The sequence below is a fragment of the Sphingopyxis sp. GW247-27LB genome (assembly GCF_002277025.1).
Lineage (GTDB): Bacteria > Pseudomonadota > Alphaproteobacteria > Sphingomonadales > Sphingomonadaceae > Sphingopyxis.
This window is the reverse complement of record NZ_NIWD01000009.1, coordinates 383246-746665: the sequence shown is the minus strand read 5'-3', so window position 1 is coordinate 746665 and position 363420 is coordinate 383246. Positions and strand designations below refer to the sequence as shown.

Genomic DNA, 363420 nt, shown 5'->3' with positions numbered 1-363420 from the left:
ATCCGGCCATTATCCCGACTCTTCGGGACCGTCTCACCGATGCAATGCGGAAGTGATAGGACCATGATCGCCAGCCTTCTTGTTAAGGATGCGATGTTTTGCCGGGGTGGGCTCGAGCCCACCCCGGCAAAACATCGTCGCCCGGAGACTTCCCATCCCCCAGCTCTTCTTCACCGAACCCTCTTCCCTCCCCTCCACAGTCGTGATCGATGGACATGTTCATGGCTTGACGCCTGATGAAATCACGGCAGCCGGAAGTTGCGGGTTGGTCGAAGGAATGCCGTTCATCCTGCGCGACGACGGCAGCTATGATCATCACCTCAACCACTTCCTCCGCTCTTGTCCGACAATGGGCGTGCGTTCGCTCAACAGCCTGCGCGCCTATGCGCGCGATATCGTGGTTTGGATGCGGTTCCTGGGGGAGCAGAGGAACGGAAAATCCCTCTGGCAAGCCGATCGCGACGATGTTGCCGCCTTCCATCGCGCCCGACGGCTCTCGGAACCGCCCTATCGTATCTCGGCTGCGTCCTGGAATCGCGCCGTGGCGGCGCTCGACAAGCTTTATCGTTGGGGGCGTGACGAGAAGCTCATCGTCGATCTGCCGTTCACCTATCGCCAGAGCTGGATACGCTCCGTGCCGGACGGCGCGCTCCAGGCCGTATCTGCAAACTGCGCGCGCGAACCCGGAGCGCGCCGCGGCGACATGCGCTTCGTCGATCTTGATCGCTATATGCTGTTCCGGGATGTTGGCCTGCGGGGGCGACTGCCGGATGAGCGTGAAGATCCAGACTGGCGCGGACGCCATGGTGAGCGCAATGCGCTGTTCGCCGAGTTGCTCATCACCACGGGATTACGGTTACAGGAGGCGTCCAGCCTGCTGCTGAGTGAACTTCCGAACCATCGTCTCGATGATCCATCGATCCGGTCGCTGCCCTACCGGCTCGCGGCGGCGACAGCAAAAGGCGGACGTGGCCGGGAAATCCGCCTGCCCGCTCGGTTGTTAAAGCAACTGGGCGATTATGCGCGCGTCGAACGTGAAAACGCCGTGTGCCAGCAGCGGGTTGGCGATGCGAAACGGTCGATCGTGCGACCGATCCTCGCGACGCCTGCTGGCCGGAGGTCGCTCCGTATCATCGACGGCGACCGGGGAACGTCCGTCAGCGTCGATCGCCTATCTCCCGCAGAGCGCGCGAGGCTCGTCGACGCAAATACGCTCGAACCGCTCGCCTTGTGGCTCACCGAAACCGGGGGGCCGATGACCATGCCTGCCTGGGAGGCGGTGTTCATGCGGGCGAGTGCCCGTTGTCAGGCGTTCGGACTCGAGATCGACGTGACCCCGCACATGCTGCGCCACGGCTTCGCCGTTCATATGCTTGCGCTCCTTCTGCGCGAGCAAGTGGCCTGGGTCATCGGGGGAGGCGCCGGAAAGGCAGGCTCGGCCTATCGGCGCCTGATCGGCGATCCGCTACTGAAGCTTCAGCGGCTGATGGGGCACAGCCGGATCGAGAGCACCTATATCTATCTGGATCATCTCGACGAGAGCCAGGCAATCGTCGATGCGGCGGTCGATCAGTGGGGACTGGATCTCGCGCCGGATGATGCGGCGTGAAGCGCGGACACTATGCGCGGTTCCCGGAAGCCACGCCGGCGACCGGCATGGCCGCGACGGTGCTCGATCCGCGCCGGTTCGCTGTTCGGTGCGATGATGGCAGCCAGGTGCTGGTAGACATGAGCGACTGGACGCGTCCTGCTCTCGCTGGCGAGATGGCGATGTTGCTCGAGGAATATGTGCGTCGAATGGGTCCGAGCCCCATCGCGCGTTCGGTACGGCGGAAGGTCCGACAGCTGGGCCAGTTCTGGGCCTTCCTTGATGTAAATAGCCTGCCGGTGGACAAACTCGGCGATGTCGATACGACGCTGATCAACAATTATGAGCTCTGGTTGGAGCGGCATGGCGGCGGGCGGTTCCAGCAGCGCCATCTTCTCGCAACGTTGATCGGGCTCCTGCGCCTCGCGCCGGAGACCCGGGCGGGTACGCTATCGCAAGAGACGATCGCGCGTCTGACCTTTATCGGCCATGGCGAGGCCGGGGTCAGCCGACCGCGCAATGCGTATAGCAGCGGTATCGCGAACCGGTTGCGCGATGCAGCGCGCGTGCAGGTTGATGACGCGCGGCGCCGGATAGCGCTGGGCGATGCGCTACCGCCGACACCGGCGGGGATCAAGATCGGCAGCCGCCTCCACGAGCATTATATCGCGGTGATCGATCAGATCGTCCGGTTGGGACAGGTCGGCACGCGCCGCAGGGATGTGGCGCGCTTCGTCCAGCTCGCACAGTATCGCAAGCTCGATAACCGGATGGAGGCGCTGCATGCCGGCTTCTATCTGACCCGGCTCGACCTCATTGCGTTCATCGTGTGGCTCTCCCTCGAGATGGGCATGGAGATGGAATGCCTGCTGCGGCTGAAGGCGGACTGTCTGCGCAATCCGGCCAAGGGCTATGTCGAGATCGAGTATTACAAACGTCGCGCGCGTGGATCGGAGTGGAAACGACTCCGTGTAAGGGATGGCTCGAGCGGCACGCCCGGTGGAATGATCAGGCTGGCGATCGCGCTGACCGAACGGGCCCGTGGGCACCTGGGGACCGATCGGCTGTGGGCGATCTGGACCATCACCGGGCTTCGGCTGCCGAGCGATGATGGACCCCAAGGGGTGGAGGTCTTTGTCGGTCACCACCAGTTGCTCGATGATGACGGCGCGCCGCTGCACCTCTCGCTGTCGCGCCTTCGCAAGACCAACAAGGCCGAATGGTATCGCCGAACCGAAGGGCAGCTCGAGCACTTCGCCGTTGGGCACTCAATACCGGTAGCGGCGCGGCACTATGCCGAGATCCCGGCGCTTCGGCCGATCCATGAGCGGACGATCGCCGAGGCCCTCGGCGATGCGCTCGAAATGGCGTTGAGGCCGACCATCCTGTTGCCGATCACCGATGACGATCGGCCTGATGCTCACGGGCAAAGCGTGAAACCCGCGAAGAAGAAGTCGTCCGTTGAGGATCTCTGGCTTGCCCGCTGCGGCAGCTTCTTCGAAAGCCCGTTCGGTTCGGCGGGTGAGGCATGTCCGACGCCCTTCTGGGGGTGCCTCGAATGCGAGAACGCCGTGATCACGGCCCGCAAGCTGCCTGCGCTCGTCGCCTTCCAATCCTTCATGGCCGATCAGCGCGGGGCGCTGGATGCCGACGAGTGGACGAGCAAGTTCGGGCGGGCATGGTGGCGGATTACCGGCCAGATCCTGCCCGCCTTCCCTGCGGCGCTGGTCGAGGCGGCTCGCATCGAGGCTGAATCAGCGGGTCCGGAGCTGCTCTATCTACCGGTGGAAGTGAGCGCCCGATGAGCGGGGTCGAACCTGTCCTTGCACCGGGAGTGTCTGCGATACGATCCTCCGATGATGTGGTGCTGGCCTCGATGGCGCTGAAGGAAGGCGTCGATCGTGAAGCGCTATCCCGGTTCCACGAAGATGTCTGGGACCTCGACCCTGCGATCTTCCACGTCACCGCACGCAACGCGTTCCGCACCATCGACTTCGGCGGGATCGCCTGTCCCATCGAACGTCTGACCGCCAAGGAATATATCTATGCGTGGCTGAACGAGCTGCTCCCGGATCGGGCGGGCCGGCTACGGCCGCTCGCGACGCGCGCCGCGCTGGCGACGCTCTGCCGGTTCATGGCGTTCGTCCGCGAGCGGACTGGGCGGTTCGATGCCGACGCCATCGACCAGGCCATGCTCGACGCATATCTTGCCGAACAGAATGCCCGAAACGTGCAGCCGAGCCGGGTAGCGGAATGCCTGAGACCGATCGTCCAGCTTCATCGCCTGGCGCCCTTCCTGACCCATGGCGGGCTCGGCTTCGTACCTTGGCACGGGCGGGCGATCTTCACTGTCGCTGGCTGCAAGGGGCGCGCCTATGAAAATGTGACGCCGCGCATCCCCGAGCCGGTGATCGGCGCGCTCGTACGCTGGTCGCTTAAATATATCGATGTCTTTGCTGCCGACATCTTTGCGGCGCGCGCCGAACTTGATGCGCTTGAAAAGGCTTATGCCGAGAGGCCGAAGCGCTGCGGCAGTGGCAGTGTAGCAGAGAAGATGGTGAGATGGATCGAGAGGCGCAGAAACGCCGGACGCGGCGTGCCGGTATGGACTGAGCCGAGCCGGATCGGAGGGCTTTGCGATGCGATCTCGCGCTCCAGACGGAACGGCGGCGATGTTCTGAACATACAGCTCATCGCACTTCAGAGCGGGCTTCATCCGACCAATATCTGCGAGAACGGCGAGGCCAACCGGCTGCTAAAGGGCGCGGTTTACGAACTTGGCCTCGAGCGCGGCGGCATGGATACGCCGATCACGATCGATGCCGATAGCGGCCGTGCCTGGCGCGAGCGGTTCGATGCGTTCGCGTTGATCCGGGAGGAGCGGCATCTTCAGACGGCTGCCTACATCCTGTGCTCCTATCTGACCGGCATGCGTGACAGCGAGGTCCAGGCCATGCGTCCGGGCTGCGTCAAGCGAGCGATGAGCGCCGACGGAATGATCGAGCGTCTGGCGGTCCAGAGCATCATCTACAAGGGGCGCGGAGCGCGCGGCGAGATCGAGGAATGGGTGACGATCGCACCCGTCGCACGCGCCGTGGAGGTCGCGGAGCGCCTCGCCGCCCGCCATCGTGCACCGCACCAGCATGACGGTCTATGGGTCGTCCTTGAACGGGGCACCGCCATCCAGCGCGGGCTCTCGCATATCGTCAAACAGATCAACCGGTATCGCGAGCATCTCGATGCGCACTATGGCTCCGGCGATGCACCGATCGTTCCCCTTGTCGATGAGCAGATCTGGGTCTTCAACACGCGTCAGTTCCGGCGCACGCTTGCCTGGTACATCGCCAACAGGCCGTTCGGCGTGGTGGCCGGAAAGATCCAGTACAAGCACGCCTCCGTCGCGATGTTCGACGGCTATGCCGGCGCATCCGCCTCCGGGTTCCGGCAGGAGGTCGAGCAGGAACGCGCGCTTGGCCAACTCGACGATATCGTCGCGCAATATGAGGCATATCGTGGCGGCGAGAGGCTGGCAGGCCCTGCGGGCGGGCGTATCGCTGCGGAAATGCTGCGGGTGGAAACCGCAAGTGATCTGCCGGGCATAGTGGCCGACGAGAAGCGGGTGAAAGCAATGCTCGCCCATCTTGCGCGAACACTGCATGTAGGCGTCCTCAATGACTGCTTCTTCGATCGCGCGACCGCCCTGTGCCTGAGGAGCTCCGACGAAGGGGCCGCCCCGCGGCTATCGAACTGCGCACCGGATCGCTGTCCGAACTCCTGCATCACGAGCCGTCATGTTCCGGCATGGCAGGCCGCCATCGATGATGCCGACGCGATGTTGAAGAACAAGCGGCTGTCGACGGCGCAGCGCACAGCCATCCGTGAGGATCGGCACCGCATGCGCAGGGTGATCGCGCCTCTGACGGAGCCGGCGTCATGAAGCCGGTCAGCGCCGAGACCGAACGCAGGTTGCGTGAGGCCCTTGCCCGCTTTGTGGCCGGCGGCGCAATCGCCACTGGTGGTCGGCTGTCGATCGCGAATCTGGCGCGAGAGGCGGGCGTGAGCCGCGCCACGGCAAACAGGGCGGTCGCGGTGCTGGCAGAACTGCGCGAGGCTGCCGCGCTGACTAAAAATGCCTCGCCTCGACCGGTCCAGCGCGGCGAGAGCGGCGAGCAGCAGCGGCGCGCGGACGAGAATATCCTCGCTCAACACATCCAGGTGCGTGCGCTGTTACGCGGCAAGGAGCATCGGCGCGCGGCCAACATCGACAACGTCGTGCCCATCGTCCGGCGATGATGCAGCTGGCTCTGGCGCGGGGGTTGGCTGCTGCGCGTGCATCCAGTCCGCCGCCTGTTGCGCCTTGCTGGCGGCCGTGAAGATGGCGCGCGGGTCGTTCTTCAGCACCTCGAGCCAAGAGGCAATGTACGCCGCATGATCGGGGCGCGGATGGTGAGCGATGCCAAGATCGGCAAGCACGAGGCCGCTCAGAATCTCCACGCAACACTCTTCAGCCGCATAGGCGGCGGAACCGAAGCGGCCAGAGAGGTCACGGTCGAGGCGATGCTTAGCCCCCGAGGCGTGCCCGTTCTCATGGAGCCACACGCCGTAGAATGAGGCCGCATCCCGGAAATACTCGAAGGGCGGCATACATACCGTGTCAGTCGAAGGCCGATAATAGGCCTCCGAACCGCCGAAGATGGTCGTGATGCCAAGGTTGGTGATGAAGGCTTCAGCTTCGGCATGGCGTGCCGTCTCCGGGAGCATCGTCACCGGCGGCGACTCATAGCCATCGACCTGGGCCACGTTGAACACCGAAAACGCGCGAGCGAACATCTTGCGATGGCCGTTCTCACCTTCATCCCGTTCGTCATCCCCAGCGGAGGCGATCTGCTTCCAGAAGACCACGGTCGTGGCATGCTCGCCCTTGCGAACCTGCGCGCCGGTCTCGGACCACTGACGATAGGTGCCCCAGAGGCCGTCACTGTAGCCGCCCGCCATCGCGGCGACCCACAGCGCCACGGTATTTATGCCGCGATAGCGCTTGGCCGAACTGACGTTGGTTGGGCGCGCAACGCTGGTACCGTGGTGATGCCACGGCGCGCGCCAGTCGCCGGGCCCGTTCTCAATGGCAGCGATGATCTCCGCGGTAACGCGTGTGTAGACGTCAGCGCGGTCGCCAGCCTGCTTACGATATGCCATGTGAAAGCTCCTCGAGATCACGCGAGCACGCTTCGGCATCGCCCAAATGAAGGGGCGTCCGGCTGCTCAGCGGTGCGATGAATGGATCAGTGAACCGTCGGTGAGACAGGTTGACTGTTCAGATAACGGCCATAGTCNCGATATGCCATGTGAAAGCTCCTCGAGATCACGCGAGCACGCTTCGGCATCGCCCAAATGAAGGGGCGTCCGGCTGCTCAGCGGTGCGATGAATGGATCAGTGAACCGTCGGTGAGACAGGTTGACTGTTCAGATAACGGCCATAGTCGGGACCGGTCACGGCGCGAAGTTCCAACCTTCCGTTATCGGTTTCGAGCGTCTTGATCTGCTCGGCGCGGTGCGAGGTCAGCCCGTACTGCAGGTTGATCGCGGCGAGTGGCGCGGGAAGCTGACGCAAATAGGCCGCAGGTGCCCCCACCTGGCTGGCCAGCTGACCGAAGCTCCAGTGGGTCGGCGTGACCGGCGCATCCGCGCCGGGCAGGATCAGCGCAAGGCGTTCGGGATCGTTGCGGCTCGCCTCGACATGGATGAGCGCAGTTTCGACCACCCGGGTCCGGCTGCGTTCCGATCGGCCTCGCACCGAGCGAGCCAGGTCGCCCAGCGACAGGAAGCGCTCATCGTCGGGGCGCGAAAACCACTCCGACGAAACCCGGCCAATCCGCTGACCGCGTGAGACATCGACCTTGTATCCGCCACTCACGTCGCGGCGAGCATCGAGAACCTGCATATTCATGGGAAAACCTCCATGACGGGCGGCCGGGAGCCTCTCTCTCGACCCTCATCCCGTCACGGCGCAGCCCGCCAACCTCTCACTCTAACCTGCTCATGCTCCAAGTCGCGCGAGCGGCCAGCGAGATTGCCAAACGAAGAAACTGCACCCTGAAAGGAGGCGGGGTCGCTCAACTGCTCATGCAGGCGGAAAGCCGGGGCTTGTCGGCTTTCATCGCATGCGAATGAAACCATGACCGCCGATTCAGAGTGCGTGTGGGGCCTTCCACATCAAACTTCGCGCCCTCAGGAGCAGGCCGGTCGGCCCTGCGGGACAGAGCGCGTCATCAGCCCCGCTCCGATTCTCGGGGCGTTGCGGGGTGCCCCCGCAGAGGTGGGTAACTTGGAGACCGCTTGCGGGCTGCATGCAGGGAGGAAGCCTCCTCCCTTTTACTCATGCTTCGAATATGCCAGCCAGGACACAAAGCAGAATCGGCCGGTAGCATGGTGACCAAACACGCAGATTAGGAATGATTATGGCAGTAAATGAAGCCGCCAATCTGGGATCTGCGATCAAAGATGCAGCTTTCGCTACGGAATACGTTCTCGTCGAAGCAACAGTTCAGACACGCGACGACGGATCCGTACCAATGGTAATATTGAGCTCCGATGACGCGGTCAGAGTGATCAGCGCCCATGCGCCGCGGATCATCTATCTTGTTGAGCAGGTTTTCGACCTTGCTGGTGAGATCGAAACTGCGCGGGATGAGCTTGACGATATTGGCGTCGAACGCTCGCCCGACCACCTTAAGGCTGTGCATCGCCGTTTTGCCTCATTTGACGGGCAAATTGGCGCGACAATCGCGAGTTTCATGATTGATGGGGTACTTCATACAGCGGTTGCCACCTCCGCTTGGCACGACGAGTTCGGCGAGGCCGTCGAGACAATTCTTGAAGGTGCCCGCGAGAGAGCCAGAGTCGGCCAAGTCTCGAAACATTCGGAAGAGGCCAAGGCGATCGAGCGCAAGGCGTTGGTCCTGGTAAGACACCCATCCTTCAACCATGGACGGGTCTCGTTCGACAAGCGCATGGCACTGGCTGAAACACTCTTTCAGGATAACCCGCACATCCTTTCTGAAGTTACGCGGCGAGCGGAGAACCTGTTTTGGCTGGAGCAATCCGGCGTCAAGCTTGAGGAGGTCTGATCAGGGCTGACCGAACAGCGTGGACGCAGCCAGATGCTGGGCTAGGCCGCCGCTCGACCGCCATCTTGATCGCGATTGTCATTTGCCATGAGCGGCTTCCTCGACGCCCCTTGCGACAGAAACGCAAGCAGCCGCTCCTCATCCTCAGCCATCCGATATTTGGGATCGCTAAGGAGGTTCGGCCGTTCTTCTCGAACTTTGGCCGCCCACCGGTCTGTCCGATCATCACGATCAAGGATGCTTTTTGTTCCAAAGGCACGCAGCATGAAACCGTAGGCCAGCAGGAGGTCGGGATGCTGATGAAATAGGTGATGCCCGATTTCTGCGAGATTCTTGTATTTGAATCCGACCGGCTTTCCCGTCTTCGCACTTGCAACCAGATGGACGAGGCGACTGACCTTCATAAGGTCCGGATATTTGCCTTCCAGTCCACAATTTTGGGTTTGGAGACAACCATTTATGGCAAGCCATCCCTTATGGCGGCCCATGTATTCGTCATTATCATCGTCATCGAGAACAAAGCGAAAGACCCGCTCCCGCAGCTCATTTTCAAGCGCGGCCTTAGCTCGTTCCGCAGTTACTTGCTGGGCGGCGATTCTGGCGGCCTTCTCAGTCTTAATCTGCTCAAGAAGCTTCGCAGCCTCGACCTGATAATCGAACGCCACGACCGTTTGCAAATCGACATCGACCTTGAGCTCGTCCCAGCAAACGAGGCGTTCGACCCACTCGTCGACAATCCGATCCCCGTCGATGACCGGCTTGCGATGCCAGCATTTCAATATGAAGGTGCTTGCGGACTCGGACGCTGCGGCTGTGATTTCATCGACAACAAAAATGTTGGAATTGTTACCGAACAGAATGTCGTCATCGGTCATGCGGCGATAGTTGGGATGAAAATTCGGCAAGACCCAGACCAGTGCTGCGCGTTCCGAGCGATAGAACTCCCTCCGGCTGAGCACGACATCCAAGAAGGTGGTGCTCAGCTGAACTTCGAAGGCCAGGCGCAAATTTTCCAGGCGGGCAGAGACGTCTGGGCGCCGCAAGCCCGGCAGGCCTTCGCTTGATCGCCAGGTCTTCTCGGAAAGCAATTCCGTAAACCGTGGATCGGCGGAGAGGCTTCTCAAGACAAGCTCTTTGATCCGCTTGTGCGCTTCGCTCTCCTGAGTGCCACGATATTTCATGGCCCTGATTTCAGCCTCGGTAAAGCCAGCGCGCGTGACCGCTGGGCAAGAGCCATCTTCATGCCGATGCCGAAAGAAGAAGCGCTTGCTGGTGCTACACGCCAGATAGACAGGGACGCCACACGTCGCGCAGACCAGTCTTGTCTCGTCGCTTTTCACGAGCGATTTGAGCTTCTGGCGCAGCAGGATTGCCCGCTCGTATCGGAATGCCCGGATAAGGCGCCGAACATCCAGCATGTGACCAGATTTGAGGCTGCGCACCTCATCAATTTCGGGCTTTGTGACCGCTTCGGCCCATGCCAGCGGATCAATGGTTACGTTTCCTGCCATCGTCACCTCCAAACACAAGACGAGCGATCTTCACGCTCGTCAAAACCCTAGCACCGCTCCAACCTTGCTCCCGGCCGATTGAGCCCCCAACGCCGCTCGATGTAGAACTCCAGCGACCTGCGAACCTGAAAGCTCAGAACATCTTCAGTGAAGCCGTATTCAAGCCGGACAGCGGCCTTCTGCTCGTCCGACAGGCCGCTCAGAGGCCTAAGCCGGATCTCAACCAGCTCTTCCCAGTCAGCGTCTTGCGGGAGCTCCTGGCCGATCGGTGCGATTGAAAAGCTGCTGTCAGGCGACACCCGAACTGGCAGGTAGTCGCGCCATTCCTGATGGTGGAAACTCCACGCCCTGACATGCAGGCGCTCTCCATCCGATGCGAAGTTTGCAGGAGCAACCCACTGATTTTGACGCAGGCCGCTCGACATTGAAACATAGTCGATCTCGATCTTCAGTCGCTGCTCGATTGCCTGATAGAGATGGCGCATCACAAATGGCGGGCACTGCCGCACGGGTGATGGCAACAAGGAGAAGCCGTTGGATGCAGGGCTTCTGACAAGCTCATCCGGCGAGCCGGCTTCGTATGCGAATGGCAATCCTCGGTGCTTGCTGTCAGCAAGGTAACATTTGCGGACCGCGTCATACTTGGGTTTTGGTTCAGCTACCCGCTCCAGATACTCCCTGAAATCGATCGCGGCCTGGGGCGAGGAGATACCGAAGCGCTCGATCAGGTCCTTGCGGTTCACCTGCCCGCGCCACGTCAGGCATTGGTCAAGATAGACCAGACGGGCGAACATCGCAGGCTTGAGGGTGGGATCGTTCATTGGGGCAAACGCTACTTGACTCGACCTTGAGTGTCTATATAAATTTTATACATATTGAGATTCGAGGTTCTGCGAATGCGCATATTGCACACAAGTGACTGGCATCTAGGCCGCCAATTCCACGGGGTGGCGCTGGAGGAAGACCATGATCACGTTCTCATTCAGATCCTGTCGATTATCGATGATCATCAGCCAGACGTTCTGATTGTCGCGGGTGACATCTTCGACAGGGCAAACCCACCCCAGAGCGCGCTCAAGCGGCTTTCCGAATTCCTTACGACGGTAAGAGCAACTTCAACCGCGGCCATCGTTTTGATCGCGGGCAATCACGATTCAGCGGCGCAGATTGGAGCATTGGGCGTTCTTGCTACCGATGGTGAAGTGATCGTGCGCGGGCCATTGGACGAAGATGAAAGGCCGCTGATCATTTCCGATGCAGACGGACCGGTGGCGATTTCGGCTTTGCCCTTTGCATTCGAATATGCGGCCCGTCTGTGCTTTGAGGACGAAGGAATTTCCTGCCCCGCTGATGTCATTCGAGCTCAGGTTGCGAGTACGCGCAAACACGTTGCGGACGGGATGCGCTGGATCGTCGTTGCACATGCCTTCGTCGATGGCGCCGCAACGAGCGAAAGCGAGCGTCCGCTCATGCGGACGGTTGGCGGGATCGAAACGGTTTCGGCGACTGTGTTTGACGGAGCGCACTATGTTGCGCTGGGACATCTGCATCGCCCACAATCGGTCGTACAGGACCATGTTCGCTATTCCGGCGCTCCGCTGGCTTTCGGCTTTGATGAAGAAGGTCAGGAGAAGTCTGTCAGCCTTATCGATCTTGCGGCAGACGGCTCAGTCGAAGTGACGGGGCTGCCAATCAAACCGCTGCGACAGGTTCGATCCATTCGGGGCAAGCTTCAGGAACTGCTGGCTGCAACCGAGATGTCCAACGACCTCGTTCGCGTGGTGCTGACCGACGAAACGCCACAAATCGACCCGATGAAAAGGATTAGGGTGTTCTATCCGAATGCTGTCCAGCTCACCTATGAACGGAACGAGCGACCTGTGGAGCAGCGCCTGGCGGAGCAAAGAGCGGCGATCGATGACCCCCACACACTCGCGGCGACATTCATGGATTTTGTCCGCGGTGATGCGCTGTCGGAGGCCGAAGGCAAAATTGTCGCCACCGCGCTTCATACATTCGCCACGGCGGAGGAGGGCCAATGAAGCCGATCATCCTCACCCTGAGTGCCTTTGGCCCCTATGGCGGCGTCGAGACCATTGATTTCCGAGAAGCAACGGATGCTGGTCTGTTCGGGATTTACGGACCGACTGGTTCGGGGAAATCTTCGATTTTCAGCGCGATCGCTTTTGCCCTCTTTGGCGAAGGTGCAAAGGAAGAACAGGGCATCGGAACGATGCGTTCCGACTTTGCATCGGACGCGCTGTTGACCGAGGTCAGTCTGCAGTTCCAGCTTGGTGACAAGCGATATTTCGTCCGACGAATCCCTGATCAGCCCCGCCCCAAGAACAGAGGGGACGGGCAAACGATGCAGGCGCATTCGGCTTGGCTGTTCGATGTGTCAGCAGTCGCCATTGACGATGTTAGCCACGAATGTTGCGGCGTCCCTATTGCCGAACGCAAGGTGAGTGATGTCTTGCGGCATGTGGAGGACCTGCTCGGCTACGGTGCGCAGCAGTTTCGTCAAATCGTGCTTCTTCCGCAGGGCCGATTCGAACGGTTCCTGGTATCCAACAGCAAGGACCGGCTCGAGATCCTGCGCGAACTGTTCGACGTATCGCTTTACCGGAGGCTGACGGATAAACTCAAAGCGGACGCCGCAGATATCCGGCGCGAAATCGAAGACGGCTATCGATTGAATGGGCAGCGGCTCTCGGCGGAAGGCTTTGCCAGTTCGGACGAGTTGAGTGCGGGCATCGTGTCCGCGCTCGATCAGTATGAATTTACTCGTCTGAAGGTGGCCGAAACGTCAGCGGTACTCAATCTAGCGAATAAAGCGTTTGCGGCGGCCGCAGCCCAGGAGAAGCTTTTTGGCGAAGTCGATGCCGCTGCTGCTGCCGTGGAGTTGCTAGAAAGCAAGGTTTCTGAATTCGACGCGATCCGTGCACGTAAATCTGGTGCCGAGTTGGCGCGTCGCATGGCCGATCTCGACAACAGTTTGGCCGACGCTCGCAAGCGTCACGAATTGGCCGTAAAGGCCCAGGCCGACGCCAACGACGCGGCAATCCGCACACGCGACGCCTCGTCAGCGGCGAACGCTGCGTTGGCAAAACTGCGGTTGAGCGAACACGAAATCGAAATCCTGAGCCGCAAGGTCGATGAAATGGTCCGCCACAAGCAGGTATTGGCCGATTCAGCCGAGCGACACGCGGAGCACCAAAAAACACTAAGCAATTTCAACAGCGCCAAGCACGGGCAGGAAAGTGCCGCTTCAGATCACGTGCGCGCCGATCGGCTCTTTGAGGAGAAATCCGCCGCACACACTGTCGCGCAACGGAATACCCTTGAACGGCAGAAATTGATCGGGCTGCGCGACAAGCTGAAAATCGAACTTGATCATGCACGCGCTCACCGGGGTGCAGTCGAAGCCCAGGGAAAGGCGCAGGTTGAGGCCGACGCCGCATTGGCAAAATCATTAGACGCGCAAACCCGTCATCGTAACGCCGCTGAAACAGAAGCTGCACGCGAAAGTGATTTTATTTCCGCCCAAGCCAGCGTCCTTGCACAGCTACTGGAGGAAGGGCTGCCATGCCCGGTTTGTGGCGCCAGTGATCACCCCCAACCTGCGCATGGGACAGGCGATGCAGCTCTTCTGGAAAAAGCTTGGCGTGATGCTCAGTCCGCTTCCATCGAAGCAGCAAAGGTCGATCGTGAGGCTCAGTCACGGGCCAGTTCCGCCAGAGCAACCCTTGAGGCCCGCCAGGTGGCGGTCGCCACGCTATCGACACCTCAGCGCGGCATCGACGATATTGACACCGAACATCGGGAAATCCTCGGAGCGATTGATGAACTCGGCGACGCTGCAGATGTGGCCCTTCTCGCACAGGAAGTTGAGGAATTGCGTGAAGGTAAACAGGCCGCTGCGACCAAACTTCAGAAAGCCAGTTCGAGGCTGAGTGAGGCAACGACAGCCGAAGCCGTATCTCGTCAAGCCTATGCAGATCGCATCGCTTCCGTACCGGAAGCGCTGCGTGACCCAGCCGATTTGCAAACTGCGATCGACGACGTGACGAATGACATCAATCAGCGCAGGCAAGCGATAGCCGACGCCTTGGAAAAGCAGCAGAGCTGCCACGCCGCACATATCAAGGCTGATGCCGTCCTCCAGAACGCTTCGACCTCGCTCAATGATTGTGCGGATGAAGTGGAAAAGAAGCAGGCTGCATTTGAGGCGCGACTGGTCGAACTCAAAATTTCTGAAATCGCCTATCGCTTCGCCATTCCCGACATCAATTCGATCGGAGAATTGGAAGGGGCGATCTCAGCATTCGACAAGGATCTGGCGGCAGCGCGCGGGCGGCAAATAGCTGCCAATAACGCGATTGGTAACGCCCAGAGGCCTGATCTCGGGCCGTTCCGGCTCAGCTGCGATCAAGCCCAGACGGCGGCGAACGATGCTGCAAAGCACAGCGCCGAGGCGAAACAACGGCATCAATCGCTTCTCGATTTGCAATCGAGTTTGGCCGATGAACTGAAAAATCTGCACAGCCTTGAGCAATCATCCGGTGCTTTGCGCGGTCTGGCCGAAGCGTTCGACGGGCAAAACGAGCTTAGGACCAGCCTCGAAACCTTTGCCATCGGTGCTATGTTTGACCAGGTGCTAGAAGCCGCAAATCTGAGACTCGATCCGATGACGAGTGGTCGATATCGGTTCGAACGCGACACAGTGAGTGTTGGCGGGCGGTCAAAACGGGGACTCGATGTGCGCGTTCACGACATCGAGACTGGCCGGGCACGCGAGATCATAACGTTATCAGGCGGCGAAACCTTTATTGCGGCCTTATCATTGGCTCTCGGGCTTTCAGACATTGTCGAAATGACCAATGGGGCCATCAGGCTCGATACGATTTTCATCGATGAGGGCTTTGGCAGCCTCGACACCGAAAACGACGCTGGCACGCTGGATCAAGTCCTGCAGGTTCTCCAGAATATCGTTGGTGAGCGTCGAGCCGTAGGCCTGATTTCACATGTAACTTTGGTCCAGCAGGCGGTCCCTAACGGCTTCACCGTACACAAGGGTACCAATGGCAGTCAGATAGAGGTTCGGTTGGCCTGAGAAGCCGATCAACCGCGCTGTCATTGCTGACGGCGCTCTTGAGGCCTTGGGCGGTAATTGCGGTGGCCGTGCTCCTGATCAGATTCGGAATGCCGAGCTGGCAAGGTTCATAGCGCCTGAACGCGCCCACAGCGTACCGGTGGCATCGCCACGCTTCTGTAGGGCAACGGCATGCAATCTGGCTCGGCCACTGCTTCCACGAAGCGGTCACGCCATCGTTGCCGAATCTTGCCTGAGGCTTCCCAAAAACTGGAGACATTATGGAGACAATGACCTGCGGGAGACGCTCTGTCTCCACCGCAAAGGCGCCTTCGTAGCGCCTAATAATCTGTTTTCCGTAGGAAAACTGGAGCGGGCGAAGGGATTCGAACCCTCGACCCCAACCTTGGCAAGGTTGTGCTCTACCCCTGAGCTACGCCCGCTCTGGCGGCTGGCGACCGGGTGGGTGCCAGCGGGTGAGGCGCGCGATTAGCACCGGCTTTTAGAGTCGGCAAGCCCTGTTTGCGCTTTTCCCGCCCGCGAGGCGCGAAGGGTTGGCATTGGCGGCGCAATTCCCACATAAGCGGGCGAAGCGCACAACAAGGGAGCAATCACATCGTGGCCACTCTGGGTCTGAACCCGCAGGAAAAGGAAGCGGTCGAAGCCTTTCGCAGCGAGGTCGTCGAGCCGTCGATGACGAAGCTCGTCATTCTCGATTTCTGGGCCGAATGGTGCGGGCCGTGCAAGCAGCTCGCGCCGATCCTCGAAAAGGTCGCCGCCGACTATGCCGACAAGGGCGTCGTGCTCGCCAAGGTCGACGTCGATGCGAATCGCTTCATCGCGGGCCAGTTCCAGGTCCAGTCGATCCCGACCGTCTATGCGATCTTCCAGGGGCAGCCGGTCGCCAACCTGACCAACGCCCGGACCGAAAGCCAGTTGAAGGCGATCCTCGACCAGCTTCTCGCGCAGCTTCCGATCGAGAGCGAGGCGAGCGCCCGTGCGGTCGAGATCGCGCCGCTGATCGAGATGGGCGAGAGCGTGCTCGCCGAGGGCGACGGACCCCGCGCCGCGAGCATCTTCACCCAGATCCTCGACATGGCGCCCGACAACGCCGCGGCGCACGGCGGGCTGATCCGCGCGCTGCTCGCGGCGGGCGAGACCGAGGCGGCGCAGGCCGCGCTGGACGCGGTGCCCGAAGCGATCGCCGGCGACCCCGCGATCGCGCAGGCGAAAAGCGCGGTAGCGCTCGCCGCCGATGCCCCCGATGCCGGCGAGCTCGCGGCGCTCGAAGCCGCGGTCGCGGCGAACGGCGACGACCATCAGGCGCGCTTCGACCTTGCCGTGGCGGAAATCGGCGCGGGGCGGCGCGACGCCGCCGCCGACAATCTGCTCCGCATCGTCGAAGCCGATCGCGAATGGCACGAGGGCGCCGCGCGCGCCAAGCTGCTCGAACTGTTCGAGGCGGTCGGGCTCGAGGATCCCTGGGTCGCGGCGCAGCGCCGCCGCCTGTCGCTGATCCTGTTCGGCTGAACCCGATGGCCGAAGCCGCGCCCCTGACCATCCAGCGGATCGCGATCTTTCCGCTGCCCGGCGCGGTGCTGTTTCCGGGGCTGCACCTGCCGCTCCACATCTTCGAGCCGCGCTACAAGGCGATGGTGCAGGAGGTGCTGGCGCGCGACCGCCAGATCGGGATGATCCAGCCGCGGCAGATTCCGGGCGAGGAGACCCGCGAGCCGCCCGCGCTCTATGACGTCGGCTGTGTCGGGCGGATCATCGATGTCGAGGCGCTCGACGAGGGGCGCTTCAACCTGATCCTCGAGGGCGTCGCGCGTTTTCGCGTCCGCCGCGAGCTCGACGTCACCACGCCCTTTCGCCAGGTCGAGGCCGAAATCGAAACCGAGGCTGAGGAAGATGCCGTGCTGTCGAGCATCGAGCGTGCGGGCCTCGAACGCGAGGCGAAGCGCTTCGCGGCACGGCAGGGCTATGTCGTCGACTGGGATTCGGTCGGACAGCTCGACGACGCGACGCTCGTCAACGGCATCGCGCAGGTCGCGCCCTTCGACGCGGCGGCGAAACAGGCGCTGCTCGAAGCGACGCCGATCGACGCGCGCGCCGAGCTGGTCGTCCAGATGATGCAATTCTTCGGACGCTTCGACGGCGACGACGGGCGCGCGACGCTTCAGTAGCGTCAAGCCGCAGCGCGCTGCGCGATGTCGGCGAGCGCGCGGCGGACGATATGACGCTCGCTTTCGTTGAGGCGCTGCGCCCCGCTGTCGGTGCCGAGAAGCTGGCGGCGGACGAGCGCCGCCTCGGCCGAGACCCGCGCATCGACGGACAGTCCCGCGCGATGGCGCATCAGCAGCGCGCGGCGACGCGCGGCCCAGTCGCGGACGAGCCGGTCGGCGCAGCGATGCGCGAGGCGGTTCGAGGCCGCGGCCTCGGCGGCGCCCTCGGCCTCCGCATCGACGAGCCATGCGTCGGCGCCCGCCTCGACAAGCGCGTCGAGCGAAAGCGTTGCGCTGCGCAACCGCTGGCGCAGCGCCTGCAGTTCGGCGCGGATCTGCCAGCTCACATGGGTGGTGAAGCGCGCGCGGGCGGGGTCGTAGCGTTCGGCGGCGCGATGGATCGCGATCGCGCAGGCCTGCTCGGCATCCTCCGCGGCGTCGGCGAGGCCATAGCGCCGGGTGAAATAGCGGACGCGCGGTGCGAGCAGGGCGGCGAGCCGCGCGAACGCGCGGTCGGCGCGGGCGCGGGCGCGCGCTCCACCATCACGGTCGATCGCGCCGCGCGCCGCGATCCAGTCGGTCACCGCGCCTTCGAGCGCGTCGCTCCTGTCGGACATGATCCATCCCTTCCCTGACACGGCAGCACGCCGCATGGACGGGATATTGGGACATGGTTAGCGGCGTCGGGACGAGGGACTAGGTAGCAATACCTATATCTCCGCCCCCGCGAGCAGCCGGGGCAGGTCACCCGATTCGCCCCGCGCCTCGTCCATGAAGAAGCGCTTGAGCATCGGCAGGCGCTGCACCGCGCCGAGCCCGGCCCGGCGAACGGCCGAGGCGGTGCGGCCGGGAATGCCGAACAGGCGGGTGAGGCCGTCGGTCGCGAGGCTGACCATCAGATTGTCGAGCCCGCGCCAGCGCTGATAGCGCGCGAGCAGCGCCGCATCGCCGAGATCGAGCCCGAGCCGCGCGCCATCGACCAGCACCTCGGCGAGCGCCGCGACGTCGCGCAGCCCGAGGTTGAGCCCCTGCCCCGCGATCGGATGGATGCCGTGCGCGGCGTCGCCGACGAGCGCGATGCGATCGGCGACGATCGAGGCGCTGTGGTGGAAACCGAGCGGGTAGGTCATGCGCGGTGCGACCAGTTCCATCGCACCGAGCAAGCCGCCGGCGCGCTTTTCGAGCTCGGCGGTGAAACCGCGATCGCCCAGTTTGGCGAAGCCCGGCCCGTCTTTTTCAGACACCGTCCAGACGAAGGCCGAGCGGTGCCGCCCCCCGGCATCATCGACGAGCGGCAGCAGCGCGAAGGGCCCCGAAGGGAAGAAAATCTCGTGCGCGACCTGGTCGTGGGACCGCGTATGCGCGACCGCGCCGATCATCGCGTGATGATGATAGGACCAGTTCGCGATGCTGAACCCCGCGGCGTCGCGGGTCGGCGAGCGGCGCCCCTCGGCGACGATCAGCAGCGGCGCGGCGAGCCGCGTGCCGTCGGCGAGTGTCAGCGTGACGCCGTGGGCATCGACCGCGCGCGCGGCAACCTTCGCCGGCATGTGAAGCCGTACCAGCGGCGCATCGGCGAGCGCGGCGGCGAGCGCGAGGCGAAGCTGGCGATTCTCGATCATCGTGCCGAGCGCCGGGTCGGTGTCGCGGGTGACGAAGTCGAGTTCGCCCGCCTGCCCACCGTCGCTGACCTTGATCGCGCGGATCGCGCAGCCGTGGCCCGCGAGCCGGTCGGCGAGGCCCAGCACCTCGAACATCTGCCATGTCGCGCTGGCGATCGCCGAAGCGCGGCCGTCAAAGCCGGGGGCGATCGTCGTGACCGGGTCGGCGGGATCGACGATCTGCGACGAAAGGCCGTGGTGCGCGAGGGCAAGAGCCAGCGCCTGGCCGACGAGGCCGCCGCCCGAGATCAGGACATCGCTGCGCAACATTTCGCTCATGCCGCCGCCCTAGCGCGTTTTGGGGGATGATGGGAAGGACAGCGTGAAGGTTTCCGCGCCGCGACCTTTCGCGCCTCTTCGCTGAAATTTTTCGCTGTCCTACATTGTCCTCAGGGAATAGCGTTACCCGATGCCCTTTCGCCATGCCCCCATCCACGCGCCGAACCCTGCACGGCGGACCATGGGATAGGGCGAAAGAGGGGGGACGTAGCGTGACTTTCGTGACCTTTGGAATAATATTACGCACGCTCGCACGCCTCACCGAGCGCTGCTTGACGCCGAGTCCGCCCCATGCGCATATCGCCGTGATCAATCTCTAGGGACCCTTTTCAGCATGGCAAGCCGCAAGGCCGCGACCGCAAAGGCCGATTGGCGCACCGTTTTCCGGGCCAGCATCGCCCGCTCGCTGGTGATCGGCGCGGCGGTGGCGCTCGGCCTGTTCACCTTGTTCCTGACCCTCGCGCTGATCACCCACGACGGCACCGACGCCGCGATCCATACCGCGGCGGGCGGCAATCCGTCGAACTGGATGGGCAGCGCGGGCGCGTGGTTCGCCGATCTGCTGCTGTTCATCGGCGGCATTCCCGTCGTGCTGCTGCTGCCGCTGCTCGGGGTGATGGCGTGGCGGCTGTGGGCGGCGACGCCGCAGCCCTATTGGAAGCGCCAGCTCGTCTTCATGCTCGTCGCCATTTCGCTCGTCGGGCTCGGCGCCCAGCTCTGGGCGCCCGACAGCGACGCGCCGCTGCCCGCCGGCTGGGGCGGCATCGTCCCGCTGGTGCTCGGAAACGCCGTCGCGCCGCTGTTCGACCGCGCGGGCGAGCCCGCCGCGGCGCTGATCCGCATCGCGGCGATCCTGCTGCTCGTCACCGCGGGGCTGTGGCTCGCGGCGCGCGCGCTGCGGCTCGAAAAGGGATGGGCGAGCCGCTTCCGCCTTCCCGCCGCCGAGGGCGGCCGCGTCGCCGTTCCTGCCGGCGCCGCCGCGGCGCCCGCCCAACGCGCGCCGAATCTGATGGAACGCGTCGTCCGTCCGCGCCCGCGCGCCGAGCCGAGCGACCGCGCGCCGCCCGAGATCGCCGAGCCCGTCCAGCGCTCGCTGCCCTCGAAGCCCAAGGCGAAGCCCCAGACCGAGCTTTTCACCCACTATCAGCTCCCCTCGATCGACCTGCTCGCCGCGCCCCCCGAGGGCCCGACGGGACAGATCGACAAGGCGGGGCTCGAACGCAATGCCCGATTGCTCGAATCGGTGCTCGAGGATTTCCAGGTCAAGGGCGTGATCACCGCGGTGCGCCCGGGTCCGGTCGTCACCATGTACGAACTCGAACCCGCGCCGGGGACGAAGGCGAGCCGCGTGTCGAACCTGGCCGACGACATCGCGCGCAACATGTCGGCGCTATCGGCGCGCATCGCGCCGATCCCGGGCCGCACCGTGATCGGCATCGAGCTGCCCAACGCGCACCGCGAGGCGGTGGTGCTGCAGGAAATGATCGGCAGCGCGCTGTTCCAGGACCAGACGGGCGCGCTCCCGATCATCCTCGGCAAGAATATCAGCGGCGATCCCGTCATCGCCGACCTCGCGCCGATGCCGCACCTGTTGATCGCGGGCACGACCGGGTCGGGCAAGTCGGTCGGTTTGAACGCGATGATCCTCTCGCTCCTCTATCGCCTCGGCCCCGACCAGGTGAAGATGATCATGATCGACCCCAAGATGCTGGAGCTCAGCGTCTATGACGGCATCCCGCACCTGCTCGCCCCCGTGGTCACCGAACCCAAGAAGGCGATCCGGGCGCTCAAATGGGCGGTCGAGCAGATGGAGGACCGCTACCGGATGATGTCGTCGCTGTCGGTTCGCAACCTCGCGGGCTACAACGACAAGGTGCGCGGCGCGCTCGCCAAGGGCAAGTCGCTCGGGCGCCGCGTCCAGACCGGCTACGACCCCGACACCGGCCAGCCGATCTATGAGGAAGAGACGCTCGACTATGCGCCGCTGCCGCAGATCGTCGTCGTCGTCGACGAGCTCGCGGATTTGATGATGACCGCGGGCAAGGAGGTGGAATTCCTGATCCAACGCCTCGCGCAGAAGGCGCGCGCCGCGGGCATCCACCTGATCCTCGCGACCCAGCGCCCGTCGGTCGACGTCATCACCGGCGTCATCAAGGCGAACCTGCCGACGCGGATCAGCTTCAACGTCACCTCGAAGATCGACAGCCGCACGATCCTCGGCGAGGCGGGCGCCGAGCAGCTGCTCGGCAAGGGCGACATGCTCTATGTGCCCGGCGGCAAGCAGATCACCCGCATCCACGGCCCCTTCGTCTCCGACGACGAGGTGCGCGCGGTCGCCGATCATTGGCGCGGCCAGGGCGCGCCCGATTATGTCGAAAGCGTCACCGAGGATCCCGAGGACGGCGGCTTCGCGATGGAAGGCGCCCCGGCGGGCGGCGACAGCGCCGAGGACCGCATGTATGCGAAGGCGTGCCAGATCGTCGTCGACAGCCAGAAGGCGTCGACGAGCTGGCTCCAGCGACAACTGCGCATCGGCTACAACAGCGCCGCGCGACTGATCGAGCGGATGGAAGACGAGGGCCTCGTCAGCCCGCCCAACCATGTCGGCCGCCGCGACGTGCTGACCGACCAATATGGCCAGCCGCGCTGACAGCCGGGGAACCAACGCCGATCTCGCGACTTGAACCTCTCCCAACGCCGGGTTCAGCGCGCATTCAATGCCGCGGCGCCATCACCGGCACGACCTGACCCACAAAATGAGAGTCCCATGATCCTGACCCCATCCCGCCGGACCCTGACCCGCATCGCCGCCTGGACGCTCGCGCCCGCCGCCGCCGCGGGGCTCGTTTTCGCCGCGCCCGCCATCGCGCAGGCGTCGGGCGCGCTGTCGGCGGTGCAGGCGCACCTCAAGAACACCAGCTCGATGACCGCAGATTTCGTCCAGACCGACCGCAACGGCCAGCGGCTGACCGGCCAGCTGACCCTGAAGCGCCCGGGCAAGATCCGCTTCCAGTATCAGAAGGGCGTGCCGCTGCTGATCGTCGGCGATGGCAGCCGGCTGACCATGATCGACTATGAGGTGAAGCAGGTTCAGAGCTGGCCGGTGAAGAATTCGCCGCTCGGCGCGCTGCTCGACCCCGACCGCGACCTCAGCCAATATGCGAAGGTCCTGCCGACCGGCAACGACGGCGTGATCAGCGTCGAGGTCAAGGACCCGAAGCGCCCCGAATATGGTACGATCACCATGGTGTTCATGCGCGACGGCGGCGCGCCGGGCGGGCTGCGCCTGCGCGGCTGGGTCGCGCTCGATTCGCAGAACAACCGCACCCGCATCGACCTCAGCAACCAGAAATTCAACGTCGCGGTCGCCGATTCGGCGTTCCGCTGGACCGACCCGCGGCCGAAGAAGCGCGGACGCTGATCCATCCCTTTCGCGATCGTCGCGCCGGCGCCGGCCCTCCCCCAAGGGAGCGGCCGGCGTTCGACGAATGGCATTCTGAAGCCGACGAACGGCCGTCCATCCCCCGATGACCCGCTCTCGTTCAGCTTGGCGACAGGGAAAGGCGGCTATTTGAACTCTCGAAGGCGCCGACACGGCCCCCGGATTTGGGTTTCCCCCTGTTGCCCCACCCGGACGGCCAGGTGCCTTCATTCAAGAGCGTGACGAACGCTGACCTTGAACCCCCGTTCCACCGCCCCTGGGACGGGGGTTTATGATTCGCGCCGCAGCGCCATTGCGAAGCCCGATCCGCGCCGATAGAGCCGATGGCATGACAAGCATCGCGTCCTGGAACATCAACAGCGTCCGCGCCCGCATCGGCATCGTCGAGAAATTCCTGCGCGAAGAGGCGCCCGACATCCTCTGCCTTCAGGAAACCAAGGTCGAATGCGGCCTGTTCCCGAAGACGATGTTCGAGGCGCTCGGCTACACCCACATCGTCACCAACGGCCAGCGGATGCACCACGGCGTCGCGATCGTCAGCCGGCTGCCGCTGACCGAGGTACGCCAATATGACTGGCAGGCGAACGGCGAGGCGCGCCATATCGGGGTGACGCTGCCCTCGGGCGTGCGGCTCGACAATGTCTATATTCCTGCGGGCGGCGACATTCCCGACCGCGATCTCAACCCCAAATTCGGGCAGAAGCTCGATTTCTTCGGCCGGATGATCGAATGGGCGGGCGCGCTCGCCGCGACGCCGACCGTCCTCACCGGCGATTTCAACGTCGCGCCGCTCGAAAGCGACGTGTGGAACCATAAGGCGCTGCTCGACGTCGTCAGCCATACGCCGATCGAGGTCGAGACGCTGGCGCGGCTTCAGGCGGCGGCGGACTGGGTCGATCTCGGCCGCCATTTCGTCGCGCCGCCGACCCCGCTCTATACCTGGTGGAGCTATCGCGCGAAGGATTGGGAGGCATCGAACCGCGGCCGCCGGCTCGACCATATGTGGGTGACGCCCGGCCTCAGGGACCAGGCCGTCGCGCACCGCGTCGTCCAGCCGGCGCGAAGCTGGGAACGGCCGTCCGACCATATTCCGCTGGTGACGGAGTTTTCCTTTTGAGCGACGCCGCGGTCGGCGAGGGCGCCCGCCGGGCGGCGCGCGCGATCGACGCGCTGCGCCGCGGCTGGCCGCTGCGCGTCGGCGGCGCCGACGGCGCGCTCGACCTGCTGGCGGTCGAAAGCGCGCGCGACGCGGCGCTCGCCGCGTTCGCCAGCGCCGACCTGCTGCTCTCGGGCGAGCGCGCGGTGACGCTGAAGCTCACCAACCAGCGCGCCTCGGCGACGCCAGGGCCGGTGCGCCTCGCCGGCGCGGCGGCGAGCGTCGCCGAGGCGCTCGCGATCGCCGACCCGGCGCTCGACCTCGCGCATCCGTTCAAGGGCCCCTTTCACACCGTTGCGACGGGCGGCGAGGCGGCAGCCGCCGCCGCGATGACGATGGCGCGCCACGCCGGGCTCCTCCCCGCCTTTTTTGTCCGTGAGGCGACGGACGCGGCCGAGACCGAGTGCACGGCGGAAGATGTCGCGGCGCTACTCGACCCGGCGCGGCTCGAGATCGCGGCGCGCGCACGGCTTCCGGTGGAAGCGAGCGAGGCGGCCGAGATCGTCGCCTTCCGCAGCCCCGAGGAAGCGTCGGACCATGTCGCGCTGGTGATCGGCAAGCGCGACGGCCATCCCCCCGTCGTGCGGCTGCACAGCGAATGCCTGACCGGCGATGTGCTCGGCAGCCTCAAATGCGATTGCGGGCCGCAGCTCCATGCCGCGCTGCACGCGATGGCCGACGCGCCGTGGGGCGTGCTGCTCTATCTCAGGCAGGAGGGACGCGGGATCGGCCTCGTCAACAAGCTGCGCGCCTATGCCCTGCAGGACCAGGGGTACGACACGGTCGACGCCAATCTCCGGCTCGGCTTTCCGGTCGAGGCGCGCGATTTCGCGATCGCGGCGCGGATGCTCGACTTGCTCGCCATCCCGCGTATCCGGCTGATGACCAACAACCCCGAAAAGGTCGCGCGGCTGGAGAAAGAGGGCGTCGAGGTGGTCGAGCGCATCCCGCTGGCGCTGCCGACGAACAGGTTCAACGAGCAATATCTGGCGACGAAGCGCGACCGGACGGGACATCAGCTTTGAAGGCTGCGCCCCATTTGTGACTCGCACAAAGCCACGAAGCCACAAAGAGAGTTCCCAGAACTGTTCGCCCTGAGCTTGTCGAAGCACCGTTCTTTCTTTCAACGTCGCAAAGAAAGAACGGTGCTTCGACAAGCTCAGCACGAACGGGATGAGAGGGGCTTCTTTGTGGCTTCGTGCGTGCGAACCAATTCAGTGCACGAACCGCGCGACCACGTCGCGATAGCTGCGGCTGACCTTCACCTGTGCGCCCGACCCCAGCACGAGGAAGCATTCGCCGTTGGTGTGCGGTTTGACCTGCTTGACCTGGCTGAGATTGACGATCGTCGAGCGGTGGACGCGCTGGAAGTTGCGCGGGTCGAGCCGCTTTTCGAGATCCTTCATCGTCTCGCGCAGGATCAGGCTGTTGTCGGCGGTATAGATGCACATATAGTCGCCCGCGGCGTCGATACGCTCGATGCTGTCGACATCGACGCGGAAGATCTGGCCGCGGTCCTTGATGTTGATCATCTTTTCATAGCGGTCGGCGGCGTGCGCGTCGGGCGCCGCCTCGCCTTCGAATTCCTCGGCGGCTTCAGGCGCCACCTCGGCGAGCACGCTCTTCAGCCGCTCGACCTCGGCCACGCCGCGCTTTTCGGCGAGACGCTGGCGCACCCGATCGAGCGCGTCGGCGAGCCGCTCGGGCTCGACCGGCTTGACCAGATAATCGACCGCCTGCGCCTCGAACGCGCGGATCGCATGATCCGAATAGGCAGTGACGAAGACGACGAGCGGCGGTTCGACCTCCATCAGACCCTGAATCACCGAAAAGCCGTCGAACCCCGGCATCTGGATGTCGAGGAAGACGAGGTCGGGCTTGTGGGTTTTGATCTTGCGGATGGCCTCGCGGCCATTCTGGGCGGTGTCGACTATCTCGACATCCGGATGCGCTTCGAGCCGCAGCTGCAGGCCCTGGGTCGCCAATTTTTCATCATCCACCAGGATGGTTCTGATCGTCATGTCTGTCCGGTTCCAATCGTCGCTTGTCCATCGGGCTGAAACGGAAATTCGATTCGGACCGTGAAGCCGCCGTCGGCGCCGGATTGCGCCTCGAACCGCTGCTGATCACCGAACGCCTGTGCCAGCCGATCTCTGATGTTGGCTAAACCCACACCCGTCGATTCCGTTGCATGCCCTGTCGTGGGGTCCCTGCCCCCCGCTGACAATCCCGCGCCGGTGTCGGACACGGTAATCCGGACGTTTTCACCGGCAAGCTGCGCTGAAATGGTGATATCGGCGCCGTCTTCCTGCGGCGTTACCGCATATTTGATCGCGTTTTCGATCAGCGGCTGGAGCAGAAGCGAGGGCAATCGCGCGCGCGACACCGCGGGATCGATCGCGAAATGGGGGCGCAGGCGGTCCTCGAAGCGCATCTTCTCGATGTCGAGATAGAGCTTCAGCGTTTCGATCTCCTGCGCCAGCGTGACCTGCGCGGTCGGCTCGTTGGCGAGGGTGTAGCGCAGGAAGGCCGACAGGCGCGAGAGCATCGCATTGGCGGGCTCGGCCTGTTTGAGCAGCACGAGGGTCGAGATGCTGTTCAAGGTGTTGAACAGGAAATGCGGGTTGAGCTGATAGCGCAGCATCGCGAGCTGCGCCGATGCCGCCTGCGCCTCGAGCCGGAGGACCCGGTCGTTCTGTTCCTCGAGCTGGAGGAAATAGTTGATCGCGAAATAGAGCGCCGACCAGGCGGCGAGCGAGGTCGCATCGACATAGACCAAGGCGAACAACAGCCCCGTCAGACCCGATTCGCTGTTCGGGTTCACGACCTGCAGCACCCAGGCGTCGATGAAGGCCCAGAGCGCCGCGGCGATCGCCATCAATCCGAAGCTCGCGCTCCACATCAGGATGGGCCGCCGGTTGATCAGCGCGCGGTAGCAGACCGACAGCAGCAGCGTCAGCGAAAAGCCCGTGATTGCGGAGACGACCACCGGAACGAGGAAGGTGAAGGACTGCCCCCCCGCGAGCCCCGATACGCCGCGCAGCCCGAGCCACGCGACCCAGCCGAGAATCTGCAGATTCCAGAAGGCGCGAACCTTATTGCCGAAAAAGGGGCCCGGCGAGGTCAATCCGAAGAGCGGCATGGAGGCTGCCCGCGATGCGATGGTTCAGCGGCCCGGCGCGGGCTGCCGGACGAGGTCCGTGGTCATTCGGCCGCGACCGGCGCCATGCGGTCGGCGCGCACCCGTGCCTGGCCGAGCGGCTGCAGTTCCGAGCGATGCTTCCACACCAGTTCCTTGTAACCGAGCGGGCGTCCGTCGTGCGCGGTGATCGTCACCGGGCCGATCGGCTGTTCGTCGCGCACGTCGACGAGCACCGGTGTCGAGGGCACGCCGGCGCCCCATTTCTCGCCCCACTGGCGCAGCGCGATCATCGCCGGGAGCAGCTCGATGCCCTTTTCGGTGAGCTGGTAATGCACCTTGCGCCGGTCCTCCGCCATCACCTCGCGCGCCATGATGCCATGATCGACCAGCCGCGACAGGCGGTTCGACAGGATGTTGCGCGCGATGCCGAGTTCCTGCTGAAATTCCTCGAAATGATGGACGCCATTGAAGGCGGCGCGAAGGATCATGAACGACCATCGCTCGCCCATCGCCTCGAGCGCGAGCGGCAGCGCGCAATTGCCGCCATAGAGGTCGTTCAGCGGTTCGCGTAATTTTTCCATGGGCCCAGCCCTAACCCATTATCCGCTTCAACGCCAAAAACTTTGTGATCGGCCGCTACGGCGCGGGCGGGCCGCGGGACGGACATCATCGCCAAGAGCCGGTCTTCCAATAGGCCCAGCTGATGGGTGCGCGTCAGATCCTCGGGCACCGATGCCCGGCTCGCCATTCCCTGCTCCGCCAGCATGGCCAGAAAATTCGCGAGATCGGTTTCGCGCGTCGTCGCGATGCCCAGGCCGTGCCGGGTGATGATGCGGCCGGAATCGGAATCGCCATTGGCCAGCGCGATGATCGGTCGGCCCGAACCGATATATTCGAACAGCTTGCCGGGCAGCAGCGTGTCCTCCCACGGATCGGTGCCGACCACCAGAACCGTCGCGTCGGCCTCCGCCTGTGCTCTCAGCGCCTCGGCGCGCGGGACCTTGCCGCGATCCGCGATCGCGAGCCCGGGGAATTCGGCGGCGAGCTGGCGCACGATCTCCGGCTCGGAACCATAGAAGTCGATGGAAACCTGGCAGTCCAGCCCCCGCGCCGCGCGCAGGAGCGGCTTCACGTCGCGCCGCTCGCCATAGAGGATGCCTGTATAGACCAGCCTCAGCCGCGAGGGCGCGCGGACATGGTGCCCGGCGGTCGCCGTGCTCCCGTCCACGCCGTTCGTCACGGTGAGGATCCTGTCCGAGAGATGCGGATAGGCTGTCCGGTAATAGCCGCTCATCCCTTCGCTGACCGAGACGATCAGGTCGGCCGACGACAGCATCCTCCGTTCATGTCCGGGCTCGAACGGCGCATAGAAGGGCGCGGTCCATCGATAGGGGTTATGGGCCCAGATGTCGCGATTGTCGGAGACGAAGAGCGCGCCGGCGCGCCGGGCGACGGCGCGGGCGGCACCGTGGACCGAAAAGGGCAGCGCGGTCGACACGATGGCGTCGGGCCGCAATCCCTCCCGCAGCAGACCGAAGGCGCGGCGCTTCATGGCGCGCGCGACCGACCCGTAGTGGTCGGGCCAGGAGAGGAGGCGCAGCGCGGTGCTCAGCCGCTGCGCGCCAACACTCCGCTCCGCCCTGAAGCTCGATTGCCGCGTCAGCCAGCGATCGGGCACATAATGGACGTCGAAACCGGTCATGTCGGCCGCGAAGGTCGCGGGCACCGCCGATGCGGCCCCGGCGACGACGGTCACCCGCCAGCCGCGGCGCGCGAAATGGCGCGCCATCGCGAGCGGCCGCGAGGCGCCGACCGCATTGGCGGGCGGAAACCAGTAGCTGAAGATCAGCAGGGTCTTCCCCGCCCCCGAAGGCATGGGTTCCCGCGCCTCGAACGGCAGCGACTCAAGAGCATCGGTCCCCATCGTCCGATCGCATTATCGCGCGCGCACGAAGCTTCCAACGACGTTTACCAAAGTTGCGGTGCGGGCGCGGATGCACGCAGTTAAGTTTCGCATTGCATTTACCGCGTGAGCGACGACATTGGAGGCGATGCTCAGGCAATATGAACTTGTCGAGCGCGTGCGCGCTTACGACCCCGACGTCGACGAGGCGTTGCTGAACCGCGCCTATGTCTTCACCGTCCAGAAGCACGGCAGCCAGAAGCGCGCCTCGGGCGACCCCTATTTCAGCCATCCGGTCGAGGTCGCGGGCATTTTGACCGACCTCCACCTCGACAGCGAGACGATCGTCACCGCGCTGCTCCACGACACGCTCGAGGACACGCTGACGACGCCCGACGAGATCGAGCGGCTGTTCGGCAGCGACGTCGGGCGGCTGGTCGATGGCGTCACCAAATTATCGAAGATCGAGGCGCAGACCGAGAACGAGCGCGCGGCGGAAAATCTGCGCAAGTTCCTGCTCGCCATGTCGGACGACATCCGGGTGCTGCTGGTGAAGCTCGCCGACCGGTTGCACAATATGCGAACGCTGCATTTCATCAAGAATCCCGACAAGCGCCGCCGCATCGCTAAGGAGACGATGGACATCTATGCCCCGCTCGCCGAGCGGATCGGCATGTACGAATATATGCGCGAGATGCAGCTCCTCGCCTTTCGCGAACTCGAACCCGAAGCCTATGCGACGATCACCGGCCGCCTCGCCAAGCTGACCGCCGGCGGCAAGGACAAGGTCGCCGCGATCAGCCGCGAGTTCAAGGAGTTGCTCGCGAAGAACGGCATCGAGGCCGAGGTCTCGGGGCGCGAGAAGCACCCCTATTCGATCTGGCGCAAGATGCAGGAGCGCCACGTCAGCTTCGAGCAGGTGACCGACATCATAGCGTTCCGCATCGTCACCCCGACCGACGCCGATTGCTACGCCGCGCTCGGCCTCATTCATCGCAAATGGAAAATGGTCCCCGGCCGCTTCAAGGATTATATCTCGACCCCGAAGCGCAACGGCTACAAGTCGCTCCACACGACGATCATGCACCAGCAGAATATGCGGATCGAGATCCAGATCCGCAGCCTCGGCATGCACCAGCAGTCCGAATTCGGGCTCGCGGCGCATTGGGCCTATAAACAGGGCGGCGCCGCGCCCGACGGGCAGGCGGGATGGATCCGCGATCTGATCGAGATCCTCGAACAGACGCACGACCCCGACGAGTTCCTCGAAAACACGCGGATCGCGATGTATCAGGACCGCATCTTCGCCTTCACCCCGAAGGGCAGCCTGCACCAGCTTCCCAAGGGCGCGACGCCGGTCGATTTCGCCTATGCGGTGCATACGGGGCTCGGCGACCGCACCGTCGGTGCCAAGGTCAACGGCCGTTTGGTGCCGCTGCGCACCCAACTCGCCAATGGCGACACGGTCGAGATATTGTCATCCGACAAGCAGACGCCGCAACCCGCCTGGCTCGGCTTCGCGGTCACCGGCAAGGCGCGCGCCGCGATCCGCCGCCATGTGCGCTCGAAGGAAAAGGTCGAGCTCGCCGCACTGGGCCGCAAGATGTACGACGAGATCGCGCGCCGCCTGCCCGGCAAGATCGGCGACAAGGCGCGTGCCGCGGCGATCGAGCGGCTGAAGCTCGAGGACGATACCGCGCTCTATGTCGCGATCGGCAAGCGGCAACTCGGCGACAATGCGGTGCTCGAGGCGCTGGTTCCCGGCATCACCGCCGAGATGAAATCGAAGCCCGGCAAGCTCAAGCAGGGCGCGGCGGTGTCGATCGAGGGGCTGACCCCCGGCGTCGCCTACAAGCTCGCCGATTGCTGCCACCCGGTGCCCGGCGACCGCATCGTCGGCCTCGCGCGCCCGGACGAAGGGATCGAGGTGCATGTCATCGACTGCCCCAGCCTCGCCGACGGGGTCGACGCCGATTGGATCGACCTGCGCTGGCAGGAGGACAGTGAAGGCGGCAATGCCCGTCTCTGCGTCGTCATCCTCAACGAACCGGGCACGCTCGCCGAAATGTCGGGCATCCTCGCCGCCAATTCGGCGAACATCACGAATTTGCGCCTGTCGAACCGCGAGGGCGATTTCCACACCTATGACGTCGTCGTCGAGGTGCGCGACGTCCACCATGTGATGCGTATCCTGTCGGCCCTGCGTGCGTCAGATCAGGTGGTTCAGGCGGAGCGGCTTTAGGCCGTCAGGTCAGTCGGGATATTTCATCGGCGGCCGCCAGCCGCTCTGATCGACCGCGTCGCTGACCTTGTAGACCAGCCCCTTGCTGTTCAGGAACAGCTTCTCCATTTCGGGCCGGGTGAAGGGGCGCGAGCCGACGCGGCCGAAGATCGCGATCTGCCCGCCCGTCTCGTCGACCGCGCGGTCACGGTCGAGCCCCTTCGACAGCGACAGCGCGGGCGCCGGGGTCTTCGCCCAGGCGATCAGCTCGGGCGTCGGCTTGGGGGAGAATCCATAGAGGCCCGGATTGTCGGGGCTGGTGAGCTGGAGCACCTTGATGCCGTTCCGCCCGTCGGCGACATAGGCGAAGAGCGAGGCGTTGGTCGTCGCGACGATCACATCCTCGGCATCGCTCATCGCGCCGCCGAAGGTCAGCGGCGGCCCGGCGACCGGCGCGGTCGGTCGCGTCACGTCGACGATGACCAGCCCGTCGCGCTTCGCCGCGACATACATATAGGTGCGCGCGAGATAGATTTTGCGCGCGTCGGCGAGCCGCACCGTCCCCGAGGGCACCGGCACCGGCTGGTCCATATGGGTGATGTCGAACAGCTTCACCCCCTCGGCATCGCTGACCCACAGATAGCGGAACTGCACCGCGCTCGCCCGCGCGTCGGTGAGCGGCAGGCGGGCGGTGATTTTCGGTTCGAGCGGGGTCGAGAGGTCGACGACGACGAGCCCGGTGTCGGCGGCGATATAGGCATAGTCGCCCGCGAGCGTGACGTGCCGCGCGCCCGCGAGCATATTGTCGGGGTTCCAGGTCAGCGCGCGGGTCAGCCTGTTGTTGCGGAACTCGCCGTCGGCGAGGGTGTCGATGTCGACGAGGATCATTCCCTCGACACTGTCGGTGATGACCGCGTAGCGGTAGAGGGGATGGAGCGCCTGCTCGTGGTTTTCCGGGAAATTCTTCCGGATATAGTCGTTGCGCGCCATGCTGATCGGCTGGGTGGTGCCGATCGCCATACAGGTCGCATTTGTCGTTTTGACATGCGTATCGTGCCCCAATGGCGAGAAAGGCGCGCGGACGATGCGTTCGGAGAAGCCCTTGTTGCCGATCGAGGCGACGTCGTAGACGCGGAAACCGCCCCGGCCCTCGGCGACGAACATATATTCGCCGCGCTGCTGGAGGCAGTTCACCCGCCCGCTCGTCCCCTGGACGATGTTGCGGAATTCCTCGAGCGCGTGGCTTTCGCCCGATCCCTTCTTGTCGAAGGTCTTGCCGCGCACCCAATTCTTGAGCTCGCGGCCATTCTGTTCGACGTGCAGCTTCCAGTAATCGGGATAGGCATAGCGCTGCAGATAGCTGCCGATCACCGCCTGCGGCTCGTCCCATTCGGTGACGCGCGTCGCCTGGAAGCCGTCCTCGAGCCCCGACCAGACATTGAGCCCGGCGAAGTTGACGAAATTGGTGCCCAGCAAGAGGAGCTGCGACATGACCGCATTATTGTCGTCGGCCGCCGACAGGTGGCAGTCGGTGCACTGCTTGGTTTCCTGGCGCCGCACCGTATGCGGGAAATGCGGCGCGAAGGCCTGGCTCGAAAAGCCCGCCGCCGAGATCGGCGGCTGCTGCACATAGATGCGCTCGCGGTTGATGTTGGTCGACGACAGGATCAGCGCCGAGGATGAGCGGATCGGCGCGATGATGCCGCGCGGATTGCCGTCGGCGTCGGGCTCGCCCGGCTTGGTGAGCATGTGCCGGCCGAGCTGGAACATCTCGTCGCGCGCCACCTGCGGGTTGTAGGTCGCGAAGTTGCGCGTCTCCTCCCCTTCGAAATGGTGCATGCTCGTCTTCCAGTTCGCCTCGATCGGCAAATGGCAGCCGCCGCAGCTCGTCGTCCACGAGAGGTGGCAGGTGAAGCAGGCCATGCGGTCGTCGCCGTGGGCGCGATCCTCGCGTCCGACCCCCGGCCCCCAGGCGAAGCTGCCGTCGTCGGCGCCCGAGCGCGACATCAGCTTGGCGCGCGCGGCCCGGGCGTTGAAATGCGGCCCCGGCGTCACCGCCTGCTTGACGAGGCTGACCTGCCATTCGAGCTTCGGGTCGACGATCGAGCGCTGGATGAGCCCGGTCACCTCGCCGTCGTCGCCGTACTGGAATTCGAAGCGCCGTCGCCCATCGGAGTTGCGCAGCAGCGCGAGGTTCGTCCCCTGCGGCCGCGCCGCGACGTTCGAGGTCAGAAGGTTCGGCAGCGCGTCAGCGGTGCCGTGACAATCCTTGCAGCCGATCTCGACCGCGTTCGCGACCTCGCCCTGGATATAGCCGTTGCCGTGCGCGTCCTGCGCGAAGTGGCAGTCGGCGCACTGCATCCCCTTTTCGGCATGGATATCCATCATATGGACCGTCTTGCCGGGGTTGAGCCCGGGCGGCACGAACTTGCCCTCGACCCCGGGCTTGCCCGGGTCGGCGCTCGCGAGGCAGAGGTCGCGCTGTTTCGCGTCGCTGTAGTGCGCGCAGCTCTTGCGCCATTTCTCGGGATCCTTGGGATCGACGATATGCGCGGTGTCGGTGCCGTAGGTCGCCATATTGCCTTCGGCGTCGAGCAGATTGCCGCTGCGGTCGCGCTTAAAGACGCCGCGGAAGTTCCAGCCGTGGCCGTGATAGTCGGCGAACTGCGTATCCTTGTTGCTGTCGTTGACGTCATAGACGTCGCGCAGGAATTCGACGTCGGACCACAGGCCCCGCGGGCTTGCCCCCTCGGGGTTGCGTTCGAGCGTCCGGTGGACCTCGGCCGCGGTCGGATAGCGCTGCTGCTTGTAGGTCTTCCGATACTCCTCGTCGCTCATCCCCGGCGGGCGCGGCGCCGTGTTCTCGGGCCCCGGCCAGAGCTGCGGCGCGTCCGATTCATAGTCCCACATCGTGTAGCCGAGGTAAGAGTTCAGGAAGATGTTCGGCTGGTGCATGTGGCAGTTCATGCACTGCGCGGTCGGGATCGCGCGAGTGAAGGCGTGGGTGATCGGGTGCCCCGATTCGCCGCGCGGCTTCGCCTGCGGCCCCGCCGCGGCCGCGGCGGGGTCGATCAGCGCGCCATGCCCCCCGGGCGAAGGCGCGTGCGCAGCGGCATCGGCATGTCCGCCGCCGTGCGCCGGATCATCGGGCATCCATTTTTTGCCCGCGATCGTCGGGTCGACCGTCGCGCTCTCGCCGTCGCGGCCATAGGGGGCGTAGGTCAGGCTGTGGCGCGGCTCGCGGTCGTTGGCATAGATGACATGGCAGCCCGCGCAGCCCGACTGGCGATAGTCGCCGGGCTGATCGTTGGTCCCCATGAACCACATATAGGGGTCGTTGAGGCGCGTCTTGTGGAGGTTGAGCACCGCGATCGCGACGCGCAAGCCCGTGCCCGGACCACGGTTCGACTGCTTGAGGTCGGGACGCCCCGGCTCCTCGAGCCGCTGGATGCTCCCGGTCGGGTTGGGCAGCCCGATCTCGGGGAATTGCGTGTTGATGTTGCGCCCGCCGCGCTCGAAGACGCGGAACACGTCGCTGGGCGGCATCACGCTCCAGCGCGGCAGCGGATAGAGCCGCGCGAGCGCGCCGCGCTTCGTCTCGCTGTCGGTCAAGATCTTGTCGGACGGGAAACTGGGCTTGCAGGCCTGCTTATATTCCTCGGCCGTCAGGCGCGACGAAGGTGACAGCACGCACGCCGCCTCGCCGGTGCGCGTATAGGCCTCGCCGAAGATCGAGTTCTTGAAGGGGACGATGCCGTTGTTGTAGGCGCCGCCCGCCCAGAACATCGCCGCGGTCGACATCAGCGAGCGCTCGGCCGCCTCGATGATCTCGAGGTGGCAGGCGCCGCAGGCCTCGCGCGCAACGCGATAGTCGCTGGGGTTGACGAAGCGGATATATTCGGGCGCTTCCTTGTTGAGCAATGTATAGCTGCGCTTGGGGTTCGCCGAGGTGTCACCCCACGCGCCGGGCAGCGTCGGCTGCGGGTGCGCGCGCTGCATCACCGCCTTGTTGTGCGGGTCGTCGTAGCCGAGCTTCGGGTCGCCGACCTCGCGCGCGTCGCCGCCGTGGCAGTCGGTGCAGCCGAGGCGCACCGCGGGGGTCGCGTGCATCGTCGGCCGGTCGGTGCGGACGTGGCAGCTATAGCAGCCTTGCGACTTCGCCATCATCTCCGCTTCGCTCTGCTCGCGCGGCGCGGGCGGGGTGAAGCGATAGTCGACCTTGACCGGCTTTTCCTCCTCCGACGCGCGAACGATCTGCGCGCCGAAGGCGAGCGACATCGCGAGAAAGGCGAAAAGGGCGAGGAGCTTGCGCGGCATCGGCTAGAAACTCACGATCAGATTGGCGAGAATCGACACATAAATGTCGTCGCGCTGCTTATTCTCGAACAAATCCTTGAACCCCGCACCGGGAACGAGGACCGCGGCGCTCAACCGCCCGACGATATTCTGCGTCGCCTTGGGCCGCCAGATGCCGGCCAGCGACAGGTCCCAGCCGATATCCCTGGGGATCGAGCCTTCGCTGCGCAGCACCTGCAGGCTCGATGTGTTCTCGAACCACAGATGGTTGGCATTGGCGCTGACGCGCACCTGGGGCGACAGGTCGAAATCGGCGCCCGCGCCGAGGAGGATGGTGCCGGGGTTGTTGAAGTTCGACTGCCCCTCCTCCTTCGACGAGCGCAGCGAGTTCAGGATGCCGTTGCGGCCGTTGATCGAGATAACGCGCCCGCCGCCCGCGAAGGGGATGGTCTGGCGGATCCAGTAGCTGGTGTCGGCGCCCGCGAAGATCGGATTTTCGAAGATCGCGTCGAAGCCGCCCTCGGTGTCGTTATAGGGATCGCCGTCGCCGGTCGCGTAGAGCGCCGAGAGGCGAAAGCGCATCCAGTCCTGATCGTAGCTGAGTTCGGCGGCGCCGAAGCCGGCGCGGATCTTCGCGGGCTCGCTGGTGAAGAAGCTGTTCCGGTCCTCGCCGAGCGCGGCATAGAAGCTCGCGGTCAAATTGAGCCGGCCGATCCGTCCGTCGGCGCTGTAGCCGAGATAGACGACGTCATAATCGCGCCCGCGCAGATCGCCGAGCAGCGCCGGCCGCACCGGGAAACCGTTGTGGTCGATCTGGACGTCGCTCTTTTCGCGGTTGATGTTCCACGTCGCGCTGACCTGGCTGGTCAGGCCGACGAAGGGGAAGTCCTGGCGATAGACATTGGCGGTCAGGATGAAATCGTCGCGCGGGGTCTGCGTGATGTCGTTGAGCCCGCTGTTGGTGTCCTTTTCGAGCCGCCAGAAGGCCGCGAGATTATATTGGAAGCGGTTGTTGTCGCGATTGCCGAAATAGCGGATGCCGAGCTGGCTGTCGTTGAACAGGAAGCCGCGGAAATCGCTCTGGAACGGCTGGATGCCGATGCGGATCGAGTGGAAGTCGTAGCGGTCGCTGTCATTGCCGAGATGCTTGTCGATGAAGGCTTCCTGCACGCCGATGAAATGGTCGAAGCGGTGGCTCTTCTTCGACGGGCGCACGTCGAGCACGCGCCGTTCGGGCACGTCGACATAGTTGGCGTTGTAGGCGAGCGTCAGGCGATATTCGACGTCGGGCGGCTTGAAGGCGGTCGAGCCCTTGATCAGCGCGAAGCCGCCGATGAAGGTCTGCGACGCGACGAAGCTGCGGTTCTTGCCGAACACGTCGAGGCTGCCGGGGCGCGCCGTCGTCTGGACGCCGTTGGGGATCGGGAAGGTGCGCGGTTCGAACACGCTGTCCGAGATCAGATTGGCGACGAAGAACCAGTCGTCGCCCTTGATCGGCAGCCACGGCACCTTGCTGCGGTCGATCGGGCGATCCCCTTTGAGGGTATTCTGGTGATAGGGGTCGAACCAGCGTTCCTTGACCACCCCCAGCGTTTCGATCAGCCGCCAGCGGTCGGGGATGGGAAGCTGATCCTCGATCCCCGGAAAGGCCTGTGGCGGCGGCGGCCGAAGCGCGCCTTCATTGTCCTGGGTCAGCCGGTCGGGAAGATCGGGGTTGTAGCCGGGCCGGCGGCGGCCATCGAGTATCTGGGTGACGAGGTCGTCGCCCATCATCTCGCGCCAGTCGACCGGCGGTGGCGGCGGGGTCAGCTCGTCGAGCGAGGGCTCGGCGGGCGCGGGCTGTTCGGCGGCCGGTTGCCCGGCCGCGGGCGGCGCGGCGGGCGCGGGCGCGTCGCCCGGCGCTCCTTGCGCCGCGAGGCTGGCGATCAGCGGCCAAAGGCTCCCCCCCGCCATCATCGCCTAGAGCCCGTCGCAGACATTTTGCTGCGCCGTGTCGAGGAAGGGCGCGAAGGGGCAGCTGATGTAGCGCAGCCGCACCGTCGCCCCGTCCGCCAGCCGCACGACGATGCGGTCGGCGCGCATGTCCACCGGCGCGTTGCCGAACGCCCCCGTCCGCGCGCCGCCGTTGTGCGCACCCAAAAAGCTGATCATGTCGTCCTGGTCGATACCGTCACCCGACACGCCGATGCCGCCGACGAGGCGGTTGCCGCGATAGAGCGGCACCGAGCCCGGAAAAATCTGGATGCCGTTCTGCAGCCGGTTGTGCCCCGGCGCGACGTCGGGCAGCGTCGTGCACCGCTGCGGCGTGTCGATGGCGCTGGCGCCCGAAACATAGGCGAGATGCTGGCCGAGATTGCCGATGATCAGCGCCGACTGCAGCCCGGTCGAGAAGGGATTGAACTGGTCGATCGGGCGCGACAGCGGGCCGTGCGGCCGCCCGAGCTCGCCATCGGGGAAATAGGGACGCGACAGATTGCCGCCCGAGCGGTCGGCGAAGGCATAGGTGCCGGTCAGCGCCGAAGGATCGTTCAGGAAGCTGCGCAGCGCGGGGACGAACTGGCGGATATCGGCGCTGGTGTTGGCGCTGAGCTCGGCGCCCGCCTGCGTGTTCGAGAAGAAGGTCGCGGTGCGCGCCTTCTGCAAGGACACGTCGGTGCCGAAGATCGGCGCGTCGGGCGAACGGACGATGCCGAGGATCTCGCCATTGGTGTCGACGACGCTGATCGACACCTGCGCGCGGCTGTCGAGCGGGCGGCGGATCTGCGCGCGCGCGCGGCTCATCACCGCGAAGGCTTCCTCGAGCAGCGCGCGCACCTCGGCGGCGGTCAGCGGCGCGCTGTTCGACGCGCCGTCGGTGCCGGCGCGGATCGGGTAGCGGTTCGCGCCGCTGCCGTTGGTCAGGACGAAGGCGTCGCGGTTCGAAAACTCGCCCGCCGTCGAGGCGCGGATGCCCGACGCCTCGCTGCCATAAGCGGTTCCCGCGATCACCGCGGCACTCGCATAGCCGGTGACCGCGATCAGGCTGCCCGCGCTGCCGTTGACGCTCGCGAAGCTCGCGCCGCCGCCGGTCATCAGCCCCGCGTAGGTCGCGTCAGAAAAGCGCAGGCTCGTCCCGTCGACGGTGATCTTGTCGGCGGTGATGCCCGCGGGCGCCTCGAAGCCGCGCGTTCCCGCGAGCGCGATAAATTCCTCGGCGTCGTTATCGATGTCGAGCGTGTCGGGGTCGCTGCCGTAATCGCCGTCGCCCATCACCCCGATGCCGCCGACGAGCACGCCATTCTTGTAGAGCGGCAGCCCGCCCGGGTCGGCGGCGAGGCCGAGCGGCGAACGCTTCGGCCCGATCAGCGCCGCACCGCCCGCGGCGCCGAAGCGCGACGAGAAATCGCTGCACGGAAGCTGGCTGAACTGCACCCCGAACAGCGGCCCGCTTTCGAGCCCGAGCGTCGTCGGCGCGGGCGGGAAATGCTGCTGGACGATCTGGCTCGCGGTGCGGGTCGAAAAGGCGTTGCCGCCGCTCGAGAGGTACGCGCCGGTGATCGCCTTGGCGATCGCGCCGGCTTCGGCGGGGAAGGGGACGTTCTGCGCGTCGATATCGTCGCCGTTCGGCGCCGCCGAGGTCGTCGCGGTCGCGCGCGCGCCGGTCATGCGGAAAACGGCAAGGACGTTGCCGACGCGGTCGGTCACCGCGATCATCGACGGCAGGCTGCGCGCCTGCGCCTCGGCGACGGCGTTCGCGAGGATCTGCTGCACCTCGGCGATGCTCAGCGCCTGGGCGGCGGGCGGAGTGTAGAGCCCGCCGGTGGGGGTCGGAGTGGGCGTCGGCGTGGGGCTCGGCGTCGGCGTGGTGCCGCCACCCCCGCCTCCGCCGCCGCACGAGGCGAGGAACAGCGCGCCGAGCGCGGCAAAGGCGGCCGAGCGAAAGAGGGCGGAGCGGGTTCGCATGATCCTCACCGCAGTGCCTGGATCGCGCGTACCGCGCTGCCGAGCGCGGCCTGAAAATCGGCGGGCCGATAGGAATTGGGGTCCTTGACCGCCGCATAGGCGCGGTCGATGTCGGCGCGGATGCCCGCGGCGGCGCCGACGGTCACCCGCCCCGACGACACCATCGCGCCGAGCAAGGTGTCGACCCCCATCACCGCCTGCGACGATCCGGCATAGTCGGTGAGGCGGTCGCCCACCGTCTTCGCCGCGATCGCATCGACGAGCGCGAAGGCGTCGGTGCCCGAAAAGCCGCGCGACGCGAACGCGGCCTTGAGCGCCGCGACCGTCTGCGCAAGCTCGGCCGCCGCCGCGACCGCGCTCGGCCGGTCGGTGGCGATGGCGCGGTGGAAAGCCGCGCTGCGCGCGCCAAGCTGCTCGGCGAGCGCCGGCGAGGCGAGGCGCGCCGCCGCCGACAGCATGATCAGATTTTCGTCATTATAGGGCGGCATTCCCTCGGGGATGCCCGGGCGCCCCGGATTGTCGAGGCTCGTCTTCACCGGCTTCGCCTGGTCGTAGATGCGGCGATGGCAGCTGTGGCAGTCGAGGAAGAAGAATTCGGGGAACATCCCCTCGGTCCCGCGCTTCGACTGGAAGAGCGCGAGGCTGCGTTCGAGCGCGGTCGCCTGTCCGACTGCCCACATCTGGACATGGTCGGTGCGCCCGCCCGCGCCGCCGAACTTGCGCCAGCCATAATCGGCGTCCTCCTGATGATGCGCCTGCAGCGCCGAGAAGAGGTCGAGTTCGAACGAAATGCGCGGATGCCCCGCCGCCATGATGCGGTGGGTGACGAACTGCCCCTCGCCCGCCGACCCGAAATGGCAGTCGACGCACACGCCCGCGCGCACCACCGGATCCTCGAGCTTGCGCAGGCCCGCGCGCAGGTTCGCGAGATGCTTTTCGCGCATTTCGGCACCGGGATCGGCGTTCGCCCCCACCCCGGCATAATGGCTGGCGATCCAGCCGCCCGCCGGGCCGTGGCACGATTCGCAGCTCACCCCGTCCTCGAGCGGCGCGGTGCCGCGGCTCGCCGCCGCGTCGCTGTGGCAGCCGAGGCACATCGTGGCTCGGCTCGGGTCGCCGATGCCGAGATTACGCGCGATGAACTGGCTGCGGCTGTTCCCGAGCACCGCCCAGGCGCGGCTGTGCGCGCCGCCGGGGGTCGAGGGCTCCTGCCATTTCATCAGCTCGTCCTGGCGGACGACGGTGCCGTCGCCTTCCATCCGGCCGTGGCAGGTCGATCCGGCGCACGAAGCGACGCCGAGGAAGCGCCCGCCGCTCTCGCCCTGCGAGCGCGCCGGCGGTGCCGCGACGACGGCCGCGAGCGCGAGCGCCGCGAGCATCAGCACGAAGCCCGCCAACGCCGCCCAAGGCCGATCGCCGCGCCCCTTTCCAGCGTGCGTCGTCATCCGCAACAGTCCCCTTTCCTCACCCGGCGCTTTTGCCCCTGGGCGCTCCCTACACTACCCCGAACGCCAGCATCGCGTCGGCCACTTTCTTGAAGCCCGCGATATTCGCGCCCTTCACATAATCGACATAGCCATTGCCCTGGTCGCCATAGGTCAGGCAGCGCGCATGGATGCCCGCCATGATGTCTTTCAGCATCTGTTGCAACTCGCCCTCGCTCCAGCTTCGCCGCTCGCTGTTCTGGCTCATTTCGAGGCCCGACACGGCGACACCCCCGGCATTGGCGGCCTTGCCCGGCGCATACATCAGCTTCGCGTCGCGGAAGACATGGACGCCCGCGAGGTCGGTCGGCATGTTCGCGCCCTCGCTGACCGCGATGCAGCCGTTCTTGACCAGCGTCTTCGCATCCTCGCCGGTGAGCTCGTTCTGCGTCGCGCAGGGCAACGCGACGTCGCATTTGACACCCCACGGCGTCTTGCCGGGGATGAAGGTCGCCGACTTATATTCGCCGACATAATCCTCGATCCGCCCGCGCCGATGCGTCTTGTGCGCCTTCACCCAATCGATCTTTTCCTGGGTGATGCCGTCGGGGTCGTGGATGAAGCCGCCCGAATCAGACAGGGTGAGCACCTTGCCGCCCAATTGGACGATCTTTTCGGCCGCGTGGGTCGCGACATTGCCCGAGCCCGAGATCACGGCGGTCTTGCCGACGAGGTCCTGATCCTTCGCCGCGAGCATGTTGGCGAGGAAGTATACCGCGCCATAGCCCGTCGCCTCGGTGCGGATCAGCGACCCGCCCCATTCGAGTCCCTTGCCGGTGAGCACCCCCGTGAACTCGCCCGTGATCCGCTTGTACTGGCCGAACATATAGCCGATCTCGCGCCCGCCGACCCCGATGTCGCCCGCGGGCACGTCGACGTCGGCGCCGATGTGGCGATAGAGTTCGGTCATGAAGCTCTGGCAGAAGCGCATGATCTCGCGCACGCTCTTGCCCTTGGGGTTGAAGTTCGACCCGCCCTTGCCGCCGCCCATCGGCAGGCCGGTCAGCGCATTCTTGAAGGTCTGCTCGAACGCCAGGAATTTGAGCACGCTCTCGGTGACGCTCGGGTGGAAGCGGATACCGCCCTTATAGGGGCCGATCGCATTGTTGTTCTGGACGCGCCAGCCGCGCTGGACCCGGATATGGCCATTGTCGTCCTCCCAGCAGACGCGGAACGACACGACCCGGTCGGGCTCGGCGATGCGCCGCAATATCTGCTGCGAATGATAATCTTCCTTGTCGGCGATAAAGTCGAAAATATCCTCGGCGACTTCCTGCACCGCCTGCACGAACTCATTCTGGCCGGGGTTGCGTTTCTTCACCCCTTCCATGAACGTCGGAAAATCGACGTGATCCGAAACTGCCATTGCACCCTCCCCCTCGTTCAGACCGGGAAAATTGGTGCGACCCCCATGTTTTGACGAAATTGTCGTTGACCGACCTTGCCCGACAAAGGCTACACCATCGCGGAGCAAAGGCAAGATGGCAGCGAGAGGGCCGTCACCTTTTTCACGCGCGACGCGGAGGGGCAAAAATGAGCGAGACCAAAGGCCTGTCAGGTACCAACCGCGCGATATTGATCGCGGCCTTCGTGCTGCTGCTCGCCGCTGTGGGCTATGCGCTGTGGCGCGATTCGGATGCCCCGGCGCCCGCTTCCCCGGCCGCCGCCGCCGCGCCGGGGGACGAGCTTACCGCGCTCGAAGAACGGACGCGGCGCGAGCCGCAGAGCGCCGAGGCGTGGACGATGCTCGGCGCCGCGCGCTTCGACATGGGCGATTTCGCCGGCGCGGCCACGGCTTATGAAAAGGCGGTGGCGCTCGCCCCCGAAAGTGCCGCGATCTGGTCGGCGCTCGGCGAGGCGCGCGTGATGGCGAGCGAGCGCGACCCGATGCCGCCCGCCGCGCGCGAAGCCTTCGACAAGGCGATCGCCATCGACGCGAAGGACCCGCGCGCGCGCTATTTCATGGCGGTGAAAAAGGATCTCGCGGGCGATCACAAGGGCGCGATCGACGACTGGTTCGCGCTGCTCGCCGACACGCCGCAGGGCGCCCCGTGGGAGGCCGACCTTCGCCGCACGATCGAACAGGTCGGCGCGATCCACAAGATCGACGTCGCATCGCGGCTCGCGCAAACGCAGGCGCGGCCGCTGACCCCCGCCGAGATGCCCGTCGCCGCGCGCGCAATCCCCGGCCCGAGCCGCGCCGAGATGGAGGCGGCGTCACAGCTTCCCAAGGGCCAGCAGGATGCGATGATCGCGGGCATGGTCGACGGGCTGGAGACGAAGCTGAGGGCCAATCCCGCCGACGTCGACCGCTGGATCATGCTGATGCGCAGCCGCATGACGCTGGGCGAGACCGCCAAGGCGGCGCAGGCGCTGAAGGACGCGATCGCCGCCAATCCGGGCGCCGCGAGCCGGCTCAAGGCGCAGGCCGAAATGCTGGGCGTGCCGGGGGCGTAGCATCGAGAGGCGGAGGGGGGCGGATGTTCACATCCTCCCCACTTGTGGGGAGGTGGCAGCGCGAAGCGCTGACGGAGGGGGTTCGCGTCCTTACGCGACGCCGTTTCAGGCCGCCCGCCCCCTCCACCGCCTTCGGCGGTCCCCCTCCCCGCAAAGCGGGGAGGATTTCATTGTCGGCCCTCGTCCAAACCCGCCATCCGACGGTGAGGATTAGGATTCGCGCAGAGGCGCGACAATATATGCTTTAATATTATTTATCCCGGTGATAGCCGATCGCTCGAACCCTTTCGCTTCACCCGGATCGACGATGACTCAACCCATTTCCATCGCCATCGCCGGCGTCGGCAAGATCGCCCGGGATCAGCATGTCCCGACGATCGCCGCCGACCCGAATTTCCGCCTCGCCGCCACCCTGTCGCGCCACAACGCGCTCGATGGCGTTCCCGCCTTCACCAGCCTCGCCGACCTCCACCGAGCGCTGCCCGACCTTCAGGCCATCGCGATCTGCACGCCGCCGCGCGGCCGGCTCGAGCTGGTGCGCGAGGCGATCGCGCTCGGCCTCGACGTGATGCTGGAAAAGCCCCCGGCGGCGAGCCTGAGCGAGGCGGAAGCACTGGTGGCCGCGGCGGCGGCGAGCGGCAGCGTGCTGCACATCACCTGGCATTCGCGCGAAGCCGCCGCGGTCGAGCCTGCGCGCGCGTGGCTCGCCGGACGCGCGATCCGCCGCGTCGCCATCGACTGGAAAGAAGACGTGCGCGTGTGGCATCCGGGGCAGGAGTGGATCTGGGAGCCGGGCATCGGAGTGTTCGACCCCGGCATCAACGCGCTGTCGGTCGTGACCCGGCTGCTGCCGGGCGCCTTGCTGCTCGACCGGGCCCGCTTGCGCTTTCCCGCCAACAAGGCCGCGCCGATCGCGGCCGACCTGTCGCTGCGCAGCGACGACGGCGCGCCGGTTGCCGTCGCGTTCGATTTCGACCAGCGCGGGCCGCAAAGCTGGGACATCGTCATCGAGACCGATCGCGGAACGCTGGCGTTGGGCGAAGGCGCGTCGAAGATGGCGGTCGACGGCGCCCCCGTCGCGGTGCCCGATGTCCCCGAATATGCCCGGCTCTACCAGCGCTTCGCCGAGCTGGTCGCCGCGCGCGAAAGCGACACCGATCTGTCGCCCTTCCGGCTCGTCGCCGACGCCTTTCTGCTCGGCGAGCGCGAAACGGTCGGCGCGTTCGACTGGAACGGATGATCGGGCGGGCTATGGCCGAAATCCGCATCGTAGAGCGCGCGCGACGCGACCGGCTGGGCGAAGGCCTGCTGTGGTCGGATCGCGAGCAGGCGGTCTATTGGACCGATATTCTGGAGCGCCGCGTCAATCGCCTGACGCTGATCGGCGGGCGGATCGACAGCTGGGAAGTGCCGCAGACGATCGGCTGGGTGATCGAACGGCAGGGCGCGCCCGGCCTGATCGCCGGCCACGGCCGCGAGATCGTGCGGCTGACGCTCGACCCGCTGGCGATCGAGACCATCGCCGCACCCGAACCCGACCGCGACGGCAATCGCATGAACGACGCCAAGGCCGACGCGCTGGGGCGGATCTGGGCGGGCACGATGCCCGTCACCTGCGATCGCCCGAGCGGCGCTTTCTACCGGCTCGACCCCGACGGCCGCATCGCGCGGGTCGACGGGCCCTATACCATCGCCAACGGCCCGGCGATCGCGCCGGGCGGCGACATGCTGCTGCACACCGACACGGCGCTCGGCACGATCTTCCGCTTCGCCATCCGCGACGACGGCTCGCTGGGGCCGCGCGAGCCGTTCATCACCTTCGAAAAGAATTGGGGATCGCCCGACGGCATGACCTTCGATGCCGAGGGCGGGCTGTGGGTGGCTTGCTGGGGCGGATCGGGCGTGATGCGCTTCGACCCCCTGGGCAAGCCCGAGCGCCGGATCGCCCTGCCCGCCTCGCAGATCACCAATATGGTCTTTGCCGGCGCGGACCTCGACCGCATGTTCGTGACCTCCGCCGCCGACGGGGTCGAGCGGGCCGAGCCCGACGCGGGCGCGCTGTTCGAGGTCGATCCGGGCTGCCGGGGACTACCGGCCGGACGCTACGCGGGCTGACCGGCGATCGGGGCGCGTCAGCTTGAGACGAAATCGCGCGCCGCCGCGCCCATCTCCGCAGTGCGGGCGCCAGGCTTGCAGAGCGCCGAATCCGGCCGCCCCTGCGGCCGCCCACGGCCCACGCCGGCGCCTCATAGCTTCGTCAGGCGCAGCGCGATCCACGGCTTGCCGGGAAGCTTCACCGTCGGCCGCGCGGGGTCATGGACATCATACTCATTCTTGCGCGCCATGGTGAAGACGCCCTCGACCGGCGTCACCGTCATGTCCCATGTGTCGAGAATCTCGGCGCGATAGCGTTGCAGCGCCGCCTCGCCCCGGCCGGGGAGCACGACGGCCCATTCCTCGGGCGCCTCGGCGCCGAAATATTTGAGATAATATTCGTTTTGCTTGCCGCCGAGATGATAGTTCCACCAGGGCTGGATCGGCTCGATGCCCGGCACCGGCCCCTCCTCCATCACCTGGCGCAGGAAAGCGAGCCGCGGCGCGCTGGTGCCGACCAGCGTTCCGCCCTGCCCGAGCCACGAGAAATCGGCGTTGCGGTTCGGATCGAAGGTCTCGCTGTGGCCCACATACGTGCCGCCGATCAGCCCCCACCAGAAGCGCTGGACCATGTCCTCGCCGCTGAGATTGCCCCAGCGTTTCGGCGAATTGCCCTCATAGACCACCTCGTCGAAGATCACCGGCTTCAGCGTCATCGCGCGGTGCAGCTCGGCGCGCAGATCGTCGAGCACCGCGGCGCCGTTCTGGACGCTCGCATGGGTGATCCACGGCTTGCGATGGTCGTAATAGATGTTGATCTGGTGGATCGAGCGCAGCCGGTCGTGCGGATCGGCGGCGACGAGCGTTTCGAACAGATGATCCCAATCGGCGATCGTCTTGGTTTCGATATTGTCATACTCGTTCGCCATCGACCACCAGAGGTTGCGATAGGCGCCCCAGCGCGCGGCGACGTAGCGCAGATAGCGCTCGTCGTCGGCGCGTTTCATGTCGTTGTAGCCGCGTTTCTCGTCATAGGGGTGGAAGAGGATGACGTCGGCCTCGATCCCCAGCGCGCCGAGGCGCTGGATGCGATCCTCGTAGCGGCGGAAATAGGCGGGATCGAACCGCGCCGGGTCCCAGTCGCGCGGCCCGCTGCCGGTGCGGACGAAGGGGTTGGTCGCGACCGATTCGACATTGGGGAACACCAGCATCCGCATCTTGTTGAAGGGCGCGGCGGCGAGCGTCTTCAGCGTCAGGGCGCATTTGGCGTCCGACTGCAGCGCCCAGCTATAGCAGGTGGTGCCGATCTGGCGGAACGGCGTGCCGTCGGCATAGGCGAAGTGATAGCCGTCCTTCGTCACCCGCACCGGCCCATGATTGCCCTTGGCCGGCGCGATCGCGGCGAAGCTGCCGCTCCGGCCTTGCAGAGCCGGCGCATTGCTTTCGACCTGCCACCGCCATTCGCCGAGGTCGGGCGGGCTGAAGCGGATGCGGTAGACGCCGTCGCCGTCGTAGAAGCCGGGGACGCGCACGCGCTTTCCGGCGCTTTCGAAGGTCGCGGCCAGCGTCACGTCGACGAACGGATTGCCCACGCGGGGGCCGTCGAGGGCGATCTCGTAGACGCCCCAGCGCTCGACGCGGCGCGGCGGCGCGGCGGACCCGGCGGCGACGAGCGGCGTCGCGACGGTGCCGGCGCCCACCGCAACCGCGTGCGCGAGAATCCTGCGGCGCGAAATCGTCACTCAAATCTCTCCCCGTCTGCTTCAATCGTCACGCAGATGCTTGCTGTTGCCTTCGGTCGCGGCTAGACCGTCAATAATACTATCATATGTCCAGAGAGAGGGTATGTCCATGCCGACCAGCAGCGCTGCGGCGGAACCGCGGAACGAGGATTGGAAGAACACCATCCTCGCCGGTCTCGCCAATTATATCGACGCCGGATCGATCGTCGCCGGATCGGCCGCGCTGGCGCTGTGGCAGGAAGCCTACAAGCTCAACAACGACCTGATCGGCCTGATCGCCGCCTTTGGTCCCAACGCCATCTCGGCGGGGGTCGGCGCCATGATCGGCGGGCGGCTGTGCGACCTGTTCGGGCGCAAGAAGATCTATCAGTACGACATGCTCTTTTACGCCTTCGGCATGCTGTGGCTGGTGTTCGCGGTCAACGCGTGGATGGTCACGCTCGGCTTCTTCCTCGTCGGCCTCGCGGTCGGCGCGGACATTCCCGCCTCCTGGTCGCTGATCGCCGAAATGGCGCCCAAGAACGAGCGCGGCAAGCATAGCGGCGTGGCGCAGGTGCTCTGGTATCTGGGCCCGGTCGTCGTGCTGCTGATGTTCCTGATCCTCACGCCGCTCGGCCTGCTCGGCGCGCGCATCGTCTTCGCGCATCTCGCGATTCTCGCCATCGCGCTCACCTTCCTGCGCTCGCGCATGCAGGAATCGCAGCGCTGGCTCGCCGCGCAGGAAGCGGCGCCGCGCGATACCGCCCAGCCCAAGCCCGGCCGGATCAGGGAGTTGTTCACGCGCCAGCATATCGGCTCGATGGCGTTTTTGAGCGGCATGTATCTGTTCTGGAACCTGTGGGCGGGCACCAACGGCTTCTTCTTCCCCTATATCCTGCGCACCGTCGGCGATCAGAGCCAGGCCGTCGCGGTCGCGGTGCAGACGCTGAGTTTCCTGCTCGGCATGGCGTCGATCTTCTTCATCTTCATGAAGCTCGCGGACCGGGTGAACCAACGCCTCCTGTTCGGAATTTCGGCGGTCACCCAGATCATCGGCATGTCGCTGCTCGCGCTGTTTCCGCTCACCCTGCCGCTGGCGATCCTGCACGTCTTCCTGATGTCGATCGGCGGTGGCTTCGGCGCCCAGAGCTTCTTCCAGCTCTGGAGTTCGGAGATGTTCCCGACGCTACTGCGCTCGACCGCGCAGGGCGTGATGTTCGCGGTGGTCCGCATCGCGCTCGGCATCTTCAGCTTCTTCGTCCCGGCGCTGACCGCGACGGGCTTCACCACGCTTGCGTGGATCCTGGTCGGCTTCCTCGTGATCAGCGGCGTGATCGGCTTCATCTGGGCGCCGCGCAACGAAGGCAAGTCGCTCGAGGAGCTCGAGGCCGAACTCAAGGCGGCCGCATAGGGTTATCTGGCTTTGATCGGGGCATTTTCAGCCCCTCGCTTTCCAAAGGCGAGGGGCTGGCCCCGAGTCCGAGGTGACAAGAATCAAGCGGCCCGCCTCGACCGGTTGCGGTCGCTTTCCTACGGTCGGGAGAGGTCCGCTTTCCGACCGATTAAGGCCCTCTAGCTAAACCTGTCGCGAGGCAGGGTCACGCCCAAGAAATGTGGCGCTCAACAAGCGTTTAAGCGTCTGCCAGTAGGGCCGCCGCGGTTCAGTAGCTTGGCGACCTTTTATCGCCCGCCGAAAGCCGATCGGGTTGAAAGCAAGGTAAATCTCGCGCTCTTCCGCGCTAACGATAGTTCCATACGACCAAGCGTTCGCATACCAAATCCATCGGCCCGATGAGTCCTCAAAGGCAGTGCTCAGTAATTCTCGCCGACGATTAGCCATCGTACCAACGTAGTCGTCGTCACTTCCGCTTTCCACCCCAAAGCCGTCGTACATTTGTAAGCAGCCCGATCCCCAAACAAAAAGGGCGGCGCCATAGGCGCCGCCCCAGTGAGGGGGAGATCGGTAAGATCAGAACTTCGCGCGAACGCCGCCATAGTAACGGCGTCCGATGATGTCCCAGATCGCGTTCGGGCTGCCGTTCGGCGTGCCGACCCAGAGGGGCGGCTGCTTGACGTTGAACAGGTTGTTCACGCCGGCGAAGATCTCGAAATTCTCGATGCCCTTGTAGCGGATCTGGGCATCGGTGTAGATCTTCGACCCGACCGTGAAATATTTCTTGTCGGGCAGCGAGCCGTCGGCGAGCCGGAAGCGCGTCTGATAGTTTTCGTAATCGAACATCTGCTTGCCGACATAGCGGTTCAACAGGGTCAGGCCGAACGTATCATTATCCCAACCGAGCGTCAGATTGCCCGAATCGCGCGGCGTTCCGATTTCACCCATGGTGTTGTCGTAATCGTCGCCGGTGAGCGGAACGACGCCCTGCTTGAGCAGGTGCGTCCAGCTGCCCTGGATCGTGGCGGTGCCGCCGAACAGATCGTGGCTGTAGCTCGCGGTGAAGTCGAGACCGCGGGCGAACGAGCCGCCGCTGTTGATCAGGCCGCGCACGACCTGCTCGACCGAACCGACGCTGAACGCGCCCGACGGCTGCTGACGCCGGGTGACGAACTGGCAGAAGTCCGCCAGGCCGTCGGCGTAGCATTTGTTGAGCACGGTCGCCGCGCTGAGGCGGTTGATCGCATCGTCGAGCTTGATGTCGAAATAGTCGACCGTGAAGACGAAGTTGCGCAGCGCGTCGATCGAGCGCGGATTGACCACCATGCCCAGCGTCAGCGTCTTGCCCGTTTCCTCGCGGATGTTCGGGTTCGCCGCGGTGATGCTGCCGACGCCCGCCGTGTCGGACGAGGTCAGCGTCATCGACCCGTTCGCCTGGATGTTGGCAAGCACGCCCGGATCGGCGCGGCAGTTCACCGCCACCGCGCTGGTTTCCGCCATCGTCACGCCCTGGCAGGGGTCGGTGATGGTGATGATGCCCGCCGCGGCGGCCGCGTAGAGCTCGCCGATGTTCGGCGCGCGAACCGCGTGGGCATAGACCGCCCGGAAGCGGATATCCTCGACCGGCGACCATTCGGCGCCGAGGTTCCACGCCCAGAAGGTGCCGACCGTCGAATAGTCGGAGACGCGGGCCGCGCCACGGAGCGTGAGGTTATGGATGAAGGGCGTGTCGTGGATCAACGGCACGACGACTTCGCCATAGCCTTCCTTGACGGTGAAGGCGCCGGACGTATCGAGCAGCTGGACATAGCCGTTGCGCGCGGCGTTGGTCAGCGGATCGAAGTCGTCGAGGCTCGATTCCTTGCGCCATTCGGCGCCAACCGACACCTGCAGCGGGCCGGCGGGAAGCTCGAACACCGTGCCGCCGACGTTCACCGCCGCGGTCTGCATCACCTGCTTCGAATAGCGGCTCATCTCGGTGTAGAGCCAATCGGCCGCCTCCTTGGTGACCTTGCTCGATCCGTCGGGGTTCAGACCGAAGACGTTGATCGGCACACAGCCCTGCGAGCGGGCATTGGCGTCGACGCAGATCGCCTCGGTCGAATTGCCGTCATTGTCATAGTCGAACACGTCGGGAATGACCTGAACGGCCTGCGCCAGGCGATAGAGGTCGGCAAGGCCGGTCATCCCCTGGCGCTGCTTGGTGAAGCCATATTGGTAATAGAAGTCGGCGGCCCAGTCGCCGCCCAGCTTCAGCGTTCCGCCCGCCGCGGCGCGGAAATTGTCGCGTTCGGTCGGCGTGCTGCGGGTTCCGTCGCCGAACATGGTCGTACGCAGCAGGAAGCTCATGTCCCTCGACCCGAAGGCGTCGTTGGCGGCGCGGTTGTCCGCCGCATCGAACGCGGCCTGCGGAACGAACGGGTTGGCGAGCTGCCGGACGTCGTTGGGATCGTTGGGATTGACGACCATGAACTCGATCGGGAAGAAGCCGTTGGTTCCCGTGAACGCGCCCAGCGCGCTGTCGGTGCGCATCGGCGACGCTTCGCGCCGGCCGACGGTCTTGTAGTTCGAGAAGGTCGATTCCACGAACAGGTTGAGATTGTCGGTCACGTCGTAATTGGTGCGCATCGCGATCGTGAACTGGTTCGATGGCGACGCCTGCTGGCCGAGCTCGGCGGCGTTATAGCCATATTTCTCGATCTTCGCGAGGACGTCCGGGTCGTTGATCGTCGCGGCGGTCAGCGACGGGAAACGATCGAGCGTGCCGTCGGGCAGGATCAGCCGGCTGCCGACGCCGCCGAAGTTGAAGGTGCCGCCGGGGCCGACGTTCGACGGCTGATAGTAACGGTTGAACAGATTCTGCGCGGCGGTGAGATTGGCGTCGCTGTCGCCGCCGACGCGCAGCAGGTTGCCGAGGCTGCCCCAGCCCGACGCGGTGCGTTCGCGCTTGCTGTTGGGGACATTGCCCTCGTGGTTGTAGCCGGCGTAGATCATCACGTTACCACGGCCGTCGGCGAAATTCTGGCCGAAGGTGGCGTTGATCGAATAGCGCTTGTCGTCGCCGAGTTCGGAGATGCCCGCCTGGAGATTGGCGTCGAGCCCCTCGAAATTCTTCTTGTAGATGAAGTTGACGACGCCCGCGATCGCGTCCGAGCCATAGACGGCGGAGGCGCCGCCGGTCAGCACGTCGACGCGCTCGATGAACGAGGTCGGGATCATCGACAGGTCGACCTGCGCCGTGCCGGGGATGCCCGCGACCGTCCGGCGGCCGTCGATCAGCACCAGCGTGCGATCGGTGCCGAGGTTGCGCAGGTTGACCGTGGCGAGGCCGGGGTTGGTGTCGCCGGCGTTGCCGACGCGCGTCTGGCTGGGCACGCCGACCGCCGGGATCTGCGTCAGCACTTCCTGCACGTTGGTCGCACCCGCATTTTCGAGCTTCTCGGCCGTGACGACCTGAAGCGGCGATGACGAGGTCAGCGTGGGATTGCGAATGCGGCTGCCCGTAACGATGATGTCGTTATCGGCCGATTGCGTACCGGTCTGCTGCGGCTCGGCGCCGGTTTCGTCCTGCGCAAAAGCCGTCGTGCCCGCGAAAAGCGTCATCACGCTCGTCCCGAGCAGCATTCCGCGTAGCAGCGCGGAACGCGAAGTTCTGAAATTCCTCATTGTCCACTCCCTTCCCATGTTTTTTGGCGTCCACCGGACGCCGCACGTTTCGCGCTACGGCCCCGCCGTATCGTCACGTCCCTCCTTGCGCGGCGTCGCGCACGGCGCTCGCCACCGCGTCGCGCCAGCGGCGCACCACGCGTGCGCGCCGCTCGGCCGCCATGGCCGGGGCGAAACGCTCCGCTTGAACCGAATGGCTCCCCGCCGCCGCGAGGCCCAGCGCTTCGCCCGCCAGCCGCGCGGCACCCAGCGCGCTCGCCTCGGCGATGGCGGGCCGCACGATCTCGCGATCGAGCAGATCGGCGAGCAGCTGCATCAGCAAGGCGTTGCGGGTGGCGCCGCCGTCGACCGACAGCTCGGGCAGCCTGGCGCCGAGATCGGCGTCGAGCGCGGCGACGACATCGCCGATCTGCAGCGCGATCGCCTCGAGCGTCGCGCGCGCGACGTGCGCGCGGCCGCTGCTCAGCGACAGGCCCGTGATCGCGCCCCGCGCGTCGCTGCACCAGTGCGGCGCCCCAAGCCCCGCCAGCGCGGGAACGAACACCACCCCGTCGCTGTCGTCGACGCTCGCCGCGAGGCTGGTCAGCGCCTCTTCGTCGGGGAGGCCGAGCAGCGTCGCGGCGAAGGCCGCGGCCTGACCGGACACCGAGATATTCCCTTCGAGCGCATGCTGCACCGCGTCGCCCTGGCTCCAGGCGATCGTGCTCGACAGGCCGTGCGACGAGCGCACGCGCCCGTCGGTGGCGGTCATCAGCGAGCTGCCGGTGCCGATCGTGACCTTGAGACGCGCGCCGCTCGCCGCATGGGCGAAGAGGGCGGCATGGCTGTCGCCGATCATCGCGTGGATCGGCGTATGGTCGCGGAGCGCGGTCACGCCATGCGCGACGGCGCCGAAGCGGCTGTCGGAGGGCATGACCGCCGGCAAGAGCGAAAGGGGCACGTCGAACAGGCGCGCGAGATCGGCGTCCCAGGACAGGGTGTCGAGATTGAAGAGCTGCGTCCGCGATGCATTGCCATGGTCGGTCGCATGCACGCCGCCGGCGGTCAGGTTCCAGAGCAGCCAGCTGTCGATCGTGCCGCACTTGAGCTCGCCGCGCTCGGCGCGCGCGCGCGCTCCGGGAGTTTCGTCGAGCAGCCACGCGATCTTGGCGGCCGGAAAGAGCGGGTCGAGCCCGAGACCCGAACGCGCCGCGATCTCGGCTTCGTGGCCGGCGGCGCGCAGGGCGTTGCAGCGGTCGGCCGAACGCCGGCATTGCCAGATGATCGCGGGGCCGATCGGGTGGCCCGTCGCGGCATCCCAGACGACGATCGTCTCGCGCTGGTTGGAAATCGCGACCGCGGCGATATCGGCGGGGCCGGCGGCCGCGGCGACCTCGGCGATCAGCCCGGCCACGGTTTCCCAGATGTCCGACGCCGATTGCTCGACCCAGCCCGGCTGCGGATAATCGAGACTCATCGCCCGCGACCGCGACAGGCGCACCGAACCGTCGGGCGCCACCAGCAGCGCCTTGGTGTTGGTCGTGCCCTGATCGATCGCGAGGACGAGCCGCTCGGTCATAGGCTTTTCGCCGTAACCAGATCGCGCGCGGCGGCGGCGATGCCCTCCGCGGTCAGGCCGTAGCGTTCCATCAGCCAGCTCGGCGAGCCCGTCGGCAGGAAACCGGGGAAGCCGAGCCGCTTCACGCGCACCGGATGATGTTCGGCGCAATATTCGGCGACCGCGCCGCCCAGGCCGCCGGCGGCGAGCCCTTCCTCGGCGGTGACGATCGCGCCCGTCGCCGCGGCGGCGGCGATCGCCTCGGCGTCGATCGGCGAAACGCTCGCCATGTTGATCACGCGCGCCGCGATCCCCTCGGCCGCCAGCGCCGCCGCGGCGTCGAGCGCGCGGTGCACCAGCGTGCCGTTCGCGATGATCGCGACATCGCCGCCGTCGCGCAGCGTCTCGGCCTTGCCGATCGCGAAGGTTGCGCCCTCGGGGCGCGGCAGCGCTGGCACGGGCATGCGGCTGATGCGGATATAGACCGGCCCGTCGTGCCCGGCCGCCGCCTTGACCGCCGCCGCGGTTTCCCAAGGGTCGGCGGGGACGATGACCGTCAGCTTGTCGATCGCGCGCAGCCAGGCGATGTCCTCGATGCTGTGATGCGTCGCGCCCAGCTCGCCATAGGCGACCCCCGACGAGATGCCGCACAGCTTGACGTTCTGCTGGCTGTAGGCGCAATCCGCCTTGATCTGCTCGAGCGCGCGCGCGGAGAGGAAACAGGACGCGGCGCTGACGAACGGGATCTTGCCGCCGTTCGCGAGGCCGGCGCCGACACCGACCATATTCTGCTCGGCGATGCCGACGTTGATCAGCCGCGCCGGGAAACGGTCGCGGAACTTGCCGAGCTTCGATGAGCCGACCGAGTCGTTGACGACCGCGACGATGCGGTCGTCGCCCTCGGCGAGCTCCTCGACCGCGCGGACATAGGCATCGCGACAATCGAAGGTGCCCGCGGCGGCAGGAGCAGCGGCGCTCATCGGCTCATCTCCGCTTCGAGTTCGGCCATGGCCTGCGCATATTGCTCCGCATTGGGCACGCCATGGTGCCAGCCCGCCTGGTCGCGCATGAAGCTGACGCCCTGGCCCTTGAAGGTGTTGGCGATGATGACGCGCGGCCTGGCGCGCGCCGCGGCGGCATCGTCGAAGGCGGCGAGCAGCGCCGCATGGTCGTGCCCGTCGACCTCGACCACGTCCCAGCCGAACGCGCGCCACTTGTCGGCGAGCGGTTCGAGCGCATTGGTCTCTTCGGTGCGCGCGCCCTGCTGCAGGCGGTTGCGGTCGACGATGACGGTGAGGTTGCCGAGGCCGCGGTGGCCGGCGAACATCGCCGCCTCCCACATGCTGCCTTCCTGCAGCTCGCCGTCGCCGGTGAGCACGAACACGCGATAGCCGGCCTCGTCGATCTGGCCCGCCACCGCGACGCCCACGCCGACCGGCAGGCCATGACCGAGCGGCCCGGTGTTGGTTTCGATGCCGGGCAGATAGGTGCGGTTGGGATGCCCGTTGAGGCGCGACTCGGGCTTCAGATAGGTGTCGAGTTCGGCCTCCGGAAAGAAGCCCCGGCCGGCGAGCGCGGTGTAGAGCACCCCGGTGCAATGCCCCTTGCTCAGCACGAAGCGATCGCGGCCCGGAGCGGCCGGGACCTTCGGGTCGATCCGAAGAATATCGAAATAGAGGCAAGCCACTATATCTGCGGACGAAAGGTCACCGCCAGGATGCCCCTGACCCGCATCGACGATCATCTTCAACAGCCGGCGGCGCATCCAATTGGCCCGCTCACGGACGAATTCCGCCCGCGCGGCCAGCGAATCGCGCCGATCCGCCGAAGCGGCCACATCTACCATATCCGGATTGCCCATCATCCTCTCTCTCACCCCCGCAATTAGCTCAGCCTTTCGATGTTCGCAAGAAATTTGCTTTCGATTTTTTTCGTTTCAATAAAATCCCCTATAAAAATTGACAAAATACGAAAGTCCGCGATACCCATCATACGACGACCGCCCTGTCCAAGGCGCGGCACCGGGGAAGAGGACGTGCATTGAAAAATCTTGCCAACGGCTCGTCGCGCGATTGTACAACGAAGGCGACCCTGTTTGCCGGTCCTTTCCCGGCCTCCGATCGAATGAGCTCGCCCAAATGAAAACCCGCCTTCTCGCCGAAACACGCCGCCGAAAAGTGCTCGACTGGCTCCAGGAGGAAGGCAGCGCGCGCGTCCGCACGCTGGCCGACGCGTTCGGCGTGTCCGAAGTGACGATCCGCCAGGATCTCGAGAAGCTCGAGGCCGAAGGCCATATCGCGCGCGAGCATGGCGGCGCCTTCCTGAAGTCGGTGCCGCAGCAGGTGCGCGAAATGGCGCTCCAGCACCGGGAGAACATGGACGCCAAGCAGCGCATCGGGCGCGCCGCCGCGCAACTCATCGGCGACGGCGAGACGATCGTGCTCGATTCGGGGTCGACCACGACCGAGGTCGCGGCCAATCTCCTCCATCGCCGCGACATGACCGTCATCACCAACGCGCTCAACATCGCGCTGATGCTCGGCGCCGAGGCGGGGTTCGAGGTGCATATGAGCGGCGGGCATTTCAAGGCGCCGACCCTGTCGCTGAGCGGCGAGCGCTCGGCCGACTATTTCAAGGGACTGTTCGCCCAGAAGCTGTTCCTCGCCACCGCCGCGCTCGATCTGGAGGCGGGACTGACCTATCCGGCGCTGTCCGACATCGCGGTCAAGCGCGCGATGATCGAGGCGGCCGAACGCGTCTATCTGGTCGCCGATTCGAGCAAGATCGGCGCGCGCTCCTTCTCGTCGCTCGGGGGCCTCGACCTCGTCCACGTCCTGATCACCGACGACGGCATCCGGCCCGAGGATCGCGCCGCCATCGAAGCCGCCGGCGTCGAGGTGATCGTCGCCTGAAGCCTTTTCCTCCCAGGAGAATTACCGTGAGCAAGCAGAAATACGGCGCTGGCATCTGGCACTTCGCGACCTATGTCGATCGCTACGCGACCGACGGCTACGGCCCCCCGCGCTCGCTGATCGAGATGATCGACCTCGCCGGGCAGGTCGACGATCTGTCGGTCGTCGACATCAATTATCCCTTCCCCGGCGGCGAAACGTCGTTCGAGAAGGTCGAGGAGGCGCTGAAGCGCAATAATCTCTCGGTCATCGGCATCACCCCCGAAATCTACACGCGCCAGTTCGCGAAGGGCGCGTTCACCAATCCCGATCCCGGCGTCCGCCGGCTCGCGAACGAGATGGTCAACGACGCGGCGAACGTCGTGCGCCGCTTCAACGCCAGCTACGTCAAGCTGTGGCCGGGCCAAGACGGCTGGGACTATCCCTTCCAGGTCGACCACAAGAAATTGTGGCAGCATTCGATCGAGGGCATCGCCGAGCTCGCGGGGCAGAATCCCGACCTCAACTTCGTGATCGAGTATAAGCCGCGCGAGCCGCGCGTGCACATGAGCTACGACAGCGTCGCGCGCACCCTGCTCGGCATCGAGAAGATGGGCGTTCCCAACGTCGGCATCCTGCTCGACTTCGGCCACTCGCTCTACGGCGGCGAGAGCCCGGCCGACGCCGCGCAGCTCGCGATCGACCACGGCCGCCTCTTCGGCATGGACGTGAACGACAATTTCCGCAGCTGGGACGACGACCTGATCGCCGGTTCGGTCCACCCAATCGAGCTGTTCGAATTCTTCTACACGCTCCGCAAGAACAAGTGGGAAGGCGTCTGGCAGCTCGACCAGTTCCCGTTCCGCGAGGATTCGGTCGCGGTCGCCAATTCGGCGATCGGCTTCCTCAAGGGCATCGAGCGCGCGCTCGACAAGCTCGATTTCGACGCGATGCAGAAGGCACAGGACGCGCACGACGCCGTCACCGCGCTCAAGCTCGCGCGCGAGGCGCTGTTCACCTCCTATTGAAGGCGCGCATCGGATCACACTCCTATTGAAGGCGCGCATCGGATCACACGCCTCTTGACGGCGGGACCGGGGCGCGTCACGGCAATAATATGATTATTTCATCCGCCACTGATTTTCGCGAGGCGGCGCGGCGCAAGCTGCCGCGCTTCCTCTTCGATTATGCCGACGGCGGCGCCTATGCCGAAGAGACGTTGCGCCGTAATGTCAGCGATCTCGCGAAGATCGAACTGCGCCAGCGCGTGCTCAAGGATGTCGCGTCGATCGACCTCGGCACGACCCTGTTCGGCCGCAAGGTCGCGCTTCCGGTCGCGCTCGGCCCGGTCGGGATCGGCGGCATGTACGCGCGGCGCGGTGAGCTGCAGGCGGCGCGGGCGGCGAAGGCGGCGGGCGTGCCGCTCTGCCTGTCGACGGTCTCGATCTGCCCGATCGAGGACGTCGCGAGGGTCGCCGACCCCTTCTGGTTCCAGCTCTATGTGATCAAGGATCGCGCCTTCATGCGCGACCTCATCGCCACCGCCAAGGCGCATGGCGCCGAGGCGATGGTGTTCACCGTCGACATGCCGGTGCCGGGCGCGCGCTATCGCGACGCCCATTCGGGCATGTCGGGACCGAATGCGCCGCTGCGCCGCGTGCTCCAGGCGATGACCCACCCGCGCTGGGCGGTCGACGTCGGCCTGCTCGGCCGCCCGCACACGCTCGGCAACTTGAAGCCGGTGCTCGGCAACAACAGCGGGCTCAACGACTATATGGGCTGGCTCGGCGCCAACTTCGATCCGTCGATCCAGTGGCGCGACCTCGACTGGATTCGCGCCGAATGGGACGGCCCGCTGATCATCAAGGGCATTCTCGATCCCGAGGACGCGCGCGAGGCCGCGGCGATCGGCGCCGACGGCATCGTCGTCTCGAACCATGGCGGCCGCCAGCTCGACGGCGTGCGGTCGAGCGCGCGCGCGCTGCCCGCGATCGCCGATGCCGTCGGCGACCGGCTGACCGTGCTCGCCGACGGCGGCGTGCGCAACGGCCTCGACGTCGTGCGCATGCTCGCGCTCGGCGCGAAGGGCGTGCTGCTCGGCCGCGCCTGGATCTATGCCCTCGCCGCCGAGGGCGAGGCCGGCGTCGCGAAGCTCTTCGAGCTGATCGCCAAGGAAATGGTGGTCGCGATGACGCTCACCGGAGTCAACCGGATCGACGCGATCGACCGCTCGATCCTCGCGGAGGACGAGAGATGAGGCTTCTCGAAGGCAAGAGCGTGCTGGTGACCGGCGGCTCGACCGGCATCGGCCGCGCGGCGGCGATCGGCGCCGCGCGGCACGGCGCGAACGTCGCGATCAACTATGCGTCGAGCGACGACAAGGCCGCGTCGTGCATCGCGGAGATCGAGGCGCTCGGACAGAAGGGCCTCGCCGTGAAAGGCGACGTCGCGCTGCCCGAGACGGCGACCGACTTCGTCGCCAGGGCGGTGGAGGCCTTCGGCCGCGTCGACGTCATGGTCTCGAACGCCGGCATCTGCCCGTTCCACGCCTTTCTCGACATGCCGGTGGAGACGGTCGACCGCACCTTCCGCGTCAATCTGCACGGCGCCTATTATATGGTGCAGGCAGCCGCCAACCAGATGGTCGCGCAGGGTGAAGGCGGCGCGATCGTCGCGGTTTCCTCGATCTCGGCGCTGGTCGGCGGCGAGTTTCAGACCCATTATACGCCGACCAAGGCGGGGGTGCATTCGCTGATGCAGTCGGCCGCGATCGCGCTCGGCCGGCACGGCATCCGCTGCAATTCGGTGCTGCCCGGCACGATCCTGACCGAGATCAACAAGGACGACCTCGCCGACCAGGCGAAGCGCGACCGCATGACCGCGCGCATTCCGCTCGGCCGGCTCGGCGAGGCCGACGATCTGGCGGGGCCCATCGTCTTCCTCGCATCCGACATGGCGGCCTATGTCACCGGCGCGGCGCTGCTGGTCGACGGCGGCGCGTTCGTGAATCTGCAATAGGCGGGGGCGCCCATGTCGCTGACCATGCCCGAACCCGATGCGCGGACGCTCGCGCGCCGCGACGAGATCGTCGCCGCGATGCGCGCGATCGTGTCGGGCGAAGGCGTGATCGACGATGTCGATGGGCTGAGGCCCTATGAAACCGACGCGCTGACCGCCTATCACCAGCTTCCGATGGTGGTCGTGCTGCCCGAAACCACCGCACAGGTCGCGGCGGTGCTCGCCTGGTGCCACGCCAACAAGGTGAAGGTCGTGCCGCGCGGCGCGGGCACGTCGCTCTCGGGCGGCGCGCTGCCGCTGGCCGACGGCGTGCTGCTGGGGATGGCGCGCTTCAACCGCATCCTCGCCATCGACTATGCCGACCGGATCGCCGTGGTACAGCCCGGCGTCACCAACCTCGCGATCACCCGTGCGGTCGAGGACGAGGGCTTCTATTACGCCCCCGACCCCTCCAGCCAGATCGCCTGCACGATCGGCGGCAATGTGGCCGAGAATTCGGGCGGGGTGCACTGCCTGAAATACGGCCTGACCACCAACAATGTGCTGGGGGTCGAGCTGGTGACGATCGAGGGCGAGGTGATCCGCCTCGGCGGCCGCGGGCTCGAGCCCGCGGGTCTCGACCTGCTCGGGGTCGTGGTGGGCTCGGAAGGGCTGCTCGGCGTGGTCACCGAGGTGACCGTGCGCCTCCTCCCCCGGCCGGAGACGGCACGCGCGCTGCTGATCGGCTTTTCCTCGGTCGAGGGCGCGGGACAATGCGTCGCCGACGTGATCGCGGCGGGAATCATCCCCGCGGGCATGGAAATGATGGACCGCCCCGCGGTGCACGCCGCCGAGGCCTTCGTCCAGGTCGGCTATCCGCTCGACGTCGAGGCGCTGCTCATCGTCGAGCTCGATGGCCCGGCCGCCGAATGCAGCCACCTGCGCGGCGAGGTCGAAGGCATCGCGCGCGCCAATGGCGCGGTGTCGGTGCGCAGTTCGACCGACGATGCCGAACGCGCCGCCTTCTGGGCGGGGCGCAAGGCCGCCTTCCCCGCCGCCGGACGCGTCGCGCCCGATTATCTGTGCATGGACGGGACCATCCCGCGCCGCCGCCTCCCCGACGTGCTCGCCCGGATGCGCGAGCTGTCCGATCATCACGGGCTGGGCGTGATCAATGTGTTTCACGCCGGCGACGGCAATCTCCACCCGCTGATCCTCTACGACGCCAACCAGCCCGGCCAGCTCGACGCGGCCGAGGCGTTCGGCGCCGACATCCTGAAGCTCTGCGTCGAGGTCGGCGGCGTGCTGACCGGCGAGCATGGCGTCGGCGTCGAAAAGCGCGATCTGATGCCGGTGATGTTCAGCAAGGCCGATCTCGCGCAGCAGCAGCGGGTCAAATGCGCGTTCGACCCCGAACTGCTGCTCAATCCGGGCAAGATGTTCCCCGAGCTGCACCGCTGCGCCGAGCTCGGCCGCATGCACGTCCACAAGGGACAATTGCCCTTTCCCGACCTGCCGCGCTTCTGATGCTGCATCCCGCGACCACCGACGAATTATGCGAGGCCATCGCCGCCGGCGGCCCGCTGATGCTGCGCGGCGGCGGCAGCAAGGACGCGATCGGCGCGCCCGCGCCGGGCGCGGCCATCGTCGACATGCGCGGCTTCGCCGGCGTCGTCGACTATGATCCGCCCGAACTGGTTCTGACCGTTCGCGCCGGCACGCCGCTCGCCGAGGTGCAGGCGCTGGTCGCGCGCGAGGGCCAGATGCTTGCCTTCGATCCCTTCGACCACGCCGCGCTGCTCGGCGGCCCCGCCGGCCAGGCGACGATCGGCGGCGTGATCGCGGCGGGCGTCTCGGGCCCGGCGCGGCTCAGCCGCGGCGCGGCGCGCGACCATCTGCTCGGCTTCGAAGGCGTTTCGGGTCGCGGCGAGGCTTTCGTCGCCGGCGCGAAGGTGGTGAAGAATGTCACCGGCTACGACCTCTCCAAGCTGCTGACCGGAAGCTGGGGGCGCCTCGCGGCGATCACCGAGCTGACGCTGAAGGTGCTGCCCGCCCCGCGCGAGCGGCGCACGCTGCTATTGCGCGGGCTTTCCGCCGAGGATGCGGTCGCCGCGATGGCGCGCGCGCTGGGGTCGGCGGCGGAGGTTACGGCCGCCGCGCACCTGCCGGCGTGGCGCGGCGACGCGCTCACCGCTCTTCGGCTCGACGGCTTCCCCAGTTCGATCGACGCCCGGGCCGAAACACTCGCCCGGCTGCTCGGCGGCCTCGAAACCCTCGACGCGCCGGCGGGCGACGAGCTGTGGACGGCGGTGCGCCACGCGGCGCCACTGCCGGCGGACAAGCCCCTGTGGCGCGCGATCGTCCCCGCCGCAGAGGCGCCCACCTTCGTCGCGGCGACGGGCGGCGAATGGCTGTTCGACTGGGCCGGCGGCCTCGTCTGGCTGGCGAGCGATGTCGACCCGGGGGCGATCCGCCGGGCCGCGAGCGAACTCGGCGGGCACGCCACGTTGATTCGCGCCGACGCCGCGATGCGCGCCGCGGTGCCCACGCTCCACCCCCAGCCCGCACCGCTCGCCGCGCTCGAGGCGCGGGTGCGGCGCGCCTTCGATCCCAACGGCGTGTTCGAAACGGGGCGCTTCTGACATGCAGACCAAATTCTCGCCCGAGCAGCTCGCCGACCCGGCCATGGCTTCCTCCGAAGGCGTGATCCGCAAATGCGTCCACTGCGGCTTCTGCACCGCGACCTGCCCGACCTATGTGCTGCTCGGCGACGAGCTCGATAGCCCGCGCGGGCGAATCTACATGATCAAGGACATGCTCGAGAATGAGCGGCAGCCGAGCGCCGAGGTCGTGAAGCATGTCGACCGCTGCCTGTCCTGCCTGTCGTGCATGACGACCTGCCCGTCGGGCGTGAACTACATGCACCTCGTCGATCATGCGCGCGCCTATATCCACGAGCGCTACCACCGGCCGTGGCCCGAGCGCGCGCTCCGCCGCATCCTGGCCTGGGTGCTTCCCTACCCCGGCCGCCTCCGCCTCGCGCTGCATGCCGCGATGCTCGGCCGGCCGCTCGCGCCCCTGTTCGCGAAGGTCGGCGCGCTGAAGCCGCTCGCGGCGATGCTCGCGCTGGCGCCGCGCCGTCTGCCACCCAAGGCGGGCGCCGAGCCGTCGAGCGTGCCGCGCGCCAGGGGCCGCGTCGCGCTGCTGCAAGGCTGCGCCGAGCCCGTGCTGCGCCCCGAATTCCGCGCCGCCGCGATCCGTCTGCTCAATCGCGCGGGCTATGACGTGCTGTTCGCGCAGGGCGAGCAATGCTGCGGCGCGCTCGTCCATCACATGGGGCGCGAGGAGGACGGGCTCGCCGCCGCGCGGCGCAATGTCGACGCCTGGACGCGCGAGATCGAGGACGGCGGCCTCGCGGCGGTGGTCGTCACCGCGTCGGGCTGCGGCACCACGATCAAGGACTATGGCTTCATGCTGCGCGGCGAGCCCGCCTATGCCGAAAAGGCGGCGCGGGTCTCGGCACTGGCGAAGGACATCTCCGAACTGCTGATCGACGCCGACCTGCCGCCCGGCGACGGGCGCGGGCTGACCGTCGCCTATCACGCCGCCTGCTCGCTGCAGCACGGGCAGAAGGTCACCGAAGCCCCCAAGCGGCTGCTCGCCGCCGCGGGCTATGCCGTGCGGACGCCGGCCGAGGCGCATCTGTGCTGCGGCTCGGCGGGGACCTACAACATCCTCCAGCCCGACATCGCCGGACAGCTCGGCGACCGCAAGGCGGCGAACCTCGCGCGCCTCGCCGCCGACGTCGTCGCGACCGGCAATATCGGCTGCGCGATGCAGATCGCCCCGCGGATCGGCGTGCCGGTCGTGCACATGGTCGAACTGCTCGACTGGGCCACCGGCGGCCCCGCGCCGGCGCAATTAAAGGGGCACGAAACGCGCATCGGCGATTGACTCAATTAATAATATTATACAATGAGACGTCTCGGGCGGCGGGCTGCGAAAATGCCCCCGCGTTCAGGGGAAGGACGTCTGAAACATGAAGCTCGGCTCGATCCTGCTCGCCGCACTGGCCGCCACCATGGCGCTGCCGGCCGAGGCCCAGACCCCCGAACTGTCGGTCGCGCCCGGCGGCCATTATCTTCTTGCCGGCGACAAGCCCTTCTTCTGGCTCGGCGATACCGCGTGGCTCCTGCTCAGCCGGGTCGATCGCGCCGATACCGAGACCTATCTTCAGACGCGCAAGCGCCAGGGCTTCAACGTCATCCAGGTGATGGTGCTCCACACGCCGAAGATGACGAGCAGCAGCGGCGCGCCGGCGCTGGTTGACGGCGACCCCGCCCGGCCGCGCACCACGCCCGGCAACGATCCCGCCAAGCCGGACGAATATGATTATTGGGACCATCTCGACTGGGTCGCGGGACGCGCCGAGGAACTCGGCATCTATCTCGCGCTGGTGCCGGTGTGGGGCGACCTTGCGATGAACAAGGTGCTGACCAGGGACAATGCGCCCGTCTACGGCCGGTTCATCGCCGAGCGCTACGGCAAGCGGAAGAACATCATCTGGCTCAACGGCGGCGACACGCGCTCGGAGTCGAACACCGCGGTGTGGGACGCGCTCGGCACGACGATCAAGTCGATCGCGCCGCAGCAGCTGATGACCTTCCACCCGATCGGCCGCACCGATTCCTCGTGGCAATGGCACGACGCCAAATGGCTCGACTTCAACATGCTACAGTCGGGCCACCGTTCCTACGCGCAGGAAGGCGCGAACGCGAAGGGCGAGGATAATTGGCGCTACATCGCCGAGGATTGGGTGCGGCTGCCCGCCAAGCCGACGATCGACGGCGAGCCCTCCTACGAGAATATCCCGCACGGGCTGCACGAAGCGCCGCCGCAGCCGCGCTGGCTGGCCGCCGACGTGCGCCGCTACGCCTGGTGGGCGGTGATGGCTGGGGCGTTCGGCCACACCTATGGCGAAAACAACGTCATGCAGTTCTTCCTGCCCGGCGCCGACACGCGGAATTTCGAGGCCGACATTCCGTGGCGTGACGCCCTCGCGGCGCCGCGCGCGCCGGGCGCCGACCAGATGCGCTTCGTCCGCACGCTGATCGAATCGCGCCCGATGCTCGAACGCGTGCCCGACCAGTCGCTGATCGCCGACAACGGCGAACGCTACGACCGCGTGCTGGCGAGCCGGGGGAAGGCCTATGCCTTCGCCTATAGCTACACCGGCCGGCCGTTCACGATGCGCCTCGGCACGATCGCGGGCCAGCAGGTGCGTGCCGGATGGTATTCGCCGCGCGACGGCACCACGACGCCGATCGGCACGTTCAGCAACAGCGGCACACGCCGCTTCGATCCGCCGGGCGACACCGCTCCGGGCAATGACTGGGTGCTGGTGCTCGATGACGCCCGGCGCACGGCGACCGAATAAGGAAAACCCGCCTTGGCCCTGCCGAAGATCAAATATGTCCGTGCCTTCACCGTCCGTGGCGGCGGCGCCGACTATCACGACCAGGGCGAAGGCCACTGGATCGACGACCATATCGCGACGCCGATGGCGAAATATCCCGCCTATCGCCAGTCGCGACAGAGCTTCGGCATCAACGTGCTCGGCACGCTGGTGGTCGAGCTCGAGGCCGACGACGGCACGGTCGGCTTCGCGGTGACGACCGGCGGCGAACCCGCCGCCTTCATCGTCGAAAAGCATCTTTCCCGCTTCCTCGTCGGCCGCAGTCCGGCCGACTATGAGCTGATCTGGGACCAGATGTATTTCTCGACCCAATATTACGGCCGCAAGGGGCTGGTGGTGAACGCCATCTCGGGCGTCGACCTCGCGATCTGGGACCTGCTCGGCAAGCTGCGCGGCGAGCCCGTCTACCACATGCTCGGCGGCGCGGTGCGCGAGGAGCTGCAGTTCTATGCCACGGGCGCGCGCCCCGATGTCGCGAAGCAGCTCGGCTTCATCGGCGGCAAGCTGCCGCTCCACCACGGCCCCGCCGAGGGACTCGAAGGGCTCGAGAAGAATATCGCGCTATTGGCCGACATGCGCGCGAAATGCGGCGACGATTTCTGGCTGATGTACGATTGCTGGATGAGCCTCGACCTCGACTATGCGACGCGCCTCGCCCAGCGCGCGTGGCACGAATGCGGGCTCAAATGGATCGAGGAAGCGCTCAGCCCCGACGATTATTGGGGCTATGCCCAGCTCCGCAAGAATGCGCCCAAGGGGCTGCTCGTCACCACCGGCGAGCATGAAGCGACGCGCTGGGGCTTTCGCATGCTGATGGACATGGAATGCTGCGACATCATCCAGCCCGACGTGGGCTGGTGCGGCGGCGTCACCGAACTGATCAAGATCGCCAGCTACGCCGACAGCAGGGGCGTGCTGATGGTCCCGCACGGATCGTCGGTCTACAGCTATCATTTCGTCATCACCCGGCACAATTCGCCCTTCGCCGAATTCCTGATGATGCACCCCGGCCCGACCGAGGTCGTGCCGATGTTCGCACCGCAGCTTCTGGGCGAGCCTGTGCCCGTGAACGGCAAGATCCGCGCGAGCGAGCTCGACAAGCCGGGCTTCGGCGTCGAGCTCAACCGCGACATCGCTCTCCACCGTCCCTATCCGAACTGAGGAAGATTTCATGAAACTCTGCCGCTATGGCGCCGCGGGCGCCGAGAAACCCGGTCTGATCGACGCCGACGGCCGCATCCGCGACCTGTCGGCGCATGTCGCCGATATCGACCCCGGCACGGTCGGCAAGGACGGGCTGGCCCGGCTCGCCGCGATCGACCCGGCCTCGCTGCCGCTGGTCGAAGGCGAGGTCCGCTATGGCCCCTGCGTCGCGGGCACGCGCCATTTCGTCGCGATCGGCCTCAACTATGCCGATCACGCCGCCGAATCGAACCTGCCGATCCCCGAGGAACCGGTCGTGTTCAACAAGTGGGTGAGCTGCATCCAGGGCCCGAACGATCCGGTCACCATCCCGAAGGATTCGAAGAAGACCGACTGGGAGGTCGAACTCGGCGTCGTGATCGGTACCGCGGCTTCCTATGTCTCCGAAGCCGACGCGCTCGATCATGTCGCGGGCTATTGCGTCATCAACGACGTGTCCGAACGCCATTGGCAGCAGGAACGCGGCATGACCTGGGACAAGGGCAAGGGTTTCCCGACCTTCGGCCCCGTCGGCCCCTGGCTCGTCACCGCCGACGAGGTGGGCGACCCGCAGGCGCTGTCGATGTGGCTGTCGGTCAACGGCCAGAAGGTGCAGGACGGCCATACCAAGACGATGATCTTCACCGTCGCGCAGATCATCGCCTATCTCTCGCAGTTCATGACGCTGCAGCCCGGCGACATCATCACCACCGGCACCCCGCCGGGCGTCGGCATGGGCCAGAAGCCCGAGGCCTGGTATCTGAAGGCGGGCGACGTCGTCGAACTGGGCATCGAGAAGCTGGGGCAGCAGCGCCAGGACTTCGTCGCGTGGGAGGCGGGCCGATGAGCGCCTATGCGGGCCGCTTCGCCGGGCGCAGCGCGATCGTCACCGGCGGCGCGTCGGGGCTGGGCAAGGCCGTAGCCGCGCGCATCGTCGCCGAGGGCGGCAAGGCGGCGCTGTGGGATGTCAACGCCGACACGCTCGCCGCGGCGCGCGAAGAGGTGGGCGCGAGCGACGTGCAGGCCCTCGACGTCTCCGACGCCGCGGCGGTCGAGGCGGCGACGAAGGCCAGCGCCGCGGCGCTCGGCGGCAAGATCGACATTCTCGTCTGTTCGGCGGGCATCACCGGCGCGACGGTGCCGGTGCACGAATTCCCGATCGACAGCTGGCTGCGCGTCTTCGACATCAACGTGAACGGCCTCTTCTATTGCAACCGCGCGGTCGTGCCGCTGATGCTCGAGGCGGGCTATGGCCGGATCGTCAACATCTCGTCGGTCGCGGGCAAGGAAGGCAATCCCAACGCCAGCGCCTATTCGGCGTCGAAGGCCGCGGTGATCGGCCTGACCAAGTCGCTCGGCAAGGAGCTGGCGGGCAAGGGCGTGATGGTCAACGCCCTGACCCCCGCGACCTTCGAAAGCCCGATCCTGGCACAGATGCCGCAAAGCCAGGTTGACTACATGCGCTCGAAAATCCCGATGGGCCGCCTCGGCGAGGTCGACGAAAGCGCGGCGATGGTCTGCTTCATGGCAAGCGAGGAGTGCAGCTTTACCACCGCCTCGACCTTTGACACGTCGGGCGGCCGGACGACCTTCTGACGATGCGCGCGCGCCCGCCCCTCGTCGACCCGCACGTCCATCTGTGGGACCTGGCGCACATCCGCTATCCGTGGCTGGCGCCGCCGTTCGACGCCGACAATCCGAACGGCAGCGTCGAGCCGATCGCGGTCGATTATCCGCTCGACGCCTATCTGGCCGACGCGGCGGGGTGGGACGTGCGGGGAATCGTGCATATCGACGCCGGCGCCCATGCCGACGATGCGCTGCGCGAGACCGAATGGCTGCAGGCGATGGCCGATGCGCGCGGCCTGCCGACGGGCATCGTCGCCTTCGCCGCGCTCGACGACCCCGACCTCGAATGGCTGCTGGCGCGGCATGTCGAGCATCGCAGCGTTCGCGGCATCCGCCATATCGTCAACTGGCACCCCGACCCGGCGCGCAGCTATTCGCCCGCCGACGTCACGACGTCGGATGCCTGGGCGCGGGGGTTCGGGCTCCTCGCCCGTCACGGCCTCAGCTTCGATCTTCAGGCCTATCCCGGCCAGTTCGCGCATCTCGCCGAACTGATCGCGAAGCACCCCGACACGCAGGTGATCATCGACCACAGCGGCATGGCGATCCCGGGCGACGCGGATGGCTGGGGCGTGTGGCGACGGGGTATGGCGAAGCTCGCCGCGCTGCCCCATGTCGCGGTCAAGATCTCGGGCATGGGTTTCACCTGGCGCCCGTGGGACGCCGAACAGGCGCGCCCCTATGTCCTCGAGACGATCGAGCTGTTCGGCACCGACCGCGCGATGTTCGCCAGCAACTTCCCGACCGACAAGCTGTTCGGCAGCTTCGACAAGCATCTGGGCGCCTATGACGCGATCACCGCGGACTTTTCGGACAGCGAGCGCGCCGCGCTGTTCGCGGGCAACGCCAACCGCATCTATCGGCTCGGCCTTGTGCTCTAGGCCATGAAGATCGTCGATCTGCGCACCGAACATACCGCCGACCTGCTCGGCACGGAGGCGGTGCGTCCGCGCCTGTCGTGGCAGATCGAAAGCGATGCGCCGGACGCTGTGCAGACGCGCTATCGCATCCGCGCGGCGGCCAGCGTCGAGGCGCTCGACAGCGATCCTCTATGGGATTCGGGCGAGGTCGCGAGCGATGCGACCTTCGACATCGCCTATGGCGGCCCCGCGCCCCGGTCGATGCAGCGTATATGGTGGTCGGTCGAGGCGACCGACAATGCGGGCACAAGCGTCCGCTCGGCGCCGGCGTGGTTCGAGACCGGCCTGCTGTCGCCGGACGACTGGCACGCCGACTGGATCGAGGCCGAGGATGGCTTCGCCGCCGCCGACCGCGCCGCCGGGGTCGCGTGGATGTGGGGCGAGACCGCGCTCGATGCGCGCCCGCACGCCTTCCGCCTCGATTTCGACGCGCCGGCCGATCTGGCGCGCGCCGAGGTGCTGATCGCGGGCAAGGACCATCTGCGCGGCGTCTGGATCAACGGCGAAGCATCGCCGCTCGACCGGCCGTTCGGCTGGGACACCTATCTGCCCTTCTGGGGCACGCTCGCGCCCTATGCGGGCCAAACAAGGCCCGGCCGCAACAGCGTGTGCGCGCTGGTCGAGGCCGACACCGAAGGCTTCTTTCCCGTCGATGGCGGCGCCTTCGCGGCGCTGATCCGCCTTCACCTTGCCGACGGCAGCGTCGAGCGCATCACCGGCACGGCGTTTCGCGTTCGCCCCGATGCGCCCGAGGGCTGGACCGATCCCGATTTCGACGCGAGCGGCTGGGCGCGCGTCGTCCCGAGCACGAGCTGGGCCGAAGGCGACCCGCGCCCGAGCGAGCCCGCGATGCTGCTGCGCACCGAATTCACGCCCGCCAAGCCCGTGGTCGCGGCGCGGCTCTACGCCACCGCGCTCGGTGCCTATGACGCGCGGATCAACGGCCGCGCGGTGAGCGATGCGATCCTCGCGCCCGAGATCAGCGTCGCGAAGAGCCATGTCCTTTACCAGGTCCACGACGTCACCGACCTGATCCGGCCCGGCGCCAATATGTTGGGGGCGACGGTCGGCGACGGCTGGTATGCGAGCCCGTTCGGCTGGCGCATCGAGCGCTACGGCTTCGGCCCCGCGCCGCGCCGCTTCCGCGCGCAGCTCCGCCTCGACTATGCGGACGGCAGCAGCGAATGGATCGCCACCAGCCCCCATTGGCGCCTCGCCCCCTCGGCGATCCTCCTGTCCGAAATCTACGATGGCGAAACGCGCGACGCGCGGCGCGAACAGCCCGGCTGGGACCGGCCGGACTTCGACGACAGCGGCTGGACAGCGGCAAAGCGCGGCGCGGCGCCCGACGCACGCCTGATCGCCCAGACCTCGCCCGCGTTGAAGCGCACCGGCAACCGCCGCGCGCTTAGCGTAAGCGAGCCGCAGCCGGGCCGCTATGTGTTCGATTTCGGCCAGAATTTCTCGGGCTGGGTGCGCATCCGCGCCCAAGGGCCGGCGGGCACGACGATCACCGCGAAATTCGCCGAGCTGCTCCATGCGGACGGCACCGCCGACCTCGCCAACCTGCGGCTCGCCGCGGCGACCGACAGCTTCACCCTCGCGGGAACCGGCGAGGAGAGCTTCGAGCCGAGCTTCACCTATCACGGCTTCCGCTATGTCGAGATCGCCGGCTATCCCGGCGTGCCGACCGCCGACGATATCGAGGGTGTCGTCGTCCACAGCGCGTGCCGCGAGACCGGCGAGATGACCTTCCCCGACGCGCCGCTGCTCCAGACGATCTGGAACAATGCGCTATGGAGCCAGCGCAGCAACTTTTTCGCGGTGCCGACCGACTGCCCGCAGCGCGACGAGCGCATGGGGTGGATGGGCGACATCCAGGTGTTCCTCGACGCCGCCGCCTTCAACATGGAGGTCGGCCCCTTCATCCGCCGCTTCCTGCTCGAGGCGCGCGCCGCCCAGCGGGACGACGGCGCCTATCCGATCGTCGTTCCCCAGCCGCTGTCCTTTCCCGACGTGGTCACGGCGGGGTGGAGCGAGGCCGGGATCATCCTGCCGTGGCAGCTCTGGCAGCGCTATGGCGACACCGCGGCGATCGACGAGAATTGGGACGCGATGGCGGCGTGGATGGCCTATGTCGCGCGCGCCAACCCCGACGGCGTCTGGCGCCACGATCGCGGGCTCGACCTCGGCGACTGGCTGTCGGTCGACGCCGTCAAGCCCGACGACGAGACCACCCCCCGCATCCTCTGCGCCACCGCCTATTGGGCGTGGGCAGCGGAGCTGATGGCCGACATGGCCGAGGCGACCGGCCGGCATGCCGACGCTATCTTCTATCACGATCTTCGCGAGACGATCGGCGAGGCCTTCGCGCGCGAATTCGTCGCGGCCGACGGCACCGCGGGCAACGGCAGCCAGTGCAGCCAGGTCCTCGCGCTCCACATGGGCCTCGTGCCCTCGGGCCGCCGCGCCGCGGCCGCCGCGGTGCTGGCGAAGGACATCCGCGCGCGCGGCATGAAGCTCTCGACCGGCTTTCTCGGCACCCCTTATATTCTCGACGTGCTCGCCGATGCCGGGTGCCACGAGGAGGTCGCCGGCCTGCTGCTCCAGACCGGCTATCCGAGCTGGGGCTATATGCCGAGCCAGGGCGCGACCACGATGTGGGAGCGGTGGAACGGCGATACCGGCGACCTGTCGATGAACAGCTACAATCATTATGCCTTCGGCGCGGTCGTCGGCTTCTTCTACCGCCGTCTCGCCGGCATCGCGCCGGCGTCGCCGGGCTTCCGCACCATCGCCGCGCGGCCGCTCTGGTATCCCGCGATCGGGCGGGTGAGCGCCCGCTACGACGCGCTGGTCGGCACCATCGCCGCCGAAACCGATGGCAACGCGAGCGGCCTCACCCGTTTCAGGCTGACCGTGCCCGCCAACGCCAGCGCCGAGGTCGAACTGCCCGGCACCGGCTGGCGCAGCGGCGACCGGAGCCTGACGGCCGACGGCGCGCTGATGCGCGTCACGGTCGGCGCCGGCCATCACGATTTTATAAGATATTGAGAGAGGAACGACCCCATGCCCACGCTCGGACTCATCCATAATTCCCCGATGCTCGCCGGCGTGTTCAACGAGATCGCCGCCCGCATCATGCCCGCCGACGTCAAGCTGCTGCACTTCGTCGACGAAAGCACGATCAAGAACACGATCGCCGCCGGCCATCTGGAAAAGACGACGATGCGCCAGGTGATCCGCCTCGTCGGGTCGGCCTTCGACGCTGGCTGCGATGTCGCGATGGTGACCTGCTCGTCGATCGGCAAGGCGGTCGAGATGGCCGCCGACCTCTATGACCAGCCGGTGCTGCGCGTCGATCGCGCCATGGCCGAAAAGGCCGTCGCGACGGGCAAGCGCATCGGGGTCGTCGCGACCCTGTCGACCACGCTGCAGCCCACCGCCGACCTCGTCCGCCGCGTCGCCGCCGAGCAGGGCAAGGAGATCGAGCTGGTCGAGCATCTGTGCGAAGGCGCCTTCGAGGCGGTGATGGCCGGCGACGGCGCGACCCACGACCGCATCGTCGGCGAGGGGCTGACCGTGGGCCTGAAGGGCGTCGACGCGATCGTCCTCGCCCAGGCGTCGATGGCCCGCGTCGTCGCCAGCCTGCCCGAGGGCGCGGTGTCGGCGCCCGTCTTCGCGAGCCCCGAGCTCGGCATGGAGCAAGCGCGCGACATTCTCGCGCGCCTTGCCCGGAGCGCCGGCCAGTGACGAAGCGGCGCGCCGTCCTCGGCATCCTCGCCGCGCTGTCGATCATCACCTTCATCGACCGGCTCGCGATCGCGGTGACCGGGCCGGCGATCCAGAAGGACCTGAACATCACGCCCGACGAATGGGGCTGGGTCCTCAGCGCCTATGTCATCGCCTATGCCGTGTTCGAGATTCCGTCGGGCGCGATGGGCGACAAGCATGGGTATCGCAAGGAACTGACGCGCATCACCGTCTGGTGGTCCTTCTTCACCGCGATCACCGCGGTCTGCCGCAATTTCTGGCAGCTCGCCGCCGCGCGCTTCCTGTTCGGCCTCGGCGCCGCGGGCGCCTATCCCAACATGACCGGGGTGCTCTATCGCTGGCTGCCGGCGCGCGAGCGCGCGCGCGGACAAGGGGTGATCTGGGCGGCGAGCCGCTTCGGCGGCGCGCTCGCGCCGCTGCTGCTGGTGCCGGCGAACAAATATTTCGGCTGGCAGGCGGTGTTCGTCATCCTCGGCGCGGTCGGCTTTGTCTGGGCGGTCGTCTGGTGGCGCTGGTTCCACGACCGCCCCGCCGAGCAGCCGGGCATTTCGGACGAAGAGGTCGCACTGATCGGCAGCGACGAAGGGGTCAGCCATGCGGGCACACCGTGGAGCAAGCTGATGGGCCTGCCGCAGCTCTGGCTCATCTCCGTCGCCTATTTCTTCTATGCCTTCGGTGCATGGTTCTTCTTCGGCTGGTTCCCTGTCTGGATGGTCAAGGCGGGTTTCACCGTGGACGAAATGGGCCTTTACGGCTCGGTTCCCTTCCTGCTCGGCATCGTCGGCAACCTCGCCGGCGGAGTGCTGTGCGACCGCCTCGCCGAACGGATCGGCATCCGCCGCGCCTACAGCCTGATCGCCGGCATCTGCCTGACGCTGACCGCCGCGCTGCTCGTCGCGATGAGCCTCGCCACCGGCAAGTTCGCCATCGTGGCGCTCGCCGGCACGGCGTTCATGGTGATGGACCTGATGCTGCCCGCCGCCTGGACGATGTGCATGGCGATCGGCGGCCGCTACGGCGGCACCGCCAGCGGCATGATGAACACTGCGGGGAACTTCGGCGGCTTCGTTTGCTCGGTCGCCTTCGGCTACGTCGTCGCGGCAACCGGCAACTACAACCTGCCGCTGCAGGGCGTCGCCGCGATGGTGCTGATCGCCGCCCTGCTGTTCGCGCTGATCGATTGCACCAAGGGATTCGACCACAAGCTCGCGCCCGTCGCGGCCTGACCGTAAACGCCGCCCGTTCGAGCGGGCGGGCAACAGAGGGGATGAATGACATGCGCCGCCTGATGACCGTGCTCGCCGCAGCCGCCCTGTCGACCGCCGCGACCCCCGCCATCGCGCAGGACAAGACGCCGCCGCTTACCGTGTCCGCGGGCGGCCGCTATCTCGAGGCGGGCGGCAAGCCTTTCTTCTGGCTTGGCGACACCGGCTGGCTGTTGCTCGCCAAGCTCGACCGCGAGGAGACCGAGCGCTATTTCGCCAAGCGCGCCGCGCAGGGCTATAATGTCATCCAGGTGATGATGCTGCATCGCCCAACCATGGCCAATCCCGTCGCCGGCCCGGCGCTGGTCGACGGCGACCTTACCCGGCCGCGCGTCACGCCGGGCAGCGACCCCGCCAAACCCGGCGAATATGATTATTGGGACCATCTCGACTGGGTGTTCGACCGCGCGGCCGCGCACGGCCTCTATATCGCGCTGGTGCCCGTCTGGGGGGATTTCGCCGACTTCCGCCTGCTCAACGCCGACACCGCCCCGGTCATCGGCAAGTTCGTCGCCGAACGCTACAAGAACAAGCCGAACCTCATCTGGGTGAACGGCGGCGACCGCTATCCCGAACTCTCGCCGCTCGCCTGGGACACACTCGGCAAGACGATCCGCGCGATCGACCCCGATCACCTCATGACCTATCATCCGGCGGGGCGCGCCAGTTCCTCGTGGATGTTCCACACCGCCGAATGGCTCGACTTCAACATGTATCAGTCGGGCCACCAGAGCTATGCGCAGGACCATCAGCTCAACGCGCGCGGCGAGGATAATTGGGTCTACACCACCGACGACCTGTCGCGCAGCCCGGCCAAGCCGACGATCGACGCCGAGCCGAGCTACGAGAATATTCCGCACGGGCTCGACCGGGCACCCGAGCCGCGCTGGGGCCCGGCCGACGTGCGCCGCTATGCCTGGTGGTCGGTGCTCGCGGGCGCCTTCGGCCACACCTATGGCGAAAACAGCGTGATGCAGTTTTTCGTGCGCGGGACCCAGGCCAACGCCTATTGGCCCACCCTGTCGTGGCAGGAGGCGCTCGACGCGCCGGGCGCCACGCAGATGCACCATCTGAAGGACCTGATCCTCTCGCGCCCCTTCCTCGAGCGCGTGCCCGACCAGTCGCTGGTCCCCGACAGCGGCCCCCGCTACGAGCGGGTCGCCGCGAGCCGGGGCAAGAGCTACGCCATCGCCTATACCTACACCGGCCGCCCCTTCCACGTGCAGATGGGCAAGATCAGCGGCAAGCGCGTGCGTGCCGCCTGGTTCGATCCGCGCACCGGCAGGGCGACGCCGATCGGCACCTTCGCGAACACGGGCAAGCAGCTGTTCACCCCGCCGGGCACGCCCGCGCCCGGCAACGACTGGGCGCTGCTGCTCGACGACGCCTCGACCACAAGGACCAACCCGTGAAGACCTTCGCTCTCCCCCTCGCCGCGCTCGCCCTGCTCGCGGGAGCCGCCGCGCCGCACGCGGCGCTCGCCCAGACGGCCCCGCAAAAGGCGACGGCGGCGGCGCGCGACGTCGCGCACGAACGGCTGTGGCTCGGCTCGGCCTGGTATCCCGAACAATGGCCCGAAAGCGCGTGGGAGGAGGATCTCCGCCTGATGCAGGGGCACGGCGCGAATGTCGTGCGCATCGGCGAATATGCCTGGAGCCGGATGGAGCCGACCGAGGGCCAGTATGAGATGGACTGGCTGGTCCGCGCCGTGCGCCTCGCCGGCAAATATGGCATGAAGGTCGTCATCGGCACGCCGACCGACACGCCGCCGGCGTGGATGACGCAGAAATATCCCGACACGCTGCAGGTCGACGGCAGCGGCAAGCGCCTCGGCCATGGCGGGCGCCGCCAATTCTCGATCTCGTCGCAGCGCTACCGCGCCTTCGCGCGAACGATCGTCACCAAGATGGCCGAGGCGCTGAAGGACGAACCCAATGTCATCGGCTGGCAAATCGGCAACGAGCCGACCGACGAAAGCTATGATCCCGAGGCGCGCGCCGCCTGGGTCGCGTGGCTCAAGCAGCGCTACGGCACGCTCGACAAGCTCAACGCGGCGTGGACCACCGCCTATTGGTCGCAGACCTATACCGACTGGGAGCAGGTGCCGTTCAACAATGACAAGGCGAACCCCGGCTGGATGCTGGAGCTCAAGCGCTTCATCACCTCGCAGTGGCGCGCCTTCCATCGCAACCAGATCGACGCGCTCCGCGCGGTGATCGGCGACAAGCAGTTCATCACGATCAACTTCGGCGGCCTCGGCTGGGCCAACCGCTTCGACCGCTACGATATGAACCGCGACCTCGATGTGACCTCGTGGGACGATTATGTCGGCATGGGGCACCTCAAGCCCTATCGCAACGGCGCGACGCACGATCTGGTGCGCGGGTGGAAGCGGCAGAATTTCTGGGTCATGGAAACCCAACCGGGCTTCGTGAACTGGGCGCCGGTGTCGAACATGCTCTACCCCGGCGAAACGCGCGCGCTCGCGTGGCAAGCGGTCGGCCACGGCGCCGACGCGGTGCTCTATTGGCAGTGGCGCAACGCCCTCAACGGGCAGGAGACGATGCACGGATCGATCGTCGGCCCCGACGGCAAGCCGCTCCCTATCTATACCGAGGTGCAGCAGATCGGCCGCGATTTCGCCAAGGCCTCGGCGGCGCTCGCGGGCACGACGCCGGTATCGCCGGTCGCGATCGTGCAGGATTATCCCAGCCGCTGGGCGATCGACTTCCAGCTTCACCACAAGGATTACGACCAGATCGAGGTGCTGCTCGACTATTATCGACCGCTCAAGGACGCGCTCGGCGCGATCGACGTGGTCGAGGCGGCCGAAGCGCCGCTCGCGCGCTACAAGCTGGTGGTCGCGCCGAGCCTGAACGTCATCACCGAAGCGACGGCCCGGCGCCTCGCCGATTATGTCCGCGGCGGCGGCCACCTGATCCTGGGGCCGCGATCGGGCATGAAGGACGAATATGACCGGCTCGAACCGGTGCGCCAGCCGGGGCCGCTCGCGGCGCTTCTCGGCGGGCAGGTCGAGCAGTTCTACGCGCTCGACGAAGAGATCGCGGTGGGATCGGGCAAGGCGAGCATCTGGGCCGAAGCGCTTTCGACCAGCGCCCCCGATACCGAGGTGCTGCTGCGCTATGGTCAGGCGAACGGCTGGCTCGACGGCAAGCCCGCGGTCATCAGTCGCAAGGTCGGCAAGGGCCGCATCACCTATGTCGGCGCGCTCGTCGACGATGCGGTGATGAAGGGGCTGATCGACGGCGCGCTGAACGACGCCGGCGTGGCGCGCGACTTCGCGGTTCCCGAGGATGTCGAACTGATGACGCGCGAGGGCGAGGGCCGCGAGATCGTGATCCTGGTCAACCACGGCCGCGAGACCCGCGAGGTCTCGCTCCCGGCGGCGATGACCGATGTGCTCGCGGGCGGCCGGATGGCGAAGGTGACGCTGGCCGCCGAGGGCGTGGCGGTGCTGCGGCGCTAGGACTGCGGTGAACGGGAAGCCGCATTATCAGACGCTCGACGGGTTGCGCGGCGTTGCCGCACTCTCGGTCTTCGCCTTTCATCTGTTCGAGCTCGTCTTCCTGAAACCCGGCGAGAATCCATTGCCCCGCGCCTATCTGGCGGTGGATTTCTTCTTCTGCCTGTCGGGATTCGTGATCGGCTACGCCTATGACGGGCGGCTCGGGTGCGCTGCGCCTCCGGGGCGGCGGCTTGGCTTTGGCGGCTATGTGGTCCGGCGGTTGATCCGGCTGCAGCCGCTGGTCGTGATCGGCACGCTGCTCGGAGCGATCGGTTATCTCGCAAATCCCTTCGTCGGCGACGCGCAGCAACTCGGCACCAGCGTCGGCTATGGGTTGTTCGCGGCCAACCTGTTGCTGGCGCTGTTCCTGATCCCGGCGCCGGCGCTGCCCAATATGTGGGGCATGACCCATTCGCTGAATGGCCCCGCCTGGTCGCTGTTCCAGGAATATCTGCTCAACCTCGCCTATGCGGCGGTCGGACATCGGGTCGGCCGGGGATGGCTCGCAGCGATCGCCGCCATGGCCGTCGCGGGGCTGTTGTGGATGGCGTTGTCGCTGGATTCGATGAATGCGGGGGCCGCCTGGCGTGACTGGTGGGGCGCACCCATCCGGGTGATCGCTTCCTTCACGCTGGGGCTGCTGATCCATCGACTGAGGCTGAAGATCGCGGTGCCGGCCGCCTTCCCGCTGCTGTCGGCGGCGCTGATCGCGCTGTTCGCAGTACCGCTGGTCAAGGGCTGGAGCGGGCTGATCGACTGGCTGTGCGTGGTCGTGGCCTTTCCGCTGGTCATCATGATCGGCGCGGGCGATCGGAGCACGACCCGGCTGGCCGGTATCGGCGGGCGGCTGTCCTACCCGCTGTACATGCTCCACTATCCGTTCGTGCTGTTCTTCGCGCACTGGAATTGGAGCGCCAAGCCGGGCCCGGTGCTGATGGGAAGCGTGATGGCGGCGACGATCGCGGCAGCCGTCGGCTTGGCCTGGGCGGTGCTGGTGTGGATCGACGAACCGGTGCGCGCCTGGCTTTCGGCGCGGGCGGAGCGCAGGCAGTCGGTCAGGGCCGTCGCGGCCGAAACCGCCCTCCTCTGAAGTTCAGGGGGGGTAGAAACCCCTTGCTTCAAGTCGGCCGGATCAAACTCCAGCCCAGAGCCTCTCGGGTCAGCCCCGGTCGAACAGCGCGAGGTCGATCGCATCGCCCATCGCGCGGTAGCCCGCCTCGCTGGGGTGGATATGATCGCCCGAATCATAATCGGAACGCAGATGCAGCGGATTGTGGGGATCACGGACCGCCGCATCGAAATCGATGATGGCGTCGGCGACGCCTGCGGTGCGAATCCATTGGTTCACCGCCTGGCGCTGCGCCTCGCGCTCGGGGGAATGGCTGGTCGATCCGCCGAAGGGCGTCAGCGTCCCCATCACGACCTTGATCCCCGCGACATGCGCGCGGGCGATGATCTGCTCGTATCCGGCGATCAGGTCGGCAACGTCGAGCGGGGGGTTCCGGCCAAACATCGTGCTCGAGCCGCCGTGGCCGATATCGTTGATGCCTTCGAGCAGGATGACGTGCGACACGCCCCGGACCCGCGCGACATCGCGATCGAACCGCGCGAGCGCGGCATCGCCCCAGCTCGTCGACAGCACCCGGTTGCCGCCGATGCCGGCGTTGACGACGGTCACCGGATCGCTCCCCCTGGCCGCGACCAGGCGGCGCAGCAGCTGTTCGGGCCACCCGTGCAGCTGTCCGGCATACGGCCGATTGCCGTCGGTGATCGAATCACCCAATGCGACGATGACGCGCGGGGGATGGGCGCTCAGCACCAGCGCGCCGCTGACCGGCGGCCGTCCGATGATAGCGTCGCCGCCATCGAGTCGCGGCGACAACGACTGATCCCCCGCCGCGAACGCCATCCGCTGGTTGCCGAACGCCTTGAGCTTGAGGGGCTGGGGCAGGTGCAGGCTGACGACGATATCATCGAGCGCGGCGGCGTCGAGGTCGACCGGATCGCTGAGCGCCGGCGCGCCCGGGGCGATGGTGATGCGCCGCTGGCCCCCGAAGGCGAGCGGGCGAAGCGTTCCGGCGCGGGCGTCGAAGCCGTCGGCGGCGAGGCCGACGCTGGCGCCGTCGACCAGCAGCGGCTGCGTGCCGTCCTCGTTCGAAATCCGGATGCGCAGCGCATGGCCCGACGCCCCCAGCGTCAGCCGCATGCGCAAGGTTCCGACCACGGGCGGGCGATCGCGCAGCCGCTCGCGCGCCTCGTCGGGGAGCTTCATATCCTTCGGGATCACGAAATCGAAGTCGGCCGGGCTCGATTGATAGGCCTCGACCCATTGCGGGCGATGGTCCTGCGCGGCGGTGGCCGGGCCAAGCAGGGCCGCGGCCAGCAGGCCGAGGCGCGCCAGCCGCGTCGTCACGGCGCGTCGGCGAGCGGGGCCGAACGCCCCTGCCGCACCGCCTCGAAGAAATCCTCACCGCCCATCTGGCCTCCCTTGAGCACCAGTTCGAGCCCGTCGATCGCGGGATCCTCGGCATGCGCGCGCACCAGCGGCGCGCCGCGCTCGATCGCCGCCGCCCAGGTCAGCGCATCGATGCCCAATTGCGCGACCCCGTGGCTCGACGTGTCGCCGCCCGCGAACAGCAGCCGTTTGAGGCCCGCGCGGCGGACGACGTCGAGCGCGATTCGCCCGAGCGCCTCGCCCAGCTTCTCGCCGGCCGCCGGCGCGGCGGGGTCGAGCGGACCTTCGGCCGAGTGGATCACGGCGCGGCGGCCGTGCGCCAGGCCGGCGAGGGCGGCGTCCGCCAGCCGCGCGACTTCGGCCGACGACCCTTCGAGCAGCGCGCCTACATCGGCCGCTATGGCCGCGAAGCCGGAGGCCGGCGCGCGCGCGATCTGCCGGGCGGTGACGGGCGAACAGCTTCCGCTGACGACCAGCAGGCGGTCGGCCTCGGCGGCGCGCGCCTCGGCCGGCGCCTGCGCGATCCGCCCCGCGGCGCGCCAGGCCAGCACGAGCGCGCGCGTGACGCCCGAGCTGCCCACGGCAAACCGTACCCCGCGCCCGGTCAGCACGCCGCCGGTCGCGGCAAGGTCGTCCATCGATAGTCCGTCGAACAGCACCGCGTCGGCCTCGGCGGCGTCGAACGCCTCGCCCGCGCGGCCCGCGCGGATCGCTTCGAGCGAGACCAGCGCGATGCGCGCGTCGGTCTGCGCCCCCAGATGCCGGATCAGATCGGGTTCGTGCATCGGCGTGACCGGGTGGCGCGACATCGTCGGGTGGCGGTCGATGCGATAGACCTCCTCGCCCGCCGCCGCGAACAAATTGCCGAAGGCGACGTAGCGCCGCAGGTGCGGCGCGCCGACCAGGATCGCGGCGCGCGCCTCGAAACGGCGCAGACCGATATCGAGCGCCCGCCCGATCGAGCCGATGTCAGGACTCGAATCGAAGGTCGAGCAGGTCTTGTAATGGACGATCGCGGCCTCGCCGAGCGCACCAAAGGCGGCGGGCAGATGGGCGTCCATCCACGCCGGCGAGCGGCTGCGACTGTCGCCCGCGATGCCGATCGCGCGCACATCGGCGAAGCGCGCGCGCAGCGCGGCGTCGGGCGCCCGCAGGAAGAGGACCGACGGCACCCCGCCCTCGGCAAGCTGTTCGAGCACGTCGGTCGAGCCGGTGAAATCGTCCCCGTAAAATGCGTAGAGCAGGCTCACCCGCCGAACGCCCCCAGCGCGGCCGCCAGCTCGGGCGCGTCCTTCGCGGCCTCGTCGACCGGCACGCCCGCGACCGCGGCGTCCCACGCCTGGCGCAGCGCGCGGACGCCCGCCGCGGGGCCGCCCGGATGCGCCATGATCCCGCCGCCCGCCGCGAACATGCAGTCGACCGAGCCAAGCGCCGCATAGGTCGGCGCCGCCTGCCGCGCCGACTGCCCCGAAGAAAAGACCGGCATGATCTCGCAGCCCGGATGCGGCGGGTCGAACATCGGGGTCAGGCATTCGCGCGCCGAGGCGATCACGCTCTCGTTGCTCTCGCAGAATTTATTGTCGATGCCGTTGACATGGGTGTGGTCGATGCCGGCGAGCCGCCACAGCTTCTGGAAGGCGATATAGCTCATCCCGATCGCGGGCGAGCGGCCGAGCAGGCCCCAGCCGTTGCGATGGCCGTGGATCGGCAGCTGCGAATGCGCGCGCAGCATTTTCATCGCCGGCAGGCCGATCGAGTTCATGCTCGCCATGACGCAGGTGCCGCCCTCGGCCAGCACGAGATCATGGCGTGCGAGCATCTCGTCGATCTCGCCGGTCAGATTAGCGGCGTACATAACCTTCTTGCCGGTCTTGTCGGCATGATCGTTGATCACCCGCATCACCGCGCGCACCCGCGCGTCGAAGGGACAATGCGGCCCGTCGGCCTGCAGTTCGTCGTCCTTGATGAAATCGATCCCCGCCGCGACCAGCCCGCGAACCTGCTCGGCCGTCGCCTCGGGCGACAGGCCGACGCTCGGCTTGATGATGGTGCCGATGATCGGGCGACCGTGGACGCCGGCGAGCCGGCGCGTGCCCTCCACCCCGAATTGCGGCCCTTGATAGCGGGTCAGGAACTCGGGCGGCAGCGTGACGTCGAGCAGGCGCAGGCCCGAGAAGGCCTTGAGCTCGCTGAGATTGCCGTTGATCGTCGCGAGCAGGTTGGGAAGCGAGAGCCCCATGTTCGAGACCGGCCACGACAGCCGCACGCGTGCGGTGCGGCGGGTCGCATCGCCCGACTTCGGCAGCCCCGATCCCGGCAGCGAGGGCGCGCCCGCTTCGCCCAGCTCGACGATCTCCTCGACGCGCGCCGCATGCGCCTCGCGCAGTTCGTCGGTCTCGCCGGGCACGCGGACGAAGGTGCCGGTCGATTGCTCGCCGGCCATCGTCTCCGCCGCCTGCGCGAGCGGGAAGGCGGTCTCGATCCAGTAGGTGGCGGTGATGCGCGGTTCGGTCATGGGGTTTTACGGTTCCTCGTGCGTCAGGACATGATCAGCCCGCCATCGACGTTGATGGTCTGGCCGGTGATATAGCTCGCATCCCTGCTCGCCAGGAAAGCGACCAGCGCGGCGACGTCGCTGCCCTGGCCGGCGCGCTTCATCGGGATGCCCGCGACCCATTCCGCCATCAGCCCGCCGGGGGCGTAGTCGCCCATCAGCCTGCCCCATTCGCGGTCGTTGTAATCCCACATGTCGGTGTGAATGATGCCGGGGCAGATCGCGTTGACCGTGATGCCTTCCACCGCGACTTCCTTTGCGAGGCTCTGGGTCAGGCCGACCACGCCGAACTTCGAGGCGGCATAATGCGGCGTGTAGATGAAGCCGTCGCGCGCCTGCCCCGACGCCGTGTTGATCAGGCGCCCCGCCTTGCCGCGCGCGCGCATCCGCCCGATCGCTTCCTGGCAGCAGAGGAACACGCCCTTGGTGTTGACCGCGAGGTTCAGGTCCCACTCGGCTTCGGTCAGATCCTCGACCCGGGCGATGGTGATGACGCCGGCATTCTGCACCGCGACGTCGACGCCGCCGAAGGCCTCGGCCTCGTCGAACAGCGCCCGCACCTCGGCCGGGCGGGTCACGTCGCAGCGGCGCGTCACGACGCCGACACCATAGCCCGCCAGCGCCGCCCGCGCGGCCGACTGATCCTCCTCGATCGCGCCGATCACCAGATTCGCGCCTTCGGCCGCGAACCGCTCGGCTATGGCGAGGCCGATCCCCTTGTTGCCGCCCGAGATGACGACGCATTCGCCCTCGAAGCGGCGCATCGGTCAGGCGGTCTTGAAATAGGTCGTCGTGCGTTCGGTATCGACCGCATAATAGGGCACGAACACCAGATTGCGCTGACCGACCTTCGCCCGATAGCTTTCGGCATGGCCCGGCATCGGCTCGAGCGCGCCCGGCAGCGCGATCGCCTCCTCGTCGATCCCTTCCCAGGGATTGATGCCGACATACATCACCGCACCGCGCATCACCGCCTGAAGATTGGGATTTTCGGGATCGATCGGCAGGGTGCGGAGCGGCTGCGGGATGGTCAGCTCGACCGTGTCGCCGGCCTTCCAGGTGCGGCTCACGACGGCAAGCTGGCCGGGAGTAGCCTCCTGCGCGCGGCCGTTGACCGACAGGCTCGCGCCGCGGGTCCAGGCCGGGATGCGCAGCTTCATCGCGAAGCGGCCGTTGCCGGCCTTGCGCACCGTCAGCTTCACCGTGTCGCCGACCGGATAATCGGTCTCCTGCACCACCTCGACGGCGCCGCCCGCACGATCCCAGGTGACTTCGGACGGGGTGTAGAGGTTGACCAGCAGATTGTCGTCGTCGTGGAAATAGGCGTTGAGGACATAGTCCGCGACGCCCTGCACCAGCGTGCCCGAGCAGCACGGCCACTTCTGGTGGTAATAACGCTTCTCGCCCGCCGCGCCATAATCCGAATAATAGGGATAGCCGCCGTCGCTGTCGGGCAGGCGCGTGGCGAGCATCGTGTTGTAGAGCGTGCGTTCGAGGCCGTCGCCATATTGCGCCTCGCCGGTGAAGCGGACCAGATAGCGCGCGAGCTTGAGGTCGGCGAAGGCGCCGCACGGCGTCTCGAAATGCGCCTTCGAGCTGCCGAGGCTCTTGGCGAGATTCCCCTGGCCGAGCACGACGAACTGTTCTTCGGGGCCCCAGCCGCCGCTGGCGAAGCGCTGCGGCTCCATGAACTTCCACGCGTTGATCAGCGCCTTGCGATATTTCTCGTCGCCGAGGTGGAGGAAGGCCTGCGCCCCCGACGAATTGCCGATCGTGTGGCTGTAGGCGTGCTTGGTGGGAAGCACATCCTGGCCAGCGGCGAGCGGGTCGAACCATTCCTTGTTCAGAAGATAGTGGACCGCCATGTCGTGATATTTCTGGTCGCCGGTGATTTCGGCGACGTGGAACAGATTCTCCGAAATGACATAGGTCTCGTCATAGGGCGGATCGACCTTGCCGATCCGGTCGCGCGAGACGGGCGAGATATAGGGGCGGCATTTTTCGATGATGATCGGCAGCAGCGTCTTCGCCTGTTCGACGCCGCTCAGCCGGTAGGCGTCGACGAGGCCGACGACATATTTGTCCATCACATAGGCAGCCCACTGCGCCTGCGCCTTGGGGCCGGCATAGGGGTTGGTGGCCGTGACCATCGCCTTGCCCCACTCGCTGACCAGCAGCGCCACCTTTTCGTGCGCGGCCTTGTCGTTGGTCGCGGCGCCGAGGCGGGCGAGGCCAGAGATATATTGGCCCATGGTGAGGCCGGCGACGAAACCGTCGCGGTCGTACCAGCCGCCCATGTCGGGGCCCGGCGCGGGAAGGCCCGCATTCTGGCGGAAGACCTTGAGGACACGGTCGTTGTCGAGCGCGAGGAAATGCGCGTGGATATGGTCGAACTGGCGCTTGATGCGGCCGCCGGTCAGCTTGACCGCGCCATAGGGAAATTCGTGCACGGCTTCCTTGCCGCGCAGCGCGGCCGGCTGCGCCGCGGCCAGGGCCATCGGGCTCGCCGCCAGCGAACCTACGGCCGCCGTGGCGCAGGCCGCGCAGTGGACGAACTCTCGGCGGGAAACCCCGGCCAGCTCCATGCCCTTCATATCGATCCTCTCATGCGATGTCGGCGCGCCGATTCGCGCGCGCTACCCTGATCGGATTATGTTTATAATAATACAAATCGCGCGCGCAAGCGCGGCGTGCATTCAGGCCGGCGATCGAACGCCGATCAGCGCGCCGGGCGGCGCTTGCGCGACGTCTTGGCGCGCTCGATGCGCTCGACGCCGTGGCCGATGATGGCGCGCATCGCCTGCGCGGCCCCTTCGCCGTCGCCCGCCTCGATCGCGTCGACGATCCGGCTATGGCCCTTGACGCTGTCGGCATGTTCGTCGACCTCGTGCACCGGCGAGCTCATGCGGAACGAGGCGAGCAGCGCGGTTTCGATCACCGCCGCCAGCGACCGCATCAGGACGTTGCCCGATGCCTGCCCGACCGCCTTGTGGAATTCGAGGTCGGCTTCGGCGAACTCGCTCGCGCTGGTCGATGCCGCCGCCATGCTCGCGACGCTGCGGCGCATCGACGCGATATCCTTCGCGGTCGCATTTTCCGCCGCGGCGCGCGCCGCGGCCGGCTCGATCGCGACGCGGATCGCGGCAAGATCGCGGATGAAGGCGATGTCGAACCCCTGCGCGACCTTCCACGCCAGCACGTCGGCATCGAAGAAATTCCAGAAGGCACTGTCGAGCACGGTCGTGCCCACGCGCGTCTTGGACACGATCAGCCCCTTGGCGGTCAGCGTCTTGAACACCTCGCGCAGCACGGTGCGCGACACGCCGAAGCGGTGGAGCATCTCGGCTTCGGACGGCAGCTTCGCACCCGGCGGATAGACGCCCGCCAGGATCTCTCCGCCCAGCGCGCGCGCCACCTGATCGTGGCTCGAAAGCGCCGTATCGGTGAACCGTCCGAAATTCGATTGGCCGTGCATATTGTTATTTCCTCAAAAGAGTCCGGATTCGGGCCATTGGGCGCAGCAGCAATTCATAATATTATCACGCGCGACAGCGCAAGCGGACTGGCGCGCGTTTCGATCACTCGCCTCCGCCATCCTTTCCGACCGCCGCCTCGGTGACAGGATCGGCGGCATTGCGCCAGTGCCAGTGCGGATAGAGCTCGGCAGGGGCGGTGAGCGCGTCGAGCCGCGCCAGCGTCGTGGGATCGAGCGAACAATCGAGCGCGCCGAGATTTTCGTCCAGTTGCGTCGCGCTCGACGCCCCCAGGATCACGCTGGTCACCGCGGGCTTCCCGAGCAGCCAGGCGAGCGCCACCTGCGCGACGCTGGCGCCCGTGTCGCCGGCGATCACGCGCAGTTCGTCGAGCACCGCGAATCCCACGTCGCGATCGAAGGGCAAGGGATCGATCGACGCGAGCCGGTCGCCGGGCGCCGCCGCGGCATCGCGCCGGTACTTGCCCGACAGGAACCCGCCGGCGAGCGGCCCCCAGACGGTCAGGCCGGTCCCGTAGCGCTGCGTCAGCGGCACCAGATCGCGTTCGATGTCGCGGCCGAGCAGCGAATAATAGACCTGCCCGTGCGTGAAGGGCGCCCATCCGTTCGCGCGCTGCAGTTCGAGCGCCGCGGCGACTTTCCACGCCGACCAGTTGGAAAAGCCGAGATAGCGGGCCTTGCCGGCGCGCACCACGGCGTCGAGCGCCTCGAGCGTCTCCTCGAGCGGCGTGTAGGGATCCTCGTTGTGCGCGATATAGACGTCGACCCAATCGGTGCCGAGCCGCCGCAGGCTTTGCTCGATCGCCCAGCTCACATGGCGCTTGCTAAGGCCCGCCTGAACTACCGGGCTTCCGGTTCGGCCCATGACCTTGGTCGCGATGACCGCGCCATCGCGATGCGGCGCCAGCGCCTGCCCGAGTACCTCCTCCGATTGCCCCGAGGCATAGATGTCGGCGGTGTCGAAGAAGTTGATGCCCGCATCGAGCGCCCGGCCGACGATCGCCTCGGCGTCGGCTCCCTGCAGCTTGGCGATGCCCGACATCGTGTCGCCCCGCGTCAGCGTCAGCGCGCCGAACGCGAGGCGCGACACGATCAGGCCGGTGTTGCCGAGCAGCCTGTATTCCATCCCGGTCCCTTTGCTGTGAGGGCAGAGGGGCGCCCCCTGCTCATTTGACCGTCACCTCGTCCGCGAACAGGATCCGCACCGGTCCGAGCAGCCCCGAATCGAGCAGCGGCTCGTCCTTGCCGTAGAAGGTCCAGGTCGAGAAGGTGACGCGCCCGCCCGCGGGCTTGGCTTCGCCCGCCTTGTACCACTCCGGCAGCGCGGTGATCTTGCGCGCCATGACCGGGGTTTTCTTGCCGTCCGCCGAAAAGCGTTCGCCGACCGGCCATTCGGCGTCAACGAACGGGCCCTCCTCGGGCAGCGCCGCGTCGGCGATCATCCGGTTGGTCCACAAATTGGTGACGGCGAGCGACACGCGGTTCGCGCCCGGCTTGACCACATCGGTGATGTCGACGCGATAGGGCTCCTTCCACACGACGCCGAGATCGGTCCCGTTGACCTTGACCCCCGACAACACCTCGACCCGCCCGAGATCGAGGAACACGCGCCGCCCCTTCCGAAGCGCGGCCGCGGGCACGTCGATGGTCCGCTCGTAGGTCGCGGTGCCCGAGAAATGGCGCACGCCGTCGTCGGCGTGACGGCTGAGCGACGCTAGGCGCGGCAGCGTGATCGCCTCGGGCGCGCCGCGCCCGGGCTGGAAGCGCACCGCCCACGCGCCCTCGACCGTGATCGGCGCCGGAACCTTCGCGGTAAAGCTGCCGCCGCCCTCGACCGTGTAGCGGCCGCTTTCCCAGGCTAGCGCCTGCAGCCGCCCGTCGCCGCCCCGTTCGAGCACGACGGGTGTGGCGGCGATCGGGGCCGCCGGGGGACCGCCGGCGGCCTCGGACGCGATCTCCGCCGCCGAAAGCGCGCGCGGCACCGTCGCGAGCGGCGTCGCATTGCCTTCGAAGAAGTAGGTGACACCATTGGGCGACGGCGCATCGCTGCCGCCCGCGAACACGCGGCGCCCGCTCTTGCGGCCGGTCCGCACGAGCTTGCCGTTCAGATACAGGCTCGGCGTGCCGCGATCATAGACCAGCGCGACATGCGTCCAACCCGCGACCGGCGCATGGCTGACGAGGACCGCCGGCACGCTGTCGGGGGATTCGCGCTCGATCACGAAAGCGCCGTTGCGCCCGAGCGCGAGGCCCGCGACGGCCGTGCCGTCGCCGTGCATGTCACGGCCCGACCGCGCATTGATCAGGTAATTCTTGCCGGTCTCGTTGATCCGCCCGTCGACCGTTTCGTCGGGCATGACGCGCAGGTCGATGTCGGGCTTGGCCCAGAGCGAGAGGGTGAAGCTGTCGGCGGGGGCCTCCGCCCGCGCCGCGGGCCCGGGATCGACCGCGGCGATGCGCTGGCCATCGCGCGCGATCCAGCCGATTCCCTTGGCCCCCGCCGCATCGCCGAGCATGACGAAGGTCGAGCCGGCGGGCGTCAGGTCGAAAGTCACCGTGGTCGCGTCGCGGCCGGTCTCGAACAGGGCGGGCCGGGTGATCGTCCCGGTCTCGGCATCCCAGAGCGCCGGCGCCGCTTCGCCGACGCGGAAGGTGCAGGTCACCGTCTCCGCGCGGCGCTGGCGGTTGGCGACGAAATACATGTCGCGGCCGGTCAGCGCGCGGTGCATCCATACGAGCTGCCCATCAGGCGTCCGCGTACGGCATTGCGCGTCGGGTGCGACCTTGAGCGCGGCCAGCGCGTCGGCGATGCTACCCTGCGCGAAGACCGTGCCCGCGCCCACCTTGCGCGGCGCGGCATCCGGTGAAGCCGAACCCCACAGCCCGTCGATCGCGCCGCGGAACGCCGCGTCGCCGTCGGCCTTGCCCGCCAGCGTCATCGAATGTTCGGGCTTGGGTCCCAGTATCGCCGCCCCCTGTTCGACCAGCGAACGGAGGCGCGCGGCGAGCTTCGGCGTCATGCTCGAAAGCGTCGCGGGCAGCACAAGCAAGCGGTAGCTCGCGCCGTTGGGCAGGACGATCCGGCCGTCCTTCACGCTCGCGCGCGTCAGCAGCACCTCGGCATTGACCAAGTCGTAATTATAGCCGCCGGGCGGCATCTGCGGGTCGAAATATTGGCCGATCTTCGGATTGGTGTCGGGCGACACGTCGGGGCGGACATATTCGGCCTGATTGGGCGTCTCCTCCCCGACGAAGAACAGCACGTCGGCGACATAATGGCCCTGGCGTAGCATATATTGGCTGCGCGCGAGATAATCGATCCAGGGCCGCGCCTGCCCGAACCAGGTGTTCGACCGGTCGAGATTCACCCCCCACGGCCCCATCGTCATGCCCGGCGCGGCATTGGGATTAGGCTGGTGCGCGTAGCGGTGGAAAAGAATCTTGTTCACGCCCTGAACGAACATCTGGTCGCCCAGCGTCTTCAGAGCGTAGGGATAATCCTGCCAGCGGCTCGTTTCGGCCTCGCCGGTGAAGGATTCGGCCGCGACGACGGGGCGGCCGTAAGTATGCGCCGCCGATGCCACCATCTTGACCGTGCGGTTGTCCGTCCACGGCGTGCGCGTCCAGAATTCGGTCGAGGGCACGTCGACCAGCCCCGAGACCTGAAGCGAATCGAAAGGGCCCGGTCCATAGGCCTCGACATGGAAGTTAAGGCCCGCGGCGCGCGCATGCTCCTGCATCCGCCCGTAATAATTGTCGGCCGTCAGGTCGGCGAGCGTTCGCCGGAAATCGAACAGGAAGCGGTTCGAGGCGTCGAGGTCGCCGACGATCCGGCCGGTCAGCGCGGGCAGATAGGGGGTGATCGCATAGCCCGCACGCTTGCTGAACTCGGCCGGCAGGTCCGGCGTCCAGTTCTGCAGCCCCGCCTCATAGCTGTCGATCATCAGCGAATCGAAGGTCTTGCCCGCCAGCGGCCCGGCCGCCTTCAGCATGCGCTGGACGCTGTTTTCGAACTGGAAATCGACCGAGCTGGCGCTGAGCTTGTCGACCTCGAGCCCGCGTCCGGCATCCGACGCGGCGACGTTCAGATGCCCCGTCGTGGTGTGGCCGAAGCGCAGGATCGTCCAGCGACCCGGCGGCGGCGCCCAGACGAGGGTGCCGTCGGCGCCGAGGTTCGCGGTGATGTCGATCACCTTCGCGGGATCGATGGCGTCGCCGGCACGCAGGTCGGTCGGATGCGTCTCGACCGCCGTCGGCGGGCGATAGAGATGCTCGGCCTTTGCACCCCAGTCGTCGATGCGCGGCGTCGCGTGGAACAGGGCCTCGGCCAGCTTGACGCCGGCCTTGGGCGTGACACGGAAATAGCGCGCCTCGACCGCCGGGAAGTTGAGCGTCCCCGGCGCCTCGATCCCGCGCTCATGCTGGACGGGCGCCGACACCTGGCCGATCCGCGTCCAGTTTTTGCCGTCCTGCGAGGCTTCGATCGTCGCGGTGAAGGGCCCCGAATCCGCATCGCCATAGAGCGTGACCGACTGCGCCGCGAACGGCCGCTTCATCGTCACCACCAGCGGTGCGGCGGGCGTGATTTCGGCCGCGCTGTGGAGGTCGCGATCGGTCAGCGTCGCCGGTGCTATGTCGAGGGCGGCGCGCATCGATTGCACCGCATCGCGGTAGACGCTGTCGTCGCCCGCGCTCGCCGGATAGGCGAGCACCGCGGCATCGCGGTAATAGCCGCGCTTCGCATAGGGCCGCGGAAGCTTGAGCCGGAGCGGCTTGCCGCCGGCGACCGTGGTTTCGGTCCAGCTGATCTGCTGCATCGAGCGGTCGGGGGTGATCCACGGCCCGCCCGACGACGACCAGCCCGGCGCATTGTGCATGCCGACCTTGAGCCCCAGCCGGTCGGCCTTGTCCATCATGTGCGTCATCAGTTCGAGCCAGTGGGGGCTGAGATAGTCGACCGGCCCCTTGGGCACGTCGTTGCTGCCGTCGAACGCCATGACGCTGCCCAGCCCGATCTCGTGCATCGACGCGAGGTCGGCGTCGAGTCCCGCCGCGGTCACATTGCCGTTCATCCAGTGATAGAAGGTGCCGGGGCGCGCTTCGGCGGGGGGATCGCGGAACGCCTCGGGCGTCGGCCCGTCGGACGCCGTCTGCGCGGCCGCGCTCCAGATCGGGAGGAGGATCAAGGCGCTTCCGGCCAGCCAATATCCGAAACGCGCCATAGTTCGTCCTCTCCTCTTTCCCGGTTCGCCTGTCGATAACAGCTCGTCGTCAAATGTCATATAAAACTATTATTTTGCGGCGCCACCGTGTTATGCGCCTCCCCAACTTTCAACGAAGCGGAAAATCGGAGGGGTCATGGCTGGTTGGGGAAAATGGGCGTTGATGGCGGTCGCATTGGCGGGAACCGCGGCGCACGCGCAGCCCGCCGCCGATACGGCGCCCACGGCCTTCCCCCAGCGCGCCACCGCCTATCCCGACCGGCCCGCGATCGCGGTCGGCGTTGCCTGGTATCCCGAGCAATGGCCCGAGGAGCGCTGGGACACCGACCTCAAGATGATGCGCGACACCGGTTTCAACACGGTGCGAATCGGCGAATTCGCGTGGAGCCGGATGGAACCCGTCGAAGGTAAGTTCGACTTCGCCTGGATGGACCGCGCCATCGCTGCGGCCCAGCGCCACGGCTTCATGGTGGTGATCGGCACGCCGACCGCGGCGCCGCCGGCGTGGCTGACCCAGACCTATCCCGACACGCTCCGCATCGACGAAAAGGGCGTGCGCGCCGGCCACGGCGGCCGCCGTCACTTCTCCTTCGCCAGCCAGCGCTACCGCGATTTTTCGCGCCGCATCGCGACCGAAATGGCAAAGCGCTACGGCCGGCACCCCGCGGTGGTCGGCTGGCAGATCGACAATGAGGTCGGGCCGCCGTCGTGGGACCCCGAGGCGATCGCGGCGTGGCACGCCTTCCTGAAGCAGCGCTACGGCACCATCGACAATCTCAACAAGCGTTGGACGACGCAATATTGGAGCCAGTTCTACAACAGCTTCGACCAGGTGCCGCTGCATCAGACCGGCCAGCAGAACCCGGGATTGCTGCTCGATTTCCGGCATTTCACCACCCGGATGTGGACCGACTTCATCCAGAATCAGGCGAAGGCGATCCGGCCGCTGATCGACAAGCGCTCCTTCATCACGACCAATACGATGTTCTGGAACGCGGGCTTCGACCATTTCGTCATGCACCGCGATCTCGATATCGCCTCGTGGGACAATTATATCCCCGACGGCCGCCCCGACTGGGTCGCCAACGGCGCCAATCACGACCTGGTGCGCGGCTACAAGCAGCGCAATTTCTGGCTGATGGAAACCCAGCCCGGCCGCGTCGACTGGGTGCCGGTGAACCGCGCGCTCGACCCCGGCCAGGTGCGCGAAATGGCGTGGCAGGCTGTGGCGCACGGCGCCGACGCCATTCTCTATTGGCAATGGCGCCCTGCCGCGAACGGGCAAGAGACCTATCACGGCGCGATCCTGGGCCAGGACGGCAAACCCAATCCGATCCAGCCCGAAATCGCGCGCGTTTCGGCCGACCTCACGCGCGCCGCGCCGCTGCTCGCGGACACGGCGCCGGCGGCCGACGTCGCGATGCTCTATTCCTATGACAGCCGCTGGGCGATCGATCTCCAGCGCCATCACCGGGATTTCGATCCGATCAAGGCCTTCACCGACTTTTACCGGCCGATCCGGGTGCAGTCGCAGGGCGTGCACGTGATCTCGCCCGACGCCGACCTCGCGCGCTACCGTCTCGTGGTCGCGCCGAACATGATGGTGATGACCGAAACGGAGGCCGCCGCGCTCGAAGCCTATGTCCGCGGCGGCGGGCATCTCGTCCTCGGCCCGCGGTCGGGGATGCGCGACGATGCCAACGCGCTCTATCCCCGCACGCAGCCGGGACCGCTCGCCGACCTGCTCGGCGCTGAGGTCGCGCAATATTATGCGCTCGACGAAGGCGTCTCGCTGACCGGCGCCATCGCCGGCAAGGCATCGATCTGGGCCGAGGAGCTGACGCCGACCGCGCCCGACGTGCGCACGATCGCCACCTATCGCGACCCGGGCGGCTGGCTCGACGGCAAGGCCGCCATCGTCACGCGCAAGGTCGGGAGCGGCAGCATCACCTACGTCGGCGCCTGGCTCGACCCCGCGACGATGAACACGCTCGCCGCCGACCTGCTCGCGGAGGCGAAAGTGACGCCGGTGATCGCCGGCGCGCATCCCGACTTCGAGATCGCCGAGCGCGAAGGGAAGGGAAAGCGCATCCTGATCGCGATCAATCACGGCAAGGACGCGCGCGCCCTGACGCTTCCCGCCGGCGCGAAACCGGCCGGCGGCGACTGGGCGGGCGGCCGGGTCGCAGCGCATGGCGTCGCCTGGTTCACCCTGCCCGGAAGCCCGCGATGAGAAGGATGCTCGCCCTTGCGGCGCTGCTCGCCGCGGCGGGAAGCGTTCACGCCGCCGAGCCCGACCGCTGGGTGCCCGCCTGGTCGGGGCCACCGATCGGTTACGAGCCGGCGATCCGCGACGGCCTCGGCCGCCCGTTCAAGGACGAGACAGTGCGGCAGGAGCTGCACGTGGGGACCGCCGGACGGACCCTGCGCGTCCGGCTCAGCAACGAGCTGTCGGAGGCGCCGCTGCGCATCGGCGCCGCGTCGATCCTCCGGCTCGACGCCGATGGCAAGCCCGTCGCAGGCAGCCTGCGCGCGCTGACCTTCGGCGGCGCCCGCGATGCCCGGATTCCCGCGCACGCGCCGATGCTGTCCGATGCCATCGACTATCCGGTCGAGGCAGGCGAACGGCTCGCCCTGTCGGTCTATTTCCCCGACGAGGTCGCGCCGCCCGCGCATGCGCAGATGGTCGATATCGTGGCGGGCGACGCCACCGCGCTGGTCGACCTTCCCGATCCGCGCCGCGCGCGCGCCTCCGGCGTCGCCAGCGCGCTCGAGGTCGGCGGCGCGGCGGCGACCACCCGCGTGCTCGTGACCTTCGGCGATTCGATCACCGAAGGCGCGGGCGCGTCGCGCGCGATGAGCTGGCCCGCCCAGCTCGGCCGCCTGCTCGCCGCGAACCCCAAGGGGCGCTGCTGGGCGATCGCCAACGAAGGGATCAGCGGCAACCGGCTGCTCAGCCAGGGTCGCGGCCCGGCGGCGCTGGCGCGCTTCGACCGCGACGTGCTCGGCGTGCCCAACGCGACGCACGTCGTGATCCTCGAAGGCATCAACGATATCGGCAACGTCAGGGACCCCGCCAAGGAGTGGCAGGCCCCCGCCGACCGGCTGATCGCCGCCTATGAGCAATTGCTCACCCGCGCGAAGGGCCGCGGGCTCAAGGTGATCTTCGGCACGCTGCTCCCCTATGAAGGCGCCGCCTATGCGAGCGCGGAGGGCGAGCAGCGCCGCCAGGCGGTCAACGCCTGGATCCGCGCGAACCGCGCGCGCTTCGACGGCCTGATCGACTTCGACGCGGCGATGGGGGAACCCGGCAAGCCGTCGGTGATGCGCCTCTCCGAACAGATCGGCGACCACCTTCATCCCAATGACGCGGGCTATGCGACGATGGCGAAGACGGCGCTGCCGGTGATCCTGGGCCAGGGCTGCCGCTAGGTCGTGAACCGGTAGCGGCCGGACCCGACCGTCAGCACCGCCGCGCCCGCCCGCTCGACAGCGCGCGCCACGCCTTGGGCCCGGGCGGCCGGTGCACGTCCCTCGCGCAGGTCCGATAGCGCGGCGGGCAGCACGATCGTCGCCTCGTTGCCCGCGGGGATATCGACCTCGAACCGCATCCGGCGTCCTTCGCGCGTCCACATGCTGCGGATCGGGCCGAGCACCGACCGATATTCGACCGACGCCGAATCCAGTCCCGGCACGCATTGCGGCGCGATCCGGATCGGCGGCGCATCCATCCGCCAGAAATCGACCGTCACCCCGCCGAGCCCGCCATAGAGCCAGCCCAGCGCATGGCCGAGCATGAAATGATTCTGCGACCCGCCGTGCGACGGATCCCAATTCTCTGTGAGGGCGGTCGCGCCCGCGGCGATCTGCGCGCCATAGCTCGGCGCATCGGTGCGCGAGAGCATCGCGTGCAGCACGTCGGGCCGGCCATGCTCGGCGAGCGCGCGCACCACATAATGAAAGCCGATGTCGCCCGCGCTGACATGGTCGCCCCGCGCCCGGATATCGGCGACCAGCGCGTCCAGAACCCGCCCCGCCTCGCCCGCCGGGGTCATGCCGAGCGCCAGCGGCATCGCGTTGGCGGTCTGGCTGCCGCTATCGTAGAACCCCTTGTCGGCGCGGTAGAAGGCCGCGTTGAACGCCGCCTTCACGCTCGCCGCTCGCCGCGCGAAGTCCGCGATTTCCGCTTGCGGCCGCCCCAGGCGCCGCGCGATGTCGCCGAGGCAGGCGAGCATCTGGAAATAGGTCGCGGTCGCGGTCACGCCCATGCTGGTCAGCTGGACCCGCTTGCCGTTTTCGCGCGGGCCGAGGTCGAGCCAGTCGCCGAGGCCATAGTCGACGAGGCCCTTCGCGGTGCGCTTGCCCTCGATATGATCGGCATAGCGCCGCATCGCGGGATAGCCGACTTCGAGGATGCGCGGGTCGCCATAGAATTTATAGGCCTTCCACGCGGCGATCACGACCGCACCGCCCCATTCGGGCGAATCGCGGAACATCTCGTCGGGTCCGGTGAACTGGACATATTCGGGCGCGATCTCGGGAATCTGCCCGTTCGGCAATTGCGCGTCGACGATGTCGGCGATCGTCTTTTCGTACATCGTCGCGCCGTCCTCGAGATAGAGCACGGTTTCGGCGTTCAGATGGTCCTGTTCGAGCCAGCCGAGCTTCTCGCGGTGCGGGCAGTCGGTGAACACGCTCGCCGAATTGCTGAGCACCGCCTGGCGGATCAGGTCGTGGGTCTGGACGAGCAGCGCCTGGCCCGCGCCGAAACGACCGACCTCAGGCATGTCGGTGTGCACGAACTCGCTCGCGAGCGAGACGATCGCGACGTCGCCCGGCCCGGCGCGATCGGCCGGCACCGCGCCTTCGACCTGAAGATAGCGCGACCCGCAATAGGTGAAGCGCGGGCGCCATGCCTCGCCCCCTTCGCGTCCCGCGAGCGTGTAGCTGTAATGCACCGGCAGTCCCGGCCGCGCGCCGATGCTGCGCGGCGCGATCAGGCCGTCCGCCCCCAGCACCTCCGACGGGCTGAGCCGGACGGTCGCGCCCGCCGGCCCGCGCACCGCGAGCGCCGGGCGGCTCGAACAATTCATGCCGAAATCATAGACGAAGACGCCCGGCCGCGGCTCGGTCACGGCAACCGTCGGATAGGTCGCCGCGACCGCCATCGGCGGAATCGCCTGCGCCTTCAGACGTCCCTCCGGCGCATCGACCAGCAGCACCGGCACCCAGCCGTCGCGCGGCGCCCCGGCGCGGTCCCAGCCCGCGATCTCGCGCCGCGCGTCATGATCCTCGCCGCCATAGATCGACGAAAAGACGATCGGCCCCGGCCGCGTCGTCCATGCATCGTCGCTCGCGACGACCACGCGCTCGCCGCTGGCCAGCACGACGACGAGCTGCGCCAGCAGGCGCGGCTGGCCGAAGGTGCCGACGAATTTCTTGTAGCGGCCCTCCGCGCCTTCGACATTGTACATGCCGTTGCCGAGCATCACCCCGATCGCATTCTCCCCCGCCCGCAGCAGGTCTGTCACGTCGTAGGTCGTGTAGAGGACGGTCTTGCGATAGTCGGTCCAGCCCGGATCGAGCATCGACGCGTGCGCCTCGCGCCCGTTGATGCTCACCGCATGATGGCCGAGCCCGACGATCGACAGAAAGGCATGCGCGACCGGCCCGCCGAGGGCGAAGTCGCGGCGGAACAGCGGCATCGGCTTGGGGCCCGGCACCAGCGCGGGCTTGCGCGATTCGGCGATTCCCACCGGCCAGCCCTTCTCGGCCGCGATCCAGCGCGCCTGCCAGTCGCCGATGACGCCGGTGACGAAGCGCTCGGGCTCTGACCAGTCCGACGCGCGTCCCGCCTCGTCCCAGACCATAAGCGACCAAAAATAGGGCGTCTGCGAGGCGAGCGGGAGATCGCGTACCGGCTGCCCGCGCAGCCGGCCATCCGCGACCCGGCCGCTGTCCCAGATATCACCCCGGCCCGCCGCCGCGGCCTCCGCGCTCTCCGCCACCACGATCCGCCATGCCGACTGGCGCACGCCGCGCACCTCGGCACCGGCCGCGATCGTCCAGGTGAAGCGCGGCCGCAGCCCGTCGACACCGAGCGGCCGGCTGCGCCACTCGACGCGCAGGTCCACCGGTCGCACGCCGCCGCGCCCCGCCGCCAGCGCGCGGCCAGGCACGATAGAGGTCGCCAGCGTCGCCGCGAGCAGACCGCGGCGGGTCAGGCGCGGGGTTCGGATCATCGTTCGACGCGGATCAGGTAGGTGGTGGTCGCGGGCGTGCCGACGGCGATTTCCCAGCCGGGCTCGATCATCTTGCCGCGGATCACCGGACCGATCGGCCGGGCCGATCCGTCGAGCGCCTGCGCCGAGACGCCGATCGCGCCCTCCAGATCCTTGAGCTGGATCCAGCCCGTGATCGGCTCGATCAGCGTCGGCGCCGTGCCCCAATCGGTCAGCATCGCGCGGCGCTCGTCCCATTTCTGCCCGCTGTTCTCGACCTTGCCGGTCGTGGTGAGCAACATCCGGTCGGACAGGTTGAGCGGCTTGCCGTCGAGCGACGACAGGGTGATCGCGGCGAAGCGGTTGCGGATATCGCCCGCCGCCAGATTGCGCGTCTGCACCTTGGGGTTGGCGCTCACAAACCCCACCAGCGCCTGGCTGCGCGGGGCGTTCACGCTGACGATGCCGTCCTCGCCGTCGCTGGTCTTCCAGCTCAGTTCGCCGGTGTCCGAGACGATCGGATTGGCGGGCGGCAGCGGCGCGGGCAGGCTCGGCTTGCAGTCGAGACACGACACGCGCGAGCCGTGCACCAGCGGAATCCTCTTGTCGAAGCCGGGGGTGTAGTATGGCATCTCGGCGCGCGGCATCCGCGACGCCTCGCTGATCTGGTCGGTCGAGTAGGAGCGCGTCATCACCTCCTTCGCCGCCGAGACGTCGCCGCGCAGGAAGATCATCGCCCCCGCGGGCATCTGCGCCATCTTCGCCGGGTCGAGCGTGATGTCGAAATGATCGGCGACCGCCGGCTTCCACTGTCCGCTGATTTTCGTCTCGAAGGTGTAGAAGAAGATGCCGTCCCAGTCCTGCAGCGCCGCGTAGGATGCGAGGATCGGGATCATCTCCGCCCCATATTCGCTGGGCCAGGGATGATTGACCTCGCTGACCGTATAGGGCTTGCCGACCGCGGCGCTGCGCGCGAGCTTCTGGATGATCGACAGGTCGGGCGAATTGACCATCGGCTCGTTGCGTTTGCCGTAGATGGCGGGGTGCTGCCAATAGACATGGGCATCGAGGATGTCGGACTTCATCGCGGTGCGCATCAGCGGCTGGTTGGCGATGAAATAGGTGTGATCGGCGAGCGGGACGACCGGCGCCTTCACCCCGATCTCTTCCTTCAGGAAGCGCTTCATGTCGGCGTGGAAGTCGATCTCGACCTGCGTCAGGAAGGCGAGCTCGGCATCGAGGCGGAGCCGCGGCGCGTCGGGATGGTCGCCGCGGCGCATGAACGGCACCGGCTGCCCCGCCGCCACGCCGGCCAGCGTGCGAAGCTGCGCGATTTCGGCCGGCTTGCGATTCTTGGCCAGCCAATCGTTGTACATACTCACCAGCAGCGCCTGATAGTGCGGCGTCATGTCGAGCTGGAGGTTCTTGCCGCCTTTCACCCGCTCGCCGCGCAGCCAGTTCCGCATCCAGAATTCGAGGATCGAATTCTCGTTGACGACCTCGACGGTCATCACGGCCGGGTCGTCGGCATAGCGCAGCTTGGTATAGGGATTGAGGTGCCCCAGAAGCTGCTGGGCATATTCCTTCTGCAGCGCGACCAGCTCCGGCCCGAAGTAGGTATAGGCCTTGGCATTGCCGATCAGATCGGCGTCGGGCACGCCGTCGCCGGGCTTGAAGACGCGTCCGACGTTCAGGTTGAAATTGACGTAGATGCCGTTCTTCTTGAGCTCGGCGAACCAATAGTCGAGCCGGTCCAGCCGCTCGGCATTGAGCTCGCGGCTGTTGTCGACGTCGCCCCGGATCAGCCCGCGCGGTCCGTGGGTGAAGGGGCCGGCGTTGGGGCCGCGATCGGCGCCTTCGTTGCGGACCTTGTTCTCGGTATCGGGCCGGTCGAGAAAGTGCATCCGCACGCAATTGACGCCCAGCCGCGCCAGCGCGGCGGCATAGGTTTCGGCGTCCTTGTGCGACGGGATTTCCTCACCCCCGACCGTCCAGCCGGTCAGATTGACGCCCCAGCAGCGGAAGCGCTTGCCGTCGGGGCGATAGAGATGGCCGTCGCGCGCCTCGATGAAGCCATATTTGCCCGCCGGCCCGTCGAGCAGGAAGCGGGCATCGGCTTCGGAATCGACGCGCACCTCATGGTCGACCGGAAAGGGCTGCATCGCGATGTCCTGCGCGGCGGCCGGCGTCGCGGCGATCAGCGCGAGCGCGCTGACGAGACCAAGCTTCATGTTCATTCCCCCTGTTCGTGGATCAGCGCTCGATGCGGATCAGATAAGTGGTGGTCGCGGGCGCGCCGACGGCGATCTCCCAGCCGGGCTCGATCATCTTGCCGCGGATCGCGGGGCCGATCGGCCGCGCCGATCCGTCGAGCGCCTGCGCCGAAACGCCGATCGCGCCCTCCAGGTCCTTGAGCTGGATCCAGCCCGTGATCGGCTCGATCAGCGTCGGCGCCGTGCCCCAGTTGGAAAGCATCGCGTGGCGCGCATTCCAGCTCTGGCCGGTATTTTCGACCTTGCCGGTCGTGGTGAGCAACATCCGGTCGGACAGGTTGAGCGGCTTGCCGTCGAGCGACGACAGCGTGATCGCGGCGAAATCATTGCGGATGTCGACCGACAGGTTACGCGTCTGCATCTTGGGGTTGGCGCTCACAAACCCCACCAGCGCCTGGCTGCGCGGGGCATTCACGCTGATGATGCCGTCCTCGCCGTCGCTGGTCTTCCAGCTCAGTTCGCCGGTGTCGGAGACGATCGGATTGGCGGGCGGCAGCGGCGCCGGCAGGCTCGGCTTGCAATCGAGGCACGACACCCGCGAGCCGTGGACGAGCGGAATCCTCTTGTCGAAGCCCGGCGTATAATAGGGCATCTCGGCGCGCGGCATCCGCGACGTCTCGCTGATCTGGTCGGTCGAGTAGGAGCGCGTCACCACCTCCTTCGCCGGCGAAACGTCACCGCGCAGGAAGATCAATGCGCCCGCGGGCAGTTGCGCGATCTTCGCGGGGTCGAGCGCGATGTCGAATTCGCCCGTTACCAGCGGCGTCCACTTGCCGTGCAGCTTGGGCTCATAGGTGTAGAAGAAGATGCCGTCCCAATCCTGAAAGGCCGCGTAGGAGGCGAGGATCGGGATCATCTCGGCGCCATAGTCGCCGCTCGGCCACGGATGGTTGACTTCGCTGACGGTGAGCGGCTTGCCCGCGACCGCCGAGCGCGCGAGCTTCTGGATGATCGACAGCTCGGGACTGTTCACCATCGGTTCGCCCCGCTTCCCGTAGATGGCGGGATGCTGCCAATAGACGTGCGCGTCCATGATATCGGACTTCATCGCGGTGCGCATCAGCGGCTGGTTGGCGATGAAATAGGTGTGGTCGGCCATCGGGACGATCGGGGATTTGACGCCGATTTCCTGCGTGAGAAAGCGCTTCATGTCGGCGTGGAAATCGATCTCGACCTGCGTCAGGAAGCCGAGTTCGGCATCGAGGCGGAGCCGCGGCGCGTCGGGATGGTCGCCGCGGCGCATGAACGGTACTGGCTGCCCCGCCGCCACGCCCGCAATCCGCTGCAGCTCAGCAACCTCGGCGGGCGTGCGGTTCTTCGCGAGCCAGTCGTTGTACATTTTGACCAGCAGCGCCTGATAGTGCGGCGTCATGTCGAGCTGGAGGTTCCTGCCCCCCTTCACCCGCTCGCCGCGCAGCCAGTTGCGCATCCAGAATTCGAGCAGGGAATTCTCGTTGACGACCTCGACCGTGACGACCGCCGGATCGTCGGCATAGCGCAGCTTGGTATAAGGGTTGAGGTGCCCCAAAAGCTGCTTCGCATATTCCTTTTGCAGCGCGATCAGCTCGGGGCCGAAATAGGTATAGGCCTTGGCGCTGCCGATCAGATCGGCGTCGGGCACGCCGTCGCCGCTGCGATAGGTCCGCCCGACATTCAGGTTGAAGTTGACATAGATGCCGTTCTTCTTGAGCTCGGCGAACCAGTAATCGAACCGCGCGAGCGCGGCCGGATCGAGCACGCGCGAGGTCGGCCCGTCGGCGATCAGCCCCGACGGCGAATCCTTGTGCGGCGTCGGGTCGGGCCCCTTGCCGCTTCCCTCCTTGGGCGTCCGGCTCACCGGCATGTCGAGAAAGTGCATGCGCACGCAATTGATACCGAGCCGCGCGAGTGCCGCCGCCGTCTCGCGCGCTTCGGCGTTCGGGGGGATTTCGGCCGAACCGAGGCTGAAGCCGGTGATGTTGACGCCCCAGCAACGGAAGCGCTTGCCGTCGGGGCGATAGAGATGGCCGTCCCGAACCTCGATGAAGCCGTGGCTGCCCGCCGGGCCGTCGTGCAGGAAACGGACATCGGCGTCCGAATCGACGCGCAGTTCGTGATTGACCGGATAGGGCTGCAGCGGCACCGGCGCATCCTGCGCCGCCGCGTTCGCCGCCATCCCCGGACAAAGGATCGTGAAACAGATCGCGGCGAGCACGCCCGCGCGCCTGCGCATGGCAACCATCCTACCCTCCCAGGTCAGCCGGGCGTCAACGCACCCGGATCTTCAGCGTATAGGGATAATCCTTCGCCGCCGCGTTCGCGGGCAATTTGACCCGCAGGCCGGTCGGCGTCTGCTCCCAGTCGATCGCGCCGGCCCCGAGCAGCTCGATGCTCTTGATCGGCGCGTCGAGATAGGGCGTCCCCTTGTAGAGCGTCTTGACCAGCACCTCGCCGTCCTGCGGCCAGGCGAGGCCCAGCGCGTAGACCGTGTCGCCCTTGGTGGTGAAGCGGATGTCGGCGGGAACGAAGCCCTTGCGCGCCGATTCCTCGACCTGGCCGCCGACGCGCACCTGCCCCGACTTGGTGGGCCCTTCGCCGAAATAGTGGAAGGGGCGCGTGCCGTAGATCGCCTCTCCATTGACCTTCAGCCAGCCACCCATGCCGCGCAGCACGGTCGCGATCTCGTCGGGGATCGTGCCGTCGGCCCGGGGCCCGACATTGAGGAGCAGATTGCCGTTCTTGCTGACGATGTCGATCAGGTCGGCGACCAGCGACTGCGGGGTGCGATATTCGTCGTTCTGCGCATAGCCCCAGCTATGCACGCTGACCGAGGTGTCCGACTGCCAGGGCGTCAGCTTGAGCGCGTCGGTCTTGCCGCGCTCCATGTCGAACAGGGCGCTGCCTTCGGCGAACTGCGACCCCTTGTAGGCGATGATGCCCTGATAGTTCCGCTCGGCCGAGCGGTTGTAATAATAAGCGGCGGTGTCGCGCATCAGCGGCTCGAACAGCGGCGCCGACGTCCACCAGTCGAAATAGATCAGCTCGGGCTGATATTTGTCGACCAGTTCCGCGGTGCGCGCCATCCAGTCGTCGAGGAACGCCTTGCTCGGCGGCATCCACTGCTGGAGCTGGCCGCCGTCCGGCCACAGATCGGGATCGTCGGCGGGCAGGCCGGTCGGGGCGGCGGGGCCATAGAGGCCCGCATATTTGGGGTCGCTGACATCGGAAGGGAAGCTGCGGCCCTTGTGATACCACCACCAATGCTCGGCGCGGTGCGACGACAGGCCGAAGTGCAGGCCGGCGGCGCGCGACGCTTTGGCGAGCTCGCCCGTGGTGTCGCGCTTCGGCCCCATGTCGGACGCGTCCCATTCGGTGAAATCCGACGCGTACATCGCGAAGCCGTCGCAATGCTCGGCGACGGGGATGACATATTTGGCGCCGGCGTCGGCGAACAGATCGACCCAGCGCGCAGCATCGAACTTCTCCGCTCTGAACTGCGGGATGAAGTCCTTATAGCCGAATTTCGATTGCGGGCCGTAGGTCTTGACGTGATGTTCATAGGCCGGGTTGCCCGGCACATACATGTTGCGCGAATACCATTCGTTCGCGAAGGCCGGCACCGAATAGACGCCCCAGTGGATGAAGATGCCGAACTTGGCATCGCGGAACCAGTCGGGGGTGCGATATTGGGTGCGCAGCGAATCCCAGTCGGGCTTGAATGGCCCCTTGGCGACCTCGGCCTTCACTTCGCGCAGCTTGGCCTCGACCTTCGCCTGATAGCCGGGCACCTCCGCCGCCACCGGTTGGCACATCGCCAGCGCGGCGCAGGCGGCCGACGCGCGAAGGATGAGCTTGATCGACGTCACTTTCGTATCTCTCCCTGAAATCGGGTTCCGGCCGACGGCCGCCCGGTTCTCGCATCCGATCATCGCGTTTCACCGCGATCGAGGATTTTATCCTATCATACTATTATTTGTAGGGCCACCCGGCAAGGGCGTGCCGCAGGGATCATTCCTCCCAGGCGGTGATGCGGATTTCCGCGCCCTCGTCGATCGCGGTCCGGGTGCCGTAGGCGATGATGCCCACGCCCTCGATGCGCAGGCGCTGGTCGAGGTCGTCCATCCCGTCATTGCCCTTCGAGCTGGTGACGGACACGAGCCGCGACTGCATCCGATAGGTCTTGCCCTCGTGGTGGAGCGTGTCGAACGTGAAATTCAGGATCGCATGATCGGCGCGGATCACCGTCCCTTCGACGGTGGCGCCGCGCAGGCCGCGCGGGTCGATCAGGATGCCGGTCACCTTGTCGCCGGGCTTGCTCGTCGTCGTGCTCACCGAACTGGTCATCTTGACCAGCATCGTGCTGTTCGACGCGGCGATGACCGGCCCCTCCGCGGGCCCCTCCTGGGCCAGCGCGCTCGAGGGCAGGAGCAGGGCGGCGAGGAGCAGCATGTGCGATTTCATGTTCATGGCTTGATCCCATCCATCATCTTTTGACTGCGGTTCAGCGGTTTCCCGCCCTGCGGATCAGCACGGCCCAATCCTTCGCGGTATCGTTCGGCGCCTGGCCGAGGGTGCGCAGGCCGCCGCCCTCGATGGTCCGCACGCTCCCGTCGCGAAGCGCGCCGCCGGCGCGCGGATTGTACCATTTGACTTCGAAGCGCCCGGTCGCGCCCGACAGGTCGAGCGTCGTCGTTCCGCCATCGGGCAGATAGACGGCATAGGCCTCGCCGGGCTTCGCCAGCACATAATCATTGGCGAGCGGCGTCAGCGCATCGTCGTGCCGGGTCGCCTCGAACGGCAGATATCGGGTCACGAAGTCGTGCGCATAGTGGATCTGGTCGAAGAGCTGATCGCGGGTGCGGAAATCCTCGACATTGAGGTCGCCGATCGGGTCGGTGAAGAAGAACATCGTTCCCGTGCCGCCCGCCATATAATGGCCCCAGATCGCGAGCTTGCGCACCCTGTCGTGGCCCGGATCCTCGATGTCCGTCCGCACACCGGGGTTCATCTCGATCAGGTGGACCAGCCACGGGTGGCCGGCGGCGGCCGACTTGTCGAGCCATTTGATCGTTTCGCTGTGGGTGTTCTCGGGATCGTGCTGGAGCGCGGTCGCGTCGAAATTCGGAAAGCCCAGCAGCCGGCCGTAGGTCTTGTCGTCGGCGATCAGCTCCGCCTTCCACTGCACATATTGGATCGGGTGCTTATAGGGGTCCACCGCCTTGATATAATTCGAGATGTCCTCGATATCCTTGGTCGTGAAATAACGGAAGCGATCCATCTCCTCGTCGAGATCCCAGATGATCCCGTGGTGGTGCGCGAAGCGCGCGATCAGTTCGCGATAATAGATTTTGCGCTCGGGCGTCATCTTGCCGAGCGTCTGCTCGCCTTCCTCTTCCTGGGTGATCAGCATCACCTGCATGCCCAGGCGATCCATGTGCGAGAAGACGATCTCCCACTGCGCGAGCTTCGAGACGTCGTAGCGGGTGTGCTCGTCGTACCCGGTCCACGGATTGGTATCCATGGCGTCGCCGTAATTGTTCAGCGTCACCGTGTAGAAGGAGTTCATCCCCTTGCCGGCGAGATAGTTGAGCGCGCCGATGATCCCCTTGCCCTTGCCGCCCTGCCAGGTCGGGTCGCCGGGCTTCCAGTCCTTCACATGCGGCGCATAATGGTGGAGCTGGTCGGGTGTGGCGAAGCCCTTTTCGCCGCGATAGTCCTTGGTGTTGTCGAACTCGAAATAGGCGAGGAAATTCTCCGGGCTCTGCGTGCCCGCCATCGCGAAATATTTCCCCGAGCCGGCGTAGCGGAGGAAATGCTTGCCGACATATTGCAGCATGCCCTGCCCGCGATTGTCGCGCCCGCGCTTGTCGCTGGCGGCGATCTGGAGGCTGCCCGATTCGCCGTCGAACGCGGTCGCCGCGCCCGCCCCGGCGTCGAGGCTCACGGCGACGTCCTTGCCGGTACGGAAGGACACCTTGTAGCTCCACGTCCCGACCTCGTCGGGAACGAAATGGACACGCCAGACATTGCCCTGCGTCGCGCTGGTTTCGGCGGCGTTGCCGTCGGCGGCGAAATAGCCGGGGACGACGTAGCTTTTCTGCCCCTTGGTGAAGGTGACGTTCAGCCGATAGTCGCGAAAAGGATTGGGATCGGCGGTCTCGCTCGTCGCCGGGCCAGCGAAGCTGAGCGTGACGTCATGCCACTGCTGGCGCTCGCCGTCGATCTTCGGGGTGGCGGCGGCGCCGGGCGCGAAACCGAGCAGGCCCGCTGCGGCGGCGACGCTCAAACAGATATGCAGCCCTTTCCGCTGCCACCAGACACGCGCCATCATCCCTCTCCCTGTTGGCCGCGACGATCACGCCGCGCACTCCCTCAACTGGTATGATGAGATCATGACTCACGGGAGCCTGTCAATCCCGTTCTTGATCCCCCAGCCCGGTTCAGGTGATTCGCTGGATGCTCATCGCCAGTTCGTCGGCGTCGAAGACGCGCTTCCAGTCGTCGCGCAGCATCGTCGGCTTGCCGAAGGCGATGGCCTTGTTGCACGCGTCGGAAAATTGCCCCGGCACATGTTTGAAGATCACCGCGGCCAGGATGTTCATATGGCCGAGCAGAAAGTCGCGCGCCGCCTCTTCGGGCACGCCGCGCGCCACGACCTCGTCCATCGCCTCGCGCATCGTGTCGAGCAGCGTCGCGCACACCGTTTCGGAAAGGCCGGGTTCGAGCAGCGCCATCTGCTCGACCGAGACGCGGTGCGAGCGCAGGATCGGCGCCCAGATCGTCCGCGCGATCGCCTCGCCCAGCGCATAATGCTCCTCGGGGCCCTGCATCATCGCGTTGACGATGCTCTGGCGCGCGTGGAGCCCGCCGAAACGATCGTCGCGCGCCGCCGGATCGGTCTCGTCGTTGAAGATCGGTGGGTGGCAGGGATGGGTGACGAAATAGGTGAGGTCGGGCCGGTCGGGCAGATGGCCGGCGAAGGGCGCCGCGGCATCGAGCGCGATCACCATCGCCCCCGGCCGGAGCGCGGGCGCGATCTCGTGCGCGACCGACCCGACATGCGTGTCGGGCACGGCGAGAATGACGACATCGGCGCCGTCCAGCGCGGTCGCGACGTCGACGCACGCGATCCCGAGTTCGTCGCGCAGCCGGTTTCGCCCCGCCTCGCCCGGCTCGACGTGACGGACGCTGTAATCACTGGCGGCGAGGTTGCGCGACAGGCGCGCGCCCATTTTCCCACCCGCACCGAAAAGCGCAATCGCGGTCATTCTCTATCCTTGTCTCTTTGTCTTGCGCTAATGGTATGATGGTATGATGAGTTACGCAAGTATTGCGTGAGCCGCGACAGCGCGGCAGCATCGATGGCAGGAGGAACGGTGGAGGACAGGGACCCCCAAAGCGCGCGGACGCTCTATGGAACCGCGGCGCCCGACGCCGCCGCGCGGCGCTTCGCGGTCGGCCCGCTCGCCTTCGACCTCGTCGGCGGCAATCTGCGCGCGATCCGCTTCGGCGGGATCGAGGTGGTGCGCGGCATCCAGTATCTGGTGCGAGACCGCGACTGGGGCACGCTGACGCCCGACATTTCGGATTTGCAGGTAGACGAGAAGGATGGCGAGCTCGCCCTCGGCTTCACCGCGCACTGCATCGGCCCCGATGGCGATCGCCTGACCTATCGCGCCCGGATCGTCGCGCGCGCGGACGGCCTGTCCTTCACCGTGGAGGCGGTCGCGATCGACGACGTGACCGTCAACCGGCTCGGTTTCTGCGTCCTCCATCCCGCCGGACTCGCGGGCGCGCCGCTCCGGGTCGAGCATGGCGATGGCCGCGCCGAGGACAGCGTTTTCCCCGAGCGGATCGACCCCTGGCAGCCCTTCACCGACATCGCCGCGCTGATCCACCGGCAGAACGGCCTCACCGTCGCCTGCCGGCTCGACGGCGACGGTTTCGAGATGGAGGACCAGCGCAACTGGTCGGACGCGTCCTACAAAACCTATGTCCGGCCGCTCGCCAAGCCGTGGCCCTATGAGGTGCCGGCGGGGACGATCGACCGGCAGTCGGTCCATATCGCGATCACCGGCGACGCGCCGCGCAAGATATCGACCCAGGGCCGGATCGTCGAAATCGAGCTCGGCGCGCCGATCGGCACGATGCCGCGCGTCGGACTGGCGCTGACGCCCGAGCAGGCCGCGACCGACCGCGGCTTGCGCGGCGCGCTGAAAGAGGCCGGCGTGCAGGACCTGCTGCTGAGCTTTGCCGCCTATGCAGGTCATGGCTTCGCCGAGATGCAGGCGCTGGCGGACGTCGTCGAGGGCCTGCCGCAGCGCCGGACGCTCGAGTGCGTGATCGCCGCGACGGGCGACCTCGACGCCGAGCTTCGCGCGGTCGTCGACCAGGTCAACCGCGCCGGGCTGCATATCGATGCGGTCGCGATATATCCCGCGCCCGACCTGCAATCGACCCCGCCGGGAAGCGCCTGGCCCGCCTGCCCGCCGCTCGCCGACGTCTATGCCGCCGCACGCCGCGCCTTTCCCGGCCTGCCGCTGGGTGGCGGCATGTTCGGCTATTTCACCGAACTCAACCGCAAGCGCCCGCCGCTCGATGCGCTCGATTTCCTGTCGCATGCGACCTGTCCGATCGTCCATGCCGCCGACGACCTCAGCGTCATGCAGTCGCTGGAGGCGATCCCGCACATCATGCGGTCGGCGCGCGCGATCATGGGCGGCCTGCCCTATCGGCTCGGGCCGGTGACGATCGGGATGCGGCAGAACCCCTATGGATCGCGCACCATGCCCAATCCCAACCGCGAGCGGATCGCCATGGCGGGGCGCGATCCGCGCCAGGACGGCGCCTTCGCCGCGGCGTGGACGGTCGGATATGCCGCCGCGACCGAGGACGGCGCGCTCGACACGCTGACGCTCGGCGCGCTGTCCGGCCCGCTCGGGGTGATCGGCGACAAGGGCCCCCGGCCGGTGTTCGCGGCCGTCGCGGCGCTGGCAAAGATGGCCGGCCGCACCCGCCGCGCCTGCCGCTCCGCCGCGCCGGGCGAGGTGGCGGCCGTCGCGACGGCGGAGGTCGTCCTTTTCGCCAATCTGACCGCCGGCGACCGGATCGCCCGGATCGGGGCGATGGAGATCGCGCTTCCCCCCTTCGGGATCGCGTCCGTTCCGCTCGTCTAGCCCGCGTCGCTCTCCGGATGCGTGTAGAGATGGTTCGAGCGCGCCAGATGCCGGATCAGCGCCTGCTCGGCGCCATCGGGGTCGTGCGCCGCGATCCGTTCGATCACCTCTTCATGCTCGGCGAGCGTCCGGTCGCTGTGCCCCTGCCAGATCAGCATATGCGCGTGATAGTCGCGCAGCCAGCCCAGCATCATCTCGCTCACCGCGACATAGATCGGGTTGCCGGTGATCCGCGCGATGCGCGTGTGAAACGCCATGTCGGCGCTCATGAAGGCGGGGGCGTCGCCGACCAGCGAGGCCTGGCGCGCCCGGATCTCGCGCAGGTCGGCGACGTCCGCGTCGGTCGCCAGCTCGGCGGCGCGGCGCACCATGCCGCGCTCGAAGAAGCTTCGCGCTTCCTTCAGATGCTCGAGCGATTCGGGCGAAAGCGACAGCAGCAGCTGCGCGATCGGGTCGAGCTGCCGCATCGCCGATTCGGCGGTGAGCTGGCGCACCCGCGCGCGCTCGCCATGATGGATGGTGACCAGCCCCAGATTGGCGAGCGCCTGCATCGCCTCGCGAATGGCGGGGCGGCCCACGCCGAAGCGCGCCATCAGCTCGCGCTCGGAGGGTAGCGTCTCGCCGGGCCCCCGTTCACCGCTGACGATCATCGCCTTCAGCCGGTCGAACACCTCGTCGGAGAGTTTCCGCCGGACGATCGGCTCTTGCGCTCCTAGCACCACCCTTTTCCTGCCTCCTCTGTCATCAGCGCCGCATCATAGCCGCGCCGCCGGTGCTGCGATAGCCGGGCGTTCGCAAGCGGATTCGTGGTCGAACCGGCGACTGCGCCAGATGGCGCTCGCAGCTCTCTTTCCGATTTTTCACCGTCGCGGTGGACGTTGCCCGTTCAACTGGTATGATGACATAAGAAGATCGGTGTCACAATCGATGGCGCCGACGAGAGGGAGAGGGTGGATGGATCGGCGGGACTTTCTTGCGAGCGGCGCGGTGGGCGCGTTTGCCGTGACGCTGAACTGGCCCGTTCCCGCGCTCGCAGAGGGTGACGACGCGCTGCTGGAGAGCTTCCGCGCGCCCGGACCCGACGCGCGGCCGCACACCTGGTGGCACTGGATGAACGGCAACGTCACAGCCGACGGCATCACGCGCGACCTCGAGGCGCTGGCGCGGGTCGGCGTCGGCGGAGTGCAGATGTTCGACGTGGGGTGCGGCATTCCGCAGGGCCCCGCGGTGACGCTCGGCCCCGAATGGGTGCGGCTGATTCGCCATGCGGCCGACGAATGCGGGCGGCTCGGGCTGCATTTCACCCTGCACAATTGCCCGGGCTGGTCGTCGAGCGGCGGCCCCTGGATCACCCCCGAACTGGCGATGCAGCAGCTCGTGTGGAGCGAGGTGACGCTCGCCGGCGGCCGGGCGATCGACCGCGCGCTGCCGCAGCCCTTCACCCGGCTCGACCATTATCGCGACGCGATGGTCGTCGCCTTTCCCGCGCTGACCGGCGACCGGACGGCGGCGCGCGGCCAGATCGCGCGCGCGTCGCTGAACGGCGAAACAGTCGACATGCGCGTCATCACCGATGGCGACGCGGCGACGATGCTCGATATCGCGCCGGGCGCCGCGCCATCGCAGCTGATCATCGAATTCGCCGAGCCCTATCGCGCCCGATCACTGATGGTGCAGGCCGCGCCGGTGGACGACAATGCCAATTTCACGGCGCAGGCGGCGTTCCAGGTCGAGGCGTCGAGCGACGGCGAACGCTGGCATCCGCTCGCCGACATGCCGGTGCCGGTGTGGCGGCTGCACACCACGCCGCCGATCGTGATCAACTTCGTCTCGACCAGCGCGCGCTTCTTCCGGCTCTCGGTGCCCGCCGCGTGCCGGCTCGCCGAACTGACGCTCTCGTCCGACCCGCGCATCGCCGACGTCGGCGCCAAGGCCGGCTGGGGCCGCCGTCCCAATGTCGGCGAAGCGCCGGGGCCGGCCGATCCGGCGGCGACGATCGATCCCGCGACCGTGATCGACCTGACGGCGCATATGGACGCGAGCGGGCGGCTGCGCTGGACGCCGCCGCCGGGCGAGTGGACCGTGCTGCGGTTCGGCCATACCGCCACCGGCGCGCGCAACCTCTCCTATCCCGACGACGGCGGCGGCCTCGAATGCGACAAGTTCAGCACCGCCGCGCTCGATTTCCATTTCGGGAAATATTGCGGCGAACTGCTGCCGACGCTCGAACGGCTCGGCAAGCGCGACCTCGCCGGCGCGCTGATCGACAGCTACGAAACCGGGATGCAGAACTGGACCGCGGACTTTCCGGCCGAGTTCGCGGCGCGGCGCGGCTATCCGCTCACCCGCTATATGCCTGCGCTCACCGGGCGGCTCGTCGCGAGCGCCGAGAGGACCGAGCGCTTCCTGTGGGACTTCCGCCGCGTCCAGGCGACCTTGATGGAAGATCGCTATTTCGGGCGCTTCCACGAGCTATGCGAGGCGCATGGGCTGCATTCCTATACCGAACCCTATGGCAACGGCCCGTTCGACGACCAGCAGGCCGGCGCGCGGGTCGATGCGCTGATGGGGGAATTCTGGGTGCGCGGCGGGGCCGCCGCCTATTCGGTGAAGGTCGCCGCGACCACCGCGCATGTCCATGGCAAGCGCTTCGTCGGCGCCGAATCCTTCACCGGCCGCCCCGCGCAGTCGCGCTGGCTCGAATATCCCTATGCGATGAAGGCCCTCGGCGATGAGATGTATTCCTACGGCCTCAATCATTTCGTCTTTCACCGCTATGCGCAGCAGCCGCACCCCACCGCGCGGCCCGGCATGACGATGGGGCCGTGGGGCTTTCACTTCGAGCGCACCAACACCTGGTTCGAGGAAGCCGGCCCCTGGCTGACCTACGCGGCGCGCTGCCAGAATCTGCTGTCGCAGGGCCATTTCGTGGCCGACCTGCTCTATTTCGCAGGCGAAAACTCGCCGGTGCAATGCCCGGTGCACATCGAGGAACCCGTCGCCGCCACCCTGTCGGGCGCGCGCCCGAAACTCGCGCAGCCGGTGCCTCCCGGCCATGATTACGACGTCTGCGACGCCGATGTGCTGCTCACGCGCGCGCGAATCGAAGGCGATCGCATCACCCTCTCCGACGGCATGAGCTACCGCGTGCTGGTGATGCCCGACGACCGGCGGATCACGCGCGAGACGCTGGCGCGAATCGCCGACATGGTGCGCCAGGGCATGTGGCTCGTCGGCGCGCCCGTCGAACAGTCGCACGGCCTTTCCGGCTATCCCGAAAGCGACGCCGAGGTGAAACGCCTGGCGGCCGAGCTGTGGGGCGACCTCGACGGCCGGACGCGAACCGCGCGGGCGCACGGCAAGGGCCGCGTCTTCTGGGGAATGCCGCTCGACCGGGTGCTGCGCGAGGCCGGGCTCGCGCCCGACGTCGAGCTCGCCACGCGCACCGGCGACGCGGTGCTGCACTGGATTCACCGCCGCATCGACGACGCCGACGTCTATTTCGTCTCCAATGCCCGCCGCCGCGCCGAGGATGTCGTCGCGACCTTCCGCGTTGCCGGGCGCGCGCCCGAATGCTGGGATCCGATGACCGGGCGCAGTCATCCGCTTCCCGTCCATGCGGCGGCGGACGGCCGCACGCGCGTCGCGCTGCGCCTCGACGAAGCCGGGTCCTGCTTCGTCGTCTTTCGCAGGCCCGCCGCCGACGCCGGCGCCGGCACACTGACCGGGCCGACGGGGACGCTGTTGGCGGCGCAGCCGCTGGCCGCCGAACCCCGGCAGGACGCCAGCGGCCGCTTCGCCGTGACCGCCTGGATCAAGCCCGAAACCGACCTCTGGCCGATCAGCCCCGAGATCGCGTCCGATAGCGACCGGCCGGAAATCGTCGCCGCGCGCGCGAACGCGCTCGCGCGCGGCGCGAGCCTCGAGCGGCTCGGCGCAGGGGGTGCGAGCTTTCTCGTCGATCCGCCCGCGGGCGCCGACCTGCTTGGCACCGGCCACGCCACGCTGGCGATATCGGCGGGGCGCAACGGCGTGATCCTCTATGACCATGCCGGGCCGACCTATCGCACCGCGCTGGCCGCGCCGGCGGCGATCGCCGGCTGGACCCATCTCGCGGTGACCCATGGCGAGGAGGGGCCGGCGCTCTATCTGAACGGCGCGCCGGTCGCGCGCGGCAAGGCGTCGCCGCACGCGCTCCACGCCGTGCTGGGCGCCACGATCGCGCGGCCGCGCCTGTTCGAGGGCGATACGGCAGCGCTGACCCTGCACCGTACATCTCTCTCGGCGGCGGAGATTGCGAAGCTGGCGGCCCAGCCGCTGCCGCCGCCCGAGGCGCCGCCCGCCGCCGAATGCACCCCGGCGGGATTGCTTGTCTGGGAGGGCGGTCGATACCGCTTGGGTGAGCGCTCCATCGACGTCGCCCCCGTCGCACCGGCCGTCGCGCTCGACGGCCCCTGGGACGTCGCCTTTCCGCCCGACCTTGGCGCGCCCGCGCACGCGCGGCTCGACCGCCTCGCCTCGCTCCATCGCCACGCCGATGCGGGCGTGCGTTATTTTTCGGGCACCGCCACCTATCGCACGCATTTCGCCGTTCCCGCGGCGGCGCAGGGCGGCACCTCGCGGCTCTACCTCGATCTCGGCCGGGTCGAGGTGATGGCGCGCGTGATCGTCAACGGCAAGCCGCTCGGCAGCCTGTGGAAGCCACCCTATCGCATCGACGTGACCGACGCGGTTCGTGCCGGCGACAATCTGCTGGAAGTCCAGGTCACCAATCTTTGGCCCAACCGCCTGATCGGCGACGAGCAGCTGCCGGCCGAATATGCGTATGACGTCAACGCCTTTGGCTGGGACGGCGGCATTTCCGCGCTGCCCGAATGGTATCGCACCGGCCGGCCGAAGCCGTCCGGCCAGCGCGTCGCCTTCGCGACGTGGAAACATTATGCGGCCGATTCGCCGCTGCTCGAATCGGGACTGGTCGGGCCGGTACGCCTGCTCGGCGCGCGGCTTGTGCCGCTGAGCTAGGTCCAGGGTTTCGAGCGCGCCACCGCCAGCCCGCGCACGTCGTTGGGCCATTTGCCGCTGACCGCGCAATAGAAGTGATAGAGCGCGCCGTCGTGATAGATCAGCGCGGGCTTGTGGGCGTATTTCTCGTCGATCGTGCCGGGCGCGCCGACGTCGATCAGGACCTCGTCGACCTTCTCGAAGCGGGTCGGGTTGTCGCCGATCGCGAGCAGGTCGCGCGCATAGCCGTCCTTGGCGAGGCCGAAATAATACATCGCCCATTTCCCCTCGTGCGACACGACCACGGGGTCGCTCGCGAAGCGGAAATCGGGCGCGCCCTCGGGGCCGTTGCGCAGCAGCGGGTTCGCGGGATGCCGCGTCCAGCTCTTGAGATCCTTCGACGTCGCGAGCCCGGTCTGCTCCTTCCACGGCGCGCCGGTCGTCTTCGCATTGTAATAGAGGTGGAAGGTGTCGCCGATCTTGATGAGATAGGGCTTGTAGAGCCCGCCGCGTTCCCATTCGGCGCCATCCTCGGCACGCAGGATCACCGGCCCGCGCTCCCAGTGCATGAAGTCGTCGCTGAACGCGAGGCCGATCACCGCGGCGCCCTCCTCATAGCCCGGGTTGGGATAGGCGTGCCACGCCGCGACATAGCGACCGTCGATCTTGATCAGCCGGCCGGACGACTGCAGCTCGTTCTCGCGCAGGATCGAGGCGCAGGCGATATTGTGCCGGGTGATGGGATCGCCCGGATCGCGCGCCATGATCAGCCCCAGCCGCTTCCAGTGGATCAGGTCGTCGGACTCGCAGATACCGGTCTGATAGCCCTGCCCGTCGAAGCCGACATGGGTCAGGTAGAATTTGCCGTTCGCCGAGAAGACGAAGGGGCAATCGACCGCCTTCTCGTCGAAGCTGCCCGCGATGCCCGATCCGTCGAGGATGCGGCGGAGATATTTATAGGGCGTACGAAAGGGCGCGACCGGGTCGCGTCGCGACGCCGCGCGGGCCGCCCCCGGCAGAGCCATGACACCCAGCATGGCCGCACCGCTGCCCAAAAGCTCGCGTCGATCGAACATCATCCTTCTCCCTTTCAAAAGCGAATCACCCCTCCGGAGCCCATTTTTATATTGTCAGACAAAATGAGCTATTGCATCCTCCGCATAAAATAATACTAATCCCGCGAATCATAATACAATATGCCGAGGAGGAGGAGAAATCCGATGAAACGCAATGCTTATCTGCTCGCAAGTGCCGCCGCCGTCTCGCTGACGACCCTGAGTTTTCCGGCCTTTGCCCAGGATGCGGCCGCCGACAATGCCCAAGCGGCTCCCGCCGACGAGGGCGACGCTATCGTCGTCACCGGCATTCGCGCCAGCCTTGAATCCGCGCAGCAGCGCAAGCGCGACGCGAACCAGATCGTCGATTCGATCGTCGCCGACGACATCGGCAAGCTGCCCGACATGAACACCACCGAAGCGCTGCAGCGCGTGTCCGGCATCCAGGTGTCGCGCGACCGCGGCGAAGGCGGATCGGTCGCGATCCGCGGCCTGACCCAGGTGCTCGCGACCCTCAATGGCCGCGAGATCTTCACCGCGGGCGGCGGGCGCAGCTTCAACCTTCAGGATTTTCCGGCCGAACTGCTCGCCGGCATCGACATCTACAAGACGCCCTCGTCCGATCTGGTCGAAGGCGGCATCGGCGGCGTCATCGACCTACGCACGCGCATGCCGCTCGATCTCGACAACCTAACCGTCAGCGGCAGCCTCCGCGGCCGCTACAACGACCTCGCCGACAAATGGAACCCGATGGCGTCGGGCCTGATCTCGACGAAATGGGGGGTCGGCGACGGCGAGATGGGCGTGCTGCTCTCGGGCTCGTTCCAGCAGCGCTCGTTCCGCGCCGACATCGTCTCGGTCGGCGCGCACAGCCGCCGCACGGACGTCATTGCGGGCCAGGAGGTGATTACGCCCAACGGCACCTATGAACCGCTGATCAGCGGCAAGCGCACCCGCATCGGCATCGACGGCACCTGGCAATGGCGCCCGACGCCCGACTTCGAAATCTATGCGCAGGGCAGCTACCAGGAATTCCGCTCGATTCAGGAGCAATATGGCCTCAACGTCGCGACCAACGGCTACGCGGTCGTGCCGGGCAGCGTCACGCTGTTCCCCGGCACCAACGACTTCCAGAGCGGCACCTTCTCGAACGTCGTGGTCTCGACCTTCGGCGTGGCGCGCGACACCTATGACAAGAACCGCCAGTTCTCGTTCGGCGGCAAGTGGTCGGCCGATGCCGCCACCCTTTCGGCCGACTTCTCCTATCAGAAATCGACCAACACGCTCTATTACTCCGAGCTCGACCTGCGCACGACGGTGCCCCAGGTGCAGATCGACGTGACCGGCAACACCAACGGCGGCGTCGCGACGACGTTGCTGTCGGGCGTCGACCTGACCCAGATCGGTTCGTACGACCTGTCGTCGCTGACCCGCAGCGAGAACCACTACAAGGGCGACAGCTATGCGGGGCGCCTCGACGGCGATTTCCAGATCGAGAGCGACTTCTTGTCAGGCTTCAAGGTCGGCGTGCGCTGGGCGAAGCGCTCGATGGAATTCACCCCGATCCGCTTCTTCAGCAGCCCGGCGGCGGGGACCGACGCGACGCCCTATGCCGATCTGTTCCAGCCGATGCCGTTCGACGATTTCTACCGGAGCGCATCCAACATCACCTATAACCCGCTGGTCGCCGATCCGGCGCTGCTGCGCGGCGATTTCGACTCTGTCCGCAACGCGATCGGCATCACGACGGCGCCCGCGGTCGATCCGAAGACGATCTTCGACATCAACGAGACGACCACCGGCGGCTATGCCCAGCTGTTGTTCAAGACCGAGGGCGCGCTGCCCATCGACGGCAATGTCGGCGTTCGCGTGGTGCAGACCCAGCTCAACGTGACGGGCAACCAGAACTCGACCGTGGGCGGCACCGTCGTCCTGACGCCGCTCAATGTCCACTCGAGCTATGTGAGCGTTCTGCCGAGCGGCAACATCCGCTTCCGCCTGACCGACGATCTGCAGCTCCGTCTGTCGGCGTCGAAGACGCTGACGCGGCCCGACTTCGGCCAGCTCTCGCCGTCGCTGACCCTGGTGCCCGCCAACGGTCAGGCGTCGAGCGGCAACCCGTTCCTGAAGCCGCTGCGCGCGGATCAGGCCGACGTCAGCCTCGAATATTATTTCTCGCCGACCGGCTCGGTCTATGCGGCGGGCTTCTATCGCAAGGTGAAGGGCTTCATCTTCACCACCGTGACGCCCAACGTCCCGATCGACGGCATCCTCTATAACCTGTCGCAGCCGACCAACGGCGAGAGCGGCGACATCAAGGGCGCCGAAATCGGCGGGCAGGCTTTCTTCGACTTCCTGCCGGGCGCGCTGTCGGGCTTCGGCATCCAGGCCAACTACACCTATGTCGATTCCAAGACGCCCAGCGCGGTCGCGGGCTTCATCACCCCGCTGCCGAACCTGTCCAAGCACAGCTTCAACATCAGCGGCCTCTATGAAAAGGGCGGCCTGTCAGCGCGTGTCGCCTATAATTACCGCTCCAAATTCTATCAGGGGCTGTTCACCGGCGACGGCAATGTCGGGCTTGTCTATCGCAAGGGCTATGGCTGGCTCGATGCGTCGATCAACTATGACGTGACCCCGAACATCACCGTGTCGCTCGAGGGAAGCAATCTGCTGCGCACCGCCGAGGCGACCTATTATGTCGACGAGACCCGCCCGGGGCAGGTGTCGATCGATGACCGCCAGTTCCTCGCCGGCGTGCGCTTCAAATTCTAGAGAGGCAAAGACGGACAGATGGGCCGCCCGGTCATTTCGACCGGGCGGCCTTTTTTTTTCAGATGGCCCAGCCGCCGTCGATGATCTGCACCTGGCCGGTCGTGTAGGTCGCGCCCGCCAGATAGACGACGAGATCGGCGATCTCCTCGGGCGCGCCGATGCGCCCGATCGGCTGGCGCGCGATGAACGCCGCGCGGGCGCCTTCATAATCCCCGCCGGCCGCGAGCCGCTCGTCAAGCGACGGCGTCTGGACCGTCCCCGGGCAGATCGCGGTGACGCGGATATTCTGCCCGACGAAATCGGCCGCGATCGACTTGGTGAGACCGATCACCGCCGCCTTGGTCACCGAATAGGCGTAGCGGTTGGGAACGCCCTTCACGCTCGACGCGACCGACGCCATGTTGATGATCGCCCCGCCGCCGCGCGCCACCATGCCGGGCAGCACCGCCTGGCAGGTGTGCGTCATCGCCATGACGTTGAGCCGCCAGGCGAAATCGAGATCGGCGTCGCTGGCCTCCAGAACCGAGCCGCCGTGCACCACGCCCGCGCAGTTGAACAGAATGTCGATCGCCTCGTCGCGAAGCGCGGCGACCGCCGCCGGGTCGAGCACGTCGAGCCGGCGCGTTTCGATACGCTCGCCCGCGAGACCGTCGAGCCCCGCCTCGTTGACGTCGGTCGCGATCACGCGCGCGCCGGCGGCGGCGAGCGCGAGCGCCGAAGCGCGGCCGATGCCCTGGGCGGCGGCGGTGATGAAGGCGGTTTTTCCGGTCAGGTCGATCACGTTTGAAAATCCTCAGTCTTGGGGGATGGAAGTTCCGGGCTGGCTGCCCGCTCGATAGGCGGCCTCGACGAGCGCCATCGTCCGCCAGGCGTCCTCGACGTTCGTCGCGAGCCGGTCGTCCTCGCCCGCGGCGAAACGCTGGAGATTGGCCATCGGGCCGATGAAGGCATCGGGAAACCAGGCGCCCGCCAGCGGCACCTGCTCCCACGGTCCGCCGCGGCCGGCGAGCCACAGTTCGTCGGGCTCGCCGACCGGATAGTCGAGCAGCAGGCCGAGCTTGGCGAGCGCGGCGCCGTCGGCGCCCTCGACGCGGAAGCTCGCGTCCTGAAAACGGCGACCGAAATCATGATGATGGTTGATCGAGAGCTGGACCCGCAGCGTGTCGCCATAGTCGAGGATCATCGACGTGCGCGTGTCGGCAAGGTCGCTCGCCGGATGGCCGAAGCTGCGCGCGAACACCGCCTGCGGATCGCCGGCGAGCGCACGGATCGTGTCGAGATAGTGGATCGAATGGCTGACGATCTCGACCCGCGGATTGGGCTTCAGATGCGGAAAGAGATGCCACGGCGTCACGAGGTTGATGTGCACCTCTATCTCGGTGAGCTCGCCGAGCCGCCCCTGGCGGATCGCATCGCCGATCGCCAGCATCATCGCCGAATAGCGGAGCTGGAAATTGACCGAAGCCGTCAGCCCCCGCGCGCGGCAGGCGTCGCGGATCGCGGTCGCCTCCGACAGATCGAGCCCCATCGGCTTCTGGAGCAGCGCCGCCGCCCCTTCGGGCAGTGCCTCGAGGATCGCGCGATGCGCCACCGGGGGCGCCGCGACGTCGAACACCGCATCCTCGGCCGCGGCCTCCTCGATCGAGCCGAACACGCGGGCGATGCCCCATTCGGCCGCCAGCGCCTCGGCGCGCGCGCGGTCGAGGTCGTACAGGCCCGCGACGGCGAAACCCGCCTTGCGATAGGCGGGCAGATGCGCGTCGGACACGATCCCGCCGGTGCCGATGATGACGATCGGCCGCGGCGCGCTCGGCATCGGCCAGGCTTGCTGCAACGCGCTCATGGGACCGCTCGCGCCTGCGCCGCGGCGAGTAGCTCGCCGGTCGGCCGGTCGGTCGTCACCGCCTCGGTCACCAGATCGTCGACGATATGGCTGATCCGCGCGAGGTCGGGCGTGATCGGCATCGCGCGCGCATGTTCGTGCAGCCATTCGAGCCGGTGATAATAGGGGAGGCGCGCGTTGATCTCCGCGCCGGTCCAGGTCGACCGCCGGACGCCGATCGCGCCCTCGATCGTCGTCAGCCGGTCCATCTCCGCCGTCGCGCAGTGGCGCAGGAAATCCCAGGCCAGCGTCTTGTTGCGCGACCCCGCCCCGATCGCGAGCACCCAGAAGACGTTGAGCGACACGCTGCGCCCGCCCGGCCCGGCCGGCAGCGGGGCGACGTCGACCAGCCCGCGCACCGCGCTTTCGGGCGCCGAGTCGGCATGCGCCGCGAAACCGAACCAGTTCGCCATCAGCGCGACCTTGCCCTCGGCGAACAGCGCGCCCGACCGGACGCTGTCGAGCGACCGGCAATCGGGCGCAATGGCCCGGTCGTCGCTTGCCAGCAGGCGCAGGAAATCGAGCGCGGCGTGCGCGGCATCCGACGTGAAGTCGGGCCGCCCGTCCCGATCGAACACCTCGCCGCCGCGCGACCAGATATGGATGCAGAAATCATAGAAGCTGTTGTGACCGTCGGGGAACAGCGCGAGCACCGTGCCGTAGCGCCCCTCGTCCGGCGCATGATGCTGCCGGGCCAGCGCATGAAACGCCTCCCAGGTCCGCGGCGGCTCTTCGATCAGGTCCTTGCGATAGACCAGGCATTCGGGCCCGTCGTGATAGGGCATCGCCCACAATCCGCCGCCGAAGCGCTGGAGGCCGGTCAGCGACGGGCTCCAGGCATCGGGCCAGTCCGGCACCGGCGCGCGCGCCATGTGCGGCGCCAGATCCTCGAGCAGATCGTCCGCCACCGCCTCGGCCAGCCAGTCGGTGTTGAGGAAGGCGATATCCCACGCGCCACTGGCGAGGCCCCGTTCAGCGATGACGCTGTGGTGCAGCGGATTGAGGTCCATCGGCACCGCCTCGATCGTGGCGTCGACGCCCCGCACGCGTGTGAAATCGGCGAACTGCCGGGCGATGGCGCTCTCGAACGGCCCGAAACGGCGGACGGCGATGCGCAGCCGGGTCATGCCGCCGCCTTGCGCGCGCCGCGCTTGCCGCCGACCGTGTAGATGGCCGCGGCGGCGATCACGACGATACCCTCGATCAGCCCCTGGTAGCTCGCGCCGAGGTTGAGCACGTTGAAGCCGTTGGTGAGCGTGAAGAGCAGCAAGGCGCCGACCACCGTCTTGACCACGCTGCCCGCGCCGCCGAGCAGCGAAGTGCCGCCGAGGATCGCCGCGGCGATCACCGTCAGTTCGGCGCCCTGCAACGCGGTGGGATTGATCGCGCCGAGCCGGCAGCCGAACAGCACGCCGGCGAACCCCGCGGCCGCGCTCGACAGGATGAAGGCACCGATCTTGTAGGCATGGACGCTGATGCCCGAGAGGCGCGCCGCCTCGGCATTGCCGCCGACGGCGTAGACGCGCCGGCCGACAACCGTGAAGCGCAGCACCGCCCAGACGATCGCCGTGAACAGGGCGAGATAGACCACCGGCGCGGCGACCGCGAAGCCCCGCCCCGCAAGGAGCGCGAGTGCCGCGATGACCACGCCGCCGAGCCCCGGCAGCGGCCGCCGCTTCAGGGCCGCCAGCACCAGCAGCGCCGCCGCGATCGCCAGCAGGGGCCAGAACAGCGGCACGCGCGTGCTTTCGAAGGCGAGCATCTGCTGGAGCACCTCCGGCCGCTCGACCATCAGCGAGCGGCCGTCGGTCAGCACGAGCACGAGGCCGCGCACCGCGGTCAGCGTGCCGAGGGTGACGATGAAGGCGTTGATCCCGACGAACTGGACGATGACGCCGTTGACGATCCCGATCCCGATCGCAGTGGTGATCGCCGCCAGCGCCGCCAGCGGAAAGCCGATGCCGGGCGCCAGCCCGATCAGCACCGCGGCCGCGAGCGCGGCGACGGAGGCCACCGACAGGTCGAACGCGCCGGTGATCAGCATCACCGTCATCGCGACGCCCATGATGCCGACGAGCGACGCCTGATAGGCGATGTTGCCGAGATTCTGCGCCGAGAGATAATTGGGGAGCCCCTGCGACTGGGCGATCGCCGCCAGCAGCGCGAGCAGGATCAGCAGCGCGTAATAGACGCCCGCCTCCCGCAGCCCGAAGATCTGGCGCCAGTCGGTGGTCCTGTTCATGCTGCGATTCCTGTGTCGGTGTGGGTTCCGCTGGCGAGCTGGATCAGCCCCGCCTCGTCGATGGCCGCCGGATCGACCTCGGCCACCACGGCGCCGTCGCGCATCACCAGGATGCGGTCCGCGACGGCGATCAATTCCTCGAATTCCGAGCTGACGAGCACGACCGCGAGGCCGTAGTCGGCAAGGGCGCGGATCAGGCGGAGAATGTCGGTGCGCGCGCCGATGTCGATCCCCGCCGTCGGCTCGTCGAGCAGCAGGACGCGCGTCTCGGGCGTCAGCCATTTGGCGATCACCACCTTTTGCGCGTTGCCGCCCGAAAGCTCGCTGACCAGCGCGTCGGGTCCCGGCGCCTTGATCGCGAGCCGGTCGATCGCGGCCCGCGCGGCGGCATCCTCGTCCGCACGCGCGATCAGCGTGCCGGTGCGCGGCAAAGCGAGATTCTCGGCGATGGTCATGCCGGGGACGAAGCCCTGCGCCGCGCGATCCTCGGGGACGAGCGCGATGCCCGCCGCCACCGCTTCGGGCGGCGTGCGGCCCACGCGGTCGCCCCCCAGCGAAACCAGCCCCTCAGCCGCCGGATCGGCGCCGAAGATCGCGTGCAGCAGCTCGCTGCGCCCCGCCCCCAGCATGCCGGCGACGCCGACGATCTCGCCTTTCGCGACCGCGAAGCTCGCCGGCGCGAGCTTGCCGGGCGAGGCGAGGTCGCGGAGTTCGAGCAGCGGCGCGCCGGTTCGGCGCCCGCTTTCGGCCCGCTCGAGTGCCGCGACCGACCGCCCGGCAATCGCCGCCGCGATCGCGGCCTCGTCGAGCGTCGCCGTCTCGGCATGCAGCACCGCGCGGCCGTCGCGCAGCACCGTCACCTCGTCGGTCAGCGCGACGATTTCGTCGAGGAAGTGCGACACGAACAGCACCGCGCGGCCCTCGTCCGTCAGGCGGCGGATGGTGCTATAGACCTGCTCGCGTTCGTGGCCGGCGAGCGAGGCGGTCGGCTCGTCCATGATCAGCAGCGCGGGGTCGCTCATCAACCCCTGCGCGATCGCGACCATCTGGCGCGTGCCGATCGGCAGGTCGCCGACGATGGCGTCGAGATTGAACGGATCGCCGAGCATGCGCGCGACGGCGGCGGCGCGCGCGCGGCCGAGGCGATCCTGACGCCAGCCGCGCCGCTGTTCGAGGAGCATATTCTCCGCCACCGACAGGGTCGGCACCAGCGGGATATGTTGATAGATGGTCGCCACGCCGGCGGTTCGCGCGCTGCGCGGATTGTTCCAGCGCACCGGTTCGCCCTGCCAGCTCACCGCGCCGCCGGTCGGCGGGATCGCGCCGGCCAATATCTTGATCAGGGTCGACTTGCCGGCCCCGTTGGCGCCGAGCAGCCCGTGCACGCGCCCCGCCTGCACGGTCAGGTCGACGCCGCGCAAGGCGACGGTGCCGTTGGGCCAGACCTTCTCGACCCCGGCAAGCGAGAGCAAAGGCGTCACCATTGACCGACGCATTGCCCGACGGTCGCCCGCGTCACCGCGGGGATCGGATAGGTGCGAAAGCGCGCGCCCTTGCCCCCCGCCCCTTCGTGCAGCGCCTCGAACGCCAGCGCGCCCAGCGCTTCGGGCTTGAAGCAGACCGTGCCGTCGACCGCGCCGGCCTTGATCGACGCGATCGCGAGCTTCGATCCGCCGACGCCGATCAGCCGCGCCCGCGACCCCGCCGCGCGGACGGCGCGGGCGCAGCCGATCACCATGTCGTCGGCCTCGTTGTAGAAGAGGTCGATGCCGGGCTGCGCCGCGAGGATGTTCTGGCAGGCCGCCTCGCCGCCCTCGCTGGTCCAGTTGCCCGGCTGCGAGGCGACGATGCGATAGCGCGCGCCGGCGGCATCGAGGCCGAGGCGGAAGCCCCGCGCGCGCTGCTCGACTTCGGGAAAACCCGCCGCGCCCTCGATCACCGCGATGCGCGCCACGCGGTCCCGGGGCAGCCAGGTCGCGGCGAGCCGACCCGCCGCCCGCCCGGCCTCCACCTCGTTCTGCGACGCCAGCGCGACCAGACCGGGGTAGACGTCGGTGATCGGCCGCGTCCGCGGATCGCCGACCAGCGCCGCGACCGCCGCAATCGGCACCCGCTGCGCGTTGGCGCGCCTGACCCAGCCCTGCGCCACGACCGAATCGAGCGGCATCACCGCGATCCCCTTCACCTTCTGGGCGATGAGGTCGTCGATGTCGTTGGCCTGTTTCTGCACGTCGCCCTTGGCATCGAGGATGATCGCCGTCGCCCCGGCGCGCGCCGCCGTCTCGCTGAAGCCCTTGGCGATCGCCGCGGCAAAGGGATAGCTGAGGCCGACGGTCGACAGGCCATAGCGCGGCCCGCCGCCGTTTCCGCTCGCGACCGCGCCGTTCGCCGCACGCGCCGCCTGCCGCACGCCGGCGAGCGACGCGATCGCGACGAGCGCGACCGCCAGCATCAGGACGAGGGGAACCGGGCGCAGCGCCATGATATTCAGGCCGAGGGGCGGCGCGCGACGAGGTAGAGATGCTCGCAGGCGAGAACCGTCTCGCCGCGCTGGTTGCGCATGTCGACGGCCTCGGTCACGACGCCGTGCGAGGCGCGCTTGGGATGGTCGCGCTTGTCGGCGATACGCGTGACGGTGGTGATCGTGTCGCCGATATGCACCGGCCGGATAAAGCGCAGCCGGTCGTAGCCGTAGGACATCGAATGCGGGTTGATCGTCGTCGCGGTCAGGCCGATGCCGATCGCGAAGATCATCGTGCCGTGCGCGATGCGCTGGCCGATATCCTGCGTCTTGCACCATTCGGCGTCCATATGGTGGGGAAAGAAGTCGCCGGTATGGCCGGCATGCACCACGAAATCGGTCTCGGTGATCGTCCGGCCGAAACTCGTGCGCTCGGCGCCGATCTCATATTCCTCGAAATATTGCTCGACGATCATGGGGCGAACTCCTGGTCGATGGTGGCGCGGTCGGCGCCCAGTCGGGGCGCGGCGCGGGGCGAGGTGAGGATGGCGCCGTCGACGCGGATCGGACAGCGCGTCAGCGACAAGCGATCGCCGCCCGGCGCGCGCACGGTCTGCGTGGCGCGGAGCGCGGCGAAAGCCGGCTCGGCGAGCAGCGCCGGCCAGTCGAGCACGGGCGCGGCCCAGATGCCCGCCGGATCGAGCAGCGCCAGCCATTCGGCGGTGCCGCGCGACGCGAGATGATCGCGGATCACCGCCTTGATCGCATCGCGCTCGGCAAACCATGTTTCGCGCGGGAAGGCAGCGAGCGCCGGCAGGCCGATCACTTCGCCCAGCCGGTCGACCGGCGTCATCGCCAGCGCGAGATAGCCGTCCGCCGTCGCATAGATGCCGTAAGGCGCGGCGAGATAGACATTGCCGTTGGCGATGCCGGCACGCGGGGGCATCGGCTCGTCGCGGTTGAGATGGACCGAGAGATGCTCGAACTGCAGGTCGATGGCGGTTTCGAGCAGGCTCACGTCGACCCGCCCGCCACGCCCGGTTCGTCCGCGCCGCACGAGCAGCGCGAGGATGCCCTGGCAGAGCTGCGCCCCGGCGGCCATGTCGGTGATCGACAGCCCCGCCGGCACCGGCGGCCCGCCGCCCTCGCCCGACAGCCAGGCAATGCCCGACAGCGCCTGGACGAGGAGATCCTGCCCCGGCCGGTCGCGCCACGGCCCGTCGGGGCCGTAGCCGCTGACCCCGGCATAGATGAGCCCGGGGTTCAGCGCCGACACGTCCGCCCAGCCCAGCCCCAGCCGGTCCATGATGCCCGGACGAAAATTGTGGATCAGCACGTCGGCGCGCGCGACCAGCCGCCGGACGGCGGCGAGATCGGCCGGATCCTTGAGGTCGGCCGCGTAGCTTTGCTTTCCGCGATTGATCGCGTGGAACAGCGCGCTGTCCTGGTCGAACCCCATGTCGGCGAGGAACAGCGAGCGGCTGGCGTCGCCGCCGTCGCGCCGCTCGACCTTGATCACGCGCGCGCCGAGATCGGCGAGGCGCAGCGCGCAGGACGGACCGGCGAGGAACTGGCTGAAATCGAGGATCGTCAGGCCTTCGAGCGGCAGCCCGTCGACCGGCCCGCTCCCGGCGGCCTCGCCATTGTCCTCCTCGCCTGCCGTCACGTCCAAACTCCAATTAGTCGTTTTATATTATGTATGCTTGAAAACGCTATTGAGGGGGCTATGGCGAGTCAACCGATTTCCCGATCCTTGAGCGATCGGCCCTGGCTGGAGAGACGCGCCATGCGCGGAATGACCTGGAACCACTCGCGCGGCCATGATCCGCTCGTCGCCGCGTCCGCCGCATGGCAGGCCCGCACCGGGCAGGAAATCCTCTGGGACCAGCGCTCGCTGCAGGATTTCGAAAGCTATCCGGTCGAGGATCTCGCGCGGCGCTATGACCTGATCGTCATCGACCATCCGCATGTCGGCCAGGTCGCCGACAGCGGGTGCCTCGTCGCGCTCGACACCGCGATCGACGCCGCGACGCTCGCCGAGATCGCGGCGGGGTCGGTCGGCGGCTCCTATGAGAGCTATCATTGGAAGGGCCACCAATGGGCCCTTCCCGTCGACGCGGCCGCGCAGGTGCAGGCGTGGGTGCCGTCGCGGATCGATGCGCCGGTCGCGGACTGGACCGCGCTCGCGGCGCTCGCCGCCGAAGGCCGCGCCTCGCTGCCGCTGCGCCCGCCGCACAGCCTGATGAGCCTGTTCACGCTCTGCGGCGTCGCGGGCGTCGCGCTCGCCCCGGAAGACGACGACCTGTTCCCGGCGGAGGCCGCGCGCGCCTATGATCTGCTCACGGCGCTCGCCGGCCGGGTCGATCCGGCGGCGTACGAAATGGACCCGATCGCGATGTTCGAGGATATGGCCCGGCCCGATTCGAGGCTCGCGGTCGTGCCGCTGATCTATGGCTATGTGAGCTATGCCATCGCCGGATTCCGCCCCGAGCTCGTCCGCTTCGCCGACATTCCGGCGCTCGGTCACGGCCCCAGCGGCTCGACCCTCGGCGGCACCGGCATGGCGGTCTCCGCCTATGCGTCGGACCCGGCAGGCGCCGCCGCCTTCGCCGCCTGGGTTTCGGGCGGGGCGGTGCAGCGCGATCTTGTGGCGCCCCACGGCGGCCAGCCCGGCCACGCCGATGCGTGGACCGCCGACAGCGTCAACGCCGCGACGCACGATTTCTACCGCGCGACCCGCGCCACGCTCGACCGCGCCTGGATCCGCCCGCGCCACCATGGCTACATGGCCTTCCAGCATGCCGCTTCGGAGCGCCTCAACGCGGCGCTCCGCGCGGGCGAACCGGCCGACCAGGTGATCGCCGCGCTCAATCAATTGTATCGCAGGGCCCCATGACCGCGCCGCTCGATGGGCTGCTCGTCGTCGACATGGCCCAGTTCCTGTCGGGCCCGTCGGCCGCGCTGCGGCTGGGCGATCTCGGCGCGCGGGTCATCAAGGTCGAGCGGCCCGGCAGCGGCGACATCTGCCGCACCCTCTATCTCAGCGACACCGACATCGCGGGCGATTCGACGCTCTTCCACGCGATCAACCGCAACAAGCAAAGCCTTGCCGCCGACCTCAAGGCCCCGCGCGACGCGCGGCGCGTCCACCGGCTGATCGACCGCGCCGACGTCGTGATCCAGAACTTCCGGCCCGGCGTCGCCGAGCGCCTGGGGTTCGGCCCGGCGGCCCTGCGCGCGCGCAATCCCCGGCTGATCGTCGCCAGCATCTCGGGCTATGGCGAGGGCGGCCCGTGGGTCGACCTTCCGGGGCAGGATCTGCTCGCGCAGGCGCTGTCGGGCGCGATGTGGCTGAACGGAAGCGCGAGCGACGGGCCGGTGCCGTTCGGCCTGTCCGTCGCGGACATGCTGGCGGGCCATATACTGGTCGAGGGCATCCTCGCCGCACTCGTCCGGCGCGGCATCGCCGGCGAAGGCGCGACGGTCGAAACCAGCTTGCTCGAAGCGCTGATCGATCTGCAGTTCGAGGTCCTGACCACGCATCTCAACGACGGCGGACGCCCGCCGCAGCGCGCCGCGGTGAACAACGCCCATGCCTATCTCGCCGCGCCCTATGGCGTCTATCGCACCGCCGACGGCTGGCTGGCGCTGGCGATGATCCCGCTCGATGACCTCGCGCCCTTGCTCGTTCTGCCGATCGCCGGCCGCGACGCCTTTGCCGAGCGCGATGCGATCAAGGCGCTGATCGCCGGTCGGTTGAAACAGGCGACGACGCAGGAGTGGATCGCGCGGCTGCGCCCGCACGACCTGTGGTGCGCGCCGGTCAACGACTGGCCTCGGCTCCTCTCCGAACAGGCCTTCCGCCGGCTCGACATGACGCAGCATATCCGCCGCGACGATGCTCGCATCGCGACGACGCGCAGCCCGCTGCGGATCGACGGCAGCCGCGCCGGCATCGACCGGGGCGCGCCGAGGGTCGGAGAGCATAGCGCGGCGATCGTCGCCGAGTTCGCGCTCGACGAAGACGGGGACGTTCAAGACTGACTCCAAGCGCCTTGCGGACCAGGGAGTTTCGGCTAGGGTGAGCGCCGAACCGCAGGATCAGGGGAAAGATGGACGAGGAACGCAGCCCCCCGCCCCGCATTCACGGAACGATCGCTCGCAAATTGGGAATCGACATCGTCGGAGGGCGACGCAAGCCCGGCGACCATCTGGACGGCGAGATCGAGGCGAGCGGGGAATTCGGCATCTCGCGCACCGCCTATCGCGAGGCGATCCGGATTCTCGCCGCCAAGGGGCTGGTCGAAAGCCGGCCCAAGGTCGGAACGCGCGTCACTCCGCGCGGCCGCTGGAACCTGCTAGATCCCGACGTGCTCGCCTGGTCGTTCGAAGGCAAGCCCGACCCGCAGTTCGTCGTCGACCTGTTCGAATTGCGCGAAGTGATCGAACCCGCCGCCGCCGCGCTCGCCGCCACCCGGCGCGACGCGGCGGATGTCGCCGAAATGCGCGACGCGCTCGATGGCATGCGACGCCATGGCCTCGGCAACGAGAGCGGGCGCGCCGCCGACCAGCGTTTCCACCGCGCGATCCTCGCCGCCGCCCGCAACGAGCCTCTCGCCGCGCTCGCCAGCAGCGTCGGCGCTGCGGTGCGGTGGACCACCAAGTTCAAGCAGAGCCGCCCGGGCAAGCCGCGCGACCCCTTGCCCGAGCATGTCCGCGTGTTCGATGCGATCGAAGCCGGCGACGCCGACGCCGCGCGCGCGGAAATGGCGGGCCTGCTGCGGCTGGCGCTGGAGGATATGGCGCTGCCACGGCCGAGCTAGGCCCTGTCACGCACCGATCACGCCGGGTTGATGTTGCCGCGCCCTCAGTGATTGTCCCGCGGAAGCCCGCGCGTCTGCGCGATCCGCTGATAGGCTTCGGCACCTTCGAGGATCGCGCCGGTGCCGAGCTGCCCGACCACCGAGCGCTGCAATTCCTGCCACGGCGTCTGCGATGCCGGATAGGCGTAGCCGCCCTCCGCTTCCAGCGCCTGGCGCCGCGCGTCGAGCTCGGCCGCCTCGACCAGCACATTGGCGGTGGCGCGCCTCAGGTCGATGCGCACGCGATCGCCGGTGCGGAGCAGCGCGAGCGCGCCGCCCGCCGCGGCTTCGGGCGAGGCGTTGAGGATCGAGGGGCTGCCGCTGGTTCCCGACTGCCGCCCGTCGCCGAGGCACGGCAACGCGTGGACGCCGTCGAGGATGAGATGCGCGGGCGGCCGCATGTTCACCACCTCGGCCGCACCCGGATAGCCGATCGGCCCGGCTCCGCGCATGACCAGCAGCGTCTCCGCCGTGATGCCCGTCGCGGGATCGTCGATGCGGCGATGATAATCCTCGGGCCCGTCGAACACGGCCACCGGTCCCTCGAACGCGTCGGGATCGTCGGGGTTGGAGAGGTAGCGCGCGCGAAACTCGTCCGAAATCACGCTGGTCTTCATGATCGCCGAATCGAACAGGTTTCCGGAGAGGACGATGAAACCCGCGTCGGCCTTCAGCGGGTCGGCGTAGCGGCGGATGACCTTTTCGTCCTCTATCTCTACCGCGCGGCAATTCTCGCCGATCGTCCGGCCGTTGGCCGTCATCGCCTCTTCGGCGATCAGCCCCTGCCCCATCAATTGCGCGACGACCGCCGGCACGCCGCCGGCACGGTAATAATCCTCGCCCAGATATTCGCCCGCCGGCTGCAGGTTGACGAGCAGCGGGATGGCGTGGCCATGATCCTGCCAGGTCTTGAGCGGCAGATCGACGCCGATGTGGCGCGCGATCGCGGCGAGATGGATCGGCGCATTGGTCGATCCGCCGATCGCCGAACTGACCGCGATCGCGTTGAGGAACGCGTCCCTGGTCATGATGTCGGAGGGTTTCAGATCCTCCCGCACCATCTCGACCGCGCGCTTTCCGGTCCGATAGGCGACTTCCTGCCGGTCGCGATAGGGGGCGGGGATGGCGGCCGATCCGGGCAGCGACATGCCCAGCGCCTCGGTCAGCGAATTCATCGTCGTCGCGGTGCCCATGGTGTTGCAATAGCCGGTCGACGGCGCCGAGGAGGCGACGAGCCGGATGAACTCGGCATCGTCGATCTCGCCCGCCGCGAGCATCTGGCGCGCCTTCCACACGATCGTGCCCGAGCCGGTGCGCTCGCCCTTGTGCCAGCCGTTGAGCATCGGCCCGACCGACAGCGCGATCGCGGGGATGTTCACCGTCGCCGCCGCCATCAGACAGGCCGGCGCGGTCTTGTCGCAGCCGACCGTCAGCACCACGCCGTCGAGCGGATAGCCGTAGAGCGTCTCGACCAGGCTGAGATAGGCGAGGTTGCGGTCGAGCCCCGCGGTCGGGCGCTTGCCCGTCTCCTGGATCGGGTGCACCGGAAATTCGATCGCGATCCCGCCGGCCTCGCGGATGCCCTCGCGCACGCGCTCCGCCAGCACCAGATGGTGGCGGTTGCACGGCGACAGGTCCGACCCCGTCTGCGCGATGCCGATGATCGGCTTGCCCGACTGCAATTCCTCGAGGCTCAGCCCGAAGTTCAGATAGCGCTCCAGATAGAGCGCGGTCATGTCGACATTGTCGGGATTGTCGAACCACGCACGGCTGCGAAGCATCGGCGGGTGGGAAACGGACATTCGGTTACTCCGCGTTGACGAGATGGATCAACCGATATACTCAGACAAATATAAGATCAACGAGGGATGCAGCGAATATGGCGATGGCTCCGACACCGGTTCGCACCGAAGCTCTGGACGGGACCGGCGGCGGAGGCACGGGCTATGCGAAGGCGCTGACGCTGCTCGCCACCCTGTTCTTCATGTGGGGCTTTATCACCGTCATCAACAACACGCTGCTCCCGCACCTGCGCAGCGTGTTCGACCTCAACTACTTCCAAACCGGGCTAATCGAATCGGTCTGGTTCATCGGCTATCTGCTCGCCTCGATTCCCGCTGCAAAGCTGATCGAGCGGATCGGCTATCAGCGCGCGCTGACCACCGGGCTGACGATCATGACACTTGGCTCGCTCGGCATGATCTTGGCCGCCAATCTCGTGTCCTACGGTATTACCATCGCGTCGCTGTTCGTCGTGTCGTGCGGGATCGCACTGCTCCAAGTCGCGGCGAACCCTTATGTCGCGGTGATCGGGCCGCCCGAAAGTTCCGAGCGGCGCCTTACGCTGGTCCAGGCTTTCAACACCACCGGCGACGTGCTGGCGATCTTGTTCGGCAAGTATCTCATCCTCGCCCGCACTACGGCAGGGACATCGGCGCACGGCGCGCAGCTTACCCCGGCGCAGCGCATGGCCGACGCGCAGGCGACCGAACTGCCCTATCTGATCGTGGCGGTCGTCTTGGCTTTGCTCGCGATATTGATCGCACGCACCAAACTTCCCGTACTCAGCGCTGCGACCCGACGTGCCAATGCCGAGCAGCGCAAGGGACTTTCGCTGTGGAATCATCGCAACTTGGTCCTTGGCTGTGTCGGCATCGCCTTGTGCGTGCTCGCCGAGATCGGTGTCAGTAGCTACTTCATCAACTTCGTCTCGCAGCCGGATATTGCCGACCTGACGCAGGAGCATGCCGCGTCCTACCTCACGCTTTTCTGGGGCGGGATGATGGTCGGACGGTTTGCCGGTGCTGCTCTGATGCGCAAGATCGCGCCGGAGCAGGTGCTGGCGCTTTTCGCTCTTATCGCGATCGGCGGCACGCTTGTCGCGACCCTGATATCCGGTCCGGCGGCGATGTATGGCCTGATCGTTGCCGGCCTGGGCATCTCGATCATGTTTCCCGCCATCTTCGCGCTGGCGATCCGCGGGCTGGGTCCCTTGACCGAAGAAGGGTCCGGCTTGCTGATCATGTCGATCGCGGGCGGTGCCTTCGCCTCCATTCAGGGAAAGATTGGCGATGCCTACGGGCTGCACTGGGGGTTTGTGATCCCGGCCGTCTGCTGTCTCTATGTCCTCTTCTACGCGCTGTGGGGCAGCAAACCCACCAACGCGGTGGCCTGACCCATGGCCGCTACCCTCATCGCCCTCGCGCTGGCCGCCCAGGCCGCCGTCGCCACGCCGCCCGCCCCCGTCCGCGATCCGCGCAACTGGCCGGCGCCGGTCATGGACAGCGTGCCGCCCGAACTGCCCACGCTTCGGCCCGGCGCGGTGCTGATCCTCTCCAAGACCAACGGCTTCCGCGACCCCGAGCAGATCGACGCCGCCAGGACGGTGCTCGTCGATCTCGTCCGCCGGCAGGGCCGCGACGCGTTCGCGACCGAGAATGCCGCGGTGATGAATCCGCGCGATCTCGCCAAATTCTCGGTGATCGTCCTCAACAGCACCTCGGGCAATATTTTCGACGCACGCCAGCGCGCGGCCTTCCGCGGCTGGGTCGAAAAGGGCGGCGGCATCGTGCTGCTCCACGGCGCGGGCGGCGACCCCGAATATGACTGGGACTGGTATCCGCGGACGCTGATCGGCGCGCAGTTCATCGGCCATACCGGGCGCCCCAAGCAGTTCCAGCAGGGCAGGATCGAGGTCCGCGACCGCAGCAATCCCGCGACGCGCGACCTGCCCGACCAATGGGTGCGGACCGAGGAATGGTATTCGTTCGACAAGGTGCCGAGCGGCAACGGCACGCGCATTCTCGCGACGCTCGACGAGACCAGCTACGAACCCTATCCCGAACGCACCCGCATGGGCGCGGTGCATCCGCTGATCTGGACGCGCTGCGTCGGCAGGGGCCGCGTCTTTTTCTCCGCGCTCGGGCACAAGGCCGAGACCTATGCCGAACCGCTGCACCAGACGCTGATCGCGGGCGCGATCCGCTGGGCCGCCCGCAGCGAGGGCGAGGGCTGCTGATCGCCGCCAAAGCTGTCGCGCGCAAGGCCCGAAAGAAGCATGTTGACGGCCACCGGGTCGCCGTGGCAATCGCCGGGCGCATCGCGGGTGTAGCTCAATGGTAGAGCAGAAGCTTCCCAAGCTTACGACGAGGGTTCGATTCCCTTCACCCGCTCCAGCCTTTCCCGGCTGTGCCTAGTTTCCCGCCTTCACCGTCACCCGCTGCTCGACCAGTTCGGCCTCGCCATAGGCGGTGAGGAAGGAGATGTCGGCGGCGTCGCGCCCGGCGGCGATCTTCACCAGTTCCGCCGCGCTCGCCATTCCCGTCGGATCGACCAGATGCCAGCCCCCGCCCACGAACACCTCCGCCACGGCATGGAAATCCTGCGGTTCGACGTGGGGCGCATAGGCGCTGACGACGCGCGCGGGGAAATCGGCGGCGCGCGCGAGCGCGACGAGGACATGGGCATAGTCGCGGCACACGCCGCGCCGCGCGAGGAAACTGTCGATCGCGGTCGTCGCGGCGTCGCTGGCGCCGGCGGCATAGGTGAAGTGCCGTGCGATCCAGTCGCGCATCGCCGCGATCTTCGCGCCGCCCTCGACGCCGGCGAACTCGGCTTTCGCGAAGGGAACGAGCTGGTTCGACGGGCAGTAGCGCGATTCGTTGAGATATTGCACCGCGCCCGCGGGCAGGCGGTGGAGCGGCACCTGCGCCAGCGGCTCGATCGCGGAGCCCGTCCGCCGGACCTCGACCGTCGCCGAATAGCGCGCCTGGAGCCGCCCGCCGCAGCGCAGCCAGATCCGTTCGCCGATGCCGTCGGGCGCGGCGATGCGGGCGAAATGTTCGGGCGTGCCCGCGTCGAAGCGCGACCGCGCGACATGCTGCTCGCCCGGCAACGACGCCGCCTCGACCTGAAGCATCAGATAGGCGGGCTCGGGGAGGCGATAATCGAGGAGGGCGGAAATCTGGAACTTCATCGACGGACAACGCACGGGCCGGGATTCGGTGGCGTGCGGCAGCGAATATGGCCGCGCCGGCGCAAATGCAAGGATGCGCAAACCGCCTCGACACGATATGGCGGCGCCCGCGCGCCGCGCCCCATCAACCGGACAGGATCATCGTGACCGCTTCGCGCACCATCCCCTTCATCATCGCCACCATCTTCATGGACGCGGTCGGCTTCGGCATCATCATGCCGGTGCTGCCGCAGCTGGTGATGGAGGTCGGCCGCATCGACCTGGCGCACGCGATCGAGGTCGGCGCGTGGATCGGCCTCGTCATGGCGGTCGCGACCTTCCTCGCCTCGCCGCTGCTCGGCAATCTGTCGGACCGCTTCGGGCGGCGGCGCGTGCTGCTGCTCGCGCTCGCCGGGCTGACCGCCGACTATATCCTGCTGACCGTCATCGATACCCTGCCCTGGCTGTTCATCGCCCGCGCGCTGTCGGGGCTGTTCGGGGGCAGCTATGCCGCCGCGCAGGCGGCGATCGCCGACGTCACGCGCCCCGAGGATCGCGCGCGCAACTTCGGCTTCGTCGGCGCCGCCTTCGGCGTCGGTTTCGTCGCCGGGCCGGTGATCGGCGGCTTTCTGGGCGAGATCGGGCCGCGCGCGCCCTTCGTCGCCGCGGCGGCGCTCGCGGCGGCGAACATGCTCTATGGCCTGTTCATCTTTCCCGAGACGCTGGCGCCCGAACGCCGCCGCGCCTTCGACTGGCGGCGCGCCAACCCGCTCGGCGCGTGGCAGGCGATGCGCGCGCTGCCCGGCATGGGCGGCGTCGCGCTGGTACTGCTGCTGTGGCAGATCGCCAGCCTCGTCTATCCGATGACGTGGAGCTTCTATTGCATCGCGCAGCTCGGCTGGACACCGGGGATGATCGGCGCCAGCCTCGCCGCGGTCGGGGTGATGATCGCGCTCGGCCAGACTTTCGTCGTCGGCCCCGCGGTTGCGCGCTTCGGCGAGCGCGACGCCGCGACGCTCGGCCTGCTCGTCGCGGTCGCGATCTTCATCGGCTTCGCCTTCGTGCGCACGACCTGGGGCGCTTTCCTGCTGCTCATTCCCGTCGCGCTGCAATCGCCGGTGCAGCCCGCGCTGATGGCGATGATGTCGCGCCGCGCGACCGCCGACACGCAGGGCGAGGTGCAGGGGATTTCGGCGATGGTGATGGGGCTGGGCCAGCTCGTCGCGCCGCTGCTGCTGACCGGAACGATGGCGTGGTTCACCGGGAGCAACGCGCCGGTGCATTTTCCGGGCGCGGCCTTTCTGGTCGCGGCGCTGTTCGGGCTGTTCGCCGCCGCGATGCTCCGCCGCCTGCCCCGCGCGGCGCGGGGCACGGACGACGAGACGCCGGCTCAGATGCCGCCGTCGGTTACCGCATAGCCCGCGGCCTCGACCCCGGCCGTCACCGCCGCGACGCAGGCGGCGACCGCGTCGGCCTTGGTCGAGCGGATCACGAAATTGGCGCCGGTGCGCCCGTCGCGGAAGAAAGGGTAGCTGCCGATCGCGACGCCGGCATGCGCGACCTCGGCCGCGCGCAGGACGTCGGCGACCTCGCTCTCGGGCACCCAGGCGCCGATCGTGTGCGCGACGAGCGGCGCCCCGCCCTCGAGCTCGCCGGTCAGCGCGTCGAGCATCCCGGCGGTGATGTGCGGCACTCCGGCCATCACGAACAGATTGCCGATCCGGATGCCCGGCGCGCCCGACATGCGGTTGGGGATCAGTTCGGCGCCCGCGGGAACGCGCGCCATGCGCAGCCGCGCCTCGGTCAGCTCGCCGCCCCGCGCCGTATAATAGCGTTCGAGGATCGCGCGCGCCTGCGGGTGGATCACGACCTCGACCCCCAGCGCCTTCGCGACCGCGTCGACGGTGATGTCGTCGTGGGTCGGGCCGATCCCGCCGGTGGTGAAGACATAGTCGTAGCGCGCGCGCAGCGCGGTCAGCGCGTCGACGATCTCGGCCTCGACGTCGGGGACGATCCGCACTTCGCGCAGGCGGATGCCCTGCACGTCGAGCCAGGTCGCGATCTGCGCGACATTCTTGTCCTGGGTGCGGCCCGAGAGAATCTCGTCGCCGATCACCAGCACGGCGGCGGTCCAGATGCGTTCGTCGCTCATCCCCTTGCCTTAACCTCGCGCCGTGACAAAACAAGCCCGCTGGAACGACAAGAGTGTTCCTGATATGTTCCTTCCGACTCGAAGGGAGACGATGGATGGCCGACGAACTGATTTTCTACACCAACCCGATGTCGCGCGGACAGATCGTCCGCTGGATGCTCGAGGAGGTCGGGGCGCCCTATGAAACGCGCCTGCTCGATTATGGCACGACGATGAAGGCGGCCGACTATCTGGCGGTCAATCCGATGGGCAAGGTTCCGGCGATCCTCCATGCGGGCAGGGCCGTCACCGAATGCGCCGCGATCTGCGCCTATCTGGCCGACGCCTTCCCCGCGGCCGGGCTCGCGCCCGCGCCGGCCGAGCGCGCCGCCTATTATCGCTGGCTTTTCTTCACCGCGGGCCCGGTCGAGCAGGCGATCACCGCCAAGCAATTCGGATTCGAGCCCGCGAGCGACCAGCAGCGCATGGCGGGGTTCGGCTCGCTCGCGGCGGCGCTCGACGCGCTCGAAGGCGCGGTCGCGGGCAAGGCCCATGTCGCGGGCGACCGCTTCAGCGCCGCCGACGTCTATGTCGGCAGCCAGATCGACTGGGGCCTGCAGTTCGGCACCATCCCCTCCCGCCCCGCCTTCGAGGCCTATGTCGCGCCGCTGCGCGAGCGCGCGGCCTACAAGCGGGCGAAGGCGATCGACAACGGCCTGATCGCCGAAATGCAGGCGGCGAACCCGGCCTAGGATCGCGGCCCTAGGGAAGCGCCTTCAGCAGCCCGGCCGCGAGCGGCGCGAGCCGCCGCACTTGGGGATCCTGCGATTCGGCCGCGCCGGCATAGACCGCCTGGGCAAAGGCGGTGGCATTGTGGACCGCCGCGAGCTTCGCGTCGCTGGTGAAGGGCGGCTGGCGGCGCGGCGCGCCATCGGCGGCGAGCGCCTCAAACCACGCCGTCCACGCCGCATCGCCGATGTCGGTGCGGCGGGCGAGGAACAGCACCGGCCGCGCCAGCCGGCCGGGCTCGCCATAATGATAGAAGAGCGCGGCATCGGGCGCGACCTGCGCCGCGATCGCGCCAAGCAGCACATCGGCATCGGCGCGCGCCAACCGCGGGTTGAGCGCGAGCTGGAGCATCAGGTCGGCGCCGTGCGCGACGCCATGCCGCCACCCTTCGCCCGCGGCAAAGCCGCGATAATCGCTCACTCCGCGTAAATAGGCCGCGCCCGTTTCGGCGAGCGCGTGCAATTCGGCGTCCGAGAGAAAGGGCTCGATCCGGTCGGCGCGCGCGACTTCGGACAGGGCGAGGGCCGCGAAGGGGCGGCGGAAGCCCGCCGCATCGTCCGCCTCCGCGAGGATCGCCGACAGCCGCGTCGCGGCATGGCGCAGGCCAGCTTCGGACAGATGCTTGCCGCGCAGACCTTCGAACCACAAGGTGAAGGCAAAGCCGTCGCGCACCGCAGGATCGGGATCGGCGAGGCAGGCGATCAGCGCGTCGACCGCGGCGTCGCCGGCGGCCGGGAAATAGGCGGCCGCATAGGCCTTGAGGTCGCCGTCCGCGGGCTGTGCGACCGTGCACGCCGCCGACCGAACCTCGGCAACGCCCGGCGATGCCGCCAATAGCACGCCCGCCCCCAATATTGCGCCGATCGTCATCCATCCCTCCCGTTCCGACTATGCCACTCCTGTACTACAGACTCGCGGGCGGGAAACGCCGGCTTTGGGGGTGGGAAGCGGGCATTCCCCTCCCTTTTAGGGAGGGGTTAGGGGTGGGTGCGCGAGCGGAGCGAGCCCACGAAAGAACGCCGCCTTCGGCGGCTACCCACCCCCGGCCCCTCCCTAGAAGGGAGGGGGAAGATTGGTCGCAAAGCTGACATCGCAACACCGGTTCGCGAGGCCCCAAATGAAAAAGCCCGGCGGATTGCTCCGCCGGGCTTCTCTTGATCGCTGGTCCTGCCGAACCGCTCAGTTGCGGCTGCTGCCGAACAGGCGGAGCAGGAACAGGAACATGTTGATGAAGTCGAGGTAGAGGTTCAGCGCCCCCATCACCACCGACTTGCCCACGAAATCGCTGCCGCGGACATGGAAATACATGCTCTTGATCTTCTGCGTGTCATAGGCGGTGAGGCCCGCGAAGACGAGCACGCCGATCACGCTGATCGCGAGATCCAGCGCGCTCGACTTGAAGATGAACGCGTTGAGCACCATCGCGACGAGGATGCCGAACACGCCCATGATCAGGAAGGTGCCGAAGCCCGACAGGTCCTTCTTGGTCGTGTAGCCATAGAGGCTGAGGCCAAGGAAGGCGGCCGCGGTCGCGAAGAAGGTCTGCGCGATCGAGGCGTCGGTATAGACGAAGAAGATCGACGCCAACGACACGCCCATGACCGCCGAAAAGGCCCAGAACAGCGCCTGCGCCGCTGCCGTCGACAGCTTGTTGATCCCGAAGCTCAGCACCATCACGAACGCCAGCGGCGCCAGCATGATCACATATTTGATCGGTCCGGGGCCGAACAGCAGGTCGGGCGCGCCGCTCCAGCGCGAGAACAGCAGCGCGACGACGCCGGTCAGCAGCACGCCCGACGCCATATAGTTGTACACCGACAGCATGTACGACCGCAGGCCGGCATCGACGGCTCCGTCCGCCGTGCCGACGGTGCCAAAGCCGGACGCCGCCATATTGGGGTCGTTCCAATTCGCCATTGTCAAATCTCCATCACCGGCCAGAGCATACCGGCCGTGCGGGCAATATCGGTGTTTTACCCCCGGCTTTCAAGCGAAACCGGACAATGGCGGCCGAGGACGATGGCGGTGGCATCGCGCGCGCGCCCGCCTATGCTGGGCGGCGCCATGTCCACGCACCGCCTGTTCGTCGCCCTGCGCCCGCCGCGCGCCATCCGCGCCGCGCTGATCGGCGCGATGCACGGGCTGGCGGCGGCGCGCTGGCAGAGCGACGAGCAACTGCATCTGACGCTGCGCTTCATCGGCGAGCTCGACCGCCACCGCGCCGAGGATATCGCCGCCGCGCTCGGCGTCCTGCACGCGCCCGCCGTCGCCGCGCGCATCGCGGGGGTCGGGCTGTTCGAGCGGCAGGGGCGCCCGCACACGATCTGGGCCGGGGTCGAGCCGTCGGCGCCGCTCGCCGCGCTGCACCGCAAGGTCGACCAGTGCCTCGCGCGTGTCGGGGTCGCGCCCGAAACGCGCGCCTTCACGCCCCATATCACGCTTGCGCGCCTCAACCGCTCGGCGGGGCCGGTCGCGCCGTTTCTGGCGCTCCACGGCGACCTCGCGAGCGCGTCCTTCCTGTTCGACCATGTCATTCTCTACGAAAGCGAACTCGCGCACGGCGGGTCGCGCTATCACCCGGTCGCGCGCTATCCGCTCGATGCGAAGGCGGACACGAGCGCCGCCGCGACCGCGCTGACGTCGGCCCAGGTCGCCGCGAAACCGCCGTCGTCGCCATAATAGGGATCGGCGACGCTCTCGCCCGCGCGCCCCGGCACCAGGTCGAGCATCAGCATCAGCCGCGCGGTCGCAGCGGGCGGCTCGATCGCACGGGCATCGCACAGATTCTGGTCATCGGCGGCGAGGATCAGGTCGAAGCGGGTAAAATCCTCCGGCACCAGCTGGCGCGCGCAGAGGGTGCCGATATCGACCCCGCGGCGGCGCGCCTCGGCCTGGGCGCGAGCGTCGGGCGGGCGGCCGACATGCCAGTCGCCGGTGCCCGCCGAATCGAGCGTCGCCGCGATTCCCGCCGCGTCGAAAGCCGCGCGCGCCGCGCCCTCGGCGAGCGGCGAGCGGCAGATGTTGCCGAGGCAGAGGAACAGGATCGCCGGACCATCCTTCCTATCGTGCCTATCGTTGTCCATATCGCCCGTCTCACGCGAAGTTGAATCAGCTTTCAACTTGCGCGCGCCCTTCACTCTGCTAGCCATGACCGAACAACGATAATCGGAGAGGGAGAGGGTTGCCAATGGCCGATGCGGGCGCGGATGCGAAGGATGGCGGGGTGCCGGGTCCGGCGACCAAGGCGAGCCCCTATGCCTGGTACGCGCTCGGCATCCTGTTCCTCGTCTATGTGCTCAATTTCATCGACCGGCAGATCATCACGATCCTCGCCCCCGACCTGAAGCGCGACCTCGGGCTCGACGATGCCGACATCGGCTTTCTCTACGGCACCGCCTTCGCGGTCTTCTACGCCCTGTTCGGGGTACCGCTCGGCCGCCTCGCCGACGCGTGGCACCGGATTCGGCTGCTGACGATCGGCCTGTCGGTCTGGTCGGCGATGACCGCGCTGTCGGGACTCGCGACGGGCCGCTACCAGCTCGCCGCGGCGCGCATGGGGGTCGGCGTTGGCGAAGCGACGGCGGGGCCGGCGGCCTATTCGCTGATTTCGGACCTGTTCCCCAAGAATATGCGCGCGACCGCGCTCGCCATCTATTCGGCGGGGCTCTATTTCGGCGGCGGCATCTCGCTGATGATCGGCGGTTTCATCGTCGAGGGCTGGAACCAGGCCTATCCGGGCGGCGGCCCCTTCGGGCTCGTCGGCTGGCAGGCGGCGTTCATGGCGGTCGGCATTCCCGGCCTGCTGCTCGCGGCGTGGGTCGCGACCCTGCGCGAGCCGGTGCGCGGCCTCGTCGACGGCATCCCGACGACGCCCTCGCCGACGCCGTTCAAGGGCTTTTTCGAAGAGCTTTACGCGATCATCCCGCCCTTCACCCTCCTCTCTGCCCTGTCGCGCGGGCCGCGCGCGCTCGCGATCAACCTCGCCGCCGCGGCGCTGCTGGCGATCGGCGCGCTGGGGATGATCCGCATCACCGGCGCGCAGCTGCAATGGTGGTGCATCGCGTTCGGCTATTACGCCATTTTCTCGTGGGCGACCTCGCTCCGCAATCGCGACGGCCCCACCTTCCACCTGATCTGGGGGTCGAAGGCCTTTCTCGCGACGATCCTCGGCTATGGGACCGTCGCCTTCATGTCCTACGCGTCGAGCGCCTTCGCGCCGGTCTATGCGCTCGAGGTGCTCGGCGAGGACGCAGGGACGGTGGGTTTCTGGGTCGGCGGCTTCGGCGCGCTCGCGGGCTTCCTGGGCGTCATCCTCGGCGGGCGGATGTCCGACTGGCTGCGCCTGCGCAACGAAGCGGGGCGGATTCTGGTCGTGATGTTCGGCCTGCTCGCGCCGATCGCGCCGATCGTCATCGCCTTCACCACCCAATCGGAGCCCGGCAGCGCCGACTTCATCCGCTTCACCGCCTTCGCCTCGCTTGCGGGGCTGCTCGCCTCGAGCGCGCTCGGCGCCGCCGCGGCGACGACGCAGGATCTGGTGCTGCCGCGGATGCGCGGCACCGCGACCGCGACCTTCTTCCTCGCGACCACGCTCGTCGGCCTCGCGCTCGGCCCCTATATGGCGGGGCAGGTGTCGGCGATGAGCGGCAGCCTGTCGACCGGCGTGCTGTCGACGCTGGCGATCGTTCCCCTCGGCCTGATCGCCCTCGTCATCGCCTATCGCACCGTCCCCACCGCGGCGGCGAACGTCATCGAGCGCGCGCGGAGCGCGGGCGAGCCGGTCTGATTTCGGAAGGATAGCCGCGCCCGCCCAAAGCGGGCGCGCGCATCCGTCACTCGGCGGCGGGAACCCCGATGACCCCGCAGGCGACGCGCGCGCCGCTGTTGCCGCTGGGGTCGGTTTTCATGTCGTCGGGCCCGGCGTGGATCACGAAGGCGGCGCCGTCGGCGTCGAGGATGCCATTCTCTCCCGACAGCGGCGTGCCGACGAGGTGGAGCGACGCGCGGCCGATGGTGTCGGGTTCGATCACCAGGTTCGGCAGGTCGCCGTGGTGCGCGCCCATCGGATTGTCGCGGCCGTGCTGCGCGCCGGTCGGATTCCAGTGCGGCCCCGCGCTGGTGAAGCCGGGCGGGGTGCACTGCCCGACCGCATGGACGTGCATGCCATAGGTGCCCGCTTCGAAACCGCGCGCGATCACCTCGATCCGAAGGCCGCTGCCGTCCTTGAAGATGTCGACGCGGCCGCGATCGGCGCCGCGCGCATCGTGGAGCTGCGCGGTCGCGTCGGGCACGGGCAGCTTTTCCTTGCCGCCGCCCATCGTCGCGCATCCGGTAAGCGCCAGCGCGCCGAGCGTGGCGGCGGCGATGCCCGCCAGCTGTTTCGAACCGATCGTCATCACCTTGCTCCCCGTTTTCTGCTGGCCGTTATCGGCTGGACCGGCCGCCCGGCGGCGAATCCGTCGGGGCGATGATGCCCCTATTCGTCGCTGGTTCCAATAGCGATGTGTTTGAAACCATGGCGTGCGACCTCGTCGCGGCGATAGATGTTGCGCAGGTCGACGAGCAGCTTGTCGGCCATCGTCGCGCCGAGGCGCGCGAGGTCGAGGGCGCGGAACGCATCCCATTCGGTGACGATCGCCACGGCATCCGCGCCCTCGGCGGCGGCATAGGCGCTGTCCTTCATCACCACATCGGGCATCATCGGCGCCGCGATCGCCATGCCTTCGGGGTCGTAGGCGGTGACCCGCGCGCCGGCGTCGAGCAACGTCTGGACGATCGCGAGGCTGGGCGAATCCCGCATGTCGTCGGTGTTGGGCTTGAAGGTCAGGCCGAGCAGCGCGACGGTCTTGCCCCGCGCGCTGCCCCCCATCGCGGTCACGATCTTGCGCCCCATCGCGCGTTTCCGAAGGTCGTTCGCCTGCACCGTCGCCTCGACGAGGCGCAGCGGCACGTCATTGTCCTGCGCGGTCTTCAGGAGCGCGAGCGTATCCTTGGGGAAGCAGCTGCCGCCATAGCCGGGGCCGGCGTGGAGGAATTTGGCGCCGATCCGGTTGTCGAGGCCGATACCGCGCGCGACGTCCTGAACGTCCGCGCCCACCGCCTCGCACAGGTCGGCGACCTCGTTGATGAAGGTGATCTTGGTCGCGAGGAAGGCGTTGGCGGCATATTTGATCATCTCCGCGGTGCGGCGGCGGGTGACGAGGATCGGCGCCTCGTTGAGGAAGAGCGGGCGGTAGATTTCGCGCAGCACCGCCTCGCTCCGCGCGTCCTCGGCCCCGATGACGATGCGGTCGGGGCGCTTGAAATCGCCGATCGCCGCGCCTTCGCGCAGGAATTCGGGGTTCGACGCGACATGGTGACGGCGGCCCGGCGCCCGTTCGCGCAGGATGCGTTCGACCTCGTCGCCCGTTCCCACCGGGACCGTCGACTTGGTGACGATCACGCAGTCGTGCGTCAGTGTCGCCGCGAGCTCCTCGGCGGCGCCGAAGACGTAGGAGAGATCGGCATGGCCATCGCCGCGCCGCGACGGCGTGCCGACCGCGATGAACACCGCGTCGGCGTGGGCGACCGCGGGGGCGAGCTCGGTGGTGAAGGACAGGCGCCCCGCGGCGACGTTCGCCGCGACGAGCGCATCGAGCCCCGGTTCGTAGATCGGCATCCGCCCGGCGTCGAGCGCCTCGATCTTGCCGGCATCCTTGTCGACGCACACCACGTCGTGCCCGAAATCGGAGAAGCAGGCTCCCGAAACCAGGCCCACGTAACCCGTTCCGATCATGGCGATTTTCATGGCGCACCTTTTGTTGCTTGCCCCGCCGGCGGCGGCGGCGTGTCCTTACGGACAAATGGCCCAATGGAAAAGGGCCGCGAATTGCTTCGCGGCCCTTTCCGACAATCGCGTTAAGGATCGATGATCAGAAAACGCGCGCGTATTGCTCGTTCCCGACAAAGCCCAGCTTGCCGACGCCGCTGCGCTTGATCACCGCCATGACATTGTCGACGATGTAATAGCGCGCGAACGGATCGGGCTGCACCTGCAATTCGGGTTCGACCGGCAACGCCTTGGTCTCTTCCAGATATTGCGCGAGCTGCGCGAGGTCGATCGCGGTGCCGTTCCAGCTGATCACGCCGGCGGCGTCGATCATCACCTTGTTCTTTTGAGGATCGACATTGTTCTGATTGTCCGTCGGGACAGGCAGGTCGATCTTCACCGCGTGGGTCTGGACCGGGATGGTGATGATGAACATGATGAGGAGCACGAGCATGACGTCGATCAGCGGCGTCGTGTTCATCTCCATCATCGGTTCATTTTCGTCCCGATCGCCAACGGCCATGGACATAGGATTATTCCTTCATAACTGAGCGGACCTACGCCCTTACAGGCGGCCCAGCGTGCCCGAACCAGGCGCAGGCTCGGAAATGAACCCGATCTTCTGGAAGCCGGCATATTGCATCGTATAGATCACCCCGCCGATGCACTGGTACGGCGTGTTGATGTCGCCGCGGATATGCACTTCGGGGAAATTTTCTTCGGTGATATTCTGCGGTCCGCCGATCTCCGCGAGGAGATCCTCAAGCTTCTTCTGCCCCTTTTCGAGCAGCTGGCGCGAATCGATCTGCGTCTGGCCCCAATAGACTTCGCACGCCGTGCTTTCGGGATTGGGTTCGCCATCGCCGTCGGTATCCGCCGAACGCACCGAAAGGTTCACATTTTCCGGCTTGGTCGTCGTCGGTTCGAAAACCACCGAGGGCAGCTTGAGGTTCACCGTCTCCAGCACCACGGGGACCGTGATAAGGAAGATGATGAGCAGCACCAGCATAATGTCCACGAGCGGAGTCGTGTTGATGTCGGACATCGGGGCATCTTCGCCCTTGTCGCCTACACTCATCGCCATAGGATTAGCATCCTGTCACAAAATTTCTGTCATGGCCCGGCGCGGACCGTAATGCGGACCGCGCCGTCCGGTCCCCGCCCCGCCGAACTCGCGGCAGGGGCGGGGATCCGAAAAATCAGGCCTTCTTCGGCGCCGCAGCCGGAGCGGCCGGCTTGGCAGCGGCGACGGCCGGCTTCACCTGGCCGTTCGACATGATCGAACCGAGAACGTCGTTCGAGAAGGTCGACAGGCGACGCGCGATCGACTTGTTGCGGCTCTGCAGCCAGTTGAACGCGAGCACCGCGGGAACCGCCACGATCAGACCGATGGCGGTCATGATGAGCGCTTCGCCGACCGGACCCGCGACGGTGTCGATCGAGGCCTGGCCCGACGCACCGATCTTCACGAGGGCGCGCAGAATACCGATAACGGTACCGAACAGACCCACGAACGGCGCGGTCGAACCCACGGTCGCGAGGAAGGCGAGGCCGCCGTTGAGCTTCGAGTTGATGTGGTTCTGCGACCGCTCGAGCGTGCCGTGCATCCAGTCGTGCGCTTCGACGGGGTCGGTCAGCTTGTTATGCTCTTCGCTGGCGCGCAGACCGTCTTCGACGACCTGGCGATAGGCGCTGTTCTTCTCGAGCTTCGCGGCGCCGTCGGCGAGCGTCGGGGCGCGCCAGAAATTGGCGTCGACCGCCTTGCCCTGGCCGATGACCTTATTCTGTTCGAACAGCTTGGTGAACAGGATGTAGAGCGTGCCGACGAACATGACCAGCAGCACCAGGAAGGTGATCTGCGAGACGATGCCGCCTTCGCACAGCGCGGGAATGAGGCCGTAGGGGTTTTCGCCCTCGCTCTTCACGCACATCGAAGCGGGCATGAGGGTCAGACCGACATCGTGGCTGCCCGCCGCAGCAGCGGCATTTGCGATCAGATTAAACATATAGGTTATTCCCTCTCAAAAAAGTCAAAGTCTTGAAATGATGGGGCCGGGAGCCGGCCCTAGTTGTTGAGTTTCCAGGTGAACCGGCTCGACCAGGTTCCCGTGGTGGGATTGCCCGCGCTGTCGAGCGGTGCCGAGAACCGGGCGCGACGCATCATCAGACGGCACGCCGTCTCGTCGAGGTCGGCATGGCCGCTGGAAGACGTGATCGAGCAATCGGTCGGGCGGCCGTCGGTGCCGACCGTCAGGCGGAAACCGGTGGTTCCCGCACGCTCTTCGCGCTTCGCGCGCGCCGGATAGTCGTCGTCGGTCACCCAGCGGCCGGGCGAACCCTTGGGCTTCGCGGGGGCCGATCGGTTGACGGCGGGCGGTGCCGGCGGTGCCGGCGGAATATAGACCGGCGCCGGCGGATTCGGCGGCGGCGTCGGCACCGACTGAATCGTGTTCGTGGTCACCGGCGGCGGAATCACCGACGGCGGCGTCACGACCGGCGGCGGCGGCGGCAACTTGTTGTCCGGCGGCGGCGGCGGCGGGGGCTCCTCCGGTGGCGGCGGCTCTTCGACGTCCACCACATCCAGTTTTTCGGCGATTTTCTTGACGATGCTGATGTTCAGGCCGTTGACCAGGCCATAGCCCAGAACAGCAGTAAACAGACCGACCAAGACAATCGCCACTACCCTATTTTTAGGGTCGACATTATCACCATAAGCCATTCAGGGACGACGCTCCTTGCTAGATCATCCTGACACCAATCCATACCGCCCGGTTCGGTTGCCACATGTGCCCGGATGATTTCCGATGCGTTCCGCGGGACCCGGCGGTCAGCTTCCGGTTGTTTTGTTTTTCCGGGCGCTTCGCCGCACGTCCTATCGCGGTGGCGGCAAGTTCGCAAACCCTTTATCAGCGGTTAATGTGCCCTGCCCCATGATGGGGCTTCGACGCCGAAACGCGCGTCGACGACGACAGAAAGAGACGCGATGACACGCCTGCTCCTCCCCGCCGCCCTGGCCAGCCTTAGTGTCCTAACCATCGGAAATTCCGGGGTTTCGGCGATGCAGACCGCCGCCCCGGCCGACGCGGGGGCGGTCAGCCCCTACAGCTATGCCGACCTCGCCGACCTCGCGTCCATCGCTCCGATGGTGCTGCAGGCGCGCATCGCCGACAGCACGGTCCTGAAGCCCGAACGCGCCCCGGGGCTCGCTCCGGGCCACGCCCGATTCTATGTCGAGGCCGAGGTTGCCAGCCTGATTCGCGGCTCGGGACCGCTCGCGAAACGCATTTCCTATCTCGTCGACCTGCCGCTCGGCACCAACGGAAAGCCGGTGAAGCTCAAGCGCAAACAGCCCGTCCTGCTCTTCGCCCGTCCCGTCGCAGCCGGGGCGGCGGGCGCGGCGAGCACGAGCAGCGTGCAGCTCGTCGCCCCCGACGCGCAGCTCGCCTGGGATCCGGCGACCGATGCGCAGCTGCGCGCGATCCTGACCGAGCTGGTCAAGCCCGGCGCGCCGCCCAGGGTGACCGGCATCGCCAACGGCTTCCACGTTCCGGGCACGCTTCCCGGCGAGGGCGAGACGCAATTGTTCCTCGACACCGCGACCGGCGAGCCCGTGTCGCTCGTCATCACCACCCGCGCCGACGGGTCGCGCAGCTGGGCGGCCGCCTTCGGCGAGATCGTCGAGGGCGCCGGGGTTCCGAAGCGGGGCACGCTCGCCTGGTACCGGCTCGCCTGCGGCCTGCCCCGCACCCTGCCGCTCTCCAAGCTCGCCGGGACGCCGGCCGAGGACCGCAAGACGGCCGCGTCGGACTATGCCGTCGTGCTCGGCGCGCTCGGCGACTGCACGCGGACGCGGACGCCGCCGAAGGGGTGACGGGAAAGCCCGGCTTGGCCCCGCCGAAGCCGCGCCGGGCTTGTATCCCCGCGAAAAGCCGATAGGGCGCTCGCACCCGCGGGCGTGGCCCGCCTTGCCGAACCGAACCGGAGTGCCCGCATGTCGCCATCGCCCGCCCCCACCGCCCCTCGCCCGCCGCTCCGCGTCGCGCTGGCCGGGATCGGCGTCGTCGGCGGCGGGGTCGTGCGACTGCTCGAGGCGAATCGCGAGCTGATCGCGCGCCGCGCCGGCCGGCCGATCGAGATTGTCGCCCTCTCGGCGCGCGACCGGCACAAGGATCGCGGCGTCGACCTGTCGGCCTATCGCTGGGAAGACGATATGGGCGCGCTGGTCGCGGCCGCCGACGTCGACGTCGTCGTCGAGATGGTCGGCGGCGCCGACGGCCCGGCGCTGACCCTCGCGCGCCAGGCGCTCGGCGCGGGCAAGGCGCTGGTCACCGCCAACAAGGCGATGATCGCGCACCACGGGCTCGATCTCGCCCGCCTCGCCGAGGAAAAGGACACGCCGCTCAAATATGAGGCGGCGGTCGCGGGCGGCATTCCGGTGATCAAGGCGATTCGCGAGGGCGCCTCGGCGAACGAGATCGCGCGCGTCTACGGCATCCTCAACGGCACCTGCAATTATATCCTGACCCGGATGGAGCGCGAGCGCGCGAGCTTCGCCGAGGCGCTCGCCGCGGCGCAGGCCGAGGGCTATGCCGAGGCCGACCCGACCTTCGACGTCGACGGCATCGACGCCGCGCACAAGCTGTCGATCCTCGCCGCGCTCTGCTTCGGGACCCGGCTCGACATCGACGCGGTCGCGGCGACGGGCATCCGCGGCCTGATCGCCGCCGACATCCGCGAGGCCGAGGCGCTGGGCCACCGCGTCCGCCTGATCGGCATGGCCGAGCGTGATCCGGCGAACGGCGGCGCGCTCTACCAGCATGTCCAGCCCTGCCTCGTCCCCGCCGACCATCCGCTCGCCTATGTTCCCGGCGCCTTGAACGCCGTCGTCGCCGAGGGCAATTTCGTCGGCCGCCTTTTCTTCGAGGGCGCGGGCGCGGGCGCGGGACCGACGGCGTCGGCGATCGTCGCCGACATCATCGACATCGCGCGCGACGAATATGGCCCCGCCTTCGCGATGCCCGTCGACGCGCTCGACCAGGCGCCCGCCGCCGACGCGGGGGCGCGGGTCGGCAAGCATTATGTCCGGCTGGTGGTCGAGGACCGCATCGGCGTGCTCGCCGAGATCGCGGCGGCGATGCGCGACGCGGGGGTGTCGATCGAGAGCTTCATCCAGCGCGGCGACGAAGCGGGCGGCGGCGTCGTGATCGCGCTCGTCACCCACGAAGGCCCCGCGCGCGCGATCCACGCCGCGCTCGCCGCGCTCGCCGCGTCGGACCATGTGGTCGGCGAGCCGATGCACATGCCGATCCTCGCGCTCTGATCGTCTGCCCGCGCCGCGCCCGAAAGGGAGGCGAGCGGGCGGGGGATCAGGACGCCTCCCGCGCCTCCAGGCGCGCCTTGGGGTCGTCGGGCGGCACGAAGGTCCAGACGGTATCGCCCGCGTCGACGCCCGGCCGGTGCTGGACCGAGAAGACGGCGAGGTCACCCGACGCGCGCACCACCGCCAGGCTGTCGCCCCCCGACGCCTTCATCCGCGCGACGAAATCGGCGTAGGTGAATTTCTCGGTGATCTTCGTCCGGCCGAAGGTCCAGCCCGCCAGCAGCCGGTCGAGCTGCTCCTCGATCGGTGTCCCCGCCAGCGTGAAGACCCGCCCGCGCCGCTGGCCGCCCGGCCGCGATTCGCCGATCATCCGGCTGACGCGGTCGTGGCCGACCTCGGGCGCCAGCTCGCTGCACACCAGCGCGTTATAGGCGTCGTTGTCGGTCGCCGCGATCAGCTGCTGGTAACGGCCCATGTCGAGATGGTCGTCGTGCGTCTCGTCCAATATGTCGCCGTGATGGACGGGCAGGCCGGCACGCCGCGCGCGGCGCAGCGCGAGCTGGCTCGGGTCGGCGATCAGCACGTCGCGCTCCTGCGCCTTGACGAACTGGGCGAACGCGATCGTCCAGCTGTTGGCGCCGACGAGCAGCACCCCGTCGCCCTTGCCGCGGTCGAGCCCCAGCCAGCGCGCGAAAGGCGCGGCGGTGAAGCCGTGCGCGAAGATCGTCGCGATCACCACCGCGAAGGACAGCGGCACCAGCGCCTCGGCGCCCGGAATGCCATAGTCGGAGAGGCGCAGCGCGAACAGGCCGGTCACCGCCGCGGCGACGATGCCGCGCGGCGCGATCCACGCGACGAACAATCGCTCCTTGAACGGGATGCGGGTGAACAGCAGCGCGAGCATGATGGTCAGCGGCCGCACCACGAACAGCAGCAGGATCAGGAACAGGATGAAGCGCGCCTGGAAATTGGTCACCACATTCCAGTCGAGCGTCGCCGACAGGATGATGAACACGCCCGAGACGAGGAGGACGGTCAGATCCTCCTTGAAGCGCAGCAGCATGTGACTCGAATCGGTCTCGCGGTTCGCCATCACCACGCCCATCACCGTCACGGTGATCAGCCCGGTTTCGTGCATGATCAGGTCGGCGAAGACGAAGGCGGCGATCACCGTGGTCAGCAGCACCGGCGCCTTCAGATATTCGGGAACCCAGCCGCGCACGAAGGCGGAGGTCAGCGCGAAGGCCGCGCCGCCGCCGATCAGCATCGCGAGCAGGCTCGCCGCGACAACGTCGGTGACGATCGCGACGCTGTTCGCCTGCGCGCCGCCATGGGTGATATAGGCGTAGATGCCGACCGCGAGCAGCGCGCCGATCGGGTCGTTCACGATCGCTTCCCACTTCAGCATATGCTTGACGCGCGGCGTGATGTTGAGCGTGCGGAGCAGCGGTACGACCACCGTCGGGCCGGTGACGACCATGATGCCGCCGAACAGCGCCGCGATCTCCAGCGGCAGGCCGGCGCCGTAATAGGCGGCGGCGGTGCCGAGCGCCCAGCCCACCGGCACGCCCACGAAGACGAGCATGAACACCGCGACGCCGGCGTGGCGCAGCTCGCGGAATTTCAGCGTCAGCCCGCCCTCGAACAGGATCACCGCGACCGCGAGCTTGATCATCGGCTCGCGCAGCGCGCCGAAATCCTGCTCGGGGTGGATGAGGCCGAGCACCGGGCCCGCGATGATGCCCGCGATCAGCATCAGCGCGATCGCCGGCCGGCCGGTGCGCCACGCGACCCATTGCGCGCCGATGCCGATGACCCCGATCAGGGCGATTTTGACGAGCAGGGAGTCGATCGCGAACATGGCATGGAGCCTAGGGCATGGGGCGGAAAAGACGCCAGAAAAAAGAGACCGCCCGCTCCCCTTGCGGCGAGCGGGCGGTCCGGTCTTTCAGCCGCGAAGCGCGATCAGAACTTGCCGCGCAGCGTCACGCCATAGGTCCTGGGCTCGGCCAGGAACTGCGAGAAGATCTGGCGTCCGCCCGGATATTGCGGGTCGACGAAGGGCGCCGACGTCGTTCCCGCCTGGAAGGGCGAGTTGAACGCGACCTGGGCGTAATTCTTGTTGAAGATATTCTGCGCCCAGAACTCGACGCCCCATTTCTCGTCGGGACCGCGGATGCCGAGGCGGGCGTTGAACAGCGCATAGCCGTCCTGCTCCTTCTGCGGGAACAGGTCCGAGCCCGTGTTGTAGTCGCTGGTCATGCGGCCATCGATATAGACGAGGCCGGTCAGCCCGCTACTGCCGATCTCGGGCGTCCAGGTGACGCTGCCGGTCGCGACCCATTCGGGCGCGTTCGACAGATTGTCGCCGGGCAGCTTGCGCAGCGCCGGGTCGAGCGGCGTGCCCGACTTGTTGCCGACCAGATCGGCGCGATACTTGGTCTTCGCATAGGTCAGGCCCGCGGCGAGGCGGAAGTCGCGCGCCGGAACCAGCGAGGCCTCGATCTCGACGCCTTCGGTACGCACGCCCCAGCTGACGTCGTCGGCCGCGCAGGCCCCGGTCGCCCCGCTCGTGTCGGTATCGGCATCGGGACCGCCGACGAGGTCGCCGCCGCAGCCGTTGATCGTCTGGACGATGAACACGCTGCCGTTGAAGGTGTTGAGCTGGAAGTTGCTGAAATCCGACCGGAAGGCCGACACGCCGAGGCTGAACGGCCCGGTCGCATATTTGGCGCCGATTTCATAGGCGTCGACCAGTTCGGGGTCGAACTGCAGATTGCCGACGACCGCCTGCGCACCGCCGACCGCGGCGAAGGGCACGATCGGCGACTTGAGCGCCGAGCGGTCGAGGTTGAACCCGCCCGCCTTGTAGCCGCGCGAAAAGCTCGCATAGGCCAGAAGATCGGGGGTCGGCTTCCACGACAGGATCGCGGTGCCGGTCCACTCGTCCTCGCTGCGCTGGTCGTTGATCGACACGCCGTCGAGCTCGGCGGTCGCGTTGCCCTGGCAGCCGAGGCCGATCAGCGCGCCGGCGAGCGCCTTGGCGGTCGCGTTCGACGTCGCGCTCGTCAGGTCGTCGAGCACCAGCCCCTGAATCTGCGGGCAGATCGTGTTGTCGTTGGTGAAGCTCGCGGCGAACTTCTTCTTGTCGTGGGTGTAACGCACGCCGAAGGTGAAATCGATCGTGTCGGTGACGTGGAAGATATTGTGCGTGAACAGCGCCCAGTTGGTGCCGTTCTGATAATAGCGGTCGTCGATGCTGCCGAGGTCGTTGAGCCCGTCGAGCAGGTTGAACGCCGCAAGGATGTCGGGACCCGACGCGCCGCTCGCGGCGCCGATCGTCGCGGGGCCGACGCCGGGAAAGACGCACAGCGGGCTGGTCGGCGAATAGAGCGGCGCGAGCCCGCCGCCCGAGATGATGCGGCAATTGGCGAAGCGGCCATACTGGTCGCCGAAGCGCAGATTGTCGCGCACCGTCAGCTTCTCGTTGGCGTAGAAGCCGCCGACAAGCCAGTCGAGCTTGCCGCCGAAGGCTTCGCCGTTCAGCCGCACTTCCTGGGTGAAGGTGTGGAACTGGCGATAGGCGTCGTCGCTCGGCGCGCGATAGAGGATGTCGACGGTGCCATAGTCGAGATCGCCGGCCTGGCTCGACCGATATTCGCGATAGGCGGTGATCGAGGTCAGCGTCGCGCCGCCGAAATCATAGTCGATCTGGCCCGAGAAGCCGTAATCCTTGGTCTCGCCGGCATAGCTGCGCCCCGGGGTGACCGACAGCGTCCGCCCATAGCCCTGGTTGAACGCCGCAAGCGGCTGCCCCAGGTCGCGCAGCACGTTGATGATGTTGTTGCCGTCGGGCTGAAGCGGCGCGAGCGGCGTCGACGGATCGTTGAGATTGCCGATATAGGGGTTGACGCTGTTGTCGACATAGATGGCGCCGCAGCATCGCTCGTCGCGGAAGGTATAGTCGGCGATCAGCCGCACCGACAGCGCGTCGGTGGGCTCGAACAGGAGCTGACCGCGCAGGAAATAGCGGTCGCGGTTGTTGACGTCGGTGTTGTTCGCCGGATCGCGATAGAAGCCGTCGCGCTTGACCCAGACGCCGTCGACGCGCGCGGCGAGCGTGTCGCTGATCGGCCCGGTCAGGCTGGCGGCGGCGCGCCAATAATCATAATTGCCATAGGTGATCTCGCCCGATCCGCCGAAGGTGAACTCGGGCTTCTTCGAATAGATGCTGATCAGCCCCGCCGACGAATTGCGGCCGCCGAGCGTGCCCTGCGGGCCGCGCTGGACCTCGACGCGCTCGAGCTCGCCCAGTTCGTTGAGGCCGATGCCCGAGCGCGAGCGGTAGACGCCGTCGATGAAGACCGGGACCGAGCTTTCGAGGCCGGGGTTGTCGCCGACGGTGCCGATGCCGCGGATGCGCGCCGAACCATTGGCTTCGCTGCCGGTCGACGAGACGAGCAGCGACGGCGCGACCTGGTTCAATTGGCGGATGTCGTTGGCGCCGCTGTTCTGCATCGCCTCGGCGCCGACCGCCGAAATGGCGACCGGAACGTCGGAGAGCAGCTGGGCACGGCCCTGCGCGGTGACGACGATCGCGTCGCCGGCGGAATCGTCGGCGGTCGCGTTCTGGGCCGCGCTGTCGGGGGCCGCGCTGTCCTGCGCGAAGGCGGGCGCCGCGGCCGCGGCGACCGCCAGCGATACGCCGAGCGCGCTGGTGCGCAAAAGGCGGGCGGCAAGAAGGGAAGAAGATTTCATGACGGGCACTCCTCTCAATATTTCATTTTTTCGTTGCGCCTCGAAACATACCCAAACTGCGCCGCCGTTCCAGCGAACGCGGCGTGATTCGATGATTGTTTGCGCGGAGTGATGCAATTGGGCCACAGGGCCGAAAACCCGCATTTCCCGGCTGCGGGATCAGATTTTCGCGCGAATCCGGCGTGCCGTAGCGTCATCGCGTTCGGGGCTGGCGCAGGCGAAACGCAGCAGCCGCCCTCCGGCGACCAGCATCGCCCGGTAAGGCCCGGAAAAATTCGCCGCGATGGCCGCGTCCGCGACGTCGAGCCCGCCGGTGAGGCTGCCGAAGGCCGGGAGGATCAGCCGCTGCGCGTCGCCCGCGAAGCAGGGGCGCGACACGCCGCGGCCGCGCAGGGTCAGGCGGAGCTTCGGGTGGAAATGCCCCGATATTTCCGGGCGCGTCTCGGCCGCGCGGCACTGGTGGCGCAGCACGATGCCGTCGACGACCATCTCCTCGGCGACCTCGCCGCCCCAGGCGCCGCCCGAGAGGCCGTCGTGATTGCCCGCGATCCAGACGAGGCGCGTCGCCGCGGCCTGCCGCGCGAGCCGCGCCGCGACCGCGGGGACGATGCGCGCCGCGGCATCGCGATCGTGGAAGCTGTCGCCGAGGCACCAGATCGCGCGCGCGCCGGTCTCCGCCGCCAGCCGCGCGAGCCGGTCAAGCGTGTCGTGGCTGTCATAAGGGGGCAGCGGCTGGCCGTGCCCCGCGTACCAGCTCGCCTTTTCGAGATGGAGGTCGGCGACGATCAGCGCGCCGTGGCGCGGCCAGAACAGCGCCCGGTCGGCGAGCATGGTAAAGGATTGGCCGGCAAAGGACAGGCTCGGGGCGGGCGGCATGCCGCCGCTATGGCGCGCCGCGCATCCGGCGGCAAGCCCGCCGCCGGGGGTCTACCCCCCGCGCATCCAGCCGGCCGCGGCATAGCGTTGCCCGGTCTCGCGCCGCGCCCCGCTCGGCATGTCGAGCACGACGCGCTTGTTGGGGAAGTCGATCTCGACGCGGTCGAACAGCGACAGGCTGTCCATCCCCAGCAGCAGCGCCGGGCGGTCGCCTAGGCCGAGCGCATCGAACGCCTTCGAATCGGCGAAGGAAACCGGCAGGTCGTTGATGTTGATCCCCTCGATCTCGATCCGCTTGATCCCGGTTCGCACCGCCGGCACATCCTCGCCGGTCACCGCCCCGAGCACCGCGGGATAGAAGGCGGTGCTGTTCTGGCGCCGCGCCGCGATCAGCTTCTGCAGCGCGAGATTGCCGACGCTCGACTGGGCGCCGGTATCGACGACGACGTCGATGCGGCGCCCGTCGATGCGCGCGTCGGACAGGATCAGGCGGCCGGCGCTGTTGCGCGCGGTGACGACGATCGCATCCTTGTCGCGGATCAGCGGCCGCGCGTGGCGGCGGCTCGCCAGTATCTCCATCTTCTCACCCCGGAAATCGATCAGCAGCCGGCGCTTTTCGAGCATGTCGACCCCGATCAGCCCCGCCGCGCCGATATGGCGTCCGGCAAAGGCCGGCGCGTCGAACGGGTTGAGGCGGAGGTCGGTCATCTCGAGCGAGGCGACGCGGAAGCTCGGAGCCACGGCGACCGACGTGCCGATCGTCGCGAGCCGCAACCGCTCGCTACGGTCGAGCCCCAGGCGGTCGGCGAGTTCGCGCGCGATGACGGTGCGTTCGGCGCCGGTGTCGACGAGGAAGGAGAAGGGCCCCTGTCCGTCGACCATCACCTGCACCGACATGCGCCGCGTCGCATCGAGGTCGAACGGCTGGACGAAGGGGACGATATTGTCGAGATTCTCGCCCAGCATCGCGGGGTCGGGAACCGGCGCCGCGGCGGGCGCGGGCGGCGGGGCGGGCGCGACCGGTCCCGGCGTCGCGCCGGCGAGCAGCGGCGCCGCAAGCAGCAAGGGCCAAAGCGGCGACCGGACGGCCATCAGCGTCATATCGGCATCCCCTCCTGATTTTCCGGCAGTTTACGCCCGATCGGGCCGCCCGGCAAGCGAGGGTTCAATCCCCGCCCATCGCCGTGTCGGCGAGCGCATCGGCCAGCTCGCCGAGCAGCGCATCGTCGAGATCGGCCCCCGCGACGCTCTCGCGCCCGATCAGCACCAGCACCGGAATCGCGAGCGGGCTGATCCGGTCGAGCGTCCGGTGCACCATCGTCCCCGCGGCGCGGTCGAGCAGGTCGCCGAGCCGAGCGACGTCGGTCAGCCGCTCGCGCGCGTCGGCCCAGGCGGCTTCGAGCAGCAGATGGTCGGGCTCGTATTTCCTCAGGACATCGAAGATCAGGTCGGTCGAGAAGGTCACCTGCTTGCCTGTCTTGCGCTTCCCCGGATGCTGGCGCTCGATCAGCCCGCCGATCACCGCGACCTCGCGAAAGGCGCGCTTCAGCAGGTGCGACTGCTCGACCCATTCGACGAACTCGTCGGACAGGATCTCGGCGTCGAACAGCGCTTCGGGGTTCGTCACCGGGCGCAGCGACCAGATGGCGATCGCATAGTCGGACGCGACGAAGCCGAGCGGCTGCAGCCCCACCCGCTCCATCCTTTTGGTGATCAGCATGCCGAGCGACTGGTGCGCGTTCCACCCCTCGAAGGGATAGCAGACCATATAGTGGTGGCCTTCGTGCGGAAAGGTCTCGACGAGCAGTTCGCCGGGGCGCGGCAGCACCGAGCGGAGCGCCTGCATCTCGAGCCAGAAGCGGACGTCCTCGGGGAATCGCCGCCAGCTCGCCGGGTCGGCGAGGAAACCCCGCACCCGGTCGGCGAGCCGGGTCGAGATGGCGAGGCGCGCGCCCATATAGCTCGGGATGCGCGCCGGGCGCGTCGTCGCGCGCACGATCAGGTCGGTGTCGCGGATCGATTCGACCTCGAGGCTGAGCCCGGCGAAAGCGAAGGTGTCGCCGGGGGTCAGCGTGCTCGCGAAATATTCCTCGACCTGGCCGAGGCGGCGGCCGTTCCTGAAGCGCACCGCCGCCATCGGCGCCTCGACGATGATCCCGGCGTTGAGCCGGTGCTGCGCCGCGAGCCGCGGATGCGAAAGGCGCCACCGCCCTTTCCCGTCGGGTGCGAGGCGGCGGAAGCGGTCGTAGCTCTTGAGCGCATAGCCGCCGTCGCGCACGAAGCCGAGCAGGCGGCCGAAAATATCGGCGTCGATCCACCGGTAGGGCGCCGCGGTGCGGACTTCGGCAAGCAGTTCGTCTTCCCGGAACGGCGCCGCGCAGGCGAGCGCCATCACATGCTGCGCGAGCACGTCGAGCGCGCCGGGGCGGAAGCGGTCGGCGTCGCGCTCGCCCGCCTCCACCGCGTCCAGGGCCGCGCGCGCCTCCAGATATTCGAAGCGGTTTCCGGGCACGATCAGCGCGCGGCTCGGCTCGTCGAGCCGGTGGTTGGCGCGCCCGATGCGCTGGAGCAACCGCGACGAGCCCTTGGGCGCGCCCATCTGGATCACGCAGTCAACGTCGCCCCAGTCGAGCCCGAGGTCGAGGCTCGCGGTCGCGACGAGCGCGCGCAGCCGCCCCTCCGCCATCGCGGCCTCGGCACGCTGGCGCGCCTCGCGGTCGAGGCTGCCGTGGTGGATCGCGATCGGCAAGCTGAGGTCGTTGACCTTCCACAATTCCTGAAAGATCAGCTCGGCGAGCCCGCGCGTGTTGCAGAAGATGATCGTCGTGCGGTTCTTCGCGATCTCGGCCATCACCTGATGCACCGCATAGCGCCCCGAATGCCCCGCCCACGGCACCGCGCCCTCGGGCAGCAGGATCGCGATGTCGGGCTCGGCGCCGGGCTCGCCCTCGACCAGCGTCACCGCGCCCGCATCGGCATCGGGCGCCAGCCACGCGGCATATTGCGCGGGGTCGGCGATCGTCGCCGACAGGCCGACGCGGCGAAGACCGGGCGCGAGTCGCTGAAGCCGCGACAGCGCGAGGGACAGCAGGTCGCCGCGCTTGCCGGGCGCGAAGGCGTGGATTTCGTCGATCACCACCGTCTTCAGATCGGCGAACATCGCGAAACTGTCGGGATAGGAGAGCAGGAGCGACAAAGATTCGGGGGTGGTCAGCAGGATGTTCGGCGGCTTCGCGCGCTGCCGCGCCTTCCTGTCCGACGAGGTATCGCCGCTGCGGCTCTCGACGCTGATATCGAGCCCCATCTCGGCGATCGGCCCCAGAAGGTTGCGTTCGACGTCGGCGGCAAGCGCCTTCAGGGGCGAAACATAGAGGGTGTGCAGCCGGTCCGACGGATGTTCGGCGAGGTCGGCAAGGCTCGGAAGAAAGCCCGCGAGCGTCTTGCCCGCGCCCGTCGCGGCGACGAGCAACGCATGCTCGCCGCGCTCCGCCGCCGCCAGCATTTCGGCCTGATGCCGCCGCACCCGCCACCCGCGCGCGGCGAACCAGTCGGTGAAGATGGCGGAGAGCGGCATGGCGAAGATGTGGCGCCGCGCGCGGCGGCGGGCAAGGCCCGGGTTGATTTCGGCAAAGCGGGAGCGGCGACCGGTTGCGGCCGGGTGCGGGCATAAGATCCTCCCTGCGGCGAAGCCGTGGGGAGGGGGACCATCCGAAGGATGGTGGAGGGGCCGCGAGCGCAAGCGAGCGCCTCGCGCTCGGCCCCTCCGTCAGCGGCTACGCCGCTGCCATCTCCCCATCGCTGCGCGACAGGGAGGATCGCCCGCTACCCACCCCAAAGCCGCCGCCAAAAACCGCGCCACATGAAGCTGCGGGATCATGTCCCGGCCGCGCTGCCCGACCCTCGGCTAACGGCCCGAGCCGGAACGCCGCCCGACGCCGTAATCGATCCGGATCCGCACCCAACTGCCCACCAGCAGCCGTCCGCTGCGTCGTGGAGGCCGCACCCTGAATTGCCATGCGGCGGCGAGTACCGCGCGATTGATCTGCGAGCCATAGGGATATTCATCGAGCCCGACGCAATCCTCGACGCGATAGTCGGGCGCCGTGCGGCAGGCGATCAGGCCCCAGCCGGGCCCGCTGGCGGTCGACAGATATCCGCGCAGCTCGTCATCGCTCGGTTCGCGGTACCAGGTGGCGGCATAAAGCGGCTCGCCATTGGGGGCCGTGCCCACCTGCTCGGTGTCGCGGGACGCGGATCCTCCGATATTGGGCGGCCCATAGACCCGCCCGTCGGACGGGCGGAGGACCGCCTGGGGAACCGGCTGTGCGGGCGGTTGCTCGCTCGGCAGCGGCGGCGGCGGCGCGGCCTGCGGCGCGGCGACCGGCGGTGGCGGTTGTTCGATGGCTTCGGGCCGCGGCGGTGCAGGCTGCTCCTCCGCCGGCTGTCGCTCGCGGCCTTGTTCGGGCGACGCCTCCGAATCTCCGGCCGCCTCCAGCGTCACGAGCGTGACGTGCTCCTCCTTGCTGACGCTTCGCTCTCCCAGGCCGAAGGTGAGGAGCAGGAGCAGCAAGCCGCCCGTGATGAGCAAGGCCAGGCCTATCGCAAGCGTACGCCGCCCCGCGCCGATGCCGACCGGTTCGAGGGAGCGATGGGCCGGCGTCGCGCCCGGCCGGAGCAGTCCCTGGAGGCGGCGAGCGCTGATCAAGAGGCCCGGCGGCGACATCCGCGCGGGGATAGGGGGCGCCCGGGTCGATGGCAAGGGTGCCGCGCTGGTCCGCCTAAAGCCGCTCTGCGACCCTCGCCAACAGCGCTCGCCAATGCTCGCCCAGCCGCCGCTGGAACAGCATCAGCTCGAACCCGTGCCGCGCCGCATGGCGCTGCGGGATCGCGTCCCAGCCGCGATGCTCGACCGTCACCCGCGTCTCGCCGCCGACCGGCTCGAACCGCACCTCGACCTCGGTCGCCTGATCGGCGGCGAAGCTCGGAAGCCGCCAACCGAAGGCGAGCCGTTCGCCGGGCAGCCAATGCGCGACCCGGCCGATCTCCCACTCCTCGCCGTCGGCGAAGCGCGTGACGAGCCGGCCGCCGGGACCTTCGGGGTCGAAGCGCAGCGTGCCGTCGCCCGCGGGCGACAGCGGAAAGAGCGGATGGCTCGTCCACCAGCGGCCGATGTCGCGGGTGAAGGCGGTGAAGGCCGCCAGCGGCGTCGCGGCAACACGCAGCGCGACGATCACGGCCGCGCCGCTCACGCGCTATCCCCGGTGCCGCCTTCGACGTGGCGCTTGAAGGCGGCGAGCTGGTGCGCCCAGCGCGCCTCGGTCGCGGCGAGCCAGGCCTTGAGCTCGTCGGTCGCGCCGTCCTTGAGCGTATAGATGCGGACCCGCGCGTCGAACGCCGGATGCCCGTCCTCGACCAGTCCGCCGGCCTTCAAGGCGCGCAGATGGCGGCTCATCGCCGGGGGTGCGAGGCCGAGCGCGCCCGCGAGTTCGCCCGCGCTCCGCGGCCGCTCGCCGAGCAGCTCGATCGCGCGCCGCCGCACCGGGTCGGCGAGCGCGGCGAGGGTGCGGTCGAGCGCGGCGCTCAATCGTCGAGCCGCGTCTGGGTGGTGAAGCCGCCCTCGGCGTCCCATTCCTCGGCGGTCTTCGCCTCGACCGTCACGCCGAAGGTCCAGATATGCCCCTCGGGGTCCTTGGCGCGATAGGTGCGGTCGCCATAGAATTGCGTCTCGGGCGCGGCGATGATCTCGGCGCCTGCGGCGCGCGCGCGGTCGCAATGCGCGTCGATATCCTCGCCCGCGCCGAGCTGGACGTGCACCGACTGCGTATTCTTGCCACCGATCGATTTCGGGCTCTTGTGATCGTCCGACCATTCGTTGCCGACCATCACCACCGACGTGCCATAGCCCATCTCGCTGTGCGCGAGGTTGCCGCCCGCATCGAGCAGCACGAACAGGGGCTCGAAGCCGAACGCCTCCTCGAGCCAGCGAAAGGCCGCCTTGCTGTCCTGATAGCTGACGGCGCTCGAAAGCCCCTTGGGGCGCGATGCTTCGGTCATGTTGCTTCTCCCGAATCGGTGAGGTAATTCCCATTACATATAATATTTTCCAATAAATGGAAATATATCTTCGTCACCCTGAACTTGTTTCAGGGTCCATGGCCCGATCCTTTCGATCCGTATGGCGTTTGAGGAGAGGGTCGGTCATAGATGCTGAAACAAGTTCAGCATGACGTGGGGAATGGATGTCGCCCCGGACAGGAAAGGCGTTTCATTCCATCGCAATCTTGCGTTACCCCTATGTCATGACCAACCATCTCGCGCGCTGCGTTGCCGAAGCCTATGAGCAGGCGCTTCCCCACCGCGGGACGGGGCGCGTCGCCGATTATATTCCGGCGCTGGCGAAGGTCGATCCGAATCGCTTCGGCTTCGCGCTCGCGCTCCCCGACGGGACCGTCCATGCGCGCGGCGACGCCGACGAGCCCTTCTCGATCCAGTCGGTGTCGAAGGTCTTCACCCTCGCGCTCGCGCTGCGGCGCGTCGGCAGCGCGCTGTGGGACGGGGTCGGACGCGAGCCGTCGGGCAGCGCCTTCAACTCGATCGTCCAGCTCGAAAGCGAGGGCGGCATCCCGCGCAATCCGTTGATCAACGCGGGCGCGATCGCGACGAGCGACCGGCTGATCGACACGCGCAGCGCCGACGCGGCGGTCGACGAGATTCTCGATTTCATCCGCGCCCGCGCCGGCGATGCCGGGGTCGCGATCGACCCCGAGGTCGCGGCGTCCGAATCCGAAACCGGCGCGCGCAACCGCGCCCTCGCTTATTTCATGGCGTCGTTCGGCAACCTCCGCCACCCGGTCGAAACCGTGCTGTCGGTCTATTTCCGCCAATGCGCGATCGCGATGAGCTGCCGCCAGCTCGCGCGCGCGGGGCTGTTCCTCGCGATGGACGGCCGCGACCCGCTGACCGGCGAGCAATTGATCGAACCGCACCGCGCGCGCCGCATCAACGCCATCATGATGCTCTGCGGCCATTACGACAATTCGGGCGAGTTCGCCTTTCGCGTCGGCCTGCCGGGCAAGAGCGGGGTCGGCGGCGGCATCTTGTGCATCGCGCCGGGGCAGGGGTCGATCGCGGTCTGGTCGCCGGGGCTCACCGAGGCGGGCACCTCGCTCGTCGGCGCGCTCGCGCTCGAACATTTCGCTTATGCGGCGGGCTGGTCGGTGTTCGACTGAGCCCTCATCGGTGTCTTGCACATTTTATGTTACACTGTAACATTTGCCTCGACAGGGGGAGGGGGCAGATGAATCGATTGGTAATGGCGGTGACGGCATTCGTCATGCTGGGGGGCACGACGCCGCCTTCAGGCCTGGGCCTTTCGCCGGCACAGATCGATGATTTCCTGGTGAGCGGCACCTATTCGAGCTACGAGCCGCAACCGCTGACTCAATGGGATCTCGACGTGCGCGCGGCGCTGGTCGCGAAGGATCGCGGCGGCGCGGTCGCCGCGCTCGCGCCCCGCTACGGGCTTTCGGCCGCGCGGATGGCCGAGCTGGTGCGGCTCTGGGTGGTGTCCGACAATATCCGTTTCGACGTCCGGCCCACGAAACAGGCGGCGGCGGCCAGGCTCGACATCCGGCGCCGGACGCTCGCGCTCGTCGCGGAGGCGCGAACCGCGCTCGTCGTCGAAGCCGCCGCCGTCACGCTCGACCGCCTCGACGAGTGCCGCGCGGAGGATTTCGACGCGCTGATGGCGGGCGCCGCCGATCGCCGCCGCGATGCCTGGCTGATCGCGAACAGCGCGCCGTGCGGCAGCCATTTCCTTCGCGCGGCGCGCGCCCTCGACGGGCAGGTCTTTCTCCCGCCGCTGATCCGCGCCGCCCATTATGGCGCGCTGGCGCGGGTCGATGCGCTGTCGCTTTATGCGTGGCTGATTTCACCCGAAGCGCTGGCGCGGGTGGCCGAAAGCGACCGCGACGCGCTCGCGGCGCGGCTCGTTCTGCTTTATGCCGACAAGCTGTTCGACACCGGGCAGAGCGACGCGGCGGTCGCGCTGATCGATTCGCAGCCCGCGCCGGTCGGTGCCCTGCTGCGGACCGGAAAGATGGGGGCGGCGACCGCGACGGTCGACGGGGTGCCGGTGACCTTCGCCGCGGAGGATCAGGCGCGGACGATCATGCTGCATCTGGCGTCGGCCTATGCCCTCGACGGCCGCCGCGACGAGGCGGCCGCGCTGCTCGGTCGCATCGGCGATCGCGCCGCGGCCGAAAAGGCGCTCCGCTGCCGGCTCGATGCCTCGGCCGAAAGCGAAGCGGGCTTCGCCTGCCGCGACAAGGAGGATCCCGACTGGCTCGGCCAGATGATGCTCGTCCACTTCCTCGACCATCCCGCCGACGATCCCTATCCGCTGGCCGAAGCGGGCTTCTCGAGCCAGGGCACCAGCCGCGACGCGATTCCCGATCTGGCGTGCCGGCTGTTCGATCCGGCGGAATTTCCCGACATCTGCGCCGAAGCACGGCGCAGGGTCGTCGATGCGACCGGGATCGCGGGCGAAGATTATGACGCGGACACGAAAACGGCGCTCGGCGTCGAGCTCGCCGCGCTGTCGCTGCCGGGCTTTGCCGCGCAACGCGCCGCCCAGGAACAGGCGCTGCGCGCGGTGGTGGCGCGAAACAGCGCGCCCGACACCGAGGCGCCGGCGTCGCGGCGGGTCAGCATCGACCCCGACCCCGCGCCCTTCGCCGCGCAGCCGCTGCCGGTCGCTTTGCGCAAGGCGCCGCGCCGGCCGTCGGCCTGGCCCAAGGACGCGGCGCCGCTGCCCGATGATTTTCTGCCGGTGCGTTTCGAACGCGCGGGAACGCGGGCGGTGGCGATCAGCCTGTCCCAGAATTTCGATCCCGTCGGCGAGGTCTCGGGCGGCGGTTACTGGGTTCATCTGTCGGACGACGGCGGACGCCATTGGCAGGCGCCGCTCTACACCGGCCTCGCCGACCGCTTTCCCTATGTGGTTCCGGCCGAGGCGCGCATGCCGCTGCTCGGCGACGACGGCGCGATCGACCTCGAGGTCGAGGTCGCGCTGCTCGACACGGCGTCGATCACCTATCCCCCCGTGGCGCTTGCGACCCGGCGCAAGCAGGCCGATCTCTACCTCCGCCTGCCGATCGCCGATCTGGCGCGCGACAACGACGGCGACGGGTTCAGCGATATCGCCGCACGGCACCTGCTGCTCGACGCGAAGGGCGACGCCGCGCCGATGCTGATCGGGGCGCGGAAAGCGGATGCGTGCGGCCCGATGAGCCGGGCGCAGGGCGCGCAGATCGCGCTGCTCGGCAAGTTGTTCGACGTCCGCGTGGCGCCGCTCGTCGAGCCGCTCGACGTGGCCCAAAGCGACCTCGGCGCACGGATGGCGCAATGGGGGACGGCGGCATCGGGTCCGGCGCGGCCGGTCTTCCTGCTCGGCGACCCCGCCGATTTCGCCTGCCTCGACAGCGACCGGCCGATCATCGTCTATTCGAAGCGGCACCTAGTCGCACTGGCGCGCAAGAGCCCCGATTTCCATCCGGTCACCATGCCGAAGATCGTCTTCAACCGCGCGCGCGACCGAGGCTATGTCGAATGGTCGGCGGGCTGGACGGGCGGGACGTTCCGCCTTCGCTTCGTGGACAATCGCTGGCGGATCGACACGATCGGCAGCTGGATCACCTGATCGGCCGGCTGCTCAGTCGTCGTCAAGCAGGGTCATGCTGACCTTCGCGGTGCCGCTGCGGTGCATGCCGATCTCGCGCGCGGCGGCGTGGCTGACGTCGATCACCCGGCCGCGGCCGAAGGGGCCGCGATCGTTGATGCGGACGACGACGCTCTTGCCGTTCGCCATGTTGGTGACGCGCACCCGGCTGCCGAAGGCGAGGGTGCGATGCGCGGCGGTCAGCGCGTCGGGGTCGAAACGCTCGCCGTTCGCGGTGCGGTTGCCGGCGAGCTCGTCGCCATAATAACTCGCCATTCCGCTGCCCATTTCGGTGCCGTCGTCGCCGGCATCCTGTTCCTGCGCCCCCGCCGGAAGCGGGAGTTGCTCTTGCGCTGCCGCCGGAATCGCCAGCAGCAGTGGCAGGGTCATCACCATCAAGCGGCGCAAATCAGCCTCCCCCTTGTCAGGTGGGCGGCATGAAGCAGCGCACGCGCCGGGCCGCAAGCCGTCAGCGCCGCGCTGGGCGGAAACTGCGCCTAGCCGTTTCGGCGATCAGACGTCGAGATTGGCGACCGACAGCGCGTTGGTCTGGATGAAATCGCGCCGCGGCTCGACCTCGTCGCCCATCAATCGCTCGAAGATTTCGTGCGCGACGTCGGCCTGTTCGGCCTCGACGCGCAGCAGCGAGCGGTTGGCGGGGTCGAGCGTGGTTTCCCACAATTGCTCGGCGTTCATCTCGCCCAGCCCCTTGTAGCGGCTGATGCTGAGCCCCTTGCGGCTGTGCGCGAAGATCGCGTCGAGCAGTTCGGACGGGCGCGTCACCGGGTTCGCCTTGGCGCTCGATGCCGCGGCGGTCTCGCCCTCGCCATCCTCCTCGGCGGGCTCGGCTTCGACCGCGGCCGCACCGCTCGCCTTTACCAGCCGCGCCGGGCCGGCATAGGTTTCGGCCTGTTCGCCCGCGAGCTTGTGGAGGCGGCGCGCCTCCTGGCTCGCGAGGAAGGCGGCGTCGACGACATGATGATCGCTCACCCCGCGCCAGCGGCGTTCGAGGGTATAGCCGCCGCCCTCGACCGCCTCGACGGTCCACTGGGCCTCATTGCCCCCGGTCAGCGCACGCTCAGCCGCGCTCAACCACTGCACGGCGGTCGCGGCGGCGCTGAGGCGGCCAGCGGTATCGAGCGCCGGGTCGAGCGCGCCGGTCAGCGCCAGCGCCTCGACGAGCCCGTGATCGAGCGTGCGTGGCACATAGCGCATCAGCGCGCGGAGCCGGCGCGCATGGTCGATCAGCCCGCGCAGGTCCTGCCCCGAGCGCGCGCCGCCCGCGCTTTCGAGCAGCAGCGCATCGATGCCCGCGTCGACCAGATAATTTTCGAGCGCATTATCGTCCTTGAGATAGACCTCGCTCCGCCCCTTCGCGACTTTGTAGAGCGGCGGCTGCGCGATGTAGAGATGGCCATTCTCGATGATCTCGGGCATCTGGCGATAGAAGAAGGTCAAAAGCAGCGTGCGGATATGCGCGCCGTCGACGTCGGCGTCGGTCATGATGACGATCTTGTGATAGCGCAGCTTGTCGATCGTGAATTCGTCGCGGATTCCGGTGCCGAGCGCCTGGATCAGCGTTCCGACTTCCTTCGACGAGATGATGCGGTCGAAGCGCGCGCGCTCGACGTTCAAGATCTTGCCCTTCAGGGGCAGGATCGCCTGCACATGCCGGTCGCGGCCCTGTTTCGCCGAACCGCCCGCCGAGTCGCCCTCGACCAGGAAAAGCTCGCACTTGCTGGGATCACGTTCCTGGCAATCGGCGAGCTTGCCAGGGAGGCTGGCGATGTCCATCGCACCCTTGCGCCGCGTCAGCTCGCGCGCCTTCTTCGCGGCTTCGCGTGCGGCGGCGGCGTCGACGACCTTCTGGATCACCGTCTTGGCGTGCGAGGGGTTTTCCTCGAGCCATTCGGTCATCCGGTCCGCCATCAGGCTTTCGAGCGGCTGGCGGACCTCGGACGACACGAGCTTGTCCTTGGTCTGCGAGCTGAACTTGGGATCGGGCAGCTTGACCGAGACGATCGCGGTCAGCCCTTCGCGCATATCCTCGCCGGTCAGGCTGACCTTCTCCTTCTTGAGCAGCCCCGACTTCTCGCCATAGCCGTTGAGGGTGCGCGTCAGCGCGGCGCGGAAGGCGGCGAGGTGGGTGCCGCCGTCGCGCTGCGGGATGTTGTTGGTGAAGCAGAGGACATTTTCATAATAGCTGTCGTTCCACTCGAGCGCGACGTCGATGCCGATCCCGTCGCGTTCGCTGCTGATCGCGATCGGATCGGGCAGCAGCGCATTCTTGTTGCGGTCGAGATATTTGACGAACGCCGCGATCCCGCCCTCGTAGAAGAGGTCGTGCGTTTCATGCTCGGCATGGCGCGCATCGACCAGCTTGATGCGGACGCCCGAGTTCAGGAAGGCAAGCTCGCGATAGCGATGCTCGAGCTTTTCGAAGTCGAATTCGGTGACATTCTTGAACGTCTCGGTCGACGCCTGAAAGGTGACGCGCGTCCCCTTCTTGCCCGCGGGGGCGGGGCCGCGGACGACGAGCGGGGCGACCGAATCGCCATGCTCGAAGCGCATCCAATGTTCCTCGCCATCGCGCCAGATCGTGAGTTCGAGCCATTCCGACAGCGCGTTCACCACCGAAACGCCAACGCCGTGGAGGCCGCCCGACACCTTATAGGCGTTGTCGTCGCTCGTATTTTCGAACTTCCCGCCGGCGTGGAGCTGGGTCATGATGACCTCGGCCGCCGAAATGCCCTCCTCGGCGTGGATACCGGTCGGGATGCCGCGGCCATTGTCCTCGACGCTGACCGATCCGTCGCTGTTGAGCGTGATCAGCACGAGGTCGCAATGCCCGGCGAGCGCCTCGTCGATCGCATTGTCCGACACTTCGAACACCATGTGATGCAGGCCCGACCCGTCGTCGGTGTCGCCGATATACATGCCCGGCCGCTTGCGCACCGCATCGAGGCCCTTCAGCACCTTGATCGAATCGGCGCCATAGGCGTTGGCATTGGGCTGCTTGGCGCCGCCTTCGGGCGCCTGGTTTTCGGGGGTGTCCGTCATGCCCATCATATAGGGTCGGGGGCGGCAAAACCCAAGCGAAAATGCGCCTCTGCGCGCGCTTGCGCGGGGCGTTGCGCCCACGCCTCGCGGCGGCTAGTTTCACCGGCATGACATCGCCCCTTCCGCTTCGCCCCGTCCTCGCCGCCCTCACCCTTTCGGCGCTCGCGCTCGCCGGCTGCTCGCAGCCCGCGCCGCCCGCCGACAATGCGAAGGTCGCGGGCGGCGAACCGGTCGCGACGCGCGCGGTGATGATCGGCACCGAGGGACCGACGCTCCCCGCCTGCTCGAGCATCAGCCGCGTCAAGGACGGCGGCACCGACGTCTATTGGGCGCCGGGCGAAACGCGCGCCGTCAAAGCGAAGCTCGCGGGCGGCACGCCGGTGTCGCTGTGCGAGGCGGCCGACAACGATGCCTGGTTCGGCATCGTGTTCGCCGCGCCGGGCACCGACAAGGACATGTGCGGCATCGGCCGCTCGGTCGCCAGCGCGCGCGAATATCAGGGACCCTGCCGCTGGGGCTGGATCCGCGGTGGAACCGTGCGACTGGGGGCTTAAAGCCACAAAAGCCCCGCATGCCGCCGTCCGCTCCTATCCCCGGCAATCCTCGATCACGCGCCCGATCTCCGACTGCACCGGCAGGGTCAGCGCGCTGCCGTTGCTCGCTTCGAGAGCGAAGCGGCCGCGGCTGAAGGCGATGCGGTCGAGCCGGCCGTCGTTCGCCGGCAGCGTCGTGCCGGTCCCGTCGAAGCGCAGCCGGTCGGTCCCCGCGCTGGTCCGCAGCATCACGTCGAGCGGCTGACCCGCCGCGCCGAGCCCGGCGGAAAGGCGGATCGCTCCGCCGCTGCACGCCAGCGCGACGAGCGGGTTCGGATTGCCGGTCTGGACGAAGTTCGCGGTGCGGATGCCCGCGTCGTAGCGCCACGCGCCATTGTCGAGCGCGCGCTCGTCCCACGACCGCGCGGGCGATGGCGCGGCGGGAGGCGGCGGCGTGACGACGGGACGCGGCGCGGGCGGCGGCGCCTCGGGAGTCGGGATCGCGGCGCAGCTCGCGGCGAGCAACACCAGCGGCGCCGCCAGCGCGTATCGGGTCACAGCCTTCCGCCTCGTCATTGGTCGAATCCCCGCCAATCGATCACCTCGTCGAGCCCAACGCGCGGCACCGGCCATTGGTTCACCGCCGCGTCCCCATCGGCGTGGCCGATCGCGAGCCCGGTGAACAGGATCTGCTCTTCGCCGAGTCCCAGCGCCTCGCGCACCGTGGCGCCGTACATCGCCCAGCATTCCTGCGGGCAGCTCGCGAGGCCGTGCTCGACGAGCAGCAGCATCACCGATTGCAGCCACATGCCCATGTCGGACCATTGCGGCGGCCCCATGAGGCGCGAGCAATGGAGGAAGAGCATCACCGGCGCGCCGAAGCCGCGGTAATTCTGCATGAACTGGCCGAGGCGCGCCGACTTGTCCTCGCGCGGGATGCCGAGCGAGGCGTAGAGCGCCTCGCCGACGCCGAAGCGCCGGCTTTCCCAGGGATCGGTCAGGCCGCGCGGGTAGATGTCATATTCGGGCTGATAGCCCTCGCGCCCCATCGCGATGCGCGTCGCGACCGCGTCCTTCACCGCCTGCCACGGCGCGCCGGTGACGAGCGTCGCCTGCCACGGCTGCAAATTGCCGCCCGACGGCGCGCGCTGCGCGGCGGCGAAAACCGCCTCGAGCACCGCCGGATCGACCGGCTCGCCGGTGAAGGCGCGCACCGACCGGCGGCGGTGGAGGGATTCGGTAACCGAAAGGGAGAGCGTGTCAGTCGCTGGCATATTTGTCCTCGCGGCGCTTGCCGAACAGCAATTTGCGTTCGAGCCGGGCCTTCAGTTGGCGATAATAGGAAAGCAGGAATACGTCATCCTCTTCGGCGACGGGCCGCCCGATCTTCGCGCGGATCGTATCGGCGACCTCGCGCATCGTGCGCGCATCGCCGGCGCGGATCACGCGTTCGAGCTCCTGCAGCTCGAAAATGCCGTAGACCGCAAGTTCGGCGTCGCTGAAGGTCAGCGCCCCGGCGACGGCCTCGGCGCTCGCGGCGATGTCGCGGTCGAGCCGGACGCGTTCGGCCATCACGACCCAGGTGCCGGCGATCAGGTCGCCCATCCGCATCCGGTCGCGGTTGAACAGCAGGAACAGGCTGAGCGTCAGCGACCAGACGAAACCCGCGAGCATCGTCCACCAGCTTGCCGTGTCCTCGGCGGCGCTGAACCCCATGAAGGTCAGCGGCAGGAATATCTCGAGTTCGCGGATCAGGTTGCGCGCGACCACCGCGTCGGCGGTCAGCCGCCCGCCGTCGCGCGCGACGACGCGGATGCCGACGAGCCTCTTGCCCGGCGTCGCTGCGCGCTGCCCCAGCTCGAAGCCGATGAACCAGAAGGTGCGCAGCAGAAAGGCGCCGAGCATCCAGATGCTGATCGCGATCGACGATTCGGACGCGCCGAGTGCCCAGATCATCAGCAGGGTGAAGCCGACGAGGATGAGCTGGATCAGGCAGACGTCGATGACCAGCGCGCCGAGCCGCAGCCCGGCGCTCGCGATCCGGAGTTCGAGGTCGACGCCCTCTGGGGTCACGAACTGGCGGACCTTGTTCCGGCGCGCGATCTGCGCGCGGGCGTTGGCGGCGGCGGCGGTCATGCGCCGCCCCGGCGCGGCAGATAATAATAGCCGAGCCAGAAGAGCAGCATCAGCGTACCGATCGCATAGCGCAGCAGCGTGTCGGCGATCAGCTGGCGCCCGAAGCCTTCGAGCAATCCGGCGACGAGGAGCATGATGATCACCCCCACCATCACCTTGCCCGCTGTGCGCCCGGCATCGGCGGCCGCCTGGAGCCGCGCGCGCGCGCCGGGAAAGACCACCGCGGCCCCGATCCGCAGCCCCGCGGCGCCCGATAGCGCGGCGGCGAACAGCTCGGTCGTGCCGTGGATGAACAGCCAGCCGCCAAACTCGACACCGAGCCCCTTGGAGGTGAACACCGCGAGCATCGCACCGAGGCTGATGCCCTGATAATATTCGAGCATCATCGTCGGCACGCCGAAGGCGAACCCCAATGCGAAGGACATGATCGACACCTGGCTGTTGTGGGTGAACAAATAGGTCGCGAACATGTGCAGCGCGCCCTCCTGTTCGCCCGCCGCCTTGCCGTGGCCGATCGTCCCGCGCAGGAATTCCGCGGTCGCGCGCGGGTCGCGTCCACCCGCCAGTTCTTCGGGAACGAAGTTATAATACCATTCGGGATTATGGCTGACGAGGCTCCAGCTCGTCAGCGTGCCGAGCAGCAGGATCAGCGCGATGACGACCGTTTCCTTCCACACCGACCGCACCGCCGCGGGCCAGTCGTGCAGGAAGAAGCGCTTCATCCGGTCGAGGCGCGACTGGCGCACCCCATAGATCAGGAAATAGCCGCGGATCGATAGCGCCTCGAGATGTTCGAGCAGCGCCTTGTCGAGGCTCGTCGCGCGCGCGATCGACAGCGACGACAGGGTGGCGCGATAGAGGAGGGGGAGCTGCAACAGCTCGTCGCTCGACAGCGCCTTCGCGCCCTTCTTCTCGAGCCGGGTGAGCAGCGCGTCGAAGGCGATCCAGTCGGCCTCGCGCTCGGCGCGAAAGCGGCCGGTCGAAAAGGCCGGCGTCTCGATGGCGATGGGTGGGGCGGAACCGATCATCACAGGCTGCCCCCGCGCTTGATCCCCAGATAGGCCTCGACGACGCTCGCCCCCATCGCGTCGGCCGGCACCTCGATCACGTCGACCCCCAGCCGCTGCAGCCGCGCGATGACGAGCTGGCGGCCCGTCAGCATCGCCGCGGCGACATTCGCGCGGGTGACGTCGGCAGCGCTTTCGGGGCGACGGCGCTCCTCGCCCTCCAGCTCCTCGTCGCGGATCACCACGAACAGCAGCCGGTGGGTCTTCGCCAGTCGCCCGGCGGCGCGGATCATCAGGTCGGCGCTCGTCGCGTCGGTGAATTCGGTGAACAATATGATCAGCGAGCGGCGGTTGAGCGCCGCCGACAGCGTCGTCAGCGCGAGGGTGAAATTGCTCTCGACATGCGCATAGTCGATCCGGCTCGCGGCGCGCTGCAGCGCCGGGAAATCCTGCGTGTGCATATAGGCGGGGGTCAGCGCCTGCGGCTTGGCGGCGAAGGAGAAGAGGCTGATCCGGTCGCCGAGCTTCAATCCCGCATAGGCGAGCAGCAGCGCCGCCGACACCGCGCGGTCGACGCGCGGCATGCCGCCGACGGGCTCGGCCATCGTCCGCCCGCCGTCGATCGCCAGCACGACGCGATTGTCGCGCTCGACCCGATATTCCTTGGCGAGCAGCTTGACGTGGCGCGCCGAGGCGCTCCAGTCGATCGCGCGGCGGTCCATCCCGGGCTGATATTCGGCGAGCGCCTCAAATTCGCTGCCCTCGCCGCGCAGCCGCTGCTGCCTCAGCCCGAACCAGCTGTTGCGCTGGAACAGGCGGCGCCCCTCTTCGGTCACTGCGCGCAGGCTGGGGACGACGGCGATCGAACGGTCGATCGCAAAGCGGCGCTGTTTCCAGACGAGGCCGAGCGGCCCCGCCCAGCGGATCCACAGCGCCGCGATCAGCGCCGGGCCGCGACGGGTGGCGGAAAGCGACAGCGTCTCGGTCAGCCGTCCCGCCGTGCCCGTGTCGCCGGCGGCGCGCATCTCGCCCGCGATGCGGCCGCCCGGCGCGATGCGTTCGTCGACCGCGAGCGCGACTTCGGCGCGGCGCGGCACCGCGGCGGGACCGCTGGCGACGAGCGACAGGTCGAAGGGGTCGCCGACCCCGACCTGGTGCGGAAAGCGCGCGTCGAGCGCGAGCTGGCGCGGGCTGGCGCCCGCGACCGCGTCGAGAAACAGGCAAACGAGAAGAAAGCCGATCCAGCCGGGCGCGACCAGCCACAGCTCGGGCCGGATCAGCCCGAGCGCGAGCGCGACCGGCGCGCCCGCGAGCAGCAGATAGATGGCCCGGCGGGTCGGATAGATCACCGAGGCACCTCTTCATGGTCGAGCAGCGCGGCGACGACCTGTTCGACGCTGCGCCCTTCGATCTCGGCCGCGGCCGACAGGATGACGCGGTGGCGCAGCACGCCCGCGGCGAGGCGCTGGACGTCGTCGGGGATCACATAGTCGCGCCCGTCGAGCGCCGCCGCGGCGCAAGCCGCGCGCGCGAGCAGCGTCGCGGCGCGCGGGCTCGCGCCGCATTCGAGGTCGGCGCTCTCGCGCGTCGCGCGGACGAGACGGACGATATAGTCGACGATCTCGTCCGCCAAGCGGACGGTCGCGATCGTGTCGATCGCGGCGCCGATCTTCTTCGCATCGGCGACCTGCGCGACGCCGAAATCGGCGACCGCCGGGCTCTTGAAGCGTCCGCCATGGTCGGCGACGATGCGCCGTTCCTCGTCGGCTTCGGGATAATCGACGACCAGCTTGAACAGAAAGCGGTCGAGCTGTGCCTCGGGGAGCGGATAGACGCCCTGCTGCTCGATCGGGTTCTGCGTCGCGAGCACGGTAAAGCGCGGGCTCATGACGTGCGGTTCGCCATTGATCGTCACGCGGCGTTCCTGCATCGCCTCGAGCAGCGCCGCCTGCGTCTTGGGCGGGGTGCGGTTGATCTCGTCGGCGAGCAGCAGTTCGGTGAAGATCGGGCCCTTGGTCAGGGTGAAGCTCGACGTCTGGAAGTTGAACAGGTTCGACCCCAATATGTCGCCGGGCATCAGGTCGGGGGTGAACTGGATACGCCCGAATTCGAGCCCGACCGCGCGCGCGAACGCCTGCGCGAGCAGCGTCTTCGCGGTTCCCGGCGGGCCTTCGAGCAGCACATGACCGCCCGCGAGCAGCGCGATCGTCACCATGCGGGTCAGCGGCGCCTGCCCGAACACCGCCTTGGCGACCTCGCCCTCGATCGCCGCGCCGAGCGCCGCGACGCCTTCGATGCTGTTAGCCGTCACGCAACAAATCCTTCCTGATATCGTGCAGCGCCTGCGCGTCTGCGAGAAACTCGTGGGTATTGCGCGCGAGCGGCAATCGCCGCGCGAGCGCCGAAAACGGCTCGCCATCCGCCGGCAGGTGACGGTCGATCCACGCGTCGGTCTCTCCGGCGTCGAGACCGGCGGGAGCGTGGAGGCGGCGCGCGATCGCGCTGCGCTGGTTCAGCACATAGGGGGCCGCGCCGTCGAGTTCGCGCCCGGCCTGCTTGATCAGGTCGGCGCTGTTGGCGATCAGCGCCGCCTTCGATACCGGGATCGCGCGACCCGGCGTCAACGCCGGGCCGAAGCGCATCCACGCCTGCCACAGCGCGAGCAGCCCCGCGGCGATCAGGCACAGGGTGATGCCGATGAAGGGCGGGACGAAGGCGAAACGGAGCAGCGAGCGCTGGCTGCCGAAGCCGTTCAAGGTCACGTCGAAGGCGAAACCGTCGGCGTCGGCGTCCTCGCCGATCGCATCGAGCAGCATCGCCCCGGCGCGCGCCGTATCGCGCGATGCGAAGGCGAGATTGTCGACGAGGTCGGGGTCGGCGAGGATGTAGAGATCGCGGTCGCGCGTCCGCGCCAGCACCGCGCCGCCGCCCGGTGCCGCGACCAAAGTGTCGAGGTCCGTCCCCGATATGGTCTGGACATCGGCGGGCAGGGGCAGGTCGATCGCACGCCCCGCGACCATTCCCCGTCCGCGCGCGCGCGGCGCCGATTCGCTGCCCACCTCGACCTCGCCGAACCAGTCGGCGGGTAACAGCCGCGTCGGCGCGCGCGCGCGAAATCCGGGGCCCGTCCAGCCCGGCTTTTCGCTCTGGCCCGGAATCCGCAGCATCTGCCATTTCGGTAGCACGATCAGCGTCGGGGCGCCGCCCTGCGCCTCCAGTATCTCCCGCATCGCGCCAGGCCGCGTCTCGTGGGTCGGGGTCAGGATGCCCAGCTGGGTATAATCGTCGTAGCGATAGGGTTCGACCCGCCGTCGCAACTCGACATTGGCACCCGCGCGCTCAAGCAGGTCGACGATCCCGGCATAGCCCGGCGCGCCCTTCGACAGCGCGTGCCCGCCGCCGTCGTTGCCGCTCGACAGCTGCGGGCCCAGCGCGATGAGCGCCCATAGCGCGATGAAGGCGACGATGCCGACCGCGACGACCCCGCCGATCAGCCGCGGATTGAAGCCATGATCGCTCGCCGTCCCCGTCATGCCCGAGCCCAATTCTTCGGAACCGTCAGCTCGGCATAGGCCGACCGGCACGCCGTCCAGGCGTCCGAATCGATCGAACGGCCGCCGAACAGGCTGATCTCGACCGCGCGCGCGATGCGGCTGAAGGCGCCGCGCGCGACCGCGGGCAGATCCTGCACCTCGGCGAGATCGCGCGAAGTCATCGCCGGCCGGACAAGCCCCGGCCGCCGGCCCTCGATATCCTCGACGCTGCGATAGAGCAGCAGGTGCACCGCCTCGCCGAAGCGCCCCGCCGCGGCGAGCGCGTCGGCCTCGGCGAGCAGCGCGCGCGCCGCGCCGGCCTCGGCATGACCCAGCGCATCGTCCTCCGCCTCGGGCGGCCGCCTGCGCATCAACGGCAGATTGTCGACCCAGCGCGCGAAGGCGGGGACGAAGCGATAGAGCAGGAACAGCGCGAGCAGGATCGCCGCGATCCACAGCGTCGGCTTCAGCGCCGGCGCGCTCCACTGGAAGAAGTCGCCGATCGCCTCGAACAGCGCCTTGACCCACGCCGGGGTTTCGGTGGGCGGCGGCGGAACGGGAAAGCGCGTCTGGATATCGCCGGACGCAATGGTCTGGCTATAGGCGGGCTCGACGAGTTCGGGATCGATCAGCCACCCCTGGCTCGGTGGGGCGGCCTCGGCCGACGCCTGGGCGATCCACAGCGACATCATGTTGAAATTATAGCCCCGCCCCGCTTCGTCATCGCGACAAGTGGTAGCGCGAGGCGGCGCGGCAAGGCAAGAGATGCTTGCGCGCGGACTTGCCCCGTTCTAGCGCGCGCACGATTCCGGATGGTTGCGAATGTAACCTTCCGGCCCGGCGGATGGAGGATGATGGTGGACGCGGCACAGGCGGTACATGAAAAATTCCTCGCTGCGCTGGCTGACGGCGTGCTGCCCCGGCGCGCCGGCGCGCCCGACCCCGCAGCCGTCGGCCTGCCGCGCGCCGAGGCCACCGACATCTTTCTATCGCAGCTCACCAGCCGCCAGATGGACCGGCTGTCGCGCCATCTGCAGGCGCGCGGCGAGGGCTTCTACACGATCGGATCGTCGGGGCACGAGGGCAATGCCGCGGTCGCGGCGGCACTGCGCGTCACCGACATGGCGTTTCTCCATTACCGCTCGAACGCCTTCCAGCTTCACCGCGCGCGGCAGTTACCCGGCGGGACGCCGACGTGGGACATGCTGCTGAGCTTCGCGGCGTCGAGCGAAGACCCGATCTCGGGCGGACGGCACAAGGTGATCGGGTCGAAGTCGCTGGCGATCCCGCCGCAGACCTCGACGATCGCCTCGCACCTGCCCAAGGCGGTCGGTGCCGCTTTCTCGATCGGCATCGCGCGGCGGCAAGGATTGACGGACTGCCCGCTGCCTGCCGACGCGGTCGTGCTGGCGAGCTTCGGCGACGCGTCGGCGAACCATTCGACCGCGCAGGGGGCATTCAACACCGCGGGCTGGTCGGCGTTCCAGGGCTCGCCGATGCCGCTGATCTTCCTCTGCGAAGATAATGGCATCGGCATTTCGACGCGCACCCCGACTGGCTGGATCGAGGCGCAGTTCGAGCGCCGAGCCGGACTGCACTATATCCGGTGCGACGGCACCGACCTCGTTTCGGCCTATGCCGGGGCGAAGGAGGCGGCCGATCATGCGCGGCGCACCCGCAAGCCCGTGTTCCTCCACATGGCCACCGTCCGCCTCTATGGCCATGCCGGCTCCGACGTGCAGGGCGCCTATCTGCCGAAAGCGCTGATCGAGGCCGACGAGGCGCGCGATCCGCTGCTGGCCGGCGCGGCGCTGATGGCCGAACAGGGCTGGATGACCCCGGCCGAAATCGCCGACGCCTATGAGGAGATCGGCACCACGCTCGCACGGCAAGCCGAGGCGGCGATAAAGCGGCCGAAGATCACGACACCCGCGGGCGTGATGGCGAGCCTGATCCCGCCGAAGCGCGACCTCGTGCGCGCGAACAGCCCCTCGGCCGAGGACCGCGCCGCGATGTTCGGCAGCGATGCCGGCCAGATGGACAAGCCGATGCACATGGCGCGGCTCCTCTCCTGGGCGCTTGCCGACCTGATGCTCGCGCACAGGGAAATCGCCGTCATGGGCGAGGATGTCGGGCCGAAGGGCGGGGTCTACAACGTCACCGCGAAGCTCCACCAGCGTTTCGGCTCGGCGCGCGTCGTCAACACCCTGCTCGACGAACAGGCGATTTTGGGGCTCGCGATCGGCATGGCGCATAACGGCTTCCTTCCGATGCCCGAGATCCAGTTCCTCGCCTATGTCCACAATGCCGAAGACCAGATCCGCGGCGAGGCGGCGACGCTCAGCTTCTTTTCGAACGGCCAATATACCAACCCGATGGTCATCCGCATCGCGGGGCTCGGCTATCAGAAGGGTTTCGGCGGCCATTTCCACAATGACAACAGCCTCGCGGTGTTCCGCGACATTCCGGGCGTCATCCTCGCGGTGCCGTCGAACGGGCGCGACGCGGTCCATATGCTCCGCGAATGCGTGCGGCTGGCGCGCGAGGAGCAGCGGGTGGTTGTCTTCGTCGAGCCGATTGCGCTCTACATGACGCGCGACCTGCACGCGGAAGGCGATGGCCTGTGGACCAGCGTCTATGAGGCGCCGGGCGACGGCGCGCCGATCCGGCTCGGTGACGTCGGCGTCCATGGCGACGGCACCGATCTCGCGATCGTCACCTATGGCAATGGTTACTATCTCTCGCGCCAGGCCGAAAAGCTGCTCGCGGAGGAGGGCGTCGAGGCGCGGGTGATCGACCTGCGCTGGCTCGGCCCGGTCGATGCGGACAAGCTCATCGCCGCGGTCGGCAACGCAAAGCGCGTCCTGATCGTCGACGAATGCCGCATCACTGGCTCGCAGAGCGAGGCGCTGATGGCAACCTTCGTCGAACGCACGCCCGGCAAGAAAGTCGCCCGCATCGCCGCCGACGACAGCTTCATCCCGCTGGGGAGGGCTGCGACGCTGACCTTGCCGAGCCGCGACGGCATCGTGGCTGCCGCGAAGGAGCTTCTCGCATGAGCGCCCGCAAGTCCGCCCTCGTCGTCGCGCCCGGACGCGGCACCTATGGCAAGGGCGAACTCGGCAGCATCGCGCGGCTGCACGGGCGCCGCTTCGGCGAACTGATCGCGAATTTCGACGCGCAACGCCGCGACCGGGGCCAACCGACCGTCACCGAACTCGACGGCGCCGAGCGTTTCAGCGTCGCGACGCACATGCGCGGCGATGTCGCCGCGCCGCTGATCTACACCGCGACGATCCTCGATTTCCTCAGCATCGATCGTGACGCTTTCGATGTGGTCGCGGTCGCGGGCAATTCGATGGGTTGGTACAGCGCGCTTGCGTGCGGCGGCGCGGTGTCTGTCGAGGACGGGTTCCGCATCAGCAATGCGATGGGACTCAACAGCCAGACGCACGGCCCCGGCGGGCAGATCCTTCTGCAAGTCGTGGGCGACGACTGGCGCCCCGTTCCCGGGCTGCGCGACAAGCTGTTCGATCTCGTTGGCGATATCGCCTTGCGCCCCGGCCATGCGATCGCGCTGTCGATCGACCTGGCCGGCATGCTCGTGTTCGCAGGCAATGAGGAAGGGCTCGCCGCACTTCTCTCCGATGCGCCGCCGACCCCCGGACGCGAGCCCCTGCGCCTCGCCGGCCACGGTCCCTTTCACACGCCGCTGATGTTCGGCAGTTCGGACAAGGCGAAGGCGGAGCTGCCGTCCTCGCTGTTCGGCCGACCCGCGATCCCGATGATCGATGGCCGCGGCCATGTCTGGCGGCGTTTCGCAAGCGACCCGGCCGATGTCTGGGACTATAGCTTCGGCCACCAGATCCTCGCGCCCTATGACTTCGCGCTCTCGGTGCAGGTTGCGGTCAAGGAATATGCTCCCGACGTCCTGGTCCTGCCCGGCCCCGGCGACACCCTCGGCGGCGCGATCGCGCAGGCGCTGATCGGCATCGGCTGGCAAGGGCTGGCGAGCAAGGCCGACTTCGCAGCGCGGCAGGCGTCCGACCCGATCCTCTTGTCGATGGCGCGCCCCGAACAACGCGCGCTCGTGGTATCGGAATAGAGGGGTGAAATAGGGCCGGCAGGGTTGGAACATGCCCTGCCGGCCCGGGATGCGCGGCCAGGTGGGGTTGCCCGCGCGGGTGAACGGCTGCGCCCCTGGGGACCAACTCAAAGGCGGTGCGCCGTTCCTGTCCCTTATAGGCCGCCCAGCGCCCGGTCGGCCGCGGTAGCCGCCGATCCGCCTCCATATCGGATCGAATCGCCCCCCGCGCCCTTTGCCTGCTCGGCAAGGAAGGCGAGGCGCAACAGTTCGGCGACATTCGCCGCGCCGGCACGCCGCATGATGTTGGCGCGGTGCACCTCGACCGTGCGCGGGCTGAGGTCGAGCCGGCGCGCGATCGCCTTGTTGCCGCATCCCGCGGCGATCGCCGCCAATATGTCGCGCTCGCGCGGGGTCAGCGCCGCGATGCGGCTCTCGGCCTCGGCGGTCACCGCGAACGCACGCCGCCGTTCGTGCCAGTCCCCGAGCGCCGCCTCGATCATCCGCTTGACGCGCCCTGGGTCGAGCGGCGCGGGCAACAGGTCATGCGCGCCGCCGCGCAGCACCGCGCGCGCTTCGGCGACGTCGAGCCGCTCGGCGGCGACGAAAGCGAGGACGCCTTCGCTCGCGGCGGCGCGCGCCAGCAGATCGGCCCCGCCGACATCGCCCGGCTGGCGCCAGTGAAAGAGCAGGATCGCCGCGTCGGCGTCCGCGCCCGCCTCGACATAATCGGCGGCGCTCGCGAAGCTGCGGACGACCCGCGCCGTTCCGGTGGCCAGCGCCCGAAAACAGGCGCCGCGTTCGATGGGGTCCGGCAGGACCAGGTGGATTTCGCCCCGGCTGTTCACCCAGCCATCCTGCGCGGCGTGCGCGCCCTGGCCCAGCCGGACTTGCTCGGCCCCGGCGCCGATATGGAGGCGATGGATGGCTATGTCGCGTCGTGGAAGATGACGCCGAGCGTGTGGCGCTCGCCGCGCCTCACCTCGCTGACCCCGTGGCGTAGCCGGACGCGATAGGGTCCGCGCGTGCCGTCGCGCGGCGCTTCGTTGACCGCGAAGATCACCGCGTCGCCCTGCGCCAGCGGCACGACGTGCGGGCGCGACTGCATCCGCGGGCGCTGTTCGGTGATCACGAACGCGCCACCGTCGAAATCGCCCCCCGGCTCCGACAGCAGGACCGCGAGCTGGAGGGGGAAATGGACCGCGCCGTACAGGTCCTGATGCAGGCAATTATAGTCGCCGGCGCGGTAGCGCAGGATCAACGGCGTCGGCCGCGGCTGGCTTTCGGCGTGGCAATGATCGAGAAATTCCGCGAGCGTGGCGGGGTAACGCTCTTCGCGCCCCAGCTTCGCCGCCCAGCGGTTCGCGATCGCGGCGAGTGGCGGATAAAAATGCGCGCGGATCGCCGCGACGCGGGCGGGCAACGGATAGCGGTGATAGCGATACTCGCCGCGCCCGAAACCGTGCCGCTGCATCGTCACGGTGCTGCGATAGAGGGTTTCATCGTTATAGGCAGCGCTCAGCGCGGCGCAGTCCGTGACCGGCAGCAGCCTGGGCACGACATGCCACCCCTGCGCATCGAGGTCGGCGTCGAGGCGGTCGGAATCGAGGGAGGGCAGGGGCGGGGAATCGGGCATGTGGGGCGACCTTTGCGGATGGACAAAGGACGCGCCCTAGAACGCGATGCCTCAACCGGCGCTCCGAATCTTGCGATCGAAGCGATGGGAGTCGCGATGCGGGAGAAAGTGGTGGTGACACCTAGGGGAATCGAACCACGTCGGGCCGGCTGTTGTCGATCCGCCCAACAAGGGCGCACGGGTTCGCCGAAAAATCGCTGCGTGGTGACCCCTACGGGAATCGAACCCGTGTTTCAGCCGTGAGAGGGCCGCGTCCTGACCGCTAGACGAAGGGGCCGCATGGCCGGTCGACGATGGTGACCCCTACGGGACTCGAACCCGTGTTTTCGCCGTGAAAGGGCGACGTCCTAGACCGCTAGACGAAGGGGCCGTCGATCGGTGAAGCGGCGCCTTAGACGGGCGCGTTCCTGCGGTCAAGCGCGGGCGCGGGGCGGCCGCGCAAAAATATAGCGCGCCGCCGCGTCAATCCGCCCAGGCCGCATCCTCGAGGTGGAGCTCGGCTGCCGGGCGGCTGCCCCAATCGTCGCGCTTGGCGCGGCCCGCGAGCCAGAGCTTGCGGCCGCCCCGCGCGTGGAGCAGCGCCTGGCCGAGTTCGGTTTCGGCGCTGCGGAAGGCGATCGCCTTGAAGCGCGCGCCATCGTCGCCCGACACGATCAACCGCACATGGTCGGTGCCGACCACCCCCGATTCGACGATCCGCACCGGCCCCGTCGCGACGCGCGGCGCGGGCCAGCCGGCGCCATAGGGACCCGCGCTCTCGATCGCGTCGCACCACAGGGGATTGATCCCCTTCGGCGCGAGCACCGCGTCGATCAGCAGCGACTTGTCGCCGCTCGCGCGCTCGACATCGGCGGCGAGACGATCGTTCAGGAAGGCGCCGAGCGCGTCGACCTGGCCGGCGGCGACGGTCAGCCCCGCCGCCATCGCATGACCGCCGCCCGCGACGAGCAGCCCCGTCTCCTTCGCGGCGAGGATCGCGGCACCGAGGTCGACGCCCGAGATCGAGCGGCCCGAACCCTTGCCCACGCCTTCCTCGTCGAGCGCGATGACGATCGCCGGGCGGTGGAGCTTCTCTTTCAGCCGCCCGGCGACGATGCCGATCACGCCGGGGTGCCAGCCCGCGCCCGCGACGATCGCGACCGGCGCGTTGGCGCACGCGGCGCTCGCCGCGATCGCCTCATCGAGCACCCCCGCCTCGATCGCGCGCCGCTCCTCGTTGAGCCGGTTCAGTTCCTGCGCGATGTCGGCCGCCTCCTGCGGGTCCGCGGTGGTGAGCAGTCGTACGCCGAGGTCGGACTTGCCGACGCGCCCGCCCGCGTTGATCCGCGGGCCGAGCGCGAAGCCCATGTCGCTCGCGCTCGGCGGCCGCGTCAGCCGCGCCGCGTCCATCAGTGCCGCGAGGCCGATATTGCCGCGCCGCGCCATCACCTTCAGCCCCTGCGTCACCAGCGCGCGGTTGAAACCGGTCAGCCGCGCGACGTCGGCGACGGTGCCGAGCGCGACGAGGTCGAGCAGCTCGATCAGCGCCGGCTCGGCGCGTTGACCGAAAAAGCCGCGCGCGCGCAGCGTGCGGAGCAGCGCCGCGCCGAGCAGGAATGCGACCCCCACCGCGGCGAGATTGCCGTGGATCGCGGCATCCGCCGCCTCGTCGAGCCGGTTGGGGTTCACCACCGCGAACGCCTCCGGCAGCGTGGTCGCGCACTGGTGATGATCGACGACGATCACCTCGACCCCGGCCGCCTTGGCTTCCGAAATCGCGTCGAACGCCTGCGCGCCGCAATCGACGGTGACCACCAGCTTCGATCCCGCCTCGCCGATCCGGACCAGCGCCGCGCCCGAGGGACCATAGCCCTCCATCAGCCGGTCGGGGATATAGGCGCCGACCGGCACGTCGAGCGCGCGGAGCAGCCGCACGAGCAGCGCCGCCGAGGTCGCGCCGTCGACGTCGTAGTCGCCGAAGATCGTCACCGCCTCGCGGGCCTCGACCGCGTCGGCCAGCCGCGCCGCGGCGGCCTCCATGTCCCGGAACAGCGCGGGGTCGGGCATGAAGCCGCGCAAGGTCGGCAAGCGCTGGCGCTCGATATCGTCGCGCGCCACCCCGCGCGCGAGCAGCAATTGGGTGACGAGGTCGTCGGGGGCAAGGCTGTCGCCCCCCATGTCGGCGCTCGCGCGGCGCCAGTGCCACGGCTGGCCGAGGATCGAACGGTCGATGCCCAAGGCCAGGCTGCTCGCCGCGCCGCTCATGCGCGGCTCCGCGCGGCAAGGATGCGCGTGCGCAGCGCTTGCGCCGTTGCGAGGGGGATCGCCGGAATCTCGTGACTGCCGAGCGCGCTGCCGCCGGGCACGCCGAAGACGAGCGTCGCGAGGCCGAGCGGGCGGAGGATGAAATCGGACTTGAGGTCGACGCTCTGCACCGAGGCGTGCGGGAGCAATGTGGTCTTGGGCTTGAGCCAGCCGCGGCGGATCGCGACCATGTCGGGCAGGTCGGTCCAGCTATGGAACCGCGCGCTGAAGAGGGTGACCGCCGCGATCAGCGCGCCGGCGGCGATGCCGATCCCGCCGAGCGGCTGGCCGAGCAGCATGGCGATCGTCCCCCCCGCCGCGGCGCACAACGCCCCGAAGAGGCCCCCGGCCGCGATGACGCGGTGGCTGTGCTCCCAGGGCTGGGCGGCGTCGGGGCGCCGGATCGCGATTTCGCCCAGCACCGGATCGATCTCCGACAGATGGCCGAAGGGAACGACCTGATGGTCCTTCTCCTTTTCGCCGTCGCGCGCGAGGCTTTGCAGGCGCAGTTCGTGCCAGTCGAAACGCTTCCGCAGCCAGCCGGTGACGAGGATCGCCGCCTGCACGCGCCGCACCGGCAGCGCGACGTCGGTGCGCGTGGTCAGCCCGCGAGTGCGGCGGAGCGCGCGCGGCTCGCGGGTCAGGCGGAATCCCCAGTTCGCGAGAACCATCATCAGCACCCCGCTCGCGAAGCCGATGAAGAGCAAGGAGAGCAACGCGCCGACCCCCGCGACCCAGCGGTGCGCGACGATCCATTGTTCGAGGCCGTAGCGCTCGGCAAGATCGAACCAGTCGACGGGATTGAAGATGTTGAAATCGAAGGGAAGCAGATTGTCGAAGAGCTGCATGCCCGCGCCGACCACGGCGAGCGCGGCGAGCGAGAAGTTGAACAGTCCGGCGATCAGCAGCCGGCGCGGCGACATCGCGAAGAGCAGTCGGTCTTCGGTCGCCGGCGACGCGGTCGCCTCGTCCGCGTCTTCGCCGCTCGTGGGCGTCGCGGCCGCGGGAACCGTGTCGCCGCGATGCGCGCGGATCGTCGTGCGCAGCGCCTGCGCGGCGTCGAGACCGATCGCGTCGAGCCGCGCCTCGTCTTTCTTGTCGCCACCCGCGCCGGTCTCGAACCCGACCTTGGCGATACCGAGCGCGCGCGCGATCAGCCCCTGTTCGATGCTGACGTCCTGGATGCGGTCGAAGGGGATGGTGCGGTGCTGGCGCGCGAAGACGCCGCTCTCGATCACGATCTCGTCGGAACCGACCAAAAAACGAAAGCGCAGCCAGGCGAACCAGGCGACGACAAGCGAGATCAGCAGGAAAGCCCCGAGCGCCGGGAGGACGTAAATCCACTTTCCCGCGATGCCGATCGCCGCGAGCGCGGGGAGGAAATTGACCGTGCGCGGCCCCAGCTTGACGATCGCGAGCGCCAGCGTCGCGGGGTGCAGCCGCTGCCACTCGGGCTCGGCGGCGGCTTCGGCGGGGAGGGCGGCGGCGCCGTCGGTCATGCGAAGTCGGTCTGGATGTGGCGGCGGATCGTCTCGCGCATCGCGGCGGCGAGGTCGGCGCGGAGGCCGGGCAGCGTCACCGTGCTGTTGTGCGTGCCCGAGGTGTGGACGACGAGATGCGACAGGCCGAACCAGCGCTCGACAGGCCCCTGGCCGACGTCGATGTGCTGCACGCGCACGAAGGGAACGATCGTGTCGGTGCGGAACAGCCAGCCGCGCGCGACGCGAAGCTGTCCCTCGCCGATCTTGAACCCCCAGCGCTGCGCGCGGCGCGCCGGAAAGGTGACGACCGCGATCACCCCGAGCAGCCAGGCGAGCACGCTCAGCAGACCGTAGGGCCCGCCGACCTCGCGCACGACCATGACGTCGAGCACCGTCGCGCCGATCGCGATCGGCAGCATGTTGAACAAGGTCGTGATGCGCAGCACATGGCTGAAGGCGGGATCGACCGAATCGAGCCCCTCGGCGGCGTTGAGCGCATGGGCGTCGAAGGGATCGACGGGGTGAACGGCGACGGTCTCGGTCATCCCCCTTCGATAGTCCGACGGGCCCCTAGGGCACAACTATATTGAAGCGCGGGTCGGCGCGCGGGTGGAGCGCGAACCACGACAGGAACGCCGCGCGGTCGCCGTCGATGCGGATCGCGCCCGACTGCATCAGCGCGGGAAATTGCGCCTGTCCCAGCATGATGTCGTCGAGCGTCTTGCGGTCGATCGTGATCGTCGCCGTCGGCGCCGCATCGGTGACGCCGTAGCGCGGGAATTCGACCCCGCCCTCGACGACCACCGCGACCGCTTCCCTGCTGTCGGGCAGCACGAACTGGAAGACGCCCTTGAGCGCCGATCCCTTGGCCGCGTCGAAGCGTGTCGCGAGCGCGTCGAAGAAGACCGGCGTCGGGATCGCGCTCACGAAGCTGCGGCTCTGCCCGTTACTCGTCGCCGCTGCGACCTCGGTGCCGCGCAAACTGGCGGCAGCGGCGAGATAATAGTTGCGCCACGCCCCCGACTCGGCCTGATAGCCGAGCTGGTCATAGGCCGAAGCGAGCGCCGCGCGCGCCGCCTGGTTGGCGGGTTCGGCGAAAACGAGCTTGTTCAGAAGTTCGGCCGCCCAGCGATAATCGCCCGCTGCGACCGCCGCCTTGCCGGCGGCGAGCAGCTTGTCGGCGCCGCCCGCGAGCGCGACATATTTGGGCGCCGACTGCTCGGGCGGCAGCGGGTTGAAATTGGCGGGGTTGCCGTCCCACCAGCCGAAATAGCGCTGATAGGTCGCCTTCATGTCGTGGTTGAGCGTGCCATAATAGCCGCGGGTCGAAAAATCGGCCGCCTGCACCGGCGCCTCCGCCGTCTGGTCGGCGAGTTCGTGCAGGGTCGCGCCGCGGTTGGCGAGAAACAGCGTGCGGTCGTGGACATAGCGATAGGCATCGCGCTGGTGCGTCAACAGCGTGCTCACCTCGCCCGCGCCCCAGGTCGGCCAATGGTGCGATCCCATCGCGACCTCGGCCCGGCCGCCCCACTTCAGCAGCATCGCGTCGATCACCTTCGACCAGTGCAGCGCGTCGCGCACCTGCGCCCCGCGCAGCGTCAATATGTTGTGGAGATTGTGGGTGACGACCTCGGTCGTGTGCAGCGCCTTGTAGGCGGGGATGTAAAAGACCATCTCCGCCGGCGCCTCGGTGCCGCCCGCATCGAGGAAATCGAACGCCAGCCCGTCGATGGTCAGCGTCGCGCCGGCCCTGGGCACCGTCTCGGTCGGCTCCATATAGCCGATCGTCCCCGACGACAGCTTGGGCCCCAGCCCGGTGTCGACCTGCCCCTTCGGCCCCGGCGCCAGGATCGCCCCGAACATATAGAGCGCGCGCCGACCCATCGCGCCGCCCGCGAGGACATTCTCCGCGGTCGCTTCCTCCGAAAAGCCGTGCGGGGCGATGATGCGGATCTTCTCCTTCGCCACCTGTTCGGGGGTGACGATGCCGCCGACGCCGCCGAAATGGTCGCTGTGGCTGTGGCTGAAGATCACCGCCTTGATCGGCCGCGTGCCCGATTTCGCCTCGACCGTGTCGGCGAACAATTTCCAGCCCGCCGCCGCGGCCTCCTCGGACAGCAGCGGGTCGACGACGATCCAGCCGGTCTCGCCGCGGATGATCGTCATCACCGAAATATCATAGCCGCGGACCTGCCAGATCTTGTCCGGCACCACTTCGAACAGGCCGTGGACCGCGTTGAGCCGCGCCTGCCGCCACAGCGACGGATTGACCGTGTCGGGCGCCTTTTCGGCGTTCAGAAACGCATAGGCGCGGCGGTCCCAGACGATCCCGCCGTCCTTGCCGGTGATCAGCCCGTCGGCGATCTCGGCGATCTTGCCGCGCGAGGCGTTCTCGAAATCCTTCGGGTCGTCGAGCGGCAGCCGCTTCGCGAGCTCGGCCTGCGCCGCGCGCGTCGCATCGCTCGCCATATCCTGCGCCGCGACGCCCGGCGCCAGCAGCACCGGGAACGTCATCGCCATCCACGCCTGTCTCATCGCATTCTCCCCCGTTTCGGTCCGGCTTGCGCCGCGCGCCGCGGCTTGGCAAGCGGGCAGCATAGGGAATGACATGGCGGCAGACTGCAAACTTCTTATCATTTGGCACAGCCGCACCGGCGGCAGCGAAGCGCTCGCCCGCGCGGCGGCAGAAGGCGCGGGCGAAGCGGGAGTGCTGATAGCAGCCGACGCCGCAACGCCCGCCGATCTCCTCGCCGCCACGGGCTATCTCTTCGTCGGCCCCGAAAATCTCGCCGCGCTGTCGGGCGCGATGAAGGAGATGTTCGACCGCTGCTATTATCCGTGCCTCGGGCGGATCGAGGGGCGCGCCTATGCGACGATCATCTGCGCGGGGTCGGACGGCGAGAACGCGCAGCGCCAGCTCGACCGCATCGCGACCGGCTGGCGGCTGCGGCGCGTCGCCGACCCGGTGATCGTGAACACCGCCGCCCAGACCCCCGAGGCGATCCTTGCACCCAAAACGATCCCCGCCACTCGCCTCGCCGAAGCGCGCGACCTGGGTGCGGCGCTCGCCGAGGGACTGGCGGCGGGGATTTTTTGAGGCGGCGGCTTTGGGGTGGGTTTGAGCCATTCCCCTCCCTTTTAGGGAGGGGTTAGGGGTGGGTGCGCGAGCGGAGCGAGCCCGCAAAAGAACGCCGCCTTCGGCGGCTACCCACCCCCAGCCCCTCCCTAAAAGGGAGGGGAGAAGCTATGGCCGCTACCGGCCGCTTCCCGCCCCCTATTTCGCCACCGCCCGCCGCGCCTTCAGCGTGACGGGGTCGGGAATCGCGGGCGACAGCGCCGCGATCACCGCGTCGGCGTCGAGATAGAGCGAGGCCGGCATGATCTCGTCGCCCGGACTGCCCGCGCGGACGACCGCGGCGAGATATTTGTCGAACAGCGGCGCGAAGGTGAAGCCCTGCTTGCCCCGCGCCTTCGCGTCGAGCGCCGCGTGCAGCATCATCGAATCATAGGCGACGTCGGGCTGCACGCCATAAAGGAAGGCGATCTTCGTCTCCGGCTCCAGCGCGTCGTCCGACTTCAGCTTAATGAAGATCTTCGACTTGTCGGTGCGCCACACCGATTTCGACTGCGCCTCGAAGGCCGCGGCGGCGACATAGGGCTCGATCAGCTGGAACAGCGTCTTGTTGTCGCTGTCCTTCGCGGTCAGCTCGGCGCGCGCGGCGGTCGCGCGCTCGGCCCACATCGCATCGGCGGGCTGGGCGAGCTGGGCGACACGATCGGCCGCCGGCGCATCGGCATAAAGCAGGCGGTTCGCCGCCATCACCGCCCCGAACGACGGGGCGAGCCAGCGCGAACGCGCGGTGAACTGGCGCCGCGCCGCTTCGGGCTTGCCGTCCTTCGCGAGCAGCAGCACCTCATAGAGGTCGAGCACCTCGGTGGTCTGCAGCCGGACGTCCATCGCCTCGGGCTTGCCCTCGCCGACGCGGGCGTCGTCGATGCTCCGCGCCCGCTTCGCCGCGGCAGCGGCCGCATCCCAGTCGCCGGCGAGTGCCTCGGACAGCGCGAGCTGCGCGACGGCGAGCGTGCTCGGGCGGTGGGGCTCGCCCTCCTTGGTCTTGCCGATGCTCTGGAACCGCACCAGATCGGCGCGCATCCGCGCCGCCTCGCCATAACGGCCGATCTCTTCGAGCCGGTCGGCGGCGAGGTCGGTCATCCCGGGCGCGAGCCGCGCCACCGCCTGGACGTGCGCGATATCGGCGTCACTGCCGAGCGGCGCGAGTTTCGCATAGTCCTGCATCGAAATCAGCGGCAGCAGCGAAAAGCGATGTTCGTCGGTGGCGGCGAGCGCGACGCGCATCGCGTCGGGCACGCGGTCCTGCCGAACGAGGATCGCGGCCTCGACCTGATCGAAGGACAATCCCATCGACCGGTTGAAATAGGGGTCGGCGGTGAGCTGTGCGGCGTCGGCCTCGGCGCGCGCCTTGGCGACGTCGGCGCCCGCCGCGGCATAATCCTTCGCCTCGATCTGATGCACCGCGCGCGCGAGGATCAACGGGATGCGGCGGCGCGGATTGCCCTCGGCCTTCTCGCCCTCCAGGATGCCGCTGCACGCGGCGGCGCCGGCGGCGCCGAACTTACGTTTGCTTGCGTCGGCCGATTCGGGCGGCGGCGCGAACAGCCCAAGCAGCGTGACCGCGCCGAGCAGGCGCGCCGCCGATTCGCCCGCGGTCATATTGTTCGGATTGCCGTCGCACTGGAGATAGAGCGAGCCCTCCTCCTTTTTCGCGTCGACCTGCGTTTCGGCCGCCGGCGCGACGGCAGGCACCAGCATCGCCGCCATCGCGGCGGCGGCGAACATGTGATTCTTCATTCCCCCCCAAAACCCCTGTTTCGAACCCCACCCCGGCGTTCCGTCGCATGGAAATGCCCGATGCCAAGGCGGCTGTCGAGGGGGCTTCGAAGGGAGAGGGATCAAGCGATCCGGTGCTCGCCCTTGACCCAGCGCACGGTGCCCGACGAGGCGCGCATGACGACGCTCTCGGTGGTCAGGATGCCGCCGCGGCGGTGCTTGACGCCGCGCAGCAGCGAGCCGTCGGTGACGCCGGTCGCGGCGAAGATCACGTCACCCTTGGCAAGGTCCTCGAGATCATAGACGCGGTCGAGATCCTCGATCCCCCATTTCTTGGCGCGCAACCGCTCGTCGTCGTTGCGAAAGATCAGGCGGCCCTTGAACTGGCCGCCGACGCAGCGCAGCGCCGCAGCGGCGAGTACGCCCTCGGGCGCGCCGCCCGACCCCATGTAGATGTCGATGTTGGTTTCGGGGTTGGTCGTCGCGATCACCCCGGCGACGTCGCCGTCGGGAATCAGCGCAACGCCGCAGCCGATCGCGCGCAGCTCGGCGATGATCGCCTCGTGGCGCGGCCGGTCGAGCACGCAGACGATGATGTCCTGCGGCGACACACTCTTCTCGCGCGCGACCGCCTCGACATTCTCGCGCACGCCGTTGTCGAAATTCACGATGTCGGGCGAATAGCCGGGGCCGACCGCGAGCTTGTCCATATAAACGTCGGGGGCGTTGAGGAGGCAGCCTTCCTCGGCGATCGCGAGCACCGCGAGCGCGTTCGGCCCGGCCTTGGCGGTGATCGTCGTGCCCTCGAGCGGGTCGAGCGCGATGTCGATCCTGGGGCCCTTGCCGGGGGCATTGCCGACCTTCTCGCCGATATAGAGCATCGGCGCCTCGTCGCGCTCGCCTTCGCCGATCACGACGGTGCCGTCCATGTAGAGGTCGTTGAACGCGGCGCGCATCGCCTCGACCGCGGCGGCGTCGGCGGCTTTCTCGTCGCCCCGGCCGATCAGCTTGGCGGCGGCGATCGCCGCGGCTTCGGTGACGCGCACCATTTCGAGCACGAGCACCCGGTCGAGGTTGCTGCCGCTGCTGTTCGTCATCCGATGATCTCCATATTCCCTGTTGTCTTGTCGCGCCGGTCGGGCATGGTGCGCGCCATATGGCCCGCCGCAGCGCTTGTCGAGAATGCTTCGCCCGATTCGGCGCCGCTTTCGCCGCGCTGTGCGTCGCGGGCATGACAGCGCCGCACGCCGCGGCGCAGACCGCCGAAGGGCCGGCGGCCGATGCCGACGCCGCGATCGCCAACACAAAGACGCTCGTCGACCCGATCAAGCGCTGCAAGCCCGCGGACAGTGACGAGATCGTCGTCTGCGGCAGCGACACCGAGCGCTACCGGCTGCCCCCCGAACTGCGCGCGATCGCGAACGAGGGCCGCGAAGCGCCGCCGAAGCTGCCGCGCGCCGAGGCCAAGGCGATGAGCCTCGACAAGCTGCCCTATAACTGGATATCGATCGGCGGCCGCTATCCGCCCGGCCCCGAATATAATGCGCTCTATGAAATGGTGAAGCGGCGTACCGATCCCGAAACGGGCGAGCCCGCCGCTCCGGAGGAGCCCTCTGCGGACGAGCCGTCGCTTCCCTAGGGAGACATGTATCGGGTCACCGCGCCCGCGCGGCCTGATACGCGATGTCGGTCATCAGCTTGCGGAACAGCACCGCGCCCGCGGTGCCCGAGGCCTTGAGCGCGCGTTCGCAGTCGAGCAGCCGGCTCATCAGCCGCGCGACCCGGAGCGAATCCCAGATGTGAAGCTGCGCGGTCACGGCGTCGCGCTCCTTCCAGAAGACGCCGCTGCTGCGCGCCGCGACCACCGTCGCGGGATGCGCGCCCGCGTCGACCTCGGCGCGCAGCCGCGCGAGCTGCATCGTGCGGATCGCCAGCGCGCGGAGGATGCGGATCTCGGCGACGCCGACCGCCGCCGCCTTCGCCAGCATGTCGGGAAGCTCGCGCACCTTGCCGCCGAGCGCGACGTTGATGCACTCGCTGACATCCTCCTCGTGCGTCGCAGCGCCGAGTGCGGCGATGTCAGCGGCGGTGACCTGCCGCTGCCGGTCGCGCGCCGCGTCGAGGTAGAGCGCGATCTTTTCGAGCTCGCGCCGCATCAACGCCTGGTCGCCCGAGACGAGATCGACGAGCAGCTGCGCCTCGGCGTTGGCGAGCCGCAGCCCCTGCTCCTCAGCCGCCGAGATCGCGATGCCGACGAGTGCGCGGCGATCGGGCTGGTAGCAGATGGCGGCGACCGCATGGTCCGACCCCTCGATCAGCTTCACCAGTTTCGACTTGGCGGTCACCGTCGCGCCGGTGGCGATCACCGGATTGACCGCGGTATCGGCCGCGAGCAGCGCCGCGACCGCTTCGACGCAATCGTCGCCACTTCCCGAAATCTCGAGCCTTATCAAGCGTTCGGAGGCGAAGAGCGACATCGAGGCGGCTTCGGCGGCGAGCAGCGAGGGATCCTGCCCGAGCTGCGACGAGGAAAGATCGAGCCGCTCGGCCTCCTTCCCCGCGAGCGCGACAAGCCGCACCGCGACCGCGTTCATCGTCGCCTCGTCGGGGCCGGTCAGCAAGGTCAGGCGAACCGCGGGGTCGAGCCGGGTCTGGCGTTCGAGCTCGGCGGGCTTGACCGTCTTCACGGAGCGGGGTTGGCGGGCGCCGCCGCGGGGCCGCCGCGGTCGGCATAGACCGCGAGCCGCGCGACGATCTGGTCGGCGATCCCCGACGCCAGCCGTTCGAGCGACGAATTCTCGGCGGCAATCGTCGCATATTCGCTGCCGACGACATCGATGCCGGCGTCCTGCGCGGCGGTCGCATCGAGCAGCACCTGGTTGGTCTGCGAATCGACGAGCTGGTAGCGCGCGCGCAGCGTCCGCCGCTCGCGCGTCACCGCATCGTCGGAGCGAACGCCGAAGCCGGTGATGCTGTCCTCGAGCCGCACGTCGAGCCGGTAGCGATTGCCCTCGCCGCGTCCGCCCTGCGCCGCGACGAAGCGGTCGCGCAGCGCGTTGCGGACGAGCCAGCCGGCGTGACCCTCGATCGGCCCGACGTCGATGTCGGCGAGCATCGTCGCCACCCCGCCCTTCGCGCCGCTCGCATAGAGCGGCCGGAGCCCGCAGCCGCCGAGCGGCAGCGACAGGGCGACGAGGCAGGAGACGAGGAGCGCACGCATCTTAGGGGACAATATTGACCAGACGGTCGGGGACCACAATCACCTTCTTCGGCGCCGCGCCGCCGAGCAACTCGGCGATGCGCGGACGTGCGAGCGCCGCGGCTTCGACGGCATCCTTGTCCAGCCCCTTGGCGAGCGTGATTTCGTCGCGGCGCTTGCCCGCGACCTGGATCACGATCGTGACCTCGTCGTCGGCGAGCAGTGCCGGATTCGCGGCGGGCCACGCAGCGTCGGCGACCATCACGGCGTCGACCAAAGCTGCGGCCGTCCGCCGATAGGCCGGCAGCGCCGCCCACGCCTCTTCGGCGAGGTGCGGCATCATCGGCGCGACGAGCAGGATCAGCGTCGCGCAGGCCTCGGCGCGGGTCGCCGACGGCGTCGCCTTCTCGATATCGTTGGCGAGCGCGTGGATCTTCGCCACCGCCTTGTTGAAGCTCAGGGCTTCGATATCGGCGGCGACCCCGGCGATCGCGCGGTGGAGTTTGCGGGCAAGCGCGATATCCTCGCCGCCGTCGCCGCTATTTTCGGTCTCGCCGAACAGGCGCCACAGCCGCTGGACGAAGCGCCACGCGCCCTCGATCCCCGCCTCGCTCCACGGCAGATCGCGTTCGGGCGGGCTGTCGGAGAGCATGAACCAGCGCGCAGCATCGGCGCCATATTGGTCGAGGATGGCGTCGGGATCGACGACATTCTTCTTCGACTTCGACATCTTGATGACGCGGCCGACCTCGACCGGCGCACCGTCGGCGACGAGCGTCGCACCCTCGGCGGTGCGCGTCACCTCTTCAGGGGTGAAATAGAGCGGCGGCAGCCCCTCGCCCTGCGGGCGGCCATAGGTTTCGTGTGTCACCATGCCCTGGGTGAACAGGCTGGCGAAGGGCTCCTTGATGTCGACCATGCCGATCCGCTGCAGCGCGCGCGTCCAGAAGCGCGCGTAGAGCAGGTGGAGGATCGCATGCTCGATGCCGCCGATATATTGGTCGACCGGCAGCCAGCGCGCGATCACCGCCGGATCGAATGGCTTGTCGGCGGGCGAACTCGCGAAGCGCAGGAAATACCATGAGGAATCGACGAAGGTGTCGAGCGTGTCGGTCTCGCGCACCGCCTCGCCGCCGCACGACGGGCAGTTCGTGTGTTTCCACGTCGGATGGCGGTCGAGCGGGTTGCCCGGGACCGAGAAATCGGCATCCTCGGGCAGCACGACCGGGAGCTGGCTCTTCGGCACCGGCACCAACCCGCACGCGGCGCAGTGGATGAAGGGGATGGGCGTGCCCCAATAGCGCTGGCGCGAGACGCCCCAGTCGCGCAGGCGCCACACCGTCGTGCCCTTGCCCCAGCCCTCATGCTCGGCGCGCGCGATGACGGCCGCCTTGGCCTCGTCGATGCTCATGCCGTTCAGGAAATGGCTGTTCACGAGGCGGCCGGGGCCGACATAGGCCTCATCGCCGGGGAAGACCTGTCCGTCCTCGTCGCCATCGGCGATGACGCGGTGGACCGCGAGGTCATATTTGCGCGCGAAGTCGAGGTCGCGCTGGTCGTGCGCCGGGCAGCCGAAGATCGCGCCGGTGCCATAATCCATCAGCACATAATTGACGACCCAGACCGGCAGATGCCAGTCGGGATCGAGCGGATGCTCGACCGCGAGGCCGGTGTCGAAGCCCAGCTTCTCGCCAGTCTCCAATTGCTCCGCCGACGTGCCCTGGCGGCGGCATTCGGCGATGAAGGCCGCGAGCTCGGGCGAATCCTTCGCGAGGCGTTCGGCGAGCGGATGGTCGGGCGAGACCGCCGCGAAGCTCGCGCCATAGAGGGTGTCGGGCCGCGTCGTGAACACGTCGAAACCCGGCGCGCCGCCGGCCAGCCTGAACGAGAACTCCAGCCCCTGCGACTTGCCGATCCAGTTTTCCTGCATCAGCCGCACCTTGTCGGGCCACTGGTCCAGGCTTTTCAGCCCTTCGAGCAGCTCGTCGGCGAAGTCGGTGATCTTGAGGAACCACTGCGACAATTTCTTCTTTTCGACCAGCGCGCCCGAACGCCAGCCGCGGCCGTCGATCACCTGCTCGTTGGCGAGCACCGTATGATCGACCGGATCCCAGTTGACGTAGCTTTCCTTGCGCGTGACGAGGCCCGCCGCGAAGAGGTCGAGGAACAGCGCCTGCTCCTGCCCATAATAGTCAGCGTCGCAGGTCGCGAGTTCGCGGGTCCAGTCGATCGCGAGCCCGAGCCGCTTGAGCTGCCCGCGCATCGCGTCGATATTGGCGCGCGTCCAGCCGTTCGGGTGGACGCCCTTTTCCATCGCGGCATTCTCGGCGGGCATGCCGAAGGCGTCCCAGCCCATCGGGTGGAGGACGTCGTGCCCGGTCATCCGCTTGAAGCGCGCGAGCACGTCGCCCATCGTGTAGTTGCGGACATGCCCCATATGGATGCGCCCCGACGGATAGGGGAACATCTCGAGGATATAGGCCTTGGGCCGCCCATTTTCCTTGGCGTCGCCGGTGTCGGTCGTGGCAAAGCTGTTCGCACGCTCCCACGCCGCCTGCCATCGGGCGTCGGCGGCCAGGGCGCCAAAGCGCGTTTCGCGGGTCATTCCTGTCTTACCCCGTTGTCTTCATGGGGCGGCGCGGGCGCGCCGCGCGTTTAGCCCTCGATGGCCGAGCGACGCAGGTCGCGGGCGCGGGTGAGGATCACTTCCTCGAGCTTCTGCACCGTCGCCGCCTCGACCGGCGCATCGACCCAGGTGCCGCCCTGCGCGACCTGCCGCGAGGCGGCGACGCGCAGCGCGTCGGCGCGCAGGTCGCGGTCGAGGATCGACACCGTCACCTTCATCCGCTCGTTCGGGTTTTGCGGGTTCGCATACCAGTCGGTGATGATGACGCCGCCCGACGAATCGGCCTGGAGCAGCGGCATGAAGGAGAGCGCATCGAGCGAGGCGCGCCACAAATAGCTGTTCACGCCGATCGTCGTGACCTGCGACGCGGCGAGGTCGGCGCGCGGCCGCTCCTTGCCGCCGCAGGCCGCGAGGCCGAGCGCCGCGAGCCCGAGCAACGCGAGCGTGGCGGGGCGACGACCGAGCGAGGCCAGGACGGAAAGCTGAGACATGCCGGAACACCTTATCTTGGACGCGGGGGACGGGCGGACCCGGCCGCGTTGCTGCGAATTTGGGAGCGTCTCTATCGCCCTTGCCGCCGTCCGGCAAGCGCGGCAATTTCCGGTTCGTCGCGGTTAAGGCTGCAGTCAGGGTCGGGTTCGAAAAATGCGCCGACTGTGGTCATCGCGCAACAACCGGAGCAAAAATCGGAACGCCGACGGCAAAGACTCGCGAATCACTGGAATTGTCGGGCGAAGCCGCCTATCTATCGAACCATCTGGGGTTGGAGTCGCAGAATCATGGCGCGAGCGCCGCGACATTTTTGGCAAGGGGGTCTCGTCGCTATGGCGGCGATTTCGCTCGCCCTGCCGCCGGCGCTGGCCGCAATGACGCGCTCCGACAGCATCCGTCCCGTGTCGATTTCCGAAACCCTGCTGGGCGAATTCACGCCGGCCGCCGGCGATCCGCGCCTGATCGCGCGCTATGCCAAAGTGTCCGAAGCCGCGCGCCGCAACTTCAGCTTCACCCCCGCCGTCACCGACGACAGCCGCAAGAATCGCGCGATCACCGTCGTGATTCGCGCCCGCGACGACGCCTCGAGCGCCGCGCGCACCGCGGCGCTGGCCAAGGGACGCGCGCCGATCGCGATCGCACCGGTCGCCTATAATCTCGGGGCTTCGGTCGGGTTCGAGAAGTTCGTCACGCCGCAGCTCCCGCGCGGTACCGACCTTCGCAACCTGCCGGTCGCGCATGCGCCCGAACAGGCCGAACGCAAGTCGCGCTTCGCGACGCGGATGATCAACCGGGCAAGCGACCCCGCCGGGGCGACCGACCGCGTCACCGCGCCCGGCGACACCCAGGCCGTCGACGTCGTCAGCAGCTATCGCATCACGCGCAACCTCGATGTCACCGCGGGGGTTCGCTACAAGAGCGACGACCGCGTCGAGCCGCTGACCGATACGCGGCGCGACAGCCAGGCGGTCTATGTCGGGACGCAGTTCCGCTTCTGACGCGCCCGGCGCTTCGCCGCCTTTTCAGCCCACGCATCGATCGCCGCCCAGCCCGGCTCGACTCCGCTTCCCGCGCTCTGGCGAAGGAGCGCGCGCGCGCGCACCGGAGTCACTCCGCCGAGCGCGATCGCCTGCCCGCCCGCCAGCCGCGCGAGCCGGAGCCATGCGGCGGGTCCCAGCGTCGCTGCACCGGGGTGCGACCGCGTCGGATGGAGCGGAGAAACGAAGGTCGCACCCGCGTTCGCGCGGCGTGCGGCGCGCGCTTCGCGGGCGTCATGGACCGGCATGGTCAGCAACAGCCCGAGCCGATGCGCCTGCCCGGCCCGGCCCGCCTGCCGCTGGCGCAGATGGACGCCGTCGGCGCCCCAGCGCCTGGCGTGCGCGGGCGATCCGGCCAGAATGATGACCAGCCGCCGCGCGGCGGCGATGCGCCTCAGCCGCCGCAACAGGCGCCAGCGTTCGGCGGCGGTCAGGCTGTCGTGGCGCAGCACGATGCCGCTGCCCGGTGGCAACTGCGCCGCGAGCCGCGCGACCGGCACCGTCATGCGCTCGTCGCTCAGCAACCAGAGCATCGGCGGCGGGGGCTGGTATCGGATCATCGCGCTTTCTATAGGCGCGGGGCTGAGGCGCGCAACGGGCGCGCGGAACAGGAGGCGGAATGAACGACGCGGCAGACAGGCTGGCCGGAGTGCGGGCGGCGATCGCAGAGGCGGCGAAGCGCGCGCAGCGGCGCGCCGACGATATCTGCCTGATCGCGGTGTCGAAGACGCACGAGGCCGACGCGATCCGCCCGCTGATCGCCGCGGGCCAGCGGCACTTCGGCGAGAATCGCGTCCAGGAAGCGGCCGCCAAATGGCCCGCGCTGCGCGCCGAGACGCCCGGCGTGACCCTCCACCTGATCGGCCAGCTTCAGTCGAACAAGGCCGAGGATGCGGTGGCGCTGTTCGACGCCATCCATTCGGTCGACCGCCCCTCGCTCGTCGAGGCGCTCGGCAAGGCCTGCGCCAAGGCGGGCCGACAGCCGCAATTGTTCGTACAGGTCAATGTCGGCGACGAGGCGCAGAAGGGCGGCTGCGCGATCGCCGACCTGCCCGCGCTCCTCGCCGCGGCGAAGTCGGCCGGGCTCGCGATCGACGGGCTGATGGCGATCCCCCCTGCGAACGTCGAACCCGCCCCCTATTTCGCGCTGCTCGACGAGCTCGCTGCGCGCCACGGCCTGCCGCTGCGCTCGATGGGCATGAGCGGCGATTTCGAGACCGCGGTGATGCTGGGCGCGACGCATGTGCGGGTGGGAACGGCGCTGTTCGGGGAACGGGGATAGGCGCCGGCTACGCTTCGCCCCAACGCCGGTATTCCAGCTTCACGCACGAAAAAGGGCGGCACGCGGCCACCCTTTGCACCCGGACCAAGCCGGGATGACGCATTTCAATCCGCGCGGCCGCGCCGCGCGGGTCGCGGCGTCACTTGATCTTGGCTTCCTTGAACTCGACGTGCTTGCGCGCACGCGGGTCGTATTTGCGCACCGACATCTTCTCGGTCATCGTGCGCGGGTTCTTCTTGGTGACATAGAAGAAGCCCGTGTCGGCGGTGCTCACCAGCTTGATCTTGACGGTCGTCGGCTTGGCCATGGCCCTGTTCCTCGAAATATTGGCACATCCGCCGGGCGTCCGGCCGATGCGGCGGGACTGGGGGCCCCGGCGGTCGGTGTGAAAAACAAGAGGGCCGCGCACCGGGCGCCGCCCTCATTTATCCGCGCGCCATTGGCGGGATTCGCGGCCTCTGTCAAGCAAAAGCAGCGGGCGGACGGCGCGGCGACCCTCCGCCCGGCTACCGTCTCAGGCGCTTTTGATCTGGAAGCGGACGGTCATCTCCTTCCAGCTTTCTTCGGCCACGCCGCCGCGCCTCGCGGGCTTGAAGCGCCATTTGGACAGCGCGCGCTTCTTCGCCGCCTCGAAGAAGGCGGGGCTATCGGTGCGCACCAGTTCGACCGCCTTAACCCGCCCGTCGGTGCCGATCCGCACGCGCAGCGTGACGCTGCCCTCGACCCCGGCGCGCTCCTCACGCAGCGGATATTCGGGCTGGAACAGCCCTGCGAAGCGCGGGTCGACCTGGGCCAGCACCAGCTTGGGCGGGGCCGGCGGGTCGATCGACACCGGCGGGCCCGGAGGCACCGGCGGCGGATCGAGCATGATCGGTCCCTCGGTCACTTGATTGGCGGTATCGGCAGGGAGCTTGAAGACCGTCTCGACCGTTTCGGTCGCTTGGCTGCTCGTCGGCTGCGTCTGCGTCTCGGGTTGCGGCTTGGGCGGCTCAGGCTCGGGTTTCGGCAGGAAAACCGATGTCCACGGGGGCGATTCGGTCCGCGGCGCCGTCTCGATGATCATTGGCGACAGCGCGACCGCGACGACCAGCGCGACCGGCAGGCCGATCGCCAGCGCCGCGGCGACCGGCCGATGCCCCGCGCCGGGATCATAACCGTGACGCGGGGCCAACGCCGATCCGGCTACAGCTGCGCGCCGTTCGGGTGTCGCCACCAGAGCGGAAATCATGGGTATCAGCGTCATGGCCTCTCTCCTTGCCCGTGACGACCCGGCCCCGCCGCGCTTCGACCGCTGCTATCGGTCGGGTCATAGTTATGTGATAATATAACGTGACCCATATTGTCAATCGGAGAAGTCGGCAAGAGCAAGCAAAGAGAATTTGCGGGGAGCTTGCTAGGCCGCCGAGAGCCGCGCGACGGCTTCGTCCTTCGCGATCAGCGGCAGCAGTTCGCGCATGTCGGGGCCATGATCGCGCCCGGTGAGCGCACGGCGCAGCGGCAGGAAGAGCGCGCGGCCCTTTGCCCCCGTCGCCGCCTTTACTGCCTCGGTAAGCGCGTGCCACGGGTCGGCGCTCCAATCGAGCGCAGGTGCCACTGCCGCAGCGGCCGCGAGCACCGGCCGGTCGGCTTCCTCGGGCGCGGGGGGCGCGAACGGCCCATCGAACACCGCCCCCCAGTCCGCCGCCTCTGCGACCCTCATCAGGTTCGGGCGGATCGCGTTCCAGCGCGCCTCGTCGATCGCGGCGGGCAGGCGCGGCGCGACCGCGTGATAATCGGTGTGGTGGAGGATCTTCTGATTGAGCAGCGCGAGCTCGGCCTCGTCGAAGCGCGCCGGGGCGCGGCCGAAGCGCGCGAAATCCACGCTTGCGATCAAGGGCGCGAGGCCGGTCACCGGCTCGACCGGGTCGCTCGTCCCGAGCCGCGCGAGCAGTGCCGCGAGCGCGATCGGCTCGATTCCGGCGTCGCGCAGTTTCCCCATGCCGAGCGAGCCCAGCCGCTTCGACAATTTGCCCTCGGTGCCGACGAGCAAGGCCTCGTGCGCGAATTGGGGCGGCTTCGCCCCGAACGCGGCGAACATCTGGATCTGCGCCGCGGTGTTCGAGACGTGATCCTCGCCGCGCACGACGTGGCTGATCCCCATCGCGATATCGTCGATCACGCTCGGCAGCAGATAGAGCCAGCTGCCGTCCGCGCGCCGCACGACGGGGTCGGACAGGGTCTTCGGCTCGAAATGCTGAGGTCCGCGGACGAGGTCGATCCATTCGATCGGCGCCCCATGATCGAGCTTGAAGCGCCAGTGCGGCGCCACGCCCTCGGGCGCGGGCGCATCGGCAGGCTTGCGCTCATAGACCGGCGGCAGCCCGCGCGAGAGCAGGATCTTGCGGCGAATCTCGAGCTCCTCCGGCGTCTCGTAGCAGGCATAGACGCGCCCGGCCGCCTTCAACGTCGCAAACTCGGCCTCGTAGAGTGCGAATCGCTCCGACTGCCGTTCCTCGCCGTCGACATCGAGCCCGAGCCACGCGAGATCGGCGCGGATGCCCGCGACATATTCCTCCTTCGACCGCTCGAGATCGGTGTCGTCGATGCGCAGCAGAAAGCGCCCGCCGGCCTTGCGCGCCCACAGCCAGTTGTGGAGCGCGGTGCGGATGTTGCCGACATGGAGGTGGCCGGTCGGCGAGGGGGCGAAGCGGGTCGTAACGGTCATGGCCGGCGCCTATAGCGGCAGAATCGGCCGCCGTCAGTCCTCCACCTGCTCGACCTTGCGGTGCATGATCAGATGCGCCGCCCAGCGCAGCGCCATGCCGACGACCGAGAGCAGCCCGCCCGCGATGATCGCGACGACCAGCGCGCGCGATTCGCCCGGCGCTGGCCACGCCACCCAGGCGAGCAGCCCGACGCTGACGCTCGACAATATATAGCCGATGCCGGTGAGCCAGTTCGCCAAGATTCAGCCCGTCCGAAAGCCGTGGGTGATCGGATAGCGCCGGTCGCGGCCGAAGTTGCGGGTCGACAGCTTGACTCCCGGGGGCGCCTGGCGCCGTTTATACTCGGCGAGCATCAAGAGCCGCTCGATCCGCGCCACCGCGTCACGGTCGAAGCCGTAGCGCTGGACGACATCGTCGACGCTCGCTTCCTCTTCGACCAGCATGTGGAGCATGCGATCGAGATCGGCGTAAGGCGGCAGGCTGTCCTCGTCCTTCTGGTCGGGGCGGAGCTCGGCGCTCGGCGGCTTGGTGATGATCGAATCGGGCATCACAGGGGCCACGGGGTTGCGCGAGAGGCGCGGCACATTCTCGTTGCGCCACTTCGCCACGGCGAACACCGTCGTCTTATAGGCGTCCTTCAGCGGATTGTAGCCGCCCGCCATGTCGCCATAGATGGTCGCATAGCCGACACTCATCTCGCTCTTGTTGCCCGTCGTCAGCAGCATCGGGCCGAACTTGTTGCTGAGCGCCATCAGCGTGACGCCCCGAATGCGCGACTGGACATTCTCCTCGGTGATGTCGACGTCCCGGTCGGCGAAGGTGCCGCTGAGCATCGCGTCGAACGCCTCGACCGCGGGGACGATCGGGATGGTATCGAGCCGGCAGCCGATCATCTCCGCGCAGCCCGCCGCATCGTCGAGGCTCGCCTGGCTGGTGAAGCGGCTCGGCAGCATCACGCACCAGACCTTGTCGGGGCCGAGCGCGTCGGCGGCGATCGCGGCGCAGATCGCCGAATCGATCCCGCCCGACAGGCCGAGCACGACGCCGGGGAAGCGGTTGCGCTCCACATAGTCGCGCAGGCTGACGATCATCGCGCTGTAGATGTCGGCGGGATGCGCTTCCCACTCGGCGATCGCGCCCGCTTCGCATGTCCAGCCGCTGTCGCCCTTCGTCCAGCGCGTGACGCGCTCTTCCTCTTCCCAGTCAGCCAGCCGGTGCGCGGGGTTCCCGTCGGCGTTGAGGACGAAGGAGCAGCCGTCGAACACCAGCTCGTCCTGCCCGCCGACGCGGTTGAGGAAGATCAGCGGCAACGACGTCTCGGCGACGCGCGCGCCGAAGACCTGGCTGAGCCGCCGGTCGTCCTTGTCGATCTCATAGGGGCTGCCGTTGACCGAGATCAGCAGCTCGGCGCCCGCGGCCGCGAGATGAGCGCAGACGGTCGGGAACCAGCCGTCCTCGCAGATCGGCAGCCCAAGCTTCACCCCGCGCCATTCGACGATGGCGGGCAATGGGCCGGGCGCGAAGACGCGCTTCTCGTCGAAGGTACCGTAATTCGGCAGCTCGTGCTTGCGCCGCGTCGCGGCCACGCGGCCGCCGTCGAGCAGCGCCACCATATTGTAGAGCCGGCCGTCCCCATCGCGCTCGACCGATCCCACGAGCATCGCAGGGCCACCATCGGCGGTATCGGCCGCGAGTTCGGCCAGCAGCACCGCCGCGCGCTCCGCGAGCGCCGGCTTGAGCACCAGATCCTCGGGCGGATAGCCGATCAGCTGCAGCTCGGGAAAGACGATCAGGTCGGCGCCCTCGTGCCGCGCGCGAACGCTGCGCATCGCATCGGCGTTGGCGGCAAGGTCGCCGACGGCTTGCGTCATTTGCGACAGGACGATGGAGAGCGGCTGGATCATGCCTTGCGGTTTAGGCGCAACCCGTCCGAATTCAACCGAAGACGAGCGTCCACAGCGTGCGCCCGGGCGCCATTGCGAGAATGCCCGCCGCGATCAGCCCGAAATAGACCCCGCGCATCAGCCTTAGATGGCGGTCGGTCTGCCCCGTCATCGCAAATCGGACGGCGCGCGGCACCTGAACGAGCACAAGCAGCGAGAAGAGGTGAATCGGGCCGATGCCGCCGGTGATCGTGCGGACCCAGAAGCTGTCGATCGCGGTCGCCACCATCATCAGCGCCCAGACGCGCCCGCCGATGCGATGCGCGAGATCGCCCTTGCGCTGGCGCCAAAGCAGCCACGCGCCGAGCGGCACTGCGGGAACGACCGTCGCGAGATGGACCCAGATCGCCAGCGGCGGGGTGCGATAGGCCGCCGCATCCGCCGACGGGCGGAGAATCGCCGCGGCGAGAATCGCGCCGGCAATCAACAGCATGAGGATGGCGATGCGGCGAAGAGTCGCCGACGGGCCTTGATTCGGAGCGGGCGAAGGGGTGGAAGCGGTCATGGCGGAAATCCTGTTGCCGGTGTCGATGCCCCCTCGCTGCCGGATCGCCGTTCGCGGGCAAGCGCTCCTTCGCCAGCCGCCAGGCAACTTCGCGAAGCCGCCGGAAATCGGCGACCGTGCCCGTTGACGCTTCGTGAAATGGCACGCACAACGCGCCGCGATGGCGAAACGGCTCACGATCGAACTGCTGGCGATGATCCTGCTCGGCCTGCTGATCGGGCTGCTCGGCCCTTTCGGCACCTTCGACTATCCGACCGCGCAGCGGATGCTGAGCTGGGTCATCTGGTTGCTCGCGGGCTACCTCTTCTTCCGGCCGACGGGAATCGTCGCGACCTGGCTGTGCGAAGCGACCGGCCTTCCGCGCTTCGCGGGACGGCTGATCGCGCTCGTCGTCGCGAGCGCCCCGGTGACGCTGGTCGTCATGATGATGGCGAGGCGCCTGAGCTTCGCCGAGGCGCTGCGCTCGCCGGGATTCGGGGCGATGTATCTCTATATCTGGGTCATCGCGGCGGTCGTCTCGATCGCGATGGCCGTGCTGTTCGGACGCGGCGAACCGGCGGACAAGGATGGCGGATCCACGCCCGAGCCGCTGCCCGCCGCCGCGCCGGCGCCGGTCGCCGACGAACCCGCGGCGCTGCCGCTGCCGCCCGGCTTTGGGCCCGTGCGAGCGCTGAAGGGCGAGGATCATTATGTCCGCGTCATCGGCGAAGGCCGCGAGGAGCTCGTCCTGATGCGAATGCGCGATGCCGTCGACCGGCTCGGAACGGCGGGGGGTCAGCGCGTCCACCGCAGCTGGTGGGTGGCGAAGGACGCGGTTGCGTCGGTTCGCCGCGACGGCCGCACCGCGATCCTGACGCTGACGAGCGGGCAGGAAGTCCCCGTCGCACGCGACATGATGCCGACACTCCGCAGCGCGGGATGGCTATAATCGGGCGGGAACGGGCCGCGGCCGCGAAAGCGGCGATCAGCAATCCGGCGCAGGAGCGCAACTTGACCCTTCCCCTATGCGCCCGCGCTGGTTAAGGGGACCCGCAATCCCACCCCGCGCGAAAGGGCTTCGCACCCCATGAAACTCATCTCCGGCAACAGCAACCTGCCGCTGGCCCGTGCGATCGCCGACTATCTCGAGCTGCCGTTGACCGACACCAGCGTGCGCCGCTTCGCCGACGAAGAGGTGTTCGTCGAGATTCACGAGAATGTCCGCGGCCAGGATGTCTTCGTCGTCCAGCCGACCAATTTCCCGGCGAACGACAATCTGATGGAGCTGCTGATCCTCACCGACGCGCTGCGCCGCGCCTCGGCGAAGCGGATCACCGCGGTCGTCCCCTATTTCGGCTACGCCCGCCAGGACCGCAAGCCCGGCCCGCGCACCCCGATCTCGGCGAAGCTCGTCGCCAACCTCATCACCACCTCGGGCGCCGACCGCGTCCTCGCGATCGACCTGCACGCCGGGCAGATCCAGGGCTTCTTCGATATTCCGACCGACAATCTCTATGCCGCGCCGGTGATGAGCGCCGACATTCAGGCCCGCTTCGGCGGCAAGAATCTGATGGTCGTGTCGCCCGACGTCGGCGGCGTGGTGCGCGCCCGCGCGCTCGCCAAGCGGCTCGACAATGCGCCTTTGGCCATCGTCGACAAGCGCCGCGAGCGCGCCGGCGAATCGGAAGTCATGAACATCATCGGCGATGTCGCGGGCCGCTTCTGCATTCTGATCGACGATATCGTCGATTCGGCGGGCACGCTCTGCAACGCCGCCGCCGCGTTGAAGGCCGCGGGCGCCGAGGGCGTCGTCGCCTATTGCACCCACGGCGTGCTGTCGGGCGGCGCAGTAGCGCGCGTCGACGCGAGCGAGCTCACCGAGCTCGTCATCACCGATTCGATCCAGCCGACCGACGCGGTCAACGACAGCGCCAAGGTCCGCGCGCTGACCGTCGCGCCGCTGCTCGGCGAGGCGATCAAGCGCATCGCTGACGAAACGAGCGTCTCTTCGCTCTTCGACTGATCGCGGCACCACATTCCAAACCCGCTCACCGCGCGACGAGCGCACCGGTGATATGGTCGAGCTGGCGGCGAAAGGTCGCATGGTCGGGCACGGCATGGACGAGCCCGCGTGCGGTCCAGCAGAGCGCCTGCGCCATGCTTCCCGCGCGCGGCACCGCCGACCCGGGACCGCTGAGCCGGATCGCTTCGGTCATCGCCGCGACGAGCCGCCGTTCGGCGATCCGCACCGCCTCGGGCGGATGACGCTGCATGACCGCGACGATCTCCACCCCGTGCGGCGAAGCGTGCAGCGCGTCCCGATGCCGCCCGACCCAGGCGTCGAGCGCATCGGCCAGCCGGTCGGGCAGCGTCCGCGCCGGCTGCTCGATCGCGCGCAGCGCCTCGGCGAGCGAGCGGTCGATGAGCGCCTGCACCGCCCACCCCGCCAGCGCATTCTTCGATCCGAAGCGATTGTAGAGCGACTGGCGCGACACGCCGAGCGCCTGCGCGACATCGGTCATCGATGTCCGGCGCAGCCCGTAGCGTGCGAAGGTCGCGACGACCGGATCGAGAGGAAAAGCGTCGTTCATCCGACCCTGATTTTACAATTTATATTAAAATTGTAAAATCAGTATAATCGCGCACCCACACCGTTCGAACCGCGGTTGAGGCTGGCGGGGCGGCGGCCGCTCGGCTAGCGCTGGCGCATGTCGCTCGAATCCGATCTCGCGCTTGCCAATCGCCTTGCCGATGCCGCCGGCGCGGCCATCCGTCCTTTCTTCCGCACTGCCTTTGCACACGAGGCGAAGGCCGACGCCTCGCCGGTGACCGACGCCGACCGCGGCGCCGAGGCCGCGATGCGCCGCCTGCTCGAGGCCGAGGCGCCCCGCGACGGAATCATCGGCGAGGAATATGGTGCCGAGCGCGCCGGGGCCGCGCGCCAGTGGGTGCTCGACCCGATCGACGGCACGGTCAGCTTCATGGCCGGCCGCCCGATCTTCGGGACATTGATCGCGCTCCTGCAGGACGGCTGGCCGCTGCTCGGCATCATCGATCAGCCGATCGCGGGCGAGCGCTGGGTGGGCGCGACCGGGCGGCCGACGCTGTTCAACGGCAAGCTCGCGGCGACCCGCGCCTGCCGCACCCTCTCCGACGCGACGCTCGCGACGACGGGGCCGCAATATTTCGCCGATCATGACGGCGAGCATTTCATGGCGCTCGCCGCGCAGACCGCGCACAAGCGCATGGTCTTCGGCGGCGACTGCTATAATTACGGCCTGCTGGCGAGCGGCCATGTCGACCTGGTGGTCGAGGCGGGTCTGAAACTCCACGATTTCGCCGCGCTGGTGCCGGTTGTCGAAGGCGCGGGCGGGACGATGTGCGACTGGAACGGCGAGCCGCTTCATGCCGACAGCGACGGCCATGTCATCGCGCTCGGGGATCCGGCGCGGCTCGAGGACGTCATCGAGGGACTGGCGTGTCACCATTGACGAGGAGAGGAAGCGATCATGGCCTATGACGGAAGCTGCCACTGCGGCGCCGTGACCTATACGGTCGAGGGCGATATTCCGGGCACGGCGATGAGCTGCAACTGCTCGCACTGCCGGCGCAAGGGCTTTCTGCTGAGCTTCGTGCCGATCGACCAGTTCCGCCTGACGAGCGGCGCCGACAAGCTCCAATCCTATCAATTCCACAAGCACAATATCGACCATCAGTTCTGCACGGAGTGCGGCTGCCAGGGCTTTGCGGTCGGCACCGGCCCCGACGGCGCGAAGATGGCCGCGGTCAACCTCCGCTGCGTTCCCGATGCCGATCTCGATTCGCTGACGATCCAGAAGGTCGATGGCGCGAGTTTCTGATCCAATTCGGCAGTAATGCGCGCCAACCCCTTTACAGGCCTTGCAAGACTGCTACCGGGCGCGCCGACGCCGGGGGGGCCGGCGTCGACCAAAGAGGGGTAATCCATGAAGAAAATGATTGCGGTCGCGCTCTGCGCGGCCGGCTTTGCGTCGCCTGCATTCGCGCAGGACGAAGGTCAGGACAACGCCAAGGCGGGTTTCCGCGTCGAAGCGCACGCGGTCTATGAAACGCCGACGGTCAGCAGCATCCAGCAGAACAACGACGTCTACAAGGTCGGCAGCGCGATGGCGTTCGGCGGCGAAGCGGGCTTCGACATCGCGGTCGGCTCGAAGGTCGTCGTCGGCCCCTATGCGACGTTCGAAAAATCGTCGGTGAAGGTCACCGACGGTGTCGACACGCTGAAGGTCAAGGACAATCTGGGCGTCGGCCTGCACCTCGGCTATGCGGTCGGCAGCCGCGGCCAGGTCTATGGCAAGGTCGGCTATGCCAAGCTGCGTATCGAAGCGCTGAGCGGCGGGTTCAGCGCGACCGCGAGCGGCTCGGGCTTCCAGGGTGCGGTCGGTTACGAACATGGCTTCGGCCAGCAATTCTATGGCCGGGTCGAATTCGGCTATGGCGACAATGGCCGCATCGCCGGGATCAATTTCCAGCGCCGCCACGCCGGTGTCGCGCTCGGCGTCCGTTTCTAAGGCCTTCGCGTCGACCGACGAACGGAAACAGGCGCTTCCGCAAGGAGCGCCTGTTTTGCCTTGTGGCGGCACAATGCTTGCTTTTCCCGGCGAATCCCCCTAAGCGCGCGCCTTCCGATTGTGCCGGCTGGCTGAAAGGGCTGCCAGGCCGGTACGCAAACGGACTTCCAAAGGAGACCAAAATGCCCAAGATGAAGACCAAGAGCGGTGTGAAGAAACGCTTCAAATTCACCGCCTCGGGCAAGGTGAAGCACGGCGTCGCCGGCAAGCGCCACCGCCTGATCAGCCACAATTCGAAATATATCCGCACCAACCGCGGCACCAGCGTGCTCAGCGATTCGGACGCGGCCCATGTGCGCCTCTGGGCGCCCTACGGCCTGAAGTAAGGAGCGCTAGACCATGTCACGCATCAAACGCGGCGTCACCACGCGCGCCAAGCACAAGCGCGTATTGGAGCAGGCGAAGGGCTATTATGGCCGTCGCAAGAACACCATTCGCATCGCCAAGCAGGCGGTCGAAAAGGCCGGCCAATACGCCTATCGCGACCGCAAGGTTAAGAAGCGGAGCTTCCGCGGGCTGTGGATCCAGCGCATCAACGCCGCGGTTCGCGCCGAGGGCCTGACCTATTCGCAGTTCATGCACGGCGTGAAGCTGGCCGGGATCGAGCTCGACCGCAAGGTCATGGCCGACCTCGCGATGAACGAAGGCGGTGTGTTCACCGCGATCATCGCGCAGGCGAAGGCGGCGCTGCCCAAGGCGGCGTAACGCGCGACCCTATCGAAAACGAAAAAGGGCGGTCCCGATGGGGCCGCCCTTTTTCGTGCGTGCGTCGCCGACATAAAGAGACGGCGCGGAGGCTGGCCCCGCGCCGTCTCGACGATGACCGCAAAACGATGCACCGCCCCCCTCCCTCCGTACCGAAAAGCCATGGGTCGCAGAAAGCCGACGGCAGGCGGAAGTATCTCTAGCGCGACATATGACGTCGCGGCGCGCGGAAAAATTGTAAAAACCCGACATGCGAGGCACCTAGGCTGTTGTTTTTTTACGCAAGCCCCCGCAAGATGGCGGCATGATCGTGGGGGATCATGAATCGGGGCCACCCGCCGAGGTGCGCGTCGTTACGCGCTTCTTTCCGGTGTCCGAAGCCCTGCGCCCCTATAGCAGCATCATCTACCTGACCGATGTCGAGGCGCCGCCGGGCGTCCGGGTCGACGATTATCTGCACCCCGAATGGGCGAATCTGCGCTTTATCGCGGGCGAGGCGCCGCTCGCGGCGATCGGGGGCGGCGCCCCGGTCCCAGCCCCGCGCTTCATCGCGGCGGGCCCGACGAGCATGGCGAGCTATTTCGCCGCGGGGGCGATGCGCGCATGGGGCATCGGCCTGTTGCCGATGGGCTGGGCCAAGTTCGTTCCGCTGCCCGCCGAGGCGCTCGCCGACCGGTTTTGCGACGGCGCCGCGCATCCCGCCTTCGCCGCCTTCGCGCCGCTCGCGCCGCGGCTCGCCGCCGCCAACGACGTCGAGGGCGCAGCGCGGATGATCGACGATCATCTCGTCGGCCTGCTCGCCGGCGCGCCCGCCGACGATCCCGCGATCCTCGCGGCGCACCGCGCGCTGGTCGACGACGATCTGGCGAGCGTCGCCGATCTCGCCGCGACGCTCGGCCTCTCCGAACGCTCGGCCGAACGGCTCAGCCGCCGCGCCTTCGGCTTTCCGCCGAAACTGCTGCTGCGCCGCCAGCGCTTCCTGCGCAGCCTCGCGCGCTTCATGCTCGACCCGTCGATGGCGTGGATCGACACGCTCGATTATCATTATCACGACCAAGCGCAGTTCACGCGCGATTTTCAGCGCTTCATGGGGATGGGCCCGCGCGCCTATGCGGCGCGGCCCAAGCCGATCCTCGGCGCCGCCGCCCGCGCCCGCGCCGCCGCCGCCGGCGAGGCGGTGCAGGGGCTGCATCGCCCGCAAGCCTAGGCCCAAGCTTGGGGTTGACCCGCCCGGCCGCTTCGGTGCAAGCGGCGGCGGGCCGAAAGCGGGTTTTCCGCCGCCAGCAGCTCGACAAGCCAAGGATGAAAAGTGGCGGCGCGGCCTACGCACCGCCGCCGCAGGACGAATGACGATGAGTGATTATCCGGCCATGCAGGCCCGGTTCGTGGCTGACATCGGTGCCGCCGCCGACCTCGACGCGCTCGAAGCGCTGCGCGTCGCCGCGCTCGGCAAGGCGGGCAGCGTTTCGGCGCTCTTGAAGACGCTGGGCGGAATGAGCCCCGAGGAACGGCAGGTGCAGGGACCGCAGATCCACGCGCTACGCGAAGCCGTCACCACCGCGATCGCCGACCGCAAGGCCGCGCTCGAGGGTGCGGCGCTCGAGGCGAGGCTCGCGGGCGAGCGGCTCGACATGACGCTGCCCGCCGATGCAGCACCCCGCGGCAGCGTCCATCCGGTGAGCCAGGTGATGGACGAGCTCGCCGAAATCTTCGCCGACATGGGCTTCGCGGTCGCGACCGGCCCCGAGATCGAGGACGACTGGCACAATTTCACCGCGCTCAACATCCCCGAGACGCATCCGGCGCGCGCGATGCACGACACCTTCTATTTCCCGACGCAGATGAACGATGCCGCGGGCCGGGCGATGCTGCTGCGCACCCACACCTCGCCGGTGCAGATCCGCACGATGATGAGCGATGAGCCGCCGATCCGCATCATCGCGCCGGGCCGCGTCTATCGGAGCGACAGCGACGCGACGCACACGCCGATGTTCCATCAGGTCGAAGGTCTGGTCATCGACCGCGGCATCCACATGGGGCACCTCAAGTGGACGCTCGAAACCTTCCTCAAGGCCTATTTCGAGCGCGACGACATCGTGCTGCGCCTGCGCCCGTCCTATTTCCCCTTCACCGAACCCTCGGCCGAGGTCGATGTCGGCTACCGCCAGGAAAAGGGCCGCCGCATCGTCGGCGGGTCGGGCGACGACGAGGGGCATGCGTGGATGGAGCTGCTCGGCAGCGGCATGGTCAACCGCCGGGTCATCGCCAATTGCGGGCTCGACCCCGACGAATGGCAGGGCTTCGCCTTCGGAGTCGGGGTCGACCGGCTCGCGATGCTGAAATATGGCATGGACGACCTGCGCGCCTTCTTCGACGGCGACCTGCGCTGGCTGTCGCACTACGGGTTCGGCGCGCTGTCGGTCCCGACGCTATCCGGGGGGATTTCGGCATGAAGATCACCCGCCTTATGATTCTGGGCCCCGGATCGCAGTCCGGGGCACGACAGGGAGACTTTCGATGAAACTCACCCTGTCGTGGCTACGCGAGCATCTCGATGGCGAGTTCGCCGTCGCGGACGTCGTCACCACCCTGAACCGCATCGGCCATGAGGTCGAGGGCGTCGAGAATCCGGCTGAGAAGCTCGCGGGTTTCCGCGTCGCCAAGGTGCTGACCGCCGAGAAGCATCCGCAGGCCGACAAGCTGCAGGTGCTGACCGTCGAGGCCGGCCCAGAAGTCAACGCCGGCGCGCCGCTCACCGTCGTCTGCGGCGCGCCCAATGCGCGCGCGGGCCTGGTCGGTGTGCTCGGGCTGCCGGGCGCGGTCGTCCCCGCGAACGGCATGATGCTGAAGGTCGCCGCAGTGCGCGGGGTCGAATCGAACGGCATGATGTGCTCGACGCGCGAACTCGAACTCGGCGACGACCATGACGGCATCATCGAGCTTCCCGCCGATGCGCCGGTCGGCACCCCCTTCGCCGATTATTCGGGCGCGGGCGATCCGGTGATCGATATCTCGATCACTCCCAACCGGCAGGACTGCATGGGCGTGCGCGGGATCGCGCGCGACCTCGCCGCCGCCGGGCTCGGCACGCTGAAGCCGCTCGTCGTCCCGACGATCGAGGGCGAAGACGCGCCCGCCACGGAAATCCGCACCGACGACCCCGAAGGCTGCCCCGCCTTCTATGGCCGCACGATCAGCGGCGTCGTCAACGGCACCGCTCCCGAATGGATGCGGCGACGGCTCGAGGCGATCGGCCAGCGCTCGATCTCGGCGCTCGTCGACATCAGCAACTATGTGATGTTCGACCTCGGCCGTCCGAGTCATATCTACGACCGCGCGCAGCTGTCGGGCGCGCTCGTCGCGCGCCGCGCCAAGGCGGGGGAGACGGTCACCGCGCTGAACGGCAAGGACTATAGCCTGACCGACACGATGACGGTGATCGCCGACGACGCCGGCGTCCACGACATCGCCGGGATCATGGGCGGCGAGCATAGCGGGTGCAGCGAGACGACGACCGACGTGCTGATCGAGATCGCCTATTTCACCCCCGAGCGCATCGCGCTGACCGGACAGGCACTCGGCCTGACCAGCGACGCGCGTGGCCGCTTCGAGCGCGGGGTCGACCCCGCCTTCCTCGACGATGCGACCGCGATCGTCACCGGCCATATCCTCAGCCTGTGCGGCGGCACCCCCTCGGCAGTGACGCGCGCGGGCACGCCGCCGGTCGCGGCGCGGCACATCGATTACGACCCCGCGCTCGCCGAAACGCTGGGCGGCGTCGCGATTCCGCAGGATCGGCAGCGCGCGATTCTCGAAGCGCTCGGCTTCACCGTGATGGAGCTCGGGGCGCTGTGGCAGGTCACCGTGCCGAGCTGGCGCCGCGACATGGACGCCGCGCCCGACATCGTCGAGGAGGTCGCGCGCATCCACGGTTTCGACACGATCCCGTCGACCCCGCTGCCGCGCACCGATGGCGTCGCGAAACCGACCGCGACCCCCGACCAGCTGCTCGAACGGCGCCTCCGCCGCGCCGCCGCGGCCGCGGGCTTCCATGAAGCGGTGACGTGGAGCTTCGTCTCGGAGCGCGAGGCCGCGCCCTTCGGCGGCGGCGCCTGGTCCCTCGCCAATCCGATCAGCGAGGATCTGAAGGTGATGCGTCCCTCGCTGCTGCCCGGCCTCCTTTCGGCGGCGGCGCGCAACCAGAATCGCGGGGCCGAGAGCATCCGCCTGTTCGAGGTCGGCCGCCGCTATCTCGCCGATGCCGAGTATCCGACGCTCGCCGTGCTGATGGCGGGCGACAAGAGCGCGCGCGGCTGGCAAGCGGGCAAGGCCGCGCCCTTCGACGCCTTCGACGCCAAGACCGCCGCGCTGGCGCTGCTCGAAGCCGCCGGCGCGCCCGCCGACCGGCTGCAGGTGATGGAGGCGGTCGCCGAGGGCGCGATCTGGCATCCCGGCCAGGCGGCCACGCTGCGCCTCGGTCCCAAGGCGGTGCTCGCCGAATTCGGCGCGCTCCACCCCGCGCTGACGCGCCATTTCGACGTCGACGGCCCGGTGATGGCGGTGCAGATATTCCTCGATGCGATCCCCGCGAAGCGCGCGAGCGGTCCGGCACGCGCGGCCTTCACCCCGCCGGCCCTGCAATCGGTGCGCCGCGACTTCGCCTTCCTCGCGCCCGAAGCGCTCACCGCCGCCGACCTCGTCCGCGCGATCCGCGGGGCCGACAAGGCGAGCATCGTTGACGCGCGCCTGTTCGACCGCTTCGCGGGACAGGGCGTCCCCAAGGGGCAACTGAGCCTCGCGGTCGAAGTCGAGCTGCAACCGCAGGAGAAGAGCTTCACCGACGCCGAGCTGAAAGCGGTCGCCGACAAGGTGGTCGCGGCGGCGGCGAAGCTGGGGGCGGTGCTGCGGGGCTAGGGTCAGGACCCTGGCGCGCCCCGCGCCTCACTGATATTCGACCGTCACGGGAATCCGCCCGCGATAATCGCCGTCGTCGAGCCCGGCGAGCTGCAGGCGGCCGCCGAAGCGGAAGCGAAGCCGTCCGTCGGGACCGAGCCGCGGTGCGGGCGGAAGATCGGTGACGAGACCGGTGACCATCGCGTTGCGGCCGCCGGTTCCCGCAAGCTCGACCGCCGCGGGCAGGACGATGCGCAGTTCGGCGCCCGGCGCGCCGCGCACCGTCACCACGCCGCTGACCGCGAAGCCGCCGAGATCGACGAGATCGCCGCTGAGGCGCCGCGCGCCCGACATGGGATCGAGCTCGACGGTGCCGCCCGTCGCGCCAACCGCGACGCGGCCCATGTCGAGCTGGGTTTCGATATCGACGTGGAGCGGGGTTTCGATGGCGGCCGTGCGGCCGGACGCGGCGGGCGAAGAGGCATCCTTCGCGCACAGCAGGCATTGCGCCGATACCGCGGACGGCGCGACGAGGGCAAGCAGCAGGGCAGGGATCGGGCGCATCTTCACGCCTGCCCTTCTAGCGCCCTCATGGTTAATCCGCCGTAAAGCGGCCCCGCCGCATCGACGGCCGGGCCATGCCGCCCTTGCGGGGCGGCGGTGGCGGACCGATATGACGGGCAGACCGGCGCGCCGACATCGGGGCGCGCGCAGAGGAGTTCACGCCATGACCGATCCCAAAGCCGACCGCGACCTCGACCCGATGGCGCGCCATGTGCTGCGCGAAGGCGGCACCGAACGCGCCTTCACCGGCAAATATACCGACCATAAGGGCGACGGTATCTATCGCTGCGCCGGCTGCGGCGCGCCGCTGTTCGATAGCCGCACCAAATATGACAGCGGGTCGGGCTGGCCGAGCTACACCGCCCCCGCGGGCGAAGCCGCGGTGACCGAATTGACCGACACCAGCCACGGCATGATGCGCACCGAAGTGCGCTGCGCCGCATGCGAAGGCCATCTGGGTCACGTCTTTCCCGACGGGCCCGGGCCGGCCGGGCTGCGCTATTGCATCAACAGCGCGGCGCTTGACTTCGCGGACCGTGGGCAGGAAGAGGCGGAAGCCGGCGAAGGCTGAACGCCGCCGGGGGGCCGACGTCAACGGGCCGCGCCGGCAGGGGTGCGGCGAGGGAAGGAACAGAGGCTTTGCGCCGCGAAAGACAGCAGGCATCGTCGGGTAAATCGTCATCGGGAGGCCAGAAGAGCCGCGGCTCCGGAAGCGCCGAGCCTTCGCGCCTTCGCGTCTGGGTGCGCCGGATCCTCCGCTGGGGCGTGGGCCTCGCGATCGTCGCGCTGGTGGCGATCGCGGTCGCGGTCGGCATCGCGGCGCAGCGCATTCCGAGCTTCGAGGAGCTCAAGAAATCGCCCGCCGGGCAGACGGTGCGCATCCACGCCGCCGACGGCACCATCTTCTTCTCGCTCGGCCCCAATTACGGCCGCTGGCTGACGCTGCGCGAGACGCCGCAGGTCATGCAGGACGCGATGGTTGCGGTCGAGGACCGGCGTTTCCGCTATCATCCCGGCGTCGACCCGGTCGGCCTCGCGCGCGCCGGGGTGTTCGCGGTCGAGCATTACGGCAGCGGGCGGCGGATGCAGGGCGCCTCGACGATCACCCAGCAGCTCGCGCGCAACGTCTTTCTGTCGAACAGCTACACCTGGTCGCGCAAGCTGCGCGAGATGGTGCTCGCGATGGCGCTCGAATGGAAATTCTCGAAGGACGAGATTCTCGAACTCTATCTGAACAAGGTCTATTTCGGCGGCGGCAGCTATGGCATCGACGCCGCGTCGCGGCGCTTCTTCGGGCATAGCGCGACCGACATGTCGCTGTCGGAAGCCGCGGTGATCGCAGGGCTGGTCAAGGCGCCGTCGCGCTATTCGCCGACCGCCGACGCGCAGGCCGCGCTCGGCCGCGCCGGGGTCGTGCTGAAGGTCATGGTCGACGCCGGGGTGATCACCCAGGCGCAGGCCGACGCGGCCAAGCCCGCCGACGTCGAGCTGGCGCAGGAAACGGGGCAGAACAGCGCGCGCTATTTCACCGACTGGGCATTGCCCCAGCTCGACATGCTGATCGACGAGGGCAATGAGCCGATCGACGTCTATACGACCATCGACCTCGGCATGCAGCGCGCGGCGACCGCGGCGGTGCAGGCCAATGCGCCGCGCGGGGTGCAGGGCGCACTCGTCTCGCTCGACCGCGACGGCGCGGTGCGCGCGATGGTCGGCGGCACCGACTATGTCGCGTCGAACTACAACCGCGCGACGCAGGCGGTGCGCCAGCCGGGGTCGGCGTGGAAGCTGTTCGTCTATATGGCGGCGCTCGAGGCGGGCTATAAGGTCGACGACGAGGTGGTCGACGAGCCGGTGACGATCGGCGGCTGGAGCCCACGCAATTCGTCGGGTCGCTTCGCCGGGCCGATGAGCCTGCGCACCGCCTTCGCCTACTCGGTCAATACGATCGCCGCGAAGCTGGGGAGCGAGATCGGCTTTTCCTCGGTCGCCAACATGGCGCGCCGCTTCGGAATCACGACGCCGATCAACACCCATCCCTCGATGGTGCTCGGCAGCGCCGAGGTGCGCGTGATCGACATGACCGCCGCCTTCGCCGCGGTCGCGCGCAAGGGCGTGTCGGTGCAGCCCTATGGCATCACCAAGGTGACGACCGCCGACGGCCGCCTGCTCTATCAGCGCAAGCCGGAGGGCGGGCAGCAGCTCGTCGACAGCTGGGTCGCGGCGGGCATCACCGACCTGCTCCAGACCGCGGTCAACACGGGCACCGGACGCGCGGCGCAGATCGGCCGCCCGGTCGCGGGCAAGACGGGGACGACGTCGAGCAACAAGGACGGCTGGTTCCTCGGCTTTTCGAGCGGGCTGACGACGGGCGTTTGGATGGGCCGCGACGATGCGAAGCCGGTCGGCGGCCTGCAGGGCGGCCGTGCGCCTGCAAAGGCCTTTGCCGATTATATGCGCGTCGCGGTGGCACGCCGCCCGGTCGAGGCGTTCGATACCGAGGTGAAGCTGCCCGAATGGCAGCTCGAGGAGGATGACGACGCGATGTTCGGCGCGCCCGAGGATGGCGGACTGGTCGACGAGAACGGCATGCCGATCGAGCTGCCCGGCGCGGCACCGCCGCCCGAAGGCGGCGACGTCGCGCCGCCGCCGCCCGCCGACGAGGGCCCGGTGCTCAACCAGCAATGGATCGAGGAGCAGACCGGGCGGCGCTCGCCGTCCGACGGCGGCGCGGCGCCCAAGGGTAGCCAGGCCACCCCCGCCAGACCCGCGCCGCCGGTGATCCGCATTCCGCCCGCCCGGACGCCGCAGCGCGATTCGGCGGGCGAGGGGAACTAGGCTGTAAAACGAAAGCGATGCAGCCCGCGGCCTTCGCGCCGCAGCCATGCTCGCGCCGCCCCGACATCGCCGTCGTGGAGCGAATCGACCAGCGCGTGGAAAGCCGGACCATGATCCATGTGGCGCAGATGCGCGACCTCGTGCGCGACGGTCGCGCGGCGAACATGGTCCGGCGCCATGATCAGCCGCCAGCTGTAGCGCAGGTCGCCGCCGTGGGTGCAGCTGCCCCAGCGGCTGCGCGGATCGCCGATGCCGACGCGCCCGACGCGCAGCCCGGCCGCCGCCGCGATCTCGCGGCTTTCGCGCTCCATCAGCGCGAGCGCCTCGGCTTTCAGCCAGCGCTCGACGCGGCGGCCGACGGTCTCGACCGGGCCGCCGAGGGCCAGCGCGTCGTCGGTCGCGCATAGCGCGCGCGGGCGCGCCGGGTCCCAGTCGATGCGCCGCTCGGCCCCGAACAGCGGCACGCGCGCGCCGGGCCCGACGATCACCGGCGCCACCGCCTTGCCGACTTGCGCCGCGATCCAGTCCTGCTGTTCGCCTGCCCACTGGAGCGCCTTGGCGCTGTTCGCGCGGCGCGGCAGCGTCAGCCGCAGCTCGGCGCGCGCGGCGTCGAAGACGAGGCGGTAGCGGCGCGCGCGCGCATGGTGGACGAGGCGCACCGGCCACGCCTCGTCGCCGATCCGGATGTGCGGGCCGTCGGCCGCGAAGCGCGCGTCAGACGACACGTTCCACCAGATGGTTTTCGAGCGGTCCCGCGACATCCTCGCCCACCGTCCAGCCGACGATCGATTCGCCCGCGCGGTGCACCGCGTCGCGGTCGCCGCAGACCAGATAATGCCACTCGGGCAGGGGCCGCCCCTCGGCGCGCAGCCGATAGGCGCAGCTTTGCGGCAGCCATTCGATATCGGCGACCTTGCGCTTGGTCAGCGTCAGGCAATCGGGAACATGGCGGCGGCGATGCCTGTAATCGCCGCAGCGCGCGGTCGAAAGATCGAGCAGGCGGCACGCGACGTTGGTCGGATAGATGCGGCCCGTGTCCTCATCCTCCAGCTTGTGCAGACAGCATTTGCCGCAGCCGTCGCACAGCGCCTCCCACTGCCCGGCGTCGAGGCTGGCGAGCGGCGCTTCCCAGAAGGGGGGGGCGGTGCCTACTTCACCCATTTCGCCAGCTCGGCGGCGACCTTGTCGGGCGCGCCCTCGTCGGCGTCGGTCGTCGGATCGTCGACCGGCAACATCGCCAGCGGCTTGCCGTCGGGGCCCATCAGAAAGGCGATCTGGGTGTGCGCCATCAGATAGCGGTCGGGCGCCGACCCCTCGACCTTGTTGTAAACGACGACATATTCCTTCGCGACCTGCGCAATCTGTTCGGGCGTGCCGGTCAGGCCGAGCAGGCGCGGATGGTAGCGGCTGACGAAGGCCCCCATCGCCTCCGGCGTGTCGCGCGCGGGGTCGATGGTGACGAACAGCGGCTGCACCTTCGCGCCGAGTGCCGGTGCCGCCTTCTCGAACTGGGCGAGCCCGCGCATCAGCTTTTGCAGGTCGACCGGACAGATGTCGGGGCAGAAGCTGTAGCCGAAGTAGAGGAGGCGATATTGGCCCGCGAAATCGCTGTCGCGGACGGTGCGGCCGTTCTGGTCGGTGAGAGTGAAGGGTCCGCCGATCCGCGCGCCTTCGAGCGGCGGGCGCGCGGCGGGCGCGGGCGACGCGCCGTCGCAACCCGCGAGCGCGGCGCCGAAAGCGAGGAGCAGGCTTGCGCGAAGCAGCTTTTGGCCCATAATTGCGATATTCATCATCGGTCCAGCCTTGCGGGGGTAGGCGCCGAAAATCAACCTTTGTCGTCGCACGCCGCGACGCTCTATGACCCGAGGTCGCTCTTATGACTCGTCGCGCGAAATCCGCTTTCGCTTCGCTGTTCCTGCTCGCCGGCGTCGCCGGCGCCTTCATCGCGGCGCCCGCGGCGGCGCAGTTCAGCGACACCTACAACTTCCTGCAGGCGGTCGAGAGCCGCGACGGCGACAAGGTGACCAAGCTGCTGAGCGACAATGATGCGCGGATCGTCAACACGCGCAGCCCCGACAATGGCGAGACCGCGCTGGCGATCGTCGTCAAGCGCCGCGACCTCACCTGGCTGAAATTCCTGCTCGGCAAGGGCGCCGACCCCTCGATCGCCGACCGCCAGGGGACGACCCCGCTGATGCACGCGGCGCTGATCGGCTTTCCCGAGGGCGCCAACGAGCTGCTCGACCGCAAGGCGCCGATCGACCAGACCAACCGGCGCGGCGAAACCGCGCTGATCCTGGCGGTGCAGGCGCGCAACGCGTCGATGGTGCGCCTGCTCGTGCGGCGCGGCGCCAGCCCCGACAAGGCCGATCATATCGCGGGCATGTCGGCGCGCGACTATGCGAAACGCGACGACCGCAGCGGACAGATGCTCGAACTGCTCGACGCCAAGGCCGACGCGGCCCCGCGCGATTCGGGCGCGGTATTCGGCCCCAATTGATCTCGCAATGTGATTCCTGAATTGACAATCACATTATGATGTGAAATTGGGACTGCATGTCTACGCAACTCATCGACCGCATCCGCGGCATCGTCGACGACGGCACCATGTCCCGTTCGGGTCTGGCGCGCGCCGCAGGCCTCCACGCCAACAGCCTTCGCGACCTCGATTCGGAGGGCTGGAACCCCACCGCCGACACGCTGCGCAAGCTCGAGAACTGGCTCGCGCACGGCAGCGACCTGTCGCCGATGGCCAGCCCTGAGGAAATCATCGCCGAGGCGCGCAACGGCCGCATGTTCATCCTCGTCGACGACGAGGACCGCGAGAATGAGGGCGATCTGATCATTCCGGCGCAGATGGCGACCCCCGACGCGATCAACTTCATGGCGACCCACGGCCGCGGGCTGATCTGCCTGACGCTGACGCGCGAACGCGTCGAGCAGCTCGGGCTCGAACTGATGACGCGCAACAACCGCTCGCGCCACGGCACCGCCTTCACCACCTCGATCGAGGCGCGCGAGGGCATCGATACCGGCATCTCGGCCGCCGACCGCGCGCGCACCGTCTCGGTCGCGATCGACGCCGCGAAGGGCCGCGACGACATCGTCACGCCGGGTCACGTCTTTCCGCTGATCGCGCGCGACGGCGGCGTCCTCGTCCGCGCCGGCCACACCGAGGCGGCGGTCGACATCAGCCGCCTCGCCGGGCTCAATCCCTCGGGCGTGATCTGCGAGGTGATGAACGACGACGGGTCGATGGCGCGGCTCGACGACCTCATCCCCTTCGCGCGGCGCCATGGGCTGAAGATCGGCACGATCGCCGACCTGATCGCCTATCGCAGCCGCACCGACCGGCTCGTCGAATGCGTCTCCGACGAACCGTTCGAATCGGACTATGGCGGCGACTGGCGTTTGAAATCCTATCGCAACAAGACCGACGGCAGCGTCAATCTGGTGCTGCAGAAGGGGCAGGTCGACCCTGACGGGACGACGCTGGTCCGCATGCACAAGGTGTCGCTGTTCGACGATATCATGGGGCGACCGGGACCCAAGAAGCGCCGCCTGCAGCGCTCGATGGAAGCGATCGGCACCGCCGGATCGGGCGTGATCGTGCTGCTGATGCGCCCGCTGCCGGGTTCGGCCGAGACCGAGGAAGCGCCGCCGGCCGAGGGCATGGACCTTCGCACCTATGGCATCGGCGCCCAGATTCTCGCCGACCTCGGCGTGCATGCGATGGAATTGCTCACGCCGTCGCACAACAATCTCGTCGGCCTCGAAGGCTATGGCCTTTCGGTCGTCGGCGAACGCTCGATCCCGGGGGAGGCCGCGTAATGGCGCATGTCCTGATCGTCGAGGCGCGCTTCTACGCCCATTTGAACGACATGCTGCTCGACGGCGTGCGCAGCGCGCTTGAGGCCGAAGGACACAGCCACGAGACGGTGACGGTGCCCGGCGCGCTCGAGGTTCCTGCGGCGATCTCGCTCGGCGCCGACAGCGGGCGCTACGACGCCTATGTCGCGCTCGGGGTGGTGATCCGCGGCGAGACCTATCATTTCGAGGTCGTCTCGAACGAAAGCGCGCGCGGGATCATGGCGCTGACCCTCGACGGGCTGGCGATCGGCAACGGCATCCTCACGGTCGAGAATGAAGAGCAAGCGCTTGCGCGCGCCGACAAGACGCGCAAGGACAAGGGCGGCGAGGCGGCGAAGGCCGCGCTCGCGATGCTGGCTCTGAAGGAACAATTCGGCATTGGCTGATCGACCGCCCCCCGGCCGCTATTCCGTCGTCGAACGCGGCGGGCGGCTGGTGGTCATCGATCGCGAGACCGGCCGCAGCCCGCCAAGCGCTGCCGAGCGCATGGCCGAGCATGACCGGCGCGTGGGAAACCAATCCGCCCGTCCTGCGGCGCGGCGATCGCCCGAGGAAGCGGCCGCAGACCTGACCCCCGAGGTCGTCGAGCTGGTGATCGAGGCACCGGTACGGCCCGCAAACCCTGCCATGGCGGCCACTGCCGCGGCGATGAGCCGTAAGCAACTCGCGCCGGATCGGAACCGCAGCGCTCCCGCCGCAGCGCCGGCGCGTATCGCCCGGCGGCCGCAGCCTCAACCGCCGGCGGGGAACCGCAAGACCTTCACGACCGGCAAATGGTGGGACGCCAAGGGACCGCGCACGATCACGCTCGGCCCCAGCGGCCAGGCCGAGCTGACCGGCGGCTTTCTGGCGCTTTTCTTCGGGCTGGTGATCGCGGCGATCGTCGCCGCCTTCGTCGCGCTGCCGCTGCTGTTCGTCGGCGGCTTCCTGCTCGTTCGCTTCGGCGGGCAGATAGTCGGGCCGGCCGGAGCGCGGATCATCGACAAGGCGATCGCGGCGCGCGATTAGAGTCTGTCCTGCTTAGGCGGAATCCAACGGATCGACTTGACCAGGGCAGAGTCTATCCCCTGTCGTCGCCCCTGCACGGGCAGGGGCGACGGGGATCGTTACGCCGCGACCAGCGCCGGATAGTCGGTGTAGCCTTCGGGGCCCGGCGAATACCAGGTCTGCGGATTGTCTGCCGACCACTCGGCGCCGGCGCGGATGCGCTCGACCAGATCGGGGTTGCCGATGAAGGGGCGGCCGAAGCTGATCGCATCGGCGACGCCGCCCGCCAGATCGGCCTCCGCCTGCGCCACGCCATAGTCGCTGTTGAGGATCAGGGGGCCCTTGAAGGCGGCCCGGATCGCGGGCGACTGCTTCGGCACATCCGTTTTCCCGAACGTGCCGTCGGGACCGGGTTCGCGCAGCTCGAGGAAAGCGATGCCGAGCGCGTCGAGCGCCGCCGCGGCCGCCGGGAAGAGTTTTTCGGGCGCGCTGTCGTCGACGCCCTGCGAATTGCCGTTGGGCGACAGGCGCACCGCGACGCGATCCCTGCCCCACACGCCGACCAGCGCCTCGGTCACCTCGCGCAGCAGGCGGATGCGGTTCTCGACCGGGCCGCCATAGTCGTCGTCGCGCAAATTGCTGTTGTCGCGCAGGAACTGGTCGATCAGATAGCCGTTGGCGGCGTGGAGCTGGACGCCGTCGAAACCGGCGCGCTTCGCATTTTCGGCGGCAAGGACATAATCGGCGATCAGGCGCGGAATCTCTTTGAGCTCGAGCGGACGCGCCACTTCGAGGTCGCGGCGCCCGACCGGCGTATGCGCGCGGCCCTCGCCCTGCGTCGCCGACGCCGAGACGGGCGGCTTGCCGTCGTTGAACACCGAATGGACCAGACGGCCCATGTGCCAGAGCTGCGCGACGATGCGCCCGCCCGCCTCGTGCACCGCGTCGGTCACCGGCTTCCAGCCTTCGACCTGCGCGTCGGTCCACAGGCCCGGCGCCGAGGGCCAGCCGAGCCCTTCCTGCGAGATGCCCGTCGCTTCGGAGATGATCAGCCCCGCCGAGGCGCGCTGGCGGTAATAGTCGCGCGCCAGCTCGTTCGGCACGAAGCCCGGCCCGGCGCGCCCGCGCGTGAGCGGCGCCATGATAATGCGGTTCGGCGCTTCGATGGCGCCCAGCGTGATCGGATCGAGAAGCGATATGGTCATGAAGTCCTCCGCATAACATTTCCCGCGACGCCTTGGTGGACCGCCGCTATGGGCCACACGAGCTATGGACGCGCGGCGCCCAAGACAACAGTGGGTAGCAAAAGAAAATCTATATGACAGCGAAGAACGACGGCACGGGCGGCATGGAAGCAGCGACGAATCGCGGCCGCTGGGCCTTCGCCGCGCTGCTCGGCGGCAATATCGTGCTGTCGGTGGGCGCGCTTCTCGTGCGGCTCGCCGACACCGGCCCGGTCGCCTCGGGCTTCTGGCGGATGGCGATCGCCCTGCCCTTCCTCGCGCTGCTCGCGTGGCGCGAGACCGGCGGGCGGATGCCGCCGCGCGCCGCGATCGGCATCGCGATGGCGGCCGGCATCTTCTTCGCGCTCGACCTCGCCGCGTGGCACCTCGGCATCTTGCGGACCAAGGTCGCCAACGCGACCCTGTTCGGCAATTGCGCCAGCCTGCTGCTCGTCATGTGGGGCATCTTCCTCGCCCGCACCCTGCCGCGCGGGTGGCAAGCGTTCGCGGTGCTTCTCGCTTTCGCGGGCTCGGCGCTGCTGATGGGGCAGAGCTACGAACTCGCTCCCGCTTATCTCGCCGGCGATCTCTTGAGCCTGCTGGCGGGGGTTTTCTATACCTTCTACGTCATCCTGATGCAGCGGGTGCGCGGCGAGTTGGCGGCGTGGACGACGCTCGGCCTCGCCTCGGCGGCGACGCTGCCGATCCTGCTCGGCTCGGCGCTCGCGCTCGGCGAGATCGTCGTGCCGCAGAACTGGACCCCGCTGATCGTGCTCGCGCTGTCGAGCCAGGTCGTCGGCCAGGGGCTGCTGATCTGGGCGCTGCCACGCTTCTCGCCGCTCGTCATCGGGCTGACCCTGCTCGTCCAGCCCGCGATCGCGGCGCTCGCCGGCTGGCTGATGTTCGGCGAGCGGCTGACCGCGATCGACGTGATCGGCGGGCTGATGGTCGGCGCGGCGCTTGTGCTGATCCGGTTGCCGAACCGCCGCGCGGCGCCTATCTGATTCGCATGGCCTCGATCCTGCCCGCCGACCCGACGCTCGACGAGATTCGCGCCGCGCTCGCGCCGCTGATCGCCGAAAACGCCGCCTTCGACGGCTTCGGCGACGCCGCGCTCGCCGATGCGGCGCGGCGCGTCGGGGTCGATCCCGACGTCGCGCGCCTCGCCTTTCCCGGCGGCGGGTGCGACATGGTCGACGCCTGGTTCGCCGGCATCGATGCCGACATGGCGGCAAAATGGCCCGCCGAGCGGCTCGCGACTTTGAAAATCCGCGAGCGGATCACGACGCTCGTCGAGACGCGGCTCGACAGCCTCGCGAACCGCCGCGAATCGCTGCGCCGCGCGCTGGCGCTGCTCGCGCTGCCGACCCATGCGCCGCATGCCGCCAGGCTCGGCTGGCGCGCCGCCGACGCCATGTGGCGGCTCGCGGGCGACACGGCGACCGACTATAATCATTACAGCAAGCGCGCGATCCTCGGCGCCGTCTACGCCTCGACGATGGCGGTGTTCCTGGGTGACGAGAGCGAGGATTTCGCCGACACGCGCGCCTTCCTCACGCGCCGGATCGACGCGGTGATGCGCTTCGAGGGCTGGAAGCACCGCCGCGCCGCGCGCCGCATCGAACGCCCGAGCCTCGCGCGCTTCGTCGGCCGGCTGCGCTATCCGGGGCGATAAAGGACTGGCGCTCGTCAGCTGTTATTGATAATCGCTCGCAAATGACCGCGAAGCTCGATTCCGCCCCGCTCGGCACCGCCGTGCGCATCGCCCGCATCGATTGGGATATCCTCTCGCACGACGAGGGGCGACGGCTGCGCGAATTCGGGCTGATGGAAGGGGTCGAGGTCAAGCCGCTCCATCGCGGCAGCCTCTTCTCGCGCGAACCGCTCGCACTCGGCATCGGGCGCATGCAGGTGATCATCCGCGGCCGTCAGGCTGCCGCGATCGAGGTCGAGCCCGCGGCAGCAGCATGACCGGCGCCGTCCCCACCATCGCGCTCGCCGGCAACCCCAACGCCGGCAAATCGAGCCTGTTCAACGCGCTGACCGGCGCGCGGCAAAAGATCGCCAACTATCCGGGCGTCACCGTCGAACGGAAAGCGGGGCACGCGAGCTTCGCCGACGGGCGACCGCTGGCGCTGATCGACCTTCCCGGCAGCTACAGCCTGACCCCCGCGAGCCCCGACGAGGCGGTGACGCGCGACGTCGTGCTCGGGCGGCAGGCAGGTGAGCGGCGCCCCGATGCGCTCGTCGTCGTCGTCGACGCCGCCAATCTCGACAATCATCTCTGCTTCGCGCTCGAACTGATCGCGCTCGGCCTGCCGACCGTCGTCGCGCTCAACATGCTCGACCTTGCGGAACGCGACGGGCTGGCGCTCGATCCCGAGCGGCTGGCGATGGAGCTGGGCGTGCCGGTCGTCCCGACCGTCGCGGTGCGCAAGCGCGGGCTCGCCGAGCTGCTCGCCGCGGTGGACGGCGCGATCCTGTCGCACCAGACGCAGGCCGACGCGATTCCGGCGCCGCCGCCGACCGACGTCGCGCTGCACCAGCGCGCGCGCGCGATCGCGCGCGCGGGGACGATTTCCGAAACGCCGGTGCGCCGCTGGACCCAGCGGGTCGATGCGGTGGTGCTCCACCCCGTCGCCGGCTTCCTGATCCTGCTCGCGCTGATGTTCGTGATGTTCCAGGCGGTCTATGCCTGGTCGGAGGCGCCGATCGGCTGGATCGAGGGCGGCATCGCCGCGCTGCAGGAGGCGGCGGCGAGCGCGCTGCCCGACGGCTTCGTGCGCGGCCTGATCGTCGAGGGGCTGCTCGCGGGCGTCGGCGCGGTCGTCGTCTTCCTGCCGCAGATATTGATCCTCTTCCTCTTCATCCTGCTGCTCGAGGCGTCGGGCTACATGACCCGCGCCGCCTTTCTGATGGACGGGCTGATGGCGAAGGTCGGCCTGTCGGGGCGCGGCTTCATTCCGCTCTTGTCGAGCTTCGCCTGCGCGGTGCCCGGCATCATGGCGACGCGCGCGATTCCCGACGCCAAGGACCGGCTGACGACCATCCTCATCGCGCCGCTGATGACCTGTTCGGCGCGATTGCCCGTCTATACGCTGATCATCGGCGCCTTCATTCCCGCGCGCGCCGTCGGCGGATCGCCGGTCGGCCTGCAGGGGCTCGTCCTTTTCGGACTCTATGTCGCGGGCATCGTCGGCGCGCTCGTCGTCGCGTTCGTGCTGCGCCGCTCGGTGACCAAGGGCAATGCCGCGGGCTTCATGATGGAGATGCCGCGCTATCAATGGCCGCGGCTGCGCGACATCGCGATCAGCCTGTGGCAGCGCGCGTGGATCTTCCTGCGCCGCGCCGGCACGATCATCGCGATGACGACGGTGGTGCTCTGGCTGCTGCTGAGCTTTCCGAAGGCGCCCGCCGACAGCGAGCTGCGCCAGGTCGATTACAGCGTCGCCGGCCGCATCGCGAGCGGGCTGGAGACCGTCGTGCGGCCGATCGGCTTCAACCACGACATCGCGCTCGCGCTGATCCCGGCGATGGCGGCGCGCGAGGTCGCGGTGTCGGCGCTCGCCACCGCGAATGCGATCGACGCCGGCGACGACGAGGATGCGGTCGCCCAGTCCTTGAGCGAGCGCCTCCAGGGCCGCTGGAGCATCGCCACCGCCCTCGCCTTCCTCGCCTGGTTCGTCTTCGCGCCGCAGTGCATTTCAACCATCGCGATCACCCGGCGCGAGACCAACGGGTGGAAATGGCCAATGTTCATGGTTGGCTATTTGTTCCTGCTCGCCTATGCCGCTGCTGGTATCACTTACTGGACGGCCGTCGCCTTCGGACTCGGCTGATCCTCCAACACTCGAGCGGAGCGGAGCGGCGATGGCTGGCAGCGTCAACAAGGTTATTCTCATCGGCAATCTGGGCGCCGATCCCGAAATCAAGTCGTTCCAGAACGGCGGCAAGATCGCCAATATCCGCATCGCGACCTCCGAAAACTGGAAGGACCGGATGACCGGTGAGCGCAAGGAGCGCACCGAATGGCATAATGTCGTGATCAACGGCGAAGGGCTGGTCGGGGTCGTCGAGCGCTATCTGAAAAAAGGCAGCAAGGTCTATATCGAAGGCAGCTTGCGCACCCGCAAATGGCAGGATCGCGACGGCAACGACCGCTACACGACCGAGGTGGTGATCGCGGGCATGGGCGGCACGCTGACCATGCTCGACGGCGCGCCCGGCGGCGGCGGGTCGCGCGGTGGCGGCGACAGCTGGAACCAGGGCGGCGGATCGAGCGGCGGCTGGGATCAGGGCGGCGGTTCGGGCGGAAGCTCGGGCGGCGGCTGGAACCAGGGCGGCGGTGGCTCGGGTGGCGGCAGCCGTCCGCCCTTCGACGACGATCTGGACGACGACGTCCCATTCTGAGGTTCTGATTCATGGCGAGTGACCTGCTGACCGCCGCCGACGTCGCGCGCGGCGTCTGCCGGCTGTTCGCGCAGGCGGGGCTCGTCGCGATCCCAGAGGTGCCGCTGCCCAATGGGCGGCGCACCGACCTCACCGCGATCGACGCCAAGGGCAACATCACCATCGTCGAGATCAAGGTCAGCCGCGCCGACCTGCACGGCGACGGCAAATGGCCCGACTATTGCGACTGGTGCGACCGTTTCTACTGGGCGCTCGCGGCGGGGCTCGACCCCGCGATTCTCGAAACCCCCGATTATCGTCCCGAAACCTCGGGCCTGATCGTCGCCGACCGCTATGGCGCCGCGGTGGTGCGCGAGGCGGCAAGCTGCCACCTCGCCCCCGCGCGCCGCAAGGCCGAGCTTCTGCGCATCGGCCGCCTCGCGATGCGCCGCTCGATGGTGGCGGCGGACCCCGAACTGGCGGCGGGGTGGGTGGAAGGATAAGCGGTCGCCCCTGCCTTAGCAGGGCCGACCTTCTATGCGCCGCGCGCCTGCATTCGCGCCAGATAGCGCGCGAGCACGTCGATCTCGAGATTGACCGGCCGCCAGGTCGCGGCCTCGTCGAGGGTGGTCATCGCGCGCGTGTGCGGAATGATGTTGAGCGCGAAATGGGCCGCGCCGTCGGCCTGGTCCTCGACCGTGTTGACCGTCAGCGACACGCCGTCGACCGAGATCGATCCCTTGGGCGCGATGCTCGCCGCGAGCGCCGCGGGCGCGGCGATGACGAGCGTCCAGCTGTCGCCGACCGCGGTCGACGAGACCACCGTGCCGACGCCGTCGACGTGGCCGGTGACGATATGCCCCCCAAGCTCGTCGCCGACCTTGAGCGCGCGTTCGAGGTTGAGGCGGCGCCCCGCGTCCCACATGCCGGGCGCGGTGCGGGTGACGGTTTCGGCACTGACATCGACCGCGAACCAGTCGCCCTCGCCATCGCGGCCCTTGTCGACGACGGTCAGGCAGGCACCCGAACAGGCGATCGACGCGCCGAGGTCGATCGTGTCGCTGTCGAAGACGGTGCCGATGACGAGGCGCATGTCGCCCCGATCCTCGCGCACGCGGATGGTGCCGATGTCGCTGATGATGCCGGTGAACATGGATGCTTATTCCCTTCGGGTCCGCTCGTAGACGTCGAGCCGGTCGCTGCCAAGCAGGCGGCTGTCGGCGAGCCGCCAGCGGCCGTGGGCGTCGGAAAGATCGGCCAGACCGATATCGCCGATCGCGGCGCGGCCGCCGCCGACCAGGATCGGCGCGCGATAGAGGAGCAGCCGGTCGACGCGGTCGGCGGCGAGAAAGGCCGCCGCCGCCCCCGCGCCGCCCTCGACGAGCAGCGAATCGACGCTTTCGACCGATTCGGGCGATGCCGCCACGGTCCAGCCTTCGGGCGCGTCGCCGCGCGTCAGGAGGAAGCGCAGCGGTCCGCGGTCTTCGAGGCCCGGCAGCCGCACGTCGAGGCGGGGCGCATCGGCCTCCAGCGTGCCGCGCCCGACGAGGATCGCCTCGTGCCGCGCGCGTTCGAGGTGCGCATGCGCGCGGGCGCGGTCGCCGGTGATCCAGCGGCTCGACCCGTCGGCGAGCGCGATGCGGCCGTCGAGCGAGGTCGCGAGCTTGAGGGTGACGAAGGGGCGCCCCCGCGTCCGCCGCGTCCACCAGGGCGCCATCGCATCGCACGCCGCGTCAGCAAGCAACCCGGTCTCGACCGCGATGCCCGCTTCGCGCAGCCGCGTGATGCCGCGCCCGTCGGTGCGCGGATCGGGGTCCCGCAGCGCGACGATCACTTGCGCGACGCCGGCCTCGATCAGCGAATCAGAGCAGCAGGGGCCGCGCGGACTGTCATGCGCGCAGGGTTCGAGCGTGACATAGGCGGTCGCGCCGCGCGCGGCCTCTCCCGCTACCGCGAGCGCCATCGCCTCGGCGTGCGGCCGGCCGCCCGGCTGGGTCCAGCCGCGGCCGACAACGCGCCCGCCGCGAACCAGGAGGCAGCCGACATTGGGGTTGGGCGCCGTCCGCCCGCGCCCCCGCTCCGCGAGCGCGACGGCAGCGGCCATCCAGTCGGCGGCGGGCGGGTGCGGCATCAGGGCTGTTATTGCGGCGCCGGCGCGGGGCCGCGTGCCGCGCGCTCGGCGAGCGTCGACCGCCTGGGCGGCGCGGGCTTCGTGTCCTTGGTGAGCGTATCGGCCTCCTTGCCGAGCGTCTCGCGCGTCACCTTGTCGGCCTCGGTCGAATCATAGTCGACCCCCATCATGTCGGCGAGCTTCTGAAACTCGGCGCGGCGCTTGGCATTTTCGCGCGTCGTCTCCTTCGCGCGCGCGATCCAGTCGGCACGAACATCGGCCTCGCTGCGATTCGCCGACCAATTCTCGAAATAGATGATCTGCGGCTGGGGCTTTTCATAAGGGATCAGATATTTGCCGAAGCCCCAGAAAAGCAGGATCGCAAAGGCGATCGCGACCCCCCAGCTCGTCCAGCGGTGCGGGCGCGGTTCGCGGATATAGTCCCAGAAGTCGGAGACGCCTCCGGTGACATCCCAATTGTTGAACATTCCCATGGCGTCAATTTAGGCGATGTCGCGCCATTTTGCGAGGGGTGTGAAGATTGCGCCGGCGCGGCTTCTTCCGATCATGAATTGCAAAAAATGCAATCACGGATGCCCATTTCGCAGTTGCGAAATTCATTGTGCAGTGCAATATCACACTTGCCTTTTAGGCATCCTCTCCCAAAACTTTTACGGGCCGCCCTTGGGCGGCCCTTTTTTTCGACCTTTTTGGTAGAGAGGGTCGATTCGGTTGGCCGAATCAGTCCTGCGCGGGGGTTCGCGTTTCGAATCGCCGCACTTCGGCGATGAAGCTGCCCGGTAGCGGCGTCGGCTGTCCGCCATCACTGTCGATGTGCGCATAGCTGATCTCGATATCGGTAAGCCGCTCCGAATCGCGGAAAATCCCGCAATGAAGCGTGAAGCTCGTCCGTTCGAAGCGGCTGATTCGCGCCGCGATCGTGATCAGCTCGTCGAGCCGCGCGGGCGCGTGATAATCGATCTCGCAATGCGTTTCGCGAATATCTGTACCATATTGGTGAAAATAGGCACCCGGCTGCCCCTCGCCGAGCGCGCGGAAATATTCGGTGACCCCGATGTCGGCGTAGACGAGATAATGGCCGTTGAAGACGATATTCTGACCGTCGATCTCGTTGTAGCGCACGCGCACGCGCTCCTGTACACGGAAATCGGCCAGCGGCACCTCGCTGCGGTGGCTCATCGGCCCCGGCCCGTCAGGCGGCGAGCGCGGCGGGAGCGCGGTCGAGCGGCGCGCATGCCGCTTCGAGCCAGTCGCGATCCGCGCCGCTCATCCCCGGCGCGAGCTTTTCGAGCACCGCGGCGTGATAGGTGTCGAGCCAGTCGGCCTCGGCGGGCGAAAGCAGCGCGGTATCGACGAGATCGCGCGCGATCGGCGCGAAGGTGATCGTCTCAAACCCCAGCATCTCCTCCTCGGCGTCGGCGATGGCCTGCGGGACGACGACGACCAGATTCTCGATCCGGATGCCGAAGGCGCCCGCCTTGTAATAGCCGGGCTCGTTCGACAGGATCATCCCCGCGTGCAGCGGCTCCTCGGTCCCCGCCTGCCCGCCCGAGGGCTTGGCGATACGCTGCGGCCCTTCGTGGACCGCCAGATAGGCGCCGACGCCATGGCCGGTGCCATGCGCATAATCGACCCCGTCGGCCCACAGATATTGCCGCGCGAGAATGTCGAGCTGGCTGCCCCGCGTGCCCCTGGGGAAGCGCGCGGTCGCGAGCGCGATATGGCCCTTCAGCACCTGGGTGAAGCGGCGGCGCATCTCGGCGCTCGGCGTGCCGATCGCGATGGTGCGCGTGATGTCGGTCGTGCCGTCGGCATATTGCCCGCCCGAATCGACGAGATAGAGCGTGCCGGTTTCGATGGCGCGGTTGGTGGTTTCGTCGACCTTGTAATGCGGCAGCGCGCCGTTGGGGCCGGCGGCCGAGATGGTATCGAACGAGAGGTCGACGAGCGCGCCGCTCTGATCGCGGAAGGCGCGCAGCTTCGCCGCGGCGCCGAGTTCGTCGAGGCCGCCCTGCGGTGCGACCTCCGCCATCCATTTGAGGAAGCGCGCGACGGCGACGCCGTCGCGGACATGCGCGGCGCGGGTGCCATCGAGCTCGGTGGCGTTCTTGATCGCCTTGGGCAGCACCGCCGGGTCGCGGTGGCGCTCGATCTTCGCCCCGGCAGCTTCGAGCGCGGTGAAGATCGCCGCGACCGCGCGGTCGGGATCGACCGCGACCTTCTTGCCCGAAAGGCCGGCGAGCGCCGCCTCGAACGCGTCGCGATCGTGGATCCGGACGCTGTTGCCCAGGTGCGCGCGCACCGCGTCGGTGACCTTCTCGGGCGCGATGAACAGGTCGGCGGTCGCATCGGCATTCAGCAGCGCGAAGGCGAGCCCGACCGGCGTGTGCGTGACGTCCGACCCGCGGATGTTGAAGGTCCAGGCGATCGAATCGAGCGCGGTCATCACCGTCGTGTCGAGCCCCCTCGCCTTCAGCCAGTCGGCGACGACGGCGCGCTTGTCGGCCGCCGCCTGTCCCGCGAGCGCCGTGTCGTACACGGTGACCGGCGCATCGCTCGGCGCCGGCTGGCCGTCCCACACCGCGTCGATCGGATTGCTGGCTACCGCGACCAGTTCGGCGCCCTTGGCGGCGAGCGCCTTTTCGAGCCAGCGCGCCCAGTCGATGCCGTGCAGCCAGGGATCGTAGCCGATCTTCTGCCCGGCGCTGACGTTGGCGCCGAGCCATTCGGCGACGCTCGACTGCGGCACCCCGACATAATCGTAGAGGCTGCCATCGACCTGGGCGCGGACCTGCACCGTATAGCGGCCGTCGACGAACACCGCCGCCTTTTGGGGCAGCACCGCCGCGGTCCCCGCCGAGCCGCCGAAACCGGTGAGCCACGCCATGCGCTGCGCATAATCGCCGACATATTCGCTCATATGCTCGTCGCTGATCGGCACGACGAACCCGTCGAGGCCGCGCGCCTTCAATTCGGCACGCAGGCGGGTGAGGCGATCGGCGGGGCTGGTGCTGGGCCGGGGGGKAGACATGCGGCGTTCCTTGTTCCTACATCGCGGGCGATCCTGCCCACCGGGGGCGGCGCCGCGGGAGTTTTCCATGCGCCTCATTTGGATGTTTCTGGCGGCAATTGCCACCCCGCTTGTCGCATCGCCCCCGCTTTTGGCCCAAGAAAAGCAAGAGAAAGACGCCGATTTGACCGAACAAGCCCCTGCCCTGCCCCCTGCCCCCGTCGCCGACCAGCGCCCGCACCAGGTGACGCTGCACGGCCGGACGCTGTCCGATCCGTGGCACTGGCTGCGCGATCCCGGCTATCCAGAGGTCGATGACGCCGACATCCTCGACTATGTCAGGCAAGAAAACGCCTATTTCGACGCGGCGATGAAGCCGCACGCGAAGCTGGTCGAAACGCTGTTCCAGGAAATGAAAGGTCGCATCAAGGAGGCCGACGCGAGCGTGCCGCAGAAAGACGGCGACTGGCTCTATTGGGTCGAATTTGAGGAAGGCGCCGAATATAAGAAATGGTACCGCAAGCCCGCGTCGGGCGCGGGCGAATCGGCGCTGATCCTCGACGAGGTCGCGATGGCCGAGGGCAAGGAGTATTTCCGCCTGTCCGACGTCTCGATCAGCCCCGACGGGCGGCTGATGGCCTATGCGGTCGACGACAATGGCTCCGAACGCTTCGAGGTGCGCTTCAAGGATCTGACGACCGGCGCGGCGCTTCCCGACGTCATCCCCGGCACGCTGTCGTCGCTCGTCTGGACCGCGGGCAACGACGCGATCCTCTACGGTCTCGCCAACGAGAATTGGCGCACCGACAATGTCCGGCTGCACCGGCTGGGTACACCGGTCGCCGAGGATAAATTGCTCTACAAGGAGCCCGACATCGGCTTCGGCGTCGGGATCGGCAAGACCGCGGCGGACAATTACATCGTCATCGCGACCGGCGATAACGAGACGAGCGAGGTCTATCTGCTCCCCGCGGGCGACCCCGAGGCGAAGATGCAGCTCGTGTCGGCGCGCCGGAAGGGCCGCGAGTATAGCGTCGACGAGCGCGAGGGCACGCTCTACATCCTGACCAACGACGACCATCCGAATTTCCGCGTCGCGACCGCGAGCCTCGCGGCGCCGGGCGAATGGACGACGCTGATCCCCGGGTCGGATCACAGCTACATCACCGATCTTGCGATCTTCCGCGACTATTTCGTGCTCGAAACGCGCGAGGACGGGCTCGACCAGGTCGATGTCCGCCGCTACGACGCGCCGCTGACCCCCGGCCGGATCCGGTTCCCCGAAGCGACCTATGTGGCGGGGCTTGGCGATAATCCCGAATATCATCAGGACAAGCTCCGGCTCGACTATGAATCGATGATCACCCCCGACACCGTCTACGATTATGACGTGGCGACAGGGACGCTCGAGACGCTCAAAGTCCAGGAAATCCCATCAGGTTATGATGCGTCGCAATATATAACCGAATGGGTCAATCTTCCGAGCCGCGACGGCAAGACGATGATTCCCGCCTCGCTCGTCTACCGCAAGGGAACGAAGCGCGACGGCAGCGCGCCGATGCACCTTTATGCCTATGGGTCTTATGGCTATCGGGTCGCGCCGGGCTTTTCGACGACGCGCCTCAGCCTCGTCGATCGCGGGATGATCTATGGAATCGCGCATGTCCGCGGCGGCGACGACATGGGGCGCGCCTGGTATCTCGCGGGCAAGACGACCGAGCGCCAGAACACGTTCGACGATTTCATCGACGTCGCGAAGGGGCTGATCGCCAAGGGCTATACGCGCGCGGGCCGGATCTCGATCGAGGGTCGTTCGGCGGGCGGGCAGGTGATGGGGGTCGTGTACAACGAAGCGCCCGAACTCTGGGGCGCGGTGCTCGCGGGGGTGCCCTTCGTCGACGTGATCAACACCATGGTCGACGAGACGCTGCCGCTGACGCCGGGCGAATGGCCCGAATGGGGCAACCCGATCACCGACAAGGCGGCGTTCGACTATATGCTGAGCTACAGCCCCTACGACAATGTGGCCGCGAAGGCCTATCCGCCGATGCTGGTGTCGGCCGGGCTCAACGACCCGCGCGTCACCTATTGGGAGCCCGCCAAATGGGTCGCGAAGCTTCGTAACGTCCGCACCAACGATTCGCTGCTGCTGCTCCGCACCAACATGGGCGCGGGCCACGCCGGAAAATCAGGCCGCTGGGGCGCGCTCCACGAGGATGCCGAGGAATATGCCTTCGTGCTGACGCAGCTCGGGGTGGAAGACTAGGCTTCCCGCAAGCGGAGGCACTGTTCCTTCAAAGGGGTTGTGTGCGGCACTTCTATTATATAAGCCCTTATATATGATTCGCCCCGCCGGTCTCGGAACCCGCCTGCGCCTGCTGATCGCCGCGCTCGACGACGCGGTCGAGCGCGCTTACCGGGATGCGGGACTGGAATTTCGCCCACGCTTCTTCCCCTATTTCCAGCTCCTGATGCGCCGCGAATCGGCGTCGGTCGGCGAATGCGCCACCGAGCTGGGCTTCACCCAGCCGGCCGCGACGCAAACGCTGCAATTGATGGCACGCTCGGGATGGGTCGAGGTCGTGCCGGGCGAGGACCGGCGCGAACACCGATACGCGTTGACGACGGCGGCGCGCGACAGGATGCCCGCGTTGCAGTCCATCTGGGATGCCATCGCCCGCGCCGCCGACGCGCTCGACTCCACCTTGCCGGCGCCGCTCGCGACCACCATCGACGCTGCGCTCGCCAGTCTCGATCGCGAATCCTTTCATGCCTTGATTGCCAAGGAGCTGAACCCGTGAAACGCCTGCTCGCGACGCTCTTCCTCTTGATCCTGTCGGTTCCCGCCAGCGCTCAGCCGATCACCGCCGCCGACCGGGCCGCGACGCTCGACGCCGTCGCCACCCTGCTCGAAACGCGCTACGTCGATCCCCGCAAAGGCACCGAACTGGCCGACGCGCTGCGCAAGGCGGAATCCAGGTGGCAGGCAATAACCGACGGTCCCGCCCTCGCCGACACTCTCACCGCCTGGCTGCGGCAGGAATCGGGCGATGGCCATCTCGCACTCGATTACAGCGCCCGGATCATCCCCGCCGAAGGCGGCGACGAAGCCTTCACGGCCGAGGAGGTCGAACGCTTCTACGGCGCGCATCTGAACCATGGCGTCGAAAAGATAGAGAGGCTCGACGGCAACATCATGCTCATCGACCTCCGCGTCTTTCCGCCACCCGCGCTTGCGGGGGACGTGATCAGCGCGATGATGACTGTCGCGGCGCAGGGCGATGCGCTGATCATCGACCTGCGGAACAATGGCGGCGGGATGGAAACGCTCGACCTGATTCTCGGCCATCTGTTGCCCCCGGGCTCACCACTCAGCGGTGTCTATGATCGCCCGACCGATACGCTGGCGCCGCGCGCGTCGCCCATGTGGGTTCCGGGGCGGCGCTTCGGCGACACCAAGCCGCTCTATGTGCTGATCGGCCCGCGCACCTTCTCGGCGGCCGAAGCGCTCGCCTATGACCTGCAGGCGCTGAAGCGCGCGACGATCGTCGGCGCGGTGAGCGGCGGCGGCGCCAACCCGTTCGAATATCGCCGCGTCCATCCGCATTTCGCCCTGAGCTTGCCCGAAAAGCGCTCGGTCAATCCGATCACCGGTACCAATTGGCAAGGGGTGGGAGTGACTCCCGACGTCGCCGTGCCTCCCGAGCAGGCGCTGGATAAGGCGATCGCGCTCGCCCGCGCCGCGATCGCCGCTCAGCCCGGCAAATAGTCCCGCGAAACCAGTTCGGCTTCCAGCCCTGCCGCATCCTCGAACCGATGCGCCGCAATCCCGGCCGCCTCGGCGCCCGCGACATTGGCGGCATTGTCGTCGATGAACAGCGCGCCCGCGGGATCGATGCCGAAGCGCTCGATCGCGAGGGCATAGATCGCGGGGTCGGGCTTCATCAGCTTCTCGGTGCCCGAGACGATGATATCCTGGAAGCGGTCGAAGACCGGCTGGGTCGGGCGGAAGCCTTCCCAGAATTCATGGCCGAAGTTGGTGATCGCGAACAGCGGCACGCCCGCGGCGTCGAGGCGCTCGACCAGTTCGAGGCTGCCCGGCACCGGGCCGGGGATGGTCTCGTTGAAGCGCGCGGCATAGGCGTCGATCAGCGGCGCGTGATCGGGAAATTCGGCCTTGAGCTCGGGGAGCATGTCGGCGAGCGGCCGGCCGGCGTCGTGCTGGAAATGCCATTGCGGCGTGACGACATGGGTCACGAACCATTCGAGCCGATCCTTGTCGGCGATCAGCTTGGCGAACAGATAGCGCAAATCCCAGTCGAAGAGGACGCGGCCGACGTCGAAGATCACGGCTTGCCGAATCATGCACCCTCCAGACACGCGAAAGCGCCGCCGGAAGCATCCGACGGCGTCACGCTGACCTGCACTGCACGCACGGGGCGGGAACGCCCCGGCAGGGCCATCAGCCCTGGCGCGCCTTGAAGCGGCGGTTGGTCTTGTTGATCACATAGGTCCGGCCCCGGCGGCGGATCACGCGATTGTCCCGGTGGCGGTCCTTCAGCGACTTCAGGCTGTTGCGAATCTTCATTGTTCTTGTCCGTAAATTTTCAGCGTTGCACGCGAAGCGGCGCACCTATGGGGAAGCGGGCGAAAAGTCAACCGGGTGGAAGGGTAAATCGTCGCCCCTGCGAAGGCAGGGGCCGCTGGAGAGATCGCGCAAGGCCGATGGCAGCCCCTGCCTTCGCAGGGGCGACGGTCAAGCTGCCAAACGCCGCCCTTCGAGCGCGCGTTCCCAAGCGAGCGCGTGCGCGACGATCGTGTCGCGATCAGCATAGCGCGGCGTCCAGCCGAATGCGGCGCGAATCGCAGCATTGTCGGCGACCAGCGCGTCGGGGTCGCCCGCGCGCCGCGCGCCCATATGCCGATCGATCCTGCGATTCGTCGCACGGTCGACCGCGTCGAGCACCTCGAGCACCGAAAAGCCGCGGCCATAGCCGCAGTTGAGGCGGTGGCTGGTGTCGGGATCGGCGATCAGCGCCTCGAGCGCGAGCAGATGCGCGGCGGCGAGGTCGCTGACGTGGATATAGTCGCGCACGCCGGTGCCGTCCGCGGTCGCGAAGTCGGTGCCGAAGACGTCGACATGGCCGCGCTTGCCCAGCGCCGCCTCGACCGCGACCTTGATCAGATGCGTCGCGCCGGCGGTCGACTGACCGCTGCGCGCCTGCGGATCGGCCCCCGCGACGTTGAAATAGCGCAGCGCGCAATAGTTGAAATCATGCGCCGCCGCGACGTCGGCGAGCATCGCCTCGGTCATCAGCTTCGACATGCCATAGGGATTGATCGGCCGCTGCGGCGCGTCCTCGCGCACCGGAACCACCTCGGGAATTCCATAGGTGGCGGCGGTCGAGGAGAAGATGAAGTGGCGCACCCCGCTGTGCACCGCGCTGTCGATCAGCGTCCGGCTGCGCGCGCTGTTGTTGTCGTAATATTTGAGCGGATTGGCGACCGATTCGGGCACCACCACCGACCCCGCGAAATGGAGGATCGCGCCGATGTCGTGCTTGGCGACGACGCGGCTGACGAGCGCCGCGTCGGCGATGTCGCCTTCGTAGAAGGCCGCCGCGGCGGGCACCGCCCAGCGGAAGCCGGTGACGAGATTGTCGAGCACCGCGACGCGCCACCCCGCATCGAGCAGCGCGAGCACCGCATGGCTGCCGATATAGCCTGCGCCCCCGGTGACGAGCACGGTGAAGGGACGGACGGACTGCGGGTTGGTCGGGCGGGAGGCAGAGGTCACGGGCTTTCGGCTCCTTTGGCCGAAAAGCTAGCCCGAGAGTGGTTAGAGATTGGTTAGCGGGGGAGGGGCTTTACCCCGCCAGCGCCTTTTGTCGGCGGCGCTGGACCGACGAGCCATAGCCCATCGCCTCGCGATATTTGACCACGGTGCGCCGCGCGATGTCGTGGCCCTCGGCGGCGAGTTTCTGGGCGATCGTTTCGTCGGAAAGGATCGCCTTGGCGTCCTCGGCGTCGATCAGCGCCCGGATGCGGCTCTTCACCGCCTCGGCCGACACCGCGCCGTCGCCGTCGGTCGCGGAAATCCCACTCGAGAAGAAATATTTGAGCTCGAACAATCCGCGCGCGCAGCTGAGATATTTGTTGCTGGTGACGCGGCTGACGGTCGATTCGTGCATCCCGATCGCCTCGGCGACCTGGCGCAGCGTCAGCGGCCGCATATGCGCGACGCCGTAGAGAAAGAAACCTTCCTGCTGCTTGACGATCTCGCTCGCGACCTTGACGATCGTGCGCTGGCGCTGGTCGAGCGCGCGGACGAGCCAGTTGGCGCCCGCGAGCTGTTCGGACAGCCACGCCTTGCTCTTCGCCGCCGCGCCCTTGGCGAGTTCGGCATAGTAGCGGCGGTTGACGAGCAGGCGGGGCAGGGTGCCGCTGTTGACCTCGACCGCCCAGCCCTTCGCGGTCTGGCGAATGTAGAGGTCGGGAACGACCGCCTGCGCCCGGTCGCCGCCGAATTTGAGGCCGGGCTTCGGGTCATATCCGCGCAGCTCGCGGATCATGTCGGCGAGATCCTCGTCGTCGACCCCGCAGATGCGCTTCAATTGCGGGAAGGCGCCCTTGGCGACGAGATCGAGATGCGCGATCATCGTCGCCATCGCGGGGTCGTAGCGATCGGCCTCGCGCGCCTGGATCGCGATGCATTCGGCAAGGTCGCGCGCGCCGACGCCCGACGGATCGAAGCTCTGGACGCCCGCCAGCACCGCCTCGACCAGCGCGAGCGGGACGCCGAGCCGCTGCGCCAGATCGGCAAGGTCGGCGCGCAGATAGCCCGCCTCGTCGATCAGCGCGACGATCTGTTCGGCGAGCATCGCCTCGAGCCCCGAGAAACGCTCGCCCACCTGCGCGAGCAGATGGTCGTAGAGCGTGCCCTCGGCCTCGGCGAAGCTGTCGAAATCGATGTCCTCGCCCGTCCCCGACAGGCCGACGCTGTCGCTCGCGCTGTCGTGATGGAAGCGTTCCTCGGCGAAGTCGACGTCGAGATCGTCGGCGGTCCCCGCATCGGAGGCGAGCGCCTGGTCGGTGTCGGGCGCCTCGGCCGCGGACGCGGGCGGCTCCTCGCCGGGCTCGTCGGCGCCGCCGCTCTCGTCGGCCGAGGCGGTGTCGAGCAGCGGATTGCCTTCGAGCGCTTCGGCCAGATAGGCTTCGAGTTCGAGGTTCGACAGCGCGAGCAGCTTGATCGCCTGCTGCAACTGCGGCGTCATCACCAGCGATTGCGACTGGCGTAAATCGAGGCGGGGACCGAGTGCCATCGCGCCTCAAGCGGTCAAAGCGAAAAGCCCTCGCCGAGGTAGAGCCGGCGCACCTCGGGATCGGCGACGAGCTCGGCGGGCGACCCGGCGAGCAGCACCTTGCCGTCGTAGATGATGCAGGCGCGGTCGACGAGGTCCAATGTCTCGCGGACATTATGGTCGGTGATCAGCACCCCGATGCCGCGCGTCTTGAGGTCCGCAACGAGATCGCGGATGTCGCTGATCGAGATCGGGTCGATCCCCGCGAAGGGTTCGTCGAGCAGCATGATCGACGGGTTGGCGGCGAGCGCTCGGGCGATTTCGGCGCGGCGCCGTTCGCCCCCCGACAGCGCCATCGCGGCGGCGCTGCGCAGCCGGGTGAGGCCGAATTCCTCGAGCAGCTCGTCGAGGCGGCGCTCGCGCGCGACCTTGTCGGGCTCGGCGAGTTCGAGCACCGCGGAGATATTCTGCTCGACCGTCATGCCGCGAAAGATCGAGGTTTCCTGCGGCAGATAACCGAGGCCGAGGATCGCGCGTCGGTACATGGGAAGCGCCGTGATATCGGCACCGTCGAGCATGATGCGCCCGGCGTCGGGCTTCACCAGCCCCATGATCGAATAGAAGCAGGTCGTTTTGCCCGCGCCGTTGGGGCCGAGCAGCCCGACGACCTCGCCCTTGCCGACCGACAGCGACACGTCGGAAAGGACGGTACGCTTGTCGTAGCTTTTGGCGATCGACACCACCGCGAGCCCATTGCCCGCTGCGGCGTCCTGCTGGACATGCGCGGTGTGCTCGGCAACGCCGTGATCGCCTTCGGAAAGCGTCGCCACAGTGGATTCGTCGGTCATGCTCAGCTTGGATCCGTTCTAGCCCCGTTGGGGCGTTACCCCAGGCGCGGCGCGCAGGTCAATCTGGCAAGATTTTTGCAGGAGCTCCCCTCCCTGAAAGGGAGGGGCTGGGGGTGGGTCGCCGCAGGCGTTCTTCCTTGGCCGCACACCCACCCCCGACCCCTCCCTTTCAGGGAGGGGAGAATCAATGCCCCACCGACTCTCCGCGGGCGACGCCCGACCGGGCGAGTTGATCGTCGATCGCGGCGACGAGGCGGGCGAGGGCGGCCTCGTCTTTCGCCTCGGCACGGGCGACGAGCACGTCCTGGGTGTTCGAGGCGCGGAGCAGCCACCAGCCGTCCTCGGTGCGGACGCGCGCGCCGTCGGTGCGGTCGACCGTCGCCCCCGACGCGGCGAGACGATCCAGAACCTCGTCCACAATGGCAAACTTGCGCGCCTCGTCGACCTGGAAACGCAGCTCGGGCGTGTTGACCATCGGCGCCATATCGCCGCGCAAGGTCGTGACGCTCTTGCCGAGCTTAGTCGCGGCCTCGATCAGCCGCACCGCGGCATAAGGCGCGTCGTCATAGCCGTAATAGCGGTCGGCGAAGAAGATATGCCCGCTCATCTCGCCCGCGAGCGGACTGCCGGTTTCCTTCATCTTCGCCTTGATCAGGCTATGCCCGGTCTTCCACATCAGCGGTTTGCCGCCGAGTTCGGCGACGCGGTCGAACAGCGCCTGGCTCGCCTTCACATCGGCGATGACCGTCGCGCCGGGCATCTCCTTCAGCACCGCCGCGGCGTATATCTGGAGGAGCTGGTCGCCCCAGATCACCCGGCCCTCGCCGTCGATCGCGCCGATGCGGTCGCCGTCTCCATCGAAAGCGACGCCGAAATCGAGGCTCTTCTCGGCGACGAGCTTCCGAAGGTCGGCCAGATTCGCCTCGACCGTCGGATCGGGATGGTGGTTCGGAAAATGGCCGTCGATTTGGGTGAAGAGAAGATGATGCTCGCCCGGCAGGCGCGCCGCGAGCTTTTCGATGACGGTGCCCGCGGCGCCGTTGCCCGCGTCCCAACCGATACGGAAGGCGCCGCCGGCGAAACCCTCGACCAGCCGGTCGACATAGGCGTCGACGATGTCGATGCTTTGCGCCGTGCCGTCGCCGCTTTCCCAGTCGCCCGCGGCGGCGAGTTCGCCGATCCGCTGAATGTCGGCGCCGAAGAAGGGACGCCCCTCAAACACCATCTTGAAGCCGTTATAGTCGGGGGGATTGTGGCTGCCGGTTACCTGTATGCCGCCGTCCACCTCTTCGGTTGACGCCGCATAATAGAGCATCGGCGTCGGCCCCAGCCCGACGCGCAGCGCATCGACGCCCGCGGCGTTGAGCCCCTCGACCACCGCCGCCTCGAGCATCGGCGACGACAGGCGCCCGTCGTAACCGACCGCGACCCGCTTGCCCCCCGCACGGGCGATCAGCGTGCCGAAGCTGCGCCCGATCGCGCGCGCATCCGCCGCCGACAGCGTGTCGCCAACGACGCCGCGAATGTCATATTCGCGCAGCAGGGTCGGATGGAAAACATGGGTCATGGCGGGCGCTCCTGCGAAATCGACGGGTCAGGCGGCGGCGAACAAATCCCCGTCCGGGTGCAACCGCTCGCGCGCTGGAAGGTTCAATCCCCCCATCGCTTCGCGCAGTTCCTGCCGCGCGACGACATGGCCGATGCCCATGCCGCCGAGATGCGCCTTGTCGAGCAAGGTCAGCCCGGCCGGGAAGAGTTCGCGATAGATGACGCGCTCGCCGAGCCCCGGGATGACGCGGAAACCGACGCGGCGCGACAGCTGGTTCAGCGCCTCGCCGACGCGGCGCATATTGTGCGCGTCGACATGCTGGAGACGGTTCCTGAGGATGATCCAGTCGATCGTCCGCCCGTCGCTCTTCGCCCGCGCCTTGCGCGTGTCCCAGATCAGCTCGGAATAGAAGCTGGGGCGGGTGACCTGGAAGGTCTCGGGGTCGACCTGACCGATCAGGTCGAAGTCGATGAAGCTGTCGTTGATCGGGGTGACCAGCGTATCGGCGCTGGTCGCGAGGTGGCGCGCGAAGATATCGTCGCGCCCCGGCGTGTCGGCAACGAAATAGTCGGCCCCCTCGGCGAGCCGCGCGACCTGGGCGTCGAGTTCCTCGATCGTCGATCCCTCGAACACCTCGAACAGGGGCGTCGGAAGCTCGATGCCGCGGCGCTTCGCGGTATTCTCGCGATTTTCGAGATAGCGGTGGAAGGTGCGCTGGCGCGGGTCGAGGTCGATCCCCGCGACGCGCCAGCCGAGACTGGTCAGCGCGACCGCGAAATGCACGGCGCAGGTCGATTTGCCCGTCCCGCCCTTTTCATTGGCAAAGATGATGCGGTGCGGTGCGGGCGTCGTCATGACCGTTGCGATTTTCCTGTTGGCGCGGCATGGCAACCGCATCGGTGGCGTATAGGCGCCGCCAATATCGGAGGGCGGGCAAGGGTGCAAATCATCCGTGATATCGCCACGCTTCACCGTGCCGTTTCGGCACTGAAGCAGGGCGGAAAAAGCGTCGCGCTGGTCCCGACGATGGGCGCGCTGCACGATGGGCATCTGTCGCTGGTGCGGATGGCGCGCCGCGTCGCCGACCATGTCGTCGTGTCGATCTTCGTCAATCCGACGCAATTCGGCCCGAACGAGGATTTCGCCGCCTATCCACGCGACGAGGCGCGCGACGCCGCGCTGCTGGTCGAGGAAAAGGCGGCGCTGCTCTGGGCGCCAGACGTATCGGTCATGTATCCCGAGGGCCATAGCACGCATATCGAGGTCGCCGAACTCGGCGCCGATTATTGCGGCGCGGCGCGGCCCGGCCATTTCGACGGCGTCGCGACGGTCGTCGCCAAGCTGCTCAACCAGGTCCGCCCCGACATCGCCCTCTTCGGCGAAAAGGACTGGCAGCAGCTCGCGATCATCCGCCGCATGGCGCGCGATCTCGATTTCGGGCTCGACATATTGGGCGCGCCGATCGCGCGCGACGCCGACGGCCTCGCGCTGTCGTCGCGCAATGCCTATCTGACGAAAGAGCAGCGCGCCGCGGCAGCGGCCTTCCCCAAGGCGCTGAAGGCGGCGGCGGCGGCGATCGCGAGCGGCGCCGATGTTGCGGAGGCGCTCGCCGAGGCCAAGGCGGCGATCGTTGCCGGGGGCTTCGACAGCGTCGATTATGTCGCGCTCGCCGACGCGAACAGTCTCGAACGATTGACGGTGCTCAGGCAGCCCGCGCGCCTGCTCGCCGCGGCGCGGATGGGAAAAACGCGGCTGATCGACAATCTGGCGGTGGGGTAAGACAACCCCGTCATTGCGAGCTGCGAAGCCGCGCGGCAATCCGGAATGCGCGCAAACCGCCCCTGGATTGCTTCGCGTAGTTCATCCTGAGCGCCTGCAAGGCAGTCGAAGGGCTCGCAATGACGCGGCAGGAAATGGCCGATTTCCGACAGCTCCCTGCGATATCCCCAAAAAATTCACCCCATCGTTAACGCTTTGTTGACCATGAACCGCAAGGTTGGGGGCGAAGCTTCCTGTGGGGGGAAGCAAAGGGGGTTATCATGGCGAACAGTCTGAAGTCTGCCCAATATCTGATCGAAAGCCGGCTGCTCGACGCGGCGCGCGGCGACGCCAATGCCTATTTCGATCTCGGCATAGCCTTTTCGACCGGCACCGGCGGTGTCGATGTCGACCTGATCCAGGCGCATAAATGGTTCAACCTCGCCGCGCTCGGCGGCAGCGTCGAGGGGCAGCAATGCCGCGCCGACCTGTCGGACGAAATGAGCCGCGACGAGATCGCCGAGGCGCAGCGCCAGGCGCGCGCCTGGCTCGACGAGACCGCCCGGCGGCCCGCGGCGCGGCGCTTCGCGGCCTAATCCTTCCGCCGAAAGGGCATATGCCCTTCCAGCCATTCGAGCTCCTGCTCCTCGGCCGCGCGCTCGCGCTCCAGAAAGTCGGACACCGCGCGGCGGAAGCCCGGATCGGCGATGAAATGCGCCGACCAGGTCGCGACCGGGCCATAGCCGCGCGCGAGCTTGTGCCCACCCTGCGCGCCCGCCTCGACGCGCGATAGGCCGCGCGCGATCGCGATATCGATCGCGCGATAATAGCAAAGCTCGAAATGCAGATAGGGGATGTCGGAAAGGCAGCCCCAATAGCGACCGTAAAGCGTGTCGGCGCCGAGGAAGTGCATCGCCCCCGCAATCGGCTCCTCGCCCGCATAGGCGAAAACCAGGATGATGCGATCCGCCATTCGCGCGCCCATCAGGTCGAATGCCGCGCGCGTCAGATAGGGATGCCCCCATTTGCGCGCGCCCGTATCCTGATAGAAGGCCCACATCGCATCCCAATGCGCGGGCTCGATCGCGCCGCCGGTCACCTCCTCGATCCGCAGGCCCTGCACCGCCCGCGCGCGTTCCTTGCGAAGCTGCTTGCGCTTGGCTGAGGTCAATGTGGCGAGGAAATCGTCGAAGCTCGCATAACCCCGGTTGGCGAAATGGAACTGGACGTCGCGGCGCACCAGCCAGCCCGCCGCCTCGAACAGCGGCATCTGCTCGGGCGCGACGAAGGTCGCGTGCGCCGAGGACAGCTCGTTCTGCCGCACCACGGCTTCGGCGGCGCGGATCAGCAGCCGCGCGTCGTCCTCATTCTGCGCGAGCAGCCGCGGGCCCGGCACGGGCGTGAAAGGCGCCGCGATCTGCAGCTTCGGATAATAAGCACCGCCCGCACGTTCCCACGCATCGGCCCAGGCGTGGTCGAAGACATATTCGCCCTGGCTGTGCGACTTGAGATAGGCGGGCGCGGCGGCGACCAGCGTTCCGGCCGCATCCTCGATCAGCAGCGGTGCCGCCTGCCAGCCGGTGCCCGGCCCGACGCTGCCCGACTCCTCGAGGAGCGAGAGGAAATCATGGCCGACGAAAGGGTTGAAGCCGCCCGCCAGCGCGTCCCACGCCGCCGCCTCGACCGCGGCGACTCCGGTGCCGAGCGAGATGGTACGGGCGGGCGGGTCGGCTTCGGCCATCGGATCCTAGGCGGGCTTCACCGCGACGATCGCGTCGGCCTCGACCGCGGCGCCGAGCGGCAGCACCGCGACGCCGACGGCCGCGCGCGCATGGCGGCCCGCTTCGCCGAACAAGGCTTCGAACAGCTCCGACGCGCCGTTGGCGACCTTCGCCTGGTCGGTGAAATTCGGGGCGCTGTTCACGAACACGCCCAGCTTCACGATGCGCTCGACCCGCGACCAGTCGCCGCCCAGCGCCTGCCCGACCTGGGCGACCAGCATCAAGGCGCAGCGGCGCGCGGCATCGTAGCCGCTCGCGACGTCGGTATCGTCGCCGAGCCGGCCGGTCACGACCTGTCCGTCGCGAAACGGCAATTGTCCGCTGATGTGGAGCAGTCCGCCATGCTCGACGACGGGCACATAGGCGGCGACCGGCGCGGCGGGCCTGGGAAGTTCGAGGCCGAGGTCGGCGAGTTTGGCGGCAATGTCCATGGAATATCCTTTATACCAGTTCGGGGCCCGGGGCCGGAATGTTTTCGGCGAGCCGCGCGAGGATCCAGTCCTGCGCCGCGGCCCAATTATCGATCCGCGCGTGCGCGTGGGGGGAGGGAGTGATCTTGTCGGCGATCGCGGGCTCGCCGACCATGTGCAGGCGCCACACCTCGGGCGCTTCGGCCGCGACCGACGCATGATGACCGGCGAGGTCGTCGATGAAGACGGCGACGCTTGGCTGCCGCTCGTCGAGCAGGCGACGCACCGGTTCGCCCTTGCCGCCGCGGCTGCCGATCACCGGCGCGCCGAACCCGAGCGCGGCCAGCTGCGCGCCGCGCGCGACCTGATGGTCGGGGCCGACGTTGGTGAGAACGACGATATCGGCCTCGGCACCGATCGCCGCCATCGCCGCCATCGCGCCGGGGATGGGCGTTTGGCGCGCCATTTCGGTGCGGAAGAAACCGTCGAGCAGCGGCCAGACCTCGGCCGCTTCCAGAGGCGTGCCGCACTCCTTGCGCTTCAACGCGCCGGCGAAGCTCGCATCCTCCATGCGGAACAGCACGCCATGCGCCTCGTCGACCCATTTCGCGAAGGGCACGACCATGTGCATCAGCACCTCGTCGCAATCGGTGATGACGAGCGGGCGGGTCATGCGTCTTGTCCTTCCAGTCCTTCGAGGCGGCGCGCCGCGGCCGCAAGTGTCTCGGGCTCCCTATCGAGTGCCGCCGCGCAGGCGACAAGGTCGGGCTCGTGCGCGGCCAGAAACGACAGGACCGCGCCCAGCGTCGCCCGCTGCCCGAGCGAGGCGCGCAGGCCCTCCGGCGTCAGGCCGGTCATGCCGAGCAGCCGTTCGGCGCGCGGCTCGTCGGCCAATATCCAGCCGAGCGCGTGGAGCGCCAGCGCTTCATCGCCGTCATTCACGTCCGAAAATCCCCTTGGTCGCGAGGCAATTGTGTCATGCGGCCGATTCGCCTAAACGGGCCGCGGACGCAAGCGGGGAAAGCCAAAATCATGGGCAAGACCATATTGGTGGTCGAGGACAATGAACTCAACCTCCGCCTGTTCTGCGACCTTCTGAATGCCCATGGCTATAGCGCGCACCCGGTACGCGACGGCCGCGACGCGCTGGCGAAGGCGCGCGAAGTGTCGCCCGACCTCATCATCATGGACATCCAGCTGCCGCACGTCAGCGGGCTCGAGCTGATCGGCCAGATGAAGGCCGATCCCGCGCTGAAACCCGTGCCGATCATGGCGGTCACCGCCTATGCGGGGAAGGGCGACGAGGAACAGATCCGCGCTGCGGGGGCCGAGGCCTATGTCTCGAAGCCGATTTCGGTGATCAAGTTCATCGAGAGCGTGGGGGTGTTCGCCTGAGGGGCGAAGATGATGGCGTAGGTCCGGAAGCGACCGGTTGCGGCCATACCTTCTCCCCTCCCTTCTAGGGAGGGGCTGGGGGTGGGTAGCCGCCGAAGGCGGCGTTCTTTTGCGGGCTCGCTCCGCTCGCGCACCCACCCCTAACCCCTCCCTGAAAGGGAGGGGAATGGCTCAAACCACCCCAAAACGGACGCAGCGCCGATAAGAACACCCACCCCTTCGCACCCGCCCGGACATGCTGTAAACTGCGCGCTTCCGAAGGAGAGCAGGCATGGCGGGCGGTCTTGCGATCGTGCTGAGCGGCGGCGGCGCCAAGGGCGCGTTTCAGGTCGGGGTCGTCCACGAACTCGTCGTCAACCGCGGCGTCCGCATCGATATCGTCGCCGGCGTTTCGACCGGCGCGATTCAGGCATTGGGGGTCGCGCAGGACGATGTGCCCGGCCTGCTCGACGCGTGGCTCGGCATCAAGGGCAATGGTTCGATCTACAAGGAGCGGCCGCTCGGCGTCGTCGGCGGCATCCTCGGCGAGGATGCGATCTACGACGCCGCGCCATTGAAGCGCCTGCTCAAGGGCTTCGCCGACGAGGACAAGCTCGCGGCGAGCGGGCGCAAGCTGCTGCTCGGCGTCGTCAACCTCGGCACCGGCACCTATCGCAGCATCGACGAGAGCGTGCCCGGCATCCACAATTGGGTCTATGCGAGCTGCGCGATGCCGCTGTTCTTCGATCCCCTGAAGACCCGCGCGCGCGACGGGACCGAGGAACAATGGGTCGACGGCGGGGTGCGCGACGTGACGCCGCTAAGCGCCGCGCTGGAGATGAACCCGCGCGGCGTGATCGCGGTGCGCGCTTCGCCCGCGCCGCAGCCGGGACGGGTCCGTACTTACGGCAATCTGATCAAGATCGGGCTGCGCGCGGTCGATATCCTGCAATCCGAGGTGTCGGCCAACGACCTCGCCGGCGCCGCGCTGATCAACGATCTGATCGCGGCGCGCGAAGCGCAGCTTCGCGCGCTCCAGTCCGAGGGCATCGGCGGCGCGCAGGCCGCGCGCATTCTCCGGCCGCTCGATGTCCAGATCGCCCGCTATCGCTTCGCGCCGATCCGGATCATCGAGCCCGAGGAAGAATATTCGGAAACGCTGGAATTCGACCCCGCGAAGATCCGCGCCGCGATCGACGCGGGCCGCCGCGCGGTCGAGCATGAATGGGATGCGCTCGAACCGCTGCTCAGTTGATCGTCGCGATCAAGCCGCGCAGGCGCCGCGGCGCGACTCGGCCCGACGCGGGGGAACCGCGGGCGGGTTCCACGGCGCGGCATAGTGGATGGCGACCGCTGCGGCCGAGCTTTCGGTGACGGTGGTCCAGACGCGGCTGAGCCAGTTGGCGGGGCGATGGGTCATTATCTGTCTCCTGCCGTCCGAGCCGCAGGATGGGAGAGGGACGGCCCGGACACCTCTCTTCTACGTCCGCACCGGCGGCTATTGGCGCCTAAATTCACTGTGTCTGCGACCAATTTTCGCATTACAGAGAATTTTATGCGAAAAATGATCGATCTGGACCGATTCGACCGCCGACTGCTGGAGTTGGTGCGCGAGGATAATCTTCAGCCCGCGCGGGTGCTGGCGGAGAAGGTCGGGCTGTCGGTATCGGCGGTGCTACGCCGGCTCAGGCGGCTGCGCGAAGAGAAGGTCATCGTCGCCGATATCGCGGTGGTGAACCCGGTGCTCACCGGTTCGGCGCTGACCATGCACGTCCTCGTCCAGATGCAACAGGCCGGGCCGCAGGCGATGGACGGCTTCGCGCGCGCGATCGTGCATCATCCCGAGGTGACCGGCGCGTGGGACGTCACCGGCGAGGATGATTTCCTGCTGCGGGTCCAGGTCGCCACGATGGAGGAATATGACGCCTTCACCCGCCGCGCGCTGGGCGAGGACAAGGGCATCCATTCGTTCACGACGCTGATCGCGATCAGCAACATCATCGAGAACGACGTCGCGCGGCGTCCGCTGCGCGACCGTTAGGGGCGATCAGGAACGGACCTACTCTCTACCCGTCGCGCCCATAAACATCGTCGCGGAACGCCACCCCGCCCTTTACTGCGACGGCGGTGAAATAGGTGAGGTAGACCGGCACTTCGGCGGGCAGGGGGACCGCCTGTTCGGGGGCGCCGCTCTTCGCACGCAGCGGGCGCTGGAACAGCCAGCGGCCGAGTTCGGACGCTTTCTCGAGGCGGATGCAGCCATTGCTGAAATGGCGGTCGTCCTTCTTGAGCAGCGCGCGGTCGGGGGTATCGTGGAGGTAGATGCCTTCCTTGTTGGGGAAGAGGAATTTGACCTTGCCCATCGAATTATGGCTGCCCGGCAGCTCGCGCAGGCGCAGCAGCTGCTTCCCCGCCGCCACCGCCTGCCAGTCGATTTCCGCGGGGTCGAGCTTGCGCGGGTTCGGCCCCCAGTCGGACAGCGCCTCCATATGCAGCGATTTGAGGCTGCGCCCGGCGAGTATCTTGGGCGCGATGCTGCGTTCGGCGAGATAGTCGGGGACGTTCCAATAGGGGTTGAGGATCGCCCACTGGATATTGCCGGCAAGCATCGGCGTCTGCGTCTCGCGCGCGCCGACGACGACGCGCATCGACCCTTCGCGCTGGCCGTCGCCATAATAATAGAGCTGCCCCGACGAAGCATCGACGACGATATGGTGCGTCCAGGGGCCGGGAAGGACGCGCGCGCGGTCGAGGTTGAGCGCGAGCCGGTCGAGCGCCGCCTTCGACGCGCCCGATTCGCGCGCCTGGCCGACGAGGCGGCGGAGGCGGACATAATGTTCGCTCATCCACGCCATGCCCTTCATATAGGCCCCGAAATCCTTGGGAAAGGAGGCCGCGCGAAGCACTGCCTCGGCGTCGGGGCGCTTGGGCTTGAGCGATTTGTCGGCCCAGATCATGTCGACGTCGCGCGCGCGGCGCTGGTCGCGGACATAGGCGGCGAAGGCCTTCGACAGGTCGAGTTCGGCACGCGCCAGCGCCGCCGCGTCGCCGCCCCTCGCCGCCGCGAGCCGCGCGCGCAGCCGGTCGGGTTCGTAGGACGCGGGTTTGAGCCCGTCGAGCCGCGCCGAATCGAGCCAGCCGAGCAGGCTCTGGGCGGGCGCGCCGATCTTGCCCGCGCGAACCCACAGCGGACGATAGCCGCGCGCGGCATAGAAGCGCTTGAGGTCGCCGCCCGCTTCCTCGCGCAAGAGCAGCGCGACCGCGTCGTCGATGGGGACGGTGGTGCGCGATGCGGAGGATCGGTCGGCGGCGAAGGCCGGAGCGGGGAGGGCGAAGCCCGGTGCTGCTGCGGCGAGGATCAGGAATAGGGGGATGCAGCGGCGCCGCATCCCCGAAACATGGGGGCTCAGCCCCTCTCTCCGACCTGGGTCGGCGGCGGGGGCGGGGGCGGCGCCATCGGCGCGTTCGGATGATAGATGCCGTCGGCGGTGTAATAGCCGTCGATGATGCCGTCGCCGTCGCGATCGGCGGCGACGCTGCCGGGAACCGCGCCGGGGGGCGGGGGCGGAGCAGCGGCGACTTCTTCCTTGTTCGAGCAGGCTGCGAGCAGCAGCGCGGTCGCGCCTGCCAGCATGAGAGGTTGGAAACGCATCGATCACTCCCTTGGCTTATGACCCGTGCAAAAGACGGGCTAGGGCGAAACCCGCGGAAGCGGCCGCACGTTTCCGCTGGCGCGGTGGATAGCGGCGGGAGGTGGTTTTTCGGGGATGACCGGAGGAACGGAGGGACGGGGCAGGAAATTTCCTACGCCGCCACCGCCTCCTCGCTGCGGCTCGCCGCGGCTTCGAGCAGGCGCTTTTCGAGCCCCTTCACACGCGCCGCGCTGTCGATCTTGTCGCCGATCAGGTCGGTGACGTAGAAGGTGTCGACCGCGCGCTCGCCATAGGTGGCGACATGCGCCGAATGCACCGTCACCTTCGACTGGAACAGCGCATAGGCGAGCTGGTTGAGCAGCGCCGGGCGGTCCTGTGCATTGACCTCGATCACCGTGAAGCGGTTCGACGCCTTGTTGTCGACGAAGACATTGGGCGCGATGCGGAAGGCCTCGGCGCGGGTGCGGGGGAGGGCGCGCGCCTCGAGCTTGGGCAGCAGCTTCTGCCGGTTGGCGAGCGCATCCTCGATCGCGCGGGTCAGGCGGACGATCTGCTCGGCCTCGGCAAAGGGACGGCCGAGCGGATCCTGGACGAGGAAATTGTCGAGCGCAAGCCCGTCGCGCGTCGTATGGATGCGCGCGTCGATGATGTTGCCGCCCGCGAGGTGGATGCCGCCCGCGATGCGATAGAAGAGCCCCGGATGGTCGGCGGCGAGCACCATCACCAGCGTCGCGCCGCGATCGTCGTCGGGGACGGCGGCGATATGCAGCGGCGCGTCGCCCGCTTTCTGGATGTGGATCAGATTGGCGGCGATCACCTCGACCGGCTCGGCGATCCAGTAGCTTTCGGGCAGCCGCTTCGCGATCTTGGCGAAATCCTTGTCGCCGAGCTGGAGCAGCGCCTGCGCCTCCTCCTTTTTGCTCGCGATCCGCACCTCGCGCCCGCGCTGCTTGTGGCCGAGGCGCAGCACCTCCTCGGCGGCGTCGAACAGTTCGGTAAGCAATTGGCGCTTCCAGCTGTTCCACACGCCGGGGCCGACCGCGCGGATGTCGACCACGGTGAGGACGAGCAGCAGGCGCAAGCGCTCGGGGCTCTGCACGACCTGTGCGAAATCGAGGATCGTCTTGAAATCGGCGAGGTCGCGCTTGAACGCGGTCGCCGACATCAAAAGATGATGGCGCACCAGCCACGACACCGTCTCGGTCTCCGCCTCGGACAGGCCGAGGCGCGGGCAGACCCGCAGCGCGAGTTCGGCGCCGAGCACGCTATGGTCGCCGCCGCGCCCCTTGGCGATGTCGTGGAGCAGGACCGCGGCGTAGATGACGCGCCGCGACTGCAATTGCCCCATGATCGCGGTGGACAGCGGGTGGTCGTCCTTCAACCGGTCCTGCTCGATGTCGGAGAGCAGCCCGATCGCGCGGATCGTGTGCTCGTCGACCGTGTAATGATGGTACATGTCGAACTGCATCTGCGCGACGACACGTCCGAAATCGGGCACGAAGCGGCCGAACACCCCCGCCTCGTTCATCCAGCGCAGCACCGTTTCGGGGTCGCGCGGGGAGGTCAGAACGTCGAGGAACAGCTCGTTCGCGCGCGCGTCGCGGCGGACGCTGCGGGTTTCGATCAGCTTCGCGTCGTGGCGCGCCTGACGCATCGCCTGCGGATGGATTTCGAGGCCGTAACGGTCGGCGAGCGCGAAGATTTCGAGCAGGCGGACCGGGTCCTTCTGAAAGAAATCGTCCGCGGGCAGGGCGAGGCGGCCGCGGTCGAGGACGAAGCCGCCGAGCTTGCCCGGGCGTCGACGGATCGTCGGCAGGAAACGCCGTCCGCGCGCCGCGAGCTGGTCGTCGAGATGCGCGAGGAAGGTCCCGGTCACGTCGCCGACGCTTTTCGCGTGGAGGAAATAGAGCTGCATGAAGCGCTCGACCGCGCTCTTCCCCGGCCGCTCGGCGAACTGCATGCGGTGCGCGATCTCGCGCTGGAAGTCGAAGGTCAGCCGGTCCTCGGCGCGCCCGGCGAGGATATGGAGGTGGCAGCGCACGGCGAGGAGGAAATTCTCGGCGCGCGAGAATTGCCGTAGCTCGCGCGCGGTGAGCAGCCCCGCTTCGACGAGCTCGGGGACGGTGCGGACGCGGTGGATGAACTTGCCGATCCAGAACAGCGTGTGGAGGTCGCGAAGCCCGCCCTTGCCCTCCTTCACATTGGGTTCGACGACATAGCGCGAATCACCCATCCTTTTGTGCCGCTCGTCGCGCTCGGCGAGCTTTTCGGCCACAAACGCACGCGCGTTGCCCGCGACGACCTCGGCATCGAAGCGCGCCGCTGCCTGATCGTAGAGCTCGCGGTCGCCCCAGATGAAGCGCGCCTCGACCAGCGCGGTGCGGATGGTGAGGTCGTCCTTCGCGGCGCGAATCATCTCGTCGACCGAGCGCGACGAGTGGCCGACCTTCAGCCCGAGGTCCCACAAGGTATAGAGCTGCGCCTCGATCACCTGCTCGGTCCAGCTCGTCTGCTTGAACGGAGTCAGGAAGCCGATGTCGACGTCGCTGTGCGGCGCCATCTCGCCGCGGCCGTAGCCGCCGACCGCGATCACAGTGATCCGCTCGCCCGCCGTGCGATTGCTCGCGGGATAGAGATGATGGGTGGTGAAATCATGACTGAGGCGGACGATCTGGTCGATCAGAAAGGCGGTCGCATTGGCCGCGATCCGCCCCGAGGAGGGGTGGTCGAGCAGGCGGCGCTCGATCTCGGCGCGCCCCGCCTCGAGCGCCTCCTTGAGCAGCGCGACCATCGCGCGGCGGCGCTGGCCGGTGTCGCTCGTCTCCGCCGCGATCTCGTCGAGCTGCCCCGACAAAGCGCGCCGGTCGATGATCGCGCGGCGGTGGTCGAGATGGTCGAAGAGGTCGCTCATGGTTCGCCCGCCACGATCTGCTTGAGCCGGTAGAGCGCGTCGAGCGCCTCGCGCGGGGCGAGCGCGTCGGGCTCGATTCCCGCGAGCGCCTCGCGCAGCGCGTCCTTCGCCGCCTCGGGTGCCGCGGCGAGCGTCGCCGCAAAGAGCGGCAGGTCGTCGAGCCCCGCCGCCAGCCCGCCGGTCGCCTCGCGCCCCGCTTCGAGCTTCGCGAGCACCGCCTCGGCGCGCTTGACGACCCCGGCGGGCACTCCGGCGAGCCGCGCGACCGCGAGGCCATAGCTGCGGTCGGCGGGTCCCTCGGCGACCTCGTGGAGCAGCACAAGGTCGCCCTGCCATTCGCGCGCGCGGACATGGTGGAGCGAGAGCGCGCTCAGCGTTTCGGCGAGCCGGGTCAACTCGTGATAGTGCGTCGCGAACAGGCAGCGGCACTGGTTGACCTCGTGCACCGCCTCGACCACCGACCAGGCGAGCGCGAGCCCGTCGTAGGTCGAGGTGCCGCGCCCGACTTCGTCGAGGATCACGAAGCTTCGCGGCGTTGCCTGGGCGAGGATCGCCGCGGTCTCGACCATCTCGACCATGAAGGTCGAGCGCCCGCGCGCGAGATTGTCGCTCGCGCCGACGCGGCTGAACAGGCGGTCGACGAGCCCGAGCTTCGCCGCGGCGGCGGGGACGAACGCGCCCGCCTGCGCGAGCACGACGATCAGCGCGTTCTGGCGCAGGAAGGTCGACTTGCCGCCCATGTTCGGACCCGTCACGAGCCACAGCCGGTCGTCCTCCGACAGCGCGACGTCGTTGGGCACGAAGCGCTCACCGCTCTTCGCCAGCGCCGCCTCGACCACCGGATGCCGGCCGCCGGCAACGTCGAGGCACGGCTCGTCGGCGAGGTCGGGGCGGCACCAATTGTGGCTCATCGCATGGTCGGCGATCGCCGCCGCGACGTCGATGCGCGCGAGGACGTCGCACGATGCGGCAATCGCCTCGCGCCGCGCGACCGCCTGATCGGTCAGCGTTTCGAGATGCGCCGCCTCGGCGGCGAGCGCGTGGACCCCCGCCTGCGTCACCCGGCTCGCGGCTTCGTGGAGGTCGGACGAATTGAAGCGCACCACGCCGGCGAGCGTCTGGCGGTGGGTGAAGCCCGATTCGGGCGCCATCAGCGCGTCGGCATGGCGCGCGGGCACTTCGACATGATAGCCGAGCACGCCATTGTGACGGATCTTGAGCGAAGCGATGCCGGTGCGATCGCGATACTGCGCCTCGAGCGCCGCGATCGCCTTGCGCCCGTCGCGCGCGGTTTCGCGCAGCGCGTCGAGCGCGGCGTCATAGCTTTCGGCGATATAGCCGCCCTGCGCCGCGTCGACCGGCGGGGTTTCGACCAGCGCGCGTGTGAGTTCGTCGACGAGCGCGCCATGACCGTCGAGCCCCGGCAGCAGCCGCGCGAGCAGAGGCGGCAGGTCGGCGCGGCGCGCGAGCCGCTCGCGTAGCAGCCGTGCGCCACCGAGCGCGTCGCGAAGCTGCGCAAGGTCGCGCGGGCCCCCGCGTCCGGCGACGAGGCGCCCGAGCGCGCGACCCGCATCGGGGAGCGCGCGCAATTCGCTCCTGAGCTCGCCGCGCCACAGCGCATCGCGCGCGAGCGCGTCGACGAGATCGAGCCGGTCGAGGATCGCCGCCTTGTCGGTGAGCGGGCTCGCGAGGTCGTCGGCGAGCAGCCGCGCGCCGGCCGCGGTCACCGTGCGGTCGATCGTGGCGAGGAGACTGCCGTCGCGGGTTCCCGCCATCGTGCGGACGAGTTCGAGGCTTTCGCGCGTCGCGGCGTCGATCGCCATCCGCCCCGACGCCGACACGCGCAGCGGCGGCTGCAGGAAAACCGCGCCGCCGGTGCCGACATGGTCGAGATAGGCGGCGACCGCCCCCATCGCCGCGACCTCGCCGCGCGTGAAGGCGCCGAAGCCGTCGAGCGTCCGCACGCCGAACAGGGTTTCGAGCCTTTTCTGCCCGGCGCCGCTCGAAAAATCGCCCTGCGGGCGCCGCACCACCTGCCGCGCGGTCCAGGCGGGAAGGTCGTCCGCCGCCTCGCTGACCAGCAGTTCGGAGGGCGCGAGCCGCGCCAGCTCGGCATCGACCTGCTCGGGGCGCACCGCGACGACCTCGAAGCGGCCGGTCGAGATGTCGGCGGCGGCGATCGCAACCTCATTCTCGCTGCCCACCGTCGCGAGCGCCGCGAGCCGGTTAGCGCTCCGCCCTTCGAGCAAAGCCTCCTCGGTCAGCGTCCCCGCGGTGACGAAGCGCACGATGTCGCGCGCGACGAGCGCCTTCGACCCGCCGCGCGCCTTCGCCTCGGCCGGGGTCTCGACCTGTTCGGCGATCGCGACGCGGTGCCCCGCCTTGATCAGCCGCGCGAGATAGGATTCAGCCGCATGCACGGGCACCCCGCACATCGGCACCGGCTCGCCGCCATGCTCGCCGCGCGACGTCAGCGCGATGTCGAGCGTCGCCGCCGCCGCCTTGGCATCGTCGAAGAACAGCTCGAAGAAGTCGCCCATGCGATAGAAGAGCAGGCAATCGCCCGCGCGCTCCTTCAGCGACCAATATTGTGCCATCATCGGCGTCGCGGACGCAGGCGCGGCATTGCTGTTCGCGGGTTTGGGAGCGGTGGCGGGCATCCGCCCCTGCTTAGTGATTGAGGGCGGCATGGCAAGGTGGGGCGAGCGAATGTCGGGTTTGAGGTGGGGAGGGTGATTGGGTGACGGCCTCATCCCCTCCCGCAAGCGGGAGGGGCAGCGAGGCTTGCGAGCTCGCTCGCTAGCCGCAGCGGGGTGGGCATACCGCAACGTCGCCGCCCACCCCCGACCCCTCCCGCCTGCGGGAGGGGAGGACAGTGGCCACAGTCGGCCGTTTGCCGGCGAATACTCCGCGATCACCATCTCCAATATTGCCGGTTACATTTTCGCGAGGCGGCGCTAGGGGAAACACTCGGGCGCGCATCTTGTTTGGATTTTGAGAGGATAGCGAATGGACAGCGGCAGCAAGGTGCAGTTTTCGGACCGCGAGGCCCTGCTTTATCACAGTTACGGACGCCCCGGAAAAATCGAGATCGTCGCGTCGAAGCCGATGGCGACCCAGCGCGACCTTTCCCTCGCCTATTCGCCCGGCGTCGCGGTGCCGGTGCTCGCGATCGCCGAAGACCCCGCGAAAGCCTATGACTACACCGCCAAGGGCAACCTCGTCGCGGTGATCTCGAACGGCACCGCGATCCTCGGCCTCGGCAATCTCGGCGCGCTCGCCTCGAAACCGGTGATGGAAGGCAAGGCGGTGCTGTTCAAGCGCTTCGCCGACGTCGATTCGATCGACCTCGAGGTCAAGACCGAAGACCCGCAGGCGTTCATCGACGCGGTCGAACTGCTCGAACCGAGCTTCGGCGGCATCAACCTCGAGGATATCGCCGCGCCCAACTGCTTCATCATCGAGGCGGCGCTGAAAGAGAAGATGAACATCCCGGTGTTCCATGACGACCAGCACGGCACCGCGATCATCACCGCCGCCGGTCTCATCAACGCCTGCCACCTGACCGGACGCGACCTCAAGGACATCAAGGTCGTCGTCAACGGCGCCGGCGCGGCCGCGATCGCCTGCACCGCGCTCATCAAGGCGATGGGCGTGCGGCACGAGAATGTCATCATGTGCGACCGCAAGGGCACCATCTATCAGGGCCGCACCGAAGGCATGGACCAGTGGAAGTCGGCGCACGCGGTGCCGACCGAGGCGCGCGACCTGACCGAGGCGCTCGTCGGCGCCGACGTCTTCCTCGGCCTGTCGGCCGCGGGCGCGCTGAAGCCCGCGATGGTCAAGGACATGGCGGCGGCGCCGATCATCTTCGCGATGGCGAACCCCGACCCCGAAATCTCGCCCCCCGACGCGCGCGCCGCGCGGCCCGACGCGATCATCGCGACCGGGCGTTCGGACTATCCGAACCAGGTCAACAATGTGCTGTGCTTCCCCTTCATCTTCCGGGGGGCGCTCGACGTGCGCGCGACCGCGATCAACGAGGAGATGAAGATCGCGGCCGCCTATGCGATCGCCGACCTCGCCCGCCAGCAGGTGCCCGAAGAGGTCGCCGCCGCTTACGGGGGACGCGCGTCGAGCTTCGGCCCCGAATATATCATCCCGTCGCCCTTCGACCCGCGGCTGATGGAAATCGTGCCCGCGGCGGTCGCCAAGGCGGCGATGGACACCGGCGTCGCGCAGCATCCGATCGCCGACATGGACGAGTATCGCACCCGGCTGCGCGGACGGCTCAACCCGACGACCTCGGTGCTGACGCTCGCCTATGAGGCGGCGCGCAAGAATCCCAAGCGCGTCGTCTTCGCCGAGGGCGAGGAGGAGGTCGTGCTGCGCGCCGCGATCCAGTTCCGCGACGGCGGCTACGGCATTCCGGTGCTGGTCGGTCGCGAAGGGCTGCACGACAAGCTGCGCGCGATGGGGGTCCCCGACGCCGAGAGCTTCGAGGTGCACAACAGCGTCAATTCGCCGCACGTGCCGCAGATGGTCGACATGCTCTACGAGCGACTGCAGCGCCGCGGCTATCTGCGCCGCGACGTCGAGCGCATGGTCAACCGCGACCGCAACATCTTCGGCTCGCTGCTGCTGAAGCTCGGGCTCGGCGACGCGATGATCACCGGCGTCACGCGCACCTATGCGCAGACGATGCGCGAGGTGCGCCGCGTGATCGACCATGCCGAGGGCAAGACGCCGTTCGGCATGCACGTCTGGGTCGGGCAGCAGCAGACGATCTTCATCGCCGACACGACCGTCAACGAGCGCCCGACCGCCGAGATGCTCGCCGACATCGCCGAGCGCACCGCGCAGGTCGCGCGCCGCATGGGGCACGAACCGCGCGTCGCCTTCCTGTCCTATTCGACCTTCGGCAACCCGCCGGGGTCGTGGCTCGACAACATCCGCGAGGCGGTCCACATCCTCGACGAGCGCCAGCCCGAATTCGAATATGAAGGCGAAATGGCGCCCGACGTCGCGCTCAACGAGCGGCTGATGAAGAATTATCCCTTCTGCCGCCTGTCAGCGCCGGCCAATGTGCTGGTGATGCCGGGGCTGCAATCGGCCAATCTGTCGGCGAAGCTGCTGCGCGAGCTGGGCAGCGGCGCGGTGATCGGCCCGGTGCTCGTCGGCATGGAAAAGCCGGTGCAGGTCGCGACGATGGCCTCGCCCGCGTCGGACCTGGTGACCCTCGCCGTGCTCGCGGCGGGCGGGATCGCGGGGTAAGGGGAAGGCGTCGCCCCTGCGAAGGCAGGGGCCGCTTTCGGCCTTGCACAGTCAATCCAAGGCCGGATGGCCTCGGGTTTTCTCCGGCGTCATTGCGAGGAGCCGACGGCGACGCGGCAATCCAGAGCTTGCGTAAACCCGCTCTGGATTGCTTCGCGTAGTTTATCCTGAGCGCCTGCCAAGGCAGGCGAAGGGCTCGCAATGACGAACCTGGGGTCAACTCAAAGCCATCGGGCTCCAGTCTCCCCGCTTGCGCAGGGACAACGGCCGTTACGGCCCGGTATTGCTGCCGTTGTCGCCGCCGCCCATGCCGCCGGCGCCGACCGCGCCGATGTTGCCGAAGATATCGTCGAAGAAGCTGCGATGACGGCCGAGGGTCGGCGTTTTGTCGCCTTCGGGGCTGATCTTGCTCACCAGTTCGAGTCCGGTCTTGTCGACCGCGACGACATTGCCCGCGGGGTCGAAGCGGACGCGCAGCACCTGCTGCGACACCGGGCGCGGGTTGGCGAAGGCGAGCTGGCGCGTCTCGCGCGACACATAATAATATTCATTGTCGCTGAACTGGCCGACGAAGGTCGGGCGTCCGAGCGTCTTTTCGACCGATTCGCGGTTGTCGACGCCCGGCGAGATCGCCGCGGTCAGCACGGGGTCGACGACATAGCCCTGCCGCCCGCGCAGCTGGGTGCAGCCGCTGGCGGCCAGCGCCACGATCAGCCCGGCGGTCAGCAGGCGCAGGCGCGGGGCGGCGAAAACAGGCGTGGCGTTGGGCATTCGATCTTCTCCGTCGCGCAGGCCCTGCCTGGCCTCACCCTGGCCGCCCGCCCCGGCGGCCGGCAGCAGTCGCTGCGCATGTCTGGCGCCTCTTAACCGCAAGCGGGCGGGGCGCACAAGCCGCTTGTGGGCGGGCAAAGCTTGCTGGAAGCTGACCGGCGCGGCGCGCGGCTCCCCCTTTTCGCCGCGCGCGATTGCGCCTAAGCGACGCTTTATGATTTCGCTCCGCAAGCTGTTCCGTCCCGGCCCCGACCCGCGCGAGGCGCGCCGCCCGCTGTGGAACGCGGTGGTCGCCACCGCGCGCGCGCCGCACTGGTACGAGGCGGGCGGGGTTCCCGACACGCTCGACGGGCGGTTCGACATGATCAGCCTCGTGCTCGCGCTCGTCCTCCACCGCATCGACGATGACCCCGATGAGGCGCTCGCCGGCGTCCAGCTGACCGAGCTCTTCGTGTCCGACATGGACGGCCAGATGCGCCAGATCGGTTTCGGCGACATGGTGGTGGGAAAACAGGTCGGACGGATGGTCGGCGCGCTCGGCGGCCGGCTCGGCGCCTATCGCGCCGCCGACGGGTCGGACGAGCTGCGCGCGGCGCTGGTGCGCAACCTGTGGCGCGGCAAGGCGCCGGCGGACGCCGAACTCGACCATGTCGCGGCCGAGGTCGCGGCGCTGCGCGCGGCGCTCGCGGCGATGCCGGTCGGGGCGCTGCTCGCCGCCGACCGGCTGCCCGGGCGCAGCGTATGAGCTCTTCCGAATTCCCTTATATCGTGACGCTCGCCGACGCGGCGCAGGGGCGGCGGGTCGCGATCGAGGCCGATGCCGAGGCGCGCGCGCGGATCGCGGCGCGGCTGGACCTTGTCGCGCTCGACCGCTTCGCGCTGACCGCCGAGGTGCGCGCGGTCGCGGGCGGCATCGCGGCGACGGGAACCATCGCCGCCGACGCGGTGCAACGCTGCGCCGCGACCGACCTTCCGGTTCCCGCGACGATCGCCGAAAATTTCGACCTGCGCTTCCTGCGCGACGCCGCGCCCGACGCGAGCGCCGACGAGGAGGTCGAGATCGACAGCGCGGATTGCGACATCTTGCCGCTCGACGGCGACCGCATCGACCTTGGCGAAGCGGCGGTGCAAACACTGTCGCTCGCGCTCGATCCCTTTCCGCGCCATCCCGACGCCGACCGCATCCTCGCCGAAAAGGGCGTGCTCAGCGAAGAGCAGGCGGGCCCCTTCGCGGCGCTCGCCGCGCTGCGCGGGAAAGACGCCTAGCGGGGCTTTTCCGCGGACTCACCGCCCGCCGCGGAATCCCCCTTGAGCAGATCGGCCATCGCATCGTCGAGCCCGGGCTCGTCCTTCGCGGGCTCCTTGGCTTCGCCGGGCGCATCGGCCGGCGCCGCTTCGGCGGCCGGTCCGTCGTCCGCCTTGTCGTCCTGGGCCACCGGCAGATTGCCACCGAGCGCGGCAGCGAGGCCGCGGAGCTGTTCGCCGATCACCTTGTCGACGCCCGGCGCGATATCGGCGACCTTGAAGCGCATATAGCCGCCCACGACATAGTCGAAGCGGATCGCGGCGCCGGCGCCGGTCTTCTTGATCTGGATGGTCAGCGTTCCGGTGACCGCCTCACCCTGCAGCGGGCCGAAAGCGCCCGACAGGCGCATCATCTCGCCCGGCTTGGCGAAGACGATCCGCGCATGCTGGACGCTGCCCATCGCGCCGCCGTCGCCTGGCAGTTTTTCACAGAAGCAGCCGCCGGCCTGCGAATCGAGCCAGAAATTGGCGGCGTCGCCCGACCAGCTATGCTCCTTCGACCACCATTTTTCGGGGGTGCGGAGCATTTTCCACACATCCTCGGGTGTCGCGGCGACCTGCGCGGTGTGCGCGACGGTGAAGCCGATCTCGCTCTGGTCGATGACCTTTGCCTGCACCGGCAGTGCCAGCAGCACGACCGCAAGCGATGCCCCGGTGAAACAGCCCCTGCGTTTCATATTCGTCCCCCCAACCTGCAAGCCCCCGAATCCCGAGCAGCCTTGCACCGGTGCGGAGGCTTTTCAAGCCGCGCGGTATCGCGCGCGGGGATTCACCGTTCGGCGCCGAGGTCCGGCGACTCGCGGCCGGGGTCGTCCGGGCACCAGTGCGTCACGACCCGCATGGTCAGCGCGTGGCAATCCGCCCCGGCAAAAGGAAAGCTGCCGCTGAGCGCCGATCGAAGCTCGGGAGCGAGGAGCTGTTGCAGCCGCCGCCGCGCGCGCAGGCAGCGCGTCTTCACGGTTACGGGCGAAATGCCGAGCAGAACCGCCGTTTCGTCCACCGACAGCCCTTCGATCTCGCGGAGCACGAACGCGGTGCGGAATTCGAGCGGAAGCTGCTCGATGGCCGCCTCCAGCATCGTGCGGATCTGGCCCCGCGCCAGCTCGGCATCGGGTTTGCCGCCCTGCATCGATCCGCGCATCAGGCGGTCGCGATAGTCATCGAGGTCGACGACCGTGGCGTCGAGGCGCTTGCGCCGGCGCTGTCTGGCCCGCACGCGGCCCAGCGCCTCGTTGATCGCGATCCGCGTCAGCCACGTCGACAGCGACGACCGCCCGGCAAAGCTGCCGATCGATTCGAAGCCGCGCATATAGGTGCTCTGGACGACATCCTCGGCCTCGTCGCGTTGCCTGAGAACGCTCCAGGCGACGCGGAACAGACGCTGGTTGTTGCGCTCGGTCACGACCCGCACCGCGTCGCGATCGCGCGCGGCGATCCGCGCCGCGAGCTCGAGGTCGGAAAGCCCGCACGGGTCGGGGCGCGCCTGCACCGTCATCCTTCTCCTCCAACGCTTCGCCGCGGCAGGGAGCCGAGCAGTTCGCGGCGCAGCTCCGCATCCTCGCCGAATTCGCCCAGCCAGCATTTGGTGACCAGCGAGACCCCGTGCTGCCGCACGCCGCGCGTCGACATGCAGGCGTGCCCCGCCTCTATGATCACAGCGACGCCGCGCGGCTGCAAGGCTTCGTCGAGCGCGTGCGCGATTTGCCGCGTCAGCCGTTCCTGCAGCTGCAACCGGCGCGCATAGGCATCGACGAGCCGCGACAGCTTCGAAATGCCGACCACCCGGTCGCGGGGACGATAGGCGACATGCGCGACGCCGACGATCGGTGCCAGATGATGCTCGCAGGTGGACACGAGCGGGATCGACCGCAGCAGGATGGTTTCGTCATAGCCCGCCGCCTCGCCGAAGGTGCGGCTCAGCAGGTGTCGGGGATCGATCCGGTAGCCGGCGAACCATTCGCGATAGGCGCGCGCCACCCGCGCCGGCGTTTCCGCCAGCCCTTCGCGCGCGGGGTCGTCGCCCGCCGCCGCAATCAGGGTCCGCACCGCCGCCTCGATCTCGGCCTGTCCGGGCCGCGGGCATTTCTCCTCGAACGCCCCGTCGGTCTCGGTCGGCGCCGGTTCGGGGGCCAGGTCGTACATCTCCATTCGCGCCTCCAGTCTTGGAACGCCCATTGGATGCCGCGCCGCGCCGCAGGTTCCCGGGAACCTTATTCGGGCGGCGCCATCCAATGGCCGCATTCGGACAAGGAGATACGAAAATGCTGAAGACCTTCCTCTGGATCGGCGCCGCGGCGTCGCTCACCATCAGCGGCGCGGCGCTGTCGCACGACGCGGCGAAGCCCAGCGACGCGCAGATCGCCCATATCGCCTATACGGCGGGGCAGATCGATGTCGACGCTGGGAAGCAGGCGCTCGCCAAGTCGAAAAACCCGGCGGTGCGGGCGTTCGCCGAGGAGATGGTCCGCGATCATGGCGCGGTGAACGAAAAGGCGCTGGCGCTGGTCGGGCGACTCGGCGTGACGCCCGAAGCCAACGCGACCAGCGCCGCCCTGACCGCGCAGGCCACGCAGAAGCATGACGAGCTCGCCAAGCTGGACGGCGCGGCGTTCGATCGCGCCTATGTCGCGAACGAGGTCGCCTATCACGCCACGGTCAACGGCGCGCTGCGCGATGTTCTGATCCCGTCGGCGACGAACGGCGAACTGAAATCGCTGCTCGAAACCGGGCTGACGCTGTTCGGCGAACACCAGATGCACGCCGAACATCTGGCGGCGAGCCTGCGATGAGGCGCGCGATCGTCTGCGCGATCGCGATGAGTGCCGCGCCGCTGCTTTCCGGCGCGGCGCCGGCCCCCAAGGTGCACAGCATCGTCATCGACAAGATGCGGTTCGGCGCCGTCCCGCCGGGGGTGCGCGTCGGCGACACGATCCTGTGGATCAACAAGGATCTGTTCCGCCATAGCGCCACCGCACGGAACGGCAGCTTCAACGTCGACCTGCCCGCGGGAAAAAGCGGCAGGACCGTGCTCAGGCGCGCCGGCAACATCGCCTTCTATTGCATCTATCACCCGGGAATGACCGGGACGCTGACCGTGGGGCGCTAAAAGGACGTCGCCGGCGCCGGTCAGCCGGCGGTCGCGAGCACCGTTTCGATCGCGTCGTTGACCTCGTCGATCGGCGCCATGCCGTCGACGCGGGTGACGATGCCCCGCGCGTCGTAGATCGGCAGGATCGGCGCGGTCTTGGCGCGATATTCGGCCATGCGCGTGCGAACCGTTTCCGCATTGTCGTCGGGGCGGCGCTTGAAGTCGTGGCTGCCGCAGACGTCGCAGGTGTCGGCGACCTTCGGCAGCTTGTAGCGGTCGTGATAGCCTTCGCCGCACTTGGCGCAGGAAAAGCGGCCGGTGATGCGGTCGACGAGCGCATCCTCGTCGACGACGAGTTCGATCACATGGTCGAGCTTGCGGCCGCGCGCCGACAATATGCCGTCGAGCGCCTCGGCCTGCGCGGCGGTGCGCGGATAGCCGTCGAAGATCACCGACACGTCGCCGCCCAGCTCGTCGAGCCGTTCGCCGATCAATCCCGAGACGATCTCGTCCGAGACGAGCTCGCCCGCGTCCATCACCGCTTTCGCCTGGAGGCCGATCGGGGTTCCCGCCTTGACCGCGGCGCGCAGCATGTCGCCGGTCGAGAGCTGGACCATGCCATGCTCGTCCTCGAGGCGCGACGCCTGCGTTCCCTTGCCCGCCCCCGGCGGGCCCAGCAAAATGATGTTCAGCGTCATGGAAGCCCCTGTTTCCCGTTCCGTCCGGGTGGCCCTAACCGACCGATCAGCGCCGCGCAACGCCGCCCTTCAATTTGGCTTTCTTGATCAGGTCGCCATATTGATGCGCGAGCATGTGGCTCTGGATCTGCGTGATCGTGTCGATCGTCACGTTGACGATGATGAGCAGGCTGGTGCCGCCGAGCTGGAAGGGCAGGCCCGATTTCGCGATGAAATATTCGGGCACCAGGCAGATCAGCGCCAGATAGGCCGCGCCGATCACGGTGATGCGCGTCAGCACGAAGTCGAGATAGGCGGCGGTGTTCTTGCCCGGACGGATGCCGGGGATGAAGCCGTTCTGGCGCTTCAGATTGTCGGCGGTCTCTTCGGGGTTGAAGACGACGGCGACGTAGAAGAAGCAGAAAAAGATGATCCCCGCGGCATAGAGCGCCATGTAGAGCGGCTGGCCGTGCGCGAGATACTGGTTGAGCGTGATCAGGAAATCGCCCCACGCCGAATCGCCCTGGACGTTCTGGCCCATCATCTGGGTGACGGTCAGCGGCATCAGCAGCAGCGACGAGGCGAAGATCGGCGGGATGACGCCCGAGGTGTTGACCTTCAGCGGCAGATGGCTGCGGTCGGCCTGCATGCCGCCGCGCTGGGTCGCGCGCTTCGGATATTGGACGAGGACGCGGCGCTGCGCGAGTTCCATGAAGCTGATGAAGGCGATGATCGCGACCGCGCCGCCGACCACGGCGATGATCGTGCCGCCGCCCATCGATCCTTCACGGACCTGGGTGAACATCTGGGCGAAGCTGCGCGGCAGCTGCGCGAGGATGCCCGCCATGATGATCAGCGAGACGCCGTTGCCGATGCCGCGGCTGGTGATCTGCTCGCCGAGCCACATCAGGAACAGCGTGCCGCCGACGATGCTGATGACCGCGCCGATGCGGAACAGCATGCCGGGGTCGACGACCGCGGCGACGCCCTGGCTCGCGCCGAGCGTCTCGAGTCCGGCGGCGATGAAATAGCCCTGGATCGCGGTCAGCGCGACGGTGCCGTAGCGCGTATACTGGTTGAGCTTCTTGCGCCCGCTCTCGCCCTCTTTCTTGAGCGCGGCGAGGCTCGGCGACAGCGCGGACGCGAGCTGCACGACGATCGACGCGGTGATATAGGGCATGACGCCGAGCGCGATGATGCTCATGCGCTCGAGGCTGCCGCCCGAGAAGGTGTTGAAGATGTCGAGCACGCCGCCCGACGCCGCCTGGCTGTAGAGCTGCGACAGCGCGACGGGGTCGACGCCGGGCAGCGGCACATAGGAGAGGAAGCGGAAAACGATCAGCGCGCCGATCGTGAACCAGATGCGGTTCTTGAGTTCGGTCGCCTGGCCGAACTTCGAAAAGTTCAGGCTGGATGCAAACTGGTCGGCGCGAGAGGCCATGGTGATCTTTCCTCGAGTGCGGACCGCGCCCCCCGCGACCCGGCGCCTATGTGCGTTCGGAGGTCACGAAGCGCAAGGGGAAAGGCCCATTTAGCGGTGAGCCGACGCTCCCATACCGCGTTAATATTCGTTCGCATCGGGGGTGCCCGCCAAGGCAGGCGAAGGGTTCGACACGAACGGAATTGAGTGTCGTCATGCGGTGAGGGGCGGTCCTTTCGAACCGCCCCTCACGAAATCTTACTCGCTCTTCGCGTCTTCCGCGGCGGCGGCGGGAAGCTCGACCTTGCCGCCGGCCTTCTCGACCGCCTCGATCGCGCCCTTCGATGCGCCGGCGACGGCGAAAGTCAGCTTCGCGGTCAGTTCGCCCTTGGCGAGGAGGCGGACGCCGTCCTTGCCGCCGCGCGCGACACCCGCCGCCTTCAGCGCGGCGTGGTCGACCGTCTTCTTGGCGTCGAGCTTCTTCGCGTCGACCAGCTTCTGGACCTGGCCGAGGTTCACGATCGCGAAATCCTTGGCGAAGATATTATTGAAGCCGCGCTTCGGGATACGCATGTGGAGCGGCATCTGGCCGCCCTCAAAGCCGTTGATCGAGACGCCCGAGCGGCTCTTCTGGCCCTTCTGGCCGCGACCCGCGGTCTTGCCCTTGCCCGAGCCGATGCCGCGTCCGACGCGCATGCGGCCCTTGCGGGCACCGTTGTTGTCACGAAGGTCGTTGAGCTTGATAGTCATATTTGCACTCGCTTTCGCTGTGTTCGCGCTGGGACCGACCTTGAAGGGTCAGTCCGGTTCGATTTCACTCGACGGCTGAAAGCCGGGATAGGGCCCGGCCTTCTCCATCACGATGGCCTGGGCGACATAGCCGCGGCCATCGACACTGGTGATCGACGGGCTGCCGTGAAGCTGCCATCCCCGGTTGAGCAGTCCCTCGACCCGCGCGCAGAAGGCGCTGTCGTCGGGACCGGTCAGCAGGCGATAGAGCTTCATCGGCGCTTAGCCCTCGATCACTTCCACCATGTGCGGAAGCTTGCGGATCATGCCGCGCACTTCCGGGGTGTCGACCAGTTCGACCTCGCGGTGCATCTTGCCCAGGCCGAGGCCGGTCAGGATCGCACGCTGGCTCTTGGGACGACGGATCGGCGAACCGATCTGGCGGATCTTGATCTTCTTGTCAGCCATGGTCTTACTCCGTCACCGCCGCGGCTTCGGCCTCGGCAGCGCGGTCGGACGCACCGCCGCGCTTGATCAGGTCCGAAACCTTCTTGCCGCGACGCTGCGCGACCGATTTCGGGCTGGTCTGTTCGCCGAGCGCCTCGAAGGTCGCGCGGATCATGTTGTAGGGGTTCGAGGTGCCGACCGACTTGGTCACCACGTCGGCAACGCCCAGCGATTCGAACACGGCGCGCATCGGGCCGCCGGCGATGATGCCGGTCCCCGCGGGCGCCGAGCGCACGGTGACGTTGCCGGCGCCGAAATGGCCGCGGCCGTCATGGTGCAGCGTGCGGCCGTCGCGCAGCGGAACGCGAATCATCGCCTTCTTCGCGGCGGCGGTCGCCTTCGAAATGGCCTCGGGCACTTCGCGCGCCTTGCCATGACCGAAGCCCGCGCGGCCCTTGCCGTCGCCGACGACGACGAGCGCGGCGAAACCGAAGCGCTTGCCGCCCTTCACGGTCTTCGAGACACGGTTGATGTGGACGAGCTTTTCGATGAGCTCCTCGCCGCCGTCCTCGTCGCGCGGGCGACGATCGTCGCGGCGGCCACGGCCACCGTCACGACCACCGCGACCGCCGTCGCGGCCGCCACGGCCGCGGCGCGCGGGAGCGCCGGTGTTTTCGGTCGCCTCGACGGCGCCTTCGGCGTTCTGAACTTCGTCTGCCATCATTAGAACTCCAATCCGCCTTCGCGCGCCGCGTCGGCAAGCGCCTTGATGCGCCCGTGGAACAGGAAACCGCCGCGGTCGAACACGACCTGCGTCACGCCGGCCTTCTTGGCGGCATCGGCGAGGCGCTTGCCGACATCGGCGGCCGCAGCCGTGGTGGCGCCGGTCTTGCCGCGCACGTCCTTGTCGAGCGTCGAAGCAGCAGCCAGCGTCTTGCCGGCGGCGTCATCGATGAGCTGCGCATAGATGTGGCGGCCCGAACGGTGCACCGACAGGCGCGGACGCCCGGCGGCGCGCTGGCGAAGGGCGGTACGAACGCGCTGACGGCGCTTCTGGAAAGAGGTGAGATGTGCCATGGCTTACTTCTTCTTGCCTTCTTTGCGGAAGATGTACTCGCCGCGATATTTGATGCCCTTGCCCTTATAGGGTTCGGGCTTGCGCCAACGGCGGATTTCCGCCGCGACCTGGCCGACCTTCTGCTTGTCGATGCCGCTGATCTCGATCGTCGTGTTGTCCGGCGTCTTGATCTCGATGCCCTCGGGCACCGCGAAATCGACATCGTGGCTGTAGCCGAGCTGCAGCTTCAGCGTCTTGCCCTGCGAGTTGGCGCGATAGCCGACGCCGGTGATCTCGAGCACCTTGGTGAAACCCTCGGTCACGCCGGTGATCAGATTCTGGACCAGCGTGCGCTGCATGCCCCAGAAGGCGCGTGCTTCGCGGCTGTCGTTCGCGGGCTGGACCGAGATGCTGCCTTCGGCGACATCATATTTGATGTTGTCGGAAAGCGGCATCGAAAGCGTGCCCTTCGGACCCTTGACCGACAGCTGGCCGCCGTCGATCGCGGCGGTAACGCCGCCGGGGATCGCCACTGCCTTTTTACCAATGCGCGACATCAGAACACCTCCGCCAGCACTTCGCCGCCGACATTATGCTCGCGGGCTTCGGCGTCCGACAGGACGCCGCGCGGGGTCGACACGATGGTGATGCCCAGGCCGTTGCGCACGATCGGCAGCTCTTTCGAGCCCGAATAGACGCGGCGGCCCGGCTTCGAAACGCGGGCCACGTGGCGGATCGCCGGCTGGCCTTCGAAATATTTGAGCTCGATGCGGATGCCCTTGTGCTGGCCTTTGGCGCCCAGCGCTTCTTCGCTGTAGCCGCGGATATAGCCTTCGCGCTGGAGAACATCGAGAACGCGGACGCGCAGCGTCGAAGCCGGCGTCAGGACGCTGTCCTTCTTCGCCTGCTGGCCGTTGCGGATGCGGGTGAGCATATCACCCAGGGGATCGGTCATTGCCATCTTGTCAGTCCCTTACCAGCTCGACTTCACAACACCGGGGATCAGGCCCTTGTTGGCCAGATCGCGGAGCTGGATGCGGCACAGCCGGAATTTGCGATAATAGGCGCGCGGGCGGCCGGTCAGCTCGCACCGGTTGCGGATGCGGGTCGGGTTGCCGTTGCGCGGGATTTCCGCCATCTTGAGGCGCGCGATCAGACGCTCGCCATCGTCGAGCGACGTGTCCGCCGCGATCGCCTTCAGCTTCGCATAACGGCCGGCATATTTCTTCACCAGCTTCTTGCGACGCTCGTTCTTGTTCACCGAACTCAGTTTCGCCATGACTTAAGTTCTCTTTCCTTCTTGAAAGAGCCTGCCTGGTCCCTTGCGGGATCAGGCGGCTTCCTTTTCCTGCGCCTCGATCGGGAAGGGGAAGCCGAACAGCTTGAGCAGTTCGCGGGCTTCGTCGTCCGTGCGAGCGGTGGTGGTGACGATCACGTCCATGCCACGCACCGTGTCGATGCGGTCATAGTTGATCTCGGGGAAGATGATCTGCTCTTTCAGGCCCATGGCATAGTTGCCACGGCCGTCGAAGCTGGTCGCCGACACGCCGCGGAAATCGCGGATGCGCGGCATCGCGATGGTGATCAGCCGGTCGAGGAATTCGTACATGCGTTCGCGGCGCAGGGTGACCTTGCAACCGATCGGCATGCCTTCGCGCAGCTTGAACTGCGCGATCGACTTCTTCGCCTTGGTCACGACGGGCTTCTGACCCGCGATCAGCTCCATCTCCGAAGCCGCGATCTCGACCTTCTTCTTGTCCTGCACCGCGTCGCCCACGCCCATGTTGAGCGTGATCTTCTCGAGCTTCGGCACTTCCATCGCATTCTTGTAACCGAACTTCTCGGTCATCGCCTTGACGATCTTGTCGTCATAGAGCTTGCGCATGCGCGGGGTGTAGTTGTCAGCCATTGATCGTCTCCCCGGACTTCACGGCCACGCGGACCTTCTTGCCGTCCTTGGTTTCAAAGCGGACGCGCGTCGGCTTGCCGGTCTTGGGATCGGCCAGCGCGACCTTGCTCGCGAACAGCGGCGCTTCCTTGCGCTCGAGCCCGCCCTGCGGGTTCTGCTGCGTCGGCTTGCGGTGGCGCGTGATGACATTGACGCCCGCGACGACGAGCTTGCCGTCCTTCGGCAGGCTCTGCGTCACTTCGCCGGTCTTGCCCTTGTCCTTGCCGGACAGGACGACGACCGTGTCGCCCTTCTTGATCTTGTTCGCCATGGTCAGAGCACCTCCGGCGCCAGGCTGATGATCTTCATATAGCCCTTGCCGCGCAGTTCGCGGACGACGGGGCCGAAGATACGGGTGCCGATCGGCTCCTCGTTCTTGTTGACGAGCACGGCGGCATTGCTGTCGAAACGGATGACCGAGCCGTCGGCGCGGCGCACGTCCTTCGCGGTGCGGACGATGACGGCGCGATGGACGTCGCCCTTCTTCACCTTGCCGCGCGGCTGCGCTTCCTTGATCGACACGACGATGACGTCGCCGACGCCGGCGGTGCGGCGCTTCGACCCGCCCAGCACCTTGATGCACTGGACGCGCTTCGCGCCGCTGTTGTCGGCGACTTCCAATTGTGACTGCATCTGGATCATCGATGCATTTCCTTCTTGTTTGGCCTACCGGGATGCCCCGGCGGTTCCGTGAACAGTGTCAGCCTTCGGCCGCGGCGGGGGCAGCCGGAGCGGCGGCGCCCTTCGGCTTGCTGCGGGTGTCGACCTTGTCGAGCACCTTCCAGGTCTTCAGCTTCGAAATCGGCCGCGTCTCTTCGATGCGGACGGTCTCGCCGGCCTTGACGCTGTTGTCCTCGTCATGGGCGTGATACTTCTTCGAACGGCGGATGATCTTGCCGTAGAGCGGGTGCTTCACCTTCCGCTCCACCTTCACCACGACGGTCTTGTCGCCCTTGTCGGACACCACCGTGCCGGTCAGAATGCGCTTCGGCATCGATAGTCTCCTTACTTCGCGGCCGAGCGCGAACGCTCGGTCTGCACGGTCTTGATGCGGGCGATCGAGCGCCGCACTTCCTTGACCCGCGACGCTTTTTCGAGCTGGCCGGTGGCGGCCTGGAAACGGAGGTTGAACGCCTCGCGCTTCAGTTCGCCAAGCTCGACGGCGAGCTGGTCGTCGGTCTTCGCCTTGAAATCTTCGGTCTTGGCCATGGCCCTCAACCCTCCAGGTGCGAGGTGTCGCCGAGGCGGGCGACGACCTTCGTCTTGATCGGCAGCTTCATCGCCGCACGCTCGAACGCCAGCGCGGCCACGGGGCCCGGAACGCCGTCGAGTTCGAACAGGATGCGGCCCGGCTTCACGCGCGCGGCCCAGAATTCCGGCGAGCCCTTGCCCTTGCCCATGCGGACTTCGGCGGGCTTCGACGACACGGGGACGTCGGGGAAGATGCGGATCCACAGGCGACCCTGCCGCTTGATCGCGCGGCTGATCGCGCGGCGAGCCGCCTCGATCTGGCGCGCGGTGATGCGCTCGGGTTCCATCGCCTTCAGCCCGTAGGAGCCGAAGTTCAGGCTGGTGCCGCCCTTGGCGAGCCCATGGATGCGGCCCTTGAAGGCCTTGCGGAACTTGGTTTTTTTCGGTTGCAGCATGTCAGCAGTCCTTAGCGGCGATCATCGCGCGCCGGGCGCACGCCCGACGTCTGCGCGTCGAGCATCAACCGGTCGGTCGCCATCGGGTCGTGACCCAGGATTTCGCCCTTGAAGATCCAGACCTTGATCCCGCACACGCCATAGGCGGTGTGGGCTTCGGCCTCGGCATAGTCGACATTGGCGCGCAGCGTGTGCAGCGGCACCCGGCCTTCGCGGTACCATTCGGTGCGCGCGATCTCGGCGCCGCCCAGACGACCGGCGCAGTTGATGCGGATGCCCTCGGCGCCGAGACGCATCGCCGACTGCACCGCGCGCTTCATGGCGCGGCGGAAGGCGACGCGGCGTTCGAGCTGGTCCGCGATGCCCTGGCCGACGAGCTTGGCGTCAACCTCGGGCTTGCGGATCTCGACGATGTTCAGCGACACGTCGCTGCCCGTCATCTCGCCGAGCGTCTTGCGCAGCTTTTCGATGTCGGCGCCCTTCTTGCCGATGATGACGCCCGGACGGGCGGCATAGATCGACACGCGGCACAGCTTCGCGGGACGCTCGATCACGACCTTCGAGATCGCGGCCTGCGGCAGGGTCTTGAACACATATTTGCGGATCTTCAGATCCTCGACCAACATGCGCCCATAGTCCTGGCCCTCGGCGAACCAGCGGCTGTCCCAGGTGCGGTTGACCTGCAGGCGCAGGCCGATCGGATTGCTCTTCTGGCCCATCTTACGCCTCTTCTTCCTGTTCGCGGACGACGATGCGGATGCGGCTGAACGGCTTGACGATCCGGGTCGACTTGCCGCGGCCACGCGCGTGCCAGCGCTTCATCGAGATCGACTTGCCCACGCTCGCTTCCTTGACGACCAGCGCGTCAACGTCGAGGTTGTGGTTGTTCTCGGCATTCGCGACCGCGCTCGCCAGAACCTTGCGCACGTCGACGGCCATCGCCTTCTTCGAGAAAGCGAGGACGTTCATCGCGTCTTCGACCTTGCGGCCGCGGATCAGCGCGGCGACGAGGTTCAGCTTCTGCGCCGAGCCGCGAATCTGCGTGCCGACCGAGAGCGCCTCATTGTCCGCAACGCGGCGGGGGGACTTTTCCTTGCCCATTAGCGTTTGCCCTTCTTGTCAGCCGCGTGGCCGGGGAAGAAGCGCGTCGGCGCGAACTCACCCAGCTTCATGCCGACCATGTCTTCATTGACCGACACCGGCACGAACTTGCGGCCGTTGTAGACGTTGAAGGTCAGCCCGACGAACTGCGGCAGGATGGTGGACCGGCGCGACCAGGTCTTGATCGGGGCAGAGCTGCCGCCGTCCTGGGCCGTTTCGGCTTTCTTGAGGAGATGAAGGTCCACGAACGGACCCTTCCAGACCGAGCGAGCCATGGCTTACCTCTTCTTCTTCGCGTGACGCGACCGGATGATCATCTTGTCGGTCGACTTGTTGTGACGGGTCCGGGCGCCCTTGGTCGGCTTGCCCCACGGAGTGACCGGGTGACGGCCGCCCGAGGTGCGGCCTTCGCCACCGCCGTGCGGGTGGTCGACCGGGTTCTTGGCGACGCCGCGGGTCAGCGGACGCTTGCCGAGCCAGCGGTTGCGGCCCGCCTTGCCCAGATTGGTGTTCTGGTTGTCGGGGTTCGACACCGCGCCGACCGTGCCCATGCACTCGCCGCGGATGTAACGCTGTTCGCCCGAGCCGAGACGCACGATGACGAGACCGCGATCACGACCGACAACCTGCGCGTAGGTGCCGGCCGAACGGGCGATCTGGCCACCCTTGCCCGGCTTCATCTCGATATTGTGGACGATCGTGCCGACCGGCATCTGCGACAGTTCCATCGCATTGCCCGGCTTCACGTCGGTCTTCTTGCCCGCGACGATCGTGTCGCCGACGCCCAGGCGCTGCGGCGCCAGGATGTAGGCTTGCGTTCCGTCCTCATACTTCACGAGCGCGATGAACGCCGTGCGGTTCGGGTCATATTCCAGACGCTCGACAGTGGCCGGCATGTCCCACTTGCGACGCTTGAAGTCGATGAAGCGGTACTTCTGCTTGTGGCCGCCGGCGATGCCGCGCGAGGTCACATGGCCCTTGTTGTTGCGGCCACCGGTCTTGCGCTTGCCTTCGGTCAGCGCCTTGACGGGCTTGCCCTTCCACAGCGACGACTTGTCGACGAGGATCAGGCCGCGCTGCGCGGGGCTGGTCGGGTTATAATGTTTGAGTGCCATTTTCTCTGCCTTCCCGAGCCGCTCAGACGCCCGTGGTGACGTCGATCGACTGGCCTTCGGCCAGGCGGACGATCGCCTTCTTCACGTCGCTGCGGGTGTAGGGCTTGCCCTTCCAGCGCTTGGTCTTGCCCTTGGTGACGAGCGTGTTCACGCCGATCACTTTGACATCGAACAGCGCCTCGACGGCGGCCTTGATGGCGGGCTTGGTCGCGTCGTTCGCGACCTTGAACACCACCGCGTTATTTTCGCTGAGCAGCGTCGACTTTTCGGTGATCACCGGAGCGAGGATCACGTCATAGTGACGCGCGTCGACGGTCTTTGCCTTAGCCATTGCAGCGTGCCTCCAGCTTTTCGACCGCCGCGCGGGTCAGGACCAGCGTGTCGGCACGGATGATGTCATAGACGTTGGCACCGATCGCGGGCAGCGCGTCGACACCGACGAGGTTGGCCGACGCCAGCGCGAAGCTGGTGTGGACCGCGTCGCCGTCGATGAAGAGCGCGCGACCCCCAAGTTCGAGCTTGCCGAGCTTGCCGGCGAGCGCCTTGGTCTTCGCGTCCTTGAGCTCGAGCGTGTCGAGAACGACGAGCTTGCCGCCCTTCGCCTTGTCGCTCAACGCCATCTTGAGGCCGAGAGTGCGGATCTTCTTGTTCAGCGAGTGGCCGAAGGTGCGGGCCCGGGGGCCATGCGCCTTGCCGCCGCCGATGAAGATCGGAGCTGCGCGATCGCCGTGACGCGCGGTACCGCCGCCCTTCTGGCGACCGAACTTCTTGCCGGTGCGCGACACATCGCTGCGCTCGCGAGCGGCACGGGCCGGGCCGCGGCGCTTTTCGAGCTGCCAGGCGACAACGCGGTGCAGGATGTCGGCACGCGGGTCGACGCCGAAGACGTCGTCGTTGAGGTCGATGTCGGCGCCAGCCTTGCCATCGAGGGTCTGAACCTTGACCTTCATGATCAGGACTCCTGTGCGCCGTCGGTGGCCGCGGTGTCGACGACGGTCTCTTCGACCGGCGTTTCGACCGGCGCGTCAGCCGGGGCTTCGTTGGTGTTGGCCGCGCTCTTGAGGCCCGCCGGATAGGGAGCCTCGGGGTGGCGCGGCAGTTTCACCGCATCGCGAACGAGCAGCCAGCCACCCTTCGAGCCGGGGACCGAGCCCTTGACGAAGAGAAGGCCGCGCTCGACGTCGGTGCGGACGATTTCGAGATTCTGCTGGGTGCGGTTGCGCGCGCCCATGTGGCCGGCCATCTTCTTGTTCTTGAAGACGCGGCCCGGATCCTGACGGTTACCGGTCGAACCGTGCGCACGGTGGCTGATCGAGACGCCGTGGGTCGCGCGCATACCGCCGAAACCCCAGCGCTTCATCGCACCGGCAAAGCCCTTGCCCTGCGTCACGCCCTGGATGTCGACGATCTGGCCGGCGACGAAATGGTCGGCCGACAGTTCGGCACCGACGTCGAGCGTCGCGTCGTCGGCGACGCGGAATTCGACGAGCTTCGCCTTGGGTTCGACTTCGGCTTTGCCATAGGCGCCGCGCTGCGGCTTCGCCACATTCTTCGCCTTGGCCGAGCCGGCCCCGAGCTGGACGGCCACATAGCCGTCGCGTTCCTTATCGCGCACGGAGACGACCTGGCAGCCTTCGAGACTCAGGACGGTGACGGGCACGTGGCGGCCGTCGTCCTGAAACAGGCGGGTCATCCCCATTTTCTTCGCGATCACGCCAGTGCGCATGATCTTCACTCCTCAACAGAGGCCGGGCGGACCATTCCGCACGGCTTGCGGGACCCATCGGGGCATGCCCCGGCGGAACCCTCCCAGCCCGAAATTTCGATGCGTCGCCCCGTCCGGGCTGAGGTGCCGCCTTCCCGTGGGAGAGCGGCGAGACGGGGGACGCAGCCCGGACCAAAATCCTTCCGAAGAAGGCATCCGGCGGTATCCTCCGAAACCTGATTGTGTTCCTGCGAAAGCAGAAACCCAGGGCGGCTTCAGCGCGGCCTACCGGCCGCTTTACCCTGGGCTCCGGATCAAGTCCGGAGCACGTCGGCCCTTTAGGCCAACTTGATCTCGACGTTCACGCCCGCAGCGAGGTCGAGCTTCATCAGCGCGTCGACCGTCTGCGGGGTGGGCTGCACGATGTCGAGCAGCCGCTTGTGGGTACGCACCTCGAACTGCTCGCGCGACTTCTTGTCGACATGCGGACCGCGGTTCACGGTGAATTTTTCAATGCGCGTCGGCAGCGGGATCGGACCGCGAATGAGAGCGCCCGTACGACGCGCCGTGTCGGCGATGTCGGTGGTGGCCTGATCGAGCACGCGGTGATCAAAGGCCTTCAGGCGAATGCGAATATTCTGCGTTTCCATGACTGTTCCAGTCGAATCCCGTCTGACGATGCGAAAGAGCCGAAATGGCCTGTTCCGACCCCCGCAGGGAGGCCGGAGAGGCCATCGAAATTCCTAAAAGCTACGAGCCGCGCGAATCGATCCGAATCGCGCGGCTCGCGGCCCTATATTACTTTGTGATCGAAGCCACAACCCCTGCGCCGACCGTGCGGCCGCCTTCGCGAATCGCGAAGCGCAGACCCTGGTCCATGGCGATCGGGGCGATCAGCTTGACCGTCAGCTGGACGTTGTCGCCCGGCATGACCATCTCCGTGCCCTCGGGGAGGATGACCTCGCCGGTGACGTCGGTGGTACGGAAGTAGAACTGCGGACGATAGTTCGCAAAGAACGGCGTGTGACGGCCGCCTTCGTCCTTCGACAGGACATAGACTTCCGAGCTGAACTCGGTGTGCGGCGTGATCGAGCCGGGCTTCGCCAGAACCTGGCCACGCTCGACTTCCTCACGGCCGACGCCGCGGATCAGCGCACCGATGTTGTCGCCGGCCTGACCCTGGTCGAGCAGCTTGCGGAACATTTCGACGCCGGTGACGACGGTCTTCTTGGTGTCCTTGATGCCGACGATTTCGACTTCTTCGCCAACCTTGACGATGCCGGTTTCGACGCGGCCGGTGACGACGGTGCCGCGACCCGAGATCGAGAACACGTCCTCGATCGGCATCAGGAAGGGCTTGTCGAGCGGACGCTCGGGCTGCGGGATCCATTCGTCGACGGCGGCCATCAGCTTCAGGATCGCTTCCTTGCCGATGTTGTCGTCGCGGCCTTCGAGGGCGGCGAGCGCCGAACCCGCGATGATCGGAATATTGTCGCCGTCGAAGTCGCGCTTCGAAAGCTCTTCGCGGATTTCGAGTTCGACGAGCTCAAGCAGCTCGGGATCGTCGAGCTGGTCGACCTTGTTCAGGAACACGACCATCGTCGGAACGCCGACCTGCTTCGCGAGCAGGATGTGCTCCTTGGTCTGCGGCATCGGGCCGTCAGCGGCCGACACGACGAGGATCGCGCCGTCCATCTGGGCGGCACCGGTGATCATGTTCTTCACATAGTCGGCGTGGCCCGGGCAATCGACGTGCGCATAGTGGCGCGCATCGGTTTCATATTCGATGTGCGCGGTCGAGATGGTGATGCCGCGCTCGCGCTCTTCGGGCGCCTTGTCGATGTTGGCGAAGTCGACCGCGGTGCCGCCCTGGATTTCCGAGAGAACCTTCGAGATCGCCGCGGTCAGCGAGGTCTTGCCATGGTCGACGTGACCGATGGTGCCGATGTTGCAGTGCGGCTTCGTCCGCTCAAATTTAGCCTTAGCCATGTTCTTGAACCTTCTTGTTCGATGTTTGGGTTGATCAGTCGTGGACGAGCCCTGCTGAATCAGGCGCCGCCCTTAGTAGGTCTTGCCGCGCGGTGCAAGCCCGCGCGGCCTTGACCCATCAGGCCATCTTGGCCTTCACCTCTTCGGCGACGTTGGTCGGCACTTCCTCATAATGCGAGAATTGCATCGAGTAGCTGGCGCGCCCCTGGCTGAAGCTGCGCAGCTGGTTCACATAGCCGAACATGTTCGCCAGCGGAACGATCGCCTCGACGACCTGGGCGATGCCCCGGCTGTCGGTGCCCTGGATCTGTCCGCGACGGCTGTTGAGATCGCCGATCACGTCGCCCATGAACTCCTCAGGCGTCACGACTTCGACCTTCATCACCGGCTCGAGCAGCTTGATGCCGGCCTTCGCCGCCACTTCGCGCATCGCCGCACGGCCCGCGATTTCGAACGCCAGCGCCGACGAGTCGACGTCGTGATACGCGCCGTCGGTCAGCTTGATTTCGAAGTCGATGATCGGGAAGCCGATCATGTGACCGTTCTCGGCCGACTCGCGCATGCCCTTTTCGACCGACGGGATATATTCGCGCGGAATATTACCGCCCTTGATCTCGTCGATGAAGGTGATGCCCGACCCGCGCTCGCCGGGAGCGACGCTGACCTTGACGCGGCCGAACTGGCCCGAGCCGCCCGACTGCTTCTTGTGGGTGTAGTCGACGTCGACGGGCTTCGCGAGCGATTCGCGATACGCCACCTGCGGCGCGCCGACGTTCGCTTCGACCTTGAACTCGCGCTTCATGCGATCGACGAGGATGTCGAGGTGAAGCTCGCCCATGCCCTTGATGATCGTCTGGCCCGATTCATGGTCGGTCGAGACGCGGAACGAAGGATCCTCGGCAGCCAGACGGTTGAGCGCGATGCCCATGCGTTCCTGGTCGGCCTTGGTCTTGGGCTCGACCGACAGCTCGATGACCGGCTCGGGGAATTCCATCCGTTCGAGGATGATCGGCGCGTTGGTGGCGCAGAGCGTGTCCCCGGTGGTGGTTTCCTTGAGCCCGGCGAGTGCGACGATATCGCCCGCATAGGCTTCCTCGATGTCTTCGCGGCTGTTCGCATGCATCAGCAGCATGCGACCGACCTTTTCCTTCTTGTCCTTGACCGAGTTCAGATAGGTGCCCTTGTTCAGGGTCCCCGAATAGATGCGGGCGAAGGTGAGCGAGCCGACGAACGGATCGTTCATGATCTTGAAGGCGAGCAGCGACAGCGGCGCCGAGTCAGAGGTCTCGCGCGAATCGGGCTGGTCGTTCGACGGGTTGATGCCCTGAACGTCGGGAATATCGAGCGGCGAGGGCAGATAGTCGACGACCGCGTCGAGCAGCGCCTGCACACCCTTGTTCTTGAACGACGAACCGCACAGCACCGGCACGAAGGCCTGCGCCAGCGTGCCCTTGCGGATCAGCGCCTTCAGCGTCGCGACGTCGGGGACGGTGCCTTCGAGATAGGCTTCCATCGCGTCATCATCCTGCTCGACGGCGAGCTCGACCAGCTTTTCGCGATATTCGGCGGCCTTGTCCTTGAGGTCGGCGGGGATCTCTTCATAGAAGAATTCGGCGCCGAGGCTTTCATCTTTCCAGATGATCGCGCGCTCGTTGACGAGGTCGACGAGACCGACGAAATCGCTTTCGGCGCCGATGGGCAGGTACAGCACCGCCGGCGTCGCGCCGAGGCGATCGATGATCGTCTGGACGCAATAATAGAAATTGGCGCCGGTGCGATCGAGCTTGTTGATGTAGCACATGCGCGGAACTTTATACTTGTCCGCCTGGCGCCACACGGTTTCCGACTGCGGCTCGACGCCGGCGACGCCGTCGAACGCGGTGATCGCGCCGTCGAGAACGCGCAAGCTGCGTTCGACTTCAATCGTGAAGTCGACGTGTCCGGGGGTGTCGATGATGTTCAGGCGATGTTCGGGGCCCTTGCCCTCATCGGCCTTCCACAAACAGGTGGTTGCCGCGGACGTGATCGTGATGCCGCGCTCTTGCTCTTGTTCCATCCAGTCCATCGTCGCGGCGCCGTCATGGACTTCGCCGATCTTGTAGGACTTGCCGGTGTAATAGAGGATGCGCTCGGTCGTCGTGGTCTTGCCGGCGTCGATGTGCGCCATGATACCGAAATTGCGATAGCGTTCGAGCGGATGGCTGCGTGCCATGTGAGATTCCTTAAGGCTGGGGGGAGGCGTGGACGGCCTCCCCCAATATAGGAAGATTTGTTACCAGCGGTAGTGCGAGAAGGCGCGGTTCGCTTCGGCCATGCGGTGCGTGTCTTCGCGCTTCTTGACCGCGTTGCCGCGGTTGTTCGACGCGTCGAGCAGCTCGCCCGACAGACGCGCGGCCATCGTGGTTTCGCTGCGGTTGCGCGCAGCCGTGATCAGCCAGCGGATCGCGAGCGCCTGCGCGCGGTCGGGACGGACTTCGACCGGAACCTGATAGGTCGCGCCGCCGACGCGGCGGCTGCGCACTTCGATGTTCGGGCGGATGTTCGCCAGCGCTTCGTGGAACACGCCGAGCGGTTCCTTCTTGGCACGGGCTTCGACCGATTCGAGCGCACCGTAAACGATGCTTTCGGCGACGGACTTCTTCCCGTCCAGCATGACGCTGTTCATGAATTTCGACAGCACGACATCCCCGAAACGGGGATCGGGCAGGATTTCGCGGCGTTCAGGACGACGACGACGAGCCATGGGATATTCCTTTACAACAGCATCCGGGCGCGCGGGCGCTCACGGATGATCAAATAGCCGAAAAAGCGGTCCTTACTTCGGACGCTTCGCACCGTATTTCGAACGGCTCTGCTTGCGGTCCTTCACACCCTGCGTATCGAGCACGCCGCGCAGGACGTGATAACGCACACCGGGAAGGTCGCGCACACGGCCGCCGCGGATCAGCACGACGCTGTGTTCCTGGAGGTTGTGGCCTTCGCCGGGGATGTAGGTGATGACTTCGCGGCTGTTGGTCAGGCGGACCTTCGCAACCTTGCGGAGCGCCGAGTTCGGCTTTTTCGGAGTCGTCGTATAGACACGGGTGCAAACGCCGCGCTTTTGCGGGTTCGCGTCCATCGCCGGGACCTTGGACTTCACCTTCTGGGGAGTCCGGCCCTTGCGGACCAGCTGGTTGATCGTGGGCATGAATGCTTCACCTTTATGTGTCCGCCCATCAAAGCGAACGGTTACTGTGCCGCGGGGGATGAAGCTCCGGCCCTTGACCGCCGAAACTGGCAGAAAAGGCCGACCTGATAACAGCAAAAGACCCCGGCGGATCGCAAGGATCTTCCGGAGGCTTCATCCGCGCCAGCAATGTTCAAGCGCTGTTGTGATCGAATGAGACGGAAGTCCGCCGCTTTCGACCGTGCGCGCCCCTAGCGGCGATTCCCCGCGCGGTCAAGGGCGAAGCGGGTTGCGACCGGGGAATCCGTCGGATAGCGCATGGCGATGACGTCCCCACGCCACGCCAGCTTCGCTCCGCATGTCGCCATCGATGCGCGGCTGCTGATCCTCGGCAGTCTGCCCGGCGCCCGCTCGCTTGCGATGCGTCAATATTATGCGCATCCGACCAACCAGTTCTGGCGGCTGCTCGGCGCGGTGACCGGCCGACCGCTGGCGTCGCTCCCCTATGACGCCCGCCTCGCGGCACTCGCCGCGGCGGGTATCGGCCTGTGGGACGTGATCCGCTCCGCCGCGCGGGCGACGAGCAGCGACGGCGACATCCGGGGCGCCGAGGCGCACGACCTCGCCGAACTCGTCGCGGCGCTGCCCGATCTTCGCATGATCGCGTTCAACGGCGGCAAGGCGGCGGCGATCGGGCGGCGCCAATTGCCGCGCCCCGGCTCCGTCGCGCTGGTCGACCTGCCGTCGAGCAGCGCCGCGCACACGATCGGCTTCGAGGCGAAGCTGGCGCCATGGATGCGGCTGCGCGAGGCGCTCGGCGCCTGATGCTTGCCGCTGCCGGCCCGAGCCTCTAAGCGCCGCGCCATGACCCCGCGCATCGACCATATCGACAGCTGGATCTTCGATCTCGACAACACGCTCTATCCGCCGTCGGCGAAGCTGTTCGACCTGATCGACGATCGCATGGGCGCCTTCATCATGCGGCTGCTCGGCTGCGATGCCGAAGAGGCGCGGCGGGTGCAGAAGGGCTATTTCCACGATCACGGCACGACGATGGCGGGGCTGATGCGCCACCACGGCGTCGATCCCGAGGATTTCCTGACCGACGTCCACGCCATCGCGCTCGACCGCATTGCGCCCGACGCGCGGCTGCGCGCGGGGCTCGAGCGGCTGCCGGGCCGGCGGCTGATCTTCACCAACGCCGATGCCGATTATGCCGCGCGCGTGCTCGATGCGCGCGGGATCGCCGACCTGTTCGACGGCATCTGCGACATCCGCACCACCGCCTATACCCCCAAGCCCGAGACCGCGGCCTATGCGGCGATGGTCGGGCATCTCGGCGTTGATCCGGCGAGGAGCCTGTTCGTCGAGGATATGGCGCGCAACCTGACCCCTGCGAAAGCGCTGGGGATGACCACCGTGTGGCTGGACAATGGCAGCGAAAGCGGCCATCGCGACCACCGGCCGGAGCATGTCGACTTTCACGTCACCGACATCGCCGACTGGCTCGACAATCTGCCTTCACCTTGGGGAATTTCATGAGCACCGACCTCGAAGCCACGATCGAAGCCGCCTGGGACGCTCGCGACACGCTGGACCTGACGACGACGGGCGCCGTGCGCGAGGCGGTCGAGGCCGCGATCGCCGGGCTCGATGACGGCAGCTTTCGTGTCGCGGCGCGCGATGCGGACGGCACCTGGCAGGTCAATCAATGGCTGAAGAAAGCGGTGCTGCTGTCTTTCCGCCTCAATGACATGGAGATCATCGACGGCGGGCCGGGCGGCGCGACCTGGTGGGACAAGGTGCCCTCGAAGTTCGCTGGCTGGGGCGAAAACCGCTTTCGCGATGCGGGCTTCCGCGCCGTCCCCGGATCGATCGTCCGCCGCGGCGCCTATATCAGCAAGGGCGCGGTGCTGATGCCGAGCTTCGTCAACATCGGCGCTTATGTCGGCGAGGGGTCGATGGTCGACGCGTGGGCCACCGTCGGTAGCTGCGCGCAAATCGGCGCCAATGTCCATCTGTCGGGCGGCGCGGGGATCGGCGGCGTGCTCGAACCGCTGCAAGCGGGACCGGTGGTGATCGAGGATGGCGCCTTCATCGGCGCGCGCGCCGAAGTCGCCGAGGGCGTGATCGTGCGCGAGGGCGCGGTGCTGTCGATGGGCGTCTATCTCGGCGCCTCGACCAAGATCGTCGATCGCGCGACCGGCGAGGTCTTCATCGGCGAAGTGCCGGCCTATGCCGTCGTCGTCCCGGGATCGCTGCCCGGCAAACCGCTTCCCGACGGAACGCAGGGGCCGTCGCTCTATTGCGCGGTGATCGTCAAGCGCGTCGACGCGCAAACGCGCGCGAAAACCGGGATCAACGAGCTGCTGCGCGACTAAGCTCGAACCAGAATGGCGTCATTGCGAGCAAAGCGAAGCAATCTCCAGCTATCGGGGTGACGATCCGATAGCTGGAGATTGCTTCGTCGCTACGCTCCTCGCAATGACGGAGTGAATTACCGCTCGCTGAGATAATAACGCTCGCGCGCCGTCAGGTCGTCATTAAGATCATAGACGATCGGTTGCCCGGTCGGGATTTCGAGTCCGGTGATGTCGGCATCCGAAATCCCCGACAGATGCTTGACCAGCGCACGCAGGCTGTTGCCGTGCGCCGAGATGAGCACCGTCTTGCCGGCCTGGAGCTCGGGCGCGATCGCGCTTTCATAATAGGGCAGGACACGGGCGATCGTGTCCTTGAGGCTTTCGGTATCGGGGATCGCTATGCCGGCGTAGCGCGGGTCGTTCGACAGATCATAAGGCGAACCCGCTTCGAGCGGCGGCGGCGGCGTGTCGAAGCTGCGGCGCCAGATCTTCACCTGTTCATCGCCATGCTTCGCCGCCGTCTCGGCCTTGTCGAGCCCGGTGAGGCCGCCATAATGCCGCTCGTTCAGGTGCCAGTCCTTGGTCACCGGCAGCCACAGCCGCCCCATCGCCTCGAGCGCGAGGTTGAGCGTCTTGATCGCGCGCGTCTGGACCGAGGTGAAGCAGGTCGTCGGGGCGATGCCCTTTGCCTTCATCAGTTCGCCCGCCGCCCACGCCTCCGCCGCGCCCTTTTCGGTGACGTCGACATCCCACCAGCCGGTGAAGCGGTTCTCGAGATTCCACTGCGACTGGCCGTGACGGATGAGGATGAGCTGCGGCATCGGGAGATCCTTCCTGCGTGGGAGCGGTGATTCGCCGCCCCCTTAGCGCGGCTTTCGGGGAAGGACCACCGCCCCTCTTGAAATGCCCCGGGCCGCACCCAGATTCCCAGCATCCGGCCGCCGCAACGGGGCCGGACGGAGGCGGCGGCGCTGCGCCGACGCCCCATGACTTCGCTTTACGAAGGAAGGAATGACCCATGCGCAACAGTTTCGACTGGACCCCCTATCGCCGCTCGACCGTCGGCTTCGACCGATTGTTCGACTTTCTCGAAAACACCGGATCGGCGGACAATTATCCCCCCTTCGACATCGAGAAGATCGCCGACGACCATTTTCGCATCACCGTCGCGGTGGCGGGATTCAAGGGCGACGAGATCGACATCACCGCGCAGCAGAACATGCTGACCGTCAGCGGCCGCAAGGCGCCCGGCAAGGAAGGCGAGGGCCGCCAGCTTCTCTATAGCGGCATCGCGACGCGCGCCTTCGAGCGCCGCTTCCAGCTCGCCGATTTCGTGCGGGTGGACAAGGCCGACCTCGCCGACGGGCTGCTGACCATCGACCTGGTGCGCGAAGTGCCCGAGGCGATGAAGCCGCACAAGATCGCGATCGGCGGCACGCCGGTCATCGAGGACAGCAAGAAGGCCGCCTGACTCCCCTCTCTTCGGGTGGCCTGCTGACGAACGGGGCCCGGTTGTCCCTTCCGGGCCCCGTTCACGTATCTAGAGCCGGCGCGTCATGAAGCGGCTGAAGGGGTCGGACGTGTAATCGGCGAAGGGCGCGCAGTCTTCGAAGCCGTGGCGGCGATAGAGCGCATGCGCCGGCTCGAACGCCATGCCCGACCCCGTTTCCAGACTTAGCCGTTCGATTCCCCGATCCTTCGCTTCCGCCATGATATGATCGAGCATGCGCGCCGCGACGCCGCGGCGCAGGAAGGCATCGGCGGTGCGCATCGACTTGATCTCGCCGTGGCGCGCATCGAGCATCTTGAGCGCGCCGCAGCCCGCGAGGTCACCCTCCGCGTGGATCGACCAGAAGGTGACGCCGGGCCCCTTCAACCCCTCGAAATCGAGGAAGTGGCAGCTCCCAGCCGGCGAGTTCGCCAGCATCCCAGCGAAATGCCGTTCGAGCAGCGCGCGGATCGCAGCGCCCGACAGATCGTCCTCGACGATCCGCCAGGCGGAACTCACAGCATCTGGTCCAGCGTCTGGAGGCAGGCGTGCGCGAGCAGCTTCGAACGCTCGGGCGACCAGCCGGCGACCGGATCGGGCAGGTCGCGATTGTCCTTGAACGGCATTTCGAGCGTCATCGACACCGCGCCGAAGCGTTCGGCGAGCTGGGTCGTCGACATCGTCATGTTCGCCTGGCCGGGCGCCGACTGTTCATAGCCGAGCGCGACCTGGAAATCAGGCGTGTTCGCGGCGAGCGCGGTCTGGAAGGCGAGGAACTTCGCCGTCTGCTCGTCCTTCAGCGAGGGAATGCCTTCGAAGCCCGCGAGGAAGACCGCGGGAATCGCCTCGTCGCCGTGGACGTCCATCGCCCAGTCGACCCCGCTCTCGTCCATCGCGTTCCGAACGCAGAGAACCTCGGGACTGCGTTCGGCCGAGGGCTCGTGCCATTCGCGATTGAGGTTCACGCCGGCATAGTTGGTGCGCAGATGGCCGCGGCGCGAGCCGTCGGGATTCATATTCGGAACGATGTGCAGCCGGCACTTCCGGAGGAGCGAACGCGCGTGCGGGTCGGCGGGGTCGGTGAGCTTTTCGAGCGCGCCCTCCATCCACCATTCGGCCATGCTCTCGCCCGGATGCTGGCGCGCATAGAGCCAGACCTGCGCGGGGCCCGTGCCCATTTCGAGGCAGTCGATCGGCTGGCCTTCGAGGCTGGTGCCGAGGCAGCGATAGGTGACGCCTTCGCATTCGGCGACCGAGGCGACGAGATCGTGGTGCCGCTCCATCGAATAGGGCGCGAAATAGGCGATCCAAAGGAGCGGGCTTTCGGCGGTGTGCCGGATCGTCAGCGTGCCGTCGGCATAATCCGTGTCGAGGCGGAACCAGTTTTCGCGATCGCTGCTCGCGCAGGCGGCATAGCCCGGCCAACCGTCGGGATAGGCCGAGTCCGCGAGGCCGGTGATCGCGAGCTCGAGCGCATCGCCGACCGCGCAATTCACGCGGAAATGGAACCATTGATAGAAGTCGGATTCGCGATCCTTGCGGATCGACAGGCGGGCGGAGGTGCCGGCGAGCGACTCCACGACGATATTGCCGCTGTCGAAGGCGGCGTTGATGCTGATGGTCATGGGACGCTGATAGAGCGTCCCGATTCGCCGGGGAAGTCCTTGAATAAGGCTTCGGCCAATTTCGCCGCCGCGAGCGACGGCTGCGCGGCGGGCGCCTTGACCGGGACGGCCGAGATCGCGCGGCCTTCCCACAGGGCACGGCCGGTCGCGGCATCGTCGAGCCGCACCGTCAGCTGCAGATCCTGCATCTGGCGCGGCCCGCCGCCGAGATTGATGCCGAGCCCGAGACCGACCCCCGAGCCATAGCTGCCCGTCGAACCGCCGACGCCGACCGACACCGGCGATCGCTTGCCCCGGCCGACACGGTCGCTGCGGTCGAAACCGATGCGAACCTTGAGCGGTGCGGTGCTGGCGCCCGCGCCTTCGGCGGCGACGAGACCCTGCAATTGCAACTGGCGCTCGACCGCGGTGCGATAGCTGTCCCATTCGAGCGACGGCTGGCCGCCCCCGGCCATCGCGGCCGGATCGGCGAGCGGTGCGCTGTCGATCACATAGCGCGTTCCCGGCGCCCAGCCCGCGGGCGCGGCGGTGTGAAAGCGCGTGACCTCGACCGGCGGAACGGGGGTGGCGCAGGCTCCGAGAGCGAGCGCGGCGGTGCCGAGCAGAACGGCGGGAAGATGACGCATCATGCCGGCATGATGCGTCAGGGAAGCTGGCTTGGCAATGAACGGCGTGCGAGTGCCGCCGCTTTCACACCTCAGCGATAGAAGATATGATTGTCGATCTGCGCGACGCGCGTCTTGCGCCAGCCGGGTGAGACATAGCGCGCGTGGAAGAAGAGCGCGCCCGGCGCCTTGGTCTTCCAGCTGTCGTCACGCGCGATCTGCGCGATCGCCAGCGCGTTGCGCCACTGCGCGCTTGCTTCGCGGATCTTCGGCATCTTGCCGTGGCGCACGAAGCTGAACTGGCTGCGCTGGTGGACGACGCCGCAATAGCTCGTCGGAAAGCGGCCCGATTCGGCGCGGTTGATGATCACATGCGCGACCGCGAGCTGCCCGGCGAGCGATTCGCCGCGCGATTCGAAATAGACCGCACCGGCGAGGCAGCGCAATTCGGGATCGATCGTCGCGGGGACCGGAGTCGCATCGACGAGCGCCGCGAGCGTTTCGGCGGTCACCGGCTTGTCGGGGATATCCGCGTCGGGAACGGGCTGTTCGGCGCCATCGGCATCCTTGTCGACCGGCGCTTCGCCTTGGATCGACGGACCGGCTTGTTCGGCCGCAGGGGGCGTTTCGACGCCCGGAAGCACGATGGTGGGGGTGTTGGCGTCGGCGCCAAGGTCGGTTGCGAAACCGGGTTCGGCCAGCAGCAGCATGGGGACCACGGTCATGGCCACGGCTGCCAAGCTGGCGGCGTTCAGAATGCGACTCATACTGTCCGTCAAAAGGGCGGCTGATGAACCGGAACCTCAAGAACAGGCGGGGGCTATGCTGTATGCCGCCTGCGGTCATCATCCGACTGCGTGTCCGAACCGTTGGGCCGGATATTCCGGGCGAACCCAAAAAATCCGCGGAACGACCTACGCGTGAAAACGTGTCGGCCAACTATTGTGCGGCGCAACAATGTCAAGCAAGCAAACCCCATTCGGCGACGAGTCGTGGCGCATCCGCGATATCCAGTTCGACGATCCAGAGGTCCGGATCGGCCTTGCGGCGCCGATCGACATAGGCCGCGCGCGCCTCCGAATCCGCGGGCCCGTCGGGTCCCACTGCTTCCCAGGCATAGCCGCCGGCCGCGGCGAACCGCCGTTCGAGAAGAGGGCCGGGGGTGCCGCGATCACGGCACTGGATGAGAATCACTCCGGCCCGGTCATCGCCCGCCGCAAGCACAGCGGCGAATCCCCCGGCCGCGTCGGTTCGGCGGAGGAGGAGATCGACGAGGAAGCGGCTGGTCAGCCGCGTCATGGAAAGAGCGGCGGCGCGGCGTCAGGCCGCGTCACGCGTTTCGGTGTCGGCGAGCAGCGCATAGAGCGCCTCGTCGTTTTTCGCGCCGCGCAGCCGCTCGGCGATGCTGTCGTTGCGGAGCATCCGCGACACGCCCGCGAGCGCCTTCAGATGGTCGGCCCCGGCATCGAGCGGCGACAGGATGACGAAGAGCAGGTCGACGGGCAGGCCGTCGACCGCCTGGAAGTCGATCGGCCGCGCGAGCTGCAGGAACAGGCCGCGCACGCCGGCGAGGTCAGGCATCTTCGCGTGGGGCAGCGCGATGCCGCGCCCGAATCCCGTCGATCCAAGGCGTTCGCGCTCGAGCAGTGCTTCGGCGACTTCGCCGGCGTCGAGACCCAGCGAGCGGCTGGCGAGATCGCCGACGAAGGGAAAGAGCGCCTTCTTCGAATCGAGCTGAACATGCGCACGCACGGTCGCGGGATAGAGGAGGGAGGATAGGTTCATGGGTCTGGTCAAATCTGTCAAAGCGTCGGGACGGGCCGCCCGATTCATCGGTTGGCGATCGGTCGCGGATCGGTCGTGGCAGGCCCCGCCATCCCGGCATCGGGCATCAATGGGCGCGGCCCTTAGGCCGGATGGCGGAGAAAATCCAGCCCTATTGCGGTTCGACCCAGCCGATGGTGCCGTCGCGGCGGCGATAGACCATGTTATGCGCGCCCGTCCGCCCGTTGACGAACAGCAGCGCATTGGTGTCGCGCAGGTCGAGCATCATCACCGCGTCGGACACGCTGGTCGTCGGAACGTCGACGCGGGTCTCGGCGACGATCGCCGGCGCGTCGCCCGCCTCGTCGTCCTCGCTGCCGATGTCGAAGACGGTGTAGCTCGCATTGTCCTGAATCTCGTCGAGGGTCGCCGAAGGCTGGCTGGGGCTGCTCTTGTCCTTCAATCGTCGCATATAGCGCCGGAGCTGCTTCTCGATGCGCTCGGCGGCGCCCTCGAAGGCGACATGCGCGTCCTGCGCCTGGCCATGGCCCTTGAGCACGAGTCCCTGCATCACATGCGCGACGATGTCGCACTGGAAACTGTCGTGCGGCCCCTTCCCGAAGGTCGCGTGCGCCCCGATCGCGCGCGAGAAATATTTGTCGGCAATCGCGTTCATCCGGTCCGACACATGCGCCTGGAGCGCTTCACCGGTTTCGATCTGGTGGCCAGAGACGCGGATTTCCATTGCTCTTCTCCTTCGAGGGTCTCAGCGGCCGCCACCGGGGGCGGCCGCTACGGACTATCGTGCCACAAAGGCTGGTGCAGTGCGGCGACGAATTCTGCATGACGCGCGAGCTCGGCGGGGGTTGCGGCATGCGGCCGCGGCTCGCGGAACGGGCGGGACGGAGCGACGGCGGGGCCGGGCGAAGCCACGGTCGCCGCCGCAACCGTCGATGACGCCGCGAGACCGAGACCAATCTGCCGTCCGCCGGTCATTTCGATATAGAGATGCGCGAGCAGCTCGGCATCGAGCAGCGCGCCATGCTTGACGCGGTGGCTGCGGTCGATGCCATAGCGGGTGCAGAGCGCGTCGAGGCTGTGCTTCGCCCCCGGATGGAGCTTGCGCGCCATCTGCACGGTGCAGCACATGCGCGCCATGTCGAGCGCGGGATGGCCCGCGCGTGCAAGCTCGGCGTTGATGAAACCGAAGTCGAAGGCGGCATTGTGCGCGACCATCGGCGCATCGCCCAGAAACGCGAGCAGCTCGTCGACGCACGCCGCGAACAGCGGCTTGTCCGACAGGAACTGGATCGACAGGCCGTGGACCGCTTCAGCCTCGGCCGGCATGTCGCGCTCGGGATGGAAATAGGCGTGGAAGGTCCGGCCCGATTCGCGGCGGTCGATCAATTCGACGCATCCGATTTCGACCAACCGGTGCCCGGATCTGGGATCGAGTCCCGTCGTTTCGGTATCGAAAATAATCTCACGCATCGAAGCCTCAATCTGGACCTTATCGGGCGTGGAAACAAGAGGCGATGGCGCGAATCTGGCGATGCGTCTCGCTTTTGGGCCGGCCGGTTTCGATGACGAAATCGGCGCGCGCGCGCTTGACCCGGTCGGGCACCTGAAGCGCGCGGATCGCCTTATACTTGGCATGGGTCATGCCGGGCCGGCGCAGCACGCGGCGGCGCTGCACCCACAGCGGCGCCGAGACCACCGCGACCGCGCCGACGCGGCGCACGCCGCCCTTTTCGAAGAGCAGGGGAATGTCGAGGACGACGACGTCGCGGGCGCGGTGGCGCGAGAGGAAGCGCTTCTGCGCGCGGGCGACCGCCGGGTGGACGATCGCCTCGAGCGCGGCGAGTTCGTGGCGGTTGCCGAGCACGCGGGCGCCGAGCTTTTGCCGGTCGACGCCGCCCGGCCCGGTGGTGCCGGGAAAGCGCGCCTCGATCGCCGCGACGAGGGCACCGCCAGGCCCCTGCAGCCGGTGCACCTCGGCGTCGGCATCGAATACCGGCACGCCCTCGCGTTCGAACATCGCCGCGGCGGTCGACTTGCCCATGCCGATCGAACCGGTGAGTCCGAGGATGAAAGGGCGGCGGAGCCGCGAGGCGGGGCGCTTATAGTGGGTCACGCGGTCAGCAGCGCGCGAAGCGCGTCGTCGCGTCCTTCGGGCGGCGGCTTGCCGAAGAACAGCTCGAAAGCGAGCGCAGCCTGGCCGATCAGCATGTCGAGCCCGTCGACGTGATCGAGCCCACGCGCTTCGGCCGCCCGGAGCAACCCGGTGCGCAGCGGCGAATAGACGAGGTCGTAGACGATCGCGTCCTCGGGAAGCGGCGACAGGTCGAGGTCGAGCGGCGGCTGGCCGGTCATGCCGAGGCTGCTCGCGTTGACGAGGAGCGCCGCGGGGGGCAGCGGCGCATCGAGCGCTGCGACCTCGCCCTTGAGGCCGAAGGTCGCAAGCAGGCCCATGGCCTTGAGCGGGCTGCGGCCGAGCATGGTGACCGGCCCGGCGCCCGCGCGCGCGAGCGCGAAGAGAACGGCGCGCGCCGCGCCGCCCGCGCCGACGACGATCACCGGCGCGCCTGAGAGATCGACCTCGGCGAGCGGGGCATAGAAGCCCGCGGCGTCGGTGTTGGTGCCCATCAGCGTCCCGTCGGGCTGGCGCACGACCGTGTTCATCGCGCCGATCGTTCCGCGGATATCGCCGGGATCGTCGACCAGATCCATCACCGCCGCCTTGTGCGGCATGGTGACGTTGCAGCCGCGCCAGTCAGGATCGGCGCGGCGTTCGGCGATATAGGCGGCGAGGCCTTCGGGCTTCACATGCGCGCGGTCGTAGCGGCCGGTAAGGCCGAGCGCGTCGAGCCAGAAGCCGTGGATCAGCGGCGATTTCGACTGGGCGATCGGGTCGCCGATCACTTCGGCGTAGGGAAGGGCGCTCATGACGCCGCGAGTCCGGTCGCGCGCAGCCAGGCGAGCAGCGGAAGCATCGGCATGCCGATGATGGTCCAGGGGTCGCCTTCGACCCGGTCGAACAGTTGCACGCCCGCTCCCTCGATCTCGTAACAGCCGACGGTCCAGCGGATGCTGTCCCATTCGCGCGCCACATAGTCGGCGATGAAGGCGTCGGACAAGGGGCGCATCCACAGTTTCGCCTCGCCGATCGCGCGCCACACCGGCGCCCCGTCGCGGGCGGCGACCGCGGCGCTGAACAGGCGGTGGCGCGTGCCCGCCATGCGGCGCAGATGATCGGCGGCCTCCTCGGGGCTTTCGGGCTTGCTCAGCATCGAGCCGTCGTCGAGCGCAAGGGTCGAATCGGCGCCGATCACGGCGACGCCGGGAAGCCGCGACGAAATCTTGACCGCCTTCGCCTCGGCGAGCGCGTCGGCGATGTTTCGCGGCGTCTGGCCGGTGGCGAGCAGCGAGGCGGTGAGCGCCTCCTCGTCGACATGCGCCGCCGTCGTTTCGAAATCGAGCCCGGCGGCACGGAGCATCGCGGCGCGGCCGGTGCTCTGCGAGGCGAGAACAAGCGCGGTCATCCCGCGCCCCGATCCTCGACCAGCTTGATCACCGCCGCCGCGGTCTCCTCGATCGAGCGGCGTGTCACGTCGATCACCGGCCAGCCATTGTCGGCGAACATCCGCCGCGCATAGGCAAGCTCCCCCTTGACCCGCTCTTCGTCGACATAGGCGGTCTCGGGCGCCTGGTTGAGCGACAGGAGCCGGTTGCGCCGCACCTGCACCAACCGGTCGATTCCCGTCGTCAGCCCGACGACGAGCGGGCGACGCAGCGCGAACAGCGCCTCGGGCGGCGGCGATTCGGGGACGATCGGGATGTTCGCGGTCTTGAAGCCGCGGTTGGCGAGATAGATGCTCGTCGGGGTCTTCGAGGTGCGCGACACGCCCGCGAGGACGATGTCGGCCTGCTCCCAATTTTCCCATCCGATCCCGTCGTCGTGCGCGACGGTGAACTGGATCGCCTCGACCCGCGCGAAATAGGCGGCGTCGAGCACATGCTGGCGCCCCGGCCGCGCCTTGGCTTCCTGCCCCAGCATCCGCGACAGCGCGTCGGTGACCGCGTCGAGCGCGGGCACCGTCGGCAGGTTGAGCGTGGCGGCACGGCGTTCGAGGCTCACGCGCAGATCGCCGCTGACCAGGGTGAAGAGGATCATGCCCGGGCTCGCCTGCACCTCGGCCATGATGCGGTCGAGATGCGATTCGGAGCGCACCATCGGCCAGAAATGACGCACCACCTCGACATCGTCGAACTGCGCAATCGCCGCCTTGGCGATATTTTCGAGCGTCTCGCCGGTGGAATCGGATATGAGGTGCAGGTGAAGGCGGCTCATCGCCGCAGCTTTCCGATGCGGGGCCGAAAAAGGCAAGCGGAGACGCGCGGGCGTTGGCTGTGGATAAGTTTTGGCATAACCACCGGGACAAGACGGGCAACAGGAAAGCATCCCCGGCGCTGCCGATTCCGCTCCAGTGCTTTTCCACAGGGAGTGAATCTTATCCACAGGCTGTGAATTAGGCGAATAGCGGCAAGCGACTCTGCGGGGGATCGCGCGGGACGAGGAGTCAAGCTGTTGGCAAAGGCGGCGTCCATGCCTAAAGCCGCGCTGTTCGCCCGCCAACAAACCACCACAATCATTTTTATATATGGTTATGAAGAGAGAAAGAAGGGCCGCGTGAAGGCTTCACCGAAGAGTCTGCTGGCGACGCTGCGCGGTGTGCGGCAGGAACGGCCCGCGCTATGGCTGATGCGCCAGGCGGGGCGCTATCTGCCCGAATATCGTGCGCTCCGCGAGACCAAGGGCGGCTTTCTCGAACTCTGCTACGATCCCGAGGCGGCCGCCGAGGTGACGCTGCAGCCGATCCGCCGCTTCGGTTTCGACGGCGCCATCCTTTTTTCGGACATTCTCGTCATCCCGCACGCGCTCGGCCAGAATCTCTGGTTCGAGGCGGGCGAGGGGCCGCGGCTCGCGCCGCCGCTCGTCGACGGCGCCCTCGCCTCGCTCGAGGCGGCGCCGCAGCGGCTCGAGCCAGTCTATGCGACGGTGGCGCGCGTCGCGGCGGCGCTCCCTCCCGAAACGACCTTCCTCGGCTTCGCGGGAAGCCCGTGGACGGTCGCCACCTATATGGTCGCCGGCGCCGGGTCGAAGGACCAGGCCGCCGCGCGGCGGCTGGCCTATGGCGACGCGCCTGCCTTCAAGGCGATCGTCGACGCGATCGTCGATGTTACGGTAACTTACCTGTCGGGGCAGATCGAAAACGGCGTCGAGGCGGTCCAGCTCTTCGACAGCTGGGCAGGCAGCCTCAGCCCCGCGCAGTTCGAACGCTGGGTGATCGCGCCCAACGCCGAGATCGTGCGCCGACTGAAAGCGCTTCACCCCGATACGCCGGTCATCGGCTTTCCGAAGGGCGTCGGGGGCAAGTTGCCCGCCTATGCGAACGAAACCGGGGTCGACGGCCTCGGGCTCGACGAGACGGTCGATCCTGCCTGGGCCGATGCGGTGCTACCGCCGCATCTGCCGGTTCAGGGCAATCTTGACCCGCTCGCGCTCGTCGCCGGCGGCGATGCGCTCGACGTGGCGATCGACCGCATCCTTGCGGCTTTCCCCGGTCGCCCCCATATCTTCAATCTCGGCCATGGCATCGTGCCCGACACACCGATCGCCCATGTCGAGCATCTGATCAGGCGCGTGCGAGGCGGGTGAGGCGATGACGGACTGGATCGGGTTTCTGGGGGTGACGATGCTTTGGGTAAAGGCGGCGCACGTGATTTTCGTCATCTTCCTGATGGCGGGGTTGTTCATGATGCCGCGCTTCTTCGTCTATCATCACCAATGCCCTGTCGGCTCCGACGAGGATAAGAAGTGGATCGAACGCGAGGACCGGCTGCGCCGGATCATCCTCAACCCCTCGATCGTCCTCGTCTGGGTTCTGGGCCTGATGCTCGCCTTCAACGGCGGCTATTGGCACGAAGGCTGGTTTCACGGAAAATTGCTGCTCGTGCTGCTGCTGTCGGGCTATCACGGCTGGCTGATCGGCTATTTCAAGAAGCTGAGGCGCGGGGAGCGGCCGCTCAGCGAAAAGCGGCTGCGGATGCTCAACGAGGTGCCGGGCATCGCTGCGGCGATCATCGTCATATTGGTGATCGTTCGTCCCTGACGCTCCTCCCGGCGCAGCCTGATTGACTTGAACCGGCGTCGGTTATAGGGGCCGATCAACCCCGCGCCCGCGCGGGCGGTGCGGTATCCGCGCCGTAGCTATCGAAACGGCCGTCCCCCGGCCGGATAGGCACCCTTCGGTGCACCGAAATTGCGATTATTTTCTCCCGAATTTTTCACCCTGGAATCCATCCATGCACCTTAAAGAACTCAAGACCAAATCGCCCGCCCAGCTCGTCGAAATGGCCGAGGAACTGGGGGTCGAGGGCGCGTCGACGCTGCGCAAGCAGGATTTGATGTTCTCGATCCTCAAGGAACTTGCCGAAGAGGGCGAGGAAATCATCGGGTCGGGGACGATAGAGGTCCTGCCCGACAGCTTCGGTTTCCTGCGCTCGTCCGACGCCAATTATCTCGCGGGTCCCGACGACATCTATGTCTCGCCGAACCAGGTCCGCAAATATGGCCTGCGCACCGGCGATACGGTGGAGGGCGAGATCCGCGCGCCGCGCGACGGCGAGCGTTATTTCGCGCTGACCAAGCTGATCAGCGTCAATTTCGACGATCCCGACGTGGTGCGCCACCGCGTCAATTTCGACAACCTCACCCCGCTCTATCCGAACCAGAAGCTGTCGCTCGACACCGTCGACCCGACGGTCAAGGACAAGTCGGCGCGGGTCATCGACCTCGTCAGCCCGCAGGGCAAGGGCCAGCGCGCGCTGATCGTCGCGCCGCCGCGCACCGGCAAGACGGTGCTGCTGCAGAATATCGCCAAGGCGATCACCGACAATCACCCCGAGGTCTATCTGATCGTCCTCCTCGTCGACGAACGTCCCGAGGAAGTCACCGACATGCAGCGCAGCGTGAAGGGCGAGGTCGTCTCCTCGACCTTCGACGAGCCTGCGACGCGCCACGTCCAGGTCGCCGAAATGGTGATCGAGAAGGCGAAGCGCCTCGTCGAGCACAAGAAGGATGTCGTCATCCTGCTCGACTCGATCACCCGCCTCGGCCGCGCCTACAACACCGTTGTCCCCTCGTCGGGCAAGGTTCTCACGGGCGGCGTCGACGCCAACGCGCTCCAGCGTCCGAAGCGCTTCTTCGGCGCCGCGCGCAACATCGAGGAGGGCGGCTCGCTCTCGATCATCGCGACCGCGCTGATCGACACCGGCAGCCGCATGGACGAGGTGATCTTCGAGGAGTTCAAGGGCACCGGCAACTCCGAAATCGTCCTCGACCGCAAGGTCGCCGACAAGCGCATCTTCCCGTCGCTCGACGTCGGCAAGTCGGGCACCCGCAAGGAGGAACTGCTCGTCGAGAAGGACAAGCTGTCGAAGATGTGGGTGCTCCGCCGCATTCTCATGCAGATGGGCACGGTCGACGCGATGGAATTCCTGCTCGACAAGATCAAGGATTCGAAGACCAACGAGGATTTCTTCGACAGCATGAATCAGTAAGCCGGTTCGAGGTCGGTTCGGATGGATTTTTCCGCGATCTTCACGGTATCGGGGCTGGCGCTGCTCGGACAGATCATCATCGGCGACCTCACCATGGCCGGCGACAATGTGCTGATCATGGGCACGATCGCGGGCCGGCTTCCCGAGCGCGAACGCAAGCGCGTGCTGATGCTCGGCGTCGGCATGGCGCTGGTGTTTCTCGTCACCTTCGCGACGATCGCGACGCAGCTCCTCAAGATCACCGGACTGGTGTTCGCAGGCGGGCTGCTGCTGCTGTGGGTCGCCTACAACATGTATCGCGAGATTCGCCCGGCCGCCGCGCCCGGACCGGTCGACGATCCCGCGACCCCTGAAATCGAGGGTGAACCCGCGCGGCAGACCTTCTTCAAGGCGGCCGTCTCGATCATGATCGCCGACCTGTCGATGAGCATCGACAATGTCCTGCTCGTCGCCTCGATCGCGCGCGAGAATCCGGCCTTGCTCTTCGTCGGGATGACCTTCACGGTGCTGGTGATGGGGCTTGCCGCCAATTATGTCGCCAAGCTGCTGCAGCGTTTTCACTGGATCGCCTGGGTCGGCCTTGCGGTGATCCTCTATGTGGCGCTGAAGATGATTTACGATGGCTGGGTCGATCCCGAGATCGGCCTCGGCCATTTGTTCGGATGGGTGCTTTGAGATGATCATGGATTTGGTTGCATTCGCCGCCGGCGCGGCGCCGTCGGACGGAATCTGGGGCGCGATCGTCCATGATTTCTCGAACATCACCGAACCCGCAGCCTTTGCGGCCTTCGTCCAGGTGCTGCTGATCGATCTCGTGCTCGCCGGTGACAATGCGATCGTCGTCGGCGCACTGGCGGCGGGTCTGCCCGCCGACCAGCGCCGCAAGGTGATCCTGATCGGCGTCGGCGCGGCGCTCGTCCTGCGCATCGGCTTCGCGCTCGTCGTCCAGCAGCTGCTCGGCATCGTCGGCCTCGTGCTCGCGGGCGGCATCCTGCTGCTGTGGGTGGCGTGGCGCATGTGGCGCGACATCCGCGGCGATCACGGCGAATCGGCGGGTTCGCCCGAGATCGAGGGAGACGAGGACTCGGGCCTGCGCCCCGCCAAGAGCTTTGCCGCCGCGGCCTGGGGCGTCGCGGTCGCCGACGTCTCGATGAGCCTCGACAATGTGCTCGCCGTCGCCGGCGCGGCGCGCGAGCATCCCGGCATCCTGATCGTCGGGCTGATCTTCGCGGTCGCGATGATGGGCGTCGCGGCGAATATCATCGCCAAATATATCGAGCGCTACCGCTGGATCGCCTGGGTCGGGCTCGCCGTCATCCTTTATGTCGCCTTGAAGATGATCTGGGACGGCTGGCACGATGTGCACCCCCATTTCGTGCAGATCATCGGCGGCTGACCGGCGGCAGAATCGATAGAATTTTGGCCAACAGAATAGAGGGGCGGGTTGATGTAACCCGCCCCTCGCTGTAGACTACAAGGGCTCGCTAGAGCTTGCGGACCGGTGTTGAGCTGGTCGTGCCTTTCACGAGATTGATCGCTTGGTCGCAGTCGGTCTCATTCCAGTAAGACTCGCCCGATGCGATGATCTCGTGATTGGCAGCTTTCAAGCGCCAACGCCATTGGCTGGCCTGCTGATATTTTTCAAAATACATGACCTCCTCCTTTCTATCGTCGAAACGAGGGTTAACTATGCGTCTCCATATATTGTGTGTCAAACAGGTTGAATCTACATTTTGTAGTATTTCGAGAGAGTGAAACGCATTCTATTGCGATTCTGCGCTTTTTTATACATAGTTCTGAGCATGACTATAATATTCGAGTCGTTTCCTGCAAAAAAGGCCGCCGAACTTGCGGGCTTTAATACCGTAGCTATGCTCGATTATTTGCAACGCGTGGGCGTGTTCGTGCCGCGGCGTCGTGATAAAAAGACTCGTGGAAAACGTCGCGCCTATGAGTTTCGTGACGTACTTGTGTTGAAGGCTATCAAACGTTTGCTTGATTCTGGAGCATCGGTTTCGAACCTGAAAAGGTCACTGTCACAGTTTCAGAAAATGAAATGGTCTGCAGATGAAGCGACTCTGGAAGATGCCGCTGGCGTAATAAGGTATCTTATCGTTAGCGGGAATTCGGTCTATCTTCGAAAAGACCCTGACATGATTGTAGATTTGTGTCGAAAAGGTCAGCTCACCTTTTCTTTTATCATAGATCTAGATAACCTTCATACCGAACTGCGAGGTGATCTCGGCCTCAAGGTGATCGAACAACCAGAGCTCAAGTTTCCCGATACAGTTGCAGGCCTAAAGGCTTAATTGCAAGTTAGCCGTCGACATATCGAACCGACTTGGCATTCGGACGCTTGCTCCCCACATCCAGTTTATGTCCCAGCTTCACATGACCCGCGTCGCCGTCGGCTGCCCCGATTATCCGGCGCTCGCGTCGCGGATCGCCTCGCGCGCCGAGCAGGGCGAGATCCGCTTCGCGACGCGGTTCAAGCCGAAGCGCGCCGACGAGTTGATCGGCGGCAGGCTCCATTTCATCGTGCGGCACACGATCATCGGCCGCGTCGAGATATTGCGCTTCGAGGACCGCGACGACGGGCGGGTCGACATCGTCTGCCGGGGCATGCTCGAGCGGGTGCATCCGCAGCCCAAGCGGGCGCATCAGGGTTGGCGCTATCTGACCGATGACGACGCGCCGCGGGGTATCGATGACGACAGCGGCCTCGGCGACCTGCCGCCTGAACTTTATCGCGAACTGGCCGAACTCAGCCTCATCTAGCCCGGCGTACCCTCGATCGCGGCACGGAAGCTGTCGGCGCGCGCCATCGCCCAATAGCGCGCGCTGGCGACCGATGCGGGATCGTCGAGCAATATGCCGCGCGGATAGAAATTATAGATGCGGTCGATCGAATCGGAGCGCGCCGAATTCAGCCGCTCATGGAGGTGATGCGGCCGGATTTGCCAGGGATTGTCGAGCCCCATCGCACAGCTGATGTCCCACAGCGCCGAGACGGTCGAAGCCTGGAAGCGGCGGACGCGCTCGGCCTTGTCGGGGATCACGAGCCCGCGCTGGCGGCCGGGGTCCTGCGTCGCGACCCCGGTCGGGCATTGGCCGGTATGGCATTTGAGCGACTGGACGCAACCCAGGGAGAACATGAAGGCGCGCGCGGCGTTCGACCAATCGGCGCCGAGCGCGCAATTGACCGCCAGTCCCGCGCCCGAATGGACCTTGCCCGAGGCAGCGAGGCGGATTTCTTCCTTGAGCCCGCAGCCGACGAGCGCGTTGCGCACGAAGATCAGTCCTTCGCGCAGGGGCATGCCGACGCGGTTCGAAAATTCGACCGGCGCGGCGCCGGTGCCGCCCTCGGCGCCATCGACGACGATATAGTCGAGGCGGATTCCGGTCTCGAGCATCGCCTTCATGACGGCATAGATTTCGTGCGGCTGGCCGACGCAGAGCTTGATGCCCACCGGTTTGCCTCCCGACATCTCGCGCAATTTCGCCGCCCATTCGACCATTTCGATCGGGGTCGCGAAGGCCGAATGCGCCGCGGGGGAGATGCAGTCCTCGCCTTCGGGAACGCCGCGCGTCGCGGCGATCTCTGCGCTGACCTTGGGACCGGGCAGCACTCCGCCATGCCCCGGCTTCGCGCCCTGGCTGAGCTTGATCTCGACCATCTTGACCTGATCGTCCTGCGCGCGGTCGCGGAAGCGTTCCGGGTCGAAACGGCCGCCTGCGTCGCGGCAGCCGAAATAGCCGCTGCCCAGCTCCCACACGATGTCGCCGCCGTGGATGCGATGATAGGGGCTGAAGCCGCCTTCGCCGGTGTCGTGGTAGAAATTGCCCTGCTTCGCGCCGAGATTGAGCGCTTCGATCGCCCGCGCGCCGAGCGAGCCGAAGCTCATCGCCGAGATGTTGAGCAGCGCCGCCTCATAGGGACGCGCGCATTGCGCGGTGCCGACCTTGACCCGCTGCGTCCGATCGTGGCCGATTTCCGGCGCGATGCTGTGGCTCATCCATTCATATTCATCCGAATAGACGTCGAGCTCGGTTCCGAAGGGGTGTGCGTCGAGATCGCCCTTGGCGCGGGCATAGACGATATCGCGCTCGGCGCGGGTGAAGGGGCGACCGTCGAGCGGACTTTCGACGATATAGGAATAGAGGAAGGGGCGTAGCGCCTCGAACAGCCAGCGGATGCGGGCGATCAGCGGATAGTTGCGGCGGAGCGTGTGGCGCCGCTGGAGTGCGTCGTAGAGCGCGACGAGCAGCAGCGGTACCCACAGCAGCAGCGTCCAGCGCGCCGGCGTCCACCACGCCGCGAGCGCGACGAGCAGCAGCAGGACCGGAAAGACGAGCCAGCGGCGCATCGCGCACCTAGCTCGCTTGTGCCGCGAGCATCGCCGCCATCTTCTCCCAGACCTTGTTGATCGCCTTGAGCGGTCGCACCATCACCTTGAAATCCTGAATTTTCCCTTCGTCGTTCCAGCGGATGATGTCGACACCGTTGATCTGGATGCCGTCGAGTTCGGTCTGGAATTCGAGGCACGCCTGATCGCCGTCGACGATCTCGCGCAGATAGCGGAAATCGTCGCCGCCGAGGACGTGGCTCGCCGCATGGAGATAGGCGAACACCTTGTCGCGGCCCGCCTGCGGCGTGTGGACCACAGGCGAGTGGAAGACCGCGTCTTCGGCGAGCAGGTCGCGGAGGGCCTGCGGGTCGCCGCCGCCCGCCATATAGGCGTGCCAGGCGGCGAGTCCGGGCTGTGCGCTCATGCGAGCGTCTCGGCGAAGAAGGCGCGGGTGCGCCCGTCGGCGAGCGTCGCGCCCTCGTCGTTGCGGCGATTGCCGTCGGTCGCGGCGAAGCCGTGGTCGAGGCCGGGATAATCGTGGAGCGTCACCTTCGGGTTCGGATCGAGCGCTTCGTGGATCTTCTGCTGCGCCGCATGGTCGACGAAATGATCCTCGGTCGGGATGTGGAGCATCAGCGGGTTCGAGATCGCATGGCTTTCGTTCAGCATCGTGTCGATCATCACGCCATAATAGCCGACCGACGCGTCGACGTCGGTGCGGGTCGCCGCCATATAAGCGAGGCGGCCACCGAGGCAGAAGCCGACGCAGCCGATCCGGTTCGCGCCCTGGCCGCGCAGCCAGCGGATCGACGCTTCGATGTCCTTGACGCCGAGGTCGGCGTCATATTGCCCGAAATAGCCGAGCGCTTCCTGGAATTCGGCCTCGACATCGGGGCTGAGCTCGACCCCGGGAGCGAAGCGCCAGAAGATGTCGGGCGCGATCGCCAGATAGCCTTCGGCCGCCCAGTCGTCGCATTTCTGGCGGATTCCCGCGTTCACCCCGAAGATTTCGGGAATCACGATGATCGCGCGCGACGAATCGGCGTCGGGGCGCGCGACATAGGCGGGGATGTCGCCCTCGCCATCGAGGGCGGGGATGGTCGTGTTGGTCGGGGACATGGGGCGCTCCTGGCTCTTGCTTATTACCGGTGAAAGCGCGAAGCTAGCGGCGCCGGGGGCGCGGCTCAAGCGCCAACACCCGCGCGCGGGCAGGAGATGGGGCATGAAATTCAATATCGAGGTGGATTGCACCCCCGAAGAGGCGCGGCGGCTGTTCGGGCTGCCCGATCTCGAACCCCTGCACGATATTTATCTGAGCCGCGTCAAGGAGTTGATGGCGAAGGGCATCACCCCCGACATGGTCCAAGCGATGGTCAAGAGCTGGGTTCCGATGGGCGAAAGCGGGCTGGGGCTCGTCCAGTCGCTGCTCGGCCAGTTCGGCGGGGGATTGATGGGCGGCGCCGGCAAAGCGGCGGATGCGGGTGACGGCGACAAGCCCGCGCGGGGGCGCAAGAGCTGACGCACGACGAAAGCAGCGACACGATCTTCGCGCTGTCGAGCGGGGTGCCGCCGGCGGCGATCGGTGTCGTGCGCGTGAGCGGGCCGCGCGCGGGCGCGGCGCTCCGCACGCTGGCGGGACGCCTGCCGATGCCGCGCCGCGCGTCGCTGGCGGAATTGAAGGATGCCGACGGCGCGCCGCTCGACCGCGCGCTCCTGCTCTGGTTTCCGGGGCCCGCGACCGCGACCGGCGAGGATCTCGCCGAACTGCATCTCCACGGCGGGCGCGCGGTGGTCGCGGCGGTCGAGGCGGCGCTGGGCGCGATCGCGGGACTGCGCCGCGCCGAGGCGGGGGAGTTCACGCGGCGCGCTTTTCTCAACGGCCGGATCGACCTCGCCGAGGCCGAGGGGCTCGCCGACCTGCTCGCGGCCGAGACCGAGAGCCAGCGGGTGCAGGCGCTGGGGCTGGCGAGCGGGCATGTGTCGCGCGCGGTGGCGGCGTGGCAGGACCGGTTGCTCGCGCTGATGGCGGGGGCCGAGGCAGAGCTCAATTTTGCCGACGAAGAGGATGTCGAAGTTTATGAAGGTGCCGCGGAGCGTGTGGCCGCGGGGATGGGGGCGCTGGCGGTCGAGCTCGGGGAGTGGCTGGCGCGGCCAGCGGCGGAGGTGATCGCCGAGGGGCTGTCGGTGGTGATCGCGGGACCGCCGAATGCCGGAAAATCGACTTTAATCAATGCTTTGGTTCAAAGGGAGCTGGCGATCGTGTCGCCGGTGGCGGGGACGACGCGCGATGTGATCGAGACGCCGCTGGCGCTCGACGGCATCGCGATGCGCTTTTCGGACACGGCGGGGCTGCGCGGCGAAGGTGCCGATGCGATCGAGGCGATCGGGATCGAGCGCGCGCAGGCGGCAGTCGAGGCGGCGGACATATTGCTGTGGCTCGGGCCGCCCAACGCGGCCCCCGCGCACCCACGCACGATCCTGATCGCGGCGCAGGCGGATCGCTGGCGCGGCGACGCGGCGCACGAGGCCGAGGCGGCGCGCTGCGACCTGATCCTGTCGGCGGCGACGGGGGAAGGGATGGACAAGCTCCACCATTATATCGTCGAGATGGCGCGCACCCTGCTGCCGCGCGAGGGCGAGGCGGCGTTACGAGCGCGTCAGCGCGCGGCGCTCGCCGAGGCGCAGGGCTGGCTGACGGTCGAGGCGGGGTCGCGCGAAGCGAGCGACCTGATCCTGCTCGCCGAACGGCTGCGGCTCGCCGCCGCGGCGCTCGACCGGATCACCGGGCGCGCCGGGGTCGAGGATATGCTCGATGCGCTGTTCGGGCGCTTCTGCATCGGGAAATGACGAGCGCGAAAGGATGTTTCACGTGAAACATCGCGTCGGTCGCAGCGTGGTGGATTCGGGGTTCTCTTTGAGCTAAAGGCGCCGCGATCATGCACAGCAGCGCAACTTTCGATGTCATCGTCGTCGGCGGGGGGCACGCCGGGACCGAGGCTGCGGCCGCGGCGGCGCGGCTGGGCGCGCGGGTCGCGCTCGTCAGCTTCGATCCCGCGCTGATCGGGACGATGTCGTGCAACCCGGCGATCGGGGGGCTCGGCAAGGGGCATCTGATGCGCGAGGTCGACGCGCTCGATGGCTGGATGGCGCGCGCCGCCGACGCCGCCGCGATCCATTACCGGATGCTCAACGCGTCGAAGGGCGCGGCGGTGCAGGGGCCGCGCGTCCAGGCCGACCGCAAGCTCTATCGCGCGGCGATCCAGTCTCTGCTTGCCGCCGAGCCGAACATCGCGATCGTTGCGGGCGAGGCGGCGGCGCTCAAGCTGTCGGCCGACGGATCGCGGGCCGAAGGGCTCGAACTTGGCGACGGAACCGTGCTGGCAGCGGGCGCGGTGGTGCTCGCCACCGGAACCTTTCTCGGCGGACGGCTGTTCCGCGGCGAGGAGCGGATGGAGGGCGGGCGCATCGGCGAGGCTGGCGCGCACCGCCTCGCCGCGCAGCTCCGCGCCGCGGACCTGCCGATGGCGCGGCTCAAGACCGGCACGCCGCCGCGGCTCGATGGCCGCACGATCGACTGGGCGCGGCTCGCCGAACAGCCCTCGGACAGCGTCGAGGGGGCGAACTGGACCTGTTCGCTATGGAATGCCGCGCGCACGGTGCCGCAGATCTTCTGCGCGATCACGCGTACCAACGCGGCGTCGCACCGGATCATCGCCGACAATCTCGATCGCTCGCCGCTGTTCACCGGCGCGATCGGCGCGGCGGGGCCGCGTTACTGCCCGTCGATCGAGGACAAGATCCATCGCTTCGCCGACCGCGACGGGCACCAGATTTTTCTCGAGCCCGAGGGGCTCGACACCCACCTCGTCTATCCGAACGGCGTGTCGACCTCGCTCCCCGCCGACGTCCAGCTCGCGATGCTGCGCACGATCGAGGGGCTCGAAGCGGTGGAAATGGTCGTGCCGGGCTATGCTGTCGAATATGACCATATCGACCCGCGCGCGCTCGACCGGACCTTGCAGCTGCGCGGCATCGCCGGCCTGTGGTGCGCGGGTCAGATCAACGGCACGACCGGCTATGAGGAGGCGGCGGCGCAGGGATTGGTCGCGGGAGCCAATGCGGCGCTCGCGGTCCAGGGACACGCGCCGCTGATCCTCGACCGGTCCGAATCCTATATCGGGGTGATGGTCGACGACCTGGTGCTGCAGGGGGTGAGCGAGCCCTATCGCATGCTCACCGCGCGCGCCGAGTATCGACTGCGGCTGCGCGCCGACAATGCCGCGACGCGGTTGACGCCGCTGGGGATCGAGCTCGCGCTGGTGCGCCCGGCGACCGCGGCACTGTTCGCGGCGCGCATGGCCGAGCGCGAGCGCGCCGAAGCGCTGCTCGACGCACCCGCCCGCACCGCCGATTATGCGGCGCTCGGACTCGCCTTGCCGGGCGATGGCGCGGCGCGGCGGCGGATCGACCTGCTCCGTTTCCCGGGCGTGACGATGGCGACGCTGACGGCGCTCGCGCCCGACCTTGCCGCGATCGACCCGGACATCCTGTCCGAGATCGCCGAGGATGCACATTATGCGCCCTACATCGCGCGGCAGGAGGCCGAGCTTCGCGCGCTCGCCGCGAACGAGGCGATCCTGCTCGACGCCGAACTCGACTATGGGGCGATCGGGGGACTGTCGCGCGAGATGGTCGAGCGGCTGTCGAAGGCGCGTCCCGAAACGCTGGGGCAGGCGGCGCGCATCGACGGCGTGACCCCCGCAGCGCTGACCGCGATCATGGTGCACAGCCGGCGGCGGGCGGCTTGATCGCTGGCTCCGGCGTTTAACAAGTCTCACACAAAGACACGGAGAGGGCGGCGCTGGCAGAGATGAATGGCAATACGCCCGCGCGAAGCGCAATTTCCAGGAAGGGGATCGTGTTGGGATCTTCATCGAAGGCAAGATATGGCACGACATCTTTGTGTCTTTGCGTGAGCTATGAAAATCTCGCGCAAAGGCGCAAAGGCGCGAAGAGATGCGTGAAGCGTTCGATAGGTTGACACGGTAGACAGGTTTTGATCGCCTTGAATATATTGGAGAATGAGGAAGCGGCGCGCGGTTGGATTGAAGCGGCCTTCGCTCCGACGCCGACGCAATGGGAGCGGATCGAGCGCTTTGCCGCGATGCTTGTCGATGAGAATGCGCGGCAGAATCTGATCGCGGCCTCGACGATCCCGCATCTGTGGGTGCGGCATATCGCCGACAGCGCGCAGCTTCTGGCGTTCGACCGCGACAGCGACGGGCTATGGATCGACCTCGGCAGCGGGCCCGGATTGCCGGGGTTGGTCGTCGCCATCCTGAGCGGGCGGTCGACGCTGCTCGTCGAATCGCGGCGGCGGCGGTGCGAATTCCTGCGCGCGGTCGCGGCCGATCTCGATCTGGCGCATGTCGAGGTCGCCGAGGCGCAACTCGAACGCGTCGAAACGCGCGCCGCCGCGACGATCAGCGCGCGCGCTTTCGCGCCGATCGACCGGTTGATCGACTTATCCGCGCGTTTTTCCACCGAATCGACGCACTGGCTGCTGCCGAAAGGGCGAAACGCGGTTAAGGAACTGGCATCTCTGCCCCCGGCATGGCAGAAGATGTTTCACGTGGAACAGAGCCACACCGACGCCGACAGCCAGATTTTGGTCGGGCGCGGCAGGATCGTGGCTAAACAGCGAGGAAAGCGATGATCCGCATTGCCGTGGCGAACCAGAAGGGCGGGGTCGGCAAGACGACGACCGCGATCAACCTGGCCACGGCGCTCGCGGCGACCGGCTGGCGGACGCTGATCATCGACCTCGACCCGCAGGGCAACGCCTCGACCGGGCTCGGGATCAAGCAGGCGCAGCGCGAGCTTTCGAGCTATGACCTGCTGCGCGGCGACGCGACGCTCGCCGAATGCAGTGTCGCGACCGCGATTCCACGGCTCGACATCGTCCCCGCGACGGTTGACCTGTCGGGGGCCGAGATCGAACTGATCGAGTTTCAGGACCGGCTCCACCGGCTGCAGCAGGCATTGGCGAGCGCCGAGGCGGGGCAGTGGGACATCTGCCTGATCGACTGTCCGCCGTCGCTCGGCATGCTGACGCTCAATGCACTGATCGCCGCCGAATCGCTGCTCGTGCCGCTGCAATGCGAATTTTTCGCGCTCGAGGGACTGAGCCAGTTGCTCACCACGGTCGAGCGCGTGCGCGGGCGCTTCAACCCGCAACTTTTCATCCTCGGCGTCGCGCTCACCATGTTCGACCGGCGCAACCGGCTGACCGACCAGGTGTCGGACGATGTCCGCGAGGTGCTCGGCCCGGTGGTGTTCGAGACGGTGATCCCGCGCAACGTGCGGCTGTCGGAAGCGCCGAGCCACGGGCTGCCGGCGCTGATCTACGACCATCGCTGTGCGGGGTCGGCCGCCTATATCGCGCTCGCGCGCGAGCTGCTCGGTCGCCTGCCCAATGTTCGCAAGGCCGCTTAAATGACTGATAGTAAAGACGAAACTTCGGGTTCTTCGGCGCGCAAGCGTCCCTCGGGGCTCGGGCGCGGGCTGAACGCGCTGTTCGGCGACGTCGCGGTCGAATCGCCGGTGCTGGCGAGCCCCGGCAGCGCGGCGAAGGCGGTGCCCGCCGCCTCGGGCGACGCGGTGCAGCATATCGCGGTCGGGACGATCCGCCCGCTGCCCGGCCAGCCGCGCCGCCATTTCGATGAGGCGGCGATCGCCGAACTCGCCGAATCGATCGCCGCGCGCGGGCTGCTCCAGCCGATCATCGTGCGCCGTGCGCCGGGCGGCGAGGGCTATCAGCTCGTCGCAGGCGAGCGGCGCTGGCGCGCGGCGCAGCGCGCCGGGCTGCACCAGATTCCGGCGCTGGTGCGCGAGCTCGACGACGCAGCGACCTATGAGATCGCGCTGGTCGAGAACATCCAGCGCGAGGATCTGAGCGCGATCGAAGAGGCGAGCGCCTATCGCAAGCTGATCGAGGATTTCGGCCATAATCAGGAGGCGCTCGCGAAGCTGGTCGGCAAGTCGCGCAGCCATGTCGCGAACCTGATGCGCCTGCTCGACCTGCCGCGCGGCGTCCAGGCGCTGGTCGGCGACGGCAGCCTCGCGATGGGGCATGCGCGCGCGCTGATCGGCGCGTCCGACGCCGAGGAGATCGCGCGCAAGGTCGTACGCGAAGGGCTGTCGGTGCGCGCGGTCGAGGCGCTGGTGCGCGCCGAGAAGGGTGGCGGACGCAAGGGCCGCCTCGAATATAAGAGCATCGACGGCGGGCGCGACCCCGATATCGTCGCGGTCGAACGGCATCTGTCCGAGCTGCTGGGGATCGGCGTCGCGATTCAATATGGCGGCGGCGGCAAGGGCGCGCTGACGCTGAAATTCGCGTCGCTCGACCAGCTCGACATGATCTGCCAGCGCCTGTCGGGCGAATCGATCTGAGGCACGGCTGCGCCGGACGAGGGCCGATCTTGTCCCGGCGCGGGCCGCCGAGAGGGAGAAAATGCACGCTTCCTGCCCGGAGAAATCAAGATAAATATTTGATATAAAAAGAGTTATATGGCTGACGGCCGCTAATCCCTAACGCGCCGTTTACCATGCTCGCTGGCAAAGGCTGAACGGCTGTCGCGCTAAACGGTTAGGCGAATGGGGTGGGATTTCCATTCGACACGACTGCTTAAAGGGACCAATCATATGCGCACCATGACGATGAAGCGCGCCCTCGCGGGCGCCGCACTTGCTGCCCTCGCGATGAACGCGTCGGCGGCGCACGCCGCCTCGGCGACCGGGACGGCCAAGGCCAAGATCCTGCGCCAGATCACGCTGACCAACACCAGCGACCTCAACTTCGCGACGATCATCAGCGGCGCGACCGCCTCGACCGTCGCGGTGTCGACCGCCGGGGGCGTGAGCTGCGGCGCGGGGCTGACCTGCACAGGCACGACGACCGCCGCCAATTTCGACATCCAGGGCACGAACAACGCCGTGGTGCTCGTCGGCGGCGATTCGAGCGTGACGCTCAACGGCTCGCTCGGCGGGACGATGACCGCCGCGCTCAGCTATTCGGCGAGCTCGGTCACGCTGACCAACGGCCCGGGCACCGTCGGCGGCAGCTTTCAGGTCGGCGGCACGCTGAGCGTCGGCGCCAACCAGGCGTCGGGCGATTATTCGGGGACGTTCAACGTCACCGCCAATTATCAATAAAGCGCTGTGAGGCGGCTGGCGAGGCCAGCGCCTCGCCAGCCGCGGAAAAAAGGGGCCGCCGGGCGTCGTCCGGCGGCCCTTTCGTTTCGCGCAGGCGGCCCCTCGCATCATGCTTAGCGAAATATCAACCATGTTGGCGCTATCTGGTCGCGACCAGCCAAAAGGGGCGGCGTGCCGTCCCGACCAGCGATTGTGGGGATCGTGCCGATGTTTCGTTCTGTGGGGGCCTTGCGCCTGTTTCTCGCGGCCGCGCTCGCTGCCGCCGCGCTGCCCGCGCACGCCGCGGGCGACCTGCTCGTCGCGCCGACGCGGCTGATCCTCGACGGATCGCGCGGCACCGAAGTGGTGCTCAACAATATCGGCGCCGAGCCCGCGACCTATCGCATCAGCCTCGAGATCAAGCGGATGACCGCCGAGGGCGGGCTCGACGAGATCGACGAGGCCGAAGCGACGCCGGCCGAGAAGACGGCGCTCGCCATGATCGCCTTCAGCCCGCGGCGCGTGACGCTGCCGCCCAATCAGCCGCAGGTGATTCGCGTCGGGGTGCGGGTACCCGAGGGGACGCCGGCCGGCGAATATCGCGCGCACATGCTGTTCCGCGCGGTGCCCGACGCGGCGCCCGCGACGGCGCCGAAAACGGGGGGCGAGGGGGTGTCGATCGCGCTCACCCCCATCTATGGCATCACCATCCCGGTGATCGTGCGCGTCGGCGATCTCGGCGCCGAGGCGCGGATCGGCGACGCGCGGATCGCCGAGACGCGCGACGGGCCGGCGTTCGCGTTCGAGTTGACGCGCAGCGGCGAGCGGTCGGTCTATGGCGATATCGAGGTGACGCGGCCGGGGGCGGCCGAGCCGCTGCTCGTCGCGCGCGGCATCGCGGTCTATCCCGAGGTGAGGCGGCGCAGCGTGGCGCTGCGCATCCCGCCCGAGGTCGCGGCGACGCTCAAGGGGCCGGTGCATATCCGCTACAGCGAGGACCGCGAGATCGGCGGCGCGACGATCGACGAGGCCGATCGGGTGGTGAAATAGGAATCGGACGGACAAGTCAGGCGCGGCCGGGATGCGGTGGGGGCGCTTCATCGTCGCCGCGCTGGCGCTGGCGGGACTCGTGCCCGCCAGCGCCGAAGCCGTTGATACCAGCCCCGTTTCTCCTTCTTCCGCAGCGTGGGCGCCGAACGAGGACGATGCCTGGCTGTTCGAGCTGCGCTCGGGTCCGTACCGGCTCGGCGACGGGGTGCGCGGCTATCGCACGCCCGAGGGGGTGTGCGTCGACCTGGGCGACATGGTGCTCGCGCTCGACCTCGCGGTGCGCGTCGACCGGAAGTTGCGCCGCGCAACGGGCTGGGTCTTCGACGAACGGCGCGCGTTGACGATTGACCGCGACGCGGGCGAGGTGCGCGCGGGGAACCAGGGCTATCGGATTGCCGCGACGGCGATCCGCGATACGCCCGCGGGATGGTGCGTCGATCTCGCCAACCTGAAGGACTGGCTCGGCGTGCCGATCGCCGCCGACTTGCCCAATGCGGTGCTGCGCATCGACGCGAAGGAGAAACTACCCTTCCAGCTCGCGGCCGAACGCCGCGCGCGCGCCGCGGGAATCCGCCCCGCCGCGCGCTTCGACCTCGCGAGCCTGCCGCAGGCGGCGCGGCCCTATCAGGCGTGGGCGACGCCGTCGGTCGACGTCGTCGCGTCGGCGGGCGCGGTGAAAGACGAGCGCGGCGGCTCCTATGTCCAGGTGCGCTACGAGATTTTCGCGGCGGGCGAGGCGCTCGGGCAGAGTTTCGACGCGCGGCTCGCGTCGGACGAGAAGGGGGTGCCCGACAGCCTGCGGATGCGGCTCTATCGCACCGATCCCGCAGGAACGCTGCTCGGCCCGCTCCGCGCGACCCATTATGCGGCGGGCGACGTCGCGCTGCTGTCGACGGGGCTGGTCGCGCAGAGCGCTCCGGGGCGCGGCGCGGTGATCACCAACCGGCCGGTCGAGCGCCCCGACGCCTTCGACAAGACGAGCTTTCGCGGCGACCTTCCTGCGGGCTGGGACGCCGAACTGTACCGCAACGGGCAGTTGCTCGCCTTCGCGAGCCCCAATGGCGACGGCCGCTACGAATTTCTCGACGTGCCGCTGCAATATGGCGCGAACCGCTTCGAGATCGTGCTTTACGGGCCGCAGGGCCAGATCCGGCGCGAGATCAAGGAGCTGCAGGTCGGGATCGATTCGATCCCGCCGCGCCAGACCTGGTATTGGGCGGGGTTCGCGCAGGAAAATTCCGACCTGATCGCATTCGGCAATCGCCGCCAGCCGTGGCGGCGCGGCTGGCGCGGGACGCTGGCGATCGAGCGCGGACTCGACGCGCGGACCTCGGTCGCGGGCTATGCCCACAGCCTGATGATCGAGAATGTCCGCCGCAACTATGGCGAGGCCGCGCTGCGCCGCTCGATCGGGCCGTCATTGCTCGAGGTCGCGGCATCCTATGCCGACGACCGCGCCGCCGCGGCGCGACTGAGCTGGCTCGCGGCCTTTGGCGAGACCTATGTGCGCGCCGACGCGATGCGCGGCTGGGGCGGCTTCGTCTCCGACCGCTTTTTTGGCGGTGTGACCGGCCTCTATTCCCTTTCGCTCGACCAGCCGGTCAAGCTCGGGCGCAGCGTGCTGCCGCTCCATCTCGACCTGTCGCGCACCGAGCGCGCGTCGGGAATCGCGAGCCTCGACGCCAGCGCGCGCGCCTCGGCGAGCTTTCGCGCGATGACCTTCACCGGCCAGCTCGACTGGAGCCGGTCGCACGTGCCCTTCGGCCCCGATCCGCCCGACAGCCTGACCGCCAGCCTGCTCGCCAATGCGCGGATCGGACGCATCCGGCTGCGCGGCGAGGCGCGCGTCGCGCTGGCGGGCGCGAGTGCCGATTCGCGGCTGACCGCGATCGCCGAATGGTCGGGAAAGGGGGAGGCCGAATGGCGCGCCGAACTCGGCTATGACAAGGGGCTCGGCCGTGCGAGCGCCGGGCTCGGTTATACGCGCCGTTTCAAGCGCTTGCAGCTATCGGGCTTTGGCGAGATGGCGAGCGACGGGTCGGTCGCGGCGTCGCTGTCGCTCGCCTTCAGCTTCGGCCCCGACCCCGCGCGCGGCGGCTGGCGGATGTCGAGCGAAAAGCTCGGTGGGCGCGGGCAGGTGCTCGCCGATGTGTTCATGGACGACAATGGCGACGGCGTGCGCCAGCCGGGCGAGGCGGCGGTCGCGCGGGTACCGCTGACCGCAGGCAACGCCTATGTCGATGCCGCGACCGACGCCGACGGGCGTGCGGTGATCGACGGGCTCGAACCCTTCCGCCCGCTGTTGATCGGCATCGACGCGGGTAGCCTGCCCGACCCCTATGTCCAGCCGGCACTTCCCGGCGTCGTCGTCACCCCGCGCCCCGGCGTCGCGACGCGCGTCGCGCTGCCGATGAGCGCGGCAGGCGAGATCGAAGGGGTTGCGATGCGCGCCGGCGGCAATGCGATCGAGGGGCTGAGCCTCGAGCTCGTCGATGCCGAGGGCCGCGTGCGCGCCACGGCGCTCAGCGAATTCGACGGCTATTTCCTGTTCGAAAGCGTCCCCTACGGCCGCTACACGGTGCGGATGGCGAAGGCGTCGGCGGCCGCGCTGCGGCTCGACCCCGCGTTCGTGCTGAGCGCGATGCCGGGCAAGGCGAGCCCGCGGGTACGGCTCGGCACGCTGGCGCTGAAGCCGCTCGCGGGGGTGCTTGCCGACGCCGGGACGATCCTCGAAGGCGACGCCGGCGCGCTCGGCCCGCCGGGCGGCGAGGATGCGGCCGGCGGCGGTTCGTGATAGGATCGCCGCGCGGATCAAGGCCGGCAGGGAGAAGGGACATGGAAGCGCAGGATGTCGCCGCCGATTGGCGCCGCCAGCGCCGAAAGGGGATCGGGGCCATCGCCGCCTCGGCTGTCGTCGCCGCTGCGCTCTGGCTCGCGATCCGTCACCTCGCGCCGCCACTCGCCGAGATGGAGACGGTCGCCGACCGGCTGACCTTCGCCTTCAAATGCTGGTGCCTCGCGGTTTTCTTCTGCCTTGCGATGGGCGTAGAGGCGGTCGCGCACGAGCGGCTGCAATCGCCCGCCTTCGACCCGCTGGCCGGCTACGAGACCCGGCGCCTGCGGGTCAATCAGCGTTATCTGCAGAACACGCTCGAGCAACTGATCCTGTTCACGGCGGCGCTTTTCGGGCTCGCGCTCTACAGCGACGACGGTGACGGGATGCGCGCGGTCGAGGCGACCGCCTTCGTCTGGATCCTGTTCCGCTTCGTCTTCTGGATCGGCTATCACCGCAGCGCCGCGATGCGCGGACTCGGCGCGCCGGGGCTGATGCTCAGCCTGATCGTCCTCGCCTATGTGATCGTCCGCATCGGCCTCGATCTCGGCGGGCCTGTCGCCGCCGCGGGCGCGATGGGTCTCTTTCTCGCGATCGAGGCCGTGCTGTTCCGAACCACGCGCGCGCGTCCCGGCGGTGGAGAACCCTAGTCGGCGCGATCAGGCCGCGAAGCGCACATGACCCTCGGCGTCGATCGGCCACGCCGGATTCCATGCGATTTCCCAGGCGTGGCCGTCGGGATCGGCGACATAGCCGCGAAAGCCGCCATGCGGCGGCGCGTCGGCCGCGCGGAGCAGCGTGCCGCCCGCGCCGACGAGCGCGTCGATCAGCGGCGCGACTTCGGCTTGCGCCGCGACATTGTGGGCGAGCGCAAAGGGTGCGTCGCCGCCGGTCGGCGCGCGCTGCATGTCGTCGGCGAGCGCGGGTTTCAACCAGGTTCCGAAGACGAAGCCGTTCATCTGGTAGAAGAGGATCTCGTCATTTTCGAACACCGGCCGCCAGCCGAAGCCCTGGGAATAGAAACGCCGCGACGCGGCGAGATCGGCGACGCCGAGGGTGATGACCGAAATCTGCTGTTGCATGGGTCCAGGCTCCTTCGTTCGCGCCGGCGGGATTGCTGGGGCGGCAAAGGCCTCGGGACGCATCGCCTGCGGGCGAAGGCCAGGACTCGCGGGGTGCGAGGGCCGGGCCAACCGCACCGGCCTGCTCCTTTTCAGGCGGGGACGAGTATGCGGCGGCGGGGAACGGGAGGCAAGGGGCTCATCCCCGCCGGCCGTCAATCTTGTCTCGGCTTCAGGGCGCAACGCGGCGCCCATTTGCTGCCGATGCACCTCCGCTTTCCTACTACTCCGTTAACCAGTTTTTAGGCCCGCTGCGCCACAGGGGTAGGCGAGCTTTTTGCTGCGTGGGGATTATCGATGCCTGACAACCAGAACCGGCCGACGAGTGTGGACGTCGCGATCATCGGCGCCGGGCCGGCGGGGCTGACCGCCGCCTATCTGCTGACGCAGCAGGGATATTCGGTGACGGTGATCGAGAAAGACCCCGTCTATGTCGGCGGCATCAGCCGCACGGTCGAGCATGAGGGCTTTCGCTTCGATATCGGCGGCCATCGCTTTTTCTCGAAAAGCCAGGAGGTCGTCGACCTGTGGAACGAGATTTTGCCCGACGACTTCATCCAGCGCCCGCGGATGAGCCGCATCTATTATGAAGGCAAATTCTACTCCTATCCGCTGCGCGCGTTCGAGGCGTTGTGGAATCTCGGGATCATGCGATCGACCCTGTGCATGGCGAGCTATGCCAAGGCGAAGCTGTTTCCGAGCCGGACGGTGCGCAGTTTCGAGGATTGGACGATCAACCAGTTCGGGCGGAAGCTCTATTCGATCTTTTTCAAGACCTACACCGAGAAGGTGTGGGGAATGCCGTGCGACGAGATGTCGGCCGACTGGGCCGCGCAGCGCATCAAGGGGCTCAGCCTCGGCGCCGCAGTGCTCGACGGGCTGAAGCGCAGCCTGGGGCTCAACAAGGCGCCGAACGACGGCATGGCGACCAAGACCCTGCTCGAAACCTTCCGCTATCCGCGGCTCGGCCCCGGCATGATGTGGGACGCGGCGGCGGGCAAGGTGCGCGCGGGCGGTAATCATGTGCTGATGGCGCACAGCTTCAGGCAATTGACGCAGGACCAGAAGAGCGGGCGCTGGCGGCTGACCGCGAGCGGGCCCGACGGCGACATCGTGATCGACGCGGAACATGTGATCAGTTCGGCGCCGATGCGCGAGCTTGCGGCGCGCATTCACCCGCTGCCGGCCTGCGCGCTGACCGATGCGCCGGCGCTCAAATATCGCGACTTCCTGACCGTTGCGCTCAAGATCCGCTCGGAGGATCTGTTCCCCGACAACTGGATCTATATCCACGACAGCAAGGTGAAGGTCGGCCGGGTGCAGAATTTCCGCAGCTGGTCGCCCGAAATGGTCCCCGACCCCGCGATCGCGTGCGTCGGTCTCGAATATTTCTGCTTCGAGGGCGACGGGCTCTGGTCGTCGAGCGACGACGAGCTCGTCGCGCTGGCGACGAAGGAAATGGCGATCCTCGGCCTCTGTGACCCCGCCGATGTCGTCGGCGGCGCGGTGGTGCGGCAGGAAAAGGCCTATCCGGTCTATGACGATGATTATGCCGCGCATGTCGCGGCGATGCGCGAGGAGCTCGAGGCGCGCTATCCGACGCTCCACATGGTCGGACGCAACGGCATGCACCGCTACAACAACCAGGATCATGCGATGATGACCGCGATGCTGACGGTGCGCAACATCGCCGCAGGCGCGCGCGTCTACGACATCTGGGGCGTCAATGAGGATGCCGAATATCACGAGAGCGGCAGCGAGGGCGAGCGCGCCGCGCTCGCATCGGTGCGCGCCGTTCCCGGCCGCGCCGCCAAGGCGGCGTGACGTCGCTTTTGCCCGGAGGACCGCGGCGATGATCGACAGGGCCTTGCAGATGATCGACGCGGCGCGGTGCGGCGAAGCGCGCTGGATCGCCTATCTGTTCGCGAGCGGGCTCGCGCTCGGCACCGACGCCGGGCTGTTCCTGCTGCTGCTCGATGGCGGGCTGGCGCCCGTCGCCGCCTCGGCGCTCGGCTATGGCACGGGCATCCTCGTCCATTGGCTGGTATCGAGCCGGCTCGTCTTTGCCGACGGCATCGCGGCGCGCGGCACGGACGAGCGCCACCGCCAGAAGCTGCTGTTCGTCGGCTCGGCGCTCGTCGGTCTCGCGGTGACCACCGCGATCGTCGGCGCCGGGAGCGCGCTCGGCCTCGATGCGCGTCTCGCGAAGCTCGCCGCGATCGTCGTCAGCTTCCAGACCACCTATCTGCTGCGCCGCCACGTCGTCTTCCGTCCGGACGCCGCGTGAGCGCCGGTACCCTCGCGGCCGAGGGCGCGAAGACCCCCGAGACTGCGCCGTTCTTCGCGGCGTGGATGACGCCGGTTCGCGTCGCGCTCATCTTCTGGGCGGTCGTCGAGGTCGCGATCTTCATCGGGCAATGGCCGGCGATCACGGCGCTCCAGCTGAGCGACACCGACGACGCGATGCGCATGGCGCAGGTGCGCGACCTTCTGGCCGGGCAGGGCTGGTGGGACCTCATGCAATATCGGGTCAATCCGGCGGATGGCGGCGTGCTGATGCACTGGTCGCGGATCGTCGATGCGCCGATCGCGGGCGGAATCCTGTTGCTGCGGCCGTTTTTCGGCCAGCCGCTCGCCGAGCAGATCGTGATGGCGCTGTGGCCGCCGCTCCACCTCGCGGCGCTGCTCGCCGCCGCCGCGCTCGGCTTCCGGACGCTGTCCGACCGGCGCATCGCCTTTGTGGCGCCGCTCTATATTCTCTTCGCCGGCTATATCATGGTGCAGTTCCGGCCGCTGCGCGTCGATCATCACGGCTGGCAGATCTTCCTCGCGATGCTGATCCTCTGGCAGGCGCTGCGTCCCGCGAGCCGCGGCGCCGGGCTGCTCGGCGGGCTGTTCGCGGCGATGCTGGTCGCGGTGTCGATCGAGGGGCTGCCGATGGCGGCGCTTTTCGCGGGAATCGCGGCGCTGCGCTGGGCGCTGAACGGCGACGCCGCGAACCGCGACCGGCTCCTCGGCTATATGGGCGGGCTGGCGGGGGGCGCGATCCTCTTTCAGTTCGCGACGCGCGGGCCGGCGGGACTCGCGGGGGCGTGGTGCGATTCGCTGTCGGCGCCCTATCTCGCCGCCTTCACGGTCGCCGCGGCCGGCAGCGGGGTCGCGGTGGCGCTGCGGCCGTCGCGGCCATGGCTTCGGTTGCTGCTTCTCGGCGGGGCGGCCGTCCTCGCGGCGCTCGCGCTCGTCGCGGTCGCGCCCGAATGCGCGCGCGGCCCCTTCGCGTCGCTCGATCCGATCGTCGATCGTTACTGGTATCGCCGCGTGATCGAGGGGCAGCCGATCTGGGCCGCGAAGCCGCACAATATTCCGTTTCTGATCGTCCCCTCGCTGTTGGGGTTCGCGGGCGCGGGACTCGCATGGCTGCGCAGCGCGAGCGCCGAGGACAGGCGCCAATGGGCGACGATCCTGATCGCACTCGCCGGTGCGACGGCGCTGTCGCTGCTGGTGATGCGCAGCGTTTCGACCGCGCATCTGATCGCGGTGCCGGGCTGCGCCTGGGTCGGGCTGTGCCTGTGGAGCCGGGCGCGGGGGCTCGCCGGCGCCTTGCCGCGCATTGCGGGCTCGGCGCTCGCCGCCGCGACCGTGCCGCTCTTCGCCAGCCTCGCGGTCGCCGCGCCGCTCGGCTGGGTCTTTCCGGCGTTGCAGGCGCCCGACGAGCGCCGCGCCGCGGCGGACACGCCAAAGCGTCAGAACTGCCTCGACCCCGCCGCGATCGCGGCGCTCGACCGGCTGCCGCCGGCGACGATCCTTGCGCCGATCGACCTCGGCGCGCCGCTGATCTTCTGGACGCCGCATCGCCTCGTCGCGACGCCGCACCATCGCAACAAGGAGGCGATGGCCGACACGATCCGCGCGTTTCTGGGCGATCCCGCCAAGGCCGAGGCGCTGGTGCGCGGGCGCGGCGCGACGCTGATCGTCGTCTGCCGCAGCGCGAGCGATTTCGGCAATTACCGCAAGGCGCGCGCCGACGGGCTGGCGGCGCGTCTCTATACCGGCAAGCCGCCCGCCTGGCTCGAACCGGTTCCGCTCGGCACCGCGACGGGATTGGCGGCGTGGCGCGTCAGGCCGGCCGGAAGCTGAGCGCGGCGCCGTTCATACAATAGCGCTTGCCGGTCGGCTTCGGCCCGTCATTGAAGACATGGCCAAGGTGGCCGCCGCAGCGGCGGCAATGGACCTCGGTGCGCGCATAGCCGAGTTCATGGTCGGTCGAGATCGCGATCGCGTTCTTCAGCGGCGCCCAGAAGCTCGGCCAGCCGGTGCCGCTCTCGAACTTGGTCTTGCTCGAATAGAGCGGCAGCGCGCAGCCGGCGCAGGAAAAGATGCCCGCGCGATGCTCGTCGTTGAGCGGATTGGTGAAAGGACGCTCGGTCACCGCCTCGCGCAGCACCTTGTACTGGAAGGGGGTGAGCCGCGCCTTCCACTGCGCGTCGGACAGGCGCCAGCCGGGCTCGGCCAGCGGCCGCCTCGACTTGGCGAAGAGCATCGGCGCGCCGATGAGCGCGCCGCCAAGCGCGAGACCGCCGAGAAGATAGCGCCGTTCGATCATATCCGTTGATACGGGACCGGCCCGCGTGAGGTTTCAGCCGCGCATCAATATTTTTCGAGCACCACCGGCAGATGGCGATAGCCGTGGACGAAGCTCGCGTGGACGCGCTCGGGCTCGCCGACGACGTTCACGCGCAGCCGGCGCCGCTGCATCTCGGAAATCAGCGCGGTGAGCTGCAGCTCTGCGACGCGCGCCCCGACGCAGCGGTGGATGCCGTAGCCGAAGGCGAGGTGGCGGCGCGCATTCTCGCGGTCGACGATGATCCGGTCGCCGTCGGGAAAAATGCTCTCGTCGCGGTTCGCCGAGGCGTACCACAGCGCGATCTTGTCGCGCTTCCTGATCTGGTGGCCGAACAGTTCGGTATCCTCGGTCGCTGTGCGGCGCATGTGCGCCAGCGGGGTCTGCCAGCGAATGATCTCGTGCATCGCGTTGACCGCGAGATCGGGATCGTGGTTCGCCTCGAGCTTCGCGCGCTCCTCGGGGAAGCAGTGGAGGCCATAGGCATAGGACGACATCGAATTGCGCGTCGTATCGTTGCCGCCGACGATGAGGAGGATGAGGTTCCCCATGAATTCCTCATGGCTCATATGGCTCATCGCGTCGGACTGGAGCATGATCGAGATGAGGTCGTGCGGCCCCGGCGCCTGCGCCTTGCGGTCCCACAGCTCCTTGAACGCCGCGCCCATCTCATAGGCGATCGCGAGCCGCTTTTGCCTGAGTTCGACGGTGTTGAAGCTCTCGATGTCGCCGAGCGCGTCGGACCAGGCGGTGAGCTTGTGCCGCTCCTCCCACGGGAAATCGAAGAGAATCGCGAGCATCTGCGTCGTCAGCTCGATCGACAGCTTCTCGACCCAATCGAACGTCTCGCCGATGGGGAGCGTGTCGAGCACCGCGGCGGTGCGCGCGAGCGTGTCGGCGCGCATCCGCTCGATCTCCGACGGGCCGAAGGCGGGGGCGACGGTGCGGCGCTGTGCGGTGTGCTGCGGCGGATCCATCGCGATGAACATCGGCATCGGGACCTCGCCCTCCTGCAGATGCTCGATTCCGTCGCCCGCAACGGTGATGCCACCATATTCCCACGAAGAGGAGAAGATCTTGGGCAGCGCCTCGATATGCTGGATCGGCTTATAGGTCGTCACCGACCAATAGGGCCCGAACTTCGAATCCTCGCAATAATGGATCGGCGATTCGGCGCGCAGGCGGGCCATCGGCTCCTGCCAGCGATCCTCGCTCCACAATTCGGCGCGGGAAACGTCGAGCGGATCGGGGTTTTCGGGGGCAACGCGAAATTGGGTGGCCATCGGGGCAGCTCCTCTTCGGAGGCCGTCTCGCGCGGCCTGGATGAGTTGCAGAATGCCACTATTTACAGCTTTGTCAACGGCGGGGTGAGGGCGATTCTGGAGTGGGGAGGGGCCATCCAACCTCGTCATGCTGAACTTGTTTCAGCATCCATGGCCCGGTCTCTCCTTCGGCGCTGCGCCCAATTCAAGGGCAGGCCATGGACCCTGAAACAAGTTCAGGGTGACGAAGAATTCAATGTCCCCTTCCGGTCGCAACCGAACGGCGCCCGCTAGCGGATCACCGCCGCGCGGCCGCATCGGCCGCGGTTGCGGCGGCGGTCGCTACTCCCGCGCTGCGTTTCCAGAAGCGCCAGTCGCTGCGCCCGCTCAGCACGCCTGAGCGGAAGAGGCGGACCGAGAGGTAGACGACGAGCGCGACCCATATCGCCTGCCAGCCGAGCGCGAGCAGATGCACAGCCTTCGCGTCGTCGGTCGCGGCGCGCGCCGCCATCGCGAGCGGCGAGGAGAAGGGGATGATCTGGGCGATCGTCGCGAGGCCGCTTCCGGGCGCGTTGGCGGCGGCGGTCGACAGGCTGAACATCGCGACCTGGAAGATGGTGATCGGCAGGCTGAGCATCTGGATCTCGCGCACCGTCGAGGCCTGCGCGCCGACGCCGAGGAAGACCGCGCCGAGGAGCAGGAAGGCCATGACGAAATAGAGGAATGACATGCCGATAAAGAAGGGCCAGCCGGTTGCCGGTGCCACCGCCAGGACGGCCGGCGGCGCCGAAGCCCCGGCCGCCGCGCCCGCCTGCGCCATCGCGGCGGGATCGATCTGGGTCATCGCGATCAGCCCGCCGCCGACCGCCATCGCCGTCCAGAAGGCGATGAACAGGATCGCGACGCCGAGCAGCCCGAGCAGCTTGCCGAGAAAGACGCTTTCGAGCGGCACCGCGGCGGCGAGGATCTCGATCACCTTGTTGCCCTTTTCCTCGGCGAGCATGCCGACCGACTGGCCCGCGAGAAGCAGGGTCAACAGGAAGATGACGAAGACGGCGCCGAAGCCGATCGACTGCTGCGCCGCGATGCTCGTACCGCCACGCGTCAGGCTTTCGAAGCGCGGCGCGGCGGGGGCGATGGCGCCCGCCGCCCGGTTCCGCAGCACCTCGGTCGCAAGCAGCGCGAGATAGCGGCCCGAGCGGCTGCCCGCCTCGCGCTCGACGATGCGCGGAGCCGCGAGGGACCCGCTCATCACCGCATAGGTATCGCGGCCTTTTTCCTGCGCGACCGCGACCGGATCGGTGTTCGCTGCGGCGATGCGCAGCTCGAGCGCCGCGGGGCGGTCGCCGGGCAGCGCGTCGCGCAGCCGGTCGTCGGCGTCGCGCAGCGCCTCCATGTCGCCCGGATCGGCGATCACGACGAGGCGCCCGGCGCCGCGCGCACTGTCGGCGAGCTGTGAGGCGCCGACGCCGCCCAATGCCCCCATGCCGATCATGAACAGCGGCGCAAGCAGGAAGAGAAGGAAGGTCGGGGTCGCGACGATCGACAGGAAGTCGCGCCGCGCGATCACGAACAGCGTGCGCAGAAAGGGGCTCATGCCGCGGACTCCTCGATCGCGTCGGCATGCGCGTCGGCGTCGAACCCCGCGTCGACCTGGCGGACGATATGGACGAAGGCATCGTGGAGCGCGGGGCGGACGATCGACAGGCCGGCAACGCCGTGGCCGCTCGCGGTGATGCGCGCGAGCAGCGGTTCGACCGCGTCGTCTTGAATCGGGAATTGCCATGCGTCGCCGCGCCGTTCGGCTCCCGCGGGCAGGAGCGCGGCGAGCGCGGGATCGTCGGTGCGCGGCGTGTAGCGCACCTGCATCGGCAGCAGCGCGCGCGCCGCGTCGACGGTGCCCTCGAAACGGCGCGCCGAACGGGCGATGATCGCGATGCGGTCGCAGAGGCGCTCGGCATGCGCCATGACATGGGTGGAGAAGAGGATCGTCGCGCCGCGCTCGCGCTCGCGCCGCACCAGCGTTTCGAGCCGCTCCTGGTTGACCGGGTCGAGCCCCGAGAAGGGTTCGTCGAGAACGATCAGGTCGGGGGCGTGGACGATCGATCCGATCAGCTGGACCATCTGCGCCATGCCCTTCGACATCTTGCGGATCTTCTCGTCGATCACGCGCTCGAGCCCGAGTTCGGTCATGAAGGTCGCGGCACGGCGGCGCCCCTCGGCCCATTCGAGCCCGCGCAGCGCGCCCATGAAGGCAATCGCCTCGCGCGCCTTCATCCCGGGGTAGAGGCCGCGCTCCTCGGGCAGATAGCCGACGCGGTGACGCACCGATTGCGGCGTATGGCCGCCGAGCAGCCGGCTCTCGCCCGAATCGGGGTCGACGATGCCCAGCATCATGCGGAGGCTGGTGGTCTTGCCCGCGCCATTGGGGCCGAGCACGCCGTAGATGCTGCCCGTCGGCACTTCGAGGCTGACATGATCGACCGCCTTGAAGGCGCCGAAATATTTGGTGAGGCCTTTCGCCTCGACGCTGAGCTCGCTCAAAAGCCGGTCCCTGATCATTTCGTGCAAGCTATGGCACGGCAATGGGGTTGGCGTATAGGGCGCCAATGGTTGCCGAAGCCTTGCCCCCTCTTGAACAGCGGCTCGAAGCCGTCGCGCGCGCGCACGGCTTCGCCGCCTTCGGCATCGCGCGCGCCGATGCGGCGCCCGAGACGGCGGCGCGGCTGAACGCGTGGCTCGCCGAAGGGTGCCACGGCGGCATGATCTGGATGGAAAGCCGGGCCGCCGAGCGCGGGTCGCCGCAGGGGTTGTGGCCCGAGGTGCGGTCGGTGATCGCCTTGGGCATGAGCTATGCGCCCGCCGCCGACCCGCTCGCGCTCGCGGACGAGCCCGACCGGGGGCGCATCTCGGTCTATGCGCAGGGGAGCGACTATCACGACATCGTCAAGAAGGCGCTGAAGGCGGTCGCGCGCTGGCTGGTCGCCGAAGCGCCCGGCGCTGACGTGAAAGTGTTCGTCGATACCGCGCCGGTGATGGAAAAGCCGCTCGCGGCGGCGGCGGGGCTCGGCTGGCAGGGCAAGCATACGAATATGGTCAGCCGCGAGCACGGGAGCTGGCTGTTTCTGGGGGCGATCTACACGACGCTCGACCTTGCGCCGGCGCGGCCGGGGCGCGACCGCTGCGGCAGTTGCCGGGCGTGTCAGGACGCGTGCCCGACGCAGGCCTTTCCCGCGCCCTACCGGCTCGATGCGCGGCGTTGCATCTCCTACCTGACGATCGAGCATGACGGGCCGATTCCGGTCGAGCTGCGGCGCGGCATCGGCAACCATGTCTATGGCTGTGACGATTGCCTCGCGGTCTGCCCGTGGAACAAGTTCGCCGAAACCGCGCATCGGCACCGCGCCTTCCTGCCGCGCGCCGAGCTTGCCGCGCCGGCGCTCGCCGATCTGCTCGACCTCGACGATGCGGGATTCCGGCAGGTCTTCGCAGGATCGCCGATCAAGCGTATCGGGCGGAACCGCATGGTGCGCAACGCCGCGATCGCGGCAGGCAACAGCGGCGATGCGGGCTTCCGGGCGCGGCTCGCGGCGCTGATCGAGGACGAATCCCCGATGGTCGCCGATGCGGCCGCCTGGGCGCTCGCCGAACTGGCGGAATGACGTCATTTAAGCCCTCCTTTTGGAGAGGAGGGAAAAGGTCACCGCTGGAGCGCGGAGATGCAGCCATCGATGCTGGCGTCGCGGCCGTCGGGCGCGCGGGCGTCGACGTGGGTGGCGAGCGGCTTCGCGCCCTGTTTGGGGGCGTAATAATAAACGTCGAGGATGCAGGCGTCGCCCGCGAACTGCAATTTGCGCCCCGTGCCTTCGGTCACGTCGAGCCGCGGCTTGCCGAACAGGCCGATCGCCGCGTCGGCGTCGTGGCCGATCAGGCTGTTGTGCTGGACGACGCGCGGCGGGGCGATCGGCGTCGGTGCGGGTCGCGGCGGGGTCGGCCGGGCGGCGGCGGATCGCGGCGGCGTCGCGCGCGGGATCGCGGGACCGGCACAGCCGGCGAGCAGCAGCGCGAGGCCCGCGATGGGTCCCAGATGGTGGTGCCGGATCATCTGTCGTCCCTCTTCCCCAGGTGAAGCATGTGCACGGCCATAGCGGCGCCGGCGATGGGGGCCAAGAAATTGGCGACGGGAATCAGGAAAGCTGCGGCGGACAGCAGCCCGAGCGACCAGCGCGCGGCTCGGTCGAGGCGTGGCCGGTCGGGGTGACGCGCGAGGACCATCGCCTCGAGGTCGCGGCCGAGCAGCAGCGCGTTGACCGCGAGCGCAAGCAGTAGCGTGCCGACGCCGGTGACGAGAAGCAGGATATAGAAGGGCAGCGCGACGAGATTGCCGAGGATCAGCCGCGCCAGCGAGGCGAGCGCGAGGCGGATGTTCTGTCGCCATCCGACGTCGACCGCGCGCCGCGCGGCGGCGGGATAGTGGCGCGTCTCGATATCGGCGACGATGCCATCGGCGAACAGGCCGACGACGACGATCGCGACGGCGCGGAAGAGGAGCCAGCTCGCGGCGATCAGCGCGAAAATGATCACGATTCCCGCCATGTCGAGGTTCGCGCCGGCAAGCCACTGCCCATGGGCGAGCGCCCAGCGCGCGCCGAAGAAGATCGCCGCGCCGGCGGCGAGGAAGATCAGCAGCGTCAGCGCGAGGCTCGCCGCGAGGATGCGCAGCACCCGCGGGCTGGGCAGGTCGCGGAGCGCGAGCAGCAGGGCGTGGACGGCGCGGGCCATGGCGCCGGGATGCGGGGCGCCGCCGCGCGCGTCAAGCGTCGCGCTTGCCTTGGCGCGCGCCGCCGATTAAGGCGCGCGGCAGCTTTTCCCAACATCACAGGAATTTTCATGGCCTCCACCGCCCGTTTCGACGTCGTCGCCATCGGCAATGCGATCGTCGACGTCATCGCCCGCGCCGACGACGCGCTGATCGAGGCCGAGGGCCTCACCAAAGGCTCGATGCGGCTGATCGACGCGGCGGAAGCGACGCGCCTCTATGCCGCGATGGGCCCCGCGGTCGAGATGTCGGGCGGGTCGGCGGCGAACACGCTCGCGGGGATGGCGGCGCTCGGCCGCCGCTGCGCCTTCATCGGGCAGGTCGCCGACGACCAGCTCGGCCACGTCTTCACCCACGATCTGCGCGCGCTCGGCGTCGCCTATGACACGCCGCCGCTCAGTGGCGGAGCGCCGACCGCGCGCTGCCTGATCCTCGTCACCCCCGACGGCCAGCGGACGATGAACACCTTCCTGGGCGCGAGCCACCTGCTCGAGCAGGCGATGATCGACGAGGCGGTGATCGCAGATTCGGACATCCTCTATCTCGAAGGCTATCTGTGGGATCCGCCGCTGTCGCGCGCCGCGATGCGCCGGGCGATCGACGTCGCGCGCGGCGCGGGGCGCAAGGTCGCCTTCACCCTCTCCGACGCCTTCATCATCGACCGCCATGGCGAGGATTTCCGTGCGCTGATCGCCGAAGGGCTGTTCGACATCCTCTTCGCGAACGAGGTCGAGATCAAGGCGCTCGCCGGCGAGGCGGATTTCGAGGCCGCGGTCGCCAAGGTCGCCGCCGACGTGCCACTGCTCGTCGTGACGCGCAGCGAAAAGGGGGCGATCGCGATCATGGGCGGGACGCGCACCGAGGTCGGCGCCGAGCCGATCGACGCGGTGGTCGACACCACGGGCGCGGGCGACCTCTTCGCCGCGGGCTTCCTCGCGGGTCAGGCCGAGGGCCGCGTGATTGCCGACTGCCTGACGATGGGCGCGGTCTGCGCGCGCGAGATCATCGCGCAGGTCGGCCCGCGGGCGCAGACCGACCTCAAGGCCGAGGTCGCGGCGCGCCTGGGCTGAGTTAGGCGGCGGGGGTTTCCGCCGCTTCGGGGTGCTTGCGGAACAGCGCGCGGTCGGCGGGGCCGAAGCCGCGCGTCCAGATCAGCCAGGCATAGACGCCGAGGATGAAGGGCACGCCGATCAGCAGCTCGGCCCATTCGGGGAGCTGGGTCGCGCCCCATCCGAGCACCGCCGCGCCCGCGGTCGCCCAGACCAGCGCCCAGCGCAGGCTGTTGACCGGGGCCTTCAGGATGCGCGCGAGCAGCCAAGCCTTCGCCACCGAGGCGAAACCGAGCGCGAGCATCAGCGCGAGCGCGACCGCGCCGGCATAATAGATCGGCGCCAGCCCCATCGACTGCGCGACGAGGATCAGCCCGACGCTGAGCACCGCCTGCAGCGCGAGCGTCGCGAGGCTGATCAGGAGGTTGCGGTGGCGCGCGACATAGACGAGCGCCGCCTCGCTGACCACCGCGGTCGCCGCGACGACCTCGGCGGCGAGCAGGAAGGCGAGCGCGCCGGTGCCGCCGACGAATTCGGGGCCCACGAGCCCCATTACCGCCTCGCCCGGAATGCCGAGCGCGAGCGCGACCCCGGCCTGCGCCGCGATGATCCAGAAGCCGACCTGGCTGACCTGCGCCGCGACCGCAGCGAAGCGCTTTTCGGCGAGGCTGCGGGTGATGACGGGGCCGAGGATCGGCTCGAAGCTGGTCTTGAGCTTCTGCGGCAGCGAGGCGACCTGCTGTGCCATGTAATAGATGCCGTAGATCGTCGGCGAGGTGAACTGGCCGAGGATGAAGAGGTCGAGCCGGCGCGTCCCCCATTCGATCGCGTCGGCGGCGGCGAGCGGCGCGTTGCGGCGCGCAAGCCCGATCAGGTGCGCCATATGCGGGCGCCACACGCCCGGGCCGCCATAGTGGCGGATCATCGGCCACAGCGCCGTCAGAAAGGCCGCGACCATCGCCGCGGCATAGGAGAGCATCAGCCCGTCGCGCATCGACACGAACCAGAAACCGGCCGCCGCGATGCTGATCGTCCACGGTTCGACGATCGCCCGCGCGCGCACCGTCGCGCCGATGTCGAAGCGATAAGCGCAGGCGGCGAGCGCGATTTCGGTTCCCGCGATCGCGAAGACGAGGAGCGCCATCCAATGATCGGTGCCGCTGATGTCGCCCGCCGGATACATGAGCTGCGGGACGAGGAAGAGGATCGCCGAGCCGAGCGCCGAGGCGAGGAAGGCGACGAACATGCCGTCCCACACGACGATGCGCGGATCGGCGCCCGGCGCGCTCAATTGCTCGGCGAGGCCGCGCTTGAGGCCGAGCGTCGCAACCTGCGCGACCAGCTCGATGACGAGCACCGCGAAGGCGAAGCGGCCGACCAGATCGGCGCCGTACCAGCGGCCGGCGACATAAAGGAAGGGGAGCCGCGCGATGAGGCGCAGCACGAAACCGAAGAAATTGGTGCGCCCACCCTTGGCGAGCGCCGCCGCATCGGCGTCGGGCATCGGCTGATCGGGGCCGGAATCGGAGGGCGGGGGCGCGGCTGCGCTATCCGTCTGGCTCAAGCCTGGCGCCCCTTCTGCTTTTCCCCGCCGCGCAGCCTAGCGCGCGCGGGCGGTGCAGGCAATCGCGGGCGTGCCGTTGCGGAGCGGTTTTGTCTCACGCGCCTTCGCGTCGCAGCGGGCGGCTGAGCAGCGCCTGAACGGCATCGGCGACGCTGGTTTCACCCGCAACGAGGCGCGCGACGGCGCCGGTGATCGGCATGTCGATGCCTTCGACGCGCGCCGCTGCGGCGACCACCGGGGCGCTGAACGCGCCCTCGGCGACGGTACGGCGGTCGGCCATCAGTTCGGCGGCCGACATTCCGCGCCCCAGCCCTTGGCCGAGCGCGAAGTTGCGTGAATTGGACGAGGTGCAGGTGAGCACGAGGTCGCCGAGCCCGGCGAGCCCGGCGAGCGTTTCGGCCTGCGCGCCGCGCGCGAGGCCGAATCGCGTCATCTCGGCGAAACCGCGGCTGATCAGCGCCGCGCGCGCGTTGAGCCCCAATCCGGCGCCGTCGACGATGCCGCAGGCGATCGCCAGGATATTCTTGACCGCGCCGCCGATCTCGGCGCCGATCACGTCGGTCGAGGCATAGGGGCGGAAATGCGGGCGCGCGAGCGCGCGGGAAAGGGCCTCGGCGAGCGCCGGATCGTCGGCGGCGAGGGTGATCGCGGTCGGCAGCCCCGCCGCGACCTCGTGCGCGAAGGTCGGGCCCGACAGCACCGCGCGCGGGCGGGCGGGAAAGGCTTCGCGCGCCATGTCGACCGGAAAGGCGAAGCTTTCCGCCTCCATCCCCTTGCTGCAGAAGATCAGCGGGGCATCACCCGGCGGAAGCGCGGCGAGAACGGCGCGCAGATAGGGGACGGGAACGACGACGAGCAGCGCGTCGAGCCCCGCGAGGTCGGCCAGGTCGACGGTCGCGGTCAGCGAGGGCGAAAGCGCCGCGTCGGGAAGGAAAAATGGGTTTCGATGCTCCGCGTTGATCGCCGAGACGACCTCCTCCTCGCGCGCCCAGAGCCGGACCGGCGCGCCGTCCGCGGCGAGGAGTTGCGCGAGCGCGGTGCCCCAGGCGCCGCCGCCGACGACGCCGAAGCGCGAAAAGGGTGGCGTCATGCTTTCACGCGTCATGCCTTGACTCCGGCTCCGCGCACCGCCTCGGCTTCGGCGTCGAGCGGCCAGCGCGGGCGCGCCGCGACCGACAGCGGGTCGGTGAGCCCCGCGGCGAAGCGTTCGGCACCCGCCCAGGCGATCATCGCCCCATTGTCGGTGCACAGCCACAGCGGCGGCGCGACGAAGGGTTTGTCGAACCGCGCCGCGAGCTCGGTCAGCGCGGCGCGGATCGCGCCATTGGCCGCGACGCCGCCGGCGACGACGAAGGCGCTCGCCTCGGGGCAGGCGGCGAGCGCGACGCGGCTGCGGTCGACGAGGCAGTCGACCACCGCCTGCTGGAAGGAGGCGGCGAGGTCGGCGACGCTGTGCTCGCCCGACGCCGCGGCGCGCGCAACCGCGCTCTTGAGCCCGGCGAAGGAGAAATGCGGCTCGCGGCTGCCGACGAGTGGGCGGGGAAGGGGGACCGCGCGCGGGTCGCCGCCCGCCGCCACGCGCTCGACCGCCGGGCCGCCGGGATAGCCGAGCCCGAGCAGCTTGGCGGTCTTGTCGAACGCCTCGCCCGCCGCGTCGTCGATCGTCGTCGCGAGGCGGCGGTAATCGCCGACGCCCCGGACGAGGAGGAGCTGGCAGTGGCCGCCCGAGACGAGCAGCAGCAGATAGGGAAAGGCGAGCCCCGCGTCGGTAAGGCGCGGGGAAAGCGCGTGCCCCTCGAGATGATTGACCGCGATCAGCGGCTTGCCCGCCGCGTGCGCGAGCGCCTTGCCGGTGACGAGCCCGACCATCACCCCGCCGATCAACCCCGGCCCGGCGGTCGCGGCGATCGCGTCGATGTCGGCGAGCGAAACCCCCGCATCGCCGAGCACTCCCTCGACGAGCGGCGCGAGGCGATCGACATGCGCGCGCGCCGCGATCTCCGGGACGACGCCGCCATAGGGCTTATGCTCGGCCTCCTGCCCCGCGACGCGATGCGCGAGGACGCGCCGTTCGCTGTCGACAAGCGCCGCCGCGGTTTCGTCGCAGCTCGATTCAAGGCCAAGGATCAGGGTCATATGATATGCCCCCTTACTCGCGCGAAGCGCAGGGGGGCAAGCGGGGTTGCACTCCCGCCATCTTCCCTTTCGTCCGCGCAGCGCCTAGCAGCGGCGCATGACCGATCTTCCCACCCCCGCGGCGCCGCTGCGCATCGGCACGCGCGCCTCGCCGCTCGCGATGGCGCAGGCGAACATGGCGGCCGCGGCGCTGGCCGCGGCGCACGGGCTCGATCCCGCGGCGCTTGTCATCGTGCCGATCACCGCGACCGGCGACAAGATTCAGGATCGCGCGCTCGCCGAGGTCGGCGGTAAGGCGCTGTGGACGCGCGAACTCGACGCGATGCTCGACGCGGGGGTCATCGATGTCGCGGTGCACAGCCTGAAAGACGTCGAGACGCTGCGCGACGCGCGCTTCGCGCTCGCGGCGATGCTGCCGCGTGCCGACCCGCGCGACCGGCTGGTGGTGCGCGAGGGGATCGCGGCGTCGGCGATCGCCGATCTGCCGCCGGGCGCCCGGCTGGGGACGAGCAGCCCGCGCCGCGCGGCGCAGGTCCGGCGGCTGCGCCCCGACCTCGAAACGGTGCTGCTGCGCGGCAATGTCGCGACGCGGCTCGCGAAGCTCGCGGCCGGCGACGCCGATGCGACGCTGCTCGCGGCGGCGGGGCTCGAACGGCTCGGGATGCACGACATCGGCGTCGCGCAGGACGCGGCGCTGCTGCTTCCCGCCGCGTCGCAGGGGGCGATCGGGATCGAATGCCGTTCGGACGATGCCCGGGTGCGCGCGCTCGTCGCCGCGGTCGACGACGCGCCGACGCACGCCGCGGTGATGGCCGAGCGCGCCTTCCTCGCCGCGCTCGGTGGCGATTGCCGCTCGCCGGTCGCCGCGCACGCGCGCTTCGTGGAAGGTGGTGCGCTGCGTCTCGACGGCGAGATCTTCTCGGCCGACGGCGCCGAGCATGTCGCGGGGCATGTATTGGTCGGCGACGGTGAGGCCGCGGCGCGGCTCGCGCACCGCCTGCTCGCCGAAGCGCCCGAATCGGTCCGGCGCCTGTTCGCGCTATGAGCGCGGGACTGCCGCTGATCGTCACGCGCCCCGACCCCGGCGGCGCGGCGACGGTCGCGCGGGCGCGGGCGATGGGCCTCGATGCCCGGCCCATGCCACTCTTCGCCGCGCATCCGCTCACCTGGGCCGTGCCAGACCCCGGGGATTTCGACGCGCTGCTGCTGACGAGCGCGCAGGCGGCGCGGCTCGGCGGCGCCGGGCTGGCACGACTCGCTCCGCTTCCCGTCCACGCCGTCGGCGCGGCGACCGCCGAAGCCGCCAGCGCGGTGGGCCTGCGCGTCGTCGAGGTCGGCGCGACCGACGGGCAGGCGCTGGTCGACGCCATGACGTCGCGCGGGGTGACCCGGATATTGTGGCTTTGCGGCCGCGACCGGACGCGCTTCGACACGCGCGGGGCGGCGATCATCGCGCTCCCCTGCTATGCCGCCGACACCGTGACGCCGCCCGCCGACTGGCCGGCGCTGGTCGCCGCTCCGGCCGTGCTGCTTGCCCACAGCCGGCGCGCCGCGGAGCGGATCGCCGCGCTCGTGCCGGAGGCCCGCGCGCATCTGGCGCTGGTCGCGATCAGCGCGAAGGCGGCATCGGCGGCGGGGGCGGGATGGGGCGATGTCGCCGTCGCCGAGCGGCCCGATGACGCGGCAATGTTGGCACTGGCGCGCGCTTTGTGCCACAAAGGCTGAAAAATGGGGTCGTTCGAAAGAGAAATATGGCAATCGACAGCGACAAAGGCGTCCGCATCGACGAGAGCGCTCGCGGAAAGGGCTTTTCGTTCCGCACCTTAGTGATCGGTGCCCTGCTCGTGCTGGTGATCGGAATCGTCGGTGGCGGATGGGCGATGACGCGCCTGCTGCCGGGCAGCGGATCCGCGCCGGTGACGAAGGTGGCGCAAACGCCGACACCCGGCGGCACGCTCGCGGCACCGGGCGACAGCGCCGCGCCCGCGCCCAGCGCCGCCGAACCCGCGATGGTCGTGGCGCCGGTCGACGGCGCGAGCGCGCTGTCGGCGCGGGTCGCCGACCTCGAAACGCGGTTGTCGCGCATCACCTTCGAGGCGGCGTCGGCGTCGGGCAATGCGACGCGCGCCGAAGGGCTGCTGATCGCCTTCGCCGCGCGCCGCGCGCTCGATCGCGGCCTGTCGCTCGGCTATCTCGAGGCGCAGCTGCGCCTGCGTTTCGGCGACGACCAGCCGAACGCGGTCAAGACGATCATCGACACCTCGCGTGACCCGATCACCCTCGAGCAGCTGCGCAGCGAGCTCGACACGCTCGCGCCGCAGCTCGTCGGCCGCAACGGCGAGAGCGGCGGCAGCCTGTGGACCGGTTTCCGGCGCGAACTCAGCGAGCTGTTCGTCGTGCGCCCCGCCGGCACGCTGTCGCCGCGCGCGTCCGAACGGATCGAGCGCGCGCGCCGCTATCTCGCGGGCGGCCAGGTGGACAAGGCGATCGAGGAGGTCCAAGCGCTGCCGGGGGCCGAGGCGGCGGGCGAATGGCTGATCGACGCGCGGCGCTATCACGAGGCGCGGCGCGCGCTTGACCTCATCGAGACCGCGGCGATATTGGAGCCGCGCGACAGCCCGGCTGCCGCGATCGCCCGCAAGGGTGCGACCACTCCCTAGCAGCCCGATCCTTGGGCCGCGCTTTGAAGAAAGCCGATCCATGGCCCTCGCCGATCCGCAGCGCATCGAGGCGCTCGACCCGTTCGACCCGCTGGCGCTCGACGCCGAGCTGTCCGATGAGGAGCGGATGGTGCGCGATACTGCGCGCGGCTATGCGCAAAGCGAACTGCTGCCGCGCGTCACCTCGGCCTTCCTCGACGAACGCTTCGACCGCGAGATCATGCGCGAGATGGGACAGCTCGGGCTGCTCGGCGCGACGATCGATCCCGAATATGGCGGCGCGGGGCTCAATTACGTCAGCTACGGCCTGATCGCGCGCGAGGTCGAGCGCGTCGACTCGGGTTATCGCTCGGCCTGTTCGGTGCAGAGCAGCCTCGTGATGCATCCGATCAACGCCTATGGCAGCGAGGAGCAGAAGCGGCGCTTCCTGCCCGGGCTCGCATCGGGCGAGCTGGTCGGCTGCTTCGGCTTGACCGAGCCCGACGCGGGCAGCGACCCCGCGGGGATGCGGACGCGCGCCGAGAAGATCGAGGGCGGCTATCGCCTTCGGGGCGCGAAGATGTGGATCACCAATTCGCCGATCGCCGACATCTTCGTCGTCTGGGCGAAGTCCGACGCGCACGATGGCGCGATCCGCGGCTTCGTGCTCGAAAAGGGGATGAAGGGCCTGTCGGCGCCGAAGATCGAGGGCAAGATCTCGCTCCGCGCCTCGATCACCGGCGAGATCGTGATGGATGGGGTCGAGGTCGGCGAGGATGCGCTGCTGCCGAACGTGTCGGGGCTGAAGGGTCCCTTCGGCTGCCTCAACCGTGCGCGCTACGGCATCGGCTGGGGCGCGATGGGGGCGGCCGAATTCTGCTACGAGGCGGCGCGCAATTACACGCTCGAGAGGAAGCAGTTCGGGCGGCCGCTCGCGGCGAACCAGATCGTGCAGCTGAAGCTCGCGAACATGCTCACCGAGATCGCGCTCGGCACCGAGGCGGCGCTGCGCGTCGGGCGGCTGATCGACGAGGGGCGGCTCGCCCCCGACCGGATCAGCCTTTTGAAGCGCAACAATTGCGGCAAGGCGCTCGATATCGCCCGCGTCGCGCGCGACATGCACGGCGGCAACGGCATCGCGGCCGAATATCACGTCATCCGCCATGCGGTGAACCTCGAGACGGTGAACACCTATGAGGGCACCCACGACGTCCACGCACTGATCCTCGGCCGCGCGATCACCGGCATCAGCGCCTTTTCCTGACGGTGGCGGACAGGCTTCCGAAGCCGCTTGCCGGCTTGCGCGTCGTCGAACTGGCGCGCGTGCTCGCGGGGCCGTGGTGCGGGCAATTGCTCGCCGACCTCGGCGCCCAGGTGATCAAGGTCGAGCGGCCGGGCGCGGGCGACGACACGCGCCAATGGGGCCCGCCGTTCGTCACGGGCGCGGACGGCGAGGCGCTGGGTGCGGCCTATTATCACAGCTGCAACCGCGGCAAGCGGAGCGTCGCGATCGATATCGCGAGCGAAGACGGCCAGACCGCGCTGCGCGACCTGATCGCGGACGCCGATGTCGTCATCGAGAATTACAAGGTCGGCGGGCTGGTCAAATATGGGCTCGATCCGGCGCGGCTGCGCGCCGATTTCCCGCGGGCCATCGTCTGTTCGGTCACCGGCTTCGGCCAGACCGGCCCCTATGCCCACCGCGCGGGCTACGACTATATCGTCCAGGCGATGAGCGGCTTCATGTCGCTGACCGGAGAGCCCGACGGCGCGCCGCAAAAGGCCGGCATCGCCTATGCCGACATCTTCACCGGCATGTATTCGGCCGTCGCGATCCTCGCGGCGCTGCGGCGGCGTGACGTCACCGGCGTGGGCGCGCATATCGACATGGCGCTGCTCGACAGCCAGGTCGCGGTGCTCGCGAACCAGGCCGCCAATTATCTGGCGAGCGGGGTCGTGCCGAAGCGGATGGGCAGCGGCCACGCCAATGTCGTGCCCTATCAGGTCTTTGCGACCGCCGACGGCCAGCTCGTCATCGCGGTGGGCAATGATGGGCAGTATCGCAAGCTCTGCGCGATCCTCGGCATGCCCGAATGGGGTGAAGATCCGCGCTTCGCGACCAACGCGGCGCGGCTCGCGAACCGCACCGAACTGATCCCGCTGCTCGCGGCGAAGATCGCCGCGTGGGACGCGCAGCCGCTGTCGCTCGCGCTCGAGGCGGAGGGCGTGCCGGCGGGGCCGATCAACGACCTCGCCGGCGTCTTCGCCGACCCGCAGGTGGTCGCGCGCGGGATGCGCTTTCGCCCCGAAGGCGCGGCGATCGACGCGGTCGCGAGCCCGATCGTCATCGACGGCGAGCGCATGATCGCACCGGCGGGGGCGCCGCCGCTCGGCGGATAAAAAAGGGGCGCCGCAGCGGACGCCCCTTTCCCTCTTGTTTCAGACTTTGGCCGTCAGAACTTCACTGTTCCGGTGACGAAGACCTGACGCGGATTGCCGTAGAAGGCGGTCAGCGTCCCCTCGGTGCCGAGCGCCGAGAAGGGCAGGCCGTTGGCGCCCGTCGGAATGACGCCGGTCTCCGGATCGGCGACGACGAAGGTATAACCCGAGGTCTTGTATTTCTTGTTGGTCAGGTTCTTGCCGAACAGTCCGATGCTCCAGCGGTCGCCCGGCGCGGTGTAGACGAGGCTGGCGTCGAGCAGCGCGAAGCCCTTCTGGTCGATATAGGGGTTCGGAATCTCGAACTGATAGGTCTTGCTGCGGTACGACAGTGTCGTCGCGAAATTGATGTCGCCGTCGCCGACCGGCGCCGAATAGGCGAGCGTGCCGCTCGCGGTCCATTTCGGCGTGTTCTGCACCTCGCGATAGTCGGCGACGTCGGTCGGCACCCCGCCGATGTTGGTGATATATTCCTTGTACTGCGCGTCGATGAAGCCGAGCGCGGTCGACAGCGTCAGCCGGTCGCCCGCTGCCGCGAGGTCCTGACCCAGCCGCGCGCGGCCTTCGAACTCCAGCCCCTTGAAGGTCGCTTTGCCCGCGTTCGACACGACGCCGCAGAAGCTGGGGAGGCCGCTGACGGTGCAGGCGACCGAGCCCGGAATCTGGACGTCGCTATAGTCGGCGTAGAAGGCGGCGAGCGCGACGTTCAGCGCGCCGTCCATCAGACTGCCCTTGTAGCCGACCTCGTAGCTGTCGACCTGTTCGGGAAGGAAGCTCAGGAAGGCCGCGACCTCGTCGTCGCTCGGGATGCCGTTGGCATTGTCGGTCGGCGCGTTGACGCCGACGCCGCGCGGGTCGAAGCCGCCGCCCTTGAAGCCCTGCGAATAGCTGGCGTAGAGCGTGTGGTCGGGGGTCGGCTTGAACGACAGCGAGGCGCGCGGGGTGAATTTGTTGAAGTTGCGGCTGCCCTCGAAATCGGTGCCCGGCGCGCCGAAGGGAACCCCCGCGCCGCCGAAGACCGGCGATCCGCCGCCTAGGTAATTCTGGCGAAGGATCGACGCCTCGCGCTTGTCCCAGGTGTAGCGGCCGCCGAGCGACAGGCTGAGCTGGTCGGTGAAGTCATAGGTGAAGTCGCCGAACAGCGCGAAGGTCGTCGTGTCGACATCGGCCTCGGTAAAGGCGGTGAGCCCCGCGAAGGTGTTGAAGATGCGCACGTCGAACAAGGTGTCGGCGGTCGCGTCGAGATAATAGAAGCCGAGCAGGCCCTTCAGCCGCTCGCCTTCGTAGAGCAGCTGGAATTCCTGGCTGATCTGTTCGTTGAAATAGAAGCCGGGGACGTCGACGTCGACCGCGGGCAGCGCGTCAAAGTCGATCGGGGTCGCCGACTTGTCCTTGCGCCACGCGCTGATCGAGCGCAGCGTCAGCGTGTCGCTGAGCTCGGCGGTGACGTTCATCGCGAGGCCATAGGCCTCGATATCCTGCTTCGGATCGTTGAGTCCGCCGCGGCTGTCGAACACATTATCGAGGACCGGCTGGTTCGTCGCGAGGCTGGGGATCAGGCGGTGACCGCCGCGCGGATTGCTCTTGTCCTTCGAATAGTCGCCCGAGATGCGGATGAGCACCGGCTCGCCATAGCCGCCGAGCTCGACAGTGCCGCGCGCAGCCCAGACGTCCTTGTTGTAATTTTCGAGCCCTGTGGTGAGATTGTCGCCGAAGCCGCCGCGCGACAGCCGCGCCCCCGACGCGCCGATGCGGACGATGTCGTTGATCGGAGCGCTCGCAGTGACGACGAGGTCGGCCTGGTCATAGGTGCCGTAGGTCGCCTTGACCTTGAGCGAGAAGTCCTGCGGCAGCGGCTTGGTCACATATTTGACCGCGCCGCCGATTGTGTTGCGGCCATAGAGCGTGCCCTGCGGCCCGCGCAGCACCTCGATCCGCTCGACGTCGTAGATGTCGAGCACCGCGGCCTGCGGGCGGTTGAGATAGACGTCGTCGAGATAGATGCCGACGCCTTGTTCGAAGCCCGACACCGGGTCCTGCTGACCGACGCCGCGGATGAAGGCGCTGAGCGTCGAATTGGCGCCGCGCGAGACTTCGAGGGTGGTGTTCGGGGTCGTCGCACCGATGTCGGTGATGTCGATCGCGCCCGCCTTGGCGAGCGCGTCGCCCGAATAGGCGGTGATCGCGACCGGCACGTCGACCAGCCGCTCGTCGCGGCGGCGGGCGGTGACGATGATCTCGCCCGAATCGTCGCTGCTCGCGCCCGGATCCTCCTGCGCGAAGGCGGCGGGCGCGAAGGCGAGCATCGAAAGCGTGGTGGTGGCGAGAACCGCGCGGCGCAGCTGGCGGGCGAAAGGACGCATGATGAGTCTCCCAAGTCACGGGTGACCCCTCGCCACCCCCATTTTACCATTTCTGGCGTCATCTTTTCTTGGGCCCGGACTTGCCAAGCCGCGACGCACCCAATAATGAAAGGTGAACCAAGTTTCAACTTGGAAGTTGGCTCCGGCGTTTTTTGCTTGCCAGTGGTGCGAAAATGCCACGATGCAGGCGCGGAGCGGGAAGAGGGATGGCGCGATGGACCAGCCGGACATGGCGACGGCAGAGGGGATGGCAGCGACGGACGCAACCGGCGGGCGCGACAAGACGCCGCGCACCGAGCGCGGCCGGCGCACCCTGCGCAAGCTGCTCGACGCCGCGGCGGTCGAATTCGGCGAGCGCGGCTTTCACGAGGCGTCGATCAGCGCGATCACGCGCCGCGCCGGCACCGCGCTCGGCAGCTTCTACACCTATTTCGATTCGAAGGAGGAGATTTTCCAGGCGCTCGTCCGCTATATGAGCGAGCAGCTGCGCGATCATGTGACGCCGATCGTCCAGGCCGCGCCCGACGAGATCGCCGCCGAGCGCATCGGCCTCGAATCCTTTCTGGGTTTCGTGCGCGAGCACAGGGAAATCTATCGCATCATCGACGAGGCCGAATTCGTCGATTACGCCAGCTATCGCCGCCACTATGAAACGACGGTCGAGCGTATCCGCCAGCGACTGGAAGCGGGCGCGGCACGCGGCGAGATTCGGCCCGACGTCGGCGAGATCCACGCCTGGGCGATCGGCGGCATGAACGTCTTCCTCGGCATGCGCTACGGCCTGTGGGACGCCGACGCCGACATCGCCGAGGTCGCGCGGATCGCGAACGACCTGCTTGCGAACGGGTTGGGGAAGAAGGATTGATTGCGCGGTGGCCTGTCGTTGAGGCGGGGCTGCATTCTTGTCAGGTCGAATGACTGCCAAGGGGTGAGGAGCGGGCGTTGCATAACTCGTCGCCCCCGCGAAGGCGGGGGCCGCTGTCGTCTTACGCAGCGGCGCAGGAATAAGCCTCCAGCGGCCCCCGCCTTCGCGGGGGCGACGGCTGTTTTCGGTCGCAAGTCGCGGCGATGCTCGCGAACGCGGATCAGCCCCGCGAAATCAGGAAGATCGCATGCTCGGCGCGCCAGCTGGCCGCGGCGTCGCTCGTCGGGCGGTCGCCCGAGAGGTACCAGGCGCGCTCGACCGCGATGCCGCGGGCGCGCATCAGGTCGCGGAAATCGCTGACCGTGACATGGTGGATGTTGGGGGTCTCGTACCAGGCGACGGGCAGCAGCCGCGTCACCGGCATCCGCCCGCCCCAGAGCAGCGCGAGGCGCACGCGCCAGTGCGCGAAATTGGGGAAGCTGACGAAAGCGCGCGGGGCGATGCGCAGCAGTTCGTCGACGATGCGGTCGGGGCGGTGCGAGGTCTGCAGCGTCTGCGACAATATGGCGATGTCGAAGGCGTCGTCGGGATAGTCGGCGAGGTCGCGGTCGGCATCGCCCTGGACCACGGCGAGGCCGCGCTCCATCGCGGCCGCGACATTCGCGGGATCGATCTCCAGCCCGCGCACATCGGCCCCGCCGGTGTCGCGCAGCGCGGCCATCAGCGTGCCGTCGCCGCAGCCGACGTCGAGCACGCGCGCGCCTGCGGGCACCTGCGCCGCGATCAGCGCGAGGTCGGGGCGAAGCGTTGCGGCGGTCATCGGCCGGCCTCGACAAATCCCGCCATCAGCCGCCACATCTCGGGCGAATCGAGCAGGAAGGCGTCGTGGCCGAACGGGCTCGACAGTTCGACGAAACTCGCCTGCGCGCCCGCGCCGTGCAGCGCCTGGACGATGCGCCGCGATTCGGCGGTCGGATAGAGCCAGTCCGAATCGAAGCTGACGAGACCGAAGCGCACCGGCGAATGGCGAAACGCCTCGGCGAGCCGTCCGCCATGCGGGTCGGCGAGGTCGAAATAGTCCATCGCGCGTGTGATGTAGAGATAGGAGTTGGCATCGAAGCGATCGACGAAGCTGATCCCCTGATGCCGGAGATAGGATTCGATCCGGAAATCGGCCTCGAACCCGAACGTCTTGGCCTCGCGGTCCTGAAGCTGGCGCCCGAATTTCTCGGTCAGCCCCGCTTCGGACAAATAGGTGATGTGCGCCGCCATGCGCGCCACCGACAGCCCCTTCACCGGCACCCGCCCGCTCGCATAATAATCGCCGCCCTGCCAGTCGGGATCGGCCATGATCGCCTGCCGCCCGACCTCGTGAAAGGCGATGTTCTGTGCCGAATGGCGCGCCGCCGACGCGATGACGAGCGCGCGGTCGACGCGGCCCGGATAGTGCGCCGCGAAGGCGAGCGCCTGCATCCCGCCCATCGATCCGCCAATGACGGCATGAAGCCGCCCGATGCCGAGCTGGTCGAGCAGCATCGCCTGCGCGCGCACCATGTCGCCGATCGTCACGACCGGAAAGCTCATGGCATAGGGATCGCCCGTCGCGGGATCGATGCTGGCGGGGCCGCTCGACCCCAGGCAGCTGCCGATCACATTGGCGCAGATGACATGATAGCGGTCGGTATCGATCACTCCGCCGGGACGCACCACCTTGCTCCACCAGCCGGGCTTGCCCGTCACCGGATGCGTCGAGGCGACATATTGGTCCATCGTCAGCGCGTGGCAGATGAGGATGACATTGTCGCGCGCGGCGTTCAGCGGACCATAGGCTTCGTAAGCGATCGTCGGCCGCGCAAGCAGCGCGCCGCTGTCGAGCGCGAGCGGATGGTCGAGGGTGATCTGGTTGGGCCGGTCGGATTGCAAGCGCGTTGCCATGGTGCGGCGGGGCTAGGCGCGCATGGCCACCCTTGTCAACGTGCTGGACTTGGGGGCTGCAGCCGCTAAACGGCGCGGCATGACCGACGCGACCCCGACCCTGACGCCGAAGCCGTGGATCAGCGGCATCGCTCCCTATGTTCCAGGCAAGTCGGCGGGCGCCGACGGCCGGCCGCTGATCAAGCTGAGCGCGAACGAGAATCCGCTCGGGACCGGGGACGCGGCGCGCGCAGCCTTCGCCGAGGCCCAAGGCGCAACCGATGCACTGTCGCGCTATCCCGATCCTGGCTCCAACTCGCTGCGCGAGACGATCGCGGCGAAGTTCGGGCTCGATCCCGCGCGCGTCATCTGCGGCAACGGATCGGACGAGCTGCTGCATCTGGCGGCGGGCACTTATGCCGGCGCGGGCGACGAGATTCTCTACGTGCGCTATGGTTTCGCGGTCTACGAGATCGCGGCGCGCCGCGTCGGCGCGACCCCGGTCGAGGCCGACGACAGGGATTATGCGACCGACGTCGACGCGCTGCTCGCGGCGGTGACCGAGCGGACGCGCGTCGTCTATCTCGCCAATCCGAACAATCCGACCGGCACGCTGGCGACGCGCGAGGAGGTGGCGCGCCTCTATGCGGGCTTGCCCAAGGATGTGCTGTTCGTGATCGACCAGGCCTATTCCGAATATTTGTCGGCGGACGAGGACGATGGCGGGCTCGAGCTCGCGAAGACCGCGCCCAATGTCTTCATCACCCGTACCTTTTCGAAGATCCACGGGCTCGCCGCGGAGCGGATCGGCTGGGGCTATGCGTCGGCGGAGGTGGTTTCGGCGCTGCACCGCATCCGCCTGCCGTTCAACGTCACGCGCGCCGGACAGGCGGCGGCGGTCGCGGCGCTAGGCGACGAGGATTTCGTGACCCGCAGCCGCGAGCATAATGCCAAATGGCGCGCGTGGCTGGCGCAGGAGATCGATAGCCTCGGCAACCACGGCCTGCGCGTCGTGCCGTCGGCGACCAACTTCCTGCTCGTTCTGTTCGAGGGCAGGGCGAACGCCGAGACGGTCTACAACCGGCTGATGGACGCGGGCTATATCGTGCGCTGGCTGCCGGGGCAGGGGCTGCCGCACGCGCTGCGTATGACGATCGGCACCGAGGACGAGACGCGCGGGCTGGCGGCGGCGATTCGCGCCGCGCTCGCGGGCTGACGCGGCCGATGGCGATCGAGCGCCTCGCGGTCGTCGGGCTCGGGCTGATCGGCTCGTCGATCGCGCGCGCGGTCAAGGCGCGGCTGCCCGGCGTCGCGGTCACCGGCCATGACGCCAGCGCCGACGTGCGGGGCGAAGCGCGCATGCTGGGCCTGTGCGACCGGATCGCCGACGATGCGGCCGACGCCGTGTTGGGCGCCGACCTCGTCATTCTCGCGGTACCGGTCGGCGGCATGGCCGACGCCGCCCGCGCGATGGCGCCGGGGCTCGCGTCGCACGCGATCGTGTCCGATGTCGGTTCGTCGAAGGCGGGGGTGGGCGCGGCGCTGCGCGCGGCGCTGCCCGGTCATCTCGTCATCCCGGCGCACCCGGTCGCCGGGACCGAGAACAGCGGCCCGGCGGCGGGCTTCGCCAGCCTTTTCGAAGGGCGCTGGTGCATCGTCACCCCGGCATCCGACGCGCCCGAGGAGGCCGTGGCGACGCTCACCGCCTTCTGGCAGGCGCTCGGCGCGACGGTCGACACGATGGACGCCGAGCATCACGACATGGTGCTCGCGGTGACGAGCCACCTGCCGCATCTGATCGCCTATACGATCGTCGGCACCGCGAGCGAGCTCGAGGAAGTGACCGAGAGCGAGGTGATCAAATATTCGGCGGGCGGTTTCCGCGACTTCACCCGCATCGCGGCGAGCGACCCGGTGATGTGGCGCGACGTCTTCCTTGCGAACAGGGATGCGGTGCTCGCGACGCTGCAGCGCTTCAACGAGGATCTGACCGTGCTCCAGCAGGCGATCCGCCGCGGCGACGGCGCGAAGCTCGAAGACTGGTTCACGCGGACCCGCGCGATCCGCCGCTCGATCATCGCCGAGGGGCAGGACGATCCGGCGCCCGATTTCGGGCGGAAGCATTAGGACTCGGTCAAAGCGATCCGAATCCCCGAGCGAAGACGAGGGGCTCGTTCGAGCGGAGCGAGAACTGCCTCACCCCGCTGCCTCGACTTCGCTCGGCATGGCCCCTCGTCTTCGCTCGGGGATTCGGGACTTTTTAGGCGGGCGCTTGCCCCGCCAACAGCGCCTCGGGCGGATTGAGCGCGTTGATCGCTCGCCAGACGCGCTCCTCGGCTTCCTCGCGCGGCAGGCCGGCGGGGATCGTCTCGCCGATCCTGTAGGTGATCGTCCCCGGCCATTTGACCCAGCGGCGTGGCGGGTAGATGATGCCGCTGTTCACCGCGACCGGGATCACCGGCACCCCGAGCAAGCGGTACATCCCCGCGAAGCCCGCGCGGAGCGGCGGCGCGAGCCCGTGCGGCACGCGCGTGCCCTCGGCGAACAATACCAGCGGGCGGCTCGCGTCGAGTGCCGCCTTCGCCGCGGCGAGCATCGCGCGCATCGCCTTGCCGCCGCCGTCGCGGTCGACCGGGATCAGGCCATAGAAGCGCGCCGCCTGCCCCCAGACCGGAATCGAGAACAGCTCCTCCTTCGCGAACACCGCGGGCCATTGGAACAGCAAGGGCTGCTCGATCGTCTCGAACGCGCCCTCATGCTTGAAGACGTAGAGCACCGGAACGTCGGGCATGGCGCCTTCGACGACGATCCGGTGTCTCAGGATGACGCGGCAGATCTGGCGGTGGAACCACGCCCAGCCGCGCACGAACCCGCGCGTCGCATGATGCGAGATCGGCAGCGCGACGACGGCGCCGATCGAGCAGACGCTACTCGCGAGGAAGAAGGCGATCCAGAACAGGATCGAGCGGAGAAGGGCGAGGGCGTAGCGCACGACGCGGGGCTTACAGCCCGAGGAGGCCGCCCGCCAGCCCCGCGAGATATTTGTGATATTCGCGGAACAGCGTCGAGAAGCTCGGCCGGCTGCGCACCGCGTCGGGGATGATCGTCACCTTGCCGCCGACCGCGCGGCCGATCTCATATTCGGCGCGGCGCATGTGCCAGTCGGTGGTGACGAGGCGCACCGTCTTGTAGTTGCGCCGCGCAACCCAGCTCGCCACCTCGGTGGCGTTCGAGCGCGTATCCTCGGCCTCGAACCCGAGCGCGATGCAGCAATCGAACAGCGACTGCGGGCGCTTATATTCGGCGGCGAGCTCGCGCGGCTTCACCTCGCGCGCGACGCCGCTGATCAGCAGCCGCTTCGCCTGCCCCGTCTCGAGCAGTTCGAGCGCGCGGTCGATGCGCCCCGGCCCGCCGGTCAGCACGACGATCGCGTCGGTCTTTTGCGGCGGCGCGGGCATCGGCGGCAGCAGTGCGAACCAGGCGAAGCCGAGCACCCAGATCAGGAAGAGGACGGAAATCAGGCGCTTGATCATAAAATCTTCTTGAGCGCGGCGAGCAGCGTCTGGCGCGCCGTCAAAGCAGCCAGCGCGATAGCCAATAGCGGCAGCGCCAGCAAGAGCGCCCAGCCCGCGGCCCCCAGCGAGGCGGTAGCGGCGAGCCCCGCGGTCACCCGCGACCATTGCCAGCCGATGAGCAGCAGGATCGCCGCCGCGACCGCGCTGCCGAGCGCGATGCCATAGGCGGTGTCGATCGCGATGCGCCGCTGGAACAGCCGCGCGATCTGGCGGTCGGTCGCGCCGATCAGGTGGAGCATCTCGATCGTCGCATAATGGGTGCCGAGCGCGGCGCGCGCGGTCATGATCACCACCGCCGCGCTGGCGAGGATCATCAGCACGACCAGCCCGCCCGCGACCCAGGCGAGCGAGCGGATCAGCCGCGCGACTGGGCCCAGCCATTCGGCGTGCGGGATGATCCGCGCGCCCGGCGCGGTCTCGGCGACCAGCGCGCGCAGCCGGTCCAATTGGCCCGCGCGCTCGCCGCCGACGAAATCCACGTCGATGAGCGCGGGCAGCGGCAGCGACTTGAGCACGGGATCGTCGCCGTCCTCGCCGCCGAACCATTGGCCGAGCGTCGCGAGCAGCTCCGCCTGCTCGACCGCGCGCGCGGTGCGGACATAGGGCTGGGCGGCGGCGGCGCGGCGCAGCGCCGCGGCCTGCTCGGCGCGGGTGACGGGATTGGCGGTGACGATCTGCACCGTCACCCGCCCCGCGATCGCGTCGCCGATCGCGCCCGCCGATCGTGCGAGCCCGATCCCGGCGGCGGCGGCGAGCAGGGTCAGCGTCATCAGGATCGCGATCACCCACGGCGTCGGCCCCGACAGCCGGCGGTCGGGGAGCAGGCGGCGATGCTGGACGGGAACGCGCGGGATGATCATGACGTCACGCGCGGTTCGGCGGATAGCGCAGCGCGCCGGTCGGATCGGCGAGCCGCCCCTTTTCGAGCCGCATCATCTGCGCATTGTCGATCCGACTGATCAGGTGGATGTCGTGGGTCGCGACGACGACGGTGGTGCCGAGGCGGTTGAGCGCCTCGAACAATCCCAACAGCCGCATCGCCATCTCGGGATCGACGTTGCCCGTCGGTTCGTCGGCCACGAGCAGTTGCGGGCGCGCGATCACCGCGCGCGCGATCGCGACGCGCTGTTGCTCGCCGCCCGACAGCGTCGCGGGGCGCGCATCGGCGCGCTCGCTGAGCCCGATCCAGCTCAGCATCTCGCCGACCGGGCCCGACAGATCCTCCTCGCTGACCCCCGCGATGCGCAGCGGCAGCGCGATATTGTCGCGCGCCGAAAGGTGCGGGATCAGGCGGAAATCCTGAAACACGACGCCGATGCGGCGGCGAAAGCCGGGCAGGCGCTGGCGCGGCATCGCCACCAGATCCTCGCCGAACAGCCGCACGATGCCGCGGCTCGGCCGCTGCGCGAGATAGAGCATCTTGAGGAGCGACGTCTTGCCCGCGCCCGACGGGCCGGTGAGGAAATAGAAACTCCCCGGCTGCAGGTTGAAGCTGATATCGGAGAGGATTTCGCCGTCGGGACCGTAGCGGAGCCCGACGCTGTCGAACTCGACCATCGCGCCGCCGGGGCGGGGAGCGGTAGCGGCCGTCATGACGTCAGCCGCGTGCAGGGCCGCGCCGCCGGCCGGGAAAACAGGGGAGCCTCCGCGCTCATGCCGTTGGCTGTTGCACGGCTGTTCCCCAAGGACAAGCGCCGATGCGCCCGTCGGTGCGACGCGGCGCTTGCCAGCGCGCGACTCAGCGTGTTTAGAGGGACGCCATGATCCTCGCCTGCCCGTCCTGCCAGACCCGTTATGTCGTGCCCGATACGGCGATCGGACCCAATGGCCGCACCGTGCGCTGCGCCAATTGCCGCCATAGCTGGTTCCAGGAGCCGGCGCTCGGCGCCGCGGCGATTCCGCCCGCGCCAACGCCAGCTTCGGCGCCGGTGCCGGAACCCGATCCGGTGCGGACGGCCGACGACGGGCCGTCGCCGGCTCCGGTCGCGCCGCCCCCGGTACCGCCCGTGGCGGCGCCGGCCGAGGAGCCCGCCGCGCCTCCGCCTCCCGAAGCGTTCGCCGCCACTGCCGAGCCGGCGCCGCGCGCCATGCCCGCTGCGGCGGACGAACCGCTGCCGTTCCGCCGCGCCCGCCGCAACCCGGCGAAGCGCTGGACGATGGTGGCCGCGGCAGCGGCGGTGCTGATGATCGGTGCGACCGGCGCGCTTTTCTACTACGGGCTGCCGAGCTGGGCGCAGGGTCTCGGGCTTCCCGGCGCGGCCGACGAGCCCGACCTCGTGATCGAACTGCCGCCTAACCAGGATCACCGCGAACTCGCCGACGGCACCATCTATTTCGCGGCGTCGGGGGTGATCATCAACCCGACCGACCGCGAACAGCGCGTGCCACCGATCCTCGCCGAGCTGCGCGACGCGCAGGGGACGATCGTCTACAGCTGGACGATCAAGCCGCCGGTGCGGATGCTGCCGCCGAACGAGAAGGTCAATTTCAGCGAAGCCAAGCTCGACATCCCGCGCCGGGCGACGCAGCTGACGGTGAGCTGGGCGCTGCCGAAAGGCTGAAATTCTGCCGCGTTACCGTGACGTCACGGCGTCACAGGCTGATCGCGGCGGCGAGCGACAGCAGGAAGCTGGTCAGCGTCGCGACGATGATCGGCGCGAAGCTGCGCCAGCCCTGGTCGAGGAGCAGGTGCAACCGCGCCTTCATCGCCGTCGCGACGATCGCGAGCAGCAGCAGCGCCTGCGCCGCGGTCGCGCTGCCATCCTGAACCGGCTTCGGTAGGGGGGCGAGCGAGTTGATCGCCGCGAGCGCGAGGAAACCGAGGATGAACCACGGCAGACGCAGCGGAATGCGCGTCTTCGCCGCCTCTGTCACGCCGCTGCGGCCGAGCCACAAGCCGACGAGCATCAGCATCGGCGCGAGCAGCGCGACGCGCGTCAGCTTGACGATCGTCGCGACCTCGCCCGCCTGCGGCGAGAAGGAAAAGCCGCCGCCGATCGCCTGCGCGACGTCGTGGATAGAGGCGCCGATCAGAAAACCCGCCTGGGTATCGGAGAGGCCGAGTTGCGCCGCGAGCACCGGATAGAGCGTCATCGCGAGCGCGCTGGCCACGGTGATGCCCACCAATGTCAGCGTGAAGCGCGCCTGGTCGACGCGCTTGTCGCCGATCAGCGAATAGAGGGCGAGCGCCGCCGAGGCGCCGCAGATCGCGGTCGCGCCGCCGGCGAGCAGCGCGGCGTGGCTGTCCTGCCGGAACCATCGCGCGCTCGCGACGGTGGCGACGATGACCGCCAGCATGATCAGGACGAGCAGCGCGAAGGGCAGCGGCCCCAGCTCGGCGAGCTGGGTGGCGGTAATCCGCGCGCCGACGAGGACGATGCCGATGCGCAGAGCGGTCTGCGACATCAGGTCGAGCCCCGCGTGGGTGCGCCGGTCCTGCGACAGAAAGGAGAGGGCGAGACCGATCAGCAGGCCCATGAGCACGATCGGCGCGGCATAATGATCGGCGAGCCAGGCGGCGGCGAGCGCCGCGATCGCGGTGACAAGCCCGCCGGGCAGATAGTCGCGCCAGCGCCGCGACGCGGGGCGCGCCGCCTCGAGCTGCAGTTCGCCATAGAGATCGGCCGCCATCGGCCAGCGCTGTTCGGAAATCGCCACGGGCACTCCCCAGGGTTCGGCGCCGCCGCGCTTCGCACATCCCGCCCCCGATGCGCAATGCGCTTTCGGTCGTTATTCGATTGCTGGCGCGATCCGGGCTTGCTAGAGGCGCCGCTCTACCGGCACCCGTAGCTCAGCTGGATAGAGCGCTGCCCTCCGAAGGCAGATGTCAAGTCTGAAGCGTTGCGGGTGCAGGTGGGAAAAGGGAATGATTTAAGCAGCTTGTTTGGTGCCCACGGATTGTCTTGAACCGATGGGAAATTCGCGTAAGCACCACGTAAGCAGTACGCACTCGTAGCTCAGCTGGATAGAGCGCCGCCCTCCGAAGGCGGAGGCCACAGGTTCGAATCCTGTCGAGTGCGCCACTCACGATAAGATATTGATATAAATAAATATCATCGGCAGGTGACTGGCGCAGTTCCAGGTGCCTTCAGCGAGTGGTTTTGGACGTGGTCAGAGACTGGATGCGGCGTGGGTATTTCCGGCCGGATGACAGGGTGATTCCCTGCAGGCGATTTTCGTCATCACCGAGTGCGGCGACAGCATTGTCGAAGGTGCCTGGTCCTGCCATGGGCACCGTATGACAAGAGAGCTACCGAACATCATCCTCCGGGTCGTCGAGCGCGCGCCGCAATGGATAAGGCACGACCTGGATTCCAAGGATGCGATTGCGAGGATCCGTGCCGAGGAAGCGCTGGCGGCGATGATCGCCGATGCGCTGGGTAAGCAGGATGACGTGGATTAGCCGGATCCGGTTTGCGTAAGTCCCGGCAGTTGACGCTGCTCGTCCCCGAGTGGGAGTGCCAGAAGCCTGGTCCACTGCGGCTGGATACTGTCTTTGGGCTGATCGCCATCGAGAATGGCGATAGTGATATCGGACGCGAGATAGGCCAGGCGCTCGACATACCGATTGCCGCGGGATGCCGGAACGCCACTTAAGGAAATTGCTCGACGGCTAACGGCGGGTAGGCGCCTGATGTCGGCCGTTCCGGCTTCGACCTGCGTGTGCCTGAAAGCGGATACTGAATTGGAAGACGAAGCGCGCTTCGAGCGCTCCGGATTGTGTCTTGTTATATGCCTAAGCGTCTGCACGCATCGCGTACTCATGGCTCCGTGCAAAAGCATCTCTCGTGCGCAGAATTGCTACGATTTGTATCGGCGCGAAGATCAGGACGATCAATGCGAGTGCAGCCGGAACCGACCCGCCAAGTATGCCCAGATTTTCCGCGAACCAAGCGACGAGCGTGGGACCGATCCCGAGACCGATGAGCGACAGGAACAAGAAGAAGATTGCCACTAATTGGGCACGGATTTGTGGGGGAGCCAAGAGTGGAGCGGTGGCTGCCAACAGGATACCCAGGCCGAACTGAAGCGTGAAAGGTATAGCGGCAATCGCGAGCGCCAGTAACGGGTTCGGAGCGAAAAGCGAGCCGATGAGGAGCGGCGAGGAGACGCAACAGACGGTGAGCGCGATCGTCAGCGTGGAGTCAAAGCGCTGCCGAGCGACCATGCGGCGGGCGATATAGGGCAGCAACAAACCACCGGCGAGACTGGTGGCGACTCCCACGGTCCCAAACTGATACCCAGCGACGGGTGCTTCGAGACCATAGGACCGGATGAGATGCGTCGGGTACCAGGTCAATATGCTGAAGTTGATCGCTGAGACTAGGGCGGTGACCGTATAAAATCCGATATAGGTCTTTTTGTGGTCTACATAATGCCGGCTGACGTCGCCGAGTGACGCGCCCGTGCTTGGGCCGACCGCCGGAGCCATTCGAGGCAGGACAAGCGGCGTCAGCAGCGCAAGAAATATGGCCGGCGCGCCGACCAGAATGAGGGTCAGACGCCAGGGGCTGATGTCTGCAACGAGAGGAAGGCTTGCGGCTTCGGCAGCAAACTGAAGGACGCCGCCGCCAATCAGCATCGATCCCGATCCGCCGCAGACGCCTACCATGACAAAAATGCTGATCGGCAGGGCCCGCTTGCTCGGCGCAAACAGGTCCGACAGGATCGACATGGCGGCTGGGACCAGCGCTGCCTCGCCAACCGCAACGCCGATGCGAAGGATGACGAGCATCAGGAAGCTGTTGGCGTAAGCGGCGGCAAACGTGCTGATTCCCCATAGCAGAGCACCTGCAAAAATAAGCATTCGGCGGCTGCGTGTGTCGGCGAGCCTGGCGAGAGGCAGACCCGTAAGCGCGTAGACGATGGCGAAGGACGTGCCGATCAGGAGCCCGATCTGGACGTCGCTGACCCCGAGGTCGGCCTTGATCGGCTCGACGAGGAGCGCAAGCACCAGCCGATCGACGAACGAGATGATGTAAAGGAGGCTGAGCAGGACAAGCGCGCTCCATGCACGGTGGCTACCCACGTCCGGGCCTTCGGCGGAATCCGCCGCGATCGCTGGGTTGGTTGCAGCGATCATGCCGCGCCCTCGATCGACGCCCGTTCTTCCGCATAGCGCGGATAGCTGTCCTTCATGCTCGCGGTGTTGAGCAGCATCGTCGCGACCGGTTGGTCGCCGCCCGGCTCGAAGAGCCTCGTTTGAACCCACATGCTCTCGGTGCGGCGGCTTTGCGAGATCGCAACGACCTCGCGTTCGATCTCATAATCGCGATCGGCGAGCACAGGTCCCCGGTGCAAACGGATTTCCTGATCGACGAAGAGATCGACCCGCGGTTGCCTGGGCGGCCAGGGGTCGCCGGATGCCACATGGTGGACCAGCACGCTCACCATTTCGAGCGGGAGTATCGGGGAGCCCCAGGGTGTATCGGCCTCGGCATTGTTCCAGGCCGAGCGCTCGGTGATGCGATCTAGCTTTTGGGCGAGGGTGAAAGGGTAGAGGTCGCCCATGAGGTCGTCGAAGCCCATTCGAACGGCCGTGCGTGCACGCTTCATTCCGATCGTCACGTCCTGGAGGATCACGCGAAGCGGATCGGGCTCTCCGATCGCTCCGAGCTTATCGTCGAGTGCCGTCGGCCCTGCACCCCGGACGCTGGCGGTACCGCGCAGAACTTCCGTTCCATCGCGCTTGGTCATGAAGATCGCGGCGCGATCGGGGTTGTCCGGATCGCGCTCGATGTGCGCGGCGACTTCTTCGCCTTCGTAGCAGGCCGCTTTGTAGCTTGCCGAGAGGCAGCCGCTTTCGAACCAGATCTCGTGCCAGATGGATACCGCCAGCGGCTCGAACTGGCTGAAATGGGTCGGCCCCTCGATCGTGGCGGCTGCAAAGCCGAGCTTTTGCGCGGTTGCATCGTCATGGATCGATGCATGGCCGTCGTAGCTTTGGGTGGAAAGCATGTTTCGGGGACTTCGCCAGGGACCGCTTATCCTGTTGCCGGCGAGCGAGAGTGCGGTGTCGAACGGGCTGCGGGTCATCGCATGTCTCCCCTTATTCAAAACAGACCGGGGAGCCGAGCCCCGTCGAGGAGAATGTTCTGGCCCGACATGTAGCCGGCGTGCGCGCTGCAGAGAAAGGCGCAGGTCGCGCCGAACTCTTCGGGTCGGCCGAACCGTCCAGCAGGCGCACTGGCGAGCTGGCTCGCGATTTCCTCGTCGAGGCTGACCCCCTTCTGCTCGGCGATGTAGGCGAGGTTCTTTCGCAGACGCTGGGTTTCGAACTGCTCGGGAAGGAGATTGTTGATGGTGACGTTCCGGCCGATATAGCCTGCCGCAATTCCCTTGCTGAAGCCGGTGAGGCCGAGGCGCGCGGCGACGGACAGGCTGATCACCTGGTTCGGCGCCTTTACGAGCGCAGAGGTGATGTTGACGATCCGCCCGAAACCGCGGTCGGCCATTCCGTCGGCAAAAGCCCTGATGAGGAAGATAGCGCTCAACATGTTGGAATCGACGGCGGCCTGCCATTGGTCGCGGTCCGATTGCCGCCAGTCGCCGGGCGGCGGGCCGGCCGCATTGTTGACAAGGATATCGGGGGAGGGGCAGGCGGCCCGTATCGCCTCGCGGCCTTCTTCGGTGGTCGCATCGGCGGCGATGGCCGTGACCTCGGTGCCGTGGCGTTCGCTCATGTCGCGCGCGGCCGTCTCAAGTATTTCGGGGCGGCGTCCGTTCAGGAAGACGTGAACGCCATTTTCGGCGAGGGCTTCCGCGCAGGCGCGGCCAAGCCCCTCGCTCGACGCGCAAATGATAGCCTTTTTGCCTCTGATCCCCAAGTCCATCGATCAATCCATTCTTTTTTCAGTTAAAACCATTTCGGGTCGGCTTCGCGCACGAGCCCGTCCATCGCATGCAAGGTGTCGAGAAGCGGATCGATCTTCGGGAGTTCGCGCCGAATGAAGTATCGCCCGGCCATCCGCTTTCCCGCGTGAAAATCACTATGCTCGCCCTCGCAGGCGAGCAGGAGGTCCAGCCAGATCCAGCCTATGACGAGATGTCCCGCTGCCTCGAGATAGAGTGCGGCGTCGGCAAGACGCGTGTCCGGGTCTTCGATGTCTATGAGGCGGGCAGTAATCTCAGCAAATCTTGCAAGATGGGCTTCGACGGCCTCTCCGAGCTCGGGCAACTCCCCGGCGGCTTGTCCTGCGCGCTCGCAGCTCGATCCGATCTCGGCCCGAAGCAGGTCGAACGCAGCTCCCTTGGCCATCGAGACCTTCCGCCCGAGAAGATCGAGCGCCTGGATTCCGTGCGTGCCTTCATGAATCGGGTTCAGCCGATTATCGCGGTAGAACTGCTCGACATTATAGTCGCGGGTATAGCCGTAGCCGCCGTGCACCTGGATGGCGAGACTGTTGGCCTCGAGGCAGAATTGCGACGGCCAGCTTTTTGCGATCGGCGTCAGCAGATCGAGAAGGAGGCCGAGGTCCGCTCGCTGCGAAGCGCTCCCGACGCGGATGCGGTCGACGAGTGATGCGCAGTACAGGTTGAGCGCAAGTCCCCCTTCTACAAAGGATTTCTGGATGAGCAGCATGCGACGAACATCGGCATGCTCAATGATAGGGACCTGCGAGCTCGATGGGTTCCGGTCGCTTGCGAGGCGGCCTTGGGGACGGCTCCGCGCGTAGTCGAGCGCATGAAGATAGCCCGTATAGCCGATCGCGGCAGCGCTCGTGCCGACGCCGATGCGCGCCTCGTTCATCATCGTGAACATCAGCTTCAGTCCGTCGCCATGGGCCCCGACAAGATAGCCGATCGCACCGGATGCTCCCTGGGGTCGATGGCGGCCCTCGCCGAAGTTCAGAAGCGTGTTGACGGTCCCGCGCTGCCCCATCTTGTGGTTGAGACCGGCGAGGCTGACGTCGTTCCGGGTGCTGGTGCCATCGGCGGCCATCAGATCGCGCGGAACGATGAAAAGGGATAGACCCTTGACTCCGGGCGGTGCGTCTTGCGGACGGGCGAGGACCAGGTGCGTAATCGAACTGCTAAGCGAATGCTCGCCCCCCGAAATCCACATCTTGTTTCCGAAGAGGCGATAATGATCGCCATCGGGCACGGCGCGCGTGCGAACGTCGCCAAGCGAAGAACCGGCGTGCGGTTCTGACAGGCACATCGTCCCGAAAGTCTCACCGGCCAGAAGCGGTAGTGCGAAGTCGTCGATCTGTTCGGTGGTGCCATGCTCGACAAGCAGGTTGGCCGCCGCCATCGTCAACAGCACGTAGCCCGAAACAGCGGGGCTCGCCGCTTGGATCCATGCGAACGCCGCCTTTTCGACAACGAAGGGCAGCTGCATCCCGCCATATTCGGCCGGCTGCGCGGCGGAGAACAGGCCGGATTGTTTCAGGGCTTCCAGAGCTGCGCCGATTTCCGCCGGCATCGCGACGCTTCCATCGGGGAGCATGACCGGCTCGCTGCTGTCCGCGATCTTGTTGACCGGCGCAACGACGTCCGCCGCGAGGCGCTCTGCGAGATCGAGGACGCCGGTGTAGATGTCGCGGTCGAGTGTCTCGTAGAGATTATGATCGGACAGCGCGTCGACGCCTAGCCAATCGAAAAGGAGAAATTCGATGTCGCGCCGGGAGAGGATCAGCGACATGCGGCCACGCTCGCGGCTCTGAGGCTCTCACTCGCCGCGCCGAAGCGATGCCGTTGACACGCTTTGGCGACGACCGACCTTGCTTGAGTGTTACGCCGCGACGATGCGCGGGGGCCGAACCGAGCCAATGTCTGTCCCTCTCCATATTTTTGGAAAGGATATTCGCGTCTTCGGTCCTCCTGTCTGTCAAGCAGTTGACAGCAGGGGAGGGGGCGCGTTCAGCCGGGTCCCAAGCCGCGCTCGCCGACGGCCTTGAGCTCGTCGAGATCGGGGATGAGTAGATATCGGCCGCGGCTCGCGATCAGGCCGCGCCCGCGCAGTTCGGCGAGCGCCTTGTTGACCGTCTGCCGCGAAGTTCCGACCATCGCCGCGAACTCCGATTGCGACAGGGGCTTTGTAAGTAGCACGCCTTCGCTCGTTTCCTTGCCGAAGGCGCGACCTGCTTCCTCAAGGCGCTGTGCAAGCCATGCAACGATCCCGTCGAGGTTCGAGCCGGCGAAATAGTCGATGAGCAGGCGCATGTTCATGCTCAGCAGCCGTAACATCGCGTCGTTGAGATCGGGATGGGCAGCACGCAGGGCAGCAATTTGCCTCCCGTCCACGACCTCCAGCTTGCAATCCTCATAGGCCTCGGCCGTCTGCGGGCGCTTTCCGCCATCCACGACACTGCTGGTGCCGAAGCACCCGCCAGCATGATAGATTTGGAAGAGAAGCTCTCGCCCGTCATCCCGCAGTACCGTCAAGCGGACGGCTCCGCTTCGGATCCGGAACATCGTGTCGCCCTCGTCGCCTTCGGCATAGATCAGCGATCCCGCGGGCCGGTCGATAAGATGTGCCGCCCCCTCGAAGGCGGCGCGCGCCTCGGAGCCCATCCACTGAAACATGTCGAAGCTGAGCGGTTCCACACTCGGGTGGTAAGGTCGCGCTCCCTTGCTGGCAACCGCCGTTGCAGCGTCTGCCGAATTGGAACTCGAAACTTGTTTCTCTCGTCTGTTCGAAGTGAACGCTAGAGTTGGACGTCCATATTGCCGGATACCTCGACACCATGGCCGAAGATGTCGCGCAGATGATATTGCTGCTGCTCGAGCGCCTTGCCGCCGCCCCAGCCGAGCTCCATCGCCCAGCCCGACGGGGTCATGAAGTAGAAGGTGAGGGCGGCATCGTTCGAATGCTTGCCGAGCTGGAGCGCGACGTCGATGCCCTGCTGGCGCACGATGTCGTGCGCGAGGCCGAGATCGTCGAGTTCGCTATATTCGAGCATCATATGGTTGAGGCGCGAGGGTCCGTTGACGCCGAAGGCGAGCGAGTGCTGGCGGTCGTTGCAGTGCATGAAGACCGGGTAGACCGTGCCCTTGGGCGACTGGAGATGATATTGGACGGCGCCCTTGAGGCCGAGCAGCGAATAGAAGCGCTGCGAGGCAACGGGATCGTCGGCCTGGATGAGGATGTGGCCGAGGCCCTGGTTGCCGGTGACGAAGCGGCCGTGCATGCGGCGGCCGGGATGGAAGGGGAGGTGGGCCTCGATCAGCGGGGAGTGGAAGAGCTCGACCGGATTGCCGCTCGGATCCTCAAACTTGACCAGGGAGAGGACGCGGCGCTCGGCCGCTTCCTCGGGCGACGCGCGCCGATAGGCATGCCCTGCGCCGTCGAGACGGGCGAGGATCGCCTCGAGAGCATCCTCGTCGGCGACGCGCCAGCCGGCATAGGCGATGTCGTCGCTGTCGCCGGGATGGATGACGAAGCGGTGATGCCAATAGTCCATGCGGAAATAGAAGCGGTCGTCTTCCTCGCCCTCGACGAGCTCGAGCCCGACCACGTCGGTCCCGAACCGCTTCCACGCCTCGGCGTCGCTCACCGTCAGGCCAACATATCCCAGTTCCGTTACGCTGCTCATGTCCAGTCCCATCTTGCTGATTTCAGGAGCTTCCCGCGGTCAGCGGTTAGCCCGGTATGTCGTTTCATCGAACCGCTCGCCGCGCGTCTCGCGCATCTTCGGAAGCCAATAGGGAAGCTTCGCCATCATCCCGCCATCGGCGAGCAGCGCCTGGCCTGTCACCATCGCAGCCGCGTCGGAGGCCAGGAAAAGCGCGACGTCGGCGATATTGTCGGGCGAGGCGAGGCGGGGCAGCGGCGTTTCCTCGGCGAAGAGCCGGATGATGTCGGGCGGAAGCGTCGCGCGGCCGCGCTCCGTCATGACGGCACCCGGCACGACCGCGTTGCACCGGATGTTGTCGCGGCCGTAGGTCACGGCAACCTCACGGGTCAGCGCGTGAAGCCCCGCCTTGGCGGCACTATAGGCCGAAAGATCCAGCGTCGCCGCAAGCGCGCTCGCGGAGGAGGTATTGACGATCGCGCCGCCGCCGGCGCGGATCATCGCGGGGATAGCATAATGGCAGCCGAACATCGCGCTGGTGAGGTGCGCATCGAGAGTGCGCCGCCACTTCTCGCCCGTCATCTCGGCAATTTCGCTGTCGGGTGCGATCGTCCGCGGGACGCCCGCATTGTTGAACAGGAGATCGAGGCGGCCGAAGCTCTGGACCGCATGCTCGATCATCGCGGCGATATCGCTCTCGACGAGGATATCGGTCCGTACGAAGCGTGCCTTGCCGCGCGACGGTTCGATCGCGTCGACAAGGGCGGCCGCACCCGCCTCATCGACGTCGGCTATCACCACCGAAGCGCCCTCGGCGGCGAGCTTCGTGACGATCGAGCGGCCGATACCGGCCGCTCCACCCGTTACCACCGCCACGCGGCCTTCAAAACTCATCGGTCACTGTCCTCGCCGAGAGGGGTAATGGCGCCGGTCCGGGCATCCCCATGTCAGAACCGGCGCGCCCCCTTTTCCTAGAATTTGAGCGATGCACCGACCCCGATGCGGCGCGGCGTCTCATAGGTGACGTCGGTCGTGAGCGGGCCGTTGCGGATTTCGCGGAACACCTTCTCGTTGGCGAGGTTGGTGGCCCAGAGCGTGAAGCGGAGCGCCTCGCTCGGGCTGGTCCAGCTCACCTCGCCGCTGAGCAGGCTGTAGGGCTTTTGCGAGAAGCGGTTGGCGAAGTCGAAATAGACCCGCGAGCTGTGGTAGAGATTGCCCGACACGCCGATCCGGCCCGAGCCGATGTCGCGGCCCCAGTTGAAGCCGAGGTTGAAGCTGGTGCGCGGCGAACGCGTCATCTGGTTGCCCGAAGCATCTTCCGACACCGGGGTGTTGCCGCCCGTCGGCAGCGGGATGAAGCCCTGCGCCAGCGGGAAGTCCTTATAGTCGGCGTGGGTGAAGGCGCCCGATGCACGAATGGTGAAGTCGGGGCTGACGACCGCGGTCACCTCGAGCTCGCCGCCATAGACCTCGGCGCTCGCCGCATTCTGCAGGATGAACGTGTTGCCGGTCGGCGCGCGCGCCAGGACCTGGAGGTTCTGGTAATCATAATAATAGAGCGACAGGTTCGTACGCAGCCAGTCGAGCGGGTCCGCTTTCACGCCGACCTCGAACGAGTCGATTGTCTCGGGGGCGACCGGGGTCGGCGTGGTCGATGTATAGTTGTAGACGCCGCTCTTGTAGCCGGTGCCGTAGCTTGCATAGACATTGGCGTCGGGCGCGAACTCGTAGCGGAGCGCGACGCGATAGGTGATGCGGTCGAACGACTGGTCGGTCTCGCCGAACAGATTGTTGCCGTTGACGACCTGCGTGAACTTACGCTTCTCCCAGGTGTAGCGGATGCCACCCGTGAGGAAGAGCGAGTCCGCCAGTTCGTAGGTGCCCTCGCCGAAACCCGAATAGGATTCGGTCGAAAGTTCGGGGCTGAGGAGCGTCGAGGTCTGCGCCGTGCCGGGCCCGCCGGGCCGCGAGATGATACGGATGCCGGCGGTCGCATCGAGCCAGAAGGCATAGGCACCGAGCAGCCACTGGAACCGGCCGGGGTTTGCCGAGAGCAGGCGGACTTCCTGGCTGAAGCTTTCGCTCGTGATATCGGGATCGGTTGCCGAGACGATGCCGAGCAGGATGTTCGACGCGTCGGAATCGGTGCTCTGGAGTGTCCGGTTGTGCATGTAGCCCGAGGTCGTCTCGAGATTGACCGCGCCGAGCTCGAACTTCGTGCGGAGCGCGAGATTGTAGCGCCTAAAGTCGAGTTGCGGGATCGAGTCAACCGAGGTCTGCCAGGGGCCGGCGGGCAGGATGACGCCGGGGAAGCTGCGACCAGCCGTGTTGTCATTGAGCGGCTGGGTGGCGTTCGTCGTGCTGTTCTGGTCAGTAATTTCTCCGGTGAGCACGATCTTGGCGCTGTCGCTCGGCTGCCACAGCAATTTGCTGCGGACGTTCACGACCTCGATCCCGCCGAGCTTTCCGTCGTGCACCAGGTCGAGGATATAATCCTCGGTCTTGCGGTAAACCGCGGAGACGTCCATCGCGAGCGTGTCGCTGAGGCCTCCGGTCACATAGCCGCGGATATCATAGTCCATCGAATTGTTGCGCAGGAAGCCGAGGCGGCCCGCAACGCTGCCGCGGGCGTCGAAAGACGGATCCGGCGTGATGATGTTGATCAGACCGCCTGTCGCATTTCGCCCGAAGACGGTGCCTTGCGGGCCACGAAGCACTTCGACGCGTTCGACCTCGGCAAGGTCGACGAAGGTCGAGAATGGATCGGGCTGATAGACGCCGTCGATATAGGTCGCGACGTTTGCCTCGTCGGCAGCGGACACGCTCGATGAGCCGACGCCGCGGATGACGGGGAGGAAGAGGCCGATATTCTTTCCTCCGAAGAAGCCCGGTACCACTTGGGTCAGGGCGCGGACATCCTGAATGCCCGAGGTGGTGAGGGACTCACTCGTGACCGCGGTAACGGCAACTGGAATATCCTGCAGGCGCTCCTCGCGGCGGGTCGCGGTGACGACGATATCCTCAAGGCCGCCGGTCGATGCGCGCTCTTCGGTGGTCGTGCTCTGGTCCTGCGGCGCTGGAGGCGTGGCTGCCTCCTGGGCATAGACAGCAGTCGGCGCGGCGCCCGCGAGCAGCAGGACGCAGAAACTCAATCGTGACATTTGGCAGTCTCCCCTCCAACGCCGGCCCCGTTCGCCGGGGTCGCGGCAAGTTTTGAGATCTCGCGCCGCGGGCGCGGCGCGATCAGGTTGCGTTGTTCATCAGGAACCCGTTCAGATGCGGCTTGTGCGCGATATGCTTTTCCATGAGGATTTCGGCGCGCGTGACGTCGCGGGCCTTGATCGCCTCGGCGATTTCGACGCGCTCCATGATCAGGAGATGCGCGGACGGCAGGATGAGCCCGGTCATCCCTTGCCAGAGATAGAAGCTCGCAAGCCGCCGCATGCCGGCGACGCGGTCGGCAAGCGCCGTCGAGCGTGCCATTGTCCATAGCGTGAAATAATAATCATGCAGATTTGCGACATAGCCCTGCCGCTGCGCCGTCGTCTCGAGTGAGTTGGGATCAGCGCGTGCTGCGATCGCGATGAGGCGATCCGCTTCATCCCCTTCATAGCGCCGCGCCGCAAAGGACGCCGCGGCCCCCTCGAGCTTCCCGAGCGCGACGAAGAAATCGCCGATCTCGGCGGCCGATGGGGAAACCACCCGGTAGCCGACCTGCGGCAGCACCTCGACGAAACCGCTGCTGCGCAAATGGGCGAGGGCGGCACTGACAGGCGCGCGGCTGATATCGAACTGTTTGGCGAGCTGTGTCGCTGAGAGGGTCTCGCCGAAGCGATATTCGCCGACCATCATGCGGCGCTCGATTTCGGCCGCTATGCGGCCCGTCTTGCCGGAAGGATCGGCGACCGTGTTCTGGGCGACGAGTTCGACCGGCGCGAAGTTCTGGCGCTCGTTGCGACGTGGCTGGCCCATGGCGGCCTCTCCTCATTATCTTGTCTTGTGAGCATATTTATGACGATGGTAGCATGTTACGTCAATCATCAATTTTTTAGAGATAAAATTTTGAAATTATGTCGTAAAATCATAAATTCATAGAAGGATGATGCCGAATCGCATCGGATAATGACATGCTACATGACATGATGAAATCGAGTCGGAATCGCTGATTGTTCGAAGAGGTCGCAGAAAACAGCCGTTTAGGAGCATGTTGCAATCTCCGAAGGTGTCATGTTACATGCAGGGCAATGACCGCGACCGGTAAGGCCGAAGGAGAGGGGCTGCGCAAATGGCTGCAAACGACAATCTGCTCGACGGGCTGCTCGAGGAAAACGAGGCAGACGGCCTGTTCCGTATCAATCGCCGCATGTTCACCGACGAGCGCATCTTCGCGCTCGAACTCGAGCATATTTTCGCGGGCAATTGGGTATATCTGGCGCATGAGAGCCAGCTCCCGAAGCCTAACGACTTCCTGACCGGCTATATCGGGAAGCAGCCGATCATCCTCACGCGCGACAAGGAGGGAGCTCTTGGCGCCTTCCTGAATGCCTGCCAGCACCGCGGCGCGACCGTCGAGCTCCGCAGTTGCGGCAACAAGAAGCTCTTCATCTGCCCCTTCCACGGGTGGAGCTACGCCAATACCGGCCGGCTGGTGAGCTGCGGCGACGTGAAGGCCGCGGGCTATACCGAAGCCTTCGACAAGGCGGCGCTGGGGCTGCAGCACGTCCCGCGCGTTGAGAGCTACCGCGGTTTCATCTTCGGGAGCCTGCGCGCCGACGTGGACTCGCTGGAGGATTATCTGGGGGCCGCAAAGACGTTCATCGACCTGATTGTCGACCAGGACGACAATGGCGAGATCGAGCTCATTCCGGGGCCGCAGACCTACACCTATGACGGCAACTGGAAGCTGCAGGCCGAAAACGGGGTCGACGGCTATCATGTGGGCATGATTCACGGCAATTATGTGCTCACGACGAAGAATCGCGCGCGTATCGCCGCGGGGAATGATGTGGTCGAACCGATCGACGTCGCAGGTTTCAGCAATTTGCCGGGCGGCTATTATGCGTTCGAGAACGGCCATGCCGTCCTCTGGAACGAGTTGCCCAACCCCGAGGTCCGCCCGTCCTATGCGAAGCGCGATGCCTATATCGAGAAATATGGCGAAGAGCGCGCGCACTGGATGACGCACACCTGGCGCAACCTCTTCATTTTCCCGAACCTGTTCCTCATGGACCAGATGAGCAGCCAGATCAGGACCTTCCGGCCGCTGTCGCTCACCAGGACCGAGGTGAAAGCCTTCGCCTTTGCACCAAGGAGCGAGGATCCCGAAATTCGTCCCAAGCGCATTCGCCAATATGAGGATTTCTTCAACGCGTCGGGGCTCGCGACGCCCGACGATCTGGCCGCGTTCAACGCCACCCAGGCGGGATTCCAAGCGAATGACGCCGAATGGAGCGATGTCTCGCGCGGCGCGCGCAATGTTGTCATCGGAGCCGACGAGCGCGCGCGCGGCCTCGGGTTTGAGCCCCAGTTCTGCGGAACGCAGCTGCAGGACGAGGGACTGTTCCTCAATCAGCACCGGAACTGGATGCGGCAGCTTCGCGAGGGCATCGCGCGATCGGACCAGCCGCTGCCGGAGGCTGCCGAATGAGCGGCGATCTGCTGGCGGACGCCCGCGCTCTCGTTCTTCTGGAAGGATGGCATCTCGATAACCGCGAATGGGACGAGTGGCTCGACCTCTACACACCCGATGCGACCTACTGGCTGCCCTGCTGGCTCGACGAGGACCGGCTGACGAGCGACCCGCAGCGCGAGATGTCGCTGATCTATTATGGCAACCGGACCGGGTTGGAGGATCGCGTCTACCGCATCCGCACCGAGCAGTCGCTTGCTTCCATTCCGATGCCGCGGACCTGTCACATGACCAATGTCGTGCGCGCGGTCGAGGAGGATGACGGCATCCGCGTGGATTCGAACTGGTTGGTTCACAGCTACCGGCTCGAGGTGGCGCACTGCTTCTTCGGCCAGCAGACGCACCTTCTGCACAAGACAGACAAGGGCTTGAAGATCGCGTCGCGGCGCGTCATTCTCGCGAATGACATAATCCCCAATGTGCTCGATATCTACAGCGTCTGATCGCTAAGCCGGCGCCGGCTGCGGCCGGCGCCGATCCTTGCCTTCAATGCGCCGCGACTGCGGCCTTGTCCCTCGCCCCCGTTGCCACAGCGAATGCGTCCGCTTCCGCTGCGTCGATCGAGGCGAAATAGCGATCCATGGCGAGCTGCTTCACCGGACCATAGCCGCGCACCGCTTCCACGCGGGCGAGCAGCGACGTGACGGCCTTGAGATTGGCGAGGGAGAGACGCGTGATCGACCGCTCGACCAGCGCTTCATAGTCCGACGCGAGGCGCCGTTCGTCACGGCGCTCGTGCGTGCGCGCGAACGGGTCGAGCCAGCTTCCCCGCACCGCCTTGCCCCTCGCCAGCAGCCGCAGCATCGGCATCATGATCCATGCCGGAAACTCGCGCTTTCGCGGCCGCTTGCCCGGACCCGCACCGCCGAAGATCGGCGGCGCAAGATTGAAGGCGATGCGCCGGCCCGGCGCGAAGCTGGCATCGAGTTCGGCCTGCAGCGCCGGAGACACCAGCATGCGGGCGACCTCATATTCATCCTTGATCGCGAGCAACTTCGCGAAGTTCCTTGCAACCGTCGCGGCGAGCGCATCGGACCCGGGCACGAGCGAATGTTCGGCATCGGCGACGCGCTTGACCAGGACCCGGTAGCGGTCGGCGAGGGCGCCGTTCTGATAGAGGCGCAGTCGCTCGGCGCGGTCTTCGACGATATCGCCGAGCGATGTCGGCGCGTCCGCCGCCGGGCTTGCGGGCCGACCAAGGGCCGCGGTGACCCGGTCGGGAAAGGCCGCGATCAAGCGGCCGAGCGCAAGCGCCTGCAGATTCTGGTCGATCGCGACCCCGTTGAGGCGGACGGCTTGCTCGATTGCTTCCACGCTGAGGGGAAGCAGCCCCTTTTGCACCGCGATTCCGACCATCATGAGATTGGCCGAGATCGTGTCGCCGGTGAGGTCGAGCGCGAGGCCGCTCGCGTTCGCCGCATGGGTCGCATCGGCGCCAATAACCTTGGCGAGGCGCGCCCGCAAAACCTCGGGTTCGAGACGAAAGTCGCGGTCGCGCTGGAAGGCCGCAGTCGGCGATACATCGACATTGGCGATGGCCCGCGTTCGCCCGGCCTTGAGGCTGGCAAGCGATTCTGGGGCGAGTGCGGCGACCATGTCGAAGGCGAGCAGAAGGTCGGCCTCCCCCTGACCGATGCGCTGGGTCCGGATATTGGCAGGCGAGCGAGCGATGCGGATATGGCTGTAAACCGCGCCATTCTTCTGAGCGAGACCCGTCATGTCGAACAGCGAGGCGGCGTGGCCATCGATATGGGCTGCCATCCCGAGAAGTGCGCCGACGGTGATCACGCCGGTCCCGCCTATGCCCGTGACCATCAGGTTGAAGCTGGCCGGACCGAGCGAGGCGGGCTTCGCCTCGGGCAGGTCTGAAAACCAGTTCCGGTCGATCGCGACGCCTTCGGGCTTGCGGGGTTCGGCATCGTAAACGGTGATGAAGGAAGGGCAGAAGCCCCGGTTGCAGCTGAAATCCTTGTTGCAGCTAGACTGGTCGATGGCGCGCTTGCGCCCGAGATCGGTCTCGCGCGGAACGATACTGACGCAGCTCGATTGTTCCGAACAGTCGCCGCATCCCTCGCAGACCTCATGGGCGATGAACATCCGCTTCGCAGGGTTGGGAAAGCTCCCGCGCTTGCGGCGTCGGCGCTTCTCGGCAGCGCAGGTCTGTTCGTAGATCAGCGCGGATACGCCCTTCACATCGCGCAGCTCGCGCTGCATGTCGTCGAGGCCGTCGCGATGGCCGATCGTGGTGCCGGGCGGAAATCCGCCCAAACGCGAATGGAAGTCGGGATTGTCACTGAGAATAGCGATGCGCTGTACACCCTCATGCCTGAGCTGCTGCGCGATTTCGGCGACGCTCAGGGGGCCATCGACCGGTTGGCCTCCGGTCATGGCCACCGCGTCATTGTAAAGGATCTTGTAGGTTATGTTTACCCCCGAGGCGACTGCAGCCCGAACCGCGAGCAGCCCCGAATGATAATAGGTCCCGTCGCCCATATTCTGGAAGATGTGCGGCAGGTCGGTAAAGGGCGCCATGCCGATCCAGTTCGCGCCCTCGGCGCCCATCTGCATCGGCGTCATCGTCTCTTCCGAGCGGACGAAGGAGACCATGCCATGGCAGCCGATGCCCGACATGGCGAGGCTGCCCTCGGGGATCCGGGTCGACCGCGTGTGCGGACATCCGGAGCAGAAAAAGGGAGCGCGCCGCTCGGCGAGCGGCTCGGCTGCAGCGCCCGACGCAAT

333 protein-coding genes, 6 tRNA genes and 1 pseudogene (1 of these 340 running past the window's edge) are annotated in these 363420 nt (G+C 67.7%); 138 read left to right on the top strand and 202 right to left on the bottom strand.

The genetic code is table 11. The features are described 5' to 3' along the window. Positions 1-277: 277 nt before the first annotated feature. Genes CD928_RS15870 through CD928_RS15855 form a run of 4 tightly spaced genes read left to right on the top strand, consistent with a single transcriptional unit; the run spans position 278 to position 5881 of the window. On the top strand, positions 278-1609 hold the full coding sequence (locus CD928_RS15870) for a site-specific integrase (RefSeq protein ID WP_217983775.1): 1332 nt from the start codon (positions 278-280) through the stop codon (positions 1607-1609). After that, complete coding sequence (locus CD928_RS15865) at positions 1606-3393, top strand: hypothetical protein (RefSeq protein WP_095388027.1); 1788 nt, start codon at positions 1606-1608, stop codon at positions 3391-3393. The genes CD928_RS15870 and CD928_RS15865 overlap by 4 nt, the downstream gene beginning before the upstream one ends. Next, the gene (locus CD928_RS15860; protein WP_095388026.1) at positions 3390-5525 is read left to right on the top strand and encodes a hypothetical protein; all 2136 of its coding nucleotides are present in this window, start codon (positions 3390-3392) and stop codon (positions 5523-5525) included. The genes CD928_RS15865 and CD928_RS15860 overlap by 4 nt, the downstream gene beginning before the upstream one ends. After that, positions 5522-5881: a hypothetical protein gene (locus CD928_RS15855; RefSeq protein ID WP_095388025.1), complete on the top strand. Its 360-nt coding sequence runs from the start codon at positions 5522-5524 to the stop codon at positions 5879-5881. Before CD928_RS15860 ends, CD928_RS15855 begins: the two co-directional genes overlap by 4 nt. Here the strand turns inward: CD928_RS15855 and CD928_RS15850 are convergent. Continuing rightward, a complete protein-coding gene (locus CD928_RS15850; RefSeq protein WP_095388024.1) occupies positions 5816-6784 on the bottom strand; it encodes an ArdC family protein in 969 nt (322 codons plus the stop codon). The genes CD928_RS15855 and CD928_RS15850 overlap by 66 nt on opposite strands. 274 nt (positions 6785-7058) lie before the next feature. Then, a pseudogene (locus CD928_RS15845) lies at positions 7059-7535 on the bottom strand (DUF932 domain-containing protein); the annotation flags it as partial. A 511-nt stretch (positions 7536-8046) separates the two neighbouring features. Here CD928_RS15845 and CD928_RS15840 point away from each other — a divergent pair. Then, positions 8047-8715 carry a hypothetical protein gene (locus CD928_RS15840; RefSeq protein ID WP_141237170.1) on the top strand — a complete coding sequence of 223 codons (669 nt, stop codon included), beginning with the start codon at positions 8047-8049 and terminating at the stop codon, positions 8713-8715. 41 nt (positions 8716-8756) lie between these two features. Here the strand turns inward: CD928_RS15840 and CD928_RS15835 are convergent, their stop codons facing one another. Continuing rightward, positions 8757-10226, bottom strand: coding sequence for a DUF6035 family protein (locus tag CD928_RS15835; RefSeq protein ID WP_141237169.1), 1470 nt, complete (start codon positions 10224-10226; stop codon positions 8757-8759). 47 nt (positions 10227-10273) lie between these two features. Continuing rightward, the gene (locus tag CD928_RS15830; RefSeq protein ID WP_095388020.1) at positions 10274-11047 is read right to left on the bottom strand and encodes a hypothetical protein; all 774 of its coding nucleotides are present in this window, start codon (positions 11045-11047) and stop codon (positions 10274-10276) included. A gap of 75 nt (positions 11048-11122) precedes the next feature. Between CD928_RS15830 and CD928_RS15825 the strand changes: the two genes are divergently transcribed. After that, on the top strand, positions 11123-12268 hold the full coding sequence (locus tag CD928_RS15825) for an exonuclease SbcCD subunit D (protein ID WP_095388019.1): 1146 nt from the start codon (positions 11123-11125) through the stop codon (positions 12266-12268). Then, positions 12265-15339 carry an AAA family ATPase gene (locus CD928_RS15820; protein WP_095388018.1) on the top strand — a complete coding sequence of 1025 codons (3075 nt, stop codon included), beginning with the start codon at positions 12265-12267 and terminating at the stop codon, positions 15337-15339. Before CD928_RS15825 ends, CD928_RS15820 begins: the two co-directional genes overlap by 4 nt. A 347-nt stretch (positions 15340-15686) precedes the next feature. Here the strand turns inward: CD928_RS15820 and CD928_RS15815 are convergent. Beyond that, positions 15687-15761, bottom strand: a tRNA-Gly gene (locus CD928_RS15815). Positions 15762-15936: 175 nt separating this feature from the next. Between CD928_RS15815 and CD928_RS15810 the strand changes: the two genes are divergently transcribed. Both CD928_RS15810 and CD928_RS15805 read left to right on the top strand, forming a co-directional pair. Beyond that, complete coding sequence (locus CD928_RS15810) at positions 15937-16848, top strand: tetratricopeptide repeat protein (RefSeq protein WP_095388017.1); 912 nt, start codon at positions 15937-15939, stop codon at positions 16846-16848. A gap of 5 nt (positions 16849-16853) precedes the next feature. Then, positions 16854-17504, top strand: a complete 651-nt coding sequence (locus CD928_RS15805) for an LON peptidase substrate-binding domain-containing protein (protein ID WP_095388016.1) — start codon at positions 16854-16856, stop codon at positions 17502-17504. Positions 17505-17506: 2 nt separating this feature from the next. Here the strand turns inward: CD928_RS15805 and CD928_RS15800 are convergent, their stop codons facing one another. After that, on the bottom strand, positions 17507-18160 hold the full coding sequence (locus CD928_RS15800; RefSeq protein ID WP_095388015.1) for a sigma factor: 654 nt from the start codon (positions 18158-18160) through the stop codon (positions 17507-17509). A 93-nt stretch (positions 18161-18253) separates the two neighbouring features. Next, complete coding sequence (locus CD928_RS15795; protein ID WP_095388014.1) at positions 18254-19483, bottom strand: FAD-dependent monooxygenase; 1230 nt, start codon at positions 19481-19483, stop codon at positions 18254-18256. A gap of 334 nt (positions 19484-19817) precedes the next feature. Between CD928_RS15795 and CD928_RS15790 the strand changes: the two genes are divergently transcribed. From CD928_RS15790 to ribA, 4 genes are all read left to right on the top strand, one after another. Then, positions 19818-22133, top strand: a complete 2316-nt coding sequence (locus CD928_RS15790) for a DNA translocase FtsK 4TM domain-containing protein (RefSeq protein WP_095388013.1) — start codon at positions 19818-19820, stop codon at positions 22131-22133. Between the two features lie 117 nt (positions 22134-22250). Beyond that, the gene (locus CD928_RS15785) at positions 22251-22904 is read left to right on the top strand and encodes an outer membrane lipoprotein carrier protein LolA (protein ID WP_095388012.1); all 654 of its coding nucleotides are present in this window, start codon (positions 22251-22253) and stop codon (positions 22902-22904) included. 349 nt (positions 22905-23253) lie between these two features. After that, complete coding sequence (locus CD928_RS15780) at positions 23254-24042, top strand: exodeoxyribonuclease III (RefSeq protein WP_095388011.1); 789 nt, start codon at positions 23254-23256, stop codon at positions 24040-24042. After that, positions 24039-25106, top strand: coding sequence for a GTP cyclohydrolase II (ribA, locus tag CD928_RS15775; protein WP_095388010.1), 1068 nt, complete (start codon positions 24039-24041; stop codon positions 25104-25106). Before CD928_RS15780 ends, ribA begins: the two co-directional genes overlap by 4 nt. A 189-nt stretch (positions 25107-25295) precedes the next feature. On the opposite strand, the gene CD928_RS15770 is transcribed toward ribA, so the two are convergent. The 4 genes from CD928_RS15770 to CD928_RS15755 all read right to left on the bottom strand — a co-directional run bounded on the left by CD928_RS15770 (position 25296) and on the right by CD928_RS15755 (position 29147). Then, a complete protein-coding gene (locus CD928_RS15770; RefSeq protein ID WP_095388009.1) occupies positions 25296-26102 on the bottom strand; it encodes a LytTR family DNA-binding domain-containing protein in 807 nt (268 codons plus the stop codon). Next, the gene (locus CD928_RS15765) at positions 26099-27223 is read right to left on the bottom strand and encodes a sensor histidine kinase (protein WP_095388008.1); all 1125 of its coding nucleotides are present in this window, start codon (positions 27221-27223) and stop codon (positions 26099-26101) included. The genes CD928_RS15770 and CD928_RS15765 overlap by 4 nt, the downstream gene beginning before the upstream one ends. Positions 27224-27285: 62 nt before the next feature. Then, positions 27286-27804, bottom strand: coding sequence for a helix-turn-helix domain-containing protein (locus CD928_RS15760; RefSeq protein ID WP_095388007.1), 519 nt, complete (start codon positions 27802-27804; stop codon positions 27286-27288). Next, positions 27780-29147, bottom strand: coding sequence for a glycosyltransferase (locus CD928_RS15755; protein ID WP_095388006.1), 1368 nt, complete (start codon positions 29145-29147; stop codon positions 27780-27782). The genes CD928_RS15760 and CD928_RS15755 overlap by 25 nt, the downstream gene beginning before the upstream one ends. Before the next feature lie 127 nt (positions 29148-29274). On the opposite strand from CD928_RS15755, the gene CD928_RS15750 reads away from it, so the two are divergent. Further along, positions 29275-31368 (top strand): bifunctional (p)ppGpp synthetase/guanosine-3',5'-bis(diphosphate) 3'-pyrophosphohydrolase, encoded by a 2094-nt coding sequence (locus CD928_RS15750; protein WP_095388101.1) that lies wholly within the window; start codon positions 29275-29277, stop codon positions 31366-31368. A 9-nt stretch (positions 31369-31377) separates the two neighbouring features. Here the strand turns inward: CD928_RS15750 and CD928_RS15745 are convergent, their stop codons facing one another. From CD928_RS15745 to gdhA, 5 genes are read right to left on the bottom strand one after another with little or no spacing between them, the layout of a single operon-like run. Continuing rightward, positions 31378-35664: a hypothetical protein gene (locus CD928_RS15745; protein ID WP_095388005.1), complete on the bottom strand. Its 4287-nt coding sequence runs from the start codon at positions 35662-35664 to the stop codon at positions 31378-31380. A gap of 3 nt (positions 35665-35667) precedes the next feature. Then, positions 35668-37599: a hypothetical protein gene (locus CD928_RS15740; RefSeq protein WP_176473604.1), complete on the bottom strand. Its 1932-nt coding sequence runs from the start codon at positions 37597-37599 to the stop codon at positions 35668-35670. Between the two features lie 3 nt (positions 37600-37602). Next, positions 37603-39585: a heme-binding protein gene (locus CD928_RS15735; RefSeq protein WP_095388004.1), complete on the bottom strand. Its 1983-nt coding sequence runs from the start codon at positions 39583-39585 to the stop codon at positions 37603-37605. Positions 39586-39590: 5 nt separating this feature from the next. Further along, positions 39591-41030, bottom strand: coding sequence for a multiheme c-type cytochrome (locus CD928_RS15730; protein ID WP_095388003.1), 1440 nt, complete (start codon positions 41028-41030; stop codon positions 39591-39593). A 49-nt stretch (positions 41031-41079) separates the two neighbouring features. Next, entirely contained in the window at positions 41080-42435 is a 1356-nt protein-coding gene (gene gdhA / locus CD928_RS15725) for an NADP-specific glutamate dehydrogenase (protein WP_095388002.1), read from the bottom strand. A 167-nt stretch (positions 42436-42602) separates the two neighbouring features. On the opposite strand from gdhA, the gene CD928_RS15720 reads away from it, so the two are divergent. The 3 genes from CD928_RS15720 (at position 42603) to CD928_RS15710 (ending at position 45641) form a co-directional block, all read left to right on the top strand. Next, a complete protein-coding gene (locus CD928_RS15720; protein WP_176473603.1) occupies positions 42603-43526 on the top strand; it encodes a tetratricopeptide repeat protein in 924 nt (307 codons plus the stop codon). A gap of 307 nt (positions 43527-43833) precedes the next feature. Beyond that, entirely contained in the window at positions 43834-44766 is a 933-nt protein-coding gene (locus tag CD928_RS15715; protein WP_095388001.1) for a Gfo/Idh/MocA family protein, read from the top strand. Between the two features lie 11 nt (positions 44767-44777). Continuing rightward, positions 44778-45641 (top strand): SMP-30/gluconolactonase/LRE family protein, encoded by an 864-nt coding sequence (locus CD928_RS15710; RefSeq protein WP_095388000.1) that lies wholly within the window; start codon positions 44778-44780, stop codon positions 45639-45641. 131 nt (positions 45642-45772) lie between these two features. Here CD928_RS15710 and CD928_RS15705 read toward each other — a convergent pair whose 3' ends face one another. Continuing rightward, positions 45773-47362, bottom strand: coding sequence for a DUF5060 domain-containing protein (locus CD928_RS15705; RefSeq protein WP_095387999.1), 1590 nt, complete (start codon positions 47360-47362; stop codon positions 45773-45775). Positions 47363-47471: 109 nt separating this feature from the next. On the opposite strand from CD928_RS15705, the gene CD928_RS15700 reads away from it, so the two are divergent. Then, positions 47472-48752: an MFS transporter gene (locus CD928_RS15700; RefSeq protein ID WP_255247199.1), complete on the top strand. Its 1281-nt coding sequence runs from the start codon at positions 47472-47474 to the stop codon at positions 48750-48752. Between the two features lie 558 nt (positions 48753-49310). On the opposite strand, the gene CD928_RS15695 is transcribed toward CD928_RS15700, so the two are convergent. The 4 genes from CD928_RS15695 to CD928_RS15680 all read right to left on the bottom strand — a co-directional run bounded on the left by CD928_RS15695 (position 49311) and on the right by CD928_RS15680 (position 55798). Then, positions 49311-52400 carry a TonB-dependent receptor gene (locus CD928_RS15695; protein ID WP_176473602.1) on the bottom strand — a complete coding sequence of 1030 codons (3090 nt, stop codon included), beginning with the start codon at positions 52398-52400 and terminating at the stop codon, positions 49311-49313. Between the two features lie 73 nt (positions 52401-52473). Further along, a complete protein-coding gene (locus tag CD928_RS15690) occupies positions 52474-53958 on the bottom strand; it encodes an FGGY family carbohydrate kinase (RefSeq protein WP_095387996.1) in 1485 nt (494 codons plus the stop codon). After that, positions 53955-54917 carry a transketolase family protein gene (locus CD928_RS15685; protein ID WP_095387995.1) on the bottom strand — a complete coding sequence of 321 codons (963 nt, stop codon included), beginning with the start codon at positions 54915-54917 and terminating at the stop codon, positions 53955-53957. Before CD928_RS15685 ends, CD928_RS15690 begins: the two co-directional genes overlap by 4 nt. Beyond that, entirely contained in the window at positions 54914-55798 is an 885-nt protein-coding gene (locus CD928_RS15680; protein ID WP_255247198.1) for a transketolase, read from the bottom strand. Before CD928_RS15680 ends, CD928_RS15685 begins: the two co-directional genes overlap by 4 nt. A gap of 277 nt (positions 55799-56075) precedes the next feature. On the opposite strand from CD928_RS15680, the gene CD928_RS15675 reads away from it, so the two are divergent. From CD928_RS15675 to CD928_RS15590, 18 genes are all read left to right on the top strand, one after another. Continuing rightward, complete coding sequence (locus CD928_RS15675) at positions 56076-56849, top strand: DeoR/GlpR family DNA-binding transcription regulator (RefSeq protein ID WP_095387994.1); 774 nt, start codon at positions 56076-56078, stop codon at positions 56847-56849. Between the two features lie 26 nt (positions 56850-56875). Next, positions 56876-57856 (top strand): sugar phosphate isomerase/epimerase, encoded by a 981-nt coding sequence (locus CD928_RS15670; protein ID WP_095387993.1) that lies wholly within the window; start codon positions 56876-56878, stop codon positions 57854-57856. Positions 57857-57945: 89 nt separating this feature from the next. After that, complete coding sequence (lldD, locus tag CD928_RS15665) at positions 57946-59085, top strand: FMN-dependent L-lactate dehydrogenase LldD (RefSeq protein ID WP_095387992.1); 1140 nt, start codon at positions 57946-57948, stop codon at positions 59083-59085. Continuing rightward, positions 59082-59846, top strand: coding sequence for an SDR family NAD(P)-dependent oxidoreductase (locus CD928_RS15660; RefSeq protein ID WP_095387991.1), 765 nt, complete (start codon positions 59082-59084; stop codon positions 59844-59846). Before lldD ends, CD928_RS15660 begins: the two co-directional genes overlap by 4 nt. 12 nt (positions 59847-59858) lie before the next feature. Beyond that, positions 59859-61352, top strand: coding sequence for an FAD-linked oxidase C-terminal domain-containing protein (locus tag CD928_RS15655; RefSeq protein ID WP_095387990.1), 1494 nt, complete (start codon positions 59859-59861; stop codon positions 61350-61352). Further along, complete coding sequence (gene glcE / locus CD928_RS15650; RefSeq protein WP_095387989.1) at positions 61352-62467, top strand: glycolate oxidase subunit GlcE; 1116 nt, start codon at positions 61352-61354, stop codon at positions 62465-62467. The genes CD928_RS15655 and glcE overlap by 1 nt, the downstream gene beginning before the upstream one ends. Before the next feature lies 1 nt (position 62468). Continuing rightward, on the top strand, positions 62469-63779 hold the full coding sequence (gene glcF, locus CD928_RS15645) for a glycolate oxidase subunit GlcF (protein ID WP_095387988.1): 1311 nt from the start codon (positions 62469-62471) through the stop codon (positions 63777-63779). An 85-nt stretch (positions 63780-63864) separates the two neighbouring features. After that, positions 63865-65262 carry a glycoside hydrolase family 140 protein gene (locus CD928_RS15640; RefSeq protein ID WP_095387987.1) on the top strand — a complete coding sequence of 466 codons (1398 nt, stop codon included), beginning with the start codon at positions 63865-63867 and terminating at the stop codon, positions 65260-65262. Positions 65263-65274: 12 nt separating this feature from the next. After that, entirely contained in the window at positions 65275-66462 is a 1188-nt protein-coding gene (gene rhmD / locus CD928_RS15635) for an L-rhamnonate dehydratase (protein WP_095387986.1), read from the top strand. 10 nt (positions 66463-66472) lie between these two features. Continuing rightward, positions 66473-67330 carry a fumarylacetoacetate hydrolase family protein gene (locus CD928_RS15630; RefSeq protein ID WP_095387985.1) on the top strand — a complete coding sequence of 286 codons (858 nt, stop codon included), beginning with the start codon at positions 66473-66475 and terminating at the stop codon, positions 67328-67330. Beyond that, on the top strand, positions 67327-68079 hold the full coding sequence (locus tag CD928_RS15625; RefSeq protein ID WP_095388097.1) for an SDR family NAD(P)-dependent oxidoreductase: 753 nt from the start codon (positions 67327-67329) through the stop codon (positions 68077-68079). Before CD928_RS15630 ends, CD928_RS15625 begins: the two co-directional genes overlap by 4 nt. Positions 68080-68081: 2 nt before the next feature. After that, positions 68082-68993, top strand: coding sequence for an amidohydrolase (locus tag CD928_RS15620; RefSeq protein WP_095387984.1), 912 nt, complete (start codon positions 68082-68084; stop codon positions 68991-68993). A gap of 3 nt (positions 68994-68996) precedes the next feature. Further along, positions 68997-72086 carry a family 78 glycoside hydrolase catalytic domain gene (locus tag CD928_RS15615; protein WP_095387983.1) on the top strand — a complete coding sequence of 1030 codons (3090 nt, stop codon included), beginning with the start codon at positions 68997-68999 and terminating at the stop codon, positions 72084-72086. A gap of 15 nt (positions 72087-72101) precedes the next feature. Then, positions 72102-72785 carry an aspartate/glutamate racemase family protein gene (locus CD928_RS15610; protein WP_095387982.1) on the top strand — a complete coding sequence of 228 codons (684 nt, stop codon included), beginning with the start codon at positions 72102-72104 and terminating at the stop codon, positions 72783-72785. Further along, positions 72782-74032 carry an MFS transporter gene (locus CD928_RS15605; RefSeq protein ID WP_095387981.1) on the top strand — a complete coding sequence of 417 codons (1251 nt, stop codon included), beginning with the start codon at positions 72782-72784 and terminating at the stop codon, positions 74030-74032. Before CD928_RS15610 ends, CD928_RS15605 begins: the two co-directional genes overlap by 4 nt. A gap of 50 nt (positions 74033-74082) precedes the next feature. Then, entirely contained in the window at positions 74083-75483 is a 1401-nt protein-coding gene (locus CD928_RS15600) for a glycoside hydrolase family 140 protein (RefSeq protein WP_255247197.1), read from the top strand. Then, positions 75480-77558: a beta-galactosidase gene (locus CD928_RS15595; RefSeq protein ID WP_255247196.1), complete on the top strand. Its 2079-nt coding sequence runs from the start codon at positions 75480-75482 to the stop codon at positions 77556-77558. The genes CD928_RS15600 and CD928_RS15595 overlap by 4 nt, the downstream gene beginning before the upstream one ends. Before the next feature lie 7 nt (positions 77559-77565). Further along, a complete protein-coding gene (locus CD928_RS15590) occupies positions 77566-78687 on the top strand; it encodes an acyltransferase (protein ID WP_095387979.1) in 1122 nt (373 codons plus the stop codon). Positions 78688-78756: 69 nt separating this feature from the next. Here the strand turns inward: CD928_RS15590 and CD928_RS15585 are convergent, their stop codons facing one another. The 8 genes from CD928_RS15585 to CD928_RS15550 form a co-directional block, all read right to left on the bottom strand. Next, positions 78757-80010 (bottom strand): SGNH/GDSL hydrolase family protein, encoded by a 1254-nt coding sequence (locus CD928_RS15585; protein WP_095387978.1) that lies wholly within the window; start codon positions 80008-80010, stop codon positions 78757-78759. Next, a complete protein-coding gene (locus CD928_RS15580) occupies positions 80007-81302 on the bottom strand; it encodes a four-carbon acid sugar kinase family protein (RefSeq protein WP_217983769.1) in 1296 nt (431 codons plus the stop codon). Before CD928_RS15580 ends, CD928_RS15585 begins: the two co-directional genes overlap by 4 nt. Then, entirely contained in the window at positions 81299-82567 is a 1269-nt protein-coding gene (locus CD928_RS15575) for a ribulose-bisphosphate carboxylase large subunit family protein (RefSeq protein ID WP_095387976.1), read from the bottom strand. The genes CD928_RS15580 and CD928_RS15575 overlap by 4 nt, the downstream gene beginning before the upstream one ends. A 23-nt stretch (positions 82568-82590) precedes the next feature. Beyond that, the gene (locus CD928_RS15570) at positions 82591-83370 is read right to left on the bottom strand and encodes an SDR family oxidoreductase (RefSeq protein WP_095387975.1); all 780 of its coding nucleotides are present in this window, start codon (positions 83368-83370) and stop codon (positions 82591-82593) included. A 3-nt stretch (positions 83371-83373) separates the two neighbouring features. After that, the gene (locus CD928_RS15565; protein ID WP_176473601.1) at positions 83374-85104 is read right to left on the bottom strand and encodes a beta-L-arabinofuranosidase domain-containing protein; all 1731 of its coding nucleotides are present in this window, start codon (positions 85102-85104) and stop codon (positions 83374-83376) included. A gap of 221 nt (positions 85105-85325) precedes the next feature. After that, on the bottom strand, positions 85326-86081 hold the full coding sequence (locus CD928_RS15560) for a FadR/GntR family transcriptional regulator (RefSeq protein WP_095387973.1): 756 nt from the start codon (positions 86079-86081) through the stop codon (positions 85326-85328). A 103-nt stretch (positions 86082-86184) separates the two neighbouring features. Further along, the gene (locus tag CD928_RS15555; protein ID WP_095387972.1) at positions 86185-87225 is read right to left on the bottom strand and encodes an aldo/keto reductase; all 1041 of its coding nucleotides are present in this window, start codon (positions 87223-87225) and stop codon (positions 86185-86187) included. 40 nt (positions 87226-87265) lie between these two features. Further along, positions 87266-91321, bottom strand: coding sequence for a glycosyl hydrolase (locus CD928_RS15550; RefSeq protein ID WP_095387971.1), 4056 nt, complete (start codon positions 91319-91321; stop codon positions 87266-87268). Between the two features lie 136 nt (positions 91322-91457). Here CD928_RS15550 and CD928_RS15545 point away from each other — a divergent pair, with 136 nt between their 5' ends. Both CD928_RS15545 and CD928_RS15540 read left to right on the top strand, forming a co-directional pair. Further along, positions 91458-93554 (top strand): beta-galactosidase, encoded by a 2097-nt coding sequence (locus CD928_RS15545; RefSeq protein WP_095387970.1) that lies wholly within the window; start codon positions 91458-91460, stop codon positions 93552-93554. Next, a complete protein-coding gene (locus CD928_RS15540) occupies positions 93551-94753 on the top strand; it encodes an SGNH/GDSL hydrolase family protein (RefSeq protein ID WP_255247195.1) in 1203 nt (400 codons plus the stop codon). Before CD928_RS15545 ends, CD928_RS15540 begins: the two co-directional genes overlap by 4 nt. Here CD928_RS15540 and CD928_RS15535 read toward each other — a convergent pair. The 7 genes from CD928_RS15535 to CD928_RS15505 all read right to left on the bottom strand — a co-directional run bounded on the left by CD928_RS15535 (position 94750) and on the right by CD928_RS15505 (position 107062). Beyond that, the gene (locus tag CD928_RS15535; protein ID WP_095387968.1) at positions 94750-97563 is read right to left on the bottom strand and encodes a family 78 glycoside hydrolase catalytic domain; all 2814 of its coding nucleotides are present in this window, start codon (positions 97561-97563) and stop codon (positions 94750-94752) included. The genes CD928_RS15540 and CD928_RS15535 overlap by 4 nt on opposite strands. Further along, positions 97560-99773, bottom strand: coding sequence for a hypothetical protein (locus tag CD928_RS15530; protein WP_141237168.1), 2214 nt, complete (start codon positions 99771-99773; stop codon positions 97560-97562). The genes CD928_RS15535 and CD928_RS15530 overlap by 4 nt, the downstream gene beginning before the upstream one ends. 22 nt (positions 99774-99795) lie before the next feature. Next, on the bottom strand, positions 99796-102027 hold the full coding sequence (locus CD928_RS15525) for a hypothetical protein (protein ID WP_095387966.1): 2232 nt from the start codon (positions 102025-102027) through the stop codon (positions 99796-99798). A 34-nt stretch (positions 102028-102061) separates the two neighbouring features. Further along, positions 102062-103660 (bottom strand): alpha-L-fucosidase, encoded by a 1599-nt coding sequence (locus CD928_RS15520; RefSeq protein ID WP_255247194.1) that lies wholly within the window; start codon positions 103658-103660, stop codon positions 102062-102064. A gap of 142 nt (positions 103661-103802) precedes the next feature. Continuing rightward, positions 103803-104261: a hypothetical protein gene (locus CD928_RS15515; RefSeq protein WP_095387964.1), complete on the bottom strand. Its 459-nt coding sequence runs from the start codon at positions 104259-104261 to the stop codon at positions 103803-103805. Positions 104262-104295: 34 nt separating this feature from the next. Further along, positions 104296-106122: a DUF5060 domain-containing protein gene (locus CD928_RS15510; protein ID WP_217983768.1), complete on the bottom strand. Its 1827-nt coding sequence runs from the start codon at positions 106120-106122 to the stop codon at positions 104296-104298. A gap of 112 nt (positions 106123-106234) precedes the next feature. Continuing rightward, positions 106235-107062 (bottom strand): phosphogluconate dehydrogenase C-terminal domain-containing protein, encoded by an 828-nt coding sequence (locus CD928_RS15505; RefSeq protein WP_095387962.1) that lies wholly within the window; start codon positions 107060-107062, stop codon positions 106235-106237. 108 nt (positions 107063-107170) lie between these two features. Between CD928_RS15505 and CD928_RS15500 the strand changes: the two genes are divergently transcribed. Beyond that, positions 107171-108970: a hypothetical protein gene (locus CD928_RS15500; RefSeq protein WP_095387961.1), complete on the top strand. Its 1800-nt coding sequence runs from the start codon at positions 107171-107173 to the stop codon at positions 108968-108970. Here CD928_RS15500 and CD928_RS15495 read toward each other — a convergent pair. Next, positions 108967-109689, bottom strand: coding sequence for a transcriptional regulator NanR (locus CD928_RS15495; protein ID WP_095387960.1), 723 nt, complete (start codon positions 109687-109689; stop codon positions 108967-108969). The genes CD928_RS15500 and CD928_RS15495 overlap by 4 nt on opposite strands. A 235-nt stretch (positions 109690-109924) precedes the next feature. On the opposite strand from CD928_RS15495, the gene CD928_RS15490 reads away from it, so the two are divergent. Beyond that, positions 109925-113992: a glycosyl hydrolase gene (locus CD928_RS15490; RefSeq protein WP_176473600.1), complete on the top strand. Its 4068-nt coding sequence runs from the start codon at positions 109925-109927 to the stop codon at positions 113990-113992. Here the strand turns inward: CD928_RS15490 and CD928_RS15485 are convergent. Continuing rightward, the gene (locus CD928_RS15485; protein WP_255247193.1) at positions 113989-115047 is read right to left on the bottom strand and encodes a hypothetical protein; all 1059 of its coding nucleotides are present in this window, start codon (positions 115045-115047) and stop codon (positions 113989-113991) included. The two genes, CD928_RS15490 and CD928_RS15485, sit on opposite strands and share 4 nt — an antisense overlap. Before the next feature lie 144 nt (positions 115048-115191). Between CD928_RS15485 and CD928_RS15480 the strand changes: the two genes are divergently transcribed. Further along, a complete protein-coding gene (locus CD928_RS15480) occupies positions 115192-117801 on the top strand; it encodes a TonB-dependent receptor (protein WP_095387957.1) in 2610 nt (869 codons plus the stop codon). A 58-nt stretch (positions 117802-117859) separates the two neighbouring features. Here CD928_RS15480 and CD928_RS15475 read toward each other — a convergent pair whose 3' ends face one another. Genes CD928_RS15475 through CD928_RS15440 form a run of 8 tightly spaced genes read right to left on the bottom strand, consistent with a single transcriptional unit; the run spans position 117860 to position 126052 of the window. After that, positions 117860-118582 (bottom strand): SDR family oxidoreductase, encoded by a 723-nt coding sequence (locus tag CD928_RS15475; protein ID WP_095387956.1) that lies wholly within the window; start codon positions 118580-118582, stop codon positions 117860-117862. Between the two features lie 12 nt (positions 118583-118594). Further along, positions 118595-119644, bottom strand: coding sequence for a Gfo/Idh/MocA family protein (locus CD928_RS15470; RefSeq protein ID WP_095387955.1), 1050 nt, complete (start codon positions 119642-119644; stop codon positions 118595-118597). Continuing rightward, the gene (locus CD928_RS15465) at positions 119641-120810 is read right to left on the bottom strand and encodes an extracellular solute-binding protein (protein ID WP_095387954.1); all 1170 of its coding nucleotides are present in this window, start codon (positions 120808-120810) and stop codon (positions 119641-119643) included. Before CD928_RS15465 ends, CD928_RS15470 begins: the two co-directional genes overlap by 4 nt. After that, positions 120807-121925 (bottom strand): ABC transporter permease, encoded by a 1119-nt coding sequence (locus CD928_RS15460; protein WP_095387953.1) that lies wholly within the window; start codon positions 121923-121925, stop codon positions 120807-120809. Before CD928_RS15460 ends, CD928_RS15465 begins: the two co-directional genes overlap by 4 nt. After that, positions 121922-123409 carry a sugar ABC transporter ATP-binding protein gene (locus CD928_RS15455; RefSeq protein ID WP_255247192.1) on the bottom strand — a complete coding sequence of 496 codons (1488 nt, stop codon included), beginning with the start codon at positions 123407-123409 and terminating at the stop codon, positions 121922-121924. The genes CD928_RS15460 and CD928_RS15455 overlap by 4 nt, the downstream gene beginning before the upstream one ends. Further along, positions 123403-124407: a sugar ABC transporter substrate-binding protein gene (locus tag CD928_RS15450; RefSeq protein WP_095387951.1), complete on the bottom strand. Its 1005-nt coding sequence runs from the start codon at positions 124405-124407 to the stop codon at positions 123403-123405. Before CD928_RS15450 ends, CD928_RS15455 begins: the two co-directional genes overlap by 7 nt. 5 nt (positions 124408-124412) lie before the next feature. Next, on the bottom strand, positions 124413-124862 hold the full coding sequence (locus tag CD928_RS15445) for a MaoC/PaaZ C-terminal domain-containing protein (RefSeq protein WP_095387950.1): 450 nt from the start codon (positions 124860-124862) through the stop codon (positions 124413-124415). Continuing rightward, positions 124859-126052: a CaiB/BaiF CoA-transferase family protein gene (locus CD928_RS15440; protein ID WP_255247191.1), complete on the bottom strand. Its 1194-nt coding sequence runs from the start codon at positions 126050-126052 to the stop codon at positions 124859-124861. Before CD928_RS15440 ends, CD928_RS15445 begins: the two co-directional genes overlap by 4 nt. Positions 126053-126172: 120 nt before the next feature. Here CD928_RS15440 and CD928_RS15435 point away from each other — a divergent pair, with 120 nt between their 5' ends. The 3 genes from CD928_RS15435 to CD928_RS15425 all read left to right on the top strand — a co-directional run bounded on the left by CD928_RS15435 (position 126173) and on the right by CD928_RS15425 (position 129209). Beyond that, a complete protein-coding gene (locus CD928_RS15435) occupies positions 126173-127282 on the top strand; it encodes an extracellular solute-binding protein (RefSeq protein WP_095387949.1) in 1110 nt (369 codons plus the stop codon). Further along, complete coding sequence (locus CD928_RS15430) at positions 127279-128430, top strand: CaiB/BaiF CoA-transferase family protein (protein ID WP_095387948.1); 1152 nt, start codon at positions 127279-127281, stop codon at positions 128428-128430. The genes CD928_RS15435 and CD928_RS15430 overlap by 4 nt, the downstream gene beginning before the upstream one ends. 68 nt (positions 128431-128498) lie before the next feature. After that, positions 128499-129209: a FadR/GntR family transcriptional regulator gene (locus CD928_RS15425; protein ID WP_095387947.1), complete on the top strand. Its 711-nt coding sequence runs from the start codon at positions 128499-128501 to the stop codon at positions 129207-129209. 44 nt (positions 129210-129253) lie between these two features. Here CD928_RS15425 and CD928_RS15420 read toward each other — a convergent pair whose 3' ends face one another. Then, positions 129254-131050 (bottom strand): IlvD/Edd family dehydratase, encoded by a 1797-nt coding sequence (locus CD928_RS15420; RefSeq protein WP_095387946.1) that lies wholly within the window; start codon positions 131048-131050, stop codon positions 129254-129256. Positions 131051-131127: 77 nt separating this feature from the next. Between CD928_RS15420 and CD928_RS15415 the strand changes: the two genes are divergently transcribed. From CD928_RS15415 to CD928_RS15405, 3 genes are all read left to right on the top strand, one after another. Next, positions 131128-132423, top strand: coding sequence for a sugar MFS transporter (locus tag CD928_RS15415; RefSeq protein WP_095387945.1), 1296 nt, complete (start codon positions 131128-131130; stop codon positions 132421-132423). A gap of 3 nt (positions 132424-132426) precedes the next feature. Continuing rightward, complete coding sequence (locus CD928_RS15410) at positions 132427-133266, top strand: ThuA domain-containing protein (protein ID WP_095387944.1); 840 nt, start codon at positions 132427-132429, stop codon at positions 133264-133266. A gap of 83 nt (positions 133267-133349) precedes the next feature. Next, positions 133350-133423: transfer RNA gene (locus tag CD928_RS15405), tRNA-Gly, on the top strand. Between the two features lie 17 nt (positions 133424-133440). On the opposite strand, the gene CD928_RS15400 is transcribed toward CD928_RS15405, so the two are convergent. After that, positions 133441-134223 (bottom strand): transglutaminase family protein, encoded by a 783-nt coding sequence (locus CD928_RS15400; RefSeq protein ID WP_095387943.1) that lies wholly within the window; start codon positions 134221-134223, stop codon positions 133441-133443. Positions 134224-134246: 23 nt separating this feature from the next. Between CD928_RS15400 and CD928_RS15395 the strand changes: the two genes are divergently transcribed. Then, positions 134247-135620: an MFS transporter gene (locus CD928_RS15395; protein WP_255247208.1), complete on the top strand. Its 1374-nt coding sequence runs from the start codon at positions 134247-134249 to the stop codon at positions 135618-135620. Here the strand turns inward: CD928_RS15395 and CD928_RS15390 are convergent. Further along, entirely contained in the window at positions 135593-136354 is a 762-nt protein-coding gene (locus CD928_RS15390) for a molybdopterin-binding protein (protein ID WP_095387942.1), read from the bottom strand. The two genes, CD928_RS15395 and CD928_RS15390, sit on opposite strands and share 28 nt — an antisense overlap. Before the next feature lie 95 nt (positions 136355-136449). Between CD928_RS15390 and CD928_RS15385 the strand changes: the two genes are divergently transcribed. Beyond that, the gene (locus CD928_RS15385) at positions 136450-137085 is read left to right on the top strand and encodes a glutathione S-transferase family protein (RefSeq protein ID WP_095387941.1); all 636 of its coding nucleotides are present in this window, start codon (positions 136450-136452) and stop codon (positions 137083-137085) included. Between the two features lie 10 nt (positions 137086-137095). Here the strand turns inward: CD928_RS15385 and CD928_RS15380 are convergent, their stop codons facing one another. Both CD928_RS15380 and CD928_RS15375 read right to left on the bottom strand, forming a co-directional pair. Beyond that, positions 137096-137992, bottom strand: coding sequence for a DUF2785 domain-containing protein (locus CD928_RS15380; RefSeq protein ID WP_095387940.1), 897 nt, complete (start codon positions 137990-137992; stop codon positions 137096-137098). A gap of 309 nt (positions 137993-138301) precedes the next feature. Beyond that, positions 138302-139039: a Bax inhibitor-1/YccA family protein gene (locus CD928_RS15375; protein ID WP_095387939.1), complete on the bottom strand. Its 738-nt coding sequence runs from the start codon at positions 139037-139039 to the stop codon at positions 138302-138304. Between the two features lie 147 nt (positions 139040-139186). On the opposite strand from CD928_RS15375, the gene thpR reads away from it, so the two are divergent. Continuing rightward, positions 139187-139801, top strand: coding sequence for an RNA 2',3'-cyclic phosphodiesterase (gene thpR / locus CD928_RS15370; protein WP_095388093.1), 615 nt, complete (start codon positions 139187-139189; stop codon positions 139799-139801). Here thpR and CD928_RS15365 read toward each other — a convergent pair. Beyond that, positions 139711-140205, bottom strand: coding sequence for a low molecular weight protein-tyrosine-phosphatase (locus tag CD928_RS15365; RefSeq protein ID WP_095387938.1), 495 nt, complete (start codon positions 140203-140205; stop codon positions 139711-139713). The genes thpR and CD928_RS15365 overlap by 91 nt on opposite strands. A 104-nt stretch (positions 140206-140309) precedes the next feature. Between CD928_RS15365 and CD928_RS15360 the strand changes: the two genes are divergently transcribed. Next, on the top strand, positions 140310-141908 hold the full coding sequence (locus CD928_RS15360) for an MFS transporter (RefSeq protein WP_095387937.1): 1599 nt from the start codon (positions 140310-140312) through the stop codon (positions 141906-141908). Between the two features lie 46 nt (positions 141909-141954). On the opposite strand, the gene CD928_RS15355 is transcribed toward CD928_RS15360, so the two are convergent. The 6 genes from CD928_RS15355 to CD928_RS15330 form a co-directional block, all read right to left on the bottom strand. Further along, positions 141955-142518: a superoxide dismutase family protein gene (locus CD928_RS15355; protein ID WP_095387936.1), complete on the bottom strand. Its 564-nt coding sequence runs from the start codon at positions 142516-142518 to the stop codon at positions 141955-141957. A gap of 80 nt (positions 142519-142598) precedes the next feature. Continuing rightward, the gene (locus CD928_RS15350) at positions 142599-143909 is read right to left on the bottom strand and encodes a UDP-glucose/GDP-mannose dehydrogenase family protein (RefSeq protein WP_095387935.1); all 1311 of its coding nucleotides are present in this window, start codon (positions 143907-143909) and stop codon (positions 142599-142601) included. Positions 143910-144033: 124 nt separating this feature from the next. Further along, the gene (locus CD928_RS15345; RefSeq protein WP_095387934.1) at positions 144034-144459 is read right to left on the bottom strand and encodes a biopolymer transporter ExbD; all 426 of its coding nucleotides are present in this window, start codon (positions 144457-144459) and stop codon (positions 144034-144036) included. Positions 144460-144495: 36 nt separating this feature from the next. Next, the gene (locus tag CD928_RS15340) at positions 144496-145014 is read right to left on the bottom strand and encodes a biopolymer transporter ExbD (protein ID WP_095387933.1); all 519 of its coding nucleotides are present in this window, start codon (positions 145012-145014) and stop codon (positions 144496-144498) included. Between the two features lie 115 nt (positions 145015-145129). Beyond that, on the bottom strand, positions 145130-145936 hold the full coding sequence (locus CD928_RS15335; protein ID WP_255247190.1) for a MotA/TolQ/ExbB proton channel family protein: 807 nt from the start codon (positions 145934-145936) through the stop codon (positions 145130-145132). Between the two features lie 59 nt (positions 145937-145995). Then, positions 145996-146649, bottom strand: a complete 654-nt coding sequence (locus CD928_RS15330; protein ID WP_095387932.1) for an energy transducer TonB — start codon at positions 146647-146649, stop codon at positions 145996-145998. A 264-nt stretch (positions 146650-146913) separates the two neighbouring features. Between CD928_RS15330 and CD928_RS15325 the strand changes: the two genes are divergently transcribed. Further along, positions 146914-147801, top strand: a complete 888-nt coding sequence (locus tag CD928_RS15325) for a hypothetical protein (protein ID WP_095387931.1) — start codon at positions 146914-146916, stop codon at positions 147799-147801. 120 nt (positions 147802-147921) lie between these two features. Beyond that, positions 147922-149250 (top strand): homoserine dehydrogenase, encoded by a 1329-nt coding sequence (locus CD928_RS15320; protein WP_095387930.1) that lies wholly within the window; start codon positions 147922-147924, stop codon positions 149248-149250. A gap of 46 nt (positions 149251-149296) precedes the next feature. Here CD928_RS15320 and CD928_RS15315 read toward each other — a convergent pair whose 3' ends face one another. The 9 genes from CD928_RS15315 to CD928_RS15275 form a co-directional block, all read right to left on the bottom strand. Continuing rightward, complete coding sequence (locus CD928_RS15315) at positions 149297-151111, bottom strand: sodium:proton antiporter (protein WP_176473599.1); 1815 nt, start codon at positions 151109-151111, stop codon at positions 149297-149299. A gap of 104 nt (positions 151112-151215) precedes the next feature. Then, a complete protein-coding gene (locus tag CD928_RS15310; protein ID WP_095387929.1) occupies positions 151216-154008 on the bottom strand; it encodes a TonB-dependent receptor in 2793 nt (930 codons plus the stop codon). 159 nt (positions 154009-154167) lie between these two features. Then, positions 154168-154884 carry a ligase-associated DNA damage response endonuclease PdeM gene (gene pdeM / locus CD928_RS15305; RefSeq protein ID WP_095387928.1) on the bottom strand — a complete coding sequence of 239 codons (717 nt, stop codon included), beginning with the start codon at positions 154882-154884 and terminating at the stop codon, positions 154168-154170. Between the two features lie 51 nt (positions 154885-154935). Beyond that, positions 154936-155985 carry a retroviral-like aspartic protease family protein gene (locus CD928_RS15300; protein WP_095387927.1) on the bottom strand — a complete coding sequence of 350 codons (1050 nt, stop codon included), beginning with the start codon at positions 155983-155985 and terminating at the stop codon, positions 154936-154938. Between the two features lie 64 nt (positions 155986-156049). Beyond that, positions 156050-158458 (bottom strand): ligase-associated DNA damage response DEXH box helicase, encoded by a 2409-nt coding sequence (locus CD928_RS15295; RefSeq protein ID WP_095387926.1) that lies wholly within the window; start codon positions 158456-158458, stop codon positions 156050-156052. 330 nt (positions 158459-158788) lie between these two features. Further along, positions 158789-159472 carry a hypothetical protein gene (locus tag CD928_RS15290; protein WP_255247189.1) on the bottom strand — a complete coding sequence of 228 codons (684 nt, stop codon included), beginning with the start codon at positions 159470-159472 and terminating at the stop codon, positions 158789-158791. A gap of 190 nt (positions 159473-159662) precedes the next feature. Next, the gene (locus tag CD928_RS15285; protein ID WP_095387925.1) at positions 159663-160133 is read right to left on the bottom strand and encodes an SRPBCC domain-containing protein; all 471 of its coding nucleotides are present in this window, start codon (positions 160131-160133) and stop codon (positions 159663-159665) included. After that, complete coding sequence (locus CD928_RS15280) at positions 160130-160468, bottom strand: helix-turn-helix transcriptional regulator (protein WP_095387924.1); 339 nt, start codon at positions 160466-160468, stop codon at positions 160130-160132. The genes CD928_RS15285 and CD928_RS15280 overlap by 4 nt, the downstream gene beginning before the upstream one ends. Beyond that, entirely contained in the window at positions 160465-160938 is a 474-nt protein-coding gene (locus CD928_RS15275; protein ID WP_095387923.1) for a VOC family protein, read from the bottom strand. Before CD928_RS15275 ends, CD928_RS15280 begins: the two co-directional genes overlap by 4 nt. Positions 160939-161183: 245 nt before the next feature. Here CD928_RS15275 and CD928_RS15270 point away from each other — a divergent pair, with 245 nt between their 5' ends. After that, the gene (locus tag CD928_RS15270; protein ID WP_095388089.1) at positions 161184-162113 is read left to right on the top strand and encodes a glutaminase; all 930 of its coding nucleotides are present in this window, start codon (positions 161184-161186) and stop codon (positions 162111-162113) included. A 68-nt stretch (positions 162114-162181) separates the two neighbouring features. Continuing rightward, entirely contained in the window at positions 162182-164584 is a 2403-nt protein-coding gene (locus CD928_RS23430; protein WP_176473598.1) for a hypothetical protein, read from the top strand. A gap of 12 nt (positions 164585-164596) precedes the next feature. On the opposite strand, the gene CD928_RS15260 is transcribed toward CD928_RS23430, so the two are convergent. Beyond that, entirely contained in the window at positions 164597-165010 is a 414-nt protein-coding gene (locus CD928_RS15260) for a septal ring lytic transglycosylase RlpA family protein (protein ID WP_255247188.1), read from the bottom strand. 105 nt (positions 165011-165115) lie between these two features. Then, positions 165116-167662, bottom strand: coding sequence for a DNA topoisomerase (ATP-hydrolyzing) subunit B (gene gyrB, locus CD928_RS15255; RefSeq protein WP_095388088.1), 2547 nt, complete (start codon positions 167660-167662; stop codon positions 165116-165118). Between the two features lie 107 nt (positions 167663-167769). On the opposite strand from gyrB, the gene CD928_RS15250 reads away from it, so the two are divergent. Continuing rightward, positions 167770-168216 (top strand): hypothetical protein, encoded by a 447-nt coding sequence (locus tag CD928_RS15250; protein WP_095387920.1) that lies wholly within the window; start codon positions 167770-167772, stop codon positions 168214-168216. A 33-nt stretch (positions 168217-168249) separates the two neighbouring features. Here the strand turns inward: CD928_RS15250 and CD928_RS15245 are convergent, their stop codons facing one another. From CD928_RS15245 to CD928_RS15210, 8 genes are read right to left on the bottom strand one after another with little or no spacing between them, the layout of a single operon-like run. Continuing rightward, positions 168250-168753, bottom strand: coding sequence for a hypothetical protein (locus CD928_RS15245; protein ID WP_141237165.1), 504 nt, complete (start codon positions 168751-168753; stop codon positions 168250-168252). A 14-nt stretch (positions 168754-168767) separates the two neighbouring features. Continuing rightward, complete coding sequence (locus CD928_RS15240; protein ID WP_095387918.1) at positions 168768-169469, bottom strand: nitroreductase; 702 nt, start codon at positions 169467-169469, stop codon at positions 168768-168770. Further along, a complete protein-coding gene (locus CD928_RS15235) occupies positions 169456-170331 on the bottom strand; it encodes an RDD family protein (protein ID WP_095387917.1) in 876 nt (291 codons plus the stop codon). The genes CD928_RS15240 and CD928_RS15235 overlap by 14 nt, the downstream gene beginning before the upstream one ends. Continuing rightward, the gene (locus tag CD928_RS15230) at positions 170328-171359 is read right to left on the bottom strand and encodes a stage II sporulation protein M (protein ID WP_095387916.1); all 1032 of its coding nucleotides are present in this window, start codon (positions 171357-171359) and stop codon (positions 170328-170330) included. Before CD928_RS15230 ends, CD928_RS15235 begins: the two co-directional genes overlap by 4 nt. Continuing rightward, positions 171359-172687: a DUF58 domain-containing protein gene (locus CD928_RS15225; RefSeq protein ID WP_095387915.1), complete on the bottom strand. Its 1329-nt coding sequence runs from the start codon at positions 172685-172687 to the stop codon at positions 171359-171361. Before CD928_RS15225 ends, CD928_RS15230 begins: the two co-directional genes overlap by 1 nt. Next, a complete protein-coding gene (locus CD928_RS15220) occupies positions 172684-173649 on the bottom strand; it encodes a MoxR family ATPase (protein WP_095387914.1) in 966 nt (321 codons plus the stop codon). The genes CD928_RS15225 and CD928_RS15220 overlap by 4 nt, the downstream gene beginning before the upstream one ends. Beyond that, positions 173639-174871 carry a hypothetical protein gene (locus CD928_RS15215; RefSeq protein WP_095387913.1) on the bottom strand — a complete coding sequence of 411 codons (1233 nt, stop codon included), beginning with the start codon at positions 174869-174871 and terminating at the stop codon, positions 173639-173641. Before CD928_RS15215 ends, CD928_RS15220 begins: the two co-directional genes overlap by 11 nt. Further along, positions 174868-175563 carry a DUF4129 domain-containing protein gene (locus tag CD928_RS15210; protein WP_095387912.1) on the bottom strand — a complete coding sequence of 232 codons (696 nt, stop codon included), beginning with the start codon at positions 175561-175563 and terminating at the stop codon, positions 174868-174870. The genes CD928_RS15215 and CD928_RS15210 overlap by 4 nt, the downstream gene beginning before the upstream one ends. A 162-nt stretch (positions 175564-175725) precedes the next feature. On the opposite strand from CD928_RS15210, the gene CD928_RS15205 reads away from it, so the two are divergent. Beyond that, positions 175726-177930: an alpha-ketoacid dehydrogenase subunit alpha/beta gene (locus tag CD928_RS15205; protein WP_255247187.1), complete on the top strand. Its 2205-nt coding sequence runs from the start codon at positions 175726-175728 to the stop codon at positions 177928-177930. Continuing rightward, positions 177927-178976, top strand: coding sequence for an ACP S-malonyltransferase (locus tag CD928_RS15200; protein WP_095387911.1), 1050 nt, complete (start codon positions 177927-177929; stop codon positions 178974-178976). Before CD928_RS15205 ends, CD928_RS15200 begins: the two co-directional genes overlap by 4 nt. Before the next feature lie 134 nt (positions 178977-179110). Here the strand turns inward: CD928_RS15200 and CD928_RS15195 are convergent, their stop codons facing one another. The 8 genes from CD928_RS15195 to CD928_RS15160 form a co-directional block, all read right to left on the bottom strand. Continuing rightward, positions 179111-179803 carry a response regulator transcription factor gene (locus CD928_RS15195; protein ID WP_255247186.1) on the bottom strand — a complete coding sequence of 231 codons (693 nt, stop codon included), beginning with the start codon at positions 179801-179803 and terminating at the stop codon, positions 179111-179113. Between the two features lie 80 nt (positions 179804-179883). Further along, positions 179884-180591, bottom strand: coding sequence for a 2OG-Fe(II) oxygenase (locus CD928_RS15190; protein WP_095387910.1), 708 nt, complete (start codon positions 180589-180591; stop codon positions 179884-179886). Between the two features lie 202 nt (positions 180592-180793). Continuing rightward, positions 180794-180868, bottom strand: a tRNA-Glu gene (locus CD928_RS15185). Positions 180869-180885: 17 nt separating this feature from the next. Further along, positions 180886-180961: transfer RNA gene (locus CD928_RS15180), tRNA-Glu, on the bottom strand. Positions 180962-181053: 92 nt separating this feature from the next. Beyond that, a complete protein-coding gene (recJ, locus tag CD928_RS15175) occupies positions 181054-182835 on the bottom strand; it encodes a single-stranded-DNA-specific exonuclease RecJ (protein WP_095387909.1) in 1782 nt (593 codons plus the stop codon). After that, complete coding sequence (locus CD928_RS15170; protein WP_095387908.1) at positions 182832-184373, bottom strand: PH domain-containing protein; 1542 nt, start codon at positions 184371-184373, stop codon at positions 182832-182834. The genes recJ and CD928_RS15170 overlap by 4 nt, the downstream gene beginning before the upstream one ends. Continuing rightward, entirely contained in the window at positions 184370-184900 is a 531-nt protein-coding gene (locus tag CD928_RS15165) for a PH domain-containing protein (RefSeq protein WP_095387907.1), read from the bottom strand. The genes CD928_RS15170 and CD928_RS15165 overlap by 4 nt, the downstream gene beginning before the upstream one ends. Before the next feature lie 25 nt (positions 184901-184925). Then, entirely contained in the window at positions 184926-186890 is a 1965-nt protein-coding gene (locus CD928_RS15160) for an alkyl/aryl-sulfatase (protein WP_095388085.1), read from the bottom strand. 73 nt (positions 186891-186963) lie between these two features. Here CD928_RS15160 and CD928_RS15155 point away from each other — a divergent pair, with 73 nt between their 5' ends. Next, positions 186964-187452 (top strand): flavodoxin, encoded by a 489-nt coding sequence (locus tag CD928_RS15155; protein ID WP_095387906.1) that lies wholly within the window; start codon positions 186964-186966, stop codon positions 187450-187452. Positions 187453-187629: 177 nt separating this feature from the next. Here CD928_RS15155 and CD928_RS15150 read toward each other — a convergent pair whose 3' ends face one another. Then, positions 187630-189213, bottom strand: a complete 1584-nt coding sequence (locus tag CD928_RS15150; RefSeq protein WP_141237164.1) for a hypothetical protein — start codon at positions 189211-189213, stop codon at positions 187630-187632. 113 nt (positions 189214-189326) lie between these two features. Then, a complete protein-coding gene (gene glpX / locus CD928_RS15145) occupies positions 189327-190301 on the bottom strand; it encodes a class II fructose-bisphosphatase (protein WP_095387904.1) in 975 nt (324 codons plus the stop codon). A gap of 59 nt (positions 190302-190360) precedes the next feature. Here glpX and CD928_RS15140 point away from each other — a divergent pair, with 59 nt between their 5' ends. Then, on the top strand, positions 190361-190843 hold the full coding sequence (locus CD928_RS15140; protein ID WP_095387903.1) for a hypothetical protein: 483 nt from the start codon (positions 190361-190363) through the stop codon (positions 190841-190843). A gap of 16 nt (positions 190844-190859) precedes the next feature. On the opposite strand, the gene holA is transcribed toward CD928_RS15140, so the two are convergent. Genes holA through CD928_RS15120 form a run of 4 tightly spaced genes read right to left on the bottom strand, consistent with a single transcriptional unit; the run spans position 190860 to position 195520 of the window. After that, on the bottom strand, positions 190860-191891 hold the full coding sequence (holA, locus tag CD928_RS15135) for a DNA polymerase III subunit delta (RefSeq protein WP_095387902.1): 1032 nt from the start codon (positions 191889-191891) through the stop codon (positions 190860-190862). After that, positions 191888-192424, bottom strand: a complete 537-nt coding sequence (gene lptE, locus CD928_RS15130; RefSeq protein ID WP_095387901.1) for an LPS assembly lipoprotein LptE — start codon at positions 192422-192424, stop codon at positions 191888-191890. The genes holA and lptE overlap by 4 nt, the downstream gene beginning before the upstream one ends. Position 192425: 1 nt before the next feature. Next, positions 192426-195008 (bottom strand): leucine--tRNA ligase, encoded by a 2583-nt coding sequence (gene leuS / locus CD928_RS15125; protein WP_095387900.1) that lies wholly within the window; start codon positions 195006-195008, stop codon positions 192426-192428. 50 nt (positions 195009-195058) lie between these two features. After that, a complete protein-coding gene (locus CD928_RS15120; protein ID WP_095387899.1) occupies positions 195059-195520 on the bottom strand; it encodes a DUF3576 domain-containing protein in 462 nt (153 codons plus the stop codon). A gap of 333 nt (positions 195521-195853) precedes the next feature. Here CD928_RS15120 and CD928_RS15115 point away from each other — a divergent pair, with 333 nt between their 5' ends. Then, positions 195854-196519, top strand: coding sequence for a hypothetical protein (locus CD928_RS15115; protein WP_255247185.1), 666 nt, complete (start codon positions 195854-195856; stop codon positions 196517-196519). On the opposite strand, the gene CD928_RS15110 is transcribed toward CD928_RS15115, so the two are convergent. Then, the gene (locus tag CD928_RS15110) at positions 196492-197118 is read right to left on the bottom strand and encodes a thiamine phosphate synthase (RefSeq protein WP_095387897.1); all 627 of its coding nucleotides are present in this window, start codon (positions 197116-197118) and stop codon (positions 196492-196494) included. The genes CD928_RS15115 and CD928_RS15110 overlap by 28 nt on opposite strands. A gap of 59 nt (positions 197119-197177) precedes the next feature. On the opposite strand from CD928_RS15110, the gene CD928_RS15105 reads away from it, so the two are divergent. Beyond that, the gene (locus CD928_RS15105) at positions 197178-197840 is read left to right on the top strand and encodes a YggS family pyridoxal phosphate-dependent enzyme (RefSeq protein WP_095387896.1); all 663 of its coding nucleotides are present in this window, start codon (positions 197178-197180) and stop codon (positions 197838-197840) included. Between the two features lie 139 nt (positions 197841-197979). Here the strand turns inward: CD928_RS15105 and rpmG are convergent, their stop codons facing one another. From rpmG to CD928_RS15075, 6 genes are all read right to left on the bottom strand, one after another. Then, a complete protein-coding gene (gene rpmG, locus CD928_RS15100; protein ID WP_003042331.1) occupies positions 197980-198147 on the bottom strand; it encodes a 50S ribosomal protein L33 in 168 nt (55 codons plus the stop codon). 207 nt (positions 198148-198354) lie between these two features. Further along, positions 198355-199083 carry an energy transducer TonB gene (locus CD928_RS15095; RefSeq protein WP_095387895.1) on the bottom strand — a complete coding sequence of 243 codons (729 nt, stop codon included), beginning with the start codon at positions 199081-199083 and terminating at the stop codon, positions 198355-198357. 150 nt (positions 199084-199233) lie between these two features. Next, a complete protein-coding gene (locus CD928_RS15090; protein ID WP_095387894.1) occupies positions 199234-200544 on the bottom strand; it encodes a glutamate--tRNA ligase in 1311 nt (436 codons plus the stop codon). Between the two features lie 33 nt (positions 200545-200577). Further along, positions 200578-200784: a hypothetical protein gene (locus tag CD928_RS15085; RefSeq protein ID WP_095387893.1), complete on the bottom strand. Its 207-nt coding sequence runs from the start codon at positions 200782-200784 to the stop codon at positions 200578-200580. A gap of 3 nt (positions 200785-200787) precedes the next feature. Continuing rightward, a complete protein-coding gene (locus tag CD928_RS15080) occupies positions 200788-202449 on the bottom strand; it encodes an NAD+ synthase (RefSeq protein WP_095387892.1) in 1662 nt (553 codons plus the stop codon). A 31-nt stretch (positions 202450-202480) separates the two neighbouring features. Further along, positions 202481-202993, bottom strand: coding sequence for a DUF2306 domain-containing protein (locus CD928_RS15075; protein WP_095387891.1), 513 nt, complete (start codon positions 202991-202993; stop codon positions 202481-202483). On the opposite strand from CD928_RS15075, the gene CD928_RS23855 reads away from it, so the two are divergent. From CD928_RS23855 to CD928_RS15065, 3 genes are all read left to right on the top strand, one after another. Continuing rightward, entirely contained in the window at positions 202992-203120 is a 129-nt protein-coding gene (locus CD928_RS23855) for a hypothetical protein (protein WP_255247184.1), read from the top strand. The two genes, CD928_RS15075 and CD928_RS23855, sit on opposite strands and share 2 nt — an antisense overlap. 33 nt (positions 203121-203153) lie before the next feature. Further along, positions 203154-203921, top strand: coding sequence for a LytTR family DNA-binding domain-containing protein (locus CD928_RS15070; protein ID WP_095387890.1), 768 nt, complete (start codon positions 203154-203156; stop codon positions 203919-203921). A gap of 138 nt (positions 203922-204059) precedes the next feature. Continuing rightward, entirely contained in the window at positions 204060-204995 is a 936-nt protein-coding gene (locus tag CD928_RS15065) for a ribose-phosphate pyrophosphokinase (protein WP_095387889.1), read from the top strand. A gap of 25 nt (positions 204996-205020) precedes the next feature. Here CD928_RS15065 and CD928_RS15060 read toward each other — a convergent pair whose 3' ends face one another. After that, positions 205021-205563, bottom strand: coding sequence for a TetR/AcrR family transcriptional regulator (locus tag CD928_RS15060; RefSeq protein WP_095387888.1), 543 nt, complete (start codon positions 205561-205563; stop codon positions 205021-205023). A 117-nt stretch (positions 205564-205680) separates the two neighbouring features. On the opposite strand from CD928_RS15060, the gene hisN reads away from it, so the two are divergent. The 8 genes from hisN (at position 205681) to pheT (ending at position 213201) form a co-directional block, all read left to right on the top strand. Beyond that, on the top strand, positions 205681-206463 hold the full coding sequence (gene hisN, locus CD928_RS15055) for a histidinol-phosphatase (protein ID WP_095387887.1): 783 nt from the start codon (positions 205681-205683) through the stop codon (positions 206461-206463). An 18-nt stretch (positions 206464-206481) separates the two neighbouring features. Next, positions 206482-206832 carry a GFA family protein gene (locus CD928_RS15050; protein WP_095387886.1) on the top strand — a complete coding sequence of 117 codons (351 nt, stop codon included), beginning with the start codon at positions 206482-206484 and terminating at the stop codon, positions 206830-206832. Positions 206833-206937: 105 nt separating this feature from the next. Further along, positions 206938-207522, top strand: a complete 585-nt coding sequence (locus tag CD928_RS15045) for an outer membrane beta-barrel protein (RefSeq protein WP_095387885.1) — start codon at positions 206938-206940, stop codon at positions 207520-207522. A gap of 182 nt (positions 207523-207704) precedes the next feature. After that, on the top strand, positions 207705-207908 hold the full coding sequence (gene rpmI / locus CD928_RS15040; RefSeq protein WP_037555449.1) for a 50S ribosomal protein L35: 204 nt from the start codon (positions 207705-207707) through the stop codon (positions 207906-207908). A gap of 13 nt (positions 207909-207921) precedes the next feature. After that, positions 207922-208287 carry a 50S ribosomal protein L20 gene (gene rplT, locus CD928_RS15035; protein WP_095387884.1) on the top strand — a complete coding sequence of 122 codons (366 nt, stop codon included), beginning with the start codon at positions 207922-207924 and terminating at the stop codon, positions 208285-208287. A 304-nt stretch (positions 208288-208591) separates the two neighbouring features. Then, a complete protein-coding gene (locus CD928_RS15030) occupies positions 208592-209494 on the top strand; it encodes an AraC family transcriptional regulator (protein WP_095387883.1) in 903 nt (300 codons plus the stop codon). Between the two features lie 145 nt (positions 209495-209639). Beyond that, on the top strand, positions 209640-210740 hold the full coding sequence (pheS, locus tag CD928_RS15025; protein ID WP_095387882.1) for a phenylalanine--tRNA ligase subunit alpha: 1101 nt from the start codon (positions 209640-209642) through the stop codon (positions 210738-210740). A gap of 64 nt (positions 210741-210804) precedes the next feature. After that, on the top strand, positions 210805-213201 hold the full coding sequence (gene pheT / locus CD928_RS15020) for a phenylalanine--tRNA ligase subunit beta (protein ID WP_095387881.1): 2397 nt from the start codon (positions 210805-210807) through the stop codon (positions 213199-213201). Positions 213202-213228: 27 nt separating this feature from the next. On the opposite strand, the gene CD928_RS15015 is transcribed toward pheT, so the two are convergent. Further along, positions 213229-213744 (bottom strand): DUF4402 domain-containing protein, encoded by a 516-nt coding sequence (locus CD928_RS15015; RefSeq protein ID WP_095388084.1) that lies wholly within the window; start codon positions 213742-213744, stop codon positions 213229-213231. A 163-nt stretch (positions 213745-213907) separates the two neighbouring features. Here CD928_RS15015 and msrB (CD928_RS15010) point away from each other — a divergent pair, with 163 nt between their 5' ends. Both msrB (CD928_RS15010) and CD928_RS15005 read left to right on the top strand, forming a co-directional pair. Next, the gene (gene msrB, locus CD928_RS15010; RefSeq protein WP_095387880.1) at positions 213908-214315 is read left to right on the top strand and encodes a peptide-methionine (R)-S-oxide reductase MsrB; all 408 of its coding nucleotides are present in this window, start codon (positions 213908-213910) and stop codon (positions 214313-214315) included. A 170-nt stretch (positions 214316-214485) separates the two neighbouring features. Then, positions 214486-216582, top strand: coding sequence for a PBP1A family penicillin-binding protein (locus CD928_RS15005; RefSeq protein ID WP_255247183.1), 2097 nt, complete (start codon positions 214486-214488; stop codon positions 216580-216582). Here the strand turns inward: CD928_RS15005 and CD928_RS15000 are convergent. Genes CD928_RS15000 through CD928_RS14990 form a run of 3 tightly spaced genes read right to left on the bottom strand, consistent with a single transcriptional unit; the run spans position 216579 to position 218375 of the window. Further along, entirely contained in the window at positions 216579-217343 is a 765-nt protein-coding gene (locus tag CD928_RS15000) for a M48 family metallopeptidase (protein WP_095387878.1), read from the bottom strand. The genes CD928_RS15005 and CD928_RS15000 overlap by 4 nt on opposite strands. After that, the gene (locus tag CD928_RS14995; protein WP_095387877.1) at positions 217297-217743 is read right to left on the bottom strand and encodes a YcgN family cysteine cluster protein; all 447 of its coding nucleotides are present in this window, start codon (positions 217741-217743) and stop codon (positions 217297-217299) included. The genes CD928_RS15000 and CD928_RS14995 overlap by 47 nt, the downstream gene beginning before the upstream one ends. Further along, positions 217731-218375, bottom strand: coding sequence for an SCO family protein (locus CD928_RS14990; RefSeq protein ID WP_095387876.1), 645 nt, complete (start codon positions 218373-218375; stop codon positions 217731-217733). The genes CD928_RS14995 and CD928_RS14990 overlap by 13 nt, the downstream gene beginning before the upstream one ends. Before the next feature lie 83 nt (positions 218376-218458). Here CD928_RS14990 and CD928_RS14985 point away from each other — a divergent pair, with 83 nt between their 5' ends. The 4 genes from CD928_RS14985 to CD928_RS14970 are packed head-to-tail and all read left to right on the top strand — an operon-like array spanning position 218459 to position 221460. Beyond that, a complete protein-coding gene (locus CD928_RS14985; protein ID WP_095387875.1) occupies positions 218459-219082 on the top strand; it encodes an ankyrin repeat domain-containing protein in 624 nt (207 codons plus the stop codon). Positions 219083-219138: 56 nt separating this feature from the next. Next, entirely contained in the window at positions 219139-220413 is a 1275-nt protein-coding gene (gene ribB, locus CD928_RS14980) for a 3,4-dihydroxy-2-butanone-4-phosphate synthase (RefSeq protein WP_095387874.1), read from the top strand. Further along, positions 220413-220838 carry a 6,7-dimethyl-8-ribityllumazine synthase gene (ribH, locus tag CD928_RS14975; protein ID WP_095387873.1) on the top strand — a complete coding sequence of 142 codons (426 nt, stop codon included), beginning with the start codon at positions 220413-220415 and terminating at the stop codon, positions 220836-220838. Before ribB ends, ribH begins: the two co-directional genes overlap by 1 nt. Beyond that, entirely contained in the window at positions 220831-221460 is a 630-nt protein-coding gene (locus CD928_RS14970) for a hypothetical protein (RefSeq protein ID WP_095387872.1), read from the top strand. Before ribH ends, CD928_RS14970 begins: the two co-directional genes overlap by 8 nt. 98 nt (positions 221461-221558) lie before the next feature. Here CD928_RS14970 and CD928_RS14965 read toward each other — a convergent pair whose 3' ends face one another. After that, the gene (locus CD928_RS14965) at positions 221559-222644 is read right to left on the bottom strand and encodes an alkene reductase (RefSeq protein WP_095387871.1); all 1086 of its coding nucleotides are present in this window, start codon (positions 222642-222644) and stop codon (positions 221559-221561) included. Between the two features lie 113 nt (positions 222645-222757). Between CD928_RS14965 and CD928_RS14960 the strand changes: the two genes are divergently transcribed. The 6 genes from CD928_RS14960 to CD928_RS14935 are packed head-to-tail and all read left to right on the top strand — an operon-like array spanning position 222758 to position 227554. Then, on the top strand, positions 222758-223666 hold the full coding sequence (locus CD928_RS14960; RefSeq protein ID WP_255247182.1) for a DMT family transporter: 909 nt from the start codon (positions 222758-222760) through the stop codon (positions 223664-223666). Positions 223667-223671: 5 nt separating this feature from the next. Beyond that, positions 223672-224337, top strand: coding sequence for a COQ9 family protein (locus CD928_RS14955; RefSeq protein ID WP_095387870.1), 666 nt, complete (start codon positions 223672-223674; stop codon positions 224335-224337). Between the two features lie 41 nt (positions 224338-224378). Next, positions 224379-224633 (top strand): FeoA family protein, encoded by a 255-nt coding sequence (locus tag CD928_RS14950; RefSeq protein ID WP_095387869.1) that lies wholly within the window; start codon positions 224379-224381, stop codon positions 224631-224633. Then, positions 224630-226501, top strand: a complete 1872-nt coding sequence (locus CD928_RS14945; protein WP_095387868.1) for a ferrous iron transporter B — start codon at positions 224630-224632, stop codon at positions 226499-226501. Before CD928_RS14950 ends, CD928_RS14945 begins: the two co-directional genes overlap by 4 nt. Before the next feature lie 31 nt (positions 226502-226532). After that, positions 226533-227072, top strand: a complete 540-nt coding sequence (gene ssb, locus CD928_RS14940) for a single-stranded DNA-binding protein (RefSeq protein WP_095387867.1) — start codon at positions 226533-226535, stop codon at positions 227070-227072. 11 nt (positions 227073-227083) lie between these two features. Continuing rightward, positions 227084-227554: an MmcB family DNA repair protein gene (locus CD928_RS14935; protein WP_095387866.1), complete on the top strand. Its 471-nt coding sequence runs from the start codon at positions 227084-227086 to the stop codon at positions 227552-227554. Between the two features lie 32 nt (positions 227555-227586). Here CD928_RS14935 and CD928_RS14930 read toward each other — a convergent pair whose 3' ends face one another. From CD928_RS14930 to CD928_RS14910, 5 genes are all read right to left on the bottom strand, one after another. Further along, positions 227587-228204: a riboflavin synthase gene (locus tag CD928_RS14930; RefSeq protein WP_095387865.1), complete on the bottom strand. Its 618-nt coding sequence runs from the start codon at positions 228202-228204 to the stop codon at positions 227587-227589. Positions 228205-228210: 6 nt separating this feature from the next. After that, positions 228211-229155 carry a bifunctional diaminohydroxyphosphoribosylaminopyrimidine deaminase/5-amino-6-(5-phosphoribosylamino)uracil reductase RibD gene (gene ribD, locus CD928_RS14925; RefSeq protein ID WP_095388082.1) on the bottom strand — a complete coding sequence of 315 codons (945 nt, stop codon included), beginning with the start codon at positions 229153-229155 and terminating at the stop codon, positions 228211-228213. 35 nt (positions 229156-229190) lie between these two features. After that, positions 229191-229655, bottom strand: a complete 465-nt coding sequence (locus CD928_RS14920; RefSeq protein ID WP_255247181.1) for a hypothetical protein — start codon at positions 229653-229655, stop codon at positions 229191-229193. 247 nt (positions 229656-229902) lie between these two features. Further along, entirely contained in the window at positions 229903-230361 is a 459-nt protein-coding gene (locus CD928_RS14915) for a thioesterase family protein (protein WP_095387863.1), read from the bottom strand. 13 nt (positions 230362-230374) lie between these two features. Further along, positions 230375-232213 (bottom strand): aminopeptidase P family protein, encoded by a 1839-nt coding sequence (locus CD928_RS14910; protein ID WP_095387862.1) that lies wholly within the window; start codon positions 232211-232213, stop codon positions 230375-230377. 82 nt (positions 232214-232295) lie between these two features. Between CD928_RS14910 and CD928_RS14905 the strand changes: the two genes are divergently transcribed. The 3 genes from CD928_RS14905 (at position 232296) to CD928_RS14900 (ending at position 235961) form a co-directional block, all read left to right on the top strand. Next, positions 232296-234458 (top strand): S9 family peptidase, encoded by a 2163-nt coding sequence (locus CD928_RS14905; RefSeq protein WP_095388081.1) that lies wholly within the window; start codon positions 232296-232298, stop codon positions 234456-234458. 73 nt (positions 234459-234531) lie between these two features. Beyond that, on the top strand, positions 234532-234993 hold the full coding sequence (locus CD928_RS23060) for a MarR family winged helix-turn-helix transcriptional regulator (protein ID WP_141237163.1): 462 nt from the start codon (positions 234532-234534) through the stop codon (positions 234991-234993). Beyond that, complete coding sequence (locus CD928_RS14900) at positions 234990-235961, top strand: S41 family peptidase (protein ID WP_141237162.1); 972 nt, start codon at positions 234990-234992, stop codon at positions 235959-235961. The genes CD928_RS23060 and CD928_RS14900 overlap by 4 nt, the downstream gene beginning before the upstream one ends. On the opposite strand, the gene CD928_RS14895 is transcribed toward CD928_RS14900, so the two are convergent. The 7 genes from CD928_RS14895 to CD928_RS14865 form a co-directional block, all read right to left on the bottom strand. Continuing rightward, on the bottom strand, positions 235946-236557 hold the full coding sequence (locus CD928_RS14895; protein WP_095387860.1) for an HAD family hydrolase: 612 nt from the start codon (positions 236555-236557) through the stop codon (positions 235946-235948). The two genes, CD928_RS14900 and CD928_RS14895, sit on opposite strands and share 16 nt — an antisense overlap. Before the next feature lie 97 nt (positions 236558-236654). After that, on the bottom strand, positions 236655-236780 hold the full coding sequence (ykgO, locus tag CD928_RS14890) for a type B 50S ribosomal protein L36 (protein ID WP_003046794.1): 126 nt from the start codon (positions 236778-236780) through the stop codon (positions 236655-236657). A 168-nt stretch (positions 236781-236948) separates the two neighbouring features. After that, positions 236949-237989 (bottom strand): UDP-glucose 4-epimerase GalE, encoded by a 1041-nt coding sequence (gene galE / locus CD928_RS14885; RefSeq protein WP_095387859.1) that lies wholly within the window; start codon positions 237987-237989, stop codon positions 236949-236951. Between the two features lie 70 nt (positions 237990-238059). Beyond that, positions 238060-239514: an RNA polymerase factor sigma-54 gene (gene rpoN / locus CD928_RS14880; RefSeq protein ID WP_095387858.1), complete on the bottom strand. Its 1455-nt coding sequence runs from the start codon at positions 239512-239514 to the stop codon at positions 238060-238062. A gap of 14 nt (positions 239515-239528) precedes the next feature. Next, positions 239529-240341: an LPS export ABC transporter ATP-binding protein gene (lptB, locus tag CD928_RS14875; RefSeq protein WP_095387857.1), complete on the bottom strand. Its 813-nt coding sequence runs from the start codon at positions 240339-240341 to the stop codon at positions 239529-239531. 184 nt (positions 240342-240525) lie between these two features. Beyond that, a complete protein-coding gene (gene pgmG, locus CD928_RS14870) occupies positions 240526-241908 on the bottom strand; it encodes a phosphoglucomutase/phosphomannomutase PgmG (RefSeq protein ID WP_095387856.1) in 1383 nt (460 codons plus the stop codon). A gap of 27 nt (positions 241909-241935) precedes the next feature. Next, positions 241936-242745: a division plane positioning ATPase MipZ gene (locus tag CD928_RS14865; RefSeq protein WP_095387855.1), complete on the bottom strand. Its 810-nt coding sequence runs from the start codon at positions 242743-242745 to the stop codon at positions 241936-241938. Positions 242746-242829: 84 nt separating this feature from the next. On the opposite strand from CD928_RS14865, the gene panC reads away from it, so the two are divergent. Both panC and CD928_RS14855 read left to right on the top strand, forming a co-directional pair. After that, entirely contained in the window at positions 242830-243669 is an 840-nt protein-coding gene (panC, locus tag CD928_RS14860; RefSeq protein WP_095387854.1) for a pantoate--beta-alanine ligase, read from the top strand. Between the two features lie 260 nt (positions 243670-243929). Beyond that, positions 243930-244244, top strand: a complete 315-nt coding sequence (locus tag CD928_RS14855; RefSeq protein WP_095387853.1) for a sel1 repeat family protein — start codon at positions 243930-243932, stop codon at positions 244242-244244. On the opposite strand, the gene CD928_RS14850 is transcribed toward CD928_RS14855, so the two are convergent. Genes CD928_RS14850 through CD928_RS14835 form a run of 4 tightly spaced genes read right to left on the bottom strand, consistent with a single transcriptional unit; the run spans position 244241 to position 246781 of the window. Next, positions 244241-245389: a GNAT family N-acetyltransferase gene (locus tag CD928_RS14850; protein WP_095387852.1), complete on the bottom strand. Its 1149-nt coding sequence runs from the start codon at positions 245387-245389 to the stop codon at positions 244241-244243. The genes CD928_RS14855 and CD928_RS14850 overlap by 4 nt on opposite strands. Before the next feature lie 6 nt (positions 245390-245395). After that, positions 245396-245860 (bottom strand): RidA family protein, encoded by a 465-nt coding sequence (locus CD928_RS14845; protein ID WP_095387851.1) that lies wholly within the window; start codon positions 245858-245860, stop codon positions 245396-245398. A gap of 10 nt (positions 245861-245870) precedes the next feature. Continuing rightward, positions 245871-246512 carry a hypothetical protein gene (locus CD928_RS14840; protein ID WP_095387850.1) on the bottom strand — a complete coding sequence of 214 codons (642 nt, stop codon included), beginning with the start codon at positions 246510-246512 and terminating at the stop codon, positions 245871-245873. Continuing rightward, positions 246509-246781: a DUF3572 domain-containing protein gene (locus CD928_RS14835; RefSeq protein WP_095387849.1), complete on the bottom strand. Its 273-nt coding sequence runs from the start codon at positions 246779-246781 to the stop codon at positions 246509-246511. Before CD928_RS14835 ends, CD928_RS14840 begins: the two co-directional genes overlap by 4 nt. A gap of 90 nt (positions 246782-246871) precedes the next feature. Here CD928_RS14835 and CD928_RS14830 point away from each other — a divergent pair, with 90 nt between their 5' ends. Both CD928_RS14830 and CD928_RS14825 read left to right on the top strand, forming a co-directional pair. Further along, positions 246872-247234 (top strand): response regulator, encoded by a 363-nt coding sequence (locus CD928_RS14830; RefSeq protein WP_095387848.1) that lies wholly within the window; start codon positions 246872-246874, stop codon positions 247232-247234. A 271-nt stretch (positions 247235-247505) separates the two neighbouring features. Further along, a complete protein-coding gene (locus tag CD928_RS14825) occupies positions 247506-248468 on the top strand; it encodes a patatin-like phospholipase family protein (protein WP_095387847.1) in 963 nt (320 codons plus the stop codon). A 9-nt stretch (positions 248469-248477) separates the two neighbouring features. On the opposite strand, the gene CD928_RS23425 is transcribed toward CD928_RS14825, so the two are convergent. Continuing rightward, the gene (locus CD928_RS23425; protein WP_176473596.1) at positions 248478-248633 is read right to left on the bottom strand and encodes a hypothetical protein; all 156 of its coding nucleotides are present in this window, start codon (positions 248631-248633) and stop codon (positions 248478-248480) included. A 135-nt stretch (positions 248634-248768) separates the two neighbouring features. Here CD928_RS23425 and CD928_RS14820 point away from each other — a divergent pair, with 135 nt between their 5' ends. Then, positions 248769-249254, top strand: a complete 486-nt coding sequence (locus tag CD928_RS14820; RefSeq protein WP_095387846.1) for an Lrp/AsnC family transcriptional regulator — start codon at positions 248769-248771, stop codon at positions 249252-249254. Between the two features lie 25 nt (positions 249255-249279). Here the strand turns inward: CD928_RS14820 and CD928_RS14815 are convergent, their stop codons facing one another. From CD928_RS14815 to mutS, 4 genes are all read right to left on the bottom strand, one after another. Beyond that, the gene (locus CD928_RS14815) at positions 249280-250602 is read right to left on the bottom strand and encodes a L,D-transpeptidase family protein (RefSeq protein WP_176473595.1); all 1323 of its coding nucleotides are present in this window, start codon (positions 250600-250602) and stop codon (positions 249280-249282) included. Between the two features lie 17 nt (positions 250603-250619). After that, complete coding sequence (locus tag CD928_RS14810; RefSeq protein WP_095387845.1) at positions 250620-250865, bottom strand: hypothetical protein; 246 nt, start codon at positions 250863-250865, stop codon at positions 250620-250622. Positions 250866-251017: 152 nt separating this feature from the next. Next, the gene (locus CD928_RS14805) at positions 251018-253777 is read right to left on the bottom strand and encodes a [protein-PII] uridylyltransferase (RefSeq protein WP_095387844.1); all 2760 of its coding nucleotides are present in this window, start codon (positions 253775-253777) and stop codon (positions 251018-251020) included. Further along, complete coding sequence (gene mutS / locus CD928_RS14800; RefSeq protein ID WP_095387843.1) at positions 253774-256437, bottom strand: DNA mismatch repair protein MutS; 2664 nt, start codon at positions 256435-256437, stop codon at positions 253774-253776. The genes CD928_RS14805 and mutS overlap by 4 nt, the downstream gene beginning before the upstream one ends. 349 nt (positions 256438-256786) lie before the next feature. On the opposite strand from mutS, the gene CD928_RS14795 reads away from it, so the two are divergent. Continuing rightward, positions 256787-259051, top strand: a complete 2265-nt coding sequence (locus CD928_RS14795; RefSeq protein WP_095387842.1) for an NADP-dependent malic enzyme — start codon at positions 256787-256789, stop codon at positions 259049-259051. Between the two features lie 270 nt (positions 259052-259321). Here CD928_RS14795 and CD928_RS14790 read toward each other — a convergent pair whose 3' ends face one another. After that, complete coding sequence (locus tag CD928_RS14790) at positions 259322-259822, bottom strand: outer membrane protein assembly factor BamE (protein WP_095387841.1); 501 nt, start codon at positions 259820-259822, stop codon at positions 259322-259324. Positions 259823-260036: 214 nt separating this feature from the next. Between CD928_RS14790 and CD928_RS14785 the strand changes: the two genes are divergently transcribed. Both CD928_RS14785 and CD928_RS14780 read left to right on the top strand, forming a co-directional pair. Continuing rightward, positions 260037-260567: a ubiquinol-cytochrome C chaperone family protein gene (locus CD928_RS14785; protein WP_095387840.1), complete on the top strand. Its 531-nt coding sequence runs from the start codon at positions 260037-260039 to the stop codon at positions 260565-260567. Further along, positions 260564-261088 carry a DUF177 domain-containing protein gene (locus CD928_RS14780; RefSeq protein ID WP_095387839.1) on the top strand — a complete coding sequence of 175 codons (525 nt, stop codon included), beginning with the start codon at positions 260564-260566 and terminating at the stop codon, positions 261086-261088. The genes CD928_RS14785 and CD928_RS14780 overlap by 4 nt, the downstream gene beginning before the upstream one ends. On the opposite strand, the gene CD928_RS14775 is transcribed toward CD928_RS14780, so the two are convergent. The 3 genes from CD928_RS14775 to folE form a co-directional block, all read right to left on the bottom strand. Further along, positions 261085-261804 (bottom strand): SRPBCC family protein, encoded by a 720-nt coding sequence (locus tag CD928_RS14775; RefSeq protein ID WP_095387838.1) that lies wholly within the window; start codon positions 261802-261804, stop codon positions 261085-261087. The two genes, CD928_RS14780 and CD928_RS14775, sit on opposite strands and share 4 nt — an antisense overlap. Positions 261805-261896: 92 nt before the next feature. Then, a complete protein-coding gene (locus CD928_RS14770; protein ID WP_095387837.1) occupies positions 261897-262622 on the bottom strand; it encodes an RNA polymerase sigma factor in 726 nt (241 codons plus the stop codon). After that, positions 262619-263275 carry a GTP cyclohydrolase I FolE gene (gene folE / locus CD928_RS14765; RefSeq protein ID WP_095387836.1) on the bottom strand — a complete coding sequence of 219 codons (657 nt, stop codon included), beginning with the start codon at positions 263273-263275 and terminating at the stop codon, positions 262619-262621. Before folE ends, CD928_RS14770 begins: the two co-directional genes overlap by 4 nt. Positions 263276-263388: 113 nt before the next feature. On the opposite strand from folE, the gene CD928_RS14760 reads away from it, so the two are divergent. Both CD928_RS14760 and CD928_RS14755 read left to right on the top strand, forming a co-directional pair. Continuing rightward, positions 263389-263916 (top strand): DUF4142 domain-containing protein, encoded by a 528-nt coding sequence (locus CD928_RS14760; RefSeq protein ID WP_095387835.1) that lies wholly within the window; start codon positions 263389-263391, stop codon positions 263914-263916. Continuing rightward, entirely contained in the window at positions 263913-264233 is a 321-nt protein-coding gene (locus CD928_RS14755; RefSeq protein ID WP_095387834.1) for a hypothetical protein, read from the top strand. Before CD928_RS14760 ends, CD928_RS14755 begins: the two co-directional genes overlap by 4 nt. Positions 264234-264253: 20 nt before the next feature. Here the strand turns inward: CD928_RS14755 and CD928_RS14750 are convergent, their stop codons facing one another. The 28 genes from CD928_RS14750 to rpsL form a co-directional block, all read right to left on the bottom strand. Beyond that, a complete protein-coding gene (locus CD928_RS14750) occupies positions 264254-264913 on the bottom strand; it encodes an adenylate kinase (protein WP_176473594.1) in 660 nt (219 codons plus the stop codon). Positions 264914-264959: 46 nt separating this feature from the next. Beyond that, positions 264960-266333: a preprotein translocase subunit SecY gene (gene secY, locus CD928_RS14745; RefSeq protein ID WP_095387833.1), complete on the bottom strand. Its 1374-nt coding sequence runs from the start codon at positions 266331-266333 to the stop codon at positions 264960-264962. 237 nt (positions 266334-266570) lie between these two features. Beyond that, the gene (gene rplO, locus CD928_RS14740) at positions 266571-267062 is read right to left on the bottom strand and encodes a 50S ribosomal protein L15 (protein ID WP_095387832.1); all 492 of its coding nucleotides are present in this window, start codon (positions 267060-267062) and stop codon (positions 266571-266573) included. 48 nt (positions 267063-267110) lie between these two features. Then, positions 267111-267317: a DUF1737 domain-containing protein gene (locus CD928_RS14735; RefSeq protein ID WP_037556386.1), complete on the bottom strand. Its 207-nt coding sequence runs from the start codon at positions 267315-267317 to the stop codon at positions 267111-267113. Positions 267318-267323: 6 nt separating this feature from the next. Next, positions 267324-267509: a 50S ribosomal protein L30 gene (rpmD, locus tag CD928_RS14730; protein ID WP_095387831.1), complete on the bottom strand. Its 186-nt coding sequence runs from the start codon at positions 267507-267509 to the stop codon at positions 267324-267326. A 4-nt stretch (positions 267510-267513) separates the two neighbouring features. Then, positions 267514-268209, bottom strand: a complete 696-nt coding sequence (rpsE, locus tag CD928_RS14725; protein WP_095387830.1) for a 30S ribosomal protein S5 — start codon at positions 268207-268209, stop codon at positions 267514-267516. A gap of 2 nt (positions 268210-268211) precedes the next feature. Beyond that, positions 268212-268565: a 50S ribosomal protein L18 gene (gene rplR / locus CD928_RS14720; protein ID WP_054589699.1), complete on the bottom strand. Its 354-nt coding sequence runs from the start codon at positions 268563-268565 to the stop codon at positions 268212-268214. A 3-nt stretch (positions 268566-268568) separates the two neighbouring features. After that, positions 268569-269102, bottom strand: a complete 534-nt coding sequence (gene rplF, locus CD928_RS14715) for a 50S ribosomal protein L6 (protein ID WP_095387829.1) — start codon at positions 269100-269102, stop codon at positions 268569-268571. Further along, positions 269102-269506, bottom strand: coding sequence for a 30S ribosomal protein S8 (gene rpsH / locus CD928_RS14710; RefSeq protein ID WP_054589697.1), 405 nt, complete (start codon positions 269504-269506; stop codon positions 269102-269104). The genes rplF and rpsH overlap by 1 nt, the downstream gene beginning before the upstream one ends. A gap of 12 nt (positions 269507-269518) precedes the next feature. Continuing rightward, positions 269519-269824 carry a 30S ribosomal protein S14 gene (gene rpsN / locus CD928_RS14705; protein WP_003042242.1) on the bottom strand — a complete coding sequence of 102 codons (306 nt, stop codon included), beginning with the start codon at positions 269822-269824 and terminating at the stop codon, positions 269519-269521. Between the two features lie 51 nt (positions 269825-269875). After that, a complete protein-coding gene (gene rplE, locus CD928_RS14700; RefSeq protein WP_095387828.1) occupies positions 269876-270454 on the bottom strand; it encodes a 50S ribosomal protein L5 in 579 nt (192 codons plus the stop codon). Next, on the bottom strand, positions 270447-270764 hold the full coding sequence (rplX, locus tag CD928_RS14695) for a 50S ribosomal protein L24 (RefSeq protein WP_095387827.1): 318 nt from the start codon (positions 270762-270764) through the stop codon (positions 270447-270449). Before rplX ends, rplE begins: the two co-directional genes overlap by 8 nt. A gap of 2 nt (positions 270765-270766) precedes the next feature. Continuing rightward, positions 270767-271135 (bottom strand): 50S ribosomal protein L14, encoded by a 369-nt coding sequence (rplN, locus tag CD928_RS14690; RefSeq protein ID WP_053555865.1) that lies wholly within the window; start codon positions 271133-271135, stop codon positions 270767-270769. A gap of 58 nt (positions 271136-271193) precedes the next feature. Further along, a complete protein-coding gene (rpsQ, locus tag CD928_RS14685; RefSeq protein ID WP_095387826.1) occupies positions 271194-271487 on the bottom strand; it encodes a 30S ribosomal protein S17 in 294 nt (97 codons plus the stop codon). A gap of 11 nt (positions 271488-271498) precedes the next feature. Next, the gene (gene rpmC / locus CD928_RS14680; protein WP_095387825.1) at positions 271499-271702 is read right to left on the bottom strand and encodes a 50S ribosomal protein L29; all 204 of its coding nucleotides are present in this window, start codon (positions 271700-271702) and stop codon (positions 271499-271501) included. Between the two features lie 5 nt (positions 271703-271707). Then, positions 271708-272139, bottom strand: coding sequence for a 50S ribosomal protein L16 (gene rplP, locus CD928_RS14675; RefSeq protein WP_095387824.1), 432 nt, complete (start codon positions 272137-272139; stop codon positions 271708-271710). 11 nt (positions 272140-272150) lie between these two features. Next, complete coding sequence (rpsC, locus tag CD928_RS14670) at positions 272151-272858, bottom strand: 30S ribosomal protein S3 (protein WP_053555861.1); 708 nt, start codon at positions 272856-272858, stop codon at positions 272151-272153. 1 nt (position 272859) lies between these two features. Next, on the bottom strand, positions 272860-273240 hold the full coding sequence (rplV, locus tag CD928_RS14665) for a 50S ribosomal protein L22 (protein ID WP_054589690.1): 381 nt from the start codon (positions 273238-273240) through the stop codon (positions 272860-272862). Further along, entirely contained in the window at positions 273240-273515 is a 276-nt protein-coding gene (gene rpsS / locus CD928_RS14660; protein ID WP_037556370.1) for a 30S ribosomal protein S19, read from the bottom strand. The genes rplV and rpsS overlap by 1 nt, the downstream gene beginning before the upstream one ends. Before the next feature lie 3 nt (positions 273516-273518). Beyond that, entirely contained in the window at positions 273519-274355 is an 837-nt protein-coding gene (gene rplB / locus CD928_RS14655; RefSeq protein WP_095387823.1) for a 50S ribosomal protein L2, read from the bottom strand. A gap of 22 nt (positions 274356-274377) precedes the next feature. Next, positions 274378-274686: a 50S ribosomal protein L23 gene (locus tag CD928_RS14650; protein ID WP_058806667.1), complete on the bottom strand. Its 309-nt coding sequence runs from the start codon at positions 274684-274686 to the stop codon at positions 274378-274380. Further along, positions 274679-275305, bottom strand: coding sequence for a 50S ribosomal protein L4 (rplD, locus tag CD928_RS14645; RefSeq protein WP_095387822.1), 627 nt, complete (start codon positions 275303-275305; stop codon positions 274679-274681). Before rplD ends, CD928_RS14650 begins: the two co-directional genes overlap by 8 nt. A 2-nt stretch (positions 275306-275307) precedes the next feature. Further along, on the bottom strand, positions 275308-276081 hold the full coding sequence (gene rplC / locus CD928_RS14640; RefSeq protein WP_095388078.1) for a 50S ribosomal protein L3: 774 nt from the start codon (positions 276079-276081) through the stop codon (positions 275308-275310). A gap of 317 nt (positions 276082-276398) precedes the next feature. Next, complete coding sequence (gene rpsJ, locus CD928_RS14635; protein WP_003042199.1) at positions 276399-276710, bottom strand: 30S ribosomal protein S10; 312 nt, start codon at positions 276708-276710, stop codon at positions 276399-276401. A 148-nt stretch (positions 276711-276858) separates the two neighbouring features. Then, entirely contained in the window at positions 276859-278049 is a 1191-nt protein-coding gene (gene tuf / locus CD928_RS14630; protein ID WP_095387821.1) for an elongation factor Tu, read from the bottom strand. A 118-nt stretch (positions 278050-278167) separates the two neighbouring features. Then, positions 278168-280261: an elongation factor G gene (gene fusA, locus CD928_RS14625; protein WP_095387820.1), complete on the bottom strand. Its 2094-nt coding sequence runs from the start codon at positions 280259-280261 to the stop codon at positions 278168-278170. Between the two features lie 60 nt (positions 280262-280321). Then, positions 280322-280792 carry a 30S ribosomal protein S7 gene (gene rpsG, locus CD928_RS14620; RefSeq protein ID WP_033074359.1) on the bottom strand — a complete coding sequence of 157 codons (471 nt, stop codon included), beginning with the start codon at positions 280790-280792 and terminating at the stop codon, positions 280322-280324. A 72-nt stretch (positions 280793-280864) separates the two neighbouring features. Next, positions 280865-281236, bottom strand: coding sequence for a 30S ribosomal protein S12 (gene rpsL / locus CD928_RS14615; protein ID WP_058805196.1), 372 nt, complete (start codon positions 281234-281236; stop codon positions 280865-280867). Between the two features lie 297 nt (positions 281237-281533). On the opposite strand from rpsL, the gene CD928_RS14610 reads away from it, so the two are divergent. The 3 genes from CD928_RS14610 to dapD are packed head-to-tail and all read left to right on the top strand — an operon-like array spanning position 281534 to position 283596. After that, on the top strand, positions 281534-282040 hold the full coding sequence (locus CD928_RS14610; RefSeq protein ID WP_369679310.1) for a DNA-deoxyinosine glycosylase: 507 nt from the start codon (positions 281534-281536) through the stop codon (positions 282038-282040). A gap of 39 nt (positions 282041-282079) precedes the next feature. After that, a complete protein-coding gene (locus CD928_RS14605) occupies positions 282080-282757 on the top strand; it encodes a pyrimidine 5'-nucleotidase (protein WP_095387819.1) in 678 nt (225 codons plus the stop codon). Beyond that, positions 282754-283596, top strand: a complete 843-nt coding sequence (gene dapD / locus CD928_RS14600) for a 2,3,4,5-tetrahydropyridine-2,6-dicarboxylate N-succinyltransferase (protein ID WP_095387818.1) — start codon at positions 282754-282756, stop codon at positions 283594-283596. Before CD928_RS14605 ends, dapD begins: the two co-directional genes overlap by 4 nt. 116 nt (positions 283597-283712) lie before the next feature. Here dapD and gpmA read toward each other — a convergent pair whose 3' ends face one another. Beyond that, on the bottom strand, positions 283713-284399 hold the full coding sequence (gpmA, locus tag CD928_RS14595) for a 2,3-diphosphoglycerate-dependent phosphoglycerate mutase (protein ID WP_095387817.1): 687 nt from the start codon (positions 284397-284399) through the stop codon (positions 283713-283715). A gap of 197 nt (positions 284400-284596) precedes the next feature. Between gpmA and CD928_RS14590 the strand changes: the two genes are divergently transcribed. Continuing rightward, on the top strand, positions 284597-285049 hold the full coding sequence (locus tag CD928_RS14590; protein WP_095387816.1) for an Hsp20 family protein: 453 nt from the start codon (positions 284597-284599) through the stop codon (positions 285047-285049). A 69-nt stretch (positions 285050-285118) separates the two neighbouring features. On the opposite strand, the gene CD928_RS14585 is transcribed toward CD928_RS14590, so the two are convergent. The 12 genes from CD928_RS14585 to CD928_RS14530 all read right to left on the bottom strand — a co-directional run bounded on the left by CD928_RS14585 (position 285119) and on the right by CD928_RS14530 (position 293412). After that, positions 285119-285586, bottom strand: a complete 468-nt coding sequence (locus tag CD928_RS14585) for a GNAT family N-acetyltransferase (protein ID WP_176473593.1) — start codon at positions 285584-285586, stop codon at positions 285119-285121. Further along, a complete protein-coding gene (locus CD928_RS14580) occupies positions 285583-286692 on the bottom strand; it encodes a M14-type cytosolic carboxypeptidase (protein ID WP_095387815.1) in 1110 nt (369 codons plus the stop codon). Before CD928_RS14580 ends, CD928_RS14585 begins: the two co-directional genes overlap by 4 nt. Beyond that, a complete protein-coding gene (locus tag CD928_RS14575; protein WP_255247180.1) occupies positions 286689-287318 on the bottom strand; it encodes a DUF4136 domain-containing protein in 630 nt (209 codons plus the stop codon). Before CD928_RS14575 ends, CD928_RS14580 begins: the two co-directional genes overlap by 4 nt. A 71-nt stretch (positions 287319-287389) precedes the next feature. Further along, a complete protein-coding gene (locus CD928_RS14570; RefSeq protein ID WP_095387813.1) occupies positions 287390-288064 on the bottom strand; it encodes a cell wall hydrolase in 675 nt (224 codons plus the stop codon). Positions 288065-288257: 193 nt separating this feature from the next. Further along, positions 288258-288596, bottom strand: a complete 339-nt coding sequence (locus CD928_RS14565) for a DUF1491 family protein (protein WP_095387812.1) — start codon at positions 288594-288596, stop codon at positions 288258-288260. Between the two features lie 21 nt (positions 288597-288617). Then, positions 288618-289082 (bottom strand): PTS sugar transporter subunit IIA, encoded by a 465-nt coding sequence (locus tag CD928_RS14560; RefSeq protein ID WP_095387811.1) that lies wholly within the window; start codon positions 289080-289082, stop codon positions 288618-288620. A 151-nt stretch (positions 289083-289233) separates the two neighbouring features. Then, positions 289234-289806, bottom strand: coding sequence for a ribosome-associated translation inhibitor RaiA (gene raiA / locus CD928_RS14555; RefSeq protein ID WP_095387810.1), 573 nt, complete (start codon positions 289804-289806; stop codon positions 289234-289236). Between the two features lie 47 nt (positions 289807-289853). Then, positions 289854-290552, bottom strand: a complete 699-nt coding sequence (dnaQ, locus tag CD928_RS14550) for a DNA polymerase III subunit epsilon (protein WP_095387809.1) — start codon at positions 290550-290552, stop codon at positions 289854-289856. Positions 290553-290571: 19 nt separating this feature from the next. Then, entirely contained in the window at positions 290572-291195 is a 624-nt protein-coding gene (gene coaE, locus CD928_RS14545) for a dephospho-CoA kinase (RefSeq protein WP_095387808.1), read from the bottom strand. Next, a complete protein-coding gene (locus CD928_RS14540) occupies positions 291192-292007 on the bottom strand; it encodes a shikimate dehydrogenase (protein WP_095387807.1) in 816 nt (271 codons plus the stop codon). The genes coaE and CD928_RS14540 overlap by 4 nt, the downstream gene beginning before the upstream one ends. After that, positions 292004-292603, bottom strand: coding sequence for a Maf family protein (locus CD928_RS14535; protein ID WP_095387806.1), 600 nt, complete (start codon positions 292601-292603; stop codon positions 292004-292006). The genes CD928_RS14540 and CD928_RS14535 overlap by 4 nt, the downstream gene beginning before the upstream one ends. Further along, complete coding sequence (locus tag CD928_RS14530; protein WP_095387805.1) at positions 292600-293412, bottom strand: pyruvate, water dikinase regulatory protein; 813 nt, start codon at positions 293410-293412, stop codon at positions 292600-292602. The genes CD928_RS14535 and CD928_RS14530 overlap by 4 nt, the downstream gene beginning before the upstream one ends. Before the next feature lie 339 nt (positions 293413-293751). On the opposite strand from CD928_RS14530, the gene hemE reads away from it, so the two are divergent. From hemE to CD928_RS14505, 5 genes are all read left to right on the top strand, one after another. After that, positions 293752-294780 (top strand): uroporphyrinogen decarboxylase, encoded by a 1029-nt coding sequence (gene hemE, locus CD928_RS14525; RefSeq protein WP_255247179.1) that lies wholly within the window; start codon positions 293752-293754, stop codon positions 294778-294780. Positions 294781-294796: 16 nt separating this feature from the next. Then, the gene (locus CD928_RS14520) at positions 294797-295234 is read left to right on the top strand and encodes a CopD family protein (protein WP_095388075.1); all 438 of its coding nucleotides are present in this window, start codon (positions 294797-294799) and stop codon (positions 295232-295234) included. Between the two features lie 193 nt (positions 295235-295427). After that, positions 295428-296684, top strand: coding sequence for a transcription termination factor Rho (gene rho, locus CD928_RS14515; RefSeq protein WP_095387803.1), 1257 nt, complete (start codon positions 295428-295430; stop codon positions 296682-296684). Positions 296685-296705: 21 nt separating this feature from the next. Continuing rightward, a complete protein-coding gene (locus CD928_RS14510; protein ID WP_095387802.1) occupies positions 296706-297359 on the top strand; it encodes a YjbE family putative metal transport protein in 654 nt (217 codons plus the stop codon). A 7-nt stretch (positions 297360-297366) separates the two neighbouring features. Then, complete coding sequence (locus CD928_RS14505; protein ID WP_176473592.1) at positions 297367-298080, top strand: YjbE family putative metal transport protein; 714 nt, start codon at positions 297367-297369, stop codon at positions 298078-298080. Positions 298081-298168: 88 nt separating this feature from the next. Here CD928_RS14505 and CD928_RS14500 read toward each other — a convergent pair whose 3' ends face one another. Beyond that, a complete protein-coding gene (locus CD928_RS14500) occupies positions 298169-298336 on the bottom strand; it encodes a YegP family protein (RefSeq protein ID WP_095387801.1) in 168 nt (55 codons plus the stop codon). A 150-nt stretch (positions 298337-298486) separates the two neighbouring features. Between CD928_RS14500 and CD928_RS14495 the strand changes: the two genes are divergently transcribed. Continuing rightward, positions 298487-298993, top strand: a complete 507-nt coding sequence (locus tag CD928_RS14495; RefSeq protein ID WP_141237161.1) for a MerR family transcriptional regulator — start codon at positions 298487-298489, stop codon at positions 298991-298993. 67 nt (positions 298994-299060) lie between these two features. Next, positions 299061-299462 (top strand): DUF1489 family protein, encoded by a 402-nt coding sequence (locus tag CD928_RS14490; RefSeq protein WP_095387799.1) that lies wholly within the window; start codon positions 299061-299063, stop codon positions 299460-299462. Here the strand turns inward: CD928_RS14490 and CD928_RS14485 are convergent. From CD928_RS14485 to CD928_RS14475, 3 genes are read right to left on the bottom strand one after another with little or no spacing between them, the layout of a single operon-like run. Beyond that, the gene (locus CD928_RS14485) at positions 299459-301051 is read right to left on the bottom strand and encodes an FMN-binding glutamate synthase family protein (RefSeq protein ID WP_095387798.1); all 1593 of its coding nucleotides are present in this window, start codon (positions 301049-301051) and stop codon (positions 299459-299461) included. The genes CD928_RS14490 and CD928_RS14485 overlap by 4 nt on opposite strands. Positions 301052-301058: 7 nt before the next feature. Continuing rightward, complete coding sequence (locus CD928_RS14480) at positions 301059-301457, bottom strand: nuclear transport factor 2 family protein (protein WP_095387797.1); 399 nt, start codon at positions 301455-301457, stop codon at positions 301059-301061. Next, positions 301454-302152, bottom strand: a complete 699-nt coding sequence (locus CD928_RS14475; protein WP_095387796.1) for a dienelactone hydrolase family protein — start codon at positions 302150-302152, stop codon at positions 301454-301456. Before CD928_RS14475 ends, CD928_RS14480 begins: the two co-directional genes overlap by 4 nt. 103 nt (positions 302153-302255) lie before the next feature. Between CD928_RS14475 and CD928_RS14470 the strand changes: the two genes are divergently transcribed. The 10 genes from CD928_RS14470 to CD928_RS14425 all read left to right on the top strand — a co-directional run bounded on the left by CD928_RS14470 (position 302256) and on the right by CD928_RS14425 (position 313759). After that, on the top strand, positions 302256-302552 hold the full coding sequence (locus CD928_RS14470) for a DUF6489 family protein (protein WP_095387795.1): 297 nt from the start codon (positions 302256-302258) through the stop codon (positions 302550-302552). Between the two features lie 23 nt (positions 302553-302575). Further along, on the top strand, positions 302576-303880 hold the full coding sequence (gene mnmE, locus CD928_RS14465; RefSeq protein ID WP_255247207.1) for a tRNA uridine-5-carboxymethylaminomethyl(34) synthesis GTPase MnmE: 1305 nt from the start codon (positions 302576-302578) through the stop codon (positions 303878-303880). 89 nt (positions 303881-303969) lie between these two features. Continuing rightward, the gene (mnmG, locus tag CD928_RS14460) at positions 303970-305841 is read left to right on the top strand and encodes a tRNA uridine-5-carboxymethylaminomethyl(34) synthesis enzyme MnmG (RefSeq protein ID WP_095387793.1); all 1872 of its coding nucleotides are present in this window, start codon (positions 303970-303972) and stop codon (positions 305839-305841) included. 248 nt (positions 305842-306089) lie between these two features. After that, entirely contained in the window at positions 306090-306749 is a 660-nt protein-coding gene (gene rsmG / locus CD928_RS14455) for a 16S rRNA (guanine(527)-N(7))-methyltransferase RsmG (RefSeq protein WP_255247178.1), read from the top strand. Further along, positions 306746-307528 (top strand): ParA family protein, encoded by a 783-nt coding sequence (locus CD928_RS14450; protein ID WP_095387792.1) that lies wholly within the window; start codon positions 306746-306748, stop codon positions 307526-307528. The genes rsmG and CD928_RS14450 overlap by 4 nt, the downstream gene beginning before the upstream one ends. After that, positions 307529-308485, top strand: coding sequence for a ParB/RepB/Spo0J family partition protein (locus CD928_RS14445; RefSeq protein WP_095387791.1), 957 nt, complete (start codon positions 307529-307531; stop codon positions 308483-308485). It begins immediately after the preceding gene. A 252-nt stretch (positions 308486-308737) separates the two neighbouring features. Continuing rightward, positions 308738-309247, top strand: coding sequence for a DUF4402 domain-containing protein (locus tag CD928_RS14440; protein WP_095387790.1), 510 nt, complete (start codon positions 308738-308740; stop codon positions 309245-309247). A 207-nt stretch (positions 309248-309454) separates the two neighbouring features. Continuing rightward, the gene (locus CD928_RS14435; RefSeq protein ID WP_095387789.1) at positions 309455-310276 is read left to right on the top strand and encodes a molecular chaperone; all 822 of its coding nucleotides are present in this window, start codon (positions 309455-309457) and stop codon (positions 310274-310276) included. 31 nt (positions 310277-310307) lie between these two features. Continuing rightward, entirely contained in the window at positions 310308-313070 is a 2763-nt protein-coding gene (locus tag CD928_RS14430; RefSeq protein WP_095387788.1) for a carboxypeptidase-like regulatory domain-containing protein, read from the top strand. Between the two features lie 41 nt (positions 313071-313111). Next, on the top strand, positions 313112-313759 hold the full coding sequence (locus CD928_RS14425; RefSeq protein ID WP_095387787.1) for an MAPEG family protein: 648 nt from the start codon (positions 313112-313114) through the stop codon (positions 313757-313759). A 9-nt stretch (positions 313760-313768) separates the two neighbouring features. On the opposite strand, the gene CD928_RS14420 is transcribed toward CD928_RS14425, so the two are convergent. Then, on the bottom strand, positions 313769-314191 hold the full coding sequence (locus CD928_RS14420) for a VOC family protein (RefSeq protein WP_095387786.1): 423 nt from the start codon (positions 314189-314191) through the stop codon (positions 313769-313771). 336 nt (positions 314192-314527) lie between these two features. Between CD928_RS14420 and CD928_RS14415 the strand changes: the two genes are divergently transcribed. Genes CD928_RS14415 through CD928_RS14405 form a run of 3 tightly spaced genes read left to right on the top strand, consistent with a single transcriptional unit; the run spans position 314528 to position 318367 of the window. After that, positions 314528-316054, top strand: a complete 1527-nt coding sequence (locus CD928_RS14415; protein ID WP_095387785.1) for an NAD(P)/FAD-dependent oxidoreductase — start codon at positions 314528-314530, stop codon at positions 316052-316054. Positions 316055-316082: 28 nt separating this feature from the next. After that, positions 316083-316517 (top strand): GtrA family protein, encoded by a 435-nt coding sequence (locus tag CD928_RS14410; protein WP_095387784.1) that lies wholly within the window; start codon positions 316083-316085, stop codon positions 316515-316517. After that, positions 316514-318367 carry a hypothetical protein gene (locus CD928_RS14405; protein ID WP_095387783.1) on the top strand — a complete coding sequence of 618 codons (1854 nt, stop codon included), beginning with the start codon at positions 316514-316516 and terminating at the stop codon, positions 318365-318367. The genes CD928_RS14410 and CD928_RS14405 overlap by 4 nt, the downstream gene beginning before the upstream one ends. On the opposite strand, the gene msrB (CD928_RS14400) is transcribed toward CD928_RS14405, so the two are convergent. The 4 genes from msrB (CD928_RS14400) to CD928_RS14385 form a co-directional block, all read right to left on the bottom strand. Beyond that, a complete protein-coding gene (msrB, locus tag CD928_RS14400) occupies positions 318348-318833 on the bottom strand; it encodes a peptide-methionine (R)-S-oxide reductase MsrB (RefSeq protein ID WP_095387782.1) in 486 nt (161 codons plus the stop codon). The two genes, CD928_RS14405 and msrB (CD928_RS14400), sit on opposite strands and share 20 nt — an antisense overlap. 44 nt (positions 318834-318877) lie before the next feature. Next, entirely contained in the window at positions 318878-320134 is a 1257-nt protein-coding gene (locus tag CD928_RS14395; protein WP_095387781.1) for a cytochrome P450, read from the bottom strand. Positions 320135-320411: 277 nt separating this feature from the next. Beyond that, complete coding sequence (locus CD928_RS14390) at positions 320412-321710, bottom strand: ABC transporter permease (RefSeq protein WP_095387780.1); 1299 nt, start codon at positions 321708-321710, stop codon at positions 320412-320414. Beyond that, positions 321707-322675 (bottom strand): ABC transporter ATP-binding protein, encoded by a 969-nt coding sequence (locus CD928_RS14385; RefSeq protein ID WP_095387779.1) that lies wholly within the window; start codon positions 322673-322675, stop codon positions 321707-321709. Before CD928_RS14385 ends, CD928_RS14390 begins: the two co-directional genes overlap by 4 nt. Positions 322676-322722: 47 nt before the next feature. Between CD928_RS14385 and queG the strand changes: the two genes are divergently transcribed. Further along, complete coding sequence (gene queG / locus CD928_RS14380) at positions 322723-323775, top strand: tRNA epoxyqueuosine(34) reductase QueG (RefSeq protein WP_095387778.1); 1053 nt, start codon at positions 322723-322725, stop codon at positions 323773-323775. 38 nt (positions 323776-323813) lie between these two features. Here queG and CD928_RS14375 read toward each other — a convergent pair whose 3' ends face one another. Next, the gene (locus CD928_RS14375) at positions 323814-324218 is read right to left on the bottom strand and encodes a hypothetical protein (RefSeq protein WP_095387777.1); all 405 of its coding nucleotides are present in this window, start codon (positions 324216-324218) and stop codon (positions 323814-323816) included. Then, complete coding sequence (locus CD928_RS14370) at positions 324215-324895, bottom strand: EI24 domain-containing protein (RefSeq protein WP_095387776.1); 681 nt, start codon at positions 324893-324895, stop codon at positions 324215-324217. The genes CD928_RS14375 and CD928_RS14370 overlap by 4 nt, the downstream gene beginning before the upstream one ends. A gap of 108 nt (positions 324896-325003) precedes the next feature. On the opposite strand from CD928_RS14370, the gene CD928_RS14365 reads away from it, so the two are divergent. Beyond that, positions 325004-326002: an adenosine kinase gene (locus CD928_RS14365; RefSeq protein ID WP_095387775.1), complete on the top strand. Its 999-nt coding sequence runs from the start codon at positions 325004-325006 to the stop codon at positions 326000-326002. Between the two features lies 1 nt (position 326003). On the opposite strand, the gene CD928_RS14360 is transcribed toward CD928_RS14365, so the two are convergent. From CD928_RS14360 to tsaD, 3 genes are all read right to left on the bottom strand, one after another. Beyond that, positions 326004-327485, bottom strand: coding sequence for a lipopolysaccharide biosynthesis protein (locus tag CD928_RS14360; protein ID WP_095388072.1), 1482 nt, complete (start codon positions 327483-327485; stop codon positions 326004-326006). A gap of 154 nt (positions 327486-327639) precedes the next feature. Beyond that, complete coding sequence (locus tag CD928_RS14355; RefSeq protein WP_095387774.1) at positions 327640-328650, bottom strand: NAD(P)H-dependent glycerol-3-phosphate dehydrogenase; 1011 nt, start codon at positions 328648-328650, stop codon at positions 327640-327642. Beyond that, a complete protein-coding gene (gene tsaD / locus CD928_RS14350) occupies positions 328647-329681 on the bottom strand; it encodes a tRNA (adenosine(37)-N6)-threonylcarbamoyltransferase complex transferase subunit TsaD (RefSeq protein ID WP_095387773.1) in 1035 nt (344 codons plus the stop codon). Before tsaD ends, CD928_RS14355 begins: the two co-directional genes overlap by 4 nt. A 97-nt stretch (positions 329682-329778) precedes the next feature. Here tsaD and hemC point away from each other — a divergent pair, with 97 nt between their 5' ends. The 5 genes from hemC to CD928_RS14325 are packed head-to-tail and all read left to right on the top strand — an operon-like array spanning position 329779 to position 334720. Then, positions 329779-330726 (top strand): hydroxymethylbilane synthase, encoded by a 948-nt coding sequence (gene hemC, locus CD928_RS14345; protein WP_095387772.1) that lies wholly within the window; start codon positions 329779-329781, stop codon positions 330724-330726. Continuing rightward, positions 330723-331406 (top strand): uroporphyrinogen-III synthase, encoded by a 684-nt coding sequence (locus CD928_RS14340; protein WP_095387771.1) that lies wholly within the window; start codon positions 330723-330725, stop codon positions 331404-331406. The genes hemC and CD928_RS14340 overlap by 4 nt, the downstream gene beginning before the upstream one ends. A gap of 26 nt (positions 331407-331432) precedes the next feature. Next, positions 331433-332341 (top strand): mitofilin family membrane protein, encoded by a 909-nt coding sequence (locus tag CD928_RS14335; protein ID WP_095387770.1) that lies wholly within the window; start codon positions 331433-331435, stop codon positions 332339-332341. A gap of 40 nt (positions 332342-332381) precedes the next feature. Beyond that, positions 332382-333584: an acyl-CoA dehydrogenase gene (locus CD928_RS14330; RefSeq protein WP_095387769.1), complete on the top strand. Its 1203-nt coding sequence runs from the start codon at positions 332382-332384 to the stop codon at positions 333582-333584. Between the two features lie 2 nt (positions 333585-333586). Next, the gene (locus CD928_RS14325) at positions 333587-334720 is read left to right on the top strand and encodes a CaiB/BaiF CoA-transferase family protein (protein ID WP_095387768.1); all 1134 of its coding nucleotides are present in this window, start codon (positions 333587-333589) and stop codon (positions 334718-334720) included. 53 nt (positions 334721-334773) lie between these two features. Here CD928_RS14325 and CD928_RS14320 read toward each other — a convergent pair whose 3' ends face one another. Next, complete coding sequence (locus tag CD928_RS14320; protein ID WP_255247206.1) at positions 334774-337065, bottom strand: TonB-dependent receptor; 2292 nt, start codon at positions 337063-337065, stop codon at positions 334774-334776. A 286-nt stretch (positions 337066-337351) separates the two neighbouring features. Between CD928_RS14320 and CD928_RS14315 the strand changes: the two genes are divergently transcribed. Further along, positions 337352-337987: a TetR/AcrR family transcriptional regulator gene (locus CD928_RS14315; RefSeq protein WP_095388071.1), complete on the top strand. Its 636-nt coding sequence runs from the start codon at positions 337352-337354 to the stop codon at positions 337985-337987. A gap of 220 nt (positions 337988-338207) precedes the next feature. Here the strand turns inward: CD928_RS14315 and metW are convergent, their stop codons facing one another. Both metW and CD928_RS14305 read right to left on the bottom strand, forming a co-directional pair. Beyond that, positions 338208-338807, bottom strand: coding sequence for a methionine biosynthesis protein MetW (gene metW, locus CD928_RS14310; protein WP_095387766.1), 600 nt, complete (start codon positions 338805-338807; stop codon positions 338208-338210). Further along, a complete protein-coding gene (locus CD928_RS14305; protein WP_095387765.1) occupies positions 338804-339922 on the bottom strand; it encodes a homoserine O-acetyltransferase in 1119 nt (372 codons plus the stop codon). Before CD928_RS14305 ends, metW begins: the two co-directional genes overlap by 4 nt. 79 nt (positions 339923-340001) lie before the next feature. Between CD928_RS14305 and hisC the strand changes: the two genes are divergently transcribed. Together hisC and CD928_RS14295 are read left to right on the top strand one after the other, a co-directional pair. After that, positions 340002-341117 carry a histidinol-phosphate transaminase gene (hisC, locus tag CD928_RS14300; protein WP_095387764.1) on the top strand — a complete coding sequence of 372 codons (1116 nt, stop codon included), beginning with the start codon at positions 340002-340004 and terminating at the stop codon, positions 341115-341117. An 8-nt stretch (positions 341118-341125) separates the two neighbouring features. Further along, complete coding sequence (locus CD928_RS14295) at positions 341126-342028, top strand: prephenate/arogenate dehydrogenase family protein (protein WP_095387763.1); 903 nt, start codon at positions 341126-341128, stop codon at positions 342026-342028. A gap of 133 nt (positions 342029-342161) precedes the next feature. Here the strand turns inward: CD928_RS14295 and CD928_RS14290 are convergent, their stop codons facing one another. From CD928_RS14290 to ftsE, 4 genes are read right to left on the bottom strand one after another with little or no spacing between them, the layout of a single operon-like run. Further along, entirely contained in the window at positions 342162-342893 is a 732-nt protein-coding gene (locus tag CD928_RS14290) for a 1-acyl-sn-glycerol-3-phosphate acyltransferase (protein ID WP_095387762.1), read from the bottom strand. 10 nt (positions 342894-342903) lie between these two features. Continuing rightward, positions 342904-343434 carry a YdcF family protein gene (locus CD928_RS14285; protein WP_095387761.1) on the bottom strand — a complete coding sequence of 177 codons (531 nt, stop codon included), beginning with the start codon at positions 343432-343434 and terminating at the stop codon, positions 342904-342906. Next, complete coding sequence (locus CD928_RS14280) at positions 343431-344336, bottom strand: ABC transporter permease (protein WP_095387760.1); 906 nt, start codon at positions 344334-344336, stop codon at positions 343431-343433. Before CD928_RS14280 ends, CD928_RS14285 begins: the two co-directional genes overlap by 4 nt. A gap of 4 nt (positions 344337-344340) precedes the next feature. Beyond that, positions 344341-345069 (bottom strand): cell division ATP-binding protein FtsE, encoded by a 729-nt coding sequence (gene ftsE, locus CD928_RS14275; RefSeq protein WP_095387759.1) that lies wholly within the window; start codon positions 345067-345069, stop codon positions 344341-344343. A gap of 167 nt (positions 345070-345236) precedes the next feature. Between ftsE and CD928_RS14270 the strand changes: the two genes are divergently transcribed. Next, the gene (locus CD928_RS14270) at positions 345237-346037 is read left to right on the top strand and encodes a zinc-ribbon domain-containing protein (protein ID WP_095387758.1); all 801 of its coding nucleotides are present in this window, start codon (positions 345237-345239) and stop codon (positions 346035-346037) included. A 31-nt stretch (positions 346038-346068) separates the two neighbouring features. Here the strand turns inward: CD928_RS14270 and CD928_RS14265 are convergent, their stop codons facing one another. Next, a complete protein-coding gene (locus CD928_RS14265; RefSeq protein ID WP_255247177.1) occupies positions 346069-347133 on the bottom strand; it encodes a YeiH family protein in 1065 nt (354 codons plus the stop codon). A 122-nt stretch (positions 347134-347255) separates the two neighbouring features. Between CD928_RS14265 and CD928_RS14260 the strand changes: the two genes are divergently transcribed. The 3 genes from CD928_RS14260 (at position 347256) to CD928_RS23420 (ending at position 347878) form a co-directional block, all read left to right on the top strand. Further along, positions 347256-347327, top strand: a tRNA-Arg gene (locus tag CD928_RS14260). A gap of 94 nt (positions 347328-347421) precedes the next feature. Next, a tRNA-Arg gene (locus tag CD928_RS14255) sits at positions 347422-347498 on the top strand. A 215-nt stretch (positions 347499-347713) separates the two neighbouring features. Continuing rightward, positions 347714-347878, top strand: a complete 165-nt coding sequence (locus CD928_RS23420; RefSeq protein WP_176473591.1) for a hypothetical protein — start codon at positions 347714-347716, stop codon at positions 347876-347878. Between the two features lie 333 nt (positions 347879-348211). On the opposite strand, the gene CD928_RS14245 is transcribed toward CD928_RS23420, so the two are convergent. The 9 genes from CD928_RS14245 to CD928_RS14205 form a co-directional block, all read right to left on the bottom strand. Next, positions 348212-349558, bottom strand: a complete 1347-nt coding sequence (locus CD928_RS14245; protein ID WP_095387756.1) for an MFS transporter — start codon at positions 349556-349558, stop codon at positions 348212-348214. After that, positions 349555-350511, bottom strand: a complete 957-nt coding sequence (locus CD928_RS14240; RefSeq protein WP_095387755.1) for a hypothetical protein — start codon at positions 350509-350511, stop codon at positions 349555-349557. The genes CD928_RS14245 and CD928_RS14240 overlap by 4 nt, the downstream gene beginning before the upstream one ends. Before the next feature lie 17 nt (positions 350512-350528). Continuing rightward, complete coding sequence (locus tag CD928_RS14235; RefSeq protein ID WP_095387754.1) at positions 350529-351308, bottom strand: SDR family oxidoreductase; 780 nt, start codon at positions 351306-351308, stop codon at positions 350529-350531. 23 nt (positions 351309-351331) lie between these two features. Then, complete coding sequence (locus CD928_RS14230; RefSeq protein WP_095387753.1) at positions 351332-353119, bottom strand: acyl-CoA dehydrogenase; 1788 nt, start codon at positions 353117-353119, stop codon at positions 351332-351334. 218 nt (positions 353120-353337) lie between these two features. Continuing rightward, positions 353338-354003: a Crp/Fnr family transcriptional regulator gene (locus CD928_RS14225; protein WP_141237160.1), complete on the bottom strand. Its 666-nt coding sequence runs from the start codon at positions 354001-354003 to the stop codon at positions 353338-353340. Positions 354004-354125: 122 nt separating this feature from the next. After that, positions 354126-355013, bottom strand: coding sequence for a VOC family protein (locus CD928_RS14220; protein ID WP_095388069.1), 888 nt, complete (start codon positions 355011-355013; stop codon positions 354126-354128). A 39-nt stretch (positions 355014-355052) separates the two neighbouring features. Next, entirely contained in the window at positions 355053-355886 is an 834-nt protein-coding gene (locus CD928_RS14215; RefSeq protein ID WP_095387751.1) for an SDR family NAD(P)-dependent oxidoreductase, read from the bottom strand. 77 nt (positions 355887-355963) lie between these two features. Then, positions 355964-358153: a TonB-dependent receptor gene (locus tag CD928_RS14210; protein WP_095387750.1), complete on the bottom strand. Its 2190-nt coding sequence runs from the start codon at positions 358151-358153 to the stop codon at positions 355964-355966. 82 nt (positions 358154-358235) lie between these two features. Further along, positions 358236-358964 (bottom strand): GntR family transcriptional regulator, encoded by a 729-nt coding sequence (locus tag CD928_RS14205; RefSeq protein ID WP_095387749.1) that lies wholly within the window; start codon positions 358962-358964, stop codon positions 358236-358238. A 313-nt stretch (positions 358965-359277) separates the two neighbouring features. Between CD928_RS14205 and CD928_RS14200 the strand changes: the two genes are divergently transcribed. Further along, positions 359278-360639, top strand: coding sequence for a Rieske 2Fe-2S domain-containing protein (locus CD928_RS14200; protein ID WP_095387748.1), 1362 nt, complete (start codon positions 359278-359280; stop codon positions 360637-360639). Continuing rightward, the gene (locus CD928_RS14195; RefSeq protein WP_095387747.1) at positions 360636-361124 is read left to right on the top strand and encodes an aromatic-ring-hydroxylating dioxygenase subunit beta; all 489 of its coding nucleotides are present in this window, start codon (positions 360636-360638) and stop codon (positions 361122-361124) included. Before CD928_RS14200 ends, CD928_RS14195 begins: the two co-directional genes overlap by 4 nt. Before the next feature lie 43 nt (positions 361125-361167). Here CD928_RS14195 and CD928_RS14190 read toward each other — a convergent pair whose 3' ends face one another. Then, positions 361168-363420, bottom strand: the 3' portion of a protein-coding gene (locus CD928_RS14190; protein WP_095387746.1) for an indolepyruvate ferredoxin oxidoreductase family protein. 1239 nt of this gene lie beyond the right edge of the window; 2253 of the gene's 3492 nt are visible here — the last part of the coding sequence; its start codon lies off the right edge, out of view; its stop codon occupies positions 361168-361170.

What these genes read in the sequence shown, in the direction of transcription:
- CD928_RS15870 (WP_217983775.1), top strand. Translation starts at nt 278, where the DNA reads ATGCCGTTCATCCTGCGCGACGACGGCAGCTATGATCATCACCTCAAC.
- CD928_RS15860 (WP_095388026.1), top strand. Translation starts at nt 3,390, where the DNA reads ATGAGCGGGGTCGAACCTGTCCTTGCACCGGGAGTGTCTGCGATACGA.
- CD928_RS15855 (WP_095388025.1), top strand. Translation starts at nt 5,522, where the DNA reads ATGAAGCCGGTCAGCGCCGAGACCGAACGCAGGTTGCGTGAGGCCCTT.
- CD928_RS15850 (WP_095388024.1), bottom strand. Translation starts at nt 6,784, where the DNA reads ATGGCATATCGTAAGCAGGCTGGCGACCGCGCTGACGTCTACACACGC.
- CD928_RS15840 (WP_141237170.1), top strand. Translation starts at nt 8,047, where the DNA reads ATGGCAGTAAATGAAGCCGCCAATCTGGGATCTGCGATCAAAGATGCA.
- CD928_RS15835 (WP_141237169.1), bottom strand. Translation starts at nt 10,226, where the DNA reads ATGGCAGGAAACGTAACCATTGATCCGCTGGCATGGGCCGAAGCGGTC.
- CD928_RS15830 (WP_095388020.1), bottom strand. Translation starts at nt 11,047, where the DNA reads ATGAACGATCCCACCCTCAAGCCTGCGATGTTCGCCCGTCTGGTCTAT.
- CD928_RS15825 (WP_095388019.1), top strand. Translation starts at nt 11,123, where the DNA reads ATGCGCATATTGCACACAAGTGACTGGCATCTAGGCCGCCAATTCCAC.
- CD928_RS15820 (WP_095388018.1), top strand. Translation starts at nt 12,265, where the DNA reads ATGAAGCCGATCATCCTCACCCTGAGTGCCTTTGGCCCCTATGGCGGC.
- CD928_RS15805 (WP_095388016.1), top strand. Translation starts at nt 16,854, where the DNA reads ATGGCCGAAGCCGCGCCCCTGACCATCCAGCGGATCGCGATCTTTCCG.
- CD928_RS15800 (WP_095388015.1), bottom strand. Translation starts at nt 18,160, where the DNA reads ATGTCCGACAGGAGCGACGCGCTCGAAGGCGCGGTGACCGACTGGATC.
- CD928_RS15795 (WP_095388014.1), bottom strand. Translation starts at nt 19,483, where the DNA reads ATGAGCGAAATGTTGCGCAGCGATGTCCTGATCTCGGGCGGCGGCCTC.
- CD928_RS15790 (WP_095388013.1), top strand. Translation starts at nt 19,818, where the DNA reads ATGGCAAGCCGCAAGGCCGCGACCGCAAAGGCCGATTGGCGCACCGTT.
- CD928_RS15785 (WP_095388012.1), top strand. Translation starts at nt 22,251, where the DNA reads ATGATCCTGACCCCATCCCGCCGGACCCTGACCCGCATCGCCGCCTGG.
- CD928_RS15780 (WP_095388011.1), top strand. Translation starts at nt 23,254, where the DNA reads ATGACAAGCATCGCGTCCTGGAACATCAACAGCGTCCGCGCCCGCATC.
- CD928_RS15770 (WP_095388009.1), bottom strand. Translation starts at nt 26,102, where the DNA reads ATGACGATCAGAACCATCCTGGTGGATGATGAAAAATTGGCGACCCAG.
- CD928_RS15765 (WP_095388008.1), bottom strand. Translation starts at nt 27,223, where the DNA reads ATGCCGCTCTTCGGATTGACCTCGCCGGGCCCCTTTTTCGGCAATAAG.
- CD928_RS15760 (WP_095388007.1), bottom strand. Translation starts at nt 27,804, where the DNA reads ATGGAAAAATTACGCGAACCGCTGAACGACCTCTATGGCGGCAATTGC.
- CD928_RS15755 (WP_095388006.1), bottom strand. Translation starts at nt 29,147, where the DNA reads ATGGGGACCGATGCTCTTGAGTCGCTGCCGTTCGAGGCGCGGGAACCC.
- CD928_RS15750 (WP_095388101.1), top strand. Translation starts at nt 29,275, where the DNA reads ATGCTCAGGCAATATGAACTTGTCGAGCGCGTGCGCGCTTACGACCCC.
- CD928_RS15745 (WP_095388005.1), bottom strand. Translation starts at nt 35,664, where the DNA reads ATGCCGCGCAAGCTCCTCGCCCTTTTCGCCTTTCTCGCGATGTCGCTC.
- CD928_RS15740 (WP_176473604.1), bottom strand. Translation starts at nt 37,599, where the DNA reads ATGATGGCGGGGGGGAGCCTTTGGCCGCTGATCGCCAGCCTCGCGGCG.
- CD928_RS15735 (WP_095388004.1), bottom strand. Translation starts at nt 39,585, where the DNA reads ATGCGAACCCGCTCCGCCCTCTTTCGCTCGGCCGCCTTTGCCGCGCTC.
- CD928_RS15730 (WP_095388003.1), bottom strand. Translation starts at nt 41,030, where the DNA reads ATGACGACGCACGCTGGAAAGGGGCGCGGCGATCGGCCTTGGGCGGCG.
- gdhA (WP_095388002.1), bottom strand. Translation starts at nt 42,435, where the DNA reads ATGGCAGTTTCGGATCACGTCGATTTTCCGACGTTCATGGAAGGGGTG.
- CD928_RS15720 (WP_176473603.1), top strand. Translation starts at nt 42,603, where the DNA reads ATGAGCGAGACCAAAGGCCTGTCAGGTACCAACCGCGCGATATTGATC.
- CD928_RS15715 (WP_095388001.1), top strand. Translation starts at nt 43,834, where the DNA reads ATGACTCAACCCATTTCCATCGCCATCGCCGGCGTCGGCAAGATCGCC.
- CD928_RS15710 (WP_095388000.1), top strand. Translation starts at nt 44,778, where the DNA reads ATGGCCGAAATCCGCATCGTAGAGCGCGCGCGACGCGACCGGCTGGGC.
- CD928_RS15700 (WP_255247199.1), top strand. Translation starts at nt 47,472, where the DNA reads ATGCCGACCAGCAGCGCTGCGGCGGAACCGCGGAACGAGGATTGGAAG.
- CD928_RS15695 (WP_176473602.1), bottom strand. Translation starts at nt 52,400, where the DNA reads ATGAGGAATTTCAGAACTTCGCGTTCCGCGCTGCTACGCGGAATGCTG.
- CD928_RS15690 (WP_095387996.1), bottom strand. Translation starts at nt 53,958, where the DNA reads ATGACCGAGCGGCTCGTCCTCGCGATCGATCAGGGCACGACCAACACC.
- CD928_RS15685 (WP_095387995.1), bottom strand. Translation starts at nt 54,917, where the DNA reads ATGAGCGCCGCTGCTCCTGCCGCCGCGGGCACCTTCGATTGTCGCGAT.
- CD928_RS15680 (WP_255247198.1), bottom strand. Translation starts at nt 55,798, where the DNA reads ATGGGCAATCCGGATATGGTAGATGTGGCCGCTTCGGCGGATCGGCGC.
- CD928_RS15675 (WP_095387994.1), top strand. Translation starts at nt 56,076, where the DNA reads ATGAAAACCCGCCTTCTCGCCGAAACACGCCGCCGAAAAGTGCTCGAC.
- lldD (WP_095387992.1), top strand. Translation starts at nt 57,946, where the DNA reads ATGATTATTTCATCCGCCACTGATTTTCGCGAGGCGGCGCGGCGCAAG.
- CD928_RS15660 (WP_095387991.1), top strand. Translation starts at nt 59,082, where the DNA reads ATGAGGCTTCTCGAAGGCAAGAGCGTGCTGGTGACCGGCGGCTCGACC.
- CD928_RS15655 (WP_095387990.1), top strand. Translation starts at nt 59,859, where the DNA reads ATGTCGCTGACCATGCCCGAACCCGATGCGCGGACGCTCGCGCGCCGC.
- glcE (WP_095387989.1), top strand. Translation starts at nt 61,352, where the DNA reads ATGCTGCATCCCGCGACCACCGACGAATTATGCGAGGCCATCGCCGCC.
- glcF (WP_095387988.1), top strand. Translation starts at nt 62,469, where the DNA reads ATGCAGACCAAATTCTCGCCCGAGCAGCTCGCCGACCCGGCCATGGCT.
- CD928_RS15640 (WP_095387987.1), top strand. Translation starts at nt 63,865, where the DNA reads ATGAAGCTCGGCTCGATCCTGCTCGCCGCACTGGCCGCCACCATGGCG.
- CD928_RS15630 (WP_095387985.1), top strand. Translation starts at nt 66,473, where the DNA reads ATGAAACTCTGCCGCTATGGCGCCGCGGGCGCCGAGAAACCCGGTCTG.
- CD928_RS15625 (WP_095388097.1), top strand. Translation starts at nt 67,327, where the DNA reads ATGAGCGCCTATGCGGGCCGCTTCGCCGGGCGCAGCGCGATCGTCACC.
- CD928_RS15620 (WP_095387984.1), top strand. Translation starts at nt 68,082, where the DNA reads ATGCGCGCGCGCCCGCCCCTCGTCGACCCGCACGTCCATCTGTGGGAC.
- CD928_RS15615 (WP_095387983.1), top strand. Translation starts at nt 68,997, where the DNA reads ATGAAGATCGTCGATCTGCGCACCGAACATACCGCCGACCTGCTCGGC.
- CD928_RS15610 (WP_095387982.1), top strand. Translation starts at nt 72,102, where the DNA reads ATGCCCACGCTCGGACTCATCCATAATTCCCCGATGCTCGCCGGCGTG.
- CD928_RS15600 (WP_255247197.1), top strand. Translation starts at nt 74,083, where the DNA reads ATGCGCCGCCTGATGACCGTGCTCGCCGCAGCCGCCCTGTCGACCGCC.
- CD928_RS15575 (WP_095387976.1), bottom strand. Translation starts at nt 82,567, where the DNA reads ATGACCGAACCGCGCATCACCGCCACCTACTGGATCGAGACCGCCTTC.
- CD928_RS15570 (WP_095387975.1), bottom strand. Translation starts at nt 83,370, where the DNA reads ATGCGCCGCTTCGAGGGCGAATGCGTCGTCATCTCGGGCGGCAACAAG.
- CD928_RS15565 (WP_176473601.1), bottom strand. Translation starts at nt 85,104, where the DNA reads ATGGCCCTGGCCGCGGCGCAGCCGGCCGCGCTGCGCGGCAAGGAAGCC.
- CD928_RS15560 (WP_095387973.1), bottom strand. Translation starts at nt 86,081, where the DNA reads ATGCACGGCCAATCGAATTTCGGACGGTTCACCGATACGGCGCTTTCG.
- CD928_RS15555 (WP_095387972.1), bottom strand. Translation starts at nt 87,225, where the DNA reads ATGGAATACAGGCTGCTCGGCAACACCGGCCTGATCGTGTCGCGCCTC.
- CD928_RS15550 (WP_095387971.1), bottom strand. Translation starts at nt 91,321, where the DNA reads ATGGCGCGTTTCGGATATTGGCTGGCCGGAAGCGCCTTGATCCTCCTC.
- CD928_RS15545 (WP_095387970.1), top strand. Translation starts at nt 91,458, where the DNA reads ATGGCTGGTTGGGGAAAATGGGCGTTGATGGCGGTCGCATTGGCGGGA.
- CD928_RS15540 (WP_255247195.1), top strand. Translation starts at nt 93,551, where the DNA reads ATGAGAAGGATGCTCGCCCTTGCGGCGCTGCTCGCCGCGGCGGGAAGC.
- CD928_RS15535 (WP_095387968.1), bottom strand. Translation starts at nt 97,563, where the DNA reads ATGATCCGAACCCCGCGCCTGACCCGCCGCGGTCTGCTCGCGGCGACG.
- CD928_RS15530 (WP_141237168.1), bottom strand. Translation starts at nt 99,773, where the DNA reads ATGAAGCTTGGTCTCGTCAGCGCGCTCGCGCTGATCGCCGCGACGCCG.
- CD928_RS15525 (WP_095387966.1), bottom strand. Translation starts at nt 102,027, where the DNA reads ATGCGCAGGCGCGCGGGCGTGCTCGCCGCGATCTGTTTCACGATCCTT.
- CD928_RS15515 (WP_095387964.1), bottom strand. Translation starts at nt 104,261, where the DNA reads ATGAACATGAAATCGCACATGCTGCTCCTCGCCGCCCTGCTCCTGCCC.
- CD928_RS15510 (WP_217983768.1), bottom strand. Translation starts at nt 106,122, where the DNA reads ATGGCGCGTGTCTGGTGGCAGCGGAAAGGGCTGCATATCTGTTTGAGC.
- CD928_RS15505 (WP_095387962.1), bottom strand. Translation starts at nt 107,062, where the DNA reads ATGACCGCGATTGCGCTTTTCGGTGCGGGTGGGAAAATGGGCGCGCGC.
- CD928_RS15490 (WP_176473600.1), top strand. Translation starts at nt 109,925, where the DNA reads ATGGATCGGCGGGACTTTCTTGCGAGCGGCGCGGTGGGCGCGTTTGCC.
- CD928_RS15485 (WP_255247193.1), bottom strand. Translation starts at nt 115,047, where the DNA reads ATGTTCGATCGACGCGAGCTTTTGGGCAGCGGTGCGGCCATGCTGGGT.
- CD928_RS15480 (WP_095387957.1), top strand. Translation starts at nt 115,192, where the DNA reads ATGAAACGCAATGCTTATCTGCTCGCAAGTGCCGCCGCCGTCTCGCTG.
- CD928_RS15470 (WP_095387955.1), bottom strand. Translation starts at nt 119,644, where the DNA reads ATGAGCGCGTTGCAGCAAGCCTGGCCGATGCCGAGCGCGCCGCGGCCG.
- CD928_RS15465 (WP_095387954.1), bottom strand. Translation starts at nt 120,810, where the DNA reads ATGACCCGGCTGCGCATCGCCGTCCGCCGTTTCGGGCCGTTCGAGAGC.
- CD928_RS15460 (WP_095387953.1), bottom strand. Translation starts at nt 121,925, where the DNA reads ATGAACAGGACCACCGACTGGCGCCAGATCTTCGGGCTGCGGGAGGCG.
- CD928_RS15455 (WP_255247192.1), bottom strand. Translation starts at nt 123,409, where the DNA reads ATGGTGACGCCTTTGCTCTCGCTTGCCGGGGTCGAGAAGGTCTGGCCC.
- CD928_RS15450 (WP_095387951.1), bottom strand. Translation starts at nt 124,407, where the DNA reads ATGGCGCTGCGCCCGGTTCCCCTCGTCCTGATGCTGGCGGTCGCGCTC.
- CD928_RS15445 (WP_095387950.1), bottom strand. Translation starts at nt 124,862, where the DNA reads ATGATCGTCGAGCAATATTTCGAGGAATATGAGATCGGCGCCGAGCGC.
- CD928_RS15435 (WP_095387949.1), top strand. Translation starts at nt 126,173, where the DNA reads ATGCGCGGAATGACCTGGAACCACTCGCGCGGCCATGATCCGCTCGTC.
- CD928_RS15430 (WP_095387948.1), top strand. Translation starts at nt 127,279, where the DNA reads ATGACCGCGCCGCTCGATGGGCTGCTCGTCGTCGACATGGCCCAGTTC.
- CD928_RS15425 (WP_095387947.1), top strand. Translation starts at nt 128,499, where the DNA reads ATGGACGAGGAACGCAGCCCCCCGCCCCGCATTCACGGAACGATCGCT.
- CD928_RS15420 (WP_095387946.1), bottom strand. Translation starts at nt 131,050, where the DNA reads ATGTCCGTTTCCCACCCGCCGATGCTTCGCAGCCGTGCGTGGTTCGAC.
- CD928_RS15415 (WP_095387945.1), top strand. Translation starts at nt 131,128, where the DNA reads ATGGCGATGGCTCCGACACCGGTTCGCACCGAAGCTCTGGACGGGACC.
- CD928_RS15410 (WP_095387944.1), top strand. Translation starts at nt 132,427, where the DNA reads ATGGCCGCTACCCTCATCGCCCTCGCGCTGGCCGCCCAGGCCGCCGTC.
- CD928_RS15400 (WP_095387943.1), bottom strand. Translation starts at nt 134,223, where the DNA reads ATGAAGTTCCAGATTTCCGCCCTCCTCGATTATCGCCTCCCCGAGCCC.
- CD928_RS15390 (WP_095387942.1), bottom strand. Translation starts at nt 136,354, where the DNA reads ATGAGCGACGAACGCATCTGGACCGCCGCCGTGCTGGTGATCGGCGAC.
- CD928_RS15385 (WP_095387941.1), top strand. Translation starts at nt 136,450, where the DNA reads ATGGCCGACGAACTGATTTTCTACACCAACCCGATGTCGCGCGGACAG.
- CD928_RS15380 (WP_095387940.1), bottom strand. Translation starts at nt 137,992, where the DNA reads ATGACGATCGGCGCAATATTGGGGGCGGGCGTGCTATTGGCGGCATCG.
- CD928_RS15375 (WP_095387939.1), bottom strand. Translation starts at nt 139,039, where the DNA reads ATGGCGAATTGGAACGACCCCAATATGGCGGCGTCCGGCTTTGGCACC.
- thpR (WP_095388093.1), top strand. Translation starts at nt 139,187, where the DNA reads ATGTCCACGCACCGCCTGTTCGTCGCCCTGCGCCCGCCGCGCGCCATC.
- CD928_RS15365 (WP_095387938.1), bottom strand. Translation starts at nt 140,205, where the DNA reads ATGGACAACGATAGGCACGATAGGAAGGATGGTCCGGCGATCCTGTTC.
- CD928_RS15360 (WP_095387937.1), top strand. Translation starts at nt 140,310, where the DNA reads ATGGCCGATGCGGGCGCGGATGCGAAGGATGGCGGGGTGCCGGGTCCG.
- CD928_RS15355 (WP_095387936.1), bottom strand. Translation starts at nt 142,518, where the DNA reads ATGACGATCGGTTCGAAACAGCTGGCGGGCATCGCCGCCGCCACGCTC.
- CD928_RS15350 (WP_095387935.1), bottom strand. Translation starts at nt 143,909, where the DNA reads ATGAAAATCGCCATGATCGGAACGGGTTACGTGGGCCTGGTTTCGGGA.
- CD928_RS15345 (WP_095387934.1), bottom strand. Translation starts at nt 144,459, where the DNA reads ATGTCCATGGCCGTTGGCGATCGGGACGAAAATGAACCGATGATGGAG.
- CD928_RS15340 (WP_095387933.1), bottom strand. Translation starts at nt 145,014, where the DNA reads ATGGCGATGAGTGTAGGCGACAAGGGCGAAGATGCCCCGATGTCCGAC.
- CD928_RS15335 (WP_255247190.1), bottom strand. Translation starts at nt 145,936, where the DNA reads ATGTTTAATCTGATCGCAAATGCCGCTGCTGCGGCGGGCAGCCACGAT.
- CD928_RS15330 (WP_095387932.1), bottom strand. Translation starts at nt 146,649, where the DNA reads ATGGCTTATGGTGATAATGTCGACCCTAAAAATAGGGTAGTGGCGATT.
- CD928_RS15325 (WP_095387931.1), top strand. Translation starts at nt 146,914, where the DNA reads ATGACACGCCTGCTCCTCCCCGCCGCCCTGGCCAGCCTTAGTGTCCTA.
- CD928_RS15320 (WP_095387930.1), top strand. Translation starts at nt 147,922, where the DNA reads ATGTCGCCATCGCCCGCCCCCACCGCCCCTCGCCCGCCGCTCCGCGTC.
- CD928_RS15315 (WP_176473599.1), bottom strand. Translation starts at nt 151,111, where the DNA reads ATGTTCGCGATCGACTCCCTGCTCGTCAAAATCGCCCTGATCGGGGTC.
- CD928_RS15310 (WP_095387929.1), bottom strand. Translation starts at nt 154,008, where the DNA reads ATGAAATCTTCTTCCCTTCTTGCCGCCCGCCTTTTGCGCACCAGCGCG.
- pdeM (WP_095387928.1), bottom strand. Translation starts at nt 154,884, where the DNA reads ATGCCGCCCGCCCCGAGCCTGTCCTTTGCCGGCCAATCCTTTACCATG.
- CD928_RS15300 (WP_095387927.1), bottom strand. Translation starts at nt 155,985, where the DNA reads ATGACGCTGATGGCCGTCCGGTCGCCGCTTTGGCCCTTGCTGCTTGCG.
- CD928_RS15295 (WP_095387926.1), bottom strand. Translation starts at nt 158,458, where the DNA reads ATGCCGCTCTCCGCCATCTTCACCGACTGGTTCGCCGCGCGCGGGTGG.
- CD928_RS15275 (WP_095387923.1), bottom strand. Translation starts at nt 160,938, where the DNA reads ATGACCGAAGCATCGCGCCCCAAGGGGCTTTCGAGCGCCGTCAGCTAT.
- CD928_RS15270 (WP_095388089.1), top strand. Translation starts at nt 161,184, where the DNA reads ATGACCAACCATCTCGCGCGCTGCGTTGCCGAAGCCTATGAGCAGGCG.
- CD928_RS23430 (WP_176473598.1), top strand. Translation starts at nt 162,182, where the DNA reads ATGAATCGATTGGTAATGGCGGTGACGGCATTCGTCATGCTGGGGGGC.
- gyrB (WP_095388088.1), bottom strand. Translation starts at nt 167,662, where the DNA reads ATGACGGACACCCCCGAAAACCAGGCGCCCGAAGGCGGCGCCAAGCAG.
- CD928_RS15250 (WP_095387920.1), top strand. Translation starts at nt 167,770, where the DNA reads ATGACATCGCCCCTTCCGCTTCGCCCCGTCCTCGCCGCCCTCACCCTT.
- CD928_RS15240 (WP_095387918.1), bottom strand. Translation starts at nt 169,469, where the DNA reads ATGCCAGCGACTGACACGCTCTCCCTTTCGGTTACCGAATCCCTCCAC.
- CD928_RS15235 (WP_095387917.1), bottom strand. Translation starts at nt 170,331, where the DNA reads ATGACCGCCGCCGCCGCCAACGCCCGCGCGCAGATCGCGCGCCGGAAC.
- CD928_RS15230 (WP_095387916.1), bottom strand. Translation starts at nt 171,359, where the DNA reads ATGATCGGTTCCGCCCCACCCATCGCCATCGAGACGCCGGCCTTTTCG.
- CD928_RS15215 (WP_095387913.1), bottom strand. Translation starts at nt 174,871, where the DNA reads ATGACGGGGACGGCGAGCGATCATGGCTTCAATCCGCGGCTGATCGGC.
- CD928_RS15210 (WP_095387912.1), bottom strand. Translation starts at nt 175,563, where the DNA reads ATGATGTCGCTGTGGATCGCCCAGGCGTCGGCCGAGGCCGCCCCACCG.
- CD928_RS15205 (WP_255247187.1), top strand. Translation starts at nt 175,726, where the DNA reads ATGGTGGACGCGGCACAGGCGGTACATGAAAAATTCCTCGCTGCGCTG.
- CD928_RS15200 (WP_095387911.1), top strand. Translation starts at nt 177,927, where the DNA reads ATGAGCGCCCGCAAGTCCGCCCTCGTCGTCGCGCCCGGACGCGGCACC.
- CD928_RS15190 (WP_095387910.1), bottom strand. Translation starts at nt 180,591, where the DNA reads ATGCCCGATTCCCCGCCCCTGCCCTCCCTCGATTCCGACCGCCTCGAC.
- recJ (WP_095387909.1), bottom strand. Translation starts at nt 182,835, where the DNA reads ATGAGCGGCGCGGCGAGCAGCCTGGCCTTGGGCATCGACCGTTCGATC.
- CD928_RS15170 (WP_095387908.1), bottom strand. Translation starts at nt 184,373, where the DNA reads ATGACCGACGGCGCCGCCGCCCTCCCCGCCGAAGCCGCCGCCGAGCCC.
- CD928_RS15165 (WP_095387907.1), bottom strand. Translation starts at nt 184,900, where the DNA reads ATGACCGAGACCGTCGCCGTTCACCCCGTCGATCCCTTCGACGCCCAT.
- CD928_RS15160 (WP_095388085.1), bottom strand. Translation starts at nt 186,890, where the DNA reads ATGAGACAGGCGTGGATGGCGATGACGTTCCCGGTGCTGCTGGCGCCG.
- CD928_RS15155 (WP_095387906.1), top strand. Translation starts at nt 186,964, where the DNA reads ATGGCGGCAGACTGCAAACTTCTTATCATTTGGCACAGCCGCACCGGC.
- CD928_RS15150 (WP_141237164.1), bottom strand. Translation starts at nt 189,213, where the DNA reads ATGTTCGCCGCCGCCGCGATGGCGGCGATGCTGGTGCCTGCCGTCGCG.
- glpX (WP_095387904.1), bottom strand. Translation starts at nt 190,301, where the DNA reads ATGACGAACAGCAGCGGCAGCAACCTCGACCGGGTGCTCGTGCTCGAA.
- CD928_RS15140 (WP_095387903.1), top strand. Translation starts at nt 190,361, where the DNA reads ATGGCCCGCCGCAGCGCTTGTCGAGAATGCTTCGCCCGATTCGGCGCC.
- lptE (WP_095387901.1), bottom strand. Translation starts at nt 192,424, where the DNA reads ATGCGTGCGCTCCTCGTCTCCTGCCTCGTCGCCCTGTCGCTGCCGCTC.
- leuS (WP_095387900.1), bottom strand. Translation starts at nt 195,008, where the DNA reads ATGACCCGCGAAACGCGCTTTGGCGCCCTGGCCGCCGACGCCCGATGG.
- CD928_RS15120 (WP_095387899.1), bottom strand. Translation starts at nt 195,520, where the DNA reads ATGTCTCAGCTTTCCGTCCTGGCCTCGCTCGGTCGTCGCCCCGCCACG.
- CD928_RS15115 (WP_255247185.1), top strand. Translation starts at nt 195,854, where the DNA reads ATGGCGGCGATTTCGCTCGCCCTGCCGCCGGCGCTGGCCGCAATGACG.
- CD928_RS15110 (WP_095387897.1), bottom strand. Translation starts at nt 197,118, where the DNA reads ATGATCCGATACCAGCCCCCGCCGCCGATGCTCTGGTTGCTGAGCGAC.
- CD928_RS15105 (WP_095387896.1), top strand. Translation starts at nt 197,178, where the DNA reads ATGAACGACGCGGCAGACAGGCTGGCCGGAGTGCGGGCGGCGATCGCA.
- rpmG (WP_003042331.1), bottom strand. Translation starts at nt 198,147, where the DNA reads ATGGCCAAGCCGACGACCGTCAAGATCAAGCTGGTGAGCACCGCCGAC.
- CD928_RS15095 (WP_095387895.1), bottom strand. Translation starts at nt 199,083, where the DNA reads ATGACGCTGATACCCATGATTTCCGCTCTGGTGGCGACACCCGAACGG.
- CD928_RS15090 (WP_095387894.1), bottom strand. Translation starts at nt 200,544, where the DNA reads ATGACCGTTACGACCCGCTTCGCCCCCTCGCCGACCGGCCACCTCCAT.
- CD928_RS15080 (WP_095387892.1), bottom strand. Translation starts at nt 202,449, where the DNA reads ATGATCCAGCCGCTCTCCATCGTCCTGTCGCAAATGACGCAAGCCGTC.
- CD928_RS23855 (WP_255247184.1), top strand. Translation starts at nt 202,992, where the DNA reads ATGGCGGAAATCCTGTTGCCGGTGTCGATGCCCCCTCGCTGCCGGATC.
- CD928_RS15075 (WP_095387891.1), bottom strand. Translation starts at nt 202,993, where the DNA reads ATGACCGCTTCCACCCCTTCGCCCGCTCCGAATCAAGGCCCGTCGGCG.
- CD928_RS15070 (WP_095387890.1), top strand. Translation starts at nt 203,154, where the DNA reads ATGGCGAAACGGCTCACGATCGAACTGCTGGCGATGATCCTGCTCGGC.
- CD928_RS15065 (WP_095387889.1), top strand. Translation starts at nt 204,060, where the DNA reads ATGAAACTCATCTCCGGCAACAGCAACCTGCCGCTGGCCCGTGCGATC.
- CD928_RS15060 (WP_095387888.1), bottom strand. Translation starts at nt 205,563, where the DNA reads ATGAACGACGCTTTTCCTCTCGATCCGGTCGTCGCGACCTTCGCACGC.
- hisN (WP_095387887.1), top strand. Translation starts at nt 205,681, where the DNA reads ATGTCGCTCGAATCCGATCTCGCGCTTGCCAATCGCCTTGCCGATGCC.
- CD928_RS15050 (WP_095387886.1), top strand. Translation starts at nt 206,482, where the DNA reads ATGGCCTATGACGGAAGCTGCCACTGCGGCGCCGTGACCTATACGGTC.
- CD928_RS15045 (WP_095387885.1), top strand. Translation starts at nt 206,938, where the DNA reads ATGAAGAAAATGATTGCGGTCGCGCTCTGCGCGGCCGGCTTTGCGTCG.
- rpmI (WP_037555449.1), top strand. Translation starts at nt 207,705, where the DNA reads ATGCCCAAGATGAAGACCAAGAGCGGTGTGAAGAAACGCTTCAAATTC.
- rplT (WP_095387884.1), top strand. Translation starts at nt 207,922, where the DNA reads ATGTCACGCATCAAACGCGGCGTCACCACGCGCGCCAAGCACAAGCGC.
- CD928_RS15030 (WP_095387883.1), top strand. Translation starts at nt 208,592, where the DNA reads ATGATCGTGGGGGATCATGAATCGGGGCCACCCGCCGAGGTGCGCGTC.
- pheS (WP_095387882.1), top strand. Translation starts at nt 209,640, where the DNA reads ATGAGTGATTATCCGGCCATGCAGGCCCGGTTCGTGGCTGACATCGGT.
- pheT (WP_095387881.1), top strand. Translation starts at nt 210,805, where the DNA reads ATGAAACTCACCCTGTCGTGGCTACGCGAGCATCTCGATGGCGAGTTC.
- CD928_RS15015 (WP_095388084.1), bottom strand. Translation starts at nt 213,744, where the DNA reads ATGCGCCCGATCCCTGCCCTGCTGCTTGCCCTCGTCGCGCCGTCCGCG.
- msrB (WP_095387880.1), top strand. Translation starts at nt 213,908, where the DNA reads ATGACCGATCCCAAAGCCGACCGCGACCTCGACCCGATGGCGCGCCAT.
- CD928_RS15000 (WP_095387878.1), bottom strand. Translation starts at nt 217,343, where the DNA reads ATGTCGCGGGACCGCTCGAAAACCATCTGGTGGAACGTGTCGTCTGAC.
- CD928_RS14995 (WP_095387877.1), bottom strand. Translation starts at nt 217,743, where the DNA reads ATGGGTGAAGTAGGCACCGCCCCCCCCTTCTGGGAAGCGCCGCTCGCC.
- CD928_RS14990 (WP_095387876.1), bottom strand. Translation starts at nt 218,375, where the DNA reads ATGATGAATATCGCAATTATGGGCCAAAAGCTGCTTCGCGCAAGCCTG.
- CD928_RS14985 (WP_095387875.1), top strand. Translation starts at nt 218,459, where the DNA reads ATGACTCGTCGCGCGAAATCCGCTTTCGCTTCGCTGTTCCTGCTCGCC.
- ribB (WP_095387874.1), top strand. Translation starts at nt 219,139, where the DNA reads ATGTCTACGCAACTCATCGACCGCATCCGCGGCATCGTCGACGACGGC.
- ribH (WP_095387873.1), top strand. Translation starts at nt 220,413, where the DNA reads ATGGCGCATGTCCTGATCGTCGAGGCGCGCTTCTACGCCCATTTGAAC.
- CD928_RS14965 (WP_095387871.1), bottom strand. Translation starts at nt 222,644, where the DNA reads ATGACCATATCGCTTCTCGATCCGATCACGCTGGGCGCCATCGAAGCG.
- CD928_RS14960 (WP_255247182.1), top strand. Translation starts at nt 222,758, where the DNA reads ATGACAGCGAAGAACGACGGCACGGGCGGCATGGAAGCAGCGACGAAT.
- CD928_RS14955 (WP_095387870.1), top strand. Translation starts at nt 223,672, where the DNA reads ATGGCCTCGATCCTGCCCGCCGACCCGACGCTCGACGAGATTCGCGCC.
- CD928_RS14950 (WP_095387869.1), top strand. Translation starts at nt 224,379, where the DNA reads ATGACCGCGAAGCTCGATTCCGCCCCGCTCGGCACCGCCGTGCGCATC.
- CD928_RS14945 (WP_095387868.1), top strand. Translation starts at nt 224,630, where the DNA reads ATGACCGGCGCCGTCCCCACCATCGCGCTCGCCGGCAACCCCAACGCC.
- ssb (WP_095387867.1), top strand. Translation starts at nt 226,533, where the DNA reads ATGGCTGGCAGCGTCAACAAGGTTATTCTCATCGGCAATCTGGGCGCC.
- CD928_RS14935 (WP_095387866.1), top strand. Translation starts at nt 227,084, where the DNA reads ATGGCGAGTGACCTGCTGACCGCCGCCGACGTCGCGCGCGGCGTCTGC.
- CD928_RS14930 (WP_095387865.1), bottom strand. Translation starts at nt 228,204, where the DNA reads ATGTTCACCGGCATCATCAGCGACATCGGCACCATCCGCGTGCGCGAG.
- ribD (WP_095388082.1), bottom strand. Translation starts at nt 229,155, where the DNA reads ATGGCCGCTGCCGTCGCGCTCGCGGAGCGGGGGCGCGGGCGGACGGCG.
- CD928_RS14920 (WP_255247181.1), bottom strand. Translation starts at nt 229,655, where the DNA reads ATGGGAATGTTCAACAATTGGGATGTCACCGGAGGCGTCTCCGACTTC.
- CD928_RS14915 (WP_095387863.1), bottom strand. Translation starts at nt 230,361, where the DNA reads ATGAGCCACCGCAGCGAGGTGCCGCTGGCCGATTTCCGTGTACAGGAG.
- CD928_RS14905 (WP_095388081.1), top strand. Translation starts at nt 232,296, where the DNA reads ATGTTTCTGGCGGCAATTGCCACCCCGCTTGTCGCATCGCCCCCGCTT.
- CD928_RS23060 (WP_141237163.1), top strand. Translation starts at nt 234,532, where the DNA reads ATGATTCGCCCCGCCGGTCTCGGAACCCGCCTGCGCCTGCTGATCGCC.
- CD928_RS14895 (WP_095387860.1), bottom strand. Translation starts at nt 236,557, where the DNA reads ATGATTCGGCAAGCCGTGATCTTCGACGTCGGCCGCGTCCTCTTCGAC.
- ykgO (WP_003046794.1), bottom strand. Translation starts at nt 236,780, where the DNA reads ATGAAGATTCGCAACAGCCTGAAGTCGCTGAAGGACCGCCACCGGGAC.
- rpoN (WP_095387858.1), bottom strand. Translation starts at nt 239,514, where the DNA reads ATGGCACTCGGTCCCCGCCTCGATTTACGCCAGTCGCAATCGCTGGTG.
- lptB (WP_095387857.1), bottom strand. Translation starts at nt 240,341, where the DNA reads ATGACCGACGAATCCACTGTGGCGACGCTTTCCGAAGGCGATCACGGC.
- pgmG (WP_095387856.1), bottom strand. Translation starts at nt 241,908, where the DNA reads ATGACCCATGTTTTCCATCCGACCCTGCTGCGCGAATATGACATTCGC.
- CD928_RS14865 (WP_095387855.1), bottom strand. Translation starts at nt 242,745, where the DNA reads ATGACGACGCCCGCACCGCACCGCATCATCTTTGCCAATGAAAAGGGC.
- CD928_RS14855 (WP_095387853.1), top strand. Translation starts at nt 243,930, where the DNA reads ATGGCGAACAGTCTGAAGTCTGCCCAATATCTGATCGAAAGCCGGCTG.
- CD928_RS14850 (WP_095387852.1), bottom strand. Translation starts at nt 245,389, where the DNA reads ATGGCCGAAGCCGACCCGCCCGCCCGTACCATCTCGCTCGGCACCGGA.
- CD928_RS14845 (WP_095387851.1), bottom strand. Translation starts at nt 245,860, where the DNA reads ATGGACATTGCCGCCAAACTCGCCGACCTCGGCCTCGAACTTCCCAGG.
- CD928_RS14840 (WP_095387850.1), bottom strand. Translation starts at nt 246,512, where the DNA reads ATGACCCGCCCGCTCGTCATCACCGATTGCGACGAGGTGCTGATGCAC.
- CD928_RS14830 (WP_095387848.1), top strand. Translation starts at nt 246,872, where the DNA reads ATGGGCAAGACCATATTGGTGGTCGAGGACAATGAACTCAACCTCCGC.
- CD928_RS14825 (WP_095387847.1), top strand. Translation starts at nt 247,506, where the DNA reads ATGGCGGGCGGTCTTGCGATCGTGCTGAGCGGCGGCGGCGCCAAGGGC.
- CD928_RS23425 (WP_176473596.1), bottom strand. Translation starts at nt 248,633, where the DNA reads ATGACCCATCGCCCCGCCAACTGGCTCAGCCGCGTCTGGACCACCGTC.
- CD928_RS14820 (WP_095387846.1), top strand. Translation starts at nt 248,769, where the DNA reads ATGCGAAAAATGATCGATCTGGACCGATTCGACCGCCGACTGCTGGAG.
- CD928_RS14815 (WP_176473595.1), bottom strand. Translation starts at nt 250,602, where the DNA reads ATGCGGCGCCGCTGCATCCCCCTATTCCTGATCCTCGCCGCAGCAGCA.
- CD928_RS14810 (WP_095387845.1), bottom strand. Translation starts at nt 250,865, where the DNA reads ATGCGTTTCCAACCTCTCATGCTGGCAGGCGCGACCGCGCTGCTGCTC.
- CD928_RS14805 (WP_095387844.1), bottom strand. Translation starts at nt 253,777, where the DNA reads ATGAGCGACCTCTTCGACCATCTCGACCACCGCCGCGCGATCATCGAC.
- mutS (WP_095387843.1), bottom strand. Translation starts at nt 256,437, where the DNA reads ATGCCCGCCACCGCTCCCAAACCCGCGAACAGCAATGCCGCGCCTGCG.
- CD928_RS14795 (WP_095387842.1), top strand. Translation starts at nt 256,787, where the DNA reads ATGGACAGCGGCAGCAAGGTGCAGTTTTCGGACCGCGAGGCCCTGCTT.
- CD928_RS14790 (WP_095387841.1), bottom strand. Translation starts at nt 259,822, where the DNA reads ATGCCCAACGCCACGCCTGTTTTCGCCGCCCCGCGCCTGCGCCTGCTG.
- CD928_RS14785 (WP_095387840.1), top strand. Translation starts at nt 260,037, where the DNA reads ATGATTTCGCTCCGCAAGCTGTTCCGTCCCGGCCCCGACCCGCGCGAG.
- CD928_RS14780 (WP_095387839.1), top strand. Translation starts at nt 260,564, where the DNA reads ATGAGCTCTTCCGAATTCCCTTATATCGTGACGCTCGCCGACGCGGCG.
- CD928_RS14775 (WP_095387838.1), bottom strand. Translation starts at nt 261,804, where the DNA reads ATGAAACGCAGGGGCTGTTTCACCGGGGCATCGCTTGCGGTCGTGCTG.
- CD928_RS14770 (WP_095387837.1), bottom strand. Translation starts at nt 262,622, where the DNA reads ATGACGGTGCAGGCGCGCCCCGACCCGTGCGGGCTTTCCGACCTCGAG.
- folE (WP_095387836.1), bottom strand. Translation starts at nt 263,275, where the DNA reads ATGGAGATGTACGACCTGGCCCCCGAACCGGCGCCGACCGAGACCGAC.
- CD928_RS14760 (WP_095387835.1), top strand. Translation starts at nt 263,389, where the DNA reads ATGCTGAAGACCTTCCTCTGGATCGGCGCCGCGGCGTCGCTCACCATC.
- CD928_RS14755 (WP_095387834.1), top strand. Translation starts at nt 263,913, where the DNA reads ATGAGGCGCGCGATCGTCTGCGCGATCGCGATGAGTGCCGCGCCGCTG.
- CD928_RS14750 (WP_176473594.1), bottom strand. Translation starts at nt 264,913, where the DNA reads ATGACGCTGAACATCATTTTGCTGGGCCCGCCGGGGGCGGGCAAGGGA.
- secY (WP_095387833.1), bottom strand. Translation starts at nt 266,333, where the DNA reads ATGGCCTCTCGCGCCGACCAGTTTGCATCCAGCCTGAACTTTTCGAAG.
- rplO (WP_095387832.1), bottom strand. Translation starts at nt 267,062, where the DNA reads ATGACTATCAAGCTCAACGACCTTCGTGACAACAACGGTGCCCGCAAG.
- CD928_RS14735 (WP_037556386.1), bottom strand. Translation starts at nt 267,317, where the DNA reads ATGAAGCTCTATCGCCTGCTGACCGGTCCCGACGACAGCGCCTTCTGC.
- rpmD (WP_095387831.1), bottom strand. Translation starts at nt 267,509, where the DNA reads ATGGCTGACAAGAAGATCAAGATCCGCCAGATCGGTTCGCCGATCCGT.
- rpsE (WP_095387830.1), bottom strand. Translation starts at nt 268,209, where the DNA reads ATGGCAGACGAAGTTCAGAACGCCGAAGGCGCCGTCGAGGCGACCGAA.
- rplR (WP_054589699.1), bottom strand. Translation starts at nt 268,565, where the DNA reads ATGGCACATCTCACCTCTTTCCAGAAGCGCCGTCAGCGCGTTCGTACC.
- rplF (WP_095387829.1), bottom strand. Translation starts at nt 269,102, where the DNA reads ATGTCGCGCATTGGTAAAAAGGCAGTGGCGATCCCCGGCGGCGTTACC.
- rpsH (WP_054589697.1), bottom strand. Translation starts at nt 269,506, where the DNA reads ATGGCAATGACCGATCCCCTGGGTGATATGCTCACCCGCATCCGCAAC.
- rpsN (WP_003042242.1), bottom strand. Translation starts at nt 269,824, where the DNA reads ATGGCGAAACTGAGTTCGGTGAACAAGAACGAGCGTCGCAAGAAGCTG.
- rplE (WP_095387828.1), bottom strand. Translation starts at nt 270,454, where the DNA reads ATGGCTGACAACTACACCCCGCGCATGCGCAAGCTCTATGACGACAAG.
- rplX (WP_095387827.1), bottom strand. Translation starts at nt 270,764, where the DNA reads ATGGCGAACAAGATCAAGAAGGGCGACACGGTCGTCGTCCTGTCCGGC.
- rplN (WP_053555865.1), bottom strand. Translation starts at nt 271,135, where the DNA reads ATGATCCAGATGCAGTCACAATTGGAAGTCGCCGACAACAGCGGCGCG.
- rpsQ (WP_095387826.1), bottom strand. Translation starts at nt 271,487, where the DNA reads ATGCCGAAGCGCATTCTGACCGGCACGGTGGTGTCCGACAAGGGCGAC.
- rpmC (WP_095387825.1), bottom strand. Translation starts at nt 271,702, where the DNA reads ATGGCCAAGACCGAAGATTTCAAGGCGAAGACCGACGACCAGCTCGCC.
- rplP (WP_095387824.1), bottom strand. Translation starts at nt 272,139, where the DNA reads ATGCTGCAACCGAAAAAAACCAAGTTCCGCAAGGCCTTCAAGGGCCGC.
- rpsC (WP_053555861.1), bottom strand. Translation starts at nt 272,858, where the DNA reads ATGGGCCAGAAGAGCAATCCGATCGGCCTGCGCCTGCAGGTCAACCGC.
- rplV (WP_054589690.1), bottom strand. Translation starts at nt 273,240, where the DNA reads ATGGGCAAGGAAAAGTCCCCCCGCCGCGTTGCGGACAATGAGGCGCTC.
- rpsS (WP_037556370.1), bottom strand. Translation starts at nt 273,515, where the DNA reads ATGGCTCGCTCGGTCTGGAAGGGTCCGTTCGTGGACCTTCATCTCCTC.
- rplB (WP_095387823.1), bottom strand. Translation starts at nt 274,355, where the DNA reads ATGGCACTCAAACATTATAACCCGACCAGCCCCGCGCAGCGCGGCCTG.
- CD928_RS14650 (WP_058806667.1), bottom strand. Translation starts at nt 274,686, where the DNA reads ATGGCTAAGGCAAAGACCGTCGACGCGCGTCACTATGACGTGATCCTC.
- rplD (WP_095387822.1), bottom strand. Translation starts at nt 275,305, where the DNA reads ATGAAGGTCAAGGTTCAGACCCTCGATGGCAAGGCTGGCGCCGACATC.
- rplC (WP_095388078.1), bottom strand. Translation starts at nt 276,081, where the DNA reads ATGCGCACTGGCGTGATCGCGAAGAAAATGGGGATGACCCGCCTGTTT.
- rpsJ (WP_003042199.1), bottom strand. Translation starts at nt 276,710, where the DNA reads ATGGAAACGCAGAATATTCGCATTCGCCTGAAGGCCTTTGATCACCGC.
- tuf (WP_095387821.1), bottom strand. Translation starts at nt 278,049, where the DNA reads ATGGCTAAGGCTAAATTTGAGCGGACGAAGCCGCACTGCAACATCGGC.
- fusA (WP_095387820.1), bottom strand. Translation starts at nt 280,261, where the DNA reads ATGGCACGCAGCCATCCGCTCGAACGCTATCGCAATTTCGGTATCATG.
- rpsG (WP_033074359.1), bottom strand. Translation starts at nt 280,792, where the DNA reads ATGGCTCGTCGTCGTCGTCCTGAACGCCGCGAAATCCTGCCCGATCCC.
- rpsL (WP_058805196.1), bottom strand. Translation starts at nt 281,236, where the DNA reads ATGCCCACGATCAACCAGCTGGTCCGCAAGGGCCGGACTCCCCAGAAG.
- CD928_RS14610 (WP_369679310.1), top strand. Translation starts at nt 281,534, where the DNA reads ATGGCGATGACGTCCCCACGCCACGCCAGCTTCGCTCCGCATGTCGCC.
- CD928_RS14605 (WP_095387819.1), top strand. Translation starts at nt 282,080, where the DNA reads ATGACCCCGCGCATCGACCATATCGACAGCTGGATCTTCGATCTCGAC.
- dapD (WP_095387818.1), top strand. Translation starts at nt 282,754, where the DNA reads ATGAGCACCGACCTCGAAGCCACGATCGAAGCCGCCTGGGACGCTCGC.
- gpmA (WP_095387817.1), bottom strand. Translation starts at nt 284,399, where the DNA reads ATGCCGCAGCTCATCCTCATCCGTCACGGCCAGTCGCAGTGGAATCTC.
- CD928_RS14590 (WP_095387816.1), top strand. Translation starts at nt 284,597, where the DNA reads ATGCGCAACAGTTTCGACTGGACCCCCTATCGCCGCTCGACCGTCGGC.
- CD928_RS14580 (WP_095387815.1), bottom strand. Translation starts at nt 286,692, where the DNA reads ATGACCATCAGCATCAACGCCGCCTTCGACAGCGGCAATATCGTCGTG.
- CD928_RS14575 (WP_255247180.1), bottom strand. Translation starts at nt 287,318, where the DNA reads ATGCGTCATCTTCCCGCCGTTCTGCTCGGCACCGCCGCGCTCGCTCTC.
- CD928_RS14570 (WP_095387813.1), bottom strand. Translation starts at nt 288,064, where the DNA reads ATGAGTCGCATTCTGAACGCCGCCAGCTTGGCAGCCGTGGCCATGACC.
- CD928_RS14565 (WP_095387812.1), bottom strand. Translation starts at nt 288,596, where the DNA reads ATGACGCGGCTGACCAGCCGCTTCCTCGTCGATCTCCTCCTCCGCCGA.
- CD928_RS14560 (WP_095387811.1), bottom strand. Translation starts at nt 289,082, where the DNA reads ATGAACCTATCCTCCCTCCTCTATCCCGCGACCGTGCGTGCGCATGTT.
- raiA (WP_095387810.1), bottom strand. Translation starts at nt 289,806, where the DNA reads ATGGAAATCCGCGTCTCTGGCCACCAGATCGAAACCGGTGAAGCGCTC.
- dnaQ (WP_095387809.1), bottom strand. Translation starts at nt 290,552, where the DNA reads ATGCGTGAGATTATTTTCGATACCGAAACGACGGGACTCGATCCCAGA.
- CD928_RS14540 (WP_095387807.1), bottom strand. Translation starts at nt 292,007, where the DNA reads ATGAGCGCCCTTCCCTACGCCGAAGTGATCGGCGACCCGATCGCCCAG.
- CD928_RS14535 (WP_095387806.1), bottom strand. Translation starts at nt 292,603, where the DNA reads ATGACCGCGCTTGTTCTCGCCTCGCAGAGCACCGGCCGCGCCGCGATG.
- CD928_RS14530 (WP_095387805.1), bottom strand. Translation starts at nt 293,412, where the DNA reads ATGAGCCGCCTTCACCTGCACCTCATATCCGATTCCACCGGCGAGACG.
- rho (WP_095387803.1), top strand. Translation starts at nt 295,428, where the DNA reads ATGCACCTTAAAGAACTCAAGACCAAATCGCCCGCCCAGCTCGTCGAA.
- CD928_RS14510 (WP_095387802.1), top strand. Translation starts at nt 296,706, where the DNA reads ATGGATTTTTCCGCGATCTTCACGGTATCGGGGCTGGCGCTGCTCGGA.
- CD928_RS14505 (WP_176473592.1), top strand. Translation starts at nt 297,367, where the DNA reads ATGGATTTGGTTGCATTCGCCGCCGGCGCGGCGCCGTCGGACGGAATC.
- CD928_RS14500 (WP_095387801.1), bottom strand. Translation starts at nt 298,336, where the DNA reads ATGTATTTTGAAAAATATCAGCAGGCCAGCCAATGGCGTTGGCGCTTG.
- CD928_RS14495 (WP_141237161.1), top strand. Translation starts at nt 298,487, where the DNA reads ATGACTATAATATTCGAGTCGTTTCCTGCAAAAAAGGCCGCCGAACTT.
- CD928_RS14490 (WP_095387799.1), top strand. Translation starts at nt 299,061, where the DNA reads ATGTCCCAGCTTCACATGACCCGCGTCGCCGTCGGCTGCCCCGATTAT.
- CD928_RS14485 (WP_095387798.1), bottom strand. Translation starts at nt 301,051, where the DNA reads ATGCGCCGCTGGCTCGTCTTTCCGGTCCTGCTGCTGCTCGTCGCGCTC.
- CD928_RS14480 (WP_095387797.1), bottom strand. Translation starts at nt 301,457, where the DNA reads ATGAGCGCACAGCCCGGACTCGCCGCCTGGCACGCCTATATGGCGGGC.
- CD928_RS14475 (WP_095387796.1), bottom strand. Translation starts at nt 302,152, where the DNA reads ATGTCCCCGACCAACACGACCATCCCCGCCCTCGATGGCGAGGGCGAC.
- CD928_RS14470 (WP_095387795.1), top strand. Translation starts at nt 302,256, where the DNA reads ATGAAATTCAATATCGAGGTGGATTGCACCCCCGAAGAGGCGCGGCGG.
- mnmG (WP_095387793.1), top strand. Translation starts at nt 303,970, where the DNA reads ATGCACAGCAGCGCAACTTTCGATGTCATCGTCGTCGGCGGGGGGCAC.
- CD928_RS14450 (WP_095387792.1), top strand. Translation starts at nt 306,746, where the DNA reads ATGATCCGCATTGCCGTGGCGAACCAGAAGGGCGGGGTCGGCAAGACG.
- CD928_RS14445 (WP_095387791.1), top strand. Translation starts at nt 307,529, where the DNA reads ATGACTGATAGTAAAGACGAAACTTCGGGTTCTTCGGCGCGCAAGCGT.
- CD928_RS14440 (WP_095387790.1), top strand. Translation starts at nt 308,738, where the DNA reads ATGCGCACCATGACGATGAAGCGCGCCCTCGCGGGCGCCGCACTTGCT.
- CD928_RS14435 (WP_095387789.1), top strand. Translation starts at nt 309,455, where the DNA reads ATGTTTCGTTCTGTGGGGGCCTTGCGCCTGTTTCTCGCGGCCGCGCTC.
- CD928_RS14430 (WP_095387788.1), top strand. Translation starts at nt 310,308, where the DNA reads ATGCGGTGGGGGCGCTTCATCGTCGCCGCGCTGGCGCTGGCGGGACTC.
- CD928_RS14425 (WP_095387787.1), top strand. Translation starts at nt 313,112, where the DNA reads ATGGAAGCGCAGGATGTCGCCGCCGATTGGCGCCGCCAGCGCCGAAAG.
- CD928_RS14420 (WP_095387786.1), bottom strand. Translation starts at nt 314,191, where the DNA reads ATGCAACAGCAGATTTCGGTCATCACCCTCGGCGTCGCCGATCTCGCC.
- CD928_RS14415 (WP_095387785.1), top strand. Translation starts at nt 314,528, where the DNA reads ATGCCTGACAACCAGAACCGGCCGACGAGTGTGGACGTCGCGATCATC.
- CD928_RS14410 (WP_095387784.1), top strand. Translation starts at nt 316,083, where the DNA reads ATGATCGACAGGGCCTTGCAGATGATCGACGCGGCGCGGTGCGGCGAA.
- msrB (WP_095387782.1), bottom strand. Translation starts at nt 318,833, where the DNA reads ATGATCGAACGGCGCTATCTTCTCGGCGGTCTCGCGCTTGGCGGCGCG.
- CD928_RS14395 (WP_095387781.1), bottom strand. Translation starts at nt 320,134, where the DNA reads ATGGCCACCCAATTTCGCGTTGCCCCCGAAAACCCCGATCCGCTCGAC.
- CD928_RS14390 (WP_095387780.1), bottom strand. Translation starts at nt 321,710, where the DNA reads ATGAGCCCCTTTCTGCGCACGCTGTTCGTGATCGCGCGGCGCGACTTC.
- CD928_RS14385 (WP_095387779.1), bottom strand. Translation starts at nt 322,675, where the DNA reads ATGATCAGGGACCGGCTTTTGAGCGAGCTCAGCGTCGAGGCGAAAGGC.
- queG (WP_095387778.1), top strand. Translation starts at nt 322,723, where the DNA reads ATGGTTGCCGAAGCCTTGCCCCCTCTTGAACAGCGGCTCGAAGCCGTC.
- CD928_RS14375 (WP_095387777.1), bottom strand. Translation starts at nt 324,218, where the DNA reads ATGATCCGGCACCACCATCTGGGACCCATCGCGGGCCTCGCGCTGCTG.
- CD928_RS14370 (WP_095387776.1), bottom strand. Translation starts at nt 324,895, where the DNA reads ATGGCCCGCGCCGTCCACGCCCTGCTGCTCGCGCTCCGCGACCTGCCC.
- CD928_RS14365 (WP_095387775.1), top strand. Translation starts at nt 325,004, where the DNA reads ATGGCCTCCACCGCCCGTTTCGACGTCGTCGCCATCGGCAATGCGATC.
- CD928_RS14360 (WP_095388072.1), bottom strand. Translation starts at nt 327,485, where the DNA reads ATGCCCGACGCCGATGCGGCGGCGCTCGCCAAGGGTGGGCGCACCAAT.
- CD928_RS14355 (WP_095387774.1), bottom strand. Translation starts at nt 328,650, where the DNA reads ATGACGCGTGAAAGCATGACGCCACCCTTTTCGCGCTTCGGCGTCGTC.
- tsaD (WP_095387773.1), bottom strand. Translation starts at nt 329,681, where the DNA reads ATGACCCTGATCCTTGGCCTTGAATCGAGCTGCGACGAAACCGCGGCG.
- hemC (WP_095387772.1), top strand. Translation starts at nt 329,779, where the DNA reads ATGACCGATCTTCCCACCCCCGCGGCGCCGCTGCGCATCGGCACGCGC.
- CD928_RS14340 (WP_095387771.1), top strand. Translation starts at nt 330,723, where the DNA reads ATGAGCGCGGGACTGCCGCTGATCGTCACGCGCCCCGACCCCGGCGGC.
- CD928_RS14335 (WP_095387770.1), top strand. Translation starts at nt 331,433, where the DNA reads ATGGCAATCGACAGCGACAAAGGCGTCCGCATCGACGAGAGCGCTCGC.
- CD928_RS14330 (WP_095387769.1), top strand. Translation starts at nt 332,382, where the DNA reads ATGGCCCTCGCCGATCCGCAGCGCATCGAGGCGCTCGACCCGTTCGAC.
- CD928_RS14320 (WP_255247206.1), bottom strand. Translation starts at nt 337,065, where the DNA reads ATGCTCGCCTTCGCGCCCGCCGCCTTCGCGCAGGAGGATCCGGGCGCG.
- CD928_RS14315 (WP_095388071.1), top strand. Translation starts at nt 337,352, where the DNA reads ATGGCGACGGCAGAGGGGATGGCAGCGACGGACGCAACCGGCGGGCGC.
- metW (WP_095387766.1), bottom strand. Translation starts at nt 338,807, where the DNA reads ATGACCGCCGCAACGCTTCGCCCCGACCTCGCGCTGATCGCGGCGCAG.
- CD928_RS14305 (WP_095387765.1), bottom strand. Translation starts at nt 339,922, where the DNA reads ATGGCAACGCGCTTGCAATCCGACCGGCCCAACCAGATCACCCTCGAC.
- hisC (WP_095387764.1), top strand. Translation starts at nt 340,002, where the DNA reads ATGACCGACGCGACCCCGACCCTGACGCCGAAGCCGTGGATCAGCGGC.
- CD928_RS14295 (WP_095387763.1), top strand. Translation starts at nt 341,126, where the DNA reads ATGGCGATCGAGCGCCTCGCGGTCGTCGGGCTCGGGCTGATCGGCTCG.
- CD928_RS14285 (WP_095387761.1), bottom strand. Translation starts at nt 343,434, where the DNA reads ATGATCAAGCGCCTGATTTCCGTCCTCTTCCTGATCTGGGTGCTCGGC.
- CD928_RS14280 (WP_095387760.1), bottom strand. Translation starts at nt 344,336, where the DNA reads ATGATCATCCCGCGCGTTCCCGTCCAGCATCGCCGCCTGCTCCCCGAC.
- ftsE (WP_095387759.1), bottom strand. Translation starts at nt 345,069, where the DNA reads ATGACGGCCGCTACCGCTCCCCGCCCCGGCGGCGCGATGGTCGAGTTC.
- CD928_RS14270 (WP_095387758.1), top strand. Translation starts at nt 345,237, where the DNA reads ATGATCCTCGCCTGCCCGTCCTGCCAGACCCGTTATGTCGTGCCCGAT.
- CD928_RS23420 (WP_176473591.1), top strand. Translation starts at nt 347,714, where the DNA reads ATGACAAGAGAGCTACCGAACATCATCCTCCGGGTCGTCGAGCGCGCG.
- CD928_RS14245 (WP_095387756.1), bottom strand. Translation starts at nt 349,558, where the DNA reads ATGATCGCTGCAACCAACCCAGCGATCGCGGCGGATTCCGCCGAAGGC.
- CD928_RS14240 (WP_095387755.1), bottom strand. Translation starts at nt 350,511, where the DNA reads ATGACCCGCAGCCCGTTCGACACCGCACTCTCGCTCGCCGGCAACAGG.
- CD928_RS14235 (WP_095387754.1), bottom strand. Translation starts at nt 351,308, where the DNA reads ATGGACTTGGGGATCAGAGGCAAAAAGGCTATCATTTGCGCGTCGAGC.
- CD928_RS14230 (WP_095387753.1), bottom strand. Translation starts at nt 353,119, where the DNA reads ATGTCGCTGATCCTCTCCCGGCGCGACATCGAATTTCTCCTTTTCGAT.
- CD928_RS14225 (WP_141237160.1), bottom strand. Translation starts at nt 354,003, where the DNA reads ATGTTTCAGTGGATGGGCTCCGAGGCGCGCGCCGCCTTCGAGGGGGCG.
- CD928_RS14220 (WP_095388069.1), bottom strand. Translation starts at nt 355,013, where the DNA reads ATGAGCAGCGTAACGGAACTGGGATATGTTGGCCTGACGGTGAGCGAC.
- CD928_RS14215 (WP_095387751.1), bottom strand. Translation starts at nt 355,886, where the DNA reads ATGAGTTTTGAAGGCCGCGTGGCGGTGGTAACGGGTGGAGCGGCCGGT.
- CD928_RS14210 (WP_095387750.1), bottom strand. Translation starts at nt 358,153, where the DNA reads ATGTCACGATTGAGTTTCTGCGTCCTGCTGCTCGCGGGCGCCGCGCCG.
- CD928_RS14205 (WP_095387749.1), bottom strand. Translation starts at nt 358,964, where the DNA reads ATGGGCCAGCCACGTCGCAACGAGCGCCAGAACTTCGCGCCGGTCGAA.
- CD928_RS14200 (WP_095387748.1), top strand. Translation starts at nt 359,278, where the DNA reads ATGGCTGCAAACGACAATCTGCTCGACGGGCTGCTCGAGGAAAACGAG.
- CD928_RS14195 (WP_095387747.1), top strand. Translation starts at nt 360,636, where the DNA reads ATGAGCGGCGATCTGCTGGCGGACGCCCGCGCTCTCGTTCTTCTGGAA.